General features: G+C 45.1%; 435 protein-coding genes, 21 tRNA genes, 1 other RNA gene, 2 pseudogenes and 2 riboswitches (2 of these 461 only partly in view). Of the genes and pseudogenes, 225 read left to right on the top strand and 234 right to left on the bottom strand.

Going from position 1 to position 461,373, the window contains the following annotated elements; genetic code table 11:
• From trpB to NHB34_RS04135, 10 genes are all read left to right on the top strand, one after another.
• On the top strand, positions 1–828 hold the 3' portion of the coding sequence (trpB, locus tag NHB34_RS04090; RefSeq protein WP_353428365.1) for a tryptophan synthase subunit beta. 366 nt of this gene lie to the left of the window's left edge; 828 of the gene's 1,194 nt are visible here — the last part of the coding sequence; the start codon falls outside the window, past its left edge; the stop codon is at positions 826–828.
• A gap of 81 nt (positions 829–909) precedes the next feature.
• Complete coding sequence (gene trpA, locus NHB34_RS04095; RefSeq protein WP_353428366.1) at positions 910–1,707, top strand: tryptophan synthase subunit alpha; 798 nt, start codon at positions 910–912, stop codon at positions 1,705–1,707.
• 5 nt (positions 1,708–1,712) lie between these two features.
• Entirely contained in the window at positions 1,713–2,600 is an 888-nt protein-coding gene (gene accD, locus NHB34_RS04100; RefSeq protein ID WP_353428367.1) for an acetyl-CoA carboxylase, carboxyltransferase subunit beta, read from the top strand.
• Between the two features lie 4 nt (positions 2,601–2,604).
• Complete coding sequence (folC, locus tag NHB34_RS04105; RefSeq protein WP_353428368.1) at positions 2,605–3,930, top strand: bifunctional tetrahydrofolate synthase/dihydrofolate synthase; 1,326 nt, start codon at positions 2,605–2,607, stop codon at positions 3,928–3,930.
• Between the two features lie 3 nt (positions 3,931–3,933).
• The gene (locus NHB34_RS04110; RefSeq protein WP_353428369.1) at positions 3,934–4,758 is read left to right on the top strand and encodes an SPOR domain-containing protein; all 825 of its coding nucleotides are present in this window, start codon (positions 3,934–3,936) and stop codon (positions 4,756–4,758) included.
• A complete protein-coding gene (locus tag NHB34_RS04115; RefSeq protein WP_353428370.1) occupies positions 4,758–5,324 on the top strand; it encodes a CvpA family protein in 567 nt (188 codons plus the stop codon). The genes NHB34_RS04110 and NHB34_RS04115 overlap by 1 nt, the downstream gene beginning before the upstream one ends.
• 4 nt (positions 5,325–5,328) lie before the next feature.
• Positions 5,329–6,867, top strand: a complete 1,539-nt coding sequence (gene purF, locus NHB34_RS04120; protein ID WP_353428371.1) for an amidophosphoribosyltransferase — start codon at positions 5,329–5,331, stop codon at positions 6,865–6,867.
• A gap of 60 nt (positions 6,868–6,927) precedes the next feature.
• Positions 6,928–8,136 (top strand): O-succinylhomoserine sulfhydrylase, encoded by a 1,209-nt coding sequence (locus NHB34_RS04125; protein ID WP_353428372.1) that lies wholly within the window; start codon positions 6,928–6,930, stop codon positions 8,134–8,136.
• Positions 8,117–8,776 (top strand): class I SAM-dependent methyltransferase, encoded by a 660-nt coding sequence (locus NHB34_RS04130; protein ID WP_353428373.1) that lies wholly within the window; start codon positions 8,117–8,119, stop codon positions 8,774–8,776. Before NHB34_RS04125 ends, NHB34_RS04130 begins: the two co-directional genes overlap by 20 nt.
• Positions 8,777–8,946: 170 nt before the next feature.
• The gene (locus NHB34_RS04135) at positions 8,947–9,522 is read left to right on the top strand and encodes a rhodanese-like domain-containing protein (protein WP_353428374.1); all 576 of its coding nucleotides are present in this window, start codon (positions 8,947–8,949) and stop codon (positions 9,520–9,522) included.
• A gap of 77 nt (positions 9,523–9,599) precedes the next feature.
• Here NHB34_RS04135 and NHB34_RS04140 read toward each other — a convergent pair whose 3' ends face one another.
• The 5 genes from NHB34_RS04140 to NHB34_RS04160 all read right to left on the bottom strand — a co-directional run bounded on the left by NHB34_RS04140 (position 9,600) and on the right by NHB34_RS04160 (position 13,850).
• Entirely contained in the window at positions 9,600–10,721 is a 1,122-nt protein-coding gene (locus NHB34_RS04140) for an ABC transporter ATP-binding protein (protein ID WP_353428375.1), read from the bottom strand.
• Positions 10,721–11,380: a molybdate ABC transporter permease subunit gene (gene modB, locus NHB34_RS04145; protein WP_353428376.1), complete on the bottom strand. Its 660-nt coding sequence runs from the start codon at positions 11,378–11,380 to the stop codon at positions 10,721–10,723. Before modB ends, NHB34_RS04140 begins: the two co-directional genes overlap by 1 nt.
• Positions 11,381–11,473: 93 nt before the next feature.
• Positions 11,474–11,782, bottom strand: a complete 309-nt coding sequence (locus tag NHB34_RS04150; protein ID WP_353428377.1) for a high-potential iron-sulfur protein — start codon at positions 11,780–11,782, stop codon at positions 11,474–11,476.
• 13 nt (positions 11,783–11,795) lie between these two features.
• Positions 11,796–12,605, bottom strand: a complete 810-nt coding sequence (locus NHB34_RS04155) for a sulfite exporter TauE/SafE family protein (RefSeq protein ID WP_353428378.1) — start codon at positions 12,603–12,605, stop codon at positions 11,796–11,798.
• Positions 12,606–12,608: 3 nt separating this feature from the next.
• Positions 12,609–13,850: an FAD/NAD(P)-binding oxidoreductase gene (locus NHB34_RS04160; RefSeq protein WP_353428379.1), complete on the bottom strand. Its 1,242-nt coding sequence runs from the start codon at positions 13,848–13,850 to the stop codon at positions 12,609–12,611.
• Positions 13,851–13,996: 146 nt separating this feature from the next.
• Here NHB34_RS04160 and NHB34_RS04165 point away from each other — a divergent pair, with 146 nt between their 5' ends.
• The 17 genes from NHB34_RS04165 to mnmH all read left to right on the top strand — a co-directional run bounded on the left by NHB34_RS04165 (position 13,997) and on the right by mnmH (position 27,405).
• Positions 13,997–14,857, top strand: coding sequence for an MBL fold metallo-hydrolase (locus NHB34_RS04165; RefSeq protein ID WP_353428535.1), 861 nt, complete (start codon positions 13,997–13,999; stop codon positions 14,855–14,857).
• A gap of 40 nt (positions 14,858–14,897) precedes the next feature.
• Complete coding sequence (soxC, locus tag NHB34_RS04170) at positions 14,898–16,325, top strand: sulfite dehydrogenase (RefSeq protein WP_353428380.1); 1,428 nt, start codon at positions 14,898–14,900, stop codon at positions 16,323–16,325.
• Positions 16,309–17,400 carry a c-type cytochrome gene (locus NHB34_RS04175; protein WP_353428381.1) on the top strand — a complete coding sequence of 364 codons (1,092 nt, stop codon included), beginning with the start codon at positions 16,309–16,311 and terminating at the stop codon, positions 17,398–17,400. The genes soxC and NHB34_RS04175 overlap by 17 nt, the downstream gene beginning before the upstream one ends.
• A gap of 81 nt (positions 17,401–17,481) precedes the next feature.
• Entirely contained in the window at positions 17,482–17,934 is a 453-nt protein-coding gene (gene soxY / locus NHB34_RS04180; RefSeq protein ID WP_215324402.1) for a thiosulfate oxidation carrier protein SoxY, read from the top strand.
• 67 nt (positions 17,935–18,001) lie between these two features.
• Positions 18,002–18,310, top strand: a complete 309-nt coding sequence (soxZ, locus tag NHB34_RS04185) for a thiosulfate oxidation carrier complex protein SoxZ (RefSeq protein ID WP_296968585.1) — start codon at positions 18,002–18,004, stop codon at positions 18,308–18,310.
• Positions 18,311–18,353: 43 nt separating this feature from the next.
• Positions 18,354–19,166, top strand: a complete 813-nt coding sequence (soxA, locus tag NHB34_RS04190; RefSeq protein WP_353428382.1) for a sulfur oxidation c-type cytochrome SoxA — start codon at positions 18,354–18,356, stop codon at positions 19,164–19,166.
• A gap of 19 nt (positions 19,167–19,185) precedes the next feature.
• Positions 19,186–19,824, top strand: a complete 639-nt coding sequence (soxX, locus tag NHB34_RS04195) for a sulfur oxidation c-type cytochrome SoxX (protein ID WP_353428383.1) — start codon at positions 19,186–19,188, stop codon at positions 19,822–19,824.
• A gap of 46 nt (positions 19,825–19,870) precedes the next feature.
• The gene (gene soxB, locus NHB34_RS04200; RefSeq protein WP_353428384.1) at positions 19,871–21,601 is read left to right on the top strand and encodes a thiosulfohydrolase SoxB; all 1,731 of its coding nucleotides are present in this window, start codon (positions 19,871–19,873) and stop codon (positions 21,599–21,601) included.
• Positions 21,602–21,623: 22 nt separating this feature from the next.
• A complete protein-coding gene (locus NHB34_RS04205) occupies positions 21,624–22,061 on the top strand; it encodes a DsrE family protein (protein ID WP_353428536.1) in 438 nt (145 codons plus the stop codon).
• Between the two features lie 8 nt (positions 22,062–22,069).
• A complete protein-coding gene (locus tag NHB34_RS04210) occupies positions 22,070–23,038 on the top strand; it encodes an MBL fold metallo-hydrolase (RefSeq protein ID WP_353428385.1) in 969 nt (322 codons plus the stop codon).
• Positions 23,039–23,160: 122 nt separating this feature from the next.
• On the top strand, positions 23,161–23,421 hold the full coding sequence (locus NHB34_RS04215) for a hypothetical protein (protein ID WP_353428386.1): 261 nt from the start codon (positions 23,161–23,163) through the stop codon (positions 23,419–23,421).
• Between the two features lie 21 nt (positions 23,422–23,442).
• Complete coding sequence (locus NHB34_RS04220; protein ID WP_353428387.1) at positions 23,443–24,564, top strand: YeeE/YedE family protein; 1,122 nt, start codon at positions 23,443–23,445, stop codon at positions 24,562–24,564.
• An 18-nt stretch (positions 24,565–24,582) separates the two neighbouring features.
• On the top strand, positions 24,583–25,020 hold the full coding sequence (locus NHB34_RS04225) for a YeeE/YedE family protein (RefSeq protein ID WP_353428388.1): 438 nt from the start codon (positions 24,583–24,585) through the stop codon (positions 25,018–25,020).
• A gap of 1 nt (position 25,021) precedes the next feature.
• Positions 25,022–25,462 carry a DUF6691 family protein gene (locus tag NHB34_RS04230; RefSeq protein ID WP_353428389.1) on the top strand — a complete coding sequence of 147 codons (441 nt, stop codon included), beginning with the start codon at positions 25,022–25,024 and terminating at the stop codon, positions 25,460–25,462.
• 66 nt (positions 25,463–25,528) lie between these two features.
• Positions 25,529–25,873 (top strand): TIGR01244 family sulfur transferase, encoded by a 345-nt coding sequence (locus NHB34_RS04235; RefSeq protein WP_353428537.1) that lies wholly within the window; start codon positions 25,529–25,531, stop codon positions 25,871–25,873.
• A gap of 23 nt (positions 25,874–25,896) precedes the next feature.
• Positions 25,897–26,316, top strand: coding sequence for a thioesterase family protein (locus tag NHB34_RS04240; RefSeq protein WP_353428390.1), 420 nt, complete (start codon positions 25,897–25,899; stop codon positions 26,314–26,316).
• A 9-nt stretch (positions 26,317–26,325) separates the two neighbouring features.
• The gene (mnmH, locus tag NHB34_RS04245) at positions 26,326–27,405 is read left to right on the top strand and encodes a tRNA 2-selenouridine(34) synthase MnmH (RefSeq protein ID WP_353428391.1); all 1,080 of its coding nucleotides are present in this window, start codon (positions 26,326–26,328) and stop codon (positions 27,403–27,405) included.
• A 3-nt stretch (positions 27,406–27,408) separates the two neighbouring features.
• Here the strand turns inward: mnmH and NHB34_RS04250 are convergent, their stop codons facing one another.
• Complete coding sequence (locus NHB34_RS04250) at positions 27,409–28,587, bottom strand: acyl-CoA dehydrogenase (protein WP_353428392.1); 1,179 nt, start codon at positions 28,585–28,587, stop codon at positions 27,409–27,411.
• Positions 28,588–28,689: 102 nt separating this feature from the next.
• On the opposite strand from NHB34_RS04250, the gene NHB34_RS04255 reads away from it, so the two are divergent.
• Both NHB34_RS04255 and NHB34_RS04260 read left to right on the top strand, forming a co-directional pair.
• The gene (locus NHB34_RS04255; RefSeq protein ID WP_353428393.1) at positions 28,690–29,400 is read left to right on the top strand and encodes a queuosine precursor transporter; all 711 of its coding nucleotides are present in this window, start codon (positions 28,690–28,692) and stop codon (positions 29,398–29,400) included.
• Positions 29,401–29,525: 125 nt separating this feature from the next.
• Positions 29,526–31,133, top strand: a complete 1,608-nt coding sequence (locus NHB34_RS04260) for an ABC-F family ATPase (protein ID WP_353428394.1) — start codon at positions 29,526–29,528, stop codon at positions 31,131–31,133.
• Positions 31,134–31,174: 41 nt separating this feature from the next.
• Here NHB34_RS04260 and NHB34_RS04265 read toward each other — a convergent pair whose 3' ends face one another.
• The 4 genes from NHB34_RS04265 to NHB34_RS04280 are packed head-to-tail and all read right to left on the bottom strand — an operon-like array spanning position 31,175 to position 34,670.
• Positions 31,175–31,438 carry a DUF1289 domain-containing protein gene (locus tag NHB34_RS04265; protein WP_353428395.1) on the bottom strand — a complete coding sequence of 88 codons (264 nt, stop codon included), beginning with the start codon at positions 31,436–31,438 and terminating at the stop codon, positions 31,175–31,177.
• On the bottom strand, positions 31,435–32,610 hold the full coding sequence (locus tag NHB34_RS04270) for a GNAT family N-acetyltransferase (protein WP_353428396.1): 1,176 nt from the start codon (positions 32,608–32,610) through the stop codon (positions 31,435–31,437). The genes NHB34_RS04265 and NHB34_RS04270 overlap by 4 nt, the downstream gene beginning before the upstream one ends.
• Positions 32,610–32,996 carry a lactoylglutathione lyase gene (gene gloA / locus NHB34_RS04275; RefSeq protein ID WP_353428397.1) on the bottom strand — a complete coding sequence of 129 codons (387 nt, stop codon included), beginning with the start codon at positions 32,994–32,996 and terminating at the stop codon, positions 32,610–32,612. The genes NHB34_RS04270 and gloA overlap by 1 nt, the downstream gene beginning before the upstream one ends.
• Before the next feature lie 3 nt (positions 32,997–32,999).
• Positions 33,000–34,670 (bottom strand): electron transfer flavoprotein-ubiquinone oxidoreductase, encoded by a 1,671-nt coding sequence (locus tag NHB34_RS04280; RefSeq protein ID WP_353428398.1) that lies wholly within the window; start codon positions 34,668–34,670, stop codon positions 33,000–33,002.
• Between the two features lie 157 nt (positions 34,671–34,827).
• Between NHB34_RS04280 and NHB34_RS04285 the strand changes: the two genes are divergently transcribed.
• The 16 genes from NHB34_RS04285 (at position 34,828) to NHB34_RS04360 (ending at position 48,860) form a co-directional block, all read left to right on the top strand.
• Positions 34,828–35,526, top strand: coding sequence for a CoA transferase subunit A (locus NHB34_RS04285; RefSeq protein ID WP_353428399.1), 699 nt, complete (start codon positions 34,828–34,830; stop codon positions 35,524–35,526).
• A gap of 18 nt (positions 35,527–35,544) precedes the next feature.
• Complete coding sequence (locus NHB34_RS04290) at positions 35,545–36,195, top strand: CoA transferase subunit B (RefSeq protein WP_353428400.1); 651 nt, start codon at positions 35,545–35,547, stop codon at positions 36,193–36,195.
• A 35-nt stretch (positions 36,196–36,230) separates the two neighbouring features.
• Complete coding sequence (locus NHB34_RS04295) at positions 36,231–38,099, top strand: alpha/beta fold hydrolase (RefSeq protein WP_353428401.1); 1,869 nt, start codon at positions 36,231–36,233, stop codon at positions 38,097–38,099.
• An 8-nt stretch (positions 38,100–38,107) separates the two neighbouring features.
• On the top strand, positions 38,108–40,135 hold the full coding sequence (locus NHB34_RS04300; protein WP_353428402.1) for an HD domain-containing protein: 2,028 nt from the start codon (positions 38,108–38,110) through the stop codon (positions 40,133–40,135).
• An 18-nt stretch (positions 40,136–40,153) separates the two neighbouring features.
• Positions 40,154–40,230 (top strand) — tRNA-Val (locus tag NHB34_RS04305).
• A 102-nt stretch (positions 40,231–40,332) separates the two neighbouring features.
• Positions 40,333–42,255: a threonine--tRNA ligase gene (gene thrS / locus NHB34_RS04310; RefSeq protein WP_353428403.1), complete on the top strand. Its 1,923-nt coding sequence runs from the start codon at positions 40,333–40,335 to the stop codon at positions 42,253–42,255.
• Between the two features lie 42 nt (positions 42,256–42,297).
• Positions 42,298–42,822: a translation initiation factor IF-3 gene (gene infC, locus NHB34_RS04315; protein WP_296968670.1), complete on the top strand. Its 525-nt coding sequence runs from the start codon at positions 42,298–42,300 to the stop codon at positions 42,820–42,822.
• 146 nt (positions 42,823–42,968) lie between these two features.
• Complete coding sequence (gene rpmI, locus NHB34_RS04320; protein WP_114691330.1) at positions 42,969–43,166, top strand: 50S ribosomal protein L35; 198 nt, start codon at positions 42,969–42,971, stop codon at positions 43,164–43,166.
• A gap of 25 nt (positions 43,167–43,191) precedes the next feature.
• Positions 43,192–43,557, top strand: a complete 366-nt coding sequence (rplT, locus tag NHB34_RS04325) for a 50S ribosomal protein L20 (RefSeq protein ID WP_215382515.1) — start codon at positions 43,192–43,194, stop codon at positions 43,555–43,557.
• Between the two features lie 29 nt (positions 43,558–43,586).
• Complete coding sequence (gene pheS / locus NHB34_RS04330; RefSeq protein WP_353428404.1) at positions 43,587–44,633, top strand: phenylalanine--tRNA ligase subunit alpha; 1,047 nt, start codon at positions 43,587–43,589, stop codon at positions 44,631–44,633.
• 17 nt (positions 44,634–44,650) lie between these two features.
• Entirely contained in the window at positions 44,651–47,107 is a 2,457-nt protein-coding gene (gene pheT / locus NHB34_RS04335) for a phenylalanine--tRNA ligase subunit beta (RefSeq protein WP_353428405.1), read from the top strand.
• 57 nt (positions 47,108–47,164) lie between these two features.
• Complete coding sequence (locus NHB34_RS04340; protein WP_215315410.1) at positions 47,165–47,488, top strand: integration host factor subunit alpha; 324 nt, start codon at positions 47,165–47,167, stop codon at positions 47,486–47,488.
• Positions 47,466–47,816 carry a MerR family transcriptional regulator gene (locus tag NHB34_RS04345; RefSeq protein WP_353428406.1) on the top strand — a complete coding sequence of 117 codons (351 nt, stop codon included), beginning with the start codon at positions 47,466–47,468 and terminating at the stop codon, positions 47,814–47,816. The genes NHB34_RS04340 and NHB34_RS04345 overlap by 23 nt, the downstream gene beginning before the upstream one ends.
• Positions 47,817–47,841: 25 nt before the next feature.
• Positions 47,842–47,918, top strand: a tRNA-Pro gene (locus NHB34_RS04350).
• A 28-nt stretch (positions 47,919–47,946) separates the two neighbouring features.
• Positions 47,947–48,366 (top strand): PaaI family thioesterase, encoded by a 420-nt coding sequence (locus NHB34_RS04355; protein WP_353428407.1) that lies wholly within the window; start codon positions 47,947–47,949, stop codon positions 48,364–48,366.
• Between the two features lie 209 nt (positions 48,367–48,575).
• Positions 48,576–48,860 (top strand): H-NS histone family protein, encoded by a 285-nt coding sequence (locus NHB34_RS04360; protein WP_353428408.1) that lies wholly within the window; start codon positions 48,576–48,578, stop codon positions 48,858–48,860.
• Between the two features lie 73 nt (positions 48,861–48,933).
• On the opposite strand, the gene NHB34_RS04365 is transcribed toward NHB34_RS04360, so the two are convergent.
• Positions 48,934–49,650: an excisionase family DNA-binding protein gene (locus NHB34_RS04365; protein ID WP_353428409.1), complete on the bottom strand. Its 717-nt coding sequence runs from the start codon at positions 49,648–49,650 to the stop codon at positions 48,934–48,936.
• A gap of 284 nt (positions 49,651–49,934) precedes the next feature.
• Here NHB34_RS04365 and NHB34_RS04370 point away from each other — a divergent pair, with 284 nt between their 5' ends.
• The 9 genes from NHB34_RS04370 to bamC all read left to right on the top strand — a co-directional run bounded on the left by NHB34_RS04370 (position 49,935) and on the right by bamC (position 61,360).
• The gene (locus NHB34_RS04370) at positions 49,935–52,790 is read left to right on the top strand and encodes a 2-oxoglutarate dehydrogenase E1 component (RefSeq protein ID WP_353428410.1); all 2,856 of its coding nucleotides are present in this window, start codon (positions 49,935–49,937) and stop codon (positions 52,788–52,790) included.
• Positions 52,791–52,838: 48 nt separating this feature from the next.
• Positions 52,839–54,047: a 2-oxoglutarate dehydrogenase complex dihydrolipoyllysine-residue succinyltransferase gene (odhB, locus tag NHB34_RS04375; RefSeq protein WP_353428411.1), complete on the top strand. Its 1,209-nt coding sequence runs from the start codon at positions 52,839–52,841 to the stop codon at positions 54,045–54,047.
• Between the two features lie 12 nt (positions 54,048–54,059).
• On the top strand, positions 54,060–55,496 hold the full coding sequence (lpdA, locus tag NHB34_RS04380; RefSeq protein WP_353428412.1) for a dihydrolipoyl dehydrogenase: 1,437 nt from the start codon (positions 54,060–54,062) through the stop codon (positions 55,494–55,496).
• Positions 55,497–56,600, top strand: coding sequence for a cell division protein ZapE (gene zapE, locus NHB34_RS04385; protein ID WP_353428413.1), 1,104 nt, complete (start codon positions 55,497–55,499; stop codon positions 56,598–56,600). It abuts the gene before it with no gap.
• A gap of 9 nt (positions 56,601–56,609) precedes the next feature.
• Positions 56,610–57,458 carry a 3',5'-nucleoside bisphosphate phosphatase gene (locus tag NHB34_RS04390; protein ID WP_353428414.1) on the top strand — a complete coding sequence of 283 codons (849 nt, stop codon included), beginning with the start codon at positions 56,610–56,612 and terminating at the stop codon, positions 57,456–57,458.
• 30 nt (positions 57,459–57,488) lie between these two features.
• Positions 57,489–58,691, top strand: a complete 1,203-nt coding sequence (locus tag NHB34_RS04395; RefSeq protein WP_353428415.1) for a tryptophan--tRNA ligase — start codon at positions 57,489–57,491, stop codon at positions 58,689–58,691.
• A 10-nt stretch (positions 58,692–58,701) separates the two neighbouring features.
• A complete protein-coding gene (locus NHB34_RS04400) occupies positions 58,702–59,232 on the top strand; it encodes a class I SAM-dependent methyltransferase (RefSeq protein WP_353428416.1) in 531 nt (176 codons plus the stop codon).
• Between the two features lie 110 nt (positions 59,233–59,342).
• A complete protein-coding gene (dapA, locus tag NHB34_RS04405) occupies positions 59,343–60,215 on the top strand; it encodes a 4-hydroxy-tetrahydrodipicolinate synthase (protein WP_353428538.1) in 873 nt (290 codons plus the stop codon).
• Complete coding sequence (bamC, locus tag NHB34_RS04410; RefSeq protein WP_353428417.1) at positions 60,212–61,360, top strand: outer membrane protein assembly factor BamC; 1,149 nt, start codon at positions 60,212–60,214, stop codon at positions 61,358–61,360. Before dapA ends, bamC begins: the two co-directional genes overlap by 4 nt.
• 64 nt (positions 61,361–61,424) lie before the next feature.
• Here bamC and NHB34_RS04415 read toward each other — a convergent pair whose 3' ends face one another.
• Both NHB34_RS04415 and NHB34_RS04420 read right to left on the bottom strand, forming a co-directional pair.
• A complete protein-coding gene (locus tag NHB34_RS04415; RefSeq protein WP_353428418.1) occupies positions 61,425–61,616 on the bottom strand; it encodes a hypothetical protein in 192 nt (63 codons plus the stop codon).
• Positions 61,617–61,726: 110 nt separating this feature from the next.
• Positions 61,727–62,947, bottom strand: coding sequence for a cupin domain-containing protein (locus NHB34_RS04420; protein WP_353428419.1), 1,221 nt, complete (start codon positions 62,945–62,947; stop codon positions 61,727–61,729).
• A gap of 99 nt (positions 62,948–63,046) precedes the next feature.
• Between NHB34_RS04420 and NHB34_RS04425 the strand changes: the two genes are divergently transcribed.
• Entirely contained in the window at positions 63,047–63,673 is a 627-nt protein-coding gene (locus tag NHB34_RS04425; protein ID WP_353428420.1) for a peptidylprolyl isomerase, read from the top strand.
• Here the strand turns inward: NHB34_RS04425 and cysE are convergent, their stop codons facing one another.
• Both cysE and NHB34_RS04435 read right to left on the bottom strand, forming a co-directional pair.
• Positions 63,674–64,432: a serine O-acetyltransferase gene (gene cysE, locus NHB34_RS04430; RefSeq protein ID WP_353428421.1), complete on the bottom strand. Its 759-nt coding sequence runs from the start codon at positions 64,430–64,432 to the stop codon at positions 63,674–63,676.
• Between the two features lie 23 nt (positions 64,433–64,455).
• Positions 64,456–65,205 (bottom strand): RNA methyltransferase, encoded by a 750-nt coding sequence (locus tag NHB34_RS04435; protein WP_353428422.1) that lies wholly within the window; start codon positions 65,203–65,205, stop codon positions 64,456–64,458.
• Positions 65,206–65,325: 120 nt separating this feature from the next.
• Here NHB34_RS04435 and NHB34_RS04440 point away from each other — a divergent pair, with 120 nt between their 5' ends.
• Positions 65,326–66,114, top strand: a complete 789-nt coding sequence (locus NHB34_RS04440) for an inositol monophosphatase family protein (RefSeq protein ID WP_353428423.1) — start codon at positions 65,326–65,328, stop codon at positions 66,112–66,114.
• 62 nt (positions 66,115–66,176) lie between these two features.
• On the opposite strand, the gene NHB34_RS04445 is transcribed toward NHB34_RS04440, so the two are convergent.
• Genes NHB34_RS04445 through NHB34_RS04455 form a run of 3 tightly spaced genes read right to left on the bottom strand, consistent with a single transcriptional unit; the run spans position 66,177 to position 68,321 of the window.
• Entirely contained in the window at positions 66,177–66,965 is a 789-nt protein-coding gene (locus tag NHB34_RS04445) for a UDP-2,3-diacylglucosamine diphosphatase (RefSeq protein ID WP_353428424.1), read from the bottom strand.
• A complete protein-coding gene (locus NHB34_RS04450) occupies positions 66,962–67,465 on the bottom strand; it encodes a peptidylprolyl isomerase (RefSeq protein ID WP_353428425.1) in 504 nt (167 codons plus the stop codon). The genes NHB34_RS04445 and NHB34_RS04450 overlap by 4 nt, the downstream gene beginning before the upstream one ends.
• A complete protein-coding gene (locus NHB34_RS04455) occupies positions 67,437–68,321 on the bottom strand; it encodes a tetratricopeptide repeat protein (protein ID WP_353428426.1) in 885 nt (294 codons plus the stop codon). The genes NHB34_RS04450 and NHB34_RS04455 overlap by 29 nt, the downstream gene beginning before the upstream one ends.
• Before the next feature lie 61 nt (positions 68,322–68,382).
• Between NHB34_RS04455 and cysS the strand changes: the two genes are divergently transcribed.
• The 7 genes from cysS to NHB34_RS04490 all read left to right on the top strand — a co-directional run bounded on the left by cysS (position 68,383) and on the right by NHB34_RS04490 (position 75,015).
• Positions 68,383–69,804 carry a cysteine--tRNA ligase gene (gene cysS, locus NHB34_RS04460; protein ID WP_353428427.1) on the top strand — a complete coding sequence of 474 codons (1,422 nt, stop codon included), beginning with the start codon at positions 68,383–68,385 and terminating at the stop codon, positions 69,802–69,804.
• Between the two features lie 2 nt (positions 69,805–69,806).
• A complete protein-coding gene (locus NHB34_RS04465; RefSeq protein ID WP_353428428.1) occupies positions 69,807–70,460 on the top strand; it encodes a DNA-3-methyladenine glycosylase in 654 nt (217 codons plus the stop codon).
• Positions 70,461–70,469: 9 nt separating this feature from the next.
• Complete coding sequence (locus NHB34_RS04470; protein WP_353428429.1) at positions 70,470–71,441, top strand: acetyl-CoA carboxylase carboxyltransferase subunit alpha; 972 nt, start codon at positions 70,470–70,472, stop codon at positions 71,439–71,441.
• Positions 71,407–72,723: a tRNA lysidine(34) synthetase TilS gene (gene tilS, locus NHB34_RS04475; RefSeq protein ID WP_353428430.1), complete on the top strand. Its 1,317-nt coding sequence runs from the start codon at positions 71,407–71,409 to the stop codon at positions 72,721–72,723. The genes NHB34_RS04470 and tilS overlap by 35 nt, the downstream gene beginning before the upstream one ends.
• Positions 72,724–72,796: 73 nt before the next feature.
• Positions 72,797–74,047, top strand: a complete 1,251-nt coding sequence (locus NHB34_RS04480) for an aspartate kinase (protein ID WP_353428431.1) — start codon at positions 72,797–72,799, stop codon at positions 74,045–74,047.
• A gap of 90 nt (positions 74,048–74,137) precedes the next feature.
• Positions 74,138–74,232: transfer RNA gene (locus NHB34_RS04485), tRNA-Ser, on the top strand.
• A gap of 210 nt (positions 74,233–74,442) precedes the next feature.
• On the top strand, positions 74,443–75,015 hold the full coding sequence (locus NHB34_RS04490) for a phasin family protein (protein WP_353428432.1): 573 nt from the start codon (positions 74,443–74,445) through the stop codon (positions 75,013–75,015).
• 90 nt (positions 75,016–75,105) lie between these two features.
• Here NHB34_RS04490 and NHB34_RS04495 read toward each other — a convergent pair whose 3' ends face one another.
• Entirely contained in the window at positions 75,106–75,645 is a 540-nt protein-coding gene (locus NHB34_RS04495) for a hypothetical protein (protein WP_353428433.1), read from the bottom strand.
• Between the two features lie 372 nt (positions 75,646–76,017).
• Between NHB34_RS04495 and NHB34_RS04500 the strand changes: the two genes are divergently transcribed.
• From NHB34_RS04500 to NHB34_RS04525, 6 genes are read left to right on the top strand one after another with little or no spacing between them, the layout of a single operon-like run.
• Positions 76,018–76,314, top strand: a complete 297-nt coding sequence (locus tag NHB34_RS04500; RefSeq protein WP_353428434.1) for a hypothetical protein — start codon at positions 76,018–76,020, stop codon at positions 76,312–76,314.
• Positions 76,315–76,332: 18 nt separating this feature from the next.
• Positions 76,333–76,794 carry a Smr/MutS family protein gene (locus NHB34_RS04505; RefSeq protein ID WP_353428435.1) on the top strand — a complete coding sequence of 154 codons (462 nt, stop codon included), beginning with the start codon at positions 76,333–76,335 and terminating at the stop codon, positions 76,792–76,794.
• A gap of 26 nt (positions 76,795–76,820) precedes the next feature.
• Positions 76,821–77,132, top strand: coding sequence for a DUF883 family protein (locus tag NHB34_RS04510; protein WP_353428436.1), 312 nt, complete (start codon positions 76,821–76,823; stop codon positions 77,130–77,132).
• A 6-nt stretch (positions 77,133–77,138) separates the two neighbouring features.
• Positions 77,139–77,507, top strand: coding sequence for a phage holin family protein (locus NHB34_RS04515; protein ID WP_353428437.1), 369 nt, complete (start codon positions 77,139–77,141; stop codon positions 77,505–77,507).
• 3 nt (positions 77,508–77,510) lie between these two features.
• Entirely contained in the window at positions 77,511–77,792 is a 282-nt protein-coding gene (locus tag NHB34_RS04520) for a YqjK-like family protein (protein WP_353428438.1), read from the top strand.
• A gap of 41 nt (positions 77,793–77,833) precedes the next feature.
• Positions 77,834–79,501 (top strand): AMP-binding protein, encoded by a 1,668-nt coding sequence (locus NHB34_RS04525; RefSeq protein ID WP_353428439.1) that lies wholly within the window; start codon positions 77,834–77,836, stop codon positions 79,499–79,501.
• Between the two features lie 33 nt (positions 79,502–79,534).
• Here the strand turns inward: NHB34_RS04525 and NHB34_RS04530 are convergent, their stop codons facing one another.
• From NHB34_RS04530 to NHB34_RS04550, 5 genes are all read right to left on the bottom strand, one after another.
• Positions 79,535–81,283: an IlvD/Edd family dehydratase gene (locus tag NHB34_RS04530; protein ID WP_353428440.1), complete on the bottom strand. Its 1,749-nt coding sequence runs from the start codon at positions 81,281–81,283 to the stop codon at positions 79,535–79,537.
• Positions 81,284–81,360: 77 nt separating this feature from the next.
• Positions 81,361–82,260 (bottom strand): transporter, encoded by a 900-nt coding sequence (locus NHB34_RS04535; protein ID WP_353428441.1) that lies wholly within the window; start codon positions 82,258–82,260, stop codon positions 81,361–81,363.
• Positions 82,261–82,270: 10 nt separating this feature from the next.
• Positions 82,271–82,810, bottom strand: a complete 540-nt coding sequence (locus NHB34_RS04540; RefSeq protein ID WP_353428442.1) for a hypothetical protein — start codon at positions 82,808–82,810, stop codon at positions 82,271–82,273.
• A 22-nt stretch (positions 82,811–82,832) separates the two neighbouring features.
• Positions 82,833–84,152 carry a tRNA 5-hydroxyuridine modification protein YegQ gene (gene yegQ, locus NHB34_RS04545; RefSeq protein ID WP_353428443.1) on the bottom strand — a complete coding sequence of 440 codons (1,320 nt, stop codon included), beginning with the start codon at positions 84,150–84,152 and terminating at the stop codon, positions 82,833–82,835.
• 111 nt (positions 84,153–84,263) lie between these two features.
• Positions 84,264–85,133: a fumarylacetoacetate hydrolase family protein gene (locus NHB34_RS04550; protein WP_353428444.1), complete on the bottom strand. Its 870-nt coding sequence runs from the start codon at positions 85,131–85,133 to the stop codon at positions 84,264–84,266.
• 146 nt (positions 85,134–85,279) lie between these two features.
• Between NHB34_RS04550 and NHB34_RS04555 the strand changes: the two genes are divergently transcribed.
• Positions 85,280–86,938 carry a thiamine pyrophosphate-binding protein gene (locus tag NHB34_RS04555; RefSeq protein ID WP_353428445.1) on the top strand — a complete coding sequence of 553 codons (1,659 nt, stop codon included), beginning with the start codon at positions 85,280–85,282 and terminating at the stop codon, positions 86,936–86,938.
• 62 nt (positions 86,939–87,000) lie between these two features.
• Here NHB34_RS04555 and NHB34_RS04560 read toward each other — a convergent pair whose 3' ends face one another.
• Together NHB34_RS04560 and NHB34_RS04565 are read right to left on the bottom strand one after the other, a co-directional pair.
• Entirely contained in the window at positions 87,001–88,032 is a 1,032-nt protein-coding gene (locus NHB34_RS04560) for a tripartite tricarboxylate transporter substrate binding protein (RefSeq protein ID WP_353428446.1), read from the bottom strand.
• Between the two features lie 152 nt (positions 88,033–88,184).
• Positions 88,185–88,260, bottom strand: a tRNA-Asn gene (locus tag NHB34_RS04565).
• A 21-nt stretch (positions 88,261–88,281) separates the two neighbouring features.
• On the opposite strand from NHB34_RS04565, the gene thiD reads away from it, so the two are divergent.
• On the top strand, positions 88,282–89,163 hold the full coding sequence (gene thiD / locus NHB34_RS04570) for a bifunctional hydroxymethylpyrimidine kinase/phosphomethylpyrimidine kinase (RefSeq protein WP_353428447.1): 882 nt from the start codon (positions 88,282–88,284) through the stop codon (positions 89,161–89,163).
• A gap of 26 nt (positions 89,164–89,189) precedes the next feature.
• On the opposite strand, the gene thiE is transcribed toward thiD, so the two are convergent.
• The 9 genes from thiE to NHB34_RS04615 form a co-directional block, all read right to left on the bottom strand.
• On the bottom strand, positions 89,190–90,116 hold the full coding sequence (thiE, locus tag NHB34_RS04575; RefSeq protein WP_353428448.1) for a thiamine phosphate synthase: 927 nt from the start codon (positions 90,114–90,116) through the stop codon (positions 89,190–89,192).
• Between the two features lie 18 nt (positions 90,117–90,134).
• The gene (locus NHB34_RS04580; RefSeq protein WP_353428539.1) at positions 90,135–90,929 is read right to left on the bottom strand and encodes a thiazole synthase; all 795 of its coding nucleotides are present in this window, start codon (positions 90,927–90,929) and stop codon (positions 90,135–90,137) included.
• Between the two features lie 56 nt (positions 90,930–90,985).
• Positions 90,986–91,183, bottom strand: a complete 198-nt coding sequence (gene thiS, locus NHB34_RS04585; protein ID WP_353428449.1) for a sulfur carrier protein ThiS — start codon at positions 91,181–91,183, stop codon at positions 90,986–90,988.
• Positions 91,174–92,313: an FAD-dependent oxidoreductase gene (locus NHB34_RS04590; RefSeq protein ID WP_353428450.1), complete on the bottom strand. Its 1,140-nt coding sequence runs from the start codon at positions 92,311–92,313 to the stop codon at positions 91,174–91,176. The genes thiS and NHB34_RS04590 overlap by 10 nt, the downstream gene beginning before the upstream one ends.
• A gap of 17 nt (positions 92,314–92,330) precedes the next feature.
• Positions 92,331–94,253: a phosphomethylpyrimidine synthase ThiC gene (gene thiC, locus NHB34_RS04595; protein ID WP_353428451.1), complete on the bottom strand. Its 1,923-nt coding sequence runs from the start codon at positions 94,251–94,253 to the stop codon at positions 92,331–92,333.
• Positions 94,254–94,290: 37 nt separating this feature from the next.
• A riboswitch (TPP riboswitch) is annotated at positions 94,291–94,399 on the bottom strand.
• Between the two features lie 74 nt (positions 94,400–94,473).
• A complete protein-coding gene (locus NHB34_RS04600) occupies positions 94,474–95,307 on the bottom strand; it encodes a DUF4743 domain-containing protein (RefSeq protein WP_353428452.1) in 834 nt (277 codons plus the stop codon).
• 224 nt (positions 95,308–95,531) lie between these two features.
• Positions 95,532–95,606: transfer RNA gene (locus NHB34_RS04605), tRNA-Arg, on the bottom strand.
• 213 nt (positions 95,607–95,819) lie between these two features.
• The gene (locus NHB34_RS04610) at positions 95,820–97,019 is read right to left on the bottom strand and encodes an MFS transporter (RefSeq protein ID WP_353428453.1); all 1,200 of its coding nucleotides are present in this window, start codon (positions 97,017–97,019) and stop codon (positions 95,820–95,822) included.
• Between the two features lie 29 nt (positions 97,020–97,048).
• Positions 97,049–98,269 carry a CaiB/BaiF CoA-transferase family protein gene (locus tag NHB34_RS04615; protein ID WP_353428540.1) on the bottom strand — a complete coding sequence of 407 codons (1,221 nt, stop codon included), beginning with the start codon at positions 98,267–98,269 and terminating at the stop codon, positions 97,049–97,051.
• Positions 98,270–98,346: 77 nt separating this feature from the next.
• Between NHB34_RS04615 and NHB34_RS04620 the strand changes: the two genes are divergently transcribed.
• Positions 98,347–100,335: a DNA topoisomerase IV subunit B gene (locus NHB34_RS04620; protein WP_353428454.1), complete on the top strand. Its 1,989-nt coding sequence runs from the start codon at positions 98,347–98,349 to the stop codon at positions 100,333–100,335.
• A 74-nt stretch (positions 100,336–100,409) separates the two neighbouring features.
• Positions 100,410–102,806 (top strand): DNA topoisomerase IV subunit A, encoded by a 2,397-nt coding sequence (gene parC, locus NHB34_RS04625; protein ID WP_353428541.1) that lies wholly within the window; start codon positions 100,410–100,412, stop codon positions 102,804–102,806.
• A gap of 18 nt (positions 102,807–102,824) precedes the next feature.
• Here the strand turns inward: parC and NHB34_RS04630 are convergent, their stop codons facing one another.
• Positions 102,825–103,784, bottom strand: coding sequence for an XdhC family protein (locus NHB34_RS04630; protein ID WP_353428455.1), 960 nt, complete (start codon positions 103,782–103,784; stop codon positions 102,825–102,827).
• Positions 103,785–103,825: 41 nt separating this feature from the next.
• Between NHB34_RS04630 and NHB34_RS04635 the strand changes: the two genes are divergently transcribed.
• Positions 103,826–104,467 (top strand): nucleotidyltransferase family protein, encoded by a 642-nt coding sequence (locus NHB34_RS04635; protein WP_353428456.1) that lies wholly within the window; start codon positions 103,826–103,828, stop codon positions 104,465–104,467.
• Positions 104,468–104,488: 21 nt separating this feature from the next.
• On the opposite strand, the gene NHB34_RS04640 is transcribed toward NHB34_RS04635, so the two are convergent.
• From NHB34_RS04640 to NHB34_RS04650, 3 genes are read right to left on the bottom strand one after another with little or no spacing between them, the layout of a single operon-like run.
• Positions 104,489–104,944 (bottom strand): RidA family protein, encoded by a 456-nt coding sequence (locus tag NHB34_RS04640; RefSeq protein WP_353428457.1) that lies wholly within the window; start codon positions 104,942–104,944, stop codon positions 104,489–104,491.
• A gap of 53 nt (positions 104,945–104,997) precedes the next feature.
• Complete coding sequence (locus tag NHB34_RS04645; protein ID WP_353428458.1) at positions 104,998–106,173, bottom strand: VWA domain-containing protein; 1,176 nt, start codon at positions 106,171–106,173, stop codon at positions 104,998–105,000.
• 29 nt (positions 106,174–106,202) lie between these two features.
• Positions 106,203–107,084: a MoxR family ATPase gene (locus NHB34_RS04650; RefSeq protein WP_353428459.1), complete on the bottom strand. Its 882-nt coding sequence runs from the start codon at positions 107,082–107,084 to the stop codon at positions 106,203–106,205.
• A gap of 185 nt (positions 107,085–107,269) precedes the next feature.
• Between NHB34_RS04650 and NHB34_RS04655 the strand changes: the two genes are divergently transcribed.
• The gene (locus tag NHB34_RS04655) at positions 107,270–107,635 is read left to right on the top strand and encodes a cytochrome c (protein ID WP_353428460.1); all 366 of its coding nucleotides are present in this window, start codon (positions 107,270–107,272) and stop codon (positions 107,633–107,635) included.
• Positions 107,636–107,648: 13 nt separating this feature from the next.
• Positions 107,649–108,002 carry a cytochrome c gene (locus NHB34_RS04660; protein WP_353428461.1) on the top strand — a complete coding sequence of 118 codons (354 nt, stop codon included), beginning with the start codon at positions 107,649–107,651 and terminating at the stop codon, positions 108,000–108,002.
• A gap of 69 nt (positions 108,003–108,071) precedes the next feature.
• Here the strand turns inward: NHB34_RS04660 and NHB34_RS04665 are convergent, their stop codons facing one another.
• Entirely contained in the window at positions 108,072–108,710 is a 639-nt protein-coding gene (locus NHB34_RS04665) for a GntR family transcriptional regulator (RefSeq protein ID WP_353428462.1), read from the bottom strand.
• Positions 108,711–108,803: 93 nt separating this feature from the next.
• On the opposite strand from NHB34_RS04665, the gene scpA reads away from it, so the two are divergent.
• Genes scpA through NHB34_RS04705 form a run of 8 tightly spaced genes read left to right on the top strand, consistent with a single transcriptional unit; the run spans position 108,804 to position 117,933 of the window.
• Positions 108,804–110,990, top strand: coding sequence for a methylmalonyl-CoA mutase (gene scpA, locus NHB34_RS04670; protein WP_353428463.1), 2,187 nt, complete (start codon positions 108,804–108,806; stop codon positions 110,988–110,990).
• A 24-nt stretch (positions 110,991–111,014) separates the two neighbouring features.
• A complete protein-coding gene (meaB, locus tag NHB34_RS04675; RefSeq protein WP_353428464.1) occupies positions 111,015–112,040 on the top strand; it encodes a methylmalonyl Co-A mutase-associated GTPase MeaB in 1,026 nt (341 codons plus the stop codon).
• 10 nt (positions 112,041–112,050) lie between these two features.
• On the top strand, positions 112,051–113,583 hold the full coding sequence (locus NHB34_RS04680) for an acyl-CoA carboxylase subunit beta (RefSeq protein ID WP_215315318.1): 1,533 nt from the start codon (positions 112,051–112,053) through the stop codon (positions 113,581–113,583).
• A gap of 14 nt (positions 113,584–113,597) precedes the next feature.
• Entirely contained in the window at positions 113,598–115,634 is a 2,037-nt protein-coding gene (gene accC, locus NHB34_RS04685) for an acetyl-CoA carboxylase biotin carboxylase subunit (protein ID WP_353428465.1), read from the top strand.
• A gap of 15 nt (positions 115,635–115,649) precedes the next feature.
• Positions 115,650–116,117: a VOC family protein gene (locus NHB34_RS04690; protein WP_353428466.1), complete on the top strand. Its 468-nt coding sequence runs from the start codon at positions 115,650–115,652 to the stop codon at positions 116,115–116,117.
• Between the two features lie 33 nt (positions 116,118–116,150).
• Positions 116,151–116,882 (top strand): tRNA (adenosine(37)-N6)-threonylcarbamoyltransferase complex dimerization subunit type 1 TsaB, encoded by a 732-nt coding sequence (gene tsaB / locus NHB34_RS04695; protein ID WP_353428467.1) that lies wholly within the window; start codon positions 116,151–116,153, stop codon positions 116,880–116,882.
• A 35-nt stretch (positions 116,883–116,917) separates the two neighbouring features.
• On the top strand, positions 116,918–117,409 hold the full coding sequence (gene rimI, locus NHB34_RS04700) for a ribosomal protein S18-alanine N-acetyltransferase (protein WP_353428468.1): 492 nt from the start codon (positions 116,918–116,920) through the stop codon (positions 117,407–117,409).
• Complete coding sequence (locus tag NHB34_RS04705) at positions 117,406–117,933, top strand: hypothetical protein (RefSeq protein ID WP_353428469.1); 528 nt, start codon at positions 117,406–117,408, stop codon at positions 117,931–117,933. Before rimI ends, NHB34_RS04705 begins: the two co-directional genes overlap by 4 nt.
• 13 nt (positions 117,934–117,946) lie before the next feature.
• On the opposite strand, the gene lplT is transcribed toward NHB34_RS04705, so the two are convergent.
• On the bottom strand, positions 117,947–119,266 hold the full coding sequence (lplT, locus tag NHB34_RS04710) for a lysophospholipid transporter LplT (protein ID WP_353428470.1): 1,320 nt from the start codon (positions 119,264–119,266) through the stop codon (positions 117,947–117,949).
• Between the two features lie 73 nt (positions 119,267–119,339).
• Here lplT and alr point away from each other — a divergent pair, with 73 nt between their 5' ends.
• Positions 119,340–120,440 carry an alanine racemase gene (alr, locus tag NHB34_RS04715; RefSeq protein ID WP_353428542.1) on the top strand — a complete coding sequence of 367 codons (1,101 nt, stop codon included), beginning with the start codon at positions 119,340–119,342 and terminating at the stop codon, positions 120,438–120,440.
• Between the two features lie 44 nt (positions 120,441–120,484).
• Here the strand turns inward: alr and NHB34_RS04720 are convergent, their stop codons facing one another.
• Positions 120,485–121,372: an outer membrane protein assembly factor BamD gene (locus tag NHB34_RS04720; RefSeq protein WP_353428543.1), complete on the bottom strand. Its 888-nt coding sequence runs from the start codon at positions 121,370–121,372 to the stop codon at positions 120,485–120,487.
• 20 nt (positions 121,373–121,392) lie between these two features.
• Between NHB34_RS04720 and NHB34_RS04725 the strand changes: the two genes are divergently transcribed.
• The 7 genes from NHB34_RS04725 to NHB34_RS04755 all read left to right on the top strand — a co-directional run bounded on the left by NHB34_RS04725 (position 121,393) and on the right by NHB34_RS04755 (position 129,067).
• Positions 121,393–122,436, top strand: a complete 1,044-nt coding sequence (locus NHB34_RS04725; RefSeq protein ID WP_353428471.1) for an RluA family pseudouridine synthase — start codon at positions 121,393–121,395, stop codon at positions 122,434–122,436.
• On the top strand, positions 122,433–123,194 hold the full coding sequence (pgeF, locus tag NHB34_RS04730) for a peptidoglycan editing factor PgeF (protein ID WP_353428472.1): 762 nt from the start codon (positions 122,433–122,435) through the stop codon (positions 123,192–123,194). The genes NHB34_RS04725 and pgeF overlap by 4 nt, the downstream gene beginning before the upstream one ends.
• Before the next feature lie 158 nt (positions 123,195–123,352).
• Positions 123,353–124,975, top strand: a complete 1,623-nt coding sequence (phaC, locus tag NHB34_RS04735; protein WP_353428473.1) for a class I poly(R)-hydroxyalkanoic acid synthase — start codon at positions 123,353–123,355, stop codon at positions 124,973–124,975.
• A 51-nt stretch (positions 124,976–125,026) separates the two neighbouring features.
• Positions 125,027–125,767 carry a 3-ketoacyl-ACP reductase gene (locus tag NHB34_RS04740; RefSeq protein ID WP_296967538.1) on the top strand — a complete coding sequence of 247 codons (741 nt, stop codon included), beginning with the start codon at positions 125,027–125,029 and terminating at the stop codon, positions 125,765–125,767.
• Between the two features lie 110 nt (positions 125,768–125,877).
• Positions 125,878–126,438 (top strand): polyhydroxyalkanoate synthesis repressor PhaR, encoded by a 561-nt coding sequence (gene phaR / locus NHB34_RS04745; RefSeq protein WP_353428474.1) that lies wholly within the window; start codon positions 125,878–125,880, stop codon positions 126,436–126,438.
• Between the two features lie 2 nt (positions 126,439–126,440).
• On the top strand, positions 126,441–127,799 hold the full coding sequence (gene rimO / locus NHB34_RS04750) for a 30S ribosomal protein S12 methylthiotransferase RimO (protein WP_353428475.1): 1,359 nt from the start codon (positions 126,441–126,443) through the stop codon (positions 127,797–127,799).
• Between the two features lie 83 nt (positions 127,800–127,882).
• Positions 127,883–129,067, top strand: a complete 1,185-nt coding sequence (locus NHB34_RS04755; protein WP_353428476.1) for an acetyl-CoA C-acyltransferase family protein — start codon at positions 127,883–127,885, stop codon at positions 129,065–129,067.
• 16 nt (positions 129,068–129,083) lie between these two features.
• Here the strand turns inward: NHB34_RS04755 and serB are convergent, their stop codons facing one another.
• Complete coding sequence (gene serB / locus NHB34_RS04760) at positions 129,084–129,974, bottom strand: phosphoserine phosphatase SerB (RefSeq protein WP_353428477.1); 891 nt, start codon at positions 129,972–129,974, stop codon at positions 129,084–129,086.
• 29 nt (positions 129,975–130,003) lie between these two features.
• Positions 130,004–133,555, bottom strand: a complete 3,552-nt coding sequence (gene mfd, locus NHB34_RS04765) for a transcription-repair coupling factor (RefSeq protein ID WP_353428478.1) — start codon at positions 133,553–133,555, stop codon at positions 130,004–130,006.
• 23 nt (positions 133,556–133,578) lie between these two features.
• Between mfd and ispD the strand changes: the two genes are divergently transcribed.
• The 9 genes from ispD (at position 133,579) to NHB34_RS04810 (ending at position 142,829) form a co-directional block, all read left to right on the top strand.
• On the top strand, positions 133,579–134,325 hold the full coding sequence (ispD, locus tag NHB34_RS04770; RefSeq protein WP_353428479.1) for a 2-C-methyl-D-erythritol 4-phosphate cytidylyltransferase: 747 nt from the start codon (positions 133,579–133,581) through the stop codon (positions 134,323–134,325).
• Positions 134,326–134,335: 10 nt separating this feature from the next.
• Positions 134,336–134,839: a 2-C-methyl-D-erythritol 2,4-cyclodiphosphate synthase gene (gene ispF, locus NHB34_RS04775; protein ID WP_353428480.1), complete on the top strand. Its 504-nt coding sequence runs from the start codon at positions 134,336–134,338 to the stop codon at positions 134,837–134,839.
• A 79-nt stretch (positions 134,840–134,918) separates the two neighbouring features.
• Positions 134,919–135,005: transfer RNA gene (locus NHB34_RS04780), tRNA-Leu, on the top strand.
• A gap of 57 nt (positions 135,006–135,062) precedes the next feature.
• Positions 135,063–136,400, top strand: coding sequence for a trigger factor (gene tig, locus NHB34_RS04785; RefSeq protein WP_353428481.1), 1,338 nt, complete (start codon positions 135,063–135,065; stop codon positions 136,398–136,400).
• Positions 136,401–136,425: 25 nt separating this feature from the next.
• Positions 136,426–137,055 carry an ATP-dependent Clp endopeptidase proteolytic subunit ClpP gene (clpP, locus tag NHB34_RS04790; RefSeq protein ID WP_353428482.1) on the top strand — a complete coding sequence of 210 codons (630 nt, stop codon included), beginning with the start codon at positions 136,426–136,428 and terminating at the stop codon, positions 137,053–137,055.
• A 34-nt stretch (positions 137,056–137,089) separates the two neighbouring features.
• Positions 137,090–138,448 (top strand): ATP-dependent Clp protease ATP-binding subunit ClpX, encoded by a 1,359-nt coding sequence (clpX, locus tag NHB34_RS04795; protein ID WP_353428483.1) that lies wholly within the window; start codon positions 137,090–137,092, stop codon positions 138,446–138,448.
• 190 nt (positions 138,449–138,638) lie between these two features.
• Positions 138,639–141,071: an endopeptidase La gene (gene lon, locus NHB34_RS04800; RefSeq protein WP_353428485.1), complete on the top strand. Its 2,433-nt coding sequence runs from the start codon at positions 138,639–138,641 to the stop codon at positions 141,069–141,071.
• A 111-nt stretch (positions 141,072–141,182) separates the two neighbouring features.
• Positions 141,183–141,258: transfer RNA gene (locus tag NHB34_RS04805), tRNA-Val, on the top strand.
• Between the two features lie 107 nt (positions 141,259–141,365).
• Complete coding sequence (locus NHB34_RS04810; RefSeq protein ID WP_353428486.1) at positions 141,366–142,829, top strand: peptidylprolyl isomerase; 1,464 nt, start codon at positions 141,366–141,368, stop codon at positions 142,827–142,829.
• A 9-nt stretch (positions 142,830–142,838) separates the two neighbouring features.
• Here the strand turns inward: NHB34_RS04810 and NHB34_RS04815 are convergent, their stop codons facing one another.
• The gene (locus NHB34_RS04815) at positions 142,839–143,498 is read right to left on the bottom strand and encodes an arylesterase (protein ID WP_353428487.1); all 660 of its coding nucleotides are present in this window, start codon (positions 143,496–143,498) and stop codon (positions 142,839–142,841) included.
• Between the two features lie 2 nt (positions 143,499–143,500).
• On the opposite strand from NHB34_RS04815, the gene NHB34_RS04820 reads away from it, so the two are divergent.
• From NHB34_RS04820 to NHB34_RS04830, 3 genes are read left to right on the top strand one after another with little or no spacing between them, the layout of a single operon-like run.
• A complete protein-coding gene (locus tag NHB34_RS04820; RefSeq protein ID WP_353428488.1) occupies positions 143,501–144,175 on the top strand; it encodes an ABC transporter ATP-binding protein in 675 nt (224 codons plus the stop codon).
• A 21-nt stretch (positions 144,176–144,196) separates the two neighbouring features.
• Positions 144,197–148,234: a phosphoribosylformylglycinamidine synthase gene (purL, locus tag NHB34_RS04825; protein ID WP_353428489.1), complete on the top strand. Its 4,038-nt coding sequence runs from the start codon at positions 144,197–144,199 to the stop codon at positions 148,232–148,234.
• A gap of 11 nt (positions 148,235–148,245) precedes the next feature.
• The gene (locus NHB34_RS04830; protein WP_353428490.1) at positions 148,246–149,001 is read left to right on the top strand and encodes a spermidine synthase; all 756 of its coding nucleotides are present in this window, start codon (positions 148,246–148,248) and stop codon (positions 148,999–149,001) included.
• Between the two features lie 89 nt (positions 149,002–149,090).
• On the opposite strand, the gene NHB34_RS04835 is transcribed toward NHB34_RS04830, so the two are convergent.
• The 3 genes from NHB34_RS04835 to NHB34_RS04845 all read right to left on the bottom strand — a co-directional run bounded on the left by NHB34_RS04835 (position 149,091) and on the right by NHB34_RS04845 (position 152,446).
• Positions 149,091–151,676 (bottom strand): bifunctional aconitate hydratase 2/2-methylisocitrate dehydratase, encoded by a 2,586-nt coding sequence (locus tag NHB34_RS04835; RefSeq protein ID WP_353428491.1) that lies wholly within the window; start codon positions 151,674–151,676, stop codon positions 149,091–149,093.
• A gap of 132 nt (positions 151,677–151,808) precedes the next feature.
• The gene (locus tag NHB34_RS04840; protein ID WP_353428492.1) at positions 151,809–151,997 is read right to left on the bottom strand and encodes a superinfection immunity protein; all 189 of its coding nucleotides are present in this window, start codon (positions 151,995–151,997) and stop codon (positions 151,809–151,811) included.
• 5 nt (positions 151,998–152,002) lie between these two features.
• Entirely contained in the window at positions 152,003–152,446 is a 444-nt protein-coding gene (locus tag NHB34_RS04845) for a DUF2147 domain-containing protein (protein ID WP_353428493.1), read from the bottom strand.
• 85 nt (positions 152,447–152,531) lie between these two features.
• Here NHB34_RS04845 and NHB34_RS04850 point away from each other — a divergent pair, with 85 nt between their 5' ends.
• From NHB34_RS04850 to ftsB, 4 genes are read left to right on the top strand one after another with little or no spacing between them, the layout of a single operon-like run.
• Positions 152,532–154,193 (top strand): CTP synthase, encoded by a 1,662-nt coding sequence (locus NHB34_RS04850; RefSeq protein WP_353428494.1) that lies wholly within the window; start codon positions 152,532–152,534, stop codon positions 154,191–154,193.
• A gap of 1 nt (position 154,194) precedes the next feature.
• Positions 154,195–155,058 carry a 3-deoxy-8-phosphooctulonate synthase gene (gene kdsA, locus NHB34_RS04855; protein ID WP_353428495.1) on the top strand — a complete coding sequence of 288 codons (864 nt, stop codon included), beginning with the start codon at positions 154,195–154,197 and terminating at the stop codon, positions 155,056–155,058.
• A gap of 48 nt (positions 155,059–155,106) precedes the next feature.
• The gene (gene eno / locus NHB34_RS04860; RefSeq protein ID WP_353428496.1) at positions 155,107–156,393 is read left to right on the top strand and encodes a phosphopyruvate hydratase; all 1,287 of its coding nucleotides are present in this window, start codon (positions 155,107–155,109) and stop codon (positions 156,391–156,393) included.
• Between the two features lie 14 nt (positions 156,394–156,407).
• A complete protein-coding gene (gene ftsB / locus NHB34_RS04865; protein WP_353428497.1) occupies positions 156,408–156,713 on the top strand; it encodes a cell division protein FtsB in 306 nt (101 codons plus the stop codon).
• A 6-nt stretch (positions 156,714–156,719) separates the two neighbouring features.
• Here the strand turns inward: ftsB and NHB34_RS04870 are convergent, their stop codons facing one another.
• Positions 156,720–157,685: an Hsp33 family molecular chaperone HslO gene (locus NHB34_RS04870; RefSeq protein ID WP_353428498.1), complete on the bottom strand. Its 966-nt coding sequence runs from the start codon at positions 157,683–157,685 to the stop codon at positions 156,720–156,722.
• 64 nt (positions 157,686–157,749) lie between these two features.
• Here NHB34_RS04870 and gltX point away from each other — a divergent pair, with 64 nt between their 5' ends.
• From gltX to NHB34_RS04890, 4 genes are all read left to right on the top strand, one after another.
• Positions 157,750–159,144 carry a glutamate--tRNA ligase gene (gene gltX / locus NHB34_RS04875; protein ID WP_353428499.1) on the top strand — a complete coding sequence of 465 codons (1,395 nt, stop codon included), beginning with the start codon at positions 157,750–157,752 and terminating at the stop codon, positions 159,142–159,144.
• Positions 159,145–159,224: 80 nt separating this feature from the next.
• Positions 159,225–159,300: transfer RNA gene (locus NHB34_RS04880), tRNA-Ala, on the top strand.
• Between the two features lie 35 nt (positions 159,301–159,335).
• Positions 159,336–159,411: transfer RNA gene (locus NHB34_RS04885), tRNA-Glu, on the top strand.
• Between the two features lie 39 nt (positions 159,412–159,450).
• Positions 159,451–159,527 (top strand) — tRNA-Asp (locus NHB34_RS04890).
• A 58-nt stretch (positions 159,528–159,585) separates the two neighbouring features.
• Here NHB34_RS04890 and NHB34_RS04895 read toward each other — a convergent pair.
• On the bottom strand, positions 159,586–160,437 hold the full coding sequence (locus tag NHB34_RS04895) for an alpha/beta fold hydrolase (protein WP_353428500.1): 852 nt from the start codon (positions 160,435–160,437) through the stop codon (positions 159,586–159,588).
• A 53-nt stretch (positions 160,438–160,490) separates the two neighbouring features.
• On the opposite strand from NHB34_RS04895, the gene NHB34_RS04900 reads away from it, so the two are divergent.
• On the top strand, positions 160,491–160,955 hold the full coding sequence (locus NHB34_RS04900) for a DUF4118 domain-containing protein (RefSeq protein ID WP_353428501.1): 465 nt from the start codon (positions 160,491–160,493) through the stop codon (positions 160,953–160,955).
• Positions 160,956–160,966: 11 nt separating this feature from the next.
• On the opposite strand, the gene NHB34_RS04905 is transcribed toward NHB34_RS04900, so the two are convergent.
• Together NHB34_RS04905 and NHB34_RS04910 are read right to left on the bottom strand one after the other, a co-directional pair.
• Complete coding sequence (locus tag NHB34_RS04905; RefSeq protein ID WP_353428502.1) at positions 160,967–161,797, bottom strand: M48 family metallopeptidase; 831 nt, start codon at positions 161,795–161,797, stop codon at positions 160,967–160,969.
• A 4-nt stretch (positions 161,798–161,801) separates the two neighbouring features.
• A complete protein-coding gene (locus NHB34_RS04910) occupies positions 161,802–162,407 on the bottom strand; it encodes a hypothetical protein (protein ID WP_353428503.1) in 606 nt (201 codons plus the stop codon).
• A gap of 145 nt (positions 162,408–162,552) precedes the next feature.
• Between NHB34_RS04910 and hyi the strand changes: the two genes are divergently transcribed.
• The 5 genes from hyi to NHB34_RS04935 all read left to right on the top strand — a co-directional run bounded on the left by hyi (position 162,553) and on the right by NHB34_RS04935 (position 166,544).
• Positions 162,553–163,332: a hydroxypyruvate isomerase gene (gene hyi, locus NHB34_RS04915; protein WP_353428504.1), complete on the top strand. Its 780-nt coding sequence runs from the start codon at positions 162,553–162,555 to the stop codon at positions 163,330–163,332.
• Between the two features lie 31 nt (positions 163,333–163,363).
• Positions 163,364–164,266 (top strand): 2-hydroxy-3-oxopropionate reductase, encoded by a 903-nt coding sequence (gene glxR, locus NHB34_RS04920; protein ID WP_353428544.1) that lies wholly within the window; start codon positions 163,364–163,366, stop codon positions 164,264–164,266.
• A gap of 15 nt (positions 164,267–164,281) precedes the next feature.
• Positions 164,282–164,869 (top strand): YqiA/YcfP family alpha/beta fold hydrolase, encoded by a 588-nt coding sequence (locus NHB34_RS04925; RefSeq protein WP_353428505.1) that lies wholly within the window; start codon positions 164,282–164,284, stop codon positions 164,867–164,869.
• A gap of 93 nt (positions 164,870–164,962) precedes the next feature.
• A complete protein-coding gene (locus tag NHB34_RS04930) occupies positions 164,963–165,529 on the top strand; it encodes an HNH endonuclease (RefSeq protein ID WP_353428545.1) in 567 nt (188 codons plus the stop codon).
• 31 nt (positions 165,530–165,560) lie between these two features.
• Positions 165,561–166,544 carry a DUF3108 domain-containing protein gene (locus tag NHB34_RS04935; RefSeq protein ID WP_353428506.1) on the top strand — a complete coding sequence of 328 codons (984 nt, stop codon included), beginning with the start codon at positions 165,561–165,563 and terminating at the stop codon, positions 166,542–166,544.
• Between the two features lie 9 nt (positions 166,545–166,553).
• Here NHB34_RS04935 and NHB34_RS04940 read toward each other — a convergent pair whose 3' ends face one another.
• From NHB34_RS04940 to mltG, 6 genes are all read right to left on the bottom strand, one after another.
• Entirely contained in the window at positions 166,554–167,057 is a 504-nt protein-coding gene (locus tag NHB34_RS04940) for an ion channel (RefSeq protein WP_353428507.1), read from the bottom strand.
• Positions 167,058–167,114: 57 nt separating this feature from the next.
• A complete protein-coding gene (locus NHB34_RS04945; protein ID WP_353428508.1) occupies positions 167,115–167,759 on the bottom strand; it encodes an ankyrin repeat domain-containing protein in 645 nt (214 codons plus the stop codon).
• Between the two features lie 65 nt (positions 167,760–167,824).
• Positions 167,825–168,616, bottom strand: coding sequence for a TatD family hydrolase (locus NHB34_RS04950; RefSeq protein ID WP_353428509.1), 792 nt, complete (start codon positions 168,614–168,616; stop codon positions 167,825–167,827).
• Positions 168,617–168,654: 38 nt separating this feature from the next.
• Positions 168,655–169,803, bottom strand: a complete 1,149-nt coding sequence (locus NHB34_RS04955) for a DNA polymerase III subunit delta' (protein ID WP_353428510.1) — start codon at positions 169,801–169,803, stop codon at positions 168,655–168,657.
• Positions 169,803–170,432: a dTMP kinase gene (gene tmk / locus NHB34_RS04960; RefSeq protein WP_353428511.1), complete on the bottom strand. Its 630-nt coding sequence runs from the start codon at positions 170,430–170,432 to the stop codon at positions 169,803–169,805. Before tmk ends, NHB34_RS04955 begins: the two co-directional genes overlap by 1 nt.
• Before the next feature lie 23 nt (positions 170,433–170,455).
• A complete protein-coding gene (gene mltG / locus NHB34_RS04965; RefSeq protein WP_353428512.1) occupies positions 170,456–171,448 on the bottom strand; it encodes an endolytic transglycosylase MltG in 993 nt (330 codons plus the stop codon).
• 95 nt (positions 171,449–171,543) lie between these two features.
• Between mltG and NHB34_RS04970 the strand changes: the two genes are divergently transcribed.
• Positions 171,544–172,545 (top strand): folate-binding protein, encoded by a 1,002-nt coding sequence (locus tag NHB34_RS04970; RefSeq protein ID WP_353428513.1) that lies wholly within the window; start codon positions 171,544–171,546, stop codon positions 172,543–172,545.
• A gap of 16 nt (positions 172,546–172,561) precedes the next feature.
• On the top strand, positions 172,562–173,419 hold the full coding sequence (locus tag NHB34_RS04975) for an NRDE family protein (RefSeq protein ID WP_353426549.1): 858 nt from the start codon (positions 172,562–172,564) through the stop codon (positions 173,417–173,419).
• A 14-nt stretch (positions 173,420–173,433) separates the two neighbouring features.
• Here the strand turns inward: NHB34_RS04975 and NHB34_RS04980 are convergent, their stop codons facing one another.
• On the bottom strand, positions 173,434–173,916 hold the full coding sequence (locus tag NHB34_RS04980; protein ID WP_353426550.1) for a PaaI family thioesterase: 483 nt from the start codon (positions 173,914–173,916) through the stop codon (positions 173,434–173,436).
• A 54-nt stretch (positions 173,917–173,970) separates the two neighbouring features.
• Between NHB34_RS04980 and NHB34_RS04985 the strand changes: the two genes are divergently transcribed.
• From NHB34_RS04985 to NHB34_RS05005, 5 genes are read left to right on the top strand one after another with little or no spacing between them, the layout of a single operon-like run.
• The gene (locus NHB34_RS04985) at positions 173,971–175,437 is read left to right on the top strand and encodes a protein adenylyltransferase SelO (protein ID WP_353426551.1); all 1,467 of its coding nucleotides are present in this window, start codon (positions 173,971–173,973) and stop codon (positions 175,435–175,437) included.
• Positions 175,438–175,447: 10 nt separating this feature from the next.
• Positions 175,448–175,867 (top strand): peptide-methionine (R)-S-oxide reductase MsrB, encoded by a 420-nt coding sequence (gene msrB, locus NHB34_RS04990; RefSeq protein ID WP_353428546.1) that lies wholly within the window; start codon positions 175,448–175,450, stop codon positions 175,865–175,867.
• 35 nt (positions 175,868–175,902) lie between these two features.
• A complete protein-coding gene (locus NHB34_RS04995; protein WP_353426552.1) occupies positions 175,903–176,451 on the top strand; it encodes a septation protein A in 549 nt (182 codons plus the stop codon).
• A complete protein-coding gene (locus NHB34_RS05000; protein WP_353426553.1) occupies positions 176,448–176,732 on the top strand; it encodes a BolA family protein in 285 nt (94 codons plus the stop codon). Before NHB34_RS04995 ends, NHB34_RS05000 begins: the two co-directional genes overlap by 4 nt.
• A gap of 43 nt (positions 176,733–176,775) precedes the next feature.
• Positions 176,776–177,567, top strand: coding sequence for a peptidylprolyl isomerase (locus NHB34_RS05005; protein ID WP_353426554.1), 792 nt, complete (start codon positions 176,776–176,778; stop codon positions 177,565–177,567).
• Between the two features lie 16 nt (positions 177,568–177,583).
• Here NHB34_RS05005 and NHB34_RS05010 read toward each other — a convergent pair whose 3' ends face one another.
• The 4 genes from NHB34_RS05010 to NHB34_RS05025 form a co-directional block, all read right to left on the bottom strand.
• Complete coding sequence (locus NHB34_RS05010; RefSeq protein ID WP_353426555.1) at positions 177,584–178,747, bottom strand: MFS transporter; 1,164 nt, start codon at positions 178,745–178,747, stop codon at positions 177,584–177,586.
• Between the two features lie 14 nt (positions 178,748–178,761).
• Positions 178,762–179,877 (bottom strand): chorismate synthase, encoded by a 1,116-nt coding sequence (gene aroC, locus NHB34_RS05015; RefSeq protein WP_353426557.1) that lies wholly within the window; start codon positions 179,875–179,877, stop codon positions 178,762–178,764.
• A gap of 44 nt (positions 179,878–179,921) precedes the next feature.
• Positions 179,922–180,377 (bottom strand): CBS domain-containing protein, encoded by a 456-nt coding sequence (locus NHB34_RS05020; RefSeq protein WP_353426558.1) that lies wholly within the window; start codon positions 180,375–180,377, stop codon positions 179,922–179,924.
• 77 nt (positions 180,378–180,454) lie between these two features.
• Positions 180,455–181,303, bottom strand: coding sequence for a YhjD/YihY/BrkB family envelope integrity protein (locus tag NHB34_RS05025; protein ID WP_353426559.1), 849 nt, complete (start codon positions 181,301–181,303; stop codon positions 180,455–180,457).
• A gap of 19 nt (positions 181,304–181,322) precedes the next feature.
• Here NHB34_RS05025 and wrbA point away from each other — a divergent pair, with 19 nt between their 5' ends.
• The 4 genes from wrbA to NHB34_RS05045 all read left to right on the top strand — a co-directional run bounded on the left by wrbA (position 181,323) and on the right by NHB34_RS05045 (position 184,009).
• Positions 181,323–181,922: an NAD(P)H:quinone oxidoreductase gene (gene wrbA, locus NHB34_RS05030; RefSeq protein ID WP_353426560.1), complete on the top strand. Its 600-nt coding sequence runs from the start codon at positions 181,323–181,325 to the stop codon at positions 181,920–181,922.
• A gap of 8 nt (positions 181,923–181,930) precedes the next feature.
• Entirely contained in the window at positions 181,931–182,323 is a 393-nt protein-coding gene (locus NHB34_RS05035; protein ID WP_353426561.1) for a DUF2069 domain-containing protein, read from the top strand.
• On the top strand, positions 182,320–183,735 hold the full coding sequence (locus NHB34_RS05040; protein WP_353426562.1) for an FAD-binding oxidoreductase: 1,416 nt from the start codon (positions 182,320–182,322) through the stop codon (positions 183,733–183,735). The genes NHB34_RS05035 and NHB34_RS05040 overlap by 4 nt, the downstream gene beginning before the upstream one ends.
• Before the next feature lie 88 nt (positions 183,736–183,823).
• Positions 183,824–184,009: a hypothetical protein gene (locus tag NHB34_RS05045; protein WP_015420997.1), complete on the top strand. Its 186-nt coding sequence runs from the start codon at positions 183,824–183,826 to the stop codon at positions 184,007–184,009.
• 66 nt (positions 184,010–184,075) lie between these two features.
• Here NHB34_RS05045 and NHB34_RS05050 read toward each other — a convergent pair whose 3' ends face one another.
• From NHB34_RS05050 to NHB34_RS05085, 8 genes are all read right to left on the bottom strand, one after another.
• Positions 184,076–184,972: an alpha/beta hydrolase gene (locus NHB34_RS05050; RefSeq protein WP_353426563.1), complete on the bottom strand. Its 897-nt coding sequence runs from the start codon at positions 184,970–184,972 to the stop codon at positions 184,076–184,078.
• A gap of 29 nt (positions 184,973–185,001) precedes the next feature.
• A complete protein-coding gene (locus NHB34_RS05055; RefSeq protein WP_353426564.1) occupies positions 185,002–185,376 on the bottom strand; it encodes a hypothetical protein in 375 nt (124 codons plus the stop codon).
• Between the two features lie 17 nt (positions 185,377–185,393).
• Positions 185,394–186,128 (bottom strand): amino acid ABC transporter ATP-binding protein, encoded by a 735-nt coding sequence (locus NHB34_RS05060; RefSeq protein WP_353426565.1) that lies wholly within the window; start codon positions 186,126–186,128, stop codon positions 185,394–185,396.
• Positions 186,129–186,156: 28 nt separating this feature from the next.
• Positions 186,157–186,825, bottom strand: a complete 669-nt coding sequence (locus NHB34_RS05065; RefSeq protein WP_353426566.1) for an amino acid ABC transporter permease — start codon at positions 186,823–186,825, stop codon at positions 186,157–186,159.
• Between the two features lie 31 nt (positions 186,826–186,856).
• Positions 186,857–187,639, bottom strand: a complete 783-nt coding sequence (locus NHB34_RS05070; protein WP_353426567.1) for an amino acid ABC transporter permease — start codon at positions 187,637–187,639, stop codon at positions 186,857–186,859.
• Positions 187,640–187,688: 49 nt separating this feature from the next.
• Complete coding sequence (locus tag NHB34_RS05075; RefSeq protein ID WP_353428547.1) at positions 187,689–188,573, bottom strand: amino acid ABC transporter substrate-binding protein; 885 nt, start codon at positions 188,571–188,573, stop codon at positions 187,689–187,691.
• 174 nt (positions 188,574–188,747) lie between these two features.
• A tRNA-Arg gene (locus NHB34_RS05080) sits at positions 188,748–188,824 on the bottom strand.
• 37 nt (positions 188,825–188,861) lie between these two features.
• Positions 188,862–188,938 (bottom strand) — tRNA-Pro (locus tag NHB34_RS05085).
• 507 nt (positions 188,939–189,445) lie between these two features.
• Here NHB34_RS05085 and NHB34_RS05090 point away from each other — a divergent pair.
• Entirely contained in the window at positions 189,446–191,533 is a 2,088-nt protein-coding gene (locus tag NHB34_RS05090; protein ID WP_353426568.1) for a TonB-dependent receptor, read from the top strand.
• Positions 191,534–191,553: 20 nt separating this feature from the next.
• On the opposite strand, the gene glmM is transcribed toward NHB34_RS05090, so the two are convergent.
• The 4 genes from glmM to NHB34_RS05110 all read right to left on the bottom strand — a co-directional run bounded on the left by glmM (position 191,554) and on the right by NHB34_RS05110 (position 196,496).
• Positions 191,554–192,897, bottom strand: a complete 1,344-nt coding sequence (gene glmM / locus NHB34_RS05095) for a phosphoglucosamine mutase (protein ID WP_353426569.1) — start codon at positions 192,895–192,897, stop codon at positions 191,554–191,556.
• Positions 192,898–192,936: 39 nt separating this feature from the next.
• Positions 192,937–193,785 (bottom strand): dihydropteroate synthase, encoded by an 849-nt coding sequence (gene folP / locus NHB34_RS05100; RefSeq protein ID WP_353428548.1) that lies wholly within the window; start codon positions 193,783–193,785, stop codon positions 192,937–192,939.
• 32 nt (positions 193,786–193,817) lie between these two features.
• A complete protein-coding gene (ftsH, locus tag NHB34_RS05105) occupies positions 193,818–195,695 on the bottom strand; it encodes an ATP-dependent zinc metalloprotease FtsH (RefSeq protein WP_353426570.1) in 1,878 nt (625 codons plus the stop codon).
• A gap of 126 nt (positions 195,696–195,821) precedes the next feature.
• Positions 195,822–196,496, bottom strand: a complete 675-nt coding sequence (locus tag NHB34_RS05110; protein WP_353426571.1) for an RlmE family RNA methyltransferase — start codon at positions 196,494–196,496, stop codon at positions 195,822–195,824.
• A 128-nt stretch (positions 196,497–196,624) separates the two neighbouring features.
• On the opposite strand from NHB34_RS05110, the gene NHB34_RS05115 reads away from it, so the two are divergent.
• Positions 196,625–197,209 carry a YhbY family RNA-binding protein gene (locus NHB34_RS05115; protein ID WP_353426572.1) on the top strand — a complete coding sequence of 195 codons (585 nt, stop codon included), beginning with the start codon at positions 196,625–196,627 and terminating at the stop codon, positions 197,207–197,209.
• Positions 197,210–197,234: 25 nt separating this feature from the next.
• Here the strand turns inward: NHB34_RS05115 and NHB34_RS05120 are convergent, their stop codons facing one another.
• The 7 genes from NHB34_RS05120 to gloB all read right to left on the bottom strand — a co-directional run bounded on the left by NHB34_RS05120 (position 197,235) and on the right by gloB (position 207,049).
• Positions 197,235–197,708 (bottom strand): DUF4149 domain-containing protein, encoded by a 474-nt coding sequence (locus tag NHB34_RS05120; protein ID WP_353426573.1) that lies wholly within the window; start codon positions 197,706–197,708, stop codon positions 197,235–197,237.
• A complete protein-coding gene (greA, locus tag NHB34_RS05125; protein WP_297717338.1) occupies positions 197,708–198,184 on the bottom strand; it encodes a transcription elongation factor GreA in 477 nt (158 codons plus the stop codon). Before greA ends, NHB34_RS05120 begins: the two co-directional genes overlap by 1 nt.
• Before the next feature lie 54 nt (positions 198,185–198,238).
• On the bottom strand, positions 198,239–201,502 hold the full coding sequence (carB, locus tag NHB34_RS05130; RefSeq protein ID WP_353426574.1) for a carbamoyl-phosphate synthase large subunit: 3,264 nt from the start codon (positions 201,500–201,502) through the stop codon (positions 198,239–198,241).
• Positions 201,502–202,689 carry a glutamine-hydrolyzing carbamoyl-phosphate synthase small subunit gene (gene carA, locus NHB34_RS05135; RefSeq protein ID WP_353428549.1) on the bottom strand — a complete coding sequence of 396 codons (1,188 nt, stop codon included), beginning with the start codon at positions 202,687–202,689 and terminating at the stop codon, positions 201,502–201,504. Before carA ends, carB begins: the two co-directional genes overlap by 1 nt.
• A 232-nt stretch (positions 202,690–202,921) precedes the next feature.
• Positions 202,922–204,805, bottom strand: coding sequence for a propionate--CoA ligase (locus NHB34_RS05140; protein WP_353426575.1), 1,884 nt, complete (start codon positions 204,803–204,805; stop codon positions 202,922–202,924).
• A 28-nt stretch (positions 204,806–204,833) separates the two neighbouring features.
• Positions 204,834–206,126 (bottom strand): transglycosylase SLT domain-containing protein, encoded by a 1,293-nt coding sequence (locus NHB34_RS05145; RefSeq protein WP_353426576.1) that lies wholly within the window; start codon positions 206,124–206,126, stop codon positions 204,834–204,836.
• Positions 206,127–206,245: 119 nt separating this feature from the next.
• Positions 206,246–207,049, bottom strand: coding sequence for a hydroxyacylglutathione hydrolase (gene gloB / locus NHB34_RS05150; RefSeq protein ID WP_353426577.1), 804 nt, complete (start codon positions 207,047–207,049; stop codon positions 206,246–206,248).
• 7 nt (positions 207,050–207,056) lie between these two features.
• Between gloB and NHB34_RS05155 the strand changes: the two genes are divergently transcribed.
• The 5 genes from NHB34_RS05155 (at position 207,057) to dnaQ (ending at position 213,569) form a co-directional block, all read left to right on the top strand.
• Entirely contained in the window at positions 207,057–207,869 is an 813-nt protein-coding gene (locus NHB34_RS05155) for a class I SAM-dependent methyltransferase (RefSeq protein ID WP_353426578.1), read from the top strand.
• Positions 207,870–207,894: 25 nt separating this feature from the next.
• Positions 207,895–208,341, top strand: a complete 447-nt coding sequence (gene rnhA / locus NHB34_RS05160; RefSeq protein WP_353426579.1) for a ribonuclease HI — start codon at positions 207,895–207,897, stop codon at positions 208,339–208,341.
• Positions 208,342–208,450: 109 nt separating this feature from the next.
• On the top strand, positions 208,451–209,758 hold the full coding sequence (locus tag NHB34_RS05165; RefSeq protein WP_353426580.1) for an efflux RND transporter periplasmic adaptor subunit: 1,308 nt from the start codon (positions 208,451–208,453) through the stop codon (positions 209,756–209,758).
• Positions 209,755–212,853, top strand: a complete 3,099-nt coding sequence (locus NHB34_RS05170; protein WP_353426581.1) for an efflux RND transporter permease subunit — start codon at positions 209,755–209,757, stop codon at positions 212,851–212,853. The genes NHB34_RS05165 and NHB34_RS05170 overlap by 4 nt, the downstream gene beginning before the upstream one ends.
• Positions 212,853–213,569: a DNA polymerase III subunit epsilon gene (gene dnaQ, locus NHB34_RS05175; protein WP_353426582.1), complete on the top strand. Its 717-nt coding sequence runs from the start codon at positions 212,853–212,855 to the stop codon at positions 213,567–213,569. The genes NHB34_RS05170 and dnaQ overlap by 1 nt, the downstream gene beginning before the upstream one ends.
• Before the next feature lie 5 nt (positions 213,570–213,574).
• Here the strand turns inward: dnaQ and NHB34_RS05180 are convergent, their stop codons facing one another.
• Positions 213,575–214,666, bottom strand: a complete 1,092-nt coding sequence (locus tag NHB34_RS05180) for a tartrate dehydrogenase (protein WP_353426583.1) — start codon at positions 214,664–214,666, stop codon at positions 213,575–213,577.
• A 62-nt stretch (positions 214,667–214,728) separates the two neighbouring features.
• A complete protein-coding gene (locus NHB34_RS05185; RefSeq protein WP_353426584.1) occupies positions 214,729–215,391 on the bottom strand; it encodes a SprT family zinc-dependent metalloprotease in 663 nt (220 codons plus the stop codon).
• Between the two features lie 80 nt (positions 215,392–215,471).
• Here NHB34_RS05185 and NHB34_RS05190 point away from each other — a divergent pair, with 80 nt between their 5' ends.
• On the top strand, positions 215,472–216,782 hold the full coding sequence (locus NHB34_RS05190; RefSeq protein ID WP_353426585.1) for an amidase: 1,311 nt from the start codon (positions 215,472–215,474) through the stop codon (positions 216,780–216,782).
• 8 nt (positions 216,783–216,790) lie between these two features.
• Here NHB34_RS05190 and NHB34_RS05195 read toward each other — a convergent pair whose 3' ends face one another.
• Together NHB34_RS05195 and NHB34_RS05200 are read right to left on the bottom strand one after the other, a co-directional pair.
• Positions 216,791–217,723, bottom strand: coding sequence for a tripartite tricarboxylate transporter substrate binding protein (locus tag NHB34_RS05195; protein WP_353428550.1), 933 nt, complete (start codon positions 217,721–217,723; stop codon positions 216,791–216,793).
• 72 nt (positions 217,724–217,795) lie between these two features.
• A complete protein-coding gene (locus tag NHB34_RS05200) occupies positions 217,796–218,917 on the bottom strand; it encodes an NADH:flavin oxidoreductase/NADH oxidase (protein ID WP_353426586.1) in 1,122 nt (373 codons plus the stop codon).
• 158 nt (positions 218,918–219,075) lie between these two features.
• Between NHB34_RS05200 and NHB34_RS05205 the strand changes: the two genes are divergently transcribed.
• Positions 219,076–220,596, top strand: a complete 1,521-nt coding sequence (locus tag NHB34_RS05205; protein WP_353428551.1) for a CoA-acylating methylmalonate-semialdehyde dehydrogenase — start codon at positions 219,076–219,078, stop codon at positions 220,594–220,596.
• An 84-nt stretch (positions 220,597–220,680) separates the two neighbouring features.
• On the opposite strand, the gene NHB34_RS05210 is transcribed toward NHB34_RS05205, so the two are convergent.
• The 28 genes from NHB34_RS05210 to NHB34_RS05345 all read right to left on the bottom strand — a co-directional run bounded on the left by NHB34_RS05210 (position 220,681) and on the right by NHB34_RS05345 (position 248,560).
• The gene (locus NHB34_RS05210; RefSeq protein ID WP_353426587.1) at positions 220,681–221,166 is read right to left on the bottom strand and encodes a DUF1178 family protein; all 486 of its coding nucleotides are present in this window, start codon (positions 221,164–221,166) and stop codon (positions 220,681–220,683) included.
• Positions 221,167–221,233: 67 nt separating this feature from the next.
• Complete coding sequence (locus NHB34_RS05215; RefSeq protein WP_353426588.1) at positions 221,234–221,842, bottom strand: NUDIX hydrolase; 609 nt, start codon at positions 221,840–221,842, stop codon at positions 221,234–221,236.
• A gap of 148 nt (positions 221,843–221,990) precedes the next feature.
• Entirely contained in the window at positions 221,991–223,490 is a 1,500-nt protein-coding gene (nuoN, locus tag NHB34_RS05220) for an NADH-quinone oxidoreductase subunit NuoN (RefSeq protein ID WP_353426589.1), read from the bottom strand.
• Between the two features lie 9 nt (positions 223,491–223,499).
• Entirely contained in the window at positions 223,500–224,966 is a 1,467-nt protein-coding gene (locus NHB34_RS05225; RefSeq protein ID WP_353426590.1) for an NADH-quinone oxidoreductase subunit M, read from the bottom strand.
• A 24-nt stretch (positions 224,967–224,990) separates the two neighbouring features.
• Positions 224,991–227,045: an NADH-quinone oxidoreductase subunit L gene (nuoL, locus tag NHB34_RS05230; protein ID WP_353426591.1), complete on the bottom strand. Its 2,055-nt coding sequence runs from the start codon at positions 227,043–227,045 to the stop codon at positions 224,991–224,993.
• Between the two features lie 2 nt (positions 227,046–227,047).
• The gene (gene nuoK, locus NHB34_RS05235) at positions 227,048–227,356 is read right to left on the bottom strand and encodes an NADH-quinone oxidoreductase subunit NuoK (protein WP_353426592.1); all 309 of its coding nucleotides are present in this window, start codon (positions 227,354–227,356) and stop codon (positions 227,048–227,050) included.
• A complete protein-coding gene (locus tag NHB34_RS05240; RefSeq protein WP_353426593.1) occupies positions 227,353–228,000 on the bottom strand; it encodes an NADH-quinone oxidoreductase subunit J in 648 nt (215 codons plus the stop codon). Before NHB34_RS05240 ends, nuoK begins: the two co-directional genes overlap by 4 nt.
• A gap of 21 nt (positions 228,001–228,021) precedes the next feature.
• Positions 228,022–228,513 carry an NADH-quinone oxidoreductase subunit NuoI gene (gene nuoI, locus NHB34_RS05245; protein WP_215317688.1) on the bottom strand — a complete coding sequence of 164 codons (492 nt, stop codon included), beginning with the start codon at positions 228,511–228,513 and terminating at the stop codon, positions 228,022–228,024.
• Positions 228,514–228,524: 11 nt separating this feature from the next.
• Positions 228,525–229,598 carry an NADH-quinone oxidoreductase subunit NuoH gene (gene nuoH, locus NHB34_RS05250; RefSeq protein WP_353426594.1) on the bottom strand — a complete coding sequence of 358 codons (1,074 nt, stop codon included), beginning with the start codon at positions 229,596–229,598 and terminating at the stop codon, positions 228,525–228,527.
• An 8-nt stretch (positions 229,599–229,606) separates the two neighbouring features.
• Complete coding sequence (nuoG, locus tag NHB34_RS05255; protein WP_353426595.1) at positions 229,607–231,919, bottom strand: NADH-quinone oxidoreductase subunit NuoG; 2,313 nt, start codon at positions 231,917–231,919, stop codon at positions 229,607–229,609.
• Between the two features lie 31 nt (positions 231,920–231,950).
• Positions 231,951–233,249: an NADH-quinone oxidoreductase subunit NuoF gene (gene nuoF / locus NHB34_RS05260; RefSeq protein ID WP_353426596.1), complete on the bottom strand. Its 1,299-nt coding sequence runs from the start codon at positions 233,247–233,249 to the stop codon at positions 231,951–231,953.
• Positions 233,246–233,752 carry an NADH-quinone oxidoreductase subunit NuoE gene (nuoE, locus tag NHB34_RS05265; protein ID WP_173955649.1) on the bottom strand — a complete coding sequence of 169 codons (507 nt, stop codon included), beginning with the start codon at positions 233,750–233,752 and terminating at the stop codon, positions 233,246–233,248. Before nuoE ends, nuoF begins: the two co-directional genes overlap by 4 nt.
• Positions 233,753–233,774: 22 nt before the next feature.
• Positions 233,775–235,028: an NADH-quinone oxidoreductase subunit D gene (locus NHB34_RS05270; RefSeq protein ID WP_353426597.1), complete on the bottom strand. Its 1,254-nt coding sequence runs from the start codon at positions 235,026–235,028 to the stop codon at positions 233,775–233,777.
• A gap of 3 nt (positions 235,029–235,031) precedes the next feature.
• Positions 235,032–235,631: an NADH-quinone oxidoreductase subunit C gene (locus NHB34_RS05275; RefSeq protein ID WP_353426598.1), complete on the bottom strand. Its 600-nt coding sequence runs from the start codon at positions 235,629–235,631 to the stop codon at positions 235,032–235,034.
• Between the two features lie 3 nt (positions 235,632–235,634).
• On the bottom strand, positions 235,635–236,117 hold the full coding sequence (locus tag NHB34_RS05280) for an NADH-quinone oxidoreductase subunit B (protein WP_114638664.1): 483 nt from the start codon (positions 236,115–236,117) through the stop codon (positions 235,635–235,637).
• Positions 236,118–236,122: 5 nt separating this feature from the next.
• Positions 236,123–236,482 carry an NADH-quinone oxidoreductase subunit A gene (locus NHB34_RS05285; protein ID WP_068948474.1) on the bottom strand — a complete coding sequence of 120 codons (360 nt, stop codon included), beginning with the start codon at positions 236,480–236,482 and terminating at the stop codon, positions 236,123–236,125.
• A gap of 105 nt (positions 236,483–236,587) precedes the next feature.
• Positions 236,588–236,672, bottom strand: a tRNA-Leu gene (locus NHB34_RS05290).
• Between the two features lie 85 nt (positions 236,673–236,757).
• Positions 236,758–237,102 carry a preprotein translocase subunit SecG gene (gene secG / locus NHB34_RS05295; RefSeq protein WP_353426599.1) on the bottom strand — a complete coding sequence of 115 codons (345 nt, stop codon included), beginning with the start codon at positions 237,100–237,102 and terminating at the stop codon, positions 236,758–236,760.
• A 20-nt stretch (positions 237,103–237,122) separates the two neighbouring features.
• A complete protein-coding gene (gene tpiA / locus NHB34_RS05300) occupies positions 237,123–237,881 on the bottom strand; it encodes a triose-phosphate isomerase (protein ID WP_353426600.1) in 759 nt (252 codons plus the stop codon).
• Positions 237,882–237,898: 17 nt separating this feature from the next.
• Positions 237,899–238,897 (bottom strand): NAD(P)H-quinone oxidoreductase, encoded by a 999-nt coding sequence (locus NHB34_RS05305; RefSeq protein WP_353426601.1) that lies wholly within the window; start codon positions 238,895–238,897, stop codon positions 237,899–237,901.
• 30 nt (positions 238,898–238,927) lie between these two features.
• Complete coding sequence (gene pnp, locus NHB34_RS05310) at positions 238,928–241,087, bottom strand: polyribonucleotide nucleotidyltransferase (protein ID WP_353426602.1); 2,160 nt, start codon at positions 241,085–241,087, stop codon at positions 238,928–238,930.
• Positions 241,088–241,357: 270 nt separating this feature from the next.
• Positions 241,358–241,627, bottom strand: coding sequence for a 30S ribosomal protein S15 (gene rpsO, locus NHB34_RS05315; RefSeq protein ID WP_068323724.1), 270 nt, complete (start codon positions 241,625–241,627; stop codon positions 241,358–241,360).
• Between the two features lie 210 nt (positions 241,628–241,837).
• Entirely contained in the window at positions 241,838–243,385 is a 1,548-nt protein-coding gene (locus tag NHB34_RS05320) for a 2-isopropylmalate synthase (RefSeq protein WP_353426603.1), read from the bottom strand.
• Between the two features lie 226 nt (positions 243,386–243,611).
• Positions 243,612–244,418: a CDP-diacylglycerol--serine O-phosphatidyltransferase gene (pssA, locus tag NHB34_RS05325; RefSeq protein ID WP_353428552.1), complete on the bottom strand. Its 807-nt coding sequence runs from the start codon at positions 244,416–244,418 to the stop codon at positions 243,612–243,614.
• Positions 244,419–244,499: 81 nt separating this feature from the next.
• Positions 244,500–245,147 carry a phosphatidylserine decarboxylase gene (locus NHB34_RS05330; RefSeq protein ID WP_353426604.1) on the bottom strand — a complete coding sequence of 216 codons (648 nt, stop codon included), beginning with the start codon at positions 245,145–245,147 and terminating at the stop codon, positions 244,500–244,502.
• Positions 245,148–245,209: 62 nt separating this feature from the next.
• Positions 245,210–246,226: a ketol-acid reductoisomerase gene (gene ilvC / locus NHB34_RS05335; RefSeq protein ID WP_353426605.1), complete on the bottom strand. Its 1,017-nt coding sequence runs from the start codon at positions 246,224–246,226 to the stop codon at positions 245,210–245,212.
• Positions 246,227–246,281: 55 nt separating this feature from the next.
• Complete coding sequence (gene ilvN / locus NHB34_RS05340; protein ID WP_011902903.1) at positions 246,282–246,773, bottom strand: acetolactate synthase small subunit; 492 nt, start codon at positions 246,771–246,773, stop codon at positions 246,282–246,284.
• Complete coding sequence (locus NHB34_RS05345; protein ID WP_353426606.1) at positions 246,773–248,560, bottom strand: acetolactate synthase 3 catalytic subunit; 1,788 nt, start codon at positions 248,558–248,560, stop codon at positions 246,773–246,775. The genes ilvN and NHB34_RS05345 overlap by 1 nt, the downstream gene beginning before the upstream one ends.
• 192 nt (positions 248,561–248,752) lie before the next feature.
• Here NHB34_RS05345 and NHB34_RS05350 point away from each other — a divergent pair, with 192 nt between their 5' ends.
• The 4 genes from NHB34_RS05350 to NHB34_RS05365 are packed head-to-tail and all read left to right on the top strand — an operon-like array spanning position 248,753 to position 250,987.
• Positions 248,753–249,322: an RNA polymerase sigma factor gene (locus NHB34_RS05350; RefSeq protein ID WP_353426607.1), complete on the top strand. Its 570-nt coding sequence runs from the start codon at positions 248,753–248,755 to the stop codon at positions 249,320–249,322.
• Positions 249,319–249,789 carry a DUF3619 family protein gene (locus NHB34_RS05355; RefSeq protein WP_353426608.1) on the top strand — a complete coding sequence of 157 codons (471 nt, stop codon included), beginning with the start codon at positions 249,319–249,321 and terminating at the stop codon, positions 249,787–249,789. Before NHB34_RS05350 ends, NHB34_RS05355 begins: the two co-directional genes overlap by 4 nt.
• Positions 249,790–249,812: 23 nt before the next feature.
• On the top strand, positions 249,813–250,439 hold the full coding sequence (locus NHB34_RS05360; RefSeq protein ID WP_353426609.1) for a DUF3106 domain-containing protein: 627 nt from the start codon (positions 249,813–249,815) through the stop codon (positions 250,437–250,439).
• 11 nt (positions 250,440–250,450) lie between these two features.
• A complete protein-coding gene (locus NHB34_RS05365; protein WP_353426610.1) occupies positions 250,451–250,987 on the top strand; it encodes an RDD family protein in 537 nt (178 codons plus the stop codon).
• A gap of 6 nt (positions 250,988–250,993) precedes the next feature.
• Here the strand turns inward: NHB34_RS05365 and NHB34_RS05370 are convergent, their stop codons facing one another.
• From NHB34_RS05370 to NHB34_RS05405, 8 genes are all read right to left on the bottom strand, one after another.
• The gene (locus tag NHB34_RS05370) at positions 250,994–253,492 is read right to left on the bottom strand and encodes an ABC transporter permease (RefSeq protein WP_353426611.1); all 2,499 of its coding nucleotides are present in this window, start codon (positions 253,490–253,492) and stop codon (positions 250,994–250,996) included.
• On the bottom strand, positions 253,489–254,274 hold the full coding sequence (locus NHB34_RS05375; RefSeq protein WP_353426612.1) for an SDR family oxidoreductase: 786 nt from the start codon (positions 254,272–254,274) through the stop codon (positions 253,489–253,491). Before NHB34_RS05375 ends, NHB34_RS05370 begins: the two co-directional genes overlap by 4 nt.
• A gap of 39 nt (positions 254,275–254,313) precedes the next feature.
• Positions 254,314–255,297: a tripartite tricarboxylate transporter substrate binding protein BugE gene (locus tag NHB34_RS05380; RefSeq protein ID WP_353426613.1), complete on the bottom strand. Its 984-nt coding sequence runs from the start codon at positions 255,295–255,297 to the stop codon at positions 254,314–254,316.
• Between the two features lie 12 nt (positions 255,298–255,309).
• Positions 255,310–255,936, bottom strand: coding sequence for a hypothetical protein (locus NHB34_RS05385; protein WP_353426615.1), 627 nt, complete (start codon positions 255,934–255,936; stop codon positions 255,310–255,312).
• Positions 255,933–256,868, bottom strand: a complete 936-nt coding sequence (locus tag NHB34_RS05390; protein WP_353426616.1) for an MlaD family protein — start codon at positions 256,866–256,868, stop codon at positions 255,933–255,935. The genes NHB34_RS05385 and NHB34_RS05390 overlap by 4 nt, the downstream gene beginning before the upstream one ends.
• Complete coding sequence (locus tag NHB34_RS05395; protein WP_353426617.1) at positions 256,865–257,674, bottom strand: ATP-binding cassette domain-containing protein; 810 nt, start codon at positions 257,672–257,674, stop codon at positions 256,865–256,867. The genes NHB34_RS05390 and NHB34_RS05395 overlap by 4 nt, the downstream gene beginning before the upstream one ends.
• Complete coding sequence (locus tag NHB34_RS05400) at positions 257,674–258,864, bottom strand: ABC transporter permease (protein ID WP_353426618.1); 1,191 nt, start codon at positions 258,862–258,864, stop codon at positions 257,674–257,676. The genes NHB34_RS05395 and NHB34_RS05400 overlap by 1 nt, the downstream gene beginning before the upstream one ends.
• A 99-nt stretch (positions 258,865–258,963) precedes the next feature.
• Positions 258,964–259,040: transfer RNA gene (locus NHB34_RS05405), tRNA-Arg, on the bottom strand.
• An 18-nt stretch (positions 259,041–259,058) separates the two neighbouring features.
• Here NHB34_RS05405 and greB point away from each other — a divergent pair.
• Entirely contained in the window at positions 259,059–259,559 is a 501-nt protein-coding gene (gene greB / locus NHB34_RS05410; protein WP_353426620.1) for a transcription elongation factor GreB, read from the top strand.
• Positions 259,560–259,576: 17 nt separating this feature from the next.
• Here the strand turns inward: greB and NHB34_RS05415 are convergent, their stop codons facing one another.
• The 4 genes from NHB34_RS05415 to NHB34_RS05430 all read right to left on the bottom strand — a co-directional run bounded on the left by NHB34_RS05415 (position 259,577) and on the right by NHB34_RS05430 (position 263,843).
• Positions 259,577–261,883, bottom strand: a complete 2,307-nt coding sequence (locus NHB34_RS05415) for a bifunctional (p)ppGpp synthetase/guanosine-3',5'-bis(diphosphate) 3'-pyrophosphohydrolase (protein ID WP_353428553.1) — start codon at positions 261,881–261,883, stop codon at positions 259,577–259,579.
• A 102-nt stretch (positions 261,884–261,985) separates the two neighbouring features.
• Complete coding sequence (rpoZ, locus tag NHB34_RS05420) at positions 261,986–262,189, bottom strand: DNA-directed RNA polymerase subunit omega (RefSeq protein WP_011902918.1); 204 nt, start codon at positions 262,187–262,189, stop codon at positions 261,986–261,988.
• Between the two features lie 44 nt (positions 262,190–262,233).
• Complete coding sequence (gene gmk, locus NHB34_RS05425; protein ID WP_353426622.1) at positions 262,234–262,872, bottom strand: guanylate kinase; 639 nt, start codon at positions 262,870–262,872, stop codon at positions 262,234–262,236.
• Between the two features lie 17 nt (positions 262,873–262,889).
• Positions 262,890–263,843, bottom strand: coding sequence for a YicC/YloC family endoribonuclease (locus tag NHB34_RS05430; protein WP_353426623.1), 954 nt, complete (start codon positions 263,841–263,843; stop codon positions 262,890–262,892).
• Between the two features lie 35 nt (positions 263,844–263,878).
• Between NHB34_RS05430 and rph the strand changes: the two genes are divergently transcribed.
• The 3 genes from rph to hemW are packed head-to-tail and all read left to right on the top strand — an operon-like array spanning position 263,879 to position 266,448.
• Positions 263,879–264,619: a ribonuclease PH gene (gene rph / locus NHB34_RS05435; RefSeq protein WP_353426624.1), complete on the top strand. Its 741-nt coding sequence runs from the start codon at positions 263,879–263,881 to the stop codon at positions 264,617–264,619.
• Between the two features lie 22 nt (positions 264,620–264,641).
• Positions 264,642–265,253, top strand: a complete 612-nt coding sequence (rdgB, locus tag NHB34_RS05440; protein WP_353426625.1) for an RdgB/HAM1 family non-canonical purine NTP pyrophosphatase — start codon at positions 264,642–264,644, stop codon at positions 265,251–265,253.
• Positions 265,246–266,448, top strand: a complete 1,203-nt coding sequence (gene hemW / locus NHB34_RS05445) for a radical SAM family heme chaperone HemW (RefSeq protein WP_353426626.1) — start codon at positions 265,246–265,248, stop codon at positions 266,446–266,448. Before rdgB ends, hemW begins: the two co-directional genes overlap by 8 nt.
• A 37-nt stretch (positions 266,449–266,485) precedes the next feature.
• Here the strand turns inward: hemW and NHB34_RS05450 are convergent, their stop codons facing one another.
• Complete coding sequence (locus NHB34_RS05450) at positions 266,486–267,289, bottom strand: enoyl-CoA hydratase/isomerase family protein (protein WP_353426627.1); 804 nt, start codon at positions 267,287–267,289, stop codon at positions 266,486–266,488.
• Between the two features lie 5 nt (positions 267,290–267,294).
• Positions 267,295–268,296, bottom strand: a complete 1,002-nt coding sequence (locus tag NHB34_RS05455) for a tripartite tricarboxylate transporter substrate binding protein (protein ID WP_353426628.1) — start codon at positions 268,294–268,296, stop codon at positions 267,295–267,297.
• Between the two features lie 92 nt (positions 268,297–268,388).
• Here NHB34_RS05455 and NHB34_RS05460 point away from each other — a divergent pair, with 92 nt between their 5' ends.
• Positions 268,389–269,615, top strand: a complete 1,227-nt coding sequence (locus NHB34_RS05460) for a CoA transferase (protein ID WP_353426629.1) — start codon at positions 268,389–268,391, stop codon at positions 269,613–269,615.
• Positions 269,616–269,662: 47 nt separating this feature from the next.
• Here the strand turns inward: NHB34_RS05460 and NHB34_RS05465 are convergent, their stop codons facing one another.
• Entirely contained in the window at positions 269,663–271,123 is a 1,461-nt protein-coding gene (locus NHB34_RS05465) for a HAMP domain-containing sensor histidine kinase (RefSeq protein WP_353426630.1), read from the bottom strand.
• A gap of 40 nt (positions 271,124–271,163) precedes the next feature.
• Between NHB34_RS05465 and NHB34_RS05470 the strand changes: the two genes are divergently transcribed.
• A complete protein-coding gene (locus NHB34_RS05470; protein WP_353426631.1) occupies positions 271,164–272,099 on the top strand; it encodes a hypothetical protein in 936 nt (311 codons plus the stop codon).
• A gap of 15 nt (positions 272,100–272,114) precedes the next feature.
• On the top strand, positions 272,115–273,026 hold the full coding sequence (locus NHB34_RS05475; RefSeq protein ID WP_353426633.1) for a transporter: 912 nt from the start codon (positions 272,115–272,117) through the stop codon (positions 273,024–273,026).
• Between the two features lie 12 nt (positions 273,027–273,038).
• Here NHB34_RS05475 and NHB34_RS05480 read toward each other — a convergent pair.
• Positions 273,039–273,126, bottom strand: a tRNA-Ser gene (locus NHB34_RS05480).
• Between the two features lie 35 nt (positions 273,127–273,161).
• Positions 273,162–274,298 carry an NAD(P)/FAD-dependent oxidoreductase gene (locus NHB34_RS05485; protein WP_353426634.1) on the bottom strand — a complete coding sequence of 379 codons (1,137 nt, stop codon included), beginning with the start codon at positions 274,296–274,298 and terminating at the stop codon, positions 273,162–273,164.
• Positions 274,299–274,411: 113 nt separating this feature from the next.
• Between NHB34_RS05485 and pgi the strand changes: the two genes are divergently transcribed.
• Genes pgi through nadC form a run of 4 tightly spaced genes read left to right on the top strand, consistent with a single transcriptional unit; the run spans position 274,412 to position 279,425 of the window.
• Positions 274,412–275,914, top strand: a complete 1,503-nt coding sequence (pgi, locus tag NHB34_RS05490) for a glucose-6-phosphate isomerase (protein WP_353426635.1) — start codon at positions 274,412–274,414, stop codon at positions 275,912–275,914.
• A gap of 42 nt (positions 275,915–275,956) precedes the next feature.
• Positions 275,957–277,342: a phosphomannomutase/phosphoglucomutase gene (locus tag NHB34_RS05495; protein WP_353426636.1), complete on the top strand. Its 1,386-nt coding sequence runs from the start codon at positions 275,957–275,959 to the stop codon at positions 277,340–277,342.
• A gap of 47 nt (positions 277,343–277,389) precedes the next feature.
• Entirely contained in the window at positions 277,390–278,517 is a 1,128-nt protein-coding gene (gene nadA, locus NHB34_RS05500; RefSeq protein ID WP_353426637.1) for a quinolinate synthase NadA, read from the top strand.
• A gap of 50 nt (positions 278,518–278,567) precedes the next feature.
• On the top strand, positions 278,568–279,425 hold the full coding sequence (nadC, locus tag NHB34_RS05505; protein WP_353426638.1) for a carboxylating nicotinate-nucleotide diphosphorylase: 858 nt from the start codon (positions 278,568–278,570) through the stop codon (positions 279,423–279,425).
• A 16-nt stretch (positions 279,426–279,441) separates the two neighbouring features.
• On the opposite strand, the gene nadB is transcribed toward nadC, so the two are convergent.
• From nadB to NHB34_RS05525, 4 genes are all read right to left on the bottom strand, one after another.
• Positions 279,442–281,103 (bottom strand): L-aspartate oxidase, encoded by a 1,662-nt coding sequence (gene nadB, locus NHB34_RS05510; RefSeq protein WP_353426639.1) that lies wholly within the window; start codon positions 281,101–281,103, stop codon positions 279,442–279,444.
• 179 nt (positions 281,104–281,282) lie between these two features.
• Positions 281,283–284,177 (bottom strand): formate dehydrogenase subunit alpha, encoded by a 2,895-nt coding sequence (gene fdhF, locus NHB34_RS05515; RefSeq protein WP_353426640.1) that lies wholly within the window; start codon positions 284,175–284,177, stop codon positions 281,283–281,285.
• 27 nt (positions 284,178–284,204) lie between these two features.
• Positions 284,205–286,007, bottom strand: a complete 1,803-nt coding sequence (locus NHB34_RS05520) for an NAD(P)H-dependent oxidoreductase subunit E (RefSeq protein WP_353426641.1) — start codon at positions 286,005–286,007, stop codon at positions 284,205–284,207.
• A gap of 176 nt (positions 286,008–286,183) precedes the next feature.
• Entirely contained in the window at positions 286,184–286,420 is a 237-nt protein-coding gene (locus NHB34_RS05525) for a hypothetical protein (RefSeq protein ID WP_353426642.1), read from the bottom strand.
• A 124-nt stretch (positions 286,421–286,544) separates the two neighbouring features.
• Here NHB34_RS05525 and NHB34_RS05530 point away from each other — a divergent pair, with 124 nt between their 5' ends.
• The gene (locus NHB34_RS05530) at positions 286,545–287,135 is read left to right on the top strand and encodes a DUF1080 domain-containing protein (RefSeq protein WP_353426643.1); all 591 of its coding nucleotides are present in this window, start codon (positions 286,545–286,547) and stop codon (positions 287,133–287,135) included.
• A gap of 2 nt (positions 287,136–287,137) precedes the next feature.
• Here the strand turns inward: NHB34_RS05530 and NHB34_RS05535 are convergent, their stop codons facing one another.
• The 6 genes from NHB34_RS05535 to acs form a co-directional block, all read right to left on the bottom strand.
• Entirely contained in the window at positions 287,138–287,485 is a 348-nt protein-coding gene (locus tag NHB34_RS05535; protein ID WP_353426644.1) for a winged helix DNA-binding protein, read from the bottom strand.
• Positions 287,482–287,838 carry a DUF6516 family protein gene (locus NHB34_RS05540; RefSeq protein ID WP_353426645.1) on the bottom strand — a complete coding sequence of 119 codons (357 nt, stop codon included), beginning with the start codon at positions 287,836–287,838 and terminating at the stop codon, positions 287,482–287,484. Before NHB34_RS05540 ends, NHB34_RS05535 begins: the two co-directional genes overlap by 4 nt.
• 69 nt (positions 287,839–287,907) lie before the next feature.
• A complete protein-coding gene (locus NHB34_RS05545) occupies positions 287,908–288,213 on the bottom strand; it encodes a YciI family protein (RefSeq protein WP_353426646.1) in 306 nt (101 codons plus the stop codon).
• A 33-nt stretch (positions 288,214–288,246) separates the two neighbouring features.
• Positions 288,247–289,962, bottom strand: a complete 1,716-nt coding sequence (locus tag NHB34_RS05550; protein WP_353426647.1) for an amidohydrolase family protein — start codon at positions 289,960–289,962, stop codon at positions 288,247–288,249.
• Positions 289,963–290,079: 117 nt separating this feature from the next.
• A tRNA-Ser gene (locus NHB34_RS05555) sits at positions 290,080–290,170 on the bottom strand.
• A gap of 59 nt (positions 290,171–290,229) precedes the next feature.
• The gene (acs, locus tag NHB34_RS05560) at positions 290,230–292,203 is read right to left on the bottom strand and encodes an acetate--CoA ligase (RefSeq protein WP_353426648.1); all 1,974 of its coding nucleotides are present in this window, start codon (positions 292,201–292,203) and stop codon (positions 290,230–290,232) included.
• A 176-nt stretch (positions 292,204–292,379) separates the two neighbouring features.
• On the opposite strand from acs, the gene NHB34_RS05565 reads away from it, so the two are divergent.
• Genes NHB34_RS05565 through NHB34_RS05585 form a run of 5 tightly spaced genes read left to right on the top strand, consistent with a single transcriptional unit; the run spans position 292,380 to position 296,563 of the window.
• Positions 292,380–293,903, top strand: a complete 1,524-nt coding sequence (locus tag NHB34_RS05565) for a fumarate hydratase (protein ID WP_353426649.1) — start codon at positions 292,380–292,382, stop codon at positions 293,901–293,903.
• 44 nt (positions 293,904–293,947) lie between these two features.
• A complete protein-coding gene (gene murI, locus NHB34_RS05570) occupies positions 293,948–294,772 on the top strand; it encodes a glutamate racemase (RefSeq protein WP_353426650.1) in 825 nt (274 codons plus the stop codon).
• A complete protein-coding gene (locus NHB34_RS05575) occupies positions 294,769–295,449 on the top strand; it encodes an energy transducer TonB (RefSeq protein ID WP_353426651.1) in 681 nt (226 codons plus the stop codon). The genes murI and NHB34_RS05575 overlap by 4 nt, the downstream gene beginning before the upstream one ends.
• A gap of 5 nt (positions 295,450–295,454) precedes the next feature.
• Positions 295,455–296,147 (top strand): MotA/TolQ/ExbB proton channel family protein, encoded by a 693-nt coding sequence (locus tag NHB34_RS05580; protein ID WP_353426652.1) that lies wholly within the window; start codon positions 295,455–295,457, stop codon positions 296,145–296,147.
• 2 nt (positions 296,148–296,149) lie between these two features.
• Positions 296,150–296,563 carry a biopolymer transporter ExbD gene (locus tag NHB34_RS05585; protein WP_353426653.1) on the top strand — a complete coding sequence of 138 codons (414 nt, stop codon included), beginning with the start codon at positions 296,150–296,152 and terminating at the stop codon, positions 296,561–296,563.
• A 13-nt stretch (positions 296,564–296,576) separates the two neighbouring features.
• Here the strand turns inward: NHB34_RS05585 and NHB34_RS05590 are convergent, their stop codons facing one another.
• Entirely contained in the window at positions 296,577–297,050 is a 474-nt protein-coding gene (locus NHB34_RS05590; RefSeq protein WP_353426654.1) for a hypothetical protein, read from the bottom strand.
• Between the two features lie 27 nt (positions 297,051–297,077).
• Positions 297,078–297,165: transfer RNA gene (locus NHB34_RS05595), tRNA-Leu, on the bottom strand.
• Positions 297,166–297,300: 135 nt separating this feature from the next.
• Between NHB34_RS05595 and NHB34_RS05600 the strand changes: the two genes are divergently transcribed.
• A complete protein-coding gene (locus tag NHB34_RS05600) occupies positions 297,301–299,760 on the top strand; it encodes a penicillin acylase family protein (protein WP_353426656.1) in 2,460 nt (819 codons plus the stop codon).
• A gap of 87 nt (positions 299,761–299,847) precedes the next feature.
• Positions 299,848–300,258, top strand: coding sequence for a surface-adhesin E family protein (locus tag NHB34_RS05605; RefSeq protein ID WP_353426658.1), 411 nt, complete (start codon positions 299,848–299,850; stop codon positions 300,256–300,258).
• Between the two features lie 2 nt (positions 300,259–300,260).
• Here NHB34_RS05605 and NHB34_RS05610 read toward each other — a convergent pair whose 3' ends face one another.
• Complete coding sequence (locus tag NHB34_RS05610; RefSeq protein WP_353426659.1) at positions 300,261–300,560, bottom strand: hypothetical protein; 300 nt, start codon at positions 300,558–300,560, stop codon at positions 300,261–300,263.
• A gap of 147 nt (positions 300,561–300,707) precedes the next feature.
• Here NHB34_RS05610 and purU point away from each other — a divergent pair, with 147 nt between their 5' ends.
• On the top strand, positions 300,708–301,562 hold the full coding sequence (gene purU, locus NHB34_RS05615; protein ID WP_353426660.1) for a formyltetrahydrofolate deformylase: 855 nt from the start codon (positions 300,708–300,710) through the stop codon (positions 301,560–301,562).
• Positions 301,563–301,571: 9 nt separating this feature from the next.
• Here the strand turns inward: purU and soxA (NHB34_RS05620) are convergent, their stop codons facing one another.
• The 6 genes from soxA (NHB34_RS05620) to NHB34_RS05645 are packed head-to-tail and all read right to left on the bottom strand — an operon-like array spanning position 301,572 to position 306,324.
• Positions 301,572–302,351 (bottom strand): sulfur oxidation c-type cytochrome SoxA, encoded by a 780-nt coding sequence (soxA, locus tag NHB34_RS05620; protein ID WP_353426661.1) that lies wholly within the window; start codon positions 302,349–302,351, stop codon positions 301,572–301,574.
• Complete coding sequence (locus tag NHB34_RS05625; protein WP_353426662.1) at positions 302,348–302,677, bottom strand: thiosulfate oxidation carrier complex protein SoxZ; 330 nt, start codon at positions 302,675–302,677, stop codon at positions 302,348–302,350. The genes soxA (NHB34_RS05620) and NHB34_RS05625 overlap by 4 nt, the downstream gene beginning before the upstream one ends.
• 10 nt (positions 302,678–302,687) lie before the next feature.
• Positions 302,688–303,158, bottom strand: coding sequence for a SoxY-related AACIE arm protein (locus tag NHB34_RS05630; RefSeq protein WP_353426663.1), 471 nt, complete (start codon positions 303,156–303,158; stop codon positions 302,688–302,690).
• A 23-nt stretch (positions 303,159–303,181) separates the two neighbouring features.
• Positions 303,182–303,622 (bottom strand): sulfur oxidation c-type cytochrome SoxX, encoded by a 441-nt coding sequence (gene soxX, locus NHB34_RS05635; protein ID WP_353426664.1) that lies wholly within the window; start codon positions 303,620–303,622, stop codon positions 303,182–303,184.
• Positions 303,623–303,645: 23 nt separating this feature from the next.
• Positions 303,646–305,862, bottom strand: a complete 2,217-nt coding sequence (locus NHB34_RS05640; RefSeq protein ID WP_353426665.1) for a molybdopterin cofactor-binding domain-containing protein — start codon at positions 305,860–305,862, stop codon at positions 303,646–303,648.
• A gap of 12 nt (positions 305,863–305,874) precedes the next feature.
• Positions 305,875–306,324 carry a (2Fe-2S)-binding protein gene (locus NHB34_RS05645; RefSeq protein WP_353426666.1) on the bottom strand — a complete coding sequence of 150 codons (450 nt, stop codon included), beginning with the start codon at positions 306,322–306,324 and terminating at the stop codon, positions 305,875–305,877.
• Between the two features lie 141 nt (positions 306,325–306,465).
• On the opposite strand from NHB34_RS05645, the gene NHB34_RS05650 reads away from it, so the two are divergent.
• Both NHB34_RS05650 and NHB34_RS05655 read left to right on the top strand, forming a co-directional pair.
• The gene (locus tag NHB34_RS05650) at positions 306,466–306,813 is read left to right on the top strand and encodes a CidA/LrgA family protein (protein WP_353426667.1); all 348 of its coding nucleotides are present in this window, start codon (positions 306,466–306,468) and stop codon (positions 306,811–306,813) included.
• Positions 306,806–307,534 (top strand): LrgB family protein, encoded by a 729-nt coding sequence (locus NHB34_RS05655; RefSeq protein ID WP_353426668.1) that lies wholly within the window; start codon positions 306,806–306,808, stop codon positions 307,532–307,534. The genes NHB34_RS05650 and NHB34_RS05655 overlap by 8 nt, the downstream gene beginning before the upstream one ends.
• Positions 307,535–307,585: 51 nt before the next feature.
• On the opposite strand, the gene NHB34_RS05660 is transcribed toward NHB34_RS05655, so the two are convergent.
• Positions 307,586–308,932, bottom strand: coding sequence for an aspartate aminotransferase family protein (locus NHB34_RS05660; protein WP_353426669.1), 1,347 nt, complete (start codon positions 308,930–308,932; stop codon positions 307,586–307,588).
• 108 nt (positions 308,933–309,040) lie between these two features.
• Here NHB34_RS05660 and NHB34_RS05665 point away from each other — a divergent pair, with 108 nt between their 5' ends.
• Both NHB34_RS05665 and NHB34_RS05670 read left to right on the top strand, forming a co-directional pair.
• Complete coding sequence (locus NHB34_RS05665; RefSeq protein ID WP_353426670.1) at positions 309,041–310,021, top strand: tripartite tricarboxylate transporter substrate binding protein; 981 nt, start codon at positions 309,041–309,043, stop codon at positions 310,019–310,021.
• A gap of 18 nt (positions 310,022–310,039) precedes the next feature.
• On the top strand, positions 310,040–311,629 hold the full coding sequence (locus NHB34_RS05670) for a gamma-glutamyltransferase family protein (protein ID WP_353426671.1): 1,590 nt from the start codon (positions 310,040–310,042) through the stop codon (positions 311,627–311,629).
• A gap of 12 nt (positions 311,630–311,641) precedes the next feature.
• On the opposite strand, the gene NHB34_RS05675 is transcribed toward NHB34_RS05670, so the two are convergent.
• From NHB34_RS05675 to scpB, 15 genes are all read right to left on the bottom strand, one after another.
• Entirely contained in the window at positions 311,642–312,970 is a 1,329-nt protein-coding gene (locus NHB34_RS05675) for an AAA family ATPase (RefSeq protein ID WP_353426672.1), read from the bottom strand.
• Positions 312,971–312,973: 3 nt separating this feature from the next.
• Positions 312,974–313,759 carry an SUMF1/EgtB/PvdO family nonheme iron enzyme gene (locus tag NHB34_RS05680; protein ID WP_353426673.1) on the bottom strand — a complete coding sequence of 262 codons (786 nt, stop codon included), beginning with the start codon at positions 313,757–313,759 and terminating at the stop codon, positions 312,974–312,976.
• A 50-nt stretch (positions 313,760–313,809) separates the two neighbouring features.
• Positions 313,810–313,885, bottom strand: a tRNA-His gene (locus tag NHB34_RS05685).
• Between the two features lie 55 nt (positions 313,886–313,940).
• A complete protein-coding gene (dusA, locus tag NHB34_RS05690) occupies positions 313,941–315,026 on the bottom strand; it encodes a tRNA dihydrouridine(20/20a) synthase DusA (RefSeq protein WP_353426674.1) in 1,086 nt (361 codons plus the stop codon).
• Between the two features lie 87 nt (positions 315,027–315,113).
• Positions 315,114–315,368 (bottom strand): hypothetical protein, encoded by a 255-nt coding sequence (locus NHB34_RS05695; protein ID WP_353426676.1) that lies wholly within the window; start codon positions 315,366–315,368, stop codon positions 315,114–315,116.
• Between the two features lie 33 nt (positions 315,369–315,401).
• Complete coding sequence (locus tag NHB34_RS05700; protein ID WP_353426677.1) at positions 315,402–316,310, bottom strand: pseudouridine synthase; 909 nt, start codon at positions 316,308–316,310, stop codon at positions 315,402–315,404.
• 33 nt (positions 316,311–316,343) lie between these two features.
• Positions 316,344–318,695 carry a Tex family protein gene (locus tag NHB34_RS05705; protein ID WP_353426678.1) on the bottom strand — a complete coding sequence of 784 codons (2,352 nt, stop codon included), beginning with the start codon at positions 318,693–318,695 and terminating at the stop codon, positions 316,344–316,346.
• A gap of 102 nt (positions 318,696–318,797) precedes the next feature.
• Positions 318,798–320,615, bottom strand: coding sequence for a translational GTPase TypA (gene typA, locus NHB34_RS05710; RefSeq protein ID WP_353426679.1), 1,818 nt, complete (start codon positions 320,613–320,615; stop codon positions 318,798–318,800).
• 61 nt (positions 320,616–320,676) lie between these two features.
• The gene (gene truB / locus NHB34_RS05715; protein WP_353426680.1) at positions 320,677–321,588 is read right to left on the bottom strand and encodes a tRNA pseudouridine(55) synthase TruB; all 912 of its coding nucleotides are present in this window, start codon (positions 321,586–321,588) and stop codon (positions 320,677–320,679) included.
• 1 nt (position 321,589) lies between these two features.
• Positions 321,590–321,958 (bottom strand): 30S ribosome-binding factor RbfA, encoded by a 369-nt coding sequence (rbfA, locus tag NHB34_RS05720; RefSeq protein WP_353426682.1) that lies wholly within the window; start codon positions 321,956–321,958, stop codon positions 321,590–321,592.
• A gap of 12 nt (positions 321,959–321,970) precedes the next feature.
• Positions 321,971–324,724: a translation initiation factor IF-2 gene (gene infB / locus NHB34_RS05725; RefSeq protein WP_353426683.1), complete on the bottom strand. Its 2,754-nt coding sequence runs from the start codon at positions 324,722–324,724 to the stop codon at positions 321,971–321,973.
• A gap of 13 nt (positions 324,725–324,737) precedes the next feature.
• Positions 324,738–326,219 (bottom strand): transcription termination factor NusA, encoded by a 1,482-nt coding sequence (nusA, locus tag NHB34_RS05730; RefSeq protein WP_353426684.1) that lies wholly within the window; start codon positions 326,217–326,219, stop codon positions 324,738–324,740.
• Positions 326,216–326,707 carry a ribosome maturation factor RimP gene (gene rimP, locus NHB34_RS05735; RefSeq protein WP_353426686.1) on the bottom strand — a complete coding sequence of 164 codons (492 nt, stop codon included), beginning with the start codon at positions 326,705–326,707 and terminating at the stop codon, positions 326,216–326,218. Before rimP ends, nusA begins: the two co-directional genes overlap by 4 nt.
• 184 nt (positions 326,708–326,891) lie before the next feature.
• Positions 326,892–328,655 carry a 23S rRNA pseudouridine(2605) synthase RluB gene (rluB, locus tag NHB34_RS05740; RefSeq protein WP_353426687.1) on the bottom strand — a complete coding sequence of 588 codons (1,764 nt, stop codon included), beginning with the start codon at positions 328,653–328,655 and terminating at the stop codon, positions 326,892–326,894.
• 6 nt (positions 328,656–328,661) lie between these two features.
• Entirely contained in the window at positions 328,662–329,375 is a 714-nt protein-coding gene (gene scpB, locus NHB34_RS05745; RefSeq protein ID WP_353426688.1) for an SMC-Scp complex subunit ScpB, read from the bottom strand.
• A 265-nt stretch (positions 329,376–329,640) separates the two neighbouring features.
• Here scpB and NHB34_RS05750 point away from each other — a divergent pair, with 265 nt between their 5' ends.
• Positions 329,641–330,456 carry a patatin-like phospholipase family protein gene (locus NHB34_RS05750; protein WP_353428554.1) on the top strand — a complete coding sequence of 272 codons (816 nt, stop codon included), beginning with the start codon at positions 329,641–329,643 and terminating at the stop codon, positions 330,454–330,456.
• Positions 330,457–330,482: 26 nt separating this feature from the next.
• On the opposite strand, the gene NHB34_RS05755 is transcribed toward NHB34_RS05750, so the two are convergent.
• The 5 genes from NHB34_RS05755 to NHB34_RS05775 form a co-directional block, all read right to left on the bottom strand.
• Entirely contained in the window at positions 330,483–331,136 is a 654-nt protein-coding gene (locus NHB34_RS05755; protein ID WP_353426689.1) for a C40 family peptidase, read from the bottom strand.
• Positions 331,137–331,285: 149 nt separating this feature from the next.
• Complete coding sequence (locus NHB34_RS05760) at positions 331,286–332,923, bottom strand: dipeptide ABC transporter ATP-binding protein (protein WP_353426690.1); 1,638 nt, start codon at positions 332,921–332,923, stop codon at positions 331,286–331,288.
• Positions 332,920–333,945, bottom strand: coding sequence for an ABC transporter permease (locus NHB34_RS05765; RefSeq protein ID WP_353426691.1), 1,026 nt, complete (start codon positions 333,943–333,945; stop codon positions 332,920–332,922). Before NHB34_RS05765 ends, NHB34_RS05760 begins: the two co-directional genes overlap by 4 nt.
• Positions 333,942–335,012 (bottom strand): microcin C ABC transporter permease YejB, encoded by a 1,071-nt coding sequence (yejB, locus tag NHB34_RS05770; RefSeq protein ID WP_353428555.1) that lies wholly within the window; start codon positions 335,010–335,012, stop codon positions 333,942–333,944. Before yejB ends, NHB34_RS05765 begins: the two co-directional genes overlap by 4 nt.
• Positions 335,013–335,023: 11 nt before the next feature.
• Positions 335,024–336,901 carry an extracellular solute-binding protein gene (locus NHB34_RS05775; protein WP_353426692.1) on the bottom strand — a complete coding sequence of 626 codons (1,878 nt, stop codon included), beginning with the start codon at positions 336,899–336,901 and terminating at the stop codon, positions 335,024–335,026.
• A gap of 50 nt (positions 336,902–336,951) precedes the next feature.
• Between NHB34_RS05775 and fabI the strand changes: the two genes are divergently transcribed.
• The 6 genes from fabI (at position 336,952) to NHB34_RS05805 (ending at position 343,320) form a co-directional block, all read left to right on the top strand.
• Positions 336,952–337,737, top strand: coding sequence for an enoyl-ACP reductase FabI (fabI, locus tag NHB34_RS05780; RefSeq protein WP_215317584.1), 786 nt, complete (start codon positions 336,952–336,954; stop codon positions 337,735–337,737).
• A complete protein-coding gene (gene chrA, locus NHB34_RS05785; protein ID WP_353426694.1) occupies positions 337,734–339,062 on the top strand; it encodes a chromate efflux transporter in 1,329 nt (442 codons plus the stop codon). The genes fabI and chrA overlap by 4 nt, the downstream gene beginning before the upstream one ends.
• Positions 339,063–339,106: 44 nt before the next feature.
• Positions 339,107–339,991, top strand: coding sequence for a MaoC family dehydratase N-terminal domain-containing protein (locus tag NHB34_RS05790; RefSeq protein WP_353426695.1), 885 nt, complete (start codon positions 339,107–339,109; stop codon positions 339,989–339,991).
• A gap of 22 nt (positions 339,992–340,013) precedes the next feature.
• On the top strand, positions 340,014–341,390 hold the full coding sequence (locus NHB34_RS05795) for an MmgE/PrpD family protein (protein WP_353426696.1): 1,377 nt from the start codon (positions 340,014–340,016) through the stop codon (positions 341,388–341,390).
• Between the two features lie 26 nt (positions 341,391–341,416).
• Positions 341,417–342,262 (top strand): CoA ester lyase, encoded by an 846-nt coding sequence (locus tag NHB34_RS05800; RefSeq protein ID WP_353426697.1) that lies wholly within the window; start codon positions 341,417–341,419, stop codon positions 342,260–342,262.
• A 68-nt stretch (positions 342,263–342,330) separates the two neighbouring features.
• Entirely contained in the window at positions 342,331–343,320 is a 990-nt protein-coding gene (locus tag NHB34_RS05805) for a tripartite tricarboxylate transporter substrate-binding protein (protein WP_353426698.1), read from the top strand.
• Positions 343,321–343,397: 77 nt separating this feature from the next.
• On the opposite strand, the gene NHB34_RS05810 is transcribed toward NHB34_RS05805, so the two are convergent.
• Genes NHB34_RS05810 through NHB34_RS05820 form a run of 3 tightly spaced genes read right to left on the bottom strand, consistent with a single transcriptional unit; the run spans position 343,398 to position 347,019 of the window.
• Positions 343,398–344,021 carry a hypothetical protein gene (locus tag NHB34_RS05810; RefSeq protein WP_353426700.1) on the bottom strand — a complete coding sequence of 208 codons (624 nt, stop codon included), beginning with the start codon at positions 344,019–344,021 and terminating at the stop codon, positions 343,398–343,400.
• Positions 344,018–345,301 carry a sialidase family protein gene (locus NHB34_RS05815; RefSeq protein WP_353426701.1) on the bottom strand — a complete coding sequence of 428 codons (1,284 nt, stop codon included), beginning with the start codon at positions 345,299–345,301 and terminating at the stop codon, positions 344,018–344,020. Before NHB34_RS05815 ends, NHB34_RS05810 begins: the two co-directional genes overlap by 4 nt.
• Entirely contained in the window at positions 345,298–347,019 is a 1,722-nt protein-coding gene (locus NHB34_RS05820) for a phospholipid carrier-dependent glycosyltransferase (RefSeq protein ID WP_353426702.1), read from the bottom strand. The genes NHB34_RS05815 and NHB34_RS05820 overlap by 4 nt, the downstream gene beginning before the upstream one ends.
• 186 nt (positions 347,020–347,205) lie before the next feature.
• On the opposite strand from NHB34_RS05820, the gene NHB34_RS05825 reads away from it, so the two are divergent.
• The 3 genes from NHB34_RS05825 (at position 347,206) to NHB34_RS05835 (ending at position 349,383) form a co-directional block, all read left to right on the top strand.
• Positions 347,206–347,538: a c-type cytochrome gene (locus NHB34_RS05825; protein WP_353426703.1), complete on the top strand. Its 333-nt coding sequence runs from the start codon at positions 347,206–347,208 to the stop codon at positions 347,536–347,538.
• Positions 347,539–347,547: 9 nt separating this feature from the next.
• Positions 347,548–348,822 carry an NAD(P)/FAD-dependent oxidoreductase gene (locus tag NHB34_RS05830; RefSeq protein ID WP_353426704.1) on the top strand — a complete coding sequence of 425 codons (1,275 nt, stop codon included), beginning with the start codon at positions 347,548–347,550 and terminating at the stop codon, positions 348,820–348,822.
• Between the two features lie 108 nt (positions 348,823–348,930).
• The gene (locus tag NHB34_RS05835) at positions 348,931–349,383 is read left to right on the top strand and encodes a phosphate-starvation-inducible PsiE family protein (protein WP_353426705.1); all 453 of its coding nucleotides are present in this window, start codon (positions 348,931–348,933) and stop codon (positions 349,381–349,383) included.
• A 12-nt stretch (positions 349,384–349,395) separates the two neighbouring features.
• On the opposite strand, the gene NHB34_RS05840 is transcribed toward NHB34_RS05835, so the two are convergent.
• Complete coding sequence (locus tag NHB34_RS05840) at positions 349,396–350,808, bottom strand: TAXI family TRAP transporter solute-binding subunit (RefSeq protein WP_353426706.1); 1,413 nt, start codon at positions 350,806–350,808, stop codon at positions 349,396–349,398.
• 77 nt (positions 350,809–350,885) lie between these two features.
• Here NHB34_RS05840 and NHB34_RS05845 point away from each other — a divergent pair, with 77 nt between their 5' ends.
• Positions 350,886–351,590, top strand: a complete 705-nt coding sequence (locus NHB34_RS05845) for a pirin family protein (protein WP_353426708.1) — start codon at positions 350,886–350,888, stop codon at positions 351,588–351,590.
• An 18-nt stretch (positions 351,591–351,608) separates the two neighbouring features.
• On the opposite strand, the gene NHB34_RS05850 is transcribed toward NHB34_RS05845, so the two are convergent.
• From NHB34_RS05850 to NHB34_RS05865, 4 genes are read right to left on the bottom strand one after another with little or no spacing between them, the layout of a single operon-like run.
• Positions 351,609–352,580: a tripartite tricarboxylate transporter substrate binding protein gene (locus NHB34_RS05850; protein WP_353426709.1), complete on the bottom strand. Its 972-nt coding sequence runs from the start codon at positions 352,578–352,580 to the stop codon at positions 351,609–351,611.
• Between the two features lie 18 nt (positions 352,581–352,598).
• Positions 352,599–353,648, bottom strand: coding sequence for an Ldh family oxidoreductase (locus NHB34_RS05855; protein ID WP_353426710.1), 1,050 nt, complete (start codon positions 353,646–353,648; stop codon positions 352,599–352,601).
• 7 nt (positions 353,649–353,655) lie between these two features.
• Positions 353,656–354,405, bottom strand: a complete 750-nt coding sequence (locus NHB34_RS05860) for a GntR family transcriptional regulator (protein WP_353426711.1) — start codon at positions 354,403–354,405, stop codon at positions 353,656–353,658.
• Positions 354,392–355,318, bottom strand: coding sequence for an SMP-30/gluconolactonase/LRE family protein (locus NHB34_RS05865; RefSeq protein WP_353428556.1), 927 nt, complete (start codon positions 355,316–355,318; stop codon positions 354,392–354,394). Before NHB34_RS05865 ends, NHB34_RS05860 begins: the two co-directional genes overlap by 14 nt.
• A gap of 155 nt (positions 355,319–355,473) precedes the next feature.
• On the opposite strand from NHB34_RS05865, the gene NHB34_RS05870 reads away from it, so the two are divergent.
• From NHB34_RS05870 to NHB34_RS05885, 4 genes are read left to right on the top strand one after another with little or no spacing between them, the layout of a single operon-like run.
• Positions 355,474–356,409, top strand: coding sequence for a 3-hydroxyacyl-CoA dehydrogenase NAD-binding domain-containing protein (locus NHB34_RS05870; protein ID WP_353426712.1), 936 nt, complete (start codon positions 355,474–355,476; stop codon positions 356,407–356,409).
• Positions 356,410–356,436: 27 nt separating this feature from the next.
• Positions 356,437–357,984, top strand: a complete 1,548-nt coding sequence (locus NHB34_RS05875) for an altronate dehydratase family protein (protein ID WP_353426713.1) — start codon at positions 356,437–356,439, stop codon at positions 357,982–357,984.
• Between the two features lie 60 nt (positions 357,985–358,044).
• Positions 358,045–359,025: a DnaJ C-terminal domain-containing protein gene (locus tag NHB34_RS05880; RefSeq protein WP_353426714.1), complete on the top strand. Its 981-nt coding sequence runs from the start codon at positions 358,045–358,047 to the stop codon at positions 359,023–359,025.
• A gap of 4 nt (positions 359,026–359,029) precedes the next feature.
• Complete coding sequence (locus NHB34_RS05885; protein WP_353426715.1) at positions 359,030–359,350, top strand: chaperone modulator CbpM; 321 nt, start codon at positions 359,030–359,032, stop codon at positions 359,348–359,350.
• A 4-nt stretch (positions 359,351–359,354) separates the two neighbouring features.
• Here NHB34_RS05885 and NHB34_RS05890 read toward each other — a convergent pair whose 3' ends face one another.
• Positions 359,355–361,265 carry an ATP-binding cassette domain-containing protein gene (locus tag NHB34_RS05890; RefSeq protein WP_353426716.1) on the bottom strand — a complete coding sequence of 637 codons (1,911 nt, stop codon included), beginning with the start codon at positions 361,263–361,265 and terminating at the stop codon, positions 359,355–359,357.
• 67 nt (positions 361,266–361,332) lie between these two features.
• Between NHB34_RS05890 and NHB34_RS05895 the strand changes: the two genes are divergently transcribed.
• On the top strand, positions 361,333–361,929 hold the full coding sequence (locus NHB34_RS05895) for an AAA family ATPase (protein WP_353426718.1): 597 nt from the start codon (positions 361,333–361,335) through the stop codon (positions 361,927–361,929).
• Between the two features lie 49 nt (positions 361,930–361,978).
• Here NHB34_RS05895 and NHB34_RS05900 read toward each other — a convergent pair whose 3' ends face one another.
• The 3 genes from NHB34_RS05900 to NHB34_RS05910 all read right to left on the bottom strand — a co-directional run bounded on the left by NHB34_RS05900 (position 361,979) and on the right by NHB34_RS05910 (position 365,859).
• Entirely contained in the window at positions 361,979–362,641 is a 663-nt protein-coding gene (locus tag NHB34_RS05900) for an OmpW family outer membrane protein (RefSeq protein WP_353426719.1), read from the bottom strand.
• A 167-nt stretch (positions 362,642–362,808) separates the two neighbouring features.
• The gene (gene hemN, locus NHB34_RS05905; RefSeq protein WP_353426720.1) at positions 362,809–364,224 is read right to left on the bottom strand and encodes an oxygen-independent coproporphyrinogen III oxidase; all 1,416 of its coding nucleotides are present in this window, start codon (positions 364,222–364,224) and stop codon (positions 362,809–362,811) included.
• 6 nt (positions 364,225–364,230) lie between these two features.
• A complete protein-coding gene (locus tag NHB34_RS05910) occupies positions 364,231–365,859 on the bottom strand; it encodes an NAD(P)/FAD-dependent oxidoreductase (protein WP_353426721.1) in 1,629 nt (542 codons plus the stop codon).
• Positions 365,860–365,948: 89 nt separating this feature from the next.
• On the opposite strand from NHB34_RS05910, the gene NHB34_RS05915 reads away from it, so the two are divergent.
• The 6 genes from NHB34_RS05915 (at position 365,949) to NHB34_RS05940 (ending at position 368,194) form a co-directional block, all read left to right on the top strand.
• The gene (locus NHB34_RS05915) at positions 365,949–366,497 is read left to right on the top strand and encodes a YaeQ family protein (protein ID WP_353426722.1); all 549 of its coding nucleotides are present in this window, start codon (positions 365,949–365,951) and stop codon (positions 366,495–366,497) included.
• Between the two features lie 23 nt (positions 366,498–366,520).
• Positions 366,521–366,931 carry a putative toxin-antitoxin system toxin component, PIN family gene (locus NHB34_RS05920; RefSeq protein WP_353426723.1) on the top strand — a complete coding sequence of 137 codons (411 nt, stop codon included), beginning with the start codon at positions 366,521–366,523 and terminating at the stop codon, positions 366,929–366,931.
• Between the two features lie 67 nt (positions 366,932–366,998).
• Complete coding sequence (locus NHB34_RS05925) at positions 366,999–367,220, top strand: hypothetical protein (RefSeq protein WP_353426725.1); 222 nt, start codon at positions 366,999–367,001, stop codon at positions 367,218–367,220.
• Between the two features lie 12 nt (positions 367,221–367,232).
• Complete coding sequence (locus NHB34_RS05930) at positions 367,233–367,433, top strand: SlyX family protein (RefSeq protein WP_353426726.1); 201 nt, start codon at positions 367,233–367,235, stop codon at positions 367,431–367,433.
• A 59-nt stretch (positions 367,434–367,492) separates the two neighbouring features.
• Positions 367,493–367,840 (top strand): phage holin family protein, encoded by a 348-nt coding sequence (locus tag NHB34_RS05935; protein ID WP_353426727.1) that lies wholly within the window; start codon positions 367,493–367,495, stop codon positions 367,838–367,840.
• Positions 367,841–367,852: 12 nt separating this feature from the next.
• Positions 367,853–368,194 carry a zinc ribbon domain-containing protein YjdM gene (locus NHB34_RS05940; protein WP_353426728.1) on the top strand — a complete coding sequence of 114 codons (342 nt, stop codon included), beginning with the start codon at positions 367,853–367,855 and terminating at the stop codon, positions 368,192–368,194.
• A gap of 16 nt (positions 368,195–368,210) precedes the next feature.
• Here the strand turns inward: NHB34_RS05940 and NHB34_RS05945 are convergent, their stop codons facing one another.
• Positions 368,211–368,429 carry a DUF465 domain-containing protein gene (locus NHB34_RS05945; RefSeq protein ID WP_353426729.1) on the bottom strand — a complete coding sequence of 73 codons (219 nt, stop codon included), beginning with the start codon at positions 368,427–368,429 and terminating at the stop codon, positions 368,211–368,213.
• Between the two features lie 241 nt (positions 368,430–368,670).
• Between NHB34_RS05945 and NHB34_RS05950 the strand changes: the two genes are divergently transcribed.
• Positions 368,671–369,498, top strand: a complete 828-nt coding sequence (locus NHB34_RS05950; protein ID WP_353426730.1) for a hypothetical protein — start codon at positions 368,671–368,673, stop codon at positions 369,496–369,498.
• A 38-nt stretch (positions 369,499–369,536) separates the two neighbouring features.
• On the opposite strand, the gene NHB34_RS05955 is transcribed toward NHB34_RS05950, so the two are convergent.
• From NHB34_RS05955 to NHB34_RS05975, 5 genes are all read right to left on the bottom strand, one after another.
• The gene (locus NHB34_RS05955; protein ID WP_353426731.1) at positions 369,537–369,800 is read right to left on the bottom strand and encodes a hypothetical protein; all 264 of its coding nucleotides are present in this window, start codon (positions 369,798–369,800) and stop codon (positions 369,537–369,539) included.
• A gap of 29 nt (positions 369,801–369,829) precedes the next feature.
• Positions 369,830–369,919, bottom strand: a tRNA-Ser gene (locus tag NHB34_RS05960).
• A 73-nt stretch (positions 369,920–369,992) separates the two neighbouring features.
• The gene (serS, locus tag NHB34_RS05965; RefSeq protein ID WP_353426733.1) at positions 369,993–371,315 is read right to left on the bottom strand and encodes a serine--tRNA ligase; all 1,323 of its coding nucleotides are present in this window, start codon (positions 371,313–371,315) and stop codon (positions 369,993–369,995) included.
• A 65-nt stretch (positions 371,316–371,380) separates the two neighbouring features.
• Positions 371,381–372,112, bottom strand: coding sequence for an outer membrane lipoprotein carrier protein LolA (locus NHB34_RS05970; RefSeq protein WP_353426734.1), 732 nt, complete (start codon positions 372,110–372,112; stop codon positions 371,381–371,383).
• Complete coding sequence (locus NHB34_RS05975) at positions 372,072–374,348, bottom strand: DNA translocase FtsK 4TM domain-containing protein (protein ID WP_353426735.1); 2,277 nt, start codon at positions 374,346–374,348, stop codon at positions 372,072–372,074. The genes NHB34_RS05970 and NHB34_RS05975 overlap by 41 nt, the downstream gene beginning before the upstream one ends.
• Before the next feature lie 75 nt (positions 374,349–374,423).
• Here NHB34_RS05975 and trxB point away from each other — a divergent pair, with 75 nt between their 5' ends.
• The gene (gene trxB / locus NHB34_RS05980; RefSeq protein WP_353426736.1) at positions 374,424–375,380 is read left to right on the top strand and encodes a thioredoxin-disulfide reductase; all 957 of its coding nucleotides are present in this window, start codon (positions 374,424–374,426) and stop codon (positions 375,378–375,380) included.
• Between the two features lie 81 nt (positions 375,381–375,461).
• On the opposite strand, the gene NHB34_RS05985 is transcribed toward trxB, so the two are convergent.
• Positions 375,462–377,522: a sodium-translocating pyrophosphatase gene (locus tag NHB34_RS05985; protein ID WP_353426737.1), complete on the bottom strand. Its 2,061-nt coding sequence runs from the start codon at positions 377,520–377,522 to the stop codon at positions 375,462–375,464.
• Between the two features lie 173 nt (positions 377,523–377,695).
• On the opposite strand from NHB34_RS05985, the gene ppa reads away from it, so the two are divergent.
• The 3 genes from ppa (at position 377,696) to NHB34_RS06000 (ending at position 380,294) form a co-directional block, all read left to right on the top strand.
• Positions 377,696–378,232 (top strand): inorganic diphosphatase, encoded by a 537-nt coding sequence (ppa, locus tag NHB34_RS05990; protein ID WP_353426738.1) that lies wholly within the window; start codon positions 377,696–377,698, stop codon positions 378,230–378,232.
• 32 nt (positions 378,233–378,264) lie between these two features.
• The gene (locus NHB34_RS05995) at positions 378,265–379,884 is read left to right on the top strand and encodes an NAD+ synthase (protein WP_353426740.1); all 1,620 of its coding nucleotides are present in this window, start codon (positions 378,265–378,267) and stop codon (positions 379,882–379,884) included.
• A 71-nt stretch (positions 379,885–379,955) separates the two neighbouring features.
• Positions 379,956–380,294: a P-II family nitrogen regulator gene (locus NHB34_RS06000; RefSeq protein WP_173955517.1), complete on the top strand. Its 339-nt coding sequence runs from the start codon at positions 379,956–379,958 to the stop codon at positions 380,292–380,294.
• Positions 380,295–380,323: 29 nt separating this feature from the next.
• Here the strand turns inward: NHB34_RS06000 and NHB34_RS06005 are convergent, their stop codons facing one another.
• Both NHB34_RS06005 and NHB34_RS06010 read right to left on the bottom strand, forming a co-directional pair.
• Complete coding sequence (locus NHB34_RS06005) at positions 380,324–381,358, bottom strand: helix-turn-helix transcriptional regulator (RefSeq protein ID WP_353426741.1); 1,035 nt, start codon at positions 381,356–381,358, stop codon at positions 380,324–380,326.
• A gap of 81 nt (positions 381,359–381,439) precedes the next feature.
• The gene (locus NHB34_RS06010; protein WP_353426742.1) at positions 381,440–382,078 is read right to left on the bottom strand and encodes a response regulator; all 639 of its coding nucleotides are present in this window, start codon (positions 382,076–382,078) and stop codon (positions 381,440–381,442) included.
• A gap of 227 nt (positions 382,079–382,305) precedes the next feature.
• Here NHB34_RS06010 and ilvD point away from each other — a divergent pair, with 227 nt between their 5' ends.
• Entirely contained in the window at positions 382,306–383,997 is a 1,692-nt protein-coding gene (gene ilvD / locus NHB34_RS06015; protein ID WP_353426743.1) for a dihydroxy-acid dehydratase, read from the top strand.
• Between the two features lie 83 nt (positions 383,998–384,080).
• On the opposite strand, the gene NHB34_RS06020 is transcribed toward ilvD, so the two are convergent.
• The 12 genes from NHB34_RS06020 to NHB34_RS06075 all read right to left on the bottom strand — a co-directional run bounded on the left by NHB34_RS06020 (position 384,081) and on the right by NHB34_RS06075 (position 395,779).
• A complete protein-coding gene (locus NHB34_RS06020) occupies positions 384,081–384,539 on the bottom strand; it encodes a copper chaperone PCu(A)C (protein WP_353426744.1) in 459 nt (152 codons plus the stop codon).
• An 18-nt stretch (positions 384,540–384,557) separates the two neighbouring features.
• Positions 384,558–384,989 carry a DUF2244 domain-containing protein gene (locus NHB34_RS06025; protein WP_353426745.1) on the bottom strand — a complete coding sequence of 144 codons (432 nt, stop codon included), beginning with the start codon at positions 384,987–384,989 and terminating at the stop codon, positions 384,558–384,560.
• 51 nt (positions 384,990–385,040) lie between these two features.
• The gene (locus NHB34_RS06030) at positions 385,041–385,496 is read right to left on the bottom strand and encodes a TlpA disulfide reductase family protein (protein ID WP_353426746.1); all 456 of its coding nucleotides are present in this window, start codon (positions 385,494–385,496) and stop codon (positions 385,041–385,043) included.
• A gap of 11 nt (positions 385,497–385,507) precedes the next feature.
• Positions 385,508–386,734: a sialidase family protein gene (locus NHB34_RS06035; protein ID WP_353426747.1), complete on the bottom strand. Its 1,227-nt coding sequence runs from the start codon at positions 386,732–386,734 to the stop codon at positions 385,508–385,510.
• A gap of 26 nt (positions 386,735–386,760) precedes the next feature.
• Positions 386,761–388,902 (bottom strand): TonB-dependent receptor, encoded by a 2,142-nt coding sequence (locus NHB34_RS06040; protein ID WP_353426748.1) that lies wholly within the window; start codon positions 388,900–388,902, stop codon positions 386,761–386,763.
• Positions 388,903–388,972: 70 nt separating this feature from the next.
• Positions 388,973–389,341 (bottom strand): DUF2946 family protein, encoded by a 369-nt coding sequence (locus NHB34_RS06045; RefSeq protein WP_353426749.1) that lies wholly within the window; start codon positions 389,339–389,341, stop codon positions 388,973–388,975.
• A 99-nt stretch (positions 389,342–389,440) separates the two neighbouring features.
• On the bottom strand, positions 389,441–390,937 hold the full coding sequence (locus tag NHB34_RS06050; protein ID WP_353426750.1) for a tripartite tricarboxylate transporter permease: 1,497 nt from the start codon (positions 390,935–390,937) through the stop codon (positions 389,441–389,443).
• Positions 390,938–390,978: 41 nt separating this feature from the next.
• Complete coding sequence (locus NHB34_RS06055; protein ID WP_353426752.1) at positions 390,979–391,506, bottom strand: tripartite tricarboxylate transporter TctB family protein; 528 nt, start codon at positions 391,504–391,506, stop codon at positions 390,979–390,981.
• Between the two features lie 82 nt (positions 391,507–391,588).
• A complete protein-coding gene (locus NHB34_RS06060) occupies positions 391,589–392,587 on the bottom strand; it encodes a tripartite tricarboxylate transporter substrate-binding protein (protein WP_353428557.1) in 999 nt (332 codons plus the stop codon).
• Positions 392,588–392,854: 267 nt separating this feature from the next.
• Positions 392,855–392,930 (bottom strand) — tRNA-Thr (locus NHB34_RS06065).
• 15 nt (positions 392,931–392,945) lie between these two features.
• Complete coding sequence (locus tag NHB34_RS06070; RefSeq protein WP_353426753.1) at positions 392,946–393,425, bottom strand: DUF1854 domain-containing protein; 480 nt, start codon at positions 393,423–393,425, stop codon at positions 392,946–392,948.
• Positions 393,422–395,779 (bottom strand): ABC transporter ATP-binding protein, encoded by a 2,358-nt coding sequence (locus NHB34_RS06075; protein WP_353426754.1) that lies wholly within the window; start codon positions 395,777–395,779, stop codon positions 393,422–393,424. Before NHB34_RS06075 ends, NHB34_RS06070 begins: the two co-directional genes overlap by 4 nt.
• A gap of 203 nt (positions 395,780–395,982) precedes the next feature.
• On the opposite strand from NHB34_RS06075, the gene cphA (NHB34_RS06080) reads away from it, so the two are divergent.
• Together cphA (NHB34_RS06080) and cphA (NHB34_RS06085) are read left to right on the top strand one after the other, a co-directional pair.
• Entirely contained in the window at positions 395,983–398,175 is a 2,193-nt protein-coding gene (cphA, locus tag NHB34_RS06080; protein WP_353426755.1) for a cyanophycin synthetase, read from the top strand.
• Positions 398,176–400,746, top strand: a complete 2,571-nt coding sequence (cphA, locus tag NHB34_RS06085) for a cyanophycin synthetase (RefSeq protein ID WP_353426756.1) — start codon at positions 398,176–398,178, stop codon at positions 400,744–400,746. It abuts the gene before it with no gap.
• An 85-nt stretch (positions 400,747–400,831) separates the two neighbouring features.
• On the opposite strand, the gene NHB34_RS06090 is transcribed toward cphA (NHB34_RS06085), so the two are convergent.
• The 6 genes from NHB34_RS06090 to NHB34_RS06115 all read right to left on the bottom strand — a co-directional run bounded on the left by NHB34_RS06090 (position 400,832) and on the right by NHB34_RS06115 (position 408,767).
• A complete protein-coding gene (locus NHB34_RS06090) occupies positions 400,832–401,833 on the bottom strand; it encodes a class 1 fructose-bisphosphatase (RefSeq protein ID WP_353428558.1) in 1,002 nt (333 codons plus the stop codon).
• Between the two features lie 72 nt (positions 401,834–401,905).
• The gene (gene pepN / locus NHB34_RS06095; protein ID WP_353426757.1) at positions 401,906–404,515 is read right to left on the bottom strand and encodes an aminopeptidase N; all 2,610 of its coding nucleotides are present in this window, start codon (positions 404,513–404,515) and stop codon (positions 401,906–401,908) included.
• A 47-nt stretch (positions 404,516–404,562) separates the two neighbouring features.
• A complete protein-coding gene (locus tag NHB34_RS06100; protein ID WP_353426758.1) occupies positions 404,563–405,138 on the bottom strand; it encodes a TMEM165/GDT1 family protein in 576 nt (191 codons plus the stop codon).
• 107 nt (positions 405,139–405,245) lie between these two features.
• Entirely contained in the window at positions 405,246–406,361 is a 1,116-nt protein-coding gene (gene ald, locus NHB34_RS06105) for an alanine dehydrogenase (RefSeq protein WP_353426760.1), read from the bottom strand.
• Positions 406,362–406,370: 9 nt separating this feature from the next.
• Positions 406,371–407,699: an amino acid permease gene (locus NHB34_RS06110; RefSeq protein ID WP_353428559.1), complete on the bottom strand. Its 1,329-nt coding sequence runs from the start codon at positions 407,697–407,699 to the stop codon at positions 406,371–406,373.
• Positions 407,700–408,017: 318 nt separating this feature from the next.
• Entirely contained in the window at positions 408,018–408,767 is a 750-nt protein-coding gene (locus NHB34_RS06115; RefSeq protein ID WP_353426761.1) for a tRNA threonylcarbamoyladenosine dehydratase, read from the bottom strand.
• A gap of 20 nt (positions 408,768–408,787) precedes the next feature.
• Here NHB34_RS06115 and pdxH point away from each other — a divergent pair, with 20 nt between their 5' ends.
• Positions 408,788–409,423 (top strand): pyridoxamine 5'-phosphate oxidase, encoded by a 636-nt coding sequence (gene pdxH, locus NHB34_RS06120; protein WP_353426762.1) that lies wholly within the window; start codon positions 408,788–408,790, stop codon positions 409,421–409,423.
• A gap of 26 nt (positions 409,424–409,449) precedes the next feature.
• On the opposite strand, the gene msrA is transcribed toward pdxH, so the two are convergent.
• Positions 409,450–410,022, bottom strand: a complete 573-nt coding sequence (msrA, locus tag NHB34_RS06125; protein ID WP_353426763.1) for a peptide-methionine (S)-S-oxide reductase MsrA — start codon at positions 410,020–410,022, stop codon at positions 409,450–409,452.
• A 61-nt stretch (positions 410,023–410,083) separates the two neighbouring features.
• Here msrA and NHB34_RS06130 point away from each other — a divergent pair, with 61 nt between their 5' ends.
• Positions 410,084–411,481 carry a coniferyl aldehyde dehydrogenase gene (locus tag NHB34_RS06130; RefSeq protein ID WP_353426764.1) on the top strand — a complete coding sequence of 466 codons (1,398 nt, stop codon included), beginning with the start codon at positions 410,084–410,086 and terminating at the stop codon, positions 411,479–411,481.
• A 22-nt stretch (positions 411,482–411,503) separates the two neighbouring features.
• On the opposite strand, the gene leuE is transcribed toward NHB34_RS06130, so the two are convergent.
• Positions 411,504–412,181 (bottom strand): leucine efflux protein LeuE, encoded by a 678-nt coding sequence (gene leuE, locus NHB34_RS06135; protein ID WP_353426765.1) that lies wholly within the window; start codon positions 412,179–412,181, stop codon positions 411,504–411,506.
• 248 nt (positions 412,182–412,429) lie between these two features.
• Between leuE and NHB34_RS06140 the strand changes: the two genes are divergently transcribed.
• Both NHB34_RS06140 and NHB34_RS06145 read left to right on the top strand, forming a co-directional pair.
• A complete protein-coding gene (locus tag NHB34_RS06140; RefSeq protein ID WP_353426766.1) occupies positions 412,430–413,887 on the top strand; it encodes a DEAD/DEAH box helicase in 1,458 nt (485 codons plus the stop codon).
• Between the two features lie 2 nt (positions 413,888–413,889).
• The gene (locus NHB34_RS06145) at positions 413,890–414,462 is read left to right on the top strand and encodes a chorismate lyase (protein ID WP_353426767.1); all 573 of its coding nucleotides are present in this window, start codon (positions 413,890–413,892) and stop codon (positions 414,460–414,462) included.
• A gap of 32 nt (positions 414,463–414,494) precedes the next feature.
• On the opposite strand, the gene NHB34_RS06150 is transcribed toward NHB34_RS06145, so the two are convergent.
• Positions 414,495–415,307: a uroporphyrinogen-III synthase gene (locus NHB34_RS06150; protein WP_353426768.1), complete on the bottom strand. Its 813-nt coding sequence runs from the start codon at positions 415,305–415,307 to the stop codon at positions 414,495–414,497.
• A 38-nt stretch (positions 415,308–415,345) separates the two neighbouring features.
• Entirely contained in the window at positions 415,346–416,323 is a 978-nt protein-coding gene (hemC, locus tag NHB34_RS06155) for a hydroxymethylbilane synthase (RefSeq protein ID WP_353426769.1), read from the bottom strand.
• Positions 416,324–416,366: 43 nt separating this feature from the next.
• On the opposite strand from hemC, the gene argH reads away from it, so the two are divergent.
• The 3 genes from argH to NHB34_RS06170 are packed head-to-tail and all read left to right on the top strand — an operon-like array spanning position 416,367 to position 419,868.
• Positions 416,367–417,785: an argininosuccinate lyase gene (gene argH, locus NHB34_RS06160; RefSeq protein WP_353426770.1), complete on the top strand. Its 1,419-nt coding sequence runs from the start codon at positions 416,367–416,369 to the stop codon at positions 417,783–417,785.
• A gap of 5 nt (positions 417,786–417,790) precedes the next feature.
• Positions 417,791–418,342, top strand: a complete 552-nt coding sequence (locus NHB34_RS06165; RefSeq protein ID WP_353426771.1) for a TRAP transporter small permease subunit — start codon at positions 417,791–417,793, stop codon at positions 418,340–418,342.
• Entirely contained in the window at positions 418,339–419,868 is a 1,530-nt protein-coding gene (locus NHB34_RS06170) for a TRAP transporter large permease subunit (RefSeq protein ID WP_353426772.1), read from the top strand. Before NHB34_RS06165 ends, NHB34_RS06170 begins: the two co-directional genes overlap by 4 nt.
• A gap of 43 nt (positions 419,869–419,911) precedes the next feature.
• Here the strand turns inward: NHB34_RS06170 and NHB34_RS06175 are convergent, their stop codons facing one another.
• From NHB34_RS06175 to NHB34_RS06185, 3 genes are all read right to left on the bottom strand, one after another.
• Positions 419,912–422,179, bottom strand: coding sequence for an arginine/lysine/ornithine decarboxylase (locus NHB34_RS06175; RefSeq protein WP_353426773.1), 2,268 nt, complete (start codon positions 422,177–422,179; stop codon positions 419,912–419,914).
• 108 nt (positions 422,180–422,287) lie between these two features.
• Positions 422,288–422,854, bottom strand: coding sequence for a dCTP deaminase (dcd, locus tag NHB34_RS06180; protein ID WP_173955487.1), 567 nt, complete (start codon positions 422,852–422,854; stop codon positions 422,288–422,290).
• A 40-nt stretch (positions 422,855–422,894) separates the two neighbouring features.
• Positions 422,895–423,746 (bottom strand): formate dehydrogenase accessory sulfurtransferase FdhD, encoded by an 852-nt coding sequence (locus tag NHB34_RS06185; RefSeq protein WP_353426774.1) that lies wholly within the window; start codon positions 423,744–423,746, stop codon positions 422,895–422,897.
• 123 nt (positions 423,747–423,869) lie between these two features.
• On the opposite strand from NHB34_RS06185, the gene metG reads away from it, so the two are divergent.
• The 4 genes from metG to panC all read left to right on the top strand — a co-directional run bounded on the left by metG (position 423,870) and on the right by panC (position 427,536).
• A complete protein-coding gene (metG, locus tag NHB34_RS06190) occupies positions 423,870–425,540 on the top strand; it encodes a methionine--tRNA ligase (RefSeq protein WP_353426775.1) in 1,671 nt (556 codons plus the stop codon).
• A gap of 103 nt (positions 425,541–425,643) precedes the next feature.
• The gene (locus NHB34_RS06195; protein WP_353426776.1) at positions 425,644–425,832 is read left to right on the top strand and encodes a DUF3460 family protein; all 189 of its coding nucleotides are present in this window, start codon (positions 425,644–425,646) and stop codon (positions 425,830–425,832) included.
• Positions 425,825–426,688 carry a ScpA family protein gene (locus NHB34_RS06200; protein ID WP_353426777.1) on the top strand — a complete coding sequence of 288 codons (864 nt, stop codon included), beginning with the start codon at positions 425,825–425,827 and terminating at the stop codon, positions 426,686–426,688. The genes NHB34_RS06195 and NHB34_RS06200 overlap by 8 nt, the downstream gene beginning before the upstream one ends.
• Positions 426,685–427,536 carry a pantoate--beta-alanine ligase gene (gene panC / locus NHB34_RS06205; RefSeq protein ID WP_353426778.1) on the top strand — a complete coding sequence of 284 codons (852 nt, stop codon included), beginning with the start codon at positions 426,685–426,687 and terminating at the stop codon, positions 427,534–427,536. The genes NHB34_RS06200 and panC overlap by 4 nt, the downstream gene beginning before the upstream one ends.
• A 16-nt stretch (positions 427,537–427,552) precedes the next feature.
• Here panC and NHB34_RS06210 read toward each other — a convergent pair whose 3' ends face one another.
• The 8 genes from NHB34_RS06210 to NHB34_RS06245 form a co-directional block, all read right to left on the bottom strand.
• The gene (locus NHB34_RS06210; protein WP_353426779.1) at positions 427,553–428,485 is read right to left on the bottom strand and encodes a methionyl-tRNA formyltransferase; all 933 of its coding nucleotides are present in this window, start codon (positions 428,483–428,485) and stop codon (positions 427,553–427,555) included.
• A gap of 1 nt (position 428,486) precedes the next feature.
• Positions 428,487–429,734, bottom strand: coding sequence for a formyl-CoA transferase (frc, locus tag NHB34_RS06215; RefSeq protein ID WP_353426781.1), 1,248 nt, complete (start codon positions 429,732–429,734; stop codon positions 428,487–428,489).
• Between the two features lie 120 nt (positions 429,735–429,854).
• Positions 429,855–430,283: a PAS domain S-box protein gene (locus NHB34_RS06220; RefSeq protein WP_353426782.1), complete on the bottom strand. Its 429-nt coding sequence runs from the start codon at positions 430,281–430,283 to the stop codon at positions 429,855–429,857.
• Between the two features lie 116 nt (positions 430,284–430,399).
• Entirely contained in the window at positions 430,400–431,650 is a 1,251-nt protein-coding gene (gene frc, locus NHB34_RS06225) for a formyl-CoA transferase (protein ID WP_353426783.1), read from the bottom strand.
• A gap of 47 nt (positions 431,651–431,697) precedes the next feature.
• Positions 431,698–433,407: an oxalyl-CoA decarboxylase gene (oxc, locus tag NHB34_RS06230; RefSeq protein WP_353426784.1), complete on the bottom strand. Its 1,710-nt coding sequence runs from the start codon at positions 433,405–433,407 to the stop codon at positions 431,698–431,700.
• Positions 433,408–433,617: 210 nt separating this feature from the next.
• The gene (locus NHB34_RS06235) at positions 433,618–434,235 is read right to left on the bottom strand and encodes a Crp/Fnr family transcriptional regulator (protein WP_353426785.1); all 618 of its coding nucleotides are present in this window, start codon (positions 434,233–434,235) and stop codon (positions 433,618–433,620) included.
• 82 nt (positions 434,236–434,317) lie between these two features.
• Positions 434,318–434,524, bottom strand: coding sequence for a DUF5522 domain-containing protein (locus tag NHB34_RS06240; protein ID WP_353426786.1), 207 nt, complete (start codon positions 434,522–434,524; stop codon positions 434,318–434,320).
• Positions 434,525–434,590: 66 nt separating this feature from the next.
• Positions 434,591–436,594 carry a TonB-dependent receptor gene (locus NHB34_RS06245; RefSeq protein ID WP_353426787.1) on the bottom strand — a complete coding sequence of 668 codons (2,004 nt, stop codon included), beginning with the start codon at positions 436,592–436,594 and terminating at the stop codon, positions 434,591–434,593.
• Positions 436,595–436,729: 135 nt separating this feature from the next.
• Positions 436,730–436,960: riboswitch (cobalamin riboswitch) on the bottom strand.
• Between the two features lie 120 nt (positions 436,961–437,080).
• Here NHB34_RS06245 and NHB34_RS06250 point away from each other — a divergent pair.
• From NHB34_RS06250 to NHB34_RS06265, 4 genes and pseudogenes are all read left to right on the top strand, one after another.
• Positions 437,081–437,353: a hypothetical protein gene (locus NHB34_RS06250; RefSeq protein WP_353426788.1), complete on the top strand. Its 273-nt coding sequence runs from the start codon at positions 437,081–437,083 to the stop codon at positions 437,351–437,353.
• Positions 437,334–437,549 (top strand): annotated as a pseudogene (locus NHB34_RS06255) (cell division protein ZapA); the annotation flags it as partial. The gene NHB34_RS06250 and the pseudogene NHB34_RS06255, both read left to right, overlap by 20 nt.
• A gap of 99 nt (positions 437,550–437,648) precedes the next feature.
• Positions 437,649–437,867: non-coding RNA, 6S RNA (gene ssrS / locus NHB34_RS06260), on the top strand.
• Entirely contained in the window at positions 437,868–438,686 is an 819-nt protein-coding gene (locus tag NHB34_RS06265) for a sulfite exporter TauE/SafE family protein (RefSeq protein ID WP_353426789.1), read from the top strand.
• 11 nt (positions 438,687–438,697) lie between these two features.
• Here NHB34_RS06265 and NHB34_RS06270 read toward each other — a convergent pair whose 3' ends face one another.
• From NHB34_RS06270 to NHB34_RS06295, 6 genes are all read right to left on the bottom strand, one after another.
• Positions 438,698–440,221: a malonyl-CoA synthase gene (locus tag NHB34_RS06270; RefSeq protein WP_353426790.1), complete on the bottom strand. Its 1,524-nt coding sequence runs from the start codon at positions 440,219–440,221 to the stop codon at positions 438,698–438,700.
• Positions 440,222–440,255: 34 nt separating this feature from the next.
• Positions 440,256–441,239: a tripartite tricarboxylate transporter substrate binding protein gene (locus tag NHB34_RS06275; protein WP_353426791.1), complete on the bottom strand. Its 984-nt coding sequence runs from the start codon at positions 441,237–441,239 to the stop codon at positions 440,256–440,258.
• Positions 441,240–441,364: 125 nt separating this feature from the next.
• Positions 441,365–442,669 carry a malonyl-CoA decarboxylase gene (locus NHB34_RS06280; protein WP_353426793.1) on the bottom strand — a complete coding sequence of 435 codons (1,305 nt, stop codon included), beginning with the start codon at positions 442,667–442,669 and terminating at the stop codon, positions 441,365–441,367.
• Between the two features lie 56 nt (positions 442,670–442,725).
• Positions 442,726–443,517, bottom strand: coding sequence for a prolipoprotein diacylglyceryl transferase (lgt, locus tag NHB34_RS06285; RefSeq protein ID WP_353426794.1), 792 nt, complete (start codon positions 443,515–443,517; stop codon positions 442,726–442,728).
• Between the two features lie 12 nt (positions 443,518–443,529).
• Complete coding sequence (locus NHB34_RS06290) at positions 443,530–443,994, bottom strand: DNA polymerase III subunit chi (protein ID WP_353426795.1); 465 nt, start codon at positions 443,992–443,994, stop codon at positions 443,530–443,532.
• A gap of 11 nt (positions 443,995–444,005) precedes the next feature.
• A complete protein-coding gene (locus NHB34_RS06295) occupies positions 444,006–445,616 on the bottom strand; it encodes a leucyl aminopeptidase (RefSeq protein WP_353426796.1) in 1,611 nt (536 codons plus the stop codon).
• 162 nt (positions 445,617–445,778) lie between these two features.
• Between NHB34_RS06295 and lptF the strand changes: the two genes are divergently transcribed.
• From lptF to NHB34_RS06310, 3 genes are all read left to right on the top strand, one after another.
• Positions 445,779–446,894, top strand: a complete 1,116-nt coding sequence (lptF, locus tag NHB34_RS06300; RefSeq protein WP_353426797.1) for an LPS export ABC transporter permease LptF — start codon at positions 445,779–445,781, stop codon at positions 446,892–446,894.
• Entirely contained in the window at positions 446,891–448,045 is a 1,155-nt protein-coding gene (gene lptG / locus NHB34_RS06305) for an LPS export ABC transporter permease LptG (RefSeq protein WP_353426798.1), read from the top strand. Before lptF ends, lptG begins: the two co-directional genes overlap by 4 nt.
• A gap of 65 nt (positions 448,046–448,110) precedes the next feature.
• Entirely contained in the window at positions 448,111–449,052 is a 942-nt protein-coding gene (locus NHB34_RS06310; RefSeq protein WP_353426799.1) for a CysB family HTH-type transcriptional regulator, read from the top strand.
• 24 nt (positions 449,053–449,076) lie between these two features.
• On the opposite strand, the gene NHB34_RS06315 is transcribed toward NHB34_RS06310, so the two are convergent.
• Positions 449,077–449,161 (bottom strand) — tRNA-Leu (locus NHB34_RS06315).
• A 152-nt stretch (positions 449,162–449,313) separates the two neighbouring features.
• On the opposite strand from NHB34_RS06315, the gene NHB34_RS06320 reads away from it, so the two are divergent.
• From NHB34_RS06320 to rng, 8 genes and pseudogenes are all read left to right on the top strand, one after another.
• A complete protein-coding gene (locus tag NHB34_RS06320) occupies positions 449,314–450,033 on the top strand; it encodes a YebC/PmpR family DNA-binding transcriptional regulator (protein WP_353426800.1) in 720 nt (239 codons plus the stop codon).
• 28 nt (positions 450,034–450,061) lie between these two features.
• Complete coding sequence (gene purD / locus NHB34_RS06325) at positions 450,062–451,339, top strand: phosphoribosylamine--glycine ligase (RefSeq protein WP_353426801.1); 1,278 nt, start codon at positions 450,062–450,064, stop codon at positions 451,337–451,339.
• Positions 451,340–451,384: 45 nt separating this feature from the next.
• Positions 451,385–452,296 (top strand): oxygen-dependent coproporphyrinogen oxidase, encoded by a 912-nt coding sequence (hemF, locus tag NHB34_RS06330; RefSeq protein WP_353428560.1) that lies wholly within the window; start codon positions 451,385–451,387, stop codon positions 452,294–452,296.
• Positions 452,293–452,994, top strand: a complete 702-nt coding sequence (nadD, locus tag NHB34_RS06335) for a nicotinate (nicotinamide) nucleotide adenylyltransferase (RefSeq protein WP_353426802.1) — start codon at positions 452,293–452,295, stop codon at positions 452,992–452,994. Before hemF ends, nadD begins: the two co-directional genes overlap by 4 nt.
• 40 nt (positions 452,995–453,034) lie before the next feature.
• A pseudogene (gene rsfS / locus NHB34_RS06340) lies at positions 453,035–453,418 on the top strand (ribosome silencing factor); the annotation flags it as partial.
• A gap of 17 nt (positions 453,419–453,435) precedes the next feature.
• Complete coding sequence (gene rlmH / locus NHB34_RS06345; protein WP_353426803.1) at positions 453,436–453,879, top strand: 23S rRNA (pseudouridine(1915)-N(3))-methyltransferase RlmH; 444 nt, start codon at positions 453,436–453,438, stop codon at positions 453,877–453,879.
• 4 nt (positions 453,880–453,883) lie between these two features.
• Positions 453,884–454,507, top strand: a complete 624-nt coding sequence (locus NHB34_RS06350; protein ID WP_353426804.1) for a Maf family protein — start codon at positions 453,884–453,886, stop codon at positions 454,505–454,507.
• Positions 454,504–455,967, top strand: coding sequence for a ribonuclease G (gene rng / locus NHB34_RS06355; RefSeq protein WP_353426805.1), 1,464 nt, complete (start codon positions 454,504–454,506; stop codon positions 455,965–455,967). The genes NHB34_RS06350 and rng overlap by 4 nt, the downstream gene beginning before the upstream one ends.
• Before the next feature lie 25 nt (positions 455,968–455,992).
• Here rng and msbA read toward each other — a convergent pair whose 3' ends face one another.
• Positions 455,993–457,756 (bottom strand): lipid A export permease/ATP-binding protein MsbA, encoded by a 1,764-nt coding sequence (gene msbA / locus NHB34_RS06360; protein ID WP_353426806.1) that lies wholly within the window; start codon positions 457,754–457,756, stop codon positions 455,993–455,995.
• A 10-nt stretch (positions 457,757–457,766) separates the two neighbouring features.
• Here msbA and NHB34_RS06365 point away from each other — a divergent pair, with 10 nt between their 5' ends.
• The 3 genes from NHB34_RS06365 to NHB34_RS06375 are packed head-to-tail and all read left to right on the top strand — an operon-like array spanning position 457,767 to position 460,461.
• Entirely contained in the window at positions 457,767–458,528 is a 762-nt protein-coding gene (locus tag NHB34_RS06365; protein ID WP_353426807.1) for a glycosyltransferase family 2 protein, read from the top strand.
• On the top strand, positions 458,525–459,304 hold the full coding sequence (locus NHB34_RS06370; protein WP_353426808.1) for a glycosyltransferase family 2 protein: 780 nt from the start codon (positions 458,525–458,527) through the stop codon (positions 459,302–459,304). The genes NHB34_RS06365 and NHB34_RS06370 overlap by 4 nt, the downstream gene beginning before the upstream one ends.
• A gap of 11 nt (positions 459,305–459,315) precedes the next feature.
• Positions 459,316–460,461 carry a glycosyltransferase family 9 protein gene (locus NHB34_RS06375; RefSeq protein WP_353426809.1) on the top strand — a complete coding sequence of 382 codons (1,146 nt, stop codon included), beginning with the start codon at positions 459,316–459,318 and terminating at the stop codon, positions 460,459–460,461.
• 12 nt (positions 460,462–460,473) lie between these two features.
• Here NHB34_RS06375 and dnaE read toward each other — a convergent pair whose 3' ends face one another.
• A protein-coding gene (gene dnaE, locus NHB34_RS06380) for a DNA polymerase III subunit alpha (RefSeq protein WP_353426810.1) crosses the window boundary here: on the bottom strand, positions 460,474–461,373 show its end. The gene runs 2,715 nt beyond the window's last position; only the last 900 of its 3,615 coding nucleotides appear in the window; its start codon lies beyond the right edge, outside the window; the stop codon is at positions 460,474–460,476.

The following is a 461,373-nucleotide window of genomic DNA, read 5'->3' on the forward strand; positions in this document are numbered from 1 at the left end:
GCAACAATTTGCGCGCGTTTTGGTTTGGATTGCACCGTTTATCAAGGATCAGTAGATGTAGCGCGTCAAGCGCAGAACGTCTATCGCATGAAACTGCTGGGTGCCAAAGTAGTGCCGGTAGAGTCAGGCACAAAAACCTTGAAAGATGCATTGAACGAAGCAATGCGCGATTGGGTTACTAATGTCGATAACACTTTCTACATCATCGGAACAGTAGCGGGACCTCACCCTTATCCGATGATGGTGCGTGATTTTCAGAGTGTGATTGGCGAAGAGTGCAAAGTGCAAATGCCGGAGATGACTGGCAAGCAACCTGATTATGTATTGGCTTGCGTTGGTGGTGGATCTAATGCAATGGGTATTTTTTATCCCTACATTGACTTGCCTGATGTCAAACTCATTGGGGTTGAAGCGGCAGGGCATGGTTTAGGAAGTGGCTTACATTCTGCAGCTTTGTGTGTTGGGAAGCCTGGCGTTTTACATGGCAATCGCACGTATTTATTGCAAGATGACAATGGCCAAATATCTGAGACGCATTCAGTATCTGCTGGTATGGACTACCCAGGTGTTGGCCCAGAGCACGCTTGGCTAAAAGATTCTGGTCGTGCTGATTATGTTGCTATTACTGATGAAGAGGCTTTACAAGCGTTTCATGACTGTTGCCGCATTGAGGGCATTATTCCTGCTTTAGAGTCTTCTCATGCCATTGCGCATGCATGCAAGTTAGCCAAGACCTTGCCAAAAGATAAAACGATTTTGGTAAATCTCTCTGGTCGCGGTGATAAGGATATGCATACCGTTGCGCAGGCTACAGGCTCTGAAGGTTAATGGCTTAGGTAAATACACGCCGATACTAACAATCAGCACAATAAGAAAAACAAAAAGAAAAAAGAAAAAAGAAAATTATCCATGTCAAAAATTAGCGCATTATTTAAAGAGCTTAAAGCCAATGGTAAGAAGGGATTAATTCCTTTTATTACCGCAGGCGATCCAGACCCCAAGCTAACCGTTGAATTAATGCATGCATTAGTACGTGGTGGCTCTAGCGTGATTGAGCTAGGTGTGCCATTTTCTGATCCGATGGCTGATGGCCCTGTCATTCAAAGATCATCAGAGCGCGCTCTAGAGCATGGCGTGTCCTTGCACTCATGCTTGGAGATGGTTAAAGAATTTCGTAAAACGGATAGTACTACGCCAGTGGTGCTCATGGGTTACGCTAATCCGGTAGAGCAAATGGGTTCAGAGCGATTTGCAAGTGAAGCTAAAGCAGCTGGTGTTGATGGGGTGCTAGTGGTTGACTATCCACCAGAGGAATGCGTCGATTTTGCAGCACGTATGCGAGTTGCCGGAATTGACCCCATTTTTTTATTGGCACCGACTTCCTCTCACGATCGCATTAAAGAGGCTGCCAAGATTGCCTCTGGCTATATTTATTACGTGTCAATGCGTGGGGTCACTGGCGCATCCCACCTCAATACCCAAGATGTGGCAAGCATTCTTCCTAAAATTCGTCAGGAAACCGATATTCCAATTGCTGTAGGCTTTGGTATCAGTGATGCCGCTAGCGCCAAGGCGGTATCGGCCAGTGCTGACGCTGTGGTTATCGGAAGCCGCATTATTCGTCTATTAGAGGATGCACCCCCAGGCCAAGCAGTACAATCACTAGGAACCTTTATTCGTGAGATTCGCGACGCATTGGATAGCTAATACTGATGAGCTGGATAGATAAATTACTCCCACCCCAAATTCAACATACCGATCCAGCGAATCGCAAATCGGTTCCTGAGGGTTTGTGGGTTAAGTGCCCTGGTTGTGAAACTGTCTTGTACAGCACCGATATCGAAGCAAACCTTTCTGTTTGCCCAAAATGTAGTCATCACATGCGCATTGGTGCGCGTTTACGTCTAGATAATCTGTTTGATGAAAAAGGGCGCTACGAAATTGGTGCGGATATTTATCCAACCGATCCACTTAAATTCAAAGATTCTAAAAAGTATCCGGATCGCATTAAAGAAGCAAATGATGCCTCTGGCGAAACAGAAGCACTGATTGTGATGGGTGGCAAGATTGAAAGCATTCCGGTTGTCGCAGCGTGTTTTGAATTCCAATACATGGGCGGATCAATGGGCTCTGTTGTAGGTGAGCGTTTTGCTCGCGGTGTGCAAGAGGCGATTAATAAGAAGTGTGCTTTTATTTGCATCACCGCAACTGGTGGCGCGCGCATGCAAGAAAGTTTGTTATCCCTTTTTCAAATGGCAAAGACAAATTCAATGTTGACTTTGTTGTCGAAAAAAGGTCTGCCATATATTAGCGTTCTCACTGACCCTACGATGGGTGGAATTTCAGCTAGCTTTGCGTTTATGGGTGATGTTGTTATGGCTGAGCCAAAAGCCTTGATTGGTTTTGCGGGTCCGCGAGTGATTGAACAAACTGTTCGTGAAAAATTACCTGAAGGCTTTCAGCGTTCCGAGTTCTTATTACAAAAGGGTGGGGTCGACATGATTGTCGATCGTCGCCAGATGCGTGGCGAGATCGCGCGTTTGTTGGCCTTGCTACAAAAACTTCCAGAGCCTGCGATTGCGGGTAGCTCAGCCGTTTAAGCGCTTGAGCACGGCACACCCAGCCCCAATTTTATTTAATAGCCTCGAGGCTTGGCTAAGCCACCTTGAAACCGCTCACCCTGTCGGTATCGATATGGGTCTTGAGCGCATTAGTCGTGTTAAGGCAGCACTAGATCTTCACTTTGATTGCCCAGTGATTACGGTCGCTGGAACAAATGGTAAAGGTTCAACCTGCGCCTATTTGGAGAGCATATTGCTCGCCTCAGGTTATCGTGTGGGCTGCCACACCTCACCACACCTGCTGACATTTAATGAGCGTGCACGGATTAATGGCGAAGATGTTAAGGATGCGCTATTGCTTGAGAGCTTTACTGCCGTTGAAAATGCTCGGGTCAGTTTGCTTGACGTGCCAACCTTAACGTATTTTGAGTTCACTACTTTGGCAATCATGTATCTGTTCTCAAAAGCAAACTTAGATGCCGTCATACTGGAAGTAGGCATGGGTGGCCGCCTGGATGCCGTCAATATTGTCGATGCTGATTGCGCGATAGTCACCAGCATTGATATTGACCACGCAGACTTCTTGGGAGGCACTCGCGAGGCGATTGGGTTAGAGAAGGCGGGAATTTTTCGTCCTGAACACATCGCAGTTTGTGGCGACCCAGTGCCACCACAATCTTTGATTGACTATGCTCAAAAGCTAGGCTGCGATCTATGGCTTCAAGGTCGAGATTACAACTTCCAAGGCGATAAACAGCAGTGGGGTTGGGCAGGGCGTGGCAAGCGTTTCAGTGGTTTGGGCTATCCAGCTTTGCGAGGCGCAAATCAAATCTTGAATGCCTCAGCAGTAATAGCCGCATTAATGGCATTGCATCAGCGTTTACCGGTTAGCGCCCAAGATATTCGCAATGGCTTTGCCATGGTAGAACTTCCAGGACGCTTTCAAGTTCTTCCGGGTCAGCCTACGGTAGTTCTCGATGTCGCACATAACCCCCATGCCGCTGCTACCTTGGGGCAGAGTTTGGATAAGATGGGGTATCACCCATATACCTACGCCATTTTTGGGGCAATGGCAGATAAAGACATCGAAGGGGTTATTAAACCCCTGCTCAATATTGTGGATTTTTGGTTTTGCACTGATTTGCCAACCCCTAGAGCGGCCCCTGCAAAGTCTCTGGCTCAAAAGCTTGAATCCATGGGGGTGAAGCCTAAAAATGGAGCGGATGGAGGGATAGAAATCTTCGAAAATCCCGCTTTAGCGTATCAAAAAGCGCTATCTATGGCTGGTGAGGGTGATAGAATTGTGATCTTCGGATCCTTCTATACCGTTGCAGGCGTAATGGCTTATCGAAACAACCAGGCGCATTGATCCATGATTCGTTTACCAAGCTTTTTTAGGCCAAAATCACAGTCTAATGACCTTGAAACTGGGTCACTAGGGCGTCGTGTCACCCAAAGGCCTGTGCCCCGCGCATTTCAGCGCAACCTAGAGTCCGAAGAGCTCGCATTTACCGAAGATCCAGAACAACAAAGAGCACGACATCGCTTAATTGGCGCATCCGTTTTGGTATTGATTGCAGTAATTGGCTTGCCTCGCATTTTGGATAACAAGCCCAAAGCTGTTAACAACGATATTGCCATCAATATTGTCACCAGTTTGCCCACGCCAAGTGTTGAGCACAAGCCTGATGCAAAGCCAGAAGAAAAGGCAAAGGCAGATGCTCCGGCTGCAGCTCAATCTGTAGCCCCAGTGGTTGCGCCTAAACCAGTTGTCTCTGCATCAGAAGCAAAGGTAGAACCAAAGGCAGAGGTGAAGCCAGTAAATGTGGCTAATAAAGCACCTTCTACTCTAGGTTTGGCAGAAGGTGAGGAAGTGGTTAGCGCTACATCCAATGGAAAATCAAAAGTTGATGCGACTCTCAAGAACTCCGATAGTGCCTCGACAAAGAATTCAGTCAAATATGGAATTCCGGTTGGAAGTTTTGCATCAGACGACAGCATCAAAAATGTCACAGCAAAATTAAAAGAGTTAAAGATTCCATTTACTACAGCAATTAAAACTCGTCCTGATGGCGCAAAGCTGACCGTATTCCGTGCGGGGCCCTTTAGTGATAAGGATACGGCTGAGGCAGCAGAAAAGAAAATTAAGTCGACGCTAAACCCTGCTGCCAAAACAATCGAGATTGGTAAGCAGTAATGGAATACTTATCCACCTTAAAGCTGACATCGGTGGATTACTTCACCCTAGTTGTACTCTTGGTTTCGGCCTTGGTTGGAATTTCACGGGGACTGTTTAAAGAGGTATTAGCTCTTGCCTCATGGTTTGTAGCTGCTTGGGTTGCTTATCACTACAGTAACTACCTTTCCACCGAATGGCTTTCTACATTCCATCTAGAAGAATTGTTAAGTCTAGGATTAAGTTTCTTGATCTTGTTTGTCTTAACCTTAATCGTTTGTGGTTTATTTGGCGGTATTGTGCAGAAGATTATTTTGTCTGCAGGTTTGAGTCTGACAGATCGATTCTTGGGTTTAGTGTTTGGTTTGGCGCGTGGTGGTTTGATTGTTGTGGTATTGGCTACATTGGCAGCCTTAACCCCGATACCGCAAAGCGTAGCCTGGAAAAATGCCATTACCCGACCAGCTGTTGATATGGCAACCAGTTTAATTAAAGGCTGGCTACCAAGTGATTGGGCAAAGCAACTGAGTGGTGCTATGCCAAAAGTTACCCCAACTATTACTCCTAAATTAACAATAGGAATCTAGCGATATGTGTGGCGTTGTCGGAACTGTATCCCATTCACCAGTCAATCAGCTTCTTTATGATGCTTTGTTGCTTTTGCAGCATCGCGGTCAAGATGCCGCTGGTATTGCCACCATGAATGGCAATTCATTTACGATGCATAAAGCTAATGGTTTAGTAAGAGACGTTTTTAGAACTCGCAATATGCGTAGCTTGGTTGGCAATGCAGGCATTGGTCAAGTGCGTTATCCAACAGCTGGCTCAGCAAGCAGTGAAGAGGAGGCGCAGCCATTTTATGTAAGCGCACCTTACGGCATTATTTTGGCTCATAACGGTAATCTTACGAATGCAGCGAGCTTGCGCGTAGAGATGGCTTATCGTGATCGCCGTCACATCAACACCAGTTCAGATACTGAGGTATTGCTAAACGTTTTGGCTGATGAGCTCCAGAAAGAAACTAACAGTGCCGCTTTAGATGAAGGGGCAATGTTCAATGCGGTGACTGGCGTTGCCAGTCGTGTGAAGGGTTCCTATGCGGTAGTCTCTTTGATTGCTGGTTATGGTTTATTAGCATTTCGTGACCCATTTGGTATTCGCCCTTTATGTATTGGTCGTATTGACACAGCGCAAGGTCCCGAGTGGATGGTGGCGTCAGAGTCAGTCGCCTTGGAGGGCCTTGGATTTACTTTCGTACGCGATGTAAATCCTGGTGAAGCAATTTATATTGATTTGGATGGCAACTTTTATGCACGCCAATGTGTTGCTAATGCCGTTCTCACCCCATGCATCTTTGAGTATGTCTACATGGCTCGACCAGATTCCACTATTGATGGAGTGACGGTCTACAACGTGCGTATGCGCATGGGTGATTACTTGGCTGAGAAAATTCGCAAAGAGACCAATGTGAATGAGATCGATGTGGTCATGCCAATCCCTGACTCTAGTCGTCCGGCAGCTATGCAAGTTGCTAAAAACTTAGGCGTTGATTATCGTGAAGGGTTTTTCAAAAACCGATACATCGGTCGCACCTTCATCATGCCAGGTCAGGCTGTTCGCAAAAAATCAGTCCGCCAAAAACTCAATGCAATGCGTGTTGAATTTAAAGACAAGACCATCTTGATTGTGGATGACTCAATTGTGCGCGGCACAACCTCATTTGAGATTGTGCAAATGGCACGTGAGTCTGGTGCTAAGAAAGTAATCTTTGCATCGGCTGCGCCACCGGTACGTTTCCCAAACGTTTATGGTATTGATATGCCAACCCGCAGTGAGCTAGTTGCTTATGGCCGCACCGATGAAGAGATTAACAAAATGATTGGTGCTGATCAGTTAATCTATCAAAGCGTAGAGGATATGAAGCAAGCGGTACGAGATATTAATCCAAAGATTCAGAACTTTGAGGCTTCTTGTTTTGATGGTCACTACATCACAGGTGATATCAATGATTCGTATTTAGATGCGCTAGAGGCACAGCGTAATTCTTCTGCTGCTAAAGCTGATCGTCAGCGCGATTCTAGCGATTTCGCACGTTCGCAATTGCACTTACATTTAGCGACTGAAGACTAAAAAGCCACACGATTTTGCCTTCTCTGAGGCAAATCTATCATTCGGTGTCAAAATAGCGGTATGAAGAGTAAAACCACCCGCAAAAAACCAGATTTTTCTAAGCTGGCGCTAGAGACTATTGCTGTCCGCGCTGGCACTCGCCGTACCTCTGAGTACCAAGAGCATTCTGAGGCCATGTTTTTGACATCTAGTTTTTGTTTTGATAGCGCAGAAATGGCTGCAGATGGTTTTGCTCATGCGGACCAAGGATTTATTTACTCACGCTTTACCAATCCAACTGTCAGCATGTTTCAAGATCGCTTGGCCGCCCTAGAGGGCGGTGAGGCTTGCATTGCAACCGCTTCAGGAATGTCAGCTATTCTGACAATGGCAATGGCGCATCTCCAAGCAGGTGACCATGTGATTTGCTCGCGTTCTGTTTTTGGTGCAACGATTCAGTTGTTCACCAATATCTTGGGCCGCTTTGGTATTAGTACTACCTATGTAGATTTGGCTGATACAAAAGCGTGGCAGGAGGCAGTGCTACCAAATACAAAACTGTTTTATTTAGAGACGCCTTCAAATCCCCTAACGGAGATTGCGGATATCAAGGCAATTTCAAAGATTGCCAAGAAAACAAAGGCTTTGCTAGCAGTTGATAATTGCTTTTGTACGCCTGCATTACAAAAGCCATTGTCGCTCGGTGCAGATGTAGTAATTCATTCTGCAACCAAGTATTTAGATGGTCAGGGCAGAGTAGTTGGCGGTGCAATTGTGGGTAGCAAGGATTTTGTGATGGGTAAAGTGTTTCCATACGTTCGTACCGCGGGCCCAACTTTATCTGCATTTAATGCCTGGGTGTTCCTGAAAGGTCTGGAAACGCTCGAGTTGCGCATGAAACAACAAAGCCAAAACGCGCTTGCTTTAGCTCAGTGGCTTGAGAAGCAGCCTGGCGTTGAGCGTGTTTATCATCCCGGTCTGAAGTCACATCCTCAGCATGCCTTAGCAAAGCGCCAACAAAAAGAAGGTGGTGCCATACTCTCTTTTGTTTTGAAGGGTGGAAAGAAGGCGGCTTTCAAACTCATTAATCAAACCAAGCTGTGTTCAATTACGGCAAACTTGGGCGATACCCGCACAACCATTACCCATCCTGCAACCACTACCCATTGCCGTGTAAGTCCCGAAGCTCGTAAAGCTGCTGGAATTACCGATGGCCTTGTCCGAATTGCAGTGGGCTTAGAAAATATCAACGATCTCAAAGGTGATCTCGTTGGCGGATTCAAAAAATAATCAAGTACATCAAGATAAACCTATGGGGTTCTCTGATGCTACCCAGTTTTGGAATGAGCGCTTTAATCAAGAAGAGTTTATTTTTGGAACAGAGCCGAATGAATACCTGGTTGAGCAAGCTCAGAAATATTTAAAGGCAGGCGATCAGGTTTTATGTATTGCTGATGGCGAAGGGCGCAATGGCGTTTGGCTGGCGAAGCAGGGTATGCAAGTAGTCGGCTTTGATGCCTCTGATGTTGCCTTATCTAAAGCAAGAAAGTTTGCTAAAGACAATCATGTAGCGGTCGAATATAGCTTTTCTGATACAGATAGCTATGCATGGCCAACAAATACATATGATGCAGTTGTCGGTATTTTTATTCAGTTTGCCGACCCCGAGATGCGCAAACGCATCTTTGCAAAAACTTATGAGTCTTTAAAGCCCGGCGGAATTTTTATTCTGCAGGGCTACACGCCAAAACAGCTGGAGTACAAAACTGGTGGCCCATCTTTAATAGAACATCTCTATACGGAAGAGATGATCCGAGATTTGGCGAAAGACTTCAGCATTCTTGAGCTTTGTTCTTATGAACGGGAATTATCTGAGGGGCCTCGCCACTCAGGAATGTCGGCAATACTGGGTTTGGTTGCCCGCAAATAAACGCACGATATTTGCACTAGCAATAAAAATGGGCTTGTGATGCCCTTTTTTGCAATTTATGAGGGTTTTTCGCCATTCAATTTAAAACTGTATTGCCTCACAATTTATCCATTCAATTTTCTTAAGTTTTTTGAATTTCAATGTCGTACATAATCTTGAAAGGGTGTTTTGTGAAAAAATTCTTCGTTCTTGCTGCAGTCTTCTTGTCTGGTGTAGCGGTGGCACAGTCACCCACCCCTGAGTTACTGCAAATTATTGATAAGTCTACAAACTTCGTTGTAAATACTCCTAAAGGCCCAGTTGAAATTACTCGTGTCATGACACCTTGCGCTAAGAACAAGGGTTGGTTGCAACCCCTCATTCCAATTAAAGGCGTCACACCAGTTGATGAGATCGATGTGCTGAAGGCATTAAATGACAAAGATTCATTGGTAGTTGATATGCGCGTTGTTGATGACCGCGTTAAAGGCACTATTCCTGGGTCGGTTGGTATTCCGTATACAGAAGTAGCGATGCGGATGGATGAACTTGGTTGCAAAAAACCTGCAGCAGGCTCTACAAAATGGGATTGCTCTAAAGCAAAAAAAGTGTACGCATTTTGTAACGGCCCAGTATGCCCACAGAGCCCGATGGCGATGGCTGCGATGACGCGTGATGGATTCCCTGCGACAAAAATTTATTACTATCGCGGCGGTATGCTCGATTGGGATGCGCTTGGTTTAACTACGGTGAAGGGTGAGTTTTAATTCCCTACTGAAATCTAAGTATTAATCCAGAAAAAAGGGGCTACTAGCCCCTTTTTTATTTGGCTAAGTTGAACATATTAAGCTGCGCCTTCAAAAGCAATAAATCGTCTTGGATCATTGATTTGACGAAGCGGCATGATATGGATTTTGCTTGAATCAATCTCCAGATGGAATACCTTACTAGCTTCAATTGATAAGCGTTTTACTTCGGCTGCGGATGCCTCCCACACAACTGTATGGTGGCCCTCGATAGTGCGCAATTGAATGACCGCAATTTGACCAATTGCACTGACATGGTCAACTACAACCTCAATAGAGGTGGGACTCTTTGTTATTTCCAGGCTTAAGCCATCAGCAGGAATTACCCATGCAACAGGGGTATCAGCTGGGATTTTTCCTTTATCGACTACATTAAAGATGCGCTGGCATCCATTCCAGCTTAACTTACCCGCAGTAAAGACGCCTTCAAATTTATTATTGATTCCAACAAGCTCAGCAACGCGAGAGTTTCGTGGACGTTCAAACAATACTTTTGGTGGAGCAGTTTGTAATCCAACTCCTTGGTCAATCACTGTAATACGATCAGCCAAAAGATCCGCTTCACGTAAATCATGGGTAACAAGCAATATAGGGATGTTTAAATCTTTGCGTATTTGTGCAAGCGTTTTGTACAGGCTTTGGCGCGTTGGTGCATCGATTGCAGAAAATGGCTCGTCTAGTAGAAGAATTTTGGGAGATCTGGCCAAGGCTCTGGCTAGAGCAACTCTTTGTTGTTGTCCTCCGGATAGTTGATGTGGCATCCGGTTTGACAAATTGCCAATACCCATGCGATCTAACCATTGCTGCGCTATTGATTTACGTTCATTTAAGGAGCGAATCGAGTTATACAAAGTAATGCATACATTCTCAAGAGCTGATAAGTGAGGGAAGAGTGCATATTGCTGAAACAAGAAACCACATGATCTCTCAGCGGGCTTTAATGCAGTAGTAATGCCTGCAATTTCGGTTGACTCAAACCAGATTTGTCCATCACATATAATCCTCCCAGCCTTGGGATTGTTTAATCCTGCAATGGTGCGAAGTGCTGTTGTTTTTCCGCTTCCAGACGGCCCAACTAAAGCATGCAACTCTCCTGGGTTGCACTCGAGCTTTAGTTGCAATGGCGTAGGAATATTTTGGGAGAGCGTAATGTTAAGCATTATTTTCTCCGACGCTCTCTATTGGAGCGGCTGTCATGATGGTTAAATAGTCCATATGAGATTGCAATAGCAACAAGAGAGGTGCCGAGAAGTATCAATGACAATTTACCAGCGCCAGCAGTGTCAAAGCTTTGCACTTTGTCATATATTGAGATGGAAACAGTCTTTGTCTCACCGGGAATTGCGCCGCCCACCATCAAAATCACTCCGAACTCGCCAAGGGTGTGTGCAAAAGTAAGCACTGCAGCGCTGGTTATGCCGCGCCACGCGAGTGGTAATTCAATGAGTCTAAAAATTTGCCATTTTGATAAACCACTTACTTGAGCTGCTTCACGAATTTCTGGATGAATTGCTTCAAATGCACGCTGAATTGGCTGGATTGCAAAAGGGAGGTTAACGATTAGCGAGGCAATTAATATTCCGGTAAATGAGAAAACCAGGGGAATACCAAAAATACTCTTCCCACCAAAGCCAACAAGCAGGTAATAGCCCAGCACGGTAGGTGGAAGCACCAACGGAAGGGCTAACGCGGCTTCAATCCAAGAGCGACCCTTGCTCATACCTTGTAAGGCATGGGCTACCCAAATGCCAAATGGCAAGATGAGGGCTAGTGTCCATAGAGCTAGTTTGAGAGAGAGAAGGAGTGCGTCGATATCCATCAGAATTCAATTGTATTGTGAATGGCGATTAAAAAAGACCGCAATTGCGGTCTTTTAGGGCTAAGGCACCTATCTTGTCTAGATGGACAAGGTTTATGCTTTCTTAGCGTAAGCGGAGCACCAACCTTTACCTGCAACCTGCTTACTTGGAAACAGTGAACAACCGCCAGAAGCTGCGCCAGCTTTTCCTTGGAAGAGAGCGCAGTTGTCGCACTCTTGACCTGCGGCATATTTTGCGTACTTGGCTTTATCTACTTTGCTTGCATCGGCTTTGTAGCCTAAAGCAGCTGCTTGTGGATCGGTTTCTGCAACCATAGCTTGAGCTTGCACTTGATTGTTTAAAGCCAAGGTGCAAGCACCTGCTGCTGACAAAATCATAAATTGACGACGACTAGTTTTCATGAACTTCTCCCGGTTAGATGATGCATTTATAAATCAAACTGATTGCTACTAAGAATGTAAAGACAGAAAATATTTGCTGAATTCTGGAACCACTAATTTTTTTCTCTAATAACTTTCCAATTAAAAGTCCAATAAGTGAGCCGCCACTAAAAGGGGCGGCAATAGATAAATCTAGGATTCCTGAAGCTAACGAAATCATTGCGCCTCCTGTTGAGACGATCGCTAGAACGCCTAATGAAGTAGCCACAATTGCTTTCATCGGAAGGTCGGTAAATTTTTTCAGCGAGGGAACGATGATGAAGCCGCCACCGACCCCCAGAAGTCCAGATAAAAAACCAGCGCATGCTCCCGCAAACATCAAAGACCTTGCGCAAGGAACCGTCCAGATTAATTTACCGATTGATAGATCTAGTTGACAAGGGGGCGGACTCGTTAGAACAGGTGGTTTACCGGCGATGGTTTGGGTTGCTTGAATAAACATTTTGCTGGAGACATAAATGAGTACCCCGCTAAAGATTAATAACATCGGTGTATTTGGTGCGCGTTGAGCCACCCATAAACCAAGAGGGGATAAGATGAGTCCAAAGATGGCCATAAATACGGCGGCTTTGTAGCGTAATACTTTCGAACTCAATCCAATCGCAGCTCCCAAGCCCGCAGAGAGTGCAACTGCAGTAAGAGCAATTGGACCCGCCTGCGAGATAGGCATATGAAATGCAAACACTAGTAGAGGCACAGACAAAATGCCACCACCAGCGCCAGTAAGCCCCATGAGGATGCCAATGAACATCCCGAGAGCGGGTGCTAAAACAATATGATCCATTCGTTAATTTTCAAATGGACGCGCAAGCCATTCTCTACCTTTGAGCATCGCATTCCAGTAGAGCCAAGGGAGCACATCCTTTTTCAAAATCCATGCGAGCTTGGTTGCCTTCAATGGGTTAATTAGCCATGGGAAGGTTGGTAAGAGTTTTCCACCGAATCCAAATTCAGCGAGAACAATTTTTCCCCGCTCCACTGTTAACGGGCAAGAGCCATAGCCGTCATACTTTAGAGGCATTGCTTGATGATTTTTATGGGCTAGTAAATTTTCTGCGACAACGACAACTTGCTTTCTGGCAGCTGCCGCAGTTTTTGAGTTTGGTGACGAGCAGCAATCTCCTAGGCCAAATATATTTGGATAGCGAGTATGTTGGAGAGAATATTGGTCAACATCTACCCATCCTTCGGCATTGGCAATCGGACTGCCAATCATGCAGTCTTGTGGGCCTTGAGGTGGTACCACATGTAGCATGTCAAAAGATTTTTCTATTTGCGAAGTATTCCCATCGGCGTCTTTAACAGCAAAGATTGCTTTCTGATTTGGGCCGTCAACAGAGATCAGGTTGCAGTTAAAGTTCAAAGTGGCATCATATTTTTTTACGTATTCCATCAATGGCGGTACGAAATCAGCGACGCCAAATAATGCTGCGCCAGCATTATTGAGTTCAACTTCAATATTTTTGAGTTTGCCTTGCTTTTCCCATTCATAGCACGAGAGATACATGGCTTTTTGTGGTGCGCCAGGACATTTAATTGGCATCGGAGGCTGAGTAAAAATTGCCTTACCGGATTTCATCTGTTTGACTAACTCCCACGTGTACGGTGAGTAGTCATAGCTGTAGTTTGATGTAACCCCATTTTTGCCAATCGTGTCTGTTAGTCCTGGTATTGCCTCCCATTTGATTCTGAGACCGGTTGCCACTGCTAAATACTTGTATCTAACCGGGTTTCCATGGGCGATGCGTACCTCATTCGTCTCTGGGCTAAAGCCAGTGATTTTGTCTTTTATCCAGCTCACGCCCGCTGGAATAATATCTTTTGTTTTGCGCTTACTGTTTTTAACGTTAAATGCTCCGCCACCAACAAGCGTCCAAGAGGGCTGATAGTAATGGTCCTCAGACGGCTCTATGATGCCTATGCTGAGTGACTGGTCACGATTTTTAAGACTGGCAGCAAGGCCAATACCTGCAGCGCCACCCCCGGCGATCAGGATGTCGAATTCATTATTTTGGTTCAGGCTGCTCATCTTTTCTCGCTTTCTAGAGCAATGGTTATAAAGCCCAACAATTAATATAACTAAAAGTAATAAATATATAAGGGTTAGTTATTAGTGTCTTTTTAACAGCTTTATTAAATAATTTCACCTAGAAAAATTACCTAGTAGAGCAAATGATGAATCCGGTTGTAAAAGGCTTTTTTGATGTTGATACTTGGACTGTGACCTATGTGGTTTATGAAAAACCAGGTTCACCCTGCGCCATTATCGATAGCGTGCTTGGGTACGATCCAAAGTCTGGACGAACCAACACCAGGATGGCTGATGAAGTTATTGAATTTGTAAAAGAGAATTCTCTAAAGGTCGATTGGATTTTAGAAACGCATGCTCATGCTGATCACGTTACTGCAGCCCCTTATTTGAAATCTAAACTTGGCGGCCAAATAGCTATTGGCGATCATATCTCTGTAGTGCAGGGGGTATTTAAAGGCATTTTCAATCTAGAGAGTGGATTTTTAACTGATGGATCTCAATTCGATCGCTTGCTAAAGGATGGCGAAACCATTCATTTTGGAAATTTAAGCCTTCATGCCATTTTTGTACCTGGGCATACCCCAGCTTGCATGGCTTATCAAATTGGAGATAGCATTTTCGTTGGTGACACGATGTTTATGCCCGATGTGGGAACTGCAAGATGTGACTTCCCAGGTGGTAATGCGAGTGTTTTGTATCAATCGATGAAAAAAATCTTGAGCTATCCGCCAACAACTCGATTATTTATGTGTCATGACTATCCGCCAAATAATCGCCCGATTCAATATGAAACCACTGTGGCTGAAGAGAGAAAGTCAAACATCCATATGCATGATGGAATTTCAGAAGAGCAATTTATTGAGATGCGCACCAAACGCGATGCTACTTTAGAAATGCCAGTTCTGATATTGCCAGCTATTCAGGTCAATATTCGTGCGGGTGAGTTTCCGGCTAAAGAGGCTAACGGAGTGTCGTACCTAAAGATTCCAGTAAACGCAGTCTAGTAAGTATTCAAGCTACATCTATTTATAAAGGTATAGGTTAATGGCTGATCAAAAACGTAGTGATCATGTAAGTAATAAACAAATCGAACTGAATCGCGAGGATATCTATGCTGTAGAGAAGCCCGCTAGTTCAGCTCGTCTAGTAAAGGCTCCAGAGCATTTTGTATCTCAAGAGTTGATTGCAGACATCAACGCTAATGGCTTAGATGAGACGCGCCGCGGCTTTTTGAGAAAAGGTTTCCTCTCAGCTATTGGTGGTGCAGCTGCTGGTTTAACGGCGCCAATTGCTTTTGCTGCCGGCGAAGGGGATCCTGCCATCTTGGAAAAACAAGAATGGCAAACTACTTTGGGTAAGAATGTGGCGACGATGCCTTATGGTGTGCCATCAATTTATGAGGCTAATTTAATTCGTCGTGAGTCGCCCGGTTTAACACGTGTCTCTGCTGCTTCGGTAGCCTTCACACCATTGCAGGGTTTGTTTGGAACTATTACTCCTAACGGCTTGCATTTTGAACGTCATCACCAGGGTTGGTATAACCTGAACCCTGAAACTCATCGTCTAATGGTGAACGGCCTAGTAAAAAATGCGCGCGTGTTCACCATGAATGATTTGATGAGATTGCCTTCAGTTTCTCGTACGCACTTTATTGAGTGTGGTGCCAATACTGGACTGGAGTGGGGTAATGTGGCGGTTCCAACCGTTCAGTACACCCACGGCATGCTCTCTTGCTGCGAATTTACTGGCGTGCCGCTTAAGGTTCTATTAGATGAGTGTGGTGCAGATCTTAAGAAGGGTAAGTTCTTGCTTGCCGAAGGTGGCGATGGATCTGGCATGACCAGAACAATCAATTTAGAAAGTTGTCTAGACGATACGATCGTAGCGTGGGCTATGAATGGCGAGATGTTGCGTCCAGAAAATGGCTTCCCATTGCGTCTTGTTGTTCCTGGTGTTCAGGGTGTAAGTTGGGTTAAATGGTTGCGCCGTTTGGAAGTAGGAGACATGCCTTGGAACGCCAAGGATGAAGCAGTTCACTATATTGAATTGATGCCAGATGGAATTCATCGTCAATATGCCTCTATTCAAGAATGTAAATCAGTTATCACCACGCCGTCTGGTGGTCAGCAGTTACTCGATAAAGGTTTTTACAACGTAAGTGGTATGGCATGGTCGGGTCGCGGCAAGATTAGGCGTGTAGATGTTTCGTTCGATGGCGGTAATAATTGGCGTACCGCTCGTTTAGAGACGCCAGTCTTAACCAAATCAATTACTCGCTTTAATATTGATTGGGTTTGGGATGGATCCCCTGCAATACTTCAATCGAGAGCGGTTGACGAGACTGGCTATGTTCAGCCTTCGATCAAGGCCTTGCGTGCAGTCCGCGGCACCCGTTCCATCTATCACAACAATGCAATTCAATCCTGGAAATTGGATTCAAATGGCGAGGTGAGCAATGTTCAAGTTGGATAAATTATTTGCTCGATTAGGGCTATTAACTTTAGTGGCACTTTCCGCTCACGCCGTATATGCCCAAAGCACGCAAGGTTCAGCAAAGTTTCCTGGGGTAGGTCGTAACGCTACTCCTGCTGAGGTCGCTGCATGGGATATTGATGTTCGTCCAGATTTCAAAGGACTCCCAAAAGGATCAGGCTCGGTAGATCAAGGTCAAACTATTTGGGAATCCAAATGCGCAAGTTGTCACGGTATTTTTGGTGAGTCTAATGAAATCTTTACCCCAATTACTGGCGGTACCACTAAAGATGATGTGAAGACTGGCCGAGTTGCTTCTTTGGCCGATATGAAGCAACCACAACGTACTACCTTGATGAAGGTGCCAACAGTATCAACTCTGTGGGATTACATTTATCGTGCGATGCCTTGGAATGCTCCTCGCTCTTTAACGCCTGATGAAACCTATGCTTTAGTAGCTTTTATTCTTAGTATTGGTGAAGTGGTTCCAGATGATTTTGTTCTTAGCAATACCAATATTGCACAAGTACAAGCGAAGATGCCTAACCGTAATGGCATGACCAGAAAGCACGGTTTTTGGAATGTTAAAGATAAGCCAGATGTTAATGGCTCATCATGCATGAACAATTGTGTAACGTTTGTGCAGATTGGCTCAACATTGCCAGATTTTGCGCGTGACGCTCATGGCAATATTGCAGACCAAAATCGTCTTTATGGCCCATATCGTGGCGCTGATACTACCAAGCCACCGATTGCAAAGTTACCTGGTTCATCTGGCGAGGGATTGGCGCATGCTAAGGATACCCATGCTAGTGCAGCAAAAGGTCCTGCAGCTTTATTTAAAAATGAAAATTGTTCTGCTTGCCATGCGCCAAACGCTAAATTGGTAGGACCTTCAATTGCGGATATTTCTGCCAAGTATCAAGGGCAGAGTGATGCAGTTGATAAGTTGATGAATAAGGTTAAAAATGGCGGATCAGGTGTTTGGGGCTCTATCCCCATGCCTCCCCAGGCTCAGTTATCAGATGAAGATAGAAAAACTTTAGTGGTTTGGGTGCTTTCTGGTGGCAAATAGGGAGTTCATGAGTAATAACCAGCATGATTTATTGGAAAGCAGATAATATATTTACAGCAAGAGATTAACAAAGGAGTTTTTATGAATCAGCAGCGTCGCAGTTTATTGAAGTACTCAGCCGTTTTTGGCTTGATGGCATCTGCAGGTCTTATTAGCGTGGCTCAAGCGCAAGAGTGGAATAAGGCTGCCTTTGAAGGTAAAAGTCTGGATGATGTTTTCAAAATTTTAGGCGCTGGTAGCCCAGATAAATCTGGCGCTGTTACCTTGAATGCACCAGATATCGCTGAGAATGGCGCCGTCGTTCCGGTTGGTATTACGACCACCCTTAAGGCAGAGCAAATGGCAATCTTGGTTGAAAAGAATCCTAGTGCTTTAGCTGCTCAATTTTTTATTCCTGCTGGCACTGAGCCATTTGTGACTACTCGTATCAAAATGGGTCAAACCTCGAATGTCTACGCATTAGTAAAGGCTGATGGCAAGTGGAGCATGGCTGTGAAAGAGGTAAAAGTAACTCTCGGTGGTTGCGGCGGTTAATTACTTATCAATCGCTCACAAACTGAATTATTACGATTAACGAATAACTAAATTACAAGAGGAAAATATGGCTGATCCAATGCGCGTTAGAGCTGCTGAAAATGGTGGAATTGTGGATGTAAAAATTTTGATGAAGCATGATATGGAGTCAGGACAGCGTAAAGATGCTTCTGGCAAAGTCATTCCAGCTTGGTTCATCAGCACAATCAATGTTAAAGCCAATGGCAAAGATGTATTGAATGGTCAATTTGGTCCTGCTGTTTCAAAAGACCCATTTTTGAACTTCAAATACAAGGGCGCTAAAGGCGACAAGATTGTTGTGAGCTGGGTAGACAGCAAAGGTGATAAGCGGACTGACGAAGCGACTGCTTCTTAATTATCGCCATCACTCTGTCTCAATTAGTCTGAAAGGGTATCAAATGCAGCATACATTCACCTTAGGCTTAGCCTCAGGAATATTGGCAACTTTGTTGTCAGTTTCTTCTTCGTCTTATGCTCAAAATGCAACGGACGATATAGCAAAGTACCGCGAAATGATTGCAGATGGTAACCCTTCAGAGCTTTATGAGGCTGCTGGTGAAGATCTCTGGAAGAAACCTGCGGGCCCTAAAAATGCAACACTAGAAAAATGTGATTTAGGCTTAGGGCCTGGGGTTGTTAAAGGTGCTGCGGCGCAATTGCCACGCTATTTCAAGGATACCAATAAGGTGCAAGACCTCGAGTCGCGTTTGATGACTTGTATGCAAAAGCTTCAAGGTCGAGATCCTCAGGAGATGGTGGATGCACCATTTCAAAAGGGTCCAAAGAAAGATATGGAGGCAATTGTTGCATACGTAGTCACTGCATCTAAAGGCGACAAAATCAAAGTAAGCACCAATCACCCTAAAGAGAAAGAAATGTACGATCTTGGAAAGCGTGCATTTTATTTTCAAGGTGGCCCCATGGATTTCTCATGCGCATCTTGTCATGGTGAAGATGGGAAGCGAATTCGTTTACAGGATTTGCCAAACATTACCACTCAGAAAGGTGCTGCACTTGGTTGGGGGTATTGGCCAGCCTATCGTGTATCTAGTGGACAATTTTGGACTATGCAGCAACGTTTGAACGATTGCTATCGTCAACAGCGCTTCCCATTCCCGATTTATGGATCAGATTTGACTATCGCTCTATCTATGTATATGGCAAAGAATGCCAACGGTGGCACAGTTGAAACTCCTGGTTTAAAGCGTTAATGGATAAGAGACAGAGAACATGAAAATGAAAAATATCAAACCCCTCTTAGCTATTACAACTTTTGCTTTTGCAGCAATCGCGTTTCAAAGTTCGGCTATCGCACAACAGGCTAACGATCCAAAATTCAACAAGATGATGAAAGATGGGTTTAGGGCTGAAGGCATTGCTGGTTTAGATCGGATTGCGCAAGATGAAACTCAACGTTTTTGTTCCGACCCTGCATTTGCCAATAGCCCCAAAGGTCAGGCGATGCGCGAGAAGATACAAAAAATTAATATGGATAGCATCAAGCAACCATCTGATGGTAAATATATTGGTGACTGGAAGAAGGGTGAAGCAATTGCGCAAAGTGGGCGTGGTGCAACCTGGACTGACAAGGCCGATACCCCAATTGGTGGGGGTTGCTACAACTGTCATCAAATCGATAAGAAAGAGATTTCTTATGGAACCATCGGACCATCGCTATGGAATTATGGCAAGATGCGCGGCAATTCTCAGGAGTTAATCGTTTACACCTGGAATCGTATCAACAACTCAAAAGCGTATAACGCCTGCAGCAATATGCCACGTTTTGCTCACTTCAAGTTATTAAATGAACAGCAGATTCAGGATGTGATGGCTTTGTTGCTCGATCCCGCCTCACCAGTAAATCAATAAAACAAAAAAACAGGCCGAGAGGCCTGTTTTCATAAGGAAGAATGATATGTCTTTAAGTCGTCGCGATTTTTTGCAAGCCTTGGCAATTGCATCTGCAGGTGGAATGAGTTTGCAATCTAATTTTGTAAATGCACAAAGCAATGCGCAAAAGTTCTATGACTTACCTAAATTCGGCAATGTCCATCTGTTGCACTTTACAGATTGCCATGCGCAATTACTGCCAATCTATTTTCGTGAGCCCAATGTCAATCTGGGTATTGGTGCACAAGAGGGCAAGACCCCACACTTGGTTGGCGAATATTTCCTCAAAGCCAATGGCATTAAACCAGGCACTCGTGACGCTCATGCATTTACATACTTAGATTATGTAGCTGCTGCGCAAAACTACGGCAAGATGGGTGGCTTTGCTCATATGGCAACCTTGGTGAAACAGCTAAAAGCAGGTCGTCCTGGCGCCCAGTTATTGGATGGTGGTGATACTTGGCAAGGTTCTGGTACCGCTTTATGGACTAATGGTCAAGATATGGTTGATGCCGCTCTAGCACTTGGTGTTGACGTGATGACGCCACACTGGGAAATGACTCTAGGCGAGAAGCGCGTAATGGAAATCGTCAACGGTGATTTCAAGGGCAAGGTTTCATTTGTTGCCCAAAATATTAAAACGTCTGATTTTGGGGATATGGTTTTCAACCCCTATGTAATGAAGAATATGAATGGTGTTCAGGTCGCCATTATTGGACAAGCATTCCCTTATACACCAATTGCTAATCCACGCTATTTCACTCCAGACTGGACTTTTGGAATACAGGAAGAGAACTTACAAAAAACTATTGATGAGGTAAAGTCAAAAGGAGCGAAAGTTGTTGTATTGCTTTCGCACAACGGCATGGACGTTGATTTAAAAATGGCATCGCGCGTAAGTGGTCTGCACGCAATTATGGGTGGTCATACGCATGATGGAGTGCCAGTGCCTGTGCAAGTTAAGAATCGTGGTGGCATGACGCTTGTTACGAATGCTGGATCTAATGGTAAATTTTTAGGCGTGCTTGATTTTGATGTGAAGGGCGGTAAGCCAGTCGACTTCCGTTACAAACTGTTGCCCATCTTCTCGAACATGATTCCTGCCGATCCTGTGATGACGAAGTTGATTGCAAAAGTAAGGGCTCCGTATGAGGCTAAGTTAAATGAAAAATTAGCTACAACCGAAGGGCTTTTATATCGTCGCGGTAACTTTAATGGTAGCTTTGATCAGTTAATTCTAGATGGACTGATGGCACAGAAAAATGCAGAGATTGCTTTTTCACCTGGATTCCGTTGGGGTACAAGCCTCTTGCCAGGCCAAGCAATTACACGTGAAAACCTCTTGGATCAAACTGCAATCACTTATCCATACACCACGGTAAGCAATATGTCTGGGGAGACGATTAAGACCATTCTCGAAGATGTAGCAGACAACTTATTTAATCCTGATCCGTATTACCAACAGGGTGGTGACATGGTCCGCGTTGGAGGTATGCAATATACGATTGATCCTGCACAAACAGCGGGTAATCGCATATCGGATATGCGACTTCACGGTAAACCAATAGAGGCTAGCAAAACATATAAGGTGGCTGGTTGGGCGCCTGTAAGTGAAGAGGCTAAAAATGCTGGTGGCGAGCCTATCTGGGATGTTATTGAGCGCCACTTAAAAGATGTGAAGGTGGTTAAAGCAGTTAAGCTTAATGAACCAGTGATTAAGGGGGTTGCTAATAATCCAGGTATGGCGCCAATTTAATTTTTCACTGGAGAGAATAATGATCAAAAAAATAGCTCAATTTCTTGCTTGTCTAGTAATTGCATTTGGTTTTCTGACGAATGCTTCTGCTCAAAGCACCGCCGGCTCAAAGGTCGTCTATCACATCGATGATGCTGAGGTTCAAGGCATTAAAGGTTTGCGCAATATTCGCAATCATCTAGATACTGCTCCAAGCACTACCATTATTGTGGTCACTCACGCCAATGGTGTTGACCTACTAATGGAGGGTGTAAAAGACAAAAAGAATAATATTGAATATGCACCATTGGTTTCGGCGCTCAAGTCTCGTGGCGTTAAATTTGAAGTATGCGAGATTACTTTAAAGAATCGAAATCTCAAAAAAGATCAATTTATTTTGGATGCCGATTTCACGCCATCAGGCGTTGTAAGGGTTGCAGATCTTCAATATAAAGATGGCTTTGCATACATTAAGCCGTAAATCCTGAAATGACATTTTGTATTCGTCGTATTCATGATTGTCTCAGGATCCTGCTTGGATCCTTTGTTATTTATTGTTCGGCTATTGCTCAAGCTCAATCAGTGGCAGATGGGGTTTTGGTGCAGCCAATTCAGGTGGCGCCTCATACCTATTTTGTTCAGGGTCGCCCAGAGATGGGTAGTAGCGCCAATCAAAACTTTATCTCGAATGCGGGGTTTGTGGTTACCCCAGGTGGAGTCGTTGTCATTGATGCGCTTGGTTCTCCAGTATTGGCAAAAAAACTCATTGCTGAAATTAATAAAGTCAGTAAGCAAAAAATTGTGGCTGTGATAGTGAGTCATTACCATGCAGACCATGTCTATGGTTTGCAAGAATTTAAAAAGATCGGCGCCAAGATTTACGCCCAAGGTGAGGGTAGAAACTACCTGTCGTCTGAAACGGCCAAGCAAAGGTTAATTGCCTCTAGAGTAGACTTTGCGCCGTGGGTTAATGCAAATACCAGATTGATTTCTGCTGACGTGTGGATTGATCAACAATTCAATCTAAAGATTGGTGGCGTAGATTTTTTCATCTCAAGAGTGGGTCCTGCCCATGCGCCCGAAGACTTGATGATCTATGTGCCCTCAGAAAAAGTGCTGTTTGCAGGAGATTTGGTTTTCCGTGGACGCATTCCATTTGTTGGAAACGCAGATAGTAAGGGTTGGTTACAGGCTTTGGATGAGATTGAAAGACTCAATCCCAAGACTGTAATACCTGGCCATGGCTCATACTCAACTAAGCCGCTTGAGGATATTTCTTTTACACGATCTTATTTGAAGTATTTGCGTGAATCTATGGCATCAGCCGCGTTGAACATGGATCCATTTGAAGAGGCATATCAGTCAGCAGATTGGTCTGAATACGAGGGAATGCCTCTATTTAGGGCTGCCAATCGGATGAATGCCTATAACGTCTATCTATCAATCCAGGCTGAATAGGAATTAGGGCAAATTTAGCGACTTGGATCTAAAATAGGCATTTATCCATATATCGCTGATTTGTAATGAAATTTATCGTATTCGGTCGAAAGATTTTTGTCTGTGCCGCTCTTGGCTTCAGCATGAGTGTTCTTGCAGCTCCGAATCTTCAAAATGGCAAAGAGATTGATCAAAATAAATGCTATGCATGTCATGCCAAGAAAATGGGGTTCGGGAACGGGGACATGATTTATACCCGCTCCGATAGCAAGGTGAACTCTCTTGCTAAGTTGAAGACAATGGTTGAACGCTGCAATACTGAATTGCGTCTTGATCTATTTCCTGAAGATGAGGCTGATGTCACTGCTTATTTAAATAAGCAATTCTATAAATTTAAACAATAATTTTTTTTAAGTACATTCTTCATGGAAGCGGTTGATATTCATTTTCTTGGCAAAACTGTTCTTTGGTCGACCTTTGCCGTCACCTTTCTTTTGGGTATGGTGATGCAGAAAACTGGCTTTTGCAGTATGGGCGCTATCTCAGATGTTTTTATTGTTGCAAGTTCTAATCGATTAAGGCAATGGTTTTTGGCCATCGGCACAGCTATTCTAGGATTTACTGTATTAGCGCATTTAGGTTTAATTGATTCTCTGAAGACGTTCTATACCGGTAATAAATTCTTGTGGCTTTCAACTATCGTCGGAAGCATTCTGTTTGGAATGGGAATGGTGCTTGCCTCTGGCTGTGGCAGTAAAACCTTGGTTCGAATCGGCGGCGGCAATTTGAAGTCTGTGGTTGTATTTATGGTTTTAGGGCTCACCGCTTATATGACTATGCGCGGATTTTTGGGTGTCATTCGCACAAATTCTATTGATTTGGTTTTTATTACCTTTGCCACGCCGCAGGATTTGCCAAGCCTTCTTGCGGGACCGCTGGGTATTGCTAGGGCAAATCTGCACTTAGCGCTCGGTTTAATTATTGGTATAGGGTTTATTACTTTTGCGTTGGCTGATAAGGCATTCCTTAATTTTGAAAATCTTTTTGCTGGTATTTCAGTTGGTTTGGTAATTACTGCAGTTTGGTGGATTTCAGGCGCCCTGGGTCATGTTGCCGAGGATCCCAATACCCTTGAAGAAGTATTTCTAGTGACCAATTCTGGTCGAATGGAGAGTTTGTCTTTTGTTGCGCCTTATGCGTATTCATTAGATTGGCTAATGATGTACAGCGATACTTCAAAAGTTCTCACGATTGGCATAGTTGCAGTCATTGGCATGATTTTAGGCTCTGCAGTAATTTCTCTATCAACCAGAACGTTTCGTTGGGAAACCTTTCGTAACACTGAAGATACTGCCAATCATTTAGTTGGTGCAGCATTGATGGGTTTTGGTGGTGTTACCGCCTTGGGTTGTACGGTTGGTCAGGGTTTAAGTGGTATTTCAACCTTAGCCTTGAGTTCTCTGATTGCATTGCCAGGCTTTATTTTTGGCGGCTATTTAGGTGTGCGTTATTTACAATTTCGTATGGCGCCAAATCCTTGCGCTTAATCATTTCAGAATATCAATATGCAAATTGATTGGCTTTCATTTACACCCATTCCATCTCTATTGGGCGGTGCTTTGCTAGGTATTGCTGCTGCGCTCTATGTGCTATTGCATGGGCGCATCTTAGGTATTAGTGGAATCATTTCGGGATTGCTTCATCCGAAGCCAAATGATGTTGTGTGGCGTTTAGCCCTAGTACTGGGTTTGCTAACTTCACCACTTTGGGCTGCGCTATTTTTTGGCATTCGGCCAGTTGTAGAAATTCATACTGGTTGGTATGCAATTATGATTGCAGGTTTTTTGGTAGGCTTTGGTGTTCAGTACGGTTCTGGCTGCACTAGTGGTCATGGTATCTGTGGTTTATCTAGGCTGTCCCCGCGATCTTTGGTTGCTACCCTGAGTTTTATGGGTGCAGGTTTTCTCACTGTATTTATCTTGCGTCATTTGATTGGGGGCTAATGTGAAAAAACATTTCGGCCTTTTTAGTCAATTTGCAATTGGCGTCCTTTTTGGTTTTGGCTTAATTATTTCCGGAATGAGCAATCCACAAAAGGTCCTTGGTTTTCTAGATCTTGCAGGTCCTTGGGATCCATCTTTGATATTTGTGATGGTAGGTGCCATACTGGTTGGTCTTGGCGGATTCTATGTTGTTAAAAATAGAAGCGAGGCGTTCTTTGGCGGTGCATTTCATATTCCAACAAGAAAAGATATATCTAAGGCCCTTGTTATTGGCAGTTTCATTTTTGGAGTAGGTTGGGGTATAGCGGGTATTTGTCCTGGTCCTGCAATCGTGGCACTTGGCGCGGGCTATCTTAAGGCCCTAGCTTTTGTTGTGGCCATGCTAGTTGGGATGCGTGTTTGCGAGCGTTTCTTCAGTGGCCACAAGCACTTACCAAAATAATTCATATAGCACGACTACTAATACGATATGCAATTTCTAAAAAATTTATTTAAAACAGAGGGTGTCATGAGTCTTCCTATTACTTGCCACAATGCACAATTTGCCACCTTGGGTCAAATTGAACCAGCACATCTGGCTGAGATTGCCAAGCAAGGTTATAAAAGCGTAATCAATAATCGCCCTGATGGCGAAGGCGGCCCTGATCAACCAAAGAATGCAGATATTGAAGCTGAAGCGCAAAAGTTAGGCTTAAATTATGTGTATCTACCCGTAGTCTCTGGTGCCATTACTCCAGAACAAGTAGTTGAAATGGCTCGTTTATTAAAAACTTTGCCTGGTCCCGTTTTAGCATTTTGTCGCTCAGGCGCACGTTCAACCAATTTGTATCAACTTGCTTTACAAGTAAATTAAGCAAGAGTTAATTTGGTAAAACAATGCGTATTGTTATTCCAGAGGATCGTAAGTTAGTCCATGAAATGATCACACCAATTCGGTGGGGTGATATGGATGCCTATGGTCATGTGAATAACACGATCTATTTTCGGTACATGGAACAAGCTCGAGTGGAGTGGATTACTTCATTGGGTTATCAGGTGGCGCCTGGCAGGGAGTCCATGCTGATGATGAATGGCTTTTGTAACTTCTACAAACAGCTTTCATATCCAGGCGACTTGATTCTGAAAACCTCGATTGGTGCGATTGGTCGCACCAGTATGGATGTATTCACCAGCATGGCGTTGACCTCGACACCTAATGAAGAGGTGGCAATTGGTGGTGCAACTATGGTTTGGGTAGATCTCACCACCAATAAATCAGCGCCTTGGCCTGAGCATATTTTGCAAAAGATTAGCTAACAAGGCGGTATGCAGCCAAGCAACCCACAAATCTTATCGCGGGAACGATTTGTCGCTGAACTCAATTCTTATGATTGCATCATTGATGTGCGATCACCAGCTGAATTTGCTTTAGACCATATTCCTGGCGCAGTGAACTATCCAGTCCTCAATAATGAGGAACGTGCACAGATAGGCACTTTATATAAACAAGACTCGCCATTTGCTGCGAAGAAGCTCGGTGCGGCTTTGGTATCGCGCAATATTGCCAATCATCTAGAGAATCATTTTCAAGATTTTCCACGGACTTGGCGCCCATTGGTTTACTGTTGGCGCGGTGGTGAGCGCAGCGGTGCGTTCACTCATATTCTCAATCGAATTGGTTGGAAAGCCATGCAATTAGAAAGTGGCTATCAAGGCTTTCGGAGAGTTGTCATTGATGGCCTAGATGAGGCGGCTAAGCAATTTTCATTTCAAGTGATTTGCGGCATGACCGGCAGTGGGAAGACGAGGGTATTGCAAGAGGCGGCTCGTTATGGTGCTCAGATATTAGATCTTGAGGCGCTAGCAATTCATCGAGGGTCTGTATTGGGTAATGAGCCTAATATTGAGCAGCCAACCCAAAAGGGCTTTGAGACAGCTTTATGGAATGCGTTACGAACCTTAGATCCATCAAAACCAGTATTGGTTGAGTCGGAAAGTAAAAAGGTTGGCGGACTGCACATACCTGATGCCTTAATGGAAAAAATTCGGGGCGGCGCATGTATTGAACTGAGGTCAAGTACGCAAACTCGCGTTTCTTGGTTGATGCGCGAATACCATCATTTTTTGACGGACGCTGATGGCTTGAAAAGCAAGCTAGCCTTGCTGACAGCGCATTATGGAAAAGTGCAGATTGCTAAATGGAACGAGGCGATTGATGCCCAGCAATTCCCTGGCTTAGTGGAGGAGTTATTAATTAAGCACTACGACCCATCCTACCAATCTTCTATTGTGCGTAATTTTCCTCAGTATCGTGCTGATTATTTTGTGCAACTCGAAAATGATAGTGACGAAGCCTTCGCAAAAGCAGCTAAGGCTATCGTCAGTCAGTTACCGGCTCGGTGTTAAAGCTTAGCTAAAAGCCTGAATGCCCGTTTGTGCACGTCCTAAGATGAGGGCATGGATATCATGCGTGCCTTCGTAGGTATTGACAACCTCGAGGTTCATCATATGGCGAACTACACCATATTCATCAGAGATACCATTACCGCCATGCATATCGCGCGCCATGCGGGCAATTTCTAGAGATTTACCGCAAGAGTTGCGTTTCATGATAGAGGTAATTTCAGGGGCAGCAATGCCTTCATCTTTCATGCGGCCTAAGCGTAAGCATCCTTGTAGTGCCAAAGTAATCTCTGTTTGCATATCAGCCAACTTTTTTTGAATGAGCTGATTAGATGCGAGAGGCTTGCCAAATTGCTTGCGATCCATGGTGTATTGGCGTGCTGCATGCCAACACCATTCAGCCGCTCCTAATGCACCCCAGGAGATGCCATAACGAGCGGAGTTGAGGCAGGTGAACGGACCTTTGAGACCAGTAATTTCTGGGAATTCATTTTCAGCAGGGACAAAGACTTCATCCATGACGATTTCACCAGTGATAGAGGCGCGCAGACCCATCTTGCCGCTGATCTTAGGAGCGGTTAGGCCCTTCATGCCTTTCTCAAGAATGTAGCCACGAATAATGCCTTCATCATTCTTAGCCCACACCACAAAGACATCGGCAATCGGAGCATTTGAGATCCACATTTTTGAGCCAGTTAGCGAGAATCCGCCGGGAACTTTTTTAGCTCTAGTGATCATGCCACCTGCATCGGAACCATAGTTGGGTTCAGTGAGGCCAAAGCAGCCAATCCATTCACCGCTTGCTAGTTTTGGAAGATATTTTTGTTTTTGTGCTTCGCTACCAAACTCATTGATGGGAACCATCACCAAAGAAGATTGAACACTCATCATTGAGCGATAGCCAGAGTCGACACGTTCGATTTCACGGGCAATCAGGCCATAAGAGACATAGTTGAGATTAGCGCCGCCATATTGCTCAGGAATGGTTATGCCTAACAAGCCTAGTTCACCCATTTCACGAAAGATCGCAGGATCGGTTGTTTCATTGCGATATGCCTCCAAAATACGCGGCATTAAACGACCTTGTGCATATTCTGCGGCGGCATCGCGTACCATGCGCTCATCTTCGCTCAGTTGTGTGTCCAATAGAAGGGGATCTGCCCAGTTAAAGCTCGCTTTGCTCATCGTCTTAAGTCGTCCTATTCATTGCTGGTATTGATGTATCTGGCCCTCAGCGTGATTTACTGAAAGGGGATATTCTTTCTCTATTATCCATTTTTTAGAGCTATGGACTCCTCGAGACGACATCATCGCTACTACGACTTGATTCTGGCCGCTTTTGTGGTTGTCTTGTTGTGTTCGAACTTTATTGGCGCCGGTAAAGCTGCAGTGGTTAGCCTGCCATATTTTGGTGAGTTAGCTTTTGGCGCAGGAATTCTATTCTTCCCCATCTCGTATTTCTTTGGTGATATTTTGACCGAGGTGTACGGATATGCTTACGATCGAAGGGCGGTATGGGCTGGATTTACGGCCCTTTTGTTTGCCGCAATCATGGCGCAAATTGTGATTGCACTTCCTGTTGCGCCAGGAGGGTACATGGCCAATTATCAACAGGGATTGGAAACTGTTTTTGGAAATTCTTGGCGTATCGCATTAGCTTCCATGTTTTCATTCTGGTGCGGCAGTTTTACGAATAGCTTTGTTCTGGCCAAAATGAAAATATGGACACAAGGCCGCTATCTTTGGATGCGCACTATTGGTTCTACAGCAGTTGGTGAGCTAGTAGATTCTGCGTTCTTCTATGTTTTAGCTTTCTATGGCATTTGGCCAACCCATGAGCTCATCGCCGTGGCCTTAGCTCAATATGCCTTGAAAACAGGCTGGGAGGTATTAGCAACGCCCTTGACCTATTGGGTAGTGAATTACCTTAAACGCAAGGAAAATGAGGATTATTACGATATTCATACAAATTTCACGCCATTTCGGGTCAAACTTTAATCGCGTAACGTTCTTGGTCATTTGAGGACCTTAAGCCGTTAAAATAATGGTCTTTGCCTCAAATGAGGCCGCATTGCAAATGCGCATTCGTTCCACTTGATTTTTAGAAAGTTAGAGAAACATCCGTGCTGTCCGCATCTAATATCACTATGCAGTTTGGGGCAAAGCCTCTCTTTGAGAACATCTCAGTTAAGTTTGGCGGTGGCAATCGCTATGGTCTGATTGGTGCCAATGGCTGCGGTAAATCCACTTTTATGAAAATCCTTGGAGGTGAGTTAGAGCCTTCAAGCGGTAACGTGAGTTTAGACCCAGGTATTCGTTTGGGTAAATTGCGCCAGGATCAGTTTGCCTACGAGGATGTGCGCGTTCTCGATGTAGTCATGATGGGCCATGAAGAAATGTGGAAGGCTGCTGCCGAGCGGGATGCAATTTATGCGAACCCAGAAGCAACTGATGAAGATTACATGAAGGCTGCTGAGCTCGAGGGCAAGTATGCAGAATATGGCGGCTATACAGCTGAAGCAAAAGCGGGTGAGTTGTTATTAGGCATTGGAATTCCGATTGAACAGCATAACGGTCCGATGAGTAATGTTGCGCCTGGTTGGAAACTACGTGTATTGCTGGCTCAAGCTTTGTTCTCTGATCCAGATGTCTTGTTGCTAGACGAGCCTACCAATAACTTGGATATTCACTCGATCCATTGGTTAGAAGAAATTCTGAATCAATTTAATAGCACCATCATCATCATTTCCCACGATCGTCACTTCCTTAACGAAGTGTGCACGCATATGGCCGATATGGACTATGGAACCTTGAAGGTTTATCCAGGAAATTACGATTCGTATATGTTGGCCTCCACCCAAGCTAGGGCGCAACAATTGGCTTCAAATGCAAAAGCCAAAGAGAAGATTGCTGAATTACAGGCATTTGTTAGCCGATTCTCCGCAAATGCTTCTAAAGCGCGTCAAGCAACATCACGCCAACGTCAGTTAGAAAAAATTGAAATCGCTGAAATTAAGCCATCATCTCGTCAAAACCCATTTATTCGTTTTGACTACGAGAAAAAATTACACAATATGGCGGTTGAATGTAATGCACTCACAAAAGCATACGACAGAACCATTTTTAAGAACTTGAAGTTGGGTATTCGTGCTGGCGAAAAAATCGCCATCATTGGTCAAAACGGCGCCGGTAAAACAACTCTGCTCAAAACGATTTTGAGCAAACGTTTTGATGGTATTGCCGCTGATAGTGGAGATGTGAAATGGGCTGAAAATGCTAATGTGGGTGTAATGCCTCAGGACAACACCGAGCTCTTTGCTAAAGAAGAAACCTTAATGGAGTGGATGAGTGCTTGGCGTAACACCGGCGATGATGATCAGGTTGTACGAGGCACGTTAGGGCGCCTGCTGTTCTCAGGTGATGATATTGGTAAAGATGTCAAAGTTTTATCTGGTGGTGAAAAAGGACGCATGATTTGGGGAAAATTGATGCTCCAAAAACATAATGTTCTTGCCATGGATGAGCCAACCAATCACATGGATATGGAATCGATTGAGAGCTTGCAAATTGCCCTTGAGAAATTTGAAGGAACCTTGATATTCGTCTCGCACGATCGTGAATTTGTGCAAGCTCTAGCTAATCGTATTCTAGAAGTAAAAATGGACGGCACAGTAGAAGACTATTCAGGCACTTACGAAGAGTACTTACGCAGTCAAGCCTTGGCTGGTTAATCCAATTGAGTGAAAGCTCAGTAAATTAAATAAGCTCACTATTAAGTGGGCTTATTTTCTTTGAGCTGGCGCTGAAAGCGCATGGCCGTTCCGTCTTCCCGAATTCGCTTCCAAACGGAGGCCTTTTCCTCGTCGCTAAAAAACACCCAATTACTCACTTCGTTAAGGGTACGGCCACAGCCCTGACAAATTTCATCATAGAGGGTGGTGCAGATACCGATACAAGGTGAGTCAGACTCATCATCCCCAGTCGAGAGTGAATGTGAGCCATCTTGAGGGTTAGGAGGATTGCTTCCAGAATTCATTCGAGTACTTTAGTCGATTTTATTGGGCTGTGCTCAGCAAGCTCATCTACATACGCTGTAATGCCGAGGTGCTCTCTGCCTAAAAATTGTTCCACTGCCTTGGCAAATCTATGGTCTTGAATGAAATGGGCGGATTGAATCGTCGTTGGTAAAAATCCTCTCGCCATCTTATGTTCGCCTTGTGCGCCACCTTCAAAAGTTTGAATGCCCCTAGAAATGCAATATTCAATGGCTTGATAGTAGGCAGTCTCAAAATGCAGAAGGGGAATATGCTCAAGCGCACCCCAATAGCGACCATAGGCCTTTGACATTGCAGTGTCTACAACGAGTAATGAAGATGCCATGGGTAAACCATCTCTATGGGCTACTATTAAATGCAAGTCTTGCGGTGAGCGGCTGGCCCAAAGCTTAAAAAAGGATTCATTGAGATAAGGCTGTGATTGGTGCTCATAGTAGGTATTTGCATAGCATGCGTAGAAGAATTCCCAATCTTGGTCTGTAGAGTCCCTGCCTGGGATATGCCTAAATGTTATGTTGTGTGCTGAAACCAGCTCTCGCTCGCGACGAATATTTTTACGCCGCTTCATAGTGAGCGCTGATAAAAATTGATCAAAGTCTTTGTAGTTCTGGTTATGCCAATGGAACTGAACAGAATCTCTTAGAAGAAACCCATGTGCATTTAGCAATTCAATCTCTTCTTCTTTTGGAAATAAGACATGTGCCGAAGATAGGTGATTATTTTGGACAAGAGATTTCAAGCCAGCAATGAGTTTTGAAGTGAAGAGTGTTCGATCAAGTTCTGGTTTTACTAATAAACGCGAACCTTGAACTGGCGTAAATGGCATGGCGCAAAGTGCTTTGGGATAGTAGTTCATACCCTGTTGTTCATATGCTTGCGCCCAAGACCAATCAAAAACATATTCACCATAAGAGTGTTGCTTTAAATACAAAGGAATTGCGCCAACTATTCCTTGATCACTTTTTAATATTAGGTGGGCAACTTGCCAGCCAGTGTTATCGCCAACACAGCCTGTTTCTTCTAGAGAAGATAAGAATTCATGCTTTAAAAAAGGGCCTGCATCAAATGGAAGCAGGCTATTCCAGTCTGATGCGGCAACATCAGATAACGAATTGAGTATTTCGAGATGAAATTGCCCTGATTCAGTTACCACTAGCGTTGAATGAGTTCAATTTTGTAACTATCTGGGTCAGTTACAAAGGCGATGATCGTGTCACCACCGGCGACGGGGCCTGCTTCGCGAGTGACATTGCCGCCAGCGGCTTTGATCTTATCGCAGGCAGCATAGGCATCGGGCACACCAATGGCAATGTGACCATAGGCGCTGCCTAAGTCATAAGCATTAACTCCGTAGTTATAGGTCAACTCAATTTCAGCTTGGCCATCTGCATTGCCCTTACCAAAACCAACAAAAGCTAATGAGTACTTTTGTGAAGGTCGATCAGTGGTGCGCAAGAGGTTCATGCCCAATACTTTGGTGTAGAAATCAATAGAGCGCTGCAGATCACCTACACGCAGCATGGTGTGCAAAAGCATCATGATTTACATTGCTCCGTAATTTGGTCCACCACTACCTTCAGGTGTTACCCAAACAATGTTTTGACTTGGATCTTTGATGTCACAGGTCTTGCAGTGCACGCAGTTTTGCGAGTTGATCTGTAGTTTTGGCTGACCATCTGCCTCAACGTATTCATATACACCGGCTGGGCAATACCGTTGCTCAGGGCCGTCATAAGTTTTGAGATTAAGACTAACTGGAATGGCCGTATCTTTCAAAGTCAGGTGAATTGGCTGATTCTCTGCATGATTGGTATTGGAGATAAACACCGAAGAGAGACGATCGAAACTGATTTTGCCGTCTGGTTTAGGGTAGTCAATGGGTTTATGTTGCGCCGCTGGCTCAAGGCACTCATGATCTGCATGTTTGAGGTGTACCGTCCATGGCATATTGCCGCCCAATACTTTTTGCTCTAGACCAACCATCAACGTACCAAGGTAAAGTCCTTTGGACATCCACGCTTTGAAATTGCGCGCTTGATTCAGTTCGGTATGAAGCCAGCTATTTTGAAAAGCAGCTGGGTAGCCTGCAAGCACATCGGCTGAACGATTGTCGGCCAATGCAGCAACGGCCGCTTCAGCAGCCAGCATGCCAGTCTTAATTGCAGCATGACTACCTTTGATGCGAGAGGCATTTAAGAATCCTGCATCACAACCAATTAAGGCACCGCCAGGGAATACCGTTTTGGGCAGGCTATTTAAACCACCTGCGGTTAATGCGCGTGCGCCATAGGCAATCCGCTTTCCACCTTCAAAAGTTTCGCGAATCTTGGGATGCAATTTATATTGTTGGAATTCTTCAAAAGGTGAGAGGTAGGGATTTTTATAAGAGAGACCAACTACAAGACCTACCGCTACTTTGTTATCACCTAAGTGATACAGGAATGATCCGCCATAGGTATCGCTTTCTAGTGGCCAGCCTGCAGTATGAACAACCAAGCCAGGCTTGCTCTGAGATGGCTCAACTTCCCAAAGCTCTTTAATGCCAATGCCATAGCTCTGTGGATCAGAGTCTTTATCTAAAGCGAATTTGGCAATTAATTGTTTGCCGAGATGGCCGCGTGCACCCTCTGCAAACAGGGTGTACTTGCCGCGTAATTCCATGCCCAGTTGAAATTGATCAGTGGGATTGCCTTCCTTATCTAAGCCCATTGCCCCAGTGATTACACCCGCAACAGCACCTTGCTCGTTGTATAAAACTTCTGCAGCAGGAAAACCTGGGAAAATTTCTACGCCAAGTGCTTCAGCTTGTTCACCCAGCCAACGTGTGACATTAGCTAAGCTCACAATATAGTTACCTTCGTTCTGGAAGCAGTGAGGCAACATCCAGTTTGGCACTTGATATGAATTATCTTTTGTTAAGAAGAGGAATTGATCTTGGGTAACCTCAGTATTGAGTGGGGCACCTAATTCTTTCCAATTTGGGAATAATTCGCTTAGGGCCTTGGGATCCATTACGGCGCCTGACAAAATATGGGCGCCAATTTCAGAGCCTTTTTCTAGTACGCAGACACTAATTTCTTGCCCGGATTCGCTGGCGAGCTGTTTTGCTCGAATAGCAGCAGATAAACCAGCAGGTCCGCCCCCGACGATCACAAGGTCATAGTCCATGGATTCGCGGGGCCCGAATTGTTCTAGTAACTGCGCTGGATTCATGCAATTTCTCCGAGATTTCTTAAAAATAGGGTATTTCAGCCTAGATAGTTTAGTTCTAAGTGTTCAATACCAGTCTGGTGCTAGGACTGGCTGGGCTTTGGTGTCTAAAGCGTTATGATTGCTTTTTTACCATTTTCGGCAATATTAGGACAAATTTATGAATAAGACTTACCCATCGGCAGTCGATGCCCTGCGGGATATTTTGAAGGATGGACAAAAAATCGCTGTTGGTGGTTTTGGTTTGTGCGGTATTCCTGAGGCGCTGATTCAGGCAGTAAAGGATCTTGGTGCACAGAACCTGACGGCTATTGCAAATAATGCTGGTGTTGATGGTTTTGGCTTGGGCTTGCTATTAAATTCACGCCAAGTAAAGAAAATGGTCGCCTCTTATGTTGGTGAGAATAAAGAATTTGAGCGCCAGTACTTAGCAGGCGAGTTGGAGTTGGAATTTACGCCGCAAGGAACCTTGGCGGAAAAATTACGCGCCGGTGGTTGTGGCATTCCCGCTTTCTATACCAAAACTGGAGTAGGTACATTAGTTGCCGAAGGTAAAGAAGAAAAAGAATTCGATGGTGAAAAATACATCATGGAACGTTCAATCATTTCAGATATTTCTTTAGTGAAAGCTTGGAAAGCGGATAAGTCTGGTAACTTGGTTTATCGCTATACAGCTCGTAACTTCAATCCAGTAGTGGCAATGGCAGGCAAGATTACGGTAGCTGAAGTAGAAGAGATTGTGGAGAACGGTCAATTGCATCCAGATGAGATTCATACTCCTGGGATTTACATCCACCGCCTAGTTATTAATAAAACTCCAGAGAAGCGTATTGAGCAACGTACGCTTTCAGCTGCTTAATTATTTGGGAAGAACGACATGCCTTGGAATAGAGATGAAATGGCAGCGCGTGCTGCAAAAGAATTAAAAGATGGTTATTACGTAAACCTTGGTATTGGTATGCCCACATTAGTGGCAAACCATGTACCAAAAGATATGGAAGTGTGGCTTCAATCTGAGAATGGCCTATTGGGTATTGGACCATTTCCAACCGAGGCAACAATTGATGCGGATTTAATTAACGCTGGCAAGCAAACGGTTACTACATTGCCTGGATCTTCCATTTTTTCTTCTGCGGATTCTTTCGGAATGATTCGTGGTGGAAAAATCAATATTGCTATCCTCGGCGCCATGCAAGTTAGTGAGCATGGTGATCTAGCGAATTGGATGATCCCTGGAAAGATGGTAAAGGGCATGGGCGGTGCAATGGATTTAGTTGCCGGTGTAAAGCACGTAGTTGTCTTAATGGAGCACGTTGCTAAAAAGAAAGATGGCACTGAAGAGATCAAAATTTTGCCCAAGTGCACTTTGCCTTTGACGGGTGTAAAAGTAATCAACAAGATCATTACGGATCTGTGTGTATTGGATATCACGCCTAAAGGGCTTGAGTTGGTTGAGTTAGCACCTGGAGTTACAAAGGAAGAGGTGCTTGCTAAAACCGGTGCCCATGTTGATACAACGGGTTTCTAACATCGGTCACCATTTAATGGAATAATGGGTTCACCATGCCGGGTTCCCATCTTTTCCATTCGAAATCATCAAAACCCCAGAGTCACTCTGGGGTTGATCCAACTTTGCATGCGCATAAAAAAGGCGATGCGAAGCACTCCCATAGAAAAGAAGTCTCCAATCAAAATCTATTGCTAATCGCTTTAGTCCTAACACTGGGTTTCTCCGGGGTTGAGGGAGCGGCTGCCTACTTTGCGAACTCGTTAGCTTTAATTTCAGATGCTGGTCACATGGTGACTGATGCTGCGGCATTAGGGCTTGCCTTATTGGCTCAAATTATTTCTCGTCGTCCGCCATCACCCAAACATTCGTTTGGGTTTGGTAGGGCAGAAGCATTAGCAGCTTTCGTCAATAGCATTGCGATGCTTGGCTTGGTGGTATGGATCGTGATTGAAGCGATTAGACGTTTTTTTGATCCTCATCAGGTGGATGGCTATACCGTTACTGTGGTTGCTGCTATCGGCTTGCTCATGAATATCGTGGTTGCATGGGTTTTATCGCATGATAAGAAAAGCGTGAATACCCGAGCGGCATTGGTGCATGTGATGGGCGATTTGCTGGGTTCGATTGCTGCGCTGATGGCTGGTATTGTGATTCAGGTCACTGGCTGGATGCCAATCGACGCCATCCTGTCTATTTTGGTTTCGCTGTTGATTTTAAAGTCTACTGTCTCGATTCTCCATGAGTCTTATCACTTCTTAATGGAGGGTGTGCCACTTCACATTGATTATGTTCAAGTAGGTAAAGATTTAAAAAATGTACCTGGTGTTCTCGCAGTGCATGATTTGCATGTATGGGAAATGACTCCAAGTTTTCCTGCGCTCATTGGCCATATTGAAATAGCCAACATTCAAGAGTGGCCTGACATTATGAACAGAATTAATCAGATGCTGTTAGAGAAGTACGGCATTGATCATGTTACTTTGCAGCCAGAGGAAGTGCATGCGGTAATTGATTGTATTGAGGATGGTGATGCGCATGATTTTCATCATCAAGCAGGTGTAATCCACTATGGCGATACCTTCTATGTGCGATGTACAAGTGGTAAGTCTACGTATCGTATGGCTTATCACGCCTGGGGAGATCCCAGTAACTCCAAAGTGCTTTTGTGTGTTCACGGCTTAACACGCCGCGGTAGTGACTTTAAAACTCTTGCGCAAGCAATGTGTAAAGACTATTACGTCGTTTGTCCAGATGTGGTGGGTCGTGGCGACTCTGATCGTTTAGAAAATCCTATGCAATACGCTGTTCCACAGTACGTTGCAGATATGGCGCAATTAGTAAAACAGTTGGGCGTTACTCAGGTCGATTGGTTCGGTACATCAATGGGTGGTCTGATTGGTATGGTTTATGCCGCGATGCCAAATTCACCAATTCGCAAAATGCTGATTAATGACGTGGGTCCCAAAATTGAACCTGATGCGATTAAGCGACTAGGCTCTTATGTTGGCCAACCTTTTGCATTTGCCAATCGCGCAGATGCTTTAAACCGCTTAAACCAAATTTGCGCCACTTTTGGTGAGCATACTCCTGAAGAATGGGAAATCTACAACGGGCCGATGCTTATTCAGCGTGATGGTTTATGGGTGATGCATTACGACCCCAATATTGCCGTTCCTTTTGCTTCTGTTAATCCCATCATGGCAAAAGCTGGTGAGGTTGCCATGTGGCATGCATTTAAGCAAATTCATATACCCATGCTGATCGTTCGTGGAGCTGATTCTGACTTGCTTTCTGCTCAGACTGTTGCCGAGATGTGCAGGGTCAATCCTTATGCTCGTAGTATCGAGATTCCTAACGTAGGCCATGCACCAGCATTTGTTAAGCCTGAACAGATAGCCTTGGCAAAAGAATTCTTTAGTTAATTTTGCCTATGGCAAATACGCCCAGTAAAACTGCCAACTTTGTAGATGCATGGTATGGCGAACCTTCTGAAACCCATTCCTTGGGCGTTTCGCAAATATTGCAAGGTCTTAACTTAGACGAAGCAAGCTTGCTTGCTGCGAATAACATTGCGCGCACTCTCAACAAAGAGGCGCTAGTGAAGTTAATCGGCGAGGAGTCCGCGAAACTATTGATTGGATATCGCGGTTTACGTCAAGCTCAAGCGAAGTTGGTGCGAGAAGATGGCGGCCTGAGTGTTTCTGGTCAAGAAGAAATGCTGCGCAAGATGTTGTTAGCATTTGGTGATGACTTGCGAGTAGTGCTGATTTATCTAGCCTCTCGATTGCAAACACTGCGTTGGATTACCCAGGAAAAGATTTCGGTGCCAGCGCCATGGGCGCAAGAGATTTTAGATATCGATGCGTCATTAGCCAATCGCTTAGGTATTTGGCAAATGAAATGGGAGATGGAGGATCTTGCGTTCAGAGCGCTTTCTCCGCAGATGTATCGCGATATTGCGAAGATGCTAGATGCCAAACGCATTGAGCGTCAGGCTTTTATTGAGAAGATTGTTAAACAACTTCAAGAGGAATTAATAACCGCGAATATTTCTGGGGAGGTATTCGGTAGACCTAAGCACATCTATAGCATTTGGAAAAAAATGCAAGGCAAGTCATTAGACTTTGCAAACCTTTATGACGTTCGCGCTTTTCGGGTATTGGTTGATGACATCAAAAATTGCTATGCCGTTTTAGGAATTGTGCATAACGTTTGGCAGCCAGTGCCCCGCGAGTTTGATGATTACATTGCGCGGCCTAAACCAAATGGATATCAATCGCTTCATACTGTGGTGATGAATGATGAGGGCGCTGCTTTTGAGATTCAAGTGCGCACCCATGAGATGCATCAACAGGCTGAGTATGGTTTGGCCGCCCACTGGCGCTATAAAGAAGGCGCCTATATTGGTATGGCAACTCCGCCAAACCAAAGCAAAGCAAAACCAGGTAACAAACCCCATGTTACGCATCAGCCCGGCACTCATAGCGCAGAAGTGGCTTATGAGCGCCAAATTGCATGGGCAAGACAGTTGATCTCATGGAAAGAGGATGCATGGGATCAGCTAAAACATCATGAGATTGATGATCATATTTACGTGCTGACTCCTTTAGGGAAGGTGATCTCATTAGAAAAGGGGTCAACGCCCATTGATTTTGCCTATGCAGTACATACCAATTTAGGTCATCGTTGCCGTGGTGCACGAGTTGATGGTGCCATGGTCCCACTTGAGACCGCTTTAAAAAATGGTCAGACTATTGAGATCATCGCTGTGAAAGATGGTGGTCCATCGCGTGATTGGATTAGTCCAGATAAAAACTACATCGGCTCTTCTCGTGCGCGCCAACGTGTGCGAGCTTGGTTTAACGCCTTGGACGACGCAGAAGTCTCTTCTGTTACAAAAGTTTCTGAATCGAAAACAGAGACTTCGGTAGATACCAAAGTAATTGCCCCAGAAATTGTTTTACGTCACAGTACTCGCAAAGCTGGACAGGGTGGCGATGTATTGGTTGTAGGGGTAGATTCTTTGTTAACGCAGTTGGCTAGATGTTGTCGCCCAGTTCCTCCTGATGCGATTGCAGGTTTTGTGACGCAAGGCAGAGGGGTGTCGATTCATCGTCGATCGTGTAAGACATTTAGGGGCTTGCTAGAAAGAGCGCCTGAGCGTGTGATCCAAACTGCTTGGACTGCTTCTGCGGCGGATCCAGATGCCAAGTCAGATCAAAAGCGAGTCTTTCCTGCTGATTTGCTGGTTTCAGGATTGGATCGTCCAGAGTTGATGCGAGAGCTATTTGAAATCTTGACTCGCCAAGGCGTGCATGTCATTGATTTACGAAAATCTGCAAAAAGGGGTATAGCCCAGATCCTTTTAACGGTCGAGGTCAAAGACTCAGAGGTGTTGAGGGTGGTTCAAAATAGCCTAGAAGAGCTCAAAGGGGTCACGCAAGTACGTCGCCGGTGATAAACTCTAGGGCTGTATAGGCTCGTAGCTCAGCTGGTTAGAGCACCACCTTGACATGGTGGGGGTCGTTGGTTCGAGTCCAATCGAGCCTACCAACGAATAATGACCCAAGATGCGCGGTTGCCCACAAGCTCCCGCGCTTTCTTTTTAGGTCTGTTGTAGTGAAGCTGGAGTTCAATTAAGAAGATGGAGTTGTTATGCCAGTAGTTACTCTGCCAGATGGATCAAAACGAGAGTTTGAGGCCCCCGTTCGCGTGGCGGATGTGGCTCAAAGTATCGGCAGCGGTCTAGCAAAAGCTGCTTTAGGCGGAATCGTTGATGGCAAGATGGTGGATACCAGCTTTGTCATTGATAAAGATAGCCAGCTCGCTATCATTACGGATAAGAGTCCTGAAGCTTTAGAGATTGTGCGTCACTCAACCGCGCACTTGTTGGCATACGCTGTTAAGGAATTATTTCCAGAAGCGCAAGTCACTATCGGTCCTGTAGTCGAAAACGGTTTTTACTATGATTTCTCGTATCACCGCCCATTCACGCCTGATGATTTAGTCGCGCTGGAAAAGAAAATGGTGGAACTGGCTAAGAAAGATGAGCCAGTAGTTCGTAGTGTTTTGCCTCGTGATGAAGCAGTGAAATTTTTTAAAGATCAAGGTGAGCATTACAAGGCTGAAATCATCGCCAGCATTCCGCAGGGTGAGGATGTGTCACTTTATGCGGAAGGCAAATTCACGGACTTATGCCGCGGTCCACACGTACCATCCACAGGTAAGTTAAAAGTATTTAAGCTCATGAAGCTTGCAGGCGCCTACTGGCGCGGCGATAGCAAGAATGAGATGCTCCAGCGGATCTACGGAACTGCATGGTTACGCAAGGAAGATCAAGATGCCTACCTGCACATGCTTGAAGAGTCTGAGAAGCGTGATCATCGTCGCTTAGGCAAGCAACTCGATTTATTCCATTTTCAGGAAGAAGCTCCAGGTTTAATTTTCTGGCATCCAAAAGGTTGGTCAATCTGGCAAGAGGTTGAGCAATACATGCGTCGCGTTTATCAGCAAGAGGGCTACCAAGAGGTGAAGGCTCCGCAAATTTTGGATCGCGCCCTTTGGGAAAAATCTGGCCACTGGGAAAACTACAAAGAAAATATGTTCACTACGGAGTCAGAAAATCGTGCATATGCATTAAAGCCGATGAACTGCCCTGGTCACGTACAAATTTATAACTCTGGCTTACATAGCTATCGTGAATTGCCATTACGCTTTGGTGAGTTTGGTCAATGTCACCGCAATGAACCTTCGGGCGCACTGCATGGTTTGATGCGCGTTCGTGGCTTTACTCAAGATGATGGACACATTTTCTGTACTGAAGATCAAATTCAGTCTGAGGTGGCAGACTTTGACAAGGCGGTACGTGCCGTTTATCAAGATTTTGGCTTTACTGAAGTGGCTGTTAAGTTGGCCTTACGTCCCGCCAAACGTGTTGGCGATGATGCTATTTGGGATAAGGCTGAAGAAGCCCTTCGTGGCGCACTAAAGGCTTCCGGACAAGAATGGGAAGAATTACCAGGCGAGGGCGCTTTTTATGGCCCTAAGATCGAGTATCACCTTAAGGACTCTATTGGACGGACCTGGCAGTGCGGCACGATTCAGGTAGATTTCTCAATGCCAGCTCGCCTTGGTGCGGAATATGTGGCTGAGGACAACAGCCGTAAGACCCCAGTGATGCTACACAGAGCAATTGTGGGCTCTTTAGAGCGTTTTATAGGCATTCTGATCGAAAATCACGCTGGAAACATGCCGGTTTGGCTTGCCCCGGTTCAGGCTGTGGTTCTGAATATCTCCGGAAATTCTGCTGCATATGCGCAACAAGTCCAACAAATCTTGAAAAAACAAGGGTTTAGAGTCGAAGCGGATTTGCGGAACGAGAAAATTACGTATAAAATACGCGAGCACGCATTACAGAAGATCCCATTTTTGCTTGTTGTAGGGGATAAGGAATCAGAAAGTAATTCGGTGGCCGTTCGTGCCCGTGGCGGAGTGGATTTGGGTGTAATGCCTATTGATGCCTTCGTTGCCCGACTCCAGCAGGATATATCCCAAAAAGTCGGACCCGAGCCTAGCTAGGGTTAGAACGGTTTTTATTGTTTTTTTAGAGGAATTAAGAAGATCGCTACTGAAAAATTGCAGCGCATTAATCGGGAAATTACTGCTCCTGAAGTGCGTTTGATTGGAATCGATGGTGAAGCCATCGGTGTAGTTAAGTTGAGTGAAGCCTTGGCTGCAGCAGAAGAGAAAGATACCGATTTGGTTGAAATTGCTCCTACAGCTGTTCCACCTGTAGTCCGAATCATGGACTTTGGCAAATTCAAATACCAAGAAGCCAAGCGTCAGCATGAAGCAAAGCTGAAGCAAAAAGTCATTCAGGTGAAGGAAGTAAAGTTCCGCCCTGGTACGGATGACGGTGACTATGGTGTGAAACTACGTAATCTGATCCGCTTTTTAGAAGATGGCGATAAGACAAAAATTACGCTGCGTTTTCGGGGTCGAGAAATGGCTCACCAAGAAATCGGAGCAAGAATGTTGGAGCGTTTGAAGTTGGACCTACAAGAGTATGGCCAAGTTGAACAGTTTCCAAAGATGGAGGGTCGTCAGATGGTGATGGTATTGGCCCCCGTTCGTAAGGCTAAGTAACTGGGATTGAGTAATACCTAGTTCTTATGTAGGGAGGCGTTCTGAGTGAATAACGAAGGCGCTGGCAGTTAAGAAGTGCTTCTGGGTACAGGAAGAGTAGCCGTCGGTTACCACCTATGTTGCACAAGTAGAAGAAGGGGTGCTTTATGCCCAAGATGAAGAGTAAGAGTAGCGCCAAAAAGCGCTTCACGGTTCGCGCAGGCGGAACCATCAAACGAGGTCAGGCTTTCAAACGCCACATCCTCACCAAGAAGACCACAAAGAACAAGCGTCATTTACGTGGTTCCACAGAAGTTGCGAAATCTGATGTGAAGTCAATTCGCTCTATGCTTCCTTACGCTTAACCTCAGACTAGATTAGGAGAATTCGATGCCAAGAGTCAAACGTGGGGTTACAGCAAGAGCCCGTCATAAGAAAATTACTGATGCTGCAACAGGTTACCGCGGTCGTCGTAAAAACGTATTCCGTATTGCTAAGCAAGCGGTTATGCGTGCTGGTCAATATGCTTATCGTGACCGTCGCAATAAGAAACGTGTATTCCGCGCCTTGTGGATTGCTCGTATCAACGCGGCAGTGCGTGAGCATGACATGACCTATAGCGTATTCATGAATGGTATGAAGAAGGCTGCGATCGAACTCGACCGCAAAGTGCTTTCTGATATGGCCATTGCTGACAAAGCGGCTTTTGCTGCTTTGGTTACTCGGATTAAATCCGTAGTAAACGCTGCAGCTTAATTCTTAGTTTCTAAACGAACTAAGCTGCAATGGTTTCTCTCGACCAAATTGTCGAGGATGCCAAACGTGATTTCTCTGGAGCTGCCGACTCGGCGGCTCTTGAGGACGCGAAAGCCAGGTATCTCGGTAAATCAGGTGTTCTCACTGAGCGTTTAAAAGCGCTTGGTGGAATGACGCCTGAGGAGCGCAAGAGTGCTGGCGCCCAAATTAATCAAGTCAAAACTCAAGTAGAGACTGCATTACAAGAGCGTCGTCAGGCTTTGGCTAATGCCGTATTGCAACAGCGTCTCGCCGCTGAATCGATTGATGTGTCCTTGCCAGGGCGCGGTCAAGCGGTTGGTAGCTTGCATCCAGTGATGCGTACTTGGGAGCGCGTAGAAGAAATCTTCCGTTCCATTGGTTTTGATGTGGCTGATGGCCCTGAAATTGAAACGGATTGGTTTAATTTCACGGCACTCAATAGCCCAGAAAATCATCCTGCTCGTTCAATGCAGGATACCTTTTATATCGACGGCAAAGATGCCTTAGGTAAGCCTTTGTTGTTGCGTACACATACCAGTCCAATTCAGGTTCGCTATGCGAGCGAGCATGTAAAAAAATATGCAAATGCGGATGTGATGCCTCCAATTAAAGTGATTGCGCCTGGAAGAACCTATCGTGTAGATAGTGATGCAACGCACTCTCCCATGTTTCATCAAGTAGAGGGATTGTGGATTGCTGAGAGTGTTTCATTCGCTGATCTCAAAGGCGTCTATACCGATTTCTTGAGAACCTTCTTTGAAACGAATGAGTTGCAAGTGCGTTTCCGTCCTTCCTATTTCCCATTCACTGAGCCATCTGCAGAAATCGATATGGCCTTTGGTAGCGGAAAGTTAGCAGGTCGCTGGTTAGAGATTTCTGGGGCAGGGCAGGTTCACCCCAATGTATTGCGCAATATGGGTATCGATTCAGAACGCTATACAGGTTTTGCCTTTGGTTCCGGTCTTGAGCGCTTAACCATGTTGCGTTATGGCGTAGATGATCTGCGCCTCTTCTTTGAAAATGATTTGCGTTTCCTAGCGCAGTTCCCTGCTTAAGCGAGCATTAATACCCCATGCAATTTTCAGAATCTTGGCTTCGTCAGTATGTAAACCCATCGCTAGATAGCGATGCTTTGGGTCATGCTTTGACTATGGCGGGTCTTGAGGTTGAAGAGCAACATTCTGTTGCACCAGCGTTCAATAAAGTTGTTGTTGCGCAAATATTGTCTGCAGAACAACATCCCGATGCAGATCGTTTACGTGTATGTAAAGTAGATGCTGGCACCGGTCAAGAATTGCAAATTGTTTGTGGTGCACCAAATGCACGTGCGGGCATCAAGATTCCATGTGCCATGGTGGGTGCTGAATTACCTCCAGCGGAAGTAGGCGGCAAACCTTTTGTGATTAAGGTCGGCAAGCTTCGGGGCGTAGAGAGCCAAGGCATGTTGTGCTCGGGTCGTGAGCTTGGCTTAGGTGATGATCATGAAGGTATTTTGGAATTACCTACTGATGCTCCAGTTGGCGAAGATATTCGTCAGTACCTCGATCTAGATGATCAAATCTTTGTCATTAAATTAACCCCAAATAAAGCGGACTGTCTTTCTTTGCTTGGTGTAGCAAGAGAGGTATCGGCTATTACCGGTGCAGCACTCTGTACTCCCAAATGGAATGTGCCTGTAGCTGCAATTGATGAGAAGCGCAAAGTTACTGTAGAAAACAAAGAGCTTTGCGGTCGCTTCGCTGGGCGTGTCATTCGTGGCGTAAATCCTCAAGCAAAAACACCAGATTGGATTGTGAAGCGCTTATCGCGTGCAGGCCAGAGAAGTATTTCAGCCTTGGTGGACTTATCAAATTACGTCATGTTGGAAATGGGTCAACCCACCCACGTATTTGACATTGATAAATTGGAAGGTAACATTACGGTTCGCTGGGCTAAAGCTGGTGAGAAACTCGAGCTATTGAATGAGCAAACAGTGACACTCCAAGGTCCTGACTCGGCAGGTAAGCTCCAGGATGCTGGAGTGGTGGCAGATCAAAAAGGCCCCGTTGCGCTCGCCGGCATTATGGGTGGCAATCATTGTGCTGTTAGCGATGACACCAAGAATATTTATGTTGAGGCAGCATATTGGCTTCCCTCAGCCATCCAAGGTCGTGCCCGCCGCTTTAACTTTAGTACCGATGCGGCACATCGATTTGAGCGTGGCGTTGATCCACAAAATACCGTTAATTGCCTTGAATACCTTTCTGCGTTGATTTTGGAAGTGTGTGGTGGTCAAGCTGGCCCAGTAGATGATCAGATTCTGAATGTGCCTGAGCGCAAGCCCGTCAAAATGCGTTTGGCTAGAGCAGAAAAGGTCATTGGCATTCCGTTAACCAAAGATATCGTTGCGGATGTTTTCAAGCGCCTTGGTTTTGAGTTCAAGCAAGAGGACGATACTTTTGTTGTAAATCCGCCTAGCTATCGCTTTGATATCGAGATTGAAGAAGATTTGATTGAAGAAGTCGCACGGATGTATGGCTTCGAAAATATTCCAGATCAACCTCCCGTTGCCGCACTGAAGATGAGTGCTAAGAATGAGGCGAAGCGTGGGATTCATTTGCTACGTCAGCGTTTGGCACTGCAGGGCTATCAAGAGGTAGTGAACTTCGGATTTACTGATCTTGAAAGCGAGCAGAAATTAACGGGTGCTACTGATCAGGATGTGATCGCGGTTCTCAATCCCATCGCTAATCAGTATGGCGTCATGCGCAGCACCTTGTGGGGCGGCTTGCTCTCAAATCTCAAATCCAATTTAAATCGTGGAGCAGGGCGTGTTCGTTTATTTGAAACAGGGCGCGTATTCAAGCGAGATAGCAGCACCCAGGATGAGGCTGGGAAGGTTTCTGGATTTGTGCAGCCGCAAAAAATTGGCGGAATGGCGTATGGGACATTTGTACCAGAGCAGTGGGCAAATGCTGCCAGAGCGGTGGATTTCTTTGATGTAAAAGGGGATCTTGAGCGGGTTCTAGATCCTTTGCGCATCGTGACTGAAGCAGCGCAGCATCCAGCATTACACCCTGGCCGCAGCGCTAAAGTTTTCTTGGTTGCATCCAAGGGTCGTATTGATATTGGTTGGATAGGTGAATTACACCCAGGCTTGCAGCAAGCTTACGAGTTACCCCAAGCACCTGTTCTATTCGAATTGGAATTAGAGTCAATTCGTCATCTTGGTTTGCCAGTGCCGCAAGAGTTAAGCAAATTTCCTGCAGTACAACGCGATTTAGCAGTGGTTGTAAAACAATCTGTATCTGCTCAATCATTATTAGATGCAATGGCAGCAAGCAAACAGAATTTTGTCTGCGCAATTGAGTTGTTCGATGAATTTAAGCCAAAAGCAGGATCTAGTAGCATGGCTGAAGATGAAAAGAGTTTGGCATTCCGAGTGACGTTATTAAATCCTGCTGAAACTTTGCAAGATGCTCAAATTGATGCTGTAATGAGCGCTTTATTGGGTGCTGTTGAGAAAAAGTGTGCAGCCCGTCTGCGCTAGGTTTAGTATTACGTAATACCAAAGAAAAACAGAAGCACTTCAGAAAAGAATCCGATGATGAGTGAACTAAATTCTAACGATACCGTAACAAAAAATGAGTTATCTGAAGCGCTCTTTGATCAAGTGGGTTTGAATAAGCGCGAAGCAAAAGATATGATCGATGCCTTTTTTGATCGTATTGGTCAGTCGCTTGAATCGGGTACGGAAGTAAAGATTTCTGGTTTTGGTAATTTTCAGTTGCGCAATAAATCGGCTCGTCCTGGCCGAAATCCAAAGACAGGTCAGATGATTCCAATCGCCGCTAGACGTGTAGTGACATTTCATGCAAGTCAAAAGCTCAAAGATGTAGTGGAGTCACATGCTCGAGAAAACCGAGTTTGATGCTAGCTCGGCACTTCCGAGCTCTCAACTTCCCCCTATACCAGCTAAGCGCTATTTCACGATTGGTGAAGTAGCGGATCTCTGTGGTGTTCGCTCGCACGTTTTACGTTACTGGGAGCAGGAGTTTTCTCAGTTAAGTCCGCAAAAACGTCGTGGCAATCGCCGTTACTATCAACATCACGAAGTCGTCTTAATTCGTAAAATTCGTGCCTTGCTGTATGAAGAGGGCTTTACGATTAGTGGCGCTAGAAATCGTCTCGAAGAAGCTCGCGGAGAGTTGCGTTTGCGTGATGAGTTGCTTGCTGTCCTAGAAATTTTATCTAAGTAGTTGCTGATACAATTTCGTCTTTCGTCGGGGCGTAGCGCAGCCTGGTAGCGTACTTGCATGGGGTGCAAGTGGTCGGAGGTTCAAATCCTCTCGCCCCGACCATCAAACTGATTGCGTTAATCTATCCAGCATGACTACATCTGACCCCAATACCCAAAAACAACCGAGAACAACATTTTTTGGCCTAGATATTCCTTTCTTGGATCATTTGGGCGTGGTGCCTGAGTCCGCAGAAAATGGAAAGGTGCGCATCAGCTATGTTGTGAAGCCTGAGCACACCAATAGCTTTCATGTAGCGCAAGGCGGGGTCATCATGACTCTATTGGATTTTGCGATGGGGGCTGCTGCACGTACAGCGTCAAATCACCAGTTAGGTGCCATCACTATTGATATGACAACCAGTTTCTTGCGCCCTAGTCTTGGCAAGATTGTGGTTGAAGGCACGCTTTTAAAGGCTGGAAAGTCGATTAATTACTGTGAAGCAGTTGCTTTTAATGAAGCGGGGGAGATAACCGCTAAAGCAAGTGGAACATTTGTTTTAAGGCGTTAATTTAATACTTAGATAGTTTAATTAATAATATTATTTATAATGAATATGTTTATTTGATTATTATTGATAAACATAAACCCATGAAAAATATAGGTTAATATCTGATTTTTCAGAATATCTCCCCATAATCTTTTTTCTATATATAATATTTACTTGAAATAGGGTATTAAGCCATATTTCTATAACTTATTATCTGGAGAAACCCATAAATGTCTTCTTACAAAGAACTATTGGCTCAACGAGAGCAATTAGATAAGCAGATTAAAGAGGCGATTGCCCGTGAAAAAGCCGACGGAATTGCTAAAGCAAAGCTCATCATTGAACAATATGGCCTGTCAGCATCAGATCTATTCAGTCGTAAGGCTGGTGGTAAAAGTGCAGGCGGCAAGGTAGCACCTAAGTACCGCAATCCATCTACTGGTGAAACATGGACTGGTCGCGGTAAGGCGCCGAAATGGATTGAAGGCAGAGATCGCAGTAACTTTCTTATATAAGTTACTGATTTATTTCAATTATTTAAATAAAGGCCACATTAGTGGCCTTTATTGTTTCCCCGCAAATACTTACTTAAAGGCACTTTCTTGATAAGGCTTCTAGAAATAGAGGCTCTAGTAGCTCATGGCGGTTTTCTGGATTGAGTTCAGGATCCATATCGGGGTCTGTGGCTGGATAAGCAATAATCAGTGGATTAAGCTCAATAAGCCCATTTTCCAGCTCTTCTTTGAGCTCTTCAGGGATCTGGGATCGAGTTCCAGCATTCTCGTCAGCAAGGGTGACTACGCCAGGGTGAAGCTTTATAAAACCCTCATCTACTAGTATAGGTATTCTCTGTGTGTCCTTGTTTTTACTCAAATAATGGATCAAATGCACTTGCTCAACAGGGGGTATCAAGGCATCCAAATAGATCAGGTCGGGAGCAATAGATACGGCCTTCATTAAGCCCTCAAGGCTGTCAACTGCAACCTCCATTTCCACTTTAAGCTGCCAGTCTTGAATTGCCTGCAAAAGAGCCGTGCTGTTCTCAGATCGTCGAAAGATTCCCATGGCAACACAGTGTTGGGCGCTTTTTTGGCGCATAGCCCGCTTACGTCTTTGTAATTGCTGTTCTAGGGAGCTTGCCAATATGCGTCTATGACCACCTCGGGTCTTCCAGGCTATTAATTCACCTAATTCCACCATTTTTTGCACGGTTCCGAGAGAAACTTGTAAAACCTTAGCGCTTTGTCTGGTACTTAGATATTCCATTTCTGGGGTAATTGCTTTCATACTCTCCCTTAATTTCATTAATTCACTTGAAGATTTAGAGAATAAAAACGAATTTCATTCGAATCTGTCCGTATATATTGAAAGAGCAGTAGGAAATTTCTTATTCAATTTTTGATTTATAGGGATATACCCCCAAATCCCATGAAATCAGGGAAAGCCCTTTATCTGCTTATGGTCACTCGTGTTAAATTACTGTCGTAGTACCAGTATTTGCACAGAGCAATTCGTGAAGCGGTACAGCCGTGTAACGGATGGTTATAACCACAGTTTTTATTCGGGAAACCCGATGAAAGGTGAGCATCATGATGCAGGATCAAAGAGATAAATCCTATCTCTTCGGGGGAAATGCCCCCTACGTAGAAGAACTCTACGAATCGTATTTACACGACCCAGCCTCAGTTGAGGACCATTGGCGTGATTATTTTGATAATGTGAAGCAAGTTCCAGCTGTTGATGGTTCATCTCGAACCGATATAGCGCATGGACCAATTGTTGCCTCATTTGCAGAGCGCGCAAAGCAAGGTCCTATCAGAACAATTTCTGATTCAGCGGATTCTGAGTTGGGGCGTAAACGTGTTGCAGTTCAACAGTTAATTGCAGCTTATCGTAACGTTGGAAATCGCTGGGCCAATATTGATCCATTAAAGCGGACAGAGCGCCAGGATATTCCTGAGTTGGATCCTGCCTTCTACGGTTTCACTGATGGCGATATGGATATCGTCTTTAACACAAGCAATACTTTCTTTGGTAAGTCAGAAATGACCTTGCGCGATTTGCTGCAGGCATTACGTGAGACTTACTGCGGCACGATTGGCGCCGAGTTTATGTTCATTGCCGATCAAAAGATTAAGAAGTGGTGGCAAGAAAAGCTGGAGTCTATTCGATCTACTGCGCGGTTTAATGTCGAAGAGAAACGTCAAATCTTGGACCGCCTCACTGCGGCCGAGGGTCTTGAGCGCTATCTCCAGGCTAAATATGTAGGTCAAAAGCGCTTCTCCCTCGAGGGCGGTGAAAGCTTTATCGCCTGTATGGATGAGTTAATTCGTGATGCGGGTAGCAAAGGCGTACAAGAGATCGTGATTGGTATGGCCCACCGTGGCCGTCTCAACGTTCTCGTGAATACTTTAGGCAAGATGCCAAAAGACTTATTTGCTGAGTTCGAGCATAAAGGTCCTGAGACATTACCTGCGGGTGACGTGAAGTATCACCAAGGTTTCTCTAGCGATATTTCTACTCCTGGCGGCCCAGTCCATTTGTCATTGGCATTTAACCCATCTCACCTTGAGATCGTTAATCCAGTGGTTGAGGGTTCTGCACGTGCTCGTATGGAGCGTCGTGGCGATATGTTGGGCGAGCAGGTTATGCCAGTTTTGGTACACGGTGATGCTGCGATTGCAGGTCAGGGTGTGATGCAAGAAACACTGGCAATGTCAGAGGTTCGTGGTTATTCCACTGGGGGCACGGTTCATATCGTGATTAATAACCAGATTGGTTTCACTACATCTGATCCGCGCGATTTGCGTTCAAGCTTGTACTGTACAGACATCATGAAGATTGTTGATGCGCCTGTATTGCACGTGAATGGTGATGATCCAGAGGCTGTGGTGCTGGCAACCAAGTTAGCTGTTGAGTTCCGCACCAAGTTTCATAAAGACGTGGCGATCGACATTATTTGCTTCCGTAAATTGGGTCACAACGAGCAAGATACACCCGCGATGACGCAGCCATTGATGTACAAAATTATTGCAGCCCATCCTGGTACTCGTAAGCTCTACGCTGACAAGCTGGAAACTCAAGGGGCTTTGCCCGCTGGTACCGGCGATTTGATGGTTAAAGAGTATCGTGCCGCTATGGATGAGGGTAAGCAAACCTCTGACCCAGTACTCAGCAACTTCAAAGGTAAGTTTGCGGTGGATTGGTCTCCCTTCTTGAACAAGAAGTGGACTGATGAGGCTGATACTGCAATTCCGCTGACAGAGTGGAAGCGCTTATCTGAAAAAATTTCCACCATTCCAGAAAACTTTAAAGCTCACCCGCTAGTTGCTAAGGTCTATAACGATCGCGCTGCAATGGGTCGCGGTGAGATTAATGTTGACTGGGGTATGGGTGAGCACATGGCTTTTGCTTCTCTGGTTGCCAGTGGTTATCCAGTTCGTCTATCTGGTGAGGATAGCGGTCGCGGTACATTTACCCATCGTCATGCGGTGCTACACGATCAAAATCGTGAGAAGTGGGATACCGGCACTTATGTAGCTTTGCAGCACGTCACTAAAGATCAAGCTCCATTTGTGGTGATTGACTCGATTCTTTCTGAAGAGGCAGTTCTTGGTTTTGAATATGGTTATGCAGCTGCAGAGCCAAATACCTTAACCATTTGGGAAGCCCAGTTTGGTGACTTTGCCAACGGCGCGCAGGTTGTGATTGACCAATTCATCGCCTCTGGTGAAGTGAAGTGGGGTCGTGCAAACGGCTTGGTCATGATGTTGCCGCATGGCTATGAAGGTCAAGGCCCTGAGCATTCATCAGCACGTTTGGAGCGCTTCATGCAGTTATGCGCTGATACCAATATGCAAGTGATTCAGCCGACAACCGCATCACAAATTTTCCATGTGCTGCGTCGTCAAATGATTCGTCAGTTCCGCAAGCCGCTGATTTTGTTTACACCAAAATCTTTGTTGCGCAACAAAGATGCTGGCTCGCCACTTTCTGAATTTACTAAGGGTGGTTTCCAGACAGTTATTGGTGAGCGTGATGAAACCATCGATGCTAAACAAGTAACCCGTTTAATTGCTTGCTCTGGCAAGGTCTATTACGACTTGGTTAAGCAGCGCACTGAAAAGAAAGCGACTGATGTTGCGATTATTCGTGTTGAGCAGTTATATCCATTCCCGCACAAGGCTTTGGCTGCAGAGTTGAAGAAGTATCCAAAGTTAGAAGAGGTGGTTTGGTGTCAAGACGAGCCACAAAATCAAGGCGCCTGGTTCTTTGTTCAGCACAATATTTTGGAAAACATGTCTGATGGCATGAAGTTGGCATACGCAGGTCGCCCTGCATCAGCTTCTCCTGCTTGTGGATATGCCCATTTGCACCAAGAACAACAGAAGTCTCTTCTCAACGCGGCATTTGCCAAATTAAAGGGTTATGTGATCACAAAATAATCGATTGCATACCAATACATATACACACATAGATAAACAGGATTAATCATGGCTATTTTTGAAGTTAAGGTTCCACAACTCTCTGAGTCGGTTGCTGAAGCAACATTGTTGCAATGGAAAAAGAAGGTCGGCGACGCTGTTGGTCAAGACGAAATCTTGATCGAAATTGAAACTGATAAGGTTGTTCTCGAAGTGCCAGCGCCCTCTGCTGGTGTATTGACTGAGATCGTAGTTGCAGACGGCGGCACGGTTGTTGCTGATCAGTTAATTGCAAAAATCGATAGCACTGCCGTTGCATCCGCTGCCCCAGCCGCTGCAGCTCCTGCTCCAGCAGCAGCCCCAGCTACAGCACCTGCAAAAGCAGCTGCTCCTGCAAAGGCTACTGGCGCAGCCGCTTCTCCTTCAGCAGCAAAAATTCTGGCTGAAAAGAATGTCGATGCAGGCCAGGTTGCTGGTTCTGGTCGTGATGGCCGCATTACCAAAGGCGATGCATTAAATGCTTCTGCTGGTGGTGCAAAGTCTGCCTCATTGCCAAGTGCGCCAATTCCAACAGGTGATCGTCCTGAAGAGCGTGTACCAATGAGCCGTTTGCGTGCTCGTATTGCTGAACGTTTGCTCGAGTCACAAGCAAATAATGCAATTTTGACTACATTCAATGAAGTCAATATGGGCCCAGTGATTGCTTTACGCAATAAATACAAAGATCAATTTGAGAAGACTCATGGCGTAAAACTTGGTTTTATGTCTTTCTTCGTTAAAGCGGCTACGCATGCTCTTAAGAAGTTCCCATTATTGAATGCGTCTGTTGATGGTAACGATATCGTTTACCACGGTTACTTTGATATTGGTATTGCTGTGAGCTCACCACGTGGCTTGGTAGTGCCAATTTTGCGTGACGTTGATCAGATGAACTTGGCTGATATTGAGAAGAAGATTGCTGAATTTGGTGTGAAAGCCCGCGAAGGTAAGCTATCAATTGAAGAGTTGACTGGCGGTACATTCTCGATCTCTAACGGTGGCGTGTTCGGCTCTATGCTCTCAACCCCAATTATTAATCCACCACAGTCTGCAATCTTGGGTATTCATGCCACCAAGGATCGTGCAGTGGTTGAAAATGGACAAGTAGTGGTTCGTCCAATTAACTATCTCGCTTTATCTTATGACCACCGCATTATTGATGGTCGTGAGGCTGTGCTTGGTTTAGTTGCCATGAAGGATGCCTTAGAAGATCCTTCACGTCTTCTCCTTGATTTGTAAGAAGGGAAGATCATGAGCCAAGCTTTTGATGTAGTCGTAATTGGTGGTGGCCCTGGTGGCTACATCGCCGCGATTCGTGCAGCGCAATTAGGTTTCAAAGTTGCCTGCGCAGAATCAAATGCTTATGATGATCCCAAGGGAGAGCCACGCTTAGGTGGCACCTGCTTGAACGTAGGTTGCATTCCTTCTAAGGCTTTATTGGCATCTTCTGAAGAGTTCGAGAAGATTGGTCATCACGCAGCAGATCATGGAATTAAGGTTGGCTCTGTCAGCATTGATTCTAAAAAGATGGTGCAACGTAAAGATGACATCGTCACCAAGATGACTGGTGGTATTCAGTTCTTGTTCCGTAAAAACAAAATCACTTTGTTAAAAGGCCATGCTTCATTTGAAGGTAAGGGTGCTGACGGATATCAAGTCAAAATTGATGGCAAAGATAAAGAAACTGTTACTGCAAAGAATGTCATTATTGCAACCGGTTCTAAAGCACGTCATTTACCAGGATTGCCAGTAGATAACGTCTTGATTTGCGATAACGAAGGTGCCTTGAAGTTTGATTTAGTGCCTAAGAAGTTAGGCGTGATCGGTGCTGGCGTGATTGGTCTTGAGCTTGGTTCTGTATGGCGCCGTCTTGGTTCTGAAGTCACGGTGCTTGAAGCATTGCCTTCGTTCTTGGCTGCTTGTGATGTCAGCATTGCTAAAGAAGCGCAAAAGCTTTTCACTAAGCAGGGCTTGAACATCAACATGGGCGTGAAGATTGGTGAAGTCAAAGCGGATAAAAAGGGTGTAGTAGTAAATTACACCGACAGCGCTGGTAAAGCCGCTAAATTAGAATGCGATCGCTTGATCGTATCTGTTGGCCGTGTACCAAACACTGATAAGTTGGGCTTAGACAAGATTGGCCTTAAGGTGGATGAACGCGGCTTTATTCCGATTGATGATCACACTTGTGCAACTGCAGCTCCAGGCGTGTATGCCGTTGGTGACGTAGTACGCGGCCCAATGTTGGCTCATAAGGCGGAAGACGAGGGTGTCTTGGCTGCTGAGGTGATTGCTGGTCAGAAACCCCACATCGATTACAACTGCATTCCTTGGGTAATCTATACCGATCCAGAGATCGCTTGGGTTGGCAAAACAGAGCAGGCTCTTAAAGAGGCTGGCATTGCGTACAAGGCTGGACAGTTCCCATTTATGGCTAACGGTCGTGCCCTAGGCATGGGTCGTGCTGATGGTTTTGTCAAAGTATTGGCTGATGCAAAAACCGATGAAATTCTCGGCGTTCACATCATTGGACCAAATGCTTCCGATTTAATTGCTGAGGCAGCAGTTGCGATGGAGTTCAAGGCGGCGGCTGAAGATATTGCACGAATCTGTCATCCACATCCAAGCTTATCGGAAGTGGTACGTGAGGCTGCGTTAGCGACAGATCAACGCGCACTCAATATGTAATTGAAAACCATTGAGTATTACCAGCAAGAGTTAAAAGCGCGCGGGTATCAAAGCGATCCCGCGCAGCTTCGTGCTGTTGAGCGTTTGCAAAAATGCGAAGATGAATGGATTGCCTATAAGGGAATCCGCAGCAGCAATCTCAAAAAGAAATTATTTAAACCAACTCTACCTAGGGGTTTGTATTTGTGGGGTGGAGTAGGTCGCGGCAAGTCTTTTTTAATGGACTGTTTTTATGCGGCTTCCCCCTTGGAAAAAAAGATTCGCATTCATTTCCATGAATTTATGCGAGAAGTGCATCGTGAGCTGCATGAACTTTCGGGCTTAGCCGATCCATTGGATGAGTTATCAAAGCGAATTGCAAAGCGCTATCGACTGATTTGTTTTGATGAGTTTCACATCAATGATATTGCCGATGCCATGATTTTGTACCGATTGCTCAATGCTTTGTTTGCTGATCGCGTGCAATTTGTCATGACCTCTAATTACCGGCCCGATCAACTCTATCCCAATGGTTTGCATCGTGATCGCTTGCTTCCTGCAATTCAATTGTTAGAGGATAAGTTGGATGTTCTCAATGTAGATGCTGGTAACGACTATCGCCGTGTTCAGATGGCGCAAGTTGAGGCTTATTTAACGCCTGTCAATGCCCAAACTCAAGCCACCTTGGGTCAGATGTTCAAGACCTTAATTGGCAACCAAAAAGAAACTCGTAATCCGGTATTGAATATTGAATCGCGAGAATTGCGGCCATTACACATGGCTGATGGTGTTGTCTGGTTTGATTTTCAGACGCTCTGTTGCGGTCCGCGATCACAAAATGATTACCTTGAGATTGCCAAACAATTTCATACGGTTATTTTGTCGGGTGTTCCTTACATGCCCCCAAAAATGACCAATGAGGCGCGCCGATTTATTTGGCTGATTGATGTTTTATACGATCATAAGATCAAGTTAATTATGTCCGCTGAGGTTCCAGCCCCAGATTTGTATACAGAGGGTCAAATTACAGCAGAGTTCTCTCGAACAGTCTCTCGTTTGATCGAGATGCAGTCGCGTGACTACCTAGATGCTCCGCGCCGTGTCATTGACACCGGCTTGACCTAAAATAGGGTCATGAGCAGTATTTCTACCTTAAACGCCGACCTGCATTGCCATTCTGTGGTCTCTGATGGCACTCTAACTCCCGAGGCCTTGGCTGAACGTGCAAAGGCAAATGGCGTTCATTTATGGGCGTTGACAGATCATGATGAGCTTGGTGGACAAGTTCGTGCTCGTGATGCAGCAAAAGCGCTCAATATTGATTACGTATCTGGAGTGGAAATTTCAGTTACTTGGGTGGGGCAAACCATCCACATCGTTGGTTTAGGAATCGATGCCAATCACCTAGGCATTGTTGAAGGATTACGCCGCACCCGTGGCGGGCGGGGTGAACGTGCCAAATTGATGGCAGATCAATTATTAAAAGTCGGGATACCAGGGGCTTACGAAGGCGCTCTACATTTTGCAGGCAATCCCGAACTGATCTCGAGAACGCATTTTGCTAGGTTTTTGGTAGAGCAAGGTGTTTGTCGCGACACTGAGGAAGTGTTTAAAAAGTACTTGGTTGAAAATAAGCCAGGATTTGTGCCGCATCAGTGGGCCACTTTGGATAATGCGGTTGCATGGATAAAAGCGGCAGGTGGGGTGGCGGTGATTGCTCATCCTGGTAGATATAACTTGACCGAGTTACAGATGAGTGAGCTCTATGAGCACTTTAAGGATATTGGTGGTCTTGGCATCGAAGTAGTTACAGGTAGCCATAGTCCAGACCAGTATGTAACGTATGGAAAGATTGCTCAAAAATATGGTTTCCTAGCCTCCCGCGGATCTGATTTTCATGATCCAGGCGAAAGTCATATTGACTTGGGTACTTTGCCACATCTGCCTGATCACCTGACCCCAGTTTGGTCAGCGTTTCATTAATTCATTTCATACTAAAGATAAAGAAAAACAATGTTTGCAGAACGCGTTCTCTCTGGCATGCGACCTACGGGTAATTTGCATCTTGGGCATTACCATGGCGTCTTAAAAAATTGGGTGCGCTTGCAGTCCGAATACCCCTGTTTTTTCTTTGTTGCAGATTGGCACGCTTTAACTACTCACTATGAATCTCCAGAGGTGATTGAGCAATCTGTGTGGGATATGGTGATTGATTGGTTAGCGGCAGGTGTAGACCCCAATCAAGCGACTTTATTTATTCAGAGTAAGGTGCCTGAGCACGCGGAGTTATTTTTGCTACTCTCGATGGGGACGCCATTGGGTTGGTTAGAACGAGTGCCCACCTATAAAGATCAAATTGAGAAGCTCAAGGAAAAAGACCTGCAGACCTATGGTTTCCTTGGTTATCCATTGCTTCAGGCGGCAGATATTTTGATTTACCGAGCGCAGCATGTGCCTGTGGGTGAGGATCAAGTTCCACACGTGGAAATGACTCGTGAAGTAGCTCGTCGCTTTAATTACCTTTATGGTCGCGAACCAGGTTTTGAAGAAAAAGCGTTAGAAGCAGCTAAAAAGTTGGGTAGTAAGCGAGCCAAAATGTATTTGGAGTTACGCGTTGCTTTTCAAGAGCGCGGTGATGAAGAGGCGTTAGAGCAGGCGAAAGCATTGCTTCAAGAGTCGCAAAGTTTATCGATGGCAGATCGTGAAAGACTCTTTGGTTTCTTAGAAGGTGCTCGCAAAATTATTCTTCCTGAGCCCCAAGCGCTTTTAACAACTGCTTCTCGTATGCCTGGCATTGACGGACAAAAAATGTCCAAGTCTTATGGCAACACAATTAGTGTGCGTGAGCAACCAGAAGATGTCATCAAGAAAATCAGAACGATGCCGACCGATCCTGCGCGAGTTCGCAGAACTGATGTGGGTGATCCTGCTCGCTGTCCAGTTTGGCAATTGCACACTGTGTATTCCAATGACGAGACAAGGCAATGGGTAGAAAAGGGTTGCAAGTCTGCGGGTATTGGTTGCTTAGAGTGTAAGCAGCCAGTTATTGATGCAATTTTAGCTGAGCAGCAACCCATGTTTGAGCGTGCTCAAAAGTATTTGGATGACCCAAGTTTGCTTCGATCCATCATCGCCGATGGTTGCGATAAAGCACGCAAGGTTGCTCAAGAAACCATGCGTGAAGTTCGTGAAGCCATGGGCCTGGCTTACGACTAATGGGTAGGTTTTGACAAAGACGCATGCTGTAACGGATAGCGCTTCACCTTGGGTGAGGCGTTTTGCTTCTTTGATTCCAAAAGCCGGTACTGTTTTAGATCTGGCTTGTGGAGGCGGTCGCCATACATTTCTACTGGCTGAGTTGGGATATTCAGTATTAGCAGTTGATCAAGACACCAGTCAGGTTGAGAAGACTGCTAATTCACTCATTTGCTCAAAAGCGCTGAATCTAGAAGAGGATATTTGGCCTTTAGATAACGGCAAATTTAGTGGCATTGTGGTGACGAATTACCTCTATAGACCCCATCTGGATCGTCTGCCTGAGATGTTGGATAAGAATGGGGTTTTGATCTACGAAACCTTTGCTGTAGGAAATGAGCAATTTGGAAAGCCATCTAACCCAAATTTCCTTCTAAAAACAGGGGAATTGCTGGAGCTATCGCAGCGCCATGGTCTGAAAGTCCTTGCCTACGAGGATATTTACCAGGATGAGCCTAAACCAGCTATGGTTCAACGTCTTTGCGCTGTAAAAGAAGGGTAAAAAGTGCACATTCCGTTACAATTTCAAGGTTAAGACAGCTAAAAATCGGTATACATTCGGTGACAAATACAGCTCAATCCAAAGGTAGCAAAAAAACCATTTCTGGCAGCATGCCCGCCATCGTGACCCCAATGTTTGAAGATGGCAGTCTCGATTTTGGGGCGTTAAAGTCTTTGTTGGATTGGCATGTCGCCGAAGGTACCGATGGAATCGTAATTGTTGGGACTAGTGGTGAGTCTCCTACGGTCTCTGTGGAAGAGCATTGTGAGTTGATTCGCGTCACGGTAGAGCATATTGCGGGCCGCATTCCTGTGATTGCTGGTACGGGCGGCAACTCCACGGCTGAAGCAATTGAGTTAACTGAATTTGCCAAGAAGGTGGGTTCAGACGCAAGCTTGCAGGTTGTCCCGTATTACAACAAGCCTACCCAAGAGGGCATGTATGCCCATTTCAAAAAAATTGCAGAGTCTGTTGATCTACCGGTAATTTTGTACAACGTTCCAGGTCGCACTGTAGCGGATCTATCAGGCGATGCCGTTGTTCGCTTGGCTGGCATTCCTGGCATTATCGGTATCAAGGACGCAACTGGTAGCTTAGAGCGGGGCACTTTATTGATTGATGCCCTGAAGCGTGCAGGCCATAGTGACTTCTCTGTATTTTCAGGGGACGATCTCACCGCTGCTATGTTGATGCTCATGGGCGGCAAGGGCAATATCTCTGTTACCGCAAACGTGGCTCCTCGATTGATGCATGAGCTCTGTATGGCTGCCATGTCTGATGATGTGAAGCGTACACGTGAAATTCAGTATCAGTTGATTGCAGTCCATAAAGCAATGTTTACCGAAGCAAACCCGATTCCTGTGAAGTGGGCGCTTCATCAAATGGGCAAGATTACTTCAGGTATTCGTTTGCCATTAACCCCTCTAAGCGATGCATTAAGAGAGCCTTTGAAGGCGGCATTAAAACAGGCCAATTTACTATGAAGAATGTGTTTTCCTTTTCGCGTTTAGTGGCTTCATCAATGGCATTGTTTGCAATGGCATTGGTATTGAGTTCATGTAAATCAGTTACCAGTAACGATACTGTTGACTATAAGAGCTCTGGTGCAGTGCGCGGCCCCAATTTATCGTATCCACCAGATTTAATTACCGCACAAGCAGATCGCCGTTACATCGTCCAAGATGGCACTGCAACCATGTCTGAGTACAACGCTGCGGTGAAAAAATCTGCTCAGATGCGCAGTAACGTCATGACTGGTATTCCTGGTATGCGCATTGCCAAGGATGGCGAGCGTCGTTGGCTGGTTGTTGAAAAACCTGCCAGTGAGTTGTATCCGCAAGTAAAAGATTTTTGGCAAGAAAACGGCTTCTTGCTAGTGATTGATTCACCATCCACTGGAATTATGGAAACCGATTGGGCGGAGAATCGCGCCAAAATTGCGCAAGACTGGATTCGTACAAATGTGCTGGGCGTATTTGGAGATTCAATTTACGATACCGGCGAGCGTGATAAATATAAGACTCGTTTAGAGGTAACTAAACCAGGCGAGACTGAAATTTATATTACTCAGCGTGGTGCTATCGAGAAATGTACAACCGATACAACAGGTGCTTGCCTTTCTACAATTTGGACGCCACGTCCAAATGATCCTGAGTTAGAGGCTGTTTTCTTGGCGCGCTTGATGGAGCGTCTCGGGATGACTCAAGAGCAGGCTAAGGCGATGGTTGCTACGCCTTTGGGTCCTAAAACACCGAAAGCTAAGTTCGTCGAAGATGGTACTAACAAAGCCCATATTGAGCTTAGCGCTGGTTTCGATCGCTCTTGGAGGGATGTGGGTTTAGCACTAGATCGATCCAACTTCACCGTAGAGGACCGCAATCGTTCCGCTGGCGTTTATTTTGTACGTTATATCAATGCTAAGGATGTTGGCGATTCAAAGGGCTTCTTCACCAATTTGTTTAGCAGTAAGGATGATTCAAAACTGCAAGCGAAGAAATACCAAGTTGTGGTCAAGAGTAGTGGAGAAAATTCAGCAAATGTTTATGTGCAGGATGCGGAAGGTAAACCAGAGAACACTCCTGCTGGCATCCAATTACTGACAATCTTGAACGACCAGCTCACTAAATAAATCAACTACTGAGTTGGGAAACAAAAAAGCCGCTCGAAAGCGGCTTTTTTGTTTAAGAAGAGGATTACTTCTTAGCGTCAGCAGCAGGAGCGGCAGCAGGTGCAGCAGCGTCTTTAGCAGCATCAGCGGCTGGAGCAGCAGCAGGAGCTTCAGCAGCAGGAGCAGCAGGAGCTTCAGCAGGTTTTGCTTCTTCTTTCTTACCGCAAGCGGCCAAAGCGATAGCTAACATAGCGGCTAATAGGAGTGACTTCTTCATTTGTAATTTCCTCTTAAAAAATTAGACATCAATTATCGATAATTGTTGTTGGATAAACCAAGGGCAAATCCCTAGGTAGTTTCCTGTAGATATTATAGCCATCTCTTGGCCTAAACCTCGAAAACTAGCCACCCAGCAAGATAGACCTCATAAAGGCTTGAGTCTTGAATGTTCCCAAGATTTGCGTTCTCTAAACACTTGTTTGCAGACAAAGCATTCCAGGCGGCAATCACCTTTGCGGTTTGGTTTTTGGTGACCTCGTCCCCATTGCAGTAAACCTTTTTACCAAGGCTGAGGATGCGTGTTTGTGGACTCGTTTTTAGCTTGCCTTGAGTTAGTTTTTTGAGAAAAGCTTTTGAATTCAGTGGCTTACTAGGGCTTTCAAAAATCGCTTGCTGCTTAGGCTCTGATAAGTAGGCGGTAACGCCAGGTAGAAACGTGTTAATTTGGTTCAGCTTTAGCTTTTGCAGCTGAGCGTTTAATTGCTTGATGAGCTCTTTGGGAAGCTGCTCTGCCTGCAGGGTTGCTGGTTGCTTGGGATCGGAGAATTTTTTGTCCAATTCAGGAATATTCTCCAGTGACTCAGCAAGTCGCCATAAACCTTCTTGGAGTAATTCCTTCAAGCTAGGTGAGCGAAATCCTACAGACCAAGTTTGACATCCTGCATCTAGTGCAATTCCATCGTGGGCAATATGGGGCGGAAGATATAGCATGTCGCCTGGTTCCAAAATCCACTCAAACTCACTTTGAAAGTTCTGCAAAATTTTTAATGGCAACGCTGGATTCAGGCTTAAATCCGTTTGCTCAGAGATGCGCCACTCTCTGCGACCCGACATCTGTATTAAAAACACATCGTACGAGTCAAAGTGTGGCCCGACACCTCCGCCAATACCGGCAATGCTGATCATGAGATCGTCAAGACGTGCATCTGGAATAAAACGAAACCATGAAAGAATATTGGCCGCAGCTAAATGATGCGCCTCCATTCCTTGCAAGAGCAGAGTCCAGTTGGATTTATTTAAGTTTGGGATTGCTTTTTTCTGAAAGGGCCCATGCTGAAAGCGCCATGGATCAGACTGAATTAAGCGGGATTCAAGATTTTCCTGATTGGCAAATTCAACGAGCTCTTCATAAGAAATTGGACTTGCTAAATTGGTTGAACCATTTTGAGATTCTAGGGTGAAGGCGGGTATCGCCCCCCGAATTAACAGCGGTTTTTTCTGCCAATACTCCTGCATAAAGCGCTTTGGGCTAATTCCACCAAATAAGGCCCATGGAGCGTTAATGGGCAGATTTTTGGGGGCTGGTGGCGGTTGATAAGGCTTGCTCAAGTAAAATGAACCTATAGATTAGAAATGAAATAACTGATAACTAAAGTCAGTGTAAAACAGTAGTAAATCATTCGAAAATAAATGTACGACAAATTGCGCATGAAGATTGAAAAAAACACGATTGTGTCCCTTCGATATAAGCTCACCGATGCACAAAATAATGTGATTGAAGAGCCTGATTCACCAATGATGTATCTTCACGGCGGTTATGAGGGTACTTTCCCAAAAATTGAGGCATTGTTAGATGGTCAAGAAATTGGCTATGAAGCAACAATTCAGTTGGAGCCTAATGAAGCTTTTGGTGAGTACGACCCAGAGTTGCTCAAGATTGAGCCTCGCACTCGCTTTCCTGAACCACTTGAAGTGGGAATGCAGTTTGAGGGCGTGCCAGATGTAGATGGAGAATCTGAGGAAGAGGCGCAAGCGGCAGATGCTCAAGAGGATGAGGATGCTGAAGCGGAGCCTTTAATTTATACCGTTACGGATGTTGCGGACAATCAAGTGGTGCTGGATGGCAACCATCCATTAGCAGGAATGGCTTTGCGCTTTTGGGTTCAGGTTGAAGGTGTTCGAGCTGCCACCGAAGAAGAAATTGAAAATCGTCATCCAGAAGGTGGTGAGAACTTTACCTTTGGCATGCCAAATGATGCCGAAGACGACGACGAGGAAGAATTTTTGGAGAAGACGCTTGGTTTACAGGGGCACGTATCCAGAACGCTTCACTGATTACTCTTTAAGCCATTCTTTAATAGCGCCAAGATCTCGTTTTGTTTCTGTGCTGTTGCTAACATCAGTAGGAGTATTACTAAACTTGGCAAGTGCTTTTTCTAGTTGAGCAATCTTGGCTTCTTGCTCAATCGTTGCATCGATTAAACCTTTAAGGGCCATCGATACGGGATCATCCACATTGGGTGTTACTCCGTATGCAGAGAAATACTCCTTTGTTTTGCTATCAGCGCTTTGCGGTAAGTCTGGATGCAAAATGCGTGCTGGTATGCCAACAGCAGTCGCGCCAGGCGGAATTTCTTTCAGGACAACTGCATTTGAGCCAATGCGTGCGCCATCTCCTACAGTGAAGCCGCCTAAAACTTTTGCGCCAGCACTGACAACCACGCCTTTGCCTAAGGTAGGGTGTCGTTTTACACCTTTATATAAAGATGTGCCACCTAAAGTGACGCCTTGATAGATGGTGCAATCATCACCAATTTCTGTAGTCTCGCCGATCACAATACCTAAACCATGGTCTAAAAATACACGACGACCAACCTTGGCGCCAGGATGGATCTCTATACCAGTAATCAATCTCGAAAACATCGACAGAAATCGCGCTAACCACTTCAAACCAAGATTCCAGAAAAAATGAGCGATGCGATGCAGCCAAACTGCATGTAAACCTGGGTAGCAGGTGATGACCTCAAGACGGTTTCTTGCGGCTGGATCTCTAACGATGATGGAATCGACTTGGTCGAATAGTGAATTAAACATGGTTTGATTTTAACGGGGCTGGGTTATTTTCTCAGGAGCATCTGTTTTGCGATTCCCCGTAATAGATCGATCTCCTCTTTGCGCAGTCTGCTGCGTGCAAATAAGGCTTCGAGTCTGGGCATCAGCTTTTTCGGGTTAGCTGGGTCAAGATAAGCAATTGCCTCCAGTCCTTCTCGCCAATGTTCAAGCATTGCGGTAACTGCTGCTGGATCAGCCAGGTCCATTTCAGCAGTCTGATTTTTAGATATGACATCTAAGTTTGGGTCTTGTAGGGCTTGCCTGAGGGTATAGGCGCAAACCATTAAGGCTTGAGCAAGGTTGAGGGACGGATAGTCAGGATTGGCGTCTAGCCATACGCGGTGGGTACAAAAAGATAGATGATGATTCTCTAAACCAGTTCTCTCAGGACCAAATACTAGGGCAGTTTTTCCATGATTCTGGGTATTTTGGTAAATGAGGGCTAAAGCCGACTGCCAATCAATCGCTGGGGGGCCAAACTCTCGATCTCTACTAGTTAGACCTAACACCAAGGGGTAGCCTCCAATCGCTTGATCTAGGGATTGGTGCTCAACGGCTGACTCTAGAAGGTCAGTTGCACCACTGGCAAGAGCTATGGCCTCAGCTTCCTTGTGAATTCCCGAAGTTTTTGGTTTGATCAGGTGTAAATCATTAAAGCCCATTGTTTTCATGGCCCTAGCAGCTGAACCAACATTGCCAGCATGGGTAGTTTCCACCAGAATCCAGCGTAGTAAGTGTGATGCCTGAAGGTTCATGAATTAGGTGCTTTGAGGTGAACAGGGTAAATCGTTTAGAATCATAGTATTAGCTAGGTATTGTCATGCACTTTCGGCAATATTACAGCCCTGTTCTTATTTAATTTGTCCATCCAAACTATGCATCCCATGTTAAATGTGGCCGTGAAGGCTGCCCGTCGCGCAGGAACTGTGATTAATCGTGCATCTCTGAATTTAGAGAGGCTCCAGGTGGATCGCAAGCAGCACAATGATTTTGTGACTGAGGTGGACAAAGCTGCAGAAGCAGCCATTATTGAGACTTTGAGTGAGGCATATCCCACTCATGGGTTTTTGGCTGAAGAGACAGGTGAACAAAACATCAATGCTGAAAACGTTTGGATTATTGATCCGTTGGACGGCACGACCAATTTCATTCATGGATTTCCGCAATACGCTGTATCAATCGCTTTAGCAGTTAATGGAGTAACTCAACAAGCGGTTGTATACGACCCCAATCGCGATGAATTATTTACTGCGACTCGTGGTGCGGGTGCCTACCTAGATCGCCGTCGTTTGCGTGTGGCAACGCAAGATCGATTGAACAACTCTTTAATTGGCACTGGTTTTCCGTATCGTGAAGACCAAGACCTTGAAAAGTACCTAAAGATTTTTGCTGAGATGTCACGTCAATGCGCTGGCTTACGTCGCCCAGGCGCTGCTTCATTGGACCTGGCTTATGTTGCAGCTGGCCGTTACGATGGATTTTTTGAGAGTGACCTCAAGCCTTGGGATATGGCTGCAGGAGCCTTATTAATTACTGAGGCGGGTGGTTTGGTTGGCAACTACCGCGGCGAAGAAGGTTTCTTAAAGAGTGGCGAAGTGATGGCTGCTAATCCACGCATTTATGCTCAAATGGTGCAGTGCCTCTCTAAGTATTCTGCTTGCTAGGGCAGAATAAAAAACCAAAGAACCAAAATACCAATAATCCAGTTACTACATTGATTGAATATCTAGGCTTTAATTAAATCCATCGCACGCACGCCATGTGCATCGATCAACAAGGCATTTGCTCGTGGTGCAGTTGCCTCTGGGTGGTCCAAGTCCCAGTCTGATAGCACCCAGCGTTGCCAAGATTGATTTCCTAGTGACTCTTGATGGTGTCCTGGTCTGTGGGTATGACCATGAATTAATTTATCAGCGCCATATTCACGAACTATTGCTGCGCATGCTTGCGTAGTGACATTCGTTTTAATTTGATTTTGTTGATAAGCGGTATGAGAAGCACGTTCATAATTTGCGTGACTATTAGTGCGAAGTTGTTTAGCTATAGATCTTCGCCAATGAATGGGTAGGGAGAGAAATAATTTTTGCAGCCAGGGTTTCCTGACCCACCCGCGAAATAGTTGATAGCCAATGTCGGCAGTACACAGAGCATCACCATGGGCAAGAAGATATTTGTGACCAGCAATTTCAATAAGCGCAGGATCTGTCAGTACGGTCATTCCAGTCTTCTTTAAAAACGCGGGACCAATCAGGAAATCTCGATTACCGTGGATGTAATAGGTTTTAACCTTATTTGATAGATTCGCGAGCGCTTGCTTAACCTCATGTTGAAATGGTGATCGATCGCCAGCATCATCACCAACCCAATATTCAAACAAGTCACCCAATATAAAGACAGACTCGGCCTGAGATGCGTCCTTTTCGCAAAAGTCAAAAAAGCGCTGCGCCGTCAAGGGCATTGACGGCGTTAAATGTAAATCTGAAATGAGCAATGCGCTCGTGTGATGCGGAATCATTCCTCGAGAACGGTAGCTTTCTCGATCACCACATCTTCAGTTGGTACGTCTTGATGAAAGCCTGAGTTACCAGTCTTCACTTTGCGAATAGCATCTACCACATCCATGCCATCACTAACCTTGCCAAAAACCGCATAACCCCAGCCCTGAGCGCTTGGGGCTGTATGGTTTAAGAAATCATTGTCATTGACGTTAATAAAAAATTGCGCTGTTGCAGAGTGCGGATCACTGGTGCGAGCCATGGCAATCGTGCCGCGCTCATTTTTAAGACCGTTATTGGCTTCATTTTCAATTTCATCACCAGTGGGTTTTTGTTTCATGCCTGGCTCCATGCCGCCACCCTGAATCATGAAGTTATCAATTACGCGATGAAAAATTGTGCCATCGTAGTGACCGCTCTTTACGTATTGCAAAAAATTGGCAACGCTTTTAGGTGCCTTAGCAGAATCGAGGGAGAGGGTGATATCACCCTTATTGGTTTTTAGGAGTACCTTCGCCATTGCTTGATTTACCTTCTAATGTGTTAGTGGAAGAATTTGATGCAGGATTAACAGTGTTATTGACACCTTTAGCCTGTGGCTTCAGTAGGTTCAATAAGAATTTTGCACGGTTAGTGTAGAGACGTTGATTTAATTGGGTGTTGGCGGCGGCATCTTCGTAGGCCTTAGCGCCAAGACGCACATAGACTTCTCCTAGATTGGCTGCTGCAAGGCTGTAGCTTGGCCTGAGTTTTAGTGCCAGCTCAAGATAGTCACGCGCCTCAATCCACCTTCCTTGATTAGCAGCAATTGCTGCCAGATTGTTATAGGGCTCTGGCAGTTCTGGAAATTGCTGGGTGATTTCAATCAAGGTTTTCTTGGCGCCATCGAAATCACGCAATTCAAGTTGCAATCTTGCTTTGATATAACGCAACTGGACATTGCGAGGGGTCTTTTTTAGACGGTCATTAATTGCGTCAATCGCATCTTGATACCTACGCGCTTTGACAAGCTTTTCAATATCTGATGGAACTGCATTTTTGGTAACCGGATCTGGTTCAATGATCAGAAATGATAAAAAGGGAACGCCAACCGTTTCTGAGAGTTCCGGATTTAAGGGGTCGTAGGGCGCATCAGTGGAAAGGCGAGGAGGGTCGCTTGGCCCGTAGCCACCAAGATAGGGTTGCGTTTGGGCTTCCGGAGATTTCGCTTCTTGTTTATTGAGTGCAGCAATTTGAGCATCTGCCTGTTGCTGAGCAGCAGTGCTGCAGCCGACAATAACTACCGCGCTGGCAAAGATGGCAGTGGCTTTAAAGGGGCTTGAAAATAGTGATTTGATGGACTCAAACATAGAACTGAAGGTGGAAAACTGGCTCATTCGATATACTCAGCGCTCAGTCTAACAAATTAGCGTCGCCTTACCCCTTCTTTATACCCCTATGCTGCACATCTATAACACCCTTAGCCGTTCAAAACAGGTTTTTAAGCCCATCGAGCCAGGCAAGGTAAGGATGTACGTTTGCGGCATGACAGTCTATGACTTTTGCCACATTGGACATGCTAGGGTCATGATTGTCTTTGACATGGTGGTTCGCTGGTTAAGGGCAAGTGGTTATGAAGTGCTTTATGTTCGCAACATCACAGATATTGACGACAAAATAATTAATCGCGCCCTTGAGAATGGTGAGCCCATTGCAGCGCTGACCAATCGTTTCATAGATGCTATGCATGCAGATTCGGATGAGCTTGGGCTAATGCATCCCGATCAAGAGCCACGTGCTACCGACTACATTAAACAAATGCAGGGGATGATCGGTAGATTAATTGAAAATGAACTGGCTTATCAGGCTGAAGATGGTGATGTGAACTTCGCAGTTCGTTTACTCCCTCGGTATGGGCAGCTATCAGGAAAAACTTTAGATGAGTTAAATGCTGGCGAGCGTGTAGCAGTGGGCGGTGGAAAACGTGACCCGCTTGATTTTGTTTTATGGAAGAGCGCTAAACCAGAAGAGCCGGCGGATACCCGCTGGTCTTCTCCGTGGGGTGAAGGTAGACCAGGTTGGCATATTGAATGCTCTGCCATGTCATGCGATTTACTGGGTGAACATTTTGACATTCATGGTGGCGGAGCTGACTTGCAGTTTCCGCATCACGAAAATGAGATTGCCCAAAGTGAAGGGGCCTTGTATGGCCAGGATCGCAAAGAGGATGATGCGCCATTTGTAAATTATTGGATGCATAACGGGCACATCCGTGTAAATGAAGAAAAAATGTCTAAATCCTTGGGTAACTTTTTTCTCATTCGGGATGTATTAAAGAGTTTCGATCCCGAGGTATTGAGATTTTTTATGCTCAAGGCGCATTACCGAAGCCCAATTAATTACAGTGACGCGCAATTAGAGGAAGCGCGCTCTGGTTTAGTGCGCCTGTATACAGCTTTGGCACAAGTCCCAACTGCAACTAACATTGCTTTAGATGGTAATAGCCCATGGGTTCAGCGCTTTACTGAGGCAATGAATGATGATTTCAATACTCCTGAAGCGATTGCCGTTTTATTTGAGTTAGCGAGCGAGGTCAACCGCGCTCAAGGTCAGGACAAAGTTACTCTTGCGTCTCATCTGAAGGCTCTGGGAGGCGTTCTGAACTTCTTGCAAAAGGATCCAACTCAATTCTTGCAGATGGGGTCTAAGACTGGTGATGGTTTACAAGCGCAGGACATTGAAGATCAAATTGCTGCACGTGCCGCTGCGAAGCAGTCAAAAGATTTTGCTAAAGCAGACCTCATTCGTAAAACCTTACTTGACCAAGGTATTGTTCTGGAGGATAAGCCTGGTGGAATTACGGAATGGCGTAGAGCATAGTGGTGACCACCAAAGAAAAATTAGCCTCTAATCCAGGTGCCCCAGACTATTGGGAGCAAGCTTGTCGCGATTTAATGAAACAAGATCGCATCATGAAAAAAATCATTCCTAAGTACGGTTCTGGATTTTTAGTTACTAGAGGCGATGCGTTTACGACGCTTGCCAGAGCAATCGTTGGTCAACAAATTTCTGTGACTGCTGCGCAAGCCGTTTGGGATAGGGTGCTTCTTGCAAGCAAGAAAAAGATGAGCCCTAAAAACATTTTGGCTTTATCAGTGGAGGAGTTGCGCGGCGCAGGTCTTTCTGGGCGCAAGGTCGAATATATTCGAGATTTAGCTGACCATTTTGACTCAGGTCGTCTTCATGCCAATCAATGGAAAAATATGGACGACGAGAGCGTGATTGAGGAATTAAGCTCAATTCGGGGTATTGGACGCTGGACAGCAGAAATGTTCCTCATTTTTAACCTCATCCGTCCCAATATCCTTCCTTTGGATGATATTGGCCTAATTAAGGCTATTTCCCTCAATTACTTCAGCGGGGAGCCTGTTAGCCGTCATGAGGCGAGGGAAGTAGCGGCAAATTGGGCCCCGTGGCGTACGGTTGCCACTTGGTATATGTGGAGAAGTATCGACCCCATTCCGGTTGAATATTAAAATCAGACTATGAAAACGACTTTCCTGGATTTTGAGCAGCAAATCGCCGAATTGGAGTCAAAGATCGAAGAGCTGCGTTTTGTGCAAGATGAGTCATCGGTGGATATTTCCGATGAGATCAAAACGCTTTCTGAAAAAAGTCTTCAGCTCACTAAAGATGTGTATGCCAATTTGACACCATGGCAAGTTTCTCAAGTCGCTAGACATCCTCAAAGACCTTACACGCTGGATTACGTCAGTGCCTTATTTACGGATTTTCATGAGCTGCATGGTGATCGTACTTTTGCAGATGATCAATCGATTATTGGCGGCTTAGCGCGTTTTGATGGAGAACCCTGTATGGTGATAGGTCATCAAAAGGGTCGTGATACCAAAGAGCGTGCCTTGCGCAACTTTGGTATGAGTCGCCCTGAGGGTTATCGCAAAGCAATGCGTTTGATGCGGCTTGCTGAAAAATTTGGTATTCCGGTATTTACCTTTGTCGATACGCCAGGTGCGTTCCCCGGTATTGATGCGGAAGAGCGTAATCAATCTGAAGCGATTGGACGCAACCTCTATGTTCAAGCTGAGTTAGAAGTGCCTATTATTGCCACCATCATTGGTGAAGGTGGTTCAGGAGGAGCCCTTGCAATTGCAATGGGCGATGTGGTTTTGATGTTGCAAAATTCCACCTATTCTGTAATTTCTCCTGAGGGTTGTGCCTCCATTTTGTGGAAGACGGCGGATAAGGCCTCTGAAGCAGCTGAGCAGCTAGGCTTAACTGCTCAACGACTAAAGGTGCTTGGCTTGATTGATAAGATTGTTGCAGAGCCAATTGGTGGCGCTCATCGTGATTACGATGTGATGATGAGCAATATGCGCAAGGCACTTGCAGAATCGCTCAAGACTTTTGATGGTATGAAAACCGATGCATTACTTGAGCGACGCCATGAGCGCTTAATGAGTTATGGCAAGTTCAAGGAAGTTACGTCAAAGTCCTAAGGCAACGAAGCGAATTGCGGTTGCCCTTAGTGGCGGCCTGGATTCGGTAGTGTTGCTGGATACGGTTTGTCGTTCGCAAACCCAAGGTAAAGCCCCCGCAGTAGAAATCTTTGCCTTTCATATTCATCACGGCTTGCAAAAGTTGGCTGATGATTGGCTATTATTTTGTGAAAAACTTGCCAAAAAATATCGAATTCACTTTGACTTTCGCTTATTGCACTTAGGAGTTCAAGGCAGCATTGGCAATATTGAAGGGCGTGCCCGCAAGGGCCGGTATGAAGCCTTAGCGGATCTTTGTGAAGAGCATGGTGTGACAGATCTATTGCTTGCACATCATCAAAATGATCAAGCGGAAACAGTGCTTCTGCAATTGCTGCGAGGTTCAGGTATTGCAGGATTATCTGGCATGCCTGACATGCGTGACTTGAAATCTCAAAATACACATATCACGCTATGGCGTCCGCTACTAAATCAAAGCCGAGCTGAACTTGAGTCATATGCAAAAGCGCATCGGCTTAAGTGGATAGAGGATCCAAGCAATCAGGATGATGTATTTAAGCGCAATGCAATACGCAAGCAAATTATTCCTAAATTAGAAAAACTGCAATCAGAGGCGGTTGCTAATCTTGCAAGAAGTGCTGGCTTGATGGGTGAGTCACAGATCCTATTGGACCGCTTAGCTCAAATTGATGGCAAACCTATTTATCAAAAAGAGAGCCTTGACGTAAGGCAACTTAAATCTCTCGCAAAACGTGACCTACCAGCAGCGAATAATGTTTTGCGTTACTGGCTGAAAAGCAATGGTCTTGGTATGCCTTCACAGGAAAGGCTTAATGCTTGGTGGCAAGATCTTTCAACAGTGAAGTCAGATGCCCAATTGGAATGGTTGCATGACGGGAAAACTATTCGATTTTGGCGAAATCAATTACAAGTACCAACCGCGCAAGATATTGATGCAGGGGGATGGATTTTTAAGCCTGTAGCAAGTAGAAGTAAAAACCCAGGAGTAAGTGCTGCCTGGATTACTGAAGCTCAAAAGAAAGGCTTAATTCATGCCAAGAAAAGATCTGGTGCTGAAAAAATGCAAATTAAGCCTAATGCACCCCGCAGAACTCTAAAAAATTTATTTCAAGAGGGTGATGTTCCTCCTTGGCAGAGGCATGCGCCTTTGCTTTATATCGGCGAGGATCTCATCGCCGTCGCTGGGGTAGGGGTGAGCTACCCGCATTTAATTTATTCGGGAGCTAGGGTTTGGCCAGAGTGGCTTCAGACGCTTAGCTAGAGCTTAAAACCCTGTAAAATAAAGCACTTTTAAGATCATTGGAAATATTTTTCCTATTTAACAGACGATTTTTATGGCTCTAATTGTTCATAAATATGGCGGCACTTCGATGGGTTCTGTTGAACGCATTGCGAATGTTGCAAAGCGCGTTGCAAAGTGGATGCGTGCTGGCCATCAAGTAGTAGTTGTGCCATCGGCAATGTCAGGCGAGACAAATCGCTTGTTAGGCTTGGCAAAAGAAATTAATCCAAATCCAAGTCCACGTGAGTTGGATCAAATTGCCTCTACAGGTGAGCAGGTCAGCTCCGGTCTCTTAGCTTTGGCTTTAATGAATGAAGGCATTGATGCAGTTAGTTATGCCGGTTGGCAGGTCACAGTCAATACTGATTCATCATTTACCAAGGCGCGTATTAAAAGTATTGATGACCAAAAGATTTTGAGTGACCTGAAAGCAGGTCGCGCTGTGGTGGTGACGGGATTCCAAGGTGTGGACCCAGAGGGGAATATCACCACCTTGGGTCGTGGTGGATCAGACACCTCGGCCGTAGCAATGGCGGCCGCACTAAAGGCTGATGAGTGTCTCATCTATACAGACGTTGATGGTGTTTACACAACCGATCCGCGTGTTTGTGAAGATGCGCGCCGCCTAGATAAGATTACCTTTGAAGAGATGCTAGAGATGGCCAGCTTAGGCTCGAAGGTATTGCAGATTCGTTCTGTCGAGTTTGCTGGTAAGTACAAAGTTAAAACCCGTGTTCTGTCATCGTTGACAGACCCATTGATGCCTTTAGACCAAGAGATGAAGTCTGGCACCTTGATTACATTTGAAGAGGATAGCACTATGGAAGCCGCCGTTATTTCCGGTATCGCCTTTGCGCGTGATGAAGCGAAGATTACCGTTCTCGGAGTTCCTGATCGACCAGGTATTGCTTATCAAATTTTGGGTCCCATCGCTGATGCAAATATTGATGTGGACATCATCATTCAGAACCAATCAGTTGATGGCAAAACGGACTTCACCTTTACCGTACCACGCGCTGATTATCAAAAGGCCTTGGATATTCTGAAGAACACCGTACAAGCGCATATTGAAGCTAAAGAAATTTCAGGTGACCCTAAAGTTTCTAAGGTGTCTGTTGTTGGTGTTGGAATGCGTTCCCATGTAGGTATTGCGAGCAAAATGTTCCGCACATTATCGGAAGAGGGCATCAATATCCTCATGATCTCTACTAGTGAAATCAAAATATCTGTAGTGATTGATGAGAAATATATGGAATTGGCAGTACGCGCCTTACACAAGGCGTTTGAGTTAGATCAGAAATAAACCTATCAGAAGGTCAATAAAACCCCTCAGAAGCGGTTATCCGTTAAACTGTGGGGCGCAAGTTAAGCAGTAAACCGCAGTAAAAAGTACGGAGACGTGGCCGAGCTGGTCGAAGGCACTCCCCTGCTAAGGGAGCATCGGGGCTAAAACTCTGATCGGAGGTTCGAATCCTCTCGTCTCCGCCAGTACTTTGCAAATAAACCCAGTAAATTCAGTGAATTTCTGGGTTTTTTGTTGCCTATTAGTTTTCATAACTTACTGATAATAAAGGGATAATTCTTATATAGAATATTATTTGTTGCTTAGCAGCAAATAATTGTTGCAATACAGCAAAAAGTTTGGAACAATGGTGCATCGCAACAAAAAAATGTAACCATATTCATAAAGGATTAATCATGTTCCAAAATCAATTAAACGATCAAATCGCTCAAGCTCAAGCTAAAGCTGTTGAGAATGCTAAACATTTGGCACAAGTAGCTGTTGAAAGTGCTCAAGAATTGGCAGAAATCAACCAAGCTGCTGCTAAAGATGCATTGGCTGCTGCTCAAGATGCTAGCTCACAGTTGTTGGCTATCAAAGATGCTCAACAATTAGCTAAGTTGGCTCAGCCTGAAGCTGCTCAAGAAGCTGCTAAGTATGCTGCTGCTTATCAAGCTAAAGTTAGCAAAGTTGTTCGTAACGGCAACAAAGAAGTAGCTCAAGTTGTTGATGCTTCTATTGATGATGCTCGTGATGATTTAGTTAAGTTTGTTAAAGAAGCTACTAAATCTGCTCCTGCTGGTTCTGAGGCTTTTGTATCTGCATTCAAAACTGCATTCGAAGCTTCTATTCAACAGTTTGACCAAGTACGTGCAACTGCTACTGATGCATTCGCTAACTTTGAAAAGAATGTTGACGCTGCATTGGCTAGCCTCCAGGGCAAATATGCTGTAGCAAAGCCTGCTGCAAAAAGCCGTAAAGCTGCTTAATTCGTTTTAGCTGCTAATCAAAAAACCGCCTTCGGGCGGTTTTTTGTTGGTTAAAAATAATCAATACTGATCAGATTCGACTCTAAAACCCTAATAGCTTATGCCATCTACGGCTTTTAGGTAGCCCTGAATGTACTGGGGCGGAATATATACAACAGTCGTAATGCCAGCTTTAGATCCAATCTTGAGCTCAAATCCATTTTTTAGGTTTTGTTTTAAGAATGCATCGGTTACCTTGATGGATAGTAGTTCTTTAAACATGCATCCCCGAGGCTCACATAGTCCCGCTTCCTTAGAAATGACTTTGAAATTGCTTGCTGGCGCACCCATAAGGCTGGCGGAGTAATAGTCACGCACCTGATTAAAGTAGGTGAGGTGCACCTGAATTTCATAGGTCTTTACACCTTGCTGTGATTCTGCGGTTCGAAGATTAAACATTTCATAGGTATTGGCTTCATCCATCGTGTTGATGGATGGGCCTGTAAATGTTTTGCCACCAGTCGCAGGATTTGGGGTGACGATAGTTGATTGATAAACGTCGTTTACCTCCCATGAGCTGATCTTTTTGTCGTTATTAGCGCAAGCGCTTATGCCCAGGGCAATGGTGATGAGTAGTGCAACGCGATACATAAATGACTCCTTTGTTTCCCCAAATAATACTATCGCCATTCCCTCAGGCTGTATTTAGCTGATTTCTCCAATTTTTAATCCCGAATTTTGCAAATGATGTGGATTTATTAGGGTTTTTCTTAGGTAATTATTCAACTTCACAACTTCACATGTTGTGAAGTTGTGATATAGTGTGAAGACTGGGAGATGAAATGAAGAAACAAACACCGAAAACACATCAAGCTTTGGAGTGGATTGGAAGGGGGATGAGTGCAGCTCAAGCCGCTAGAAAAATGGAAATCTCAGAGTCCAGCGTGTATGCCGCTCTTAGAAAAACGCGAGCGAAAGATATGGGGTGCTGTCCAACATGTGGTCACAAAATAAGGAACTAAGATGAAAAAAATATTATTAGCAGGCGCAACAATTACTTTGGCTGCATTTGCATATGCAAACGTATCTTCCGATTCATCTGAGTTAGTCAGTCAGCAATGCAAGATCTCTGCAGAGGCGGTATCAACATTGAAGGTTTTGCAATATGGCAATACATCTATTCGCAAAGATGTAGCCAGCTTGATTGATAGACACCTTAAAACCATCGAAAACAAAGAATTGGCTTATAAAAAGCTAAATTTGATGGTGGATGATAAATCCAATAATGCTGCTACGCTTGAATCGAAGTATTGTTCGTAATCTGAATTTAGGGTTCTTGTGACTCAGATTGCCGAGTGTTCTGAGTGTGGAAATACTCGAGGTCTATTTGGTGAGTGTCCTCACTGCGGATCATCTATACCTCCACTTCTTGCTGTAGATGTAGTTGAATTTAATATCAAGCAAGGTAATCCAAGCGTGGAGGATGCAATGGATATCCTTGCAGATAAAATTCGCGATCTCCAAGAGTTGGGAATGAAGTCTATTATTTTGATTCATGGGTATGGCTCTAGTGGAGAAGGTGGTCGCATTAAACGAGCCATACACGAAGCGCTTGAGAGCAATCACCATGCAGACCGGGTTGAGGAGTATTTCTTCGGGGAAAACGTTCCTTATGGAAGCGCCGCCTTTCATGATTTGATGAAGAAGAGGCCGGGACTGAAGCGATATATACGGCATTTCAAGACCTCTAATGCTGGAATAACTGTATTACTTCTTGGGTCTAAGTATAGAAATGCTTAGAATAGACCTCAATACAGAGGACTAAGATGACAGCAAAAAAATCTGAACACGCGGATCAACTTATTGAGGAGTTTAAATCCCTAGTAGTTGATGCCGAAGCTTTAATTAAGGCAACCCACGATAATCCTAGCGAAACGATCGCAAACTTACGCGATAAGGCTTTAGAAACAATTTCAGGCGCCAAGGAAAAAATTGCAAGTCTAGAGGGAGGTCTGGCTGATAAGGCTAAGGATGTAGCAGCTGGAGCCGACGAGTTTGTGCATCGTAATCCATGGGAGGCTATTGGTGTGGCTGCTGGGTTAGGCATATTGATTGGTCTATTAATCCGTCGACGCTAAAAGTTTATGTCCCAAGAAAACTTACTGTCCTCTATAAAAAATCTGGTAGCTACTGGCGCGTCAATTGCAAAAACGCGCTTAGAGCTTCTGTCAGTCGATGTGCAAATCGCCAGGGTTCAATTTCTGCAGTCATTTGTCATGATCGTATCCGCATTATTTTTTCTGTTCTTTGGGTTGTTGATGCTTGCGCTCTTGATTGTTATCTACAATTGGGAGTCTGACCGATTGATGGCACTTAGTTTGCTTGCTGGTGCTTTTCTATCCATTGGCATGATCTTGGCCGCTTTGGTTATTCAGTCATTGCGAACCATGCCTAAATTGTTTGAGGCATCAATTGCTGAGCTTGCAAAAGATACTGAAGCGCTAAATCGTTAACTTATGAGTCAAAAGCTGAAAGATTTATTGGACAGACGCTCTGAATTGCAAATGCAATCCCAAAAAGAGCGACTTGATATGGCGCATCATTTTGAACCATGGCAAAAGCCTTTATCTTGGGCTGATAAGGGCATCGATGCATTTCATTTTGTAAGGGACAATCCTTTGTTATGGACCAGCGCTTTTGCAGCACTGGCCCATTACAAGCCTAAGTGGGCCAGTAAGGTGTTGGCTCTTGGATGGGGTGCCCTAAAGGTATTAAAAACTGCTAAAAAATTAGTTTAGATTTAACTTATTAATTTACTTTATAGGTGTTTGAAAATAGCATGAGCAATTCAAAACCTTGGGTTAAAAATTATCCTCCAGGCGTAGATCCAGAAATCGGTCCCCTGGAGTATTCATCTTTAGCCGAGTTTTTTGAGTTTTGCTTTGACCAGTTTGGTAATCGACATATAGCCGTGTCGATGGGTAAGTCGTTTACATACCAAGAGATTGATCGGCTATCTAAAGACTTCGCATCCTATTTGCAGAGCTTGAACCTTGAGAAGGGCGCTCGCATCGCCTTAATGTATCCAAATGTAATTGAATATTTGATTGCGATGATTGGTGTTCTGCGTGCTGGTTATGTCGTGGTGAACATTAATCCTCTGTATACAGCGCGAGAACTTAAAGAGCAATTACTCGATAGCGGGGGCGCCGTTATTGTCTTGATGGAAAATTTTGCTCATATCTATGAGCAAATTGCTGATTCAGTCCGTGTGGGCACTGTGATTGTCAGTAGCCCTGGTGAATTATTGGGCATGAAAGGGCATCTTGTTGATTGGGTGGCGCGCAATGTGAAAAAAATGATTCCGAAATGGAACGTTAATCACATTAGATTTAAAGAGGTGCTTGCAATTGGTCAAAGAAGGGTGTTTCAGAAGCCCTCCATTAACTTGAACGATATAGCCTTTTTACAGTACACCGGGGGTACTACCGGGGTCTCTAAAGGCGCCGTGCTGCTTCATAAAAATATTCTATCTAATTTAGCACAAATAAAGATGTGGTTGAATCCTGGGCTCAAGAATGAAGACCAACAACTACAGTTCTTGTGTGCGCTGCCAATGACACACATATTTGCTTTAACTGCCTGTGCTTTTCTGGGAATCGCTAAAGGTGCCATGCTCATTCTGGTTGCCAACCCTCGAGATATTGATGGCTTTATCAAGTTACTTATCAAGCACCCCAAAATTAATATCTTTCCTGGTGTGAACACTTTATTCCATGCACTAATACATCGTCCAGAATTTAAAAAGGTTAAGTTTTCCAATTTATTGGTGACTATCGGTGGCGGTATGGCTGTTCATCGAAAAACAGCCGATCATTGGCAAGCCCTTACTGGATGCCCAATCGCACAAGGCTATGGCTTATCAGAAACCTCACCGGTAGTCTGCGTCAACAGTCCTTTAGAAAATCATTTCACGGGGCATATTGGCCCTCCCATGCCAAGCACGGATGTGGTTATTCTCGATGAAGATGAGGTTCAGGTTCCAGATGGCACCCCTGGAGAAATTTGCATTAAAGGTCCTCAAGTCATGGCTGGCTATTGGAATAAGCCAGACGAAACGGCAAACTGCATGACCTCAGATGGCTACTTTAAATCTGGGGATATTGGTTTGATCACTGAAAGTGGCCACATTCAAATCGTAGATCGCAAAAAGGACATGATTGTGGTCGCAGGATTTAAAGTATTCCCAAATGATGTCGAAGATATATTGTCACGCATGCCTGGAGTGCGAGAGTGTGCAGTCATTGGTGTGCCTCATCGCAAACTTGGGGAGATAGTCAAAGCATATATCGTGAGGTCTGATCATCATCTGACCGAAGCGGATGTTTTGCAGTATTGCAAAGAGTCTCTAACCAGTTATAAGAGACCTAGAAAAGTTGTATTTGTAAATGATCTTCCTAAATCAAATGTTGGGAAGATATTGCGCCGAGAACTGCGCAATCTTTAGCCCCACAAATATTTCAAAACAACCCGTTTGAACTTAGATTTTAGGAGTCTTACCAACTATTTTTGGCGCTCGCAGAAAATCAAAATCTACGCCTTTGTCTGCTTGCATCACCGTATCAAGGAATAATTTCTTATATCCTCGTTCGGCCGTTGGAGTCACTACAGGATTTTCCTTGGCGCGTTTCGCTAGTTCTTCGGCGCTAATCAGCAAGCTAATTTCACGATTTTTAACCGAGAGACGAATGCGATCACCATTGCGTACATATGCAAGGGGGCCACCAATTGCAGACTCGGGGGTAACGTGCAACACAATAGTTCCAAAAGCAGTGCCACTCATACGGCCGTCAGAAATCCGCACAATATCCTTTACTCCAGCACGAGCCAACTTCATTGGAATAGGGATGTATCCTGCCTCAGGCATGCCTGGGGCCCCCTTAGGGCCAATATTTTTCAGTACCAAAATATCATCTGAGGTGACATCGAGATCAGGGCTATCAATGCGGTTCGCTAGATCTTCTGCGTTCTCAAAGACCACGGCACGACCTTCATGTTCCATGAGCTTTTCATTAGCGGCAGACTGTTTGATGATCGCACCGCCAGGCGCTAAATTACCATGCAAGACAGCAATACTGCCGCGAGGATAAATGGGGTCATTTAATTTACGAATGACATCTTGCTTGAAGCTAGGAGGTCCTGCATCAATCTCTTCGCCTAAAGTTCTGCCAGTAACGGTTATGGCATTAAGCTTGAGTAGTGGCTTGAGTTCGCGCAGCAAAGTAGTCATGCCGCCTGCATCATGGAAGTTCTCCATGTAGTGATCACCTGATGGCTTTAAATCTAACAGGACAGGCGTCTCATCACCCATCTTATCTAAGGCATTTAGATCGATTTCAAGACCCATGCGCCCAGCAATGGCTGCTAAGTGGACAATCCCATTGGTTGATCCGCCGATTGCTAATAGAACGCGCATAGCGTTCTCAAAAGCATCTGCTGTGAGAATCTTGTCGATGGTTAAACCATCCTTGGCCATTTGTACGGCTCGAGTCCCTGTCTCCTCCGCAACACGAATGCGATCTGCAGTTACTGCAGGTGGCGATGCGCCACCAGGAACCGTCATACCCAGTGCCTCGGAGATACAAGCCATAGTACTAGCTGTGCCCATGACCGAGCAAGTACCTACGCTGGCCACTAGTTGGTCATTCACCTCATCCTTTTCAAGCTCATCAATCTCGCCAGCGCGAAATTTTCCCCAATAACGTCGACAATCCGTGCAGGCACCAACGCGTTCGCTACGATGTGAGCCCGTCAGCATAGAGCCGGTTATCAACTGTATTGCAGGCAAGCCTGCTGAAGCGGCCCCCATTAATTGCGCGGGCACAGTCTTATCGCAACCTCCAATCATGACTACCGCATCCATGGGTTGAGCGCGTAGCATCTCTTCTGTATCCATGGACATTAAATTGCGCAGATACATTGATGTGGGAGATGAAAAACTTTCATGAATGGAAATCGTCGGGAAGTCCATTGGCAGCCCGCCTGCAAGCATCACGCCACGTTTTACTGCCTCAATGAGTTGCGGCATATTGCCATGACAAGGGTTGTAAGAGCTACCTGTATTGATGATGCCAATGACTGGGCGATCTAATGCGCTATTGGTATAGCCAGCACCTTTAATAAACGCCTTGCGCAAAAATAAAGAGAAGCCTTTGTCTCCATAACTAGTCAAGCCTTTGCGCAGACCGCTTTCAGGGGCAGATTTTTTATCTTTGGAGTTCGAGCTCATATATATTTGGGTGGTCTCGATCTAATTCTATTTATTTTGTATTTAGCTTGATTGTAGCGATACCAGCGATGCTCTGTTTAAGGGCTTCCGCCCCAGCGGTATTGCCAAGAAATACCTACCGCGTTGTAGCTGGTATCAGTTCGTGAGTAAACCCCTTTACTCGCACTGAGGCGAATGGAGTTGCTCTTATCAAGCGGGTAAGACAGAGTGCTGCCAAAACGCCAATTCTCTTGTGTGCCATTTACTGGCAAACCATTGAGATAGGTTTGGCCGCCTGTGAAATACGTCGCATCAGCAGAAATCCAAGCTGTACTAGGAAAGTAGTAAATCAGATGGGTTTCACCTGAATAAATGGGGTTTTGCGAGAGCGTATTGCTACCCATGTAATTATTGTTACTGGTATAAATAGTTGCCATGCCCGCAAGTTCGAGTCGCCAAGGCCCGACGGCTTGAGAGAGCCCCATTGCTGGCTGAATAAGAGATCGATTGGCTCCCACATTTATCATCTGATTACTGTTGTACTTCCCCCAGGGAATCGATGCCGCAATACTTGCCCCAATAATTAAATCTTGCTGATAGTTTATGAATTCACTATTGGTAAGCGCTGGTGCGCCGTATAAATTGACTGATGCTTTGATGAGAGGGTCGGATAGCCCCTCGGCGGAAGCGTTGATTGTTTGTGCGCCTACTTGCCCGGTCCCCGATAATTCAGCATAGGGTAGTACCAAAGTTAATCGACCTGATTGACCTGCGACATCAATAACATGAGTAAGGCTGAGGGCTTGAGTGTTTAGCGTGTATGAACCACTTTTGGCCTGCGCTAAACCACCAGTGAGAAAGTTGATGCCTATTGGTGCATTCGAATATGCTCGTGCTTCAATTTCTTGGGAATGAGCATTTGGTAAGATCAATAAGGCAAGTGATACAAGGCCAGCTTGAATCAGCAGTGCTTGAAATATTCCCCAAGAACGGGTCATCACATTCAACTTAGTTGGTACGTGAATTTTTTGACCCAAAAAATAGACTCAAAATATGTTCTTGACCCATGATGAGTTGCATACCTGCAAGCATTAAGTATGGCCAAATGATTAGCCAATACACAATTGACATGGCAAGTAGTCTTAAGGGGTTTGCTTGACCAAAGGATGCCATGGATGCCAAAAAGTGCTTGCCATGAAAGAGGCCTTCAATACCTGCCTCAAGATAATTTAAGCCTAAAACAATTACTATATAAATAAGTGATACCACAAAGAGCGATTTAACAATGCCATGGGCCTTATCAACCTTCACTGGATAAATTGCTTGCCCAATTAATAAGAACTTCGCAGTAATTCCTGCTTTTACTAAAGCGAAGCCAAAAATGCTGAGTGGAATAGGGCGCTCTTCAAGCAAAGTAGCCGCTAAAAATGCTAGAGCGCAAAACCATGTGCCCAAATAAAGAGTTAGAGCAAATGCTTTTTTTGCCTCATCTACTAATTTTTCTTTAAAACTTAATCTTGATGCATTGGCTTTTAAAGCGGTATTCATATCAGAATTCAATCAATTCGAGTTAGGCATTGCAGCAAGATTCACTATTTGAGCAAGAGCTCATTGTCTCAATGGGTGCAGGTTCATTGGTGTAGCGAGCAATATAAGCTTTGTTGCCTTTGAGTGCGAACTTAATCCAGACAAAGTGTCCAGATCCAGGTGCAACGGATATTGGTTCGCCGTTGAGATTCCACATTTGATCTAGGACGATATCTTGATTGCCATTGGGTTCAATGATTTCTAGTTTGTCGCCAACTGAAAAGCGATTCTTGACATCAATCTTCACTCGTCCAGTTGCATGATCCACATCTAAGGTTTCACCGACATACAAACTTCTTCCGGATAAAGAATGACCTCGCATATAGAGTTGATACTCTTTGTCATGGTGGCGCTCATAAAAACCATCGGTGTAACCTCGGTTTGCTAGCCCCTCTAGGTTGCCCAATAATGTTGTATTAAATGGTTTGCCTGCCACGGCGTCATTGATTGCAGAGCGATAGGCTTGGCAGGTGCGTGCTACGTAGTAAGGTGATTTGGTGCGACCTTCAATTTTGAACGAGTCAACACCCATCTTAGTCAGTCTCTCAATGTGCTCAATCGCGCGCAGATCCTTAGAGTTCATGATGTAGGTTCCGTGCTCATCTTCTTCCATTGGCATTAAATCATCAGGTCGTCTTGCCTCCTGAAGTAGTACCACATCACCACTTTGATTTTGTTGTCCAGGCTTAACCTTGTAGTCCCACCGACAAGCATTGGTGCATGCCCCTTGATTGGAGTCACGATGAGACATGTAACCAGAGAGCAGGCAGCGTCCAGAGTAAGCAATGCATAAAGCACCATGAACAAAAACTTCTAATTCCATTTCAGGGCAGTCTTGGCGAACCTCTTCAATTTCATCGAATGACAGTTCTCGAGACAGAATTACTCGACTAATGCCAACTGAGCGCCAAAATTTAGCTGATGCCCCGTTTACCGTATTTGCTTGTACTGATAAATGAATCGGCATTTCTGGCCATGCCTCTCTAGCCATCATGATTAGCCCTGGGTCTGACATGATCAGTGCATCAGGCTTGAGGGCAACTACAGGGGACATATCACGGATGTAGGTGCGTGTTTTTGCACCATGGGGCAGTAAATTTGAGACTAGGTAAAACTTTTTGCCTAACTCGTGTGCAGTATCAATGCCTTGTTTTAAGACTTCAATTTTTCCAAAGTCGTTATTTCGAACGCGTAAGGAATAGCGTGGCTGTCCGGCATAAATCGCATCTGCTCCAAAATCAAAAGCAGTCTGGAGCATTTGGAGGCTACCCGCTGGGGCAAGGAGTTCAGGCGTTTTTGTCATTACGCCATTTTAATGCTTGATTAGGGTATTTGCCTGATCTCAAACCCGTCAAAATAGCACTTTAGGCATCAATGCAGAGGGTTTTCGCATACCCAAGGTTTTCTAGCGAGGCTACTCGTCAACAATCGTGTTCTTTAATACGCCAATAGATTCAATCTCGATTTCGCAAATATCTCCAGCCTTCATAAAAACTGGAGGATTTCTGGCGTACCCAACCCCTGCGGGCGTTCCAGTGATCACCACATCGCCAGGCTCTAAAGTCATGCATTCAGTAATTAACATAATGGTCTCTGCAATACCCCAGAGAAAATCCTTGGTATTTGCATTCTGCATTACTTGACCATTTAAGCGTGATTGAATATTAAGACCATGGCAACCAGTAGGCAGTTCATCTGGCGTGACCAACCAAGGGCCAAATGCGCCAGTCTGATCAAAGTTCTTGCCGATAGTCCATTGAGTCGTTTTGCGTTGGTAGTCGCGGATGCTGCCATCGTTAAAAATACTATACCCAGCTACACAATCCAATGCAGTGTCTAGGGTGAGATGCCGTACTTTTTTGCCAACAACAAATGCAAGCTCCGCTTCGTAATCTAATTTGTCTGAAACGCGTGGTTTGATAATCGGACCTAAATGCGATGTTAGCGAGCTTGGGCCGCGCATAAAAAAACTAGGATATTCAGGCCTTGCATTGCCACCTTCTTTGGCGTGGTCGGCGTAATTGAGACCCATGCATACAATTTTTCCAGGTTTTTCAATAGGAGGCTTAAAGGAAATGGAGCTAGTATTGCCACGTATGGCACCGGAGTTATCAAGAGCGGTTTTAACCCGACTCAACAGCTCTTCATCGGCGATGATGGATTGCAGGTTATTTGGAATCTGGCTATCGGTAGCGCATAGGTTTACGAATTCATTAGCGCTTCCTTTAATCATTGCCCCAACGCTTTCAGTGCCATCTGAATTCCGATAAGCAAATAACCTCATGTGATTGTCCCCAATTGGATTAATTTATTTTTTGATCTTTAAAAGTATATGCCAGGCAAAGCGTAAATAAATGCCCAAAAGGCAAAGTGTGATAATTTGCCATAAAGTCAGCAGACTTCTAAAAGAAGACAAAAGAAGGCAAAAGTATGGAGACATCAGGTAAGCCGCTAAATGGCGGCCAAATTTTGGCAAATGCTCTGGTAAGGCAGGGTGTGGATTTAGCCTTTGGCGTTCCTGGTGAAAGTTTTTTGCCATTGTTAAACGGCTTGGTTGATCATCCCCAATTCCAATTTATTACCTGTCGTCAAGAGGGCGGTGCTGCATACATGGCAGAAGCCTATGGGAAATTGACGGGTAAGCCAGGCGTCATCATGGTTACACGTGGACCTGGGGCATCCAATGCGATGGTTGGGGTTCATACCGCATATCAAGACTCTACCCCAATGGTTTTATTGGTTGGCCAAGTTGGTACGGATATGGTGGAGCGTGAGGCGTTTCAGGAAATTGACTACCGTCGTATGTATTCTGAATGCGCAAAATGGGTGGGAAGCATCGATCGCGTGGATCGCATTGACGAATTTGTTTCCCATGCGTTTCATGTGGCACAAGCGGGTAGAAAGGGGCCGGTAGTTCTGGCCTTACCAGAAGATGTGCTTTATATGACTGGAGAGGAACATCCAGTTGCCCCAGCACATATTGTTCAGCCAGGCTTGGATGTAAACGCATTTAATCAAGCCATGCAAGTTTTTGCCAACGCCAAACGCCCAATGATTATTGCTGGTGGTGGAAATTGGAATCGCGCAGCCTGCGATAAGCTTTCTGCTTGGGCAAATCAAGAAGGTGTGCCTGTTGCTACCAGTTTTCGCTCACAAGATCTCGTTGATAACCTTGATGCCATCTTTGCTGGTGACTTGGGTATTGGTGCCAATCCGGCATTAGTGAAACGTGTGCAGAGTGCTGATGTGTTGCTGGTTATTGGAGAGCGCCTCGGCGAAATGACAACTGCAGGCTATAGCGTATTCAAGGTTCCAAAAGTAAACAATACTTTGATACACGTTCATTCAGGCTCAGAAGAATTAGGTCGCGTTTATCGACCTGACTTCGCACTCAATTGCAGTCCAGAAAATTTTTGCTCTGCTTTGAGTGCAATCAAGATGCATGGCAATTATGACTCTAATGCAGGAAAAGCATCTCATGCTGAATACCTTGCCTTTGCTAGTCCAGTTACTGTGCCTGGAGATCTGCAATTAGCGCAAATCATGAGCTCTCTACAAGATTCCATTCCTCGTGATTCGATAGTGACCAATGGCGCAGGAAACTTTGCAACATGGGTGCATCGTTTTTATCCCTATGGGCCATTTAAAACGCAGTTAGCTCCCGCAAACGGATCGATGGGTTATGGCTTGCCAGCTGCTATAGCGGCAAAAATTGTTCATCCAGATAAGGCGGTGATCGCAGTTTGTGGTGATGGTGACTTTATGATGAACTGCCAAGAGTTAGCAACGGCAGCTCGATACGATGCGTTTCCAATTATCTTTGTTGTGAATAACAACATGCTAGGAACTATTCGGATGCATCAGGAACGAGAATTTAAGTCTCGCGTCATAGCTACTGGATTAACAAATCCTGATTTTGTGAAATTCTCGGATAGCTTTGGTATTCCAGGTTTCAGGGTTACTAAAACAGAAGAATTTGCAGCTGCATTTACCAAAGCACTTGAAAGCAAAAAGGGTGCCCTCATTGAGTTGATCTTAGATCAAGAGGTAATATCCCCTAGCAAGTTACTCTCTCAATTGGGTAAATAAAAAAGAGGGCAGTGAGCCCTCTTATGATTTGACAGTTAATGGTCAGATGCGCAAGAAGATTGCTAGTCAACCTTTGCGCCAGAGTCTTTTACAACCTTAGTCCATTTAGCGATTTCATTTTTAATAAAAGCAGAGAACTGGGTAGGAGTATTGCCAACCGGTTGCGCACCCATTGCTAAATATTTTTCTCTTACAGATGGACTATTGATTGCCGCCATGAGTGTGACACTATCTTTGTTGAGAATATCCGCTGGCATATTCGCTGGCCCAACAACGCCAAACCACGAGGTTGCCTCATAACCAGGTAGATTGGCTGCCTCGGCAATCGTTGGCAAATCAGGAAATGCTGGCGAACGTTTTGCGCTAGTTACCGCTAATGCCTTCAAGCGTCCTGCGCGAATATAGTTAATTGAAGATGGCAGGTTATCAAACATGATATCGACGTTACCTGCCATAAGATCTGTTACAGCAGGGGGGCTTCCCTTATACGGTAAATGCACCATGTATGTTTTCGTCATGGATTTAAAGAGCTCGCCTGCCATGTGTATGGAGGTACCGTTACCACTCGATGCCATATTTACTTTGCCGGGATTGGCTTTTGCATAGGCAATTAAGTCGTTAACAGTGTTGATATTGTTCTTGGCGGCGAATTCTGGATTTAATACGAGAACATTTGGCAATTCAGCCACTAAAGAAATAGGTGTGAAATCCTTGATTGGATCAAATGGAAGCTTTCCACCGCCTTGTGTATAGAGCGGTAAATTGATTCCATGGGTACCCACTGAAGCCATGAGCCATGTGTAACCATCGGGCGCAGCTTTAGAAACAATTTCTGCGCCGATATTCCCGCCAGCTCCAGGCTTGTTATCAATTACTACGTTCCATTTGGCGGTGTTTAATAGTTCGTTTTGCAGCGGTCTTGCAATATTGTCAGTGGCACCGCCAGCTGGAAACGGCACAATAAAACGAATGGGCTTATTTGGATAATCGGATTGCGCAAAAGTGGGTCCAGTATTAACAAGTAAGGACGCTGTGAGAATGGTGAGTACTTTGCTTGTTAGGCCGAGAGCTTTAGATAAGCTGCTTTGTAACATGGTTGTCTCCTATTATTAACTTCATTCTGATGATGATTTGTAATAGCTTGATAAAGCATAACAGACACCCATCAAGAATCTGCGCTCAGTTCATCTTAAAAGGAGAGGTATAAAAACGAAAACCCCCAGATTTCTCTGAGGGTTTTGGTATTTGGCTCCTCGACCTGGGCTCGAACCAGGGACCTACGGATTAACAGTCCGGCGCTCTACCGACTGAGCTATCGAGGAATAAGCCGATATTATAGCAAGATGGAAACACTTCTCCCCACTTCTGTACAGATTCCCAAGGTGCTAACCATTGCTGGTTCTGATAGCGGCGGTGGAGCAGGCCTTCAGGCGGACCTCAAGGTAATTACTGCCTTAGGCGGCTACGGGATGTCTGTGATTACCGCCATTACGGCACAGAATACGCTGGGAGTTACACGGATTCAGGATGTGGATCTAGATGTAGTTGAGTCTCAGATCGATGCGGTTATATCGGATATTGGTGTTGATATCGTTAAGATTGGGATGCTGGCTAGCCCTGAAATCGTGCAAACAGTAGCAAAAACTTTACGTAAATATGGGTCTAAAAAAGTAGTTTTAGATCCCGTATTACGTGCTACCTCTGGCGCTAGTCTAGGTGGCGATGACACTGCGCAAGCAATTATTAAAGAGCTGTTTCCACTGGCTTTCTTGGTCACTCCAAACATGGATGAAGCATCCTTATTGTTGGGCCGTGATATTGCGAGTCCTGATGAATTTAAATCAGCCGCGCAAGAACTATTAGATCTGGGCTCACAGTCTGTTCTCATTAAGGGAGGGCATCTTGATCGTGCCCATACACAAATTACCGATTACTTAATGTGGCGGACTAATGAAGATGATCTTGAGGTTGTGCAGTCTAAAGAGTTCAAGCATTATCGCGTCAATACTGCAAACACCCATGGTACGGGTTGCTCATTGGCATCTGCAATAGCGACTTACCTCGCAGCTGGTCATGACTTATCTCATGCAGTTGCTAAAGGAATTGCATATGTGGAAGCCGGACTTGAAGCAGGTCGTTTTTTGAGTATAGGTGAGGGCCCAGGACCCTTATGGCATATGCACGATTTTTACCCAACTGCTTTATTGGATGAGAAAAAAAGCTAGCCTATTGTGATTGCGACGCGGATGAATTAGGCGCGCATCAACTCTTGTAAATGTTTTACAGCCGCCTTGGGGTCATTGGCTTGAGTGATGGCACGCACAACCGCAATAGAGCCAACACCACTTTTAGCCACTGCATGAATACTTTCTTGATCAATACCCCCGATGGCTACCAATGGGTAATGACTCATGAGTTTGGCGTATTGATATAGCCTACCTAAGCCTTGGGGTGCAGTAGGCATTTGCTTTAGATTGGTTGGAAAGACTGCTCCCATAGCGATATAACTGGGACAAAAGCGATCTGCAATCACCATTTCTGCATAGCCATGGGTGCTTATACCCAATCTAAGTCCAGCGGATCGGATTTGCTCAAGATCAGCATGCTCCAAATCTTCTTGGCCGAGATGAACGCCGTATGCTTGCGCATCAATCGCTTCTTCCCAGTAATCATTAATGAATAACAAAGTTTTACTACCTTCAGTAGCCTTAACAGCTTCTTTAATTTGTTTTCTGATCTTGTATCGATCTTCAGACTTAAAGCGCAATTGAACAGTGGGTAACTCAGCTTCCACCATGCGCTTTACCCAATCTGCATCTGGCATGACACCATAAAGACCTAAACGCTTGGGGCACTCCTTAAATGCCTTCGGGTTCATGTTCCGAGTCCATGGCAACAAATCAAAGTGCTCTGGTCTGCTTGGCCACTTAAACGGATTAAAGCCGCCATCCTGAATGGTCATCCGTGACCAAGCTTTGCCCAGCGTTTTCGCATCGGGTTCTATAAAACCCATCTCAATTGCAGCTAGAGCACCTGCGAGTTCGTAATGATCTGTAGCGAGTTCATTGTCTATGCGAGGCGGTGGAGAGCTAATGGAATAGCTTGGGATTGGCAAACACAACTCATCATGGCGATGCGCCGCAATAATTTGGTCTGCTAAATCTCGTATTAAGCTCATCTAATTACCTTTAATTCCTTAGCTTTGGTGCCAAAAGGGGGTACCAACGAGCGGGGTGCTAGCTTGCGCAGATGTTTGAGGTTTCATGGCGCCAGATAGGAAGGCGCTTCGCCCGGCATGGGTGGCCATGGTAAACGCCTTTGCCATCGCAACAGGGTCTTCTGAAAGAGCTACTGCAGTATTGAGTAAGACGCCATCAAATCCCCATTCCATCACGCTACAGGCATGAGATGGCAAGCCAAGACCAGCATCAACAATCAGAGCGACCTGGATACGATCACGCAACAGTTTCATTGCATAAGGATTGAGCGGCCCCTGTCCAGTGCCAATTGGGGCAGCCCATGGCATGATAGCCTGACAACCAGCATCTACCAAACGTTGGCACAAAATTAAGTCTTCAGTACAGTAGGGCAATACCTTGAAGCCATCTTTAATTAATGTTTCAGCTGTTTGAACTAAACGCAGGGTATCTGGTTGCAAGGTGTAGTCATCGCCAATGAGCTCTAACTTAATCCAATTCGTTTCGAATACTTCACGTGCCATCTGAGCGGTTGTGATGACTTCTTGTGGACTATGACAGCCTGCCGTGTTTGGTAATACTGGAACAGCCATTTTTTTTAGCAAATCCCAAAAGCCACTGTGTGCTTCAGCGGTGCTGGAACCTTGGCGACGTAGGCTTACCGTAATCATCGCAGGATTGGCGGCAAGCACAGCATTTTCCAAAATCTGCGGTGAAGGATAGCGAGAAGTGCCTAAGAGCAAGCGACTAGCAAAGCTCTCACCGTACAAAACTAGTGGATCAGCATGATTCATTTGGCTGGGTAGTGGCGCTGTCATAACTTTGAGATTTGGTACGTTAGTAAATGGACCTAGCCGCCTGTAACTGGGGCAATCACTTCAATTTGATCGTTTTCATTTAGAGCATGCAGAGCATATTGTGACTTCGGAATAAAGTTTAAATTCACTGCGACCGCAAAAGGCGGCTTCGCATTAATTAAGTTGAGTACATCTGCAATCATGCTCTGTGAGGGTAATTCATATTCGATTTGATTAACGATTATGCGCATACGCCTGCCTCATGAATCAAATTAGTAACGCTTAAACCTAGCTCAAGGGCGGTATTACTTTGACCACTCTCCAATAGCTCAATGGTTGCATCTAGCACCGCAGGAGAAATCATAAAACCATGACGATACAGGCCATTGATCAAGATCAAATCCGTTAACCCTTTTTCTTTTTTGATGAGTACTTCAGGGAGATTATTTTTTAGCGTTGGACGACATTGCGTTGCCATTTCTAAAATTCTCGATTCTGCAAATCCACTGTGTACTGTGTAAACAGCGCTGAGTAATTCCATGGCAGAGCGGACGCTCATTGGCGATAAGTCTTCCGATTCAATTTCAGTAGCACCAACCACGTACACATCATTCTCTTTGGGTGCAATATATATTGGATAGCGAGGATGTATTAAGCGAGTAGGTCTTCGTAATTTGACCTCGGGGGCATATAAACGGATCACCTCGCCACGCACACCCCGTAATGATCTTATGTTATTTGTATGAGATGACCAGGCATCTTTTGCGCCATTGCCCCGGCAATCAAGAATGCAATGGTATCCAGAATCGTTTCGCAAAGCTTCTGGATCTAGCTCTGTATTCCAATGACATGAAACTCCCAGGGTGTCGAGCTCAGATAGCAGTGCATCTAGCAGTTGTCGATTATCTAATTGACCCTCATTGGGAAGATAGAGGCCTTGAGTAAATCGTTCGGCAACGCTTGGTTCAAAGTCTAATAATTCTTGAGCATTTAATCTGCGCGGTGGGCTGAGCTGACTATTGTGCAAACTATTTTTATCTAAGTGGCTGGTAAAGCGTTCTGCCTCTGCCGCATCTTGCCGATGCCAAAGTATTAATGTGCCGTCTTGTTGAAAAAAAACGGGTGAAGATAATTCTTCAATAAGGGCTTTCCAGCGAGGAAGGCTGTAGACCCCCATTCGCACTACTGAATCTTCTGTAATAGCAGATTCAGCAAGAGGGGCTAGCATTGCTGCTGCCACCCGAGCTGCGGATTCGTTACCTCTCGCATCGCCTTTGTCAAATAATTCAACCTTAGCGCCGCGTTTTGCCAGAGAAAGTGATAGCAGCCGGCCCATCAGGCCGGCGCCAACAATGGCAAAGCGTTTGTTAGCAAAGGTCATATTGTTATTGACAACGCTTACTGATAAATTTCACTGCCACGTTTACGGAACTCAGCAGACATTTCTTCCATGCCTTTGTCTGGATCGGTGGATTGCGCAATCGGAATCACCTTGGCATCGGTATTAAGGGTCGCAGCGTAATCACGAACTTCTTGAGTGATTTTCATTGAGCAGAACTTTGGCCCACACATAGAGCAGAAGTGCGCAATTTTTGCACCTTCAGCAGGTAGGGTTGCATCATGATATTCACGAGCGCGCTCAGGGTCTAAGCCCAAATTAAATTGATCTTCCCAGCGGAACTCAAAGCGCGCTTTAGAAAGAGCGTTATCACGTACTTGAGCCCCTGGTAAACCTTTTGCAAGGTCTGCACCATGTGCTGCAATCTTGTAGGTGATGATGCCTTCACGCACATCTTCCTTATCTGGAAGTCCTAAATGTTCTTTTGGGGTGACATAGCAAAGCATTGCAGTGCCGTACCAGCCAATTTGTGCTGCACCAATACCGCTGGTGATGTGGTCATAACCAGGAGCAATATCAGTAATCAAGGGTCCAAGAGTGTAGAAGGGGGCTTCTAAGCAATGCTTCAGCTCTTCTGTCATATTCTCTTCAATGCGCTGCATCGGAACGTGTCCTGGGCCTTCAATCATGACTTGGACATCATGCTTCCAGGCTTTTGCAGTCAATTCACCAAGGGTATGGAGTTCCCCAAACTGCGCAGCATCATTGGAATCGGCAATACAACCTGGGCGTAATCCATCGCCCAAGCTAAAGGAAACATCGTAAGCCTTCATGATCTCGCAAATCTCATCGAACTTGGTATAGAGGAAGTTCTCTTTATGGTGAGCTAAGCACCATTTAGCCATGATGGAGCCACCTCTTGAAACGATGCCAGTAATGCGATCTGCAGTTAAAGGCACATAACGTAGCAATACACCCGCATGGATTGTGAAATAGTCCACGCCTTGTTCAGCTTGCTCAATGAGGGTATCGCGGAACATTTCCCAGGTGAGGTCCTCAGCTATTCCACCTGTTTTATCTAGTGCTTGATAAATTGGTACGGTACCGATAGGTACTGGTGAGTTACGAATGATCCATTCACGTGTTTCATGGATATGTTTACCTGTAGAGAGGTCCATGATGGTGTCTGCGCCCCAGCGAATAGACCAAACCATTTTTTCAACTTCCTCGTTTATTGAAGAAGTTACCGCAGAGTTACCCAAGTTACCATTAATCTTCACGCGGAAGTTTCTGCCGATAATCATGGGCTCTAATTCAGGGTGATTGATGTTTGCTGGAATAATCGCGCGACCTGCCGCTATTTCAGAGCGCACAAATTCACCAGTAATGACATCGGGAAGATTGGCTCCATAGGATTTTCCAGGATGCTGTTTGAGTAACTGCTTATAGGCTGGGTCTTTGCGTAACTGTTCTAGACCCATTGATTCGCGTAGTGCAACGTATTCCATTTCCGGAGTCACAATTCCCTTGCGTGCGTAATGCATCTGACTGACGTTATGTCCAGACTTGGCTACGCGCGGAGCGCTGATATGTGCAAATCGTAAGTTTTGGGTTGCAGCATCATTGGCACGAGCAACGCCATACTCAGAACTAGGCCCAGATAATTGTTCGGTGTCATTGCGCTCAGCAATCCAGTTATCACGCAATCTCGGTAAGCCTTTTTCCAAATTGATGACAATTTCAGGATCGCTGTAGGGACCAGAGGTGTCATAAACGGGTACAGGGGGATTAGGAATCAGTTGCTCGCCAGCTCGTGTAGGCAATTGCTCAATCATCCGTATCGGCGCTTTGATATCTGCGCGGGATCCCTGCAAATAGGTTTTGGTAGATGCGGGATATGCAAACTTTTGTCCAAAGTCGCGCTCCAAGCTTTTGAGGCTTGGGATTTCGTGTTTGCTTGATTTTTGATTGCCTGAGCTCATGTCCATCTCCTTACTGTTTTAGATGGACGAAACCGGGTGTCGGTCTGATGTAACTCCCCACGCCAGCATTATCTGGATCGGGTTTTAGGGTCTCTCTCAGCGCCTCTAAGCAAAACCTGCTTATAAGGGCACCCCTGTTTCATCCTTAACCTAGATTTAACCACGAAAAGAGGGCGGGGCGCATGACCCTCGTCAATAGCCGTTGCTGCGGTTGCTCGATTTACTTATTGCGACGCAAAATGAAGTCAGCAGTGACAAAGGCGGCATCGCTAGTGAATTCATCGGCCAAGATGCGCGCAGCGGCTTCGGCATAGGAGACCTCAATGAACCCGCTGACCTCTCCATCATGGTTGGTTGGAACAAATTGCTTGGGGAGTTCTAAATCGTAAATAAAGAGCTGCTCGTCATGAAACCCACGCTCATTTGCAATACGACGCATATGAATTCGTCCGATGGGTTCGATGTCATCCGAAATATGCTCGGGGACTCCAGCTTCCTCCCATAGTTCGCGACGCGCATTAACCCACGGAGTTTCATCAGCGTTAATGCCGCCAGCAGCAAGATTATCTAATTTACCCGGATCAGTTGGCTTATTTTCACTTCTTCTTCCCAGCCAAATGGTATTGGCTTTTGTGTAGCCATTGATGTGTGAAGCCATGCTCCTAAAACCAAATGTTCTAAATGCAGCACGTTCTAGGCGAAAGTATTTGTGACCGTTTTGATCAACCCATGCAAATTCCTCATTACGCCATCCAGGAATAAAACCGCCTTGGCGCATATGGTTTGCTAAGAGCTTTAGGGTTGCCGACAGCTCTTTTGGACGCCCCAGCAGTATCGATAACCGATCATGCGTCATTCTTGCTAAATCTACGGATTGTTTTTCAAACAAACTGTGTAAGTGCGGAATGAAATCAGGACTGAGATAACCGATGGGTTGATCCTCGTGATTGCCACGAGAAAAATAAATGGGCATGAAATCCGCGGGGGCAGGCCTTGCGGTGTTTTGCAACATTTCTTCAAGTGCTGCGATGGTGCTAGTTGATAAGGCTGGCATGGGACTTAGTGTAAGCGAGCTTTAAAAAGATCAAAAATTTTCAATCACTCATACCATAAATGAAATCAAAAGCTATAAATATTTTTTAGAACGATATTCAATTTTCTGACAAGAATCTTCTGCACACAAATTAAGCACGCTAGGTCTCTCTATACAAATCCTCGACTTACGAAAACTTTTAAGGATTTATCCACATGGTCTGTGGATAAGTTCTCACACAGAAATGGTCCCGCCGACAGGAATCGAACCTGTATCCCACGCTTAGGAGGCATGTGCACTATCCATTGTGCTACGGCGAGATGCATACATTGAGAAAAGTATGCTAGGAAATAAAGTTCAAATACTAACCGAGATAGGTGATCTTAATCATTCGTTACCAACCACACAGAGCCCACACTTGATTCGTGATCGATATCATCATTTCGGGAGCGTAGTAGGCGGAAAACACGAATAACAAAATTAGTAGAGCGAAACCATACGCAATCATTTTCCAGAGTGAGGCATTTCGTGTTCTAGGCATTTGCAACCCGATGAATAGCACGCTCTTTAACTGGTAAGTTGACCAAAAAAGCAAATACACCCAACGCAATAGCAAGCTGCCAAACAATGAGGTAAGAGCCGGTGCGGTCAAATAAATAACCGCCTAGGAAAGCACCACAGAAACTACCGAGCTGATGCGAGAAAAATACTAAGCCTGAGAGCATGGTGAGGTACTTAACACCAAAAATCTGAGCTACGATGCCATTGGTCAGAGGGATGGTAGAAAGCCAAAGAAATCCCATAATGGCTGCGAACACATAGGTCGTAATAGGGCTCAGTGGTAAGATTAAGAAGCCAGCGATAGCGATGGCACGACCCAGATAAATACTTGATAGCAAATAACGCTTTGGAAAGCGTTGCCCCAAAATTCCAGCACTATAGGTGCCAAAGATATTAAATAAGCCAATCAATGCAAGAGCAGTGGTGGCAACCGCAGGCGCGCCAACAGCAGGGTAGATCGAAGATAGGTCTTTCAGGTAAGGGGCTAGATGGACAGCAATAAAGACTACCTGAAACCCGCATACAAAATAGCCAAGTGTGAGCAAGCGAAAGCTAGGATTGCCAATTGCCTCTTTCAGTGCCTCTTTGATCGTTTGTTCACCCAATTGATGTTGATGAGCAAAATTTTTCTCACGTAAGAAAAAAGCTGTCGGGATCATTAAGCTGGCCATTAAGGCCAAAATCACTAGGGCATCTTGAGCGCCAAATGTGCTCAATAATCCTTGCTCAGCAGGAATCATTAAGAATTGGCCAAATGATCCAGCGGCTGCAGCAATGCCCATTGCCCAAACGCGTTTATCTGCAGGAACGTTACGACCCAAAATACCGTAGACCACGCTGTAGGTAGTTGCGGTTTGAGCAAGACCGATTAGTAAGCCACCCGCAATGGTGAAGTTGAGAGCGTCTGTAGAAATCGCCATGCCAATCAAGCCAAGTGCGTAAAGTGCACCACCTGCAATCATGATCTTAAATGCACCAAAACGATCGGCTAGGGCGCCCGTGACCGGCTGCACAGCGCCCCAAATCAGATTTTGTAATGCAATAGTCAGTGCAAAGGTTTCACGTCCCCAACCGTTGGCCATTGTGATCGGTAAGTTAAATAATCCAAAGCCATGACGAATTCCCATAGACATCGTCACCATGAACCCTCCAAAGATCAAGACCTGGGTCATAGTCAAGGAGGTTTTAGGGCTCGCGCTCATTAAATGATTCCTTTTTCTCGAAGTTGAGTAATGGCAACATCATCCAAATGAAGGCGCTCATGCAAGACCTCATTAGTGTGTTGTCCTAGAGTGGGCGGCGCCATCCGAACTTCCGTTGGTGTTTTGGATAACTTCATAGGGCTTGCTACGAGTTTCATTGTGCCAACTGTCGGGTGTGGCACATTAATCTGCACCTCTCTAGCAATCACCTGCTCATTCTCAAATACTTCTTTGAAATTATTAATAGGGCCACAAGGTACATTGGCTTCCTCTAGAAGTGCAATCCACTCTCCCTTAGTTTTTTTACGAGTCATTGCTTCAAGCAATGGAACCAGTTGCTTACGATGCAGTACGCGATCAGGATTGGTGCGGTATAAGGGGTCGTCAGCAAGATGCGCTTCTCCGCCTGCGGTCACAAAGTGACGAAACTGACCGTCATTACCCGCACCAACAATCATCCAGCCATCTGATGTCGGAAAGGTTTGGTATGGCACGATGATGGGGGAGGCGTTTCCCCAGCGACGGGGTATCTCACCAGAAGTCAGGTACGCACTAGAGACATTAGCCATCACCGCAACTTGCGTATCTAACAAAGACATATCAATGTATTGACCTTCACCTGTATGATCGCGGTGCACTACAGCCGCCAATATTGCCGTAGAGGCATACATACCAGTAAAAATATCGGCAATAGCAACACCGGATTTCTGGGGGCTTGCGCCTTCAACATCTTCAGCTTCGCCAGTCACACTCATAAAGCCACCCATACCCTGGATGATGAAGTCATATCCAGGACGATGTGCATAAGGACCAGTTTGCCCAAAACCGGTAATAGAGCAATAGATCAAATCTGGCTTAATCTGCTTGAGACTTTCGTAATCAAGACCATATTTAGCAAGATCGCCGACCTTATAGTTTTCAATAACTACATCTGATTCTTTGGCCAGTTGGCGAATGATGTGTTGGCCTTCGGGTTTACTGATATCAACGGTTATCGAGCGCTTATTGCGATTGATGCAAATAAAATAGGCAGATTCTTCAGTGTCGAGACCATTTGGATCTTTAGCAAAGGGAGGGCCCCAGTGCCGGGTATCGTCACCAGCTCCAGGACGTTCCACTTTGATGACATCCGCCCCCAGATCAGCAAGATTCTGAGCGCACCAAGGACCAGCAAGCACGCGGCTGAGGTCTAAAACACGAATATGACTTAAGGCTCCCATACCTAATTTTGGCATGGATAGCAGGGGATTATTGGAAAAGTCCGACCTCTTCTCAGACATGACTACAATTTTGGCGCATGGCTACCCGTAAAATTTCCGAATACAGCGAATCGTCGATTCAGGTCCTAAAAGGGCTTGAGCCAGTCCGTCAGCGGCCTGGAATGTACACGCGCACAGATAATCCCCTTCATATTATTCAAGAGGTCTTGGATAATGCTTCAGACGAAGCTTTAGGTGGATATGGCAAACAAATTATTGTGACCATGCATACCGATGGCAGCGTGAGCGTCGAAGATGATGGGCGTGGAATTCCGGTGGGTATGCATCCCACTGAAAAGTTACCTGTTGTAGAAATCGTATTTACCCAATTGCATGCTGGCGGTAAATTTGAAAAAGGAACTGGCGGTGCATATGCATTCTCTGGTGGCTTGCATGGTGTAGGTGTTTCGGTAACGAATGCTTTATCTAAACGTCTTGAGGTAACCGTATGGCGTGATGGCCAAATCTCAACACTAATCTTTGCTGATGGCAAAGTGATTGAGAAACTGAAATCTAGGCCTGCATCAAAAGACGATAAATCGCATGGTACGCGTGTGCGTGCATGGCCGGATGGTAAATACTTTGATAGTGCTGCTATACCCATGGCAGAGTTGGTCCGCCTCCTCAGATCCAAAGCAGTTCTATTGCCTGGCGTTAAGGTCACCCTCATACAAGAAAAGTCTGGTGAAAGTCAGTCATGGCAATACGCTCAAGGCTTGCGTGGCTATTTAAATGAGGCGATTGCACAAGCAGGACATGGTCCTGAAGTCATTCCGCCATTTGAAGGCGAGCAATATGCAACCGGTACTGGTGATGATGACTCATTTGCCGAGGGTGAGGGTGCAGCTTGGGTAGTTTCTTGGACTGAAGATGGTGCACCAGTACGTGAGAGTTATGTGAATCTCATCCCTACCCCTGCAGGGGGCACCCATGAGAGTGGTCTACGCGAAGGATTGTTTAATGCAGTAAAAGGTTTTATTGAGATGCATGCATTACAACCAAAGGGTGTAAAGCTGATGCCCGAAGATGTATTTGCACGCGCCTCATTTATTTTGTCCGCCAAAGTATTAGACCCTCAATTTCAGGGGCAGATAAAAGAGCGCTTAAATTCTCGCGATGCTGTGCGCTTGGTTTCAGGTTACGCCAAATCAGCTTTAGAGCTTTGGCTTAATCAGCATGTTGATTATGGTCGCAAACTTGCTGACTTAGTTATCAAGCAGGCACAAGCCCGCACTCGAGCTGGACAAAAAGTAGAGAAGAAAAAATCGTCCGGAGTTGCAGTATTGCCCGGTAAATTGACGGATTGTGAGAGCGAAGACATTGCTCAAAATGAAATATTCCTGGTAGAAGGTGACTCAGCTGGTGGTTCTGCCAAGATGGGGCGCAATAAGGAGTACCAGGCGATATTACCTTTACGCGGAAAAGTATTAAATACTTGGGAGGCTGAACGCGATCGTTTGTTTGCTAATAACGAGGTGCACGATATTGCCGTTGCGATTGGCGTGGATCCACATGGACCGAATGATGATCCTGATCTATCCAATTTACGCTACGGCAAGATTTGTATTTTGTCTGATGCGGATGTGGATGGTGCGCATATTCAGGTATTGCTACTGACCCTGTTTTACAAGCATTTCCCTAAATTGATCGATTTAGGCCATGTGCATATTTCTCGGCCGCCATTATTTAGGGTTGATGCGCCTGCGAGAGGCAAGAAACCAGCGCAAAAAATATATGCCTTAGACGCTAGTGAACTTCAGGCAATTGAAGATAAATTGCGTAAAGAAGGGGTTAAAGAAACAGCTTGGCAAATCTCCCGCTTTAAAGGTTTGGGTGAGATGAGTGCTGAGCAGTTATGGGATACCACCTTGAATCCTGATACACGTCGCTTGCTACCTGTAACGCTTGGATCCTGGACAGAAGACGAAACCTTTAAAACCATGGATATGTTGATGGGTAAATCAGAATCTGGTGCGCGCCGCGATTGGCTTGAAGAGCGTGGTAATGAAGTTGAGGCGGATATTTAATGGCTACTAAGAAGACACCAGGCAAAAATAAAGTTGCCGAGCAAGCGGATTTATTTTCTAACGCTATCGAAGAAATGGATATTGTTGAGGTAGATGAGTCTCCTAAAGCAGCTAAATCAAAAGCAGTATCCTCTAGCGACTCCCATGGGCCTAGAGATCCTCATGACCCCAAGACAATTGATTTGGATGAAGACAATAAGGATAGTTTGACGCTAGCGGTTTATGCCGAGCGCGCTTATCTGGACTATGCAATCAGCGTTGTAAAAGGGCGCGCCTTGCCTGAAGTTGCCGATGGCCAAAAACCAGTACAGCGACGCATTTTGTTCTCAATGAACGAGATGGGCCTTCGTGCAGATGCGAAGCCTGTTAAGAGTGCTCGAGTAGTCGGCGATGTTTTAGGTAAGTTTCACCCTCATGGCGATCAGTCTGCCTACGATGCATTAGTGCGTTTGGCGCAAAGTTTTTCTTTGCGTTACCCATTAATCGATGGGCAGGGTAATTTTGGCTCTCGCGATGGCGATGGTGCTGCAGCGATGCGTTACACCGAGGCACGATTAACAAAAATAGCTGGCTTGCTGTTAAGTGAAATTGACGAAGGAACGGTTGATTTTGCGCCGAACTATGACGGTTCATTCCAAGAGCCTAAGTTATTGCCAGCACGTTTACCATTCGTACTGCTTAATGGCGCCTCTGGTATTGCTGTGGGTATGGCGACCGAGATTCCATCGCATAATTTGCGCGAAGTTGCTTCAGCCGCAATTGCCTTGATGAAGTCTCCCAAGCTATCTACTGCTGATTTGCTGGAAATCATGCCTGGGCCAGACTATCCAGGCGGCGGTCAAATTATTTCTTCAGCTGCAGAGATTGCCCAAATTTATGAGACTGGACGAGGCAGTCTGAAGGTGCGTGCCCGTTGGTCTATCGAAGAGTTAGCACGCGGTCAATGGCAAATTGTCGTCAATGAGTTGCCGCCATCCACATCTTCGCAACGAGTCTTGCAAGAAATTGAAGAGATTACTAATCCAAAGGTGAAGGTTGGTAAAAAGACTTTAACCCCTGAACAGAATAATCTGAAGTCCACTATCTTGAATGTCTTAGATGGTGTGCGCGATGAATCTAGTAAAGATGCGCCTGTTCGCTTGGTATTTGAACCAAAGAGCAAAAACATTGATGTCAATGAGTTCATCAATCTATTGCTAGCCCACACCTCGCTTGAATCCAATGCGCCAATGAATTTGGTGATGATTGGTAATGATGGTCGTCCACGTCAAAAGGGCTTAAAAGAAATTATTTCTGAGTGGATTGAATTCAGAGTTGTGACAGTAACCCGTCGAACTCAATTCCGCCTCGGTAAAGTTAAAGATCGCATGCATATATTGGAGGGACGACTAACTGTTCTTCTTAATATTGATAAGGTTATTAAGATCATTCGCAATAGCGATGAACCCAAAGCTGATTTGATGAAAGAGTTCAAGTTAACTGATCGTCAGGCTGAAGATATTTTGGATATCCGCTTGCGTCAATTGGCTCGCCTTGAGGGTATCAAGATTGAACAAGAGCTCAAAGAACTCAAATCTCAGCGTGATGACTTGGAAGGATTGCTACAGAGCGATAGCGTTTTGCGCAAACGGATCATCAAAGAGATTGAAGCGGATATTAAAGATTATGGCGATGATCGTCGCACTTTGATTCAGGAAGATAAACGTGCGGTCGCAGAGACCAAAGTAATTGATGAGCCTGTGACTGTCATTGTCTCTCAAAAAGGTTGGGTGCGTGTACGTCAGGGTCATGAGCATGATCCAACCCAGTTCAGCTTTAAAGCCGGTGATGCGCTCTATGCAACCTTTGAAGTGCGTACTGTTGATGTTGTCCAAGGGTTTGGTAGTGATGGCCGTGTATATACGGTACCGGTCAGCGAATTACCTGGCGCACGAGGAGATGGATCGCCGCTTACTAGCTTCGTGAATCTAGCTGCTGGCTCTCAGATGGTTGCTTACTATGCAGGACAGCCAGATGATTTAGTGCTGTTATCCACCAAGGCCGGTTATGGATTCTTGGCCAATGTATCTGACATGACTACCCGTAATAAGGCGGGCAAATCTTTCATTAGCATTGATGCAAAAGTAGCTGGCGATGCACCACTTGGTGCCGCTAAGGTAGAAGAGGGTATGAAGCAAGTTGCTTGCTTATCGGCGGCCTCGAAGTTACTAGTATTTCCGCTGGATGAATTAAAGCGCTTACCTACAGGCGGTAAGGGTGTGATCCTAATGGGGCTTGATGACAAAGAATTTATGTCATCTGCAATCGCTGTAGGGCCCAATGGAGCGAGCTACTCTGGTGCAGGTCGTGCAGGCAAGCCAACCGAATTGAGTTTGGATGCGAAGACCCTTAAGTCGTTTGCTGGCAATCGTGCTCGTAAGGGTCACTTTGTTGAGCCACGCTTGAAAGATGGCAAGTTAAGGGCAAGCTAAAGCGAGAACCTCAAAAAGCTACGACTTTTTAGGTATGCTCACGCCGTATTTAACGGCAATCACTTCCGCCAGAATAGAAACAGCAATTTCTGGTGGGGTGAGTGCGCCAATATAAAGCCCAACAGGTCCATGGAGCCGCTCGACCTCTTCTGGGCTCAGATCAAACTCAAGCAGTCGCTCTTTGCGTTTTTGTGTGTTCTTCTTACTACCTAGAGCGCCTACATAGAAGGCCGACGATTTGAGAGCTTCCATAAGTGCCATGTCATCAAGCTTCGGATCATGAGTTAAGGCAACAACAGCGGTATGAGGATCAACGCCAATCTCAAGCAAGACATCATCAGGCATGCCCTGAATAAAAATGACATCGGAGCGGCTTAATCCCTCGGCATATTCCTCTCGTGGGTCAATCACAATCACCTCAAAGTCTGAGGCAATCGCAAAGTCTGCCGTATATTGAGAGAGTTGCCCAGCACCAATGATTACCATGCGCCAACGTGGGCCGTAAGTGGTGCGCATCTCTTGATCGTTGCAGGCAAATTCATCATGACGTGTTCCAAGTTCCAAGGTCGATATGCCCGTCGCAATATTGACGATTCTTTTGGTAATTTGATGGGAGCTAATCTTTGCTAATAGCTGCTCCAGTATCTCAAGTTCAGGCTTGGGTTCTACCAATAGACGAAGCGTGCCGCCACAAGGCAAACCAAAACGTGCCGCTTCTTCTTGGCTAACTCCATACACCACCATTTCAGGGCTTATTCGAGTCAAAATCTCTGTTTGCACACGGTTAATGAGGTCGTCCTCCACGCAACCGCCGGAGACTGAGCCTGCAACTTGGCCATCATCACGAATGGCAAGCCATGATCCAACAGGGCGAGGGGCCGAGCCCCAAGTTTGAACAACGGTGGCTATCGCGACGGAGTGGCCTGCTTGAAGCCAGCTGACAGCAGATTTGAGTACGCTTAGATCGGTGCTATTCATGCGGTATCTTTGTATTTAATTTCTTATTTATTATCACTCTAATGACTTTATTGCGTAAATCTTCTGATCTTCGTCTAGCGATCGTCTTATTGGCGGCTGGCGAGGGCAGTCGCATGGGCTCTTTTCCAAAGGCGCTTTTGAAAAGGGATGGCAAAAGTATTCTTGAGAAATTTTGTATCTCAATCAAAGCACTTAATCCAGTTGAAATCGTCGTGATCACGGGATTTCATGCGCAAGCAATTGAGCAAGAGTTAAATCGTTTGGCAAAACTGATGAATCTGCCGATTGTTATCGTTCATAACACTCATGCATCAGCTGGTCAGGCTTCATCCGTGCGGCTTGCGCTTGAATCTTTAGGAAGCGCATACGATGCCGTAGCAATGTGCTTGAGTGACCAGCCCAATATAAGCGAGCAAGAGCTATCTAATTTGCTAAATCAATTTATCTTGCGTGCACCACATGAAGATGTAGTTATGCCTAGGGTGGCTGGTCAGCGCGGTAACCCAGTACTATTTTCTAAAAAAGCAGTGAATGAAATGCTTTCTAATCCAGGAATGGTGTGTAGATCTTTTATGGATCAACATCCTGAGAGAATCAAAGTATTTGAGACTAATAATGAGGCCTACATTTTGGATGTCGATACAGACGCAGATATCCAAAAGCTAGGGATCACCCGCACCTAGCCCTGTACTCAGCAACTTGCTTTAGATCTCGGCTATTAGCTCAATCTCGACACAAGCGCCAAGTGGAATTTGTGCAACTCCAAATGCGCTACGAGCATGTTTGCCAGCTTCACCAAAGACATCGAAGAGTAATTCTGAGCAACCGTTTATAACTAAATGTTGTTCTGTGTATTCGTTAGTGGAATTTACCAAACCCATTACTTTCACAATGCGCTTGACCTTATCAAGCGAGCCAAGATGATTTTGTAGTGTAGAGATGAGGTCAATTGCAATGGATCTTGCAGCTGCTTTGCCTGTTTCGGTGTCCATGTCTTTGCCTAGCTTGCCTACCCACGGCTTGCCACCACGTTTGGCAATATGACCCGACAAAAACACTGTGTTGCCTGAAGTAGATGCCATCACATAGGTTGCTGCTGGTGGTCCAGGCGGAGGCAAATCAATCCCCAGTGTTTTTAATCGATCATTGATAGCGCTCATAATTTTCTCGTTTGGTGTTAATTGAATGAAATGTAATTAAATCTTACTAGTATTTATTTAGATAGTTGACGCATGGCGGACTCTAAGCCATTTAGAGTGACTGGGTACATACGATCTTTCATGAGATTTTTCATGATGTCGATAGATTGGCGGTACTCCCAAATAGATTCGGGTTCTGGGTTGAGCCAGGCAAAGTGTGGAAAGTGATCAATGAGTCGATTAATCCACGCGGCGCCCGCTTCTTTATTGTTGTACTCAACCGATCCATTGGGGCTTAGAATTTCATAAGGGGACATCGTGGCGTCCCCAACAAAAATCAGTTTGTAGTCTGGGCTATATTTATTAATGATGTCTTGTGTAGCCGTTACTTGGTCTCTACGGCGGCGATTACTTTGCCAAAGATGCTCATAGACGCAATTATGAAAATAGTAGTGCTCCAAGTGTTTAAATTCTGCTTTGGCCGCAGAAAACAATTCAGCAATTCGCTGAATATGGTCATCCATTGAGCCACCTACATCCATGAGCAACAAAACCTTGACCTGGTTATGGCGCTCAGGACGCATCTGAATGTCCAGCATTCCTGCATTGGCCGCTGTCGAGTGTATGGTTTTATCTAGATCAAGTTCAAGCGCTGATCCTTGACGTGCAAAACGACGCAAACGTCTCAAAGCTACTTTGATATTTCTGGTGCCCAGCGCTAGATTGCTGTCGTAATCTTTAAATGCACGAGTTTCCCAAACTTTGATGGCGGTGCGATTGCCAGCGCTTTCACCACCGATGCGAATGCCTTCTGGGTGGTAGCCGCTATGACCAAAAGGAGATGAACCGCCAGCGCCAATCCATTTATTGCCACCGCCGTGCCATTCCTTTTGTTCCTTGAGCAATTCTTCTAATCGTTTTCTGAGAGCCTCAGGGCCGCCTAGCTTTTGCAGCGCGGCTTTTTCCTCTTCAGATAAAACACGTTGCAATTTTTTCTCCAGCCAATCGACTGGAATATCGGGAGAGAGGGCGATGATTTGCTCAACACCTTTAAAGTAACTGCCAAACACTTGATCAAAGCGATCAAAGTATTGCTCATCTTTGACTAGTGTCATCCGTGAGAGCTGATAAAACTCATCGATGGATGGGTCAATGACGCCTGACTTGAGCGCCTCTAGTAAAGTTAAAAACTCCCTCACAGAAACAGGCACCTTGGCCTCTTTCAAATTGAGAAAGAATTGAATCAGCATTGCCTTGTCTTGAGAATAAAAAAAAGTAATTAGCGGTGATTGCGATTCATCATGACTAAGCGTTCAAAAAGATGAATATCTTGTTCGTTCTTCAGTAGGGCGCCATGCAGTGGCGGCACCACAATTTTTTCATCATGAGCGTAGAGAGCCTCTGCAGGAATATCTTCTGCGAGCAAGAGTTTTAACCAGTCGATTAATTCGGATGTTGATGGTTTCTTCTTTAGCCCAGGTAAGGCACGAATCTGGTAGAAGGCTTTAAGAGCGGCCTCAAGTAGGTCTTGCTTAATGTTGGGATGGTGGACATCCACGATGCTTTGCATCGTACTGGCATCTGGAAAACTGATGTAATGAAAGAAGCAACGTCGTAAAAAAGCATCTGGCAATTCTTTTTCATTATTCGAGGTAATGATGACCAAAGGGCGGTGCTTTGCTTTGATGAGTTCGCGGGTCTCGTATACGTAGAATTCCATTCGATCAATTTCCCGCAATAAATCATTTGGAAATTCGATATCCGCTTTATCGATTTCATCTATCAACAAAACCGTCGGTTGATCGGCCTCAAAAGCCTGCCACAAGACACCCTTCACAATATAGTTGCGAATATCTTTAACCTTTTCATCACCCAGTTGGGAGTCGCGCAAACGACTCACGGCATCGTATTCATAGAGTCCTTGTTGTGCTTTGGTGGTGGATTTGATATGCCATTGCAAAAGTGGCATGTTTAGGGCGGATGCTATCTCTTCAGCCAACATCGTTTTGCCCGTGCCTGGTTCGCCTTTAATGAGAAGAGGGCGTTGGAGTGCTATTGCTGCATTTACCGCCAACTTTAGGTCATCGGTTGCGACATATTGCTGACTTCCATCAAAGCGCTTTGAGGAAATTGGGTTGCTGGTCTTATTTTCTGGGCTCATTACGGTCAATCAAAATCTGTTCTATGGGGAGTTCCAGTATAGGTAAATGGAGTCTAATTTTCAGTATTTCTACTGATTTTTAGCTCAGAACGATCCCCAGAGCGATCTAAACGGACGTTAAAGAACTCACTCTCCGCTATACTCTCACCAGTTGATTTAAATCAAACTCATAAATACTGATTTCTATGAAAAAACTTTCAATTCTTTCTAAATTGCTTGTCTGTGCTGGTTTAGGGCTTGCTGGATTTTCTGCTCAGGCCGATGAGATTAAGGGCAACGCCAGTGCTGGCAATGCCAAAGTATGGTTATGTGTAGGTTGCCACTCTATTCCTGACTACCGAGCTGACTATCCCTTGGTATATAGGGTCCCCATGTTGGGCGGTCAAAATGCCGCCTATATTGCTACAGCCTTGGCTGCATATAAAAAGGGCGAAAGAAAGCATCCAACGATGCGCTCGATTGCGGCTAGCTTGTCTGACCAAGACATGGCTGATATTGGCGAATACTATGCTGCGCAAACTGCCAGCTCACCGAATAACCCATTGAAGTAATAAAGGCGCGTTTATGAAATTTGCACTAGTTACAGCAGTTTTGCTATCTAGCATTGGTTTGGTAAATGTATCCAATGCTGCGAGCGTTGATAAAGGTCAGGCTTTGGTAGAGAAGGCAAATTGTGCTTCTTGCCATGGTGCTGGCTTAAACGCTCCAATTTTGCCTGCATATCCTAAATTGGCTGGCCAATATCCTGACTATATTTACTACGCATTGAAAGCCTATAAAGTGGGCAATAGTAATGCCCAATACGGACGCAATAATGCGGTGATGGGCTCTCAGGTTCAGTCTTTCTCTGATAACGATTTGCGCGATATCGCAGCTTACATTGCTTCCTTGCCAGGAAACTTTGTTATCAAGAAGTAATTGAGGCTAAAAGCAGTTAAAACAAAGGCTTAGAAGAAACTCTAAGCCTTTTTATTAACTCTCCTGGGCTTATCTGAGGGCCTCGAGGCCCCGTTCCATATGTTTTCTCATTGCAGTTTCAGCGCCGGTTAGGTCGCGCTTTAGTATGGCTTTGAGAATTTCTCGATGCTCAATGAGGGAGTTCTGGAGCCTTCCAGTACTGGTAAGTGAATCGCGACGATGAAGTTTGAGAACCTTTCTTAAGTCTGCGATAACTCCATTCATCCATCGATTGCCGGCAATATCTTGTATAAGTTCATGAAACTTGCCATTGATTTCAAAAAATTGTTCGATATCCCGATCTGCCGCGGCTTTTTCTAGGCGGTGATGCCAGTAATCCAGTTGATTAAGCTCTTCCTCAGTAGCCTTCATAGCTGTTTGCTTGGCTGCTTCACCCTCGAGAAGCGAGAGGATAGTGAAAATTTGCTCTAAGTCATTTCTGGCAATTTCAGTGACATAGGCCCCACGACGCATTTTGATGGTCACTAGACCTTCAGAAGCAAGCACCTTAATAGCTTCTCTCATCGGTGTGCGACTGATTCCAAATTGTTCCGCCAGACTTTGTTCGTCCAGCCAACTTCCAGGAGCCAACTCTTTGGCAAAAATCTGCTCTCGAAGGCGATCTGCGACGTCTTCGTATAGGGGTCTATTATTCAATTTTGTATTCATAATTATGAATACATGATATCTAGACAAATGACAAATAGTCAAGCAGAATGATGAAATCTTATATGCAATGCAACAAAAACTAGGGAGTATTTTGTGAGTTCAGAAAAGAAAAATGCATCAAGCAAGGAATGGCCATCATTTCCAGATGTCAATTTAGATTCTTGGAAAAAAGCAGCCCAAATATCTGCACCGAATGGTGATGTTGAGCAGCTTGGCTGGAAAACTCCCGATGGCATTCATCTCAAAGCGCTTTACACATCATCTGATGCTAAGGATCTGAACTACACGGATACATTGCCTGGATTCGAGCCATTTATACGTGGCCCGCAAGCGACGATGTATTCAGTTCGTCCTTGGACAATTCGTCAATATGCGGGTTTCTCTACTGCTGAAGAGTCAAATGCTTTCTATCGCAAAGCATTAGAAGCAGGTGGTCAAGGTGTATCCGTTGCATTTGACTTGGCAACCCATCGTGGCTATGACTCAGATCATCCTCGTGTAACAGGTGACGTTGGTAAGGCTGGTGTAGCCATTGACTCAGTTGAGGATATGAAAATTTTGTTTGATGGCATTCCATTGGACAAAGTCTCAGTATCAATGACCATGAACGGCGCAGTGTTGCCAGTATTGGCTGGTTATATCGTAGCTGGTGAAGAGCAAGGTGTTAAGCAAGAGCAATTGTCTGGAACGATTCAGAACGACATTCTCAAAGAGTTCATGGTTCGTAACACCTATATTTACCCGCCAGAGCCTTCAATGCGCATCATCGGCGACATTATTGAGTACACCGCAAAGCATATGCCTAAGTTCAACTCGATCTCCATATCGGGTTATCACATGCAAGAAGCGGGTGCCAATCAAGTATTGGAATTAGCGTTTACTTTGGCAGATGGCAAAGAGTATGTCAAAACTGCCTTGGCAAAAGGGCTCGATGTAGACGGCTTCGCTGGACGCCTTTCTTTCTTCTTTGCCATCGGCATGAACTTCTATCTTGAGGTCGCTAAGTTGCGAGCAGCACGCTTATTGTGGTGGCGCATCATGAAGTCTTTTGAGCCAAAGAATCCAAAATCATTGATGCTGCGTACACACTGCCAGACATCCGGCTGGTCTTTAACTGAGCAAGACCCCTATAACAACGTTGTGAGAACCACGGTTGAGGCCATGGCTGCTGTATTTGGCGGTACACAGTCTCTGCATACCAATTCATTAGATGAGGCGATTGCATTACCATCTGAATTCTCTAGCCGAATTGCACGTAATACTCAGCTCATTTTGCAAGAAGAGACGCATATCACTAGTGTGATTGATCCATGGGCTGGTTCCTACATGATGGAAAGTTTGACTCAGGAAATGGCTGATAAAGCTTGGGAGATCATTCAAGAAGTGGATGCTATGGGCGGCATGACTAAAGCTGTTGAGAGTGGTTGGGCCAAGCTCAAAATTGAAGCAGCAGCTGCCGAAAAACAAGCAAAGATTGACTCGGGCTCTGACGTGATTGTTGGCGTCAATAAATACAAGCTAGCTAAAGAAGATTTGGTTGATGTATTGATGATCGATAACGACAAAGTTCGCGATGGTCAGGTTGCACGTTTAAAAGACATCAAATCTAAGCGCGATAGCAAAAAGGTAGAGGCTGCATTGCAGGCTTTAACTAAGGCAGCTGAAGATGGCTCAGGCAATTTACTGGAGCTTTCTGTGAATGCAATTCGTTTGCGTGCAACAGTTGGTGAAGTCTCTGATGCATTGGAAAAAGTTTACGGGCGCCATCGCGCCGATACTCAAAAGGTGACCGGAGTGTATGCTGCTGCTTATGACTCAGCCGAGGGCTGGGCAAAATTACAAACTGAAATTGCCGATTTCGCAAAAGACTTTGGGCGTCGTCCACGAGTGATGATTGCTAAGCTTGGTCAAGATGGTCATGATCGTGGCGCAAAGGTTGTAGCAACCGCCTATGCTGATCTTGGTTTTGATGTGGATATTGGGCCCCTGTTCCAAACCCCAGAGGAATGTGCACGTCAAGCGATTGAGAATGACGTTCATGCTTTGGGCGTTTCAACGCTTGCGGCTGGTCATAAAACATTAGTGCCAGCAATCATTGCAGAATTGAAAAAACAAGGCGCTGACGACATCATCGTGTTCGTGGGTGGTGTTATTCCAAGACAGGATTATGAATTCTTGTACGAGGCAGGCGTGAAAGGCATTTATGGTCCGGGCACACCAATTCCAGCTTCAGCCAAAGATGTGCTCGAGCAGATTCGTAAATCGGTAAAACCTGCTTAATCCGATCTGGGCGAGATAGGGAAGATGCTCGAAGCGGTTGATCAGGCTTTGGTGAATGATCTCACTAGCGCTCCTTCGCTAAAGCAGCGCAGGGCGTTAGCGAAGGTTATTACTTTGCTTGAGTCAACCCGTTTAGATCATCGCAAGCGTGCTGATGAAGTACTCAATGCCCTGTTGCCTAAAACTGGTAAGTCATTTCGATTGGGCATATCTGGTGTTCCTGGTGTTGGTAAGTCCACCTTAATTGAATCACTTGGGCTGTATCTCATTGAGAAAGGGCATCGGGTTGCTGTATTGGCGATAGATCCCTCATCTAGCTTATCAGGAGGCTCTATTCTTGGTGATAAAACTCGAATGGAGCGCCTCTCTGTTTTAGAGAATGCGTTTATTCGTCCCAGCCCGTCTTCCTTAACGTTGGGTGGCGTTGCAGAGAAAACCCGTGAAGCCATGCTAGTCGCAGAGGCTGCTGGTTTTGATGTGGTGATTGTTGAGACTGTGGGCGTCGGTCAAAGCGAAATAGCAGTTGCCGGTATGACAGATATGTTTTTGCTGTTGCAATTGCCTAATGCTGGTGATGATTTGCAGGCGATCAAAAAAGGTGTCATGGAAATTGCCGATTTGATCGTCATTAATAAGGTTGATCTTGACCCAGATGCCGCAATGCGCGCTCAATTATTTATCACTAGTTCATTGCGTTTGTTGGGTTTTCAGGGAAACCCTGAGCACGCTTCGCATGATGCTAATTATTGGCATCCTACCGTTATGACTTTGAGTGCTCTTGAGGGAAGAGGCGTTCCTGAGTTATGGGAAAAGGTTTCTCATTTTGAGAAGTTGCAGAAGTCAAACGGCAAGTTTGAAGCACGTCGTAAGCAGCAAGCGGGTGCATGGATGTGGGATCGCATTGATGCGGGATTAAAAAATGCATTTCGTAGCAATGAAGCAGTGCAGATGCTTCTACCAAATTTAGTTGCAGAAGTTAATCAAGGAACCATGGCGCCTTCAGTAGCAGCTAGACGCTTATTGGAGTCCATGGGTCATGAATTTTTCTAAGGAGTAGGTAATGAAGGAAATCATTCAACAACTAGAGGCCAAGCGAGAGCTAGCACGCCTAGGTGGCGGGCAAAAGCGTATTCAAGCTCAGCACTCAAAAGGTAAGTTAACAGCCCGCGAGCGTATTGAGCTTTTGCTTGATGCTGGCACTTTTGAAGAATGGGATATGTTTGTTGAGCACCGTTGCCATGATTTTGGAATGGGCGATCAAACTGTGCCAGGCGATGGCGTGGTCACTGGTTATGGAATGATTAACGGTCGCCTCGTCTTTGTGTTTTCACAAGACTTCACGGTTTTGGGTGGTTCATTATCCGAAGCGCACGCAGAGAAAATTTGCAAAATCATGGATCAGGCGATGAAAGTTGGTGCGCCCGTGATTGGTTTGAACGATTCTGGTGGTGCCCGTATTCAAGAGGGTGTTGCTTCATTGGGTGGTTACGCGGAAATTTTTCAGCGTAACGTCACTGCCTCAGGCGTGATTCCTCAGATTTCCTTAATCATGGGGCCATCTGCAGGCGGTGCCGTGTATTCCCCTGCACTGACCGACTTTATTTTCATGGTCAAAGATAGTTCTTATATGTTCGTTACTGGACCAGAAGTAGTTAAAACAGTTACGCACGAAGATGTGACTGCTGAAGAATTAGGTGGCGCCGTAACCCATTCAACAGTGTCGGGTGTTTGTGATTTGGCTTTTGATAACGATGTAGATGCCATCATGATGCTACGTCGTTTCTTTAACTATCTGCCATTATCAAATCGCGAGAAGCCACCACTTATTAAAGGTGCTAATCGTACTGAAGAGCCAGATTTCTCCTTAGATACATTGGTGCCATCCAATCCAAATCAACCTTATGACATGAAGGAATTGATTGAGAAGATTGTTGATGATGGTGAGTTCTTTGAGTTACAACCAGACTACGCAAAAAATATTGTGATTGGTTTTGCCCGTATGGAAGGGCGCTCAATTGGTATTGTGGCTAATCAGCCGCTGGTATTGGCGGGTTGTTTGGATATTAAAGCGTCAATTAAGGCTGCACGTTTTGTTCGTTTTTGTGATGCCTTTAACATCCCTGTGGTGACATTGGTAGACGTACCTGGATTTATGCCAGGAACAGCGCAAGAGTACGGCGGCATTATTAAACATGGTGCGAAATTGCTCTATGCATATGCAGATTGCACCGTACCAAAAGTGACCTTGATTACTCGCAAGGCATACGGTGGCGCCTATGATGTGATGGCATCCAAACACTTACGTGGTGATGTGAACTTTGCTTGGCCTTCCGCTGAGATTGCGGTAATGGGACCTAAAGGCGCCGTGGAAATCATTTTCCGCGAAGAAAAATCTGATCCAGAAAAGATTGCTGCCCGCGAAGCAGAATATAAGTCTAAGTTTGCAAACCCCTTTGTAGCTGGTCGTCGTGGATACATTGATGACGTCATCCTTCCGCACGAAACTCGCAAACGTATCGCGCGTTCTTTGGCGATGCTTAAAGACAAAGATTTAAAAAATCCTGCGCGTAAACACGGCAACATTCCTCTGTAAAGGCGCTGATAAAAATGACTACGAAAATGTTTAAGAAAATTTTGATTGCTAACCGCGGTGAGATTGCTTGCCGTGTAATGAAAACCGCCAAAAAGATGGGCATTAAAACGGTTGCCGTGTACTCAGAGGCAGACAGAGAAGCCCGTCACGTTCAGCTCGCAGATGAAGCTGTCTGCATTGGACCAGCTCCATCAAGAGAATCTTATTTAGTGATGGATCGGATTATTCAGGCCTGTAAAGATACAGGTGCAGAAGCAGTTCATCCGGGCTATGGTTTTCTTTCTGAAAACGAACAGTTTGCAAAGCGCTGTGAAGATGAAGGCATTGTCTTCATAGGTCCTAAGTACCAGTCTATCGCGGCGATGGGCGATAAGATCGCTTCCAAAAAGCTTGCTCAAGAAGCCAAGGTCAATACGATCCCTGGTTATAACGATGCCATCGACACCAATGAAGAAGCTGTGAAGATAGCAAAAGGCATTGGCTATCCCGTGATGATTAAAGCATCCGCAGGTGGTGGTGGCAAGGGCTTGCGGGTTGCGTTTAATGATAAAGAGGCAGCTGAAGGCTTTGCGGCTTGTAAAACCGAGGCTATGAATAGCTTTGGCGATGATCGTATCTTTATTGAGAAATTTGTAGAGGGTCCAAGACACATTGAGATCCAGATTTTGGGTGATTCCCATGGCAATGTGGTCTACCTCAATGAACGTGATTGCTCTATTCAGCGTCGTCACCAGAAAGTAATTGAGGAGGCACCATCTCCATTTATTGACCCCGCCACTCGTAAAGCAATGGGTGAGCAAGCTGTTGCGTTAGCGAAAGCGGTTAATTACCAATCTGCTGGAACAGTCGAATTTGTGGTTGGCAAAGACAAGTCTTTCTATTTCTTGGAAATGAATACTCGTTTACAGGTAGAACATCCAGTAACAGAGAGTATTACCGGCCTTGATCTCGTTGAGCAGATGATTCGAGTTGCTGCTGGCGAGAAGTTGGCATTTAAACAAGAGGACGTGAAGCTAGATGGCTGGTCAATGGAGTGCCGCATTAATGCGGATGATCCATTCCGCAACTTCCTGCCTTCCACTGGACGTCTTGTGAAATATCGTCCGCCAGAGTCTGTAAATGGTGTTCGTGTGGATACTGGTGTGTACGAAGGCGGCGAGATCCCAATGTATTACGACTCGATGATTGCCAAGTTAATTGTTCATGGCAAGGATCGTACTGAAGCCATTGAAAAGATGCGCTCAGCCTTAAATGATTTCGTTATTCGTGGAATTCATTCAAATATCCCTTTTCAAGCAGCCTTGTTACAACACCCACGTTTTGTGAATGGCGATTTCACAACGGGCTTTATTGCTGAAGAGTACCCAGAGGGCTTTAAGAAGGATTCAGTTCAGCCTGCTGATCCGAAGCGCTTAGCTGCTTTAGCGGCCTTCATGCGCTATCGATATCTTGAGCACATCAAGATGATTGATGGCCAGTTAGCTGGACATGAAATGGTCATAGCCAAGAAGTTTGTTGTTGTGACTGGCAAAAAGACTGGATCAATGAATGACCCATATGAAGTTCCTATTCGCGTGGAATTAAAAGATGGTGTTTATTCTGTTTATATTGAAGAAAAGGAAGGTGTCAGCCGTTACGACATCGTAAGCAATTGGCGTCCAGGACAAATTTGCCTCAATGCAACGATTAACGGTACTCAGAAAATTACTGCTCAAGTAGAGCGTAAAGGGGTGAAGTTCTATCTGATTCTGGATGGCGCTCATTATGAGTGCATGGTTCTGAGTCCGCTTGGCGCAGAATTGCAACGTCGTATGCCGGTGAAGCTGCCTCCAGATACTTCAAAACTTGTGATGTCGCCTATGCCTGGCTTGCTAACTAAAGTCGCGGTTAAGGTTGGCGATGCAGTAACAGCTGGTCAGAAATTAGCCTCTATTGAAGCCATGAAGATGGAGAACACGATTTCAGCGATGCAAGATGGGGTTGTAGCTGAAATCTGCGCTAAAGAAGGCGAGAGTTTGGCAGTTGACCAATTGATTATTCGTTTTGAATAAAAGGAGGATAATCAAATGACAGCGAAGCCCTTCAAGATCCTTGGTATTCAGCAAATTGCAATTGGTGGCGAAAACAAGGATCGCCTCAAGAAACTTTGGGTCGATTTATTCGGCTTTGAATACAAAAGTACTTTTGTATCTGAGCGTGAAAACGTCGATGAAGATATCTGCGCAATCGGCTCCGGTGCTCATGAGATAGAAGTTGATCTGATGCAGCCGTTTGATATCAACAAGAAGCCCGCCGTGCACCAGACCCCACTTAACCATATTGGCCTGTGGGTTGATGACTTGCCAAAGGCAGTAGAGTGGCTTTCTGCAAATGGCCTTCGCTTTGCTCCTGGCGGTATTCGAAAGGGCGCAGCGGGTTATGACATTACCTTCGTTCATCCTAAAGGTAATGATGAATTTCCGATTGGCGGTGAAGGGGTGTTGATTGAACTGGTTCAGGCGCCTCCCGAAGTTATTGCAGGATTGCGTTCATAATCAGGGTTTTGATCAACCCAAAAAGAGTTCAATTTGAAACGCATCTTGGCCATCGACACCTCATCGGCTTGGTGTTCGGTGGCTTTATCTTTAGGTGAGGTAGAGCCTGCATTTAGACATCAGCCAGTCGCGGCTGGTGCTAGTCAGCTACTTTTGCCATGGATTGAAGAGATACTCCATGTTTCAAATCTTGCTATGACCGATTTAGATGCTATTGCGATTGGTATTGGACCGGGTGCATTTACTGGGGTGCGCCTAGGAGTTGCTGCTGCTCAGGGTTTTGCGATTGCTGCCAATCTCCCAGTTATTCCCGTAGTGAGCTTGGATGCTATTGCAATGCAATTAATAGCAACTCCACGCTTTCAAGAAGTACAGCCTTCTCATTTTGTAGTAGCTATTGATGCGCGGATGGATGAAGTTTATTGGGCTAAATATCAATATGCATCATCAGATAATGAGCCCCAGAGACTTGGCGAAATCCATTTGAGTAGTCCTGAAGCGATTGACTTGGAGGGTGCACAGTATTTAGCTGGTAGCGCAATTCATGCCTATGGCAATCGATTATTTGCCCATCACCATCTCCCTGTCGAACGGCTTGATGCGGATATTGGTGTCTCTGCTTTAGGTATTTTGAGCTGTGCAGTCTCTTCTATATCTAAGGGTGAACATATCTCTGTACAAGAGCTTCAGCCGCTCTATGTACGCAATAAGGTTGCCTTAACTACTCAAGAGCGCGATCTCATGTTTAATCAGAATAGTCAGTAATGAGAAGTCTAAATGAGGTAACTGAGCTTTGTTTCATGTCTATGCAGCTGGCAGATCTTGATGCTGTATTGGCTATTGAGTCTGAATCTCATATACATCCATGGACTAGAGGAAATTTCTCTGATTCTCTGGCTGCGGCACATTGGGCTTACTGCATTCGACCAAACTTGGATCAAGGCAAAGAGACTCCCGGTACATTTTTAGATTCTCATGCATTGTGGGCTTACTGCATTCTCTACCCCGCAGTGGACGAACTTCATCTTCTCAATATCACCGTCGCGCCAAAATTGCGCAAGTTAGGATTGGGTGCGCGCATCATGGAGGCAATTGAGGGTGTCGCGGCTCAGCAAAAAATGCCCAGAATTATTTTGGAAGTTCGGGCTACGAATGAGCCAGCTTATGCCTTATATAAAAAATTAGGCTACGAGCAAATAGGCACACGAAAAGGCTATTATCCAGCCAACCCCGAGACAGGTACTCGTGAAGATGCAATAGTGATGGCGAAATCCATTAAGCTAGAGTCATGAGCAATTTGCACGCAAGCTATCTTAAAGAGATGGGCATCACTGAGTGGGTGACGCGAGACCCTGTTTCGAATGAAGCGCGAACTACTACGCCTGAATCAACCCAGCAAAACTCAGAGTCGCAGCCTGAGGAATTTTCTCCGCGTGCTTATTGGTGGTTCTTTGGATCAAAGCCTCAGGGTCAGGCGCAATTATTGTTTCAAAATCTGATTCGAGTTTTAGGCCTGTCTTCTCGCGAGTGGTCTTGGAAAATTCCAGGAGAAGACTTATCTAAGCTTCGATTGCCGGAGGATGGTACCCCGGTAGTAGCACTTGCTTTTGGTTCCTCTGCAGTCCAGAAAGTGACGGGAGAACGTGATCCCCTGTCTCAGTTGCGTGAAACGATTTTGGCCTTGAATACTGGAAATGATGATGAGATTCCGGTCATAGCCACTCAGGATTTAGCCCAAGTTGTTGGTAAGCCTAAAGAGAAAGCTTTGCTGTGGCAAGATTTGTTGTTGGCTAAATCTGTTTTGCAAAACGGTTAAGACTCAATTTCAGCTAGTGCTTATGCTCGCCAATTAAATGCATCGAGTCATATTCTGCTTGATTGCGCTCATGACGTTTGATGACTAGCCACATGATTCCACTCACGGCAAGACCGAAACCAATAATGACAGCTTGCACTGGTATGTCCAGCCAGATCAATAAAGAGTACATAGCCAGCATTGCTAGTACAGAAATATTTTCATTGAAGTTTTGCACGGCGATGGAGTGACCTGCCGACATCAAAACGTGGCCGCGATGCTGTAATAGAGCATTCATCGGAACAACAAAGTAACCTGCAAGCCATCCAACCAGAATCAGCAATGCGTAGGCGGGCAACAAGTTTAGTGTGATCTGTAATTTACCAATAGTGAATAGGGTGGTGTTTGGTAATAAGTCAGAGTTGTAGATTGCCATGACACAAACAACTAAACCCATCACAATGCCATAAGGCAATACATTCAGTGAATTGCGGAGCGGTACTCGCCAAGCGGCCCATACAGCGCCGCCCGCAACACCGACAGCAGAGATTGCCTGCAAAATTGCACCTTGCGAGAGATTCATATGCAGGGCAACTTGAGCCCATTTAATAACAATGAACTGAAGCGTTGCACCAGCACCCCAAAATAGGGTTGTTACAGCAAGTGAAATTTGTCCAAGTCGATCATTCCAAAGCGTTTTAAAGCAGATGGAAAAATCTTTGATCAGATCTATTGGGTTTGTTTTTTGGGAGACATAGCGGGCCCCAGTATCTGGAATTTTCAGGTTAATCAATGCCGCAATGACATAAATCATCATGATGATGAGGATGGCCGATTCAGCAGGGGTGTCGATACCTGTTTCCATACTTGGCATATCTAAGGCAAGTAAGCTTTGCGAAACCGTGCTGCTGATCAAGATGCCACCTAATACGGTGCCTAAAATAATTGATCCAACAGTTAATCCCTCTATCCAGCCGTTTGCTGCAACCAATTTTTCTGGCGGCAGGAGCTCAGTCAGAATTCCATATTTGGCAGGAGAGTAGGCGGCGGCTCCTAGGCCAACTACTGCGTAAGAGAGCAGTGGGTGTCCGCCAAAAAGCATGGCAACGCAACCAACAAATTTGATCGTATTGGTTATGAACATCACATTGCCCTTTGGGCGGGAGTCTGCAAAGGCGCCAACAAAGGCTGCAAGCAAGACGTAAGACAAGACGAAGAATAATTTAAGTAAAGGAGTCATCCAGGCCGGAGCACTAAGCTGGGCCAGAAGGGCAATTGCTGCAATGAGCAGGGCGTTATCAGCTAGCGACGAAAAAAATTGCGCCGCCATAATGATGTAAAAACTACGGTTCATTCGTACAATCTAGTCATTAATACAATTAAAACATGAAAGGAGGGTGGATATGGGCTCATCAGCTAATGGCTTGATTAATAGACCAATTTTGGCATCAATTGACACCCAGGCCTTTGCGCATAATTTAAGCCGTGTCCGCCAGCTAGCTCCAGAGTCTAAGATTTGGGCGGTGATTAAGGCTCGTGCCTATGGTCACTCTTTTGAGGCGGTACTCAATGGGCTTGGGGCGACGGATGGCTTTGCGCTTTTAGATATTCAAGATGCTGTGTGGCTCAGGGAACGTGGCTGGCAAGGCCGCATTTTGCTACTAGAGGGTCTTTTTCATGAGAATGAATTAGATCTTGCTCAAGAGCTACATTGTGATTTAGTGGCTCACTGCGATGCGCAGGTAGATTGGTTGGAGCGTTATGCCGATAAAGTCCATAAGCCTATTAATGTCTTTTTGAAGATGAATACTGGTATGAATCGCCTGGGATTTAAACCAGAAAATTACAGAACGGTATTTCATCGACTGCATGCCGCTGGTTATCGCATGCATCACATGACGCATTTCGCCAACGCTGATCAAGTCAATCAAGACCCGACTGTGGGTAGTCAGCTGGAAATATTTAATCAAACCACGCAAGGTCTAGAGGGTTCAACCTCCTTAGCAAATTCGGCTGCAATTCTTTGGCATCGGAATGCGCTCGGGGACTGGGTCCGCCCTGGGATTATGTTGTATGGTGCATCCCCAACCGGTTTGTATACAGATATTGAGCATGCTCACTTAAAGCCTGTTATGCAACTTCGTAGTGAGATTATTGATATTCAAGATCTTCGGGCTGGAGATCGAGTTGGTTATGGTGGACGATTTACTGCACCTGAGGATATGCGTATAGGAATTATTGCCTGTGGCTATGCCGATGGTTATCCGCGCCATGCAAAAGATGGAACGCCAGTTTGGGTTAGTAGTTCAGCTCAGTCTAGCGACGGCGTGAGTTGCCCACTTGTTGGACGCGTCTCTATGGATATGTTAACGATTGATCTGCGCAATGCTCCCAATGCCAAGATTGGAAGTGTTGTTGAATTATGGGGCAGTAAAGTGCCCGTAGATGAAGTGGCAAGAATGAGTGACACAATCGGTTACGAGCTGCTATGCGCTGTAGCCCCGAGGGTGCCGGTAGCAATTATCTAAGTAAATAAACTGCCTGCGTTAACAATTCACACTGCAAGCAGCATTTATTTATTCCAGATCTGCCACCAGCGGCGTTCTTTTTGAGCTCGTTGACCTGTTTCCAGCATTTGACTGTCTGGGAAGTTCAATTTGAATACTCGCAATGAGTCGTTACTTAACTGGGTTAAGCCCAATTTTTCATAGGACTTAATCAATATATAAAGGGCTTCCTCCACTGCGGGAGCGCGATCGTAATCTTTAATCACTAACTGAGCTCTATTTGCAGCTGCTAGATAAGCCCCTCGTTGATAGTAAAAGCGAGCCACAATCACATCTGCTTCGGCAAGTGAGTTCACGATGTAACGCATGCGATCTAAAGAGTCGGGAGCATATTTACTATTGGGGAATCGTTCGACCACGGTTTTAAAAGATTCAAAAGCTTCTTTTGCAGCCTTAGGGTCACGCTCGCTTAAATCTTGTCCAGTAAATTTCCCCAACCAGCCTAAGTCATCATTAAAAGTAATTAAGCCTTTAAGGTAATAGGCATAGTCAAGGGTTGGACTGCCTTGGTGTAATTTGATAAAGCGATCAATCGCAACCAAAGCCTGGGTTTGCTCTTGAGCTTTCCAATAGCAGTAGGCTGCGTTAATTTGTGCTTGTTGAGAATAGGGCCCAAACGGAAAGCGTGCTTCGAGTTTGTCAAAGTATTTGCCGCATTTAGCAAAGTCGCCATCATTGAGCTTATCTGTTGCTTCTGAATACAGCTTGGACTCTGACCAGATATCTGTATCGTCCTTTTGGCCATCACTACCAGCACAACCTCCGAGAATGAATGGACTGCAAACAATTAAAATAAGCAGTGCAATAGAACTGAGATTGATTCGAGCGCTTACTATTTGCGATGAAAAGGATCCAGCAAGCCTTAAACTGGCGTCTGATATTGCTCCGGACATAACTGAAAGGCTCTTTAAGCGTGGCATTGCCGCAAACTCCTGATTCGAATCCCATTGATTATATCGATGATGAGGATTTCATCTCCCTGGAAATTCCATTAGAGATGGCAGGCGAACGCCTAGATAAGGCGTTGGCGATGTCTTTGCCCGATTATTCCCGAAATCGTCTCAAAACCTGGGTTGAGGCTGGCGCTGTCATGGTCGATGGCAAAGTTACCAAAGCCCGCTATATATTACGTGGTGGCGAGAGCATCAAGGTATTCCCACAGGAAATGCCTGAGCAACACGCCTTTAGTCCACAAGACATTCCCTTGGATGTGGTTTATGAAGACGATTCTTTGATTGTGATTAATAAGCCACCTGGATTAGTGGTGCATCCAGCAGCAGGTAATTGGTCGGGGACATTATTAAATGGGTTGCTGTTTAAGTACCCTGAATTAAATGTATTGCCACGAGCAGGTATTGTTCATCGTTTAGACAAGGATACTTCTGGATTGATGGTAGTGGCGAGAACTTCGCAGGCACAGACATCTCTTGTGCGACAACTACAAGATCGAACAGTAGGTCGTCGATATTTAGCATGGGTTTGGGGTGATACTCCTGCCCAAGGAAAAGTTCTAGCTTCAGTAGGACGAGATCAGCGTGATCGCTTAAAGATGTCAGCAGGAAGCCTCCAGGGGAAGCCGGCAGCAACCGCATATCGCAGGCTTACAAAAGGCAAATTTCAAAACCATCCGGTTTCTTTGGTGGAATGTCGTCTTGAAACAGGGCGCACACATCAAATTCGTGTACATCTTGAATCCTTGGGATTCCCTTTGCTGGGTGACCCTGTTTATCGCAAGAAGAGCCCTAGCGTGGCGCAATCTTTGACTTTGCCAAGACAGGCTCTACATGCTTTTGTGCTGAGCTTGCAACATCCGGTTACCCAAGAACTTGTGAGTTGGTATAGGAGTCCTCCTGTCGATTTATTGGATCTACTTCCCGAACTGGGTATGTCTAATGAGGATTTGCCACAAGAGCAGGCAGTATTGGCAGCCATTCATCAAGGACATAGTGCTGAATGAAACGACCAACACCAGAGATTCAGTTTTTAAGTCCTGAGTGGCCTGCGCCCTCTCAGATCAAAGCAATGATTACCTGCAGAGAGGGCGGTTTTAGTCAGGACCCATATCATTCCCTGAATTTGGGCGACCATGTTGGCGATGACCCAAAGTGCGTGTTAGCGAATCGAGAATTACTGAATCAATATTTGCCCAATGAAGCTCTTTGGTTAACGCAAGTCCACGGAACAAAGGTGAGCACCCCAAGTTTTCGGCTAAATGAGGCTGATGCGATTGTGACCAACCAGTCAAATGAAGTGCTGGCAATTATGACTGCCGACTGCTTACCTATATTGTTTGCTAACGATGCGGGCGATGTAATTGGGGCCGCTCATGCAGGATGGCGTGGATTGTGTAATGGTGTAATAGAAAGTACCGTAAAAGAAATGCAGGTATTGGCTGGGACAAATTCTGCTAAAGATATATTGGCTTGGCTGGGACCCGCTATTGGACCGCAGGCTTTTGAAGTGGGACTAGATGTCCTTGATGCTTTTCGGGATTCAGGGGTGCCGTTTCCAGCAGATTCATTTGTGGAAATTCCAAATAACCCTGGTAAATATTTAGCGAATTTATATGCATTGGCTCGTAGCCGCCTCAAATCCATTGGTCTGCAACGCATTTACGGCGGAGATTATTGCACTGTGAAGCAAGCGGAGAAATTTTTTTCCTATCGTCGCGATGGTGTCACTGGTAGATTCGCAAGTTTGATTTGGATCAAATGATCTCATCAGTAAGTCGTCCTTTGTCGCCTTCACGCCAATGAGGGTAATTACTAGTAATTACGAGCAACTGGCAGATTAATCCTTCTTCTAGGGTTATTGCGTATAACTCTATTGCATTTACAAGTGGAGAATGTTCATAGTTAATAGAAGAGAAGATTATGTTTTCAAGCATGAATACAGGTGCGACGCCATCTTTGGCACCGCACCATATGGCATTAATTCCCCAAGATCGCTTGGCAGAAATTCAAAAGGAATATTTTGCAGAGTTAGCACACATTGCCACCAACCCTGAAGCAATTGAAGTTAAGGATCGTCGCTTTGCTGGTAAAGCGTGGCATTCATCTTGGAGCAAGGTGATTGCCGCTACCTATCTACTGAATTCAAAGCATTTAATGTCTCTGGCTAATGCAGTAGATACAGATGAGAAAACTCGTCAAAAAATCTTATTCACAACTGAGCAAATGATTGACGCTTTATCGCCATCGAATTTCATTGCCACCAATCCTGAAGTGCTTGAGAGCATTATTAGTACACAAGGCCAATCTATTCAAAAAGGTATCGTCAATTTGCTTGGCGATATGAAAAAAGGAAAGGTATCAATAACGGATGAAAGTGCTTTTGAGGTTGGCAAAAATATTGCCACTACAGAAGGCTATGTTGTATTTCGAAATGAACTATTTGAGCTAATTCAATACAGCCCATTAACCGAAACAGTATTTGAACGTCCTTATTTAATGGTTCCACCATGTATCAATAAGTACTACATCCTAGACTTACAACCAGACAATTCTGTGGTTCGTCATATGGTTGCACAGGGACATACCGTTTTCTTGGTGTCATGGAAGAACCCTGATGCTTCGATGGCCGAAGTGAGTTGGGACGACTATGTAGGCAAGGGTGTTATCAAAGCGATCGAGGTTGTTCAAGAAATTAGTGAATCCAAGCAGATTAATATTCTGGGTTTCTGCGTTGGCGGAACATTAACCACTTCTGCTTTGGCTGTTTTAGCTGCTAAGAATCAACACCCCGCAGCAAGCTTAACTTTGTTTACGACATTGCTTGATTTCACCAACACGGGTATTTTGGATGTCTTCATCGATGAGGCTATGGTCGAATTACGTGAAAACACCATTGGTGGTAAAGCTGGCAATTACGGCATGATGTCAGGCTTGGATTTAGGCAATACCTTTTCATTCCTGCGCCCCAATGATTTAGTGTGGAACTATGTTGTAGAGAATTACCTCAAAGGAAATTCGCCCCCACCATTTGACTTGCTCTATTGGAATGGTGACTCTACAAACCTACCAGGCAATATGTATTGCTGGTATCTACGCCATACCTATTTGCAAAATGATTTGGTTAAGCCAGGCAAGGTCACTATCTGCGGTGAAAAAATCGATCTAGGCAAAATTAAATGCCCCGCATATTTATATGCCTCGCAGGAAGATCACATTGTGCCCTGGCAATCAGCTTATGAATCTACGCATATTCTTAAAGGTAAAAACCGCTTCGTCTTGGGTGCATCAGGGCACATTGCTGGAGTGATTAATCCACCTGCAAAGAACAAGCGTTTTTACTTTGAGAACAACTCAATTGCTCCAACAGCCCAAGAGTGGTTTGAGAAAGCAAAACAGATTCCTGGAAGTTGGTGGCCAAATTACACCAAATGGCTTGAACAATATGCTGGTGAGCGCAAACCTGCAAGCAAAAAATTTGGCAATGAAAAGCATAAGAAAAAAGAAGCTGCACCTGGCGTTTACGTCAAAGAAAAAATTTCTTAGACGAGCAATACATATACAAATTTAACGAAAGTTTTTTACAGGGGGAAAGTGATGTCTCAAAAAGTCGCATATGTAACTGGTGGTATGGGTGGTATTGGTACCGCTATTTGCCAACGTTTGGCAAAAGATGGTTTTAAGGTTATCGCAGGATGCGGACCAAATTCTCCACGTAAAGATCGGTGGCTTGCTGAGCAGAAAGCTCTTGGTTTTGATTTCATTGCCTCTGAAGGCAATGTCTCTGATTGGGATAGTACGGTAGCAGCTTTCGATAAAGTAAAAGCGGAAGTGGGTCGTGTCGATGTATTGGTGAATAACGCCGGTATTACTCGTGATAGCGTATTCCGTAAGATGACTCCAGATGCATGGAAGGCAGTAATTGATACCAACCTCAATTCTTTATTCAACGTTACCAAGCAAGTCATTGATGGCATGGTTGATAACAATTGGGGCCGTATTATCAATATTTCATCGGTAAATGGTCAAAAAGGCCAATTTGGTCAATGTAACTATTCCACTGCTAAAGCAGGTTTACATGGCTTCACTATGGCCTTAGCGCAAGAGGTAGCAACTAAAGGCGTGACTGTGAATACGGTTTCTCCTGGCTACATTGGTACTGATATGGTGAAAGCGATTCGTGAGGATGTATTGGAGAAGATCGTTGCTGGAATTCCTGTGAAGCGTTTGGGTACACCAGAGGAAATTGCTTCTATTTGCTGCTGGATCGCATCAGATGATGGTGGCTATGCAACTGGAGCTGACTTCTCTCTAAACGGTGGAATCCATACAGGCTAATTTATCCAAAATAGCAGTATTGAAGGGGCGCAACCCGGCTTGTTTACCTTTTGCTCAAACTAAGGCTAAACTATGCCGATGTTGCGTTGCAGTAATCAGTAAGGAAAATAATGGCTACCCGTTCCAAAAAAGCTGGTGATGATCGGCTAATCAAGAAATACCCCAATCGTCGTCTTTATGACACCCAGACCAGTACTTATGTCACCTTAACCGACATTAAGGGTTTGGTGATGACTAATGAGAGTTTTAAAGTTGTAGACGCCAAAACTGATGAAGATTTAACTCGCAATATCTTGTTGCAAATTATTTTGGAAGAAGAGGCTGGCGGTGCGCCTGTTTTCTCCACTCAAATGCTTTCGCAAATCATCCGCTTTTATGGCAATTCTATGCAGGGTCTGATGGGAAATTATCTAGAAAAGACCATGCAATCTTTTGTGGATATTCACAATAAGTTAGGTGACCAGACCAAGTGTCTTGGCGCAGGTAGTACGCCAGAGGCTTGGGCGCAGATGCTGAACTTGCAAAATCCATTGATGCAAAATCTTATGGGTAGTTACATGGAGCAGAGCAAGGATTTGTTTGTCAAAATGCAAGAGCAAATGCAGGGCTCTCATAATATGTTTGGCAGCTTTCCATTCGCACAACAGCCTAATAAAACCGAAAAAGAATAGTTGTGGCTGGAAAAATTGGTTTTGTATCCTTGGGTTGCCCCAAGGCATTAGTTGATTCCGAACTGATTCTGACGCAATTAAGCGCAGAAGGCTATCAAACCGCTAAAGACTACTCTGGCGCAGATCTCGTGGTAGTAAATACATGTGGCTTTATTGACTCTGCGGTCGAGGAGAGCCTCTCTGCAATTGGCGAGGCTTTGGCAGAAAACGGCAAAGTAATTGTCACGGGTTGTCTTGGTGCCAGGAAGAATGCGGATGGTACCGACCTGATACAGAGTATTCATCCTAAGGTTTTAGCAGTCACCGGACCGCATGCTACCGATGAAGTGATGCAAGCAATTCATTTGCACTTGCCTAAGCCGCATGATCCATTTACAGACTTAGTTCCTCCGGCAGGAGTTAAGCTCACCCCCAAGCACTACGCTTACCTCAAAATTTCTGAAGGATGCAACCATCGTTGTACCTTTTGTATTATTCCCAATTTGCGTGGTGACTTGGTATCTCGCCCAATTGGTGAGGTTCTTCTAGAGGCAAAGCGCTTATTTGAATCTGGCGTCAAGGAGTTGCTGGTTGTATCGCAAGATACCAGTGCTTATGGCGTAGATATTCAATACCGCACGGGTTTTTGGGATGGCAAACCAGTTAAAACTAGGATGTTTGATCTAGTTGATGCGTTAAACCAAATCGCACGTGAACATCAGGCATGGGTGAGGTTGCATTATGTCTACCCATATCCTCATGTGGATGATGTTTTGCCCTTGATGGCGCAATTTTCAGGACATGGATATGGTGTATTGCCGTATTTGGATATTCCGTTGCAACATGCGCATCCTGATGTTCTAAAGCGCATGAAGCGACCTGCAAGTGGCGAGAAGAATCTTGAGCGAATTTTGTCATGGCGTAAAGCTTGTCCTGATTTAGTCATACGCAGCACCTTTATTACAGGCTTTCCTGGTGAAACAGATGAAGAGTTTCAGTATTTGCTTGATTTCTTAGATGAAGCGCAAATCGATCGGGCAGGGTGTTTTGCTTATTCTCCAGTCGATGGTGCCTTGGCTAATCAACTGGAAAACCCAGTTCCAGACGCTATTCGGGAAGAGCGAAGAGCTCGATTCATGGCTAAAGCTGAGCAAATATCCATTCAACGCCTGTCCAAAAAGGTCGGTAAGCGTATCCAGGTATTAATAGATCGAGTGGATGAATCAGGCGGTATAGGTCGCAGCATAGGAGATGCCCCTGAAATTGATGGTTTAGTGAGGGTTTTGCCTGCTAGTAAGCCCTCAAAGCGCTATCGAGCTGGTGAAATCATTCGTGCTACGGTGATTAGCTCCCAAGGGCATGACCTAATAGCCGAAACTTGACGAATGGAATAAAACTATTGTTTTGGCTGTTTTAGTACAAATTTGGCCCAATGAAAGGGCTTTTTCACCGTAAGGGGATTTTTATGAGTCGTGATGTCGTTGTCTTAAGTGCAGTTCGTTCCGCAATTGGCAGCTTTAATGGTTCTTTGAGTGGTTTTGAGCCTTCCGAGCTTGGTGGAATTGTCATGAAAGAAGCGGTAGCCCGCTCCGGTGTAGACCCCACAAAAATTAATTATGTGACTGTTGGCAACACTATTCCAACAGATAGTCGCTATGCCTATGTAGCTCGTGTAGCTGCCATCCAAGCCGGCTTGCCAATGGAATCCGTTGCAATGGCCTTGAATCGTTTGTGTAGCTCAGGCTTGCAAGCGATTGTGACAACCGCTCAACAGATTATGTTGGGTGATTGTGATTATGGTGTTGGTGGTGGTGTAGAAGTCATGTCTCGCGGTATGTATGGTTCTCCAGCGATGCGTAGCGGTGCTCGTATGGGTGACACAAAGATGCTTGATTTGATGGTGGCTGTTTTGACAGACCCATTTGGTGTTGGTCATATGGGCGTTACTGCAGAGAATCTAGTTGAGAAATGGAAATTGACCCGTGAAGAGCAGGATGCTTTGGCGGTGGAATCTCATCGCCGTGCTGCAAACGCTATTAAAGAGGGTCGCTTTAAGTCTCAGATCGTTCCTATTACGATTAAAACTCGCAAGGGGGATGTCGTATTTGATACGGATGAGCATTGCAAACCTGATACCACAATGGAAACACTGGGCAAAATGAAAGCCGTGTTTAAGAAAGAGGGCGGTTCTGTTACTGCTGGTAATGCATCAGGCATTAATGATGGCGCAGCTTTCTTTGTGCTGGCCGACGCTGAGACCGCTAAGAAGGCGGGTCACAAGCCAATCGCACGCTTAGTTTCTTATGCAGTAGCTGGCGTTCCAAACCACATCATGGGCGAAGGCCCAATTCCTGCTACTAAGCTTGCGCTCGAGCGCGCTGGTTTGAAGCTCGATCAAATGGATGTGATTGAGTCTAATGAAGCATTTGCTGCGCAAGCCTTAGCAGTTACCAAAGGGCTCGGATTAGATCCTGCTAAGACTAACGTTAATGGTGGGGCGATCGCTTTAGGTCACCCAATTGGTTGCTCTGGCGCTGCAATTGCTACTAAGGCAATACATGAACTGCAACGCGTTCAAGGTAAATACGCTTTGGTAACAATGTGTATTGGTGGCGGTCAGGGTATTGCAACTATTTTTGAGCGCATGTAATGAGATAGCTATTTAATTAGCTGATCAACAGAAGAGCAGCATCCAAGCCGACGTGGTCAAAAGCCGCGTCGGCTTTTTCTTTAACTACTGGCTTGGCTTGATAGGCAACACTGATGCCAGAGCCATTCATCATGATGAGATCATTTGCACCATCGCCCATTGTGATGGCGTTTGATCTAGTGCAGCCTAATTTTTGGCAGGCATCATCAAGGTGAGCAGACTTCGCAAGGCCATCAACAATGTCGCCCAGAACTCTACCGGTAAGTTTTCCGTCAATAATTTCTAGAGTATTGGCTTGGGTTTGTTTAAATCCAAGTCTTTCACGCAGTTTTTCTGTGAAGAAGGTAAAGCCGCCAGATACAAGAAGTGTATAAAGGCCACGTTGCTGAGCGCCAGCAAGCAATTCAACTGCGCCAGGATTGGGTCTTAAGCGCTCGCGATAGACGGCTTCAAGCGCATCTGCATGAATTCCCTCTAGTAGTGCAACACGCCTTCTCAGACTTTCTTTGAAGTCTTTGATCTCGCCTCGCATCGTAGCTTCGGTAATTTCTGCAACTGCTGCTTTCTTGCCAGTGAAGTCCGCAATTTCATCTATGCACTCAATATTAATGAGTGTGGAATCCATATCCATTGCCAAAACTTGAATATTCCCGGGTATCAAATTGGCATCTAAAAAGCAAAGATCAGTTTTGTCTTGAGAGCAAATTAAACGTAACTCTTCGCGCTGTCTCACATCTAAATGAAGGCTACAAGTCCAGCGTTGAGAGTGATAGGTGCCATTCGTAATTTGTCCGCCAAGTGTATGAAGGGCGGCACCAAATCCACTGGCTCGATCCTTTAATTGGAAGGCGAGCTTTTCGGGAATAGGATTGCGAGAAATTGCGACTAGGATTTGGTGTTCTGCCATGACTCAATAATAGATGAGAAGGAAACTTGCTAGCTCACTTTGGCTGCGCTTAATACGGCTGAATCATTTAAACGCCGAAGAACTTGTCGTATTGCCTCAAGGCGCTGTTCAAGTTTCTCAAAATCACGCTCTTTCTGAGGGGTAACCTTCAGCTTATCCTGACCATTTAATTGGATGTGTTTGGACGACTGAATCAGCTGAATGATTTTCATTGAGTCAATTGGTGGGTTGGGGATGAATTGAATCTGAATGGTGAGCGGACTAGCATCAATTTTCTTAATGCCAAATCCTTGCATTTCTAGTCTTAAGCGATGGGTCTCATAAAAAGATTTAGCTTGGTCAGGTAAATCTCCAAAGCGGTCAACAAGTTCCTCACGCAATCCCATTAAATCAGAAAAATCATTGCAATTAGCAAAACGCTTATACAAAGAGAGTCGTTCATGTACATCGGGACAGTAGTCCTCGGGAAGTAGAGCTGGCACACCTAAATTAACATCAGTTGTGGCTTGCAGAGGCGAAAGCAAATCAGGCTCTTTGCCGCTTCTTAATGATTTGACCGCACGATTAAGCATTTCTGTATAAAGCTGAAATCCAATTTCATGAATTTCTCCCGACTGTTTATCGCCCAGCACTTCACCAGCCCCCCGAATTTCTAGATCATGCATGGCCAAATAGAAGCCAGAGCCCAATTCTTCCATTGCTTGAATCGCATTTAAGCGTAATTGGGCCTGTTTGCTTAAGGCCTCAGGATCTGGGACCAGCAAGTATGCGTAGGCCTGGTGATGGGATCGTCCAACACGGCCACGTAATTGATGAAGCTGTGCCAAACCAAATTTATCGGCACGATGCATGATGATGGTGTTGGCAGTAGGCACATCAATGCCAGTTTCAATAATTGTCGTGCATAACAATATATTGGTGCGTTGCGTAACAAATTCACGCATGACAGCTTCTAATTCGCGTTCATGCATTTGCCCATGAGCCACGCTAATTCGAGCCTCTGGAATGAGTTCTTGCAAAGCGTGTTTACGATTTTCAATTGTCTCAACTTCGTTATGCAAAAAATAAACTTGGCCGCCACGTTTAATTTCACGCAGTACTGCCTCGCGTATAACGCCGTCACCTTCTCGCCGCACAAAGGTCTTAATGGCAAGTCGCTTTTGTGGAGCTGTGGCAATGATAGAAAATTCGCGTAGACCTTCCATTGCCATGCCCAGAGTTCTTGGAATGGGGGTAGCGGTTAGAGTGAGAATATCAACTTCGGCACGTAATGCTTTTAATGCGTCCTTTTGCCTTACTCCAAACCGATGCTCTTCATCGACGATTACTAATCCTAGATTGGCAAATTGCGTTTCTTTGGAGAGCAATTTGTGGGTGCCAATAATGATATCTGCTTCCCCTTTAGCAATGGCTTCTAATGCAGCGTTAATTTCTTTAGCGGTTTTAAAGCGAGACAGTTCAACAATTTTGACGGGCCAGTCTGCAAAGCGGTCTTTCCAGGTTGTGACATGCTGTTCGGCAAGCAAAGTGGTGGGAGCAAGAATAGCTACCTGCTTGCCACCCATCACCGCTACGAAACTGGCACGTAATGCAACTTCAGTCTTACCGAATCCGACATCACCACACACTAGGCGATCCATGGGTGTACCACTTGTCATGTCACCTATCACCGCAGCTATAGCATTGGCTTGGTCTGGGGTTTCCTCAAAGCCAAAACTTTCTGCAAAAGCTGCATAGTCGTGTGCAGAAAATTCAAATGCATGACCCTTGCGGATTGCTCGCGCTGCATAAAGCCCAAGTAGCTCTGCAGCGGTATCGCGAATTTGTTGTGCAGCCTTGCGCTTTGCTTTATCCCATTGCCCAGAACCCAGTTGATGTAACGGCGCAGAATCGGGGTCCGATCCCGCATAGCGAGTTACCATTTGCAGTTGTTGAACCGGAACATACAAAGTTGCATCACCCGCATATTGCAGATGTAAAAACTCCTCAAATATTGGAGCTTCTTTGGAGCTTGCAAGATTTAGTAAGACCAATCCTTGGTATCGTCCTATGCCATGCTCAGAATGAACAACTGGATCTCCAATTTTGAGCTCAGATAAGTCCTTGAAGAGCATATCTGGATCGGCATTCTCCCCGGCTTTACCCTTGCGCCTCTGTCTTGCGGTGGAAGTAAAGAGCTCGGCTTCAGTTAAAACTAATAAATTCTCTGAAGTCCATAGAAAACCATTGAAAAGAGGGGCAGTTACTAGGCCAAAGAGAGAATCACTCTTAACAAAGTCAGCAATGCCATCAAAATTTTCAGGCTGCAGTGGATATAGTGGTGTGCCATCCTGTCCCGCAACACCATTGCTCTCATCTAATAGTTGTCGAATCGATTCCTTACGCCCAGCACTATCGCTGCAAATTAAAACTCGAAGTCTCTTTTGGGAGACGATATTGCGTAAACGGGAAATCGGGTCATGGTCACGTCGATGCACGGCAACATCTGGTGCAGCATGAAAACTTTTAGAATCATTTTTGCTATCTAAATCACTTTCCAATACCAAGCGCGCATAGGGCTTTGCATTGGAAAAGAATTCATCAACATCTAAAAATAATTGATTAGGCTGAAGAATCGGTCGATCAAGGTCGTGCTTTAGAAAGTCATACCGTGATTGAGTGTCTTTCCAAAAGCTACGTATTGATTGTTCAAGATCGCCAATATTCACAAGCCATACGGGGTCACCGGATCTTGGGAAGTAGTCAAAGAGAGTGGATTGTTCAGCGAAGAAAAGGGGCAAATAGGATTCAATACCAGCACTAGGAATCCCAAGATTTGCATCCTTGTATATTGCGCATCGGCTAGGATCGCCTTCAAATACTTCTCTCCATCGACCTCTAAAAGCGGTGCGCGCTTCATCATCAAAGGGAAATTCATGTCCAGGAAGAATGCGGACTTCTTTAACGGGGTAGAGGCTACGTTGTGTATCTGGATCGAATGCCCGAATTTGTTCGATTTCATCATCAAACAAATCTAGTCTGTATGGAAGACTAGAGCCCATTGGAAATAAATCAATTAATCCGCCGCGAATACTGTATTCACCAGGACGCATCACTGCGCTAACTGGGTCGTAACCAGCTTGCTGCAGCTGGAGTTTTAATGCGGCTTCATTGAGTTTGTCCTTTTGTCTAAAAAAGAACGTATGCCCAGAGAGAAACTGAGGTGGGCCTAATCGTTGTAGAGCTGTGCTTACAGGCACCAAGACTATGTCACAGCTTCCATTGAGAAGTTCATATAAGGTGGCTAGACGTTCGGATATTAGATCTTGATGGGGTGAAAAATGATCGTAAGGAAGAATTTCCCAGTCTGGTAAAAGGCGGACTTTAAGTTGCGGGGCGAATTCGGGAATTTCTTCGACCAGCCTTTGCGCCTCTTGTGCTTGGGCACAAAAAACGACCATGACAGAGTAATCATTTCGATAGCGTATCGCTGAATGGGCAATCAGAGCGGCATCAGCAGAGCCTACGAGCCCTGAAAAGGTAAAGCGCTGCCCAGCCCGCGGAGCGGGTACGGGGGGTGCTAGATTTAATGCATCAGACATCTGAGCTCATTATAGAATCAGGTATGAGCCTCGCAAACCAACCGCCTAACCCCATTAATCGCTGTCATGCGGTATTGCCAACTGCGGGTACTGGCTCTCGATTAGGCGGGGAGTTGCCTAAGCAATTTCAGCAGTTGGCCGGCAAGCCAATGCTGGCATATGCATTAAGTGCTTTTGCTCAAGTGCCTCAGATTGAATCTATTTGGGTTGGCGTTTCATCAAGTTTTATTGATCATCCCATCTTGAAAGACTTTTCCAATTTGGGTAAACCTATTCACTTTCTACCAACTGGCGGACCCACTAGACAAGAAACTGTACGAAATACCTTGGCAGCTTTAATGACTGCGGGCGTAGGCGAGGAAGATTGGGTACTGGTACATGACGCTGCTAGGCCAGGCATCACTTCAGCACTAATAGAAAAATTGATTCGAACTGTTCATGGTTCCAGTTCGGGTGGTCTACTAGCTATGCCTTTAGCTGACACACTCAAGCAGGCTGATTTGAATTCGACGATTGCTGGAAATCCGCCTCACTCAATGAAAACCATTCCACGCGATCATCTTTGGCAGGCTCAAACTCCGCAGATGTTTGGCTTGAAAAAACTTCACGCTGCATTAGAGGAGGCCATTCGTCAGGAGTTTGATGTTACGGATGAGGCAAGTGCTATGGAATTGGCTGGAGAGAAGCCCTTATTGGTTGAGGGCGCAACTCGAAACCTTAAAGTGACTCATCCTGCAGATTGGGAACTCATGCAACTCTTATTGGGCTAAGCTAATTCATATGACTCAATCAAATATTCACATTCCCCAATTCCGAATTGGCCAGGGCTATGACATTCATGCCTTGGTCTCCGATCGTAAGTTCATTTTGGGTGGCGTTCATATTCCTTATGAAAAGGGTTTACTTGGCCATTCTGATGCAGATGTTTTGTTGCATGCCTTGACGGACGCTTTGTTGGGTGCAGCGGGTCTTAACGACATTGGTCAAATGTTTCCAGACAATGACCCTCAATTTAAGGATATGGATAGCCGAATTCTCCTAAGAGCAGCTTTGCAAAAGGTCCAGGCAGTTGGCTTCCAGGTGGGTAACGTGGATGCCACCATCATTTGTCAGAAACCTAAATTGGCTGGATATTTGCCTGAAATGGTTCGAAATATTGCCGCTGATTTAGCTGTTACCCCCAGTCATATCAACCTAAAGGCTAAAACCAATGAATCCCTAGGTCATTTAGGGCGGGGTGAGGGCATAGCAGTTCATGCAGTTGCTTTGCTCTTTAAGGCCTAAAACAGCCTTTAAAAACCTAAACATTGTAGAATTGTGGTCTTTAGAGTGAAGTTTGAGCTTGGCAGTGTTTGCGGAATTCGCGAGGATGGCGAAATTGGTAGACGCACCAGGTTTAGGTCCTGACGCCAGAAATGGTGTGGGGGTTCGAGTCCCCCTCCTCGCACCACAAGATTACTACTTGGCTTGGACTTCATATTTCCTGATCTTCAATTAAGAGACGAGAATGGCTGTGCAGATAGAAAATTTAGGTTCTTTAGACCGCAAGATGACTTTAGAGTTTGCTCGTGCTGATTTAGCAAAAGCACGCGAAGCGCGTCTGGCAAAAGTAGGTAAGACCATGAAAATGGCGGGCTTTCGTCCAGGAAAAGTTCCTAAGAACATGGTGGAAAAGCAGTACGGCATGCAAGTCGATTTTGAGTTGCAATTTGATAAGGCATCTGAACTCTTTTTTGAGCACAGCAAAAATGAGGGCATTGCTCTTGCTGGCCAGCCACGTCTTGAACCGAAAAGCGAATTAGATGCAGACACGATTGTGTTCGATGCTTATTTCGAGGTATTACCTGAGGTAAAGATTGGTGACTTCAGCAAAGCCGAAGTCACAAAGTACACAACAGAAATTGGCGATGCTGAGATTGACCGCGCACTTGATGTATTGCGCAAACAGCAAGTTCATTATCATCCGCGTGGCGAGGCTGGACCTCATGGCGATGGTGGCGCAAATACTACCGCACAGAATCGCGACCAAGTTGTAATTGATTTTGTTGGCAAAATTGATGGCGTCGAGTTTGCTGGCGGTAAGGCGGAAAATTTTGAATATGTATTAGGCGAAGGGCGCATGCTCCCTGAATTTGAGGCGGCTACTTTGGGCTTAAAGGCCGGAGAGAGTAAGTCATTCCCACTCAGCTTCCCTGCCGACTATCACGGCAAAGATGTTGCGGGCAAAACAGCCGAGTTCACGATTACCGTCAAATCTGTTAACTGGGCACATTTACCAGCAGTTGACGATGCATTTGCACTTTCATTAGGCGTTACCGAAGGTGGTGTTGCTAAGATGCGCGAAGAAGTAAAACAAAATCTTGATCGTGAAGTCAAACGCCGCATCACTTCTTTGTTAAAAAATGAAGTGATGGATAAGTTAAACGAACTATGTGAATTAGACGTGCCAAAGTCATTGGTTTCTTCTGAGCAAGATCGTTTGGTTGAAGGCGCCCGTCAAGATCTTATTCAACGTGGCGTCCCAAATGCAAAAGATGCTCCAATTCCTCCGGAGATTTTTGCTGAGCAAGCGCTAAAACGTGTTCGCCTAGGATTAATCTTGGGTGATTTAGTGAAGCTAAATAAATTAGCTGCTACAGCCGATCAAATTAAGGCTGAAATTGATGAGCAAGCTGCAACCTATGAAGATCCAAAGGAAGTGGTCCGCTGGTTCTACAGCAACCCAGGTCGCTTAAAAGATATTGAAAACTTGGTGCTAGAAGATAACGTTATTAAGCATTTCACATCTCTAGCTAAGGTAAATGAAAAAGCAATTAGCTTTGAAGAGTTAAGCAAGCTAAACTAATTCAATTATTGATAAGGGGTCTTAAATGAATCAGAGCCATTTGCAAGCTGAAAATCTAGAGCCAAAAGGTTTGGGCTTGGTTCCGATGGTGATTGAGACCTCTGGTCGAGGTGAGCGAGCTTATGACATTTACTCACGTCTTCTGCGTGAGCGTGTCGTATTCTTGGTTGGTGAAGTTAATGATCAAACCGCCAATCTTGTGATTGCGCAGTTATTGTTCCTGGAGAGTGAAAATCCGGACAAGGATATCTCTTTGTATATTAATTCTCCAGGCGGTTCTGTATCTGCTGGCCTGGCAATTTATGACACCATGCAATTTATCAAGCCACACGTTAGTACTTTGTGTATGGGCATGGCTGCTAGCATGGGTGCATTTTTGCTTTGCGCAGGTGAAAAAGGTAAACGTTTTGCCTTACCCAATTCTCGCGTAATGATTCATCAGCCTCTCGGTGGTGCTCGCGGTCAAGCTTCAGATATCGAAATTCAAGCTCGTGAGATTCTGTATTTGCGTGAACGTTTGAATAAGATTTTGGCTGATCGCACTGGTCAATCCATTGAAACGATTGCTAAAGATACAGATCGTGATAACTTTATGTCTGCGGAACAAGCCCGCGAGTATGGCTTGATCGATACGGTTATCGAAAAGCGTCCTTAAGACTTTTTTACTAAATACTCTTCAGGTAAAGACATTGACCGATACAACTACAAACTCTGGCGATAAAGTTTTGTATTGCTCTTTCTGCGGCAAGAGCCAGCATGAGGTCAAAAAGTTAATTGCTGGCCCCTCTGTTTTTATTTGTGATGAATGTATTGATCTTTGTACTGACATCATTCAAGAAGAGATCTCCAAGCTTCCCAAGGAAGAGGGCGATAATTCATTACCTACGCCACATCAAATTCGCGAGAATTTAGACCAATACGTCATTGGTCAGGATCAGGCAAAAAAGACCTTAGCCGTTGCTGTATATAACCATTACAAACGCCTACAGCATTTGCCAAAGCCAAAAAAAGAAAAGTTGGATAAAGACGGCAAGGTTGTAGAGTCAACAGATAAAAAAGAGTCTAAAGCCCCTGCAAAAGCGATTGTTGACGGTGTTGAATTAGCAAAAAGCAATATTTTGCTAATCGGACCTACGGGCTCCGGTAAGACTTTGCTAGCCCAAACATTGGCTCGTATGTTGGATGTGCCATTTGTAATGGCTGATGCCACCACCTTAACCGAAGCAGGTTATGTTGGCGAGGACGTAGAAAACATTATTCAAAAGTTACTACAAGCTTGTGACTACAACGTTGAGAAAGCTCAACGTGGCATTGTCTACATTGATGAGATTGATAAGATTTCACGTAAATCTGACAACCCATCAATCACCCGTGATGTATCAGGTGAGGGTGTTCAGCAAGCATTGCTTAAGTTAGTTGAAGGTACGATGGCATCAGTACCGCCACAGGGCGGTCGTAAACATCCCAATCAAGATTTTCTACAAGTTGACACCACGAACATTCTTTTCATATGCGGTGGTGCATTTGATGGACTTGAAAAAGTCATTCAGCAACGCACTGCCAAAACAGGTATTGGTTTTAATGCAACTGTTCCTGGCAAAGATGATCGCGGCGTTAGCGATCTATTACTTGAAGTCGAGCCGGAGGATTTGATTAAGTTTGGCTTAATTCCTGAGCTCATTGGTCGTTTACCAGTGGTGGCTACTCTTGCTCAGCTGGATGAGGCTGCCTTGATTGCAATTTTGATTGAACCTAAAAATGCCTTGGTTAAGCAGTATCAAGCCCTCCTCACCATGGAAGGTTCAGAGCTTGAGGTTCGTCGTGAGGCTCTCTCTGCAATTGCCAAGAAGGCTATTGCACGCAAAACAGGGGCTCGTGGCCTGCGCTCGATACTCGAGGGCTCTTTGATGGATGTGATGTATGACTTGCCTTCCTTGAAGAACGTTCAAAAGGTGGTAATTGATGAATCTTCTATAGCAGAGGGTGGTAAGCCCCTCTTAGTCTATAAACAGGATCCAGACCAAGCAGATTTGAGCAAAAAAGCCTAAATTCATAGGGTTTTTGCTGTTTTTCGGGCATTTTTGCTCACTTTTTGCACTTTTCCTACTTGAATTTCCCTAAGTGCTACCCATATAGGTAGTATCCTATTTATAAATAAAGTCTCTATTTAGTGGTTTGCAAACCTAAAAACTACTAAAAATGATTCTTGAGGATTAATTACTTGGAGGAATTGCCTTTATGCCTGGCCACTTATTACTACCCTCTGAACCGATTCAATTGCCACTTCTTCCCTTAAGGGATGTTGTGGTGTTTCCTCATATGGTGATTCCACTCTTTGTTGGACGCCCAAAATCGATCAAAGCCCTAGAGGCAGCGATGGAAACGGGAAAAAATGTCCTGCTAGTGGCGCAAAAAACAGCCGCCAAGGATGAGCCTGGAATTGAAGACCTCTATGAAGTGGGTTGTATTGCAAACATTTTGCAGATGTTAAAGCTTCCTGATGGAACGGTAAAAGTTCTTGTTGAGGGTGTGCAACGTGCTGAAGTGAGTCAAATTGAAGATAGCCTTGGTTATTTCAATTGTGAAGCTACACCTACGGCAATTAATGCAATTGACGCTCACGAAACCGAAGCGCTGCGTCGCGCCATCATGGCGCAGTTCGATCAATACGTGAAACTGAATAAAAAGGTTCCTCAAGAAATCCTATCTTCTTTAGGTGGCATAGATGACCCAAGTCGTCTAGCAGACACTATTTGTGCGCATTTACCAGTCAAGCTTGAGCAAAAGCAACGCTTACTTGAGATGACTGATGTGGTTCAACGTCTTGAAAGTCTATTGGCTGATCTTGAGAGTGAGATCGATATTCTTCAGGTTGAGAAACGCATTCGTGGACGCGTGAAGCGTCAGATGGAAAAGAGTCAACGTGAGTACTATTTGAACGAGCAAGTCAAAGCAATTCAAAAAGAGCTTGGCGAGGGTGAAGAGGGCGCTGATCTTGAAGAGCTAGAGAAGCGCATCAAGGCTGCGCGTATGCCCAAGGAAGCACTTAAAAAAGCTGAGTCTGAGTTGAAGAAGCTCAAGCTGATGTCACCGATGTCGGCTGAAGCCACCGTCATTCGTAACTTTATTGATACGCTTGTTAATCTGCCTTGGAAGAAAAAGACCAAGATCAATAACGATCTCTCAAATGCTGAAAAAGTATTGGATGAAGATCATTATGGCCTGGATAAGGTTAAAGAACGTATCTTGGAATATCTCGCCGTTCAACAACGTGTTGACCGAGTCAAGGCGCCAATTCTTTGTCTAGTGGGGCCTCCTGGTGTTGGTAAGACCTCCTTGGGGCAATCTATTGCACGAGCAACTAATCGTAAGTTTGTGCGTATGGCATTGGGTGGTGTACGTGACGAATCTGAGATTCGAGGTCATCGCCGAACTTATATCGGATCAATGCCTGGAAAAATTTTAACTAGCTTGACTAAGGTTGGCGTTCGCAATCCATTATTCCTATTGGATGAAGTGGATAAGATGGGTATGGATTTCCGAGGGGATCCTGCAAGTGCCTTGCTCGAAGTCTTGGATCCAGAGCAGAACCACACTTTTCAAGATCACTATGTAGAAGTAGATTTTGATTTGTCTGATGTGATGTTTGTGGCTACCTCGAATTCTTTAAATATTCCAGGTCCCTTACTCGATCGACTAGAGATTATTCGTCTAGCAGGTTACACAGAGGATGAAAAAACAAGCATTGCAGTTAATTATTTGATTCCTAAGCAAATCAAAAACAATGGTTTGAAGAAGGATGAATTGAAAATTGAAGACAGCGCAGTACGTAACATCATTCGCTATTACACGCGTGAAGCTGGTGTTCGATCCCTTGAAAGGGAAATTAGCAAGATCTGCCGTAAGGTAGTGAAGTTGCTACTGTTGAAGAGAGAGGCTGCGCCAGTCGTGGTAAATGCTGATAACCTCGAAAAATTCTTATCCGTACGAATGTTTGATTTTGGTTTGGCTGGAAAAGAAAATCAGGTTGGTCAAGTTACTGGCCTTGCTTGGACTGAGGTGGGCGGTGACCTATTAACAATTGAAGCTGCCGTGATGCCTGGTAAAGGTGTTATCACTAGAACGGGTTCAATTGGTGATGTCATGAAAGAGTCTGTTGAGGCGGCTCGAACTGTTGTGCGTTCAAGAGCTAGACGTTTGGGCATCGAAGACGAATCATTTGAGAAAAAGGATATTCACATTCACTTTCCGGATGGAGCAACTCCTAAAGATGGTCCGTCGGCTGGTATTGCAATTACGACTGCTTTGGTTTCTGTTTTTACAGGAATTCCAATTCGTTCTGACGTTGCAATGACTGGGGAGATCACATTGCGTGGTGAGGTATTGCCGATTGGCGGTTTGAAGGAAAAGTTATTGGCAGCGCATCGTGGCGGTATTAAATTAGCCTTGATCCCAGAAGAAAACGTTAAAGATTTGATTGATATTCCTGATAACGTCAAGAATGCGATTGAGATTGTCCCTGTGCGCTGGATCGATAAAGTGCTGGAGCTGGCTTTGGAGCGCATGCCAGAGGCGCTACCTGAGCCTACACCTGAAGAGCTCGCTAAAAAGGCGGCGGAAGCAAGCAAAGCCTCTGAGGCTGCCGCATCAAGCAAGGTGCTAAAGCACTAAGCATTAATGAGAAGGCTTAACCGCTAAATCTAACTATTGGAGATGCTAGATTTAGCGGGTTTTAATCATATGGCTTGCGCATAGGTTACAATCTCATCTGTAATATTTTTGGGGCGCTTAGCTCAGTTGGTAGAGCGTCTGCCTTACACGCAGAATGTCGGGAGTTCGAGCCTCTCAGCGCCCACCAAAAAATTGCAGAAAGGCCTCAATCGGCTTTCTTCACTGATTCCCCATAGCCTAGTAAACTCTTACAGTTGCAAGACTTATTGCTTAACTTTACTAGCGAAATTATTCATGTTTGATACCGTTCGTAAGCATCAAAAAATACTTCAATTGGTTTTGATGCTATTCATCGTGCCATCCTTTGTAATGTTTGGGATTTCCAGCTATTCCAGCTTTATGGATAAGGAAACGGACTTGGTAAAAGTAAGCGGTAAGCCAATTACTGCTCAAGAAGTAGACAACGCAGCTAAACGCCAAGCAGAAAGAGTTGGCGGCAATTTGCAAATCGCGCAAAGCTTGCAATTTCGTGAAGCCATATTAAATGAGTTACTGCAACAACGCATTCTTGGATTTGCTGTGCAAAATCTACGATTGCAGGTTGGCAAAGAAGCTTTGATTAAAAGTTTGCAGAGCATTCCACAAATTCGTGCTTTATATCGTCAGGATGGCAGTTTTGATGATGTTCGTTTTAAACAACTATTGGCCAGCAATGGCTTAAATGAAGAGCAGTTCTACGCCGGTCAGGCTTTTGATTTAAAGATTAACCAATTGGTTAACTCGGTTGCTCGTACTGAGATTGGCACTCCAAAGTTATCCGAAATTATTTCTACGCTTTATGAAACCGAGCGTCAAGTCCAATCACTATCCTTTAATGCAAAGGACTTTTTAAGTAAGGTAAATCCAACTCAAGAAGAGCTTCAGGCTTTTTATAGTGCCAATAGCAAATTATTTGAGAGCCCAGAGTACCTTGATGTGGAATACATCGTTCTTAAGGCCGATCCAAAAGAGGACGCTAAGGCTTTTAGTGAAAAGGCGGATCAATTCGCAAACATGACTTATGATCAATCTGATAGCCTGAAGCCAGCCGCTGATAAGCTAAAGCTATCTATTCAGAATCAAAAAGGCATGACGCGTTCTGGCCCAGCAAATGTATCGAGAGATCATCCTTTGGCTAATCCTAAGGTAGTTCAAGCTCTTTTTGGTGATGAGGCTCTAAAAAATAAACGTAATACTGAAGCCGTGCAAACCGCGCCTGGCGTTTTCGTTTCTGCTCGTGTGGTGGAATTTCATCCAGCACAAATTCTTCCATTTAAAGATGTAGCCAATGAGGTTAATCGTCAAGTTAGTCAGCGAGCTGCTGAAAAACTTGCGGTAGCTGCTGCGGCTGAGAAATATGCGTCTCTAGAGAAGGATCCCAAAAATACTTCCGGGTTTGCATCCCCGATATGGGTATCTCGCAATAAGCCTAGCAATATAGTCGGTCTAGCCTTGGATGATGTTATGTCTATTAACCCTGATAAATTCCCAGCCATCATTTCTGTGAGCAATCCTGGAGTGGGAGCAACACTCTATCGGGTCGACCAAGTGCGTCAACCAAATAGTGTGGATGCCAAAGTACACAAGGCTCAAGCACAGCAAATACAGGCACTTGCTGCCCAGTCTGAATTTGCTGGGTTCATGTCCTATTGGCGCGATGCTGCCAGTGTGAAGGTTATCAATCCACTGAAACCTCCATCTAGCGGATCCGGTAGCTAAACCCTAGATTTATTTCTTAGGCAAAACAAGTGATTGATATGGGGCCATAGCGCCCCATACGTTTTTAAAGAGTATTGCTTGGGCTGCAACATTTGGGTGAATGTTGTCTGCTTGAAATAATTCTTTATGCTGTGCCACACCATCTAAAAAAAATGGAAGAAGCTGTATGTCCTCTTGGGAAGCTAAAGCTGGATATAGCTCCCTAAATTGCTTTGTGTATTGCTGGCCGTAATTAGGGGGAATTTGCATGCCAAAGAGTAGTACTTTTGCGCCAGCTTGTTTAGATAGCCGAATCATTTTTTGTAAATTATTTTTGGTCTGTTCAATTGTTAAACCACGTAAGGCGTCATTTGCCCCAAGCTCTATAAAAACAATCTTAGGTTCTTTTGACTTTAAGAGGGTGGGGAGTCTTGTAAGACCACCAGAGCTAGTTTCTCCGCTAATGCTAGCGTTAAATACAGCCCAAGCACTTCCTTGTTTTTGTATTTCTTGATTTAGTAGGCCAACCCAGCCACTTCCACGGGGCAAGCCATATTCGGCTGAAAGGCTATCTCCTAAGACTAGGATAGTTGGGCTGGCATGTGCCCAAGAGTTAAATGTAAAGAACAGGCAAAATAGGCCTGTTGCTGCATATTTTTTAATCGTATTAGCTATTTGTTTTTGATGCATACATGACTATTTCTACAAAAGCGCTTATAGCAAATCACCTTCATAAAGAAGTTGTGACCAGCGATGGTGTATTGCCTATTTTGCACGAGATTGACTTCGCCATTGAATACGGAGAAAGTGTTGCGATTACCGGAGCATCTGGTTCGGGGAAAAGCACTTTACTCGGCTTAATGGCCGGTTTAGATCTCCCTAGCTCCGGATATGTTTCCTTAGTTGGGCAAAATTTAAATGAGCTGGATGAGGACGGTAGAGCAAGATTGCGGGGTCAGCACGTAGGTTTTGTGTTTCAGTCATTTCAATTGCTTTCTCACTTAACCGCTCTCGAAAATGTCGCATTACCAGCCCAAATGCAAGAACATCAAAATGCACTAGTTGAGGCAAAGGCTTGTCTAGAGAATGTAGGGCTCCAAGATCGTCTGAATCATTTTCCCAAGACTCTCTCTGGGGGTGAACAGCAACGTGTAGCCTTGGCAAGAGCCTTTATTACTAGGCCCAAAATTCTTTTTGCGGATGAACCTACTGGCAGTCTTGATGAGGCCAGTGGTAAGAGGGTAATTGATCTACTTTTTGACCTAAATCGGGCCAATCAATCCACCTTGATATTAGTTACCCATGACCCAGCCTTAGCTGGCAGGTGCCAGCGCCAAATTCGCCTTCAAGGCGGTCGTTTGGTGTAGGCAAAACCTTATAATCTAGGGATGTCCTTTTTCCACTTTTTGCCTGGCGCTGCAGCGCTTTCCGCCTTTCGTCAACATCGTCTTCTAGCTTCTTTGCAGTCCAAAGGAGTTGAGATTGAAGCTATAGAGGCACAATTTCTCCACCTAATCTGGTCCGAAGCTGAAATCAGCCACGAACAAGAACAAGTTCTCAATAATCTGCTCACTTATGGGCAACCATTTGTATCTCAGCTTTCAGTAGGAAAGACTTGGTTTGGCAAAGGTTCGGGAGATATTCAGGGTGCAATAGTTATCCCTCGATTTGGGACCGTTTCACCATGGGCCAGTAAAGCGACTGATATTGCTCGGCAATGTGGATTAGATGTTTTGAGAATTGAGCGTGGCGTTCAGTATTCTTGGAAATCTAAAAAGCCTTTAAGTCCAGAGCAGCACCAACAAGTATTGAATGCGATTCATGATCGCATGACTGAGGCGGTAATTGATTCTGTTGAATTAGCCAATCAGCTTTATCAAACGCTGGATGATCGTCCTTTAGCTCGAATTCCCGTGCTTAGTGAAGGTAGGGCGGCTTTAGATAAAGCAAACCAAGATCTTGGTTTAGCATTGTCTGAAGATGAAATAAGCTATCTTGCAGATAATTTTGTGCGACTTGAGCGCAATCCCAGTGATGTTGAGCTAATGATGTTCGCCCAGGCTAATAGCGAACACTGTCGTCATAAGATTTTTAATTCTAGCTGGACGATTGATGGCGAGGATCAAGATAAGTCACTATTTGCCATGATTCGTAATACGCATCAATTGCAGCCAGAAGGCACGATTGTTGCCTATTCAGATAATTCAGCGATTATGGCTGGCTGCGATGCGGAGACCTGGGCACCTCAGGGTAAAGAGCATCTTTATGTAAAAGATACGCGCATGGTTCACACCTTAATGAAGGTGGAAACGCATAATCATCCAACCGCAATTGCACCATTCCCCGGGGCATCTACAGGTGCAGGTGGAGAGATTCGCGATGAGGGTGCTACCGGAATTGGTGGACGCCCTAAAGCTGGGTTAACTGGTTTTTCTGTATCCAATTTGAATATTCCTGGCACCAATCTTCCATGGGAAAAAGAGTATTACGGAAAGCCTGACCGTATTGCAACACCTTTGCAAATCATGATTGACGGACCACTTGGTGGTGCTGCATTTAATAATGAGTTTGGGCGACCAATCCTTGGTGGTTATTTCCGCGTATTTGAACAGACACTGAGCGGCTTACGCCGTGGATACCACAAACCCATCATGATTGCGGGCGGAATTGGCAGCATCGATTCCATTCATACCCACAAGAAAGAAATTCAGCCTGGCCATTTATTGATTCAACTTGGCGGCCCAGGTATGCGCATTGGCATGGGCGGTGCAACTGGTAGCTCAGTAGCTACCGGCACCAATACTGCGGATTTAGATTTTGATTCTGTGCAGCGTGGCAACCCAGAAATGGAGCGTCGTGCTCAAGAGGTTATTAACGCCTGCCGCGCTCTGGGAAATCACAATCCAATTGTGTCAATTCATGACGTTGGCGCTGGTGGCTTGTCTAATGCTTTTCCTGAATTAGCTGATGGCGCAGGATTGGGCGCCCAGTTCAAGCTGCGTAGCGTTCCGCTTGAGGAGAGCGGCATGAGTCCTGCGGAGATTTGGTGTAACGAGTCTCAAGAACGATATGTATTGGCTATTGATGCTAAAGATTTGGAATTATTTAAATCCTTCTGTGAGCGTGAGCGTTGTCCATTTGCGGTCGTAGGTGAGGCAACTCAAGAACGTCAACTGCGACTACATGATGCCAATCAACCTACTGGATCAGATGATGCCTTGCCAATTGATATGCCTATGGAAGTCTTGCTTGGCAAACCACCACGCATGCATCGAGATGTAAAACGCGAGCAACATTCCTTTGATGAATTAGATGTAACAGATGTGGATTTGTCTCAATCTATTGCTTGGGTGCTTCAGCAACCAACAGTCGCCAGCAAGTCATTCCTGATTACGATTGGCGATCGAACAGTTGGCGGTTTAAATGCTCGTGATCAGTTTGTTGGTCCTTGGCAGGTCCCTGTAGCTGACTGCGCCGTCACCATGATGGATTACAAGGGGTATCGCGGTGAAGCAATGTCTATGGGTGAACGAACACCAGTTGCAGCAATTAATGCTCCCGCTGCGGCACGCATGGCTGTTGGAGAGGCAATCACGAATTTATTAGCGGCTGACATTGCCCGTCTTGCAGATGTAAAACTTTCAGCAAACTGGATGGCAGCTTGTGGCGCTCCTGGAGAAGATGCAAAGCTGTATGACTCTGTTAAAGCGGTTGGCATGGAGCTTTGTCCAGCTCTTGGTATATCTATTCCAGTAGGTAAAGATTCTTTATCGATGGCAACCGAATGGAAAGAGGGCGACCAAGCCAAGAAGGTAGTAGCACCAGTTTCTCTAATTATTTCTGCATTCGCATCAGTACACGACGTTCGAAAAACTGTAACCCCATTACTTAAGCTCAATAATTCAGATGGCTCGCCTCTAGAAACAGAATTGATCTTGATTGATTTGGGTCGCGGAAAAAATCGGATGGCAGGAAGCATTTTGTCCCAAGTGCTGAATCAGTCAGGCAAGACTACTCCAGACCTTGATCATCCAGAGGATCTCAAGAATCTTGCTGCTGCAATGATTGAACTTCGCAAGGACAAGCAATTGCTTGCCTATCATGATCGTTCTGATGGTGGTTTAATAGCCTGCGTGGCGGAGATGGCCTTTGCATCTCATATGGGTATCTCGATTAATGTCGACATGATTGCGGTTGATGCTGGTCAAGAACCTGATCATGGCGATGCTAAGAATTGGGCGCAACAAGTTTCTGGCCGACGTCATGAACAAACTATGCGCGCATTGTTTAATGAAGAGCTTGGTGCAGTAATTCAGGTTCGAAGAGATGATCGAGATGCGGTATTTGCTACGTTACGTAAGCTTGGTCTTAGCGCATTTAGCCATGTTATTGGCAAACCCAATACAAATGGCCGCATTGAAATCTGGCGTGACGCGAAGAATATTTTCGCCGAACCTCGTGAAGTATTGCAAAAGATGTGGACTAATACGAGTTATCAAATTGCTCGTATGCGTGACAACCCAGACTGTGCTGATTCAGAGTTTGCGCTATTAGATAACTTTGCTGACCCTGGCATGTCGCCTAAATTGACGTTTGATATTGTTGATGACATATCCGCGCCGTTTATCAATAAAAACGCTAGACCTAAGGTTGCCATTTTGCGTGAACAGGGTGTGAACTCACATGTTGAAATGGCTTATGCCGTTAACTGGGCGGGTTTTGATAGCTATGACGTACATATGTCGGACCTCTTAAGCGGCAAAGCCAAACTAGATGATTTTAGAGGCCTAATTGCTTGCGGTGGCTTTAGTTACGGAGATGTTCTAGGGGCAGGTGAGGGTTGGGCAAAAACCATTCTGTTTAACCAGCAGTTACGAGACCAATTCGAGAAATTTTTTAATCGCCAGGATAGTTTTGCCTTGGGTGTATGTAATGGTTGCCAAATGATGAGCAATCTCGCTGGCATTATTCCGGGAGCACAGGATTGGCCTAAATTTACACGCAATCAATCAGAGCAATATGAAGCGCGCCTAGTCATGGCGGAGGTTTTAGCCTCTCCATCCATCTTTACTCAAAGCATGGAAGGAAGTCAATTGCCAATTGCAATTGCACATGGCGAGGGGTATGCTAATTTCGGTCAACAGGGCAATTTAGAGCAGATTCAGAACCAAGGATTATCCGTACTCCGTTTTGTAGATCATGCGGGCAAGCCAACAGAGATCTATCCCATGAATCCAAATGGGTCTCCTGGCGGACTAACAGGGGTTACTACTCCTGATGGGCGTTTTACGGTAATGATGCCTCATCCAGAGCGGGTATTCCGCGCTGCGCAAATGAGCTGGTGCCCTCCAGACTGGCTTGATACCCCTGATGGTGCTAGCCCTTGGTTACGTTTGTTCCGTAACGCGCGAGTTTGGGCTAAATAAGCTTGCTGTCGATGGAGCCCGTAACGTTTTCCGAAAGCGGTGGCATTCGGTATTTGCACTTTGGAACAGACTTGATCCAAGGCGCAATGCGTATACGCGACCCCGATGAAATTTACCTTGAGTACAACCAACAGATGATGGCTTGGCTGCTGTTTCTTGAAACTAGGCCTGGAATGAAGGTTGCGCAATTGGGACTTGGCACAGGTGCCCTGACTAAATTTCAGCATCGGCATTGTCCAGCAGTTAAAACTACTGTAGTGGAATTAAATCCCGCAGTCATTGTGTCTGCACGCTCCATGTTTTTCACACCAGATGATGATCGTAGGCTGGAAACGCTACAAACCGATGCTAAGGCCTTTGTTAAGTCGAGTCGCTACAAGAACCAGTTTGATGCCGTACAAGTAGATTTGTACGATGCTATTTGCGATGGGCCAGCTGCTAGTTCGCTTGATTTCTACAAGGGCTGTTTCAATATTCTCAAAAGCCCAGGCGTAATGACAGTGAATCTGTTTTCACGTCATAAAAGCTTCGATATCAATCTTAAGAATATCTGTGAGGCTTTCGATAACCGCGTTTTATTGTTTCCAGAATCACATGACTGCAACGTTGTGGCGATGGCGTTCAAAGGCCCTAAGCTAGAAGCAGAATGGAAAGACGTTGCAAAACGTGCCAAGTTGATTATGGATAAAACTGGGCTGCCAACAAATACATGGGCGTCGGGACTTAGTCAAGCAAATGCCCGCCAAGAAAATAAGTTAAGCATATAGATTTGTTTTTGGTAATTCATGTGTAAATAAAAAGGCGATCTAGTAATCGCCTTTTTATTGGATACCTGACATTTGTCAGGTGTAGCCCATTACACGGTAACGGTATCTGCTACTTCGCTAAATGACTTAATCTTGTCAAAGTTCATATAACGATACACTTCTGCAGATTTCGCATTCAGAGACTCAACTTGCTCAAGATACTCTTTTGGAGTTGGTAGACGTCCTAAGAGGGCCGCAACAGATGCCAACTCAGCAGATGCCAAGAACACGCGTGTATCAATACCAAGACGATTTGGGAAATTACGTGTTGATGTTGAAACAGCAGTAGAGCCCTTGCGGATTTGCGCTTGGTTACCCATGCACAACGAGCAACCCGGCGTTTCCATACGAGCACCGGTACGACCCAAAATGCCGTAGTAGCCTTCTTCAGTCAGAACCATTTGATCCATCTTGGTAGGAGGCGCAATCCACAAGCGAGTTGGGATATCTGATTTACCTTCAAGCACTTTACCGGCAGCACGGAAGTGGCCAATATTTGTCATGCAAGAACCGATAAAGACTTCATCGATTTTCTCGACAGCAACTTCAGAGAGGAATTTAACATCATCTGGATCGTTAGGGCAGGCCAAGATCGGTTCTTTGATCTCGTTCATATCGATTTCAATGATCTCAGCATAGTCTGCATTAGCATCAGCCTTGAGCAATTCGGGCTTAGCAATCCATGCTTCCATTGCTTTAATGCGGCGACCTAAAGTACGCTTATCTTGGTAGCCATTAGCAATCATCCACTTCATCAAAGTGATATTGGATTGCATGTATTCAATAATTGGCTCTTTATTAAGCTGAACTGCGCAACCACCAGCAGAGCGCTCTGCTGAAGCGTCAGAAAGTTCAAACGCTTGTTCAACTTTGAGATCAGGTAAGCCTTCGATTTCCAAAATACGGCCAGAGAAAATATTCTTCTTGCCTTGCTTTTCGACAGTTAGCAAGCCTTTCTTGATTGCATACAGAGGTATTGCATTTACCAAGTCACGCAATGTGATACCAGGCTGCATTTTTCCTTTGAAGCGAACCAATACAGATTCAGGCATATCAAGTGGCATTACGCCAGTGGCAGCAGCAAACGCAACTAAGCCAGATCCAGCTGGGAAGGAGATACCAATTGGGAAGCGAGTATGGCTATCACCACCGGTTCCGCATGTATCTGGAAGTAATAAGCGATTGAGCCAGCTATGGATCACGCCGTCACCTGGGCGCAATGCAACGCCGCCACGGTTCGTCATAAAAGCTGGTAACTCATGATGGGTACGAATATCGACTGGTTTTGGATATGCGGATGTGTGGCAGAAAGACTGCATCACCAAATCTGCTGAGAATCCAAGACAAGCCAAATCTTTTAACTCATCGCGAGTCATTGGACCAGTTGTATCTTGTGAGCCAACGGTCGTCATGTGTGGCTCACAGTAGGTGCCTGGTCTAACGCCTTGACCTTCCGGCAAACCACATGCTCGTCCAACCATCTTTTGCGCCAAGCTGAAACCCTTCTTGTTATCAGGAGGGCTTACTGGTACACGGAATTCTGTAGAGGCGGGCAAGCCAAGAGCTGCACGAGCCTTAGCGGTTAAACCGCGACCAACGATTAATGGAATTCGGCCACCAGCACGCACTTCATCAAAGATCACTGGAGACTTTAGGGAAAAACTAGCGATTTCTTTGCCGTCTTTGAAGGCTTTGCCTTCATATGGACGTAATTCAATCACGTCACCCATATTCATTTGAGATACGTCCAATTCAATTGGTAAAGCGCCAGCATCTTCCATCGTGTTAAAGAAGATTGGGGCAATCTTTGTGCCCAAGCAAACACCACCGAAGCGCTTGTTTGGAACAAATGGAATATCTTCACCAGTCCACCACAATACTGAGTTTGTTGCAGATTTACGTGATGAGCCTGTTCCAACAACATCGCCTACATAAGCAATCAAATTACCTTTCTTTTGCAAGGCTTCGATTTGCTTCATTGGTCCACGGACACCTGGCTCATCTGGCTCAATACCAGGACGTGGATTCTTGAGCATGACAGTTGCATGCAATGGAATGTCGGGGCGGCTCCAGGCATCAGGTGCTGGCGAGAGGTCGTCAGTATTAGTCTCGCCGGTAACCTTGAACACAGTTAATTTCATTGTTTCTGGAACAGCGGGGCGGCTAGTAAACCACTCAGCATCAGCCCAGCTCTGTAGAACAGCCTTTGCATTAGCGTTACCTTTTTCGGCTAATTCCTGAACATCATGGAAATAGTCAAACATCAACAAGGTCTTCTTGAGGGCTGCTGCTGCCGCAGCGCCGCACTCTGCATCAGAAAGGAGTTCAACCAAAGGTTTGATGTTGTAACCACCAAGCATCGTGCCCAGTAATTCAGTAGCCTTAACGCGAGAGATCAACGGAGATTTTTCTGCTCCCTTAGCTACTGCATCCAGAAATTCAGCCTTTACTTTAGCGGCTTCATCAACGCCAGCGGGAACCCTGTTGGTGATAAGTTCTACTAATTCAGTCTCTTTGCCTGCTGGTGGATTCTTGAGTAACTTCACTAATTCAGCTACCTGATCTTTGGTAAGCGGAAGAGCGGGAATGCCAAGGGCGGCACGTTCAGCAACTTGGGCGTTATAGGCGTCTAACATGGTGGTTCCTATGCGGTAAATGTGATGAATAGAAAGGCCAAAAGGGTATTTTTACCCGATTAGACTCATTATAGTTACTAATTTAAGTCTTATATAAGAGTTTAAACCCTAAGGATTTATAGGGGGCGTGCTTTAAATAACGCTTTCTTCTTTGAGCGCCCAGACCAGAGCCACAACCCAGCCTATGAGGGACCAGCCTAGAAAGAGGTTTAAAGCAAAAATAGCCCCGGTATTTGCCCGTCTACGATTGAAAGCAATGGCAAAGGGGAGAAAATAAAAGAGCGATAGGGTGGCTATCAGGATCGCGGCAAAGAGGCGCATTGGGGCTATTTTTCACGTATCCAGGTTTGAGTTCTTCCCAGCAAGGGAATGCCAATATAAGCTCTTAAATCTAATTTGACTCCCTGATCCTTCAATTTCATCTCAGCTCGATATATTTCACCATCATCGGGGTCTAAAATTTGACCCCCAGAGAAGCCATCCCCTGTTCTTTTGAGCCCAGAGAGGATTTCCATCCCCAAAATAGGCTTTCCTTTTCGAAAATCCGTGCACTTTTCACAGGTTGTTGGTCCTGAGGCGTCTAGTAATTTTGTAATAACGCCTGAATAGATACCATTGTTTTCGCTAATTTGGACCATGGCTGCTGGCTGGTTTGTTTCATCATCGAACGTTTTCCATGTGCCGACGATGCTACCCATGCTTTGGGCTGACGAGTAGCCTCCGACGCATAGGAGGGCGGTAAAAATGAGGGAAAAGGACATTTTTTTCATGATTAAAGGCGATATTACCCTGATTACATACCTATAAATGCCCTCGGCTGTCGTTATAATTACTTTTTCCAACAGAGCTTAAGCGATGACCAAATACGTTTTTGTCACTGGTGGTGTGGTTTCTTCTTTAGGGAAAGGGATCGCAGCTGCCTCGCTTGCCGCGATTCTCGAATCCCGCGGCCTGAAAGTCACCCTCCTAAAATTAGACCCCTATATCAACGTTGATCCAGGCACCATGAGCCCTTTGCAGCATGGTGAGGTTTTTGTCACGGAAGACGGCGCAGAAACTGACCTCGATTTGGGTCACTACGAGCGCTTTGTTTCTGCCAAGATGCGCAAGAGTAATAACTTCACCACAGGGCAGATTTATGAGTCTGTCATCAGTAAAGAGCGTCGTGGTGAGTATTTAGGAAAAACAGTTCAAGTGATTCCTCATATTACTAATGAAATTCAGGCATTCATAGAGCGAGGAGCAAAAGCAAGCCACGATGGCAAAGCGGATATTGCTATCTGTGAGATCGGCGGAACTGTAGGTGATATTGAGTCACTTCCATTTTTAGAGGCAGCTAGGCAAATGAGTTTGAGGCTGCCGGCACATAGCTGTGCCTTTGTACATTTAACCTTAGTGCCATATATCAATAGCGCTGGTGAACTGAAAACAAAACCGACGCAGCACTCGGTTCAGAAATTGAGGGAAATTGGCATCATGCCTACCGTTCTCCTCTGTCGTGCAGATCGACCAATACCAGATGATGAGCGTGCAAAAATTTCTCTCTTTTCCAATGTAAGGGAAGAGGCTGTTATCTCGGTTTGGGATGTAGATACGATCTATAAGATTCCTGAAATGTTGCATTCACAGGGAATGGATGATCTTATCTGCCGTGAGTTGGAGTTAAATGCAAAACCTGCTGATCTTTCTGTTTGGGCAAACCTGGTCTACGAATTGGCCAATCCTAAGCATGAGGTGACCATTGGCATGGTTGGCAAGTACGTCGAACTAACAGAATCGTATAAGTCTCTTATTGAGGCCTTGCGTCATGCTGGCATTCATACGCACACCCGCGTCAATATCAACTACATTGATTCTGAGCAGATTGAAAAGGATGGTGTGGAGTGCCTTAAGGAATTAGATGCCATTTTAGTTCCAGGAGGTTTTGGCAAGCGTGGTACTGAAGGCAAGATTTCTGCCATTCGATATGCGCGTGAGAATGATGTCCCTTATTTGGGTATCTGTCTCGGGATGCAGCTAGCAGTAATTGAGTTCGCCCGTCATGTAGCCAATATCACCAACGCAAATAGCACTGAATTTGATGTTGATACAGATAGCCCAGTAGTCGCTCTCATTACCGAATGGCTTGACCGTGAAGGACGAGTTGAAAAACGTACAAATGATTCAGATTTAGGTGGAACTATGCGTCTTGGATCCCAGCGTTGTCCAATTAAACCGAATACGCTGGCACATCGAATATACGGTTCAGAGGTGAATGAACGCCATCGTCATCGTTATGAAGTGAATAATCTGTATGTACCAAAGCTAGAGCAATCTGGTTTGATTATTTCAGCGAGAACACCTAATGAATCTTTGCCAGAGATGATGGAATTACCTGAGTCAATGCACCCCTGGTTTTTCGGCGTTCAGTTTCACCCAGAGTTCACCTCTACACCACGTGATGGGCACCCTCTGTTCTCAGCATTTATCAAGGCTGCACTGGTACATCAAGATGCAGCAATGAAGCAGGTTGCCTAAGATGAGTAATTTCAAACTTTGTGGTTACAACGTAGGTTTAGATCAGCGTTTTTTTCTAATTGCTGGTACTTGCGTCATTGAGTCAGAGCAGTCTGCTATTGACGTTGCTGGACAGCTAAAAGAAATTACTTCTTCACTTGCTATTCCATTCATTTATAAATCGTCTTTTGATAAAGCAAATCGCTCGTCAGGAAATTCGTTCCGCGGTCTTGGGATAGATAAGGGTCTTGAGATTCTCGCCAAGGTTAAAAAACAGATTGGTGTGCCCGTCTTAACTGACGTGCATGATATTGCTGAGATTGCGCCGGTATCTCAGGTGGTAGATGTTTTACAAACACCTGCATTTCTTTGCAGACAGACAGACTTCATACGCGCATGTGCCCAAAGTGGCAAGCCAGTGAACTTTAAGAAAGGCCAGTTTCTTTCCCCGCAAGAAATGCTTAATGTTATTGATAAGGCTAGGGCAGCAGCAGTCGAGCAAAATCTTTCTGATCAATTTATGGTTTGTGAGCGAGGTGCTTCATTCGGATATAACAACTTAGTATCTGATATGCGGAGCCTTGCGATATTGAGAGATTCCAAAGCCCCTGTGGTGTTTGATGCGACTCATTCTGTGCAGCTGCCTGGTGGCCAAGGTAGCTCAAGTGGTGGTCAGCGTGAATTTGTCCCGGTATTGGCACGAGCGGCTGTTGCGGTTGGTATTAGTGGATTATTTATGGAAACTCATCCTGATCCAGCAAACGCTCTATCGGATGGTCCGAATGCAGTACCACTCAATCGCATGAAAGAGTTGCTTGAGTCTTTAGTCGCAATTGATGACGTTATCAAATCAAGCAAGGCTTTTTTAGAGAATAGTTTTAAGTAATCATTTTCATAAGATACCCAATTTCATATTGTTTTAAGGAGAAGGTGCATGAGCGCCATTGTTGACATCATCGGTAGAGAAGTTTTGGATTCACGCGGTAACCCAACGGTAGAGTGTGATGTTTTGCTTGAGTCAGGTGTAATGGGTCGTGCTGCCGTTCCATCAGGTGCATCTACTGGCTCACGTGAAGCAATTGAACTTCGAGATGGGGATAAGTCACGTTATTTAGGCAAAGGCGTTCTTAAGGCGGTACAAAACATTAATGTTGAAATTGCTGAATCGATTCTTGGTTTAGATGCAAGCGAACAGGCTTTTTTGGATAAGACCCTGATTGACTTGGACGGGACCCACAATAAGGCGCGTCTTGGCGCAAATGCCACCTTGGCTGTTTCTATGGCTGTGGCGAGGGCGGCGGCAGAAGAGGCTGGTTTGCCTTTGTATCGATATTTTGGCGGCTCTGGTGGCATGCAATTACCGGTTCCAATGATGAATATTGTGAATGGTGGCGCACATGCAAACAATAGCTTAGATATACAAGAATTCATGGTGATGCCTGTTGGTGCAGAAAGCTTCCGTGATGCCCTTCGCTGTGGTGCCGAAATTTTCCATGAGCTTAAAAAGATTATCGGCTCACAAGGTATGCCAACAACTGTTGGTGATGAAGGAGGCTTTGCGCCAAATTTCAAGAGTAATCATGAGTGCTTGCAAACGATTATGAAAGCTATTGAAGGTGCTGGTTATCAAGCTGGTGAAGACGTTCTATTGGCGCTTGATTGTGCTGCAAGTGAATTCTACAAAGATGGTAAGTACCATTTGTCTGGAGAGGGCCTGCAACTCAGCTCTAGTGAGTTTTCTGACTACCTTGGCAATTTAGCCGACCAGTTCCCAATCGTATCCATTGAAGATGGTATGCACGAGAGCGATTGGGATGGCTGGGCTGATATTACGAAAAAGCTTGGCAAGAAAATTCAATTAGTTGGCGATGACCTTTTTGTGACCAATACACTTATTTTGAGAGAAGGTATCGAAAAGGGTATTGCAAATTCGATCCTCATCAAAATCAACCAGATTGGCACATTAACTGAAACTTTTGCAGCTATTGAAATGGCAAAGCGTGCAAATTACACGGCTGTCATATCTCATCGTTCAGGTGAGACTGAAGATAGCACCATTGCTGACATTGCCGTCGGCACAAATGCTGGTCAAATTAAGACAGGCTCTCTCTCGCGTTCCGATCGCATTGCTAAATACAATCAATTGCTCCGTATTGAAGAGGATTTGGGAGATGTTGCAACCTATCCAGGTAAATCTGTGTTCTACAACCTGAGTCGCTAGTACAAGCTTTACTTATGCGGATTGTCATCTACTCTATGCTGGTATTGCTGATTGCGATCCAGTTCCCACTTTGGTTGGGTAAGGGTGGGTGGCTAAAGGTGTATGAGATGGAAAGGCAAGTGGAGCTTCAAGAGGCTAAAAATAGCCTCTTGGCACTTCGTAATGCCAAGCTTGCTGGTGATGTAAAGGATTTAAAAGATGGCACGCGTGCGATTGAAGAGCGCGCGCGTGTTGAGCATGGGCTTATTAAAGAAGGTGAGTTCTTTGTGCAAATCTTGCCAGCAGATAAATCAAGCACGGCGCCAGCCACAAAGCAGTAGGTTGACTTAGTGACCTTTTGATGGAGGTCGAGTAGCGTCGCTTAGCAAATCAGTTTTAAATACCTGAAGGCAATCTACTGCATCAAAGCGATAAGGCTTTGCACAAAAATCACAAATTGTTTCTACTGAACCGCGCTCTTCAAGAATTCCTTGTACTTCTTCCTCGCCCAGCATTCTGAGTACATCGGCCACTTTGTTGCGTGAGCACGTGCAGGAAAATCGTATGGGTCTTACTGGAAAACTCCTTACCCCGTATTCAATTGACTCTTCCAAGAAAAGCCTTCTTAAGATAGTTTGAGGAGGTAGGGATAACAACTCTTCATTGGTAATGGTCTCGCCAAGCGTCTGAATGCGAGACCAGCCTTCTGCGGCGATCTGTGGGTCTAGGTGAGCATGACCTCCAGAGTCAGGCAGTCTTTGCAATAATAAGCCGCCCACATTTTTATCATTAGAGCTAAGCCAGATTCGTGTATCCAACTGCTCAGAATTTTGCATGTACAGCGCAATTGCTTCAGAAGCGCTTGTAACGGGCCTGAGTTCATCTCCAAAATATTCTTGAAGGGCAACAATGCCTTGATAGGGCGCTTGCCCAGGCTCTCGATCAGCAGGATCAAGGGTGATGGCTAATCTACCGGAATTGCTGGCGTCTAGTAATTCGCCTAGAGTAGCCTGATCGTCAATCTCTGAGGGCTCAACTGAGAGTTTTACAGTAGCTCGCATGCTGAGATCAGATTTGCACTCGACCACTAAAAGCTGAATTGGGCCTTTGCTTTGGGCTTGAATAATTAGAGTTCCATCAAATTTAAGGCTAGCACTTAGCAAGGTTGCCGCGCCAACAAAATCACCCAAAATTTTACGAACCGCAGGCGGATCATTGCGACGTTCTTGGATAGCCTGCCAGGCAGACCCAATAGATACAATTTCCCCGCGAACGGGGGCGCCATCACAAATAAATACCAGAAGTTGATTCATGAGTGAAAGTATCCACTTTTTTTGAAATTACCGCCTCTTTGCCTGACCTGAGATAATAGGGTTTATGCATATTCGTACACGCTTTGCCCCTAGTCCCACGGGCTTTATACATTTGGGAAATTTACGTAGTGCGCTTTATCCATGGGCATTTGCTCGCCATAATAAAGGTGACTTCATTCTGCGTATAGAAGATACTGACTTAGAGCGATCCTCCCAAGAAGCGGTGGATGTGATTATCGAAGGTATGGCTTGGCTGGGTATGGATATTGACGAAGGCCCTATCTATCAAATGCAACGAATTGATCGATATCGCGAAGTTATCAAGCAGATGGTCGATGCTGGCTTAGCTTATCCATGCTACATGAGCGAAGATGAGCTCAATCAGCTTCGCGATCAACAAATGGCTAGCAAAGAAAAGCCACGTTATAACGGCATGTGGAGACCAGAGCCAGGCAAAACATTGCCGCCAATACCCGATGGTGTTGAGCCAGTTATCCGTTTTAAAAACCCGATTGGTGGCTCAGTCATTTGGAATGATGCAGTAAAAGGTCAGATTGAAATATCGAATGATGAATTAGATGATCTCGTTATTGCGAGACCTGATGGTACGCCTACCTATAACTTTTGCGTCGTGGTTGATGATCTAGACATGAAGATTACACATGTGATTAGAGGTGATGATCACGTAAACAATACCCCAAGACAAATCAACATCATGAGGGCTTTGGGTGGCACACCCCCAATCTATGCACATTTACCAACCGTCTTGAACGATGCTGGTGAAAAGATGAGTAAGCGCAATGGCGCAATGAGCATTCGAGACTATCAAAAAGCAGGTTATCTTCCAGAAGCTATCTTGAATTATCTGGCTAGACTGGGCTGGTCACATGGAGATGCTGAAGTATTTACTAAGGAACAATTTGTAAACTGGTTTGACCTTGAGAGCCTTGGTAGGTCGCCAGCCCAACATAATCCAGAGAAATTGCTTTGGTTAAATCACCAATATATTCAAAATGCAGATGTTATGAAGTTGGCAGAAGCTACAAAACCATTTGCCCATCAATTAGGAATAGATACTGAGCACGGACCAGATTTTGTTCAAGTGGTTGGATTATTGAAAGATAGGGCAAATACCTTGATTGAGATTGCTGAGGGTGCAAAACTCTTCTATCTACCAGCACCTCAACTAACAGCTGATCAAATTTCAGAGAAAATTCCCCAAGCAATAATTCCTGCTTTAAGAGATTTAATTGAAGCAATTAAGCTTGCTGAACCAAACAAAGAATCGTATAGCGCCGCATTTAAACAAGTATTGGCAAAACACCAAATTAAGATGCCTGCACTTGCTATGCCGGTTCGTTACGGCTTGTTTGCCACAACCCAAACGCCAGCCATTGATGCAGTGCTGGTTGTCCTCGGTAAGGAAGAGGCGATAAACAGGCTTTCTAAGCTTGTATAAGTGTAATTTGCGCTGTCGCACAAAAATAGGCTAAAATCTTGGATTGTTTTGATTGTCTTGTGGTTTTATTGCGAGATTTCGGGGGTATAGCTCAGCTGGGAGAGCGCTTGCATGGCATGCAAGAGGTCAGCGGTTCGATCCCGCTTATCTCCACCAAGATTTCAAAGCAAATGACGTACAAAGTGGTCTAGGTCCCCATCGTCTAGAGGCCTAGGACATCACCCTTTCACGGTGAGTACGGGGGTTCGAATCCCCCTGGGGACGCCAAATTTTTGGCCATTGCAGTTGTTTTACTTGATGTAATTTGGAGCGGTAGTTCAGTTGGTTAGAATATCTGCCTGTCACGCAGAGGGTCGCGGGTTCGAGTCCCGTCCGTTCCGCCAAATTCTTAATTTAAAAGCCTCCCAAGTGGAGGCTTTTAAATTACCTTGTCTCTGTAAATCAAAGAATTCTGGATTTTAGAGGTTTTGAAGTCATGTCGGTGTAGTAACTATCTATGCCTAGATTGCCCCCCGCAGCTCTTGTAAAGAATCTCAGCACCTCGTTTAAAACAATCTCGCGTTCATTATCAACGGTAATAATGTGATAACTGTTGCCTAGCCAGATTACCCTGCGTAAATCTGACTTTGCATCAGAGAGAATTTTCTCTGCAGACCATATAGTGCATGTATCGTCCTCGACTGATTGCAAGACTAATAACCTAGAAGTTATAGCATCTAAATTGTTGGTGACATAAGACATCAAGCCTTTGGCTTCATGTAAATGTCTCGCTGTGATAAAAGGGGCCCCAACTTCAGACAATTCATTGGCCTTAAATTTATCTCGAATACGTCTACGCAGATCTTGATTCTTTATGCCAAATGGCTCTCGTTCGAGATACTTCCAATCACGAATACCAAGTTTATAAGCAATATCCAAAAGGAAGCGATATCTTGGAACCGACCAACCGTCATAACGCAATACTGGGGATAGAAGTGCAATGGAGGGTATGTCAGTTCTTTGACTTGCAACAGCAAGAGCTAGGGTAGAGCCCATACTGATCCCAGCTAAGTTGATGGTTTTGTAACGATTTTTGGCATCATCAATTGTGTTGTGTATTTGACCAATCCATTCTTCAAAGCCGCTGGGCTCTGACCCATGAAGATAGCCGTCAATTTGGGGGACAAGGGTGTCAAAGCCATTAGCTCCCAAGAAATTAGGAAGTTGACCAAGCTCTAGTCCTCCACCATTAAGTCCAGGTAGCAAGATTGTTAGTGTGGAGCCAGAATCTCCTGTTGCATTTATTTGCGGCATCTTATAAATTGTCTCTCATGCTATCCTAAGAGAATACACTCACTTCACAACCAATGAAACATAATCTTAATGCCAAAAGATGGTGCTCAAATAAGCATGTTGGCTATATAAACGCATGCATTGGTGTTTTTTTCGCTTTTTGTGTAAGGCTTGCTCTCCAGCCACATATTGAAGATGCAATGCCTCTGTTCTTTTTCCAAATTAATACAATTTTGATTGCGTTCTTTTTTGGAACAGGCCCAGCATTACTCACGCTTGTATTGAGTATTCCGCTGATTTCATATTTCTTTATGGCCCCTTTTGGGTCGTTCACTGTTGTGGACTCTCGAGATATTACGACTTTAATCGTATATGCAACCTACACAGCTTTAGTATGCTTCTTGGTTGAATGGTTACGAAGAGAGCAATACAACGCCAAAATGGCGGTCTTGGTAAGTGATTCACGATTTAAACTCATGGTTGAGGGCGACAACAAAATTCGTGAATTATTAAAATCACCCCCCCCCCCACAAACTTAAGGAATTAACGTCTATTTAACTTTCGCTTTATGGGAAGCCTGGTAGAGGGGTTCAACTGCAGGCATTAGTTCTGTAAGTTGTTCAATCCTAGTATCTCCAGAAGGGTGGGTGGATAAAAACTCAAAAGTTCCCTTGCCATCGGTGGCTCTATTCATTTTTTGCCAAACGCTAATTGCAGCCCTAGGGTTATAGCCAGCCCGAGCGGCAAGCTCTAATCCAATGGCATCAGCCTCAGATTCATTCTGACGAGAATTAGGAAGAACTAGGACATACTGAGCAGCCTGATTTGCAGCGCTAACAGCTGACCCATAAGGTCCAGCAACTGCCATGGCAATGTTCGCAACAGCACTTTGCGCCATCGCTTGCGATAAACGCTCTCGACCATGCTCTCTTAATGCATGCGCAATTTCATGACCCATGATCGCTGCAATCTCATCATCATTTAAATTTAGTTGCTCTATTAGGCCTGTATAAAAAGTAATTTTTCCGCCGGGGGCACACGTCGCATTGAGTATTGGGGCGTTAATTAGTACAAGCTGCCAATTCCACTGCTGAGTGTCGTCTCTAAAAATTGCTGTTTGAGCAATCAAACGATTAGAGATTGCTTTAAGCCTGTCATAAGCTGGACCCGAAGTGATGAGGATATTTTTTTCTTTAGCCTTTTGATTCTGATCGTTATAGCTAATGGCAGATAGTCGATCAACCTCAGATGCGGATACCGCTAAAAATTGTGATCGATTGATTCCAACTGCTCCTGACCTCGTTGTATTAGCGCAGGCCAGAAGCAGGGAGGTTAGAGAAAGGCTAACTACTAATTTGCTGCAAACAACTAATAATTGCATCAACTTATTTCTTTGGGGCGGTAATGGATGCCGCCATTGCATCGTAGTAGATTACCTTTACTTGTTCGCCAACATTAACGTCAGCAAGAAGGGCTGGGTTCTTGACGGTTACAGTAGTCACTTTTCCACTTGGCCCTTTAACAGATACCAGTTTCTTCTCGCGGTTTACTTCAACAATATCGGCAACTATCGTGGTTTTATTCGCGATAGTTTCAGCTGGTTTTTCATTTGCTTTTGATGTGGTGACGGTGTTAGTTTCTACCTTGCTGCGGATACCATCACTCTTCGTTTTAATTAATTCAATGGCCACTGCAAGTTGGTAGGTCACATTAAGGTGATCACCCTTTTTGATCTGATTAAAGTTAGTGATTTCAGGGCCGGCAACGAACTTTGACTCACCTTCTTTATTTTTAAAGGTAATAGTGCGAGTCTTTTTATCAACTTTGACAACATCCCCCTCGTAGAGTGAGTAACTATTATCGACAACAGCAGCGTCGATCACGATAGGTTTGCTTGAAGCAGGGGCTCCGCTTGGTTGAGAAAGCGCTGCAGTTGAAAAAAAGGTTGCAGCTATCAACCCAATAGAGGCATTAATAAGTTGATTGTTCATTTTGTTCCTTTTGGTAAATGATTTTGCACTCCATATTAGCGCAATTTTGTCCATAATCAGCCATGAGAAGGCCTTATTAGATCTTGAGATGAATATTCTTAACTTTGTTAAGATTCTTGGATAGTAGATCCATCCAAGGAACCCAATGCCACAGTTTGCCGCTAATTTAACGATGCTATTTAATGAGGCCCCATTTTTGGAGCGCTTCAACTTAGCTGCTAAGGCAGGATTCAAGGCAGTTGAATTTCTCTTCCCTTATGCATATTCAGCGCAAGAGATAAAAGCACACTTAGATACAAACCAGTTGCAACTGGTTCTCCATAATTTGCCTGCTGGAAACTGGGATGCAGGAGAGCGGGGGATTGCCTGTCATCCAGATCGAATTGATGAGTTTCGTGCAGGAGTATTCAGTGCGATTGAATACGCCAAAGTCCTTGGTGTTGGGCAACTAAATTGTCTAGCGGGTAAAGTCCTAGAAGGCGTTAATCCTGTTGTGATTCGAACAACCTTCATTGAAAATCTGCGGTTTGCCGCTTCTGAGTTGAAGAAAGCAAATTTACGTTTATTAGTAGAGCCAATTAATACCTTCGATATTCCTGGATTTTACTTATCAAGAACATCTCAAGCTATTGAAATCATGAATGAGGTGAATGCTGAAAACCTCTATCTTCAATACGACATCTATCATGCTCAACGAATGGAAGGTGAGCTAGCCAATACCATTCAAAAACATCTATCACGGATTGCACACATTCAGTTAGCAGATAATCCAGGACGTAATGAGCCTGGCACAGGTGAGATTAACTATCGCCACCTCTTTACATGCCTTGATCGTATTGGATACAAGGGTTGGATTGGCTGTGAATATAAACCAGCTAGTACTACTGAGGCAGGTCTTGGTTGGTTGACTGAGCTAACTTCCTAGATATCTAATCTCAATCATTACAGTCGGAGACATCATGAGTAAACAATTGAATTTGGGATTTATTGGTCTTGGCATTATGGGTGCGCCTATGGCTGGACACCTAGTTAATGCTGGCCATTGCGTTTTCATTCATACGCGCAGCAAAGTTCCGGAGTTACTGGCAACTTCAACAGCTCAGCAGTGTGCAAGCCCTAAAGAAGTTGCGCTGAATGCTGACATCATTTTTACAATGGTTCCAGATACTCCCGATGTAGAAAAGGTGCTGTTTGGCGAAAATGGCGTCGCTGCAGGATTAAGTAAAGGGAAAATTGTGGTGGACATGAGTTCCATATCCCCAATAGCAACAAAAGAATTTGCCAAGAAAATTAATGCCCTCGACTGCGATTATCTAGATGCACCTGTATCGGGCGGTGAAGTAGGCGCTAAGAACGCAACTCTTTCCATTATGGTTGGAGGAGACGAGAGTGTATTTAATCGGGTCAAACCAGTATTTGATCTGATGGGGAAGAACATTAACTTAGTTGGTGGCAACGGCGATGGACAAACTGCAAAAGTTGCCAATCAAATTATTGTTGCACTTAATATTGAAGCGGTTGCAGAAGCTTTGCTTTTTGCTTCCAAGGCTGGCGCTGACCCAGCGAAAGTTCGCCAAGCGTTAATGGGTGGCTTTGCTGGGTCAAAAATTTTGGAGGTTCATGGTGAGCGTATGGTAAAGCGTACGTTTGACCCAGGTTTTCGTATTGAGCTGCACCAAAAAGATCTCAATTTAGCCCTTAATAGTGCTAGATCACTTGGCGTTGCCCTTCCAAACACTGCCACTGCTCAGGAGTTGTTTAATTCTTGTTCAGCGCATGGTGGCAAAAGCTGGGATCACTCTGCAATGGTCAGAGCTCTTGAGATGATGGCTAACTTTGAAGTAGGGCAGAAATCCTAAGTAAGCAATATACGTATGACTAAAACTTTATTGGTTTATTTACACGGGTTTAGATCGTCACCTCGCTCTAGTAAGGCGGTGATCACTGGCGAAGGAATAAAGACTATATCGACACCCGAAAACTTTTTCGAATGGTATTGCCCACAATTGCTTGCCTCACCGCGGGAAAGTATGGCAATAGTCGAGGATCGAATTCATCAGTCTGATTCTGATCAAATTGTTGTTGTCGGCTCTTCATTAGGCGGGTTTTATGCGAATTATCTTGCTGAGAAATATAGCTGTAAAGCCGTTGTTCTAAATCCAGCAGTAAGAGCTGCTAGGGAGTTGGCGCCCCATGTTGGCATGATGACCGCGTATGATAGCGATGAACCTTTTGATTTTCGTCCTGAATATATTGACGAACTGAAAACTTTACAAGTGGAAAAAATTAGCAATCCATCTCGCTATTTTTTGATCGCCGCTAAAGGTGACGAACTTTTGGATTGGCGAGAGATGGTTGACTTTTATCCTGGAGCAAATCATCTTGTACTAGAAGGTAGTGACCATGGTATTTCAGAATATGCCAATTTTCTTCCGCAGGTTCTAAAGTTTGTTTCCCCTTAATTATTCTTGGTTGATTGCATTTTGCTTCTTCGGTAAGATGAAGCAAATGATCGCCCAATCTAAAAAGGGGCGGCCTAGAAAGAAGAGATTGTGCTGAGCATCTTGAAATTAGACGCTGGTGGAATTCCCCAGGGATGGGTAAACGCTGAAGAAGCTACCAAGCAATATGCTGAAAATAGCGTTATTTGGACTCTTGGTGATCCCATCATGCGTATGCGTGGCGGCATTTCTAGAGTTAGTGGGACGCAATCCATCATCGAGCTCCATTCGATCATAGCCGTTAAAGGCAGTTCAAAAATTAATCTATTTGATGTAGTTCCAGTTATCACCAAGCACAAACTTTTTAAACGTGATCGTGGCATCTGTGCTTACTGCGGTGATGCTATTCACGAGGGTTGCGCAGAGGCCGAGCATATTATTCCAAATAGTAGGGGTGGAAAGTATTCCTGGATGAACCTTGTAATTTCTTGCAGACCCTGCAATCAGCGTAAAGGTAATCGCACTCCCGAACAGGCTGGTATGAGTCTTCTGTACACGCCGTATCTTCCCAGTCTTTATGAGGACATGATTTTAAAAGGGCGAAACATCTTGGCTGATCAAATGGATTTCTTGGCGGCCAATCTTCCCAAAAATAGTCGACTTTTAAAGAGCCTGAAATAAAGTCAACACTTTGCTAGTATTGCACTCAAATATGAGTGAACTTCTTCGCGGCCAGTCATTGCGGATTTTTCTTGGTGCCTTGCTTTTATCTCTTTTGGGGCACTGCATTCTATTTTTTGGAATGCCTCTTATTTCTTTTTCTCGTCTTCCTGAGGTTTCCGATGATTTGATTATTCGATCAGAGTTGAAATCTGAACCTCCGAAAAAAATTCAAATGGCTAAGGCTCAAAAGCCAACGCAGAAAACTCCCGCCAATCAAATGGTAGATGATGCATCAAATACAAGCGCGCAAGGTAGCTCAGAGAATCAGGCAGGCGTTCCATTTAAGTTACCTGAATCCGGCACTATTTACTACGATTCATTTGTCGATGGTCAGAAGTTCCAGACCGGTGAAATTGATTGGATTGTTAGCGGAAGTTCTTATCGACTTTATATCAACATACCTTATGCATTTGTTGGTCCGTTTGTTTTTGAGTCAAGAGGATCAGTTGATGCTTACGGTATTTCTCCTGCAATTTATTGGTCACAACGGGGAGCTAGAGCCCCGCGTTACTCTCGCTTTGATAGAGACGATAGTGGAGGAGGGCGAATGTTTTTCTCTGAAAAACCTGAATTTAGCCCAACTATTGTTCCTGGTACTCAGGATCGATTTAGTCTAATGTTTCAATTAGCGTCATTACTCAATGGCGATAGCAAAATTGATGAGCCTGGTGCAATTCGATCCATCCCTGTGGTTGATTACAACACTTTGGATCAGTGGCATTTCAAAAGCTATGGAGAAGCGTTGAACGATGATATTCCCAGTCTGGGTACGGCAGTTAACCGGCATTACGCATTAATGCAGCGAGAGAACGACCCATATAAGCGCCAAGTGGATATCTGGTTGGCAAAAGATCTTGAGTGGCTTCCAGGGCGTATTCGGTCTTTAGAGTCAAATGGTCGAGTCTTAGAGCTGGTTTTTAAGCAGAAAAATCCAATTGCACTCAATCCCAGCCCAACTCCAAATCCTAACTAATTTTCCTGCTTAAGTGCCCGTTTTGTTCTTATTGATCAAGGCCCCCATCATGGTGTAGAGTGCGGCACCCGACATGGAAACAGCAAAAATTCCTGTAAAAGAGATGATGATTGGCAAAATCCGCCATTGCTCTGTTAATTTGTAGTTTCCGTATCCAACAGTTGTATACATTTCACCAGCAAAGAAAAATGTCTGCGGATTTGTAGGAAACACCCTTAGAGCAACACAAAGGTAAGCCCAAATGATTATTTCGGCAAAATGAATTGCAATGACCAAAAAGATGGCCACGAAATAGGACAAAAAGCTTGCGCCAAAAATACTATGCCGAGACATCAGGCTATCTATGTAATGAAATGCGCTGGCTATCCCCAAAACCACAACTGCATGTACCGCCAACATCAGGCATGCATTAATTAAGACAAACCAAATTTGAGGGCTGCCAATATCATCATTAATTTCGTTAAATAGCGAGATAAAGCTGGGAAGGTTGGCTTCTTGAAGTAATTCGAGCATGTTCAGATTAGATTGAATATCTTATTTGACATAATAATGATTATACGCAAATACTATTTAAGAGCTTTTTGCAGGAAGTGGTTTTAAGGGGCCTGGATATGGCTGCTTGTATAGCTTTTGCCAGCGGGATTTCAAGCCATCTGCAATCCAAGGCTTCTCGTAAATCTCGGCAATGTCGATTGCAGAAAATCCTTGAGTATTGCGTATACGTAAATCCGCTCCGTTATCCAATAGATAGCGAACCAATTCTTCATTGCCTGATTGCACGGCCATCATCAGCGGCGTAGTGCCATTTAATGCGTTGGAGTCAACTATGGCGCCATTTGCGACCAGAAACTTGGCTACATCAAGATTGCCCTTGGTGCAGGCGTAATGTAAAGGTGTCCAGCCAATATGATCAATACGTGCTTTATTTTGAAGTACAAGCGTCTTTACTAGTGGTAAATTGCCTTCAAATGAAGCCATCATAAGTGGTGTTTCACCATACTTATTAGATAAATCCACGTCTATATTCCGATTTTGCAGCAATAACTCCGTAACGCCTGTAGATTTGTCCTTAATTGCCAAAACCAGCATAGAATTGCCTTTTGAGTCCACTGTATTTGGACTAATACCTTTGGCAATCAGGGATTTAACCTCGGAAATATCATCAAATTTTGCTGCCTTAGCAAAATCTTCTGCTTGCGCTGCAGTTTGGGCCACAGAATAAGGGCTCAAAGAAGTAAAAATTACGCAAAAAAGGATAGATTTACAGTAACGAAAATACATTATGAAATAGCTCTATTTATCTGAAAACATTGAAAAAAATTATTAGTTGTGCAATCAGCCAGAGTGTTAATGGGTAGATTCTTGAGCTGAGCAATATATTCACCCACCTTGGATACCCAAGCGGGTTCGTTGGTTTTGCCACGAAATGGTATTGGCGCCAAATATGGGGAATCAGTCTCAATGAGCATGCGCTCCAGGGGTATTTTTTTGCACGTCTCTTGTAATTCTGTAGCGGTTTTAAAAGTCACAATTCCTGAGAAAGAGATATAAAAACCCAAATCCATCGCTTGCTTGGCAACATCGTAACTTTCAGTGAAGCAATGCATGACCCCGCCTACTCTATCTGCACCCTCCTCTTTCATGATCTTGATGGTGTCGACTGAGGCAGAACGTGTATGAATAATTAAGGGTTTTTTGGACTCTATAGCTGCATGAATATGCACCCTGAATCGATCTCGCTGCCATTCCATCGATTCATAACTTCGATCACCCATGCGATAGTAATCAAGCCCAGTTTCTCCAATGGCAATAATTTTTGCATGCTTGGAGGCGGTATCAACCAAAAACTCTACTGTAGGCTCCGGGGTGTCCTCGTAGTCCGGGTGGACGCCAACAGAGGCATAAAGATTGGCGTTCTCTTGCGCCAATTGTAGGACTCTTGGAAAGTCTGGGATATCTACAGATACGCAGAGTGCATGACTGACCTGGGAGGATTTCATATTTGCCAGCACCTCTGGGAGGCGCTCCCGAAACTCTGGAAAGTCGAGATGACAATGGGAATCAACAAACATAGGTGTCATTTTAGACTGCGAGAGCGGTCCTGACTATCTTAGGCCTCGAATACCTGTTGATATTGTGAGAGTAATGCCTCTAGTTGAATGCGAGCTGCTAATGGGTGATTCTCGGATCTTCGTGCCTGGATAAGAGATTTCCAAAATTGAAGAAGTTTGGTGGTTTGAGCAGATTGTGAGAGCGTCTTCAGCGTATTGGCATGTTTTGGGTAATACCGCGCGGTCCCGCCACCACTCACCAACTGCAAATCGGAAATCCAACGCTGCATTGTTACCAGCAAAAATGCATATTGAGCCTTATGTATTTTTTCGGCTGTTTCAAGCCAGTTAATTCGAGCAGCTTGCGCCATAGATTGCAGCAATATTCTTGAAGCTGCGATCGATAGAGTAAGTTCATCCTTTTCATTTTTATGATGTCTGGCAACTAATGACTCTAGAACCGCATAAGGTGCCCCGCCCTGCTCATCAAATATAGCCTGAATATCATCCTCAAGCGCCTTGATTTCTGGTGTGGCGCTTAATTGGGATTTCAGCCAATTTAGCCCTGTGGCTCGGTCAGGCCTAGGTGCAGCCAACAATCTACAGCGTGAGCGTATTGTTGGTAATACGCGATCAAGCCTATCAGCAAGCAAGATAAAGATGGTGTTAGCAGGCGGCTCCTCAAGAGATTTAAGTAAGGTATTGGCAGAATCTGACCGCAACATCTCCAACGGATAAATCAGAATAACGCGGTTGCCTCCTCGATGAGATCCAATCGATAGTCCTTCAATTACACTTCTAGTATCCTCAATAGAGATATTCTTTTTTTCTTTTTTATCGCTAGATTCTGCATCAGCGTCATCTTTTGTGCTGCGTGATTTTTTCGTTGGCTCGTCTTGCTCGTACTCGGCTTGGGGCAACAGCTTTCGATGTGTTTCCGGCACTAAGGCGGTAAAGTCTGGATGATTGCCTGTATTAAACCAATGGCAACCATCGCATTGATTACATGGCTTTGCGGTTGAGTGAGTAGATTCGCATAACAAGGCCTTTGCTAACTCTAAGCCAAATGCAAATTTACCTATCCCAGGCTGACCATGGACCAAAATGGCATTAGGTAGCTTGTCAAGATCAAGACTTTCCCATAGCGGTTTAAGCCACGGCGCAAGTGTGCTCTCTTGCTCTGGATCAGGAAACATTGAGTCGGTCATCAAATTCGCAATTCCAAGCGCTCCAAACCATCCCAAATAGTTTCAGGTGTTTGAGTTGCATCAACCAAATGAAAGCGGTTTGGATTTTCTTTGGCCCGTCTTAAATATTCTTGTCGAACTTTTTCAAAAAAATTGAGGTCTAATTTTTCAAATTTATCAGGCGCTCTTGCCTTTGATCGACGCTCTTCTGCCACCTCTCCAGGCAAATCAAAGAGTATGGTGAGATTAGGTTCGAGCAAAGTGCCATCTGGTTGACCTTGCACCCAGCGCTCCAAATCATTTAACTTATCAAGACTTAAGCCCCGCCCTCCGCCTTGATATGCAAAACTGGCATCAGTAAATCGATCGGATATGACAATCTTTCCCGCTGTCAGAGCTGGCTCAATGACTTGCGCAATATGCTCGCGCCTAGCAGCAAACATAAGGAGAGCTTCAGTTTCAATATTCATCGGAGCATTTAGAAGCAGACTACGTAATTGTTCGCCTAATTCTGTACCACCAGGTTCTCGTGTTACGACGACTTCACGATTTGGGAATCTGCTCTTCATCAAGCTGCAAAATCGATCAATGTGGGTACTTTTTCCGGCGCCATCTATGCCCTCAAAGCTAATGAAATATCCTAAATTCATATTTGTCATATAGGTCTGTCGTGCTAATTTGATTTAAGTGTTGATTTACGTTGATAGCGATCAACAGCAGATTCATGCTCATTAAGGGTTTCTGAGAAGTGGCTACTACCATCGCCCTTAGCAACAAAATATAAAGCCTTGCTTTGTTCGGGGTGCGTAGCGGCTCGGAGCGACTCTTTGCTTGGCATCGCTATAGGAGTTGGTGGTAAACCTTTGCGCATATAGGTATTGTAGGGACTATCTTTGCGTAAATCTGTTTTGCGAAGGTTGCCGTCAAATTGAGGACCAATTCCGTAAATGACAGTTGGGTCTGTTTGTAACATCATCCCTTTATGAAGCCTATTTACAAAGACTGCTGCAATTAAACCTCTATCGCCGTTTTTACCGGTTTCTTTTTCAATGATTGATGAGAGGATCAATAGGTCATAAGGACTGTTCAAAGGCAAATTAGGCGCTCTTTGTTGCCAAGCTTGGTTCAGCTGTTTTTGCATTGCTTGCGAGGCTCGTTGATAAATATTGATATCCGTTTCATCAGGATCAAAAATGTAGGTATCGGGAAAAAAAATACCTTCATCGCTAGGAAAGTCTAGATTCAAAGTTTCCAACAAGGCTTTTGAACCAAGACCTCTTGTTTGATGAGTGAGCGCAGGGTGTGAGTCTATTAAGTTACGAACCTGCCAAATCGTCATGCCAGGAATAATCGAAATACTTTCTCGCACTCGATCGCCTTTTGCTATCTGCAACAACAACTTTCCTAGGCTCGCCCCAGTGGGTAATAAATATGTCCCTGGCTTTAATTTTGAGCCTACAAAGAGAGCGCGAGCACCTACTTGAAACGGAAATACAGAAAGAGAGAGCCCCTGCTCCTTCAACTGCTCTGAGATGCTAGCTAGACTGGATTGAGGTTTGATTTTTACTCGGTATACCTGATCATTCTGAATATTAGAGCGACTTGGGACTACCGGCCATGCAAAAATAGCTCCATACAGAATTACTATGAGGCAAATGAGCGCCAAAAAAAATGAAGTTAGGCTAAGCCCATAGGACTTTTTAGAGTTAAATAGAGATCGCCTCTGAATTATTTTTCGCATCAGGCTATGATAAAAGGAACATGACAACTCTTAGCAAAATTGCGCCAATACAAGAAAACCCTGCATATTTGGGTTTTTGCAAGCTACCCGAATGGGGATTGATTTTTGTTGAAGGTCCAGATGCATCCAATTTTCTGCAGAATCAGCTAACCAATTCTGTTCTAGGCTTAGCCCGTACGTCCTCATCCGTAATTGCTCCACCTTCGGCAGTGAGACTGGTTGGATATTGCAGTCCTAAGGGAAGACTGCTCGCCAGCGCTTGGCTAATGTTATCTCCACAGAGCAGCTCCTCAGATGATCGTTTTGCACTGTTTTTATCAAAGGATATTGCTGCAAACATCGCTAAACGATTATCCATGTACGTTTTACGATCCAAAGTAAAAGTTGTTGATGCATCAAATGAGTGGAATATCTTGGGGCACTGCTCTAGCGGCAATGTTAATGATGGATTAGCGCTTGATCCATCACAAATTGGACTCCGCCTGCCTGATGTAAAAGCTGAAGGTCAAACCTATAGACGAGTATTAATTGCTCAACCGAAATCATCAATCGCATTTGATAATGAAAATAATGTGCTTACAACTTGGAATGATCTTGAGGTTCTGAGTGCGATACCCAGAATTGTTCAAGCAACCCAGGAACAGTTTGTGCCGCAAATGATTAATTTCGAATCAGTGGCAGGCATTGATTTTAAAAAGGGTTGTTATCCAGGCCAAGAGATTGTGGCTCGAAGTCAGTATCGTGGCGCCATAAAGCGTCGCTTAAGCTTGGCCCATATATCGAAAGAGCATCTACATGGAGCCCCCTTGAATCCAGGGGTAGAGATTTTTCATGGTGACGACGCTAGTCAACCGGCTGGCATGGTGGTTTTATCTGGGCAAAATATCTTTGACTCTAATCGAATGGATCTTCAGGTGGAATGTAAGTCAGAGGCTCTTGAGCATGGTGATATACGGTTGGGGAGTGTTGATGGCCCTGTGTTAAAAATAGATCCATTGCCCTATCCTTTGATCGAAATTTAATTAATACTCGAATACTATGTGCCTCATCCTTTTCGCATGGAATTCTCATCCTGACTATTCCTTGGTCGTGGCTGCGAATCGCGATGAGTTTTATGAGCGTGATACAGAAGGTATTGCCTATTGGCCAGAACATCCTCATATTCTTGCCGGTAGAGATCGCGCTGATGTACTAGGAAGCCCAGGCACTTGGCTGGGCTTTACTAAGACAGGTAAGTTTGCGGCCCTCACGAATGTTCGTGCGCCAAGCGAAAAAAATCCAGACGCTCGCACCAGAGGAGAGCTCTCGCTGATGTATTTGGCTAGTAAAGACAAGCCCTCTTCTTTTGTTGAGCAGCATGCCAAGCGTTTTAGTCTTTACAATGGCTTTAACTTATTGATGGCAGACTTAAGTGATCCCAAAAATGCCGAAATGCATTGGGTCAGTAATCGTATATTGATGGGGCAAAGTATTCGCCCCAGAAAAGTCTTTCCATATCAACCACTGACTTCGGGCGTGTATGGCTTATCCAATGCCATGCTTGATACTCCATGGCCAAAAGTAAATCATAGGGTAGCTGCCTTTGCTCAAGCTCTAGCAATGGATCAGGGTGAGCTTAAAAATGCCGATCAATATCTAAAAGTATTAGCCGATACTCGTTGTGCGAATGACCATGAGCTACCAAGTACTGGGGTTAGCAAGGAATGGGAAAAAGCCCTGTCCCCTGCTTTCATTAAAACGCCTTCATATGGAACGCGTTCGAGCACCTTACTCAGAGTGCGAAAAGATGGAAAATTTGAAATGGTAGAGCGTCGGTTTGATGCCAATGGTACTGTTGGTCATGATGTGATCACTGGCGCTCTCAGTACAGCTCCCGATTCAAATCTCTCGGTTTAATAACGTCATTAGATTTACTTTGATCGCAGATCCTCGTTGATCACGCGCTCACCTTTTGCATTACGGGTTGGTAACCTTTTTATGAACTGAAATGTACCTGTAGCCATGCAGCAAATTTCACCCTGATCGTTGTAGAGTTTGGCTTCGCAAAATGCCATCGTGGCCGTTCTGCGAACAGTATCTGCCTTTACACGTAATATGCCATCCGCTGCCTGCATAAAGTTATTCTTTAACTCAATCGTGACTACGCTACGGTCACTGGGGTCGCCTGATCGGGCCGCTACAGCCATCGCAACATCCATAAGCGTTAGTAAAACTCCGCCATGAGCAACAGCCCAAGTATTTGTGTGCTCAGGCTTCAGAGCAAGGAGTATTTCACCCTTGCCCATCTCTGCACTAAGAAAACGAACTCCTAAGAGCTTTAAGAAAGGAACATTTAATTCCTCCCCTAAATTTGCTAATTGAGTTTGGGGATTTAGTTGTACTTGTTTATTCATACTAAGATTTTAGGGTCTTTGGCACTATTCTGTGAAGTCACCTAGAATATTCCCATGGCATTTACCCTAAGTGGCGATGACGCTTGTCGAATCACCTTTCCTAGCCCAATTCCAAATCCATATTGGGTTGCATTTTCTGCTCGCGCAGCAAAACTCATTGGGCTTGAGTTAAGTCAAAATGGATTGCCTAGTGATCCAGAATGGCTTCAGATTTGCGCTGGCAACTCTTTGACTTCGGCAACACATCGTTTTGCATCACCCCTTTCTACCGTCTATAGCGGTCATCAATTTGGTGTTTGGGCAGGCCAATTGGGTGATGGTCGTGCAATTTTGTTAGGCGAGCTTCGTGGTCAAGAAATACAAATTAAGGGTGCTGGAAAAACCCCTTATTCCCGCATGGGAGATGGTCGAGCAGTTCTTCGCTCTTCAATCCGTGAATTTTTATGCAGTGAAGCTATGCATGCTTTAGGTATACCGACCACGCGAGCACTTTCTGTCGTTGGCTCTGAGATGCCAGTTCGCAGAGAAACCATGGAAACTGCGGCAGTATGCACTCGACTGGCTCCAAGTTTTATACGCATCGGTCACTTTGAGCACTTTGCATCGCTTCAAGATATCTCGCGACTTAGAGAGCTTGCAGACTTGCTAATACGAGATCATTATCCTGAATGCCAAGATCACAAGCACCCATACTTAGGTTTATTCAAACATATATGTACTCGCAATGCCAAGCTTGTAGCGCATTGGCAAGCTGTCGGATTTTGTCATGGCGTTCTCAATAGCGACAACATCAGTGCAATTGGCCTCACAATTGACTACGGTCCATTTGGCTTTTTAGATCAATTTCAGATTGACCATATCTGCAATCACAGCGATCAAGGCGGTCGCTATGCATACCATCGTCAGCCACAAATCATGCACTGGAATATGGCCTGCCTAGCTAACGCATTTTTACCGTTGCTTGAGTTGAGTCATGATGCCAAAGATGCTCAATCACTCTTACGTGAAGCGCTTGAGGGTTTCGCGATTGTTTATGCAACCACTTGGCAATCTCTATTTAGACAAAAGCTGGGCCTATCCACTTCGCAAGATGAAGATATTCACTTGATTGAGCGATTACTCCAGGCAATGCATGACTCCAAGGTCGATTTCACGCACTTCTTTAGGCAATTGAGTTATGTTCAGCAAACGCAAGATATTCAAACGATTAGCGTTAGAGACAACTTTATTGATCGTGAATCTATAGACAAGTGGCTTTCTGATTATATGTATCGCCTTCAATCAGAAAACAGCATTGATGAAGAAAGACAGAGGGCGATGAATTCAATAAATCCAAAATATATCTTGCGCAATCATCAGGCTCAAATTGCCATTGAAAGAGCTCAGCAACATGATTTTTCTGAAGTACAAAAATTGCTAGAGCTACTTTCCAACCCCTTCGATGAGCATATCGAGTTTGAGGAATATGCGATACCTCCTCCCGCTAATTTGGAGAAGGTGGAAGTAAGTTGCTCATCTTAATTTGCATGGACTGGCTATGAAAAAAACAAACCAAGAATACAAAAAAATTCTTAGTGATATTGAGTATCGCGTAACACGCGAAGCTGCTACTGAGAGACCATTTTCAGGAAAATATTGGGATCATTGGGATAAAGGTGAATATTCTTGTGTATGTTGCGGCACCCCACTATTTTTATCGATTACAAAATTTGATGCGGGCTGTGGTTGGCCAAGCTATAACGCACCTCACGATCAGTCCGTTATTAAAGAAGTTCGCGATACATCTCATGGCATGATTCGCACAGAAGTAAGATGCGCAAATTGCGATGCACATCTTGGACATGTTTTTGATGATGGTCCAATGCCTACTGGCCTGCGTTATTGCATCAATTCCGCATCGCTAGTATTTGAACCAAGCGATAATGTACATTCAACTAAAAAGGTTGATTAGCTTTGAAATAACTAACCCTAGCAAAATAAACATTCATGAAATTCTTATTCGACCTATTTCCAATCATTCTCTTTTTCATCGCCTTCAAATTTGGCGATATTTACACAGCAACAATCGTAGCGATGGTTGCAACTATCGTGCAAATTCTCTGGGTTTACTATCGACATCGAAAAATCGACGCAATGCAGTGGGTCAGCCTTGTCATGATTATTGTTTTTGGTAGCCTCACAATTTTTTTACATGACAAAACTTTCATCCAACTTAAGCCTACAGCTCTTTATTGGCTGTTTTCCGGCGCATTGTTGATAAGCGCCCAATTCTTTAAAAAGAACTGGATCCAAATCTTAATGGGCAAACAAGTGACACTAAAGCAAAGTCATTCACATTCTGTTTGGCATCAGTTAAATCTTGCTTGGGCAACATTCTTTTTTGTAATGGGGGCCCTAAATTTATATATAGCTTTTGAATTTTCAGAAGACACTTGGGTGAATTTCAAGTTATTTGGTAGCACGGGTCTATTAATTGCCTTTGTGATTGCCCAAGGTATTTGGCTATCAAAACATATGGAGCACCCCGAGTCATGAATGTTAATGAAGAACGCATCCAACTATTTAAAGAGGATCTTGAAAAGGCATTTACCATTCGTCTTTTAAATATTGAGGATGAAAGTCACCTTCATGCTGGACATGCGGGTGCGGCCAGCGGCGGGGGTCACTTTAAAATTCAGATTGTTGCTGCAGAATTTGACTCCCTCTCTTCTGTAGCCCGTCATCGAGCCATATATACCGCCTTAAATCGACACATCCCCAAGGAAATCCATGCTTTAACGATTTCCGCACTAACCCCTAAGGAGGCTGATCTCTGACTGATTTACACTCCTAGTATTACCAACTTAATCCTTATTCATCATGCTATCAAATCGACATATCCTCGCCATTGGCGCTATCGCTACCATGTTTTCTGCTTCAGCTTTTTCTCAGAATGCTGTTATTGTGAATGGCAAATCGATTCCCAAGGCTCACCTTGATAAATTGGTTCAGAAATCAGGTCAACCTGATAACCCACAGGTTCGTGATCAGGCTCGCGAAATGCTCGTGACCAAAGAACTCATCTTGCAAGAAGCCGATAAGCGCGGTGTATCTCAAAAAGAATCTGTACGTGAACAGTTGGAGCAATCTCGAGTTGGCATATTAGTTGCTGCTGTATTTGAGGACTTTGTTGAAAAAGAAGGTGTCACGGAAGCAGAACTCAAGGCTGCCTACGATTCGGTCAAAAATCAATACACTGGCAAGGAATACCATGTTGAACATATCTTGGTGGAAAAGGAGTCTGATGCAAAGGCTATCATTGCTCAACTGAAAGCTGGTGGAAATTTTGAAGACATTGCTAAAGCAAAATCAAAAGATCCAGGCTCCGCTCCTAATGGCGGTGATTTAGGTTGGGTTAATGAAAAGTCACTAGTGTCAGAGTTCTCTAAATCGATGGTGCAACTCAAGAATGGACAAATCACTGATAAGCCAGTGAAATCTCAATTTGGCTGGCATATCATCAAAATGATTGATGTGCGAGACATGAAGGCACCTAGCTTTGATGATTTAAAAGCAGATCTCAAGCAAATGATTGCTTCGGATCAAAACTGGCAAAAAGCCAAGTTTGCTGAAATGATGCAAAAACTTCGTTCAAAGGCTAAGATTCAGTAAGAATCAATAAGTCTTGCTAAGACTTTCTATGCGGGTATCGGCGAGGGCGTAATTTCTGAATCGCCATGCCCGCTATTCCACAAGCCAGCGCGGACATCACAAAAACATCTCTTGGCTGAAAAAGATCCCAAATCCAACCAGCACATAATCCGCCAATCGTTCCACCTAAACCATAAGATACGGTCGCCATAATTGCCTGTCCTCTTGCCTGCAAGGGGCCAGTAAACCATCGTTGTAAAAGCTTTGTTGCAGCACTATGGTGAGCAGCAAAAGTGCCGGCGTGCATTAGTTGAGCTAGCATCAGAACAATAGTTGTTGGGAAGAATGCGATCAGAATGAAGCGCACTACCCCAATACCAAACGCCCCCTGAAGAACAATCTCTGAGTCAACTCGGCTGAGTACTTTATTTTGAAAGTAGAAAAAAAGGACTTCTGCAGCGACTCCTAGCGCCCAAAATAAGCCGATCTGAAATTTATCGTAGCCCAAGTTAGCTAAATAAAGCGAATAAAACACGTACAAAGAAGCATGAGCAAAAATCATAAAAAAACCGGAAACCAAAAACCAGCGTACATCCGGATTTAGTAGCACCGCAAATAACTCCCCTCTCACCATTTTGCGACGCTCCATTTTGGGCTCGTGAAGTCCAAAGGTTATTGCCGCTAGAGAAAAAAGAATGACGGTGCCAACGTAGGGATAAAGCTCAATTCCTTTGCGCTGAAATAACTCACCAGCAAAAAGAACCATGGCTATAAAGCCAATAGAACCCCACAGCCTAAGACGACCATAGCGCTTGTCAAAGGAATTATCTTTGTATAGAGCATGAATCGTTGCAGTTTCACCTAATGGCATTTGGCTACTCAAAATAGTGTGCAATACAAACATCCATATAAAAAAGCCAATATAGTCTTGCAAATAAAAAATGCAGAGAAAGACTAAGGCGGCAAGACAAGCACAAACTCTAATGATGCCAATCCGATTAGATAGATAGTCCGAAAGCCATCCCCAGCTAAATGGGCCTACGATGCGGGTGATTTGCAGCATTGACATCAATACGGCAATTTCAATGACGCTGAAACCACGATCCACAAAAAAGAGACTTGCGTAAGGCGATACCAAGCCAACATAAGCAAAATATAAAAAGAAAAAGGACCCGAAGGCCCAGCGTAGAACAGGCGTCATTTCAAATCAATCAATTAATCACGCTTTGCGCCTGGCCTGGCTGCAGGGATTGGTTTGAGGTCTGATTTGACATCGCCACATTGCGCACGATGACGTAATGCATGGTCCATTAAAACGAGAGCTAACATCGCTTCAGCAATTGGAGTTGCGCGAATGCCAACACAAGGATCATGGCGACCTTTTGTTTGTACGGTAATCGGTTTGCCATGTAGATCGATGGATTGTTTAGGACTCATGATGCTAGAAGTCGGCTTAATCGCAATGGAAACCCGTAAATCTTGCCCACTACTAACGCCGCCTAAAGTTCCGCCAGCATTATTTGAGGCAAAACCATCTGCAAATAATTCATCTCCGTGTTCGCTACCCTTTTGCGATACCGATTGAAAGCCAGCACCAATTTCAACACCCTTTACAGCATTGATGCCCATCATGGCATGGGCAATATCTGCATCTAATTTATCAAATAAAGGCTCGCCCAATCCCGCAGGAACATTGCGCGCCCTGACCTCAATACGTGCCCCGCAAGAATCACCTGCTTTACGTAATTCATCCATGTAGGACTCTAACTGAGGGATGACTTCATTATTGGCAGCAAAAAAAGGATTTGCCGCTATATGGGATTCATCGACAAACGGAATTTCGATTTCCCCAAGCTGACTCATATAGCCAAAGAACTCGGTGCCATACTTCTCGCGTAACCACTTTTTTGCAATTGCAGCGGCTGCAACAACTGGCGCCGTCAGTCTTGCTGAAGAACGTCCGCCACCACGAGGATCCCTTAATCCATACTTGTGGTGATATGCGTAGTCCGCATGACCAGGGCGAAACGTTTGCAAAATATCACCATAGTCTTGGCTACGTTGGTCTGTATTGCGAATGAGTAGTCCAATTGGTGCGCCGGTCGTTTTTCCTTCGAAAATACCTGAAAGAATTTCTACCTTATCTTCCTCCTTGCGTTGTGTTACGTGACGGGAGGTGCCTGGTTTTCGGCGATCCAAGTCAACCTGAAGGTCTGCTTCTGTTAAAGACATACCAGGAGGGCAGCCATCCACCACGGCTCCAATTGCAGGGCCATGTGACTCGCCAAAAGTGGTAACAGTAAAAAGAAGGCCTAGAGTGTTTCCTGACATACCAACATTATGTCATTTGTCAGAAATATCTGACCAGAAAGTACTTAATTGGTTGTTTTTTCTGCGTCTTCAGGCCAGTCGCGAATATATGCCTTGAGCATTGTATTTTCAAAATCCTGAGCCTCTACGACTGACTTCGCAACATCATAGAATGAGATGACACCCATAAGTACCTTCTGGTCCAATACGGGCAAGTAGCGAGCATGATCTACCAGCATCATGCGACGGACTTCATCAATTTCTGTTTCCATATTGCAAGTAAGCGGCTTGTGATTCATGACGCTACTCACTTGTAAACCTTCTAACTTTCCATGATGTTTTGCTAATGCCGCAATCACTTCGCGAAAAGTTAAGATACCAACCAGCTTGTCATACTCCATCACAACTAAGGAGCCGATGTCGTGCTCACTCATCACGAGCACAGCAGTTTGCAATGCAGTGTCCGGGGCAACCGTAAATAAGGTGCTGCCTTTAACGCGTAATATGTCACGAACTTTCATTTTGTCTCCGAATTCGGTAGCCTATCTCCTTAATATAGACCCAAGCATTCACTGAATCAAGGCTTTAGAACTTGGTTTTAGTAACGAATAACCCTAATGAGACCACTTCGTATGCTGGGGAGATTGGCTACCAATACCGCTCCCGCCAGTGTTATCCACCAGGTAAGGTAGATCCACAGCAACGCTAATGGAAAGATAGCAAAGGCGCCATAAACAGTCTTATAAAAAGCGGTATGGGTTAAAAATACGGCAAAGCCAAATTTCATTAGCTCAAAGCTGATGGCTGCAAATAAAGCTCCGAAGAGCGCATCCTTCCATAGAATCTGAGAATATGGCAAAACTTTGTACACAACAGCGAAGACTAATACCGCCAACACAATCGGTGCAATCGTGGCTATTAGACTAAAGCCGATTGATAGCGCCTCAATCCACCCTTCTGTTGCGCTGAATAAGGCTCCACTTAGATAAATACCTGCGCCAAGCAAGATTGGGCCCAGAAAAGTGGCAGCTGAGTAAATCAGCACCTTTTTAAATAAGGGCCGACTCTGATGAACTTTAAAGATTTGATTAAATGCTTTTTCGATGACTGATAAGGTCATGATGGCCGTTATAAATAAGCCGGCAATACCCAAAAGGGTTAAGCCTCGAGCTTGAGCTGAAAATTGATCTAAGTAGATAAATACCTGCTGATTGATGCCGCCAGGCATATAGGTATCCAAAAGCCAGGTCTTAAAGGCATTCTTAACCTGTATCACCTTTGGTAGATAACCTATCAGAATAGTCGCAATGGTTATCATGGGAACTAGAGAGAGAATCGTGGTGTAAGCCAAGCTTGCAGCAATTTGACTGAGTTTTTGGTCGCGATTCCCCTCCCAAATCTCTTTTGCAAGAGACAGCCATAATTGAGGATTACGAATCAAACGCATCGCCGTATCATAAAAGACTATGAGCCAACATGACATATTAGTTTTGTACTACTCCCGCTATGGCGCAACCAAAGAGCTGGCGCGCCTTATTGCCGAAGGAATTGAATCTGTTCCTGGAGCAAATGCAAGAATAAGAACGGTTCCTTCCGTATCGACAGTTTGCGAGGCAACAGAATCATCTGTACCAGTAGAAGGATCGCCATTCGTGGAGTATTCAGATCTTCAAGACTGCATAGGCTTAGCCCTTGGCTCCCCAACTCGCTTTGGCAATATGGCAGCGCCCATGAAGTATTTCTGGGATGGAAGTTCTTCTGAATGGATGGGTGGCGCATTAATTGGCAAACCGGCTTGTGTTTTTACCAGCACTGGCAGCATGCATGGCGGCCAAGAGAGCACCCTGCTAACGATGATGATCCCTTTGCTACACCACGGAATGTTAATGATGGGTCTCCCCTACAGTGAACCAGACCTTATGTCATCCATAACAGGCGGTAGCCCATATGGCGTAACCCATCATGCTCGCGCTGATGGTCGAGCGGCCATCAGCCCAGAAGAGGCAAGGCTTGCCAAAGCACAGGGGAAACGTCTCGCCCTGACAGCATTAAAACTGACCGCATAGTTATATCCATGCACAAGATTTTGTTCAACAAAAATCCCTATCAATTACTTGCTGTAGCTGCATTTGTTGATCTTTTTATTTTATGTGTTGCATGGGAGTGGTTTATTTCACCATTACGCCCAGGTGGCTCGTGGCTCATCTTGAAGGGCATCCCGCTACTATTTGCAATCCCAGGTATGTGGAAGGGCAAGGTTTACACCATGCAATGGGCTTCTATGCTTATATTGCTGTATGTCACCGAAGGGCTGGTCCGCATTTTGGAGACTGGTGCAAATTTTTGGCTTGCTCTACTTGAGACTGCATTGGCAACCATTGGGTTTATTTGTTTGTTGATCTATTTAAGACCAATTAAAAAAGAAGCTAAAGGCTTGGCTAAGAAAGACATGGAATCCTCTTCATGAATGATTTCCTTGTGCAGTTGGCGCAAATCATCGGTATACAGTACGTCCTCACGGATCACGAAGACATAGCGCCCTATCTTACGGATTGGAGAAAACGCTATACCGGAAAGGCTCTTGCTGTTGTGTTACCTCGAGCCACTTTAGAAATTGCGCAAATCGTTAGCCTCTGTTCAAGTAAGGGCGTCAGCATTGTTCCTCAAGGTGGTCATACAGGCTTTTGTGGTGGAGCGACACCCGATGCAAGCGGGAATCAAATTGTCCTCAATTTCAAGCGCATGAATTCCATCCTGGAGATCGATGCTGAAAACCAAACCATTACTGTAGAGGCTGGTTGCATACTGCAAAACGTCCAAGAGGCTGCAGCCGGGAAAGGATTTTTATTTCCGTTAAGCCTGGGAGCAGAAGGAAGCTGCATGATTGGTGGAAATTTAGCTACCAATGCTGGCGGCACAAATGTTCTGCGTTATGGCAATGCGCGGGATCTTTGCTTGGGTCTGGAGGTGGTCACCGCCAAAGGCGACATCTGGAATGGTCTAAAGGGATTGCGCAAAGACAATACAGGCTACGACCTACGCGACCTTTTTGTGGGATCAGAGGGCACCTTAGGAATAATCACAGCGGCAGTAATGAAGCTCTATCCGCTGCCAATCTCACAATGGACAACCCTGGTAGCAACTGATGATATTCATTCAACGATATCGCTTCTAAATCTATTCCAAAAGCGCGCCACTTCATTGCTAACTGGCTTTGAGATGATGACTCATGAGTCACTAGCTCTTACTGAAAGACATTTTCCACATATGGCCAACCCGATTAAAGGAAGTCCACCATATACGGTTTTAATTGAATTGTCTGATCATGAAAGTGAAGCGCACGTTCGCCAACTCTTAGAGGATGTATTGCAAGAGGCATTCGAGTCAAATCTAATTTCTGACGCCATTATTGCCAGCAATTTGTCTCAGGCACAGGGGTTTTGGCATATGAGAGAGCACATTACTCTTGCGCAGGCAGAAGAAGGTGCCAACCTGAAACACGACATTACCGTCCCCCTATCTGCGCTTGACGGGTTTATTCGCGAGACAGATGCATTAATGAAAGCTGCCTATCCTGGAGTACGAATTATCAATTTCGGCCACTTAGGTGATGGAAATTTGCACTACAACATTGCGGCACCCAAAGGGGTTGATCCCAAATCATTCAACCTTACCAACGAAAAACCCATTCATGAGCTGGTGTACGCACAAGTCGAACGTTACAAGGGATCAATTTCTGCTGAACATGGGGTCGGTCAACTCAAATTAGAAGGCTTGAGAGCCCATAAAGGAGAAGTTGCTCATGAGCTTATGAAAAGCATAAAAACGGCTCTTGACCCCCAAAATCTGCTTAATCCCCATAAAGTTGTCTCAATTTAAGACGGAAGCGTCTTTTTTTAGTTTTTTTGTATTTTGTTGTCATCCCACGCTTAATTTAGTGCGTTAAACAGGCATGGAGGTGACAAATATGTCTACAAGACTTAAACGTTGGGCCAGAGCAATTCAACAAATCGACTTGTCCAAAAGGACGCCTGAAGTTGCAATTGGCTATTTAGATAGCAAATACCGCGATATCGCATGGCGTTACATCCGCATTTTGGGTTTTGAACGCACCATCAGCTTCATGGCCAGCAATAACTTTCATCCAGAATAGTCCGCAAATACTGCAAATAACCCTAAATAACTGATTTATTTAGGGTTTTTCACTCCACCCCTATTTCTACTGAAAGAATGCCTCTGCTTCTTTTATGACTAGCTCCGGTAGCTCTTCTGGGATGTAATGCCCACAAGCTACCGCCCTCCCGGTAACTTCCCCATCTGAGACTTCTTGCCAATCGGCAATTGGGGTGAAACACTGATTAACTAGCCCGTGCTCGCCCCAAAGCACTCTAAGTGGCATCCGCAGCTTTTTGCCATCATTCCGGTCGGCACGATCATGCTCAAGATCAATCGTTGCGGCAGCCCGATAGTCTTCGCACATAGCATGCATGCCTTGTGGACTGCTTACCCCCGAAAGGTATTCAGCCCAGCGTTCGGGCGAGAAAATACCAGTTCCTGCATGCCTTCCCATATGATTCTTTAGCCAATACTCTGGATTTGCACCGATCAGGGTTTCTGGAACAGGTTCAGGTTGAATTAAAAAGAACCAATGCCAATATCCTTTTGCAAAAGCCATTGAGGTTCTGTCATACATTGCTAGTGTCGGTGAAATATCCAGCACCATGAGCTTAAGTACACTTTGCGGAAAATCCATCGCCAGGCGATGTGATACCCTTCCGCCTCGGTCATGCCCCAAAACAAAAAATTGTTTATGCCCCAAGGCATTCATTAAGGCATGTTGGTCTTTTGCCATGGATCTTTTTGAATAACTAGAGTGATCAGGTTTGCCATGCGGCTTGGATGAAGCGCCATAACCACGGAGATCCGATGCAACGACAGTAAAGTTTTTAGCAAGTTCTGGTGCAACTTGATGCCATATGGCCTTGGTTTGGGGAAAGCCGTGCAATAAAAGTAAAGCAGGCCCATTGCCACCGACCATACAAGCGATTTCAATGGGGCCATCTTCTGATGGAACGCTGAGACGCATTTGTTCAAAACCCGGGAACGTAAAAGCCATTACTGATGCAATCCTTATTTAACTATTAATTATTCGGGGGACGGGCACGGCAATATGCCACCAGTTTTTTTATGGAGAACGGGTTTGCAACCACTTGTTGAGGACTGAGTAACTTTCTTTGAAGCAGAGTCAGCCTTGACATTGGTGGGTGATATAGCCGGATTTGACTGAACAACCAAATCATTTTTAACGACTGGGTTTGCTTTAGAAGAGTCAAGGCCAACTGATTTATAAAAAGCTTTATCGGATCCTGGACACGGCATCACCGATCCAGTTTTGGGATTCACTACATCTTTGCACTGAGGATTAGCCTCTAATCGAGCTTCCAATTGAGCTGTAGAGCAAGCGGTAATACAAGCACAAATCATTGTGATTGCGCCGCACTTCACATACAAAGGATTCATTGGTTGAAGACTGTGTACTACCCTGCCAATATCTTTGATAAGAAATCCTTGGCACGATCAGAGCGTGCATCTGGGTTTCCAAAAAATTCTTCCTTGGGGCAATCCTCAATGATGCGACCTTGATCCATGAAGATCACACGATTACTAACTTTCCGCGCAAAACCCATTTCATGAGTGACGCAGCACATGGTCATCCCCTCATTTGCTAGCTTTACCATGACATCCAAAACCTCACCCACCATCTCTGGATCAAGCGCTGAAGTGGGTTCATCAAATAGCATCACAATCGGATCCATACTTAATGCGCGAGCTATAGCAACACGTTGCTGCTGCCCACCTGAAAGTTGACCAGGAAATTTATCCTTTTGCGCGATCAAACCAACGCGCTCTAGGTATTTCAAACCATGGGTCTTAGCTGCATCAGCCGAACGACCCAAAACCTTCATTTGCGCTAAGGTTAAATTTTCTGTAATGCTCAAATGGGGGAAAAGCTCGAAATGCTGAAAAACCATTCCAACCCTAGCTCTCAATTTAGGCAGATTAGTTTTTGGCTCATGCAGAGGAATGCCATCAACAATAATTTGACCCTTCTGAAACGGCTCCAAAGCATTAATAGTTTTAATTAAAGTTGATTTACCCGAACCCGAAGGGCCACAAATAACAACAACCTCGCCTTTGTTGATTGAGGTACTGCAATCCGTTAAGACCTGGAAATCGCCATACCATTTAGAAACGTTTTGGAGTTCAATCATGATGAGTTATTGAGTGAGCATGAATAAATTAGCGAATGATCGCCACTTTAGATTGCACTTTGCGAACAATCTTTGAAAGTGAGAAGCAAATAATGAAATAAGTAAAAGCGGCTAAGATGTAAGTCTCGATTGGGCGACCATAATTCTTGCCGGCAATCTCGAAACCCTTCAGTAAATCATAGGCACCAATGGCGTAAACCAAAGAGGTATCTTGAAACAGAATGATGGTCTGTGTCATAAACACGGGGATCATGTTTCTAAATGCTTGAGGCAAGATGATAAAGCGCATGTTTTGACCATAAGTCATACCAAGCGCTTGTGCTGCGTAGCCCTGACCTTTGGGCACGGACTGTATTCCCGCTCGGACAATTTCAGAGAAGAAAGCTCCTTCAAACGCAATAAAGGTAATTGTTGCCGATAGGTCAGCTCCGATGGGGCGACCAATGAGCATTGGAATTAATAGGAAGAACCACAGGATTACCATCACCAAAGGAATAGACCGCATAGTATTCACATAGATGGTGGCTGGATAAGCTAAAACAGACTTTCCGGATAGACGCATTAAGGCAAGAAATGTTCCAAATAGAATTCCGCCTACAGTAGCAATGACTGTTAATTGAATGCTAAAGAGCAAACCCTTCAAAATATAGTTTGTGAAGAGCTCCCAGTTATAAAAACTTAAATCTAAGCTCAGCATGCTGGGACCGCGTGAAAGTGATATGTAAACATTAATGCGCCGCCGCTTCTGAGTTAGCGACAATAAAACCCGGAATACGGGAGCGTCTTTCAATATATGCCATAACACGATTGACAGCGAAAGCTGATAAGGCGTAGAGCATGGTCACAGCTAGATAAATCTCCACCCCATGGGAGGTTTCCTCTTGCGCTTGCATTGCAAACAAAGTTAACTCAGGTACTGATACCGCGAATGCCACAGATGAGTTTTTAATGAGATTCATGCTTTCAGATGTCAATGGTGGAATCACAATCCGCAAAGCCATCGGCAAGATAACATATTGATAAGACTGAACTGTCGTCAGGCCTAATGCCGTGGCAGCTGCTTTTTGACCAGATGGCAAGGACTGTATTCCTGCCCGAACCTGCTCTGCAATACGGGCAGATGTAAAAAATCCCAAAGCAATACTAACCAACAAATAAGATGGAAAAGATTTCATTACAGGAATAAATGCTGGTACAACGTGGTACCAAAGAAATACCTGCACCAAGATTGGAATATTTCTAAATAACTCTACCCATGCTGTTGAGAATCGAACCAAAATTCGATTTAACGAATTTTCAGTTGGTAAGGTACGCAAGGTACCCATAACTGCACCGAGAATCAAAGCAAGAAAAAGGCCGAGAGCTGCAACCGCTAAGGTCCAGCCCCAAGCCTTTAATAGCCAATCCAAATAACTTGGATCAGGATTTTTGCCAAGGGCAAATAAAGCAGAAAAACAGTGTTCAACCGGTTCTTGGTCGAGCGTGCCCTTGCAAAATATTCCTAAGTCCATAATCTCAATCGCACCAATGTGAAATGATTTCTAAAATTGATGAATGAAATTACTTCTTGTTGTAATCCTCAGCTGGTTTGTCATTCAAATTTGCCCAAGCATTCTTAGTCGCTGGTGATAACTCGAGACCCACAACAATATTTTTTGGAGGAATTGGAGACAAGAACCACTTATTCCAAAGTTTTGGCATATTGCCATTAGCAACAATCTTGGCAATCGCTGCATTAACAGCCGCCTTAAATTCGGGATCATCCTTGCGAACCATAATTGCTATCGGCTCTGTACTCAACACCTCACCAACAATCTTGTAATCTTTTGGATTTTTAGAGTTGGCAATATTGCCGGCCAAAATAGAGCCATCCATTACGAATGCATCTGCACGCCCTGACTCAAGCAAGAGGAAGCTATCGGCATGATCCTTGCCAAATACTTCATCGAAATTAACGCCATTGGCTCTTTCATGTTTACGCAATAATTGAACAGAAGTGGTTCCAGTAGTAGTAGCCACTTTTTTACCTGCTAAATCAGAAATTGATTTGATTCCAGAGTTTGCTTTAACCGCTATACGCACTTCTTCAACATAGAGCGTATTTGCAAATCCCACATCTTTTGCACGAGCTGTATTGTTAGTTGTGGTACCGCACTCAATATCAACTGTACCGTTTTGAACAAGTGGCACACGATTTTGTGATGTAACAGGCTGATAGTTAATGCGAAGAGTGCTCAAGCCTAATTTATCTTTAATATCGCCCAAAATCATACGGCACACTTCAACGTGATAACCATCAAAACGACTATCGCCAGTCGTGTAGGACATTGGGATAGAAGACTCACGAACGCCCATAGTTATTGCACCAGTGGATTTCATTTTGTCTAAAGTTTGACTTGCTGCTTGAGCATTCATGCTTAAAAGCAATAAGCCCGCCGCAATCATTCCTGCCTTGATCATTGAAATACGCTTCATAGAATTTCTCCTTTAGTTGCCGCACTTTATTTAAATTGATATAGATGCATCTGCATTTATAGCAAATTTAGAGGCGAAGAAAGCATTTTTGCACGGAAACAGCGGGTTTCTACTGCATCGGCAATAAAAAGAAATGTGGTGGATTGGCCTGCCCAGCAGGAGTCGAACCTGCGACCTACGGCTTAGAAGGCCGTTGCTCTATCCAGCTGAGCTATGGGCAGATATTGGCTGGGTCTATATCAGAACTAATAGAGAAAATGGTCGGAGTACAAGGATTCGAACCTTGGACCCCCTGCTCCCAAAGCAGGTGCGCTACCAGGCTGCGCTACACTCCGACGGAATCGTTATTCTACACCGATAGGGCAATTTCAAGCAAATCCTGTAATATTCATCACATGATTGCCCATTTTTCCAGCAAATTGAATATGAGAATACGCGCTGCATTTGTAGTGCTATTGTTGTCATTTTCCTTGCTTGGAACACACTGGGTTGGACTTAGCCATAGCATCTCGCATGCGGGTGCGACAAAGCAAGTATCTTGTAATACTAACAATGAGGTATGCACCCAAACAGCTAGTCACGCTTCTGAGTTATGCCATCTATTTGACGCCTTAACGTTGGCTAGTTGCATCGCTCCAAGCACTTACTTATCATCCTTCACTTCGCATACTCAAGCCATCACCCCTCACATAGTGATTGCAGAGGTTGATATACCCTTTCCAATAGGGTATCAGTCACAAGCACCCCCACCCTTCATCCTCTAAATATAGGGCTCGAACCAGAATTAATTCTGGTATTGATCATTGATTAATCGTCAATTCATTGACGAATTTGGATGAAGTATGAATCTTAAGTATTTCCGTAATTTTCTGTTTGCATTCTCCTTTATCGCATTCTGTTTATTTGGCACAAATATTTGGGCTCAAAAGGATCTTGATAGCGGATTGCAGATTAATGTAAGTGGCTCACGTGATGATGGCCAGGGATTTCTTTCGCCTAGCAAAGCTCTTGCTGGAGATGAGTTACAAAACAAACTGGGTAACACTCTAGGCTCTACCCTGTCTAATGAATTAGGCGTTTCTGCGACTGGCTATGGATCTGGAGCATCAAGACCCGTTATCCGCGGACTTGAGGGCGCCCGTGTCCAGATTTTGCAAAACGGGCTATCAGTAGGCGATGTTTCAAGCATATCGCCCGATCATGCTGTAGCAAACCCAATGCAAAATATCCACCAAATTGAAATTCTGCGTGGAGCCTCCGCATTAATGTATGGTTCGGGCTCTAGCGGTGGCTTGGTGAATGTACTAAATGATCGAATTGTGACCACACTGCCAGATGCACTTTCTGGAGCCATTAACGCCAGTTACGAAACTGTTAACCAAGGCAAAACAGGAAATATTGAACTAGATGCCCCAGCAGGCCCAATAGCATTGCATTTAGATTCGACAATCAGCAACTCCAATAATTACCAAATTCCTGGGTATGCAGAACAGGGTGGGCCAAATGCAAATTGGGCAATCAATCCAGGCAACCCAGTTAATGTTCCTTATAGCGGGAAGCTGCCTTTTTCATTTAGCAACCAAAATAGCCTCGGATTTGGCGCGTCATACATTCGAAATGATGGTTATACCGGAGCCTCATTGGAGAGGATGAATCACAACTACGGGATACCTACTGCAGAAGGTGGCTTCATACAGCAATCTCAGAACCGGTATGACTTCGCCCATCAAACAAATAACCCGTTTGACGGATTTTCATTTTTGAAGTTCAGTGCTGCCAATACCAATTACCAACATACTGAATTTAACAATAACGGTATTGCCTCGACACAATGGTCCAACACTGCTACAGAGGCTAGATTAGAACTAGCCCACAACAAGTGGCTTGGATCACAGGGCGTATTAGGCGTGCAAATAACTGGCGCAACCCTGAATGCAACGGATTTAGCGACCAATAATTACGCAATCGTTCCGCAAACAAAGTCCAATGCAAATGCCCTATTTTTAGTTGAAGAAGGTCGATATGGCGATCTAAAAACAAGCCTGGGTGCTCGATATAGCTATGCTGGACAGAACCCTAACACTGCAACGCAATTTCCTAGCTCCAGTTCACAAGGAATACCAAATTCCTATGGCCCACCAAGCATTCAAAATCGCCAGTTCAATCTATTCTCATACTCAGCAGGCGGTATTTATGACTTTGTCAGAGGCTACGGCTTGGGTCTAGCGTATACCGTCTCTCAACGAGCGCCGACTCCGCAAGAACTATATTCATACGGACCCCACGATTCAACAGCTACCTTTGATATTGGCAACTCAAGCCTAGGTACAGAAACTTCCCACAACATTGAACTCAGTTTTCAGAAAACTTTGGGCAATATTCGTAGCAAAGTAAGCCTATATCGCAATCAATTTACTAACTACATTTATGGGTTCTATACAGGCGCCTATAGCACGGTCTATGAAAATTTCTCGGTTGTTCAGGCTTCACAAGCCAACGCATATATACGCGGAGCCGAAGGTGAAATTTCTTATAACTGGAATCAATCAGGCATGGGAAGCCGCATTTTTGGAGATGTTTCACAAGGCAGCTTTAATGCTGGTGGAAATTTACCTCTTCAACCTGCACCACGATTAGGTACCGAGCTGGCATACCAAAAAAATGGTTGGCTTACTAGTGCAAGCTATATTTATAGCTATCAACAGAATCGTTTAGCTAACTGGGAAATTGGACCCACTCCAAGCTATAACTTACTAAATGCAAACCTTTCATACACAGAACGGATTGGGAAAGTCAATTGGACAAGTTATATTGCCCTGAAGAATTTATTAAACGAAGATATTCGATATGCAACATCACCGATGGCAGTTAGACTTTATGCCCCACAACCAGGTAGAAGCCTAATGATAGGCGTAAGAGCCGCCTTCTAAAGAGCTAGGCATCTTATAGATCAGTTTATAGGCACTAGCTCAGCAATACTTTTTGCGCTTCTCATAGCCACATCCGCATTGTCTGTTTCGACCATCACGCGCAAAACTGGCTCAGTGCCAGAGGCGCGAATAAGAACCCTGCCAATGTTTCGAAGCTCGTTTTCAACCTTCTGAATTTGCTTGCTTAAGACTTCATCTGATTTCCAGTTGTAACCAAGTTTATATTTCACATTCAAAAGCACTTGGGGGAAAATCTTTACCACATCTAGCAATTGAGAAAGGCTTTTTTTGCTCTGACTCATGGCTGCTAAAACTTGTAAAGCGGCTATAGTGCCATCACCAGTTGAATGCTGATCTAAACAGAGCAAATGACCTGAGCCTTCCCCGCCAACTATCCAAGACTTTTGCTTAAGCAATTCAAGTACGTATCTATCACCAACATTAGCCCTTTCAAAACCAATGCCTAGAGCTTTAATGGCATTCTCAACCGCTAGATTGGTCATCAGTGTGCCAACAACCCCACCTAATTTTTGTCCTCGATTCAAGCGATCTTTGGCTAGTACGTAAAGAAGTTCATCACCATTGAATAAACGACCAGATCCATCAACCATTTGCAAGCGATCTGCATCACCATCAAGGGCAATACCTAAATCAGCGCCAACCTCTTTGACCTTTTCAATCAGGGCACCAGGGGCTGTAGCACCACAGCCATCATTAATATTTCGACCATCAGGATTGACGCCAATCGCTATAACTTCAGCCCCAAGCTCATGAAATACATGAGGGGCGGTGTGATATGCAGCGCCATTTGCACAATCTACAACCAGTTTAAGTCCCTTCAAATTAAGATCACCGGGAAATGTCGATTTGCAAAATTCGATATATCGCCCTGCGGCATCATCCAATCTAAATGCTTTACCCAACTCTTTTGAGCTAACACAGCCCATTGGCTTATCTAATTCAGACTCGATTGCTAGTTCAAGATCATCGGATAATTTATCGCCATTCTCTGAAAAAAACTTGATCCCGTTGTCTTGATAAGGATTGTGTGATGCTGATATCACAATTCCTGCAGATAAGCGTAATGCTTTAGTGAGATAGGCAACACCAGGAGTTGGAATCGGACCGCATAACATGACATCTACACCAGCAGCAGCAAAACCAGCCTCAAGCGCAGCCTCCAATAGGTAACCGGAAACTCTTGTATCTTTGCCGATGAGTACTTTGCAACGCTCACCAGGCTTTGCATCTTTAGTCAACACCTTGCCCGCAGCGTAGCCAAGCCGCGTCATAAATTCAGGAACAATAGGAAATTTACCTACCTCGCCACGAATTCCATCAGTTCCAAAGTATTGTTTTTTCATATTGACTCATTATAAAACCTTGAGAAAATATCAATGAAGCTATGCATTCACCGCTTCCCAAAGCTTTAGAGCATCTACAGTATCGGGCACATCATGCACTCGAATGATCTTGGCGCCACGATCTGCAGCCATTATTGCTGCGGCGATACTTGGTGAAAGGCGTTGATCCACCTCTTTGCCGGTGATCTTACCTAGCATTGATTTACGGGAGATGCCAGCAAGCACTGGATAACCCAATTCTGAGAAACGATCAAACTTGGCAAGCATCTCTAGATTGTGCTCAAGGCTCTTGCCGAAACCAAAACCAGGATCTAATGCAATCCTATTTTGTTCAACGCCATTACTTAACAAAAGATTTGCACGCTCACCAAGAAACCCCATAACCTCAGAAACGACATTTTGATATTCAGGGTTAAATTGCATTGTGAGTGGATCACGCTGCATGTGCATCAGCACTATTCCACAATTTGCACTCTTCAGGACTGCATCTAGTGCACCCTGCTGTCGCAAGGCCCAAATATCATTAACGCAATCAACACCTGCCTCAAGCGCTTGAAGCATTGTTTCTGCTTTGTATGTATCGATTGATAGTGGCACCCCGCAATTTTTGAGACCTTCAATTACTGGCATCACTCGATCCAACTCTTCTTGTAGTGAAACCGGTATTGCTCCAGGTCTGGTTGACTCACCACCAATATCAATTAAATCTACACCAGATGCAATCATTACTTCCGCTAAAGAGATGACATCAGCCGTAGACCGAAATCTACCACCATCAGAAAATGAGTCTGGAGTAGCATTTAGTATGCCCATCACAATCGGACGCTTACGAATTGTGAGATCAAAAAGAAAACGCCCACAACGCCAAGTTGTAGGCGGCACTTGCATAACTACCTTAAGAAACTCAGACAAGAAGAAATTTAAGCTGTTGCTGGAGCGCTACCTGCCGCTGGTCCTGTAGTGCCAGCAGAATTTCCAAATTGAGTAGCTGGTGGTGGCTTAGGCGCTCTTGGTGGGCGACCTTCCATGATGTCGGTTATTTGGTCGGCATCAATCGTTTCCCACTCAAGTAAAGCAGCAACCATTGCCTCAACCTTATCGCGATTTTGCTCCAAGATTGATTTGGCCAAAGCATATTGACTATCAATCAATGTACGAATTTCGGCGTCAACTTTTTGCTGAGTGAGCTCAGAAACCGTCTTAGTGCTATTGCGACCAAAGATACTTTCTGATTCAGTATCAACATAAACCATAGTGCCCAAACTATCACTCATGCCATAACGAGTGACCATATCTCGCGCCATTTTTGTTGCGCGCTCGAAATCATTAGAAGCGCCTGTGCTCATCGAGTTGAGAAAAACTTCTTCAGCGGCACGTCCACCAAATAGGATCGCCAATTCTTCTAACATGCGATCTTTATAAAGATTGACGCGATCATGCTCAGGCAACTGCCAAGTTACCCCAAGAGCCATACCGCGGGGCATGATTGTCACCTTATGAACAGGATCTGCCTTAGGTAAAACTTTTGCTACAACAGCATGGCCTGACTCATGATAAGCAGTATTACGGCGCTCCTCTTCACGCATCACAGCAGATTTGCGTTCAGGACCCATGTAAATCTTATCCTTTGCGTCCTCGAAGTCTTTCATATCTACAGAACGCTTATTACGACGGGCAGCAAACAAAGCAGCTTCATTTACAAGATTGGCTAAATCGGCCCCAGAAAAACCAGGTGTACCGCGAGCCAATACCGCTGCATTGACATCAGGATCAATGGGGACCTTACGCATGTGCACCTGAAGAATTTGTTCGCGACCACGGATATCGGGTAGACCTACATGAACCTGCCTATCAAATCGACCTGGACGCAACAAAGCCCTATCCAAAACATCTGAACGATTAGTTGCAGCGACAACGATGACGCCGCTATTGCTTTCAAAGCCATCCATCTCAACCAACATTTGGTTCAAGGTTTGCTCGCGCTCATCATTACCACCGCCCATGCCTGCGCCACGATGACGACCTACTGCGTCAATCTCATCAATAAAGATGATGCAAGGGGAATTCTTCTTGGCATTTTCAAACATATCCCGCACACGAGATGCACCAACACCAACGAACATTTCAACGAAATCTGAACCAGAGATCGAGAAAAAAGGAACTTTTGCCTCACCCGCAATAGCGCGAGCCAAAAGAGTTTTACCAGTTCCAGGGGGGCCAACAAGTAAGACCCCATGAGGAATACGTCCACCAAGCTTCTGAAATTTCTGAGGATCTTTTAAGAAATCAACCAATTCAAATACTTCTTCCTTAGCCTCATCGCAGCCTGCAACATCAGCAAAGGTCACTGTATTGCTATTCTCATCAATCAAGCGTGCTTTTGACTTCCCAAAAGAAAAAGCTCCGCCTTTACCACCGCCTTGCATTTGGCGCATCATAAAAAACCAAAAACCAATAATCAATAAAGTTGGCCCAAGATAGTACAAGGCTGAAACCAATACATTAGGCTCATCTTCTGCTTTGCCAGTAACCTGAACGCCATACTTCATCAAATCACCAACCATCCATATATCACCCGGAGAAATAATGGAGTACTTATTTCCGTCAGAAGGGGTTACTTGCAATGTACGCCCCTGAACATCGACGCGTTTTACCTTGCCAGCCTTAGCGTCATCCATAAATTGGGAATACGTGACTTGGTTTTGGTCCTTAGGCTTATCAAACTGCTTAAAAACAGTAAAAAGCACCAAGCCCACAATGAGCCACACACCGATTTTTTGAAACATATTGCTGTTCAAAATGAGTCCTTTTCTGGATTGATCCAGGAGTTAAAGCGAATCGCTACCTAAGTATTTGATTCTACTACCAGCCATTTTCAAGGGCTTTAGCAGGATTTATTTTATAAACCCATGTAATTTAGGGGGTTATTTGGGAGGCTTTAGGTTGCGCCCAAGAAGGAAAATTTCAGAAGATCGAGCTCTTGAGGCTTTTGGCTTTCTTGAGGAAACTGACTTAAAGACCTTTTTGAAAGATTCCACAATTTGACTGTAGCCACTACCGTTAAAACATTTAATCAACAATGCCCCATCCGGCTTTAGGTGGGCTACAGCAAAATCTAAAGCTATCTCAGCTAAAAATGCCATTCTTGCCGCATCTGCAACCCCAACCCCAGATAAATTAGGGGCCATATCCGATAAAACGAGATCAACTTTACCGCCCGCCGATTTTGGCAACAAAGCCTCTAATGCAGCTAGTCCCTCATCTTCACGGAAATCCGCCTGAATGAAAGTGACATCTGCAATCTCTTCCATGGGCAATATATCAATTGCAATAATCTGGCCGTCAGGTTTGCCAGACTCAATAGCGGGATTACTCCTGCCAAGTTCAGTTAGGCGGTTACGCACATATTGCGACCAGCTGCCGGGTGCGCTGCCTAGATCAACGATAGACATGCCAGCCTTGATGAGGTGATCTTCCTCGTCAATCTCACTTAATTTGTATACCGCTCGAGCACGATAACCCTCCTTTTGGGCCATCTTCACATAAGGGTCAGTTAAGTGGTCTTGCAACCAACTTTTATTAAATTTATTTTTTGCCACAGCATCATCACTTTCAGTATTCCTATTTTCCTAGTTTCTAAGCCCTAAAGCAAAAGGAATTCCATTTAATACGTTCAATATTGGCTTTAACTAGCCTTAGTTGAGCTCAATGCTCTATCATCAAGTCCATGACTGCACTCACTATTACCCCAACACAACGCAAATCCCTCAAAGCAGAGGCGCATGGACTAAATCCAGTAGTGATGATTGGTGGAGATGGGTTATCACCAGCCGTCATTAAAGAAGCCAAATCTGCCATTAATCACCATGGCTTGATTAAGATCCGCGTCTTGGGTGACGATCGTGAAGCGCGTATAGCAATTTATGAAGAACTCTGTGACAAGCTTGATGCCGCACCGGTTCAACATATTGGTAAATTACTTGTTCTTTGGAGGCCTAAAGATGTTGCTGAGGAGGCTTACGCAAACCTCAATAGATCACGCAAGCAAACCAAAAAGGTGTTTCAAGATGTACGTGGGCGTAATCAAAAGACATCTTCTAGCAGATCAGGCTCTGGCAAAAAATCCCCCTTTGAGCGTGCGGCCGCCGTTAAAAAATCATCACCCAAAAAACGAGTATTGCGATCAGAGGCTGCGGAGTCAAAAATTGGCTGGTCATCTCCAGGCTATCGTAAGGCAAGCCCCGCTCCAGCACCCATTAAAAAGCGTAAGGTACGCATGAGTAGTAGCAAGAAAAAATCCTTAGGTTCTTAAGAACAAACCACACAAATAAGCGCCGCTAGTCGGCGTATTTTGTTGACTGCCATACCAATCCTATTCCAAGGATGGATTGAATCATAAAGATGATGTTCGATAGGCTATGCAGTAGACCAAACAGATTTGCATTAATTGTTTCACGCACCGAGATGCCTAGCAGTAAGGCTTGATCGCGCAATCCATTCATCCATGGAATGATGACGAATGCAGCCAGCACACCGCACACCAGTATCAGTAGCAATAACCAGCGGACTAAGCGATATGCTTGACTGCCTGATTTAACAAGGTGATTTGCCATCACCATTAAAAATCCGCAAACGCCGACACTTATGTATGCGGTGAGCTTGAACAAATTGCCAGCAATCAGACCGGCAACCTGTCGATCTCCCATTGCCATAAATATTACTGGAACAACTAAGAAGCCAATTGAGATAAAGGCGCCTACCCAGAGCCCAGAAATTACAGTGAATAATCGCTGGGTTTGGGTGCGGTTCATTAGATATATTTGACGGCTAAGATTTCTACCTCACGATTGCCGCCTGGAGCCTGAACTGCAACCACATCACCCTCTTCCTTGCTAATTAATGCCCGAGCAATTGGTGAGCTAATTGAGATTTTGTTTGCAGCGATATCTGCCTCGTCATCGCCAACAATTTGATAGGTAAATTTAGTGCCATCCTCGAGATCCTCGAGATCTACAGTAGCACCAAATACCACTCTTCCAGATACATCTAGGGCAGCGGGGTCAATAATTTGAGCGGCTGATAACTTGCCTTCAAGCTCTTGAATGCGCCCCTCAATAAAGCCTTGCTTCTCTTTGGCAGCATCGTATTCGGCATTTTCAGAAAGATCTCCCTGAGCCCGTGCCTCGGCAATGGCATTAATCACAGCAGGACGCTCTACATGCTTCAAACGGTGCAACTCCTCTTTGAGGAGTTCAGCACCACGCTTGGTAATTGGAATTGTGCTCATGCTACTAACCTAACCTAAAAAGGCGCAAAATGCGCCTCGATAAGTAATTTTAGATTAAATAAGCGTCTTATGTAAATTCTGAAGTGAATAAACCTCTAAGGAGTCCTTATTGCCATTCTGCGAAGCTAGTAAACCATCCATTACTGCTCTAGCAGCGCTAATAGTTGTGTAATAAGTCACGCCATTTGCTTGCGCACTGGTACGAATGGAGCGCGAGTCAGCAATCGCTGTGCGAGTCTCATCAACGGTAGTAAATACCAGTGAAATCTCACCATTCTTAATGAAATCCACAATATGTGGACGTCCATCCTTCACCTTATTTACCAACTTGACGGGTAATCCAGCCGCTTCGATAGCAGCAGCGGTACCTTTTGTAGCTACCATTGGAAAGCCCAATTGATGCAATAGCTTAGCAACCTCTACAGCCTTGGGTTTATCACTATCTTTTACCGTTAAAAGAACCGTACCACTCTTTGGAAGTTTAATAAATGCACCTAACTGGGACTTAAATAATGCTTCACCAAAAGTTTTACCAACACCCATAACTTCGCCGGTTGAACGCATCTCTGGCCCGAGAATTGGATCAATTCCAGGAAATTTATTAAATGGGAATACCGCTTCTTTAACTGAAAAGTATGACGGCTTCACCTCAGATTGGATGCCCTGCTTATCTAAAGTCTGCCCAACCATACAACGTGCTGCAATTTTAGCCAATTGCAAACCTGTTGCTTTCGATACAAACGGAACAGTGCGTGATGCACGCGGATTCACCTCAAGAACATAAATGACGTCTTTACCATCAACATTCTGAATCGCAAACTGTACATTCATCAATCCAACAACATTTAAACCTTTAGCCATTGCCGCTGTTTGGCGCTTAATTTCAGTAACAGTGGTATCGGATAAGGAATATGGAGGTAATGAACAAGCCGAATCACCAGAGTGCACACCCGCTTGTTCGATATGCTCCATTACACCGCCGATGAATACTTTGCCCCCATCGCTAATGCAATCAACATCGCACTCAATCGCATCATTAAGGAAGCGATCTAGCAAGACAGGCGAATCATGAGAGACCTTTACTGCTTCGCGCATATAGCGCTCGAGATCACGGCCATCGTGCACGATCTCCATAGCGCGACCACCAAGTACGTAAGATGGACGCACAACCAATGGATAACCAATTTCTTCAGCAAGCTTTAAGGCTTCTTCTTCAGTTCGAGCAGTGCGATTAGGCGGTTGTCGCAATCCTAAATCATGTAAAAGTTTTTGGAAGCGCTCACGATCTTCGGCTGCATCGATCATGTCTGGCGATGTACCAATAATTGGAACACCATTGCGCTCTAAGTCTAAAGCAAGTTTCAATGGTGTTTGTCCGCCATACTGAACAATTACACCCATTGGTTTTTCTTTGGCGACGATTTCAAGCACATCTTCTAGTGTTAAAGGCTCGAAATATAAGCGATCAGAAGTGTCATAGTCTGTAGAAACAGTCTCCGGGTTACAGTTGACCATAATGGTTTCATAACCATCATCACGCATTGCTAATGCCGCATGAACACAGCAATAGTCAAATTCAATACCTTGACCTATTCGATTAGGGCCGCCACCCAAAACCATAATCTTTTGCTTGTCTGTTGGGCGTGATTCGCATTCACCATGTTCAGCTTCATAGGTTGAGTACATATAGGCTGTATTGGTCGAGAATTCAGCAGCGCAAGTATCTACTCGTTTATAAACAGGCAAAACCTTTAGACGATGACGAGCTGCACGCACAGAGGATGCATCAACACCAAGCAATTTTGCCAGTCGCCTATCAGAGAAACCTTTTTGCTTCACAAATCGCAATTCTGCTGCAGAGAGGCTATCTACTTTACGTTGCTTCAGTTCAGATTCAATAGTGATGAGCTCTTCAATCTGCTCTAAAAACCAAGGATCAATTTTGGTTTCACTATAGACTTCATCCAACCCCATTCCCATCCGGAATGCATCTGCCAAATACCAAATACGATCTGGGCCAGGTTCATTAATTTCATTAATGATGTCATCAAGATCGGTAGACACTTCATCCAGACCATCAACGCCCACTTCAAGTCCACGCAAAGCCTTTTGGAAAGACTCTTGGAATGTGCGACCAATAGCCATCACCTCACCAACGGATTTCATCTGGGTAGTTAACCGTGAATCTGCTTGCGGAAATTTTTCAAACGCAAAGCGAGGAATCTTGGTTACAACATAGTCAATCGATGGTTCAAATGATGCTGGTGTTGCACCGCCAGTGATGTCGTTCTTTAATTCATCCAATGTATAGCCAACAGCAAGCTTGGCAGCGATTTTCGCTATTGGGAAACCCGTTGCTTTGGAAGCTAACGCAGACGATCTCGAAACACGAGGATTCATTTCAATCACAATCATGCGGCCGTCAACTGGATTGATGGAGAACTGAACGTTAGATCCGCCTGTATCAACACCGATCTCACGCAGAACAGCGATTGATGCATTACGCATCAATTGATACTCCTTATCTGTGAGCGTTTGTGCGGGCGCAACCGTAATCGAGTCGCCCGTATGCACACCCATCGGATCTAAATTCTCAATAGAACAGACAATGATGCAATTGTCGTTACGATCGCGCACCACCTCCATTTCAAACTCTTTCCAACCCAATAGGGACTCTTCAATTAAGAGCTCGCGAGTTGGAGATAAATCCAGTCCACGCTTACAAATTTCTTCAAATTCTTCACGGTTATATGCAATACCACCGCCTGAACCACCCATCGTGAATGAGGGGCGAATCACGACTGGGAATCCAGAGCTGCCAGTTTCTCTCTGAATCCGTTGCTGTACTTCATGCGCTTCTTCCATAGAATGCGCAATACCTGACTTAGCGGATCCGAGACCAATCTTGGTCATGGCGTCTTTGAACTTTTGACGATCTTCCGCTTTATCAATTGCTTCAGGGGAAGCGCCAATCAATTCGCAACCATACTTTTTCAACACACCATTGCGATGTAAATCTAGCGCACAATTCAAAGCGGTTTGGCCGCCCATGGTTGGCAATATTGCATCTGGCTTTTCTGCAGCAATGATGCGCTCAACCACTTCCCATGTAATTGGCTCAATGTAGGTGACATCGGCCATCTCGGGATCAGTCATGATGGTTGCAGGATTGCTATTTACCAAGATAACTTTATAACCCTCATCACGCAAAGCTTTGCAAGCTTGTGCACCCGAATAGTCAAATTCACAGGCTTGACCGATCACAATCGGACCAGCACCAATAATCAGAATGCTCTTAATGTCGCTACGCTTAGGCATTATTTGCCCTCCTTCTTGCTGGCAGCATTCATGAGCTCCACAAATCGATCAAATAAATAAGCAATATCGTGAGGACCTGGTGAGGCCTCAGGGTGACCCTGAAAACACAAGGCTGGCTTATCTTTCCATGCAAGACCTTGAAGCGAACCATCAAATAAAGAAACGTGAGTTACCCGCACATTGCTTGGCAAGGTATTTGAGTCCACTGCGAAACCATGATTCTGAGAAGTAATCGCAACACGTCCAGTATCCAAATCCTTTACAGGATGGTTGGCACCATGGTGGCCAAATTTCATTTTCAAAGTTTTGGCTCCAGCAGCTAGCCCCATAATTTGATGACCCAAGCAGATGCCAAAGGTAGGGACACCCTTTTCAATAATGTCTTTAGCGGCAGCGATGGCGTAATCACATGGACCAGGATCTCCAGGTCCATTTGAGAAAAATACACCATCTGGGTTCATCGCCAATACTTCAGTTGCAGAAGTTTGAGCTGGAACTACAGTCAGCTCACATCCACGTTCTGTGAGCATGCGCAAAATATTGCGTTTAACACCAAAGTCGTATGCAACTACCTTTTTAATTGGCTTGGAAGTATCTAATGATTTATATGCTGGCTTTCCATTTGCTCCACAGAGCTCCCACTCTGCTTCACGCCATTCATAGGGCTTCTTAGTTGTAACTACCTTAGCCAAATCAAGACCAGCCATCCCAGGAAATGCTTTCGCCAACTCTAGGGCTTTTGCGGTTAAAGATTCATAACTGTCACCCAGCTTGCCTGCTACAACTGCTCCCGATTGCGCGCCTTTATCACGCAGAATGCGAGTGAGTTTGCGAGTATCGATTCCAGCGATACCTACAACACCCGCATTTGCTAGATAACTATCTAAGCTGGCTTCAGAGCGAAAGTTGGATACCCGTTTTGGTAAGTCTTTGATTACCAAAGCAGCAGCATGAATTTGATCGGATTCCGCATCTTGAGTATTTACACCCACATTGCCAATGTGCGGATAGGTCAAGGTAACGATCTGACGCGAATAACTGGGATCAGTAATGATTTCTTGATAGCCAGTTAATGCGGTATTAAAAACAACTTCACCAGCTGTCTCGCCATGAGCACCAATACTAAAACCGGGAAAGATAGTGCCGTCAGCTAAAGCCAGCACGGCAGGAGGAAAAGAAGGAAGCAAGGGTGACAAACTATCTCCAGTCCCTGCTCCATCCGACGCTCAAAACCCCAAAAAGACCAACCCGGGGCTGTTTATGCGGGAGGTGAGTGTCTTTAAGCGCTAGGGTATTTAATTAGTTTCGAACCCTGTAATGATACCAGTTTTGCGTTCTAAGCCCTTGAATCCCCAGCCAATTAGGGTTGGCAAGCCGATCTCCCTAGAACAAAGATCTAGGGAGTCTTAAAAAACTGTATTACCCAGCAGACCTTTGGTCGATGATTGTCTTAATTTGAGCCAAGACATTTTGGTCTTCCATAGTACTAATGTCACCAGGATCACGACCTTCAGCCACAGCCTGTAAAGCACGGCGAACAATCTTGCCAGATCGTGTTTTTGGCAAAGCAGTCACAACATACACATGGCTTGGTCTAGCAATTGCTCCTAATTGAGCATCTACGGTCTTCATACATTCTTTTTCCAAATTCTCCGCCTTTGAGGCATCTTTTGGAATCACAAATGCAATAGCCGCTTGGCCCTTCAATTTATCTTCCACGCCCACCACTGCAACTTCAGAAATGTTCGGGTGGCTAGAAATGCTTTCTTCAATTTCACGAGTACCGAGACGGTGACCGGCAACGTTGATCACGTCATCGGTACGACCCAATATAAAGAAATATCCATCTTTATCTTTGATGCCCCAGTCAAATGTAGAGTAGATTAACTTTCCAGGAATAGTTTCCCAATAGGTGCTAATAAAGCGTTTGTCATCACCCCAAACAGTTTGCATACAACCTGGAGGCAATGGACCCTCAATGGCGATCACGCCTTTTTGATCTGCACCCAACTCCGCAGAGGTAGCATCATCTAATAACTTCATGTTGTAACCAAAAGATGGAACGCCTGGCGAGCCAAATTTATGGGGCATTACCTCTACACCCCTCTGAATTGCCAACATCGGCCAGCCAGTTTCAGTTTGCCAATAGTTGTCCACAATAGGCTTTTTAATCGCATCATGAATCCAGCTTGCGGTTGGCTCATCTAATGGCTCACCAGCTAAAAACAATGCGCGTAAGCTAGATAAATCATGCTTGGTTAAGAATGCAGGATCTTGTTTCTTTAAAACACGAACAGCTGTCGGCGCAGAGAACATCACTGAAACTTTGTACTTAGCAACCAATTCCCACCAAATGCCTGCATCAGGACGTAATGGCGTGCCTTCATACATGATGGTTGCCATACCATTTAGCAATGGGCCATAGATAATGTAGCTATGACCAACAACCCAGCCGATGTCAGACGTTGTGAACATGGTCTCGCCTGCTTTGCCGCAGAAGATATGGTTCATGGTTGACATCAATGCAACAGCATATCCACCAGTATCGCGCTGAACCCCTTTGGGTTTACCAGTTGTTCCAGATGTGTAGAGAATGTATGAAGGATGTGTAGCATCAACCCACTCAATTGGCACCAAGTCATTGAGATGTTTTTGTCGCTCGCTAGCGTAATCCAGGTCTCTACCAGCAACAGTAGTGAACTCAGACAGGCCGCGGTTCACAATCAAAACTTTTTCTGGCTTGTAAGTAGCTAGCGTGATAGCCTCATCCAGCAATGGTTTGTAAGGGACTGCCTTACCACCGCGCATGCCAGCCTCAGCCGTTACTACCATCTTTGGCTTAGCGTCATCAATACGAGTTGCCAAGCTATGAGAAGCAAAACCGCCAAATACAACCGAATGAATCGCTCCAATGCGTGCACATGCAAGCATGGCAAAACAAGCCTCGGCAATCATGGGCATGTAGATCAAGACGCGATCACCCTTTTTGATGTCATTAGCTTTGTAAATAGCCGCCATACGATTAACCTCTTCGTATAGCTCTTTAAATGTATAAGCCTTTTCTTGATTCGTTTCTGTAGAAACAGCTACCAGAGCCAATTGACCTGGATTCGATTTGTAATGGCGATCAACTGCGTTGTAGCAAAGATTTGTCAGGCCTCCCTCGAACCATTTTGCAAATGGTGGGTTGTTGTAATTTAAAACCTTCTCAAATGGCTTTTCCCAATGTATTAACTTGGCCTGCTCACCCCAAAATCCATCTGGGTCTTTAATTGAGCGTTCATGGTGTGCTTTATAGGACATGGTCAACCTGATCAAAAAGTTTTAACAATTACTGATTTTTATTCACCCCTTTGCTGCTTGAATTTGCCTTTAAAGAAGGTGAACTACCATTTTTCGCAGATTTTGCAAGCGCTGTCGATGCGGATTTATGCTGAGAGGCAGAAGATTTGCCTGCTGAATTACCCTTATTTTGAACAACAGGTGCACATTTAACAGGCTTTGAGCCGTTTGCTCCTTTAGTAGCTTTAGCGCACTTACCAGCTGACTGAATGGGTTTTTCTAAGCTCAGACTTGCGTTATCGGCCAAAGCAGGCGACACATCTCCACTTTTTCCGTTAGTTTTGGGGATGATTACTGTAGAGCCGGCCTTGATACGCATCCCCCTTGGGATTCCATTAACCTGCCTCAAAGAATTTGCATCAACCCCCAAACCCTTTGCTACCTGATCGACGCTTTCAGTTTTGGATACTTTTACAGCCGTCCATGTTGAAAGTGGCTTATTAAAGCGCTTCAGATTTGCCTGAAATATTTCGGCATGGCCAAATGGCAAGAGTATTTGTTGATTGGCATTACTCAGTATTACGGGCTTATTAAAGGATGGATTCAGACTATGAAACTCATCTTCGGGGATCTCTGCCAATTTAATTGCAAGCGCTACATCAATATCGTTGTCAACGTCGATTGCCACAAAATATGGGTGATTCTCAAGTTGTGGCAAAACAATGCCATATGCCTCAGGATCCATCACAATCTGACGATAAGCCATGAGTTTGGGCACATACATACGCGTTTCTCGCGGCATGGTGAGGCTTTCGTAATTTATTGGTAAACCTGCTGCTTGATTACGTTTTTGCGCCTTGAGAACATTTCCTGCACCCCAGTTATAAGCAGCCAAGGCAAGCTCCCAATTACCAAACTGATTATTTAAGCGTTGTAGATAATCTAATGCCGCATCCGTTGATTGCAATACATCGCGTCGCTCGTCTCGAAACACATTCTGCGTTAACTGAAAGTCTTTGCCTGTTGCTGGCATAAATTGCCAAAGGCCTACAGCTTTTGCACTCGACTTGGCATTCGTGACAAATGCACTTTCCACGAAAGGTAAAAGCGCAATTTCAGTTGGCATATTACGGGCATTTACCTCTTGAACGATATAAAAAAGATAGCGAGATGATCGCGCCATTGATCTATTTACATAGTCGGGTTTAGAAGCTAACAGACGGACTTGCTCAATTTCAAGCGGGCTATTCATCGGCTGCATTTGAAAGCCATCGCGGATTCGTAGCCACAAGTTATCTGAAGGAGCGTATAACTTACTAACTGATTGAGTGCTCAAGTTCACGCGGGTCGCTTTTGATGCCTTTGAACTCCCTTTTGTAGGGGTATCGGATGACCAATCACCTGAAGTGGCGCAACCGGATAGCAATCCAATCGATATGATTATGAGGTAAAGCAAACGCATTAAAACTGATCTTTCCAAGCGCGAACGACAGCCAGTACATGTGCATCATTTGGCAGAGATGATTGCTTAGATTGATGTTTTGCTGACTCTATAACGTCCACTTGATCACATCTCATAAATGGGTTGACCTGAAGCTCTTGACCAATGGTTGTAGGCAAAGTTGGTAATCCTTTGTCTCTGAGCTCTTTTGCACGCTCCGACCATGAAATGAGATTCACATTATTTGGTTCTACCGCTAAAGCAAATCGTATATTCGATAAGGTGTATTCATGTGTGCAATACACCAAAGTGTTTTTTGGAAGGCGCTTAAATTTTGCTAAAGATTGAGCCATTTGAGTCGGGGTTCCCTCAAATAATCGCCCACATCCCGAGGCAAATAATGTGTCTCCGCAAAATAGCATCGGCTCGACAACATTAGCCTGCATATTTGCAAAATAGGCTATGTGACTTAAGGTGTGGCCTGGCACCTCAAGCACTTTAAGAGTAAGTCTGGGAGCTAGAATTTCAATAACGTCACCATCCTTGACAAGATGAGTCCGCCCAGGAATATTATCGCCACGAGGACCGTATACCGGAATATCCCCTTCCAATTTATCCAATAACTTTAGAATGCCACCAACATGATCGGCATGATGGTGAGTAATAACGATTCCTTTTAGATGTAAACCTGAGTCAGCCAAGTAGTCTAAAACTGGATCAGCATCACCAGGATCAACTACTAAGGCAGATTCACCATCATGGATGACCCAAATATAGTTATCATCAAACGCCGGAATTGGCCAAACTTGCAATAAAGTATTCATAAAGGCGATGATACCAACCCCACCCATTCCCCTGCAGAGCGGCACACCACCATGGAGTTCTTGGGAGAAATGGCTGCAATCTCCGCCTGGACGCTATGTACTCCACTGGGAGCAGCAATGCTTAGACCAGATAGTTGCCAACGTTTTTGGGTTTCATGCGGTACAAATTGGACTCCCCCAGTTAAATGGGCTACGCGAGAACCGTATGCCAATGCATGCTCTATTAACTCATGCAAATGACAATCGACAATTAATCTCGCAATTCGAGTGGAACCCTATCGAGGGCAATACCTCTGAAATGCCATTTGCCAACGAAAGTATTGACCTAATAATATTGCCTCATGTGTTGGAGTTTGCCACGGACCCACATCAGGTTTTGCGGGAAGTCGATCGCGTATTGCGCCCGGAAGGACGTGTTGTAATTTCAGGTTTTAATCCTGCAAGTCTTTGGGGGGCAAAACAATACCTTAGTCGGTTAATTGGAAGCCCCTATTTACCAAGAGATGGACAATTTATTAGTCTTATTCGTATAAAAGACTGGTTGCAACTGTTAAATTATTCCTTAGATCGAGGCCATTTTGGTTGTTACAAACTCCCCCTTCACGGTGAAGCGGCTATGGCACGCATGGACTTCTTGGAGCCCATGGGAAACCGATGGTGGCCAATATTTGGGGCTGTATTTATAGTTTCTGCTATTAAACGACATCAAGGGATAAGACTCATTGGGCAAGTGCAAAAGGCACGCATACCAGCCTTGACGCAATTGAGTCCCGCAGCTGAACGCAATAAACTGACAACAGCCCACAACACCGAAACCTAACGATATATTTTCATCAAGACTAACAATGAGCAATAAACCCCATGTCATCATCTATACCGACGGAGCCTGCAAAGGCAACCCCGGTCCAGGTGGTTGGGGTGCAGTTTTGAAATCTGGGGCCCATGAAAAGCATCTTCATGGTGGCGAACGGTTGACCACCAATAACAGAATGGAGATTAGCGCGGTAATTTTCGCTTTACGAGCTTTGAAGCAACGCAGTAGCGTCGAACTCTGGACGGACTCTCAATACGTTCAAAAAGGTGTTACAGAGTGGCTTGAGGGCTGGAAAAATCGCGGGTGGAAAACTGCAGCCAAGGAACCTGTAAAAAATGCCGATTTATGGCAAGAATTGGACGGGTTGCTTCCAGATCATGAAATTTCTTGGCATTGGGTACGGGGCCACAACGGCCACCCCGGAAATGAGTTGGCAGATCAGCTGGCCAACAAAGGCGCAGAAGAATACCTGCCATAGCAAAAACCCACTCTCAAGGGCGTTTTTCGCACTCTTGTGAGAGAATGGGCATGCTTTAAAGTATCCAAAATGGATGTTTAATCCATATAAAACAAAGAAATACGAGACTGTGTCAAAAATTGAATCTACTCTGGATCGTTTGCTTGTCAAATTAGTTGAACTAAAAGGTTCAGCAAAAACTCGCTTATGCGCTCTTTGGATAAAAGCAAGTCCACTCGCAGGCAAACTAAAAAAACTCAATTTGCCAACGATTAAGACATTTGCAATTCAGTACAAATGGCGCATTCTATTAGTGCTAATTGTTTTATATGCTTGCTCTAAGGTATTTGACTACTTTTTCCCCGCAGCAGATAAGGCTGGCGGACCAATTACCGTGACCACGATGATTGTCGAGAAAAAGGATATTCCACTGATTATTGAAGCTACCGGAACTATCGTGTCCAATAGCATCGTCGATATTCGCCCAATGGTAACCAATACAGTAGCCAAGGTGAATGTAAAAGATGGTCAGGAAGTAAAGGCTGGAGATTTACTTTTTACCCTTGATGATCGAAACGATAAGGCCAATTACGAAAAGTTAAGGGCTTTGGCAGATGATGCTAATAAACAATATCTGCGCGCTAAGGAATTAGTAGCAAAGAACTTTATTTCTAAGGCTGGTCTTGAGACTTCCTACGCTAATGCAAAGGCAGCCGAGGCAGCAGCTAAGGCAGCAGAGGTTCAACTATCGTTCGATTACATTAAATCGCCAATAGATGGTCGCGCGGGCATAGTCAATGTATTTCCTGGCTCATTAGTGCAGGCTAGCAACGTGGTTACCACAGCAACAAGCTCAACCGCTACATCGAGCGTAGGCTCTATGGTCACCATCACCCAACTTAATCCAATCAATGTTCAATTCGTTATTCCCGAGAAAGATATCCCCACTATTCTGGAAAATCAGCTAGATGGGGAGCCGCTTAAAGTTAAGGTAACTGTAGGCGATAGCAGCAAAAAAACTTATGAAGGCACTGTGATAGTTGTTGATAACCAAGTGGACCCATCTATCGCCGCAGTAAGAGTTAAAGCGCAAATTCCAAACGAAGGGATGACATTACTCCCAGGTCAATTTGCACGCATTTCTTTGGTAGCTAGCGATCTGAAAGATGCTCTTTCCGTTCCATCACAAGCCGTTGTAATCAATCCTCGCGGAAAGTTTGTATTTACCCTTGAAAAGGATGGGAAGGCAAACATGATTCCAATCAAAGTGGTATACGAGTATCAAGGCACTTCCGTTATTACCGGAATTCAAGCAGGCGACAAGGTTGTTGTGGAAGGCAAGCAAAATTTACGTCCAGGAAGCAAAACTCGGGAGTCTAAGAGTCCAGCAACACCTGCTGCTCAAGCAGCACCCACATCTGCAACCGATAAAAAATGACCTTATCCGAGTTATGTATTCGCCGCCCCGTGATGACGGTGTTGCTATCCATTGCAACCGTAATTGCCGGTACTGTCGCTTACCTCAAAATTCCAGTAGCCGCACTTCCAAGCTTTAATTCTCCCATCATCTCGGTTAGCGCCTCACTTCCGGGCGCCTCACCTGAGAATATGGCTTCATCAGTTGCGTTGCCATTAGAAAAAGAATTTTCAACCATTGATGGCATATCAGTTATAAGCTCTACCAACTTTTTGGGTAGCACCAGCATTACGCTGGAATTCAATAATGATCGCGACATTGATAAGGCAGCAGTAGATGTCCAGGCAGCTCTTTTGCGGGCGCAGAAACGCTTACCAATTGAGATGACTATTCCACCGTCATACCGAAAAGTAAATCCTGCAGATACTCCCGTTTTAATTGTGCGTTTGAGCTCTCCTTCCGTCAATCTATCGGATCTAAACGCTTATGCAGAAAATCTACTATCGCCAAATATTTCCACGATAAGCGGTGTTGCGCAAGTACTTGTCTATGGCGCAAAGAGATATGCCGTAAGAGTGCGAATTCATCCTGATGCTCTTGCAAATCGCAACCTGACCATGGATGACGTCGCAGTCGCCATTAATAAAGCAAACTCTAATAGCCCCGTTGGTATTTTGGATGGCCCTCGCCAGTCTATTACTATTTATGCGAATCCTCAGCTAGTTAGACCAGAAGAATTCGGCAACCTCATCATCAGTCAAAAAAATGGATTACCAATCTATCTAAAAGATGTTGCGGAAGTAATGGAGAGCTACGAGGATGTCAAAACACTGGCATCTGCAAATGGTGAGCGCTCTATTGCAATTGCGATCCTAAGACAGCCCAGCGCAAATACTGTTGAAGTAGTTAAGTCTGTTAAACAGCTGCTGCCACAGCTACAAAAGCAAATGCCTGAGTCAATAAAGTTGCAATTTGTAAATGACAGATCTCTATCGATTATTGAGGCGATTCATGACGTTAATTACACGCTAGCATTAACTGTCTTGCTAGTGGTGCTAGTTATCTTCCTGTTTCTTAAACACATCTCAGCAACTATCATTCCGTCGATTAGCCTACCGATATCATTAATTGGTGCATTTTTCTTGCTGTATTTCCTCGGCTATAGTCTAGACAACATCTCCTTGCTGGGCATCACCTTGGCAGTCGGCTTAGTGGTCGACGACGCCATCGTAGTTCTCGAGAACATCATGCGCTATGTTGAACAAGGCATGGATCCTTTAAAGGCCTCCCTTAAAGGCAGCAAAGAAGTAGGTTTTACGATTATTTCCATCTCAATTTCTCTTGTGGCGGTATTCATCCCACTGTTTTTCATGGTTGGCCCAATTGGCCTTCTCTTTAGAGAATTTGCAGTGGTTGTTTCTCTCTCCATTTTGGTGTCAGCTGTTGTATCTTTAACGGTTGTGCCCATGCTCTGCAGTCGATTCCTACCAAAACCCGGACAGCACGCAAAAGAATATGAGATTAATAAGAAATTTGATCGTTTATTCGAGTGGATGCTCAAAACCTATATTCATTATTTAGACCTGGCGCTAGCTAATCGAAAAAAGGTTCTATGGGGAGCCGCCTCAACCTTCGTGATCACAGTCGTTCTTTTTGTTAATAGCCCTAAGGGTTTCTTCCCGGAGGAAGATATTGGTCAGATTCAAGCAACCACCGAAGCTTCTGAAGATATTTCATTTAAAGCCATGCTAGCGCTTCAAGATCGAGCAGCGGAGCTTGTTAATACCGATCCAAACGTTGCCAGTTCAATTTCCGTGGTAGGTGGCGGCGCTAGCTCCGGAACCAATACGGGTCGCATCTTCATCATTCTTAAAGACAAGGCGGATCGCCAGAAGATGTCCAAAGTGATGGAAGGTCTTCGAACGAAGTTTAAAGAGATTCCTGGGCTGCAAGTTTATATGCGACCAGTACAAAATTTACAACTTGGTGGAAAGAGTAGTAAATCCCGTTATCAATTTATTCTCCAAAGCGTTGGCTTTGAAGGCGTCAATGAGTGGGCAGATAAGCTCATGCAAAAAATGCGCGCAGATCCCATGTTTAGAGATGTCACTAGTGACTCTCAACTCAAAGGCTTAAACGTCAAGATTGACATCAATCGTGAAAAAGCGGCTAGCGCAGGCGTCACAATTGCAGACATTCGTTCAGCCCTTTACACTGCCTATGGAGAGAAGCAAGTTTCCACCATCTATACCCCTGTTAATACCTACTATGTCATTCTTGAAGCGGCAGAAGATGATCGCCAATTTGAGACAGACCTTAACAAAATTTTCGTGCGTGGAAGAGCTACTGATAAGCTTATTCCCCTATCAAGCTTGGCGACCTTCAACCGCTCGATTGGACCAACTGCAGTAAACCATCAAGGTCAAATTCCTGCCGTAACCCTTTCATTTAACTTGGCCCCTGATGTTTTTTTAGGTGATGCCACGAAAAAGATTGAAGAATATACAAAACAAATTGATCTACCTCCTTCTATTATCACTAGCTATGGCGGCGATGCCGCTGTTTTTAAGAGCAATCAATCTGGTCAGCTAATTTTGATCTTTGCCGCCTTAGGAGTGATCTATATTTTGCTTGGTGTGCTGTATGAAAGCTATATTCACCCTTTAACCATTTTGGCGGGCTTACCATCAGCAGCAATCGGTGCAATTGTTTCTCTCAGAGTCTTTGGGTTTGAATTAACAATCGTTGCATCTATCGGCATCCTGCTCTTAATTGGTATTGTGAAAAAGAATGCAATTTTGATGATTGACTTTGCTTTAGATGCTCAACGCAATCAAAATATGACACCAGAAAAAGCTATCCGTGAGGCTTGCATATTACGTTTCAGGCCAATCATGATGACTACATTTGCCGCTTTGATGGGTGCATTACCAATCGCCTTCGGAATTGGTGCGGGCGCTGAATTACGTCAACCGCTTGGAATTAGTGTCGCAGGTGGACTAATCTTTTCTCAATTTGTTACTTTGATCATTACCCCTGTCATTTATCTTTATCTCGATAAATATGCAGGTAATGGTCCGATGGAGATTCCTGCCTCCGTTCTTGAGGGAACCTAATGCGCCAAGTAATTTTAGATACTGAAACCACCGGTCTGAGTCACGCAACCGGCGATCGCATCATTGAGATTGGTTGTGTTGAGGTCATTGATCGCAGACTAACTGATCGAACTTTTCACTACTACATTAATCCTGAGCGCGATATTGATGCCGGAGCTTTTGCCGTCCACGGACTTTCTAGAGAATTTTTATCTGACAAACCTTTATTTGCCAACATCATAGAAGAACTTATAGAGTTTGTAGATGGTGCAGAGATAGTGATTCACAATGCCGCCTTCGACTTAGGATTCTTGGACAATGAATTTGCTCTATTAAAGCGCCCACCATTTCGTGGATTGGCATCGAAGATTACCGATACCTTACTAGATGCAAGGCAAATGTTTCCGGGCAAAAGAAACTCGCTGGACGCCCTATGCGATAGATTCTCTATCAGCAATGAACATCGCACGCTACACGGAGCACTTTTAGACGCCCAGCTATTGGCTGAAGTCTATATCGCCATGACAAGAGGTCAAGAAGACCTCTCCATCGATTTAATTGATTACACAGTGGACAATGAGGAAATGGAGTCAACCTCCAAGTCCTTACCAACCAATCTTAAACTCATTGCTGCAAGCGCAGATGAAATTGCGCAGCATGAAAAAATTTTAGGGGAAATAGCTAAATCAAGCAAAAAGGACCCGGTATGGAGTCCTTTGAGTGAAACGCAAAACTAATTGAGTTAGATCGCGGCTGCAATGGCCTTGCCTAGATCATCAGTTTTAGCGGTGCCGCCAAGATCTGGGGTCAAAGGAGAATGTGTGGGTCCAGCCGCTAAGACTTTTTCAATTCCAGAGAAAATGGCTTTGCCTGCTTCTGGATAGCCTAGATGATCTAACATCATTGCCCCACTCCAAATCTGTCCAATTGGATTGGCAATCATCTTGCCATAGATGTCTGGGGCAGATCCATGAACTGGTTCAAAGAGTGAAGGGAATTTGCCCTCTGGATTAATACTTCCAGAAGGTGCAACTGCGATGGTGCCTGTACAAGCAGGCCCCAAGTCCGACAGAATATCGCCGAATAAATTACTTGCAACCACCACATCAAATCGATCAGGATTCATCACGAAGTGAGCTGCCAAAATATCAATATGATATTTGTCTGTTCTCACATCGCTAAATTTCTTTGACATTTCTTCTACACGCTCATCCCAATACGGCATCGTAATTGCAATGCCATTAGATTTGGTTGCTGATGTTAAATGCTTCTTTGGGCGACTCTGCGCAAGATCAAAGGCAAATTGCAATATGCGATCAACGCCCTGTCTTGTGAAAATTGATTCTTGAATTACAAACTCGCGATCTGTGTCGGGAAACATTTTTCCACCAACGCTGGAATATTCACCTTCGGTATTTTCTCGTACAACAAAAAAATCAATATCGCCCGGCTTTCGATTAGCTAGCGGACATGGCACACCTGGTAGCAAACGCACTGGACGTAAATTAACGTATTGATCAAACCCCCGACGGAACTGAATCAAGCTACCCCATAATGAAACGTGGTCAGGCAATATATTGGGCATCCCGACAGCACCGAAGAAGATCGCGTCATACTTCATTAAAGTATCAAACCAATCATCTGGCAACATTTTGCCGTGCTTAAGATAGTAATCGCAACTTGCAAAATCAAAATGATCAAATTGCATGCCAATACCAAACTTGCGATTAGCAGCCTCTAGAGCACGTATACCCTCAGGAATAACTTCTTTTCCAATACCGTCCCCTGGAATGACGGCTATCTTAGGATTTTTGAATACTTTCTTTGTGTTCATTTGTCTGCAGTCTCAAATAGTGATTGTTGTAGATTCAGGATCAATTTTAACTTTATTACCAGTTAGCTAATGGCTCGTCGGATCTCGTCTTGTGCTGACTTTACCCCTTTTCCAACAGTCTCAGAATCATGCTCAGCGGTATTTTCAATGGTTTCAGAAATAGCCTCTTGCATGCGAATATTATCTTTTGGGCAGATTGGCGCGCCATAGCTAGCCCATTTTTTTAGTAGAGTAACCTCGTACCCGCATTGACCACACTTAGCCTTACTCCTGCTAGCGTTGCTAGCTCTAGGCGGAGGAAAAACAATGGCATGGTGGGGGTATGGGCCAAGTTCCTGACTAATCATCATTAACTTCACTGTTAACTCTTCAGTAGCATGAGCCATCCGAGCTGGGCCCTCTAAACCAACGGTTTGAGCAATGCCCTTGAAATCCTCTCCATGACCACTAAAACAATCATCTACCGCATGACAAAGCTCATGGACCAAGGTATCGAGTAACTGCACGGGATCATCAAGCTTAGGGGAAATAAATATCTCGTTCACACCACCGTTAGACCGTTCACGCGGCCAACATTGGCCCAAGGTTGTCCTTGGACTGCTTGACGCAGGAAAACCACATGAAACTCTTACTGGAGGGATGGCATATCCTGCTTTTGAAAATATCGGCTCTAAATGCTTCACAGCATCTTCAAGCCAAGCTTCACGTACTGAATGGTGCTTCATGTATAGAAAATAAGTAAAAAATATTATGCAAAAATAAATCGGAAATTGCGATCATACGCTATCAAAAGTAGAATTCCCTCATGAAAGATCTTGAAAGCCTAAGCGCCTTCCAGGCGGCTAAAAAGCTAGCAAAACGGGAGATTAAAGCGACTGACCTGCTTCTAGCCTGTCTAGATCAAATTGGACAACGTGAAAATATAGTCAAGGCGTGGGCTAGCTTAGGCAAAGAGAATGCCCTGGCACGTGCTAAAGCATTAGACAAAGGGGCCATTAAGGGGCTTTTGCATGGCTTGCCTATTGGCATAAAAGACCTATTTGACACCCATGATCTACCTACTTCTTATGGGTCACCTATTTATGCGAACTACTACCCAAGAACGGATGCCGTATCTGTAGCACTAATACGGCAAGCAGGTGGAATCATTCTTGGTAAAACAGTTACGACTGAGTTTGCATCCTTCAAAAGCAGCTCTACAACCAACCCCCATCATTCAGAGCATACGCCTGGTGGGTCCTCAAGTGGATCTGCTGCAGCAGTAGCAGATTTTATGGCTCCACTAGCGACCGGCAGTCAAACTGCAGGATCGATTATTCGCCCTGCCTCATTTTGTGGGATAGTTGGCTATAAACCGAGTTTTGGAAAAATTAGCGTCGCAGGGGTAAAAAGCTTAGCTCCTACACTTGATACCATAGGCATCTTTGGACGATGTATTGAAGACGTAGCCCTAGGTGTTGCAGTAATGAGTGGTGACCATGAACTTGCGAATGTAGTGGATCTGCACAACAAACCACGTGTAGCAGTCCTCAAGACTCCTGGATGGCAATATGCCAGCCCAGATACTCGTGGCGCTATCGCCCTAGCCCGCTTCAGCGCAGAGACATTTGCCAAGGGCAAGGTGAGCGATATTGATCTGCCTGCCGAACTTCATCAGCTAACACAAATCCAAACACGCATTATGCTCTCGGAAATGTCGCGTAGCCTTGCGTTTGAACGCATGCAGTATTCAAAAAAACTCAGCAACCTAGTAGCGTCTCAGATTGACCAGGGTGCTGCGATTGAATACAAGCAATATAAGCTCGATTTAGATCAGGCAATCACTGCACGAAAAATGATGCAAAATCTTTTCGATGAAAACGTCGACTTAATCATCGCACCAAGCGCTATCGGAGAAGCACCTTTAGCAAAGGAAGGTACTGGCGACCCGCTATTTTGTCGAAGCTGGACCTTATTAGGGCTGCCCTGCATTAATCTCAATGTCTCAAGCGGACATAACGGCCTTCCGATTGGCGTTCAACTGATTGCCGCTTATGGAAAAGATCAATTTTTATTGAGCGCAGCAAGAGCTCTAGCGCTAGCATTACCTGATCCCGTGTTACGAGATCAGGCATAGAGAATTATTTAATCCAAGGTAATGTTCGCTGATTTAATTACCTTATTCCAATAAGGTAACTCTCTTTTAACAAGAGCCTCCGTTGCAGCTGGATTTTGATAACGTAATTCGACACCAGCCGCATCTGCTCGCTCCTTCACTTCCGGCAAAGACAAACTTTTTTTGACGGAATCAGTAAGCTTAGCGACAACCGGGGCTGGTGTACCAGCCGGAGCAAATAAGCCGACCCAAGACTCCAATTGAAAGGATGGAAGGCCTGCTTCTGCTGTAGTTGGCACATTAGGCATACCAGGATGGCGATTTTTTCCTGTTACAGCCAATCCTTTTAATTTGCCACTTTGAACATGCTGCATCAGCGAAGGCGGAGTAGAGATGAAGACTTGCACTTGTCCTGCTAAAACATCCTGAATGGCAGGGCCAGATCCTTTATATGGAACGTGAACCATATCTACACCTGTAGTCTGCTTAAACATTTCGGTACCAACATGTGACACAGAGCCGTTTCCTTGAGATGCATAATTTAATTTGCCTGGGTTTGCTTTTGCGTAAGCAATGAATTCTTTTAGATTATTTACAGGTACAGATGGATGAACAGCAATCACATTGGTTGATACAGTTAATAGTGCAATCGGAGAATAATCTTTGACTGGATCCCAGGGTAATTTATCCATTAATGCAGGATTGCCAACGTGATAGCCTGAATAAGAAATCAACAAGGTATATCCATCTGGCTTTGCTTTAGCAACGAACTGATAAGCCGTGTTACCACTAGCACCGGGCTTATTATCAACCACCACAGGCTGTCCAATCACGCGTGTAAGCGGCTCACTTAGCAGACGTGCAGAAGTATCCACTAAACCTCCTGGAGGGTTTGGAACCACCAGCACAATAGGATGATCAGGAAAGGATTGTGCAAAGGCAACATTCATAAAAGTGAGCATGCCCAGAATGAAAGATTTTGTATGTACAGAATATGTATTCATTTGATCTCCACAGAAATTGATTTATTGACCTTAACGTTGCCCAACCTTAACATCACCAAAGACGGATTGCGCTTCACGGGGCAAACAACGCCAATAGCGTTCATTTGCTTTTACTGTTGCGCCGAGGGCAGCGGCCGCCTCCCAGCCCCAGCGAGGTTTATACAAAAATGCCCTAGCCAGAGCAATTAAATCTGCATCGCCCGCTTCGAGAATCGATTCAGCCTGCATTGGCTCAGTGATTAATCCAACAGTCATGGTTGGTAGACCAGACTCATCTTTAACGATCTTGGCAAATGGAACCTGGTAATTCGGGCCAATAGCAATTTTTTGCTTTGGTGATATACCGCCAGAAGAAATATGTAGAAAATCACAACCTAATGGCTTCAGGCGTTTTGCAAACTCTGCAGTCTCATCGGGTGTCCAGCCTCCCTCAATCCAGTCACTTGCCGAGATTCGTATGCCTAATACACCCGTATACGCCTTTCGGACTGCACCAAATAATTCCAGCGGAAAACGAATACGGTTTTCAAATGACCCGCCGTAATGATCTGTGCGTTGATTAGCAATTGGAGATAAAAATTGATGCAATAAGTAACCGTGCGCACCATGCAACTCAATGCCATCAACACCAACTCGGTCAGCGCGTTGAGCTGCGACAACAAACGCATCAATCAGCTCGCTGAGTTCCTGGGTAGAAAGCTCGTGCGGAAGCCGCTCACCATCCAGTTGCGGAATGGCGGATGGGGCCAAAGTCTCCCAACCCCCTTGACCTACTGAAAGAAGCTGTCCGCCATCCCAAGGCGTTGCGCTGGACGCCTTCCGGCCTGCATGAGCTAGCTGAATAAATACTGGCGTAGCTGGCGCCAGTTTTCTAGCGCGACTTAATTTATCTTTTAAGGCTGCCTCCGTTCTATCGTCCCATAGTCCTAGGCATGCTGGTGTAATACGCGCCTCCGGTGTAACTCCAGTGGCCTCAATTATGAATAAGGCAGCCCCGCTATTTAACAAGTTCCCCCAATGCATAAGATGCCAATCGGTAGCCTCACCATTTATAGCTGAATATTGGCACATTGGCGCAACCACAATGCGATTTTCGAGCTTTAGTGGGCCACGTGGAGAGCCAAGGGTGTAATTTGAGAAAAGAAGGCTCATGGCTGTCTAAAGCTCCAAATATGAGATGAAAATACTAAATTTGTCGTAAAGGGATAAAATAATTAGAAACAAGAATAAACGAGACAGAAAAGTCCTGCAGGCCATCAGCCTGGATGACTTTTTTACCCCAAAAACTGAATAAATTACATAAGATGACTATGAATGCACCGCAAGCCTTTGAATCAAAAGAAGATATTGGCCACTATGTAGGTGGCTCCGTTGTTAATCCAAAAGATGGTCGTTTTTCAGACGTCTATAACCCTGCTAAAGGGGCTGTTGCACGCAGAGTTGCTTTAGCCAGTCGCAAGGAAGTAGATGCTGCTGTCACTATTGCTCAAAAGGCATTTGAAAGCTGGAGTCAAACTAGCCCCCTTAGGCGTGCACGCATTCTTTTTAAATATCTTGAATTACTCAATGCCAATCGTGACGAATTAGCAGCCATGATTACCGCTGAGCACGGTAAAGTTTTTACCGATGCACAAGGTGAAGTGACTCGCGGTATTGAAATTTTAGAATTTGCAACAGGCATTCCCGAGCTTCTCAAGGGTGATTACACCGAACAAGTTTCGACCGATATTGATAACTGGGTAATGCGCCAGCCCTTAGGCGTTGTTGCTGGCATTACCCCATTTAACTTTCCTGTCATGGTGCCAATGTGGATGTTCCCGATGGCGATCGCCTGCGGAAATACATTCATCTTAAAGCCTAGCCCAACAGATCCTTCTGCTTCTTTATTTATGGCTAAGCTTCTCAAGGAAGCCGGACTCCCAGATGGAGTATTTAACGTTGTCCAGGGGGACAAAGAGGCGGTTGATGCTTTGATCGAGAACCCAGATGTAAAAGCAATAAGCTTTGTTGGTTCAACCCCAATCGCAAACTATATTTATGAGCGCTGCGCTCACTTTGGCAAACGTTCTCAGGCGCTTGGTGGCGCTAAGAACCATATGGTCATCATGCCTGATGCTGATATAGATAAAGCAATTGATGCCTTGGTTGGCGCTGCTTATGGCTCTGCTGGAGAGCGTTGTATGGCAATTTCAGTAGCAGTACTCGTTGGCGATGTAGCTGAGAAAATCATGCCAAAATTGATTGAGCGCACTAAAACACTCAAAGTCAAAAACGGCATGGAGTTAGACGCTGAGATGGGCCCTATTGTTACCAAAGCAGCTCTTGATCGCATTACTGGTTATATTGAAAGTGGCGTAGCTTCTGGCGCAAAACTATTGGTGGATGGCCGCGGCTTCAAAGTACCCGGCAACGAAAACGGCTACTTCCTAGGTGGAACATTATTTGACAACGTTACGCCAAATATGAAGATTTATCTCGAAGAAATCTTTGGTCCAGTACTATCCTGTGTGCGTGTAGCCAACTTCACCGAGGCACTGAATCTCGTAAATGCTTGTGAGTTTGGCAATGGAGTTGCTTGCTTTACCAGTGACGGCAATATCGCACGTGAATTCGCCCGTCGAGTTCAGGTTGGAATGGTGGGCATTAATGTACCAATCCCAGTTCCAATGGCTTGGCATGGATTTGGTGGCTGGAAAAAATCCCTCTTTGGCGATATGCATGCATACGGCAAGGAAGGTGTCCGCTTTTATACCAAGCAAAAGAGCGTGATGCAACGCTGGCCCGAGAGCATAGCAAAAGGTGCCGAGTTTGTGATGCCTACCTCGAAATAAGGCGGGGTATTTAAGTCATTGAACTAAATGACATAGAAAAATGGCGATCCTGGGATCGCCATTGTTATTTTATGAGCACAGAAATTATTGCAAAGTATTTTTGAATGCGGGAATGATCGGTACAGCCAACACCTCTATTCCCTCTTCTCGAAGAGACTCAGCCTCATCTAAAGTGGTTTGTCCACGAATGCTGCGCTCGGGAGCTTCTTTATAGTGAATCTTCCTAGCCTCTTCGGCAAACGCAGTACCAACATCCTCTGACTTACCCATAAGCTCACGCATCCCCTTTAAAAAGGCGGCTTGAACTTGAGCTTCCAACTGGGAATGGTCATTACCCGTTAATGCAACTACTTCACCAGGCGTGGCGGCAGTAGCATCCTCAGATACATTAACTAAAGCGGTGGAGGATTTTGCAATATGCGGGGCTGATGGCATGCGGGTAACTTCCACGCTGTCACAAACAGGACAGGCAAGCATTCCCTTCTCTTGCTGAGCAAGACAATCTTCTTCTGAAGCGAACCAACCTTCAAAACGATGATCCAATGGGCAAGCGAGGTTATAAACTTTCATAGGGACTAAATGGGGGCAAAAATACCAAAATCAATACCCCTCATTTTATAGGAATTAAAGTCCGTTATTAAATCGCCTCGGGAAGAGCCTGGGGTTTAATTAACCCTCGCCTATAGCGATCCAGCCAATATGCTGAAATAGTGGTTTTAACGTCAGTAATCTCGCCTGACTCGATCCAATGAAGTAGCTGCTGCAATGGAGCTGCAAATACATCTAAAAATTCCTCTGAATCTAATCGACTTTTGCCAGGAATCAAGCCTTCTGCCAAATAAATATCGATAAATTCAGTGGAATATGAGATGACAGGATGAATTCGTCTAATATAGCTCCACTTTTTTGCGGTATACCCAGTCTCTTCCTCTAGCTCGCGTTGTGCACACAGTAAATGACCCTCACCAGCCTCAAGCTTCCCTGCAGGAATTTCTATGCAGGCTTTAGCAATGGGATATCGATATTGGCGTTCTAACAAAATTCTACCGTCATCTAGGATTGCTACAACTGCCACAGCGCCTGGATGAGTTAAGTACTCACGCAAAGCAGTCTTACCATCAGGTAATCTCACTTGATCGCGCTTCATATTTAAAAAGATGCCGCCATAGACATCCTCACCATCAATCCGATCTTCACGCAAATGCTTATCGTCGGGAGGCAAGTTTTCAAATGATTTTTCAGTCATATCCAATAATTTGCGTAATTGATGCAATTAGTTAATAGCGCTTAATGCAGCACCAAGAGCATAACAACAATCCATGACACGACTATGTAATTTATGAAACAAAAATAAAGGCCCCAAAAGGAGCCTTTAGATTTAAGAATCACCTTGCTTACGAACCCAATAATGTTCGGCGCATTGCATCTAAACAAATACTCATTAGACTTGCTGGAATGATGCCAATTACCAATACTAAAATGGTATTCAAACTCAATACTCCCTTGGCAAATCCGGAACCAGAAACGCCATGATCATGAGCCGGCTCATCGAAATACATGACCTTAACAACTCTGAGGTAATAGAATGCGCCAATCAAGGATGCAATCACGGCGATGATTGCCAAGAAAGTGTGTTCAGCATCTACTAAAGCCTCTAAAACACCTAATTTTGCCGCAAAGCCAACCGTTGGCGGGATACCCGCTAGTGAAAACATCATTACCAGACCAATAAAGGCAAACCAAGGATGCTGTTTATTTAATCCCTTGAGGCCCTCCAATGTTTCGCAATCGTAACCCTTGCGAGATAGCAACATCAAAAGACCGAAGGTTCCTAAAGTTGTTAGGACATAAGTAATGACATAAAACATAGATGCACTAAACGCATGGTCATCAAAGACCGAGAGCATACCAAGCAGGACAAAGCCCATTTGCGCAATCGCAGAGTAAGCCAACATGCGTTTCACATTAGTTTGCGCAATCGCAGTAATGTTACCCACAATTAAAGAAAGAATCGCCAGCAAGACCAGCATAGGCTGCCAATCACCCATTAATGGTAATAAAGTGTTTACCAGCAATCTAAATAGCAAGGCAAAAGCAGCTAACTTAGGCGCAGCTGCAATCATCAGCGTAACGGCTGTTGGTGCACCTTGATATACATCTGGTACCCACATATGAAATGGCACCACGCCAAGCTTGAATGCTAAGCCAGCGACAATAAAGACCAAGCCAAATGCCATTACCAAATGATTGATACGTGGGTCTGCTACCGTCTTAAATATCTCTATGAGGTCCAAAGAACCGGTTACACCATAGAGCATCGACATGCCATATAACAAGAAACCAGATGCAAGAGCACCCAAGATGAAGTACTTAATACCCGCCTCTACGCTCTTCTCACTTGTATGACGCATTGCCACCAACGCATACATTGGCAATGCCATCAACTCTAAACCAAGATACAGAGTCAATAAATTTGCGCCTGAAATCAATACAAACTGACCTAACAAGGCTAATAAAACCAAGACAATAAAGTCCGGACGGAATAAAGCGCGATCAGTTAGATACTGTTTAGAGTAAATTAAGCTCACAAATACTGCTGCGCATGAACATGCTTTTAGAAGATTTGATAACGAATCTGACTGGAACAATCCATTCATCGCCACCAGGGAAACCTCATTTAAACGGCCAATGAAGGCTAGAAAGAGATAGGCCAGGAGGATTAATGAGAAAAAGTAGACAAAACCTACACCACGGGGAGTATGAAAAATATCTTGCTCTACCCCTGGTACAGACTTCACATTTTCGCGCACATAAACACTTGCTACAAGCAGTATGCAGGTAGCAAGTAGTAAAACGAGTTCCGGCAGGACGGCGTATAGATCGAATGCTTGCATTTGCTTTACTCAGAGTTTGCTAACAGCAACGTGCTGCAGCAGATTAATTACAGCTGGATGAATAATGTCTGTAAATGGCTTTGGATAAACACCCATACCAATAACGCAAATGGTTAATACAGCCATCATGAAATATTCGCGCGCATTAAGATCTTTTAATTCTTCAACGTGCGCATTATGAATGGCGCCAAAGAAGACGCGCTTTACCATCCACAAGGAATACGCAGCACCTAAGATCAACGCAGTAGCCGCCAAGATGCCAATCACAAAGTCATAATCTACGGCAGCCAATATCACCATAAATTCACCGACGAAACCTGAGGTAGCTGGTAATCCGCAATTTGCCATCGCCATCAGAACAGCAAAAGCAGTAAATGCTGGCATGCGATGCACTACGCCACCGTAATCGGCAATTTGACGAGTATGCATGCGGTCGTAGAGCACGCCGATTGATAGGAACATTGCCCCTGCCACGAATCCATGCGAAATCATTTGCACAATACCGCCCTCTATGCCTAGTGGACTAAAGAGGAAGAAGCCAAGGGTGACAAAGCCCATGTGGGCCACTGAAGAATAGGCCACTAGCTTTTTCATGTCCTTTTGCACCAAGGCAACTGCACCAACATAAATGACAGCAACTAGTGATAGGAAAATAACAAATGGGGCTAAATACTGACTTGCATCAGGCGCGATAGGCAATGAGAATCGCAAGAATCCGTATGCACCAAGCTTCAACATAATCGCTGCCAACACGACTGAACCACCAGTTGGCGCTTCAACGTGTACGTCTGGCAACCATGTGTGCAAAGGCCACATTGGTACCTTGACCGCAAAAGCCATAAAGAATGCTGCAAATAACAAGATTTGCTCAACAATATCAAGTCGAGCATTTTGCCAAGCCAAGATATCGAATGTATTGGTGACGTTATAGAGATACAACATCGCGACCAAAGTCAGCAAAGAGCCAAGCAAGGTATACAAAAAGAACTTAAAGGCTGCATAGATACGGTTATGCCCGCCCCATACGCCGATGATGATGTACATCGGAATGAGTGTTGCCTCGAAGAATACGTAAAACAACAATGCATCAAGTGCAGCAAATACGCCAATCATTAATCCAGACAGGATCATGAAAGATGCCATATATTGAGATACCTTGGTATCAATCACCTCCCAAGCAGCAATCACCACAAAAATATTGATGAATGCAGTTAATACGATGAACCATACCGAGATACCATCAATACCCAAGTAGTAGTTAATGTCGTAACGAGGAATCCAGCTAATTTTTTCTACAAACTGCATGCCTGAATTAGCGGTGTCAAAACTAATAATTAATGGAAGAGTCGCAATAAAACCAATAATTGATCCAACCAGTGCTAACCAGCGCACTCCAGCAGAAGGCTTTTCAGACCCATAAAACAAAATAATGAGTCCAAAAATAATTGGGGTCCAGATAGCGTAAGAAAGAGTCATAGTGGCTACTTAAATAACAAAGGCCTAACGAACAAAAGGCAGGTAAGCATATAAAACCCAAGCAAGCAATACCGCCAAGCCCGCAATCATTGCGAAGGCGTAGTGATACACATAACCGGATTGCAAATGACGAATCACTCCAGCAAAGCGCCCTACTGTATGGGCGCTTCCGTTAACTAGGAAACCATCTATCACTTTCTGATCTCCACGATGCCAAAGAATTCCGCCAATCCAAATAAGGCCCTTGGCAAATACCGCCTGATTTAAATCATCGAGGTAGTACTTGTTATCAAATAATTTTTTGATAGGTGCAAACGTCTGCGCAAACTTAGTAGGTAAGCCAGGAGCCCATAAATAGCCAATGGCAGCAGTCAAGACACCCAATACAACCAACCCCAGGACTGGAGAACTAAATGCATGTATCGCCATTGCGACTGGCCCATGGAATTCTTCTGCGAGCTCCTTCATTACTGGATGACGAGCAAGGTCAATAAAAATTGAATCGCCAAAATAGGTACCAAACAGCAGCGGAGTAATGGTGTAGAAGCCAATGATCACAGATGGAATTGCCAACAAAATCAGTGGCAAGGTAACAACCAGCGGTGACTCATGAGGTTTCTCACCTGGAGCTAAGACGTGGTGCGCGTGGTCATCACCCTGCTCTGCATGATCATGATGATGATCATGAGGATCTGCATGACCCCAGCGAGCCTTTCCATGAAAAACCCAGAAGTAGAGGCGGAATGAATACAAAGCCGTAACAAATACGCTAGCCATCACCGCAAAGTATGCAAAACCAGATCCAGGAATGTGGCTTGCTGCTACCGCTTCAATAATCGAGTCTTTTGAATAAAAGCCTGAGAAGAATGGCGTGCCAATTAAGGCGAGATTACCGAGCAACATCATGAGACAAGTAATTGGCATGTATTTCCAGAGACCACCCATCTTGCGCATGTCCTGCTCATGATGCATACCCAGAATGACGCTACCTGCAGCAAGGAATAGCAACGCCTTAAAGAATGCGTGGGTCATCAAATGGAAAATAGCAACTGGGTAAGCAGATACACCAAGTGCAACTGTCATGTAGCCCAACTGGGAAAGCGTGGAATACGCAACAACACGCTTGATGTCGTTCTGTACGATTCCCAAGAATCCCATAAACAGTGCAGTGATAGAGCCAATGACTAAGATGAAGCTCAGAGCAACATCCGAAAGCTCAAACAGCGGTGACATACGGGACACCATAAAGATGCCAGCAGTAACCATGGTTGCCGCGTGAATCAACGCAGAAATGGGTGTTGGACCTTCCATAGAGTCTGGGAGCCAGACATGCAATGGGAACTGCGCAGACTTACCCATCGCACCAATAAATAAGCAGATACATGCAACCGTTAAGAGATTCCAGCCAGTACCTGGCAATGTTTGTGCTGCTAATGCCGTATTTTGCGAAAAGATAACGTCATACTGCATAGAGCCCGTACTCGCCAGCAACAACCCAATTCCCAAAATAAATCCAAAGTCACCTACGCGGTTAACCAGGAAGGCTTTCATATTGGCAAAGACGGCGGACTGACGCTCGAAGTAAAAACCAATCAATAAATAGGAAACAACGCCCACCGCTTCCCAGCCAAAGAATAGTTGTAACAAATTGTTACTCATCACCAACATGAGCATGGCGAAAGTAAACAAAGAGATATAGGAGAAGAAACGGTTGTAACCCTCTTCACCATGCATGTAACCAATTGTGTAAATGTGTACCATTAAGGACACAAAAGTGACAACGCACATCATGGTTGCGGTCAATGGATCAATCAAAAACCCAATATCTAAATTAAGCTCTCCTAATTGCATCCAGCGATACACAGTACCATTAAAGTAGAAGCCATCCATCACCTGGGCCAAAACATTGCATGACAAGGCAAATGCTATTGCAACACCCAAAATAGTTACAAATTGGCATGCTCCATGACCAATTCGGCTACCGCCTAATTTGGTACCAAAGAAACCGGCAATGATGGAGCCAAATAATGGCGCCAATGGAATTGCGCAGAGAACAGGAATAGTTAAGGTTAATTGCATGACTAGCCTTTAAGGTGGCCTAGGTCTTCGGCATTGATTGTGTCAACCTTACGGAAGAGCACAACTAAGATTGCCAAGCCAATTGCCGCTTCAGCGGCAGCCACAGTCAAAATAAAGAATACAAATACTTGACCAGCCATATCACCAAGATAATGAGAGAAGGCTACAAAGTTCATATTGACTGATAGCAACATCAGTTCAATTGCCATTAATAAAACGATGACATTCTTGCGATTTAAGAAAATGCCAATCACACTGGTGGCGAAAAGAATGGCGCTAAGCACGAGATAGTGAGCCAGAGTGATAGTCATTTCTTTTCTCCTCTAGCATCTTGCTTGGCATTGATATCTGCGCTCATCTTAACAATTTTCATGCGCTCTGCAGCCACAACATTCACTTGATCATGAATACTTTGTGATTTTGAATCCTTGCGATTGCGCAATGTAAGAGCAACAGCAGCAATAATAGCTACCAGCAGAATCACACCGGCAACCTCAAATGCATAAACATAATCACCAAATATCAACATACCCAATGATTGAGTATTGCTTGCCATCACTTCCTCTGGCATTAGCTGAACTGGAGCATTAGTGCCTATAAAGCTTCTGATAATCACAATAGACAACTCAAGAACAATCACCGCACCCATCAAGAATGCAATCGGAAGAAACTTTTTAAAGTCACGGCGTAAATGTTCCAAATCAAGATCTAACATCATGACAACGAACAAGAATAGAACCATTACGGCTCCAACATAAACCAGAATCAATGCCAAGCTCAAGAATTCGGCCTTAAGTAGCATCCAAATGCCCGATGCACAGAAGAATGCAAGAACCAAAAATAAGGCTGCATGAACTGGATTGCGGGCAGTAATCACGCGCAATGCAGAAACTACCAGTAAGCCAGCGAATCCGTAAAAAAATACGGCAAATAAAGTGGATGGATCGAATGTCATAGTATCTTTTGCTCGATTCGATTAACGATAAGGCGCATCGATAGCGCGGTTAGCGGCAATATCTTTTTCATACTTATCGCCTACAGCCAAAAGCATCTCTTTTGTGAAGTACAAATCACCGCGTTTATCACCAAAATATTCAAAGATATTGGTCTCAACAATAGCGTCTACCGGGCAAGCCTCTTCACAGAATCCACAAAAAATACACTTAGTTAGATCGATGTCATAGCGAGTAGTACGGCGGGTTCCATCATCCCGCTCCGCCGTCTCAATCGTAATTGCATAAGCTGGGCAAACTGCCTCACACAATTTACAACCGATGCAACGCTCTTCTCCATTTTCGTAGCGGCGTAAAGCATGCAAACCACGGAAACGATTAGACAATGGGGTCTTTTCATCTGGGTATTGAACGGTAATTTTTGGTTTAAAGAGATAACGACCGGTAATCGACATACCAGTCAGGATGTCTTTCAACATCAAGCTATCGAGGAATTGGGAAATTTTCTTAAACATGATTGATCAACTTATTTCCAAATATTCCATGGAGACACAACCCATGCACCGATAACCACCACCCAGAATACTGAGATAGGAATGAAGATCTTCCAGCCCAAACGCATAATTTGGTCATAACGGTAGCGTGGCAATGTAGCGCGCAACCAAATAACACAAGACAACAAGAAGAAAGTTTTGCCAAACAGCCAGAAGAATCCTGGAATATCACGCAAAATTGGTAAATCAACAATTGGCAACCATCCGCCCAAGAACATAATAGATGCAACAGCTGCAATCAAAATCATGTTGGCATATTCGGCCAGGAAGAACATAGCAAATGACATACCGGAGTACTCAACCATATGCCCTGCCACAATTTCTGATTCACCCTCAACCACGTCAAATGGATGACGGTTAGTTTCAGCTACACCCGAAATGAAGTAGATCAAAAACATGGGTAGCAATGGCAACCAATTCCATGACAAGAAATTAAGACCCATTTGAGCAAAGTAACCATGCTCTTGAGATTCCACAATGGCGCTTAAATTTAAAGAGCCAGATGTCAGCAACACAGTCACTAATGCAAAGCCCATGGCAATTTCATAAGAAATCATCTGTGCTGATGCACGCATTGCACCTAAAAATGGGTACTTCGAGTTAGAAGACCAACCCGCCAGGATAACCCCGTATACGCCAATAGACGATATAGCCATGATGTAGAGAAGCCCGGCATTGACATCAGCCAACATCATCTTCGCCTGGAATGGGATTACCGCCCAAGCCGCGAATGCTGGTGCAATCACCATCACTGGTGCAATGAAATACAAAACTTTACTTGCTTGAGTAGGAGCAATAATCTCCTTCATCAATAGTTTTAATGCGTCAGCAATTGGCTGCAATAAGCCCAATGGACCTACGCGATTGGGGCCAAGACGAATATGCATCCAACCTATTAATTTACGCTCCCACAAGGTTAGATACGCTACACATCCAAACATTGGTAGAACAATAATGACAATACGAACCAAAGCCCAAACTAAGGGCCATAATGACCCAAAAATAGCTTCACCTTGGCTTGTAACGAGGTCTAAGAAATTTTCCATCTCGTTCCTTATGCCTTAGTTACGGTTACAGGACCAAACATAGATCCCAATTTAGAGCCAGCGGCAGTACCTGACGAAACTCGAACAGTATTTGTGGCCAAGCTCGCCTCTAGTATTGCTGGCATATCAACGGAAACACTTCCCTGTGTCACACGCACAGCGTCACCTTCTTTTAAACCCAAATCAGCAAATAATTTCTGGCTTAAGCCGGCTTGATTGCCACGTTTAGCATCTCTAGTTAACTGCAAAGCAGAAGCACGGCGAACAATTAAGTCAGCAGCATAAATATTGACGTCAGCTAAACGCTCTAACCCAGTGCTTGGTTGGGTAGTTGCAGAAATGGAATTGCTAGAACTTTGATTGTTTAAGCGAGTGCAATAGTTATCGCCCAATGCTTCTCCTAGCACTTCTTCGGGTAAGTTATAGAGGAAGCCATCAAGATTCAACAAGCCACCAAGCACTCGCAATACCTTCCAAGCAGGACGTGAATCACCTAGTGGTTTTACAGAAGGCTGAATTGTTTGCGCTCTACCTTCAGCATTAATAAATGTAGAAACCGTTTCAGTAAATGGAGTAATTGGCAAAATAACATCCGCCAACTCTAATAAGTCCGTAGATTTGAATGGACTCAATGCAATGACAGTGCTTGCCTTAGCCAATGTAGCTCGAGCCTGAACAGGGTTAGGCAAATCTGCATCCGGTTCGATATTCATCAACAACACTGCGCGTCGTTCGCCTGACAATACAGACTCAACACCAACCCCATTTGCATTTACCAATGAAGCACCAACTGCATTACCACCCTCAGGTAAGAAACCTAAAGTAGCACCAGTCTGGGTAGCGATAAATTGTGCAAGCACATGCAGATCCGATGATTGTGGATGCGCCACTGCTGCTGAGCCAAGCAATACAGCAGTAGTTGTTCCAGACAACAAGCCGTCAGCGATTTTTTGTGCAGTGGCTGAAACAGTTACTGAAGGTGTTCCAGCAGGTACTGAGGCGGATTTTGCTTTTGCTACAGCCTGCGCAACCTCAGCCAATGCATTTAACCAAGCGCTTGGGGCAACAGCAACATTTGTAGTCGGAATTAACCAGTCATCGCCACCTGCATCAATACGTGAAACCTGCAATCCGCGTTTAGCAGCAGTACGTAAACGGGCAGCAATAATTGGTTGATCTTTGCGCAAGAAACTGCCGATGATTAGTGCGCGATCCAGTTCACTTAACTTTGTAACCGGCATGCCTAACCATGGAGCTATTGCAGCACCAGAGATATTGGTTTGACGAAGACGAGTTTCAACTTGGTTTGAACCTAATCCACGAATAATCTTTTGCAAAAGATGTAATTCTTCTGTGCTGGAAATTGGATGTGCTAGAGCACCAATTGATTGAGCACCACTCTCAGAAGAAATAGTCCGTAAAGAATGAGCTACATAGTCCAACGCAGATTGCCAGTCAGTTTCAAGCCACTGACCGCCCTGCTTCACCATTGGTGTTGTTACGCGATCAGCGCTATTGAGGCCTTCATAAGCAAAACGATCGCGGTCACTAATCCAGCATTCGTTGATCGCTTCATTTTCTAAGGCGACCACGCGCATTACTTTGTTATTTTTGGTCTGAACAGTAGTGTTTGCGCCGAGGCTATCGTGCGGACTTACAGAACGCTTGCGACCTAATTCCCAGGTACGAGCCTCATAACGGAACGGCTTGCTAGTTAACGCGCCAACAGGACATAAATCAATCATGTTTCCAGAAAGCTCTGAATCTACTGTTTGACCAACGAATGTCGTGATCTCAGAGTGCTCGCCACGGTTAATCATGCCGAGCTCCATTACTCCGGCTACCTCTTGACCAAAACGTACACAGCGCGTGCAATGGATACAGCGACTCATCTCTTGCATAGAGATAAGCGGGCCAACATTTTTATGAAACACCACACGCTTTTCTTCTTCATAGCGTGAATTTGATTTACCGTAACCAACTGCTAAATCTTGTAATTGACATTCACCGCCTTGGTCGCAAATTGGGCAATCCAAGGGGTGGTTAATTAGCAAGAATTCCATCACTGATCGCTGGGCCTCTACAGCCTTAGCGGAGTGTGTAAATACCTTCATGCCTTGAGTCACTGGTGTAGCACAAGCAGGTAATGGTTTTGGCGCTTTCTCAACCTCTACCAAGCACATACGGCAGTTAGCGGCTATTGATAATTTCTTGTGATAGCAGAAATGCGGTACGTATGTTCCAAGCTTATTCGCGGCGTGCATCACCATCGAACCCTGCGGAACTTCTACCGTCTTGCCATCTAATTCGATTTCAACCATGCTCACTTTTAGGCGTCCCGTACTCAATAACTTATAAAGGTTTCGCAGAATCTAAGCAGCGCTTATGTTCTACGTGATACGCAAATTCATCCATGTAATGCTTCAACATGCCACGTACTGGCATAGCAGCTGCATCACCTAATGCGCAAATCGTGCGGCCCTGAATATTGGCAGCAACATCATTCAGCAAATCTAAATCCTCTGGTTTTCCTTGACCATGTTCAATGCGATGAACAATACGCCATAGCCATCCAGTACCTTCGCGACATGGCGTGCATTGACCACATGATTCTTCATGATAGAAATATGACAAGCGCTCCAATGCGCGCACCATACAACGCGTCTCATTCATCACAATCACAGCACCTGATCCCAACATCGAACCAGCTTTAGCGATGCTGTCGTAATCCATTGTCAGATCCATCATTTGCGCGCCAGGAATGACTGGGGCAGACGAACCGCCTGGAATAACAGCTTTTATCAACTTGCCATCACGCATGCCACCTGCTAACTTCAAGAGTTCGGAAAATGGTGTGCCCAATGGAATTTCATAATTACCAGGATGAGCTACGTCACCAGATACAGAGAAAATCTTTGTGCCGCCATTGTTAGGCTTACCAAGTTCTAAATAAGCTTGACCGCCAATTGCCAAAATGAATGGCACAGCAGCAAACGTCTCAGTATTGTTAATCGTTGTTGGCTTGCCGTACAGACCGAAGCTTGCTGGGAATGGTGGCTTAAAGCGTGGCTGACCTTTTTTACCTTCTAAAGATTCAAGCAACGCAGTCTCTTCACCACAAATGTATGCACCCCAACCTGGAGCAGCATGCAATTGGAAAGAGAAATCACTACCTAAAATTTTGTCGCCCAAATAACCTGCAGCACGAGCTTCTTCCAAGGCTTCCTCGAAGCGCGAATACACTTCCCAGATTTCGCCATGGATGTAGTTGTAACCAGCGCTAATACCCATGGTGTACGCACCAATAATCATGCCTTCGATGAGAGCATGTGGGTTGTAACGCATGATGTCGCGGTCTTTAAATGTACCCGGCTCACCTTCGTCACTATTGCAGACCAAATACTTTTGACCTGGGAACTGACGAGGCATGAAACTCCACTTCAATCCAGTTGGGAAGCCAGCGCCTCCACGACCACGTAATGAGGAAGCCTTTAATTCAGCAATGATGGCATCCGGCGCCACCTTGTCATTAATTAAACGACGTAACTGTTGATAGCCACCACGGCTTTCATAATCTTTTAAACGCCAGTTATTGCCATTCAATCCTGCAAGGATGAGAGGCTTAATGTGACGATCGTGCAAGCTGGTCATGCTGCTTTCCCTTCTGCACGGAGTTCATTCAAAAGAGCATCAATTTTTTCTTTGCTCATAAAGCTGCACATGCGCTTGTCATTCACCAACATCACAGGTGAATCACCGCATGCACCCATGCACTCACCCTCTTTCAAGGTAAATGTGCCGCAAGGCGTAGTTTCATTAAAGCCAATACCCAAGGTCTCTTTTAGATAGGTAGCTGCTGTTTCGCCATGCGTTAACTGGCAAGGCAAGTTTGTGCAAATGACTAATTTGTACTTGCCAATTGGTTTGGTGTTGTACATATTGTAGAAAGTAGCCACTTCTTCTACGGCAATAGTTGGCATTTCTAAAATTTGAGCAACGGTGGCAATCACCTCTGGCGATACCCAGCCCACTTCAGTCTGGGCGGCAATCAAAGAAGCCATTACGGCAGACTGCTTTTGCTCTGGCGGATATTTCGCAACATTGCGCGCAATGTCTGCCAGCGTTTTATCGGATAGTTGAAGCGTTGTAGTCATTAAATAATCCTTGGCACGCCAATTAGCGGTCAATCTCCCCGAACACAATATCCTGCGTACCGATAATGGTTACAGCGTCAGCCAACATGTGGCCACGAGACATTTCGTCCATCGCCGATAAATGCACAAATCCTGGAGCACGAATCTTCATACGATATGGTTTATTGGCGCCATCAGAAATCAAATAGATGCCAAACTCACCTTTTGGATGCTCAACAGCGGAGTAAGCCTCACCATCTGGAACGTGAATACCTTCAGTGAATAGCTTGAAATGGTGAATCAACTCTTCCATATTGGTTTTCATATCCACGCGCTTAGGTGGAGAAACCTTATGGTTATCGCTCATCACAGGACCAGGGTTTGCTTTTAACCAAGCAACGCATTGTTTAATGATGCGATTAGATTGACGCATTTCTTCCATGCGAACTAAATAACGATCGTAAGAATCGCCATTCACACCAACTGGAATATCAAAGTCGAGGCGATCATAAACCTCATATGGTTGCTTCTTACGCAAATCCCACTCAATACCAGAGCCACGCAACATCGGGCCAGTAAAGCCCATCTGCAATGCACGCTCTGGGGATACGACTCCAATATTAACCAAGCGTTGTTTCCAGATACGATTATCTGTCAGAAGGTTGCAATACTCATCTACGTTTGCATCGAAACCATTGCTAAATTGTTCGATGAAATCAAGCAATGTGCCGCTACGGTTTTCATTCAAACGTTTTAATGCTGATGCACTTCGAATCTTTGACTTGCTGTATTGAGCCATTTGATCTGGCAGATCACGGTATACACCACCCGGACGATAGTAAGCAGCATGCATACGCGCACCTGATACTGCCTCATACATATCAAAAATATCTTCACGATCACGGAACGCATACAAGAACACCGCCATCGCGCCAACGTCTAATCCGTGGCAACCAATCCATAGCAAGTGATTTAACAAGCGTGTTAGCTCGTCATACATGACGCGAATATATTGAGCACGAAGTGGAACATCTACTTGAAGCAATTTTTCAATTGCCATGACATAAGCATGCTCATTTGACATCATTGATACATAGTCCAAACGATCCATATATGGAACGTTCTGAATCCAGGTACGTGTCTCAGCTAGTTTTTCAGTGGCGCGATGTAACAACCCAATATGCGGATCAGCACGTTGAATCACCTCACCATCAAGCTCAAGTACAAGACGTAAAACACCGTGAGCTGCAGGATGCTGAGGTCCAAAATTGAGGGTGTAATTCTTAATCTGTGCCATGGCTTAAGCTTGACCTCCATACTGCTCTTCACGAACTATTCGCGGAGTAATCTCGCGTGCTTCGATAGTTACTGGCTGATAAACCACACGCTTCAACTCAGGGTCATAACGCATTTCTACATTACCGCTAATTGGGAAATCTTTTCTAAAGGGATGACCGATAAAGCCGTAGTCAGTCAAAATGCGACGCAGATCTTCATGACCTTCAAAAATAATTCCATAAAGGTCAAATGCTTCGCGTTCGAACCAATTCGCAGAGTTCCAAACAGGAGTAACAGAAGCAACTAATGGATAGCTATCATCTGGAGCAAACACGCGTACACGCAAACGCCAGTTGTGCTCTATTGACAATAAGTGACTAACAACACCAAAGCGTTGGCCACTCCAAGCGCCATCACGATAGTCTTGGTAATCAACACCACATAAATCAATCAATTGCTCAAAAGCTAGAGACGGATCATCACGAAGCATTAATGCAGACTCAAAATAAGTATCTGCTTTTACGGTAACAGTCACTTCGCCAAGCGCAACCTCAACAGACTGAATACGTTGTCCTAAAACTTTTTCTAGGTTGGCGACTAATTGAACCAAACGATCTGACATGGTTTATGCCTTCCGTGCGATGGTACTGGTACGAGTGATCTTGGATTGCAACTGAATGATTCCGTAGATCAACGCTTCTGCTGTTGGAGGGCAACCAGGAACATAAATGTCGACTGGAACAATGCGATCACATCCCCGAACAACTGAATAAGAGTTATGGTAGTAACCGCCACCATTCGCACATGAACCCATAGAAATTACCCAGCGCGGCTCAGGCATTTGGTCATAGACCTTGCGTAAAGCAGGTGCCATTTTGTTACACAAGGTGCCAGCAACAATCATGAGATCTGATTGACGTGGTGATGGACGGAACACTACGCCAAAACGGTCTAAGTCATAGCGGGAAGCGCCGGCATGCATCATCTCTACAGCACAACAAGCAAGACCAAAGGTCATTGGCCATAAAGAACCATTACGGGTCCAGTTAATCAGCTGATCAGCTGTAGTTGTTACGAAACCTTCTTTCAGAACGCCTTCTAATGCCATATCGATCACTCCCAGTCGAGAGCGCCCTTTTTCCAGATATATACAAATCCCACAATGAATTCCAATAGGAAGATCACCATAGAGGCGTAGCCAAACCAACCAAGATCACGTAATGCCACACCCCAAGGAAAGAGGAATGCAGTTTCAAGATCAAACAAAATAAACAGAATGGCAATGAGGTAATAGCGCACGTCGAATTTCATACGTGCATCTTCGAATGCTTCAAAACCGCACTCATATGGCGATAGTTTTTCAGCATCAGGCTTCGAAGGGGCCAGAATTTTTCCGAGGAACATGGGGACTAATCCGACCCCGATACCTACGAGGATAAATAGCAAAACAGGGAAGTAATTAGCGAGATTCAAAATGGTCCTGATTACGTCTAGTAAGCCTTAAAACAGCAAATTATTCATTATTCCACTTCACGCTCTATTGATTTAGAGCAAAAACCCTTACAGATACAGCTTTTTTGGTGCCGACGGCGAGACTCGAACTCGCACAGCCTAAGCCACTACCCCCTCAAGATAGCGTGTCTACCAATTTCACCACGTCGGCATCTTGCAAAACCTATCAATTCTACTGCATTGCATCACTTCATACCCTCAAAAAGAGGCTAAAAAAGCAGCAAAAGACTACTGAATTACTTGGGAACAGCTGGCTTACTAGGGTCTTGAGGAGGAGCGGGAGGTGCTGCAGGGGTAGCAGCTGGAGCTACCGTACCTGAGAGAACACCCGGACTGACTTCCTTCTTATTTCCAAGCCAGGTAATACCAATAGTGCTGATAAAAAATACAGCAGCAAAGATGGCAGTTGTATGTGACAAGAAATTAGCCGATCCACTGGCGCCAAATAGACTGCCAGAAGCGCCTGAACCAAAGGCAGCGCCCATATCGGCACCTTTACCCTGCTGCAATAGGACCAAGAGAATGACAGCTAAGGCTGAAATTACCTGCAACACGATCAATAAAGTCTTAAACCATTCCACAATAATTCTCCAATAAAAAACTATGCTCTACAGATAGCTAAAAAATCTGATGCATTTAAAGATGCACCTCCAACCAATCCGCCATCAATATCTGGCATGGCAAACAACTCAACAGCATTGTCTGGTTTGACGCTGCCGCCATACAAAATTCCAACATGAGAAGCGACATCTTCATCAAATTCAGCCAAGCGAAGACGAATATGACGATGCATATCTTGGGCAATTTGTGCGCTAGCAACTTTGCCGGTGCCGATTGCCCAAACAGGCTCATATGCAATCAAGCAGTCTGCCAAACGATCTTGTAAGACATTAACTTGCTTGGCTACTTGCCCACAAACGACTTCCTCAGCCCTGCCAGAGTTACGTTCATCTAGAGTTTCGCCAACGCAAATGATGGGGGTCATACCGCTATCGAGAGCTTGCAAAGCTTTTGCTGCAATCACTTCATCTGTCTCATGATGCATTTGACGACGTTCAGAATGCCCAACAATGACGTAATGACAGCCTATTTCACTCAACATGTTTGCACTGGCCTCACCAGTGTAGGCACCAGAAGGTTGGGCAGATACATCTTGGGCGCCCAAACTTAAAAATGCAATCGAATACTCTTGAATTAATTTGCCACATTGCTGCAAATACGGAAATGGTGGACAAACTACAAATTTACGACCAGCAGGCATACCGCTTTCCATGCCGTGGGCAACTGTTTTCATCCAATCTTGATTGCCTGCAAGACTGCCATTCATTTTCCAGTTGCCAACAATGATAAGTGGACGCATAAGATTGACTTAGTTACTTAGACCGTTAAAACAATCTTGCCAACATGCTCTGAAGACTCCATCAAACGATGGGCGTCTGCAGCTTGCTCCAATGTAAACGTCTTATAAATGGCCGGCTTTAACTTACCAGCATTGAGCAAAGGCCAAACATTGTCATGCAACTGTTTGGTAATTTGCTTTTTAAATGAAACTGGACGTGGACGTAAAGTTGATCCTGTAATAGTAAGTCGGCGACGCAAAATCTGATTAGTACTTACTTCGGCTTTTGAGCCGCCTTGAATAGCAATGATGACAATACGACCATCATCAGCCAAGCAATCAATCTCACGTTGCACATAAGCGCCTGTAACCATATCTAGAATGACATTTACACCTTTGCCGTCTGTTGCTTTTTTAACTTCTTCAACAAAGTCTTGGGTTTTGTAATTGATCGCAAGATCAGCACCTAGCTTCAAACAAGCTGCGCACTTTTCATCTGTACCCGCGGTAACAAAAACTTGATGACCCAAAGATTTAGCTAACAGGATGGCTGTAACACCGATTCCACTTGAACCGCCCTGTACCAACAAAGTTTCACCAGCGGATAACTCACCGCGCATGAAGACATTACTCCAAACTGTGTAGAAAGTTTCAGGTAATGCGGCTGCTTCTTGATCGGTAAATCCAGTTGGATAAGGTAGGCATTGTGCAACCGGTGCGATACACAAGTCTGCATATCCACCACCCTGGACCAAGGCACAAACCTTATCGCCGACCTTAAGACCAAAAGCATTGTCAGCATGTGCTAAATCGCCACCAATAATTTCACCGGCAACTTCTAAACCAGGAATATCTGATGCACCAGCAGGTACTGGGTAATGCCCCTTACGTTGCAAAACATCCGGTCGATTGATGCCCGCAGCCAACACCTTGATTAAAACCTCGCCAGATCCTGTGTTTGGAACAGCAGGATCAGGACGAGTGGCTGACACCAACATGTCAGGCGCACCATACTCTTTAATCTCAATTACACGCATAAGAACCTTGCTAGTGAATTAGATTAAAACTTAAGCTGTCTCGCCAGATGGGGCAGGAGTTGTATCAGTTGCTCCAGCCAAAGGAGCGATTGAACCACCCTCATCTGCCATTGCAGCTTTGAGTGATAAACGCAAACGACCACGCTCATCAGCAGCAAGCAACTTCACTCGAACAATTTGACCTTCTTGCAAATAATCTTTCACTTCTTTTACACGCTCATTCGAAATCTCAGAGATGTGCAAGAGGCCGTCTTTACCAGGAAGAATATTTACTAATGCACCGAACTCAAGAAGCTTCACAACTGGGCCTTCATAGATCTTGCCTACTTCTGCTTCTGCAGTAATGCCTTCGATACGTGATTTAGCTTCTGCTAAACCATCGGCATTAGTAGAGGCAATAGTTACAGTGCCATCATCTTGAATATCGATGCTGCAACCAGTTTCCTTGGTCAAAGCCTGGATGGTTGCGCCACCTTTACCGATGACTTCACGAATCTTGTCTGGATGGATCTTAAATGAAACCATACGTGGAGCATGCGCAGACAATTCTGTGCGTACAGAGCCCATTGCTTCTTGCATCTTACTCAAGATATGCAAACGGCCTTCTTTAGCTTGAGCTAATGCAACCTGCATAATCTCTTTAGTAATACCTTGTACTTTGATATCCATCTGCAATGCAGTAATACCATTTGCTGTACCAGCAACCTTAAAGTCCATATCACCCAAGTGATCTTCGTCACCCAAGATATCAGTTAATACCGCAAAACGATTGCCGTCCAAAATCAAGCCCATTGCTACACCAGCAACATGCGCCTTGACTGGAACACCAGCATCCATCATGGCCAAGCAACCACCGCAGACAGAAGCCATAGATGAAGAACCATTTGACTCAGTAATTTCAGACACCACACGAATGCTGTATGCAAAGTCTTCTGGACTTGGCAAAACAGGGATCAATGCACGCTTTGCTAGACGACCATGACCGATTTCACGACGCTTAGGACTACCTACGCGACCAGTTTCACCTGTAGCAAATGGAGGCATGTTGTAGTGGAACATGAAGCGATCGCGGTATTCACCTTCGAGCGCATCAATAATTTGCTCATCACGCGCTGTACCCAAAGTAGCTACAACGAGAGCCTGTGTTTCACCACGAGTAAACAATGCTGAACCGTGAGTGCGTGGCAATACGCCATTACGAATTTCGATTGGACGAACGGTGCGTGTATCGCGACCATCAATACGTGGCTCGCCATTCAAAATCTGGCTACGAACAATCTTAGCCTCAATTTCAAACAGGATATTGCCAACAGCAACATCATCCACTTCACCTTCTTCAGCCAACTTCGCCAAAACTTCTTTAGTAATTGCTTTCAGCTTGTCAGAACGTGCGCCCTTTTGACGAATTTGATATGCCTCACGCAATGGGCCTTCAGCCAATGCGCTTACTTTAGCAATCAATGGCTCATCTTTAGGAGCTGCTTGCCAATCCCACTCTGGTTTACCTGCTTCACGAACCAAATCATTAATCGCATTAATTGCGGTTTGCATTTGCTCGTGACCAAATACAACTGCGCCCAACATCACTTCTTCAGAAAGTTGGTTTGCTTCAGACTCAACCATCAATACAGCAGCTTGTGTACCAGCAACGATTAAATCGAGTTCGCTAGTAGTTTGCTCTGAACGAGTTGGATTCAATAAATATTGACCATTTGCGTAGCCCACACGAGCTGCGCCAACTGGACCGCTAAATGGGATGCCAGAAACAGCCAAAGCTGCAGACGCTGCGATCAATGCAGGGATGTCAGATGGAACATCTGGGTTGATCGACAACACGTGCACTACAACCTGTACTTCGTTGTAGAAACCTTCTGGGAACAATGGACGAATAGGACGGTCGATCAAACGAGAGATTAATGTCTCGCCTTCGGATGGACGACCTTCACGACGGAAGAAACCGCCAGGAATCTTACCTGCAGCATAGGTCTTCTCAAGATAATCTACTGTTAATGGGAAAAAGTCTTGACCTGGCTTAGCAGTCTTAGAAGCAACTACTGTACCCATTACAACGGTGTCATCTACGTTAACAATTACGGCACCACCGGCTTGACGAGCGATCTCGCCTGTTTCCATAGATACTTGATGGTTGCCCCACTGAAAAATCTTTACTGCTTTTTTAAACATACTCATTTTGACTCTCTCCAAATTATTCACGCAACGCCCACATGAGCATTACGTTTGCCGTGAGATCAAGCAGCGTCACGACAACACTGGAGCGATTAAAGATTTCAAGGGATGCCATTCCAGGGAGACTCTGTTCTAACAACTCAGAAACTCATTGGAATGACACGATCCCCTACACAAATAATCTAAAAGCGCTCAAAAAACATGCCACCTTCTTAAGACTGATTCAATGAAGAAGCAACCCTAAGCAAGATGGCATTGCAATACTGATAAGAATTACTTACGGAGACCCAATTTCTCGATCAATGCGCGATAGCGATCCAAATCTTTGCCTTTGAGGTAATCCAAGAGGCGACGGCGACGTGAAACCATCTTCAACAAGCCGCGACGGCTGTGATGGTCTTTAGCGTTAGCCTTGAAATGGGGGGTTAATTCATTGATGCGGGCTGTTAGCAATGAAACTTGAACTTCAGGGCTACCCGTATCGTTTGCGCTGCGCGCATTTTCTTTGACGATTTCCGCCGTTTTGATATCAGCTACTGCCATTTTTTAATACTCCTTACTTGCGAACACTTGAGCTTTCACCCAAATTGTGTCGTGCCTAATTAAACAAAAAACTAAAAAAGCTTTATAAATCAAAGCCCTTGAATTGTATCAGACTAGGAGCATCTCCTTAACCAATGAAAAAGCCCTCATTAGAGGGCTTTATACATTTTATCGTTTAAAAACAATGACTTAAAGAATTTATATCAAGCCTTAGGGCGTCATTTGAGCATTGAGCTTTGCCTGACTTGGGTCATGTAACTTATTCAAAGCGGATAAATAGGCCTTTGCAGAGGCTGCAATGATGTCAGGATCTGTGCCAACGCCATTTACGATCCGACCGCCCTTAGATAGCCGGACGGTAACCTCGCCTTGCGATTGAGTACCCGAGGTGATTGCATTGACAGAGTACAGCAACTGCTCTGCCCCACTTTTTGCAACCCCTTCAATAGCATTTAAGCTTGCATCCACCGGACCATTTCCCTCAGCCTCGGAGCTAACTTCCTTACCACCCATACGAAAAGTAACGCGAGACTTAGGACGCTCGCCTGTTTCGGAGTGTTGATTCAATGAGACAAAGTGATAAAACTCACCCTCTTCAGCGGCTGCAGCATCCGACATGATCGCGATGATATCTTCGTCGAAAATCTCCGCCTTTTGGTCCGCTAATGCCTTAAAACGTGTAAATGCCTCATTCAAATCTGCTTCAGCTTCAACAGTAATGCCCAATTCTTGCAAGCGCTGTTTAAAAGCATTGCGTCCTGACAATTTGCCTAAAACAATCTTATTGGTTGTCCAACCCACGTCTTCTGCGCGCATGATTTCATAGGTTTCACGATTTTTCAAAATACCGTCCTGATGAATACCAGAGGCGTGCGCGAAAGCATTTGCACCTACAACTGCTTTGTTTGGCTGGACCACAAAACCGGTGATTTGAGAAACCAATTTCGATGCTGGAACAATTTGACTGGCATCAATGCCGCAAACCATATCAAAGTAGTCTTTTCGAGTTCGCAATGACATCACGATCTCTTCCAATGCAGTATTGCCAGCACGCTCACCTAAGCCATTTATAGTGCACTCAATTTGTCGCGCCCCACCAATCTTCACACCGGCCAAGGAATTCGCTACGGCCATTCCTAAATCATTATGGCAATGCACGGACCAAATCGCTTTATCCGAATTTGGTACACGAGTGCGCAAGGTTTTAATGAAGTCTCCATATAACTCCGGAGTAGCGTAACCAACTGTATCTGGAATATTGATTGTTGATGCACCTTCATTAATCACAGCCTCAACCACACGGCACAAGAAATCCATCTCAGAGCGGTAACCATCTTCCGCAGAGAACTCAATATCAGAGGCCAAGTTTCTAGCAAAACGAATGGATCGTTTGGCTTGCTCCAAAACTTCTTCTGGAGACATGCGTAATTTAACCGCCATATGCAATGGGCTGGTAGCCAAAAATGCATGAATACGTTTCGCATTTGCAGCCTGCAAAGCATCAGCAGCCCGGGTGATGTCCTTATCGTTCGCCCTAGCCAATGAACACACAATAGAATCCTTAACGGCAGCAGATACGGCGGAAATTGCTTGAAAATCCCCTTCAGAGCTTGCAGCAAATCCAGCCTCAATCACGTCCACCTTTAATCGCTCGAGCTGACGGGCAATACGAACCTTCTCGTCTTTGGTCATCGACGCGCCAGGGGATTGCTCACCATCACGTAAGGTGGTGTCAAAAATGATTACTTTGTCGCTCATCACTACTCTCCGGTTTGCTAGCTTAATTTACTTAACTTTTAACTCTATTTAAAAACAAAAACCCCAGCAATTTGCTGGGGCTGGTATTGGTGGTTAATGAATGATCTCTATCTCATCAACTCAGGCCTTACCCGCCCCAAGCATAAGGCTTAGTGCTAGCAGAAGAAGGCTGTTTAAATGTGATAAATGTTTCATTATGGATTTACTATACCCCAAAAAAAGGGTTTTAGCTAAAACGTCTACCGCTTAGACGTTCCCACGCCCATATGACGTATCCAGAAGCTGAATAGATCACAAATAAACCAAATAAGGTCAATGGCGGATTGGAGGATATCAGCACAAAGGTTAGGATCAATAGAACCATCACCCCAAATGGCACTCGATACCGGACATCCAAAGCTTTACCACTGTAAAAACGTGCGTTAGACACCATGGTTAGTCCGGCGTAGACCGCAATAAAGAACGTTATCCAAGGAATGGCTGAATCGCGCACTGGAATCTTATTGTCATCAGCCAGCCAAATAAAACCAGCAATCAATGAACCTGCGGCTGGACTAGGGAGCCCTTGAAAGAACTTTTTATCGACAACACCCGTATTGACATTAAAGCGCGCTAGGCGCAAAGCAGCGCCTGCACAATAGGTAAAAGCAGCCAACCAACCCCACTTACCCAAATCTTTTAGGGCCCACTCGTAAGCCACTAAAGCTGGCGCAACTCCAAATGACACCATATCGGCAAGTGAGTCGTACTGCTCGCCAAAAGCGCTTTGGGTGTTAGTCATGCGCGCTACACGACCATCCATTCCGTCCAATACAAGAGAGGCAAAAATTGCTATAGCCGCCACCTGAAATTGATCATTCATCGCATTAACGATGGCGAAAAATCCACTGAACAAAGCGGCGGTTGTAAAGGCATTTGGCAGTAAATAAATACCCTTGCTACGCAAACGTGGCTTCTCAAGTGCGAGCTCCTCGACTTCATAGTCCAGCTCATCACCCATTACTTCAGCCCATTGATCCTCGTTGGTGCTGATGCGACCTGGATTTATGCGACTTCGATGGATTCGACCGCGACGGCGAAATGTGCTCAAAGTTTTTCCAATAATTAAGTGAAATTAATCTAGTCCTGGCACACGTGCCAAAGCGGTATTCGTAGCAAATACTTTATCGCCTACCGATACCAAAGGCTCGGCAGTTAAGGGCAAATAAACATCCACACGAGATCCGAAGCGGATAAACCCATAACGCTCGCCTGCTTTGAGGCGATCTCCCACGTGAATGTAGCAAAGAATACGCCGCGCTATAAGACCAGCAACCTGAACTAAGGTCACGATTTGACCATTCGCATCAATCACAACAGCATTACGCTCATTTTCAGTAGAGGCCTTATCTAAATCCGCATTCACGAATTTGCCAGGAAAGTACTGGATTTCTTTTACCAACCCGTTTACCGCGCTACGATTGGAATGAACATTGAAGACATTCATAAAAACGCTAATCTTCAACGCTTGGCGACCCGCGTATGGATCATTAGTAGTTTCAACAACCACTATACGTCCATCAGCAGGAGATAAAACCAAATCGCGACCGAGCGCAGGAATCCGTTGGGGATCACGAAAGAACTGTAGAACAAAAATAAAGACGACCCACAGTGGCCATGACCACGCAATTCCGCCAAAACGATGAACCAATAGGGATATCACTCCCACTAAAGCCAAATAAGGCCAGCCTTCTTTCGCAATAATGGGATGGGGGTACATCATCTTTGTTCTATGCCTTCTTAATAACTTCTATAAAAAATATGTAACTTCAATCGAGCACTTGTTTAGTTTTTCGTCTGGTCAACTAACTTGTTTTTCGCAATCCAAGGCATCATCGCGCGCAATTTTGCACCTACTACTTCAATATCATGCTCTGCGTTCAAACGACGACGTGAAATCAATGTTGGAGCGCCCGCCTTGTTTTCCAAGATGAAGCTCTTCGCATATTCACCAGTCTGAATATCTTTCAAGCACTGACGCATTGCGTTCTTAGTATCCTCAGTAACGACGCGTGGACCGGTTACATATTCACCGTACTCAGCATTATTGGAGATTGAGTAGTTCATGTTGGCAATACCGCCTTCGTAGATCAAATCCACAATTAACTTGAGCTCATGCAAGCACTCAAAGTAAGCCATCTCAGGAGCGTAACCAGCCTCAACCAAAGTTTCAAAGCCTGCTTTGATCAATTCCACCGCGCCACCGCACAGAACAGCTTGTTCACCGAACAAGTCAGTTTCTGTTTCTTCGCGGAAATTAGTTTCAATAATGCCAGCACGACCACCGCCGTTGGCAGTTGCGTATGACAGAGCAACATCACGAGCTGAGCCAGATTTATCTTGATAGACAGCGATCAAGTGAGGAACGCCACCACCCTGAGAATATGTACCACGAACTGTATGGCCAGGTGCTTTAGGAGCAATCATGATCACATCTAAGTCAGCGCGTGGTTGAACTTGACCATAGTGAACGTTAAAGCCGTGTGCGAATGCGAGCGCAGCACCCTGCTTGATGTTGTTATGAACTTCTTTGTTGTAAACATCTGCAATTTGCTCGTCTGGCAACAACATCATGACTACGTCAGCATCTTTAACAGCATCTGCAACTTCTTTCACGGCCAATCCGGCATTGGCAGCTTTATTCCATGAAGCACCGTTCTTACGCAAACCAACAGTCACATTTACACCAGAATCCTTGAGGTTCAATGCGTGTGCATGGCCTTGTGAACCGTAACCAATGATCGTGACTTTCTTGCCCTTAATGAGGGACAAATCTGCGTCTTTATCGTAAAAAACTTTCATGCTGTTTCCTTCTGTTTAAAAATATCGTTATTAGAGTAATCAATCGGTTTAAAAATTAGACTTTCAAAATACGCTCGCCGCGCCCAATACCAGAGCCTCCTGAACGGACAGTTTCAAGAATAGATGCGCGGTCAATCGAATCGATAAAGGCATCTAACTTAGCGCCATCGCCAGTAAGTTCAATGGTGTAACTCTTATCAGTCACATCAATAATGCGTCCGCGGAAGATATCCGTTGTACGCTTCAGTTCTTCACGCTCTTTGCCTACCGCACGCACTTTAATCATCATCAGTTCGCGCTCGATATGGGGGCCTTCACTCAAATCAAATACCTTAACTACTTCAACCAAGCGATTTAAGTGTTTGGTGATTTGCTCGATCACGTCATCAGATCCAAATGTCACGATCGTCATGCGAGAAAGTGATGGATCTTCAGTTGGCGCAACGCTTAAGGTGTCGATGTTGTAACCGCGAGCTGAGAACAAGCCAACCACACGAGATAAGGCGCCCGGTTCGTTCTCAATAAGTACAGAAATAATGTGTCGCATTAAAGATCCTCACTACCCAAAAGCATTTCAGTAATACCCTTGCCCGCTTGAACCATTGGCCAAACGTTTTCTTCTGGGTCAGTCTGGAAATCCATGAATACAGTACGATCTTTTAAGCGAATCGCCTCTTTAAGCGCACCCTCAACATCAGATTTTTTCTCAATACGCATACCAACATGTCCATAGGCTTCGGCCAACTTCACGAAGTCAGGTAAAGAGTCCATGTAGGAACTAGAGTAACGTTTGTTATAGGTCAGCTCTTGCCACTGACGTACCATACCAAGATAACGGTTATTCAATGACACGATCTTGACTGGAGTGTCATATTGCTTGCATGTAGAAAGCTCTTGAATACACATCTGAATGGAGCCTTCGCCAGTAATCGTGAAAACATCCTTATCAGGAAATGCTTTCTTGATGCCCATGGCGTATGGAAGACCGACTCCCATGGTGCCTAGACCACCAGAATTGATCCAACGACGTGGCTTATCAAACTTGTAGAACTGAGCGGCCCACATTTGATGCTGACCAACGTCAGAGCAAATGAATGCATCGCCACCCGTGAGCTCCCATAGCTTTTGAACAACGTACTGTGGCTTCACGATCTGTGAAGCTTCGTCGTATTTCAAGCAATCTTTTTTACGCCACTCATTGATTTGATCCCACCAAGCGGCAACCTTATCGCCATTCTTGCGTGGACCAGCAGCCTTGAGCTGGGCGGTCATCTCAACTAAGACTTCTTTGAGGTTACCAACGATTGGCACATCCACCTTCACCCGCTTAGAAATTACAGATGGATCGATATCAATATGAATGATCTTGCGTGGATGACTTGCAAAGTGTGCTGTATTACCAATCACGCGATCATCAAAGCGTGCGCCAATTGCAATCAACACATCACTGTGTTGCATTGCCATATTAGCCTCATAGGTTCCGTGCATTCCCAACATGCCAACAAACTGTGGACTTGTGCCTGGGAAGCCGCCAAGCCCCATCAGAGTATTGGTTACTGGGTAACCCAACAAATCCGCAAATTCTTTGAGCTCAGGCGCTGCGTCAGCAAGAATAATACCGCCACCGGTATAGATATATGGGCGCTCAGCTTCTTGCAACAAAGCAATGGCTTTGCGAATTTGACCGCTATGACCTTTGATTACAGGGTTGTAAGAGCGCATCTCCAGCGTCTCTGGATATACGAATGGGCCCTTTGCAGCAGATACATCCTTCGGAATATCAATCAATACTGGACCAGGACGTCCAGTCTGCGCAATATGAAAAGCTTTCTTGAGCACCAATGGCAAATCTTTAACATCCTTCACTAGGAAGTTGTGCTTTACCACTGGGCGAGTGATACCAACGGTATCGGCCTCTTGGAATGCGTCTTCACCGATCGCGTAAGTAGGTACGTTACCGCTAATGATCACCATGGGGATCGAATCCGTGTATGCGGTAGCGATACCGGTAACGGCATTAGTAACGCCAGGTCCCGATGTCACTAGTGCGACACCAACTTTACCGGTTGCACGAGCATAGCCATCGGCTGCATGAACTGCTGCTTGCTCATGTCGTACCAAAATATGTTCGAACTTATCTTGCTTAAAAATTTCGTCGTAGATAAAGAGAACTGATCCACCTGGGTAACCCCAGACGTACTCAACACCCTCTTTGTGCAGTGCATGCACGAGCATCTCAGCACCGATCATTTCTGGAGGCGCTGCTACTGCATTTGTATTTGCTGAGTCTTTGTTAGCTTTAGTAGCTAAAAATTCGGCGCTGCTTGTATTCATTTTCTTTCGTCCTTTGCAATTTTCGGCAAAAAATTGTTTGGTCTGTTCTATCCCCTGCTTTTGGCCTGAGTTCGAACGGCGCTGCTACCGGAAAAACCACTTCGTAAATGAGAATCTAGGTAGTAAGCCCTATATTCTATAGCAATCCCCTAAAATAACTCAATTCTGACCGATTCAGGTGTAATCGACTGCATGGCATCTGCCCAAGAACTATCCGACTTTCTCAGTAGTGTCGAGCAACGCGCTTTTAAGCAAGCGGTTTATGCCGTGCGTGACGATGACGCTGCAATGGATATTGTTCAAGATGCCATGATTAAGCTGGCTGAAAAATACGGGGATAAGCCAGCAGCAGAGCTACCCCTGCTGTTCACCCGAATCTTGCAAAACCGCGTTCATGACTGGTTTCGCCGTCAAAAGGTCCGAAATGCTTGGGTGACCCTCTTTTCCAGCTTGGGCAAAAAAGCCGAAGAAAGCGATGATTTTGACCCTCTAGAGTCACTTTCAGCGCCAGATGACAGCGAAATTCACCAAGATGGAGCAAAACAGCTCGAAAAGAGTCAGCTTTTACAGGCTTTAGAGTCAGAAATCACTAAATTACCTGTGCGTCAACGAGAAGCCTTCCTAATGCGTTATTGGGATGAGCTAAGTATTACCGACACTGCCAAAGCAATGAATTGCAGCGAAGGCAGCGTTAAAACGCATTGCTCCAGAGCAACGCAAACTTTAGCTAAAGCATTGAAATTAAAAGGAATTACCCTGTGAAACACCTTGATGAGACCATGTCACCCATGCAAGCCGATGAATTCGGACGTGCTAGCGCCGCCCTTTTGAGCCAAGGCGCTCAAAATCTGCCCGTCAGCATTAAAGATCGTCTGTATGAAGCACGTCACAAAGCTTTGGCTGTTCGCAAACTCGAGAAAGTTCGCGTCAACCGTGCGGTCTTGGCTAACGTCTCTGGAAATTGGGGTGGCAGCTTTAAATCGTCTAGCAACCTTTGGGACACCCTAGGTTGGGTTGCTCCATTAGTGGTGTTGGTATTTGGTCTGATTGGTATCGCGCAATGGCAGAGTGAATCTCGCATCAATGATATTGCCGAAGTTGACGCTGCATTACTAACTGATGATGTTCCGCCAGATGCTTATGCTGACAGTGGATTTATGGCCTTCCTTAAGAATGGCCCGCTATCGGATTCTGAAGACTCAACTCATGAGCTATCACCAAGTAAATAAGCTTGGCTATGATGGTTCACACAATGAAGCTTATCCAGAACTTCACGAGCAATGCCTTGATGGCTGCAATGCTAGTGTTGCCAGCTTTGTGTGGCACAAGCGTTTATGGTCAAAATACTTCTCCGCCTCACGGAAAAACTGCTGCAATACAAGCAAAAACACCTGACGGAACCTGGGATAGCCTAAGCCCAGCTCAGCAAAAAATCCTGGAGCCCCTTGAGAGCGACTGGGACTACATGCTTCCTGATAGCCGAAAAAAATGGATTTATGTTTCAAACATATACCCAAAAATGACTGCCACAGATCAAGAGCGGCTCCAATCACGCATGACCAGTTGGTCTAAGCTTTCTCAGCGGGATAGACGCATTGCCCGCGAAAACTATCTCACCAGCCTGAAATTCCCTGCAGAAAAAAAAGCTGAGGCATGGAGCGCTTATCAAAAATTAAGCGAGGAGCAAAAAAAGAAGTTAGCGGAGATGGAGTCCAAGAAAAAACCAAACGCTACCAACGCCCCAACTTTGCAGCAACATGCAATCAAACGAGAAACCACCCCAGCCCCTGCTGCCCCAAACCCACGCGCAGTACAAATAACTACGCCTGAAGCGAGTTCAGCGCCGACTTCAACTCCTAGCACCACTGAAAACCAGTAAGCCCCACTCTAATGACTCCTGCTGAGTTCAATGTATTACCTGCGCCACAATTTTGGCGTCGTGTTTGTTGCGGTCTTTATGAGCAACTTGTGTTGCTGGGTGTAATTGCATTTACTTTTCTCGTACCCAATTTGGCGCTAGGCATTCTTTTTGGAATTTCTCTTCCTAGCTGGCTGAGTTTTTTTTATTTGTACTCAGTGTTGGGCGTTTACTTTGTTTGGTACTGGACAAAGTCAGGCCAAACACTAGCTATGCAAACTTGGCGTATTCGTATCATCGACTTAAATGGTTTTAATCTAACTAGACGGCAAGCGATTTGGCGCTATGTATACGGATCCCTATGGCTTTTTCCTTGTGTAATCTTGCAGTGGAGCTTTCATCTAGAGAAATGGCAAATTATTGAAATGTTATTTGCAGTTGCTTTGTTCATTTGGCCAGTGAGTATTTTCCTAGACAGACGTAGCCCCTCCATACGCCAGAGCCTTCCAGATAGATTGGCAAACTCGAGATTAGTTGAATTACCAAAGGATCTGGTAAAGCTTTCTTAATTTGAATTAGCACTCACGCAGACATTGCACTGCTGTGGCACCCTGGATACGTTTTTGAAAACGATAACCCGCCAATAGAGTGGAGCTAATGCCAAGCACAAGACCCAAAATGATGGCTTGCGCAAAGGCATTGAATTGAATATCCATAACATAGCGCCCTAGACACCATGAAGCTAGCCCAGCAGATAGCCCTGCCAATAAGCCAGCTACCCCACCAATAATCAGTAATTCGGTAATTCCGATGCGCTTCAAAATCGGTTTTGATGCACCAATAGCCTTTAATAAGGCAGCATTACGGTAACGCTCATCTTGGGTAGCCGCCATCGCAGTAAGCAATACCAGAATTGCCGCTAATAGCGTAAATATGAACAACAAGCCCAATGCGGTAGATAGCCTATTAAGTACATCTTGAATCTGCTGTAACGATGCGGAGACATCCACCATTGTGACATTAGGATAGGCTTGGTTAATCTGAAAATCCAAACTAGCTAAATTTGGTGCCTGATAGTAAGAAGTAATCCATGATTGCGGCATTGATTGCAATAAAGCTGGCGGCATAATTACAAAGAAATTAACTCGCATAGAACTCCAATCCAATTTACGGATAGAAGTAATTGGCGCACTAACCACTTCACCTGCAACCTCATAAGTTAATTGATCGCCCAGTTTGAGCTTTAATGTCTTAGCAATGCCTGACTCAATAGAGATTTGTGGATGATCTCCTGAAATCCATTCTCCCGATAAAATACGATTGCCAACAGGTAGTTGATCGGTGTAAGAGAGATTAAATTCTCGATCAACCAGACGTCTAGCGTTCTCATCGGTATAGCTAGCGGGCGATATATCAACACCATTGACTTGAACTAAACGACCTCTGACCATTGGGTAAAAATCAGGCTTAGGTGCGCCAGAGGATTCAATGAGTTTAGCTAGAGGCGTCTTTTGATTCTCTTGCACGTTAATCATGAAACGATTGGGTGCATTCAGTGGAATATTTTCACGCCACGCATTTAACAAGTCTTGTCTTAGCAAGAAAATCAGCAGGATCGCCAGAATAGCAATGCCAAGCGCCGTTATTTGCATTACAGCAAAACTTGAACGACGCACCATTGCCATATAGGCAAAGCATGTTGCAAATTGACGTAGTGAAATTTTGGATATAAGCAATAAAGAAAGGCGAGCGCACAATGAAAAAAAGAGTAATGAGCCAATAAAACTGAGGCCTACCCATAGCGCCAACTTCCAATCACGGGCCACTAACATAATCAGGATAGCGCAACTGACGAGCGCCAATCCAAATACCCAAAGCGTTGAGGCGCTAGCAAACTCAAACTCTTTTCGAATTAAACGAATAGGCGACACAGACGAGAGACTCAGTAAAGGTGGGCCTGCGAATGCAAGTAACAACACCCAAGTGAATGTCGTGCTCCAGAGCATCGGCAGCAAGGACGGCATTGGTAATGAAGCAACCAACAAATTACCTAATAATTGCGTCAGAATTTCTTGCGTAAGGAGGCCGATAGGAGATCCTATGACCGCAGACAATAACCCCAAGGACAACATCGTAGCGAATTGTTTATTCAGAATTAGCCTTCTGCTCGCACCAAAGCATTTCCAGGTGGCGTATACATCTGCCTGTCCAACTGCGTAACGTCTTGCAGATAAAGCAATCGCTACCGCAGAAATCATTGCGGTAAGCAAAGCGATTAAAGATAAAAATTGCTCAGCCCTCTCTAGTGTCTTACGCATCATAGGTTGCGCGTTCTCAAGGGTCTCAATACGAATACCGCGTAAATTTTGAGCATCAATAAATCGCACTGCCCACTTACGATAAGTAGCAACCTCTTTGTCAGAACCCGCTAGCAATAATCGATAAGTGACGCGACTCCCCATGCCCACCAAGCCAGTTGATGACAAATCATCTAATGACATCATGATGCGCGGCGCGAAATTCATAAAGCCGGCACCACGATCAAGCTCTCTCGTTAGCACACCCTTAATCTGAAACTGGCGATCACCTAAGCGTAGCTCATCCCCCAGCTGTAATTGCAGGTTTCGGAGAATGGCTGGCTCCACCCAAACAGTACCAGCACTCGGCCCCTGCTGTTGAAGCGCTTCTTTAGAAGAATCTGCTCCAAGCGGATAGATTGCTAAAGATCCGCGCAAAGGATAATTTTCACTAACCGCTTTAATAGAAGCCAGTTTGCTTTGATTGCTGCTACTTGCCATACTTGGAAATACGACGGTTTGAGCCGTTGTTAAACCAATTTGACTTGCATGCTCAATTAAACCTTGTGGGATCGCTTGATCAGCCACAATCAATAAATCCGATGCCAGCAGTTGACGCGAATCAAACTCGAAAGCCCGATGCATTCGATCTGCCAAAAAACTAACGCTTGTTAGCGCGCTAACAGAAATCACCAAAGCAGCAAGCAACCACCTGAGCTCTTTTGAGCGCAGGTCTTGTCGCAAACCGCTAAAGAGATTGTGCAGCCGGGTAATCAAATCGCCTGAATCTGACCGCCATCAATCCGCATAATGGTGCCAGTAATGAATGAGGCATTCTGACTCGCTAAGAAGGCAGCTGCATCGCCATACTCTCTTGGGTCGCCATAACGCCCCATGGGTATTTGACGTAGGCTAGCCTTAACAACTTCTTCATAGCTTGTGCCTTCTCGCTTTGCTCGCGCTTCATCTAATTGACGTAAGCGATCTGTCGCAACACGTCCTGGCATGATGACGTTGACAGTAATACCCTCAGCGGCAACTTCCGCGGCTAAAGTTTTGGACCAACCCAGCAATGCGGCACGTAAGGTATTGGAAATTGCTAAGTTTTTAATAGGTGCGATTGCGCCAGAAGTAGTGCTGGTAATAATACGGCCCCACTGACGTTGACGCATGCCTGGCAAGACGCGATCGGTAATAGCAATGAGCGAAAGCACCATGTCATTAAAGCTCTTTTGCCATAAGGCAGGATCTTGTCCAGCAGCCGGCGTAGGGGGAGGTCCGCCGGTGTTATTGATCAAAATATCAATTGGGCCAAGCTCTTGCTCTACTTTTGATACCAAACTATCAATCACCGATGCATCAGATAGATCCCAATTCAGGGCTAAGGCCTCACCACCTAAAGCTTCGATAAGCTCTACGGATTTCTGCAGGCCCTCAGGGCTTCGACCAGTAACCGCTACTTTGACGCCTTCACGTGCCAAAGATAGTGCCATTGCCTGACCCAAACCTCGGCTCGAAGCCATCACTAATGCAACTTTACCTTTAATGCCTAGATCCATAATATCTCCAATATTTTTTATTTTTATTTGCTTGAGATCTTAATCCAAAGCCAATTTTTGCTTTGCCACAACCTCTTTGTAAACCGCGTATTCCGCTTTAATCTCTTTGGAAAAGGCCTCCGGTCCATTTACATTGATGATTGAACCCGTCTCTTCAATCCGTTTCTTTACCGCTGGATCAGCTACTACAACTTTTAGTGCGGCATAGTATTTCTCGACAATATCTTTGGGAATGCCTGCCGGGCCTAATAAGCCGTAATATGCCATGCGGTTTACAGGAGCTAAACCCACTTCCGAGAATGTTGGCACGTTAGGTAATTGAGCTAAACGCTTAGGCGCAGCGATCACAATAGGCACTAGTTTGCCGTCCTTCACAAAAGGTAGGGTTGAAGGTAGGTTATCAAAAATCATTGATACCTGACCGCCCACAGTATCAGCTAGCGCAGGTCCTGCACCGCGATAAGGGATGTGCACGATGTATACGCCCGCCAAACTTTTAAATAATTCCGTTTGCAAATGACCAATGCCACCTGTCCCTGAGCTCGAATATGAATACTTTCCAGGGTTAGCCTTCAACACAGCTAAAAATGTTTTGAAGTCTTTTGCAGGAAAAGCAGGATTGACCGCAATAATGTTTGGAGTTGCGGCGATGTTGCTAATAGCCGTGAAATCCGTAATGGGATCGTAACCAATCTTAGGGTTAATAGCTGGGTTTGCCGCAGTAGTAGAGACTGTAGCCATACCAATGGTGTACCCATCCTTAGGAGCTCGCATTACCTCTAGCGCACCAATTGAACCACCCCCACCTGCTTTGTTTTCAACAATGACTGGCTGGCCTAGCTGACGACCTAATGCATCACCTACAGAACGAGCAATGATGTCAGTGCTACCCCCCGGTGCAAATGGCACAATCAAGCGGATTGGCTTGTTAGGGAAGTTTTGGGCTACTGAAGAGCCGCTGAACAATAAAGTTGTCGCACTAACTATTGATGCAACCAATGCTTGTATATTGCTTTGTTTCATAAATTCTTCATCCTATTGTCCTAATGCTTTTGGTAAATTACCAGCATATTGATTTAACTGATTTTCATACTCTTTTAGTATTTCTGCTAAAGCCTGTTGCTGACCTATTACCAAAGCTTGTGGCGTGTTGTCTTTAAGGGCAACGCGCTTAGTGTAGCGATTCGTCCCAATTAAAGAATTTCCTTTGGCACCATTGGTATAGCTTAGTAAAAACTCCATACTGACTACAGCCTCGGGCCTTACACGGTAATCACCATATAACTCGTTAACAGTTGCTTGCAATAAGTAATAAGAAAAATAACTATTTCCTTGGCCTAAAGCAGCCGAGAATATATTCGATTGATTGATCCACTGACGTTCGGCGTTCACAATCATCTCGGAAGGTATTGAGGTATAGACGTTATAAAAATCCTTTTCATAACGGGCATCCCCAAGTCGATAAACCAAGGATTTACCATCAAATGGTGGTGCTACTGCTACTGGACCAATTTTTAACCAATAATCTGTGAGAGTCTTGCGCGGAGGTCCCTCGCGTACTGGAGAAACCATCCAACTTGTTGGCGTAACAGGAGCACGAGTTGGTAATGAACAAGCGCTCAATACCAATGCTGTAGCAAATAACAAAAAGGGTTTCATCATTTTTGCGCTCCTGACTGCGCTTGAGTGCCATTCATGGGTAGCGTGATTTTGGCTGGTGGCTCACCCCAAATAATGCTGGATGGCGACTGGCTGGCAATACGCGAAAACTCATTTAATTGTTCGCTGGTTTGCTTCAGGTTCTCAATCGTGAGTTGTGTATCGCCCTGCATACTGGTAACTGTTTGACGAATCGCCACCATGGTACCAATTAACTCACGCATCAATATAGTGAGCTCATCTTTATCGGTTACCTTAGCAATGCGCTCGAGGATCACATTCATATCCTTAACCGATTGAACCAAACCAGCATTATCTTTGCCATTTCCAGACATCAAGATATTGAGGTTGCTTAGCAAGGAGTCAAATTTTTTCTGCGTAGCTTCAATATTGACTTCATTGAGAGCTCCGACTAATTTCTGAACCCCAGAAATAATTTCATCTGCCTGATTTGGCAATGAGGGAACAACTGGGTATTCTGGCTTCCAAGAGTAAGCCAACGGCGGATAATCATGAGCGCTAATGGGAGAAAAATCAAACTCAATATAGTTCACACCCGTAATGCCCATAGACTTAACACGAGCACGCAAACTATTGCGAACAAAATCAGCCACCTGTTTTTGATCTACTTTTTCACCAAAAATCTGCATACGAACGACCACATACTGTTTACGCTCTTTAAAGGGCATATCATCTTCATAAACATCACCGGTTAAACCGATGAAGCTAACTTGACCAATCTTGACACCCCTAAAGCGCACCGCTGCACCAGTATCTAATCCTGTTACCGATTGTTTAATGTAGGTCTCAACATAAAAAGATTTCTTAAATATCTGACCTGAGCCAAAAATTAATATTGCCGCAATCAAAGCACCGATAGCCGCTAAAACAAAAATGCCTAGACGAAAGTAATTGGGATTTGAGTTATTGCTCATTCAGCTTCCTTGCTCATAATGCGATTAAAGAATTGGTGTACACGTGGATCGGTACTGGTATCGCGTAGCGTCTTTGGATCTCCCTCGGCAATAATGCCTTTGACATCCTTATCTAACATAATGACTTTATCGGCGATAGCGTAGATGCTTGCTAACTCATGAGAAACAATCACAAAGGTAATGCCTAAATTTTTAGACAAATCCATAATGGTCTGATCCAGGTCGGCCGAAGTGATGGGATCCAAACCTGCTGATGGTTCATCCAAAAATAAAATTCTGGGATTGAGCGCCATTGCTCTAGCAATCGCAGCACGTTTTTGCATACCTCCGCTGATTTCATTTGGCATATAGGATTCATAAGGCAACAACCCCACCAAATCAAGTTTGCAGCGTGCCAACAAGTCCATTTGCATTTGGGTCAGTTGGGTATATTCCTGCATAAACAGGGTAACGTTCTCCAATAAATTCATGGAGCCAAACAAAGCGCCCTGCTGATACATCACTCCAAATCCAGTCATGATATGTTGACGCTCTGCTCCTTGGGCGGTTGTGATGTTTTGACCCTCGATCCAAACATCACCTGCAAGGGGCTGATATAGGCCAAACAAGTTTTTGAGAAGACTGGATTTACCGCAACCAGAACCACCCAAAATGACGAAGATCTCACCATTATTTACAGTGAAATTGAGGTTTTGCATTAATACACGAGTGCCATAACCAACTGTGAGATTTTTTACCTCAATTGCATATTTACTCGCGTCATTAGATTGACTTGGAATGGGGTTCGAAAGGATTGAAGTAGTCATCAGAACCCAGTCTTGTAAGAGATAACCGCAAAAATACCGTCAACCAAAACGATCATCACAATGCTGCTCACAACGGCACGTGTTGCAGAAATACCTACAGCAGCAGCACCTGTACCTGTTTGCATGCCACGCAAGCATCCCATTGCTGATACCACCACACCAAACATGGTCGCTTTTACTAAACCAGAAAAGATGTCTTCCAAGTCAACGGCACTGAGCATACCGTTATAGAAATTAATAAATGGAATACCGTAAATAAGCATAGTGAACATTGATGCTATAACGCTCACGATATCAGCATACAAAGTCAAAATGGGCGCAACCAAGATTCCCGCTAGAACACGTGGCACGACTAAAAAACGAATTGGACTCAGACCTCCTGTTACCAGGGCATCAACCTCGCTATTGACGGTCATAGTGCCAATTTCTGCTGCAAAGGCAGCAGAGGATCTGCCCGCTAACAAAATAGCGGTAATTAAAGGACCCATCTCGCGAACAATACCTAAGGCAGCTAAAGGACCTACAAATGAAACTGCGCCAAACTGCTTCATACCAATTGCAGCCTGAAACGAAACAATCACGCCAATCAAGAATGAAACTAAGCCAACAATTGGCAATGCTGCAATACCAGCTTCCACTGCAGCATTTACAAAATCACCCCAACGCACCTGGCGAATATGGCGCACCGACCAAGCCAAATCAGAAGATAAGTGCCCTAAGAAAGTAATCAGCCCTCTTGCATCATTAAGCAAGTTTTGAGCGGCTAACCCCACACCAACAACAAAATTTATCTTTGGCTTGGGGAGTACAGCAGGAAAAAGATTGCTAATTGGTTGAAACTCTTTGAGCAATGGCTGATATCGACTCTCTAGCCCCTGCAATTCAAATTGAGCTCCCGCCTTTTCTTGAACTTCTTGTGTATTAATTAAAAAGGCAATTGCTGCGCCATCCATTGCTGATGCTTGCGAAGCATCAAAAGTCAATCTTGCAGCTTTTAATTCATTTCCAGAAAACTGATTGAGCCAAGTCTGTTGATTGTTTTGTATTTCTGTCCAAATACCACCCAAGCTATAAATGTTGACATCACCAATCAGGGAAATTTTGGCATGATTGGTATCGAGCTGAGTCCAAGAGGCCACAGATGGCATTGTTACAACAGGGGCTTGGTTAATGGTGTCGGAAACGCTCATAAACAGACTATAAGGGATCTACATGAATGCAATGAGAAACGTCTAAACCAAAACATCTATGAAAAAGGGCCCAGTTTTTCAACTAGGCCCCGTGTAAGGTGGTGCGGCTGGCAGGAATTGAACCCACGACCCCTTGGTTCGTAGCCAAGTACTCTATCCAGCTGAGCTACAGCCGCAACAGCCATAATTATGCCATGGAAGAGAAGAACTACATCACTCCCGCAGGACACGAGCGGATTAAAGCAGAGCTTCTGCAGCTCCTAAACCTTGATAGACCGGAGGTTGTCAAGGTGGTTCATTGGGCGGCAAGCAACGGTGACCGATCTGAAAACGGTGACTATATCTACGGAAAAAAGCGGCTTCGGGAGATTGATCGGCGAATTCGGTTTCTCAATAAACGCCTCGAATTGGCTGTGGTAGTAGACAATTCTGCTCGAAAAACAGGCGACACCAATGCCGAACAAATCTTCTTTGGGGCAACAGTGACCTACTCACCACTGGCTGGCAAGGATGCTGGAAAAGAGATTGAAGTTACCATTGTTGGCGTTGATGAGGTAGATCTTGAAAAAAACCATGTTAGCTGGGTTTCCCCAATTGCTAAAGCCTTAATTAAATCAAGATTGGGTGATTGCGTAATGATCCAAACCCCAACGGGCTCTATTGAAATTGAAATTCTGAACGTACAGTATCTGTGAAGTTTTTACAGACAGATTTAAAGCGCGCGCGTGCGGGTAACGCGCATGACGTCAGGATTTGTGCGCAAGCTTCGCATGACTTTTGAAAGGTGTAAGCGATCATAGACTTGGATCGTAAATCGGATCGTTACAGAATCTTCTTTAAAGCGGTCTTCCATAGACACATTCATGATGTTCGAGTCTGCAGCAGTCACACTACTGGCAACCCGTGCCAATACACCTTTGCCTTGTCTCGTATCAATTGCTAGATCAACTTCAAATTCACGGTTGAGATCTTTGCCCCACTCCACCTCTACCCACTTATCGCTATCTTTTGAAAGCATACGCAAGGCAACTGGGCAATCATTTGTATGCACTTGCAAGCCCTCGCCTTTGCCCAAATAACCAATGATGTTATCGCCAGGGATTGGATGACAACAAGATTGGAAGTGGATTGAGTTACCCTCCCGACCATCCACTAGGATGGCTTGGCGCTGATGATGGAATGGATCTTGACTAGGGCTTACCCAATCAGCAGCACCCAAGCGCATTTGCTCAGAACCGCCTTCATCGTCAATCAATATCTTCAAACGAATAGCCAATTCTTGTGGTGAGCGACGTCCTAATGCAATATTGACGCAAGCCTCTTCACGAGTTTTATCGCCAGTCCAATGCATTAATTTTTCCCAAATCTCAGGCGTTAAAAGTGCTGCATCAACGCCCTGTTGGCGCAAACTATTAGCCAGGAGACGCTCGCCCAACTGTAGAGATTCTGAATAATGCTTTGTTTTAAGAGAGTGACGTATAGATGCCCTTGCTTTGCCTGTGCGCACAAATGCTAGCCAACCTGGATTAGGTTGAGAATTTGCGGAGGTGATCACTTCAATAATGTCACCGTTCTTTAGTTCGCTACGCAGTGGCAATTGCAAACCATTAATCTTTACTGCAACACAGGTATTACCCAAGTCACTATGAATTGAATATGCAAAGTCGAGAGCGGTTGCCCCTCGCGGTAAGGCCCGAATCTGTCCCGCTGGAGTAAACACATAAACCGCATCGGGAAATAAATCGATCTTTACATGCTCTAAGAATTCTTGAGAGTCTCCGCTACTGTCCTGAATATCAATCAGCGACTGCAACCATTGGTGTGCGCGATTTTGCACCTCACTCATATCCGGCGAGCCTTCTTTGTAGGCCCAGTGAGCCGCCACTCCAGCTTCAGCCACAGCATGCATATCAGCAGTGCGAATTTGGAACTCCACGGGTACACCAGATGGGCCCAATAACGTCGTATGCAAAGACTGATAGCCGTTGAGTTTAGGAATCGCAATATAGTCCTTAAATTTGCCTGGCATCGGCTTATAAAGCGAGTGAAGAATACCTAATGCACGATAGCATTCATCAATTGTGCTAACCGTCACCCGAAAGGCATAAACATCTAAGACTTGCGAAAAGCTCACATGCTTGGTGCGCATCTTTTTATAGATGCTATACAACGTTTTTTCACGGCCACGGAGATCTACCTCAAGATTAGCTTTTGCAAAAGCCATACGAGAGGCCTGCAAAATTTTTTCCACCATCTCTTTGCGATTACCACGAGCTCGTTTTACGGCACCTTCAATCACCCGAAAACGCATCGGCATTGAATAACGAAAACTCAGATCTTGCAAATCACGATAAATCACGTTTAGACCAAGTCGATGGGCTACTGGCGCATAGATTTCGATTGTTTCGGCTGCAACTCTACGGCGCTTTTCCATAGGGACTGCATCCAGCGTTCGCATATTGTGCGTACGATCAGCCAGCTTGACTAATATGACACGCACATCTCGCGCCATTGCCATAAACATCTTGCGAAAACTCTCAGCCTGAGCCTCAGCGTGACTTTGAAACTCCAACTTATCAAGCTTGGTGAGACCCTCTACAAGCTCAGCAACTTTGTTGCCAAACTTTTCTACTAAATCAGCCTTTGTGCTACCCGTGTCCTCAATCACATCGTGCAAAAGTGCAGCCATGATTGATGGAGCATCGAGGCGCCAAGTAGCACAGAGTTCTGCTACGGCAACCGGGTGAGTAATATAAGGCTCACCGCTGTGACGATACTGTCCAAGATGCGCAGCATCGGCAAACTGAAAGGCTTTTTTAATCTGAACAACCTCTTCGGGCTTGAGGTAGCCGATTTTTGAGAGTAAGCCATCTATTGAGACGACTTGGTGCTTTAAGGGAAGGCTGGGGGCAGAAGTTGGGCCAAATAGGTGGCGACTTGATTGAGCAAGAAGGCTTGCAATAATCGACTTCTTGCTTGTTTCTTGTCCCGCAGAATCGAGAGCGTTTTGCTCGGGCAAACGACTCTGATCCTTAGGCGCAGAATCGCCTACGAATTCCGATGTGTTTTTAGACCTCGATGGTCCAGATCCTAGAGGGAGCTCCACACCGGAACCCCAAAATTACAAAGGAACTTTGGTCAACATGTCACGATCAGTCACGCCCGCAGCTACTTCGCGTAATGCAACTACCGTAGCTTTATCTCTAGACTCTACTCGTGGAGAGTGACCTTGAACCAATTGGCGCGCACGGTAGGTCGCAGCCAACACCAGTTCAAAACGGTTGGGGATAGTTTTAAGGCAATCTTCTACAGTAATACGGGCCATGCTGGACTCACTTAAATTAAATTCAATACCTATAGGATACTCGATTAAACCCCTAGACGCTGCAAAAGGGCTGGATTGCGGGCCATAGCAGGACCAGAACGCAGACGACTAGAAGCCAAAATGTGTTTTAAATCTAATAGAGCCTGCTCAAAGGAATCATTGACTACGATGAAGTCTGCCTCATGAGCATGCAAGAGCTCTACATGGGCGGCAGCCAACCGCCGTTGAATGGTTTCCTCATCATCCTGCCCTCTTTTTCGCAAACGCTCCTCTAGCGCCTCAATAGATGGCGGAAAAATAAAGATCCACTGCACCATTGGAATCAGCTTCCGAATTTGTTGCGCTCCCTGCCAATCAATCTCAAGCATCACATCATTACCTGCTTGCATCTGAGATTCAATCCATGGCTTGGATGTGCCATAAAAATGGCCATGCACTTGCGCCCACTCCAAAAAGTGACCTTGATCACGCTCAGCAATAAATGTTTCTGGAGTAGCGAACCGGTAATCTTTGCCATCAACTTCACCCGGTCTTGGCGCACGAGTGGTGGTTGACAGAGAGAGTTTTAATGCGGGGTCATCCTTCAATAATGCATTAACCAAAGAGGACTTGCCAGCACCAGATGGCGCAACAATCATCAACATGCTGCCTTGATAAGATGGCGTCGAGTTAGAAGTAGTCATATTTCAATAGCAATAAATTACTCTAGATTCTGAACTTGTTCACGCATTTGCTCAATCAATAACTTGAGTTCGAGAGCGGCTTTGGTGCATTCCTCAGAAACTGACTTAGAACTTAAAGTATTGGCTTCGCGGTTTAGCTCTTGCATCAAGAAATCCAGTCTCTTACCTACGGGGCCTTTTCCAGCAAGTGCTGTTTGTACGGTATTGAGGTGCGTCTTCAAGCGTGCGAATTCCTCAGCAACATCAATACGCACGGCATATAAAACAACTTCTTGTCGAATGCGCTCCATCAACTCGGAACCAATGCCTTTACCTAGTTCTTGGGCAGACAAAGATTCAGCCAAGCGCTCAGTGAGCTTATCTTGATATTGCACCACATACTCAGGAACTTTGGGTTCTATGTTGGCAATAATTTGATTCATCTTTATGGTGATATTCGTCAGCACGGTTACTAAAGCACTACCTTCAGCTTGACGACTCTTCATGAGTGCATCTAGTGCGGCGCGACCTGCTTCTACTGTTGCGGCAATCCAGCCATCTTCTTCACCACGTGGCTCAGCAACAATGCCAGGCCAACGCAAGATCTCACCAATGCTCAACTCTCTAGCTTTGGGAAAAATGGCTTGGGCACGCTCTTGCAAGGTATAAAGCGCATCCAAACGCTCTTTGCTGATCGCTCCCAAGGCATGCGCATCGCTTTGAGAGGCATCAGTAGCGCTAGGGTGATTCACTTGATTCGACTGATGAATACGCCAAGCTGCTCGGAACTCGACTTTGCCTCGAGATAGGGTTTGGGTTGTCATTTCTCGAAGCGCAGGCTCCGCAGCACGGCACTCGTCCGGAAGACGAAAGCCCAAATCCAGAAACCGGCTGTTTACAGCCCGGCATTCCACCTGCAGATCAGCTACTACGCCAGCCCCTAAGGAGACTTGACGAGAAGCGCTGCCATAACCAGTCATGCTCGATATCATATGGACATTGTAGATTCTTTATTTAGGACCGAACCATGAGTAACCCCAAGTCAGTCAATATTTCCCGTCCCAGCGGTCGCAAACCGAGTGACTTGCGTCCTGTCACGATTTCACGCAGCTTTACCAAGCATGCTGAGGGTTCAGTTTTGATAGCCTTTGGCGATACTAAGGTTCTTTGTACTGCCAGCATCTTAGATAAGGTACCTCCACATAAACGGGGTTCTGGAGAGGGCTGGGTGACTGCGGAATACGGAATGCTCCCACGCTCAACCCATACTCGCAGCGATCGTGAGGCAGCGCGCGGCAAACAATCGGGTCGCACTCAAGAAATCCAACGCCTGATTGGTCGTGCCATGCGCAGCATCTTTGACCTCAAAATTCTTGGGGAACGAACCATTCATTTGGATTGCGATGTATTACAAGCAGATGGCGGCACACGCACCGCATCTATTACAGGTGCTTATGTGGCCGCACGTGATGCCGTAAACCAGTTACTAAAAGCTGGCTCTTTAACCCAAGACCCTATTTTGGATAGTGTTGCTGCCATTTCAGTTGGCATCTACCAGGGCGTACCGGTATTGGATCTTGATTACCCTGAAGACTCTGCCTGCGATACCGATATGAATGTGGTGATGACTGGCAAAGGCGGCATGATTGAGGTGCAAGGTACCGCTGAGGGTGCAGCATTTTCTAGAAGCGAGCTGACCGCCCTGCTAGACCTAGCTGAGCAAGGAGTTCATGAGCTCACAAGGCTGCAAATTGAGTCACTGAAATAAGCTCTTATTAACCCTCTATCTGATGCAAAAGCTAGTTCTCGCCTCTAACAATGCGGGTAAGGTGCGCGAGCTTGCAGCCTTACTTGCACCTTTGCAATTTGAAGTCGTTCCTCAAGGCGCACTAGGCATTTCATCGGCAGAAGAACCACATCAGACCTTTGTTGAAAATGCTTTAGCCAAGGCAAGACATGCCAGCGCAGTTAGCGGTTTACCCGCTCTTGCTGACGACTCTGGAATTTGCGCCCATGCACTGAATGGCGCACCTGGTGTTTTATCAGCTCGCTATGCAGGTGAACCCGCAAATGATGCAGCAAACAATCAAAAGCTCATTAAAAATCTTCAAGAAAAAACAAATCGCGGAGCACATTATGTTTGCGCGCTCGTATTTGTAAACGGCGCTAGTGATCCTGAACCATTAATTGTGCAAACGCGTTGGTATGGCAAATTTATTGACGAGGCAAAAGGCGCTAATGGCTTTGGCTATGACCCACACTTTTTCTTGCCCGAACTAGGCTTAACAGCAGCAGAACTCTCATCTGAACAAAAAAATGCTATTAGCCACAGAGGTCAAGCCTTACGTGAACTCATTAACCAGTTACAGTCGCGCAAAGAAATACAACCCCAACGTGACTAATTTACAAGAACTGTTACAAACTCAAGCGGTAAGCCTAACAGCACTTCCGCCTTTGGCACTGTATATCCACTTTCCATGGTGTGAAAAGAAATGTCCTTACTGTGACTTTAATTCTCATCAGATAAAAAAAGGTGGTATCAATCAATCTGGTTTTGATGAGACACGCTATATCCAAGCACTCATCAAAGATTTGGAAACAGAATTACCCAATACTTGGGGTCGGCAAGTTCATAGTATTTTTATTGGCGGCGGCACACCAAGCTTATTGTCGCCAGCTGGCATGGACGAATTACTTTGCGCTATCCGCGCTCGAGTGAATTTGGAGCCCGACGCAGAAATCACCATGGAAGCTAATCCTGGGTCCATTGAAGCAGAAAAGTTTGCGGCTTTTGCTAAGTGCGGCATTAACCGCGTTTCCATTGGCGTACAAAGCTTTGATGATGAAAAGCTTCAGACTTTAGGACGAATTCATAATGGAGCTGAGGCGAAACAAGCTATCGCCATTGCTCTTAAGCACTTTAAGTCGGTCAACCTCGATTTGATGTATGGTTTACCCAATCAAAGCCTAGAAGATGCCAAAGTGGATGTGCAAACTGCGCTCTCTTTTGGAACGCCCCACCTCTCGTTCTACAACCTGACTTTAGAGCCCAATACCTACTTTGCAAACTATCCACCGAAGTTGCCTTCTGATGATGAGGTTGATGCCATTTTTGAGCAAAACTTAAACTTGCTGTCCGAGGCAGGTTATGAACGCTATGAAGTATCAGCGTATGCCAAGAAAAATCAAGAATGCAAGCACAATCTGAATTACTGGCGCTTCGGTGACTACATCGGTATTGGTGCTGGCGCACATGGAAAAATCTCTTTTCCGGATCGCATTACTCGCCAGATTCGTGAGCGACATCCAGAGACCTATATGTCCGCCATGGAAAGCAAAGGCAATGCACTCATCGAGTCAAAAGTAATTGAAAGCAAAGATCTTCCTTTTGAATTCATGCTCAATGCACTGCGCCTAACTAGTGGTGTTGAGACCTATACCTTTAGTGAACGTACTGGCTTGCCTCTCAGCGTGATTAGTAAAGCGTTAGCAGAAGCTAGCAAAAAGGGTTTGTTAGATGAGAATCCCAATACACTCAAGGCGTCCACGTTGGGTTTACGCTACCTTAATAATCTTCAAGAATTATTTTTGAACTAAGTTTTTTAGCTTAGAAGTTCATTTTTTAGAAATGAATTTATTTCCCACACCAAACTACTTGCTCGCCCTTTAAGAATGAGGCAACACCATTTTTAAAATCTGCACTGCCATATGTTTCTGAAATGAGATCCGTGCAGTCGGGCAATTGATTACGCAACAATCGCGCCATGGTGAGCTTACTCGACTTTTGAGTGATGGGCGCTAATTCAGAAAGTTTGTTGGCCAACGCATCTGCATGTTTAGCGAGATCTGCTGGTTCATAGGTGGCTAAGAGATAGCCTTGCTGCAGTAGCTCGGAAGCTGGTATGAGCTCGGCCAAGAGCAACATGCGTTTCACAATATTGATGCCCATATGAGCAATCAGCCATGCAACATTGGCAGCCGATAAACAATTTCCCAAAGTTCTAGCTATTGGGACACCAAACTTAGCGTCTGGAGTTGAAACACGAAAGTCGCAACAACTTGCAATTGCTAAACCGCCACCAATAGCCATTCCATCAATTACTGCGATTGTCGGAATAGGTAAAAGAGCTAAAGGGCTTAAATAGTTATCAATGCCCTCTTCATAGAGAACGCCATCTTGACCGCTAGTAAAACTGGCAAATTGTGCAATATCGCTGCCCGATACAAAAGACTTGCCACCTGCACCGCGCAAGATTGCAACTCGTACAGCGGGATTGTTTGACAGATCTTGGCAAATGCTTTTTAGACTTTGGTACATGCCAACCGTCATCGCATTACGTGCGGCTTCATGATCAAAAGTAACATAAGCAATGTTGTTGCGTAGCACAAGAGTGACTTGCGCTACGCGGTCAGCATTACCCTGCTTGTCCTGCAACATTAAATCTACTCAGCTTTAATGTTGAGGCCTTTTACCAAACGTTGATATTTTTGTAGCTCAGCATTCAAGAACAAGCCAAAGGCTGCTGGCGTTGCCGGACCCTCTGGTTGCAAACCTTGTGAATCTAGGGTCTTCTTAATCTGAGGATCTGCCATTGCTGCTTTAACTGCCTGATCAATCTTACTGACCACCGCAGGGTCCATGCCTTTTGGACCCATGACTGAGTACCAGTTAGTTACATCAAATCCAACAATACCGACTTCATTAAAGGTTGGAACATTAGGCAATATTGATAAACGTTTTGGTGTAGAAATCGCCAAAGCTTTTAAATTGCCATCTTTAATTTGCTGTAAGTTCGGTGGCAAAGTATCAAAGTTCATTGTGATTTGACCGCCTAGCAAATCAATAATAGCCTGGCCACTACCTTTGTATGGCACATGATTAATTTGAATACCAGCAATTTTGGCAAACAGCGCTCCAGCTAGATGTTGAGTGCTACCAATACCCGATGAACCATAGGTCATCTGACCTGGGTTAGCTTTGGCTAATGCAATCAGTTGGGATACGGAATTGACTGGCAACGATGATTTCACAACCAATACGTTGGGCACATAACCTAAATAGGTAATTGGCGTGAAATCAGTTGCTGGGTTGTACGGAACATTTGTTAAGACAAAGGGAGCAATCGCATTGGAATTAGAGTGCCCCACCAACAAGGTGTAGCCATCTGGAGTGGATTTAGCAATTTGGTCTGCGGCAATTGTTCCTGCTGCACCAGATTTATTTTCAACAATAACGCTTTGACCCAAAACCTCGCCCATTTTCGGGGCAATCGCTCGGGCCACAATATCAGTGCCACCACCTGGCGCAAAACCTACAACCAAGCGAATTGGTTTTGTTGGAAAAGCTTGTTGTGCAAAGCCAATGTTGGCCAATGCCAATAATGACAGCGAAAAAAATGTGCGCAGAACAGTTGTTTTGCTTAGTAGAGGCAGTGAAGCATTCATAAAAATATAGTCTCCAGGATTCTTTTATTTCTGTTTTATAGTGTTTGATACCATTAGATGTTGATTCTAAACACATAAAAACGATTGAGACAATGACGAAAACACCTACAGAGGGTCTGTCTAGGCCCCTTCCCCTTTCAGGAGTCCGCGTCCTTGATGTCAGCCAAGTCATGGCTGGTCCCTATTGCTGCATGCTACTTGCCGACTTAGGCGCAGATGTCATCAAAATTGAGCCGCCTGGTACAGGCGACCAAACCCGTGGAGCTATGGGATTCAAGATGAAGGGCTCAGATAGTATGGGCTTTTTGAATATGAATCGCAATAAGCGCAGCCTTACCTTAAATCTCAAAACTGAGGCAGGTAAAAAAATATTCTTTGAACTAGTTAAATCCGCCGACATCTTGGTCGAGAATTACCGACCTGGCGTTATGAAAAAACTTGGCATCGATTACCCATCATTACAGAAAATCAATCCAGGCCTGGTCTATGCGAGTATTTCTGGGTTTGGCCAAAGCGGTCCTTGGGCAGATCGCCCTGGATTTGACTTAATGGCACAAGCCATGTCTGGTGTCATGAGCGTCACTGGCTATCCCGATGGTCCGCCAGTGAAAGCAGGCGTTCCAGTAGCAGATATTGGTTGCGCCCTCTTTGCGGTCTATGGCATTTTGTCCGCCTATATCGGCAAAACCAACACGGGTGAAGGTCAATTTATTGATGCTTCGCTATTTGATTCTGCATTAGCGTTTTCGATTTGGGATACAGCGCAGTATTGGGGAACTGGCATAGAGCCTTATAAACTGGGCACAGCCAATCACATGAGCGCTCCCTACCAAGCTATGAAAGCTTCTGATGGCTACTTTGTGATGGGCGCAACCAATCAAAAATTATGGAAACTGCTATGTGACAAGATAGGCAGGCCAGAATTAATTGAAGATGCTCGTTTCAAGACCAATCCATTGCGCTTAGCCAATCGCCTCGAACTCGCATCCGAATTAGAAAAAACGTTTGTCACCAAATCATGCGTTCAGTGGGTTGATGAACTGCTAGCAGAAGGCATTCCAGCCGGACCAATCAATACCTATCCCGAAGCATTTGATAGCGAGCATGGCAAGCATCGTAAGATGCGCATGGAGATTGATCATCCAATAGAGGGCAAAGTCCCTAATATTGGTTTTGCCGTCAAGATGATGGGCACACCACAACAAGTTCGCAAACATCCACCGCTACTGGGGGAACATAATGCCGAATTGCTAGCAGAGTTGGGCATAGCCGGCGATGAGTTGAGAGCTCTTGAGGCTGGTGGCGCATTTGCACCTTAGTCACGTTTTATTTTTTGACTAGCAATCCATCTTGAAATGAAATTGGCTTAACCACCCCGAGGATAAATCGGTAAGCGAAAAATAAACTTTGCGCCGCCACCTTCGTTTGGCTCAAAACGGATAGAGCCGCCATGTCTAGTAACGATATGTTTACACAACCACAATCCTAAACCCATGCCTGTTTGCTTGTTAGTAGCAAGCAACTCAAATAGATGGCTCTGAGCCTCAAGAGGAATGCCATCGGCATTGTCCGCAATAGAAACCTCTATTTCATCACCATCTTTTAATGCTGTAATCGCCAATTGCTTGTGAGCTCGATTCGCGGCAACTAAAGCCTGTATGGCGTTATTAATCAAATTCAGTAATAACTGTTGAATTTCACTTGAGTCAGCATTCAATGCCAAACTCGGTTCAATATTCAGAACAGCTTGAATGTTTTTTGAGTGTATTTCTGGTTTAGCAATACTCAACACTGAGCTAATTAAATCACCCATTTCTATCTCGGTGTTTGTGGCATCACCCTCTGAGAAAATTGATCGCAATGAACGAATAATATTGGCGGCACGTTGATTATCAGCAAGCAAGGTTTCCAAAATTTCCTTATGAGTATCTAAACTTAAATCACCTTGAGTTAATTTCTTTTGTAAGAATTGAATATTCAAGCTGGATGCCCCCAGCGGTTGATTCAATTCATGAGCAATCGATGCCGATAAGGCTCCAGTACTTGCAGTTTTGTTAGCCTTTAATAAAGAACCTATGAGAGCCTCTCTTTCTTGAAGCAGACTCTTAATCTCCTCGTTTTCATGCCGAGACTCGGCATTGGCAAAGGCAATCTTTTCAGACCAATATCCACCTATGGCTATGTATGAGAGCGTATTCATTACCAACTGAGTAATGGTAAATAAAATCAAGATTTGCGGAATCTGCTCAACTTGGCGAATAGTAAAAGAGGATGCAACTACGATAAATAGGCGTCCGAGTGCAAAAAATAATTCTGCAGAACTCGCATACTGCATATATGCCAGCTGACTTGATGGCTCTTCTCTTCTTTTTTGTTTGATTTCTAATATTTGCCATATGTAAAAAATACTGGCAATGATGCACATGAAAGCTGTGCGGATTTCAAACGTACATGCGCCACGCATCCATTCAAAAACAATAAAAAATGCAATCGTAGAAACAACAAAGCTGACCTTAAGAAATCGGGAGACAGGTTTATTTAAAGATAAACAAAATAGACCCTGTAAAGCGGCAGCAACGTAAAACAAAGTATTGCCAATGGTGAAGTTGAATTGAGGATTGGCGATATCATCAATTACCAAAATACCGCTACCAAAAATAAATAGTGCTAGCACACTTGCTAACAAAGAACCTAACCAATAAGGGCTTGTCTTAACTCTATATTGCGATCGATAGTAGTGGTAAATACCAAAAAACAAGCCCATCTGAATAACGGCCAGAATAAAAAAATAGAGGGCTAGCAATAGTTTCATACCGCTATCGTACATCGAGCCTAGCTAATGACTAAAATCCTTGTAAATGTATTTAATGCGCTTATTCCTCCAATTCACCGCATCAACACTGCTTTGCTTAAATTCTGCCTACGCCCAGCTAAGCCTCAATAACGCAGCTAATAATTACCTCAAAAAGAGAGCGGATGCCTTCATGACAATTACTGGTTACTCGCTAACTCCAGATGTCACCACAGGCTCTTTATCAATCAGAAATGGCGGAGATAACTCTGACTTGCAGATGATCTCTCTTGGCGGAGGAGACCGTATCAGCGCAAACTTTCCACTCTATTTAGAGGGTACATTAGCCATCAATCGCTACAACCCCAGCTTTACTGATGGTATCGGTAATAATGCTCTGAATGTGCCCGTACATTGGAATAGTATTACTGGAACAGGAGGCATAGGCTGGGACTTTCCAATAACAGATGAATTACGCTTTAGACCAATTGCCAACGTCATGTTGGGTCACCTAGAAAGTGATCTATCTATTGCATCACGTATTATCGAGAATCGTACTGGCGTTGATATGCAATTTCTAAATGGCGGTCGCATGAATTCTTATGGCCTTGGTGGATCGGTGATGTTGGATTATGAAAACTACATGCCTAACCAAGAAATTGATGTAGAACTACGCTACACGAATATACCCGTGAGAACTTTTGACTCCTCCACAGCGGTTCAAGGTTCAGCCGACTCTCAGAGCGTCGCAATATGGGCTCGCAGCAGAGTGCCCACACCAGTTACCCTATTAGATCGACCATTGCGCGCAGTATTTGAGTTAGCTCATACAGAATTTTTGGGGGATTTACGTGGCGCATTAGGATTTAATTCTCTCTCATCAGTCGGCACAGGTATTGAACTAGATAGAAGCGCTTCAGATCCAATTTTTAGCAGAATTCGCTTAGTCTTTCGCTATCAATTTGGTCTAAACGTACATGGAACTTCGATTGGATTGGCTGCGAGCTTCTAGTAGAAACAAGTAAGCATGAAGCGATATATTCCCGCATCTCTAAATGGCCTTGCATCACTGCTATTCTTGGCTTTGTGGTGCGGTAGCGCCTATGGCGTTGATCTTCAACCCAACGACATCGTTGCGCCATTGCCTAATAAGAATTATTTAAGTCTGTCTTATCAAAATAGCCAGAACACTACTTTTTATAAGAATGGCTCAGTAGTGACTACTAGGCCATATGGCAACCCCGTCATTGATACTAATGCTGCATTCGCCAGAGTTTCTACCACCTATGAAATTGCTAGCCTTCCAGGCGTCTCTTATGTACAGCTTCCCTACGGCAGCATTACTACCGCAGGCTCATTAAGCCCTTATGCAGGTGATACTGGGTTTGGCGATATTTCACTTGCCACCGCAATTTGGCCCTACTCTAATCGGGAGTCAAGAACCTATCTTGGTGTCGCAGGTTACTTTTTAATGCCAACCAGTAAATATTCAAACCAAACTGTATTTAATGTTGGTGAAAATCGCTATAAATCAGACATACAAATGGGATTTCAGAGACCTATCGTAGATAGTGTTGATGCTGCCATAGCGGTTGATACCATGTGGTACGGTGGTAATAGTCAGTGTGCCGCCTTATGCGGATCTACAACCAATCAGTCGCTTACTCAAAAACCTTTGACAACGATTCAGGTTGGACCAATCTACAAGATCAACCAAATCTACACCGTTGCTGTGACGTATTTTTATGTAGCTGGGGGTGCCACCTTGATCAACAATCAATATCAAAACAATGTGATCAATACTCAACGTTATCTACTTAGCGGTCAAGCACACACACCAATTGGCAGATTCTCATTGCAATATGGTCGTGACATGGAAATCAAAAATGGCTTTATGCAATCAAGACTTCTTCTTGCACGATACTCGGTTGAATTTTGAGTATTGAGAGATTGGCGGAAGAGGTGAGATTCGAACTCACGGACCTATTACAGTCGCCAGTTTTCAAGACTGGTGCATTCAACCGCTCTGCCACTCTTCCGTATCATGTGAATCGCGATTGATTCAAGACCATAATTATAAAGAACTTTTGATTTGAGCCTCTAAATACCTTGCTATGGCAAGACTAGAGGTAAGTCCTGGGGACTCAAAGCCATATAGGTTATAGAGCCCCTGCATTTTGTGCTCCTGGGGGGTGCTGAAGCAAAAATCTCCAGCCGGGGAGTTGGGCGGAACAATTTTGGCCCTCACTCCTGAATAATCTGGCTGCAAAGAACCATCTTTTAAACCGGGCCAATAGCGCCTTACCGCTTCATAGAAACCATCGCCGCGCTTTGGGTCCACGGTGTAATCAATTTGATCTTCTAGATCAATGTTGAGCCACTCAACATCTGGCCCAAACTTGGCTTGACCACCCATATCTAAGGTTAAATGCACACCCAATCCGCCGGGTTCTGGAATTGGGTAAATTAAATGATTAAATGGTGATTTTCCAGAAAGGGAAAAATAATTTCCTTTTGCAAAATAGGCTTTGGGTATTTGCTCTTTTGATAAACCCTCAATTTTTTGCGCAACCGCTGGCGCACTTATGCCAGCGCAGTTGATTAGCAGCTGAGTTTGAATTTGCATGCCATCAGCTCCACCAACCTCTAATAGGTAACCGTTTTGTGCTTTGTCTCCAATAGGCTTTGCACTAATCAGTGGTGATTGATAAGCCACCATACCACCCGCATCCTCAAATCCACCTAATAAAGAGAGCATATAGCCGTGGCTATCAACAATCCCAGTGGTTGATGACAAAATTGCGGCGGAGCATTTGAGATTTGGCTCTAGAGCCTTAGCCTCTTCCCCTGAAATGAATTTAATCTCAGGAACACCATTGTTTTGGGCTTTATACAAAATAGCTCGCAAATCATCTATCTGCGCCTCATCGCTGGCAACAATCAATTTGCCATAAGGCTGGGTGGCAACTTGATGGTCACGACAATATTCATATAAGAGATGATTGCCTTGCACGCAAAGCTTGGCTTTAAGAGAATCTTTTGGGTAATAAATACCAGCGTGAATGACTTCGCTATTTCTGGCGCTACTAATCGTGCCGAAGGCATTCTCTCGTTCGAGCAAAATGGTTTCGCGACCTTGCAATGCCATCTCCCTGGCAACGGCCAAACCCACTACGCCAGCGCCAATGACGACGCAATCCACCTGCTCCATTACTTGTCTCGCCTTATTTTTGAATTATTAGTGGTTTATTTCTAAATATAGTGAAATCCTAACATTTTCAGTGTTTTAGGGTGTTTTTATAGGGTTCTTGATAAAATCAGCCCATGTCTTCAAAGCCCATGCAAATAGCGAAAGATCTACCGACTACCTCTCACGCGGCTGCGGACATCGTTTTAGATACCGCATATCAAAATATCAGCGAACTTGAGTGGCAAGAGCTATTTTCATTTGCAAAAAAATCTCGCCTACCTGAATTCATTACAGACCTATTCAGCGGCAAACACGTCAATCAAAGTGAAGATCGTCCTGCACTTCATTCTGCCTTGCGTAATCTCTCCAAAACACCAGTCATTTTAGATGGTCAAGATGTCATGCCATCCGTCACCAAAGTCTGGCAACGGATGGATGCCTTATGCAATCAGTGGGTTGGCGTAACAGATGTCATTCACATTGGCATTGGCGGCTCTGACTTTGGGCCTCGTTTGACAATTGAAGCTTTGGCTCACGTATCTAATATCGAGAGTCGTGGAATGCGCATGCACTTCTTAGCCAATATTGATACCGCTGAATTAGCCCGCATCCTTACCCACGCACTTCCACATAGCACGCGGGTCATCATCGTCTCTAAGTCATTCACTACTTTAGAAACCACCATGAATGCAAAAGCCGTAGTAGCTTGGCTTAAAAACAGTGGGCTAACACAAAGTCAGATTAACAAAGTCTTATTCGCGGTTACCGCCAATATCTCGGTCGCTAAATCTTTTGGCATTGATGAAGAGCATATATTCCCATTTTGGGATTGGGTTGGCGGCCGTTACTCAGTTTGGTCTGCTGTTGGTTTACCCATCGCATTGCAATATGGATTCAAAACTTTTGAGGAATTCTTAGCGGGTGCGCATGCAATGGATTTGCATTTTAGAAATTCGCCTTTAGAAGATAACCTTCCGGTCATTATGGCGCTTGCGCTTTTGCATCAACAAGAAAAATACGACATTAAATCTTACGCTGCAATTCCGTATGCAGATGCACTAGATTGGTTTCCAAAATGGTTGCAGCAACTCGATATGGAGAGTAACGGCAAGAGTATTGGCAAAGATGGCAAGCCTGTTAAGCACTCATCACCAGTGGTTTTTGGCAGTGCTGGCAGTAATGCGCAGCACTCTTATTTTCAGCTATTTCACCAGGGCCCTGAGGTAATTCCGATTGACTTCATTGCGGTTCGCAAACCGATGAGCAATAGACCAGAAGCTACTGCACATCATCGTATTTTGCTTTCAAACTGCTTAGCGCAAGCTCAGGCTTTAGCCCATGGCAAGCATGCCAACAATCCAAATGATGTTTATCCTGGAAAGCGCCCTAGCAATTTATTGCTATTACCTGAACTCAATGCTTATTACTTAGGCGCGCTTCTTGCTCTTTACGAAAACCGCGCCGCGACATTAGGCGCACTTTGGAATATCAACAGTTTTGATCAACCGGGTGTAGAGTACGGCAAAATTTTGGCAAAGCCAATTGAAAAGGCACTTGATAGCGGTTCTCAACATATTGATGCAAGCGATAGCATCGATGCCGTTACTGCTGCACGTATTAATTTATTAAATTCTTAGTCTACCGAGCGGTCTACACGACAGTTATTTAAAGGTTTTTTCATGGAACTCTCCCCTTCAATCTTCAAGGCTTACGATATTCGCGGAATCATCGACCAAACTTTAGATCCATCGATTGCCAAGCTAATAGGCCAGGCCTTTGGCACTGAGATGCGCGAACTTGGTGAAACAGAGATTGTGATTGGTCGGGATGGTCGCCTCTCTGGACCTAGCTTGATTGATGCCCTAACAGAGGGGCTACTTTCAACTGGAGTTCATGTGATCGATTTGGGAATGGTCGCCACGCCCATGGTCTACTTTGGCGCTAATCAAGTACTCAATGGTAAATCCCCCAAATCAGGAATCATGATTACGGGAAGTCATAATCCACCCAATTACAACGGCTTTAAGATGGTTCTGGGTGGCGCAGCAATTTACGGCGATCAAATTCAAGCTCTCCGCAAGCGTATTGAAGCTAAACAATTTGCTGCCGGTCATGGCGCTCGCACTACTTTTGACATCTTTCCAATGTACTTAGAGCGCATTGTCAGCGATGTGAAATTAGCCCGCCCTATGAAAATTGCCGTGGACTGTGGCAATGGTGTAGGTGGCGCTTTCGCTGGCAAGTTATTTACAGCGCTCGGGTGTGAAGTGCAAGAGCTCTTTTGCGAAGTGGATGGAAAATTTCCCAACCACCATCCGGACCCAGCGCACCTTGAGAATCTTCAAGATCTCATCAAAAATCTTCAGACCACTGACAATGAGCTGGGGCTTGCGTTTGATGGTGATGCTGACAGATTGGGAGTGGTCACTAAAGATGGTCAAGTTATATTCCCTGATCGTCAGATGATGCTATTTGCTGAAGATGTTCTATCGCGAAATCCTGGTGGTCAGATTATTTATGATGTCAAATGCACCCGCAACCTCGCCAATTGGGTGACGCAACATGGGGGCGAGCCTTTGATGTGGAAAACCGGGCACTCTTTAGTGAAAGCAAAACTCAAAGAAACTGGTGCCCCTCTTGCTGGTGAAATGTCTGGGCATATTTTCTTTAAAGATCGTTGGTTTGGTTTTGATGATGGCCTTTATACAGGCGCACGTTTGCTAGAGATCCTCTCAAAGGTAAAAGACCCAAGCAAAATATTGAATGACCTACCAAACGCTATCTGCACTCCGGAATTGCAACTGGCCTGTGCTGAAGGTGAGCCATTTGAATTGCTTGAAGTTATTAAAGCCAATGCCACATTCCCCACTTCTCAATCGATTAATACGATTGATGGTGTGCGTGTTGAATATGCTGATGGTTTTGGTCTAGCCAGACCATCCAATACAACCCCTGTAGTAGTGATGCGCTTTGAGGCGGACAATGAAGAAGCGATTGCACGTATTCAAGGGGAATTTAAAGCCGCATTACTTGCAGCCAAACCAGATGCAAAATTGCCGTTTTAGTGTTTCATGCTCCCTGCATAACGATATCCATTGGATTATGATTTGGCATGAGCACAACTGTTAGCACCCCCATTTCCTTTGATTACCCGCAGCAAGACTCTGCGGGAGTCACCTGTACTGCACAAGCTTGGGCTAAAGTTCCATCGCATCTAGCCGCCTCTGAAAAGGCAGTCGTCGTTAATCGCATTAAGCAACTATTGATCGAGAAAGATGCTGCTTTAATTGCCCACTACTATGTAGATGGTGATATTCAAGATTTAGCCTTATCAACGGGTGGATTTGTTGCCGACTCTTTAGAGATGGCACGCTTTGGTAAAAATCATTCAGCCAAAAATCTAATCGTTGCTGGTGTTCGATTTATGGGTGAAACGGCTAAAATTTTGAGCCCTGAGAAACGGATCTTCATGCCTGACCTTGACGCTACGTGCTCGCTTGATTTGGGTTGTGATGCTAATGATTTTGCAAAATTTCGAGCGTTACATCCAGATCGTGTAGTTGTGGTCTATGCGAATACCAGTGCTGCAGTGAAAGCTCAAGCTGATTGGATGGTCACTAGCTCTTGCGCACTTGCAATTGTTCATCAACTCAAAGTAGATGGCAAAAAAATTCTTTGGGCACCTGATCGCCATTTAGGTCGCTACATACAAGAGCAAACAGGTGCCGACATGTTGCTATGGAATGGGGCATGCATTGTCCATGATGAGTTTAAAGCGGCTGAATTGGAGATTCTGAAAACAGCCCATCCGGATGCCAAGATTCTAGTCCACCCAGAATCTCCGCAAGCAGTAGTTGATTTGGCCGATGTTGTAGGCTCAACTTCCGCCATGATCAAAGCTGTTGTGGAAGGTAAAGCCACTGAATACATCGTGGCGACCGATAAAGGTATCCTGCACCGCATGCGTCAATTAGCACCCAATAAGAAACTCATTGAAGCCCCTACCGCAGGAAATAGCGCCACCTGCAAAAGTTGTGCACACTGCCCATGGATGGCTATGAATGGTTTACAAGGCATTCTGAATTGTTTAGAAAATGCATCTGGAGAAATATTTGTAAATGAACCTATTCGCACTCAAGCCTTGGGCTGCATCGAACGCATGCTAGACTTCACTACCAATCACCCTGAATTATTAGCAAAAGCGCAACATGGTTTTGTCAAAAATATTGGCGCCGCTTAATTGTTTAATATCCATATTCAGCACGTCGGCGTCCATTTAATCCTCACTTCATGTTTGATCACAACGAAACCTTAGAACAAGCTCGTCAACGCAATATTCATGATGCCTTAATGGAAGATATTGGCGTTTGCGACTGGACCGCCAAACTCGTTCCAAATAAACCCGTACAAGCACAATTAATTGTTCGACAAGATGCTGTTCTATGTGGCGTTGATTGGTTTGAGGGCACCTTAAGAAGACTTGATCCTAAGGCAAAAATCACATGGCACTACATTGAGGGTGACTTCATGCAGGCCGATAGCAAAGTTTGCGACATTAATGCTGACTCGCAAGCGCTTTTGTCAGCAGAGCGTACTTGCATTAATTTTTTACAAACCCTATCTTGGACTGCGACCATTACTCGTCAATACGTAGAGGCAATCTCGGGCGCCAGCCCTAATGCAAAAGGTTGCGCTGTACTAGATACTCGCAAAACCATTCCTGGATTACGCCAAGCCCAAAAATATGCAGTACGTATTGGCGGAGGTCAAAACCAACGCCTAGCCTTGTGGCACGGCATTTTGATTAAAGAGAATCACATTGCAGCTGCTGGCAGCGTGACTGCTGCACTTAAGAATGCACTAGCCCTAAATTCCGGCGTAGATATTCAAATTGAAGTGGAAAATTTTTCCGAGCTAGAGGAAGCGCTAGCTGCAGGTGCAAAAAGTATATTGATTGATAACTTCACAACTGATCAGATGAAAGAAGCAGTGGCTATCGCTGCTGGCCGCGCCTTACTGGAAGCCTCTGGTGGCATTAACTTAGATCAAATGCGAGCAATTGCAGCCACAGGCGTTGATCGTATCTCCCTTGGAAAACTGACCAAAGATGTTATCGCAGTAGATTTCTCGATGAGAATTCTAGGCTAGAGTGCACACCTTAAACTTAACCTTCTTGCAAATTTTCCACGCTCTCAACCTGAGGGGTCAAAATCGTAGGGTATGACACTGCCCAAGTACCTGGATAGTCACGACTGTAATGAAGACCCCTACTCTCTCGACGCATCAGGGCTGATCGCACAATCAATTCAGCGCATTCAAGCAAGTTACGCAACTCTATCAAATCCCGTGTCACTTTAAAGTTAGCGTAATACTCTTGCACTTCATAACGCAATAACTTAATGCGATGCAAGGCACGCTCTAATCTTCGATTGGTTCGTACGATACCAACATAGTTCCACATCAATGAGCGCAATTCATCCCAATTGTGAGAAATCACAACCTGCTCATCAGCATCTTCAACTTGACTCTCGTCCCAAAGCGGTAATTCTGGCATCGCCAAAGTTTTGAGCGCCGAAATATCTTCGGCTGCAGCCTTACCAATCACCACGCACTCCAAAAGCGAATTACTTGCAAGTCGATTCGCTCCATGAAGGCCGGTATAGGTTGCCTCGCCTACTGCATAAAGCCCAGGCAAATCCGTGCGCCCCTTTAGGTCAGTAACTACACCACCGCAGGTATAGTGAGCAGCTGGCACAACAGGAATCGGCTCTTTGGTGATATCCAACCCAAGACTTAAACAACGCGCATAGATCATTGGAAAATGCTCTTTGATAAATGCCTCACCCAAATGCGTTGCATCTAGATGCACATAATCTAATCCGTGTTTTTTCATCTCAAAGTCAATAGCGCGAGCCACAATATCACGCGGTGCCAACTCTTTGCGATCATCATGTGCTGGCATAAAACGCGTACCATCAGGCAGTTTTAGCAACCCGCCTTCACCACGCATGGCTTCAGTAATGAGAAATGTGCGGTCGCTAGGGTGATACAAACATGTTGGATGAAACTGAATAAATTCCATATTGCCTACACGACAACCTGCTCGCCATGCCATCGCAATACCATCACCTGTCGCAGTATCTGGATTGCTGGTGTAACGATATACCTTACCAACCCCTCCAGTAGCAAGTACTACTGACTTTGCGGCAATCGTCTCAACGCGATTATTTTTAATATCGAGAGCATAGACACCATAACAGCGATTGGGTTGAGTTCGCTGGGTTTTTAGATCCAATTGTCGATTGGTGATGAGATCTAGGGCGATCCAATGCTCCAAAATCTGGATGTTTTTGTGAGCTTTTGCTTTATCAAGCAATACTTCATGAATCGCTTTTCCTGTTGCATCTGCAGCATGGGCAATGCGTCGATGGCTGTGTCCACCCTCACGCGTCAAATGCAAGCCCATCGGTCCTGATTTATCTTCAGTAAATGGCACACCCTGTTCAACCAACCATTTAATCGCCTGCGCACTCTCCTCAGCGATATAGCGCGCGGTAGATTCGACAACCAAGCCAGCACCAGCATTTAAGGTATCAGCAACGTGAGCATCAATACTGTCATGCTCTTTATCGACAACGCCAACAATACCTCCTTGAGCCCAAGCTGTTGCTGCCTCCCCTAAACCACGCTTTGCCATCAAAATGACAGGCTGATTCTCTGCCATATGCAAAGCCACGGTTAAACCCGCAAGACCTGCCCCAATAATAAGAACGGGCAACTCATTTTGAGTACTTTGAGCTTGAGTTGAAGAATTAAAACTGGCCATAAGAGGGTTATTTTAAGGGGCAATTAAGGAAAGTGTTTATCCCTTCATATCCCTGTAGAAATTTTCATGGGATCCGACAGGTTCCAGATGAACCAGTCTCAAACCACCATCAAGAATGAGGGTTGTCAAAGTAAAAATGCCGTCATGAAGACGGCATTTTTAGTAGGTTGGCAAAGTCCTTAAACATTCACTGTTAGCATGGGTCCGTTTGGAGCATTTGTCCCGTAGCCAACCACTTTGGATGGCTCGCCACCTTTAGTGAGCTTGACTGCGCAGTACTTAAACTCTGGAATCTTACCAAAGGGGTCTAAAGCTGGATTGGTTATCAGATTTGCAGCAGCCTCATAGTACGCAAATGGGATAAAGATAACTCCTCTTGGGGTCCCATCATCTCTACGAACATGAATGCCGACCTCACCACGTCTAGACTGTACGGTAATCACATCACCAGCGGAAACGCCAAGCTGAGTCATATCCTCACCATTCATTGAGACTGTTGCCATTGGCTCAATTGCATCAAGCACAGTTGCACGACGCGTCATACTACCAGTATGCCAATGCTCAAGTTGTCGACCTGTAATTAATACAAATGGGTATTCAGAATCTGGGCGCTCATTGGCTGGAATAATATCTGCAGGAACGAGTTTCACCTTGCCATCGGGCGTTGCAAATTCATCGTCAAATACGATTGGACGGCCTGGATCTTCTAGAGATAAGCAAGGATAAGTAACACTAGACTCTTTCTCCAAACGATCCCATGTAATCCCTTTAATTGCGCCATGCATTGCTTGCCGCATCTCCTCATACACTTCTGCAACTCCGGCGTCAGGGCCTTGATAATTCCAATTAAGACCCATACGTTTTGCAATTTCTTGAATGATCCACAGATCCGCTCTTGCATCACCAGGTGGCTCAACCGCTTTTCTGCCCATTTGCACCATACGATCGGTATTGCTAGCAGTACCGACTTTCTCTGGCCAAGCGCTAGCGGGTAATACGACGTCTGCCAACAGTGCAGTCTCGGTCATGAAAATATCTTGTACCACCAAATGCTCAAGAGAAGCTAATGCATGTCGTGCATGATTTAAATCCGGGTCGCTCATCGCTGGATTTTCACCTTCGACATACATACCGCGGATTTTGTCAGGGTCACTATCGGGCGAAGTGATCTTATGCATAATTTCAACAACAGTGTATCCAGGCTTCTTATCAAGTGGCGTATTCCAGAACTTCTCAAACCAAGCATGAGCTTCTGGGTTATCAACACGCTGATAGTTTGGGAACATCATTGGAATCAATCCAGCATCACTGGCGCCTTGAACATTATTTTGGCCACGCAGTGGATGTAAACCTGAGCCTGGCTTGCCAATTTGGCCAGTGATACTTACTAGCGCAATTAAGCAACGAGCATTATCCGTGCCGTGAACGTGCTGGCTAACACCCATGCCCCATAAAATCATTGCCGATTTAGTGGTAGCAAACTCTCTAGCTACTTCACGCAAAGTCTCAGCTGGAATACCACAGATCGGCGCCATTGCTTCTGGACTATAGCCTTTGATATTCTCTTTCAGGGCGTCAAAGTTGTTTGCGCGGTTAGCGATAAAGTCTTTGTCAGCTAAACCCTCTTCAATAATCGTGTAGATCATGGCATTGAGCATTGCCACATCAGTATCAGGCTTGAACTGCATGGTCCGCCATGCATGTTTACTAATCTCTGTTTTACGAGGATCACACAGTACCAACTTAGTGCCACGCTTAGCGGCATTCTTAAACCAGGTTGCAGCAACCGGATGATTAGCCGTTGGATTGGACCCAATCAACATGATCAAACTAGAATGCTCTACATCGTTGACTTGGTTACTTACCGCACCCGAACCGACACCCTCTAAGAGCGCAGCAACAGATGAGGCATGACAAAGACGAGTGCAATGGTCGACGTTATTGCTACCAAATCCGGTACGAACAAGCTTTTGGAATAAGTAAGCCTCTTCATTACTGCCTTTAGCGGAACCAAAGCCCGCTAATACTTTCAGACCATGCTTATCTTTGAGTTCTTTTAATTTTCCGCCCGCGAAATCCAGGGCCTCTTCCCAACTTGCCTCACGGAAGATATCTGACCAATCTTGCTTGCCTTCCAAAATGGACTCGTCTTTGGGTACACCAGGTTTGCGAATCAGCGGCTTTGTTAGACGCTGTGGGTTATGGATGTAATCCATACCAAAGCGTCCTTTGACACATAAACGATTGTGATTAGCCGGCCCATCACGGCCCTCAACACTCACAATCTTCTCATTCTTCACGTTGTAGGTAATTTGGCAACCCACACCACAGAACGGACAGACAGAGTCGACTTTACGATCAACCGCTTGAGAACCAATCAAACCTTTAGGCATCAATGCGCCTGTTGGGCAGGCTTGTACACATTCTCCACATGCAACACAAGTGCTCTCGCCCATTGGATCATTTAGATCAAACACAATTTCACTATGAGCGCCACGCATTGCGTAACCAATTACATCGTTTACCTGCTCTTCACGACAAGCACGAACGCAACGATTGCACTGTATACAGGCATCCAAGTTGACTGCCATCGCTGGGTGCGAAAGATCATTGCTGACTTTTTCACGTCGCAATGCTTTGAGTTCCGGACGTACAGTCACATCCATGCGCGCCGCCCAAGTACTGAGCTCACCATGTTGATGTTTTTGCTCTGCCTCACTTGATTCGCCTACCCACTTAAACCCTTCATCCGGCATATCGGAGAGCAGCATCTCTAAAACAAGCTTCTGACTCTTCAGAGCTCGCTCACTATTGGCTTTGACTTCCATGCCTGCGGTAGCAGTTCTACAGCAACTTGGTGCCAATGTTCGTTCTCCATTAATTTCAACTACGCAAGCACGGCAGTTGCCATCTGGACGATAGCCATCTTTAAAGCAGAGATGCGGAATATCAATGCCATGACGTTTTGCAGCCTTGAGAATTGTTTCGCCTTCATAGGAAACAATGGTCTTACCATCTAATTTAAATTCGACAGTCTGCAATTCAAGTTCTTTTGGATTGGTTGGTGCGTTCATATGTGTCTCGCTCTTCCCTGTTCTTTTTTATGCAATTTCTTGTGGGAAATATTTATGAATACAACGAATTGGGTTTGGTGCTGCTTGACCTAAACCACAGATCGAAGCATCAACCATTACAGTCGCCAAGTCTTCTAGAGTCTCTTGATCCCAAGATTTCGCTTGCATGAGCTTAGCGGCTTTACCTGTTCCTACACGACATGGCGTGCATTGACCGCAGCTCTCATGTTCAAAAAAGTGCATGACGTTAAGTGCCATATCGCGAGCTTTATCTTGACTGCTAAATACCATCACAGCAGCAGAGCCAATGAAACATCCATAAGGCTGCAAAGTATCAAAGTCGAGCGGAATATCATTCATTGTTGCCGGCAAGATACCGCCAGAGGCACCACCGGGCAAGTAACCATAAAACTGATGACCATCTTGCATGCCACCACAGTATTCATCAATGAGTTCCTGAATAGTGATGCCGGCTGGGGCTAGCTTCACGCCAGGATTTTTAACGCGACCACTAACACTGTAACTACGCAAGCCTTTACGATCGTGGCGACCATAAGAGCTAAACCACTCTGGACCACGCTGCACAATATCGCGCACCCAATACAAAGTTTCAAAGTTATGCTCGAGCGTTGGTCGACCAAACAAACCAACTTGCGCAATGTACGGAGGACGCATACGCGGTTCACCACGTTTACCCTCAATGCTTTCAATCATGGCGGACTCTTCACCACAGATGTAGGCACCAGCACCGCGGCGCAATTCAATATTGGGAATAGCAAATGGCGGATTAGCTTTAAGTTTGGCTAATTCTTTCTCGAGCAACTCACGGCAACCGTGATATTCGTCACGCAAATAGATGTAGCAAGCATCAATACCTACTACATTGGCAGCAATTAATAGCCCTTCCAAGAAGCGATGTGGGTCACGTTCAAGGTAGGTGCGATCTTTAAATGTGCCTGGCTCACCCTCGTCAATATTGACTGCCATTAGCTTGGGCGCTGCCTGATCTTTCACAATCCGCCACTTGCGTCCAGCTGGGAAGCCTGCGCCACCCAAACCGCGCAAGCCAGAATTTTCCATAGCCTTGATGATGCTCTCCGCATCCCGTTTGCTATCGACAATTTCTTTTGCTAATACATAACCGCCCTTAGCGCGGTAAGCTTCATAACCAACATAGTCGGGTGAAATTGCTTGATTCTCGCCCTGAGGTGAAACGCTCTTTTGAGCCAATTCTGCTGGCTCAAATACCGCATCATCTTTAGCCAAGGGTTGAGTGGTGAGTTTGTTGTTTACTGCTGCCTTTACCTTATCTGCAGTAGCGAATATCACTGGATATTGATGCACTACGGCCACTGGGGCCTGCTCACAACGCCCTACGCAAGGCGCTGCCACCACTTTCACATTCGAATTACCCAAGATTGCAGGTAGCTTAGTCAATAGATTATGTGCACCCGCTAACTCACATGCAACACCATCGCATACGCGCACAGTGATATCGGCCACTGGATCATTGCCACGTACCACTTCAAAGTGGTGATAAAACGTCGCAACTTCGTAGACTTCAGACATCGGCAAATTCATTTCTTTTGCCAGAGCCACCAAATGACGATCATGCAATGCACGATATTCATCATTTAGTTTGTGTAAGTTTTCAATTAATAAATCACGACGATGAGGGGCGTTACCAATTAACTGTCGCACTTCGGCAATTGAAGCATCGTCTGCTTGACGACCCTTTAATTTGCTTTTGCGTCGAATGGTCTCCCGCAAATCCTCTGCGGTAGCAACTGCTACAGCACTGACTTCCTTAGAAGGCTTTGGGTGATTCATAATTTGTCGTCTCTTATTTTTTTATGTAATTAGTTTTATTTAAATTGCACCAATGAGAGTTTCCCCAAAAATAGGGTTTTTTGCTTAATAACAGCAGATTTTGGGTTATTTAGCCCCACAAGTCCTTGACGGAGCTCAAGGGAGATTTGTAGGGATATTCTAAGGGTTAACCCTAGTTATAACAGCGAGGGGGATGGCTTGTCGCCCGGGGGTAAGGAGTAATCTAGTTTGCGCTCATAAAGCCTTGCTTTGTAGCACTCTTGGTAGCCCTTACTGCCAATCTGCCAGCCAATGGAGGTGCAATCATCTTGGGCAGCCTGCTCTACTGAGCCGCAAGCGGTCAAGCCTGTAGTTAAACCAATAGCCAAAAAGACAGTAGCAACCCAAGTTAAGCGCAATTTTGATGATTTCATAACGCAAGTCTAATGGATTTCAATAAGCATCCAGCCTAAATTCAGGGAAAGCGTGTACTTGTTATCTTGAATTCTTGTCAGTAACAATGGATATTAGTTAATCACATCCAAAAATGGAGTTCTCATGAAATTCATCCCAAAAAAAATTGCCTTCTTATTGCTCTGCCTGCATCTTGCCCTTTCTGCCCCCGTAATGGCAAAAAATCAGGACGGCTATGTAGAACTTATTGATGGCGTCAGTCTAAATGGATGGAATATTGTAGGTAATGCTAGCTGGGTTATTGGCAAAGGGAATATTGAAGGGAATAAGCCCATGGGCTTTTTAGTAAGCGCTAAATCCTACAAAAACTTTGTGATTAAAGCGGAGTTTTGGGCGGAGTCAAATACTAATAGTGGCATCTTTATACGCTGCCAAGATCCCAACAAAATCACTGCAGCAAATTGCTATGAGATAAATATTTGGGACACACGCCCTGAACAAGCGTATGCAACAGGAGCCATAGTGGATGTTGCCAAGGTTAATCCCATTCATAAAGCTGGTAGCCGTTGGAACACCATGGAAATTGTGGCAAATGGGTCGCATTTCAAAGTTAGCCTCAATGGTGTTGTGACTGTAGGCGACGGACAAGATAGCCGCTTTGCCGAGGGCCCAATTGCATTGCAGTCTGCAGGCGGTGTTGTGAAATTCAGAAAACTAGAAATCAAACCGATTTAGTTTTAAACAAAAATTTCGATTCGATCACCACACGCCATTGGCCTGAGCGCCTTATTATGCTTTTGCATTTTTACAAGGCCATAGTTCGACATCGTTTTCAAGGTCCTCGATAGGTTTCCCTGTTTACGTCCAGTCATCTCCGCTAACTCGGAAATAGATACTGGTTTGGATGATCGGATCACATCCAATAATGCACGATTCTCATCGCTAAGAACTTGGGCTAATGATCGCATAGAAGTAAACCATATCTTAGGATCACTAGACTTAACCTTAAGCTCCCCTTTTGCAATTGCCAAGATACGTTGACGTATCTCTGCCTGAGACGCAATGCCAATTTTGATAACTTTCATTTCACCTTATCCATCTTTAGTGCAGCATCTACATCTATAAAGAAATCACTGAGCAATTGATAGGCATCCTTGAACACGTACCTCGTGACGAGATCTAGTGAGTATCGATGCTTGTGGTCATAAGGAAGCTTTCTGCCGACATATGACCCTAGCCTTTTAAATGCATGCGCATTGTCGTATCCTAAAATTCGCTCACCAGCAGGGTTATGCAAGGTTAAGGAATAGCGAATTCCATGTGGAATAGCATCCGATGGAGTTACTTGCCAAGCATCTATTTTCACCCAGTAATCATCCTCTTGGTCAATCACCTGTTGATGTAATTCAAGTAGTGTGGAGATGCCCTCAATTTTCATCTCCCATACTATATCAACTAATGATATACCAAAAATGACAACCCATGCGTCAACATGGATAAGCCGAAGTTATGCTGCTGGCGGAAACCCCACTTTTTGCGCCCACATATTATTGAAAACGTGGATAACCGGTTTTTCATAAACGCCAGCCTTTGTGAACGGCTCGTTACTCAACCACTCATCAACTGTCGCCCTATTTGGAAACTCCATTACCAATAGACTACCTACAACAGTTTGACCATCCTCAGAAGTGAGAGGACCAGCAAACGCCATACGCTCAGCTTGCTGACCCAGATAAGCTCGATGCTCGGGACGTACCTTTACACGCAAATCCGCAGTGCCTGGTCGATCCATTAACAAAATAGCAAAAATCATATTTATTCCTTAGCCATGGGCTCTATTACTTAGTTACCAACTCTGTTTTTTACCATCAATCCAAGTTTCTTTAACCTGAATGTTGCGAATTTGGTCTACAGGGGTTTTCTTTGGGTTTGCTGACAAGACCACTAAGTCAGCCTGTTTGCCGACCTCAAGACTACCAACCTTATCATCAGAGAACATTTCATAGGCAGCATTAATGGTTACCGCACGAATCGCATCATCAACTGACACGCGCTCGTTAGGACCTAAAACTTTGCGGGGCTCTTTTTGCCAAAGTCGACCCGCTCCCTCTGAGATGTAATTCAAAGGTCCTACATTTGATACTGGGGAATCGCTATGGTATGCAAATCGTCCACCCTCTCTCTTAAAAGAGCCAGATGGATCAATCCGATCTGCACGCTCTGGGCCTACGATCTTGTCATGGAAGGCTTCACCCCAATAATCAACGTGCCCGATAGTAAAACCTGGAATCACTCCTAACTTCACTGCACGCTTGACTTGCCCTGGGGTATTGATCGTGAAATGCTCAATACGTAAACGACGAGCTTTTGGATCAGGAGAATTAGCTAATAACTTAGCGTAAGTATTTAGCGTCTGCTCAATCGTCCGATCACCATTGGCATGAGTAGCAATTTGCCAGCCTTGATCAAAAATGGGTTTAGTCATCTTGTAGATTTGATCATCGGCATAATCTAAATTACCGCGAAACTTTGTTCCCTTGGGGTAGATATAAGGTTCATTGAGCGCTGCTGTAATGCCCTGAGTGGAGCCATCTGAAACAAACTTCACGCCCACGTATCGCAGCTTATCGTCGCCATCATTAGGCTTAAGACCATTAGTACCGTTTGCTAGTAATGGTCCATATAAATACGCTCTAACTCGCAAAGGAAAATCGTCTCTACGTACAAGTGAATTAAATAGCTTTACTTCATTATCCAAGCCCAACATTAAACCTAAGGTGATTTCAGCTGAAGTAGTTACACCCTTAGAGGCAATCAGCTTCGCGGTCTTTTGCATCGCTGCTGCTAATTCCGCTTCGGTTGGAGCAGGCGCATGCTTGAGGGTAGACAAAATTGCTGATGGCTCAACCACCACACCTGTTAGACGGCCCTGAGCATCTCGCATGTAAATTCCACCATCGCCCGGGTTGGGGGTTTTGTCTGTAATGCCTGCAACTTCGAGAGCCTTGTGGTTGACATACAAAATATGGCCCGATTGATTCATCACTGCAATTGGCACTTCAGTTGAAACTTTATCTAAAACATCTGCGGTCAACTCAGCCATAAAAGGTTGCGTGCGAGATGGATCAACTCCAAAAGCACCTAACCACTGACCCTTTGGCAGCGTCTTTAATCTCTCCTTTAATTTTTGACTAAGCGTATCTAAGGTGTCATATTGAGGAGTAAAGTTTGACAGGTTTAGCCAAAGCACTTCTGTCATTGCTGTCATCACAATATGAATATGGGGCTCTACAAAGCCAGGCATCAGCGTTTGACCTTGCAAGTCAATGATCTTGGTGTTGGCACCCTGCCAGTTTTTTACAACAGCATCTTTACCACCAACAGCAACAATTTTTCCATTTTGTATAGCCAAGGCCTGAACCTCAGCATTTTTTGCATTAACAGTCAGAATTGGTCCGCCATAAAAAATGGTATCCGCAATTTGATTGGGGGCAGCATAAGCAAATCGCAAACAGATCAGCAAGCCAATTAAGAGTAAAGCTCCGTGGAAAAGTCGGTTCATTTAAAGCCTCTTCATTGTGATGAATTGAGATACAGAAAGCATAGCGGATATTGAGACATGTACTTAACAATCTCAGCTAAAAAAAATAAAACCACCCTAAGGTGGTTTCAGAACATTTGGCGGAAGGGGCGGGATTCGAACCCGCGGTAGGCTATTAACCTACGCACGCTTTCCAGGCGTGTGACTTAAACCGCTCATCCACCCTTCCGGAACCGGAGATTATACGATTGCCGAAAGGGTTTTACCCCAAATCCTGACAAATACAGCTTAGAGAGACTCTTTAAGTTGCTCCAAAATTGCTGGATTTTCTAAGGTAGATGTGTCTTGAGTGACCTCCTCGCCCTTAGCGATCACGCGCAAGAGACGGCGCATGATCTTGCCTGAACGGGTCTTTGGTAAGTTATCACCAAAGCGAACATCTTTAGGTTTGGCAATCGGACCAATTTCTTTACCAACCCAGTTACGCAATTCTGTTGCAACCTTCTTAGCATCTTCACCAGTTGGGCGACCGCCTTTGAGAACCACAAACACACAAATTGCCTCACCTGTGAGCTCATCTGGACGACCCACAACAGCAGCTTCAGCAACCAATGGATTTGCAACCAAGCAAGATTCAATTTCCATCGTACCCATACGATGTCCAGAAACGTTTAGAACGTCATCAATACGACCGGTAATGGTGAAGTAACCAGTTTCTTTATTGCGAATAGCGCCATCACCAGCTAAGTAAAGATTACCACCCAACTCTTCCGGGAAATAAGACTTCACGAAGCGATCCGGATCATTCCAAATGGTTCTGATCATAGAAGGCCATGGGCGTTTCACTACTAAAATTCCGCCGTTTCCGTTTGGCACATCATGACCAGCTTCATCCACAATCGCCGCCTGAATGCCAGGTAATGGCAATGTGCAGGAACCTGGAATCATTGGTGTTGCGCCAGGCAATGGAGAGATCATGTGACCACCCGTTTCGGTTTGCCAGAAAGTATCAGCTATAGGGCAGCGTGAGCTGCCTACATTTTCGTAATACCATATCCACGCTTCTGGATTAATTGGCTCGCCAACTGAACCTAACAAACGCAAGCTTGATAAGTCATAACTCTTAGGATGAACGGCCTGATCATTACTTGATGCCTTGATCAAGGAACGAATCGCAGTAGGCGCTGTGTAGAAAATCGTTGCTTTGTGCTTTTGGATCATGTCCCAGAAACGGCCAGCATTCGGATAAGTTGGAACGCCTTCGAACACAATCTCAGTGGCACCCACTGCTAACGGGCCATAAGTAATATATGAGTGGCCAGTTACCCATCCAATATCAGCAGTACACCAGAACACATCGGTTGGCTTGATATCGAAGGTCCACTTCATTGTGAGAATTGCCCACAGGAGGTATCCGCCAGTGGAGTGCTGCACTCCTTTTGGCTTGCCGGTTGAACCAGATGTATACAAAATAAAAAGGGGATGTTCAGCACTAACCCACTCAGGCTCACAAGTCGTTGCCTCATTAGCAACAATATCTTGCATCCAAACATCACGACCTGCTTTCATCTCGATTGCAGTACCAGTGCGCTTACTCACGATCACATGCTTCACTTTGCCGCACTCGCCTGTAGAAAGAGCTTCATCGCAAATTGCTTTTAATGGCAGTGACTTACCACCACGATACTGGCCATCAGCAGTGATCACTGCTACCGCGCCAACGTCGATGATGCGGTCACGCAAAGCTTGTGCAGAGAAGCCACCAAACACTACCGAGTGAATTGCACCAATACGAGCACATGCTTGCATTGCCACAATACCTTCAATAGTCATAGCCATATAAATAATGACCGTGTCACCAGACTTGATGCCCATATTGCGCAGTGCATTTGCCATCTTGCAAACACGCTCAAGCATTTCTTTGTAACTCACTTTAGTTACAGTGCCATCGTCTGCTTCAAAAATAATCGCTGTCTTATCACCGAGACCAGCTTCAACTTGACGATCTAAACAGTTGTACGAAGCATTCGTGGTGCCATCTTCAAACCACTTATAAAAAGGTGCCTTAGACTCATCCAATACCTTAGTAAATGGCTTTTTCCAGTAAATATTCTCTTTTGCGAGACGACCCCAGAAACCGTCATAATCTTTTTCAGCTTCAGCGCAAAGCTTTTTATAAGCATCCATACCTGGAATGGCCGCACTCTTAACGAAGTCTGCAGGTGGGTTAAAAATGCGGTTTTCTTGCTTTAATGGTTCCATGCTTCACTGCCCTTTATTAAATAAACAATGTTCTTTTTTTGCCAAAATGCAGCAAAATGACGGGTTCTGACCCACCAAGACTTACGAAGATAAGTGAAAACACTTGGGATTTGCTCTATGGCAAACCCTTAAAATAGGGCAAACCTTACTAATAATGTGGAAATAAGCCTAAAACCATGACTCAGATTAAACAAAACGACCTCATTCAAAGCATTGCAGACGCATTTCAGTTCATTTCCTACTACCACCCTAAAGACTTTATTGATGCAATGGGCAAGGCATACTCCCTCGAAAAAGGCGAAGCAGCCAAGGATGCTATTGCTCAAATTTTGACCAATAGCCGCATGTGTGCAGAAGGCCATCGCCCGCTTTGCCAAGATACTGGTATTGCGGTGGTCTTTTTGAAGATTGGTATGAATGTTCAATGGGCAGATGCCACGATGAGCGTTACTGAAATGGTGAATGAGGGCGTACGTCGTGCCTACCTCAACCCTGACAATACGCTGCGCGCTTCTGTATTAACTGACCCCGCAGGTAAACGCAAGAACTCCGGTGATAACACCCCTGCTGTTGTTCATTATGAAATTGTTCCGGGTGATGATGTTGAAGTTATTTGCGCTGCAAAAGGTGGCGGTTCTGAAAATAAAGCCAAGATGGTGATGCTCAACCCATCTGACTCGATTGTCGATTGGGTACTGAAGACTGTTCCAACTATGGGTGCTGGTTGGTGCCCTCCTGGCATTCTTGGCATTGGCATTGGTGGCACACCAGAGAAAGCCATGTTGATGGCTAAAGAAGCTTTAATGGGTCCAGTAGATATTCAAGAACTCATTGAGCGCGGTCCTAAGAATCGCGTGGAAGAATTACGCCTTGAAATCTACGACAAAGTAAACAAGCTCGGTATTGGCGCTCAAGGCTTGGGCGGTCTAGCAACAGTTTTAGATATTAAGATTTTGGATTACCCAACCCATGCTGCCTCATTGCCGGTTGCGATGATTCCAAACTGCGCAGCTACACGTCACGTACATTTCCATTTGCATGGAGATGGCCCTGCAAAACTTGAGGCTCCTTCTTTATCAGATTGGCCAGATGTGACTTGGACTCCAGATGTTCAAAAATCTAAACGCGTGAATCTGGATACCTTAACTGCAGAAGAAGTGGCTAGCTGGAAACCAGGCGAGACACTACTATTGAATGGCAAAATTTTGACTGGTCGTGATGCAGCACATAAGCGTATTCAAGACATGCTCGCTAAAGGCGAAGAATTGCCAGTAAGCTTTAAAAACCGCGTGATCTATTACGTCGGTCCAGTAGATCCTGTGCGTGATGAAGTTGTTGGTCCAGCAGGCCCAACGACCTCAACTCGGATGGATAAGTTCACTGAAATGATGCTTGCAAAAACGGGTCTTATTTCCATGATCGGCAAAGCGGAGCGTGGTCCTGTTGCCATCGAAGCAATCAAGAAACACAAATCTGCTTACCTTATGGCTGTTGGTGGCGCCGCTTATCTCGTATCCAAAGCGATTCAAACGTCTAAGGTTGTTGGCTTTGCCGATCTCGGCATGGAAGCAATTTATGAGTTTGATGTGAAAGATATGCCAGTAACTGTTGCTGTGAATTCAGAAGGTATCTCTATGCACGAAACTGGACCAAAAGAATGGCAAGCAAAGATTGGTGGAATTCCAGTAAAGATTGCTTAACACTTTTATTCCAACCTCTGCAATAAAACTTTATTGGCTTTAAATTGTCACTAATCGGTGTATTTGATTCTGGTGTTGGTGGCTTATCCATTTTGGATGAGGCGCTACGCCAGCTTCCGGAGCACGACTACATCTACTTGGCCGATTCTGCGAACGCACCTTATGGTGAAAAATCTCCTGATTGGATTGCGCAGCGCAGTTTGAGTCTTTGCAAATATCTCGCTCAAGCTGGCTGTAACGCCATCGTAGTTGCATGCAACACTGCAACAGCACAAGCAATAAAGGATATTCGAGCAGCCATCCCAATTCCTATTGTGGGGGTTGAACCAGGCATTAAGCCAGCTGCCATGCAGTCAGCGAATGGTGTTGTTGGCGTCTTGGCAACTGAAGCAACCCTGAAGAGTGACAAGTTCAATGCCTTGCTCTCCACCCTGCCCAATCATTGTCAATTTATTAAACAAGCAGGCGCAGGCTTGGTGCCATTAATCGAAGCTGGTAAAGCAAATGACGGAGAAACTCTGGAATTGCTTGCTAAGCACTTGGAACCCATTCAAGCGGCAGGCTCCGACACGATTGTCTTAGGCTGCACGCACTACCCATTCTTAAGAAAAGCGATTCGTAAACTCCTTGGAGACAAAATTACGCTGATCGATACCGGTGAGGCGGTAGTAAAGCAATTGAAGCGGCAATTAGAAGCACTCGCTCTTAATCAAACAGATTCCGCTATCAGTAACGCCTCTCAATACGGTGCCGTACATTTTTTCAGCAGCAAAGATGAGCACGCTCTTTTGAAGATGGCGCAAGATTTAATGCTCACCGATCTAAAGAAGCATCGAGTTAGTTCAGCACAGTTAGGGCTGGTGTCATGAGCGCATTCTGGCAAAAGGTGGATGAGCGTTTACCATTTACCAAAAGCGAACGCATCATTATTGCTATCGTACTTTTGCTGCATGCTCTGCCAGCCTTGGATTTTTTGCATTGGTCCTCTAAGCCTACCCGCATTGATGATGAACGCGTGATGGCAAATCTTGTCAGCCCAGATACTGCTTCAAGCAAAACTCAGGAGCCCCCCGCTCCAATGCCAAAACCAAAAGAAGAACCTAAAAAGAAAACTGCAGAGGACAAGTCTTCTCAAAAGACAGCGCCTACTCAAACACAGAATAACCCCACTCAAAAGAGTGACTCAAATACCCAAACTCAAATGCCAAATGCCGCTGTGGCGCCTTCAAGTGCTGGTGGAGCAAGCGGCACACCAATACAAACAGACATTGGTAAACTGATTGTCGTTTTTCAGCCCGATGCTGATGCCTACTACCCATCATTCTCAAAAAGATCAGGAGAGCAAGGGACAGTGGTGGTACGTTTAATTATTTCTGAAAGTGGCGAGGTTGAAGATGTCGCAATATTACAGTCAAGCTCCTTTCCAAGACTTGATCGTGCCGCAACCGACATTGGTCGACGCTATCGCTTTAAACCTTTTTTAGTCAATGGCTCACCCCAACGAATCTCAACTAATCTTTTAATTAAATTTAACCTCAAGAATTAAGCGCTATGAATACACCATTTGGAATTGCAAATCTCTGGCTTGAAGGCGACGGCATTACCCGCTTTGTTGCAATTGCATTACTTGCATGCTCAATCATCACTTGGGTAATCTTACTTACTCGCCTGTGGGAGTTGCGCAATCTACGCAAACTCAAACCCGAAGTAGATCAATTCTGGCATGCAAGCACCTTTGAACAAGGCCTGCATTCGTTTAGCAACCCCACTACCAACCCTTATTATCTAATTGCCAAATCAGCAAGCAGCTCCTCTGTCCACCACCAAGGCCAATCGAATAATCACCGCGAGTTACTACAAACTTTGAATTACTCAGAATGGATGGCAAGAAGCATTAAAAATAAGATTGATAGCCTTGCTACCAGCCTTCAAAAAGGACTAACTTTTTTAGGTTCCACTGGTGCAACTGCGCCATTTATTGGTCTATTTGGAACTGTATGGGGCATCTACCATGCCCTCATCTCTATTAGTAGCTCTGGAAGCGCACAAATTGATCAGGTTGCCGGCCCAATTGGCGAGGCATTGATCATGACCGCCTTGGGTCTTGCTGTAGCGATTCCGGCCGTGTTAGGATTTAATGCCATCAATCGCGCAAATAAATTATTTATTGCGGACCTTAATCGATTTGGCAATGATTTACTTGCCTATTTTGTAACTGGCGCACGCGTGAATACTGGAGATTAAGTATGGCGCTTCATATTCAAGACGATCAAAATGATGATGCCATCATGGCGGAAATCAACATGACGCCAATGGTTGATGTCATGTTGGTATTGCTCATTATTTTTATCATCACTCTTCCCGTTATTCAGCAAGCGGTAAAAGTGGAACTCCCCAAAGCGAATAGCGTTCGCAATGAAGTCAAACCTGAATCTGTGCAATTATCAATTGATGCCAAAGGTCAAATTTTTTGGAATAGCGCTCAGATTGACCTAAAAACCTTTGATGGTTATGCAGAAAAAGCAGCTCAAAAAGATCCACAACCTGAGATCAATTTGCGCGCTGATAAAGCCGTGAAGTACGAATACGTCGCACAAGTATTAGCCGCATCCCGCCGCGCAGGCCTTACCAAACTGGGATTTGTTACGGAGCCTAACTAACAGGTCTGCCGAATTACTTAACCGTTACTCTATAAGGCATCTTAGTAAGTGCGCAACTCTCTTCACTTACATGCGTACCATTACCAATAGTGGCACCTAGGATACCGCCTTGGATTTTTTCGACTTTTCGAAGCTTACCGGTAATCGGATCTAGAGTAATTTGTGTGGTTACTGATCCAGCTGGATAATCTACGTCCATTACTTTTTCTGGATCGAAATTTGCTTCGATCAAAATTAGAATATTAGGACGCGCCAAGGTGACGCTCTTCACCATTTGCCTACCATAAGCATCAGACTGATCTAAATCGCGATCATCCAGATATACCTTGGCTTTTTGACTTCCTGATGCCAAGGTAATTTTCATATCGTACTCTTCTGTGTAGCCCTTTTCTGAGCGCGTGCAACTAAACTCCAAAACATCAATTGACCACGCTGAAGTAGCAAATAAAAACAGGCAAAAATAAGCTAGGGTTTTTGAAAAATTCATAAAAATGAATATTGAAGAATATAGAGATGGTGCCCGGGGCCGGAATCGAACCGGCACGACTGTTTAGGTCGCAGGATTTTAAATCCTGTGTGTCTACCGATTTCACCACCCGGGCTCGCACTAGCAATTACTGCCGCGCTATGTAAATCAAGACAGCCCAAATTTTAGCATGCACGCCAAAAATAGCCTTCAGTTCTCACCGCCGCTACAGATCTATAAGCATGCTGGGCAAAAACATTAAAATGGGGACATGAAATCTCAGGGAAAGAAGTCGGGCATTAACAACCTATTGCGGCCCCTTCGTTGGGTTGCTGGTATTGCTTTATTGCTGACGTTAACCTTCGTTGCTACTTATCTGTATTCTGCCCAATCCAGTCCTTCTGGCAAAAGAACGATTAAGAGCCTAGGGGATACCGTTGTTATCTCTTTCGATGAAACTGGGATTCCTCATATCAAAGCCAAAAGTCAAACCGATGCCTTATTTGCCTTAGGCTACATTCACGCTACTGAACGCTCTTGGCAACTGGAAATGAATCGTCGGATAGCTAGCGGGCGACTTTCTGAAATCCTCGGCCCAGATACTGTCAACATAGATCGTTTCATTAGAACCTTGGGTATTAAACGAGCCGCAGAAAAACAATTTGATAAGTACCCAGTAGCTGCGAAAAGATTACTCCAAGCATATGCTGATGGCATTAATTCTGGTAACGCAAGCTTAGGATGGGCGCTTCCAGTGGAGTATTTTTTATCAGGCTCTAAACCAGGGCACTGGTCACCCACGGACAGCGTTGCCTGGATGTTAATGATGGCATATGACCTAGGCGGAAACTGGCAAAAAGAATTGCAACGGCTTGAATTATCTCAGTACCTAACCACAAAACAAGTTTGGGAAGTTTTATTGCCCTCCTCAAAAGGAGGCCCTGTAAGCAATCTCGACTTTGCCAAGATGTATCACGATCTGAACGTATTTAATACAAGCCCGAAAAGCGAGAATCCCAAGTCCAAAAAACTACCCTCTACTGAACTTGGGTTAAACGATCTTCCTGGGGGCAAGGATGGGATCGGTTCAAACAATTGGGTTTTAAGCGGCAAGCTCACCGAGAGTGGAAAGCCGTTATTGGCTAATGATCCCCATCTAGGATTATCAGCCCCAGCAATTTGGTATTTCGCTCATCTAGATGCACCAGGCCTCAATGTGATTGGCGGTACGCTTCCCGGTATTCCGGCAGTTGTTTTAGGTCGATCTGAGAAGTTTGCCTGGAGCTTTACCAATACCAACCCAGATGTTCAAGATACCTATCTAGAGCAATTGGATCCCAGTAACCCTAGTATGTATCGTGGTCCTCATGGCATGCTGCCGTTTATAGTGCACCAAGAAATAATCGACATCAAAGGGTCCACACCAATTACTTTCATTGTCAAAGAAACCCGACATGGCCCAGTAATTTCAGATTCCTATGCACGCGTTAAACGGGCCATCGATACCAATCGATATGCACTAGCCTTGCGCTGGACTGCTTTAGATCCCGAAAACCAATCCGTAGTAGGCTTACTGGAAATGAATCGCGCTAAAGATCTTGATTCATTTAAAGCAGCGATACATAAAAATTATGCGCCAATGCAAAATGTTGTTATGGCTGATACCGATGGCAATATCGCTTATCAGGCCGCTGGTGTTGCGCCGAAAAGAACACTTCATCAAGGTCTATATGGAATAGCGCCTGCGCCAGGTTGGGACCCACAATACGATTGGAATGGCTACCTGCCATTTGACCAACTGCCCAATAGTAGCAATCCAGAACAGGGTTGGATTGCTACTGCAAATCAAGCAGTAACTGCTCTCAATAACCCAAACCCCCTTACCGCCGACTGGGATGTACCTACTCGGTATGACCGCATTGTTCAATTAATTAATGCGAAAAGCACCTTTGACTTGCAATACATGAAAACTATGCAAGGCGATACCCTGTCACTCGGGGCCACTCCACTCCTTGAATTATTTAAATCCTCTAAAACAACTCATCCCTTGGGAGCAAAGACGCTTGATCTCATCCAAAAATTTGATGGCAATATGAGTGCCGATAGTCCAGGCGCATTAATTTTTAACGCCTGGGCAGATCATCTGACACGCAACGTGTTCTCACGCTTAAGTTATTTATTTTTTGATGACTATGGGGCTCGTAACTTTCGCTATCCATTAATTGCGATTTTACAAAATCCGAATAATCCATGGTGCGATCTTCCAAAAACACCCGCTATTGAAACATGCGCTGAATCATCCAATATTGCGCTTGATCGTGCTCTTGAATACTTAAGCGATCAATATGGAAAAGATCTGGCGTCATGGGCATGGGGCAAGGCTCATATCGCCATTTCTGAACATCGTCCGCTCAGCAAAATTCCTGTTCTTGGGAAACTCTTTAACATCACCACCCCTTTCCCCGGAGATAGCTTTTCAATCAATGTAGGACGACTTGAGCTAAATAACTCTAGTAATCCTTATGAAACCCTACAAGGCCCTAGCCTACGTGCTATCTATGACTTATCAGATCTTGAGAAATCTCTGTTTGTTTATCAAACTGGACAATCTGGGTGGATTCAGAGCAAAAGTTATCGCAACTTGAACTCGCTTTGGGCTAAAAATGAGTACCTCCCATTACAAATGAAGCCCGAGAAAACGACTCGAACTTTAGAGCTAAGCAATAAATAAGGCCTCGTCACAAGAAGCAGTTGTAGCCGTCTAAAATAATCCTAACGCGTTACCATTCATACACAGTTCATATTTAAAGATAAGATCATGAAAAAAATTCTTCTTACTTCGCTTACCGCATCAATACTATTTTCCACCTGTGGAATTGCCAATGCAGCTTGGAAAGAGCTTGGCTCTAATGCAGTCATGACGGTTTATGTTGATCTGGATACAGTGCAGACTCAAGGCGAAAAAGCGCAAATCATTTCAATGCTCGATTTTAAGAAACCGGGAACCAATCCTACAAATAAGGAGGCGGTGAGCTCTATCATCGGTTTAAATGAGTATGACTGCCCTTCCGTAAGCTATCGCCCGATTGCTTATAAAGAATTTTCTGGCAATAAAGGCTCTGGCAAGGTGGTATCAGAAGCCAATACCCCTGACAGCAAGTATGAGCCTGTAGTCAGCGAAAGTTGGACGGCTGGCGTATTTAATTCTGTCTGCAAAGCAGTCAAGTAAATTTAACCTAAAACTATGCGGGCGTATTGGGCTGTCTCGCTTGCACTAATTAGTAGCTTTTGCCTCCATGGTTGTGCCGCACCTATTGCCGCAATTAGCGCCAGCGGTACAGCCGCCGCAAGCTCAGCGGGCACCAGTGCTGTAGCCGTTGCAGCAGCGAACCCTGTTACCACTACCAGCATGGCTTCTACAGTTGCTACTGGAAAATCGCCTTTAGAGCATGCAGTGTCTGCCGCCACCAAAAAAGAGTGTAGCTTTACCAATATCGTTACCCCTAAACCCATCTGTGAAGACGTTGTCATGCCCAAAATCATCGACAAAAGCACTCCACTTGCTGGTCCAACTGATCCTCCTAAAGACACTATCAAGCAGTGAATATTCTGAAATGGGCAATCTGCGGGCAGTAGAGGCTAAAATCAGGGTTTACCAGCACAATTGAAGCACTAAAGATGACTACTGAAAACTATTACCTCACACTAACCTGCCCAAACAAGCCCGGGATTGTGGCTGCTGTATCAACTTATATTTTTCAAGCAGGCGGGGATATTGAAGAAGCGCAACAGTTTGATGATAAGGCGTCAAAACGCTTTTTTATGCGTGTCAGCTTTAGCTGCCCAACTGATGGCAATACTCTGCGATCTGGGTTTCTTGAAATTGCAAAACGTTTTGAGCTCACATGGAATCTACGTGCTGTAAAAGATCTCAAGCGTGTGCTCATCATGGCCTCGAAATTAGATCACTGCTTAGTGGATCTTCTCTACCGCTGGCGGATTGGCGAATTGCCTATGATTATCTGCGGAATTGTTTCTAATCACCCGCGTGATGTTTATGCCAGCATTGATTTCGCTGACATTCCTTTCTACCACTTACCCGTGACACCAGACACCAAACCAGCACAAGAAGCAAAGCTATTGGATATCATTGCAGATTCCAAAGTTGATATGGTCATTTTGGCTCGCTACATGCAGATTCTCTCTGATGATTTATCAACAAAGTTATCAGGACGTTGTATCAACGTTCATCACTCTTTCTTGCCAAGCTTTAAAGGGGCTAAACCTTACCATCAAGCACATGCACGAGGAATTAAACTCATTGGCGCGACTGCACACTTTGTTACAAGCGACCTAGATGAAGGCCCAATCATTGAACAAGATGTTACACGTGTCACGCATGGTGACACCCCAGATGATCTCGTGCGTAAAGGTCGCGATTTAGAGCGAACAGTTCTCTCACGTGCCCTACGCTATTACCTGCATGATCGCGTCTTGATTAACGGCGCCACTTCAGTCGTTTTCTCAGATTAGAAATATTTATCAGGGCCTCACCCCTGGGGACTCCAGGGGCAACCCACGTGCTCGTCGTGCAAGAAACAATTCAAGTTGAGCCATCTCGGGTGAGCCATAGTCAAATTGTTGAGCTCTTACGCCACTCATACAATTGCGCAAACGGCGCTGTAAAGAGCCTAAGGTTTGCCACTCTATGCGGTAAATTGGATAAGCATTGGGATGCCCTTGCGGAATCACCGCACCACCCAATTTAAGCCCAGCACGCTCTTCATGGCATTGCGCACAAGATAAATTGAGCTGACCCATTCTTTCATAGAAAGTTTGCCGACCTTTTTCCATGGCGGCCTTATTTTCAGAAGTTTCACGAACAGCAAGCGGCAAGCCTTTTGATTGATATGAGACCAATGCAGTTAGCGCAAGAAGATCTTTACTCTCATAGGCCAAGGGGGTTGTAGCCTGGGCCTGTATTCTGCATTGATTAATTTGCGACTCAAGAGTTTGCAATTTACCTCTAATCATTTTTGGGAATGTAGTTGCTACTCCGCGCATCGACTTTTTAGCATCAGCATGGCAGCTAGCACATGATTTTCCATTTTTCTCAGATGGCTTATTCCATAACGCATCACCATCGCTAATCCAAAACATAGCTGGATTAAGACTTGCATCGTCTTGCATTGCTTTATTCTCAGCCGACATCAACTCATAGCTCGACTGGAGCTTAGGCTTATTGTCGGTTGCCCCGCTTGCTACAGCTACGCTCAATAACAATTGACTCAAGTAGAAGAACCATTTTATTGAGAAGCTCATGAAACTGTAATCTGCGCGTGATTAATTGCTTCATACCCATTATCACCAAGCCATTTAAATTCTAAGTTGCCCGACTCTAGAGCAATGGTAGTGAAAATAATCAATGGGTTTGCGCCAGTACCCGGATAAAAATCAGCTTTAAATACTTCGACATTGTTATAGGTGCAGATGAATTCACGAATAATGTCGCGAGGAATTAATTTGCCACCTTCGGTATACCGAAAGCCAGACTCCATATCGTGCTGCGCAATTGCACGAATCTCAATAATCGAGCCCTGCTTTGCAGTTGCAGGCATCGTAATAGAAGTTCTTGATGTTTTGCTCATACTTTTAGCCTCACACTAGCTCCGTGCAAGCTGAGAGCGTTACTAAAGTCTCAGCAGAACCTTGATAGAATTTTCCGTCGCTCATTTGTGCAATCGCCCATACTATTTGACTATCGGCTAAACGTACTCGGGTCGTAATATTGGCAGTACCAGATCGTGGCGTCAAATAGACTGTGAAAATATTTGGCAATGGATTACCCTCTGCAATCACATGAATGGATTTAACGTAATCATTTACAGTCATTGGGCTATCAACGCTTAGCTTGAGCACCACAAGATTTCCGTTTTCCACAAGCGGTGGAATAACCAACTTCACCTTGCCGTCAATTACAGGTTTGCCGCCAGTGATTTCCTGGATTACTTTCATTGCATCCTCTTTTTTAGCAAATGCAGTTAGAGGACTAAACCAAGCGCCTAAGGTTAACAGGCCAATATTCTGAATTTTCTTTAACCACTGGCGTCGACTTGCATGCATTTTCATAATAAATATGATGACTTAATTTACTAGTTAGTATTTTTTATAGTTAATAAGAACGCAACGACATCCTCAATCTCTTGAGCGTTCAAAAGTGTTTGCCCGACATACCTACTTGCGACACGATTTAAATGATCTGTTCGGTAATAAGACGGCATGATGGTGCTAGGATTGAAATAACTTGGATTAACGATTCTGGCACGCAACTGCGGAGCGGTCAAAGAAGCAACACCACTACCGAGATCGGGAGCTAAATTACCCTGAAAACGCTCTTCAGGAAAAGGTCCGCTGTGACAAAGAATGCATAAGCCTGTTTGACGACTCAGAACAATCGCACGACCATGTTTTGGATCACCTTGCAAAGCAGTGAGTGGCTTTTCAATTTGTCCAGAGACTATCTCTTGCGCCCATACTCTTGAGCAAACGAGGGTGGCTAGCAATATGATCGCTAGCGCACACCTCTTAATCATGAGTTTGCAACAATTCCCTGAAATTAGACTAACTTGATGCCGCTATTTTTCAGGGGTACCGTACGGTAACGTTTGCCAGTGGCTCGATAAATCGCATTCAGCACTGCTGGTGCTGCAACTGCAATCGTCGGTTCACCAACGCCACCCCAATCTTTACCACCACCTTGAATGATGATGGTTTCAACCTTTGGCATTTGCGAGAGTCGAATGGAATTAAAGGTGTCAAAGTTCTTCTGCACAACTGCGCCCTTCTCAATCGTAATTTCTTCTTCAAACAGAGCAGACAAACCATAAACAAAAGAGCCTGATACCTGACGATTGACTTGCGCAGGATTAACCACATATCCAGGGTCTGTCGCGGCAACAATACGATGAATCTTTACTTCATTGCCATTTTTTACAGATAATTCACAGGCAGCGGCGACATAACTTCCAAATGATCGCATTTGTGCCAGGCCACGATAAACACCTGGTGCAGCAGGCTTCGTCCACCCGATACCATCAGCTACTGCATTCAAAACCGCAACCGCTCTTGGAAAATCTTTCATGTGCTTGCGACGAAACTCTACTGCATCCATCCCCGTTGCCTCAGCCAACTCATCCATGAACGTTTCAATGAATATGGCATTTTGGTTAACGTTAACACCACGCCAAAAACCAGGTGGCACATGCGTATTACGCATCGCGTGATCAATTGTTAAGTTCGGAAAACTGTAAGTAATACCATGCTCTCCAGTCGGCTCAACACCCTGGAAAGCCAATGGATCTTTACCTTTATTAGCCGCTACAACTGCAGGACGAACTGTAGCCAAAATCGATTGCCCTGAAAGACGCATATTTAAGCCAGTGACATTTTTCTTATCATCGATTGCCGCTGTCATTTTGCACATCATGACTGGATGGTAGCGTCCTTGAGTCATGTCCTCTTCCCGAGTCCAAATCAACTTAACAGGTACACCAGGCATCTGTTTGGCAATGTTTACAGCCTGAGTTGTGTAATCCTGAAAGGCGCCGCGACGACCAAAGCCGCCACCAAGATTAACTTTGTATACATTACATTTTTCAGCTGGCAAACCTGAAGCGGCAATTACAGCTGCTAAAGATGCTTCACCGTCTTGAGTTGGAACCCATGCTTCGCAAGAATCTGGAGTCCACTTTGCCGTAGCAGTTTGTGGTTCAAGCGTAGCGTGATTTAAAAATGGGTAGAAATACGTTGCTTCAACTTTCTTGGACGCACTAGATAAAGCAGATTTCACATCACCATTCGTGTTGTGAATAAATGCATCATCCGCACTCAAACCATCTTCGAGCATCTTCTTAATTGAGGCACTTGAGACATCACCATTCGCGCCGTTATCCCAAACGATATTGACTTGGTCCAAAGCGGTTTTGGCTTGCCAGAAGGTATCTGCTACAACAGCAACTGCTGAATCACCAACTTGCACTACCTTCCTTACACCCTTCATACTCTGTGCTTTAGCGGCGTCATAGCTCTTTACTTTGCCACCAAATACAGGCGATTCTTTGATGTTGGCGACCAACATACCAGGCATTTTGAGGTCAATTGCATAAATCTGACGGCCTGTTACCTTGTCAGACATACCATCAATACGATTTACGGATTTACCAATCAGCTTCCACTCTTTTGGATCTTTTAATGGGACTTCGGTAGGTACTGGCAACTGAGCTGCCGCTACAGAGACTTTCCCGAAAGTTGTTTTGCGCCCTGATGGTGTGTGTGTAATGACGCTATTAGCAGCAACACACTCTGATGCGGGCACATTCCACTGATTCGCCGCTGCCTGAATCAACATCATGCGTGCAGCGGCACCGCCTTTGCGTACATATTGTTCTGAGGTGCGAATGCCACGACTACCACCAGTTGAATAACTGCCCCATACCGCCTTACGCTTCAAGCTTTCAGCTGGACTTGGATACTCATAGTTCACCCTTTTCCAGTCACACTCCAGCTCTTCAGCAACCATCTGCGCCAAGCCAGTAATCGTACCTTGACCCATTTCTGAGCGGACAATACGAACAACGACATCATCATTTGGCTTCACAACCACCCATACGCCAATCTCTGGAGTGGCTAAAGGAGTCATGGAAGTCGTGCCTGTGCCCATAGCGGCGTTAGCACTAGATATAAAACTCAAATCAAAACCAATTGCAAGGCCTGTAGCAATTGCGCTGGAACCAACTACAAACTGGCGGCGGGAAGTATTAATTACATTAGTCATGATTACCCCCTATTAAGCCTTGCTTGCAGCATGAATAGCTGCACGCACTTGTTGGAATGTGCCACAACGGCAGATATTGGTGATGGACTCATCAATCTGGGCATCGGTAGGTTTTGGATTATTACGCAGCAATGCGGTCGTTGCCATCACCATGCCAGATTGACAGTAACCACACTGCGGCACTTGATTATCAATCCATGCCTTTTGTACCTTAGAGAGCTGACCACTCTTTTCTAAGCTCTCAATCGTTTCAATTTTCTTACCCTCCGCTGCTGCAACTGGCAAAGAGCAACTGCGCAAAGCCTGACCATCAAATAACACTGTGCATGCACCACATTGTCCAACACCGCAACCATACTTTGTTCCAGTTAAGCCAATTTGTTCACGAATAACCCATAACAATGGGGTATCGGGATCTACATCCACTTTATATTTTTTGCCATTGACATTTAAATTGGCCATTGCGGTCTCCTATTAGTCTCTTTTGTTTTTGTATTCGTCTTAATCACTAGAGGTTCAAACCCCTAAGTATTTGTGTGGTTATCTTAAACAAGAATTTAATTATTGCTATGCAACATAAAAAGGAGCTTGTAAGATCAACCCATGATTTATGGTCTAGTTCAAATCCTCTTGTTTCAAAGCTTAGGTGAGTTGGCCTCTAAGTTCCTTCTCCCCACCCTCCCAGGTCCAGTTATTGGGCTAGTTCTATTGGTTATCTGGCTAGTCATTCGCAAAGGCATCAATACAGAGCTGGCAATGGTCGCCGATACCTTCAGTCAATATCTTGGACTCTTATTTGTTCCGGCCGCCGTCGGGGTAGTTTTATTTCTACCGCAACTCAAAGCAAATGCACTTGCCATCATCACAGCCCTGGTTGGCAGCATTATCCTCACCATTGGCTCAAGCGCTGTTGTAGTTCGACTCTTAAGTAAGAAAGCTAGCGATGAGTGAAAAGCATTCCATCGTAGAAATTTGGGTATACCTGTCTGGCAGCCCTCTTTTTGCACTTTTCATCACCCTAGCAGCCTATCAAATTGGCTTAACTATATATAAGCATTCAAAACAAAACCCTTTAGCAAATCCAGTAGCAATTGCTATTTTGATTGTTGCTACTACCATCCAATTTATAGATATGCCCTACTCAACTTATTTTGAGGGCGCACAATTTATTCATTTCTTATTGGGATCAGCAACCGTTTCCCTTGCAATTCCTATTTATCGAGGCCTCAATAGCCTGAAGGGTAGATCTATTCCGTTGCTGGCTTCGCTATGCACAGGCGGTCTGGTCTCGATTATTAGCGCGGTAGGGGTTGCGACTCTCCTTGGTTCTGATAGCAGCATCACTGGAGCAATGTACCCTAAATCAGTAACCGCTCCGATTGCCATGGGCATCGCCGAACGTATTAATGTGTCACCAACACTAACGGCGATTTTTGCAGTCTGCACCGGAATCTTGGGCGCAATTTTGGCACCATTCGTTTTAAATGCTCTTGGAATGAAAGCTTGGTGGCAAAGGGGGTTTGCTATCGGTATTGGCGCACATGGTATTGGCACATCACGCGCATTTAGCATTCACCCTGAAGCAGGGACCTACGCCAGCTTAGCGATGGGAATGAACGGGGTTATTAGTGCCGTTGCTATCCCCATCATTTATCACGTGCTGAATCGATAAGATCTTGCAGCAAGCAGCACAGGAATCTAAAAGATATATCTGACAGGGTTATCAGAGTTTCATTGCCACATCAACGGCATCACCAAGCACACTACAGAGGAACTCCACCTCTTTGGGCTCAGAAATAAATGGGGGGCCTACGGCAATAACATCGCCCGCTACCCTAACCAATGCACCTCGCTCAATGCAGGCTTCCAAAACCTTCAGGGCTCGCAAACCTGGCTTGCCAGGGACAGGATCTAAATCCACAGCACCAGCCAATCCAAAATTACGAATGTCTAGAATCCCTGATTTTCCCTTCATAGCATGTAAGCCATTTTCTAGAACAGGCTCTAGCGCTCTTGCGCGATTGATCAAATCATCTGACTTAAAAATATCGAGCACCACATGTCCCGCAGCCGTCGGAATTGGGTGGCCAGAATAGGTATATCCATGAAAGAATTCAATAGCTTGCTCTTGCCCACCATTGGCGATGATGCTTTCATATATATCATCACGCACAATCACTCCACCCAAAGGAATCACACCATTGGTAATCGCTTTGGCAAAAGTAATCATGTCAGGTACAACGCCAAAACGATCGGCACCAAAATTTGCACCTAGACGACCAAATCCTGTAATCACTTCATCAAAGATCAGCAAGATGCCATGCTTTGTGCAAATCTCACGAATTTTTTGCAAGTATCCTACTGGTGGAACAATTACTCCTGTAGAACCTTGCACAGGCTCCAGGATCACTGCCGCAATCGTATTGGCATCATGAAGAGCTACGATTTTCTCTAACTCTTCAGCAAGATGAGCCCCCCAAGCTGGCATACCTTTTGAGAAAGCCATTTGCGAAAGATTTAATGTGTGCGGTAAATGATCTACGGCGGGCATCATCATGCTGGCAAACATTTTGCGATTGGCCACCATTCCCCCAACTGAGATACCACCCATACCAACACCATGGTAAGCACGATCTCGCCCAATCATGCGAATACGTGAAGCATTACCCATTACACGGTGATACCCTACCGCAATCTTCAACGCAGTATCTACAGCCTCTGAACCAGAGTTTGTAAAAAAGACTTTATCTAAACTCTTTGGCGCCATCTCCGCAATACGAGTGGCCAAACGAAATGTATCTTCACTTGCCATCTGGAATGCAGGGCAATAATCCATCGTTTCATACTGCTTGGATATTGCTGCACCAATTCGTGGATCTGCATGCCCCAATGGAGAGCACCAAAGCCCTGATAAGCCATCAAAAAGTTTTCGCCCATGATCATCGTAGTAGTAAGCTCCCTTAGCAGACTGCATGATCTTAGGATGCTGATGAAAATATCGATTAGGTGTAAATGGCAGCCAATAAGCTGACATATCCACCCCTTTTTCAGTTTTATTTGCTGTACTCATGGCGTTTTGCTGTTGTCCCTGCTGTTATCTTTTTGTCATTGTGTGGATACACTGGAATATCTAATACTATAGTACCCATTGAAGTGATGGAACTAATGGAGCCCTGAAATGACCCTTAAAAAAATTCTTCTATTGAGCCTCTGGATTCTTGCCGGCTTATGCGGATCTGTTTATGCAGCCAACGAAATTGATTGGCCTAAAAAGCCCATCGTAGCAATTGTGTCCTTTCCGGCAGGAGGTTCTACGGATATTTTTGCGAGAAGTCTTACCGCCCCTCTGGCAGATGCTTTGGGGCAATCTATTGTGGTTGAAAATAAACCAGGGGCAGGAGGGATGATCGGCTTGCAAGCTGCTGCGAAAGCCGTTCCTGATGGCTATACCATTCATATTAGCGCCCTAACTAATCAATCCATCTCTTCAGCGTTATTTAAAAATCCCCCTGCTGATTTGCAAAAAGACTTTGCTCCAGTTGCGCTGATGGGAGCTATTCCGCATTTAATTGTCATAAACCCAAGTGTCCCCGCTAAAAATCTTCCCGAACTGATAGCTTTTATCAAATCCAAAAAAGGGAATTTCAATTACGCCTCTCAAGGGAATGGCAGCCTTTCCCACCTAGAATCAACCATGTTTATGGAACGTATTGGCGCAAGTGGGACACACATACCCTACAAAGGCAGTAGCTTTGCCCTTCCTGATTTAATTGCTGGTAATACCTTAATGATGTTTGATAGTGTTACTGCATCCCTGCCTCATATTCAGAGCGGAAAACTGCGCCCCATTGCAATTGCTGCAGCAGATCGCTCACCACTGATGCCGAACGTGCCAACACTAGGTCAAGACGGCATGAAATCATTTGATGTGGAAAACTTTTACGCTGTTTATGTTCCTAAAGGTACATCGCCGAATATCATTGCAAAGCTAGAGCGAGAAATTCGGAAGATTTTGACTAATCCCGACTTCAAAGCACGCATGGCAACACAAGGTATTCATCCGCAGTTTGCCAACTCAGAGAAACTTGCTGAGATTACCGCCAATGAAGCAAGCAAATGGGAGAAAGTAGTAAAGTCTGCCAGTATCAAAGTTGATTAATCTATAAAATTTGTAAATATGTTGATTTCCCCTCCTTTTGGTGGCGGTCGTGCCCCGGTTCTTGCAAAAAATACGGTTGCTAGCTCACAACCGCTTGCTACTCAAGCAGGAATTGAGGCACTCCAAAATGGCGGCAATGCCGTCGATGCTGCACTCGCTACGGCGATCACGCTAACCGTTGTTGAGCCCACCATGAATGGCCTTGGAGGAGATGGTTTCGCCATCCTTTGGGATGGAAAACAAATTCATGGGCTTAACGCTTCAGGTCGCGCACCTGCTGCTTGGACCCCAGAGTATTTTGACGGTAAAACCGCAATGGATTTGATTGGTTGGAATACGGTTACTGTGCCTGGCATGGTTTCTGGTTGGGTTGAACTTTCCAAAAAATTTGGAAAGCTTCCATTTGCTCAATTGTTCAAGCGTGCGATTGATTACGCAGAGAATGGATTTCCAGTATCTCCTGTAATTGCACGCCAATGGCGCGAAGCCATTCCGATTTTGAAAAACCAACCTGGCTTTGCAGAATCTTTTCTGATTGATGGCAAAGCACCCCAAGCCGGGCAAATCTGGCGCTTCCCTGCGCAAGCTAAAACTCTCCAAGAAATTGCTGCCACTCAGGGGGAATCCTTTTATACAGGTGCTTTAGCCCAAAGCATGGTCGACTTTGCGCAATCGTCTGGTGGTTGCTTTACGATGCGTGACTTTGCGGATAACAAGCCTGATTGGGTAGAGCCATTAGCGTTCGATTATGGCGATTACACTCTTCTGGAAATTCCACCAAATGGCTCAGGCATAGCAGCCCAAATGGCCTTAGGTATTCTGCAGGCAGCAAATGTTAAGCAATATCCAGCAAACTCTGCGCAGCGCATCCATTTGCAAATTGAAGCTATGCGACTTGCATTTGCTGATGCTTATGCCTATGTATCCGATTCAAGATCGATGAGCATTCCAGTCACCAATCTCTTGAATCGAGATTATCTGGCAAGTCGCGCCGCGTTAATTGATCACCATAAGGCAGGGAGCTATAGTGCTGGAGACCCACACTCTGGTGGCACTGTTTACTTATGCGCCGCAGATGAAGCTGGCATGATGATTTCTTATATTCAGTCGAACTTTAAAGGCTTTGGTTCTGGGGTGGTTGCTCCTGGTGGCATTGCTTTTCATAATCGCGGCATGAGTTTTAGTCTGCAAGATGGACACCCCAATCAAGTTAGCCCTGGCAAGCGCCCTTTCCATACCATCCTTCCTGCTTTCTTAACTAAGAATGGCAAGCCTGCGATGGCATTTGGCGTGATGGGAGGCAATATGCAACCTCAAGGTCACATTCAATTTGTGATGCGCTTTGTTGATGAATATCTCAATCCCCAAGCATGCTCTGACGCACCACGCTGGCGAATTGATGATCTGGGCAAACTCACTGTTGAAGCTTCAATGCCCACTAGCGTTGTTGAGGGCTTGCGTGCGATGGGTCATGAAGTTGCCGTGCAACCTGCTAACAGCTTAGATTTTGGAAGCGCTCAAGCGATTGCCAAATTAAGCGATGAAGATCAATCCGCTTATATTGCTGGTAGCGACCACCGAAGAGACGGTTTGGCTGCTGGTTTTTAACTACTCCAGCAATTAAGATCTTGGAAGGCAAGCGAGATAAAAGCGCTTAATTTCTTGATCGCAACTTACATCTCTTGGCTCAATAGGTCGCTGCAAAGTAATGCCATCAATAGTTTTACAACGACTTAAAGCTACATAAACCTGTCCTGATGCAAAAGCACCTGATGAAAGATCTACTTTAACTTTATCAAGTGTCTTTCCCTGGCTTTTATGAATCGTCACTGCCCACGCTAGCATCAATGGTATCTGCACATAGGTACCGATAATGCTCGGCGAGATTTTTCCTGACATCATGTCATGGTCATAACGGTAAGACTCCCACTGATATCCGGTGACCTCAACCGTATTGGAATATGGCCCATTCTGAACCACCACTTTCACTTTGTCGGGCAACATCTCTCGCACTACACCTATAGTTCCATTGACCCAACGTTTGGGAAATCCAGAATCAGTGGCGGTAAACATTACCTTAGCTCCAACTTTTAGCGTTAACTGATTGGGTGATGGTAGATTTCGATCATCCACGCTGAACTTGCCAGTGGTTTTACCCAAATAAACCTTTGCGTCTGCCTCAATTGCTTTTAAGCCAGCCGCATTAATCTGATCAGCGCGAGCGTTAGTCGTTGTTAGCGTAATCGTTTGCTCATCGACTATCTGCTCCTTGCGGTAGCATTGGGCGTTCAGGATATCAATCGCTTTGTCAGCATCTTGATTAATGCGAATTTGATTTAATAAGTTTGCAAAACTCGCATCTTTTTGGCGAAAGATTTTATTTAACTCCACCATCGCCACATCTTTGCGATGAAGCGCCATTGCACAAAAGAAATAAGGTCCTTCGTAACCTCGGTCTGCCAATACCTGCATATCAGCTACTGAAACTACTGGCGGTAATTGGAATAAATCGCCCACAAACATCACCTGAATACCGCCGAATGGTTTACCTTTTTGTGGACCATTCTCACGCAGGACTAAATCCATTGCATCAACTACGTCTGCGCGAACCATGGAGATTTCATCAATGATTAACAAACGAATATCTTTATATAGTCGCCTATCTCGCAGTGGCTTAATATCCTCTTCAGGAAAAATGAGGCGTGGAGGCAAACGAAAAAAGGAATGAATCGTCACCCCCCTTACCTGTAATGCAGCAACCCCTGTTGGCGCGACGACGACAACATTACCTGAAACAGTTTCGCGAAGATGACCGATCAGCGTGGTTTTGCCTGTACCTGCTTTACCGCTAACAAAGATATAGGGATCACCTCGATCAATCGCCTCAATGACCGCCTGATAATCCGGTGTAATTTCGATTTCGGAGGGCTGTATATTGGCAGCCGTCATGACTTATTGCTTCACCGCATCAGCTACACATCTGAAGCCAATATAGACCACTGAAATATCTCCAGATTTAGATTCGACATCAGACTCCTGCTGTCTTTCTGGCCCATACCACCATGAGGCGCCACGAGTAATGTAACCTCCATTTCGTTCGGTTGCGGTCCATTCCCAAACATTACCACCCATGTCATACAAGCCATTCACACCAGGCTTTGTTGTCCTAGTGGTGACATGCCCTGTACCGCGATTGAGCGCACCACCGGGAGCAATCCCTTGGTAATTTCCGCAACCACTCAAGCAGTGAGAAACCGTTGGATTTGACCCGCCAGGATAAGGATAGCGCTGGCCCCTAAGAAATCCTGCAGGCGGATTTGTTCGTTGCTCTACAAAAGCAGCGGACACCCATTCAGCATCGGTTGGCAATCGTTTTCCATAATAGCGACAAATAGACTCTGCCTCTTTCTGATTTAAGTGCACAGCAGGCTCAAGATCTCCAGCGGAAACTCCATATGGCGTTCGCCAAGTCCAGCCAGGCTTTTGAACAAAGCCAGCTTCATAAGATAGACCGCCGCCCTTACGTTCCGCAGAACTCACAAATCCGGTTGAAGAGGCAAAAGACTTCACCTCGCCAATGTTCATCTCTGTTTGATCCCATATAACATTGCCCACCTGTACGGTCGGAATTGAATAGATGGGAGCACTTTGACTGGCGCTTGGTCGCAACATGAAGTAAACGGCGATCGCACTAAGCAAGATGCCAAATAGGATTTGGTAAAAATCAAATTTTTTCATCCTAAAGACTCTAATAGAAAAAAGCTCCTCAAGGGAGCTTATTAATAATTTGGGGCGAACGACGGGACTCGAACCCGCGACAACCAGAATCACAATCTGGGACTCTACCAACTGAGCTACGTCCGCCTCTGAAGAAGGTGAAATTATAGCCTTTTTTAGGCAAAAACCTGCCAAAACAGCCCTATTCTGCAGTCTCTAGCTCAAAGGCAGCCCAATCACCAAGGCTTAGGCTGGCATCAATAAAAAAGTCTGCGATTGCGGCTTTACTTTGCACTTTTGCTAAGGCATGGTGATCTGATAGGCGTTGACGCCAATAACGTGAGCCTGCCCTGCCATGAGCTAGACCCAAAATATGTCTTGTGAATGCCCCAATGTAAAAAGGCTTTCCCTTTTCTTTGCACTCATCAAACCATGCTTGCACCTGCTTAACCAAAGCAATTTGAATGCGATGCCATTCAGTCTCGCTAAATAGATACCCTGCTGCATCGCCATTCGTACGAATTAAATCATCCCATCCCAAGAGCATCGCTGGAAAATGATATGCAGCTCTGCCAATCATAAATCCATCAAAGTCATTCCAATGACCAGCGATTTGCTCATTGGACTCTAAGCCGCCATTGAGCAATACTTTTAAATCAGGAAATAACTTCTGCGCATCAAGGCGTAATTGTGCAGCAACTTCATATCTCAATGGTGGTTTACTGCGATTCTCTTTAGGAGATAAACCTTTGAGCACTGCATTGCGAGCATGGATCGTTACTTGACTAGCCCCCGCATCAGCTACTGACAAAATGAAATTCAATGCAAACTGATAATCCGTTTTTGAAGAAGATGCATCCATCGAATCCAGCCCCAATCGATGCTTTACCGAAATGGGAACATCCACGGCATCCTTCATTGCTTTAACACAATGGGCTACTAATTTGGGCTCAGCCATAAGGCATGCACCAAATGCACCACGTTGCACACGCTCAGACGGACAACCACAATTGAGATCGATTTCATCGTAACCCCACTGCTGAGCGAGCTCCGCAGATCTAGCTAAATCATTCGGCTCAGATCCTCCTAATTGCAATACCACCGGGTGCTGATCTTGTGAATAATCTAGGTGACGCGGGACATCCCCATGGATCAAAGCTCCAGTAGTCACCATCTCCGTATACAAGACTGCTTCCTTACTTAGTGAGCGATGAAAAGATCGGCAATGGCGATCAGTCCACTCCATCATCGGGGCGACTGCCATACGTTTCTTTGGTGAACTGGTCATGAACTTCAATTTCAGTCGATTCAGTATTTATAGACCTCAGGACAACCAAAGTTGTCCTAAATAGATGATATTCGGCCTGAGTTACCCCTATTTGATCTTACCCAACTTGGCTTCGAGCTCAGCCGCCAAATCCAGAGCCCCCATATATCCCGACTTTAGATGATTAGGTAAATCTGGGTCACCGACCATCGAACCTAAAGTCTCGACAATGCTAAAAATAATTCCCTTTGCAGCACCAATCGCAATCGTATTGCTTTTTACAGCTTGATCAATGTGATTGACGGCATCCAGAAAGTAATCATGACCTGGCAAGCCATCTGAACCTAACTCTTCTTTACTCATAATGAATACTCCCTGTTCAATGAATGTATTAGATCAATTTAATCCGAATTTCAACTCTTGACCACTACAAAATGACCTTTCTTCGCTTGTAATGGGATCTTTAAAAGAAATTTTCTTAGCTAACAACTGCAATGGTTTTGTAAAGTCAAGCTCATATTCTTGATATGGCGTAAGAATTGGGTAGATTTGATCATTTTTAATTGGCACCCCAAGCGCATTCATGTGTGCGCGAAGTTGATGTTTCTTACCGCTACCAGGCATCAGCTGATATCTAGCCCACGGCCTTAACTCTTCGATGAGTTCAATTTTCGTATCAGCATTTACTTCCCCATCCACCTCCTGCATTTGTAGAAAATGCTCAGACTTTTCTAGGCGACTCTGATAAGTGATTGGTAATTTTTTACTTAACTCTTCAGAATACGGTGCAATTGCTTCGTATACCTTGCCGACCACTCGATCACGAAATAGATTTTGATATTGCGACCGCTCATCAGGATTGATTGAGAAGATCACCAAACCCGCTGTATCTCGATCTATTCGATGAATTGGACTAAGCGTCTGAATTTTTGTCTTTTTCTTAAGACGATTTAGAAGGGTTTGATGCAAATACAAGCCACTTGGCGTAACTGGTAAAAAATGGGGCTTATCAGCAACTAATAAGTGGTCATCTTGATACAAAATATGTTCATCAAAAGGAATTTCAGGTTCTCGAGCTAGGCGTCTGAAATACATCAAGTGCGTATTAGGTCGATATGGATCGTTTGCCAATAAGGACTGACCATCCACATCCAAAATCAAACCTTCGGCAAAACGCCTCTCCCACTCATTTGCTTCAATATGAGGGAATTGAGCAATAAAAAATTGCAATAGATTCGGATGAGATTGATCGGCCGGCAAGAACACCCGCGATGCCGATACTCCCTCAGAATTAATCGCACTCATAATCCGTAGATATTTCTGCTTAATACCACTGGGCTACTTCTTAAGCTTTTCTAAGGCAATTGCCATTGCATTATTGATTGGAGGCGCCTGTCTACGCTCCTCTTGCGGTCTTTTAAGCTCGTTATGTTTTGGGCGATTTGGAGCTTTTTGCTCTAACTTTGATCCTGCCTTAGGGGCTTCGTCTGATAGACGCATAGTCAATGCAATGCGCTTCCGTTTTTCATCCACTTCCAGCACCTTTACCTTTACTACCTGACCTGCTTTAACGACTGTATGCGGATCCTTAACAAAAGTATTGGATAAAGCAGAGATATGAACTAGCCCATCCTGATGAACGCCAATATCCACGAATGCACCAAAGGCAGCAACGTTGGTCACTACACCCTCTAAAATCATATCCGCCTTCAAATCGCCAATAGTTTCGACACCCTCCTTAAAGGTGGCAGTTGTGAATTCTGGTCTTGGGTCTCGCCCGGGTTTCTCTAATTCTTTCAGGATGTCGGTTACAGTCGGAACACCAAACTGTCCATCTGCATATTTCTCAGGCGATAGTGATTTCAGCAGATTGCTATCACCAATAACTTCCTTGACACCCTTTTTAATATCTTTGAGAATTTTCTCGACTAAGGGATAAGACTCTGGATGAACTGCTGACGCATCTAGAGGATCTTGTCCATTCATGATGCGCAAAAACCCTGCTGCTTGCTCGTAAGTCTTTTCTCCAAGGCGAGGCACACTCTTTAATTCCGCTCTGGACTTAAAAGCACCCTTGCTATCGCGATAAGCAACAATACCTTCAGCTACTGTAGAACTTAAACCAGACACTCTTGCTAATAACGGGGCTGAGGCGGTGTTTACATCCACTCCGACTGCATTTACACAATCCTCTACGACCGCTACTAGTGATTTTGCAAGCTGGGTTTGCATGACGTCATGCTGGTACTGCCCTACGCCAATGGATTTAGGATCAATCTTCACTAGCTCAGCCAAGGGATCTTGCAATCTACGTGCAATAGACACAGCACCACGCAAGGAAACATCCATTCCTGGCAATTCTTTTGAAGCATATTCAGAAGCTGAATACACTGAAGCACCTGCTTCAGAAACTACTATCTTTGTAAGACCCAGCTCAGGTTTCGCTTTAATTAAATCTTGCGCCAACTTATCCGTTTCTCTAGAAGCTGTACCGTTACCAATTGAAATCAACGTTGCTTTGTGTTTCTCGGCCAATTTAGATAAAGTCAAGAGTGAGCCAGCCCAGTCATTTTTGGGCTGATGGGGATAAATCACGTCAGTATCAACTACCTTACCCGTCTGATCAACTACTGCGACCTTCACCCCAGTACGCATACCAGGATCTAAGCCAATAGTAACTCTGGGTCCAGCGGGAGCAGCCAGCAGTAAATCCTTGAGGTTACGAGCAAACACATTAATTGCTTCGGTTTCAGCACGCTCTCGCAATGTCGTCATGAGCTCAGTTTCTAGATGCATAGAGCATTTGATGCGCCACGTCCAGCGAACAGTATCAGCCAACCAAGTATCCGCAAGCCGGCCCTCATTTTTAATCTTGAAATGCCCTGCAATACGCTGCTCACACGGGTTGTGTGGGGCATCCCACTCCGGCTTTTCTGCTTCGCTATCCAAGCGCAAATTCACCATCAGAATTTGCTCTCGACGCCCACGAAATAGTGCTAATGCACGATGGGATGGAATCGCCTTGATGGGTTCTGAATAGTCAAAATAATCAGCAAACTTCTCTCCTTCTTGGTCTTTACCAGTAATGACTTTTGACTCAACCACACCATGATCTTGCAGGTAATTACGCAATGACTGAAGCAGGCCCGCATCCTCGGCAAAACGCTCCATTAAAATTTGGCGAGCACCTTCCAGTGCCGCCTTCGTATCAGGCACACCAGCGTTGTCGCCTTGCTCAGTTTTAAAAGCCTCCTTAATGTACTTGGACGCCTCTATTTCTGGATCGAGATTTGGGTTAGCAAGTAAATCATTTGCAAGGGGCTCTAAACCGGCCTCTAGAGCTATCTGAGCCTTAGTTCGGCGCTTAGGCTTATAAGGCAAGTACAAATCTTCCAGCCTGGTTTTATCTTCTGCCAACATGATGGCCTTGAGCAACTCAGGAGTCATTTTGCCTTGCTCTTCTATAGAAGCAACGATCGTTTTACGACGCTCTTCAAGCTCACGCAAATAAGCCAAACGCTCATCCAATAAACGTAACTGGGCATCATCCAAACCGCCTGTAGCTTCTTTACGATATCGGGCAATAAACGGGACTGTTGCGCCCTCATCCAATAAGGCAATAGCAGCAGCTACTTGATTAGGTTTTGCAGATAATTCTCGGGCAAGACGTTGTTCTATGGATGGCAACATAAATGTAGTTTGATTATTTCTTAATTTTCTATATTTGGAATATCGAAATCAATGAAGAACAAAAGCCACCCGAAGGTGACTTTTATGTTGATTCAGGGTAATTTATTCGCGCGATGCTTTTTTACGCTCATGCTCTTTAAGGTAACGCTTACGAATGCGAATACTCTTTGGAGTAACTTCAACCAGTTCATCATCATCGATAAACTCAACGGCATATTCAAGATTGAGTGCAATTGGCGGCACCAAACGAACCGCTTCATCAGTACCTGAAGCGCGAACGTTTGTCAGTTGCTTGCCTTTAATTGGGTTAACAACTAAGTCATTATCGCGACTATGGATACCGATCACCATACCTTCGTACAAGGGGTCGCCAGGACTTACAAACATACGACCGCGATCTTGTAATTTCCACAATGCGTAAGCAACTGCTTCACCATCATCTTGGCTTACCAATACACCGTTATGACGCTCACCTAAGATGCCCTCTTTAGCAGGAGCATAGGAATCAAAAGTGTGACTCATTAAACCATTACCGCGAGTCATGGTCATAAAGTCACCTTGGAAACCAATCAGACCACGCGCAGGAATACGATACTCCAAACGAGTACGGCCCTTGCCATCGCTCACCATATCGAGCAATTCACCCTTACGCTTACCCAAGTCTTCCATTACAGCGCCTTGAGTTGTGTCTTCAACGTCCACGGTTAAGTTCTCGTATGGCTCCATCTTCACACCATCCTCCTCGTGGAACACTACGCGAGGACGCGATACGGCTAATTCATAGCCTTCACGACGCATTGTCTCAACCAAGATGGTGAGATGCAATTCACCACGTCCAGATACTTCAAATACAGTGTCATCGTCAGTATCTTTTACACGCAATGCCATATTGGACTTGAGCTCACGATCCAAGCGCTCACGAATCTGACGGCTGGTAACAAACTTACCTTCACGACCCGCTAATGGGCTAGTGTTCACCATGAAGTTCATGGTCAAAGTTGGCTCATCAATCTTAAGCATAGGTAATGCTTCGGGGGTATCAGGCGCGCATACAGTGGTACCGATTGCCAAGTCTTCAATACCGTTAATCAATACAATATCGCCCGCTTGAGCTTCATCAACTAGTTCACGCTCTAAACCGCGGAACTTTAATACTTGGTTGATGCGACCCTTACGCTGCACGCCCTCTGGACCATCCATAAAGACCACATCCATGCCTGGCTTTACGGTGCCACGATTGACGCGACCTACGCCAATCTTACCGACATAAGTACTGTATTCAATAGAGGTAATCTGCAACTGCAATGGACCATCAGGATTATCATCACGCACAGGTACATGCTTGAGTACCGTGTCAAACAATGGACGCATATCGCCTTCGCGCACATCATCAGTCATGCCTGCATAACCATTCAAACCAGAGGCGTATACCACTGGAAAATCCAACTGCTCTTCAGTAGCGCCTAATTTATCAAACAGTTCAAATGTGGCGTTGATGACATAGTCAGTGCGAGCACCTGGGCGATCTACTTTATTAATCACAACGATCGGCTTGAGTCCAAGAGCTAACGCCTTCTTAGTAACGAAGCGAGTCTGTGGCATTGGCCCTTCAACTGCATCCACCAACAAAAGCACGCCATCCACCATCGATAGCACACGCTCCACTTCACCGCCAAAGTCTGCGTGCCCTGGTGTGTCTACGATATTAATGTGAGTGCCATCATATTCAACTGCGCAGTTTTTGGACAAAATGGTAATGCCGCGCTCTTTTTCAAGATCGTTTGAGTCCATGACGCGTTCGGCCACTTTCTCATTTGAGCGGAACGTACCCGATTGACGCAAGAGTTGGTCAACTAGGGTTGTTTTACCGTGGTCAACGTGGGCGATGATAGCGATGTTACGAAGTGCGCGTTTAGTCATGTGAAGCTTCTAAAGTTAAAAAATAATAAAAATGAATGGTCGGCCTGAATTACGATTTGTCTTAATGGGCTTGCGAAATAAGTCGCTTTGGATGCAATACCCCAGAGCGCCAATCGGCAGTGCCAATAAAGTTATGTGGTGCAGCGGTGGCGCGATAAATGCGCACCAATGCTTCGATGGAAGGTAAATTGAGTGGTACACGTTGCCCCATCCCTAAACGCTTTGCTTGTTGCTCATCCACCGTTAAGTGCGGCAAGGTTTGCAATAGGGCATCGACCGGAAGAATATAGCTAGAACTATCGTGCACAGCCTGTTGAATCGCTTCAATCGTAAAAGACTGTTCTAAAGTTAAGTGCCCAACCTCTGTTCTACGTAAACCCACTAAATGTGCGCCACATCCCAAGGCATTACCCAAGTCTTCAGCCAGAACACGAATGTAGGTACCTTTGCTGCAGGTTACCTCTAGAGTTGCTCTAGGCCACTGAATATCAGTCCAGCGAATTTTGTGAATCACAATATCGCGTGGAGTGCGCTCTAGTTCTACTCCAGCACGGGCATATTCATATAAAGGCTTACCATCACGCTTTAGTGCAGAGTACATGGGAGGAACCTGAGAAATCGCCCCAGTAAATTTTGGCAGCAAAGCATCTAATGCTTTTTTAATATCTGCCGAGCTCTCAAAAGAAGGGAGAGGCAACTCTTCAATTATCAAACCTTCTGCATCACCAGTATCAGTGCGAGAGCCAAATTGCACTTGAGCGACATAAGTTTTGTCCGCATCGAGTAAATCTTGCGAGTATTTAGTGGCTTCTCCCAAACAAATTGGAAGTAAACCGGTTGCCATCGGATCTAAGGTACCAGTGTGACCTGCTTTTTCCGCATGAAATGCACGCTTAACAGCAGTAACAGCACCTTGAGAACTCATTCCTGCAGGTTTATCAAGCAAGACTACTCCGTCAATCCGTGTAGACATGTTAAGGATTCTTATCCTGATGATCGCTCTTGACAGCACTATCGATCAATTTAGACATTTCAATACCATGCTCAACTGAGTTGTCATATTGAAAATGCAATGTAGGGACGGTATGAATATGCAAACGTTTGAATAGCAAAGAATGCAAATAACCTGCCTTCTCTTGCAAGGCAGTTAACGCATGCTCAGGCTCAGCACCTAAGACCGTAAAAAACACTTTGGCATGCGCCAAGTCAGGAGAAAGCTCAACACTTTGCAAAGTAATTAAGCCCAAACTAGAACTTCGCAATTCTCTTGGAATGAGCTCTGCCAGGTCTCGCTGAATTTGATCGGCGAGACGCTGGTTACGATGAGGGCTAGTCTTGTGCATAGGGACAACAAATTACAGAGAGCGAGCAACTTCAGTTACTTCAAATACCTCAAGTTGATCACCCTCTTTGATGTCGTTATAGCCTTTTAGCGATAGACCACACTCGACGCCAGCACGAACTTCTTTCGCATCATCTTTAAAGCGCTTCAGAGAATCTAACTCACCAGACCAGATAACCACGTTATCACGCAAGAGGCGGACGCTTGATGTGCGCTTGACAATACCATCAACCACTAAGCAACCTGCAATTGCTCCTACCTTTGATACTAAGAAGACTTGACGAATTTCTACCAGACCAGTGATTTCTTCTTTCTTATCTGGAGTCAACATGCCACTGAGAGCAAGCTTCACTTCATCTACCGCGTCGTAAATAATGTTGTGATAACGAATATCCACACCATTATTCTCTGCCAACTTACGAGCAGCGGCATCTGCACGGGAGTTAAAGCCAATAATCACCGCCTTAGAAGCAACTGCTAAGTTCACGTCAGTCTCAGTAATCCCGCCAACAGCTGCGTGAACAATCTGCACCTTCACTTCCGGCGTAGAAAGCTTCAATAAAGATTGAGACAATGCCTCTTGAGAACCCTGTACGTCTGCCTTAATGATTAATGGCAACAGCTTAGCTTCAATCGCACCCTCACCCATGTTTTCCATCATGGTCTCGAGCTTCACAGCTTGTTGTTTTGCCAACTTCACATCACGGAACTTGCCTTGACGGAAGAGCGCAATCTCACGAGCCTTACGCTCATCAGGAACCACTTGAACAGTTTCGCCAGCGGCTGGCACTTCAGCCAAACCTTGAATCTCAACTGGAATTGAGGGACCAGCTTCATTACAAGGCTTACCGTTTTCATCCAGCATCGCACGAACACGACCAAAGGTAGAGCCAGCCAACAGCATATCGCCACGTTTAAGCGTGCCCGACTGTACCAGCACTGTTGCTACAGCACCCTTACCTTTGTCCAAACGCGCCTCAATCACTAGACCTTGAGCGGGTGCATCTTTTGGCGCCTTGAGCTCCAAAATTTCTGCTTGCAAGAGAACGTTTTCCAACAAAGCATCGATACCTTCGCCAGATTTTGCGGAGACTGGAACAAATGGCACATCACCGCCGTATTCTTCTGGGACTACCTGCTCAGCAACTAATTCTGTTTTTACACGCTCAGGATTAGCTTCGGGTTTATCGATTTTGTTGATTGCAACAACTAATGGCACGCCACCCGCGATTGCATGATGAATCGCTTCTTTAGTTTGCGGCATCACGCCGTCATCGGCTGCAACAACTAGAATCACAATATCGGTTGCCTTTGCACCACGAGCACGCATAGCAGTAAACGCTTCGTGACCCGGGGTATCTAGGAATGTAATCATGCCGCGTGGTGTTTCCACATGGTATGCGCCAATGTGCTGAGTAATACCGCCAGCTTCGCCAGATGCTACTTTTGCAGTACGAATCTTATCGAGCAAAGATGTCTTACCATGGTCAACGTGGCCCATTACGGTAACTACTGGAGGACGTGGTAATAACTCTGCATCATGACCTTCAGCACCCACAAGATCAAGATCAGGATCATCCAACTTGGCAGCATGTGCACGGTGACCCATTTCTTCAACAATGATCATCGCAGTATCCTGATCAAGCACTTGATTAATGGTGACCATTTGGCCCATACCCATTAACAACTTAATCACTTCAGCACTTTTCACTGCCATCGCATGAGCTAACTCGGCAACAGTAATAGTTTCTGGAACATGTACATCGCGCACAATTGGCTCGGTAGGTACTTGGAAATTCGTATCCACGTTTGCTTCAGCAATCTGGCGTTGCTTTTTACGAGCACCACCAGTACGCCACCCACCAACACCACCAGATGTATCGCCGCGAGTCTTGAGACCGCCGCCAGGCTTCTTGACACCCTCCTCTTGCCATGTTGATGAGGTTTCAGAAGATTTAATCGTCTTACCACCAACTTTATTAGGCTTTTTCTTTTCTTCTGCGCCTTCAGCTTTTGTAGGCTTATGTAAAGTACCTTTTTTCGCTTCTTCAGCAGCTACCTCGCTGGGAGCTTTCAAGACGCGCGCTGGGGCGCTCATCATGTCGCGAATAGCCAAAGCTTCAGCCTCAGCCGCAGCACGGCGAGCACGAAGATCAGCCAACTCTTTCTCTTTAACGGCAGCTAGTTCTTTTGCCGCCTTTTCAGCTTTTGCTTTTTTCTCTGCCGCAACGTCAGATGCCTCTTTAGTTGCTTGCTCTTCTTTTTCGGCTGGAGTTGCTGCTTCTTTTTGTCGCGCCTCTTCCGCCGCCTTCATCTCAGCTTCTTGGCGAGCCAATAACTCAGCCTGACGGGTTGCCTCAGCAGCGCGCTTCTCCAACTCTTCTTCTGTCAAGATTGGTTTAGCAGGCGTCGCTGCCTTTGCTGGCTTTGTTGACTCAGGCGCAGCAGAAGCTGCTGCTTCCTCGCCGCGCTTTACCAAAACTCTCTTTTTGCGAACCTCAACCTGTACGGTGCGAGTGCGACCAGCAGAATCCGCCTGACGAATCTCAGAACTCTCACGCTTAATCAGAGTAATTTTTTTGCGAGCACCAGCCTCAGCATTACCATGCGCTTTTTGCAAATACTCGAGTAAAGCTGCCTTGTCTTTATCGGTAATGCTCTCATCCTCGGAACCCTTTTCGATCCCGGCCGCCTTTAATTGCTCTAAGAGGTCAGCCGCGGTTCTTTTGAGTTCCTTAGCGAGTACTTTTACTGTTGTTGTTGCCATGCACTACTTCCTCTCATGAAGTAAACCAATGTTCGCGCGCTTTCATGATAAGCGTTTTCGCAGTTTCTTCGTCAATTTGTGTTGCCTCTACCAGCTCATCAACTGCCAGTTCAGCGAGGTCATCACGGGTATGTACTTGATTGTCAGCAAGCGCTGCAATTAATTCTGGTGTCATGCCTTCCAAAGAACGCAAATCTTGCGAGACTTCACCAATACGCTCTTCTTTAGCCAACTCCATTGTTAACAAGGAATCGCGAGCACGTGTCCGCAACTCATTTACAGTATCTTCGTCAAACGAATCGATTTCCAGCATTTCAGACAGCGGCACGTAAGCCACCTCTTCCAATGTGTTGAAGCCTTCTTCAATCAAAATATCTGCAACCTCTTGATCAACGTCCAACTTGTCCATAAACAACTGACGTACAGATGATGCCTCTTTCTCAGTCTTCTCTGCAGACTCTTCAGGAGTCATGATGTTGATCTGCCAACCAGTCAAATCGCTAGCCAAACGGACGTTTTGCCCGCTACGACCAATCGCGATTGCCAAATTCTCTTCATCAACCACCACATCCATTGCATGACGCTCTTCATCAACCACAATGGAAGAAACTTGTGCTGGAGCCAAAGCACCAATCACAAACTGTGCTGGATCTTCAGACCACAAAACGATATCCACCGCTTCACCAGCAACTTCATTGCGCACTGCAGTGACACGAGTACCACGCACACCAACGCAAGTTCCAATCGGATCGATACGCTTGTCATAAGTAATCACGGCAATCTTTGCACGCACGCCAGGATCGCGGGCGGCTCCCTTGATTTCTAGGAGACCTTGCTCCATCTCTGGAACTTCATTCTCAAATAACTTAATCAAGAATTCTGGACAAGTACGAGAAAGTTCAATTTGCGGACCACGTGCTTCACGATCCACTTTCAAGATGTATGCCCGCACACGATCGCCAGAACGCAAATTCTCTTTTGGAATCATTTGATCACGACGCAATAATGCTTCAACGCGACCTGATTCAATAATCAAACCATTTTTGTCAGCACGCTTAACGGTACCTGTCATGACTTTTTCGCCACGCTCAAGGTAATCATTCAAAATTTGCTCACGCTCAGCATCGCGAATGCGCTGGAGAATCACTTGCTTTGCAGCTTGCGCACCAATGCGTCCGAAAGCCAAAGACTCAATCTGCTCTTCAATATAGTCGCCTACTTCGATATCAGCAATTTGCTCTTTAGCTTCAAATTGCAATATTTCTTTATCTGGTTCCTGCAAACCAGCCTCATCCGGCACCACTAACCAGCGACGGAAGGTTTCGTATTCACCCGAATCACGATCGATCGATACACGAATATCCACATCTTCAGTTGCATAACGCTTTTTGGTAGCTGATGCCAACGCCATTTCAAGCGCCTCAAACACAATTGCTTGATCAACGTTCTTTTCACGCGCTAGCGCATCTGCCAACATGAGAACTTCTCGGCTCATGACTTTCTTCCTTTGAAATCAATAACAGGGACCAACCGAGTCTTATCGACCTCGGCTAAAGAAAACTCCAATTGAGACGGCTGACCATCAGCTGCCTCGAACACCAATCCAAATTTCGCATCAGGTGAATTCAATTCACCACTCAGCAAACCTTGCAATACACCACGAAAATTTTTACGATTACCAACAGCAACTCGTAACTTCAGATCAACTTCCATGCCAGTAAAACGCTCAAAGTCTGCAGCACTCTTCACTGGGCGATCTAATCCTGGAGAAGAAATCTCCAAGCGCTCATACGGAATATTCTCAACTGGTAATGAGTAACTCAGTTGATGACTCACTTTTTCACAGTCCATCACCGTAATTAATCGATCATAGTCAGGGTTTTCAATTGTGACGCGCAGCAAACCGCCGGCTTCACGCTCAATATCCACTAGCGTGTAACCCAGGTTTTCCAGCTCTGCAGCAATAATCTGCTGATCTCTCACAACTTCCCTTCAAACTAAAACGGCAAAAAAAAATGGGCTCCAAAGCCCATATTCTCGAAATTCAGAACAGGCCGACTTACGTTGATCGCAACATCAGTCGGTAACAACACTTGCAACTATTTAAGATGCAAGACTTAAATTGTAGCGGATTTTTAGGGGGAAATCTAGGGAAAACTGTTAAAAATCAGAAGCTTTCGCTAGGATTTCGAGGTTTTCTTGGTCCCTTATGAAAGGGTTTTTTACCTTTCGGCGCACCCCTTTTAGGGCCATTGCCAGGATTTTGGGGGTTCCCAGTAACAAAAGCAGATTGGCCATGATGAACCTTTTTGCTCTTATTGCGACCTTGACCATTACCACCCTGACCTCCTTGACCAGGTCTACCGCCTTGAGTGCGCCCTCGAAAAGGTCCACGACCATCCCCAGAACCACCCGTTTTCGCATTTTTACCTTGATGAGTCATGCCATGATGACCGCTAGCTAAAGTTAAGGCATCGCGTGAGCCCCAATAAGAAACCGATGTTTGCATGGGATCAGGCTGGAAGTCTTCCGCGGAAGGATTGCGACCTTGCCCACCTGAATGAGAGCTGCGATTTTTATCTTGCGCCTGAGGGACTTTCAAGCCAGCTGATTTCATCAAACTTGCGACACCTTCAGGAGAAACTTCCTCCCACTTTCCACGACGCAAGCGCGGAGGCAATAAAAACATTCCGTAACGAGTACGAATCAAACGAGAAACAGTGTGCCCCACTGCCTCAAACATACGGCGTACCTCACGATTACGACCTTCTGTAAGTGCAACGTGATACCAGCGATTAGCACCATCGCCACCACCCATTGCCAAACGCAAGAATCGTGCTTGCCCATCATCGAGCTTGATGCCGCTCTTCAGTTGCACAGTGTTGTCCTGACTGAGTTCACCCAAGATACGAACAGCGTATTCACGCTCAACGCCATAACGCGGATGCATCAAACGATTTGCCAACTCACCAGAAGTTGTAAATAACAATAAGCCTTCGGTATTGAAATCCAAGCGCCCCACCGCAATCCAACGCCCCTGACGCGGCTTTGGCAAACGATCAAATACTGTTGGACGACCCTCTGGATCTGACTGACTAACAATCTCACCCGCAGGTTTGTGATACAAAATCACACGCGGTGGCTTGGTCTGTATCTTGCGATGAACTTGCTTGCCATTAATACGTACTTGATCGGTTGGGCCAATGCGTTGTCCAATGTGCGCGGGCAAACCATTGACAGACACTCGACCTTGAATAATGAGGTCTTCCATGTCCCGACGCGATCCCATACCTGCGTCTGCCAATACCTTGTGTAACTTAACGGTATCTTCATCTTCGGCTTCGTCATCCAATCCATCAAGATCAGACCACACCTCATCACGCAAGCTCAATGGCAATTCGTCAATATTGGCAAATTGCAAGCTACTCATTTCCTCATCAGTTGGTGCATCAGAGTCTTCATCCTCACGCGAACGCTGTGCTCGTTGCGCGCGACGCTCTGCTCCAGTTTGATGGGAGATTTCACTCTCATTCAAACCTTCAGGATTCTTGACCTCGAGGACCTCTGGGGCATCTAATGCAGCATCAAACTCACCAGAGACAACCGCAGCGAATAAAGCTTCTGCTTCTGCTGGGTTAGGTGCAAACTTAGACCCAGAATTAGCTCCACCCTCGCGCGGGCTATTTTGCGTATCATTGTCGCGCCCTTCGCGACGCTGCTTATCTTTATTAAAGGGTCGCTTCTTATTAAAAGGATGCTTACCCGTTCCTGCTCGACGCGGGTGACGAGACCCCCTATCCTCGAGCAAATTACGCCCACCATTCTCTGACTGATCAGCACCTGTTTGTGATGCAGAGGGTTGATTCTCAGAATGGTTTGAAGTTGTTGCGGGTACTGCAGGAATTGATTCGTTTTCGTTAGAACTTGTCATTAATAATTATTTTGTTTCGTCTGCTGGCTCGCCAGACTCGGGACTTACTACATCTGTGGGTTCTTGCATTGATTCTTGGGTTGTCTCTTGAGATATGTCTTCCGCAGAACCATCAGTAATTACTGATTCATCAATCACTACTGTCTCGACTGTTGCGCTTGAGTCAAACTCAATCACCGCCTGCCCTAAATGCTCGGCAGCAGCCATTGGCGCGGCATCCTCCAAAATAGGCAGACTTTGCAAATTGGTAAGACTCAAGTCATCCAAGAACTGTTTTGTAGTGGCATATAAACCAGGACGACCAACAGTATCTTTATGACCAATCACCTCTACCCAACCACGGTCTTCCAATTGCTTCATCACATTGCTGCTAACAGCAACACCGCGAATCTCTTCAATCTCACCACGGGTCACCGGTTGACGATACGCAATAATCGCCAAAGTTTCCATCACCGCACGGGAATACTTTGGGGGCTTCTCTGGGGTAAGGCGATCCAAATACTCACGCATGGACAAGCGGCTTTGAAAGCGCCAACCCGTAGCAATATGAACAAGCTCCATGCCTTTGTTATCCCAGGCGCGCTGCAACTCCACTAATGCTTCATCAATATCTGCCGTAGTGATGTCCTCAACAAACAGACGTGACAGGTCAGCCACAGTCAGCGGCTCCTGAGCACACAGGAGAGCTGTTTCAATAACGCGCTTGTTATGATCGTCCATAAAAATTGGGCTATCAGGAATATCCTGAGTAGACTCTTATAAATGCATTTCAGTAATGGGTTGGGTGTTTTCTAGCGACTACGAACAAACCATCTGATTTCTAGTTTGGGATTTGTCCGCGCTACACGAAGTCTTTTTCGTTCACCGTGGGCTCATTATAAGGTAGGCTCAATACAATAGCCAAATGCGCCCAATTTCATCAAAAACCCTGATCTCCCCCCATCGTCGTCAAGCCTTGGGAATTGGAGTTGCCTCTCTTTTAAGCATGGGCGGACTGAGCTCATGTAGTCTTATTGGCTCAAAAAAACCAGTTATTGGGCTGGTATTGGGGGCTGGTGCTGCCAGAGGCTTTGCTCATGTGGGAGTTATCAAGGCGCTTGAAGCACAAGGAATTCGGCCTGATGTAGTTGTTGGCAGCAGTGCAGGAAGCGTCATTGCAGCGTTGCTTGCCTCTGGCGTTACCGGAAACGAACTAAATCGACTAGCCTTAAATTTAGATGAGGCAACCATTGCTGACTGGGGGCTACCCTTTGTAGGGCGTTTTGGGGGCCTCATCAAAGGTGACGCTTTACAAAATATGGTTAATCGTGAAGTACAAAATAAATCGATCGAGCAAATGCGCATTCCCTTAGGAATTGTGGCAACAGAATTGCAATCGGGCAAAGGTGTGTTGTTTCGTAGCGGCAATACAGGTCAAGCAGTACGCGCATCATGCAGCATTCCGGGAGTGTTTCAGCCCACGGTCATTGGCGGCAAGGAATATGTTGATGGCGGTTTAGTTGCACCAGTGCCAGTAAGCTATGCAAGACAAATGGGTGCTACCCTGGTCATTGCAGTAAACATTTCCTCGGAACCTGTTCACCAAGATGCTAGCGGAACGTTTGGCGTACTTCAGCAAACTATCTCGATTATGCAAAGAAGCATTAATCAGTTTGAATTAAAAAGTGCGGACATTGTGATTGCCCCCCAGCTAAAGCAAATGAGTGGAGGCGACTTTAAGTCACGAAATGCTGCGATCTTGGCAGGCGAGATGGCAACACAAGAACAAATGAGTCTAATAAAAGAAAAACTGAAAGGCTAATCCGAATAGACTAGATTGAGAATAAGTTAAAGACTGCGAGACTTGCGCTTGAGATTCTTAACTTCGTTTAACAACTCCTGACGTTCACTGTCGTCCAAGTTGTCACTTCCATCTAAACGGCGGGCGCCATCAAAACGCTTATCCCAATACAAGCTTCCAAGGTCGTCTACACGAACACTTGTGCCCTTAGATGGTGAATGAATAAATTTATTATCACCAACATAAATACCCACATGAGAAAACGTCAGACGCATGGTGTTGAAAAATACCAAATCGCCAGGTTGCAATTCTTCACGACTAATAGGTTTGCCAACTCGACTCATTTGCGTAGACTTGCGTGGCAATAAAAAGCCAAGCTTATCTTTAAAAACATATCCTACGAAACTGCTGCCATCTAATCCAGACTGAGGTAATTCACTGTCCCACCGATAGCGTACGCCAATGACCTCCATCGCACGATTGATCAACTCTTCAGATTTTCCGGTAACGGTGTCGGCAAGGCGATCTGAAACTTTAGCAATGTACGCCTTACCTGCCTGAAACATACTCTCTTTTGGAATAGACGATTCTGCCGACACAGGGGAGTCCGCTGGCGTATCTGCACAATGCGCCATGAAAGGCGTACCCAGACCCAAAATGAGCCCTAGGAATTGCAAAAGAAGTGCTTTTTTAAATGACATCCGTCCAGTGTAGCAAAGATTCTCACGTTAACCAAGTTGAAGTTTGTCTCTCAATATATTGTTTTTATTAGTTTTTTATCGTTATTTTTGCCCGATAAAGGCAAGCTAAGACAATATACCCGCCATCCTAAACAAGATTAATAGAACGATTAAACCAACTCAGCTGCCGCAAAGAGCTCTTTGGTGTAGACCTGACGTGGGTTTTTAATCAGGGATTCAGTATCCCCGAATTCCACAACCCTGCCTTCTTTGAGCACCATGACCTCATGAGACATAGCTCGAATGACTGCCAGATCGTGGCTAATCATGAGATATGCCAAGTTATATTTCTTTTGTAGCTCAGTAAGCAGTGCAAGCACTTGTTTTTGGATAGAGACATCTAATGCAGAAGTAGGTTCATCTAGCACCAAAATTTGTGGTCGCAAAATGAGTGCACGCGCTATGGCAATACGCTGGCGTTGCCCACCAGAAAACTCATGTGGATAACGATGCAAGGCAGAGCGATCTAGCCCAACTTCCTTCAGCATATCTACTACACGAGATTCTCGCTCAGTGACGGAAAGATTTGGGTAATGTACATCCAAACCCTCTGAAATAATTTGCAACACACTCATCCGCGGAGAAAGTGATCCAAAGGGATCCTGAAAGATGACTTGCAAACTGGCGCGCATTGCTCTTCGCTCAACCGGCTTTAGTGATTGCCAATCTTTACCAAGTACATCAACCTCCCCAGCAATCTGAGCAATGGAATCACCCAACAAACCCAGCACAGCCATGCCCAGCGTTGTCTTTCCGGAGCCAGACTCACCAATCACCCCAATTGTCTGACCTTGCTTTAAAGCAAAGCTAACTTTCTTTAAAACTTTATGTGGAGGAGCCTTCTTGAACCAACCAATCGTTTCAGAACTGGGATAGGAAACTGACAACCCTTCCGCTTTTAATAAAACGGGTGATAACGGCATTACAGGCGCAAGATTGCGTGTGGGTTCACTGTTGACAAGGGCGCGAGTATAAGGATCAACTGGATGTTCAAACACTTGTTTAGTCGCGCCAACCTCAATTAAGTTTCCTTGATTGAGTACGGCCACTCGTTGTGCAAAATGCTTGACCAAATTAAGGTCATGGGTAATTAATAAAATACTCATGCCCCCATACTCTTTAGATTCTTGTTGCAACTCCATCAGCAAATCTAAGATTTGCATTCGCAAACTGACATCTAATGCTGTTGTAGGCTCATCGGCAATCAGTAATCGCGGCTTACAAGCCAATGCCATTGCTATCATGGCACGCTGTCGTTGTCCGCCTGACAGTTGATGAGGGTAAGAATGGAAGCGACGCTCAGGCTCAGGAATGCCGGTTTTCTTCAGCAAATCAATTGCGGCGTTGATAGCGTCCATCTTGGAAATCAAAGGCTGATAAATCTGCACCGCCTCAATTATTTGATTGCCAATTGTAAAGAGCGGGTTCAGCGCCGTCATTGGCTCCTGAAAGATCATCGCTATCTCGCGACCACGAATCTCTCGAATATCTTGAATTGGCAAAGACAAAAGATCCACCTCGCTTTGCCCGTCCCGGTTTTTCCAGAAAATGCTGCCACTAACCTTAGCGCCCTCAGGCTCTAACCTCAGAGGAGCCAATGCAGTTAGTGTTTTTCCGGAACCAGACTCACCAACTAATGCAAGCCGCTCGCCTATTCCAATATCGAGGTCCAGTTGATTAACGGCAAACTTCTCACGACGTCCAGGGCCAAAAGAAATTGATAGGCTTTCATATCGCAATAGACTCATGAACGGCCTCCGTTCATCAAGCCGGCTTTCCGTGAGTCATAGGCATCACGTAAAGCTTCACCCATGAAAGTTAGCAGTAGCAAGGTGCTTACCAACACCACAAAGGTGGATAACGAAATCCACCATGCATCTAAGTTTCCTTTTCCTTGTGAAAGCAACTCTCCCAGACTTGGCGTGCCAGGAGGAACTCCTAGCCCTAAAAAATCTAGGCTAGTAAGAGATAGGATCGCGGCACTCATACGGAAAGGTAGAAATGTAATCACTGGCGTCAAGCTATTCGGCAGAATATGGCGCCACATGATCTGCACATTCGTCAATCCAAGCGCCCTAGCGGCTCGCACATACTCAAGTGCACGATTACGGAAAAACTCCGCACGAACATAATCCGATAAGCCCATCCACCCAAAAGCCGCTAATAGAAGAATTAACAACAACACGCTTGGATGAAAGATTGAAGCAAAAATAATGAGCAGATACAACTCTGGCATTGCCGACCAAATCTCAATGAGGCGTTGAGAAATCAAGTCAAACTTTCCGCCAAAAAACCCCATGAGCGATCCTGTGATGACACCAACAGTAACTCCTACGATCGTCAATGCCAGACCAAAGAGAATCGATAGACGGAAGCCATAAATGAGGCGAGATAAAACATCACGTCCTCGGTCATCAGTTCCCAACCAGTTCTGCCAAGATGGCGGCGCAGGATTAGGTGAAGGCGCAAAGTAATTGAGCGTCTCATAACTGTATTTGATAAGAGGATAAATTGCCCAATTTCCATCACTCGTAATGTTGCGACGGATGTCAGGATCTAAAAAATCCGTTGGGGTTGCAAAGTCACCACCAAAAACTGTTTCGGGTTGATTCTTCGCTATCGGGAAATAAAAATGCCCGTCATAGCGAACCACTAAGGGCTTGTCGTTAGCAATCAACTCGGCACAAAGCGATAGTCCAAAAAAAGCAAGAAAAATCCACAGGCTGATATAACCGCGACGATTTGCCTTAAAGCGTTGCCAACGATTCATGACTCACCCCCTGAACCAAACTGGATGCGAGGGTCAACATAAACGTAACAAAGATCAGAGATGAGTTTGGTGAATAAGCCAATTAATGTGAATAAGTAAAGGGTTCCAAAGACTACTGGGTAATCTCGACGCATCACCGACTCATAGGAGAGCAAACCAAGTCCATCCAATGAGAACAGGGTTTCAATCAATAGAGAGCCTGTGAAAAATGCGCCGATAAATGCGGCAGGGAAACCTGTTACTAGAGGCAACATTGCATTACGAAAGACGTGTTTCCACAACACTTGCTTCTCAGTTAGGCCTTTAGCCCTCGCAGTTAAAACATACTGCTTACGAATCTCCTCTAAAAATGAATTCTTCGTTAACATCGTTACAACGGCAAAGCTACCCAATACGGACGCAGTGATTGGTAGCACCAAATGCCACAGATAATCCATCACTTTGCCGATCAAACTAAGATCACTCCAGTTGTCAGAAGTGAGGCCTCGCAATGGAAATATCTGCAAAAAGCTACCGCCTCCAAATATCACCAGCAACAAGACACCCAACACAAATCCTGGAATAGCATAGCCAACCAAGATCATCGTGCTTGTGACAGCATCAAAACGGGATCCATCTCGCACCGCTTTTGCAATACCCAGCGGAATGGACACAAGATAAGTAATAAAAAATGTCCACAAGCCAATACTGATGGAAACGGGAAGCTTAGACACTACTAGACGCCAAACACTTTCATGCTGGTAATAGCTATCACCCAAATCAAATCTTGCAAAGCGGCCGAGCATCATGAAGTAACGCTCTAGCGGGGGTTTATCAAAACCATAGAGCGCTTTGACTTCCTCTAGGCGTTGCGCATCAACCCCTTGGCGACCACGATAGCTAGCACTTGCACCAGCACCCGAAGATTCGCTACCACCTGTTGCAGCACCACCCTTTCCCTTAAGCTCTAAGACCATTTGCTCGACTGGACCACCAGGAACAAATTGCACTACTGCGAATGTCAGCGTTAAAACGCCCAAGAGCGTCGGGATCATTAACAACAAACGCTTGAGGATATAAACGCGCATTTGGGCTTGCATTATTTACCCTCCTCTTTCCACCAGTTTTGCATAATCCAGGGCTCAGCCTGGTAATACAGTGGTGGCTCTGGATAACGCATTTCTTTGCGGAAAGCGACACGATGCGTAGGGTTGTACCACTGTGGCACAACGTAATAACTATTCCACAAGACTCGGTCTAGTGCACGGGCCGCCGTTCTCAATTGATCACGGTTCTGGGCTCTAGTAATTTCAGCAACTAAAGCGTCGACGACTGGTGACTGGACACCAATGACATTATCAGAACCCTTCTCTTTAGCTGCTTGACTACCAAAACGATCCCATAACTCGCTACCAGGATTTTGCGAGTCTTGGAAACGCACAGTGGTCATATCAAAATCATATTCATTCATGCGTTTTTGATGGAGCGCAAAGTCACTAGTACGCACATCCACCTGAATTCCGAGTTTTTCAAGATTGCGGATATATGCCGAGATCACTCTTAAAAAGAATCCGCCATCCTCATTAATCTCAAAACGAAATGGTTCGCCTTTTTCATTACGTAAAGCACCGTCGCGATATTGCCAACCTGCATGCAGCAATAGCTCACGTGCTTTGCGCAGGTTTTGCCTCAAGCTTCCTGGTGGTGCAGTTGAAGGTGCAGGCGGCATAGGGCCAAAAACGGCATCAGGAACCCATTGAGGATATTGCGCCTTGAGAGATTTCAGTAATTTCAGCTCGCCTTCCGTTGGCTTGCTTGGACCATCAAAGTTGGCACTTAGATCACTATTTGTGAAATAACTATTAATGCGGCCATATTGGTCAAAAAAGATTTGGCGATTCAACCACTCAAAATCTAAGGCCAGTCCTAAGGCTTGACGAACACGTACATCTTGAAAAATGGGTCTGCGAATATTCATCGCAAAACCTTGCATGCCTGCCCCATTGTGATTAACAAATGCTTTTTTAGTTAGGGTGCCATTATCAAATTTTGAACCTACATATCCTTTGGCCCAAATTTTGGCACGGTACTCAACGATCGCATCAAACTCCCCCGCTTTGAATGCTTCCAAGCGAACAGCATCATCGCTATAGAGCTTATAAAGCACCCGATCAAAGTTATAAAAGCCAACCCGGATGTTGAGTGGCTTTGAAAGTTGATCAGCCCAATACTGCGGGTTTTTTTTATACACAATCGATTTACCCGCTTTGAATGACTCAATTAAATACGGACCACTTCCAATTGGAGCTTCAAAAGCAAGTTTTTCAAACGGAATCATGCTGCCATCAGGTTTTTTGCCCCAATTACGAGAAAAGATTGGGAGCGTTCCCGCCAAAATAGGCAACTCTGAATTGTTATTTTTAAAGTCAAAGCGCACCAAGTGATCAGATAGAACTACTGCGGAGGTAATGTCAGCAAAAGTGGTTTTATAACGTGGATGCGCTTTGCCACTCATGAGAACATCAAAACTGTATTTCACATCCGCCGCCAATACAGGACTGCCATCTGAAAATTTGGCTTCCGGGCGAATATGAAATGTCACCGACTTACGATCCTTGGCAACCTCAATATCATCAGCAAGCAATCCATAAACGCTGGAAGTTTCATCGGCACTACCCTCTGCCAAGGATTCAAACATCAAATCAATACCTGGGGCAGTAACACCACGCAAGGTAAAGGGGTTGAACTTATCAAAGCTGGTTCTTTGCCCAGGATTGGGCAAAACAAGAGTGCCCCCCTTAGGGGCATTCGGATTGACATAGTCGAAATGGGCAAAGCCTTCTGGGTATTTAGGTTTGCCGTACTGTGCTATCCCCTGAGCAGCTAATGCCGCGCCACTTAGCACCCCGACCAAAGAGGCTAAGAGCAAGAATTGGGTTATTTTGCGAAAAGGGATAAAAAAGGTTTGGGCTGCCATATATGCAACAATTGTAGATAGCAAATCATATTTGAAGCAAAGGACACAACATGGGCTTTCTCGCTGGCAAAAAAATCCTCATTACCGGCCTTCTTTCTAACCGCTCAATTGCCTATGGCATCGCTAAAGCCTGCCACCGTGAAGGGGCTGAACTTGCCTTCACCTATGTCGGCGAGCGCTTTAAGGACCGCATCGTGGATTTTGCGAAAGAATTTAATTCTGAGCTGATTTTTGACTGTGACGTTGGTAGCGATGAGCAAATTTCGGCCTTATTTAAAGATTTAGCAAAATCTTGGCCACAGTTTGACGGCTTTGTACATGCCATCGGCTTTGCGCCACGTGAAGCAATTGCCGGTGACTTTTTAGATGGTCTCTCACGCGAAGGCTTCAAAATTGCTCATGACATTTCTGCTTACAGTTTTCCAGCAATGGCAAAAGAAGCATTGCCGATGTTGCGCGATAAGTCTTCCTTGCTCACATTGACCTATCTTGGCTCAATGAAAAATGTGCCGAACTACAACACCATGGGTTTGGCCAAAGCATCGCTTGAAGCATCGGTGCGCTACCTGGCAGGCTCTGTTGGACCCAAAGGCATTCGTGCTAATGGTATTTCTGCCGGCCCAATTAAGACCTTGGCAGCCTCAGGTATCAAGGGCTTTGGCAAAATTTTGGAAGCAGTTGAGCAAACTGCGCCACTCCGCCGCAATGTCACGATTGATGATGTGGGTAACACTGCCGCTTTCTTGTTATCTGATTTAGCAAACGGTATCACCGCAGAAATCATTTACGTTGATAACGGCTTTAGCCAAGTGATTGGTGGAATGGAAGAGGCTTGAGTTCACCCTCAACCATTAGTCTTCGCGAAGCCCTCAAATTTTGGACCAAACTCGGCTTTATTAGTTTTGGGGGTCCAGCAGGACAAATTGCAGTCCTACATCAAGAGTTAGTAGAAAAGCGTCGCTGGATTTCAGAGCGGCGCTTTTTGCATGCCCTAAATTACTGCATGCTGTTGCCGGGACCCGAGGCGCAGCAACTGGTTACTTATATTGGCTGGCTCATGCATCGAAGTTGGGGCGGCATTCTAGCCGGCAGCCTATTTGTTCTCCCATCGCTGCTCATATTAATTGCGCTTTCTTGGGTATACATTACGTTTGGTCAAGTGCCATGGATTGCCGCTATTTTCTTTGGCATTAAACCAGCAGTAACTGCCATCGTCTTACATGCGGCCGTTCGTATTGGTAAACGAACGATTCATAATGCCGCATTGAAATGGATTGCCCTATGCTCTTTTTTAGCAATCTTCATATTGAACTTGTCCTTCCCGATCATTGTGTTGATTGCAGCTGCTGTTGGCTACTGGGGTGGTAAACGCTACCCAGAAAATTTTCAACAATCAAGTCATAACAATAAAGAGCTTGCGCATTATGGTGCTGCCATCATTGATGACAACACCCCAACACCAACATACGCGCAATTTCATCTTCAAAATACGCTTTTGCATAGTGCAATTGCTTTGTGCTGCTGGCTCATCCCCATCGCAATGCTTATCTTACTATTTGGGTGGAAGACGCTTTACCCCAATATCGCCTGGTTCTTTACTAAGGCAGCATTCTTAACGTTTGGTGGCGCATACGCGGTATTGCCATACGTTTATCAAGGCGCGGTTGATCACTTCCATTGGTTAAGCGCAAACCAAATGATTGATGGGCTTGCTTTGGGGGAAACTACGCCAGGCCCTCTTATTATGGTGGTCGCTTTTGTTGGTTACCTAGCTGGACACATTCAACATTTGATTGGCAATAGCAACCCGTTCTGGTTTGGTGTTATTGGAGCGTGCGTAGCAACATGGTTTACGTTTTTGCCATCTTTCTTCTTTATCTTGGTTGGTGGACCCCTAGTCGAGTCAACCCACGGCAAGCTTAGCTTTACTGCGCCGCTCACTGCAATTACCGCCGCTGTTGTTGGAGTCATTGTCAATCTAGGCTTATTTTTTGCCTATCATGTGTTCTTTCCTCATGGGATTGGTGGATCTATCTCTTGGTTGTCTGTTTTAATTTGCATGCTTGCATCTCTTGCCTTATTTCAGTTTCAAAAAGGCGTTATGACTGTTTTAAGTTGCTGTGCTCTTGCTGGTCTTTTAGCTTACTTAATAGGCCTGTAGCATGGATGACCTAGCGCAATAGCATTTTTTCTAAGATTGGCATAATGGAAGTTATGCGAATCGAACCTCAAACCATTACCCACCTACAAGAGTGGCTCGGCAAAACCGAGACCCTTGTGGACACCGTTACCGCTGCGCCAGTGCGCGCTCTTTCAGCAACATTAGATAGACATGATGCTGATCCAAGTAAAGGCACCTTCTTGCCCGAGCTTTGGCACTGGCTCTATTTTTTACCCCATGCTCGCCAATCTGAAATTGGCCCTGATGGACATCCAAAGCGTGGTGGATTTTTACCCCCTGTTCCACTGCCTCGCAGGATGTGGGCAGGCAGCCGCGTGCAATGGCTAGCACCATTAGCCGTTGGTGATGAGATTCAACGTGTTTCCAAAATTGAATCGGTTACTCATAAATCGGGCCGCACAGGAGATTTGATTTTCGTATTGGTCAAACATGAAATATCCAATCAAAAAGGTTTAGCAATCATTGAAGAGCATGACATTGTTTACCGCGATGCTCCGGGTCCAGATGACAAGCCGGTTGCACCAACACCTGCCCCAAGCGATGCCAAATGGAGTGAGACCATCACACCAGATGACGTTCTATTGTTTCGTTACTCCGCACTCACCTTTAATGGCCATCGCATTCATTACGATCGCAAATATGTCACTGAGGTCGAGGGCTATCCAGGCCTCATCGTGCATGGCCCTTTGATTGCAACACTGCTGGTGGATTTGGTACGCCAAAGTATTCCAGGATGCAAACTCAAGAGTTTTGAATTCCGCGCGATACGCCCTACTTTTGACATCAATATCTTTAAAGTGAATGCCAAGCCCGATATTGAAAAAGATCCATCTGGCAAAACGATTGCCATTTGGGCGCAAGACCACGATGGCTGGCTCACTATGCAAGCGACTGCGGTTCTTGCCTGAAAATCGAATTTGATAACTGAATATGACAACCGAACATTTCTCTCGTGAGCTAGCTGCATTTGCGGCAAACCTCAAAATCTCTGACATCCCCACTGATGTTATTGCCAGAGCAGAAGATCTTTTGGTTGACTGGTTTGGTTCCGCAATTGCCGGCAAAGGCTCGCGACCTGTTGAAACGATTACCCAGTTTGCACTGCAAATGGGCGGGTTTGACGCATCTCATATTGGACCATCGGAAATCCTGATCAGCCGCAAAACATCGAGCCCATTTTTAGCTGCAATGGCTAATGCTGCAGCATCCCATGTGGCTGAGCAAGATGATGTGCATAACGGTTCAGTATTTCATCCTGCTACCGTAGTATTCCCCCCGGCATTGGCCTGCGCACAATCAATTAGCGCATCTGGAGAAGATCTCATTGTTGCTGCGGTTGCTGGATATGAAGTCGGCATCCGGGTCGGAGAATTTTTGGGTCGATCACATTACAAAGTGTTTCATACGACAGGTACCGCAGGTACCATTGCTGCTGCCGCAACTGTTGGACGATTACTCAAACTCAATCCAGATCAAATGCTGCACGCCTTTGGTTCAGCGGGAACACAATCTGCCGGTCTTTGGGAATTTCTGCGAGACGCTGCTGACTCCAAACAATTACACACCGCTCATGCCGCCTCTACTGGCTTGATGTCTGCTTATATTGCCAAGTCTGGCTTTACTGGCGCACAGCATATTTTGGAAGGCAAACAAGGCTTAGCAGCTGGCATGTCAACTGATGCGGTTCCAAGCAAACTGGTCGATAGACTGGGTACCCGCTGGGCTCTAGCAGAAACCAGCTTCAAATACCATGCATCCTGTCGTCATACCCACCCCGCTGCTGATGCTCTGTTACAAGTGATCCTCGCTCACAAACTCAAGCCCAGTGATATCGCAAAGGTAGAAACTCTAGTTCATCAGGCTGCGATTGATGTCTTGGGACCCGTAACAGATCCTAGTACTGTTCATCAATCGAAATTTTCAATGGGAACTGTACTGGCATTGATTGCACACTATCAATTTGCGGGCTTACAAGAATTCGATCAACACTTTCATGATGATGCAATTTGCGAATTTCGAGACCGCGTAACCATGACATTAGATCCCGAGGTGGACTCTGCCTATCCACAACGCTGGATAGGCAAGGTCAAAGTGCATCTTCAGAACGGTCAAGTACTTGATGGTCGAGTAGATGAACCCAAAGGTGATCCAGGCAACACCCTTTCTCGCGCTGAAATTACAGATAAAGCCCTTCGGCTTGCTGCATTTAGCGGTGGCGCTAATCCAGATGAAATGAATAAGGCGATTGATCTGCTGTGGAATATTCGCAAGCAAAAGTCGATTAGCAAACTACTACCCAATACATAACTTTCGATTACTAAGCTCTATCTCATATGAACCCGCTCAATACCCCCCTTGGTTTTAGCTCCAACTTTTTATTTGTTCCTGGCACTCGACCAGAGCGCTTTCTAAAAGCACTAGACAGTGGCGCTAGTGCCGTTATATTGGATCTAGAAGATGCAGTAGCGGAAGAGGATAAAGAAACCGCGCGCGCTGCAATACGGTCAGCATGGCCACAGTTTTCAGAGGAACAAAAGAAGCGTTTAGTGATTCGTACAAACTCACCTGGTTCAAAGTTTTATTCAGCCGATTTAATCTTGGCTCAAGATCTCCAGGTTGCCTGCATCCTGATTCCCAAGAGTGAATCTTTAGATCAAATTAATGGCGCCGCGCTCATATTGCCAAAGACCGCCATCATTCCAATGATTGAAACTGCCGTTGGCCTATACAAGGTCAATGAGATCGCAAATTCTAATCAAGTACTACGACTAGCATTAGGGAATTTAGATTTACAAGCTGATCTTGGCATGATTTGCGATCCACAAGAATCGGAATTGCAAACCGCGCGCTATCAAATCGTTCTTGCATCCCGACTTGCGCAAATTACCCCTCCAGTTGATGGGGTTACACCATCCACAGACGATCTAGCTCGCATCACCGATGATGCCGAACGCGCCAAACGCATGGGTTTTGGTGCAAAACTATGTATCCACCCCAAACAAGTTCCTATCGTTCAGACTGCATTTATGCCTACAGAGGAAGAAATACACTGGGCACAAAGAGTGATTGAAGCTGATCATGCCTCCAAAGGTGGGGCCGTGAAGCTGGATGGGAAGATGATTGATCGTCCAGTAGTACTTTTAGCCAAAAGAACATTAGCAATTGCTGGTAAACACTAAGATCTTATATTTCAATCAATAAATTAAAATTCAGAACTTATTAGTACCACGAATATTTGGAGACCATAATGAAATTAAAAAAACTTGTATTGACTGGAATAGCCACTGCATTAGCTACAGGTGCATTGCTGACTACCAGTGCAATGGCGCAAGCCGACTGGCCAACAAAATCAATTCAACTAATAGTTCCTTTTGCTGCAGGCGGTCCAACTGATTCGATCGCTCGCTTAATTGCTGTTCCAATGGGTCAGGCTCTTGGACAAACTGTTGTAGTTGAAAACGTACCAGGCGCTGGCGGCACCATTGCCTCAACCAAGGTGGCACGTGCCGCGCCCGATGGTTACACAATTTATATTCATCATATGGGCATGGCTACCGCACAAGCTTTGTATGACAAACTCCCATATGATCCAATGACAAGCTTTGAATACATCGGGCAAGTTGCTGATGTGCCAATGGTTTTGTTGGGTAAAAAAGATTTGCCAGCAAACAACTTTAAAGAACTTGAGGCATATATCAAAGCAAACGGCACTAGAGTCACCATGGCAAATGCAGGCCCTGGCGCAGTCTCACAGCTTTGCGGTTTATTGTTTCAAAGTCGTCTAGGCGTGAAGCTAACCAATGTTCCTTACAAAGGTACTGGTCCTGCATTAACCGATTTGCTCGGCGGTCAGGTTGATCTCTTGTGCGACCAAACAACGCAAACTATTCCCTATATCAAAGATGGACGCGTTAAGGCATTTGGCACAACAACCATGAAACGTTTGCCCGCAATTCCAAATGTTCCAACCTTAAATGAGCAAGGCCTAAAAGGCTTTGAAGTTAAAGTTTGGCATGGCGTATATGCACCCAAAGGCACTCCACAACCAATACTGGACAAAATTAATGCCGCCTTGAAAAAAGCATTAAATACTCCGGATGTAAAAAAACGTTTAGAAGATGCGAATATCGATATTGTTCCGGCCGATAAAATTTCAGCCAAAGGACTTAAAGATCATCTCGATAAGGAGATCAATGTTTGGGGGCCTGTGATTCGCAAGACAAACATTCCGGATTAATACCATTTGCCCTTATGAAAAAGCCAGCATCATGCTGGCTTTTTTGTTATCGATAAATATTCTGGATTCGCCGTGAATTATCCTGGTCTAAATAAATATCCCGAACGCGCCCTTTCTTTTCGCTGCTTAAGTATTTCTTTGCATAAAGACATGAGCGCCCAAATAGCTAAAGTGGGATCTAATAAGTAATCCCATAGATTGCTAGATTCATGCAAATGCAAGCTCCATGCAATAACAGCAAAGCCAATGATCCAAATGCCCTTAAGCCAACCAGCAAGCCCAAGCAATACTGCAAAGACTAAAACGCCAATTAGAAAAGCATTAGATCCATAACCCCAAGCGTATGGGTCAAACATGGTTATGCCCAAAGCAAATGGATAAAACCCAATTGCCACAATAGCAATACACCATTTAACAGGGGATGGAACGGCTTGATGATTGGGTAATAGAGTGCTCCATAGTAATAAGGAAGTCACAATACTCAAATCTCCAATCACCCCGCGAACGTAAGCAGCTAAGGGCAAAGCCAGTGAGAGCCCTAGTGGCCAAAAAAATAGATTTGCCAATATCAAAACGGACATTGCTTTAAAAGTGAATGGGATGGTATTTCTAGTAATAGCCTGGAGTAACAAAAGCACCAATACTGAGCATGTAATCGACATTTCCACTAGCGCAATGGTTTGCATGAGAGCATTTGTCATTTGACCTCCCCCGATTTACTGGCGGATTGTTTTTGACCATCGACTGCCAGTTGCTTGTATGCACGATCAAGCCATGCACCAGAGAAATAAGCATGTCGAATTTTTTTGCGACCCCAGGTGTACACTAAATGCGCATCATCTCCGTGCACACTTATTAAATATGGATAAGAGAATTCCCTACGCTCTTGCTCTGATAACGCCTCATCATCTTCAATGGTTTCAACAATATGCCATGCATCCGAACCAGGATTGCTCATCATCAATACCAAACGATAGCGACCAGTTTCAATATTATTGAGAGCTAATAAACGCGCTCCGTTTCGTAGCAGGACTCCTCCTATTGCAGAGTTTGGATTAGAAATCTCTAAATCATCGAAAGGTTGCCAAGATTCCCCTGCATTTTGAGTGGTGCTTACAGGAATTTGCTTTGGCTTTCCTGTGCCGCGTGTTTGTCTAAAAAAAGCACTTGCGCCCTGAGCATCATTTACAAACACAATCGGTTGTATCGATCCACGCCCCGAACTCATGCGCTTTTTATCAAGTACTTGATCGGCATCCAATCTCAGAAATTCACCAAAGCGACCAATCCACTCATGATAGGCTGGCAGTCCCAAACGGCCATCTACAAATGCCAAGCTTGGTGACTTGACTAAAGTACTGAGATTAAAAAATGGTGAGGTAATGAGACGCTGAGGGCGAGTCCATGTAAGCCCCTCATCTTCCGAGAACATGGTTGATATTGAGCTGCCGGCCCAACCACCAATTGATACCGTTACAAAGAATAGCTGCAGTCGACCATCTGCAAGTCGAGCAGGAACGGGATTCCCAAGTTTTGCAATATAGCGCGATAAACCTTTTTCAGCACTTATCCGATCGATCACTACACTTGAATCCCCCCACTCACGTGATGTTGGATTCCATACCGCGGTATTAATTACTACATCGGCCGCGCCTTCACGGCTACCGGCAAACCAAAAAGCTCGAACACCGCCATTCTTCAAAGCAATTAAAGAGGCTGCATGCACGGAAGCAGCTCCTGTATCTGGCAACCAATCCATCACTGGACTTGGAGTCGCTCCATGAGTGGCAGGCTTTACTTTTGTATAGGCTGATTTTGTTGCTGATCTTGCATCTATTGATTTATCTGCATTTAATTCTGTAGGCTCTATCCAAGCTTCTTCATTCATCGCAAAAGGTGCCCAAGCTGGACGACCATCAATATGAATGAATCCGAGTACCGCCGCTAATAGCAAAAAGCAATATGCCAGTATGCGACTCATCTGCACGCATCCTTGATGCTAATCAAATCGGGTTTAGCTGCTGCAGTCGCAATCAAATACTCCGTCACAAAGAGATGCTCACTAATTTTTCCCCTAAGCATCTCTTTAATTGCCTCATCAGAATGTCGTGCTTTCATTTCCATACGATGCCCCAATAACTGGCATGAGTCGCATAAAGCAGGCATTGAACCCAATGGGGAATGAACTGCAACAATTGGATAGGACTTGGTAAGGCTCTCTATTTCGCCAGCATCTTTAGCAGGATAGCCATGCAATTGAGCGCCTGGAAGTAGCAAGCGATACTCCTCATCCTTTGCTCGATAGTCGCATGGAATCCACACATCTTTGTCTTGTACACGATGAATAGTCTCAGCAGAAAAGCGCCCTAACTCTCCCTCAAGCGGAACTAGGCTACTAGTCAAGCCACAATACACCAGGAAGCAGCCCATTAAAGCAAACGACTTGCACTGCGCACGCCGAATGAATCCGACTATCGCAAGCAAGATACCCAACCCCATGAGAACCCAATGCAGAGGGTGATATTGCCAAATTCCCGAACCTTCTGAAAATACAAGGCCCTGCAGATTCATTCCAAGCCATACCAATAACCCGAGTAGGATTGCTTGCAACACGAGCGCAATCCGGAATCCCCATAAAGGCAAACGATCCCAATGCAATGCAATCAAAGCGGCAAATGCAGGCATTACTGGTAGCAGGTAGCGACCGGAACGTTGACTTGGCAAACTAAATACCAGCAGGAACGAGCCGATCAGTAAAAGTAAGAGCGTCTCTTCAACTAACAAGAATCGCCGCCCGCGCCAACACTGTAAAAGTGTTGAAATCAACACAAAGACGAAAAGCCCAGCATTTGCCAATGTAGTCAGTAACAACATCCAAATACTGTCGCCACCCCGAATGAATTCAACAAAATAATTGGTGCTACGAGCTGAGAACTTTCCTGCATTCTCACCTAGTACAAATTCTCGCCAAACAGCCTCTGGATTTGGATCAAGAGTAAACCACAAGGAGAAAATACCCAATGCGATGATGGCAAGTAATATTAATTTATAGAGATCTCGAATCAGAGCCTGAGGAATACTCCACTGTCGCCAGTACCAGTAATACAGACCTAGTGCAAATGACGCAGGAACTATGTAAGCGAACGATTTTGCAAATAAAGCAAAACCTAAACAAATGCCTGCAAATACTGGAAATAGTAACTTGGACTCCAATGCAGTCTTACCCCAATATAAGAGTGTAAAAAACGGAAGGCTTAACCAAAACACCTCCGGAGGATCTGTAAGAAATGGACGGCCATAGCGATAGGTTGCAAAAAAAGATAGCCAAACCAATGCAGCAAGAATACCTGTCTGAGTTTTTCCGCTAAAACGTCTGACCGATATAAAAAGTAATAATGCGGTTAGTGCGGTATAAAGCACGCTAGGCCAACGCAAGCTCTCCAAACTCCAGCTACTTGCCCAATGAGTACTAGCAATTCCTTGCCAAAAGATCAGTGGTGGCTTGGTATTTTTGATGCCGTCCATTCCAGATTGAAGTGGCAGCCACGAACCAGAATCCGCCGTCATTCTGACGATATGCATATAAGGGTACTCGTCCCCATTTTTTGGGGCAAAACGACTATTTAGACCATACAGGTAGGCAAAGACGGCCAAAACCAGGGTCAACAAGGCATATCGAAGAGTAAATGAACCACGCATGCCTATAGTTTATAGGTGCAGAGGTATGCTGACGAAAAATAGGGATAAACCCAAATTGGATATGAGCTTATAGAAAATTCATCTTAAAAGATCGTTCACTTTTGCTAGTTCTTGATTAAGATAGAGCAAGCTTGATAAACAAGGTTATCCAACAATTTGGGTGCCAATTAAATGGAGATTGTTCTCATGCAATGGAAGCAAACAAAGCCCCCTTTATACCTTTTAGGTTTTTTGAGCCTTTTCTTTATTTCACATCTAGCTCAAGCACAGTCTGCAGATGCAACCAATCTTTATCACCGCGGACTGGCTGCAACCTGCGCTAATTGCCATGGCACAGATGGCAAGGGTGTACCTGATGGTGGTATGCCATTAATCAACAATCTGACTAGCGAGCAAATTCTGAGTCAACTCAAAGCATTTAAATCTGGCGCACGGGAGGGCACCATCATGCCCCAACTCGCCAAAGGTTACTCAGATGAGCAACTTGAAATCATTGCCAAGCAATTGGGAAATAAATAGGAGCCTAAAATGAATCGTCGACACTTTATTGGACAAAGCGCAGCAGCGCTAGGCTTACTCTCAGGCTTTTCTGGACAGGCTCGCGCTAATCTCCAAAAAGCAGAAATACTCGTTATCGGTGGTGGCTATGGTGGCGCTACAGCTGCGAAGTACTTACGTCTTTTTTCAAACAATACCGCAAATGTCACGCTAATAGAACCCAACGCCTCTTTTGTATCATGCCCCCTGTCCAATTTGGTAGTAGGTGGCTCCCGAACGCTAGCTGAAATCACAAGCCCTTATGACAATCTTGCTAAGCGGCATGGTGTAAAAATGATTCAAGATAGCGTTAGCAGCATTGATCCAGATAAAAAAACTGTCAAGCTTGCCTCTGGCAAAACCTTACGCTACGACAAAGTGGTTGTTTCACCTGGCGTCGCCCTCATGATGAACAGCATCGAAGGCTTAGCTCAAGCCAATAAGGCAGGAATTACATTACAAGCTTGGAAGGCTGGCCCCGAAACGATCGCACTTCACAAGCAACTTGCAGCCATGCGCGATGGTGGCACTTACGCAATTAGCATTCCAGAGGCCCCATACCGCTGCCCTCCTGGACCGTACGAGCGTGCTTGCCAAGTTGCAAATTACCTCAAAAAGAATAAGCCTAAATCTAAGGTGCTCATCTTAGATGCCAACCAAGATGTGACCTCTAAGGGCGGCCTCTTCAAAAAAGTTTGGGCCGAGCAATACGCTGGCATGATCGAATATCGACCAAAACATAATGTCACTGCGGTAGATGCAAAGACCAAAACCATCAAGTTTGAAATTCAAGATGATGTAAAAGCAGATGTCTTAAATCTACTGCCTGCCATGAGTGCTGGTGAGATTGCGGTTAAAACGGGTCTTGCAAATGCCAATGGTCGCTGGGTTAATGTCAACTACATCAATTTTGAATCAACCGCACAAAAAGATATACACGTGCTTGGTGACTCAATTCAGGTTGCACCCCTAATGCCCAAGTCAGGTCATATGGCCAATCAACATGCCAAAGTTGCGGCTGCGGCAATTGTTGCTGAATTGAGTGGTTGGGAAGTCAATCCTGCGCCAGTGCTCACCAATACCTGCTATAGCTTTGTGAATGATCGTGAAGTTGTTCACGTAGCAAGCGTGCACCAGTACAACACTGCAGAAAAAACATTTAAGACCGTTCCTGGCTCTGGAGGGCTTTCACCCTCACCTTCAACGCTGGAAGGCGTTTACGCATGGGGCTGGGCTCATAATATATGGGCTGATGCATTAGGTTGATCTAAGTCAACACTCATAAAAATAGGGGCTAATAAGCCCCTATTTTTATTTACTTATTCACTGCAATACCTATACTAGGATTAATAACAAAAATGCAGGAGACCGAATATGACGCCATCATCCCCAAAGGACGCGACCAAAATTGAAGCCGCCATTGAGCGGTGGACCGTACCTATTGGTAATTTATTTGTATCACTCTTTCATCGCATTGCCTTATTTGGCATTGGCGCTGCAACAGTTTGGTCAGCAGCAGTTGCATTTTTGGGGATGGTTGGAAAAGGCTCCGCCTCAATTGAAGATTTGCTGCTTCTATTTATTTATCTTGAAATTGGCGCCATGGTTGGAATTTACTTCAAAACCAACCACATGCCAGTACGCTTCCTCATTTATGTTGCCATTACCGCAGTAACGCGATTAATTATTGACCTGGTAAATACCAAACATGAAGCAGATATGGCTATTCTGCTAATGGGAATCACCATCCTTGTTTTAGCTTTGGCCAACGCTGTCGTGCGTTATGCGTCCTTTAAGTTCCCTAGTCGCCACAGCGATAACGAGTAGGCTCTAGAATACCTATAGATCCGGATCTATCCCATCACTTAATTGGTAGGGATAGACACCCCGATTCAGGCAATTGCGCACATAATCAATGCTGGTGCGTAAGGTGTAGTAATCGCCCGCTAAGCGTTTCGATACTTGGATATTGAGCGCCTGATATTCGAGTAAATCCAATTTTTTTAAGTAATCATCCCGCTGCGATAAGTCAAAATTCGTCAGCAAACTTTGCTCAAAAGACTTTAGCTCACCATATAGTCGATTAATCTTGTTATACATCAGCCGAGTTCGATAACTAGGCAAACTTCTAATAACAGGATAGGCAATCACGCAAAATGGCAAAAAGACAAACAGTAGACGACTAATAAACTCCGCTAACCAAAATGGAAAATATGCAGAGACTAATGGATACCTATTCTTTTCGTAATGAACGGCCACAGGACTCTCTGGCCATAACGAATCTTTGAAAGAAGGAAACTCTCCCCTATGCGCAAAGAAGGTCTCTTTGCCATTAATTTCTCTAGCCGCCTCCAAAAATAGAAACTGAATCGCAGGATGCATCCGATCATCAATCAATAAATTAGTAGTGGTTGCAATTAATTTGATATCTTGGCTTGGAAAATTTCGCTGTAAATTAAAGGCACCTTCTGGGACATGCAAAATCTTCACATATGGCATAAGCTTGGTAAATGCTTCGGCCCGTTTAAAGGTAACCAAATGTAGCTCAGGATCATGAAGCAAGGTTTGCACATTCTGCGCTTCAAGTGCATCTACAATAAATGCACCATCAATCTCGCCGCTTTGCAAAGCCTTGACAGCCTTTTCCCCTGGAAAATTTACAAATTGCAACCCAGCTCGATCCAAGCCAGATAACTCAATAATGCGCGATGTCTGAGCATGGGTTCCGCTACCCTCAACACCAACGGATATTTTTCGGTTAGAGAAATATTTAGAGTGACCAGCAATTACCTGAAAGTCGCTACTCTTTACTTCTGGGCCGCGATAAAAAAACCAAATCGGATCGTAACCAATAGACCCTAAAGATTGAATACCGCTAATATTTTTTGGTCGCTCTACCCCTGCTTGTACAAAAGCTGCTTGAATAGGATCATTTCGATCACTGAGACGCTCAAGGTTTTCTTGTGCGCCCCTCGTGGGGATTAACTCAAGCGTTACTCCTTTTGAAGCAAAATACTCGGTGTACTTTTTACCCAGCACCTCATACGATCCACCAGCCGAACCAGTTGCCATCTGGACTTGTCTTGGCGGAGGAGGATCAGCGTACCACCATATGCCCATCAAAATGGCCAGCAAGAGAATCAGTAGCGGCCAAGCCTCTTGCAAGAACTGAATAAAGTCAGACCATTTTTCATTGATGGTCTCGACTAAACCCAAAAAAGTTTCGCGAGTGTTCTGTTTAAAACTTCCCATACTCAGCCATTTAGCAAATATTCTAAAAGCTAATGATAATGTGCTTAACCCAAGAATATTCAAGAAAAGACGTCATTATGTTAATTATTCGAAAATCCCAAGAGCGAGGCTATGCTGATCACGGCTGGCTCAAAAGCTTTCATTCCTTCTCTTTTGCCGGCTACTACGACCCACAATTCATGGGCTGGGGCAATTTACGGGTTATTAATGAAGATCGCGTTGCGCCTGGAATGGGGTTTGGTAAGCATGGCCATCGCAATATGGAAATTATTAGCTATGTCCTATCGGGCGAGCTTGCACATGAAGATAGCATGGGGAATATCAAAGGCATTCCTCCAGGTGATGTACAACGTATGAGTGCTGGCACTGGGGTTACGCACAGCGAATTCAATCATGCAAAAGATCAGACAACCCATTTTTTACAAATCTGGATTGAACCCAATCAATTGGAAATCGCGCCCAGCTATGAACAAAAATCAATTCCAAACACCAATAAAGATGGCAAGCTATGCCTAGTTGCCTCAAGTGATGGCGAATCTGGATCGGTCAGCATTTCAGCGGACGCAAAAATGTATGCGGGACTATTTAATGGTGATCAAACTGCAACTCTGAAATTAGACCCCAGCCGGAAAGCATATGTTCATCTTGTTCGAGGATCACTGGAGATAAACAACCAAAAATTAAATGGTGGCGATGCTCTTCTGATTAAAGATGAACCTCAATTAACATTCTCCAATGGAAAAAACGCTGAGGTCTTGGTATTTGACCTCAGCGCTCAGTAGATTAGATATCGAATGAAATTAGTCGAGCTTGATCTTGGCTTTTTCCATCACCACTTTCCAACGTGCGATGTCTGAAAAATAAAGATCAGAAAATTGCTGAGTGTTCATTGGTGCGATTTGTACGCCAGCCTTTTGAAACCGATCCTTCATCTCAGGCGTTTCTAGAATCTTGAGAGTTGAGTTACTCAGTTCCTTCACTATATTTTGCGGGGTTCCAGCTGGGACAAACATCCCTTGCCATAGGGCCATCTCATACCCCTTCACCCCAGCTTCTTGCATAGTCACCAACTCAGGAGCACCACTAAATCGATTTTTGCTAGTCACCGCCAATGCCTTGACCTTTTCTCCTTTGTAAAGAGGAAGCCCTACTGGCATACCAGCAAAGTAGAAATCAATTTGACCGCCCACTAAATCTGTAGCAGCAGGAGAGCCGCCCTTGTATGGCACATGAATAGCCTGTAAACCTGTGGTCGCAAGGAATAACTCCCCCGCCATATGATCAGAGTTTCCAATTCCTGAAGAGCCAAAACTCAATTTACCTGGATCAGCTTTAAGCATGGCCATCAAGTCCGCAACATTTTTTGCAGGTGAATTGTTATTCACAATCAAAATATGAGGGGTTGCAGCAACACCCACCACGGGGACTAAATCTTTTAGACCGTTAAAAGGCAGTTTTGGGTTTGCGGCGACATTAATCGCCAAGCCATTTTGGGCAAAAAGAATGGTGTAGCCGTCGGGGTTACTCTTTGCAACAGCATCGGCAGCCAGACTTCCAGCTGCGCCCCCACGATTTTCAACCACGATAGGTTGCTTAAGAGCGATACTCAAATCATTCGCAATCATCCTACCAACAATATCAGTCGAACTACCAGGCGCATAACCAATCATCATTTTGATCGGTTTATCTGGATATGCAGCAAAAACTGATCCCGCAAGCATGCCCATCGATACCATCATGATTGCTGCGCACCGTTTTATTTTTTTAAACATATGTCTCCTCCAGAAAATTTATAGCGTTAGATTTGCAATTCCACACTCTTTGGCACAAGTATTTAAGGCGACCAGAAGCTCAGGTGAGATGGGTATACCCAACTTCTGTCTTTCTACCATGGTTTTGGCTGCGCCCTCTCCTGGTACTCGTATCTCATTCACGCCAGGGAGTCTTGATGAACTCTTCAAATCATTCACCAACTCAATTACTCGAGCAATAAATTCATCTTTATTGCCAAATGCACTTGGATCAACAGCAATAATTGTTTGACCCGTATTGGTAATCAAATCATGATGGGCATTGAAATCAATTGTTCCCTTGCCCACTGCAGCATTATTTAATGCCCCAGCCAATAGGCCAATCATGACCGCCAATCCATAACCTTTATAGCCACCAATTGGTAATAATGAACCCTCAGCAGATCGCTTTGGATCCGTGATCGGCTTACCCTGCTTGTCGATCATCCAATCATCTGGAATCGATTCACCTTTTTGAGCAGCAACTTTTACCTTTCCGTATGCAGCAACAGTAGTTGCAATATCTAGAAGTACGATTGGATCTTTGCCAGCAGGAACAGCAATTGCAATTGGGTTAGTCGATAGAAGCAAGTCAATACCGCCCCATGGTGCCATATGATTTGCATTGCCCACTGCCATGTAAATACCAATGTAGCCCTGCTCTGCCAATTTACGTACATATACCGAAGCGGCACCTGAATGATTGCCGAAATGACTACCAATCCAACAGACGCTATGCCGCTTCACTTTTTCAAGGGCAAGCTCAACCGCACGATTCATGACTAAGTGGCCTAGTGCGTTATCGCCATTAATCAGTGCAGTAGCACCTTGTTCACGCTCTATGTGAATATTAGGCTGGAGATTGACTCCTCCAGCTCGAATCCTCTTGAGGTAAGCCGGCAATCTAAAAATACCATGGCCATCAGCGCCAACCAAATCTGATTTGACCATCAAATTTGCAATGATCATTGCATCCGCTGCAGGCACATTAACCGCCTCTAGCGCACGAGCGATAAAATTTTCGGCTTCAGCAATGGATAAATATTTCATAAAAAAACTATACCTCCGAGCTGGCTTTAAATTCCATACTGTATTTATATTTGTTTTCTGGATGGTGTGTAACCGTTACTTCAAATAGTTTGTCTTGATCATCAAAATACCGACGAATAATCACTAGACATGAGGAATTAGGTTCTATATTCAGCTTTTTAGAAATCACTGGTGAAGCAGCGGCGGCATAGACATCCACCTCCGCACGCTCAATACGAGCGCCATACTTTTTCTCGATCTGTTCGTAAACCATCACTTGGGTGTGCTCGGGATCTTTAGTAAGAGACGCAAATTGAGGCAAGATGTAAATATCCGTCCAAGCAATAATCTCCTCCATCTTTTGGCGCTTGCGAATACCGCCAATGTGATACCAAGAGGAGCCGACTGGAGCGCCAACAATTTGACTCAATGCATGATCTAGCTCGATATACTCCTCAATCAAATTTTCACGATAGGTATCGCGCGAATAACTCAAGATATCAATCGGAGAATTAAAGCTCTGAGTAAAGCGACGTAATCTTTGTCGTGATACTACCTTTGTGGGCGCACCTTGATGACGATAAATCAATCCATTGGCCTCTAGAATCTGCAAGGCATGCCGTAAGGTATGCCTACTAGATTGAAAGTCTCTGCAAAGGTCTGCCTCAGCAGGCAAGACAGACCCCACTGGCCAGTCTCCGTTATAAATACGCTGCTCAAGCGTATTGGCTAGAGACTTATATAAAGGCAAACGCTCTGGCAATTTAAGAGAGTCCAAACATTTTTTTGCCTGCAACTGGCAGACGGGCTTTCAAGATGTCTCCGGACAAGGATTCGGTGATGTACAGGTCTTTATTGTCGGGACCACCAAAACACATATTTGCCAAATGATGGTGATGTGAATTCTCAGAGTAAATCAAATGGGTAGGTAGCATATTACTGTCAAATCTCCAGATGCCGATACCAAGATGGCACACGAGCAGGCCGTTTTCAGAATCCATCTCAATTCCATCTGGTCCAGCAACCCCACCAGTCAGTTGAATGGCAACCCCCGTCTTGGACACTGACCCATCAGCCATTAATGGCAGGCGCCATATTTGCTGTGAACGAGTGGCAGCAACAAATACATGCTTCTCTTGGGTATTTAAGGTAATCCCGTTAGGACTTGGAACATTCAGGGCTAAGCGATCCAGTTGACCATTAGCGCGCAATCTGAATACGCGACCAGTTGGATCTGCAATGCCAGTTTGGCCCTGATCAGTGAAGTACAAATCGCCATTGGATGCGAAATGAAGATCGTTTAAGCCCTTGAAATTTTCGCTGTACATGGAACCCAAAATAGTTTCAATCTTTCCTGTTTTGGGATCTAAAGCCAGCAATCCTGCTTTGTAGTCACAAATAAATGCACGGCCATCTTTGTGGAACTTCAACCCATTTGGCCAGCCATCATATTGAGTGATTAACTCCCAATTACCTTTGGTATCTATTCTAAAAATTCGGCCAAACGGAATATCTACGAACCATAAATTACCCTCGCGATCAAAGGATGGTCCCTCCAAAAAGCACTCCACCTCGGCACCTTGACGGTTGGGGTCTGACCAGCCTGTGCGAGATTTCTTTCTGAATTTTTCAGGCATTGTTGCAAAAACTTCTGTTTTGATTTTTTCAACAGGCTGAAAGGGGTTATGCATGGTCACGCTTTGTCTCCTCAATATTTTTTAAATAACTTATTCGTATAAGTTATTTAATAATTAAATGTATTAAACCATAATTGGTGCTAATCTTACGCTAAGTTTTGATTAATATCCTTGCTTGGTGTTATTACTTAGCCGTATAGGTTGAAAATATGAAATCTGTAGCCGTTATTGGAACTGGAATTATGGGTGCGGGTATTGCCGCAGGGTTTTTGGCTAGAAGCGTTCCGGTAGTCATCCTAGGAAGAAGCAAAGAGAAGGCAGATGCTTGTTTAGACAAAGCCATTAGCCTTGCAAAGAAAATTGGCGTGGATGGAGACTATGCCACCAAAGATCAAGCTGACATTAAGAAGCAGCAAGTCGTTGGAGTCTTAGAGGAATATCAAGGGTGGAATGATTGCATTTGGGTCATTGAAACCATCGCAGAAAACCTTGCACTAAAACAAGAGATCTTCAAATACCTAGATCGTGTTGTGCCACCCAATATCCCCATAGGAAGCAACAGCTCTGGATTTCCGATTAGCAAAATTGCTGAGGGTCTCAATACCGCAAATCGCATGATGGGCGCCCACTACTTTATGCCTGCTGAAGTCGTCCCGTTGGTGGAGATCGTGATGGGACAACAAACAGAGATTCAATTTGCTGAGAAAGCATGTGATCTCTATAGATCGATTGATAAGAAGCCGGTTCTAGTAAAAAAAGATATTCCCGGATTTCTAGCTAATCGCATTCAGCACGCCTTAATGAGAGAAGCATTATCACTTGTGCAAGAGGGCATTGCCACCCCAGAAGACATTGATGATGCAGTACGTTATAGCTTTGGATTTCGGTACGCAGCAGTTGGCCCAATGACTCAGAAAGAAATCTCAGGGTGGGATGGAATGGCCAATGCTGCAAAAGAGATTTACCCCTCTCTCTCCAATATCACCACCCTGCCACCTAAACTTGTGCAGATGATGACTGAAGGAAAAACCGGCATGAAAGCTGGTGAGGGATTTCGCAAATGGGCTCCAGAAGAAATTTCTCAGGTTTCCGATTCCTACTCACGCAGATTAAAGGCTGCGTTTGATGTTCTTAATATTGAGTAACAAAAAAATATTTTTTAAAGAAATTACATGATCGAAATATCTGAAAAACGCCTCATTGGTCCTATTATTCGACTACATCCAAATGACAATATTGTTGTCGCGCGAGTTGATGTGGGAATTGGGACAGAAGTACCTAGTGAAAACTTCACAAGTCGCAGCCAGGTACCAGCAGGCTACAAAATTGCCGCTAAAAAGATTCTGAAGGGCGAACCCATCCTCAAATATAACGTCACTGTAGGTTTTGCAAATACCGACATTGAGCCAGGCACCATGGTTCATAGTCACAATACCGAGTTCCGTGAATTTGATCGTGACTATGCCCATGCCAGCGAATACAAGCAAACTCAAATGCTCCCCGAGTCTGAACGCGCGACATTTCAAGGCTATGTCAGAGCGAACGGCAAAGTAGGAACTCGCAACTTCATTGGCATTTTATCTACCGTTAACTGTTCCGCCACAGTCGTTAATAGAATTGCGGAATATTTCACGCCTGAGCTTTTAAAAGATTTTCCAAATGTTGATGGTGTTGTGGCATTTAGCCATGGCATCGGCTGCGGCATGGAAATGAGTGGTGAGCCTATGCAGTTACTTCGTCGCACTATGGCAGGTTATGCACGTCACCCAAATCTTGCTGCTGCATTAATTGTGGGGCTTGGATGTGAACGCAATCAACTTAAAGGCTTAATGGAGCAAGAAGATTTAAAGGAAGGCTCTAACCTACATACCTTCATCATGCAAGAATCTGGGGGCACACGTAAAACAATTGAGGCGGGCATTGAAGCAGTAAAAGCATTACTTCCTGAAGCCAATAAGGCTAAACGGCAAACTGTATCTGCAAGCCACCTTACTGTAGGCCTTCAATGCGGCGGATCTGATGGCTTCTCATCCATCACAGCCAACCCTGCACTTGGTGCTGCTATTGATATTTTGTCTCGCCATGGTGGCACCGGCATTCTTTCTGAAACACCTGAAATTTATGGCGTTGAACATACCCTCACCCGCCGCGCAGCAAGCAAAGAGATTGGAGAAAAGCTCATTAAACGTATTCGCTGGTGGAAAGATGAATATTCCGTCGGCAGAGATGTTCAGATTAACGGCCAAGTCAGCCCCGGCAATCAAATTGGTGGACTGGCAAACATTTTCGAAAAGTCATTGGGCTCCTCAATGAAAGGCGGCACGGGACCATTAATGGAGGTCTACAAATATGCTGAGCCAGTTACTGCAAAAGGTTTTGTTTTTATGGATACCCCTGGGTTTGATCCCGTTTCGGCAACTGGTCAAATTGCAGGTGGCGCAAATCTCATTGCCTTTACTACTGGTCGTGGCTCTATGTTTGGATCTAAGCCAGCGCCCTGTATCAAGCTTGCCACTAACACCCCAATGTATCAGCGACTAACTGAAGATATGGATATTAACTGCGGGGAAATTTTGGATGGCACAGTCTCCGTCCAAGAAATGGGTCAGCGTATCTTTGAACTATTCCTCAAAACCGCCTCTGGCGAGCCATCTAAAAGCGAGCTTCTAGGCCTTGGAGATTACGAGTTTGTGCCCTGGCAAATTGGCGTAATGAGCTAATACACCTTAGAATTAATCTCTTAACGTAGTTAGGAATCAGCTAAGGATTAATACAGGCATATGAAATTTAGGGATTATTACGAGACCCTCGGCGTTGCTCGCACAGCTACCGAAGCGGAGATCAAATCAGCCTATCGCAAGATGGCCCGTAAATATCATCCAGACGTCAACAAAGAAGCTGGCGCAGAGGAAAAATTCAAAGAAATTGGTGAGGCCTATGCCGTCTTAAAGGATACCGAAAAACGCGCTGCATACGATCGCTTTGGTGCCAATTGGAAAAATGGTCAAGACTTCACGCCACCACCAAACTGGAATGAAGGCTTTGAATATTCTGATGGTGGTTTTAGTAGTGGGCATCCAGGATATGGCGGAGGATTTGAAGGAGATCAAAGCGAATTTTTTGAATCGCTATTTGGAAGAGGTAGACATCGTCAAGGCGGTAAAGGTAGCCACACGCACCAGGGTATGAATTTTAAAGGCCAAGATCATCACGCCAAAATATTGATTGATCTTGCTGATGCCTATAACGGAGCTAAACGTACTATTGCTCTTCACATGCCGACACTCGATGCCAGCGGCCACGTTACAACTCAAGAACGTAAATTGGATGTAAGTATTCCGAAAGGCATTAAAGCTGGTCAGAATCTTAGACTCTCTGGGCAAGGTGGTCCAGGCGTTGGAGAAGGACCTGCAGGCGATCTTTATCTTGAAATTGATTTTCATCCAAACCCAACATATCGGATTGATGGAAAAGATGTATTTATCGATATTCCGCTTGCACCCTGGGAAGCAGCATTGGGAACTACGGTAAATGTTCCCACTCCCGCTGGTGCTACCTTGGAGCTAAAAATACCTGCAAGCACCGTCGCCGGACGAAAGATGCGCCTCAAAGGCAAAGGCATTCCCAGCGCTGAACCTGGCGACCTATATGTAGTTCCAACAATTGCATTACCTCCGGCCGATACGGATGCTCATAAAGAAGCGTATCAAAACTTTGAGAAGGCTTTTGATTTCAACCCCAGAACTCATTTAAAGGGATGATGCCATGACACAATTAAATACAAGCAATATCACTTGGATTGAAGGCAATGTTGTCGAGAATGAAATACATATGAGCATTGTTGAGCTATCGCATGCATCTCGCACACCAGAAGACTTAATCATGGCGTGGGTGACAGAGGGGGTTTTAAGTCCTACTGGATCATCGCCTGAGGATTGGCGTTTTGGCGGAGATTCTTTACGTCGAGCAAAGACAGCAGCCCACCTCACCCATGATCTTGAGTTAAACGTTCCTGGCGTAGCATTAGCACTTGACCTACTCGATGAAATTGCACAGCTACGATCACAAATTCATCGGCGTGATTAAGTCCTTATGATTCTGAACGGCTTAGCAAGGCTTCCCAACGTTGTAACTTTTGCTCGAGCTGGTCAGTAATTTCACTTAAGCGTGCCTGCATACTAGCGGCTAACTCTGGCTCATTCTTATATAAATCAGGATTGCTCATCGCAATTCCGATATCCGCCTGCTCAGTCTCTAACTCTTCAATTAGAGCGGGCAACCCTTCTAACTCTTGACGCTCTTTGCCATTTAGCTTCTGCACGTTATTTTTAACTACTGGCTTAGTAGCCGGGGTTGGTTCAGACTCTTGCTTTATCGGAGTCTTTTGATTTTGAGTGACAGCTCGCAATTGTTCAGAACGGGCTTTCTGAATTTTCCAGTCTTCATAACCGCCCTCATATTCACGCCAGAAGCCATCACCTTCATGCGCAATGATGCTAGTCACTACATTATCTAGAAAATAGCGATCATGACTGACTAAGAAAACGGTGCCCTTATAGTCTTGCAGCAATTGCTCCAGTAAATCAAGCGTATCGATATCTAAATCATTCGTGGGCTCATCTAGAACTAAGACGTTTGCAGGTCTTGCAAATAAACGCGCTAATAACAAACGGTTGCGCTCGCCACCAGACAGGGTGCTTACTGGGGAGTTGGTTCGCTCTGGCGCGAATAAAAAATCACTCAAGTAGCTTTTTACGTGCTTTTTATTACCATTGATTTCGATCCATTCACTACCAGGGCTAATATAGTCCTCTAAGGAAGCATTTAGATTTAATCCTTCACGCATCTGATCAAAGTAAGCCACTTCAATGCGGGTACCCATGCTTGCAGATCCAGAGTCCGGTGAAATAGTTCCCAGAATTAATTTCAGCAAGGTTGTTTTGCCAGCGCCGTTTGGTCCAAGTAAACCAACCTTATCTCCGCGCAGTATCGTAGCCGTAAAGTCTTTCACGATTGGTCTATCGTAAGACTTGCTGACGTTTTGCAATTCAGCAACAATTTTGCCGCTACGCTCACCGGCAGAGACTGCAAGCTTCACCTGCCCCATTGCATCTCTGCGTTCAGCTCGACTAGCGCGAAGCTTTTCAAGACGAGCAATCCGCGCTACGCTGCGAGTGCGTCTTGCCTCGACGCCCTTTCTTATCCAAACCTCTTCTTGTGCCAAGAGCTTGTCAGCCCTTGCATTAGCCAAGGATTCTGCATTTAACTCTTGTTCTTTGAGTGCTTCATATTGAGTGAAGTTTCCTGGGTAGGTTCGCAAGATGCCGCGATCAAGCTCAACTATTTGTGTGCAGACGTTATCCAAAAATGCACGATCATGGGTAATCAAAATTACTGATCCTTGGTACTCTTTTAATAAGCCCTCTAACCACGAGATCGAATCCAAATCCAAGTGATTGGTTGGCTCGTCCAACAATAGGACATCCGGAACTTCAACCAATGCCCTAGCAAGCGCCACCCGCTTCTTTGTACCTCCAGATAGACTGCTAATTTTGAGATCGGCATCTAAATGCAAACGATCGAGAGTTTCGTGAACACGTTGCTCCCAGTTCCACCCACTCAGCGCTTCGAGTTTGGATTGCACCTCATCCAAACGATGATGAGCGGCATCATCCCACTCTCCAACGCTAAGAGCCTCATACTCTTCGCGTAAAGCTTTCGCTTCGGCAACACCCTTGGAGACCGCTTCAAAAACTGTTTCCTCTGCCTCAAATATAGGCTCTTGAGGAACATAGGCAATACGAAGACCTTGCTGATACTGCAAGAGTCCGTCATCCATTTTTTCTATGCCAGCAAGGATCTTCAGTAATGAAGATTTACCAGCACCGTTGCGACCAATTAACCCAACGCGCTCGCCCGATTCGAGCGAAAAAGCAGTGTTTGCAAGGAGGTCTACATGGCCAAAAGCCAGTTTTGCATCAGTTAGTACGATTAAAGCCATGGCGACATTATCGCCACTTCAGAAAAACAGAAGAAATTTCTCTCAATTTCTGCGAGACTAATGGCAAATGGTCTGCAAACTCACCCCTTCTGCCCCTCGACTTATCCTATTTGCGGGGCACGCTGGAACAGGCAAATCCACTCTAGCTAAAAAAGCCTTACCCCTCATCATTGAAAGAACCGGAGAAGACTTCTTCTTTTTGGATAAAGACACGGTCTATGGTGCTTTTAGCGCTCACGTAATGGAACTAACGACTCAAAACCCCAATGATCGTGATAGCCCCTTCTATCTTGAGAATTTGCGCGACTGGGAATATCGAGGATTAATTGATATCGCTCGTGAAAACTTATTACTAGGCGTAAATGTTATTTTGGTTGGCCCGTTCTCGAGAGAAATTCAGAGCGGTAACATGTTTAACCCAGAAGCTCTGGGTGTTCCTGCACAAACAAAAATCTCGATCGCCTGGATTGATCTTCAGGAGCAAGAAGCAAAGACCAGAATGGAAAAGCGCCATGATCTAAGAGATGAATGGAAGCTTGCACACTGGAATGAATACGTCAAACGCAGAATTGAACCGCCCCAACATCCATTAATACAGCGATTTGATAATCTGAATTTTGACCAGGCAAATTTTGAAAAGCTGCTAAATGATCTGATCAAATAAAAATAGAGCCCCTCAGGGGCTCTATCTCAAGAAACTAAGAACTGAATTCTTAGAACTTGTAAGTCACGCCAACGGCTGGCATTAATGGATTTAAGGTTAACTTACCAATATTTCCCAAGCTGGATAATGGTCCAGAACCAGTAACGTTAGAACTCATGGTTGCATATTTAACGTCTACGTTAACACCCCAATTTTTATCCAACATGTAGTCAGCACCAATCTGACCAACGAAGCCAACGCTACTTTGATCAACAGTAAGGCCATTATTATTTCCCAATAAAGAGAAATTATTTCTATTGCTAAATATTGTGTAGTTAATACCAGCTCCAATATAAGGCTTAAAGGAGCCTAAATCAGTAAAGTGGTATTGAAGCAGCAAAGAAGGTGGCAAAGCCCCTACGGTACCCGTGCTTGATGGTGTTAAATTTGAATAAAACTTAACTGGCTGAGGATAAGAAAGAACCAACTCAGCAGCAATATTTTTCGTAAAAAAGTAGGACACATCAAACTCAGGCAACCACTGATTAGCAGCTCTAATATTATCTTTTGCAACTCCATAACTTGTATTTGAGCCATTGGCTTGACCATTTTGCCAATCAACATAAACTGCACGCACACGCACCATCCAAGGATTTTCTTCCGCAGCATTTGCTGCAATTGGTGCTAGAGATGCAACTGCAGCCATTGCTGCTACTAGTGATTTAAGACGCATAATGATTTCCCTCTTTGTTATCAATTTCGATGAAACCATTTTCGAATGATGTAATTGAGGTGATTTGACTTAAATCAAATGATTTGCTGTTGTAATTTTTTTATTGGTTTAAAAGCAACAGCGTTTTAGCGCTTATTTGATCTAGATCAAATTGACTGTGGTTTACCCTAGAGAACCTTAGAATACGTTCCCTTAGCTTGAGATTCTCTGAGATGGCGATCAAACGTCATGACAACACGTCTAGCTAGCAATCGGCCTTTGATGGGTACATAGATCTCATCGTTATTCCACTCTAATAGACCAGCCTCTTCAAGCTCTTTCAATTCATTGACTTCAGTTTTGAAGTAGTCCTGAAACTCAATCTGATGCTCGGCTGCAAACTGTTTCGTGTCTAGGCTAAATTGACACATCAACTCGCCAATCAACTCGCGACGTAGCAAATCATCCCGATCGAGGTGTAATCCTCTGAGCACAGGCAGGTGACCTGAATCTATAGAGGCGTAGTACTCATCTAAGGTGCGGACATTTTGGGAGTAACAATCGTCCACCTTACCAATCGAAGAGATCCCAAAAGCAAGAAGGTCACATTCTGCTTGGGTTGAGTAGCCCTGAAAATTACGATGCAACTTTCCTTCTCTTTGCGCTACAGCCAATTCATCATCAGGTTTTGCAAAATGATCCATGCCGATAAATTGATACCCCGCTTCACCCAAGCGCTCAATGGTATTGGACAAAATATCCAATTTAGCTGCAGCTGGTGGAAGATCCGCTTCTGCAATACGCCGTTGCGGTTTAAAGATATGTGGCAAATGGGCATAGTTATAAACCGAGAGTCGATCCGGGTTCATTTTTAGTACAGCATCGACAGTCTCTTTAAAAGTCTCAGGAGTTTGCTTGGGTAAGCCGTAAATTAAATCAACACTGCGCGATTTAAAGCCATACTTACGCGACCAATCAATTACCGCCTGGGTTTCTTCAATAGTCTGAATCCTATGAACCGCCTCTTGCACAGCCAAATTGAAATCTTGCACGCCCAAACTGATGCGATTAAATCCTAGCTCGGCCAAAAGCTTGATATCTTGCTCCGAGACTCTGCGTGGATCAATCTCAATGGAATATTCACCCTCTGGCAACAAATCAAAATGCTGCTTAGTGTGATGCATTAACTCAATCATCTCCTCGTGAGATAAAAAGGTAGGCGTACCCCCACCCCAGTGCAATTGGGTAATGGGGATTTTTTTCTGAATACCCATAGCATTGCAAACCATTGCCATCTCTTTAGCTAAATACTTAATGTATTTAGCGCTACGGCCATGATCCTTGGTAATGATTTTGTTGCAACCACAGTAATAACAAATATTTGGGCAAAAAGGCAGATGAAAATACAGTGACAGCGGCTCATTGGTAATTGCTACACGCTGTAAAGCTCCTATGTAATCCTGCTCAGTGAATGCATTATGAAATCGGTCTGCGCTTGGATAGGATGTATATCGCGGCCCATTAATATCGAACTTTTGCAGCAACTCAGGATGAAACAGAACTTCCTTGTCTGCTGCCTTTCCTTGAGATGCTGTAGAGCTCATATGCGCTTAATGTTGAGTAGGTTCTTGCGATAAGTAATCTAATGCCACTGCTTCCGCTACTTTAATCCCATCAACCCCCGCCGACAAGATTCCGCCTGCGTAGCCAGCACCCTCACCTGCTGGATAAAGCCCTTTGATATTCAAGCTCTGGAAATTGGGGCCACGGGTAATGCGCAATGGAGAAGAGGTTCTCGTCTCAACCCCTGTCAACACAGCATCTCTCATTGAAAAACCTTTAATCTGTTTTTCAAAGGCAGGTAAGGCCTCTCGAATCGCCTCAATTGCATAAGACGGTAAGGCCTTTGCCAAATCGGTTAAATGCACACCAGGTTTATAAGAAGGGATGACGCTGCCAAACTCAGTTGATGGCTTGCCGTCAATAAAGTCACCCACTAATTGGCCTGGTGCCTCATATGTTCCACCACCCAACTCAAAAGCCTTTGACTCCAATTGACGCTGAAACTCGATTCCGGCCAAAGGGCCTCCAGGGTAATCCTCTGGCGTAATACCAACCACAATCCCAGCATTCGCATTGCGCTCATTACGAGAGTATTGACTCATACCATTAGTCACTACACGATTGGGCTCTGATGCGGCAGCCACTACAGTGCCACCAGGGCACATGCAAAAGCTGTACACAGAACGTCCATTCTTGGCATGGTGAACTAACTTGTAATCCGCAGCACCAATTAATTCATTTCCAGCATGGGGGCCTAAACGCGCTTTATCAATCAAAGATTGTGGATGCTCTATACGAAATCCTACTGAAAATGGCTTGGCCTCCATAAAAACGCCTGCATCATGTAGAGCTTTGAATGTATCGCGTGCACTATGCCCTAACGCAAGAACAACATGGCTAGCCGGTAAATCAGGATGCCCCTCAATTTTGACGCCTGTAATTTCATTATGTTGAATATCAAAGCCAATCACTTTTTGTGAAAAACGAATCTCACCACCCAAATCAATAATTTCTTGGCGAATTTTTTCAACCATTCCTACTAAGCGAAAAGTCCCAATATGAGGCTTGGCAACATACCGAATTTCTTCCGGCGCCCCCGCCCTCACAAACTCATGAATGACTTTGCGACCATAAAACTTCGGATCTTTAATTTGGCTATAGAGCTTGCCATCAGAGAAGGTTCCTGCACCTCCCTCGCCAAACTGCACATTCGATTCTGGATTGAGGATCTTTTTTCTCCACAATGCCCAAGTATCTTGAGTCCGCTCACGTACTTGCTTGCCACGTTCAAGCACGATTGGCTTAAAGCCCATTTGCGCCAATAGCAATGCGGCGAAGATTCCGCATGGCCCAAATCCAATGACGACTGGACGCAGTGCTTTACCAGCATCAATGGATGAAGGAGCCTTTGCTACAAAATGGTAGCTCGTATCAGGCGATGGTCTGATATGTGAATCATTAGAGAATTGCTTTAAAACGCCCGCTTCGTCTTTTATTGAAACGTCAACCGTATAAATAAAAGCAAGCGAGACATTTTTACGAGCGTCATAACTACGCTTAAAAATATCAAATGACATCAGTTCTGCCGGCGAAAGACGAAGTCTTTTTTGAATTGCTATCTCAAGCTCATCAGCGGAATGATCTATGGGCAGGCGCAGCTCGGTAATGCGGATCATGGGGCTTACAGTACACAGTAATTTAGGACTCTTGGGGCAAATAATACCGCTTATATGGAATTGCCTAGATATAAAGGCGATAATGCCGCATGGCTCTTCGCGCAACTATTCATAAAGCTGACCTTCACGTCGCAGATTCTGACCGCCACTACTATGGCAGTCACTCCCTCACTATTGCCAAACACCCATCAGAAACTGATGAGCGCATGATGATCCGAGTCATCGCTTTTGCGCTACAAGCCCATGATGACCTGGTTTTCACCAAAGGCTTAAGCGATACAGATGAACCTGATCTATGGATCAAAGACCTTACCGATCAAATCAAGCTATGGATTGAAATTGGTCAACCTGATGAACGTCGGATTCTAAAAGCTTGCGGTCGCGCAGAACAGGTCATTGTTTATTGCTATGGCGGACAGACCAGCAAAATTTGGTGGGACGGGATAGCCAATAAATTAACGCGGGCACGCAACCTTCAAGTTATTGCTATTCCATCCCAGCAGTCTCAAGAGCTCAATAAGCTAGTTGAGCGTAGCATGGTGCTGCATATCAACATCCAGGATGGCGAAGCCTACGTCTCCTCTGATCAGGGTCAGGTTACTATCAGTCCAGAAGTTTGGCGTAGCCTGCAAAATTAACATTTATTTATCTTTCTAGATCGATGCAGTCTGTTATTTTTGACACCAATGTACTGTTAGATATTTTTGTCTTTAACGACTTTCGAGCAATACAAATCAAGACAGCCTTAATCGATCACCAAGTGAAAGCCCTAGCCACACCAAAAACGATTGAAGAATTTGCAGACGTCATCTCAAGGCCCCTTTTTTCACTAGATCAAGTAACGCAGGAGCAAATTCTGAATCAGTGGCATCTTTTGGCAAATGTCATTGAAGATGAAGCGCTGAGCAGCGCTCCATGGCAATGCCAAGACCCTGATGATCAAGTTTTTTTAAATCTTGCTTACACCTCAAAACCCTCGGTATTGCTCAGCAAAGATAATGAACTTCTAAAGCTAGCTAAAAAAGCTGTCAAGGAGGGAGTCATCATCACTAGTATTTATTTAATTGCCTGATTGTCTGCATACCTAATTACCCAATTCCAACATCAATATCCACAAGATCTTTTTATACAAGCGACGAATGACCAAACCCAAACTAGCAAACCCCGATGACGGCCTATTTAAACCAGGGACCAAGTTGCGCCATCTCAAAACTGGTGGTTTTTATAAAGTCCTTCTATTGGCAAATATTGAGGCTACCCTTGAACCTGCCTACGTCTATGAATCCATGCAATCCCAGGATTTTTGGATTAGACCAAAATCAGAGATGGAAGATGGTCGTTTTGAGGCCCTCACAGAATAATCAAGGCAAACCATGACAGATGATCGAATTACCAATCTCGAAATTAAATTGAGCTTTACAGAAGATCTCATTGAGAAATTAAATGAGACTGTCTACAAGCAACAACAGCAAATTGAATTTCTCTATCGCGAACTTAAAGCCATCAAAGAACAGGCTAGCGCTAGTGGCTCAGGTGTGAGTAGTCTGAAAGATGAAATTCCGCCACATTATTGATGTGACTGATACCATATCGCCACCTATTTGATAAATAACCAACATATAAGGAGTCCGATATGGGCAACCTCACCCTCTTTTTAGTTCAATGGGGCTTAACCTCGCTGTCTCTTTGGGTTGCAAGCTATATTTTTAGTGGGATGAAGTTTGCTGATGGTGGGTCCTTATTAATTGCCGCCTTACTTTTAGGGTTTGCCAATGCCGTAGTAAAGCCATTGCTCATCCTATTTACTCTCCCTTTAACAATTGTGACCATGGGATTATTCTTATTAGTGGTCAACGCTTTTATGTTAATGCTGGTCTCTGCGGTGGTTAGTGGCTTTACCATTTCTGGCTTTTGGACCGCTTTCTTCGCAAGCATTTTTATTTCAATTTTTAGCCTATTTGTCAGCAGTCTCGTTTTTTAATTATTCCTATCCATGAATACAGACAACCTTCCAAAATGCCCTGCTTGCAAAGAAGATATGACCTATCCGGATGGCGATAACTATGTATGCGCCCAATGCGGACACGAATGGCCTATGTCTGAAGCCCAAGAGGAAGAAGTTGGTTTAATCGTCAAAGACGCGAATGGCAATTTATTAGCCGACGGCGATACCGTCACACTCATCAAAGATCTAAAGGTCAAGGGATCGTCCACCACGCTGAAGGTTGGCACCAAGATTAAAGGCATTCGCTTAGTCTCGGGCGACCATGAGGTCGATTGCAAAACAGAAGCAGGCAATATTCTACTAAAAGCCTGCTTCCTGAAGAAGGCTTAATCCTTCCTTTGGGTAACTAGGCAGCGCTAGCTTTTTTGAGTACTGCGTAGATCTGATCCTTTAGCAGCAACTTTTCTTTCTTGAGAGTCTCAATCTCTTCTGGAGTGCTCGGCTCCTGATGATCTTCCATCCGAAGGATCTTGGCATCTAGATTATTGTGCTTATCAAATAAATGAGAAAAATGACGGTCTGTAGTTTTAAGCTTAGTAATCAGTTCGCGGTATTCCGGAAACATAAAAATCTCCCATTTAAAAGTAATTGAAACGAAATTTGCTGCACTTAGTGCTGTGCGTGTACCACTTTTTCACAGCATACTTTCAGTGTATCAACCATCACTCCGAAGAACAATACGTCAAACCCTATATTTATATTTCTTGGGGTCATAAGATTAATGAGACTAATTTGCGGTAATATCAACAAGCGAATAGTGTGCAAACGTCAGAGCACTTCAATACAAAATACAAGGACAATCAATCATGGCTACAAAAATAGCAGCGACAAAAAAGAAGGTAGCTACTAAGAAGAAGCTAGCCCCTAAGGTGGCAAAGAAGGTTAGCAAAAAGCCTGCGGCTAAAAAGGTGAAGAAAGTATCAGCGAAAAAACCCGCATCCAAGAAAACTGCAACTAAGAAAGTCGCAGCTAAGAAACCTGCAGCCAAGAAAGCCGCACCCAAAAAAGCTACTGCAAAAAAGATATCTAACAAAGCGCCTAAAGTAGATCAGTATGGCTTAGAAAAGGATGATGAGTTTTACGGTCTTTACTTTGCCAAATCGACCAAAAAAGGATTGGTTGAAGTCAAACCCTGTACTTTCTCTCTGATGTATTGGTGGAAAGGCTTGCTTGGCTACCCAGACATGATTGAGATTTCCAAAGACAGTAATACTGCTATGTTGCAGTTTGAATCGACTTTTGGCGGTGGCGACTCTGGCGAAACTGAATTAACAGAACAAGATGTTTTGGATATCGACCACATCATTGAAGTAGATGAGGAGGAAATGCTGGTATCCCTCTACTCTTACGTCCCCATCCCAATTCCGAGCAAGGTATTAGGCGCAATCGAGCTTTCTGTTCTGAACATCAACCCCGAGACTCGCTATGGCAGCCTTGAGATCTGCACCACCGAGAATGAAGAATGTGAAACAGAGCACTTTTTACGCTATCGCGCTGCAACCTATCTACGCGGAATCAAATCTGGCAAAGTTGAGGCTATTGAAAACATGGTGACCAACGGCTCAGAATTTTTTGGCCTTGCGCTAGATGCGATGTGCGTCAATAAATCGATTAAAAAGTGGCTACTAAGCTAGCTTACTTAACAAGTAATAAAGCCGGTAAGCAAACAACACTATCTACACAAATAGTTATAGGTTGTCGGAAAGCGGTCATTGACTGTTTTCCGACTATCAATAATGGTGACATTGCGCTTTCCCAATTTCTTGCATTCAGTCAGCGCCACATCTTGAGCCTCTTCCTCTTTGGCGTCTTTAGGTGCATGCACTCCAATGGTTCCATCCGATTGCTGATAAACCCCAAAACGACTTGGCGGCGTTGAACAGGCGCTAGCAAACACTGCAATCAGAGTAGAAATGGCAAAACGAGAGAAATTCATATTGAATTCCTAATGTGAAATTGACAATCTGGCGGAGAGGGAGGGATTCGAACCCTCGATAGGTTTTACCCTACGCCGCATTTCGAGTGCGGTACATTCAACCACTCTGCCACCTCTCCGAACTTAAAAATTATAGCTTTGGGCTGGTTTTATGTTTTTAGGATAGTGATAAAAGGACTTAGTTCTGCGAACTTAAATTGGCTTTAGTACTTCTAGGCCGCCCAAATAAGGTTGCAATGCTTTTGGAATCGCAACACTTCCGTCAACGAGTTGCCTGTTCTCAATCAATGCAACCAATGTTCTACCTACTGCCAGCCCTGAACCATTGAGTGTATGAACCAATTCTGGCTTGCCCTGTCCCGACTTAAACCTAGCTTGCATACGACGCGCCTGAAAATCCCCCATGCTTGAGCATGAGCTAATCTCTCGGTAGGCATTCTGCGAAGGCACCCACACCTCTAAGTCATAGGTCTTGGTGCTACCAAAGCCCATGTCACCAGTACAAAGCAGAACCTTACGATACGGCAATTCAAGTAACTCCAAGATTCGTTCAGCATGCCCCGTTAAATCTTCAAGAGCCTGCATAGAATCATCAGGCTTCGTGATTTGTACTAACTCAACCTTATCAAATTGGTGTTGACGAATCATGCCGCGCACATCTCGTCCATAGCTACCAGCCTCAGATCGAAAGCATGGTGTATGAGCAACAAACTTTAAGGGCAGAGTATCAGCATTCACAATCTCATCACGCACAAGATTCGTTACAGGCACCTCTGCAGTTGGAATGAGATAGAAGTTTTCTGTCCTTGGCTCACCGCCCGCATTTTCTAGCTGCGCTTCTGCACCCATTTGACGAGGGACTTTGAATAGATCCTCTTCAAACTTAGGCAATTGTCCGGTACCACGCATCGATGCAGCGTTCACCATATAAGGCGCATACACTTCTTGATAACCATGATTACTTGAATGTGTATCAATCATGAATTGCGCTAGAGCACGATGTAACCGGGCAATAGGCCCCTTGAGTACGACAAATCGTGAACCGCTAATTTTTGCAGCAACTTCAAAATCTAAGCCCAATGGACCACCAAGATCCACATGATCTTTAATTTCAAAATCAAAAGTGGGTTGCTCGCCCCAACGCTTGATTTCTTTATTCTCAGTCTCATCCTTGCCGGTTGGCACGGACTCATCTGGCAAATTCGGAATACCCATCAAGAAATCGGATATCTCTGCCTGCAGAGTTGCTAAGCGTGCGGCACCCGATTCCATGTCGACATTTACTTGCGAAACTTCAGCCATCTCGGCAGAAGCATCTTCACCCTTACCCTTCTTCATACCAATCGCTTTAGAAAGCTGATTGCGTTTTGCCTGAAGCTCTTCCGTGCGAGTTTGTAGTGATTTACGCTCAGACTCTAAGGTGTTGAACTTTTCAACATCTAGCTGGAATTTACGAGCAGCTAGTCGGGCTGCAACTGCGGCGATATCTTTACGAAGAAGTTGTGGATCAATCATGTATTGCTCGATATATAAGGGTTTAGTTGCTATCTACTATTTACTATCTACTACCTGCATGGACTCTAGTTTAAGCGTAAGACTTCAGCACCTGCAGGAGGCATGAAATTAAAGCGATTTGCCGGCAGATTGACGTTGAGCTGAATTTTATCCAGCGTTACCAATACGACACTTCCAAGGCCATCAATAAGCTCCAAAGCTTTTGGCAGGCCATTACTCATACCAATCGATATCTTTGTATATGGCAGATCATTTTTATTCTTAGCGTTTGGATCTTTCTTGGGTACCAATGCGACCCATTTCATTCCTAGACGCTCTTCGCCGTCGACTAAATCGAAATGCTGGTCTAAAGAGCTATCGCCAAACAGGATTGCCGCTGGGGTTGAAGCTAGAGCTTGTCCAGCAGGCCTAAAGGTTGCCTGATTTAGATCTTTATCCCACAACACCAATTGAGTTCCATTGGTGATGAGTTTTTGCTCGTATGGTTTTTGTGTTTCCCATACAAAGCGACCAGGTCGCTGAAAAACAAAATGGCCTTCGGTTTGGCGAACCAGCTTTAAGCCTTTGTCTTGCGGTTCATTTGCTTTAGGTGCTCGTAACTGCTGCTGAACAAAGTCTCCTTCAGCCGTTTTGGAATTGCGCACAAATTGGCGTAATTGCTCGGACCCCGTCTCACCTTCAGCCAACGCCAAGTTTGACAGCGTAATACTTATAAAACCTATGAATACTGCAGACCAAAATTTTTGCAAAGGACGCTTACTCCGAAGGGCGATGAAGAATCTCGCGATTACCGCCATTACCCATCTTAGAAACAAGCCCTGCTTTTTCCATATCTTCTAAGAGACGCGCTGCACGGTTATAACCAATCCGTAGATGGCGTTGCACCAGAGAGATTGATGGGCGTTTATTTTCTAAAACAATAGCGACAGCTTGATCATAGAGTGGATCCGCTTCGCCACCACTCTCACCAGTCAGTGAGTCAATGCTGGACTCATCGGCACCTTCGAGCACACCATCAATATAGTTAGCCTCGCCCTTCTCTTTGAGCCATTCCACCACGCGATGCACCTCATCATCAGAGACAAATGCGCCGTGAACGCGTACTGGCAAACCAGTGCCAGGCGCCATATACAACATATCACCCATGCCCAAGAGTGTTTCCGCACCCTGTTGATCCAAAATCGTGCGGCTATCAATCTTGCTACTGACTTGAAATGAAATACGCGTTGGTACGTTTGCCTTAATCAATCCAGTAATCACATCGACGCTTGGACGTTGTGTAGCTAATACCAAGTGAATACCTGCGGCACGCGCTTTTTGCGCAATCCGCGCAATCAACTCCTCAATCTTCTTGCCAGAGACCATCATGAGGTCAGCCAACTCGTCAATCACAATCACGATGACTGGCGCTTTATAAATTGGCTCTGGGTCTTCAGGCGTCAAACTAAATGGATTGGTAAGCTTTTCGCCCTTCTCTTCAGCTTCGGCAATTTTCTTATTAAAGCCCCCTAAGTTACGTACGCCAAACTTACTCATTAGCTTATAGCGACGCTCCATCTCATTCACAGCCCAGTTGAGTGCGTTATACGCTTGCTTCATATCGGTGACAACAGGGCAAAGCAAATGGGGAATCTTGTCGTAGATCGCCATCTCTAGCATCTTAGGATCAATCATGATCAAACGCACTTCATCAGGCTTAGCCTTAAAAAGCAGCGACAAAATCATGGCGTTGATACCAACCGACTTACCGGCACCAGTAGTACCCGCTACTAGGCAGTGTGGCATTTTTGCTAAATCGGCAACCATTGGGCTACCAGAAATATCCTTACCAAGTGCTAGGGTCAATATGGAATGGTTATCGTTGTAGACCTGTGAAGTCAAAATCTCAGACAGGTATACCGACTGACGCGTTGGGTTTGGCAATTCCAGAGCCATACAAGTTTTGCCCGGAATGGTTTCTACCACTCGCATGCTGACTACCCCCAAAGAGCGAGCCAAGTCACGGGATAGATTCACAATCTGACTACCCTTCACACCCACTGCTGGATCAATCTCGTAGCGGGTTACTACAGGACCAGGATAAGCAGCAATAACTGTTACCTGGACGTTAAATTCTGCCAACTTACGCTCAATCAAGCGCGAGGTAAATTCCAACACATCAGCTGAAATAGTTTCCTTTGCTTCTGGAACGGGATCAAGCAATGCTAACGGGGGCAATTCTGAATCAGGAATATCCACGAATAGGGGTTGCTGCTTCTCGCGCTCAACCCGCGCACTCTTTGGAATCTCAACTGGCGCGCGCACAATTTGTACAGGCGTTGCGATTTCAACGCGCCCACGAATTTCTTCTACAAACTCTTCGCGCTCTTCAGCTGCCGCTTCGCCTAATTTACGATCCTCTTCGCTATCACGACGCTCGCGAAGTCGGTGATAAGAGACCTCCAAAAAGCGCCCCACTTTTTCAGCGACATCCAGCCATGAGAAGTGCAAGAACAAGGAGAGCCCTGCGCATAAGCCAAACAACAAAACTAAAGTGGCTCCAGTAAAACCTAAACTCATCTGCATGGGGTCGCCAATCAACTCACCCAAAATACCGCCAGGTGGCCGTGGTAACTCCCAAGTTAAGGAATGCAAACGGATCGATTCAAGGCCCATGCTACAGACCAAAGTCAGGCTAAAGCCGAGCCAACGCATTAATAACGAATCTGGTTTTGCTTCAGGATCTGGCGGCAAGGGGATGCTCCAAAGCTCACGCCAACCCTGCAGGACGCGGCGCCCAAAGAGCACTACCCACCAAAATGCGGATGCTCCGAAGATGTAGAGCATTAAATCAGCCAAATAGGCGCCAAAACGACCGCCCAGATTCTTAGGGGCCTCAAAGCTAGCATGGGACCAGGCTGGGTCAGCCTTGGAATAGGTCAGCAATACAGCAAATAAACCCAAGCAAAGCCCCAGGGAGATAAACCAGCGAACCTCTAAGAGAAGGCGGGGCATCCTACCCTGACCATCGCTACTCGGGGGTTGGGGGGTCATTGGGGTCTTAGACTTTGGGTATACGGTTCTCGCCATGTTCTACCGATTGTAAACAAGCAATTCTATAATTTGGGTATGACTACAAATACCCCAAAACACTCCAAAGTTCTCATTCTCGGATCTGGCCCTGCCGGCTATACCGCTGCGGTTTATGCTGCCCGAGCCAATCTCAAGCCCACCCTCATTACTGGCCTAGCCCAAGGGGGTCAATTAATGACCACCACTGACGTTGAAAACTGGCCAGCAGACCCAGAAGGGGTTCAAGGGCCAGAGCTCATGGATCGCTTTTTAAAGCATGCCGAGCACTTTAATACTGAAATCATCTTTGACCATATTCATACGGCCGCCCTTAAAGAAAAGCCTATTCGCCTTGTAGGTGACGCAGGAACCTATACCTGTGATGCACTCATTATTTGCACAGGCGCTTCTGCTCAATACATTGGCCTACCCAGTGAAGAGGCATTCATGGGTCGCGGTGTATCTGGATGCGCAACTTGTGATGGTTTTTTCTATCGCAACCAAGATGTTTGCGTTGTAGGCGGCGGTAATACTGCAGTTGAAGAAGCGCTCTATCTCACTGGCATTGCCAAGAAAGTGACCGTGATTCATCGCCGCGATAAATTCCGCGCCGAACCAATCCTCAACGATCGACTTATGGCCAAAGTTGCTGAAGGCAAAGTGGAGTTGAAATTAAATTCCACACTTGATGAAGTTCTCGGCGATGAAAAAGGTGTGACTGGTGTGCGTATTAAAAAACAAGATGGCAGCACGGAAGATATCGCCGTTACGGGTGCCTTTATTGCTATTGGTCACAAACCCAATACCGAATTATTTGTAGGTCAATTGGATATGAATAACGGTTACCTCAAAACCCATTCAGGCCTTGAAGGCAATGCTACTGCCACCAATATCCCTGGCGTGTTTGCCGCTGGTGACGTTCAAGACCACATCTATCGCCAAGCGATCACGAGCGCTGGAACAGGTTGTATGGCTGCACTTGATGCACAACGCTACCTAGAGTCACTCTCTTAAACAGCAATTCTGTAGTGCAATAAAAAACGCCTAGCAATGCTAGGCGTTTAAGTTTGTACGAACAACTTAGTTACGTATTGCTTAACGTGAAATTACTGGCAGTAATGGAACGATCAGCAAGGCAACGATATTGATAATCTTGATTAATGGGTTTACTGCTGGACCAGCGGTATCTTTGTAGGGGTCGCCCACTGTATCGCCAGTAACAGCTGCCTTATGCGCCTCAGAACCTTTGCCACCAAAGTTACCTTCTTCGATGTATTTCTTAGCGTTATCCCAAGCACCGCCGCCAGTACACATCGAAATCGCAACAAATAAACCGGTAACGATGGTACCCATCAATAAACCGCCTAATGCTGCAGGTCCCAATAAAAGACCTACAACGATCGGAGCAATCACAGGCAATAAAGAAGGAACAATCATTTCCTTAATCGCCGCAGATGTAAGCATATCCACTGCCTTGCCATATTCAGGCTTTGCGGTGCCAGACATGATGCCAGGGATATCGCGGAACTGACGGCGCACTTCCTCAACTACAGCGCCAGCACAACGACCAACCGCTTCCATTGCCATCGCGCCAAATAAGTAAGGAATCATGCCGCCAATAAAGAGGCCAATAATCACCATGTGATTAGATAGATCAAAGGAAACTTGTTGACCGATACCCTCTAGTGCGTGGGTGTAGTCGGCAAAAAGAACCAATGAAGCCAAGCCTGCTGAACCAATTGCATAACCTTTAGTAACGGCCTTTGTTGTATTACCAACCGCATCAAGCGGATCGGTAATATCACGCACCGCTTGTGGCAAGCCAGCCATTTCTGCAATTCCGCCTGCGTTATCAGTAATTGGGCCATATGCATCTAGCGCAACTACGATACCTGCCATAGACAACATTGAAGTAGCAGCTACAGCAATGCCATACAAACCTGCCAACCAGTAAGCAGCAAAAATCGCTGCACAAACAAACAAAACTGGATAAGCAGTTGACTTCATCGAAATGCCTAAGCCTGCAATGATGTTGGTGCCATGACCTTTGGTTGATGCTTCAGCGATATGCTGCACTGGATTAAATTGAGTGCCTGTGTAGTACTCAGTAATCCATACCAATGCTGCAGTTAGCAAAAGACCCACTACAGTTGAACCAAATAAACGCCACTGGCTACCGACAATACCCAAAGCATCGTCAGGCATGACAAAGTTTGTTACAAAGTAGAACGCTACTAAAGATAAGCCACCAGCAATAATCAAGCCTTTGTAGAGCGCTGGCATCACATTCTTCATACCAGGACTTGCTTTAACAAAGGAGCAACCAATAATGGAAGCGATGATAGAAACACCACCGAGCACTAGCGGATAAATGATTGCTGCTACGGGAGCACCAGATACCATCAATGATCCCAAGACCATAGTTGCAATCAGTGTCACCGCATAGGTTTCAAACAAATCAGCAGCCATACCTGCGCAATCGCCAACGTTGTCTCCAACGTTATCGGCAATCACCGCTGGATTACGTGGATCATCTTCTGGAATGCCAGCTTCCACTTTACCAACCAAGTCTGCACCTACGTCAGCGCCTTTAGTAAAGATACCGCCGCCTAAACGTGCAAAGATAGAAATCAAGGATGAACCGAAAGCCAAACCGATCAATGGATGAAGGACTGCTGAGAGATCTTGTCCAGCACCGATTGAAACCAAGAACATAAAAAATAGACCAACACCAAGAAGTCCAAGGCCCACTACCAACATACCAGTAATCGCCCCGCCCTTAAATGCAACATTGAGTGCTTCGTTCATTCCCTTGGTTGCAGCTTCAGCAGTTCGCACATTGGCACGCACTGAAACGTTCATACCAATAAAACCGCAAGCGCCTGATAGAACTGCACCGACCACAAAGCCGATTGCGGTTGCCAAGTCTAAAAAGAGCGCCATCAAAATGGTCAGAACCGCCCCCACAATGGCAATCGTTTTGTACTGGCGCGATAAATACGCTGCCGCACCCTGTTGAATCGCCTCTGCAATTTCTTGCATTTTGGCGTTACCTGTACTTTGCTTCAAAATCCAGCCGCGCATCACAAAACCGTAAATCACGGCCAGGACACCGCACGCCAAGGCAAAATACAAGCCTAAAGTGACATTAGTCATGCTTGAACTCCCTAAAGTTAGTCTTTATTGTTTTGTATCTACTAGCGCTTAGGTCGACCAGGTTTGCGAAGGCTTTAAACTATGGTCTTTAAGCTGTATCAGTATGTAGCAGAATTACCCCTGTGACCCCTCTAAAGGATCAGGGTATTTACTAATCACTATTCGGAGTATTTATGAGTCTCGACAACGTCAAGCCAGGCAAAAAGATCCCTGAGAGCTTTAACGTCATTATTGAAATCCCCATGAACGCGGATCCAATCAAATATGAGGTTGATAAAGAGAGTGGCGCTATTTTTGTCGATCGTTTCATGGGTACCTCTATGCACTACCCATGTAACTATGGCTATATTAATAAAACCATCGCTGGTGATGGCGATCCGGTTGATGTCCTCGTGATTACTCCGTTCCCACTTATTCCAGGTGTAGTTGTAAGCTGCCGCGCAATCGGCATCTTGTTGATGGAAGATGAAGCAGGACAGGACGCTAAGTTATTAGCAGTTCCAGAAGACAAGATTTTGCCGATCTACACGCACTGGCAAAAACCTGAAGATATGAACCCATTGCGCTTAAATCAAATCCAACACTTCTTTGAGCACTACAAAGATCTCGAAAAAGGAAAATGGGTCAAGGTCAAGGGTTGGGGCGGTGTTGCTGAAGCCCACAAAGAGATTCTTGAAGGTATTGAGCGTTACAACAAAGAACACGCTTAATTCTCAAACACTCATTCGGCTTGTGATTCAGAGTGAGCGCGCAAACTATCGCCCTAGCCCAAATCAACCCATTACTGGGCGATTTGGCTGGCAATGCGCAGCTCATTCTTCAATCAGCTGAACAGGCTTTTAAAAATGGTGCAAAGCTCCTAGTAACACCTGAGCTTTCGCTTACCGGCTACCCCCCAGAAGATTTATTACTGCGCCCTGCTTTTATCGACGCAACTGCTAATGAGCTCGAATCACTCACAAGGTCATTGGCGCAATTTCCAGATCTCACGGTCATCGTGGGTCACCCAAAACAAAACACAATAGGTTTGCAAAACTATGCATCAGTTTTGCGTAATGGCCAAGTCATTGCTGGTTATGCCAAACAAGAATTACCCAATCATGAAGTGTTTGATGAAGTGCGTTACTTTGTGCCAGGTAATCAAGCATGCGTATTTGAATGTGATGGCATCTCTTATGGCGTAATTTTGTGTGAAGATGCTTGGCATGCTGGGCCAGCAAAACAAGCTCACGCTGCTGGTGCGCAAATATTGCTAGTACCCAATGCCTCACCCTATCACCTTAAGAAAGAAACCTTGCGCATCGAGGTTCTACGAAGTCATATTGCACAAACCAAAATGCCTTTGGTCTATGTCAATGCAGTTGGCGGTCAAGATGAGTTGGTCTTTGATGGCGGCTCATTTGCTTTAAATAGCCAAGGTGAAGTGGCTATGGCAATGCCACAGTTTGAATCCGCTCTTGGTTTTGTCGGCATCAATGCATCGGGCGACTTGCAAGCAGGCGTAGTCAGCCCAACGCAAAGCGTAGAGGCCCAAGCTTATCAAGCTCTGGTTTTGGGTGTGCGTGATTACGTAAACAAAAACCGTTTTCCGGGTGTCATTATTGGCTTATCAGGTGGTGTTGACTCAGCTCTAGTGCTAGCCATTGCCGTGGATGCACTTGGCGCCGATAAAGTACGCGCGGTGATGATGCCCTCACGCTATACAGCAGACATCTCTTGGATTGATGCCCGCGAGATGGCTCAAAACCTTGGTGTGCAATACGATGAAATTCCAATCAGTGGGCCTGTCGATGCACTCGAGGCTTCTTTAGCAGAACAATTTAAGGGCATGGCTGTAGATGCGACCGAAGAAAATATTCAGGCACGCGTACGCGGTACTCTACTGATGGCCCTTTCTAATAAAACCGGTAGATTGGTTTTGACGACGGGCAATAAGAGTGAAATGGCGGTTGGCTACTGCACGCTGTACGGCGATATGGCTGGTGGCTTTGCAGTAATTAAAGATATTGCCAAAACCTTGGTCTATCGTTTGTGCGCTTATCGCAATAGCATTGCCCCTATTATTCCGGAGCGCATTCTGACGCGCGCGCCTTCAGCAGAATTGCGCCCTGATCAAAAAGACCAAGACAGCCTACCCTCTTATGAAGTGCTCGATGGCATCGTGGAGCGTTATATGGAGCAGAACCAATCCATTGAGCAGATTATTGCCGCTGGCTTTGATCCTGAGAGCGTAGAAAAAGTGACGCGCTTAATTAAGTTAAATGAATACAAACGTCGCCAGGCACCGCCTGGGGTTCGTGTTACCACCCGCGCTTTTGGCCGCGACTGGCGCTACCCCATCACATCCCAATTTAGAGCCTAAAGTGCCCATAGAAGGCTGAATTTGGCACTTCTTTCCAGTTCTAGGTATGATTACTGCATTAGGGAGAATACATGAAACTCATTACATCAATTATTAAACCGTTCAAACTCGATGAAGTTCGTGAAGCATTGGCTGAGGTTGGCGTAACCGGACTAACCGTTACTGAAGTAAAAGGATTTGGTCGTCAAAAAGGTCACACCGAGCTCTACCGCGGCGCCGAATATGTTGTCGACTTCTTGCCTAAAGTAAAGGTTGAGGCTGTTGTTCCTGGAGATCGAGTAGAGGCCGCAATTGAAGCCATTACCAAAGCAGCACGCACTGGCAAGATTGGTGATGGGAAGATCTTCATCACCCCAGTTGAACAGGTGATTCGTATACGCACCGGCGAAACAAACGAGTCAGCGGTCTGAGCAACAAACTCAGATGCAATAAACCAGTTTCAACGAAGCTGGGAGTCTGCGGGAGCCGATGGCTGAATCACTTCAGCCGGCTCCAAAATAATATTTTTTGCAGCACTATTTGATGGGCGTACTTTTACGCCCTGGTAATAAATGTCAACTTGCGCCACGCCTGAAGTAAATACTTTTAATGGCGGCCTTCCATAAAAGCTCGCGCCAGCCCCAGGTTCTAGAGTTTTATTTTGAGTCTTTCCACTTGCGTCAACAACGCATATCGTTTGCGCAATCTTTGATTGCAAATACACCATATCTCCTGCCTTTTTAGGAGCCTCAGGCTTAAAACTAACTGCTGCGGCATCTGCTGGCGGACATTCATTTGATGGCGTTGCGGTAGACGCAGGTGCTGCTGCAACTACAGCGGGAGCAGCAGTAGAAGTAGGAGCAGGAGTGGGCTCTGGGCTCGCAGTTAGAGGGGCTTTAGAGTCTGCGGGCGCATCAGTAGGCGGTGTTGCTGGGACTTGCTCAACCAGCACAATCTCTTCTTTAACAAGCTCTGGAAATAATAAGGGGCGCAAATTGACAAATGAGAAAACCAGAGCCGCAACAATACCAACAAGAATGTATAAGCCTTTCTTTATTTGCTTTGGTGGTGTATCAACGCCATTCCCTTCAATGGAATTAGTTTGCTCTGCATGATTTTCGGTTTGCTGAGTCACATTTGACTCAGTTATTTCCGGCAACTCTACTTCAGCGCTTATTGTCTTTTCAATAACCGATGAAGTTTCAGGCGCTTCACTTTCTGTAGCTGGCAAAACTTCTGATTCTTGTGGCGGAGGATCGCCAACATCAAAAGCATCTTCCTCGCTCAGCTTAAGAATGCCTGCAACCTTTTTTGCCGCTGTGAACTTTACCTGGGGACCATAAAAAGAACTAATTTCACCATTTTCAATTTGCTCAATTTGACGCACTGATAAACATGCCATCCCAGATAACTCTTTAGCACTTAAACCAAGAGTTTCTCGAGCTTTAGCAAAAGCCTCTTTTCTGATTTCGGGGATCTTCTTAGGCGCGTTCACTTGCTAGATTCAATTTTGTTATTTTTAATAAATTTGATACTAAAGCCTGAGTTGCGGAAAGGAAATTAGCCATATAGACAATTATTGAGCCAATGCGGTTAGAGGGTGATTTTCAAGATCTGACTCAAGATACTTTTTCACCAGACTTTGCAATGAATCAGCATGCATCTTTTCCATGACCCTAGCCTTGTGCACCTTAATGGTTGCGTCCGTAGTCCCTAGCTTGACGGCAATATCCTTGTTCAACAAACCCTTAACCAACCAAGCGCATACTTCCCGCTCTCGAGGGGTAAGCCTTTCGTAATCTCGCTTTGTTTCAACATCGATAGATACCCGCTTTAATTGACGGCTATCAAAGTCAATGGCATCGGACACCGCTTTTAACAACTCTTCCAAATTAAAAGGCTTAAACAGAAAGTCGAGCGCCCCTTTTTTTAGACTTTGCACAATTTGATTTGGGTGACTCTGGCCGCTAACAAAGATGATTGGCGTTTTACGCCCCAATTTCAGAAGTGCTTCCTGCAAATCTAAACCCGTCATATCAGGCATTTGCATATCCAACAAAATCACTGCAGGAGACACTGGTACAGAATTTTCTAAAAATACTTGTGCAGATGCGTAGTCCTCAACGAGATACCCCAACTCTCGCAACATCCTTGTAAGGGATAGGCGCATGGATTCATCATCATCGATGAGATAGACATGTCCGACTTTAGTCATTGAATTCAAAGGAAAAAGTACTCGATAGGCAAATGTACTGCAGCCGATTTCATAAGGCTATTAGCTGTCAAGCTAATATTGAAGACTTAATGCCGGTATTTACTAAAATTTAATATTGCATTGCAACAAATAAATGATTGATTCTGTATCGACACTGAAAGTACAGCATTAGACATATCACGGCACAATAGAGCCTTTCGAAATAACCCTTTTTTGGAGTAATTAGCATGAAACGCCTTAATGAACGCTCTCGCATGGTCACCGAGGGAGTCGCTCGCGCACCAAATCGTTCAATGTACTACGCGATGGGCTACCAAGAAAAGGATTTCTCCAAGCCAATGGTTGGCGTTGCAAATGGCCACTCCACTATTACTCCGTGCAACAGCGGCTTACAAAAATTAACCGATGCTGCAGTAAGCGCTCTTGAAGAGGCTGGCGCTAAAGCACAAATGTTTGGTACGCCAACCGTCTCCGATGGTATTGGCATGGGCACCGAAGGCATGAAGTACTCGCTCGTATCACGCGAGGTGATTGCCGATAGCATCGAAACTTGTGTCAATGGTTTGTGGCAAGACGGTGTCGTGGTGATTGGTGGTTGCGATAAAAATATGCCAGGCGGCATGATGGCTATTGCTCGTACCAATGTTCCAGCAATTTATGTTTATGGCGGAACCATCAAGCCAGGACATTACAAAGGTAAAGACCTCAACATTGTTTCGGCTTTCGAAGCGGTTGGTGAATTTACCTCTGGCAGAATGAGCGAGGAAGACTTAAAAGGTGTTGAGCAACACGCCTGCCCTGGCAGTGGTTCATGTGGCGGCATGTATACCGCCAATACGATGAGCTCTGCCTTCGAAGCTTTAGGCATGAGTCTTCCCTACTCTTCTACCATGGCAAATGAAGATGCTGAGAAAGTAGCGAGCGCCGCTGAATCTGCACGCGTGCTAGTTGAAGCCATTAAAAATAATTTACGTCCACGCGATATCATCACTAAAAAATCCATTGAGAATGCCGTCAGCGTGATCATGGCAGTTGGTGGCTCAACCAACGCGGTATTGCATTTCTTGGCTATCACTAGCGCTGCGGAAATCGACTGGACGATTGATGACTTTGAGCGCATTCGTAAGCGCGTTCCCGTCATTGTGGACATGAAACCATCTGGCACCTACCTCGCAACTGATTTACATCAAGCCGGAGGCATTCCCCAGGTAATGAAGATTTTGTTAGATGGCGGATTGTTGCATGGTGATTGCATGACAATTACTGGCAAAACGATTGCCGAGGTATTAAAAGATGTCCCTTCTGCGCCACGCGCAGACCAAAAAGTCATTCGCACCTTAGATAATCCTTTGTATAAACAAGGTCACTTAGCGATTCTTAAGGGCAATATTTCTCCAGAAGGCTGTGTTGCCAAAATCACTGGCCTGAAAAATCCTTCTATCACTGGCCCAGCCCGTGTGTTTGATTCTGAAGATGATGCAATGGCCGCCATCATGGCTCAAAAAATTAAAGATGGTGACATCGTTGTGATTCGTTATGAAGGCCCTAAAGGCGGTCCTGGTATGCGTGAAATGCTGGCCCCTACCTCAGCTTTGGTTGGTCAAGGTTTAGGTGAATCTGTTGGTCTCATTACCGATGGTCGTTTCTCAGGCGGTACATGGGGCATGGTAGTTGGTCACGTAGCCCCTGAAGCATATGTAGGTGGAACCATTGCGCTCATTCTTGAAGGTGACTCTGTAACGATCGATGCACATAAGCTCTTAATCCAGCTCAATGTGAGCGATGAAGAAATTGCCAAGCGTCGTGCAGCATGGAAGCAGCCCAAGCCACGCTATACCCGCGGCCTATTAGCAAAATATGCCAAGCTTGCGAGCACAGCGAGTAAAGGCGCTGTAACAGATTTGAACCTAGATCTGTAATCAAGCAACCAACGTAAAACAGAAGTTGATAAAAAGCCCCTAGATCAAACTAGGGGCTTTTTTATTGAAGTACTTGTTACTGATTAGTGTTTCATAGACGCTGCAGCATTAACTGGCATTTTTACTTCAACTTCACCTGCTTTTGCAAATTTGAGCTTAACAGGCACAGTTTCACCAGCAGCTAATGGGGCCTTAATATTCATAAACATTAAATGTAGGCCACCTGGCTTTAATTCAACAGACCCGTTAGCAGGTACAGGGATGTCTTTTACTTGACGCATTTTCATGACATTGCCATCCATTGCCATTTCATGAAGTTGTACTTCGCCTGCGACTGGAGAACTGGCAGAAACCAATTGATCAGCGCCACCCTTGTTTTCAATCTTTAAAAAACCACCGGCCACTTGCTGACCTGGTGCAGTTGCTCGGGTGTAAGCGTTTTCAACTTTGATTGAGCCTACCGAAGCATTTTGTGCCATAACAGAACCACATAAGGCCATACCTACTGCTGCATACATTGTTGCTAGTACTTTTGATTTCATTACTACTCCTTATAAAAATTAAAGCCCGAGATAACTACTAAGATCTTTTTCAAACTGCTCTTGCTGATTGGCAACAATAAAGTACCCAATCGGAACCTCTTTTGTCGATGTTGCTAAAACTAAATCACGTCGACCATCATTTTTATGAATCAACTTTGTCCATACTGTATTAAATTCTTCAATTCTCACTTTGCCGCCCCAGCTTCTCTCTACCACGAGATGCTTACCCACAATCGTAATTTTTTCGTAATCTAAGGCATGCTTAGAGTACACGTACAAGGCAACTGTTAAAGCGATCAATTCGATGCAGGTAAAAATGATGATCATCCATACCCCAATCAACAGAAAATACAGTGCCACTAATAGCGAAAAGCTCACGATTGATAGATAAAAAATTCCTACCTGCTTAGGCGAGAAAGAGCAATTTCTTTTCATTAACCAAGTACGCATTTTTTAAATGATTGCGATATCTAGCAAATGAATATTGATTGAATGGCTAAATTAGCCTTGACTATTAAACCAATTTTGCAATTGATAAAAATCCATTGGCCCAGTCTTACGAATTGCCTTCCCATTTTTATCTATCAAGATGGTAATCGGGGTCTCCCCCCGCCATTTTGCGTCAACTTCATAGCGCATATATTCATCAAATGGTGATATAAGGCTATAGTTTTTTGCACTTTGTAAATTTGCTTTTGTAAGCATCTTTAATGCACTTTCTGGCGCAACTTCGTCTACCTGAACAAATATCACATTCGCATTCTTATTCTTAGCAAGAAACTTTCCCCACTCTGGCATTTCTCTTGCACAAGGGGCGCAAGTAACCCCCCAAAAGTGAACTGCCAAAGGCTTAGAAGATGTATTTACTAAAGCTTGCCAATCACCCTTTTGATAGGGTTTAACTGTCTCCGATCCTGCAATCGCAAGATGCATAAAAAAAAGTGGGACTACTAACAAGAGATACTTCTTCACTTTCCACCCCCTAAAGAAATCAACTGATAACCATCGTTGCGGGTCAACCATGATAAGAAAACCTCATCGTTTTGGCGCACCAATAATGGATGATCACTGTAACCACCAGCACTAACTACAACTTGAGGACTTGTCCACGTTACACCATCATCATTAGACCTTCTAAGGTAAATGGAATTCTTTTCGCCATCAAAGCTTTTCCAAACCAGCCATACCGATTTTCCAATTGCAAGAAGATATGGACGTGAAATATTGTCATCTGCACCACCTAGCCTCATCGGCGAGGAAAAATTTAGTCCATCATTTTTAGAGCTGGCATAGAAAACGCCTTGCCTTGCCTTTCCTTGGGTAAACCACGCAGCATGAATCTTTCCAGACTGAGATATGGCTATTGAAGGCCCATGATGGGGGCATGCATCCGTCTTCCATTCATCATTAGAGACACGATGAATCTTACCTAGATTTAACTCTGAGATTCTCTGAACAGCGTGATCACGCACTCCTCCCGGGAATATTGCCCTATAGATAATTGCTACCCCACCTTTTGGATCAGTTGAAGCACCAATTCGGCAGCACTCACAACTATTTTCATTTGCAATTTTCTCTGGCTGAAAGGTTTTACCAAAGTCATTTGAAAAGGCATAGGCAATCGACCCGCCTAAACGCCTCTCACCATTATTTTTGGCGGCTGCAACTAAGCGCTTATCAATCCAAGAAAGAAAAAGAGAACTACTGGGAGTAATTGCAAGCGATGGAAAACGTTGGCTCGAAGCATCGCTGACGATTGACTGTGGTCGATCAAAGGTTTTTCCGCCATCAACTGATCGCGTCATATTGACCTGTGCATTCCAATTGGAATCCTTAAAAAAAGCGTAAGCTAGAAATACATTGCCATTCTTATCAGCAACAACTTGTGGTCGCGCATCTCCACCTGCATCTAGGGATTTGCCATGCTCTGCAACTACCACTGCTGGAGCAAATGACTTACCCAAGTCCAGAGACTTTGCTACTGAAACTACTCCACCAGCAGTCCACGCAAGAAAGAGTGAGCCATCAGCATCTAAAAATGGAGTGGCTGCATTAGCACACTCCAATCCAGTAGATACACACGAATTAGCTGGCTTAGAAGAACCACCCTTTCCCATATGGGATGAGTGATCCATTTGAGCAATTGCCGAACTAGAAAATACCCAGATCAAACCACTTAAAAAGTGTAATTTCATTACTTCGAAGTTTATTTTTTTAGTCATCAGAAAGTAATGCGGGCACCGGCAGTAATAGATTGTGGTTGCCCAGCAATATATTGAGAACCCGATCCAAAAGTAATGTAATTGCGATTTAGTAAGTTTACTGCGCTTAAATAGAGGGTGGTTCCCGGAGTCATTTCGTAATTAATACGAGCTCCGATAACTGCGTATGCTGGAATTGGCATCGTGTGCGCAGTGTCGTACCATGAATTTCCGATGTAGCGAATCGTAGTGGTGAGACTTGTTTTAAAGTTTGGGTAATACGTTAGGCCAGCACTTGCCATATTTCGCGGCGTACCCGCAATTTGTACGCCGGTAGGATTTAATGTCTGACTAATTTGGCCGCCAGTCCAAGTAAGCACCGCCTTTGTCAGCGTATACCCCAAATCTGTTGCCCATTTTGAAGAGATATCAGCATGCCCCTGCACTTCCAATCCAGAACTCTGCAAGGACTGATCGTTACTATAGGATTTTGCACCCGTTGAACATAGGGGAGCACATGTACTTGCTATCTGCGCAGATGTCAAAGTGTATGTTGCAATCGCATTGGTAACATTTGCATTAAAACCGGTAACTTGCACGAACCCAGATTGCCAGCGATAGTCTGTTCCAAGCTCATACCCAGTCATATTTTCTGGTGTTAAGTAGGGATTGTTTCCCACATAACTACTTCCCGACCCATAACTTCGAATAGTATTATTTAAACCCGGCGCATGAAATGCCTGATAGGCAGCAGCTCGAAAATCTAACTCTTTTGTAGCTTGATAAAGTAATCCAAGATTTGGACTAAATTTTGTCATAGCCTGATTCGGAACAGCTTGATATAAGGGGGCTGAACCAACCTGCTGTGTGTAATTTACGGGAACTTCACTAGTCCACCTATCAACCCTCGCAGCCAAGGTAAGCTCAAGAGGTATTGATTCAAACTTCGATTTTGCTTGCCCAAGAACCCCCAGAAAATTTTGCGTTCCTTGTGCTACAACCTGCGATGCCAACGTGCCCAGCTTGCTACTGTTGTAATTGGCGGCACCAGGCGAGTTGTAGTTATTCTGAAAATTAGAGGCTGATACCTGCCTTGCATCAACGCTTGCAATGACTTGATCTATTGCGATAGTTTTTAAATTATTAGCATACTGAGCAGACCCACCAACCTGATAGTATGGATTACTGTAGGCGGCATTAATATAAGGATTGGTAGAGCTGACATTTTGTTGCTGTAATGTAGTCTCTTCATAATATGCATTCACCTGCACATTCTCATTAGAGCTCAATCTTGTATTTGTACCACCCGAAAGGGTAGTCTCATTAGTTGTTTTTCTTGCAAAATTGTAACCACCAACAGGTAAATTCGACATTGAGTGCAAGCCAAAATTAAAGGAAGCGTCTGTTTCTTGAGTGGCTTTTAAAGAACCTTGTAATCGAAAGTTTGCATTCTTAGCACTCTCATCCCCCATTCCAGACTTTAAAGCGCTTTGTGATGATGGGTAGATGGTTGCGATATTTTGATAACCCCCAGTACTGAAGTAATCAGCCGACGCCCTCACCCTCAATGCATCATTGATTGCAAATTCTTTTGAAGCGGCCACAGTGCCAGTAGCAAATGAGCCAATGCTTCCCGAGACTTCTGATTTTTCATCTATGGGTTTTGTTCTGATATTAATTACGCCGCCCATACCCATGTTTCCATACAAGCTAGATACACCGCCGCGAATAAATTCAACATCCTGAATGGCGGACATCGGCACTAAATTCCACTGCACAGTTCCATACATAGCATCATTTGCAGGAACGCCATCAATCAATACTAAAGTTCTAGCATTTCCCAAGCCACGAACATTGATACTTTGTCCGGTTGGATCCTTTTCATAAAATGGCTGATCATTAAGAAAGACACTGGTTTGATTCTTGAGAATTTGATCGATAGTTTGGTCTGGAGCAATCTCAAGCTCTTCTTTAGTCAAAATGGTCGTATTTTGAGTCATCTCTTTCAACTGCGTGCCTGATCTAGTAGCAGACACCACAACATCAGATAACTTTTGGCCATAATTTAGTGGCGGCGCAATCTGCGCCCAGGAAATGCTCTCCCCCAACCCCATACCAATCAATATACCTATACAGGTATTGTTTTTGAATTTCTTAAACACTAGAATCCCCACATAACAAGTCGGCAAACGAAGTTGCCATCACATAGCTAGGCTATGCCCTATTTTTTGATTAGGCTTGTGTGGGAGGTGCTGCTGAGGGTGGTGTAACCCAAACAGCGAGTGGTTTGGGTGATTGATAGAAAAGCTTTGGAAGCAACGCAAAAGAAGTTGGCGCTGCAAAGGTGAGATCAGCATTAAATGCTGGGGCGATACTAATATGAGTAATGCAGTATGGGCATGGTTGCATCGAATTACTCGACTCTTCGTCAAGCTGAACATTCAAATGCATTTTGCTGCCATCAGCCGAGCAAATCTCCATTGCAAAACCATGCCCGCCTTTAGCAAGCGAAACCGCCTGGGAAACCGCTGGCGCAAGTGCACTCATTGCAATTGCTATTGCTGCAATCCAGTGAATGAGGCGGTTTTTGTGGAAATTCATGATGTTTTGGATTTTATCGGATTTTTTGCCTAATAAAACAAAAAGGAGGCTTTCGCCCCCCTTTGCTGTTTTTAACCCGTTTTAATTAGGTTTAAATGCTTAAGCTACCGCTTTTTTCTTGCCAATAACCTTGCCAATTAATGGCCAGAACAAGAGCAACAATGCAAATGTAGTAATTGCGCCAACTAAGTAGTTAGAGAAGAACACATCTAAGCTGCCTTGTGAAATCAGCATCGATTGACGGAAGGAGTCTTCTGCACGATCACCGAGCACCAAAGCCAAAACCATTGGCGCCATTGGGTAATCAAGCTTCTTAAACACATATCCCAAAATACCGAAACCAAGCATCAGCCAAACATCAAATGTTGCATTGTGTACGGTATAGGCACCAACAGCACAGATCACAATAATGACAGGCGCAATGATGGAGAACGGGATTCTTAAGATTGAAGCAAACAGCGGCACGCAAGTTAATACAACAAACAAGCCAGCCAAGTTACCCAAGTACATACTAGCAATCAAGCCCCAAACAAAGTCTGGCTTTTCAACGAAGAGCAATGGACCTGGTTGCAGACCCCAAATCAACAAACCGCCAAGCAATACCGCTGCGGTTGGTGAGCCTGGAATACCTAAGGACAGCATTGGCAACAAGGCTGATGTACCTGCTGCGTGAGCAGCAGTTTCTGGAGCAACAATACCCTCCATCTGACCCGTACCAAATTTGTCGCCATTCTTAGAAACACGCTTAGCAACTCCGTAAGCCATAAAGGAAGCAGGAGTAGCACCGCCAGGCGTAATACCCATCCAGCAACCAATCAGGCAGCTACGGATTGAGGTTGCCCAATATTTTGGCAATTGCTTCCAAGTCTCCAAAACTACCTTACCGCGAATCTTGGCAGCAGCACCTTGGAATGCCAAGCCCTCTTCCATAGATAGCAGAATCTCGCCAATACCAAACAAACCGATAACCGCAATTAAGAAGTCAAAACCACGCATCAACTCGGCATGACCGAATGTCAAGCGTAACTGACCAGTAACGGTATCCATACCTACCGCTGCTAATGCAAAGCCAAGCATCATGGCAGAGATCGTCTTAAATGGCGAGCCTTTATTCATGCCCACAAAACTACAGAAGGTCAGCAAGTAAACCGAGAAGAACTCGGGTGGACCAAACTGTAATGCAAACTTAGCAACCAATGGTGCCAAGAAAGTAATCATCACGATTGCAATAAACGCACCTACAAATGAAGATGTAAATGCTGCTGTTAATGCCTCGCCAGCTTTGCCATTACGCGCCATTGGATAACCATCAAAGGTTGTCGCAACCGACCAAGGCTCGCCTGGAATGTTGAACAATACCGATGTAATCGCACCACCAAACAAAGCGCCCCAGTAAATACAAGAGAGCATGATGATTGCTGAAGTTGGCGGCATAGTAAATGTCAACGGTAGCAAAATAGCGATGCCATTTGCACCACCCAGACCAGGTAAAACGCCAATGATCACACCAAGCGTCACACCAACGAGCATGAGCAATAAGTTAAATGGTGTCATTGCAACGGCAAAGCCGCTGAATAGAGCGCTAATTTCTTCCAACTTGGACTCCTTCTTCTTTAATCTTTTTTAATAGTTATTTTTTATTGCACACCCAAGAACTCAAGGGGATTAATCCATGAGCCATGTGGCAATGGAACTTGGAACCAGTACTCAAACATGAAGTAAAGCGCAGCGCTCACACCCACTGCTACAGCAACCGCTTTCCAAATTGGGTATTTGCCTAGCCACACCATAAAAATGGCGATGTAAATCGCTGAGGAAACATAAATACCAATTAACTGAACGCCCAAAATAAATACAAAGGCTGGCAATAGAACCGCCATCACCTGACCAAATGACTCTTTATCAACAAAAGATTCTGTTTCTTTGTTTTTATTCACAATCACTGCTTGATAAAGCGTAATTGCACTTGAAACAATAATGATCAAGCTGACGTAAAAAGGAAAGTAACCTGCCTCTGGGCCGTCGCTACCCCAACTTGCGCCTAACTTAAGACTACCAACCATCACAACTAAACCGATGGCGATAAATAAAAGCGCTGTAATGATCTCCATAGCACGCATGCTAATTACAGACTCTGTATTTGTATTTTTGTTATGTTCAGACATTACTTTTTCACTAATAAAAATTAATAAATCACTACTAAAAAATTAGGACCTCCAAAGGAGGCCCCATTCAATCTCGTACAGATTACTTAGCCAAGAAGCCAGCTTCGCCCATTAACTGCTTGTGCAAAGCTTCGTTTAATGTAAGCCAATTACGGAACTCTTTACCTGTCATGAAGGTCTGGTTAAAAGCACCATCAGCCATGAATTTTTTCCACTCTGGTGTTGCGCGAACCTTCTTAAACAAGTCGACATAGAAATCTACTTGCTCTTGAGTAACGCCAGGCGCCATGAAGATACCACGCAACATCACGTAGTCAGTTGGAACACCAGCTTCTTTACATGTTGGCACGTCATACCAAGATTGCGTATCAGTTACCTTCTCTTTGTATGGCATACGAGTGTCATCAAACACGCAAAGCGCACGCAATTTACCGGCACGCCACTGGGCAACCGCTTCAATTGGGTTATTCACAGTTGAGTCAACGTGATTACCAACCAATTGCACTGCTACGTCACCACCCCCTTTAAATGGAAGATAAGTGAACTTTGCACCAGTTGCTTTTTCAATCGCAACGGTAATGATTTGATCTTCTGATTTAGAGCCTGTGCCGCCCATCTTGAATTTGCCAGGACCAGCTGCTTTTGCTGCATCGATATATTCTTTTGCAGTCTTGTATGGCTTTTCTGCGTTATCCCACAAGACAAACTGATCAAGAGCCAACATCGCTACTGGGGTGATGTCTTGCCAATTAAAAGGAATACCTGTAGCCAATGGGGTTGTAAACAAATTAGAAAGTGTGATCACAATTTTGTTTGGATCGCCCTTGGCTTCTTTCATTGCCAAGAAACCTTCTGCGCCAGCTCCAGCACCTTTATTTACCGGGATGATAGCTTGCTTCATTAAATTGTTTTTGGTGATGATTCCTTGAATCATGCGAGCCATTTGGTCAGCACCGCCGCCTGGGCCTGCTGGAATGATGAATTCAACTGGTTTGGTTGGCTCCCATGCTGCATAGGCAGTAGATGCGCCAGTAACACCAAGGGCCAATGCGGCAGAAAGTAATGCCCCTTTTAATTTCATCTTCATAACTTCTGTCTCCAAAATAGTTACCAATTTAATTTGGCTTATTTAATACGTGTGTGATTTTTGAACAAGATAGAAAAGATGAACTTGACTACCATCAATAATTTCAAAAACGACTCACATAGAGATCTTCAATTTAGTGAAAACCCTTATAAATCAAGCCAATGCCAATTCGTAGTGTACTAATTTCTGCGCAAAAAGGGCGTTTGTGCATACAAAAAATTGAGCGATTAAAGACCCCATTGGGATGCGGGGCAAATGTGATGGTGCCGCTTGCCGGAATCGAACTGGCGACCTTTTCATTACGAATGAACTGCTCTACCGACTGAGCTAAAGCGGCCTGGTGGGATAAATTCTAGCGGAAACGGTCTAAAAATTTCTTGCTGATCTTATCTAGCTGAGTAGAGTCCTTTATTAAGAACTGCAATCCATTGGAATCAGCGATCAGCAGTGTGTTGCCAGCGATTCTACGGATATCTTCCTCGCCCTTTAAGCGAATTCGGGTTGGCCCGCGATCAGTTTCAATATCCCAAATGCTTGGCGTTGCATAAGTTGAAACGCGAGTAATTTTTTCAATCACTGGCATAAATTCACGCGCAGCCAATTCCTCTTCGATGAGTGAGAGCTCTGCATTTGGAATGTGCGATGCATTTGGATACCAATAAACCTCTTTACCAGATTGATTCATGATGCCGATACCAGCAGTAGGCGCAGTAATTGGAAATGCTCTCACTGGGTGAACGCCAATATGAGAGACACCACTTCTATCGACAAAAACCAGGCGACCTAATGAGTCACGATGCAATGTATTGGCAGGTTGATGGCCTTGTGTCATACCCCTCCCCCAATATTTTTTGCGATGACTTGCAATGTTTCTTCTTGCTTTTCTTCTTGTTTTTCTTGATCAGACTCTTCCAAGCTTTCGCCAATAGCGCCACCCTCAACCAACTCTGCGGCATGGCGTAATTGGGCTTGATACAAGGTGTAGTAAGCACCTTGTGCCTCCATCAACTGCTCGTGAGAACCAATCTCCACGATCTCACCTTTATCAAGTACTACTAGGCGATCAGCCTTTCTCAAGGTAGAAAGACGATGCGCGATTGCAATAGTTGTGCGACCTTTAACTAGATTATCCAAAGCCCGCTGAATTTCTTTTTCAGTAGTGGTGTCAACTGATGAGGTAGCCTCATCCAAAATCAAGATACTTGGGTTAATTAGCAATGCTCTTGCAATAGAAATGCGTTGGCGCTCGCCACCAGAGAGCGACTGACCACGCTCACCAACTAGAGAGTCGTAGCCAAGTGGTAAGCGCAAAATAAATTCATGCGCATGGGCAGCTCGTGCGGCTTCAATAATTTCTTCGCGAGTTGCATCAGGCTTGCCATAGGCAATATTTTCGGCAATCGTTCCAAAGAACAAAAATGGTTCTTGGAGAACCAATCCGATCCGCTTGCGATAGTCTGCAATCCCAATGCTACGAATGTCCCGCCCATCTAATGCAATAGAACCAGAGCTGACATCATAGAAACGGCAAATCAAGTTCACCAAAGTACTCTTACCTGAGCCGCTATGACCAACCAAACCAATCATCTCGCCCGGTGCGATCTCTAAGTCAATTCCCTTAGATACGGCGCGATTCCCATAACGAAATCCCACGCCACGCAAAGTAATTCGACCTTGTACAGACCCCAATGGCGCAGGATTGATTGGCTCGGGAACGCTGGAAACATGATCCAAAATATCAAAGATGCGTTTTGCTCCAGCAGCCGCTTTTTGTGTATGCGAAACAATGCGGCTCATTGAATCTAAGCGCACATAAAAACGTCCGATGTAAGCCAAGAAGGCAATCAACACGCCAACCGTTACTTTTTGATGGGCTACCTGCCAAATACCAAAACCCCACACTACCAGCAAACCTGTTTCGGTTAATAAGGTCACCGTAGGAGAAAACAATCCCCAAACACGGTTTACGCGATCATTGATTTGCAAATTGTGCTTGTTCGAATCAACAAAGCGTTTTAGTTCGCGATCTTCTTGAGCAAATGCTTTGACAACACGAATTCCTGGAATAGTATCGGCCAGGATGTTCGTAACCTCAGACCAAATGCGATCAATCTTCTCAAAACCAAAACGCAATTTATCGCGCACTACATGAATCATCCAAACAATAAATGGCAATGGCGCCAAGGTTACTAAAGCCAACAAAGGATCAATCGAGACTAAGATGGCTGCGGTCATCGTGATCATCAGGACGTCAGTTGCAAAGTCAAGTGCGTAAAGAGACAGGAAGACGCAGATACGATCTGTTTCAGCGCCAATGCGAGCAATTAAGTCACCGGTACGTTTGCCGCCAAAGTACTCAAGCGAAAGTTTTAGTAAATGCTCAAAGGTGGTATTACGCAGATCTGCGCCAATGCGTTCGCTCACCAAAGCGAGCAAGTAAGTCTTCCACCAACCAAGACCCCAAGCCACTATTGCAGCACCAAATAGCGCCAACAAATACATGCTCGCTAAATGAAAATCAATGGGATTGCCGCGCTCATAAGGAATCAATACATGATCCATTAGCGGCATTGTGAGGTACGGCGGAATTAAGGTGGCACCAGTCGATAGCAGTGTTAATACAAACCCAAGCAGCAATTGGTTTTGATAAGGCTTAGCAAAACGCCAAAGCTTAAATAAAGTCCAAGTCGAAGGTGGTTTATCGTCCTCGGGATCGCATGTGGGACAACTATCCGAGTTTGCAGGTTTAGGACTTAGGCAAACTGGACAAACTTGCTTGTCATACTCGGTAAGCTCGCTCTCACTATGCTGACCATCTTTTGTGAGCTTTCTAAATGCCGATTGAAGGCGCAGCACTTGTGGATTAACTGCTAGCGTGTAGTACCAGACCCTCTTTAAGCTATCAGCCAATTCAAGCTTTAAATGCCCAACACCAGCATGATCTCCATGAACCAATCGCCCTGCCGCATTCACCGTCCACGATTCAAAATTCTGACCATCCGTCCAAAGCAAAATCTGATCAGTTAGCAACAAGAGGCTCTTGTTAAAACGCAAACTTGCATCCAAATCAAGCTCTACCCATGCCAGCAAAGCCTCTTGCGACTGAATGGGTGATTTTTCACTCCTCAAAATAGCTTGCCAGTAGCTTGGCAAAGCGGGAGCAAAAGGTAGGATTTCTGGCTTCATTAACCCCAAAAGTATAGTGGAGCTCAATTTTTTAGATTTATTGGCTCTGTCAACTTTCAGGGGCAGAAAAGCGTTAAATTGTCGAAATCAGCCTTTTTATGTATTTTTGCCATTTTTGTGGATTTTCAATAAAACTAGAACTCAAAAACAGCCTGCTCCACCCAAGCTAAAGACCTTGGCCAGGACCCCTTGCTAGACCATAAATGCCCCAGTTATTAGATAAATCCATTGAAATTCTGAGTGTCAAGCACTTGCGTGGTCCCAATATGTGGACCTACCACCCGGTCATTGAGGTGTGGATCGATATTGGAGAACTCGAGGACTACCCTTCAAACCTCATTCCAGGTTTTTATGACCGCTTGGTAAAAGCGCTCCCAAGTCTAGTTGAGCATCGTTGTAGCTATGGTGAAACTGGCGGCTTTCTCAAGCGTGTTGAGGAAGGTACTTGGCCGGCGCACATCATGGAGCACCTCACCCTTGAGCTGCAAAATCTTGCTGGAATTCCTGGTGGCTTTGGAAAAGCTCGCGATGGGGATCGTCGCGGTGTTTACAAAGTGATGGTGAGCGCGATCAATGAGGAAGTAACCCTCACCGCTTTAAAGTACGCTCGCGATCTTTATCTGGCACTTGCTCAAGACAATCAAGACTGTATCGCCTTAACCAAAGACATCATTGAAAAGTTACGTGATTTGGGTGATGACCTACTGCTAGGTCCTAGCACTGCATGTATTGTCAATGCAGCTGAAGAGCGCGGCATTCCCTCCATTCGCCTATCTGAAGGCAACTTAGTTCAATTAGGTTATGGAGCAAAGCAACGACGCATTTGGACCGCTGAAACTGATCAAACAAGTGCCATTGCAGAAACTATTTCTCGCGATAAAGATTTAACCAAAAGTCTTTTGCGAAGCGCTGGGGTTCCAACACCTGATGGTAGAACAGTTACCAGTCCAGACGATGCTTGGGAAGCGGCGCAAGATATTGGCCTACCAGTCGTGGTCAAACCAATTGATGGAAACCATGGTCGCGGCGTATTTATCAATTTGTATACCCAGCAAGAAATTGAAGCGGCTTATGCCGTAGCAATTGATGAAGGTAGCGAGGTTTTAGTTGAGCGTCATATTGTTGGAGACGAGCACCGCTTACTAGTCGTAGGCAATAAAGTCGTAGCCGCTGCCAAAGGTGAGACCGTATGGGTTACCGGCGATGGCAAACACACGGTTCATGAACTTATTCAGATTCAGATTAATTCTGATCCACGCCGTGGCACTGCTGAAGAGCACCCTTTAAATCCAGTCAGAATTGATTCTGCAGTTGAGTTGGAATTGGCGCGTCAAAAACTCACTGGCGACAGCATTCCCGCGTTAGATCAAAAAGTACTCATTCAAAGTAACGGTAATGTTGCATTTGATGTGACCGATTTAGTGCATCCTGATGTTGCGAGCCAAGTTGCACTCGCAGCTCGCGTTGTTGGTCTAGAAATTGCTGGTGTTGACCTCGTGGCACAAGATATTAGCCGTCCGCTCGCAGAACAAAACGCAGCAATTGTGGAAGTCAATGCCGGCCCTGGTCTATTGATGCACTTAAAGCCTGCAAGTGGAAAACCGCAACCTGTTGGCAAAGAGATCGCCAATCACCTCTTCCCTCCTGGTGCTGACTTCCGAGTTCCTTTGGTTGGTATCTGCGGACAAAATGGTAAGACCCCCGTTGCTGAAATGGTGGCGCACTTTTTACGTCTGACCAATGTCTATGTCGGCCTATCTTGTAGCAAAGGATTATTTTTTGGCAATCGCGCTATCCCCAACACTAACGGATCGAATTGGGAAAATGCTCGTCGCACATTATTAAACAGAGCTGTCGAAGCGGCTGTTATTGAAAACAATCACTTGTCTATGTTGATTGAAGGCTTGGCATATGATCGTTGCCAAGTGGGCGTCGTCCTTAATGTCGACCCCAAAGCCAACTTCCCTCAATACGCAATCTATGACGAAGACCAAGTCTTTAGTATTGTGCGCACACAAATTGACGTAGTTCTTCCAACTGGTGTTGGTGTACTGAACGCAGATGACGCCATGTGCGTTCAGATGGCTGAATTGTGTGATGGTGAAGTGATTTTCTTTAGCGAAAATCCAGATTCAGAAGTAATGAAAACCCATCTGCAAAATGGTGGTCGCGCAGTGCTCGTTGGCAAACAACAAATCACATTGAAATCAGGTAAGTTAGATCAAAAATCGATCCCAGTACCAAGACATTCTGAATCAAGCAGCACTACGCCTTGGAAGACGATGAATCTAGGCGCTGCGATTGCGGCTGCTTGGGCTTTGGATATTCCATTTAACGTGATTGAAGCTGGCGCTCAAACCTTTGTGTCAGACACAACAACATTAACAGGGGCTTAATTGGAAATCACTCGCATTCGCATGCTGCGCGGCCCAAATTTATGGAGTCGCCATACTGCATTAGAAGCCATTGTGACTTGTGATGTCGCTGAGCGCTCTATAGATGCCATCCCACAATTTGAGACCAAAATTCGTGAGCGCTTCCCACAACTTGGTAGCATGCGTCGCGGTGGTTTAACTGACACGCTCTCTCTGGCACATGCTCTAGAGCATGCCGCCCTTGGCTTACAAGCCCAGGCAGGTTGTCCTGTAACCTTTAGTCGCACGGTGCAAACAATTGATGAAGGCGTATATCAAGTAGTTGTTGAATACATTGAAGAAGTTGTTGGGCGTATGGCCTTTGATTTTGCCTTCGCACTGATTCAGGCTACTCTTAATAATGCCCCTTTTGACTTGGCCGCTGCTTTAGCGGAGCTCGAGGCACTCTATGAAGATGTGCGCTTAGGCCCTAGTACTGGCTCTATTGTGGATGCTGCTGTTCAACGAAACATCCCTTATCGCCGTATGACTGAAGGTAGCATGGTCCAATTTGGTTGGGGTAGTAAACAAAAACGTATTCAGGCGGCAGAAACCAGCGACACTAGCGCGATTGCCGAAGCAATTGCTCAGGATAAAGAGCTCACTAAGAACTTACTCGCTGCTGCAGGTGTCTCTGTTCCGATTGGCGAGGTAGTCACTACTGCTGATGATGCATGGCGAGCCGCACAAAAGATTGGTGGCCCCATTGTTCTCAAGCCAAAAGATGGCAATCAAGGCAAAGGGGTCGTAGCTAACATTCAAACCGAAAAAGAAGTACGCGCAGGTTTTGAGGTGACACAGGCCTTTGGTCGCGAAACCATCGTTGAGCGTTACCTGCCTGGTGCTGACTATCGCCTTTTGGTTGTGGGTAATCGCTTATCAGCAGCTGCTCGTCGTGAGCCTGCGCAAGTAGTTGGCGATGGCAAGCACACCGTTGCACAACTTGTAGAAAAAGAAAATCAAAACCCATTGCGTGGTGATGGCCATGCTACCGCCCTCACTAAAATTCGCTTTGATGATATTGCTCTAGCCCACCTAGCAAGCAATAAGCTATCACCGGAGTATGTACCCAAAGTAGGCGAGCGTGTTTTATTGCGCAATAACGCTAACTTAAGTACTGGCGGAACCGCCACCGATGTCACCGATGATGTTCACCCTGATGTTGCCGCAAGCGCAGTTGCTGCAGCTCAAATGATTGGCCTTGATATTGCTGGCGTCGATATTTTATGTGAGTCAATCTACAAACCTTTAGAGCAACAGGGTGGCGGAATTGTTGAAGTCAATGCGGCTCCTGGATTGCGTATGCACCTTAAGCCCTCATATGGTAAAGGACGTGCTGTTGGCGAAGACATCATCAATATGATGTTCCCTCCCGGTGAAGATGGTCGCATTCCGGTTGTTGCAGTCACCGGGACTAATGGCAAGACAACAACAGTTAGATTGATTTCTCATCTCTTAAGTGAAACAGGCTTACGAGTTGGTATGACTGGCACCGATGGTGTTTACATCAATCATCGACTGATTGACACTGGCGATTGCAGTGGCCCAAAGAGTGCTCGCAATGTACTCATGCATCCAGATGTAGATGCTGCGGTTCTGGAAACTGCTCGTGGCGGCTTACTACGTGAGGGCCTGGGTTTTGATCGCTGCGAAGTTGCGGTCGTTACGAATATTGGTGAAGGTGATCACTTAGGCTTGAACTACATCACCAGTGTTGAAGATTTAGCTGTTCTCAAACGTGTGATTGTGCAAAACGTTGCCCCAACTGGCGCCGCAGTACTCAATGCTGCAGACCCTATGGTTGCCAAAATGGGAGATAAATGCTCAGGCCGCGTTATCTTTTTTGCCCAAAATCAACATCACCCTGTTATCACTGCGCATCGAGCCAAAAACAAGAAGGTTATTTTCTTTGACGGCACCTATATCGTCGCCTCAAAAGGTTCGCGCGTGATGTACCGCTTCCCTGTCAGTGAAATTCCATTGACGCAAAATGGCGTCCTTGGCTTCCAGATAGAAAATGCGATGGCAGCAATTGGGGCTGCGTGGGCGCTTGGATTAGATGCAGAAAAAATTGCGCGGGGATTAAACAGTTTTGAGAGTGATCCTAATTCCGTACCAGGTCGCTTTAACCAGTTCAAACATAAAGGCGCCACTGTTATTGCTGACTATGGCCATAACCCGGATGCGATGCGCGCACTAACGAGCGCAATTGAAGCAATGAAACCCAAAAAGAGCCATGTGGTGATTAGTGGCGCAGGCGATCGACGTGATGAAGACATTCGCGATCTCACTAGAATTCTTGGCAATGCTTTTGACAATGTCATCCTCTATCAAGACGCCTGTCAGCGCGGCCGAGAAGATGGCGAAGTTCTAAAACTTCTGCAAGAAGGCTTGGTTGGAGCAACCAGGGCCAAGCAGGTAAAAGAAATTCATGGAGAGTTTTTGGCGATTGATACTGCCTTGAGTGAAGTATCTGAGGGCGACATCTGTTTAATCTTAATTGATCAGGTGGAAGAGTCATTAGCCTATCTCAAAGAGAAGGTTCAACCCTAGAAACCTGAATTAAGCCTTACTCAATAAAAACCCAATCATCTGATTGGGTTTTTACTATTGATGCCGGAAAAAACTTGAGTATTACTTAAGCATGGTAATGGCGCAAACGATCAATCTCTTCTTTCGATCCCAGCATGACTGAAACGCGCTCATGTAAATCCGTTGGTTGCAAATCCATGATTAAGTCTTTACCGTTTGTAGATGCACCACCCGCCTGCTCCACTAAGAAGCTCATTGGATTTGCTTCATACATGAGGCGCAATTTGCCTGGCTTATGTGGTTCGCGTTGATCCCATGGGTACATAAATACGCCGCCACGAGAAAGCACGCGATGCACATCAGCCACCATTGATGCAATCCAACGCATATTAAAGTCTTTTTCGCGAGCACCACCGACTCCAGCCAAGCACTCCTCAACATAGCGACGCACGGGATCTGCCCAATGACGCATATTAGACATATTGATTGCAAACTCTTTAGTTGAATGCGCAATGGTTACGGCATCTTTAATCAATAAGAACTCACCCGTTACTTTGTTCAGGGTGAACATCACTACGCCATCACCCAAGGTGAGAGCCATCGTAGTTTGAGGTCCATACACTACATACCCAGCAGCAACTTGATGGCGACCAGATAATAAGAAGTCAGAAGTTTGTAGCGGCGCTTGTGGATCTTGTTTTTTCAGAATCGAAAAAATTGTGCCAATCGAGACGTTGACATCAATATTGGATGAGCCATCAAGCGGATCAAATAACAACAGATAGTCGCCTGTGCCTTGAACAGGAACGGGTAATTCCATTTCTTCAGATGCCAAGCCTGCCAATGATTTGCAACCCTTTACACCTTCAATTAATAAGTCATTGGCAATAATGTCGAGCTTTTGCTGCACTTCACCCTGTACATTCCCCGTTCCAGCAGAACCTAGCAAGCCAATTAATGCGCCTTGAGCAACCTCATGGCTAAGCGTTGAGCAGGTGGCCACTACAGCAGCTAATAAATCTTGCAAACCATCGGGTATCGCAACCCCTTTTGGCTTGGCTGTTGCTAAATACTGCTTGAAATTAGTATGGGTAGAGGACAAAACGATTTCTCCGAAGATTTATTTGGTGCTCAAAATATGAATAAGCTCTATTTTGCCCTGTAATCCAAAAACTCAAAATTAACTACTCAAAGCCTTGCTAACAACCTCTTTAACGTCCGGTGATAGGGACTGGCAGGCTGCAACCCGCTCTAGAGCAGATTTCATTTTGTCTTGATAAGGCTGGGCAAATAAACGCCAACGATCCAAAGCTCTGGCAAGACGGGAAGCAACTTGAGGGTTGATTGGGTCGAGCGTCAAAACACTCTCAGCCCAGAAATCATAGCCGCTGCCATCAGCTTGATGAAAGCTTGCAGGATTGTTTGCGCAGAAAACATGAATCACGCTGCGAGCACGATTGGGGTTATTCAATTTAAATGCAGGGTGCTCACGCAAGCGTTTTACATCATTCAGAGCTGGCTCAAGACTATCAACGGGTGGCCTGCTAGATTGCAATGCAAACCACTTATCAATCACGAGGGCATCATCTGCAAAACGCTTGTAGAAATCCTCCAGGCATTCAGCGGCACCTTTGGCGCCATGCATAACCAACGCAGAAAGAGCGGCATAACGATCCGTCATATTGTCAGCAATCTGATATTGATTGCGTGCCATCGGCGCCCAAATGGTTGGATCTGCATCTAGCAACATACTTAAAGCTAAATTTTTAAGTGCTCGCTTTCCAGCATTTACAGCATCTGATTTAAAGGGGCCTGGAGTTTGATTTTGCTGGTAGAGCGCAGCCCACTCTAATTGCAATTGCTTTGCTAGCTCTTTACGGAAAGATCTTCGCGCAGTAAATATTTTTTGCGGGTCAACACTTGCGCACTGCTCGTACAAATAGGATTCAGCAGGCAGTGTCAACGCCAATTCTTTAAAAGCTGGATCAAGTTTGGGGTCTAGCAAGATTTCACGATAAACGTTTATTAATGCAGGATCAGGCAAGCGATTATTCAAAATCATTTGCATAGCCAGCTTTTGACCCGCTTCCCAGCGATTGAATGGATCGTCATCACTAGAGAACAGCGTCAATAAATCTTCTTCCGACTGCTCAAAGTCAATATGGATTGGAGCAGAAAAGTTTCGATTAATTGACAACACAGGACGATCATCAACCCGATCAAAGGTCCATGTTTGCGCTGGCTCTGTCAACTCTAGCAACTGCTCCACCTGATCATTAGCATCAGTAATAAGGCGTACTTTCAGTGGGATATGGAATGGCTTCTTTTCTACCTGACCGGGTGTGGGTGCACAGCTTTGGCTTAAGGTAAGGCGATATTGTTTATTAGTTGCATCGTATTGCTCTTTCACCTTCACGCGCGGTGTGCCTGCCTGGCTATACCAATTTTTAAACTGTGTTAAGTCCTTGCCATTGGCTTCGGCCATTGCCGCCAAGAAATCGTCACACGTTACCGCTTGACCATCATGGCGCTGAAAATACAGATCCATGCCTTTACGGAATCCCTCTCGACCCAGTAGGGTCTGATACATCCGCACCACTTCAGATCCTTTCTCGTAGACCGTCACGGTATAGAAGTTGTTGATTTCTTGATATTCATCTGGACGTATGGGGTGAGCCATTGGACCGGCATCTTCTGGAAACTGCAATTGACGCAATAAACGTACATCCTCAATGCGCTTAACTGCCCTACCCGACTCGCTACCCATTTGGTCAGCTGAGAACTCTTGATCCCGAAATACGGTTAAACCTTCCTTTAGCGATAACTGAAACCAATCTTGGCAAGTGACGCGATTACCCGTCCAATTATGAAAATACTCATGGGCAACAACGCTTTCAATATTGGCAAAATCCGCATCGGTAGCAGTCTCTGGTTTAGCCAATACAAACTTGGTATTAAAGATATTTAATCCCTTGTTCTCCATGGCACCCATATTGAAGTCACCAACCGCCACGATCATGAAGCGCTCAAGATCAAGCTCCAAACCAAAACGCTTCTCGTCCCAATGAATCGATGCAATTAAAGAATCCATTGCATGACGGGTCTTTTGTAAATCATGTGGCTCAACCCAAATTTGCAGTAATTTTTTTGCACCACTGCTAGTGGTAATTGTCTCTTCAATACATTCCAGTTTGCCGGCAACTAATGCAAATAGATAAGATGGTTTTGGAAATGGATCTTCCCAAGTTGCGCTATGCCAACCATTGGGTAATTTTTCTTGCTTCAACAAATTACCATTTGATAGCAATACAGGGTACCGCGCTTCAATAGCCCGCAAGGTCACCCGATAACGCGCCATCACATCGGGGCGATCTAAAAAATAGGTGATTTTTCTAAAGCCCTCTGCTTCACATTGGGTAAAGAAGTTGCCATTGGAAACATACAAGCCCATCAGACTGGTATTTTTCTCTGGAACGCACACCGAAATTATTTCAACAATAAATTTCTCTTTGCCTTCTTTTGGCAAGGAGTGAATTGTCAAAGTCTCTGGAGTCAACTCAAAATGTCGATGAGCCTCACCATTTATCCGCAAACTGACAAACTCCAGCTCTTGACCTAGCAACACCAATGGCGCGCCTAACTCAAAACCTTTGCCTGGTAAAACTTCAATTTTGCTTTTGACAATCGTACGCGCTGGATCGAGCGCTATGTCTAATTCAACCTGATCAAAGGTGTAAACGGGAGGACGATATTCGAGCCGCCGAAAGCTCTGTACTAAATCAGTTTTCATGGTCTCATTTTAAGTCCTGGGCTGATCTATTGCAGAAGCCCAGCTCTTTAATTCCAAACCAAAGTCGCCACACCAATGGCAATAAAGGTCAGAGCGGCTACACCATGCACCCACTTAATTGGCATCCGCTTGGTAAATTTTTGACCAAGCCAAACGGCTGGAGCGTTAGCCAGCATCATTCCAAGCGTAGTGCCGATTGTGACTGCAACAACATCGTCATATTTAGCCCCTAAGGCTATTGTGGCAATTTGTGTTTTATCACCCATCTCGGCCAAAAAGAACAGAGCTACAGTGAGCACAAAAACCTGAAAGGTTCGATCAACCACTTTTGAATCTGTTGCGTCATCAATATGGTCGGGCACCAATAACCATAAACCGATACCCAAGAAGCTCAATCCTAAAATCCATCTCATAACATCGGGCGAAACCAATGTCATGAGCCAATGACCCAGTAATGCAGCGCAGGCGTGATTTGCAATCGTAGCTATAAAAATGCCAGCAATAATCGCCATAGCTTGTTTTGGATAGCGGGCTGCCAACATTAAAGAAAGAAGTTGTGTTTTATCACCCATCTCAGCTAACGCAACAACGCCAGCCGAGAGGGTTACAGTAGAGAGATCCATAGACTTAATCGATTGGCTTCATCAGAATCCAAACAGTTTAAATCTCCTTCATGACTAGGTTGAGATTTCACTCCCAAGCTGATGTCATTTAGTCATAAATTAATCCCCTAGGCGAACAACTCCTCAGCCAATGCAAAATCCAATCCCTGCGCCTGAGCTACGGGCCTTGAAGTTAACACTCCCTTGTGCACACTTAAGCCATTACGCAGATGATGGTCGATTGAAAGCGCATTCATGACACCGTGATTAGCCAAAGCTTCTACATAAGGATAGGTAGCATTGGTTAAAGCAAAGGTAGATGTTCTGGCAACTGCGCCTGGCATATTCGCAACACAGTAATGCAAAACCCCATCCACTATAAATGTCGGGTCTGCATGTGTTGTTGGCCTTGAGGTTTCAAAACAGCCGCCTTGGTCAATAGCAACATCCACAATCACAGAGCCCGCCTTCATCTTTTTGACCATTTCCCGAGTTACTAGCTTTGGTGCAGCGCCGCCCGGAAGCAATACTGCCCCGATCACCACATCAGCTTCACTGACTTCCTGCTCAATCAGCAAACTGTCTGAATAGAAAGTGCGAACGCGATTGCCATAAAACTGATCAATTTGTCGCAATCGATCAATGTCACGATCAAAGATGCACACCTCAGCCCCCATACCAACGGCAATTTGCAATGCATTACGCCCTACTACCCCAGAACCAAGAATCACAACCTTCGCAGGTGATACGCCAGGAACGCCTGCCATTAAAACTCCTAATCCTCCATGAGTCTTTTCTAGATGAGTAGCTGCCGCCTGAATAGACATGCGCCCCGCCACTTCACTCATTGGAGCCAACAAAGGTAAAGCCCCATTGAACGCCGTGACAGTTTCGTATGCGATACAACTCGCGCCAGACTGAATAAGGGCTTGAGTTTGAATCGGATCTGGCGCCAAGTGAAGATAGGTAAATAGTATCTGATCTTCACGTAACATCGCACACTCTTGCGGCTGAGGCTCTTTGACTTTAACAATCATTTCAGCTTTCTTAAATACCTCAGCAGCACTGTTAATCAGCGTGGCACCAGCGATGCGATATGACTCATCACTTAGCCCTATTTGCTCGCCAGCACCTCGCTGAATTAACACAGAATGTCCCTGCTTACACAGCCCACTCACATTTCCTGGCGTTAAGCCAACCCTAAACTCATTATTTTTTACTTCCTGTGGAACACCAATAATCATTTTTATCTCCTATGAATTAAATAGACGTTGCGCTTTTGTTTTGCGATGTAACCCTACGATGTAGAACATTGCGAGATACACGCCCAGCAGACACGGGCCCAATATCAGTGCAACCCGCGCATCCTCATGAAAGCCCATCAGCACTACAACTAAACAAATAAATGCCAAAGCAAACCACGAGGAATAAGGCCACCAAGGAGCGCGATAACCAAGCTCAGCTATCTGAGCTTTTGTTAAAGAGCGTCGAAATTTCATTTGAGTAAATAGGATGGCAATCCATACCATTAGCCCAACAAAGGTAACGGCAGCCATGATGTACTGAAATGCTTTATCTGGAACAAAGTAGTTGAGCACCACCCCAGACATACAAACCCCCACTGTGGCCATGACTGCACGATGAGGAACTCCATATTTAGAAAGTTTTGCAAAAGATGCAGGGGCATAGCCATTAGCTGATAGAGCGTAAAGCAATCTGCCGCCACTAAAAATTCCTGCATTACAAGATGAGAGTGCTGCAGTAATGACGACAAAGTTGATTAACCCAGCCGCTTCACGTAAGCCAATTCGCTCGAACATCACCACGAAAGGACTGCCCTGCTGACCCACTTCATTCCATGGGAAGATCGCTAAGATAACGAGAATCGCACCCATATAGAAAATAAGAATTCGCCATGCCAAGGAATCAATTGCCATGGGAATGGTTTTTTTAGGGTTTTCCGCCTCGCCAGCAGACAGGCCAATCATCTCAATACCAACATATGCAAATAGAACCATCTGCAATGAAAGCAACATTCCCTCAAAGCCATTTGGGAAAAATCCGCCATGCTGCCAAAGATTGCTTAAGCCAATAGGCTGCCAGTTATTTGTAAAGCCAAAGAGAATGACTGAACCGCCCAAGGCAATCATGGCAACAATCGCAACAACCTTAATCAGAGCAAACCAAAACTCAAACTCGCCAAACACTTTTACAGCGATCAGATTGATTAAACCCATTAGCACAATCGAGGATAAAGCCCATATCCACTGCGGCACTTCTGGGAACCAAATTCCCATGTATATGCCAACAGCCGTCACTTCGGCAATGCCCACTACTATCCAGTAGGTCCAGTACCCCCAACCCACCATATAACCTGCTAGGGGTCCAACATAAGTATTGGCATAAGCAGCAAAAGACCCTGCTACCGGTTCATGCACAGCCATTTCACCCAAGGTGCGTAAGACGATGAAGGCGACGATTCCTGCGAGCAGATATCCCAACAGAATAGATGGACCTGCGATTTGAATAGCACTAGCGGATCCTAAAAATAAACCAACACCAATCGTTGATCCTAAAGCCATCAAACGAATGTGTCGTACTTTGAGATGGCGTTTTAAGCCAGTTTGTTCAGTCTGCAAAAGAGACCTCCTTTCGATTTTCTGTTGGCGGTTTACCAACGAGGCAAAGTCTAGGGAGGAGTTTTGGTATTCACTAGAGGGGAAAAGTTCCTAAAGTGATTTAAAGACTAAATATGAAGTTGGAAATAAAAAATTGTCTTTAAAAACAATTGCGCTCTATCAAGAATTAATTTTTACCTGCAAAAGAATCAGTAATTTCCTACAGGGAATCCCCTTAGGAATTTCTGCCGAATTGACGCAGATATATCAAAAAAGGTGAAACTATTCTTGGCCAATTAAGTTGAGAATCTCAGCAGCTGCAGCAATACCGCAAGCCGCAGTCACCATGACAGTTGAACCATAGCCAGAGCAAGCCAGCCCACCAGTTGAGGCACCAGCTCTTGGCTCATGTGAATAAATTGCTCGAATACCGATCTTATGCTTTAGATTTCTAGAGAAGCCATGGTCCTGCCTGAGCCCTTGCCGAACTTTAGCTAATAATGCATCTTGTTCGGTGCGAGATAGATCATCGCAACGAACTGCTGTAGGTTGCGTCTTGCCACCTGCGGCACCACACATCACTAAAGCGCGGTTATGCGTTTTAGCCCAAACTGATAATGCAATTTTTGTTTGTACTGAGTCGGTAGCGTCTAATACATAAGCATCGACTGGAATGATGCGACCTAAATTATCTGGCTCTAAAAATTCATCACAAACAGTTAAACGAATCTGCGGATTGATCTGCAAAATGCGCTCAGCCATTGCTTGCACTTTTGCTTTGCCATACTGCCCCTCGATGGCATGTAATTGGCGATTCGTATTACTCTCCGCAATATGATCTAAATCCACCAGAACAAGGTGGCCAATTCCAGTGCGGGCAAGTGACTCTGCCGCCCACGAGCCAACCCCACCTAGACCAGCCACTACAACAGTGGCGTTCAGAAATTTATGGCGCAGCTCCGATCCATAGAGTCTAGAGACCCCTCCAAATCGACGATCTTCGATGCTGTTTTCTTGCTTGTTTTCTGCCATAGCCTCTTTATACTGAATAAATGAACTCCATTGCCCAACTTCGCAAAAACTATACCCTTGGTCAGCTTTCGGAAACCGAAGTTCCACATCAGCCACTACCCCTCTTTCAGTTGTGGTTTGATCAAGCAATTAAAGCAGAGTGTCCTGAACCGAATTCAATGACGCTGGCCACTGCTGACGAAACAGGAAATCCATCAGCCCGTATTGTCTTACTTAAAGGCGCTGACGAAAATGGCTTTACGTTTTTTACCAACTATGAGAGCCAAAAAGGCAAGGAATTAGCCATTCGCCCGCAAGCAGCGCTTTTATTTCACTGGCATGAACTTGAGCGTCAAGTACGTATTAAAGGGATCGTTGAAAAAGTTGACGCTACTGAAAGCGATCAATACTTTCATTCACGCCCTCCAGCTTCTCGAATTGGCGCCTGGGCTTCACCTCAAAGCGCAGCTATTCCTAATCGAGAATTTCTAGAAGAAGCAGAAAAAAAGTTTAAAGCTGAATTTGGTGATAACCCACCACGCCCAAAGCACTGGGGCGGATATCGCCTGCGCCCAACAGAAATCGAGTTTTGGCAAGGACGCCCTTCTCGTCTGCACGATCGCATCCACTACCAACTCAAAGATAATCACTGGGAAATCAGTCGACTTGCTCCCTAAGCTTTACTGGGCCGGATCAATAAGACTTACTGATATTTCGGGGCAATCAAGGAATTAAATTTAGCTCTAAATTTTTCTAACTTTGGCGCCACTACAAATGCGCAATATCCTTGGTTGGGGTGCTGCTGAAAATAGTTCTGGTGATAGTCTTCGGCTGGATAGATGATTGGCGCAACATCTATTTGCGTAACAACCGAATCACGATAGGTTTTCGAATCCTCAAGTTCGCGAACCACCTCATGAGCGATTTTGACTTGTTCAGCACTATGGGCAAAAATCACTGAACGATATTGCGTACCATGATCATTGCCTTGATAGTTCAAAGTCGTAGGATCGTGAATCACAAAGAAAACCTCTAAAAGATCTCGAAAGGAGATTATCTGAGGGTCAAACTCGATATCTACGATTTCTGCATGCCCGGTATTGCCAGAGCACACCGCCTCATAAGAGGGATTTGCAATCGCACCACCAGCATAACCAGAAACAACTGTTTTTACCCCTTCGATCTGCTGATAAACGGCCTCTAAACACCAAAAACAACCGCCGCCTAAGGTTGCCCGCTCGAGCTTGGAAAGGTTTTTATCAAAGATTTCATCCATGGCTTTATCCTAATACCTTATTGGAATTCCTGCTAAACATTGATCCATTGACTAATACACCATGAATCGCTTCACCATTCAGCTTGAAGAAATTAAAGCAGCCTATGCGGCTGAACCCAATCCCACTCTCGAAGTTCGACTCGAGCGCATCGGGCGTATCGAAAAAATGATCAAGGCCAATGAAGAGAAAATATGCAAAGCCCTGACAGCAGATTTTGGCGTGCGTAACCCATCTGAAACTCGGCTTGCGGAGTTTGGAATGGTGTCTCAGGCCTGTAGGTTCGTACGCAAGAACCTAAAGGATTGGATGAGACCAGTTCAAATGGAAACGCCATCCTATTTATCTTCCTCTGAGGCATGGATTGAAAACCAATCCATTGGGGTGGTTGGCATCATTAGCGCATGGAACTACCCCATACAGTTAGCACTCCTTCCGGCAATCTCCGCACTTGCAGCAGGTAATCGTGTTTGGCTAAAACCTTCAGAACGCAGTTCACGCACCTCGGGATTTTTAGCCAGCCTTATTCAAGAATACTTTCACCCAACTGAGTTTTCTGTCAGCACTGGTGGCGTTGAGGTAGCCGAACAATTTGCCGCCCTCCCTTTTGCGCATCTTCTCTTTACAGGCTCCGAAGCGACTGGTAAAAAAGTGATGCGCGCCGCCTCCGAAAATCTGACACCCGTGACTCTGGAGCTAGGTGGCAAAACTCCAGCAATCATTGATTCCACCGCTAACCTCAAAGAGGCAGCCCAAGCAATTGCATATGGGAAATTACTCAACAATGGTCAAACCTGCATTGCGCCAGACTATGTGCTTCTGGAGGCCAATCAACAAGACGCATTCATCAAAGAATTACAAATAGCTGCGCAAGCACAATTTGGCAATCCTGATGAACTAACAGGTCCCATTGATGAGCGGCAGTTGCAATATTGGCAAAATTTACTGAGCGATGCCATCAACCGTGGCGCCAATCCTATTCCATTGCTTCAAAAATCAGGTGAAGATCAACAGCGGTTTGAGCCAGTTGCGCTGATCAATACTCCTGCAGAGGCGCGAGTGCTGCATGAAGAAATCTTTGGTCCAGTGTTACCGATTGTTGCAGTCGAAAATTCAGCTGCAGCAATTGCTTATGTCAACCAAAAACCAAATCCCTTAGCCCTTTATTGGTTTGGCAAAAACAAAAAGCATTTACAAGAAGTTTTAGAAGAGACCCGCTCTGGCGGCGTAACGGTTAATGATGTTTTCCTGCATGCTACCGTGGAGACTTTGCCATTTGGTGGAGTTGGTGCAAGCGGTATGGGCAGATATCATGGCAAGGCAGGGTTCGATAGCTTCAGTCACAAAAAATCCATCCTAGATGTTCGCGGCTTTTTGGGCACAAACCTTTTAAAAGGTACCAAACCTGCTCGTCCACCCTATGGAAAAAATACAGAGCGGTTGTTGCGACGACTAAAGTAAGTTACCAAGCGATTTGTCAGACTTAAGCCAATAACAAGCGTATTGCAAAACCAATAAATAGCATTCCGGTAATGAGCCAAAGGCCTGCTGCTAGACGCTGACGATTTTGAAAATAGTTTGAGAAATACTGGCCAGCAAATATCAAGCCGGTGAGATAGGTCATGCTCATGATTTGCAAAACGACGGCGAGATACATAAAGGTGTATGCCGGATGCGCAAAATCTGGGCGAATAAATTGCGAGAAAAATGCAATAAAGAAAAAAATCGCCTTGGGATTAGTTAAGGAGAGTGATAAAGCTGCCAGCAATGGATGCAATTGCATGAGACGCGCCTGAACTTCATAAATATTTGCTTGAGATGCTGGATTCCAGCGCTGTTGCCCACTTCGTAGCAACCCTAGACCCATCCATCCTAAGTACAAGGCCCCAGCAATTCGCACCGACTGAAATAGCACTGGCGATGAAATCAGCATCGATGCAGCACCCAATGAGACAGCAATCATCAATATTGAGTCGCCAATAAAAATTCCAATAGCACCCCAAGCGCCATATCGCCAACCTTTTTGCGTTGAAATCGCTAAAACATAAAGCGAGTTAGGGCCAGGTAACAAAATAATGAGCAAAGTTCCCAATAAATAGCTTGAGAAGTCTGCTATTCCTGCGTTTGCGGGTGATAAGAGAGCTAAAGCATGCATTTCCATTGCACCATGATAATAAATTCGGGAAAACCCTTGTAATAACGCATCTGGGCTGTCATAATGAGAGGCTTTTTAAGCAATTTGATTCATCGCCCCCAGCTATATTTCAGCGCATCGTTTAGAAGTCTTAAACACCGAAACAAAAATCGCGCTGCCGCCTGTCTGATGGTCGATGCCTTTGACCATCGCACTTCAAAAAATACATGAGTGCAACATACGGAGACATCTCTCAAAAGGAGATGTGCAATAGCATGACTTTTTCTAAAGAAACTAAACAAACTGGATCTGAATTCCAGAATTTCGCCTTAGCAGCGCCTTTACTCAAAAATATTTCTGAGCTGGGCTTTACTCAGGCAACCCCCGTTCAAGCACAGGTTATTCCTGCAGCATTAGCAGGCGGAGACCTATTGGTTAGTAGTCAAACTGGTAGCGGTAAAACTGCAGCCTTTTTGCTACCGATCATCCATCAACTCATAGAAGATAATCCTAAAAATTCTCCAATACCGGGTCGTGCACAACCAAAAATTCTTGTACTCTGCCCTACCCGCGAGTTGGCACAACAAGTTGCCGCTGATGCGGTTAATTTTGTACGCGGAATGAAGGGTATTCGGATTGCCACGATTATGGGTGGCATGCCTTACGGCAAACAAATTCAAGCCCTTAAAGGCGCCTTATTGGTAGTCGCCACTCCAGGTCGCTTGCTAGACCTATGTGATAGCAAAGCTATTCGCTTGGATGATGTGCAACAACTTGTCATTGACGAAGCAGACCGCATGCTTGACATGGGTTTTGCTGAAGATTTGGAAGCCATTGATCAACGCTGTGCTGGCCGCAAGCAAACCTTGATGTTCTCTGCAACTTTTGCACCAAAGATCATGTCTTTAGCAAATGAGTTGACTACCGATGCCAAGCGCATTGAACTGGCTCACGCCGGTGAAAAACACGCCAATATTGAACAGAAACTGCACTGGGCCGACAGTATGTCTCACAAGCATAAATTGCTTGAGCACATTTTGGCTGATGCCTCTTTGGATCAAGCGGTGGTGTTTGCAAGTACCCAGGTAGAAAGCGAAAAGATTGCAGATACTTTGCGCTCTAATGGTTATGAAGCCACTGCATTACATGGCGCAATGCCTCAAGCTGTTCGTATGCGCCGTCTTGAATCCTTACGTAAAGGTCATACCAAGATTTTGGTTGCAACCGATGTTGCTGCCCGAGGAATCGATGTGCCACGCATTAGCCACGTGATTAATTTTGGCTTACCAATGAAACCCGAAGACTACACACACCGCATTGGTCGTACTGGTCGCGCAGGTCGTAATGGTGTTGCCATTACATTGGTTGAGCACCGTGATCGCGCGAAGATTCGCAATATTGAACGCTTCACTCAGCAAGATATTGTTGCATCGGTGATCGCAGGGCTTGAGCCGCAAGCCAAACCTAACTTTGGTAGCGGCAATCGGTCTGGCGGCGGTCGATCTGGAAACCGCTCGGGCGGTGGTGGCGGTCGTTATGGCTCTGGTGCACGCTCTGAATCTCGTTTTGGCGGCAATAAAGATGGTGGAAATCGTTTTGGGGATTCTCGTCCAAGTCGTTCAGCGGACTCACGCCCTTCACGCTCTGCAGACTCTCGTCCAAGTCGACCGGCTGGCCCTCGTTTCGCCAAACCAAAGTCTGGCAGTCAACGTCGCAACTTTAGCGGCAGCTAAACATGTCTCACCGCAATCGTCTCCGTTCTGCATGGAATCGAGTCGATTCTGGTGAAGTCCATCGTGCGCCCCGACAGTGGCAAGATTGGTTAAACGATTCTGGATCACTTACACAAAAGATTGAGAAAGCGATTGGCCAAAAGCTGGTGGTTAAAGTTTTACAAGATCGCCGCCAATCTTTGCATCCTGATGAGTACTACTATTTTCAAAATAGGATCAAGCACTGTCGAGTAAGAGAAGTATTGCTTTGTGCTAATGAAACACCGCTGGTCATTGCGCGCAGCATCATTCCGACCTTAAGCTCAAGTGGTAGCAATCATTCCATTTTGCGCCTAGGAACTAAACCTCTAGGAGCGGTTCTATTTAGCAAAACTCGGATGCATTCAAAGACTAGACCACAGCGTGATATCGCTCGAATTGATAGAACTACTTCACTTTGGCAAAGCTTTAACAAGGCTGGTATCGCTCTACCTTCATCACTTTGGGCGCGTCGCACCCTTTATCACCTCAAGGGCCACCCTATCTTAGTCAACGAAGTTTTTCTGCCGGCTTTACTGAAATTCTCTGCAATTTAATTGCGTAAATAAACAGTGAGAAATTGTTAGATCTATAGCCAGGCTAAGGCGACTTTAATCATGGCTTCGTCTCCCGGCTCTGTGATGAAGACCTCACCAAAACCAATTGCCTGTGCAGTATCTGCAATATTGTCATGCGGGCATATCGCGTGAGCAAGATTCAGGCTTTGTACAAACTGATCTTTTGCAACACTTCCTAGATATCGTACTGCCTCCGAAGAGGTCAGTATCCATAGCGATGCTGATAGATTAATGTCTCGAACGGATTGCCATGCAGGATGATCAAGATCCAAAGGAATTCTGGTGTATGTTGAGATTGCCTCTACTGTCGCCCCGGCATTTTTAAGTGTATCGGCAAGCCATTCACGGCCACCATCACCCTTAAAAATCACAATTTTTTTAGTAGCCCAATCCCAGCCCAGCTTTTGTAATTCTTGCCAAAGACCTTCTGAATCCCACCTCCCGCTATCTTTTGGCATCAGCACCTGAGTGGGGACCTCTTCCAACCCAATTCCGTGATTGTTCAAAGCCAAACGACTACTACCACCCATCACGCCAACTGGAATAGTCTTCATAGAAAAATTCTGCCAGTCGCGCTTAAGCAAACGCATGACACTTTCAATTGCATTCGGACTCACAAAGATGGCTAGATCAGCATCTTTTAGCGCACTAGCAATGTGATCGACTAACTGCTCATTCTCTTTTGGAACAATCGTTAGTAGCGGTAAGGAAATGATGTTTACTGGAGAAATAATGTCACTGCGCTGTATAGCTTTCTGAAGTAATTCCACTTGCTGTCGCGCTTGACCACTTGGCCTAGTGATCACGATAGTTTTAGTGCTCATAATGACTTGTCTACTCGCCGCACGTGAAGATTTGATATCTACTTTGCAATTTTAGGAATTAAATCTGTGGCGCCCTGTGCAATTAGGTCTTGCGCAACAGACAAACCAAGTGCTTCAGCATCTGCCACCGAGTCTACTTTTGCGCTGCCATTAGCTAAACAAAATGATTTGCCATCTGTGCTGGCAACAAATGAACGAATATTCATATGCTGATCTTGCCACTGAGCGTAGGCGGCTAAAGGCACTTCGCAAGATCCGCCCAATTGACGAGAAACCATACGCTCGGCAGATACCGCATATAAAGTCGCAAGATCATTTAATGGCGCCAACCATTGTTTAATACTGGGGTGCTTACTCAGTGTTTCGATACCCAGAGCCCCTTGTCCCGCAGCTGGAGTGTAAGGATCATATGGAAGGTAATCGCGAATTCGAGCCTCTAAACCTAATCGCTTTAAGCCAGCAGCTGCCAAAATAATGGCCTGATACTCGCCACGATCAAGTTTGCTCATTCTGGTATCTAGGTTCCCACGCAAAGGAACAATTTCTAGACGGGGAAATTTCGCCCGGAGTACAGATTCACGGCGCAGACTTGAAGTGCCGACAATCGCACCTTTTGGAAGATCTTCCAAACGAGCATAGTCATTTGATACAAAAGCATCTCTGGCATCCTCTCTTGCCATTACGCAGGCAAGCTCAAATCCTTCGGGCATCACCATCGGAACATCTTTGAGGGAGTGGACAGCCAGATCAGCTCGACCATCCTCTAGTGCTGTTTCTAATTCTTTTACAAAAAGGCCTTTACCACCCACTTTTGAAAGGGCTCGATCCAAAATTTGGTCGCCGCGGGTAGTCATCCCCAAAATCTGCACATCGCATGCTGGATAGAGCTTTTTTAGGCAATCACGCACGTGCTGGGCCTGCCACATCGCCAATCGGCTCTCGCGAGAGGCAATTACCAAGCGCTGTGGGGCTAACTGGCCAGTCGCTGGAGACAAAGAATTTAGAGAATCAGACATAACATTTAAAATAATCAAAGACCTACACCAATATACTGTGTTTATGAGCTCATCCAAAAATTCCCTTGCCAATAAAGCCCAAGCCTGGTCGGCTCGTTTTGCTGAACCGGTTAACGAACTCGTTCAGCGTTATACAGCCTCTATTGGCTTTGATCAACGTTTTGCGCTAGTCGACATTGCAGGATCTTTGGCTCATGCCCAAATGTTAGCGACTCAAAAAATCATTAGCGTCCAAGATCTTGCTGATATTGAGCGTGGAATGGCGCAGATTAAAAACGAAATTGAAGCCGGTGAATTTAACTGGCAACTCGCTCTTGAGGATGTCCATCTCAATATTGAAGCGCGTCTTACAGAATTGGTTGGAGATGCCGGCAAACGCTTGCACACGGGTCGTTCACGCAATGATCAAGTTGCTACCGACCTACGCCTGTGGTTAAGGGGTAGCGTTGATGAAATCGCGGTAAGCCTAAAAACGCTACGTAAAGCATTGCTAGATCTGGCAGAAAAAAATGCTGCAACGATCATGCCTGGTCATACCCACCTACAAGTTGCGCAACCCATTACTTTTGGTCATCACTTGATGGCTTACTACGAAATGTTCAGCCGTGATGGAAGTCGCCTTAATGACTTGCGTGCGCGCTTTAACCGCTTGCCCCTAGGAGCCGCAGCACTTGCAGGCACGACCTATCCAATTGATCGTGAGCAAGTAGCTAAGACGTTGGGCTTTGATGGCATCTGCAGTAATTCTTTAGATGCCGTATCAGATCGTGATTTTGCAATTGAGTTTTGCGCCTTTGCATCTATTCTGATGATGCACGTATCACGCCTATCTGAAGAATTGATCCTTTGGCTCAGCCCTCGCTTTGGATTTATTGACTTGCCTGATCGCTTCTGCACGGGTAGCTCCATCATGCCTCAGAAAAAGAATCCTGATGTCCCCGAATTGGCGCGCGGTAAGACCGGACGTGTTTATGGTGACCTCATGTCTTTATTGACGTTGATGAAGGGTCAGCCTCTTGCATACAACAAGGATAATCAAGAAGACAAAGAACCTTTGTTTGACGCTGTTGATACCGTACAAGATACCTTGCGCATCTTTGCAGATATGGTCCCCCACATTGAAGTGAAAGCAGATGTCATGAAAGCAGCCGCAGAGGAAGGTTTTGCTACTGCGACTGATTTGGCTGATTACCTAGTTAAAAAGGGTTTAGCCTTCCGCGATGCCCATGAGGCGGTAGCCCATGCGGTTAAAGCCTGCGTTGGCAGAAACTGTAAGTTGACCGATCTCAGTCTTTCCGAGTTGCGCTTTGCCTGCGGTCTAGACAGTCGTCCTGAACTAATCGGTGATGATGTATTTAAATTACTTACAGTAGAAGGCTCCGTGCAGTCACGCCAGCATGCTGGTGGCACAGCCCCCGCCCAAGTTCTAGCCGCTATTAAACGGGGTCGCGCAGACCTTTAATTAACATGGGGTTTTGGCAAAAAATCTCCAAGGCGATTGATTCGATCAATCAACTGCTTGGCAGTATAGCCAGCATCATGATTTTGCTCTCTTGCGTTGTTTCTGCTGCCAATGCACTACTTCGTTATGGCTTAGATATCAGTAACAACTGGCCACTGGAGTTGCAGTGGTACTTATTTAGCGCGGCTGTCATGCTCGGTGCATCTTATACGCTAAAGCGAAATGAACATGTGCGCGTTGATTTGATTTATTCCCACCTTTCTGATCGTGGTCGAATTTGGGTAGATCTATTTGGCTTAGCCTGTTTTTTGATGCCTGCTTGTCTACTGTTTACTTGGCTCTCTTGGACAACTTTGTTCTACCCTTCCTGGCTCATCTCAGAGAGCTCGCTGAACTCTGGCGGACTGGTGCGCTATCCCATTAAGTTCATCGTACCCTTTGGCTTTTTCATGCTAAGCCTGCAAGGCTTATCAGAAATCATCAAACGCGTTGGCGCCCTCAAAGGTCAATACATCCTGCCCGCCGAAGATCTTCATTACGAAAAGCCCATGCAATGATTCCATTGGAGTGGATGCCCCCTCTCATGTTTGGTGGTCTGGTCATCTTTATGTTGATCGGTTTCCCGGTGGCATTTTCATTGATGGCTGCAGGATTATTCTTCTCCTTGATTGCCATGAGTGAAGGCTTTTTTGGTATCGCATTTTTACAAGCTATTCCACTACGCATCTTTGGCAGCGTGCTCGCCAATGACTTACTGCTGGCCATTCCATTCTTCACCTTTATGGGTGCAATTTTGGAGCGTTGCGGCCTTGCGGAAGAGATGCTGGACTCGATGGGCCAGCTCTTTGGTCGAGTGCGAGGTGGCCTTGGATACTCCGTCATTATTGTTGGGTTTATTCTTGGGGCAATTACTGGCACCGTAGCTGCCCAAGTGATTGCCATGGCGATGATTTCTCTCCCGGTGATGATGCGCTATGGCTACAACATGCGTTACGCTACAGGCGTTTTAGCAGCCTCAGGCACGATTACTCAGTTAGTGCCGCCATCGTTAGTGCTTATTGTCTTGGCAGATCAACTCAAGACCCAGAGTGGCAGCGCCGACGTTGGAAGCATGTATTTAGGAGCATGGGGTCCATCCATTTTGCAAATTGTCCTATTTGCTCTTTACACCTTCTTTCTCTCACGCATTCGTCCTGACTATTTGCCACCAGTTCCCGAAAGCGATCTGACCCTAAAAGGCTGGGCGCTCTGGAAAAAATGTCTAATGGGCATCATCCCATCTGCGGTACTAATCTTCTTGGTGTTGGGTACCATCATGACAGGCATCGCTACGCCAACAGAATCTGGCGCAATGGGCGCAATGGGCGCCCTATTGCTAGCTTGGTTACGACGCTCCAGCATTCCGAATCTTTCTGGTCTCATTAAACAGTCTTACCAAAATACCATGCGCATTACCGCGATGGTGGTATTCATCTTGATTGGTTCAACCTGCTTCTCAGTTGTGTTCCAAGGTGTGGATGGTGGTCGTTGGGTAGAAGAATTATTCTCCAACTTACCTGGAGGTTGGATTGGCTTCTTAATTGTCGTAAACCTGTTTGTATTTTTCTTGGCCTTCTTCTTAGACTTTTTTGAGATCGCTTTTATTGTGGTGCCGATGTTGGCGCCAGTCGCCGTTAAATTACTCTCGCCAGTATTGCTCGACTCCATGAATGGCAATCCTCAAGCGGCAGCGAGCGCTGCCCTGGTTTGGTTTGGAGTGATGCTTTGCGTCAATATGCAAACTTCATTCATGCACCCACCTTTTGGTTTCGCCTTGTTCTATTTACGTGGCGTAGCACCTAAAGAGGTGAAGAGCAGTGATATCTATTGGGGCGCCCTACCTTGGGTCGCTCTGCAGTTAGTGATGGTTGTACTCGTAATGGCGTTCCCAGCCATGGTGACTACTTTCTTAGATAAACCTGTGGCAGTCGTGCAAAGTCAGGATTTCAATTTCACTGGGGTTGATGAAAACAAACCCGAGCAAACCAACAAGGTTGATGAGGATGCTCCGGTAACCTTTCAGTTAGATAAGCCGGTCAAATAAAAAACCCGCACTAGCGGGTTTTTTATTTCAGGCGAGAATTTCGTTAAAGGGTGATGTCTGGCTGCTGCCTAACGCAGTCGACATAGTACTCACTTCGTCCATCCACATCCGCCTTGACCAAGCCATGAATATCCGTCTCAAAACCTGGGAACTTTTCATTAAAGTCTCTTGCGAAGTAGAGATAATCAACGATGCGCTTATTAAAGCGCTCTCCTGGAATGAGTAGCGGAATACCTGGAGGATACGGAGTAACCAACATTGCCGTTACACGACCATCCAATTGATCTAAAGGAACACGGTCCACTTCTCGATGTGCCATCTTCGCCCATGCTTCAGATGGCATCATGGCAGGCTCCATATCCGAGGTATACATCTCAGTAGTCATACGTGCCACATTTCGACTCTTATAGAACTCATGGATTTGCTGGCAAATATCCTTTAGTCCAACACGCTCGTAACGTGGGTGCTTTGCTACAAATTCAGGCAAGACCTTCCAGAGCGGAGCATTCTTATCAAAGTGGTCTTTAAATTGTTGTAACTCTGTTACCAAGGTATTCCAACGACCTTTGGTGATGCCGATTGTGAACATGATGAAGAAAGAATACAAACCGCACTTCTCGACAATCACACCATGCTCCGCGAGATACTTTGTCACAATACTCGCTGGTATTCCCATTGAACCAAAGTTGCCCTCAATATCAAGACCAGGGGTAACCACTGTGGCCTTAATGGGGTCAAGCATGTTGAAGCCTTTAGCAAGCTTGCCAAAGTCATGCCAGCTCGCATTCGGCTCCAATATCCAATCAGAGCGCTCACCAATACCCTCTTCCGCTAGATGATCAGGGCCCCATACCTTGAACCACCAATCCGCACCAAACTTGTCATCAACTTCACGCATCGCACGGCGAAAGTCCATCGCCTCAGCGATTGACTCTTCAACCAAGGTTGTGCCGCCAGGCGACTCCATCATCGCCGCAGAAACGTCGCAAGATGCAATAATCGCGTACTGTGGACTCGTTGAGGTGTGCATTAGATATGCTTCATTAAAGCAATCTTTATCAAGCTTATGCTCTTCCGCATCCTGCACTAATACTTGTGATGCTTGAGATAAACCCGCCAAGAGTTTATGGGTAGATTGGGTTGCAAACATCAAGCTTTTCTTGGTGCGCTTACGATCTGCACCAATTGCATGCATATCCTTATAGAACGGATGGAAGGCAGCATGCGGCAACCAAGCTTCATCAAAGTGCAAGGAATCTACCTTGCCGTCCAACATGTCTTTGATCATCTCAACGTTATAGACGATGCCGTCATAAGTACTTTGTGTGAGTGTCATCACACGTGGAACAACGTTTTTATTCTTAATGAACGGGTTTGCATCGATCTTCTTCTTGATATTGGCCCACTCAAATTCTTCTTTTGGAATGGGTCCAATAATGCCCAGATGGTTGCGCGTGGGCATCAAGAAAATAGGAATCGCGCCCATCATCGTGATCGAGTGGATGACAGATTTATGGCAATTACGATCAACCAAAACCACATCACCAGGAGCTACGGTGGAATGCCAAACAATTTTGTTTGAGGTGGATGTTCCGTTGGTCACGAAAAACAAATGATCTGAATTAAAGATGCGGGCTGCATTGCGCTCACTCTGCAATACCGGTCCGGTATGGTCTAAAAGCTGGCCTAACTCCTCAACCGCGTTACAAACGTCAGCACGCAACATATTCTCACCAAAGAACTGATGGAACATACGCCCTACTGGACTCTTTAAAAATGCCACACCGCCTGAGTGACCTGGGCAGTGCCAAGAATATGAACCCTCAGATGCGTAATTGGTTAAAGCACGGAAGAATGGAGGCGCCAATGAATCCAAGTAAACCTTAGCCTCACGAATAATGTGACGCGCTACAAATTCTGGCGTATCTTCATTCATATGAATAAAGCCATGTAATTCACGCAAGATGTCATTTGGCATATGGCGTGATGTGCGTGTCTCACCATATAGGAAGATTGGAATATCTTCGTTGCGCTTACGTACTTCTGTAATAAAGGCGCGCAAGTTATTTAATGCGGGAAGATCATGATCTTCTGAGTCTGATACAAACTCCTCATCATCGATTGACACAATGAACGTAGAAGCGCGGGAAGCTTGTTGTGCAAATGAGGTCAAATCACCATAGCTAGTCAAGCCAATCACTTCCATACCTTCGTTCTCGATCGCCTCAGCGAGATCGCGAATGCCTGAGCCCGAAATATTTTCAGAACGAAAGTCTTCATCAATGATGATGATTGGGAAACGAAATTTCATAAATAATCCCTTGCTGTTTTGTCCGATACGTTCGGAACTCGCTTCTCAATATTGGATAGCGAGGCTTGGCGATGCCCTTGCTGCAATTTGTCTGCTACCGCAATTGAATTAGGTCTTAGGCAGGGTCACGCCCCGCTGACCTTGATACTTGCCACCACGATCCTTGTATGATGTGCCGCAGACCTCATCACTCTCAAAAAAGAGTACTTGCGCACATCCTTCGCCTGCATAAATTTTTGCAGGCAATGGGGTGGTGTTAGAAAACTCCAATGTGACGTAACCTTCCCACTCAGGCTCAAATGGCGTTACATTCACAATAATGCCGCAGCGGGCATAAGTACTCTTACCAACGCACACTGTTAATACACTGCGTGGAATCTTGAAATACTCAACCGTTCTAGCTAAAGCAAATGAGTTTGGTGGAATGATGCAGACATCACCCTTGAAATCAACAAACGATTGCTCATCAAAGTTTTTAGGATCAACAATGGTGCTGTTGATATTGGTAAAGATCTTAAATTCGTCCGCGCAACGAATGTCATAGCCATAACTTGATGTGCCATAGCTTACGATTTTGTTGCCGGAGGCATCTTGGCGGATTTGGCCCGGCTCAAATGGGCTAATCATGCCTTGCTCGCCCATGCGGCGGATCCAGTGGTCAGATTTAATAGTCATGGGCGAATTGTAAAACCTTCGCCCACTCCTGCCCACGAAATTATTGGGTTTTTGGACTAAAAACTACCCTCTCCGGGGCGTTATAGATCTCAAAGTGTTTGCCCGAGCAGCGAGACAAAATAGTGAGGTTCGTTTTCCGAGCCAGCTCAAGGCCCATCAGGGTAACCCCAGAACGCGTTAATAAGAATGGGATACCCATCTGGGCACCCTTAATTACCATCTCGGAAGTCAGGCGCCCAGTGGTGAAGAAAATCAAATCTTTACCCGGCCTATTGGCAAGCCACATCAAACCTGAAATCGAGTCCACCGCATTATGACGACCCACGTCCTCTATGAAATGCAAGAGCCGGACGCCCTGCTCACCCTCGCGCTCAAATACGGCGCAGGCATGGACTGAGCCTGACTTCTTATAAATAGTGTCATGAACCCGCACACCTTCCACAAGAGCAATGATGGCCTCTTGGGTTAATTGAGGGCCATCTGGAAGACGAATTTCAGCCATCTCTTCGATCAGACCGCCAAACATTGTCCCTTGACCGCAACCCGTAGTGACAACACGTTTACTGGTGAGGGCATCGATATCCACTGTGCTGCGCCGAGTCTTGACGGCGGCAGAATCCGTTTCCCAATCCACCTGAATGCTCTCAATATCGTCTGGCGACTCCACCAGGCGCTGGTTACGCAGATATCCCAAAACTAAGGCTTCAGGGGCGCTCCCCAAAGTCATTAAAGTCACCACTTCCCGCTTATCCAAATAAATTGTCAGCGGGCGCTCCCCAGGAATATGGGTTAGCTTGCAACGTCCAGCCTCATCCAACACTTCCACCTCGTGCACCAAAGGCACTGAAGCGCAAGACATCTGGATTGTGGGTTTTGGACTCTCTTGAGACATGAACTACCTTCTAAATTGGGTATGAACGAACATTTACTTTAACCGCAGACTAAAATCATTGCTCAAGCCATCATAATGTTGGATTGAGTCCAAATTTAACCTTTCTTCATTAATTTGCTTTTCATGAGTAGTCCCCAGCGTCGCCTTCTCGTAACTTCCGCCCTGCCGTATGCCAATGGTCAGATCCATATTGGTCACCTGGTGGAATACATCCAAACTGATATTTGGGTCCGCTTTCAACGGATGCGCGGTCATGAAGTCCATTATGTTGGCGCCGACGATACACATGGCACGCCCATTATGTTGCGTGCAGAAAAAGAGGGTCTTACTCCCAAAGAATTAATCGCGAATGTTTGGAAGGAACATAAACGCGACTTTGATAATTTTCTGATTTCTTTTGATAACTACTACACCACCGATAGCCCTGAGAATGAAAAATTATCACAGAGCATCTACCTAAAATTGCGTGATGCGGGCTTAATTGAAAAACGCGCAATTGAACAAGCATACGATCCAATTAAGGAAATGTTCCTGCCAGATCGTTTTATCAAGGGCGAATGTCCAAAGTGCGGCGCGAAAGATCAGTATGGTGATAACTGTGAAAAATGTGGCGCCACTTACTCTCCAACAGATTTAAAAAATCCATTCTCCGTTGTGAGCGGTGCAACACCTGTTAAGAAAATTTCCGATCACTATTTCTTTAAGTTATCCGACCCTCGTTGCGAAGCTTTTTTAAGGGAGTGGACACAAGTAAAAACGCCACTGCAGTCAGAAGCTCGTAACAAGATGAAAGAATGGGTTGGAGAGCCTGGCGACAGCAAATTAGGCGACTGGGATATTTCTCGTGATGCCCCCTATTTTGGCTTTGAGATCCCCGATGCACCAGGCAAATACTTCTATGTTTGGCTAGATGCCCCAATTGGTTACTACGCTAGTTTCCTCAATTATTGCCAAACTAAAGGCCTGAACTTTGATGAATGGGTAAAGCCTGATACCACTACAGAGCAGTATCACTTTATTGGTAAAGATATTTTGTATTTCCATACCTTGTTTTGGCCAGCTACTTTGCAATTTGCTGGCTATCGCACCCCCACGAATGTATTTGCTCACGGCTTCTTAACTGTTGATGGCGAGAAAATGAGTAAATCACGCGGCACATTAATTTCAGCAAACAGCGTAATTGAGTGCGGATTTAATCCCGAATGGTTCCGCTATTACTTCGCCACCAAGCTTAATGACAGTATGGAGGATTTAGATTTAAATCTTCAAGACTTTGTTGCTCGTGTAAATAGTGACTTGCTAGGCAAATACATCAATATTGCAAGTCGAAGCGCTGGCTTCTTAGTGAAACGATTTAACGGCATTGTTTCTGATGAGGCAATAAATCACTCCTTACTCAAGGACATTGCGAGCGCGAGTGAAAAAATTGCATTGCTCTATGAAGGAAGAGAGTTTGCAAAAGCCCTGCGCTCTATTATGGAACTTGCTGATAAGGTCAACGGCTTTGTGGATGAAAACAAGCCTTGGGAAATCGCTAAAGATCCTGCACGAGAAGCAGACTTGCAAAAAATCTGTAGCGTGACATTGGAGGCATTCAGAATGCTCAGCCTCTATTTGAAACCCATCATTCCAACCGTGGCAACTGGGGTTGAAGAATTTTTATCCTTACCACCCCAATCTTGGTCTGATATTGCCACACCCCTATCTAGCAAAAATCCGATCAAGCCCTACAAACATCTAATGACTCGAGTCGAAGCCCCACAAATCGAGGCTTTACTGGCTGCAAACTTGTAAAAATCGCCTCAAAAAGCACCTATAATGGTGCTCGTAGATCTCAATTACCATTTGTCTTTAATTACTTAAGTCATTGAAATTATTGAGTTTTTTAGGAAACATCATGGCAAGATACCAATCTGAATTTACCCAGTTCCTAAACGAGCTGAAGGCCCAGAAACCTCACCTTGAGGCAGACCAACAAGCTGGTCGAGCATTGCTTTGGGACAAAGAGCCTCTGACCGTGGAAGATCAGCGTCGCGCTAAGGCCGCCAAATTAAAGCAACGCGCCTACGTTTACTCGAATGACTGAGCCAAACACTCAGCCAATTCCGGATTTACTTGATAGCACCCCATCGGTTATCGATGGCATGTCGGAGGCGTTCGCCAAGCTTTATGGCGAGCCACTATTTAAGCTTCCGAATGATTTATACATCCCTCCTGATGCATTAGAAGTTTTTCTAGAGGCATTTGAAGGGCCGCTGGATCTTTTGCTGTATCTCATTCGCAAGCAAAACTTTAATGTGCTTGATATCCCAATGGCTCAGGTCACTCAGCAGTACCTCAGTTATATCGATCAAATTCGCCATCACAACCTTGAGCTTGCAGCAGAGTACCTGCTCATGGCTGCCATGTTGATTGAAATTAAATCACGCATGTTGCTGCCAATGAAGAAAGCAGATAGCGAAGAAGAGGTGGAAGATCCACGCGCAGAGTTAGTACGTCGCTTACTCGAATACGAGCGTATGAAGCTGGCAGCTCAAGAGCTTGACCAAATCCCACAGCACGGACGTGACTTCCAGGTAGCCCATGGCTTTGTGGATACTACCGTTGCAATTACCTGGCCTGAAGTGAATTTAGAAGATCTACAAATGGCCTGGCGAGATGTATTACACCGCGCCAAATTAAATCAGCACCACACTATTACTCGCGAAGAGTTATCTGTTCGAGACTTTATGACTCGCATCTTGCGTCGCTTGCAAAATACCCGCTTTATCGAATTCGGTGAGCTATTTGAAGACGCCATTAAGTCTGGCAAAGGAATTCCGGTTGTGATTGTCAACTTCATTGCTATGCTGGAGCTTTCCCGTGAATCTTTGGTGGAGATTACCCAAGCCGAACCTTATGCACCAATTTATGTTCGCTTGGCATACACTCCCGTTGCATGAAAATCATTAGCGACATTCAAGAGCTGCGCGATCATTTGCGCGGACAAAATCGCGCCTCTTTTGTGCCAACCATGGGGAACCTTCATGAAGGCCATTTATCACTAATGCGTCTGGCAAGACAACATGGTGATCCAGTGGTAGCAAGCATCTTTGTGAATCGCTTGCAATTTGGTCCAAACGAAGATTTCGATAGTTACCCGCGGACTATGCAGGCCGATATCGAGAAACTTGAAAAAGAAGGCGTATACATCTTATTTGCACCTACTGAGCGAGACCTCTATCCGCAACCACAAGAATATCGAGTGGATCCACCTCAGCAACTTGGAGACATCCTTGAAGGTGAATTTCGTCCTGGATTTTTTAAAGGTGTGTGCACTGTAGTTTTAAAGCTATTTTCTTGCGTACAACCCAAAGTGGCCGTGTTTGGTAAAAAAGATTATCAACAGCTCATGATTATTCGCCAAATGGCTAAGCAATTTGCTTTACCAGTAGAAATTGTTCCTGGTGAAACGATTCGCGCTGATGATGGTTTAGCCCTCTCCTCGCGCAATGGCTATCTATCTGCTGAAGAACGTGCTGAAGCCCCAGAACTTCAGAAAGCACTCAAGGAAGTGCGCGAGCAAGTATTGCAACTCAGTTCACGAAATACTAATTCAATATCTGAGATTGAAAAAGCAGCCGTTGCTAAATTAACAAGTCGCGGCTGGAAGCCAGATTACATTGCGATTCGTCAGCAAAGCAATCTCGCATCAGCATCCAATGAAAACTTACAAGCAGGCGAACCTCTAGTCATTTTGACCGCGGCAAAACTAGGTAAAACTCGCTTGATTGATAACCTCGAGATCTAAGCTCGAGGTTTTTTACCTATAGGGCGAAAAACTGCCCTGCTTGCAGATTTAACTCCTTAGCCAATTCGGCGCCATTTACCTTACCTGTCGCACCTTTTGCTTTAAGCACTTCGATCTGTCCACCATGGCACGTCACAAAGAATGAATCCAATGTGATTTGAGTAACTTCACCTGGCTTACCTTTGACCGCGCCAAAAGTTGCAGCGACATGTTTATGGCAATCGTAGATTTGTACTTTTTGTTCGCCAAACTTAGTCCATGCACCAGGGGCTGGGTTACAAGCACGAATCAAGTTATAGATTTGTGAAATATGACTTGCCCAATGAATCTGCGCAGCATTGGCATCAAACCAGCCTTCGTAATTCGCTTGCGACTCATCTTGAGCAATTTCTTGATGCTTGCCAGACACCACTAAATCAGCAGCCTCTAGCAAAGCTTTAACGCCAATCGGAAATAAATGATCAAAGTAGATTTTTCCCAGAGTGTCATCCGGTCCAATCGCCACTTCTTTTTGTAATATCACTTCACCTTCATCTAGACCGTCAGATGGACGGAAAATGGTTAGGCCCGTTTTGTCTTCTCCCAAAGCAATCGCCCAGTTAATGGCACTTGGGCCGCGATATTTTGGCAATAAAGATGGGTGATACTGAATCGTACCGTGCTTCGGAATTTTGCAGAGTTCTTGGGGAACAAACTGCAGCACATATGCCATGACACAAATATCCGCTTGACTATCGATCATCGCTTGAGCAGCCTCAGGACTTTTGAGGGAGGCAAACTGCAAGGGGTTTAGCCCCCTTGCGATAGCAGCCTCTTTTAAGACTTCTGGTTTGCTTGCCTTGGGATTATCTGGCGGACAGAAGACGGCGACTATATCATCGCCGCGTTCTAAAAAAGCCTCTAAAGCAGCTTTACCAAAATCCGCACTCCCAATTAAAGCAACCCGCATCTTAAATTACCTTATCGTGACGAAGTGCAATGAGGTCATCCGTAGAGTATCCGAGCTCACTCAGAATCTCGTCGGTATGCTCACCAAGCAATGGTGAGCGTGTAACCTCAGTGGGGCTATCAGACATTTTGATTGGGTTACCCACCGTCAAGTACTTACCCCGAATCGGGTGATCAACCTCTACCACTGTTCCAGTAGCGCGCAATGCTGGCTCTTCAGCGATTTCTTTCATCGATAAGATTGGGCCGCATGGAATATCGTACTGATTCAAGATATCCATAACTTCAAACTTGGTCATGGTCATCGTCCATTTTTCAATCTCAGCGAAGATTTCCATCAAATGCGGTAGGCGGGCCATAGGTGATGCAAAGCGTACATCGGTAATCCAATCTTCTCTACCAATCACCTTGCAAACCGCTTCCCATACTGGAGCTTGAACAATCACATACATATAGGCATTAGGATCCTTTTCCCAGCCTTTACATTTCACAATCCAACCAGGCTGACCACCCCCAGAGGCATTGCCTGCGCGGGGTACAGAATCACCAAACTCTCCATTTGGAAACTGTGGGTACTCTTGCATTAAGCCATTGCGTTCCAAACGTTGCTGATCACGTAACTTCACACGGCACAAGTTCAGCACCGCATCTTGCATTGCCGCCAAGACTTTCTGACCACGGCCAGAATGAGTACGTTGATACAAAGCAGTCACGATGCCTAGAGCTAAATGCAAACCAGTACCGCTATCACCAATCTGCGCACCAGTTACCATGGGCGGACCATCATCAAAACCAGTTGTAGATGCAGAGCCGCCAGCGCATTGCGCTACGTTCTCATACACCTTGCAATCCTCGTATGGGCCAGGTCCGAATCCTTTTACGGACGCCATGATCATCATTGGATTTAGCTCCTGAATGCGCTCCCAAGAAAATCCCATACGATCGAGCGCGCCTGGCGCAAAGTTTTCAACTAAAACGTCACACTCTTTAATCAAGCGCTCCAGAATTTCTTTACCTTTTTGGGTTTTGGTATTGACGGTAATTGAACGTTTGTTGTGGTTCAACATCGTGAAATACAAACTATCCGCATCTGGAATATCACGCAATTGACCACGCGTGGCATCCCCCTCCCCAGATTTTTCTACTTTGATTACATCTGCGCCAAACCAAGCCAACAACTGCGTACAAGTTGGCCCTGATTGAACGTGCGTAAAGTCAAGGATTTTGACCCCTTCTAGTGCTTTTGCCATGATTTAAGTCCTAATAAGAATGAAAATTTTGAATTAGGGCGATTTTACCAGCGGGGGACACTAGGAAATGGTCTGTGCTTAATTTTTAAGCACCTTGTACGGCAAAGGCTTATAAGCAGACTATGCTGAAGGCTTCTCCAGTTCCCCAATGCGCTTTTTCAGAGCTCGCTCTTCAGCAAATCGAGCCGTCTCATCCCGAATAATTGCCACCACACCATTCGCCTGGTGATTCTCATCAAATAGCATACCAACTGTAAATGCGATCGAGAGCGTACTACCATCTTTATGTTTTGCTGGAACTTTTAGCAAAGAGGTGCCATAACGAGTGGTGCCTGTCTGCATAGATTTACTATAACCTTCACTATGTCTCTCGCGCTGGCGCTCAGGGACAATCAAATCTAGAGTTTGACCTAGAGCCTCATCTTCGGTGTATCCAAAAATACGAGTTGCTGATGGATTCCACAAGACAATCTTTTCATTGGCATCGGATACGATAATCGCATCGCCAACACACTCCACCAACTGGTGCAAATCAATATTGGTTTTCATAGGATCAGTCTAAAACGATTTCAAAATCTCTGCCGAAGTAATTAATGCATTTGATGCAATAAAAAAGGCGCCCACAAGGAGCGCCTTTGAAACACATCAATTGCTGATAGTTCTTATTAAACCGCTTTCGCTGCGTGCAACTTAGCGATGTCATCAGCGCTGTAGCCAAGATCAGCCAACACTTCATCAGTGTGCTCACCCAATACAGGAGATGGCTTCACATCAATTTGCAAGTCAGAGAACTTGATTGGGCTACCGATAGTCAAATACTTACCACGTACTTTGTGGTCAACTTCAACGATTGAACCGCTCTTACGCAAGTCTGGTGATGCAGCCAACTCTTTCATCGAAAGAACTGGTGCACATGGAATGTCGAACTTACGGAGGATATCCACAGCTTCGTATTTAGTCTTGTCTTTGAGCCAATCCTCAATGGTTGCGAAGATGTCAAAAATCTTATCTTGACGCGCTTCAGCTGTCATATATGCAGGATCAGTTGCCCACTCTGGTTTACCCAAAGCTTTAGTAATTGGCTCCCATGCGTGACCCTGAATCGTGAAGTAGATGTATGCATTTGGATCAGTTTCCCAACCTTTACACTTCAACACCCAACCTGGCTGACCGCCACCACCAGCGTTACCACCACGTGGAACTACATCAGAGAATGAGCCGTGCGGGTACTGTGGATACTCTTCCAAGTAGCCAACCTTGTCCAAACGTTGCTGATCACGCAACTTCACACGGCACAAGTTCAATACAGCGTCTTGCATTGAGCAAGATACTTTTTGACCACGGCCAGTTTTTTCACGTTGCATCAATGCAGTCAAAATACCAATTGCCAAGTGCATACCAGTATTAGAGTCGCCCAAAGCAGCAGCAGAAACAGTTGGAGGACCATCCCAGAAACCGGTTGTAGAAGCAGCACCACCAGCACACTGAGCAACGTTTTCATACACTTTCAAATCTTCGTATGAGTGACCATCGCTAAAGCCCTTTACAGAAGCCATGATCATCTTTGGATTCAATTCTTGAATACGTTTCCAAGAAAAACCCATGCGATCTAAAGCGCCAGGACCAAAGTTCTCAACCATTACGTCAGAGGTCTTGATCATTTTCTCTAAAACCTCTTTACCTTCTGGAGTCTTAGTATCAAGAGTCAATGAACGCTTGTTACCGTTGAGCATTGTGAAATACAAAGCATCAGCGCCTGGGATATCGCGCAATTGGCTACGTGTAACGTCGCCTGCGCCTGGACGCTCTACTTTAATAACGTCTGCACCATACCAAGCCAACAACTGAGTACATGCAGGACCTGCTTGTACGTGTGTGAAGTCAATAATGCGAATACCGTCTAATGGTTTAGTCATGCTTGTTTCTCCTTAAGTCTTTCTTGTTTGCTTCTAAATAAATTTAATTACTTCTTGGCAGCTGCTGTAGATGGGTTTAAGTTTGTTAAACGTCCACTTTCAGTACCTGCAGTTTCATCAATAACAGCATTGATGAGAGCTGGTTTACCGGCAGCAATTGCTTCTGTTAATGCTGCTTCTAATTCTGCTGGAGTGGTTACATAGTAGCCAACACCACCAAATGCTTCGATCATCTTGTCGTAACGCGCATCTTTAACAAATACAGTTGGCGCCACATCTGCACCGCCAGTTGGGTTTTGATCGGTACCGCGATACACGCCATTGTTATTGAATACAACGGTTGTGATTGGCAACTTGTAACGGCAAACGGTTTCCAATTCCATACCGCTGAAACCAAAAGCACTATCACCCTCTACTGCGACCGTTGGCAAGCCACTGGTTACGGCTGCACCAATCGCATAGCCCATACCGATACCCATAATGCCCCATGTGCCTGAGTCAAAACGCTTACGTGGCTTGTACATATCCACGATTGCGCGGCAGTAGTCCAAGGTATTTGCACCCTCGTTTACCAGGTTCACATCTGGGTTCTTCTTGATCACATCACGAATCACACGCAATGCACCATGGAAGTTCATTGGGTTTGCTTCTTTAGCCAATGTCTCAGCCATCTTCGCTGTATTCTTCTCTTTCTTCTCAGCTATCGCAGCAATCCATTCAGCACTTGGCTTCGGAACAGCGGAGATACCTTTCAAAAGTTCCCCAACGCAAGAACCAACGTCACCAATTAATGGCGCGGCGATTTGTACGTTGCTATCCACTTCGTTCGCCTGAATGTCGATTTGGATAAATTTCTTAGGCTCTTTGCCCCATGTCTTACCCTTGCCGTGAGCAAGTAACCAGTTCAAACGTGCACCAACTAACATCACTGCATCAGCTTCAGCTAATACGAATGAGCGAGCCGCAGATGCAGATTGTGGATGGTTATCTGGCAACAAACCTTTTGCCATAGACATAGGCAAATAAGGAATGCCAGACTTTTCGATCAATTCACGAATCTCTTTATCTGCTTGCGCATATGCTGCGCCTTTGCCCAACAGAATCAATGGACGCTTAGCGCCTTTGAGTACATCTAATGCGCGAGCAACAGCATCAGCTGCTGGGATTTGACGCGGAACTGGATCGATTACCTTGAAGATAGTTTTCTTAGCTTCATCAGCTGGCATAGTTTGTGAAAGCAGTTGCGCTGGCAAGTCTAAGTACACACCACCTGGGCGTCCTGAAACTGCTGCACGAATCGCACGAGCAAAACCGATACCGATATCTTCAATGTGATTAATACGATAAGCAGCTTTACAGTATGGCTTAGCAGCATTGAGCTGATCCATCTCTTCGTAGTCGCCCTGCTGCAAGTCAACGATTTCACGTTCGCTTGATCCAGAAATCAAAATCATTGGAAAGCAGTTCACAGTTGCATTTGCCAAAGCTGTTAAACCGTTCAAGAAACCTGGCGCAGATACAGTCATACAAATACCAGGCTTTTGCGTCATGTAACCAGCAATCGCCGCAGCATTACCTGCATGTTGCTCATGGCGGAAACCGATGAAGCGCAATCCCTCAGCCTGAGCCAAACGGCATAGGTCAGTAATAGGAATACCAACAAGACCAAAAATAGTATTGAGGTCATTTGCTTTCAGGGCATCGATCACGAGGTGAAAGCCATCAGTTAACTGGGTGTTTTGATTATCTGTTGTCATAGTTATATATGTGAATTGCAGGTATAGCCTGAACATTCGTCAAGGCAAATTAGCTTGCGCTGCTGTCTCCAATAAAGTTATTAATCGCACAACGGGTTTTCGACCCGCTTAGGCTGAATTGAATATTAGGCTTGAGGGTGGGGTTCATCATTGACTTCGGTCAATTTCCCTCAAATCCTTGATCCTAAAGGGGGTTGTCCCCCGAACGGCTTAAATGAATAGCTCTTTGTGTTTGGATTTGAGACGGCTTAAGGTCTCTGGGGAGAGATTTAAATACGCAGCCAACTCTTTCTTGGGGAGCAACTCAAAGAGATCCTCGTACTTGCGCAGAAAGCGCTCTACCCGACCCGGGGCATCGAGCATATGCAAGGTAATCGTATGAGCCATGATCTCGCTCATCAAGCGCATCACCTCAAATTCAAAGCTTTCTTTGAGAGACTTATGTTCATCTAGAAACTCAGCCCATTTTTTGAGGGGCATACGTGCTACTCGGGCTTTTGTGACACTTGCTATGCTGTAAGGAGCGGCCGTTTTTAGACGCCATGCAGCGTAACTTGTCTCAATGTCTTTTTCAATTGAGAAGCGCAAAATCATCTCTTTAGCATCTGCGCTTGAAACAATGCGCTTCAAGATTCCGTCCAGCACGAAGTACTGCTCCATCTGATGATCACCCTGATGCAGCAAGATCTCAGACTTTTTAAGATCTGAAATCTCTAAATGGCGCTCTAAATCTGCCATCGCTGCTGAATCCAAGCTATTAAGTACGCAGTTTTGGCTCAACTGAAGGCGAATCAGGTTTTTTTCGGGGTGCTTATCTAATGCGGTCATGAATCCTTGTTCCTTGGCATCCATTGTAGACTTTATTGACCATGATCAAGTCTTTGGATATTTTGCTGCGTTGCAATAGGACTTATCTTTTTGGCGCATTAGGAAAGTCTTCAGCCTGTTTCTGAGTATTGATATGCACATAAGGGCAATGGCGACAGGAATTGCCACAACACCTCCCTTGCTTGAGAAGCGCTCCACTAGTGAACACTTGATAGCCTGACGCAGGGTCAATATAAGTGTCCATGCCCAGTTCGCATGCTTGCTCATGGAGTTGCTTGATATTTTGCATATGGATAGAAATGAAACCCCGAGGGCGCCTTCATTAAAAGTCGCTAAAAATTAACTAAGCTCAGATTTATTTAAAGGTGTACTTTGCCGTCACAAAATAAGTTGTTGGTGTGCTTGGATAGTAGTAGTAGCCAGTGCTTGAAGAATAACCGCCCGAAGTAGCATACGTACTGCCTCCAATATTCTTAACCGTAAATCTCATATCCCATGAGTCTATGTTGTAGTTGATATAGGCATCAGCAGCAACATAAGAAGGCAACTTTGCCAATGAATTTATAACTGATGGGGAAGCATCATAATTTTGGCTGCCTACATAGTTAACAACTAAGCCAGTATTCCACTGACTATTCAACATATATTGGGCTCTGGCATTGAGCAACAAGTCTGGCGATAGACCAACTCCAGCACCTGAATATGGTCCAGCTGCAAAAAGAGATTTTTGCAACTTACCCCCTCCAGCTAAGGTGAGATTTTTCATAACACTTGAGGATGCATCAAACACGAAACCCGTGCGATTAATATTGCCCGTCGAATTTAAATTCACGCTAGTTACTGGGTCGAATCGAATCTCATTTTGAGTAATTGACTGAAATACAGAAGCTGAAATATGAGTCTTGTTTATATTCCAATCTCCACCCGCTGAATAGGTTTGTGTAATTTGCGGCCTTAAGATGCCATTAAATACTGGCACCCATGTATTTGGATCAAACCCCCAAAACTCATCAGTATTTGGAAATCGATATGATTGATCCCATTTAACAAATACCTTCTGACCTGGCTGATAGTTATAGTTTGCAGCAAGATCTCCTGCATTAGCAGAATATTTTTGACTTGCACTGACTGTAGATCCGGTTGAGTAGTCATTTGTCGAAGCATTTTGAGCTTGATGCCTAAAGCCGCCGCTCGCCTCTAGGCCCTCAAGAAACCTCAAAGGCATTCGCGCAATTAAATACACCGACTGGTTTAAAACACTAACATTCTGTTGAAGGCTAGTATTGTTAAAAGTACCGCCCGAAGAAGAGCTTTGTGATGCTTGATTAAAGTCGTATCCAATAACTGCAGTACCCCAAGCGCCAAAGTTAGCTTTTATCTTTGGATTAATTGCTAATTGCCAATTGGGATAAAGGCCATAGTAACTGGGAACGTATGGGTAATTTTGATTCATATTCTTATTTGAATATGTGCCATCAATATCAAAGGTTACTAGATCGCTAATTGCCTTTATAAAACCAGCCCTAATTCCAGAGTTATCGGTGACAGTTGTAGAGCCAATGAATCTTGCTCGTGCAGACTGCGGGTTTCCTGACCCCGCCTGACCAAGCAATGCGCCTGAAGTTTGCGAATTCGAGTGGTTCAAAAAGATATCCGCGTAAACATTGTCGCCACCACCCAAGGCTTGAGTGAGCTTAGCATCAAAAGAATATGCATTCGCGGCAGAATTTTGACGCCAACCATCTGTATTGGATGTATTGGCTGTCAACTGAATGGTTGTGTCATCAAACTTATTACGCAAAATTGCATTATTAATAAGAGTGTTATAGCTACCATAAGTCACTGATGCTTGATTTAAGTTTTTCGCACCGCCATTCGTGATGATGTTAATGACGCCACCAACAGCTCCATTACCATACTGAACGCTAGCGCCGCCTTGCAGAATCTCAATACGCTCAATCGAATCAATAGGGACAGACTCCCAATTAATGGTGCCCGAATCTATTGGGTTCAAGCGTTGACCATCAATCAATATCAACGTAGTGCTACTCGCAGTGGCCCCAAATCCACCCATATCAACTGTGGCATCTAAATTCAGCGGATTCCCGCTTGCACTCCTTACATCTAATCCTCCAATTTGGGATAAGACTTCTGGAATGTTATTGGAGGTTGAATTTTCAATTTGATCTCGAGTAATGACTTTTATGTCAGCAGGAACTTCATTCAAGTTTTCTTCAAAACGAGATCCAGTTACAACAACGGTTTGTTGATTGGATTGCGCAATTAAGCTTGGTGATGCAATCGTTAATGCTACCCCAAAAAAAATGAGGTGAAGCTTCTTCTTGCTAAAAAAATGCATGGCATTTCCATATTTAAATATCGATTTCGTTAACTCTCCTCGTTAACAAAATCAAAACAGAAATCAGAAGGAAGGCATGCGAAGAAATGCAATAGCAAGGCTATTGCATAGTCGGCGCACGAAAATCCCACGTTCGTAATTTCCACCCGTTGAAGCCGGTATCCGGACTAGTGAACTCAAACATTTGACCTTCCCAAGCACTTTTGCTCAGTGGTATTTACAAATGCCTTGCATCTAACTTCAGATACGTTCACTTACCGTTGCGAGGACAGTTTGGCCGCTCTCAAGATCACTCTCTCAAACTCCAAGTTCCCGTTTAACTGCCTTTAAATTAATAAGGCAAGCACTATCAACATTCAAGATTCTAGCAAACTAGGTAGGAAGATCCTTAAATATCTTGGAATTACATATTGTCAGGACCATATTTTCCGCCCCACACCTTAAGCACTATCGCCCCAGAGCCACACCTGAGGATACAATGCCCATATGAGCGAGTTACCCTCCCAACCCCCTATTCTTGATGACCTTGGCGCATCACTTCAGCGCCTGTCTGAGAAGATTGCCCTCATTCAAGATGCTGTGCGCAATTTGACTCAGAATCATGAGCAACTTGAGGGTAAGATTGAAGATGCTCAAAAGCGAGTGAAACGCATTTTGAATCGCTTGCCCGAACAAAGCGATGGTCGCCAATTGAATTTACTTGGCGAAACAATTCCAACAAGCAACTCAGAGGACGACAGTGAGCCAACAACGCATTGAAGTAACTCTTGCTGGTCAAAAGATCACTTTAGCAACCAGCGCAGAACACGAGCCATTACTGCGTGCAGCCTGCGTTTTAGTTGACGAACAAATCCAGCTTGCCATTAGTGGTGGTAATCGCAGTATCGAGCGCGCTAGCATGATGGCTGCCCTCAAGATTGCTGGTGATCTCATTAAGCTACAAAATAATCAAACGCATCAAAGCCACTCTTCAAACTTAGGCTCTGAGGAAGTTGCTCGCCTTCAAGCGGAGATCCGCAGCCTTGAGGACCAAGTGGATGCTTTGATGCAAAGCCTTTCCCTGCCTGGTTCGCCAAGGCCAATAGTTCCTTGAACCGATGCGCAAGCATCAGGAACGATCTTTACCTTGTGGGCGTGCGCGTTTCGAGAGTTCACAGTGCCAACTTAGACTTGGTTACTCCCTGAACCTCTTAATGCACCCGAAGCAAAGTAGCCGTTCCACCTTGAACCTTTGGGTTCAGGATGACGGCCTAGCGGCTAAGGCGGGGAATCCATGTTTCTAAATGACATCTTGATGCTCATGCTATGCGGAAGCATTTCAGGATTCTTAGCGGGACTTCTTGGCATCGGCGGCGGCATGATCTTGGTGCCGTTCATGATTCTTGTTTTCAATCATCTAGGCTTTAGCCAAGAAGTGATTGTGCACATGGCTATTGCTACTGGTATGGCTACGATTCTATTTACCACCTCTTCTGCAATATGGGCCCACCACAAACACGGTTCAATTGACTGGAAGCTCGTTGCCTCACTGAGCCCGGGAATGATTTTTGGCGGACTCATCGGCGGCAGCGAATTATTTGAAGCCTTAAAAACATCTTGGCTCTCGCTATTTTTTGCCATCTTTATTGTTTACACCTCAATTCAGATGTTGCTCAACAAAAAACCTACGGCAGGAAGAAGTCTGCCTGGCGCTATTGGCCTTTTTTCTTTTGGCGCCTTTGCAGGCGCATTAGCAAGTTTGGTTGGTGCAGGAGGAGCATTTATTACCGTTCCTTTTATGCTTTGGTGTAACGTAAAGCCACACACGGCAATGGCTACATCCTCAGGATTGGGGCTACCCATTGCGTTGGCTGCAACCCTGGGCTACATGTATGGGAGCTGGGGCAATCCCAATCTTCCTACGGGCTCCATGGGCTTTGTGTATCTGCCCGCAGTAGCTTGCATTGTCATTGTGAGTATCTTTACTGCGCCCTTTGGTGCCAAGATGGCCAGAAAGCTTGACGTAGCCCAGCTAAAACGAGTTTTTGGTGTAGTGCTGTTTTTCCTTGCGGCCTTCATGTTTAATGAAAGCCGCAAGGCATTTGGTTTTTAAGAAACTATCAATTAAGCGCTGTACTGTTGACGCAGAATATTTTTCTGCACCTTACCCATAGCGTTACGGGGAAGATCAGAAACAATTTCCAAACGCTTTGGTATCTTAAAGTTCGCAATCTGAGTTTTGAGGGTTGCAATCATTTGTTCGGCATTTAACTTTGCTCCGACCTTAGGCACAACAATCGCCATTACTGCCTCGCCAAAATCTGGATGCGGAATACCTATCACGGCACTCTCCTCAACCCCATCCATATCGTCGATAAAGCCTTCGATTTCCTTTGGATAAACGTTGTAGCCACCAGAAATAATCAAATCCTTGCTACGACCAACAATGCATAAGTAATCATTTGGCGCTTTACCACCATTAGCTTCACCACCCCAGCGACCTACATCGCCAGTTTTAAACCAACCGTCATTGGTGAACTCTTCTGCAGTTTTTTCTGGCATACGCCAATAGCCTTTAAATATATTTGGGCCTTTAACTTGAATATTGCCGATTTCATTTACGCCGCATGGCTTATCACTCTCATTGACCACGCGTACTTTCACGCCAGGCAATGGCAATCCAACAGAACCGCCAACACGTGCGCCTTTGTATGGATTTGAGACCAACATGACAGTCTCACTCATACCGTAGCGCTCCAAAATAGGCTGCCCAATGACTTTCTTAAAGGTATTGAAAGTCTCCGTTAACAATGGTGCAGAACCCGAAATAAACAAGCGCATATTGCGCGTAACTTTTTTATTGAATCCTTTATCAGCTAATAAGCGCACATAGAAAGTTGGCACACCCATTAATACCGTTGACTTAGGCATATGATGAATTAATTGCGATACGTCTAGGCGTGACAACCAAATCATCTTGCTACCATTAATTAAGGCGCCATGAGCCGCCACAAACAGGCCGTGCACATGGAAAATGGGCAAGGCGTGCAACAGGACGTCACCTTTTACCCAACCCCAATACTTTTGCAATACCTGAGCATTGCTATACAAGTTCTTGTGAGTCAGCATTGCCCCCTTGCTGCGACCAGTAGTGCCAGATGTATACAAGATAGCTGCTAGGTCATCATCTTTTGTGGGGACCGTTTTAAAAACATCGCTCAACTTACCCGCTTGCTCAAGCAAAGTTCCAGTACGGTCATCATCCAAAGTCAGTACGTGCTTGGTACCCGCTTGTGAGGCAACTTTGGACACCCAAGAATAATTTTTGTTACTACACACCACTAACGCTGGCTCAGCATTTTCAATAAAGTATTGAATCTCGGCAGCTTGATATGCAGTATTGAGGGGCAAATAAACATAACCAGCACGGATTGTCGCTAAATATAAAAAGAGGGCTTCTGGCGACTTTTCAACTTGAACAGCAATACGAGATCCGGCTGGTAGCTTGAGGTTTTTTAATAAATTAGCCAGCTTAGCTGTTGCACGCTCCAAATCTCTCCAAGAGTAATACAAGCCATCATGGGTCTCAATGGCACAGGCTGATTTATTTTTTGGAAAGCCTTTTTCTAATACTGAATATAAATTCATTAAAACCTCGAATTAATTTTTTTAAAGTGGAGTATTAATCTAATTTTGCGCCAGATGCTTTCGCCACTGCAGCCCAACGTTTGATATCGCCTGCTACAAACTTACCGAAAGCATCGCCTGATAAATTGGGTGTATCTGAACCATTATTTGTCCAAATTGTTTTTAGATCAGGCGAATTAATTGCTTTTTGAACTTCAACCGTCATCTTGTCGATAATCGGCTGAGGTGTTCCTTTAGGAGCAAAGAGACCATACCAAGTGGAAACCTCGTAACCCACTAAACCCGCTTCGGCAGCGGTTGGAACAGTTGGGAATCCCGGTGCACGCTTTTGCGAAGCGACAGCTAAGGCCACAATCGAGCCATTCTTAATTTGTGCCGCTGAGGAACCTAAACCATCAAACTCGATATCCACCTGCCCCGCAATCAAGTCCTGCATGGCTGGGCCAGCACCACGATATGGAATATGCGTAATAAATGTTTTGGTCAGCATCTTAAATTGCTCGCCAGCCAGGTGGTGAGACGAGCCATTTCCAGCGCTGGCATAGTTGAATTTACCTGGGTTCTTTTTCAATAACTCAATAAATTCTTTTAAGTTTTTAACCTGTACGTTTTTCGGATTTACAACAATCACCTGTGGCGGGTTTGCAATCATCGCAACCGGAACGAAACTTTTCTCGATGTCGTAATCTAAATTTGGATACATTGCTGGAGCAATTGCATGGTGAGCCGCCCCAACAAAAAAACTATAACCATCAGGCGCAGCTTTTGCCGCAATGGATGCTCCTAAGGTGCCACCCGCACCTCCACGGTTATCAATCACAATCTGTTTGCCTAGTTGCTTCGTTAATTGTGTTGCTAATGGTCTTGCGAATGCATCCGTTCCGCCACCAGCAGGAAACGGCACAATAAAGGTTATCGGCTTATTAGGCCATTCTTGAGCGATTGAGACTAATGGGGACAGGCAAGCGATGAACAAAGCCTTTTTTACAATAGTCAAAAATTTTGAATGCTGAATCATTTTGTGCTCCTTTAACGCCTAATCGGCTGTTTTAGTTTTCTGGATCTTAACGCCCAGGATGTTGATATTCTAAAGCGAATGTCCATCAAATACAGGTTTAGTCTTTCGACCCCACAGTTTATGCACTAAACCTGCATTAAGCGCCCTACAGCGCGAGAATAATCAATTTCCCCGTGAGCAAATCTCTCATGGTTTTCTTCAACAGAAGATAGATCATATAAATAATTGACCATCAGCGAAGCGGATTGTCTTAGACCTTTTTTAGACAAATCACCTGCCCAGTTAATTTGATGCAACTTAGCGCCATTGCCCAAATGAAATTTAGCTACTGGATTGCCGTTTCTACCTGCGGAACCTAATGCCAAATAAATACTAGCAAGGCAAAGTAATGCAGATTTTTCTTTTTCGCTCGCAGCATCTGGATGCCATCCAGCACTGAGCCGCTCAGCCCAGGACCGGTTGGCAAGATCCAAGGTCTCTAAAGATTGCTCGCGGGCTAATCGAAGGGCAGGTTTTAGTTGAATGCCAGCTTTTTCATCGCTAATATCAGCTCCTGCAGCAACCCAATCAATAAATCCCGGGATAGGTGAGAGTGTTACGAAGGTTTTAATACCCGGAAACTCTGCATGCAATTGTTCAGCAACACGCTTAATCAAAAAATTGCCCATCGACACGCCACGCAATCCAGGCTCACAGTTACTGATTGAATAGAAGGCGGCAACTTTGTATTGTGATGTTTGGTGTACAGTCTCAGCCTTTTTATCAACTAGAGGTGCGATCACCGCAGGAATTTCGGGGAGTAGCGCCACCTCAACGAAAATCAGAGGCTCATTGGGAAGTTGTGGGTGAAAAAAAGCAAAGCAACGGCGATCAGGCTGCAGACGTCTACGCAAATCATCCCAACCATCAATAGCGTGAACGGCTTCATGCTGAATTAATTTCTCAAGCACCTCTGCCGGAGATTTCCAATCCACACGATGCATCTTAAGAAAGCCTGGATTAAACCAAGAAGACAATAGATGACGCAAATCAAAATCGACTGCAGTCAACTCAGGCTGTTTGTCTAATAGTTGCAATAAATCACGACGCATGGCAACTAATGCAGCAGTACCATTGGTTGCCCTATTTAAGCGACGAAACAATTCCTGTCTTGGCGGTTCTGCCACGCGTTGCAACTTAATATAGTTGCGCGCATTAGCCTCAGCTGAAAAATTTTGCGCTGCACTCATCACGGCCACAGGATCAGGATTTAACTTCTCAAACAAAAAAGTAAAAAACTTTAGATGCTGATCCTTAGTGATTTTACGATAGTTATTAAATACATCATCAGCCATACTTAAGGCATTAGACTCACCACGTTCAGAAATCAGGCGATTAACTGCGCCGGTGACTCGCGAGAAATATCGGGCTTTTGCTAACTTTTCAAGCATCTGATGGCTTTCTAGTGACTAACCAAGATCAAAAAATTTACTACTCTGATCTTAGATTATGAAGCCAAAGTTTTAGATCTGCATTGCATCAGATAGATGCCAAAAACTATCATTGGCACACAAAGCCACTGACCCATAGATAGACCGAGACCCAGAAGACCTAAAAATGCATCAGGCTCTCTAGCGTATTCCGCTAAAAAACGGCATAAGCCATAACCCAAGAGGAATAAACCGGAGATCTGACCCACCCTTCTAGGCTTGCTTGCGTAAATCCATAACACCACCCCAAGCAAAACACCCTCTCCAAATAATTGATAAATTTGCGAGGGATGGCGCGGAACAGAGTCCACCAAAGGAAATATCATCGCCCAAGGCAAATCCGTTGGTCTACCCCAAAGCTCCCCATTAATAAAGTTACCAAGACGCCCAAACGCTAATCCAAAGGGAACTAAAGGAGCAACCAAATCACTTACAACAAAAAATTGGGTGTTCTTTTTCTTGGCAAACCATAACAAAGCAATCAATACACCCAGAAGGCCGCCATGAAAAGACATGCCGCCCTCCCAGATCTTGAAAATGCTCAGTGGATGTGAGAGGTAAAAACTAGGCATATAGAACATGGTGTAACCAATGCGACCACCAAGCACCACGCCCAAAACTCCTGCAAACAATAAGTCTTCTAAATCTTTATAAGTCCAGCCTAAGGCTTGATAACGTGGTGTTTGAATACGCACACGGCCTAGCAATAAAAACTGCACAAATGCCATCAAATACATCAACCCATACCAGTGAATCGCAAATGATCCAATGCGTATTGCGGCAGGATCAAACTGTGGATGAATCAGCATGAAATATAGAAATTAGCTTTTAGACTGATCAAAGTTGTGCAGCTCATGACCAAGTTCACGATACGCTTTAAAGCGCTCGCGCCCTGCCAAACGCTCAGCCTCATTAATCGTAACCACTTCAACAATCCGAGGAAATCGCGCCACTAAAGCTGACACATCTCCAGGCATATGCATACCTAAGTGAATGATGACGTCAGCATGAGGTATGGAATCAAACGATGGTGATGCAAAACTATCGCTCAAAACAATCGGAGTGTCAGGAGCAGCCTCATCATGAATTGAACAGTGAGGCAAAAAGTCTACGTCACTAAACGACCAGAGTAACTCATCTAGTTTTTTTAAATCCGCTGCATCGCCAACAATCAATATGTTGCGAACAGGATGACCCTCTGGTGTAGCGCTCCAAATCTTGCGCGTCAGGCGACACGCATATTCAAGCTTATTGGCCACATTGCTGTGAAAATCAATTCTTGCCATAGCAAATAAATTTATTTTTGCTCAAGCAAGAAATTCACCAACAAAGGCACAGGTCGTCCGGTTGATCCCTTCGCTGCCCCACTCTTCCATGCGGTACCAGCAATATCCAAATGCGCCCATTTATATTTCTCTGTAAAGCGTGATAAAAAGCACGCCGCAGTGACACTGCCGGCGGGACGTCCGCCAATATTAGCAACATCCGCAAAGTTTGACTTCAACTGCTCATGATAGGCAGCGTCTAAAGGTAACCTCCAAACGGTATCCAAAGAGTCTTGGCCTGCCTTAGTGATGCCCTGCACTAATTCTTCATCGTCAGAGAATAAGCCGCTGTGTACATGCCCCAAGGCGATCACACATGCGCCAGTAAGGGTGGCAATATCAATTACTGCTTTGGGTTTGAAGCGCTCTACATAGGTCAACGCATCACACAATATTAATCGTCCTTCAGCATCGGTATTGAGAATTTCAATTGTCTGCCCTGACATGCTCTTCACAATATCTCCGGGCCGAGTTGCCTTGCCCGAAGGCATATTTTCACAAGTTGGTATAACGCCGATAACATTCTTTTTCAATTTCATTAGGCCAGTGGAGTACATCGTGCCGATCACTGAAGCTGCTCCGCACATGTCGTACTTCATCTCATCCATTGCTTCACCTGGTTTTAATGAAATCCCGCCAGTGTCAAATGTAATTCCTTTACCTACCAAAACGATTGGGGCTTCACCAGTCTTGCCGCCTTGATGACGCATCACAATAAATTGGGGCGGAGTTTCGGATCCCTGTGCAACCGACAAAAAAGATCCCATGCCAAGAGCCTGAATTTGTTTGAGACCAAGCACTTCTACCTTCAACCCCGCTTTTTTAGCCAAACCTAGCGCAGTTTTACCAAGGTAAGTTGGCGTACAAATATTAGGCGGAAGATTGCCCAAATCCTTGGCAAGATTCATACCCTCGACCATCGCGCTACCTTGGTCAACTGCAAGCTTTAAGTCTTTGGCGCACGCATCATTACCTGCAAATATCAGATGCTTGAAAGTATCGGGTTTATCTTTGGCCTTAAATTTCATAGCGGGCTGCCGCACACCAAAACGATAAGCTTGATCGCCTGCATATTGAATTGTCAGGCGTACTTCTTGCGCAATTGCATTTTTAGACTTTGAATGCTTAAAGCTTGGAGCAAACCAAATAGCATTCTCAATAGAGCTCCCGCTTAAGGCCTTTAATCCTGCGCGGGCAACCTTAGAGTAGGCATGCAGGCTAGTTTCAGAGGCCTGATGCAGATCACCCAAACAAATTAGCAGCACTCGCTTTGCTTTCACAGCATTTGTAGCCCATGATTTATCAGCTCTTAATGTGCAAATAGATGCTTGTGCGCTACCTAAATCACCCAAAACATGGGCATGACTTACAGCTCCACTCAAAAATTGATCTAACTCAGCCAAAAGACCCGATTTTGTTTTTGCGGCCTTTGCTCCAGCAATTCCATCCAAATCTGTTTTGGAGTAGGCCAAGACCAAACAATCCGTCGCCTGGGCCAACAGGGTTTTTAAGCCAGACTTGAGCGTTTTGAGATTGTGGAGGTCTGCTTGGGGGAAAATCTTGGTGCTAAATTGAATAGTCATGATTGATTGCGGTACTTTTAGGTCGATTCAGGGGCTAAAGATACAAATTTACGATGTTTATCCATTATCCTCCGACATGAGATTAACCTAATTTGTCTTTAGATACTCACAAGCAAAAAAACCCTCAGCACCTGAATTTAGCCCCAGATAAATAGACCACCCATGATCTTTAAAGATGCTCTGCGCCGCGAACTAAGCTTTACTACTGGCGGGGTCTTTTTGGTGCTGGTAACCATTATGGTGACCACCTTGGTGATCCGAATCTTGGGATACGCTGCAAATGGCACCGTCAATCCTGAGGATGCCATTGTCCTCATTGCATTAGCCACTTTAGGCTACCTGGCTGTTTTATTAACCGTCTCCCTATTTGTTGCCACCCTCATTGTTTTAGTGCGTTGGTATAAAGACTCAGAAATGATTGTCTGGTTTGCCAGTGGCTTGAGTATTAGCAATCTAATTAAGCCAATTTTGCAATTTGCAACGCCGCTCATTATTGTGATTGCCCTTCTCGCTCTTTTTGTATGGCCATGGGCTAATCGAGAAACCACCCTCATTAGTCAACGCTTTCAACAGCGGGATGACGTCTCCATGGTGAGCGCAGGACAATTTAAAGAATCTGCCCGAGCACAACGCGTGTTTTTCATTGAAGAACTCGATGTCGATAAAAGTGAAGTGAAGAATATTTTCGTTGCGGACAATAAAAATGGACGGCTCAGTATTGCCGTCGCATCTACCGGGTTTATCCAAAACTCTGAAGGCGGTGAAAAATCGATTGTCCTTCGTAATGGACGCCGTTATGAGGGATATCCAACTGAACCCGATTTTCGTATTTTGGAGTTCGATAATTACATCACGAAGATTCGCAGCAAGGAGGCACTTGCTCCTGCACCACGCGATAGAGAAAAAACCATTTCTGAATTATTTAACGATGGCAACCCCAATGCAATCAATGCGAATCGCGCAGAATTGCTATGGCGTATAGGTTTGCCACTAATGGCTTTAGGTTTGGTACTCATTGCCATTCCACTGGCTTATGTCAATCCACGCCTTGGCAACTACACCGCTATGTTTTATGCAGTTCTGATTTATTTGATTTACAGCAACCTACTCAATCTCACGCAAAATTTTGTTGCCCAAGGAAAGTTCAGTGTATTTGTTGGCATCTGGCCAATTCACCTACTTGCCTTACTGATTGCGACAGTATTAATTCGTAATCGTATAAACCCATCTGTGAAATGGTGGCGTCGTCAATTACCAGCCGGCTTAGGTAAAAAATGAAATTGCTCTTTCCATACATTTACGAACGCTATTTAGCTAAGCAAATTTATATTGCCTTTGGCTTTATTTTGTTTGCATTGGTAGCATTATTTCTATTTTTTGATATTTTGAGTGAACTGGGGTCTGTGCAAGGCGCCTATACCCTGCCACTAGCACTGCTGCACGTTTTATTGAAGGCTCCGGGTCGTATTTCTGAAATTATTCCGATCGCCTGTTTGATTGGCAGTATTTATGTATTTGCAATGATGGCTAGCCAATCAGAATTCACCATCCTGAGAATTGCTGGGTTAGATATCAAACGTGGCTTGATTGCGCTTACCAAGATTTCTATACCGCTGGTTGTGCTGACACTCGTTATGAGCGAATGGGCTGGCCCTTATGCTGATAACAAATCAGAACAAATTCGGATGAAAGCGCTGGGCGCCACTTATTCTTCACAATTTAAGACTGGTGTTTGGGTTAAAGATCGCCTGCGTGATGAAGATGGCAGCGGGCCTGTGCGCCCTGGAGTGCGTTACGTAAACGTAGGCAATGTTGATAAAGACAATGAAATTCGAAATATTCAAATGTATGAATTCAACGATGCGTATAACCTTCTATCGATTCGCAGCGCACCCTCAGGCCACTTCGATGAGAGCGGCACCTGGGTCCTGAATGACGTTACTGAAACTCGGTTCAAAGAAATCAAGCAATCCGACCCACTCAATCCTGTATTCAGCGCACATACATTGAATCATCCAATCTTGACGCTAGAGTCCGAGGTCACGCCGCAAATCTTGAATGTCCTTTTAATTAGCCCTGAAAAAATGTCGATTGTGAGTTTGGGTCGATTCATTTCGCACCTTCAGGAAAACAAGCAAGATGCAAAACGCCACGCAATTGCATTCTGGAAAAAAGTAATCTACCCGCTTACGATTTTCGTCATGCTTGCACTTGCCCTTCCCTTTGCCTACCTAAAAGTACGCGCAGGTAGTGTGGGCATCAAAGTGTTTGGCGGCATCATGCTGGGTATGAGCTTTCAACTGTTTAATTCGCTGTTCTCTAATGTAGGGCTGCTGAGTGCATGGCCGGCATTTTTGACTGCTTTAATTCCCCCGATGTTCTATTTCTTCTTAGCCCTCGTAGCGCTGAGATGGGTCTCTAAAGCCTAATATCTAAAATTCATATAGAATTTGCTTCCTATATCTTTGTGGATATATAGATTGGAGCTGTCCATATGAATTTGCATCAATTCCGCTTTGTCCGTGAAGCCGTTCGTCAGAACTTTAATTTGACCGCTGCGGCTAAAGCCCTCTTCACTTCACAGCCTGGCGTCTCAAAAGCGATTATTGAACTTGAGGATGAGCTGGGCGTAGAAATTTTCCGCAGGCATGGCAAACGCATTCGCTCACTTACCGAACCAGGCAAACGCATTCTGGTTTCCATCGAACGCATTCTGGACGAAGTGGAGACGCTAAAACGCGTAGGTAAAGATTTTGCGAGCCAAGATCAAGGTAACTTCGTTATTGCGACTACGCACACGCAAGCTCGCTACGCACTACCAAAAGTCCTAACGGAGTTTACTAAGCGCTTTCCCAAGGTACGCGTCAGCATTCAACAGGGTAGCCCTGGTCAAATTGCTGAGCTACTCATTCATGATCGTGCAGATATCGCTATTGCAACTGAGGGCATTGCGAATACACCTGGGGTTTTAGCTTTGCCAGGATACCAATGGCAGCATGTGGTCATGGTGCCACTTAGTCATCCCCTGTTAAATCAAGCGACTGTTACTCTAGAAGAAATCGCAAAGTATCCAATCATTACTTATGACAAGGCATTTGCTGGACGCAGCAAAATTGACGCGGCTTTTGCGCAACGCGGCATTGCACCCGACATTATTTTGGAAGCGATTGATGCTGACGTTATCAAAACTTATGTTGAAGCTGGCATGGGGATTGGCATTGTTGCAGGACATGCATATGACTCAGATAGAGACCGCAATCTCAAAGTAATCACTGTGGGTCATTTATTTGGAAATAATGTTTCGCATATTGGCGTAAAGCAAGGCGCCTATTTACGCTCATTTGTATACACCTTTATCGAACTCTTCTCTCCAACGCTCACCAAAAAAATCGTTGAGCAAGCCATGAACGAGAAAGCGGAGACGTACGAAATCTAGAGGAGTTGAACTAGGTTCAATAGTTGGTGCCTCGGGGCGGACTCGAACCGCCACGCCTTGCGGCACCGGATTTTGAGTCCGGCACGTCTACCAATTCCATCACCGAGGCAGGTGTTTGCAGTGGAAATTCTGCTTTATTAGCCAAATTGCTAGTGCTAAGACATGAGAGTGTAACAAAAATTGTCTCTCTGCCCCCTATCTCATATTCAGAAGACCTTAAAATAGTCTCTTATAGCCAAATAATGTAAAGGACTCACCCGTATGGCCGGCCATTCGAAATGGGCCAATATTCAGCACCGCAAAGGACGTCAAGACGAAAAACGCGGCAAGATTTGGACCAAGCTCATCAAGGAAATTACCGTAGCTGCCAAGCTGGGTGGTGGCGATATTTCCGCCAACCCACGTTTACGTCTAGCCATTGATAAGGCAAAAGATGCGAACATGCCTAATGACAATGTGCAAAGAGCGATTGCTCGCGGCACTGGCTCATTGGAAGGCGTCAATTACGAAGAAATTCGCTATGAGGGTTACGGCATTAACGGAGCAGCAGTAATCGTTGATTGCTTAACTGATAACCGCACTCGCACCGTCGCAGAAGTCCGTCATGCCTTTAATAAGAATGGGGGCAACATGGGCACCGAAGGTTCGGTTGCTTTCTTATTTAAACATTGCGGTCAAATGTTATTCGCCCCTGGGGCTAATGAAGACCAACTGATGGAAGTGGCGTTGGATGCTGGCGCTGATGATGTGATTGCCCATGAGGATGGATCTTTTGAGGTGCTTACACCTGTGCCAGATTTTCCGAAAGTACAAGATGCAATTGTCAAGGCAGGATTAAAGGCTGAGCTAGCTACGGTTGCCATGCGCCCCGAAACAGAGATCGCGCTCGAAGGAGAGCAAGCAGAAAGCATGCAAAAGTTACTAGATGCTCTTGAAAACCTAGATGACGTACAAGAAGTGTTTACGAACGCCGCTCTATAACTCTATTTATTCTTTTTAATTTGCCATTATGAAAATTCTTCTCGTTGGATCTGGTGGACGTGAACACGCATTAGCCTGGAAGCTAGCCCAATCACCGCAAGTACAAACTGTTTACGTGGCACCAGGCAATGGTGGCACTGCCACTGCAAAGCAAAGCGCAGCTGGCATTGAAAATCTTCCAATTACAGATCTTCAAGAATTGGCTGACTTTGCTAAACGTGAAAGCATTCATCTCACTGTAGTTGGTCCTGAGGCGCCTTTAGCAGCGGGCATCGTAGATGTATTCCGCAATAATGGTTTACGCATTTTTGGCCCAACGCAATTAGCTGCCCAACTGGAATCTTCTAAGGACTTTTCTAAAGCCTTCATGAAACGTCACGGCATTCCAACCGCCGATTACCAAACATTCTCTAACGCATTAGAGGCGCATGCTTATATCGATGCTAAAGGTGCACCGATCGTGATTAAGGCTGATGGTCTTGCAGCAGGCAAAGGCGTAGTTGTTGCAATGAGCCTTGAAGAGGCGCATGCCGCAGTCGACATGATGTTGGCAGATAACAAATTGGGTAATGCAGGCGCACGGGTCGTGATTGAAGAATTCTTAACGGGCGAAGAAGCCAGCTTCATTGTTCTAGTCGATGGAAAAAATGTTCTAGCGCTAGCTACTAGTCAAGATCACAAACGTTTATTGGATGCTGACCAAGGCCCCAATACTGGCGGTATGGGTGCCTACTCTCCTGCCCCCGTCGTCACCCCCGAAATTCATGCGCGAGCTTTGCGCGAAGTCATCATGCCAACTGTGAAAGGCATGGAGGCTGATGGTCTACCGTACACAGGGTTTCTGTATGCGGGACTGATGATCACGCCTGATGGAAACATTAAGACTCTCGAGTTCAATTGCCGCATGGGCGATCCAGAAACACAACCGATTATGACTCGCCTGCGTAGTGATCTAGTAGATGCTCTTGATCATGCTGTAGATGGCAAGTTAAATGAAGTGGAGCTCGAATGGGATCGTCGTACTGCGCTCGGCGTTGTGCTTGCTGCCCATAACTATCCAGACACCCCGCGAAGTGGTGATGTCATCACTGGTATACCGACTGATACAGACGATCAAATTACCTTTCATGCGGGTACTAAATTACAAGATGGCAAAGTCATCACCTCTGGTGGACGAGTTCTCTGCGTTGTTGGTCTAGCAGATACCGTGAAAGGCGCGCAACAGAAAGCTTATGAAGCCATTAGCAAAATCCAGTTTGACGGCATGCAATTTCGCAAAGATATTGGCTACCGCGCAATTAAATAAGAACCTTAAATAAAGATACGATCTTTGCCAGCAGAACAAAACCAAATTGATATCGCCGCCTTAAAGAATTATTTCTTAGGCCTGCAAGAGCGCATTACTAGCGCTATGAGTGCGTTAGATGGGAAAGCATTCATCTCGGATGAATGGCACAAGCCTGAAGATAGCAAGCTCAAAGGATATGGTCGCACCTGTATTTTGGATGGCGGCAATATTCTAGAAAAAGGCGGGGTTGGTTTCTCCCATGTACGCGGCGATCAAATGCCTCCCTCAGCATCACATCATCGACCTGAGGTAGCAGGTCGTAGTTTTGAGGCGATGGGAGTCTCTTTAGTTTTTCATCCGAACAATCCCAAGGTGCCCACTACGCATATGAATGTGCGTTGCTTTATTGCTCAAGCACCTGAAAAAGAACCGGTATGGTGGTTTGGTGGTGGCTTTGACTTAACACCCTACTATGGTGTTGATGAAGATTGCAGACACTTTCACCAAACTGCGAAGGATGCGCTCGATCCTTTTGGCGCAGAGCTATACCCCCGCTTTAAGAAATGGTGCGATGAGTACTTTTACTTAAAGCACCGTGAAGAGCCTCGCGGTATAGGTGGCGTATTTTTTGACGACTTTAATGAATTAGACTTTGAGAAAAGCTTTGCTATGACTCGTGCTGTTGGTGATGCCTTCATTAACGCTTATCTGCCGATTGTTGAGAGGCGTTACAAAGATCCCTTCACTGCCGAAGAAAAATCATTTCAAGAATATCGTCGCGGTCGGTATGTGGAATACAACCTCATCTTTGATCGAGGCACGATCTTTGGCTTGCATTCTGGTGGACGCACTGAGTCAATCCTCATGTCGATGCCTCCAGTAGTCCAATGGCGTTACAACTGGCATCCAGAGCCAGGCACACCCGAAGCTAAGCTCTATGACCACTACCTCAAACCGCGTAATTGGTTAGCTTGAGTACTACAGAATCCAGCTCTCGCAAACGCATTGGTATATTGGGTGGCACCTTTGATCCACCCCATGTAGGTCATTTAAAGCTCGCCAGTCACTTTGCAAAACTGCTGCATCTTGATACTCTGTTATTTGTTCCGAGCGGTGAACCTTGGCAAAAAGGAAGTGGCATAACCCCTGCTGAAACTCGCTATCAATTAACTGAAGCGGCTGGCATCGATTTAGCGAGAGCATTTCTCTATCTCAAGATTCCGACTCAGATTGGAATTGATCGCCTTGAAATCGATCGTGCAGGACCAAGCTACGCAATTGATACTGTTAAGGCATTACGAGAGCGATTTGGCGATGAAGCCAGCCTTATTTGGTTAATGGGTGCAGATTCACTGAATGCACTCCCAAGCTGGAACTCCTGGAAAGAGTTGCTCAATTACGTGAATTTTGCTGTGGCAAGTAGACCCCATCATGATCTTGAGGCAAATAGAAGTACTGAAGTAAAAGACTTGCTCCTCAAGCATCAAACTATGGATGCAAGCTCTCTTGAAAACCAAGCATTCGGCCTTATCTATGTAGATAAGACACTTGCAGTCGATCTTTCTTCAACAAACCTGAGAAAACAGCTAAAAACGGCGCGCAACTCGATTGAGACCGAAGCCATTCCTTCTCATTCCCTCAGCCTCATTCACAATCTGGGCTTGTATCAATAATCAGGCTTAGACCACACACAACAGTAGAATAGTTAACGATATGGACTTGAAAAAATTACAACGCGTCATCATTGATGCCTTAGAAGATGTAAAGGCGCAAGATATTCGCGTATACGACACTACCAAATTAAGCGAACTGTTTGATCGCGTCATTATTGCAACCGGCTCAAGCAATCGCCAAACAAGATCTTTAGCAATGTCCGTCAAAGAAGAGGTAAATGCCAAAGGCGGTGAGGTTATCTCAATTGAAGGATTAGAAACTGGTGAATGGGTGTTGGTGGATTGTGGCGATATCGTCGTGCATATTTTGCAACCGATGTTGCGCTCCTACTATCAGCTCGAAGGTATGTGGGGTGCCAAGCCCGTGCGCGTTAAATTAGCTGGCGACAAAGGTCTTGTTAAAGCAAGCGAGCCTGACGAAGAGTAATTTACGTCCTGCCAATGCGTTTAACCATTGTTTCCGTTGGCCACAAAATGCCAGATTGGGTTGCCACTGCAACCCAAGATTACATCAAGCGCATGCCCACTGATTGCAGCATTGACATCAAAGAAATCAAACCGGATCTGACCCCCGTAAAAGAGGCGGTAAAAATTCTGGCGGCGATACCAAAGGGTTCACGCGTCATTGCTTTAGATGAGCGCGGCAAAGATCAAACTACACAAAACCTAGCTACCGAATTAGCCAATTGGCGCCAAGAGGGCTTTGACATCACTTTCTTGATTGGTGGTGCTGATGGACTTGATGCTGAACTCAAAAAGAATACGCAAGCTATGTGGAGACTCTCTAGCCTCACAATGCCACATGCAATGGCGAGAGTCTTACTCGTAGAGCAGCTCTACCGAGCATGGACCATTCTGCAGGGCCACCCCTATCATCGCGAGTAAACTCTTGAGCAACTTTATCTACCTAGCCTCACAAAGCCCTAGACGCCAAGAACTCTTAAAGCAGATTGGTGTGCGCTACGAAATGCTGCTTCCTCTTGCGGATGAAGATACAGAGAGTATTGAAATCCCATTAAATCAAGAAAAAGCGCGCGATTACGTTAGACGCGTCACTCTAGCAAAAGCTTCGTTTGCACTCGAGCGCTGGAGAAATAGAGGTCTACCCTGGGCGCCCATTCTCTGCGCAGATACCACGGTAAGCCTGCCCAATCATGCTGACGGGGAAATTCTTGGTAAACCAGCTGACGCTAATGATGCTCGCAGAATTTTAAAAATGCTAAGCGGTAAAACTCATGAAGTCTTAACAGCTGTCACTCTCACCTGCAATCCAGAGAGCGCACCTCTCTGCGTAGTTCAAATATCAGAAGTCGAGTTCGCCCCCCTCTCTGCCGAACAGATTGAGTCATATATCGCGAGTAAGGAGCCTTTTGGTAAAGCTGGCGCCTACGGCATTCAAGGTAGCGCTGGTGCATTTATCTCCAGGATCAATGGGAGTTATAGCGGTATCATGGGACTTCCACTTTATGAGACTGCTCAATTACTAGATCAAGCACGAATTACTTTTATATGAATGAAGAAATTCTGATTAATATCACCCCGCAAGAAACGCGCGTTGCACTTATTCAGCAAGGTGCTGTTCAAGAATTGCAAATTGAGCGTACGCGTCAGCGAGGTATTGTTGGCAATATCTATCTGGCAAAGGTTGTCCGAGTGCTGCCCGGCATGCAATCTGCTTTTATCGAAATTGGGCTTGAGCGCACTGCGTTTATGCACGTGGCAGACATTACTCAAAATAATCCACAAGCCCAAATCGAGAAACTATTGTTTGAAGGTCAAACCTTACTAGTTCAAGTTCTTAAAGATCCACTCGGCACCAAGGGTGCACGATTAACTACCCAGTTGAGTATTGCTGGCCGTAATCTCGTTTACTTACCCCCTGCCGGTACCGATGTCGCTACCGAAAAATATATCGGCGTATCTCAGCGCATTGATCAACCAGAAGAACGTGAGGCAATCAAAGCGCGTCTAGCAGGCTTAATGGCCGAAGATGAAAAAGGTGGAATCATTGTCCGCACTAGCGCTCAAGATGCTACTGATACCGAATTACAGCATGATATGCATTACCTAAGAACTACTTGGGAGAGTATTCGTGAAGCGATGAAACAAAAAGCAGCGCCTAGCTTGCTATACCAGGATCTAAGTCTTGCTGAACGTGTACTACGAGATGTTGCGGGTGAAGAAACCACACAAATTCGGGTCGACTCTGCCGAGAACTTCGAAAAGCTCAAGGGTTTTGCCAATCTATATATGCCTAACCTCCTGGGTAAGCTAACCCTACATCGTGGTGAGCGCGCCCTTTTTGATTTATTTGATGTCGATGCCGAAATTAATAAAGCCCTGGGTCGCCGAGTAGATCTCAAATCTGGCGGCTATCTCATGATTGATCAAACAGAATCAATGACTACGATCGATGTCAACACAGGCAGTTATGTAGGCGCTCGTAATCTTGATGACACCGTCTTTAAAACCAATCTAGAGGCTGCGCAAGCGATTGCCCGTCAATTGCGTTTACGTAATCTTGGTGGAATCATCATCATCGACTTTATTGACATGATCAGCAAAGATCATCAAGAAGCCGTTTTAAATGAGCTAAAACGCAATCTTGAACGAGATCATGCACGCACTTCGGTAAGCGACTTTTCCGCCTTAGGATTGGTGGAGATGACGCGTAAACGAACCCGCGAATCACTAGCCCATATCACCTGTGAGCCCTGTCCTACGTGTATTGGTAAGGGTGAGATTAAAACTGCTCAAACTATTTGCTATGAAATTTTGCGAGAAATTGTGCGAGAGCATCGCCAATTTAATCCGCGTGAATTTAGAATTGTCGCCTCACCAGATGTGATTGATCTTTTCCTTGAAGAAGAAAATCAATTCTTAGCGCAGTTAGGTGACTTTATTGGCAAGCCCATCACCTTACAAGCTGAAGGTAGCTTTCGCCAAGAACAATACGATATTGTTCTCAGCTAGTGCGGTAAAGCATTAGATAAAAAATTTAAGCATTCGCAAACTGAATACGATGAAGGTTGGCGTATAGACCATCCTTTTTAATTAGTTCTTCGTGCGAGCCATTTTCTACAATGTGGCCATGCTCAAGCACCACAATGCGATCGGCATGCTCAATGGTAGAGAGTCGATGGGCAATCACTAAAGTTGTTCTACCGGCCATTAAGCGTTCTAGGGCATCTTGCACTTGACGCTCTGACTCTGAGTCCAATGCAGAAGTTGCTTCATCTAATATCAAAATTGGCGCATTTTTATAGATTGCCCTGGCAATCGCTAAACGCTGTCGCTGGCCGCCAGATAAGCGGTTACCGTTATCACCGACCAAGGAGTCAATTCCATCTGGAAGTTCACGAATCATTGCACTTAGATTTGCAGCCTCCAGAGCCTCCATAACGCGCCCACGATCAATACCCTTTTCATTGGTAACACCATAGGCTACGTTTGCCGCAATGGTGTCATTGAACAAAATCACATCTTGACTGACAAATGCCAATTGCTTTCTGACATCGGCAAGTGCAATATTTTCCAGGGGCTGATCGTCCAAATAAATTTGCCCGCTAGTAGGCTTAAAGAATCGTGGCAATAAATTGACTAAGGTTGATTTGCCGCCGCCTGATGGCCCAACGAAAGCAACGATTTCACCTGGCTTGATATTTAAATTAATATTACTTAGAGCATCTTTACGGCCCTGCTCTTGCTGATAAGAAAAACCAACATTCTCAAATCGAATTGCACCTTTGGCCTTTTCCAAGGAATGCATATTAAGGCGGCGCTCTTCTGCTTCTTCAAAAGGTTGATCCATTAAACCAAAAATTATTTCGGCTGCAGTAAGACCGCGTTGTAATGGCTGATTGATATCCGCTAGATGCTTTAAAGGAGAAATCACCAACATCATCGCGGTAATAAAGGCTGCGAAACCACCAACAGTAGTGCCCTCGGTAGCTGACTGCATCAAGGCAATGACCAAAACTATCGATAGGGCCATCGATGCTATTAATTGCGTAATGGGCTGGTTCAAACCTCCGGCAACTGCAGACTTCAGAGCAAATTGACGTAGACGCTCAGCCTTTTGCATAAAGCGATTCATTTCATACTCTTGCGCCCCATGAACCTTGACAATTTTGTAGCCCGCAGCAGACTCTTCTACGATATATGCTAACTCACTGGTTAAATTTTGTTGCTCCCGGTTTAGCGATCGCAAGCGCCGATTAATCTTGCTCATGATGAAAGCAATAACGGGAAAAATAAATAAAACAACAAGAGTTAACTTCCAGTTCAGATAAATTAAATAACCCATTAAACCAATCACAGTTAATGAGTCGCGTACCAAACTAATTAACATGCCGCCCATAATCGACAGCACATTATTTACTTCAAATACAACCGCATTAATTAAACTCGATGCAGAATTTTTCTGGAAAAATGCCGTACTAGCATTTAACAAGGTCTGAAACATCTGTTCACGAAGTTTTAAGAGAACCGCATTAATTACTCGCGTTAGCAAGTAATTTGATAAAAATTGTGCCAAGCTACGAACTAAAGCAAGACCCACTAAAAATACTGGCACCTGCCAAAGCTTGGTATTGAGCTGTCCAGTGAAACCGCGATCCAATAAAGGTTTCATGAGTGCCGGTATGGATGTCTCGGCTGCAGCGACGACTGCCATGGCCAATAAAGAGCCAACAATCAAGCCAATATGCGGCTTCAAATAGGTAATTAAGCGATTTAGTGCGGTACGATCTTGAGCATTCATATAATGAATTATGCCCACCTTATCCGTCATACTCATCACCCGCAACGAAGAAGCCAATTTAGAGGGCTGTCTGGCCTCCCTAGAGGGCATTGCCCAACAGATCGTCGTGGTTGATACCAATAGCGCTGATCGCACCCTTGAAATTGCTCAAAAATACGGTGCAACCATTGCCCAACCCCCTGATTGGCCTGGTTTTGGCCCCCAAAAAAACCGCGCCCTAGACCTAGCTACAGGCGATTGGGTTCTCTCTTTGGATGCGGATGAGCGTCTTACGCCCGCCCTAAGATCGGAAATTTTGACCGCCATCCACCATAGCGCCCATATAGATTGCTTCGCAATCCCTAGACTATCTTGGTATTGCGGACGATTTATGCGTCATTCAGGTTGGGCTCCAGATTATGTCGAGCGCTTATTTAAACGTGGAAGCGCACGATTTTCTGATGATTTAGTGCATGAGAGGCTCATCCCGAATGGCCCAGTCGCCAAACTGGAAAACCCTATGCTGCATTACAGCTTTATGAATTACTCCCAAGTATTGCAAAAGCTGGATCGCTATTCGACTGCCTCTGCTGAACAAGCATTTGCGAAGGGCAAAACCAGTAGCCCCCTAAAGGCAGTTTTGCATGGCATTTGGGCTTTTATCCGCACGTACTTCATTCGCGCAGGATTCTTGGATGGTAGCCAGGGATTTGCCCTGGCCATCTCTAATGGCCAGGGTACCTACTACCGTTATATCAAGCTTTGGCACCTTAACCAGGAAGCCGAAAAATGATTTCGATTTTGCTGGCCACCTACAACTGGCCACAAGCACTCAAGCTTTGCCTCGAATCTTTGGAGACTCAAACCGATCGAGATTTTGAAATCATCATCGCCGATGACGGGTCCACTGAAAGCACCAAGGAAGTCATCAATACATTTAAAGCACAATCAACTATTGCCATCACCCATCTATGGCAAGAAGATCAAGGTTTTCGTAAAACCAAAATTCTGAATCAAGCGATTGAGCATGCCAAAGGGGAGTATTTAGTATTCCTAGATGGCGACTGCATTACTCAACCAGACTTCGTGGCACAACATCGTGCGCTGTCGCAAAAGGGATTCTTAGTAACCGGCAGTCGCGTACTGCTGAATGAGCAATTAACCAAAGAACTCACCGCTTCAGGGAACTGGAGCTACAAACAATTTAGTTCACATCTTCTGCAATATCGCCTCGCTGGTCAAATCAATAAATACTGGCCTCTGAAAATTAAATTAGGCGATGGCCCTTGGCGCAACTACAAGAAATTTGTTTGGCGCCGCATCAAAGGTTGCAATATGGCCTGCTGGAAAGCTGATGCCCAGGCGATTGGTGGTTTTGATGAAACCATGACTGGCTGGGGTCATGAAGATGCTGATTTTGTATTTCGCCTTCAGCACAACCATATCAAACGTAAGTCGGGCTCATGGGCAACAGAAGTACTTCACCTCTTCCACAAAATACACGATCAAAGTAATTCTGCCGAGAATGCTCGTCGAGTTCGTGAAAAAATTCTTGCAAAAGCCCTCTGAAGATAAATGCCATGAAGTCTTTTTCAAACTTCAAACCTAAAAAAATCTTATTCATTGCCACACGGCAAATTGGTGATGTGCTTGTCACCACTCCATTAATTAGCAAAGCCCGAGAACTTTGGCCTGATGCTGAGTTTCATTTTCTAGGTTACAAGGGCAAGATGGATATGCTTAAAGGCAATCCAGACATCGCCCAAACCATCGAGACCTCAGACCGCCCTGGTCTTACAGAATATCTCTCATTATTTAACCAACTCTTTCAGCGCTATGATCTCGCCTTTGTTACCCAACCAAGCGATCGAGCCTACCTATACGGCCTAGTAGCAGCCTTTCGTAGAGTTGGTGTTCTAGGGGGACATCCACAAGGCAAACATAGTCCTTCGGGCGATAAAGCACAGCAACAAAATGCTTGGAAGAAGTTTATTTCCATGCATACGGTTGACGTTGACTACTTCAACCAACACGTCATAACTGAAAAATTACGATTGCTTGAGGCGTTTGTTGATGACCCATCCAAGCTATTTGCAAAACCAATTGATGTCACCCCGCCCATTGGTGAGGCGCTTACCCCTGTCATTGCCAGTCAGTTGACGCAATCTTATATTGTTTTACATCCCGGTCCGCTGACAGCCTATAAACGTTGGCCACTTTTATATTGGCAGACACTTATTACTTACCTAGTACAACGCGGTCTTCAAGTAGTCCTTAGCGCATCTCCCGCAAAGCAAGACTTAGAGCTTAATCACGATATTCTGTCCCTACTCAGTGATGATGTGCGTGCACAGGTTATTGATACTGCAGGAAAGCTCTCTATTCCACAAGCTGGGACCCTACTCCGAAATGCAATCCTGTATATCGGTGTTGATACTTCGATTACCCACTTAGCTGCAGCGTGCAATACCCCAACAATTACCCTATTTGGGGCTACGCCACCTACAAACTTTGGGCCATGGCCCAATGGCTTTATTGGCCAACAACCTTATCAATTACGCGCACGCTCTCAGACCGTTGGCAATATTACGATTTTGCAAGGCCCTGGAGAATGCGTCCCATGTCGCAAGGCGGGTTGCCTAGACCGCGCTGATAGCAATAGCGAATGCCTCGATCTACTAGAACCCAGTCAAATCATTGCCGCCGTAGAAAAAATCATTAATTAAAGTCGCTAGACTTTAGTGATACTGAACCTGAACAGGGTCCTTCTGCTTAATGCCCAATAATTGGTTCAAGCTGTGTAAGCATGCGTCGTCTGGATAAATACGCATCTCTTCTGGAAACTGCACTAAGCAAGCACCACCACTAGTGGTTACTGCAGCTGTGAGCATCAAGCCCTTCACACCATCATTGGCATTAGTAGATGGATTTGAATTTCCTAATTTTGGATCACGCGCACGATTAGACATTAGGTATGGGCCAATCTGATTACGCAACATGCGAACATCAACCGCAGGATCAAGGTTGACATGAACATTACGTGCAAATCGCATGCGTGCTCCGGTAATGTCCATCACCGCCTCAGAAACAATCCGCATACCACCCGAGAACTTATCAGGAGTCACATTTACCTTGGCGATCAATAACTCATCTTCCTTCAGCCAGGATCGATTAGGTTCATAGACTTCGCTGTACAGCGTGATTTCTAGGGCAGTGGTTCCATCATCAATGGTTGCAATCATCATACGACCCCGTTGTCCAGTCAGCATACGGGCAGAAGTAATAATGCCAGCAATTAATTGATCCTTACCTTCAGTAATTTTTGCCAATGGCTGACGAATGAAGTGGGATGTCTCTTCGCGATAGGCATCAAACATATGGCCGGTAAGACAAAGTCCTAGAGCAGTTTTCTCTTCTTGCAGTCGCTTCTTTTCAGACCAAATGGGCTCACGCACTAATTCTGGGAGATGACGATGATCTTCGCCAGCCGCCTCAAACAAACTTACCTGATGAATCGACGCTTCAGCTTGCTCGGCCGCCTCAATCGCCCTTGCTAAAGAGGCCAACAAGGTTGAGCGAATGTCATATAGATTAGCGCCAGGAGGAACCTGATCGCGATACAGGCTATCGAATGCACC

Source organism: Polynucleobacter sp. MWH-UH19D, assembly GCF_040409795.1.
In the GTDB taxonomy this organism is placed as follows: domain Bacteria; phylum Pseudomonadota; class Gammaproteobacteria; order Burkholderiales; family Burkholderiaceae; genus Polynucleobacter.

Bases quoted from the DNA above. Each gene is read 5' to 3' on its own strand.
- trpA (WP_353428366.1), top strand. From the start codon at position 910: ATGTCAAAAATTAGCGCATTATTTAAAGAGCTTAAAGCCAATGGTAAG.
- accD (WP_353428367.1), top strand. From the start codon at position 1,713: ATGAGCTGGATAGATAAATTACTCCCACCCCAAATTCAACATACCGAT.
- NHB34_RS04110 (WP_353428369.1), top strand. From the start codon at position 3,934: ATGATTCGTTTACCAAGCTTTTTTAGGCCAAAATCACAGTCTAATGAC.
- NHB34_RS04115 (WP_353428370.1), top strand. From the start codon at position 4,758: ATGGAATACTTATCCACCTTAAAGCTGACATCGGTGGATTACTTCACC.
- purF (WP_353428371.1), top strand. From the start codon at position 5,329: ATGTGTGGCGTTGTCGGAACTGTATCCCATTCACCAGTCAATCAGCTT.
- NHB34_RS04125 (WP_353428372.1), top strand. From the start codon at position 6,928: ATGAAGAGTAAAACCACCCGCAAAAAACCAGATTTTTCTAAGCTGGCG.
- NHB34_RS04140 (WP_353428375.1), bottom strand. From the start codon at position 10,721: ATGCTTAACATTACGCTCTCCCAAAATATTCCTACGCCATTGCAACTA.
- modB (WP_353428376.1), bottom strand. From the start codon at position 11,380: ATGGATATCGACGCACTCCTTCTCTCTCTCAAACTAGCTCTATGGACA.
- NHB34_RS04150 (WP_353428377.1), bottom strand. From the start codon at position 11,782: ATGAAAACTAGTCGTCGTCAATTTATGATTTTGTCAGCAGCAGGTGCT.
- NHB34_RS04155 (WP_353428378.1), bottom strand. From the start codon at position 12,605: ATGGATCATATTGTTTTAGCACCCGCTCTCGGGATGTTCATTGGCATC.
- NHB34_RS04160 (WP_353428379.1), bottom strand. From the start codon at position 13,850: ATGAGCAGCCTGAACCAAAATAATGAATTCGACATCCTGATCGCCGGG.
- NHB34_RS04165 (WP_353428535.1), top strand. From the start codon at position 13,997: ATGAATCCGGTTGTAAAAGGCTTTTTTGATGTTGATACTTGGACTGTG.
- soxC (WP_353428380.1), top strand. From the start codon at position 14,898: ATGGCTGATCAAAAACGTAGTGATCATGTAAGTAATAAACAAATCGAA.
- NHB34_RS04175 (WP_353428381.1), top strand. From the start codon at position 16,309: ATGTTCAAGTTGGATAAATTATTTGCTCGATTAGGGCTATTAACTTTA.
- soxY (WP_215324402.1), top strand. From the start codon at position 17,482: ATGAATCAGCAGCGTCGCAGTTTATTGAAGTACTCAGCCGTTTTTGGC.
- soxZ (WP_296968585.1), top strand. From the start codon at position 18,002: ATGGCTGATCCAATGCGCGTTAGAGCTGCTGAAAATGGTGGAATTGTG.
- soxA (WP_353428382.1), top strand. From the start codon at position 18,354: ATGCAGCATACATTCACCTTAGGCTTAGCCTCAGGAATATTGGCAACT.
- soxX (WP_353428383.1), top strand. From the start codon at position 19,186: ATGAAAATGAAAAATATCAAACCCCTCTTAGCTATTACAACTTTTGCT.
- soxB (WP_353428384.1), top strand. From the start codon at position 19,871: ATGTCTTTAAGTCGTCGCGATTTTTTGCAAGCCTTGGCAATTGCATCT.
- NHB34_RS04210 (WP_353428385.1), top strand. From the start codon at position 22,070: ATGACATTTTGTATTCGTCGTATTCATGATTGTCTCAGGATCCTGCTT.
- NHB34_RS04215 (WP_353428386.1), top strand. From the start codon at position 23,161: ATGAGTGTTCTTGCAGCTCCGAATCTTCAAAATGGCAAAGAGATTGAT.
- NHB34_RS04220 (WP_353428387.1), top strand. From the start codon at position 23,443: ATGGAAGCGGTTGATATTCATTTTCTTGGCAAAACTGTTCTTTGGTCG.
- NHB34_RS04225 (WP_353428388.1), top strand. From the start codon at position 24,583: ATGCAAATTGATTGGCTTTCATTTACACCCATTCCATCTCTATTGGGC.
- NHB34_RS04235 (WP_353428537.1), top strand. From the start codon at position 25,529: ATGAGTCTTCCTATTACTTGCCACAATGCACAATTTGCCACCTTGGGT.
- NHB34_RS04240 (WP_353428390.1), top strand. From the start codon at position 25,897: ATGCGTATTGTTATTCCAGAGGATCGTAAGTTAGTCCATGAAATGATC.
- mnmH (WP_353428391.1), top strand. From the start codon at position 26,326: ATGCAGCCAAGCAACCCACAAATCTTATCGCGGGAACGATTTGTCGCT.
- NHB34_RS04250 (WP_353428392.1), bottom strand. From the start codon at position 28,587: ATGAGCAAAGCGAGCTTTAACTGGGCAGATCCCCTTCTATTGGACACA.
- NHB34_RS04255 (WP_353428393.1), top strand. From the start codon at position 28,690: ATGGACTCCTCGAGACGACATCATCGCTACTACGACTTGATTCTGGCC.
- NHB34_RS04265 (WP_353428395.1), bottom strand. From the start codon at position 31,438: ATGAATTCTGGAAGCAATCCTCCTAACCCTCAAGATGGCTCACATTCA.
- gloA (WP_353428397.1), bottom strand. From the start codon at position 32,996: ATGATGCTTTTGCACACCATGCTGCGTGTAGGTGATCTGCAGCGCTCT.
- NHB34_RS04280 (WP_353428398.1), bottom strand. From the start codon at position 34,670: ATGAATCCAGCGCAGTTACTAGAACAATTCGGGCCCCGCGAATCCATG.
- NHB34_RS04285 (WP_353428399.1), top strand. From the start codon at position 34,828: ATGAATAAGACTTACCCATCGGCAGTCGATGCCCTGCGGGATATTTTG.
- NHB34_RS04290 (WP_353428400.1), top strand. From the start codon at position 35,545: ATGCCTTGGAATAGAGATGAAATGGCAGCGCGTGCTGCAAAAGAATTA.
- NHB34_RS04295 (WP_353428401.1), top strand. From the start codon at position 36,231: ATGCCGGGTTCCCATCTTTTCCATTCGAAATCATCAAAACCCCAGAGT.
- NHB34_RS04300 (WP_353428402.1), top strand. From the start codon at position 38,108: ATGGCAAATACGCCCAGTAAAACTGCCAACTTTGTAGATGCATGGTAT.
- thrS (WP_353428403.1), top strand. From the start codon at position 40,333: ATGCCAGTAGTTACTCTGCCAGATGGATCAAAACGAGAGTTTGAGGCC.
- rpmI (WP_114691330.1), top strand. From the start codon at position 42,969: ATGCCCAAGATGAAGAGTAAGAGTAGCGCCAAAAAGCGCTTCACGGTT.
- rplT (WP_215382515.1), top strand. From the start codon at position 43,192: ATGCCAAGAGTCAAACGTGGGGTTACAGCAAGAGCCCGTCATAAGAAA.
- pheS (WP_353428404.1), top strand. From the start codon at position 43,587: ATGGTTTCTCTCGACCAAATTGTCGAGGATGCCAAACGTGATTTCTCT.
- pheT (WP_353428405.1), top strand. From the start codon at position 44,651: ATGCAATTTTCAGAATCTTGGCTTCGTCAGTATGTAAACCCATCGCTA.
- NHB34_RS04340 (WP_215315410.1), top strand. From the start codon at position 47,165: ATGAGTGAACTAAATTCTAACGATACCGTAACAAAAAATGAGTTATCT.
- NHB34_RS04345 (WP_353428406.1), top strand. From the start codon at position 47,466: ATGCTCGAGAAAACCGAGTTTGATGCTAGCTCGGCACTTCCGAGCTCT.
- NHB34_RS04355 (WP_353428407.1), top strand. From the start codon at position 47,947: ATGACTACATCTGACCCCAATACCCAAAAACAACCGAGAACAACATTT.
- NHB34_RS04360 (WP_353428408.1), top strand. From the start codon at position 48,576: ATGTCTTCTTACAAAGAACTATTGGCTCAACGAGAGCAATTAGATAAG.
- NHB34_RS04365 (WP_353428409.1), bottom strand. From the start codon at position 49,650: ATGAAATTAAGGGAGAGTATGAAAGCAATTACCCCAGAAATGGAATAT.
- NHB34_RS04370 (WP_353428410.1), top strand. From the start codon at position 49,935: ATGATGCAGGATCAAAGAGATAAATCCTATCTCTTCGGGGGAAATGCC.
- odhB (WP_353428411.1), top strand. From the start codon at position 52,839: ATGGCTATTTTTGAAGTTAAGGTTCCACAACTCTCTGAGTCGGTTGCT.
- lpdA (WP_353428412.1), top strand. From the start codon at position 54,060: ATGAGCCAAGCTTTTGATGTAGTCGTAATTGGTGGTGGCCCTGGTGGC.
- NHB34_RS04390 (WP_353428414.1), top strand. From the start codon at position 56,610: ATGAGCAGTATTTCTACCTTAAACGCCGACCTGCATTGCCATTCTGTG.
- NHB34_RS04395 (WP_353428415.1), top strand. From the start codon at position 57,489: ATGTTTGCAGAACGCGTTCTCTCTGGCATGCGACCTACGGGTAATTTG.
- dapA (WP_353428538.1), top strand. From the start codon at position 59,343: ATGCCCGCCATCGTGACCCCAATGTTTGAAGATGGCAGTCTCGATTTT.
- bamC (WP_353428417.1), top strand. From the start codon at position 60,212: ATGAAGAATGTGTTTTCCTTTTCGCGTTTAGTGGCTTCATCAATGGCA.
- NHB34_RS04415 (WP_353428418.1), bottom strand. From the start codon at position 61,616: ATGAAGAAGTCACTCCTATTAGCCGCTATGTTAGCTATCGCTTTGGCC.
- NHB34_RS04425 (WP_353428420.1), top strand. From the start codon at position 63,047: ATGAAGATTGAAAAAAACACGATTGTGTCCCTTCGATATAAGCTCACC.
- cysE (WP_353428421.1), bottom strand. From the start codon at position 64,432: ATGTTTAATTCACTATTCGACCAAGTCGATTCCATCATCGTTAGAGAT.
- NHB34_RS04435 (WP_353428422.1), bottom strand. From the start codon at position 65,205: ATGAACCTTCAGGCATCACACTTACTACGCTGGATTCTGGTGGAAACT.
- NHB34_RS04440 (WP_353428423.1), top strand. From the start codon at position 65,326: ATGCATCCCATGTTAAATGTGGCCGTGAAGGCTGCCCGTCGCGCAGGA.
- NHB34_RS04445 (WP_353428424.1), bottom strand. From the start codon at position 66,965: ATGATTCCGCATCACACGAGCGCATTGCTCATTTCAGATTTACATTTA.
- NHB34_RS04450 (WP_353428425.1), bottom strand. From the start codon at position 67,465: ATGGCGAAGGTACTCCTAAAAACCAATAAGGGTGATATCACCCTCTCC.
- NHB34_RS04455 (WP_353428426.1), bottom strand. From the start codon at position 68,321: ATGAGCCAGTTTTCCACCTTCAGTTCTATGTTTGAGTCCATCAAATCA.
- cysS (WP_353428427.1), top strand. From the start codon at position 68,383: ATGCTGCACATCTATAACACCCTTAGCCGTTCAAAACAGGTTTTTAAG.
- NHB34_RS04470 (WP_353428429.1), top strand. From the start codon at position 70,470: ATGAAAACGACTTTCCTGGATTTTGAGCAGCAAATCGCCGAATTGGAG.
- tilS (WP_353428430.1), top strand. From the start codon at position 71,407: ATGGCAAGTTCAAGGAAGTTACGTCAAAGTCCTAAGGCAACGAAGCGA.
- NHB34_RS04480 (WP_353428431.1), top strand. From the start codon at position 72,797: ATGGCTCTAATTGTTCATAAATATGGCGGCACTTCGATGGGTTCTGTT.
- NHB34_RS04490 (WP_353428432.1), top strand. From the start codon at position 74,443: ATGTTCCAAAATCAATTAAACGATCAAATCGCTCAAGCTCAAGCTAAA.
- NHB34_RS04495 (WP_353428433.1), bottom strand. From the start codon at position 75,645: ATGTATCGCGTTGCACTACTCATCACCATTGCCCTGGGCATAAGCGCT.
- NHB34_RS04500 (WP_353428434.1), top strand. From the start codon at position 76,018: ATGAAAAAAATATTATTAGCAGGCGCAACAATTACTTTGGCTGCATTT.
- NHB34_RS04510 (WP_353428436.1), top strand. From the start codon at position 76,821: ATGACAGCAAAAAAATCTGAACACGCGGATCAACTTATTGAGGAGTTT.
- NHB34_RS04515 (WP_353428437.1), top strand. From the start codon at position 77,139: ATGTCCCAAGAAAACTTACTGTCCTCTATAAAAAATCTGGTAGCTACT.
- NHB34_RS04520 (WP_353428438.1), top strand. From the start codon at position 77,511: ATGAGTCAAAAGCTGAAAGATTTATTGGACAGACGCTCTGAATTGCAA.
- NHB34_RS04525 (WP_353428439.1), top strand. From the start codon at position 77,834: ATGAGCAATTCAAAACCTTGGGTTAAAAATTATCCTCCAGGCGTAGAT.
- NHB34_RS04530 (WP_353428440.1), bottom strand. From the start codon at position 81,283: ATGAGCTCGAACTCCAAAGATAAAAAATCTGCCCCTGAAAGCGGTCTG.
- NHB34_RS04535 (WP_353428441.1), bottom strand. From the start codon at position 82,260: ATGACCCGTTCTTGGGGAATATTTCAAGCACTGCTGATTCAAGCTGGC.
- NHB34_RS04540 (WP_353428442.1), bottom strand. From the start codon at position 82,810: ATGAATACCGCTTTAAAAGCCAATGCATCAAGATTAAGTTTTAAAGAA.
- yegQ (WP_353428443.1), bottom strand. From the start codon at position 84,152: ATGACAAAAACGCCTGAACTCCTTGCCCCAGCGGGTAGCCTCCAAATG.
- NHB34_RS04550 (WP_353428444.1), bottom strand. From the start codon at position 85,133: ATGAGGTTATTTGCTTATCGGAATTCAGATGGCACTGAAAGCGTTGGG.
- NHB34_RS04555 (WP_353428445.1), top strand. From the start codon at position 85,280: ATGGAGACATCAGGTAAGCCGCTAAATGGCGGCCAAATTTTGGCAAAT.
- NHB34_RS04560 (WP_353428446.1), bottom strand. From the start codon at position 88,032: ATGTTACAAAGCAGCTTATCTAAAGCTCTCGGCCTAACAAGCAAAGTA.
- thiD (WP_353428447.1), top strand. From the start codon at position 88,282: ATGGAAACACTTCTCCCCACTTCTGTACAGATTCCCAAGGTGCTAACC.
- thiE (WP_353428448.1), bottom strand. From the start codon at position 90,116: ATGAGCTTAATACGAGATTTAGCAGACCAAATTATTGCGGCGCATCGC.
- NHB34_RS04580 (WP_353428539.1), bottom strand. From the start codon at position 90,929: ATGAATCATGCTGATCCACTAGTTTTGTACGGTGAGAGCTTTGCTAGT.
- thiS (WP_353428449.1), bottom strand. From the start codon at position 91,183: ATGCGCATAATCGTTAATCAAATCGAATATGAATTACCCTCACAGAGC.
- NHB34_RS04590 (WP_353428450.1), bottom strand. From the start codon at position 92,313: ATGACCTTTGCTAACAAACGCTTTGCCATTGTTGGCGCCGGCCTGATG.
- thiC (WP_353428451.1), bottom strand. From the start codon at position 94,253: ATGAGCTCAGGCAATCAAAAATCAAGCAAACACGAAATCCCAAGCCTC.
- NHB34_RS04600 (WP_353428452.1), bottom strand. From the start codon at position 95,307: ATGCCAGCCTTATCAACTAGCACCATCGCAGCACTTGAAGAAATGTTG.
- NHB34_RS04610 (WP_353428453.1), bottom strand. From the start codon at position 97,019: ATGACCCAGGTCTTGATCTTTGGAGGGTTCATGGTGACGATGTCTATG.
- NHB34_RS04615 (WP_353428540.1), bottom strand. From the start codon at position 98,269: ATGGGAGCCTTAAGTCATATTCGTGTTTTAGACCTCAGCCGCGTGCTT.
- NHB34_RS04620 (WP_353428454.1), top strand. From the start codon at position 98,347: ATGGCTACCCGTAAAATTTCCGAATACAGCGAATCGTCGATTCAGGTC.
- parC (WP_353428541.1), top strand. From the start codon at position 100,410: ATGGATATTGTTGAGGTAGATGAGTCTCCTAAAGCAGCTAAATCAAAA.
- NHB34_RS04630 (WP_353428455.1), bottom strand. From the start codon at position 103,784: ATGAATAGCACCGATCTAAGCGTACTCAAATCTGCTGTCAGCTGGCTT.
- NHB34_RS04635 (WP_353428456.1), top strand. From the start codon at position 103,826: ATGACTTTATTGCGTAAATCTTCTGATCTTCGTCTAGCGATCGTCTTA.
- NHB34_RS04640 (WP_353428457.1), bottom strand. From the start codon at position 104,944: ATGAGCGCTATCAATGATCGATTAAAAACACTGGGGATTGATTTGCCT.
- NHB34_RS04645 (WP_353428458.1), bottom strand. From the start codon at position 106,173: ATGCTGATTCAATTCTTTCTCAATTTGAAAGAGGCCAAGGTGCCTGTT.
- NHB34_RS04650 (WP_353428459.1), bottom strand. From the start codon at position 107,084: ATGAGCCCAGAAAATAAGACCAGCAACCCAATTTCCTCAAAGCGCTTT.
- NHB34_RS04655 (WP_353428460.1), top strand. From the start codon at position 107,270: ATGAAAAAACTTTCAATTCTTTCTAAATTGCTTGTCTGTGCTGGTTTA.
- NHB34_RS04660 (WP_353428461.1), top strand. From the start codon at position 107,649: ATGAAATTTGCACTAGTTACAGCAGTTTTGCTATCTAGCATTGGTTTG.
- NHB34_RS04665 (WP_353428462.1), bottom strand. From the start codon at position 108,710: ATGAATACAAAATTGAATAATAGACCCCTATACGAAGACGTCGCAGAT.
- meaB (WP_353428464.1), top strand. From the start codon at position 111,015: ATGCTCGAAGCGGTTGATCAGGCTTTGGTGAATGATCTCACTAGCGCT.
- NHB34_RS04680 (WP_215315318.1), top strand. From the start codon at position 112,051: ATGAAGGAAATCATTCAACAACTAGAGGCCAAGCGAGAGCTAGCACGC.
- accC (WP_353428465.1), top strand. From the start codon at position 113,598: ATGACTACGAAAATGTTTAAGAAAATTTTGATTGCTAACCGCGGTGAG.
- NHB34_RS04690 (WP_353428466.1), top strand. From the start codon at position 115,650: ATGACAGCGAAGCCCTTCAAGATCCTTGGTATTCAGCAAATTGCAATT.
- rimI (WP_353428468.1), top strand. From the start codon at position 116,918: ATGTCTATGCAGCTGGCAGATCTTGATGCTGTATTGGCTATTGAGTCT.
- NHB34_RS04705 (WP_353428469.1), top strand. From the start codon at position 117,406: ATGAGCAATTTGCACGCAAGCTATCTTAAAGAGATGGGCATCACTGAG.
- lplT (WP_353428470.1), bottom strand. From the start codon at position 119,266: ATGAACCGTAGTTTTTACATCATTATGGCGGCGCAATTTTTTTCGTCG.
- NHB34_RS04720 (WP_353428543.1), bottom strand. From the start codon at position 121,372: ATGTCCGGAGCAATATCAGACGCCAGTTTAAGGCTTGCTGGATCCTTT.
- pgeF (WP_353428472.1), top strand. From the start codon at position 122,433: ATGAAACGACCAACACCAGAGATTCAGTTTTTAAGTCCTGAGTGGCCT.
- phaC (WP_353428473.1), top strand. From the start codon at position 123,353: ATGTTTTCAAGCATGAATACAGGTGCGACGCCATCTTTGGCACCGCAC.
- NHB34_RS04740 (WP_296967538.1), top strand. From the start codon at position 125,027: ATGTCTCAAAAAGTCGCATATGTAACTGGTGGTATGGGTGGTATTGGT.
- phaR (WP_353428474.1), top strand. From the start codon at position 125,878: ATGGCTACCCGTTCCAAAAAAGCTGGTGATGATCGGCTAATCAAGAAA.
- NHB34_RS04755 (WP_353428476.1), top strand. From the start codon at position 127,883: ATGAGTCGTGATGTCGTTGTCTTAAGTGCAGTTCGTTCCGCAATTGGC.
- serB (WP_353428477.1), bottom strand. From the start codon at position 129,974: ATGGCAGAACACCAAATCCTAGTCGCAATTTCTCGCAATCCTATTCCC.
- mfd (WP_353428478.1), bottom strand. From the start codon at position 133,555: ATGTCTGATGCATTAAATCTAGCACCCCCCGTACCCGCTCCGCGGGCT.
- ispD (WP_353428479.1), top strand. From the start codon at position 133,579: ATGAGCCTCGCAAACCAACCGCCTAACCCCATTAATCGCTGTCATGCG.
- ispF (WP_353428480.1), top strand. From the start codon at position 134,336: ATGACTCAATCAAATATTCACATTCCCCAATTCCGAATTGGCCAGGGC.
- tig (WP_353428481.1), top strand. From the start codon at position 135,063: ATGGCTGTGCAGATAGAAAATTTAGGTTCTTTAGACCGCAAGATGACT.
- clpP (WP_353428482.1), top strand. From the start codon at position 136,426: ATGAATCAGAGCCATTTGCAAGCTGAAAATCTAGAGCCAAAAGGTTTG.
- lon (WP_353428485.1), top strand. From the start codon at position 138,639: ATGCCTGGCCACTTATTACTACCCTCTGAACCGATTCAATTGCCACTT.
- NHB34_RS04810 (WP_353428486.1), top strand. From the start codon at position 141,366: ATGTTTGATACCGTTCGTAAGCATCAAAAAATACTTCAATTGGTTTTG.
- NHB34_RS04815 (WP_353428487.1), bottom strand. From the start codon at position 143,498: ATGCATCAAAAACAAATAGCTAATACGATTAAAAAATATGCAGCAACA.
- NHB34_RS04820 (WP_353428488.1), top strand. From the start codon at position 143,501: ATGACTATTTCTACAAAAGCGCTTATAGCAAATCACCTTCATAAAGAA.
- purL (WP_353428489.1), top strand. From the start codon at position 144,197: ATGTCCTTTTTCCACTTTTTGCCTGGCGCTGCAGCGCTTTCCGCCTTT.
- NHB34_RS04830 (WP_353428490.1), top strand. From the start codon at position 148,246: ATGGAGCCCGTAACGTTTTCCGAAAGCGGTGGCATTCGGTATTTGCAC.
- NHB34_RS04835 (WP_353428491.1), bottom strand. From the start codon at position 151,676: ATGTTAGACGCCTATAACGCCCAAGTTGCTGAACGTGCCGCCCTTGGC.
- NHB34_RS04840 (WP_353428492.1), bottom strand. From the start codon at position 151,997: ATGCGCCTCTTTGCCGCGATCCTGATAGCCACCCTATCGCTCTTTTAT.
- NHB34_RS04845 (WP_353428493.1), bottom strand. From the start codon at position 152,446: ATGAAAAAAATGTCCTTTTCCCTCATTTTTACCGCCCTCCTATGCGTC.
- NHB34_RS04850 (WP_353428494.1), top strand. From the start codon at position 152,532: ATGACCAAATACGTTTTTGTCACTGGTGGTGTGGTTTCTTCTTTAGGG.
- kdsA (WP_353428495.1), top strand. From the start codon at position 154,195: ATGAGTAATTTCAAACTTTGTGGTTACAACGTAGGTTTAGATCAGCGT.
- eno (WP_353428496.1), top strand. From the start codon at position 155,107: ATGAGCGCCATTGTTGACATCATCGGTAGAGAAGTTTTGGATTCACGC.
- ftsB (WP_353428497.1), top strand. From the start codon at position 156,408: ATGCGGATTGTCATCTACTCTATGCTGGTATTGCTGATTGCGATCCAG.
- NHB34_RS04870 (WP_353428498.1), bottom strand. From the start codon at position 157,685: ATGAATCAACTTCTGGTATTTATTTGTGATGGCGCCCCCGTTCGCGGG.
- gltX (WP_353428499.1), top strand. From the start codon at position 157,750: ATGCATATTCGTACACGCTTTGCCCCTAGTCCCACGGGCTTTATACAT.
- NHB34_RS04895 (WP_353428500.1), bottom strand. From the start codon at position 160,437: ATGCCGCAAATAAATGCAACAGGAGATTCTGGCTCCACACTAACAATC.
- NHB34_RS04900 (WP_353428501.1), top strand. From the start codon at position 160,491: ATGAAACATAATCTTAATGCCAAAAGATGGTGCTCAAATAAGCATGTT.
- NHB34_RS04905 (WP_353428502.1), bottom strand. From the start codon at position 161,797: ATGCAATTATTAGTTGTTTGCAGCAAATTAGTAGTTAGCCTTTCTCTA.
- NHB34_RS04910 (WP_353428503.1), bottom strand. From the start codon at position 162,407: ATGAACAATCAACTTATTAATGCCTCTATTGGGTTGATAGCTGCAACC.
- hyi (WP_353428504.1), top strand. From the start codon at position 162,553: ATGCCACAGTTTGCCGCTAATTTAACGATGCTATTTAATGAGGCCCCA.
- NHB34_RS04925 (WP_353428505.1), top strand. From the start codon at position 164,282: ATGACTAAAACTTTATTGGTTTATTTACACGGGTTTAGATCGTCACCT.
- NHB34_RS04935 (WP_353428506.1), top strand. From the start codon at position 165,561: ATGAGTGAACTTCTTCGCGGCCAGTCATTGCGGATTTTTCTTGGTGCC.
- NHB34_RS04940 (WP_353428507.1), bottom strand. From the start codon at position 167,057: ATGCTCGAATTACTTCAAGAAGCCAACCTTCCCAGCTTTATCTCGCTA.
- NHB34_RS04950 (WP_353428509.1), bottom strand. From the start codon at position 168,616: ATGTTTGTTGATTCCCATTGTCATCTCGACTTTCCAGAGTTTCGGGAG.
- NHB34_RS04955 (WP_353428510.1), bottom strand. From the start codon at position 169,803: ATGACCGACTCAATGTTTCCTGATCCAGAGCAAGAGAGCACACTTGCG.
- tmk (WP_353428511.1), bottom strand. From the start codon at position 170,432: ATGAATTTAGGATATTTCATTAGCTTTGAGGGCATAGATGGCGCCGGA.
- NHB34_RS04970 (WP_353428513.1), top strand. From the start codon at position 171,544: ATGACAACTCTTAGCAAAATTGCGCCAATACAAGAAAACCCTGCATAT.
- NHB34_RS04975 (WP_353426549.1), top strand. From the start codon at position 172,562: ATGTGCCTCATCCTTTTCGCATGGAATTCTCATCCTGACTATTCCTTG.
- NHB34_RS04980 (WP_353426550.1), bottom strand. From the start codon at position 173,916: ATGAATAAACAAGTACAACTAAATCCCCAAACTCAATTAGCAAATTTA.
- NHB34_RS04985 (WP_353426551.1), top strand. From the start codon at position 173,971: ATGGCATTTACCCTAAGTGGCGATGACGCTTGTCGAATCACCTTTCCT.
- NHB34_RS04995 (WP_353426552.1), top strand. From the start codon at position 175,903: ATGAAATTCTTATTCGACCTATTTCCAATCATTCTCTTTTTCATCGCC.
- NHB34_RS05000 (WP_353426553.1), top strand. From the start codon at position 176,448: ATGAATGTTAATGAAGAACGCATCCAACTATTTAAAGAGGATCTTGAA.
- NHB34_RS05005 (WP_353426554.1), top strand. From the start codon at position 176,776: ATGCTATCAAATCGACATATCCTCGCCATTGGCGCTATCGCTACCATG.
- NHB34_RS05010 (WP_353426555.1), bottom strand. From the start codon at position 178,747: ATGACGCCTGTTCTACGCTGGGCCTTCGGGTCCTTTTTCTTTTTATAT.
- aroC (WP_353426557.1), bottom strand. From the start codon at position 179,877: ATGTCAGGAAACACTCTAGGCCTTCTTTTTACTGTTACCACTTTTGGC.
- NHB34_RS05020 (WP_353426558.1), bottom strand. From the start codon at position 180,377: ATGAAAGTTCGTGACATATTACGCGTTAAAGGCAGCACCTTATTTACG.
- NHB34_RS05025 (WP_353426559.1), bottom strand. From the start codon at position 181,303: ATGCGTTTGATTCGTAATCCTCAATTATGGCTGTCTCTTGCAAAAGAG.
- wrbA (WP_353426560.1), top strand. From the start codon at position 181,323: ATGAGCCAACATGACATATTAGTTTTGTACTACTCCCGCTATGGCGCA.
- NHB34_RS05035 (WP_353426561.1), top strand. From the start codon at position 181,931: ATGCACAAGATTTTGTTCAACAAAAATCCCTATCAATTACTTGCTGTA.
- NHB34_RS05040 (WP_353426562.1), top strand. From the start codon at position 182,320: ATGAATGATTTCCTTGTGCAGTTGGCGCAAATCATCGGTATACAGTAC.
- NHB34_RS05045 (WP_015420997.1), top strand. From the start codon at position 183,824: ATGTCTACAAGACTTAAACGTTGGGCCAGAGCAATTCAACAAATCGAC.
- NHB34_RS05050 (WP_353426563.1), bottom strand. From the start codon at position 184,972: ATGGCTTTTACGTTCCCGGGTTTTGAACAAATGCGTCTCAGCGTTCCA.
- NHB34_RS05055 (WP_353426564.1), bottom strand. From the start codon at position 185,376: ATGAATCCTTTGTATGTGAAGTGCGGCGCAATCACAATGATTTGTGCT.
- NHB34_RS05060 (WP_353426565.1), bottom strand. From the start codon at position 186,128: ATGATTGAACTCCAAAACGTTTCTAAATGGTATGGCGATTTCCAGGTC.
- NHB34_RS05065 (WP_353426566.1), bottom strand. From the start codon at position 186,825: ATGCTGAGCTTAGATTTAAGTTTTTATAACTGGGAGCTCTTCACAAAC.
- NHB34_RS05070 (WP_353426567.1), bottom strand. From the start codon at position 187,639: ATGGACTTAGGAATATTTTGCAAGGGCACGCTCGACCAAGAACCGGTT.
- NHB34_RS05075 (WP_353428547.1), bottom strand. From the start codon at position 188,573: ATGATTGCGGCGGGCTTATTGCTTTTAAGCATGAATGCTCAAGCAGCA.
- NHB34_RS05090 (WP_353426568.1), top strand. From the start codon at position 189,446: ATGAATCTTAAGTATTTCCGTAATTTTCTGTTTGCATTCTCCTTTATC.
- glmM (WP_353426569.1), bottom strand. From the start codon at position 192,897: ATGAAAAAACAATACTTTGGAACTGATGGAATTCGTGGCGAGGTAGGT.
- folP (WP_353428548.1), bottom strand. From the start codon at position 193,785: ATGCAAGTGCCGCCTACAACTTGGCGTTGTGGGCGTTTTCTTTTTGAT.
- NHB34_RS05115 (WP_353426572.1), top strand. From the start codon at position 196,625: ATGACTGCACTCACTATTACCCCAACACAACGCAAATCCCTCAAAGCA.
- NHB34_RS05120 (WP_353426573.1), bottom strand. From the start codon at position 197,708: ATGAACCGCACCCAAACCCAGCGATTATTCACTGTAATTTCTGGGCTC.
- greA (WP_297717338.1), bottom strand. From the start codon at position 198,184: ATGAGCACAATTCCAATTACCAAGCGTGGTGCTGAACTCCTCAAAGAG.
- carB (WP_353426574.1), bottom strand. From the start codon at position 201,502: ATGCCTAAGCGTAGCGACATTAAGAGCATTCTGATTATTGGTGCTGGT.
- NHB34_RS05140 (WP_353426575.1), bottom strand. From the start codon at position 204,805: ATGTCCTATAAAGCACACCATGAACGCTCAATTAAAGACCCAGATGGA.
- gloB (WP_353426577.1), bottom strand. From the start codon at position 207,049: ATGAATACTTTATTGCAAGTTTGGCCAATTCCGGCGTTTGATGATAAC.
- NHB34_RS05155 (WP_353426578.1), top strand. From the start codon at position 207,057: ATGATACCAACCCCACCCATTCCCCTGCAGAGCGGCACACCACCATGG.
- rnhA (WP_353426579.1), top strand. From the start codon at position 207,895: ATGAGCAATAAACCCCATGTCATCATCTATACCGACGGAGCCTGCAAA.
- NHB34_RS05170 (WP_353426581.1), top strand. From the start codon at position 209,755: ATGACCTTATCCGAGTTATGTATTCGCCGCCCCGTGATGACGGTGTTG.
- dnaQ (WP_353426582.1), top strand. From the start codon at position 212,853: ATGCGCCAAGTAATTTTAGATACTGAAACCACCGGTCTGAGTCACGCA.
- NHB34_RS05180 (WP_353426583.1), bottom strand. From the start codon at position 214,666: ATGAACACAAAGAAAGTATTCAAAAATCCTAAGATAGCCGTCATTCCA.
- NHB34_RS05185 (WP_353426584.1), bottom strand. From the start codon at position 215,391: ATGAAGCACCATTCAGTACGTGAAGCTTGGCTTGAAGATGCTGTGAAG.
- NHB34_RS05190 (WP_353426585.1), top strand. From the start codon at position 215,472: ATGAAAGATCTTGAAAGCCTAAGCGCCTTCCAGGCGGCTAAAAAGCTA.
- NHB34_RS05195 (WP_353428550.1), bottom strand. From the start codon at position 217,723: ATGCTCACTTTTATGAATGTTGCCTTTGCACAATCCTTTCCTGATCAT.
- NHB34_RS05200 (WP_353426586.1), bottom strand. From the start codon at position 218,917: ATGAGCCTTCTTTTCTCAAATTACACCCTTGGCTCTCCACGTGGCCCA.
- NHB34_RS05205 (WP_353428551.1), top strand. From the start codon at position 219,076: ATGAATGCACCGCAAGCCTTTGAATCAAAAGAAGATATTGGCCACTAT.
- NHB34_RS05210 (WP_353426587.1), bottom strand. From the start codon at position 221,166: ATGAAAGTTTATAACCTCGCTTGCCCATTGGATCATCGTTTTGAAGGT.
- NHB34_RS05215 (WP_353426588.1), bottom strand. From the start codon at position 221,842: ATGACTGAAAAATCATTTGAAAACTTGCCTCCCGACGATAAGCATTTG.
- nuoN (WP_353426589.1), bottom strand. From the start codon at position 223,490: ATGCAAGCATTCGATCTATACGCCGTCCTGCCGGAACTCGTTTTACTA.
- NHB34_RS05225 (WP_353426590.1), bottom strand. From the start codon at position 224,966: ATGACTCTTTCTTACGCTATCTGGACCCCAATTATTTTTGGACTCATT.
- nuoL (WP_353426591.1), bottom strand. From the start codon at position 227,045: ATGCAATTAACCTTAACTATTCCTGTTCTCTGCGCAATTCCATTGGCG.
- nuoK (WP_353426592.1), bottom strand. From the start codon at position 227,356: ATGACTATCACTCTGGCTCACTATCTCGTGCTTAGCGCCATTCTTTTC.
- NHB34_RS05240 (WP_353426593.1), bottom strand. From the start codon at position 228,000: ATGACATTCGATCCATCCACTTTATTTGCCGTATTTTTTTACGGATTC.
- nuoI (WP_215317688.1), bottom strand. From the start codon at position 228,513: ATGTTTAAGAAAATTTCCCAATTCCTCGATAGCTTGATGTTGAAAGAC.
- nuoH (WP_353426594.1), bottom strand. From the start codon at position 229,598: ATGGAAAATTTCTTAGACCTCGTTACAAGCCAAGGTGAAGCTATTTTT.
- nuoG (WP_353426595.1), bottom strand. From the start codon at position 231,919: ATGGTTGAAATCGAATTAGATGGCAAGACGGTAGAAGTTCCGCAGGGT.
- nuoF (WP_353426596.1), bottom strand. From the start codon at position 233,249: ATGACCAGCTTGCACGATCGTCACATTAAGCCTCTCATCCTTGCAGGA.
- nuoE (WP_173955649.1), bottom strand. From the start codon at position 233,752: ATGACTACAACGCTTCAACTATCCGATAAAACGCTGGCAGACATTGCG.
- NHB34_RS05270 (WP_353426597.1), bottom strand. From the start codon at position 235,028: ATGGCACAGATTAAGAATTACACCCTCAATTTTGGACCTCAGCATCCT.
- NHB34_RS05275 (WP_353426598.1), bottom strand. From the start codon at position 235,631: ATGTCAGATCGTTTGGTTCAATTAGTCGCCAACCTAGAAAAAGTTTTA.
- NHB34_RS05280 (WP_114638664.1), bottom strand. From the start codon at position 236,117: ATGGCATTAGAAGGCGTTCTGAAAGAAGGTTTCGTAACAACTACAGCT.
- tpiA (WP_353426600.1), bottom strand. From the start codon at position 237,881: ATGCGTCCACTTATCATTGTTGGCAACTGGAAAATGAATGGCAGTCTT.
- NHB34_RS05305 (WP_353426601.1), bottom strand. From the start codon at position 238,897: ATGCGTGTAATTGAGATTAAAGAGTATGGTGCGCCTGACATGTTGGTG.
- pnp (WP_353426602.1), bottom strand. From the start codon at position 241,087: ATGAGTATGTTTAAAAAAGCAGTAAAGATTTTTCAGTGGGGCAACCAT.
- rpsO (WP_068323724.1), bottom strand. From the start codon at position 241,627: ATGGCAGTAGCTGATATCAAAACGGCGGAAATCGTCAAAGAAAATGCG.
- NHB34_RS05320 (WP_353426603.1), bottom strand. From the start codon at position 243,385: ATGAGCGACAAAGTAATCATTTTTGACACCACCTTACGTGATGGTGAG.
- NHB34_RS05330 (WP_353426604.1), bottom strand. From the start codon at position 245,147: ATGATGTACCCCCATCCCATTATTGCGAAAGAAGGCTGGCCTTATTTG.
- ilvC (WP_353426605.1), bottom strand. From the start codon at position 246,226: ATGAAAGTTTTTTACGATAAAGACGCAGATTTGTCCCTCATTAAGGGC.
- ilvN (WP_011902903.1), bottom strand. From the start codon at position 246,773: ATGCGACACATTATTTCTGTACTTATTGAGAACGAACCGGGCGCCTTA.
- NHB34_RS05345 (WP_353426606.1), bottom strand. From the start codon at position 248,560: ATGAATACAAGCAGCGCCGAATTTTTAGCTACTAAAGCTAACAAAGAC.
- NHB34_RS05350 (WP_353426607.1), top strand. From the start codon at position 248,753: ATGGCATCTGCCCAAGAACTATCCGACTTTCTCAGTAGTGTCGAGCAA.
- NHB34_RS05360 (WP_353426609.1), top strand. From the start codon at position 249,813: ATGAAGCTTATCCAGAACTTCACGAGCAATGCCTTGATGGCTGCAATG.
- NHB34_RS05365 (WP_353426610.1), top strand. From the start codon at position 250,451: ATGACTCCTGCTGAGTTCAATGTATTACCTGCGCCACAATTTTGGCGT.
- NHB34_RS05375 (WP_353426612.1), bottom strand. From the start codon at position 254,274: ATGGATCTAGGCATTAAAGGTAAAGTTGCATTAGTGATGGCTTCGAGC.
- NHB34_RS05380 (WP_353426613.1), bottom strand. From the start codon at position 255,297: ATGAAACAAAGCAATATACAAGCATTGGTTGCATCAATAGTTAGTGCG.
- NHB34_RS05385 (WP_353426615.1), bottom strand. From the start codon at position 255,936: ATGATGAAACCCTTTTTGTTATTTGCTACAGCATTGGTATTGAGCGCT.
- NHB34_RS05390 (WP_353426616.1), bottom strand. From the start codon at position 256,868: ATGAGCAATAACTCAAATCCCAATTACTTTCGTCTAGGCATTTTTGTT.
- NHB34_RS05395 (WP_353426617.1), bottom strand. From the start codon at position 257,674: ATGACTACTTCAATCCTTTCGAACCCCATTCCAAGTCAATCTAATGAC.
- NHB34_RS05400 (WP_353426618.1), bottom strand. From the start codon at position 258,864: ATGAGCGTTTCCGACACCATTAACCAAGCCCCTGTTGTAACAATGCCA.
- greB (WP_353426620.1), top strand. From the start codon at position 259,059: ATGGAAGAGAAGAACTACATCACTCCCGCAGGACACGAGCGGATTAAA.
- rpoZ (WP_011902918.1), bottom strand. From the start codon at position 262,189: ATGGCCCGTATTACTGTAGAAGATTGCCTTAAAACTATCCCCAACCGT.
- gmk (WP_353426622.1), bottom strand. From the start codon at position 262,872: ATGACTACTTCTAACTCGACGCCATCTTATCAAGGCAGCATGTTGATG.
- NHB34_RS05430 (WP_353426623.1), bottom strand. From the start codon at position 263,843: ATGATATCGAGCATGACTGGTTATGGCAGCGCTTCTCGTCAAGTCTCC.
- rph (WP_353426624.1), top strand. From the start codon at position 263,879: ATGAGTAACCCCAAGTCAGTCAATATTTCCCGTCCCAGCGGTCGCAAA.
- rdgB (WP_353426625.1), top strand. From the start codon at position 264,642: ATGCAAAAGCTAGTTCTCGCCTCTAACAATGCGGGTAAGGTGCGCGAG.
- NHB34_RS05450 (WP_353426627.1), bottom strand. From the start codon at position 267,289: ATGTTGCAGGACAAGCAGGGTAATGCTGACCGCGTAGCGCAAGTCACT.
- NHB34_RS05455 (WP_353426628.1), bottom strand. From the start codon at position 268,296: ATGAATGCTTCACTGCCTCTACTAAGCAAAACAACTGTTCTGCGCACA.
- NHB34_RS05460 (WP_353426629.1), top strand. From the start codon at position 268,389: ATGACGAAAACACCTACAGAGGGTCTGTCTAGGCCCCTTCCCCTTTCA.
- NHB34_RS05465 (WP_353426630.1), bottom strand. From the start codon at position 271,123: ATGTACGATAGCGGTATGAAACTATTGCTAGCCCTCTATTTTTTTATT.
- NHB34_RS05470 (WP_353426631.1), top strand. From the start codon at position 271,164: ATGCGCTTATTCCTCCAATTCACCGCATCAACACTGCTTTGCTTAAAT.
- NHB34_RS05475 (WP_353426633.1), top strand. From the start codon at position 272,115: ATGAAGCGATATATTCCCGCATCTCTAAATGGCCTTGCATCACTGCTA.
- NHB34_RS05485 (WP_353426634.1), bottom strand. From the start codon at position 274,298: ATGGAGCAGGTGGATTGCGTCGTCATTGGCGCTGGCGTAGTGGGTTTG.
- pgi (WP_353426635.1), top strand. From the start codon at position 274,412: ATGTCTTCAAAGCCCATGCAAATAGCGAAAGATCTACCGACTACCTCT.
- NHB34_RS05495 (WP_353426636.1), top strand. From the start codon at position 275,957: ATGGAACTCTCCCCTTCAATCTTCAAGGCTTACGATATTCGCGGAATC.
- nadA (WP_353426637.1), top strand. From the start codon at position 277,390: ATGAGCACAACTGTTAGCACCCCCATTTCCTTTGATTACCCGCAGCAA.
- nadC (WP_353426638.1), top strand. From the start codon at position 278,568: ATGTTTGATCACAACGAAACCTTAGAACAAGCTCGTCAACGCAATATT.
- nadB (WP_353426639.1), bottom strand. From the start codon at position 281,103: ATGGCCAGTTTTAATTCTTCAACTCAAGCTCAAAGTACTCAAAATGAG.
- fdhF (WP_353426640.1), bottom strand. From the start codon at position 284,177: ATGAACGCACCAACCAATCCAAAAGAACTTGAATTGCAGACTGTCGAA.
- NHB34_RS05520 (WP_353426641.1), bottom strand. From the start codon at position 286,007: ATGAATCACCCAAAGCCTTCTAAGGAAGTCAGTGCTGTAGCAGTTGCT.
- NHB34_RS05525 (WP_353426642.1), bottom strand. From the start codon at position 286,420: ATGAAATCATCAAAATTGCGCTTAACTTGGGTTGCTACTGTCTTTTTG.
- NHB34_RS05530 (WP_353426643.1), top strand. From the start codon at position 286,545: ATGAAATTCATCCCAAAAAAAATTGCCTTCTTATTGCTCTGCCTGCAT.
- NHB34_RS05535 (WP_353426644.1), bottom strand. From the start codon at position 287,485: ATGAAAGTTATCAAAATTGGCATTGCGTCTCAGGCAGAGATACGTCAA.
- NHB34_RS05540 (WP_353426645.1), bottom strand. From the start codon at position 287,838: ATGAAAATTGAGGGCATCTCCACACTACTTGAATTACATCAACAGGTG.
- NHB34_RS05545 (WP_353426646.1), bottom strand. From the start codon at position 288,213: ATGATTTTTGCTATTTTGTTAATGGATCGACCAGGCACTGCGGATTTG.
- NHB34_RS05550 (WP_353426647.1), bottom strand. From the start codon at position 289,962: ATGAACCGACTTTTCCACGGAGCTTTACTCTTAATTGGCTTGCTGATC.
- acs (WP_353426648.1), bottom strand. From the start codon at position 292,203: ATGGAACCATTAAAGCAAGAAAACCGCATTTTTAACCCACCTGCAGAC.
- NHB34_RS05565 (WP_353426649.1), top strand. From the start codon at position 292,380: ATGACTCAGATTAAACAAAACGACCTCATTCAAAGCATTGCAGACGCA.
- NHB34_RS05575 (WP_353426651.1), top strand. From the start codon at position 294,769: ATGAGCGCATTCTGGCAAAAGGTGGATGAGCGTTTACCATTTACCAAA.
- NHB34_RS05580 (WP_353426652.1), top strand. From the start codon at position 295,455: ATGAATACACCATTTGGAATTGCAAATCTCTGGCTTGAAGGCGACGGC.
- NHB34_RS05585 (WP_353426653.1), top strand. From the start codon at position 296,150: ATGGCGCTTCATATTCAAGACGATCAAAATGATGATGCCATCATGGCG.
- NHB34_RS05590 (WP_353426654.1), bottom strand. From the start codon at position 297,050: ATGAATTTTTCAAAAACCCTAGCTTATTTTTGCCTGTTTTTATTTGCT.
- NHB34_RS05600 (WP_353426656.1), top strand. From the start codon at position 297,301: ATGAAATCTCAGGGAAAGAAGTCGGGCATTAACAACCTATTGCGGCCC.
- NHB34_RS05605 (WP_353426658.1), top strand. From the start codon at position 299,848: ATGAAAAAAATTCTTCTTACTTCGCTTACCGCATCAATACTATTTTCC.
- NHB34_RS05610 (WP_353426659.1), bottom strand. From the start codon at position 300,560: ATGACAACGTCTTCACAGATGGGTTTAGGGGTAACGATATTGGTAAAG.
- purU (WP_353426660.1), top strand. From the start codon at position 300,708: ATGACTACTGAAAACTATTACCTCACACTAACCTGCCCAAACAAGCCC.
- soxA (WP_353426661.1), bottom strand. From the start codon at position 302,351: ATGAGCTTCTCAATAAAATGGTTCTTCTACTTGAGTCAATTGTTATTG.
- NHB34_RS05625 (WP_353426662.1), bottom strand. From the start codon at position 302,677: ATGAGCAAAACATCAAGAACTTCTATTACGATGCCTGCAACTGCAAAG.
- NHB34_RS05630 (WP_353426663.1), bottom strand. From the start codon at position 303,158: ATGAAAATGCATGCAAGTCGACGCCAGTGGTTAAAGAAAATTCAGAAT.
- soxX (WP_353426664.1), bottom strand. From the start codon at position 303,622: ATGATTAAGAGGTGTGCGCTAGCGATCATATTGCTAGCCACCCTCGTT.
- NHB34_RS05640 (WP_353426665.1), bottom strand. From the start codon at position 305,862: ATGACTAATGTAATTAATACTTCCCGCCGCCAGTTTGTAGTTGGTTCC.
- NHB34_RS05645 (WP_353426666.1), bottom strand. From the start codon at position 306,324: ATGGCCAATTTAAATGTCAATGGCAAAAAATATAAAGTGGATGTAGAT.
- NHB34_RS05650 (WP_353426667.1), top strand. From the start codon at position 306,466: ATGATTTATGGTCTAGTTCAAATCCTCTTGTTTCAAAGCTTAGGTGAG.
- NHB34_RS05655 (WP_353426668.1), top strand. From the start codon at position 306,806: ATGAGTGAAAAGCATTCCATCGTAGAAATTTGGGTATACCTGTCTGGC.
- NHB34_RS05660 (WP_353426669.1), bottom strand. From the start codon at position 308,932: ATGAGTACAGCAAATAAAACTGAAAAAGGGGTGGATATGTCAGCTTAT.
- NHB34_RS05665 (WP_353426670.1), top strand. From the start codon at position 309,041: ATGACCCTTAAAAAAATTCTTCTATTGAGCCTCTGGATTCTTGCCGGC.
- NHB34_RS05670 (WP_353426671.1), top strand. From the start codon at position 310,040: ATGTTGATTTCCCCTCCTTTTGGTGGCGGTCGTGCCCCGGTTCTTGCA.
- NHB34_RS05675 (WP_353426672.1), bottom strand. From the start codon at position 312,970: ATGACGGCTGCCAATATACAGCCCTCCGAAATCGAAATTACACCGGAT.
- NHB34_RS05680 (WP_353426673.1), bottom strand. From the start codon at position 313,759: ATGAAAAAATTTGATTTTTACCAAATCCTATTTGGCATCTTGCTTAGT.
- dusA (WP_353426674.1), bottom strand. From the start codon at position 315,026: ATGACCAGTTCACCAAAGAAACGTATGGCAGTCGCCCCGATGATGGAG.
- NHB34_RS05695 (WP_353426676.1), bottom strand. From the start codon at position 315,368: ATGAGTAAAGAAGAGTTAGGTTCAGATGGCTTGCCAGGTCATGATTAC.
- NHB34_RS05700 (WP_353426677.1), bottom strand. From the start codon at position 316,310: ATGAGTGCGATTAATTCTGAGGGAGTATCGGCATCGCGGGTGTTCTTG.
- NHB34_RS05705 (WP_353426678.1), bottom strand. From the start codon at position 318,695: ATGTTGCCATCCATAGAACAACGTCTTGCCCGAGAATTATCTGCAAAA.
- typA (WP_353426679.1), bottom strand. From the start codon at position 320,615: ATGACTAAACGCGCACTTCGTAACATCGCTATCATCGCCCACGTTGAC.
- truB (WP_353426680.1), bottom strand. From the start codon at position 321,588: ATGTCTACACGGATTGACGGAGTAGTCTTGCTTGATAAACCTGCAGGA.
- rbfA (WP_353426682.1), bottom strand. From the start codon at position 321,958: ATGCACAAGACTAGCCCTCATCGTAACCAGCGTCTCGCCGATCAAATT.
- infB (WP_353426683.1), bottom strand. From the start codon at position 324,724: ATGGCAACAACAACAGTAAAAGTACTCGCTAAGGAACTCAAAAGAACC.
- nusA (WP_353426684.1), bottom strand. From the start codon at position 326,219: ATGAGCCGAGAAGTTCTCATGTTGGCAGATGCGCTAGCGCGTGAAAAG.
- rluB (WP_353426687.1), bottom strand. From the start codon at position 328,655: ATGACAAGTTCTAACGAAAACGAATCAATTCCTGCAGTACCCGCAACA.
- scpB (WP_353426688.1), bottom strand. From the start codon at position 329,375: ATGGACGATCATAACAAGCGCGTTATTGAAACAGCTCTCCTGTGTGCT.
- NHB34_RS05750 (WP_353428554.1), top strand. From the start codon at position 329,641: ATGGGCGGACTGAGCTCATGTAGTCTTATTGGCTCAAAAAAACCAGTT.
- NHB34_RS05755 (WP_353426689.1), bottom strand. From the start codon at position 331,136: ATGTCATTTAAAAAAGCACTTCTTTTGCAATTCCTAGGGCTCATTTTG.
- NHB34_RS05760 (WP_353426690.1), bottom strand. From the start codon at position 332,923: ATGAGTCTATTGCGATATGAAAGCCTATCAATTTCTTTTGGCCCTGGA.
- NHB34_RS05765 (WP_353426691.1), bottom strand. From the start codon at position 333,945: ATGAATCGTTGGCAACGCTTTAAGGCAAATCGTCGCGGTTATATCAGC.
- yejB (WP_353428555.1), bottom strand. From the start codon at position 335,012: ATGCGCGTTTATATCCTCAAGCGTTTGTTGTTAATGATCCCGACGCTC.
- NHB34_RS05775 (WP_353426692.1), bottom strand. From the start codon at position 336,901: ATGGCAGCCCAAACCTTTTTTATCCCTTTTCGCAAAATAACCCAATTC.
- fabI (WP_215317584.1), top strand. From the start codon at position 336,952: ATGGGCTTTCTCGCTGGCAAAAAAATCCTCATTACCGGCCTTCTTTCT.
- NHB34_RS05790 (WP_353426695.1), top strand. From the start codon at position 339,107: ATGGAAGTTATGCGAATCGAACCTCAAACCATTACCCACCTACAAGAG.
- NHB34_RS05795 (WP_353426696.1), top strand. From the start codon at position 340,014: ATGACAACCGAACATTTCTCTCGTGAGCTAGCTGCATTTGCGGCAAAC.
- NHB34_RS05800 (WP_353426697.1), top strand. From the start codon at position 341,417: ATGAACCCGCTCAATACCCCCCTTGGTTTTAGCTCCAACTTTTTATTT.
- NHB34_RS05805 (WP_353426698.1), top strand. From the start codon at position 342,331: ATGAAATTAAAAAAACTTGTATTGACTGGAATAGCCACTGCATTAGCT.
- NHB34_RS05810 (WP_353426700.1), bottom strand. From the start codon at position 344,021: ATGACAAATGCTCTCATGCAAACCATTGCGCTAGTGGAAATGTCGATT.
- NHB34_RS05815 (WP_353426701.1), bottom strand. From the start codon at position 345,301: ATGAGTCGCATACTGGCATATTGCTTTTTGCTATTAGCGGCGGTACTC.
- NHB34_RS05820 (WP_353426702.1), bottom strand. From the start codon at position 347,019: ATGCGTGGTTCATTTACTCTTCGATATGCCTTGTTGACCCTGGTTTTG.
- NHB34_RS05825 (WP_353426703.1), top strand. From the start codon at position 347,206: ATGCAATGGAAGCAAACAAAGCCCCCTTTATACCTTTTAGGTTTTTTG.
- NHB34_RS05830 (WP_353426704.1), top strand. From the start codon at position 347,548: ATGAATCGTCGACACTTTATTGGACAAAGCGCAGCAGCGCTAGGCTTA.
- NHB34_RS05835 (WP_353426705.1), top strand. From the start codon at position 348,931: ATGACGCCATCATCCCCAAAGGACGCGACCAAAATTGAAGCCGCCATT.
- NHB34_RS05840 (WP_353426706.1), bottom strand. From the start codon at position 350,808: ATGGGAAGTTTTAAACAGAACACTCGCGAAACTTTTTTGGGTTTAGTC.
- NHB34_RS05845 (WP_353426708.1), top strand. From the start codon at position 350,886: ATGTTAATTATTCGAAAATCCCAAGAGCGAGGCTATGCTGATCACGGC.
- NHB34_RS05850 (WP_353426709.1), bottom strand. From the start codon at position 352,580: ATGTTTAAAAAAATAAAACGGTGCGCAGCAATCATGATGGTATCGATG.
- NHB34_RS05855 (WP_353426710.1), bottom strand. From the start codon at position 353,648: ATGAAATATTTATCCATTGCTGAAGCCGAAAATTTTATCGCTCGTGCG.
- NHB34_RS05865 (WP_353428556.1), bottom strand. From the start codon at position 355,318: ATGCATAACCCCTTTCAGCCTGTTGAAAAAATCAAAACAGAAGTTTTT.
- NHB34_RS05870 (WP_353426712.1), top strand. From the start codon at position 355,474: ATGAAATCTGTAGCCGTTATTGGAACTGGAATTATGGGTGCGGGTATT.
- NHB34_RS05875 (WP_353426713.1), top strand. From the start codon at position 356,437: ATGATCGAAATATCTGAAAAACGCCTCATTGGTCCTATTATTCGACTA.
- NHB34_RS05880 (WP_353426714.1), top strand. From the start codon at position 358,045: ATGAAATTTAGGGATTATTACGAGACCCTCGGCGTTGCTCGCACAGCT.
- NHB34_RS05885 (WP_353426715.1), top strand. From the start codon at position 359,030: ATGACACAATTAAATACAAGCAATATCACTTGGATTGAAGGCAATGTT.
- NHB34_RS05890 (WP_353426716.1), bottom strand. From the start codon at position 361,265: ATGGCTTTAATCGTACTAACTGATGCAAAACTGGCTTTTGGCCATGTA.
- NHB34_RS05895 (WP_353426718.1), top strand. From the start codon at position 361,333: ATGGTCTGCAAACTCACCCCTTCTGCCCCTCGACTTATCCTATTTGCG.
- NHB34_RS05900 (WP_353426719.1), bottom strand. From the start codon at position 362,641: ATGCGTCTTAAATCACTAGTAGCAGCAATGGCTGCAGTTGCATCTCTA.
- hemN (WP_353426720.1), bottom strand. From the start codon at position 364,224: ATGAGCTCTACAGCATCTCAAGGAAAGGCAGCAGACAAGGAAGTTCTG.
- NHB34_RS05910 (WP_353426721.1), bottom strand. From the start codon at position 365,859: ATGATCCGCATTACCGAGCTGCGCCTGCCCATAGATCATTCCGCTGAT.
- NHB34_RS05915 (WP_353426722.1), top strand. From the start codon at position 365,949: ATGGCTCTTCGCGCAACTATTCATAAAGCTGACCTTCACGTCGCAGAT.
- NHB34_RS05920 (WP_353426723.1), top strand. From the start codon at position 366,521: ATGCAGTCTGTTATTTTTGACACCAATGTACTGTTAGATATTTTTGTC.
- NHB34_RS05925 (WP_353426725.1), top strand. From the start codon at position 366,999: ATGACCAAACCCAAACTAGCAAACCCCGATGACGGCCTATTTAAACCA.
- NHB34_RS05930 (WP_353426726.1), top strand. From the start codon at position 367,233: ATGACAGATGATCGAATTACCAATCTCGAAATTAAATTGAGCTTTACA.
- NHB34_RS05935 (WP_353426727.1), top strand. From the start codon at position 367,493: ATGGGCAACCTCACCCTCTTTTTAGTTCAATGGGGCTTAACCTCGCTG.
- NHB34_RS05940 (WP_353426728.1), top strand. From the start codon at position 367,853: ATGAATACAGACAACCTTCCAAAATGCCCTGCTTGCAAAGAAGATATG.
- NHB34_RS05945 (WP_353426729.1), bottom strand. From the start codon at position 368,429: ATGTTTCCGGAATACCGCGAACTGATTACTAAGCTTAAAACTACAGAC.
- NHB34_RS05950 (WP_353426730.1), top strand. From the start codon at position 368,671: ATGGCTACAAAAATAGCAGCGACAAAAAAGAAGGTAGCTACTAAGAAG.
- NHB34_RS05955 (WP_353426731.1), bottom strand. From the start codon at position 369,800: ATGAATTTCTCTCGTTTTGCCATTTCTACTCTGATTGCAGTGTTTGCT.
- serS (WP_353426733.1), bottom strand. From the start codon at position 371,315: ATGATTGATCCACAACTTCTTCGTAAAGATATCGCCGCAGTTGCAGCC.
- NHB34_RS05970 (WP_353426734.1), bottom strand. From the start codon at position 372,112: ATGGCGGTAATCGCGAGATTCTTCATCGCCCTTCGGAGTAAGCGTCCT.
- NHB34_RS05975 (WP_353426735.1), bottom strand. From the start codon at position 374,348: ATGACCCCCCAACCCCCGAGTAGCGATGGTCAGGGTAGGATGCCCCGC.
- trxB (WP_353426736.1), top strand. From the start codon at position 374,424: ATGACTACAAATACCCCAAAACACTCCAAAGTTCTCATTCTCGGATCT.
- NHB34_RS05985 (WP_353426737.1), bottom strand. From the start codon at position 377,522: ATGACTAATGTCACTTTAGGCTTGTATTTTGCCTTGGCGTGCGGTGTC.
- ppa (WP_353426738.1), top strand. From the start codon at position 377,696: ATGAGTCTCGACAACGTCAAGCCAGGCAAAAAGATCCCTGAGAGCTTT.
- NHB34_RS06000 (WP_173955517.1), top strand. From the start codon at position 379,956: ATGAAACTCATTACATCAATTATTAAACCGTTCAAACTCGATGAAGTT.
- NHB34_RS06010 (WP_353426742.1), bottom strand. From the start codon at position 382,078: ATGACTAAAGTCGGACATGTCTATCTCATCGATGATGATGAATCCATG.
- ilvD (WP_353426743.1), top strand. From the start codon at position 382,306: ATGAAACGCCTTAATGAACGCTCTCGCATGGTCACCGAGGGAGTCGCT.
- NHB34_RS06020 (WP_353426744.1), bottom strand. From the start codon at position 384,539: ATGAAATCAAAAGTACTAGCAACAATGTATGCAGCAGTAGGTATGGCC.
- NHB34_RS06025 (WP_353426745.1), bottom strand. From the start codon at position 384,989: ATGCGTACTTGGTTAATGAAAAGAAATTGCTCTTTCTCGCCTAAGCAG.
- NHB34_RS06035 (WP_353426747.1), bottom strand. From the start codon at position 386,734: ATGAAATTACACTTTTTAAGTGGTTTGATCTGGGTATTTTCTAGTTCG.
- NHB34_RS06045 (WP_353426749.1), bottom strand. From the start codon at position 389,341: ATGAATTTCCACAAAAACCGCCTCATTCACTGGATTGCAGCAATAGCA.
- NHB34_RS06055 (WP_353426752.1), bottom strand. From the start codon at position 391,506: ATGTCTGAACATAACAAAAATACAAATACAGAGTCTGTAATTAGCATG.
- NHB34_RS06060 (WP_353428557.1), bottom strand. From the start codon at position 392,587: ATGAAATTAAAAGGGGCATTACTTTCTGCCGCATTGGCCCTTGGTGTT.
- NHB34_RS06070 (WP_353426753.1), bottom strand. From the start codon at position 393,425: ATGACACAAGGCCATCAACCTGCCAATACATTGCATCGTGACTCATTA.
- NHB34_RS06075 (WP_353426754.1), bottom strand. From the start codon at position 395,779: ATGAAGCCAGAAATCCTACCTTTTGCTCCCGCTTTGCCAAGCTACTGG.
- cphA (WP_353426755.1), top strand. From the start codon at position 395,983: ATGCCCCAGTTATTAGATAAATCCATTGAAATTCTGAGTGTCAAGCAC.
- pepN (WP_353426757.1), bottom strand. From the start codon at position 404,515: ATGAAAACTGATTTAGTACAGAGCTTTCGGCGGCTCGAATATCGTCCT.
- NHB34_RS06100 (WP_353426758.1), bottom strand. From the start codon at position 405,138: ATGGATCTCTCTACTGTAACCCTCTCGGCTGGCGTTGTTGCGTTAGCT.
- ald (WP_353426760.1), bottom strand. From the start codon at position 406,361: ATGATTATTGGTGTTCCACAGGAAGTAAAAAATAATGAGTTTAGGGTT.
- NHB34_RS06110 (WP_353428559.1), bottom strand. From the start codon at position 407,699: ATGGCTTTAGGATCAACGATTGGTGTTGGTTTATTTTTAGGATCCGCT.
- NHB34_RS06115 (WP_353426761.1), bottom strand. From the start codon at position 408,767: ATGGCAGAAAACAAGCAAGAAAACAGCATCGAAGATCGTCGATTTGGA.
- pdxH (WP_353426762.1), top strand. From the start codon at position 408,788: ATGAACTCCATTGCCCAACTTCGCAAAAACTATACCCTTGGTCAGCTT.
- msrA (WP_353426763.1), bottom strand. From the start codon at position 410,022: ATGGATGAAATCTTTGATAAAAACCTTTCCAAGCTCGAGCGGGCAACC.
- NHB34_RS06130 (WP_353426764.1), top strand. From the start codon at position 410,084: ATGAATCGCTTCACCATTCAGCTTGAAGAAATTAAAGCAGCCTATGCG.
- leuE (WP_353426765.1), bottom strand. From the start codon at position 412,181: ATGGAAATGCATGCTTTAGCTCTCTTATCACCCGCAAACGCAGGAATA.
- NHB34_RS06140 (WP_353426766.1), top strand. From the start codon at position 412,430: ATGACTTTTTCTAAAGAAACTAAACAAACTGGATCTGAATTCCAGAAT.
- NHB34_RS06145 (WP_353426767.1), top strand. From the start codon at position 413,890: ATGTCTCACCGCAATCGTCTCCGTTCTGCATGGAATCGAGTCGATTCT.
- NHB34_RS06150 (WP_353426768.1), bottom strand. From the start codon at position 415,307: ATGAGCACTAAAACTATCGTGATCACTAGGCCAAGTGGTCAAGCGCGA.
- hemC (WP_353426769.1), bottom strand. From the start codon at position 416,323: ATGTCTGATTCTCTAAATTCTTTGTCTCCAGCGACTGGCCAGTTAGCC.
- argH (WP_353426770.1), top strand. From the start codon at position 416,367: ATGAGCTCATCCAAAAATTCCCTTGCCAATAAAGCCCAAGCCTGGTCG.
- NHB34_RS06165 (WP_353426771.1), top strand. From the start codon at position 417,791: ATGGGGTTTTGGCAAAAAATCTCCAAGGCGATTGATTCGATCAATCAA.
- NHB34_RS06170 (WP_353426772.1), top strand. From the start codon at position 418,339: ATGATTCCATTGGAGTGGATGCCCCCTCTCATGTTTGGTGGTCTGGTC.
- NHB34_RS06175 (WP_353426773.1), bottom strand. From the start codon at position 422,179: ATGAAATTTCGTTTCCCAATCATCATCATTGATGAAGACTTTCGTTCT.
- dcd (WP_173955487.1), bottom strand. From the start codon at position 422,854: ATGACTATTAAATCTGACCACTGGATCCGCCGCATGGGCGAGCAAGGC.
- NHB34_RS06185 (WP_353426774.1), bottom strand. From the start codon at position 423,746: ATGTCTCAAGAGAGTCCAAAACCCACAATCCAGATGTCTTGCGCTTCA.
- metG (WP_353426775.1), top strand. From the start codon at position 423,870: ATGAGTAGTCCCCAGCGTCGCCTTCTCGTAACTTCCGCCCTGCCGTAT.
- NHB34_RS06195 (WP_353426776.1), top strand. From the start codon at position 425,644: ATGGCAAGATACCAATCTGAATTTACCCAGTTCCTAAACGAGCTGAAG.
- NHB34_RS06200 (WP_353426777.1), top strand. From the start codon at position 425,825: ATGACTGAGCCAAACACTCAGCCAATTCCGGATTTACTTGATAGCACC.
- panC (WP_353426778.1), top strand. From the start codon at position 426,685: ATGAAAATCATTAGCGACATTCAAGAGCTGCGCGATCATTTGCGCGGA.
- NHB34_RS06210 (WP_353426779.1), bottom strand. From the start codon at position 428,485: ATGCGGGTTGCTTTAATTGGGAGTGCGGATTTTGGTAAAGCTGCTTTA.
- frc (WP_353426781.1), bottom strand. From the start codon at position 429,734: ATGGCAAAAGCACTAGAAGGGGTCAAAATCCTTGACTTTACGCACGTT.
- NHB34_RS06220 (WP_353426782.1), bottom strand. From the start codon at position 430,283: ATGAAAACCAATATTGATTTGCACCAGTTGGTGGAGTGTGTTGGCGAT.
- frc (WP_353426783.1), bottom strand. From the start codon at position 431,650: ATGACTAAACCATTAGACGGTATTCGCATTATTGACTTCACACACGTA.
- oxc (WP_353426784.1), bottom strand. From the start codon at position 433,407: ATGACAACAGATAATCAAAACACCCAGTTAACTGATGGCTTTCACCTC.
- NHB34_RS06235 (WP_353426785.1), bottom strand. From the start codon at position 434,235: ATGACCGCATTAGATAAGCACCCCGAAAAAAACCTGATTCGCCTTCAG.
- NHB34_RS06240 (WP_353426786.1), bottom strand. From the start codon at position 434,524: ATGCAAAATATCAAGCAACTCCATGAGCAAGCATGCGAACTGGGCATG.
- NHB34_RS06245 (WP_353426787.1), bottom strand. From the start codon at position 436,594: ATGCATTTTTTTAGCAAGAAGAAGCTTCACCTCATTTTTTTTGGGGTA.
- NHB34_RS06250 (WP_353426788.1), top strand. From the start codon at position 437,081: ATGAGCGAGTTACCCTCCCAACCCCCTATTCTTGATGACCTTGGCGCA.
- NHB34_RS06265 (WP_353426789.1), top strand. From the start codon at position 437,868: ATGTTTCTAAATGACATCTTGATGCTCATGCTATGCGGAAGCATTTCA.
- NHB34_RS06270 (WP_353426790.1), bottom strand. From the start codon at position 440,221: ATGAATTTATATTCAGTATTAGAAAAAGGCTTTCCAAAAAATAAATCA.
- NHB34_RS06275 (WP_353426791.1), bottom strand. From the start codon at position 441,239: ATGATTCAGCATTCAAAATTTTTGACTATTGTAAAAAAGGCTTTGTTC.
- NHB34_RS06280 (WP_353426793.1), bottom strand. From the start codon at position 442,669: ATGCTTGAAAAGTTAGCAAAAGCCCGATATTTCTCGCGAGTCACCGGC.
- lgt (WP_353426794.1), bottom strand. From the start codon at position 443,517: ATGCTGATTCATCCACAGTTTGATCCTGCCGCAATACGCATTGGATCA.
- NHB34_RS06290 (WP_353426795.1), bottom strand. From the start codon at position 443,994: ATGGCAAGAATTGATTTTCACAGCAATGTGGCCAATAAGCTTGAATAT.
- NHB34_RS06295 (WP_353426796.1), bottom strand. From the start codon at position 445,616: ATGACTATTCAATTTAGCACCAAGATTTTCCCCCAAGCAGACCTCCAC.
- lptF (WP_353426797.1), top strand. From the start codon at position 445,779: ATGATCTTTAAAGATGCTCTGCGCCGCGAACTAAGCTTTACTACTGGC.
- lptG (WP_353426798.1), top strand. From the start codon at position 446,891: ATGAAATTGCTCTTTCCATACATTTACGAACGCTATTTAGCTAAGCAA.
- NHB34_RS06310 (WP_353426799.1), top strand. From the start codon at position 448,111: ATGAATTTGCATCAATTCCGCTTTGTCCGTGAAGCCGTTCGTCAGAAC.
- NHB34_RS06320 (WP_353426800.1), top strand. From the start codon at position 449,314: ATGGCCGGCCATTCGAAATGGGCCAATATTCAGCACCGCAAAGGACGT.
- purD (WP_353426801.1), top strand. From the start codon at position 450,062: ATGAAAATTCTTCTCGTTGGATCTGGTGGACGTGAACACGCATTAGCC.
- rlmH (WP_353426803.1), top strand. From the start codon at position 453,436: ATGCGTTTAACCATTGTTTCCGTTGGCCACAAAATGCCAGATTGGGTT.
- rng (WP_353426805.1), top strand. From the start codon at position 454,504: ATGAATGAAGAAATTCTGATTAATATCACCCCGCAAGAAACGCGCGTT.
- msbA (WP_353426806.1), bottom strand. From the start codon at position 457,756: ATGAATGCTCAAGATCGTACCGCACTAAATCGCTTAATTACCTATTTG.
- NHB34_RS06365 (WP_353426807.1), top strand. From the start codon at position 457,767: ATGCCCACCTTATCCGTCATACTCATCACCCGCAACGAAGAAGCCAAT.
- NHB34_RS06370 (WP_353426808.1), top strand. From the start codon at position 458,525: ATGATTTCGATTTTGCTGGCCACCTACAACTGGCCACAAGCACTCAAG.
- NHB34_RS06375 (WP_353426809.1), top strand. From the start codon at position 459,316: ATGAAGTCTTTTTCAAACTTCAAACCTAAAAAAATCTTATTCATTGCC.